The following is a 415608-nucleotide window of genomic DNA, read 5'->3' as shown; positions in this document are numbered from 1 at the left end:
GGCCTGACACCGCGCGAATATGCTAACCGGTCAAACGAAGACCAAAACCTGAACAGAGCTAACTCATAAATGAGGACTCTCTGGGGAGCAGGTCAGTCCGCTTAGCGGACGGAGGTGCCGTTAGACGCAGGTGCTCGGATCGCGCCGTATCTGCGAAGACAAGCGGATGGGGGTGGCAAGCGGAACCTCTCTAAATGAGTGAGCCAACTATCTGTTCACCAAACAATGACCTTTATGCTTTGTCAGAACAGTACTTCGCTTTAGCTCCCGACTTTATTTGATTCGTTCTTTGTCATTGGAGAAGGCTCTCTGTATTTCTGACATATCCGCTCGCACCTTGGATTGAATGTAGTTGCATTTTTCTGGGATCGCTCGCCCTTTTGTGCAGCCTGATCCGGAGCAATCCACAACGAATGTGAAATTGAGTTACGATTTTCAAGACGCGAGCGGACTTTACATCTTACTAGAAGCACCTGCTAATGCGCCTCAGCTTGTTGGCCCTGTCGCGCTTGTTCAAGATAGACACGATCAGTTGGGATGAGAACGCCGCGACGATCCATCTCCTCCATTCGTTCCACAACATCGGCCCAGCCTATTCCCGAATTGGGGAAACGGCGGATCCGCCACAAGCTGACCCAGACATCGCGCTGCCAGCCCGCATTCCCCGGATCGGCCTCGGCCAGGCGCTCTGCGATCTCCAGCCCGCGCCGGTAGCTCTGCAACGCCGAGGGCCGATCCCCCTGCGCCACTTGCACATCGCCGACCTTGTTGAGCGAGACGGAGACATCGCGCTGCCAGCCCGCATTCCCCGGATCGGCATCGGCCAGGCGCTCTCTGATCTCCAGACCACGCCGGTAGCTCTGCAGCGCCGAGGGCAGGTCCCCCTGCGCCACCAGCACATCGCCGACCTTGTTGAGCGAGACGGAGACATCGCGCTGCCAGCCCGCATTCCCCGGATCGGCATCAGCCAGGCGCTCTGCGATCTCCAGGCCGCGCCGGTAACTCTGCAGCGCCGAGGGCAGATTCCCCTGCGCCACCAGCACATCGCCGACCCTTTCGAGCGAGACGGAGACATCGCGCTGCCAGCCCGCATTCCCCGGATCGGCATCGGCCAGGCGTTCTCTGATCTCCAGACCACGCCGGTAGCTCTGCAGTGCCGAGGGCAGGTCCCCCTGCGCCACCAGCACATCGCCGACCTTGTTGAGCGAGACGGAAAGATCGCGCTGCCAACCCGCATTTCCCGGATCGGCATCGGCCAAGCGCTCTCTGATCTCCAGGCCGCGCCGGTAGCTCTGCAGCGCCGAGGGCAGGTCCCCCTGCGCCACCAGCACATCGCCGACCTTGTTGAGCGAGACGGAAAGATCGCGATGCCAACCCGCATTTCCCGGATCGGCATCGGCCAAGCGTTCTCGGATCTCCAGACCACGCCGGTAGCTCTGCAGCGCCGAGGGCAGGTCCCCCTGCGCCACAAGCACATCACCTAATTCATTCAGTGCCACCGATCGGTCTCGATCGGTCTTTGCCGTGCGTTCGCTTTCCCGTGCGGCTGCAAGAGCGTCAGACAGATTGCCCGCCGCAAAATACAGCCGACGCAACTCCACCCAGTCCCAATGCACCGACGGGTCGATCTGCGTGATCTCTTCATATCGCGCAATCACGCTTACCGTCGTAACTTTCGCCCGGCGCCAGGCATCGAGCGCCAATTGCGCGATGCGCCGCGCTGCCGCCAAGTCGCGCGCTGCCCTCAACCGGTCGAGGACCTGTAGAGCCTCGGCTTCTTCACCGGCATTGAAGCGCTGTAACGCCGCGAGCCCCTCGGGCGTCGACGCGATATCCTCGACCGCGCGGCGGTAGCTGGCAATCTCCTGGGAATAGGCCTCATCCTGCGCAGCAAGTTCATCGATGAACCGCTGCTGCTGCTCCGCCAACTGATTGCGCAGCGTCTCGATCTGCTGCGCCGCCGCGGTATCGCCGACCATCAGCTCCTCGATCCGTGCTTGCAGATCCTCGATCTCGAAAAGCTTCCGCCGGAGGGCCCGGTCGCTCTGCCGCCGCGTAGCCTCTAGCGTCGCATTCGACGCGGCCAACGCCACCAGAACCTGTCGCTCCGCTTCGGATACCGTCACCGTCGCTTCCACAACCGTTTGGGACGATGCCGGTTCAATCGACAATGGGAGGGCGACCGTCAGCGCGAGGGCAAAGAGATGACTGCGTGTCATGGACCGAGACCGCATGTCTCAAGCTCCGTGCGCTCAAGTGATTCGAAGTGGCAGATCCGGTAGCCGTCAAAACCGCAGTAGTGTCCGGATCGCAAAGAAAGACAGTCCCACTGTTCCACCTCCAAATCTACTGATAAGAAACGATAGAAATCACTGGCCTCATGTGCGCGGCAGCTTTCTTCCGCCCATCGGCGACCGGAGGCCAGGGCACCTTCGCGAGCGGCAATCATGGTGTCTGCTCCTTCAGGCGCGAAAGATTGGCTGAATATGTTGCGTGAGGTCTCAGGTATCCAAGATTCGTTAATGTCGACGCGGCGCGCCTCCAGTGCTGCGGCGGCCCTTGCGTAAAGGGCGCCATTCGGGAAGCGATCAATATGGCTACGCAGGGCCTCACAGCTCCCTGGCTCCCTGCTCTCCCAAGCGATACGCTCCTCCTTCTTCGGTTTACCACCCAAACCGTGTTCCCCGCAAAAATCGGACAATGTCGGTTGTGGCCAACCGATGGAGCAAAGATTGTTTTGAAGCTCCAAAACGCGGAATGGGATCGAAAGCAGAAAGAGGATCACCGCGGTAGCCGTCAAACCGCCGCAGGCTTTCCAGATAAGGTGTTTCCAGCCCGACTGTGTGGGGGCTGGCATTTCCTGTCTATCGGCTGCGCGCAGCATCGAGACCAAACACTGAAAGCGCTCGTCCTTAATCGAGCCGCGCCAACCGGAAAGGTCGACCTGCGGATGATCAGGGAGCGCGTTCGGGAGGTCACCGGCACCCAGCCGCACCGACACCAAGCGCTTGGCAAAGGCAAGAGTTTCAGTAGCGGCGTCAAACGATGCAGTGTTCGGGAGGTCTTCTTCGGTCCAGACATATAGGACGGCATATTTTCCAAACGTATCCGTTGATGGTTGCCGGACGGCGCGGAAACCTTCTAACCGGAGCGCATCTGCGAGAGCGTCGAAGCGGGACGACAGTATCGAACCCGGGTAAATGAGGATATCAATCATGGTTCCTCCGATCTCATAGAGTCAATTAACTGACGCAATATCGCCTGATCTTTAGAAAATTGCTCATTTCCCGGAGAAAGCTCGACAAGCCGATCACTTATCACGAGGGCTTGCATGATTGCCTCTTCGGCTGCGCCTTGGTCGCCAATTATAAGTGACACTGAGTATAGGTTGTAATGCGAGAACATGACATCGCGCTGCCAGCCTGCATTTCCCGGATCGGCTGCGGCCAGGCGCTCTCTAATCGCCATGCCGCGCCGGTAGCTCTGCAGCGCCGAGGGCAGATCCCCCTGCGCCAACAGCACATCACCGACCCGTTCGAGCGAGATGGAGAGATCGCGCTGCCAGCCCGCATTCCCCGGATCGGCATCGGCCAGGCGCTCTATGATCGCCAGGCCGCGCCGGTAGCTCTGCAGCGCCGAGGGCAGATCCCCCTGCGCCTCTTGCACATAACCGACCCTTTCCAGCGAGACGAAGAGATCGCGCTGCCAGCCCGCATTCCCCGGATCGGCATCGGCCAAGCGCTCTGCGATCTCCAGGCCGCGCCGGTAGCTCTGCAGCGCCAAGGACAGATCCCCCTGCGCCAACAGCACATCGCCGACCTTGCTGAGCGAGACGGAGACACCGCGCTGCCAGACCGCATTCCCCGGATCGGCTGCGGCCAGGCGCTCTCTGATCGCCATGCCGCGCCGGTAGCTCTGCAGCGCCGAGGGCAGATCCCCCTGCGCCAACAGCACATCGCCGACCGTTTCGAGCGAGACGGAGAGATCGCGCTGCCAGACCGCATTCCCCGGATCGGCTGCGGCCGAGCGCTCTATGATCGCCAGGCCGCGCCGGTAGCTCTGCAGCGCCGAGGGCAGGTCCCCCTGCGCCACCAGCACATCGCCGACCTTGTTGAGCGAGACGGAGACATCGCGCTGCCAGCCCGCATTCCCCGGATCGGCATCAGCCAGGCGCTCTGCGATCTCCAGGCCGCGCCGGTAACTCTGCAGCGCCGAGGGCAGATTCCCCTGCGCCACCAGCACATCGCCGACCCTTTCGAGCGAGACGGAGACATCGCGCTGCCAGCCCGCATTCCCCGGATCGGCATCGGCCAGGCGTTCTCTGATCTCCAGCCCGCGCCGGTAGCTCTGCATCGCCGAGGGCAGATCCCCCTGCGCCACCAGCACATCGCCCATTTCATTCAGTGCCGACGATCGGTCTCGATCGGTCTTTGCTGTGCGTTCGCTCTCCCATGCGGCTGCGAGAGCGTCAGACAGATTGCCCGCCGCAAAATACAGCCGACGCAACTCAACCCAGTCCCAATGCTCCGACGGGTCGAGCCGCGTGATCTCTTCATATCGCGCAATCACGCTTGCCGTCGTAACTTTCGCCCGGCGCCAGGCATCGAGCGCCAGTTGAGCGATGCGCCGCGCCGCCTCCAAATCGCGCGCGGCCCTCAGCCGGTCGAAGACCTGCAAAGCCTCGGCTTCTTCACCGGCATTGAAGCGCTGCAACGCTGCGAGCCCTTCGGGCGTCGACACGATATCCTCGACCGCGCGGCGGTAGCTGGCAATCTCCTCGGAATAGGCCTGATCCTGCGCAGCAAGTTCATCGATGAAGCGCTGCTGCTCTTCCGCCAACTGATTGCGCAGCCTCTCGATCTGCTGCGCCGCCGCGGTATCGCCAACCCCAAGATCCTCGATCCGTGCTTGCAGGTCCTCGATCTCGAAGAGTTTCCGCCGCAGGGCCCGGTCGCTCTGCCGCCGCGTGGCCTCCAGCGTCGCATTCGACGCGGCCAACGCCACCAGAACCTGTCGCTCCGCTTCGGATACCGTCACCGTCGCTTCCACAACCGTTTGGGCAAACACGCTTGCCGGTTGAAGCGTTGGAGCCAGTAGGCAGACTGAACAAGTAAAAAGTAGGCACGGGCGCATCGGTTGACGGAGCCTCATCCATAGTCAGAAAGAACAAACACCTGCGTATCAAAAAGTTTTTTTGATTGACGAAAATTATCGTATTCGGCCAGCCGCAGTGATCAAGAATTTTTTTCATTGAAATACTCGCCTAGGGGAAAGCTCAGAGTCTGCGCCGCGCCAAGAAACTCATTGGCAAGATATGCTTCTGGTGGCCTGCGAGTTCGGCAGATACTCTGAGTGCGGCGAACACTGTATCTGCAAAGATCCGTGAAGCGCGCTGACGCTCCTTCTTCCAAATAAGACACTGCGCACTCCCGAACGGCTGTTTTTGACGCAGCGGCAACCCGGCATCGAGCTACGTCCGACAGGTCCGCTATGGGGCGAAAGCGAAAAGGAGTGCCTCGCGGCATTTGCGAATGGTATCTGAAGCGACCTGGTCAATATGGGCTAGAAGCCGACTTGCGGCGCTGCAGTGGCTGGTGCCGAACTACCCCGGCCAAGCTCGGCGCTGGTCACGGCCCATTGCCGACCTCTAGATTTCCTCCGTTCCGCTGCAGTGCAGCTCGTCAGACCGGCCATTCGCTGCAAGTGCAAACTTTGGAGATTTTCGATCTCAACCAGCGCTGATAGAACTACCACCAAAAGCTGCAGGGAGTTTCAGATATCTCTCCGGCGCTCCAATTGACAGTGACCCCGTCGCTCTAGAAATCGCGACATAGAACAGCTTCGCCTGTGCGTTGTTTTCGTTTAGAAAATGTGGAGCATACGGAACTCTGACGTCCTCGAACTCGAGCCCTTTGAGCAGCAGGGGAGTGGAGACGGTTCTTCTTGGCAGATGACGACCAATATGGTTGCTTCGGTTCCGAATGGTTTCTGTGGCGTCAAACATGCTTGCACAACGGCCACTGGAGAGCTCAGCAAGAGCACGCTCGCAATCGCGCCATAGCTCTGATCTGAATAGTCTCCATCGCGGGTGACTTCGCGCTGCATGCAATAAATGACCAGCGGCTTCAGCGGCGTTCACCCCCTTCAATTGATCCCGCAATTCCTGCATCAAAGCGTCTATCGCAGAGTGGTCTTCCTCAATCTCGTCCAGAGAGGCTTCTTTTTTCTTGAAACACAACGAAAAGAAGTTTCTGACAATGATATGATATGTGTCAGAGTTGCCCGCATCCCATTTTGCGGCGAATTCCCGCAAAGTCTTGGCCTCGACCTCCTCTATTGCTTGGAACGCTCCATTCGTGGCCGAAGCTAGAGAATAGCAAATTCCCTTTCGACAGTGGATGGCTGCAACGGATTTTTCATCTGGGTCGAAGTTATCAAAAAAAAGCCCCATATCAAAAGGGCTGTCGCTTTGTCTCCACTGTATGCGTTCGTCACCAAGGTCAATGGATTGGCCGTTTTTAAGCTTTTCCCTAACCTCACCAATCCACGCACCAAGATCAGGGTTTGTTTTCTTCCAGCGGTATGGCTCCTTCAATTCAGTAACCAACGGAAAACTTGGAAAAACCTCTAGCCCCCAATCAAGCGACGCTCCTGCGAACTCAAATATTCCCTGCATTGGGTCGCCGAAAATAGTAGTTGGAACAATACCGCTAAGAACTATCGCTACGTTATGCTGAGAAGCATCGCAGTCCTGATATTCATCGATTAGAATTCGATCATAAGAAGCCTCGACTACAGCCCTAACAGCAGCGACGCCTAATGCAAAAGCTGTTCCAACATACAACTGATCCCATTCCTTGCCCTGAGGTGGGAATGGTGGAGGCAGTGCAGTATACTTAAACGCACTCGCGTAGCGCATACACCAGCCCGCAAACGTGTCGACGTGGGCCTTTCGATATGGAACCTCTAGTTTCTTCAACCGCGCACGAATTGCGTGAACGCCAGCATGCGTATGAGTCAAAATCAAAGCTCGGCGGCAGGAGCCTGCCACTTTGGCAATAGTTTCTGTTTTCCCGTATCCGGCCGGAGCTACGACGGAACCGTTTCCGGCTTTGAGAACAAGCTGGTCGTCATTCATACAACCAAGTCTCGATCTTTTCGAATGTCGTAGCCAGATCGCTGTCAAGATTGCTACGAATGACGTCCCACACGAGCGTTGAAGCCGCTCTTCCTATTCTTTGTTCCTTGAACCATTTTTTCCTGTGAACTACTTCACCCAGTGTCTTTCTCAGCTCAACCGGATCAATATCTAAGTTCTGCACCCACTCGGAAAACGGTCCTTCCGCAACCTCGGGACTGAGCCCGTCAACCTTACTGGCGATACATGCTGCGACAGATTGTAACCCGTGCTCTTTTGCGGCGAAATCGAGCAAACGTTGGACCAATTCATCGTTTGACGGGAGGAAGATTGCCTGTTCAGTATTTACCTTCCCAGAATACTCAATGATTGGTACGCCAGCGGCCTTCAACTTGTCGAAGTCCGCTGGCTTCATGTCGGTATCTGAATCGCGAAAGAGGCAAGTCTCGTAACCTAAACCTTTCAGCGTTGCCGCCAGACTCACGCCTTGGCTGCCGTTACCATCGGCAAGGGCTGCACCAAGTTGCTCAATTGGTATATCGTCATGTCGTTCTGGCCAATTTTCCTTGATGCCAGAAAGCATGCCAACCTCTGTGTAACCCTCAATGATTAGAACCCTCTTTGCCAAAAGTGCGCGCGGAGTAAACCGAAGCACCGGCCCGATTACCTCGGGCTCCTTCACTGCCAAGACACTCATCTTGCGGGTATGCCTGTCGCGGCGAAGGATTCGGAGGGCTTCCCCTCCCGCCTCCGCAAGTGCGACGTCAGAGTGAGTTGTCATAAGAATCTGACCAGTCGGCCTATGCTTCGCGGCGTTCTTCTTTTGGTCGCTTTTGATTTGGGAGATCGCACCCATGATACGATGGGGTTCAAGCCCATGTTCGATCTCATCAATCAGTATCATCGCTCCCTCGACAATTCCGGACTTTTGAACCGCTAGAGTTGCCAAGCGCTTCGTCCCGAGCCCTGCCTGTCGAAGTGGAATACCATTGTCATAAAGTGCAATTGAACCCGACGAGAAACCGGAACGGCCTAGCTCTAACCCCGGTTGATATTCACCGGTGACATATGCACCCAAACTTTTGGCCTGTTTTTCAGCCGCAGCAGCAGACGCCGCTAACTCCGGTATGTCTCTGAAATCTGCGTTGCTTCGCGCAGAACGGTAGGCACCTGCGAGGCGTTGGGCGGTTTCGTCAGTGTTATCTGTAAGGCGTGCGAGGACCGAACCTTGCCCCCAAGCTAGGTGCCGAGCGTCTGAACCTGATAACCTAACTAGCCCGAAGAGCGCGCGATCGCGGTTGGAAAGAACCTTTGGTCGATCGAGGTCTTCTCGCACTAACTCCCAGACCGGCTCCATTGTTGCGTCGACAGTGAGTCTTACGGTCAGGACAGGTTCATCATCTGAGATTGGTTCGTCTCGCAAAACATTCTCTTTTGTCCAGCCTCGAACAAAAGTGCCAAATCGTTCGTCCGATTTGAGATCGCTAGATAGCTCGCCAATGGTCACATCTATTTGGATAGGGTTGCCTGTATCACAGTCCAAGAAGTCGGCTTCCATGAAGGTAATCCACCTAGGCGAAAGCGTCGCTTCGATTGCATCCAGCAGGCTTGTTTTCCCGATGTCGCCTGCGCCAATCAAACAACAGAACGGCGCACCGGGCTTCCACGACATGGAAGCAATACCCTTGAAATTCTGAACAGTTACTTCTCTGATCTGCATAAAAAACTCGTCTGCTTTGGTTGTCTCTATCAGTGTCCAGCGCGATGTCACTTTCTAGGTGACTAATGTCATCGTCGGAGAATACCCCAAAGCTATGCATCGCAGGCATGCCATTGAGCGATAACAATTAACTGTGGCTCAACGTATGCTTAGATCAACGATGCACAGACCCTGTCATTAAAACTGTACTAGGCGTCGGTGACAATTGATTTGATCAAGAAATTCATCTGAGATGAGTTGCCAAAATACTCAAGTTTGTGGTTCCGAGAAATTGGCAGGAGATTACGATGTCCAACTGCACTCGCCCAAGCCAACCAATCCGAACGACCAGCCACCAGATGACCGTCCCTCATTTCGAGCAGTCCATATCTGTTGTCTGGTATCTCTAGGATTTTCGCTTTCGAGATGTCTGTCGCATTCTTGTGATCATAGAGTTTTCCAATAATGCGAGGAGCAAACTCTGTATCCATGAGAAAGTCCTGCAAAATCCAAGCAAACCAGAACAATTGGTACTCTTGCAATCCACTGTTATCGGCGGATTCTTCCAAAAACTGACCTATAATTTCGTTATCTTCTAAGTGTTTGCAGAATGACCAGATATTCTTGGCTAAGTGTGGGAACGCCCGCGCAAAACCAGCTAGGTGGGGGCGTACCTCTTCTGTATAATCTCTGAAGACACTCAGTATGAGCTCTGCATCTTCCTCTTCAAGATGTTCAGCATGCAATAGAGTTCGGATGTATTGGAGTTCTTCTTCGGTGAGCTGGAGGGCTTCAAGCGCGGCTTCAAAATCGTCGACATAAGCATGCTTATCAGCAATACGACGCTTAGCAAGCAAACTTGCTTTAACATCGTCGACTTCTTCCTCGATTTTTGTACCATCCTTTGCACCTATCTTGGTCTTACTTGGGTTGACCGACAACCCTTTTTGTCCAAGCAGCTTTTGGATCGAATGAAAGTCGATAGTAAGTGCCTCGGGGTCGTCCGAATATAGGCAAAAGTCATCCATAAATCTGACAATCGCAGATGACTTGATCGCATGATGTTGTTCAACAAACCGTAGGAAATCATTTCCTACCATTTTCGCTGGGTAAATTCCCTGCGGCCAACAGTCGATGCTTCGCCCAGAATTTATCTGACGCAAAAATGTACCTAGTGAGTTGACGTCTTTAGCGTTCGCACCGGCATTCGCAAACCAAGACACGATATCATGGTGGTAAATCCCATTAAAGTAGGAAGCGACATCGAAACTCAAAGAGTGGTCATATAGAGCCTCATAGGCAGATTGGGCCTGTTTGAAACCCTTGTAAGATGATGAAGCTGAAAGAGGTTCGCCTACTTCGAAGCGGTAACCAAAGTGCTTCTTATCGTCTTTGAAAGGTTTCCGGAACCGAGATCGATTCTGATAAACTACATCATAGAGGAAAAACTCCGAAACGGGATCAAGCTTTACAGTCCGACGTAAATGGTTTTTGGGCTTAGACGCGTAAACTCTTGTCTGTGCCATAAACTGAAATGCACCATCTTCTGGCTTTTCGCTTAAGCACTTCTTGATGTGATCCCGTATCCTCTTTTCACCATTCTCGATCAAGAAACGACAGGTTTCCATAGGGAAAAGAGCGCTAAAGTAATCGTATTCAAAGAACTCTTTTGTCGACTTTACTTCGGGCATTATACCTCGGCTGTTGGCGTTTGATCCTTAGTAAACTTAAGGGGCCCGCTAGCGGGAGTCTATCGTGCGCGTGATACGTTTGAATACCACACCCTACGTGACACCCTGCACAAATTCGTCGCGGATGACCACTGGCGATCACATCTTAGTAGATGTCTGCTTCTTGGCAGTCCCTCTATCTAAGTTGCTTTCGCAGCGAAGGTCCGGAATCCGCCCTTTATGGACAAGGCGTTGATCTACAAGCGCAGAAGAAATTCCTTCGGGCACCTACCGAAAACCGTACGCACAGGTTCCGCTGGACTTTTTGATCTTTCAAGGGCGTGATTAAGCTCAGGCGTTCTGCCTTATGCCAGTGTGGAGATTGACGATCTAGACAAACGCTTGCGAGCCGTCACTGGGTCGTTAAAGTCCTGGAAATGAGTACTGATCAGCTACACCGATACATCACCCAGCAGATGCGCATGTCACATGTGTATCAACCGGTGATGCTCCGTGAACTTCTGCGGTCTGGCGGTGAGGCGAACGTCGAGCAAATCGCGAAAGCGCTTTTGTCGCACGATCGCTCGCAAATCGAGTATTATGAAATTCGAACCAAGAATATGGTTGGTAAGGTTCTCAGCGACAACGGCGTTGTCATCCCCGTAAAAGATGGAAACCGCATCGTCGGTTTTCGATTGAATGACTTCGTCGATGTGGACGCCGAGGACCGAGACCGATTGGTCGCCGAGTGTGACGAGAAGATCGCCGACTACATCGAACGCCGCGGCAGCAACATTTGGCAGCATCGTGCCAACGCCAAGGGATATGTTCCGGGATCAATCCGTTACGAGGTTCTGAAGCGTGCCAAGTACCGTTGCGAACTATGCGGCGCATCTGCGGAAGAGGTGGCGCTTCACGTCGACCATATTGTTCCACGCAACAGAGGCGGCCAGGACGACCTCAGCAACTTTCAAGCGCTCTGCATCACATGCAACACCAACAAGCGTGACCTCGACGATGCGGACTTTCGCGGAGTCGTGGAGACCTATGGGGATCGCGAAGCAGGATGTATCTTTTGTGAGATTCCAGCGGATCGGGTGATCGCCGAGAACGAACTGTGCTACGCGATCAGGGACGGATTTCCGGTGACGCCGTTGCACACGCTCGTCATTCCAAAGCGCCACGTGGCTGACTACTTCGATCTGTTTCAACCAGAACTGAACGCGTTCCGCCGAATGCTGGACGATCTTCGTTCAAGCATTCAAGACGAAGACCAGACTGTCACTGGATTTAATGTCGGTGTAAACGCGGGGAAGTCTGCGGGGCAGACGATCTTGCATTGTCACGTGCATCTGATCCCGCGTCGAGACGAAGACGTGCCGCACCCGCGTGGTGGCGTCCGTGGTGTCATACCTGAAAAGCAGTCTTATTGAAGAAATTTCATCAGACTGACGCCAACGCAACCGCTGGATCGCCAGCTGCCAATTCCCGAAAAAACATTTTTCGATAATTCAGATCGAATAAATTATCGATTTTGAAACAGCTAGTGAGTTCAATTTTCTGATGCTTAAAGATATTCCCGCTTCCACTCAGGATGATGCCTCAAAGCTGTTGAGCTACTGGCGGGCCAGCGTTTCTGACAGCATGTTCGGCAAAGGGCGTTTCCGGCTGACCGAGCTGAGGCGTAACGTACGTCTGAGCTCGCATTCAATGGAAGCCGGTCGTCTTTCGCCGCGTCAGACTCAGGCGATTTTCGAGGGGCGCGATGAAGGAGAAGGCTCTGTTCCGATCCGGTTATGGCCGCGGGTTTATGCACGCACGGTGAACCATGGCACAGCCCGGCAGGATGCGTTGCCTGATGCTCTGGCTCCGATCGTTTCTGAAGCGGTTCTGACCCGCGGCGGATACATACTGCCTGGGCGGACGCTCATTCCACGCGATCTGTTAGAACCTTTGACTACGGGCGCCCTGTCGATCGGGACGGTCGAAGCGCAGGACAAATTTCTCTCCGGCGGCGGCTTCGGAAAAGAACATTCAATCAGTGCTCATGCTGAAGGTTGGACCCGTTACCTGAAATTCTGTGATCAGCTGCTGGAAGTGGTTTCCGGCGACTGGTTTGATACCGACGCCAGTTTTGCGGAGCGCCGCCCGGGTTTCTTCGAAATTGCCGATGATGCCTCGGCGATGGTTCGAGGCATCCTTTCGCTCTACGACGATCTGGTGGCACGCGACGACGTCCCGTCGCTGATGCGAAACTATGCGCGCATTGTCCCACGCTCTTTGTCGCCTTTGCTTCCCAAGCCGTATGCTTTGTCCGAACGGCTGGGACACTCCAACGACATCTTTCCCACAGCCGAGAACCAAAGGGATGTTCTGGCCCATATGGCGAAGGCAGAACATGGCGAGATCACCGCTGTCAACGGGCCTCCGGGAACGGGCAAAACGACAATGCTCCTTTCTGCCATTGCCAGCGCCTGGGTGAAGGCGGCCGCAGAAGAAGGCGATCCCCCGGTGATTGTTGCGGCTTCCGCCAACAACCAGGCCGTCACAAACATTATCGATGCATTTGGAAAAGACTACGCCGTTGGTACAGGACCATTTGCCGGACGGTGGTTGCCTGACATCAAGAGCTTCGGCCTGTTTTTGTCTTCTGCGGCACGCGAACAGGAAGCGTCCAAAACCTACCAGACGGAATCTTTTGTCAAAACGCTTGAGACACAGGCTTACGTGACGAAAGCGAAGGCCGCCTATCTCGCGAAGGCGCAGGACGCATTCGAAGATCAGGATCTGGAGGATGTTGAGGAAGTAACGAAACGTCTGCGGGATCGCATCAACGCGCAAATCGCGAAGATGACCAACATTGATAAAGCGCATGCAGAAAAGTTGCGGTCTCAAACAACTTTAACCGCCGAATTGGGAAGCGATGCCGGGGCGGCTCTGGGTGAGCGTCAAAAGCACCTGACCGAGGCACAAAGCAGTCTGTCAAAGGTTGAAGAACTTGCGCAACGGTGGGATCGCCATGTCGGCAACGAATCTGCGCTCTTGGCCTTTTCCTCTTTTTTGCCTTCTGTCGCCCGCAAACGCCTTGCCGCTGCCCGCACAGTTTTTCGTGAGGCTGGATTTGGTGATTTGGCAGACCAACTGTCTCATGTATCCGCAGCCGGAACCGATATTCAAAATAAAAAGTCTGAAGCCAGGTCCGCAGCAGAAACCGCCACAAAATCCGTTAAACGGGCGACGTCGCTTATTGCGGAGGCAGAGACTGCCGGTGAGCGATACCAGTCGGCCGTGACGAACTTGTCTGCGGATCTCGCTGACCCAGAGACCAACGACATCGACAGTTTTGCCGATTGCCATGTCCGCTTTCCGCTCTTTCTTCTCGCCACACATTATTGGGAAGGGCGATGGCTTTTGGAGATGGAGAAGGTGCTGCCTGATATTGACAAGGAGCAGAAACGAAGCGGCAAAACAGCCGTAATTCCACGCTGGCACCGCCGAATGATGCTAACGCCATGCGCCGTAGCCACTTTCGCGACCCTTCCGGGTAAGATGGTCTGCCGGGCTAAACGCGGCAACGCCTTTGTCGATGACTATCTTTATGACTTCATTGACCTATTGATCATCGACGAAGCAGGACAGGTCCTGCCGGAGATCGCGGCACCTTCGTTGGCATTGGCAAAACAGGCGTTAGTTGTTGGGGACACACGACAGATCGAGCCGATTTCCTGCATTCCAAAGGCGATAGATTTTGGAAACCTGGCAAAATTTGATGTGATCCCGGAAGACATGGACGAAACTGCGCTGGTGGAAGTTTTGTCGGCCGGTTTTCTTTCCCATTCAGGCAGCGTTATGGCCTGTGCGCAGAACGCCTGTCGCTATCAACCCTACCCGGATCTTGATCGCGGTCTTTACCTGTTCGAGCACCGACGCTGCTTTGACGAAATCATCGAGTTCAGCAACGTTCTGTGCTACCGCGGGCATTTGCAGCCCAAACGGGGACCGGCCAAGGGCATTGATCTTCCTCCGATGGGATATCTTCACATTGATGGGGCTGCATATTTCGCAGGCGGAAGCCGGTTCAACCCAGCGGAAGCGCAGACCATTGCTGCTTGGCTTGTGGCCCACCGCGACAACCTCGAAAGCCACTATCAACAAAAGCTCGAAGACATTCTTGCCATCGTCACTCCCTTCGCAAAACAAGCCCAAGAGTTGCGACAGGCCTGTGGCGCTGCTGGCATCCGTACCGTGGGCGCTGGCGCCATGACAATTGGCACGGTTCACTCACTTCAGGGAGCTGAACGCCCCATCGTCCTGTTTTCTCCCGCCTATGCCAAAGGTGCGGACGGGTCGTTTATCGATAGTTCCACTTCAATGCTGAACGTGGCGGTGTCACGCGCAAAGGACAACTTCCTCGTCTTCGGCGACATGGATCTGTTTTCAATGGCACCTCATGGCAGTCCACGAGGAGTGCTGAGTACGTTTCTGTTTGCCCGACCTGAAAACGCCCTCGAATTTGACGTCCAACCGCGGGAGGACCTCAAAAAGAGAGCGGCTGAAGTTAAGATGCTCCGTGATGCCGATGATCATGACATATTCCTGCGTGATATCCTCACCTCCGCACAAAAGACGGTGGAGATTGTCAGCCCGTGGACCATCAAAAGCACGATGGAGAAAAATGGTTTCTTGTCGTTGATGCGAGACGCCACTGCGCGTGGCGTGAGGATTGACGTTTACGCTGATCTAGTCCTGAACGACAAAATCAATGATGACGGCGTTAGCCAATACGATGAGGCGGAGTCAGCCCTCAGTGCTATAGGGGTCACCCTTCATCCCGTCAGCCAACTTCACAGTAAGGTCGTCACGGCTGATGAGGATGTATTCTGCATCGGCTCATTCAATTGGTTGAGTGCGGATCGTGTTGGCAGATATGCGCGCCACGAGACATCGCTGGTTTACAGTGGCGCCGAAATGGCCAACGAAATCGAACGGTTCCGTGAGAACCTTGGACTGCGCAGCCCGCAGTAGAGGGCCATGCAACCTGCCAGCGGTTATTCCCCGGCACCGTTGTTTTCATTGCTGCAGGCACCGTGACACCTTATTTTGAATTCTCATAGAAGTTCGGTCTAGGTCAATGCGCCCTCCCGCAACCAAAATTACTACACGATCACAATGAGATAACAGCCACCCCAGGGTGGCTTTTTGCGTTGCCGTTTTGCTCGTGGAAGCAGGATGAAAGTTCAGTGGCGGGTCACGCGCCGCAACGGCTTCCCAAACACTTTTGAATCCTGCCGCAGGAGTAAGATCAGTCAGACAAGGCGTGGAAATCGAAGTCCCTATCAGGTCCTCGATGACCGACAACGTGGCGGCGATCGCAGCCGCATAATCCGGGCCCGTGCAAGTCCGGGTGCGCCCGTTGTCAGTCCATCCGAAGGTGGGGTTCATATCCGAGGCCATCGACGACAATGTTGTCTTTTCATCAACGAGAGCTTGATCACGGAATAGGTCGCGCAAAGCGTAGACTTGCAAGTTCACAACGCTTTGGCGCGGTTCGGCGACCTACGATCCGCAGGGCAGGGATGTCGGTGACAATCCAGTCTTTCATAGGGCTAAGGCGGGAAATGCCTTTGCCAGTATCATGATACTTTGTGTCTCCGCCTGCACGCGCCTTGTCTACGTTGCCGGAACTGGCATGCCGGACCGGTCACATCCCCAAATAGCGGAGTGTTCAGGGGGGCAGGTCACCCTGCCGCTCTGGTCCGGCAATGACCGACCTGCGACAGAATGACGCGACAGACTTGATGCGTGGCCCAAACCGCTAGTTGTCCGTATCATCGTTGGAGTGTTTATGGGTCGCGTTTTCAAGGTCTTGTTCGGATTGTGTGTCGTCGCGGCCTGTGCTGCGGCGGGCCTGTGGGGCACGCAGGTGCTGCTGAGCGGCGAGGCCGAAGCGGGCGGCCCACCGCCGCAGTCCAAAGCCGCCGTAGGCGTCACCCGCCCGCAGACGCAGACCATCGACGATGCCATCACTGCCGTCGGGACCCTCATGCCGCTGCGTACCGTCGCACTGACGCCGACGGTGCCTGGCCGCGTGACCGCTGTGCCCGTCTCTTCCGGCGATCAGGTCGCAACCGGCGACCTGCTGATCCAGCTCGATGAGCGCGCCGCCCGGGCGACGCTGGCCGAAGCGGAGGCGAGCTTGGCCGAGACATCCCAGGAATTGGCACGCGTCGACGAACTCGCCGACCGAAACACTGCCGCCGAGACCCGGCTCGAGTCCGCGCGTGCCGCCTATGCCCGGGCGGAGGCTGCCGTCATGCAGGCTCGCGCGGCGCTGGAGGATTTGTCGATCACAGCGCCCTTCGCCGGCACGCTGGGGCTGATCGACGTAGAGCCGGGGGCCGTGCTTGATGGGAGTATGCCCGTCACGGACCTGTCGGATCTGTCGGTCGTGCAAGTCAGTGCCAGCCTGCCCGAACGCTACTACGAGCGCGTCGCGCCGGGGCAGGGTGTCACGATCACCACGCCCGCCTATCCTGACGCGAGTTTTGAGGGCGAGGTGACGGTCCGTGCGCCCCAGATCGACCTTGCAACTCGCAGCTTCACGATCCGGGCCGAGATCCCTAACCCCGACGGTCAGCTCGTGGGGGGCATGTTCGCTGACGCGCGTCTGGTTTTCGACACCTACGACGGTCTTGCGATCCCCGATGACGCCATCATCAGCGAAGGGCTGACGACCTATGTCTATGTGGCCCGCGATTCCGCCGCCGTGCGCACGGATGTCGTCGTCGGCAGCTCTCTGGGTGCGCTGACCGAGGTGCGTGAAGGGTTGTCACAAGATGACGAGGTTGTGATTTCGGGCTGGGACAATCTGACAGACGGTGCCCCCGTCGAAATCGTCGATGACGCCGCCGCGGTGACCGAAGAATGACCCTTCCCGACCTGTGCATCCGCCGCCCGGTCCTGGCGACCGTCATGTCCATCCTGATCGTGATCGCCGGGATCGCGGGCCTTCAGTCCATGGCGGTGCGCGAATTGCCAGACACCTCGACCGCGCAGGTCACGGTCAGCGTGAACTACACCGGGGCGGGTCCTGCGGTCGTGGACAGCGAACTTGCCTCTGTGATCGAGGGTGCGATTTCCAGCGTTGCCGGGATCGAAAGGATCTCCACATCCTCCGAACTGGGCGGGCTGCGCACGGTCATCACCTTCCGCCAGGGACGCGACGTGGACCAGGCGGCCTCTGACGTGCGGGCTGCGGTTCAGGCTGTGTCGGGCGACCTGCCCGAAGAGGCGGACGAGCCGCAGGTCGCCAAGAACGACAGTCAGGGTGACCCGGTGGTCTGGATGACCATGACCTCCGACACACTGTCCGCGCCAGAGCTGACAGATTACGCTGATCGCTTTGTCACCGACCGGTTCGAGACCCTGCCCGGCGTCGCCGCCGTGCAGATCTACGGCGACCGCCCCTATGCGATGCGGGTCTGGCTCGATCCCGACCGGATGGCTGCGCGCGGTGTCACCGCGAACGAGATCGCGTCCGCCCTGCGGGCCAACAACCTCGAATTGCCCGCCGGTCAGATCGAAAGCACAGCGCGAACCTACCTTTTGCGCACCCAGACCCGACTGTCGAGCGTGGCGGAGTTCGAAGGGCTGGTCGTCACGACGACCGACATGGGCCGTGTTACGCTGGGTGACGTGGCGAACGTCGAAATCGGGACCGAGAGCGATGACAGCCAGTTCCGCGCCAACGGCGTCACCGCCATCGGACTTGGCGTGCAGCGCCAGTCTTCGGCGAACACGCTAACCATCTCTGACGCGGTCGGGGCAGAGGTCGATGCGATTCAAGGAGACCTGCCGGCAGGCACCACCCTGACGATCACCTCTGACGACGCGGATTTCATTGAGAATTCGATCGTTCAGGTGCTTTCCACCCTCGCGATTTCTGTGGCCATCGTGGTGGCCGTGATCTTCGCCTTTCTCACGTCCGTCCGGGCGACGGTGATCCCTGCGGTGACCATCCCCATCGCCCTGCTGGGTGCCTGCGCGGGCATCGCCATCGCAGGGTTTTCCATCAACATCCTGACGCTGTTCGCGCTGATCCTCGCAATCGGCCTCGTCGTCGACGACGCCATTGTCGTCTTGGAAAACATCGAACGCCGGATCGAGGAAGGCGACGACCCAAAGGAAGCGGCGCGCAACGGCGCGAACGAAGTCTTCTTTGCCGTCGTCTCGACCTCGGCTGTGCTGATCGCCGTCTTTGTGCCGCTGTCCTTTCTGCCGGGCGAGATCGGTCAGCTGTTCAGCGAATTCGGCATCACGCTGGCCATCGCGGTGGCCGTGTCGACCTTTGTCGCCCTGTCGCTATGTCCTGTCATGGCGAGCCTTTTGCTGAAGCCGGGGCAGGGAGAGGGGCGGTTTGCGCGCCTCGTCAAACGGATCACCGATGCCATGGCCAGCGGCTACCGCAGTCTTCTGACCCGCGCGATCGGTGCGCCGATCCTGGTGCTGGGTATCGCCGCTGCCCTGACCGGCATGTCGTGGACGCTCTACCAGACCCTGCCGTCGCAGCTGACACCAGAGGAAGACCGTGGCGTCTTTCTCGTGTCGATACAGGCCCCTGCCGGATCGGCGCTGGCCCTGACCGACGATGCGGTCCGCCAGGTCGAGACGCTGCTCGCGCCGTATCGCGACGATGGCGTCATCGAGAACACCATCGCCATTGTCGGCCAGTACAACGAGACGGGCCGCGCCTTTATGGTTGCCGTCATGGCGCCCTGGGGCGAGCGAGAGATGGGTCCGCGCGATGTCCTGGCAGAGCTGCGCCCGAAATTTGCCCAGATCACCCGTGCCAACGTGCGTGCCTTTGCGCCGTCGGGCCTGGGTGGCGGCGGTGGATCGGGGCTCGACCTGATCGTGACCGCCCCCAGTTTCGATGCGGCGGCGGATTATTCCGCCCAACTGGCGCAGAAGCTGCGTGACAATCCCGACATCACCAGCGTGCGCCGTGCCTACGAGGTCAACACGCCGGGCTACGACATCGCCGTCAATCGCGACATGGCGCGCGAAATCGGCGTGGACGCGCAGGCGATTTCGGACGCGGTGCGCACCTTCTTTGCCTCTGCCGAGGTGACAGAGTTCATCTCGCGTGATCGGCAATACCCTGTGATCCTTCAGGCCCCCGACGACCGCCGCGCCGATGCCCGCGACCTGCGCGGCGTCAACGTCCGGTCCGATAGCGGCGCGCTGGTGCCGCTCGATGGGCTGGTGACGCTTGAACGCCGCGCATCGGTCGCGGCCTTCAACCGGCTGGACCGGCAACCGTCGGTCGAAATCACGGCCTCGCTCGCCGATGGCGTCGACCTTGGGTCGGCCATCGCGACCGTTGAACGGCTTGCAGCAGAACTGCCGCCACAGATGCAGATCGCCTATTCCGGCCAGGCCGAGAGTTTTCAAGACACCTCCGGCGGCATCGCTTTGACCTTCGCGCTGGCGTTGACCATTGTCTTTCTGGTGCTTGCGGCCCAATTCGAAAGCTTCATCCAGCCGATCATCATCTTGCTGTCGGTTCCGCTGGCGGTGGCCGGTGCGCTGCTGACGTTGCTGGCGCTGGGGCAGGCGGTGAACATCTACACTCAGGTGGGGATGGTCATGCTGATCGGCTTGATGGCCAAGAACGGCATCCTGATCGTGGAATTCGCCAACCAACTGCGCGAACGCGGACAATCCGTGCGCGACGCGGCGATCGAGGCGTCGGTGACGCGTCTGCGTCCCATCGTGATGACCGTCCTGTCGACGGTTCTGGGTGCCGTGCCGCTGGTGCTGTCAAGCGGGGCAGGGGCCGAAAGCCGGTTGTCCATCGGCCTCGTCATCATCGGCGGTTTCCTCGGTGCCTCGATCCTGACGCTGTTCCTGACGCCCGTGCTGTATGACCTGTTACAGCGCGATCCCGAAACAGCCGCCGACGACGCCAGCGGCGGCGAAAGGGACGCCGTCGCCAGCTGACCACGTGCGGCCCCTAGCAGTTACCTCGTCCCATGCAGGCCCCCCTGAAAGCGGTCCATCAACCAGGATGGATTATCCCGCAAACTGTTGGATCATCGGTGGCTGGAAAACGAGAGAAGCACAAAAAGATTGTAAGGAAACTTAACCAAGGCGGTTGCGCGTGCGTCGGGGGCATTTTCTGACGGCCAAGGTGTGCTGTGCGAAACATTGCCGCCATGCGGAAAGTGAAAGGCGTGGTCTGCCTTTCTGAATCGTCTGCTGATTTGACCGACCTTGACGCAACTCGCGTGGTCTTACCTAGGCCTGTTGAAAAGTACCTTCTTGAAACCATCGCGCAAAGGCTTTGACGGCGCCTGATGGTTGGCGGTTTTCCGGAACGAGGACGTAGTGACGTTCCTCTGGGCAAAGCCGGGGCAGGTCCAATTCGATCAACCGCCCATCCGCGAGAGGCCGATCGAGAAGGCCGGTCCAGCCAAGAAGAACCCCCTGACCGGCCATTGCTGCATAGGCCGCGTCCGAATAGCTGGTAAAATTCAGACCGGCCCTCACAGCAGTCCGCGTCAATCCAATCTGCGACAGCCACTGAGACCAATCGAGCCAGCTGGGTTCCGGTGCATCGCATGCGATGAGAGCCACGTCTGTCTGGCGGATCAGGTCTTCGATCACGATACCGGCGAGCCTAGACGCGATATCCGGTGCGCAAACCGGCACAACCGTTTCAGCGAGCGATCCAACGATAGACATGCCGTCGAACGGTGGTCGTCCATAACGGATCGCCAGGTCGATCGTCCGATCGTGCGGTGCCCGCCAGTCATCCTCGGAAATGACCCGCACACCGATCTGCGGGGCGGTCGCGCGGAACGACGACAGGATCGGCAAAAGGCAAAAGTGTGCGAAGGCGATCGATACACTGACGGTCAGGTCCACGTGTGCCGTACGCAGCCGGGTAACAGCGTCCGCTATCGCATCGAACCCGTCTTTCACCGCGTCGTACAGCGACTTGCCGCCAATGGTCAGCTGTGCGCGGCGATTGGCCCGTATGAACAGGGCCACGCCCAAATCGGCTTCCAGCGCGGCGATCTGTCGACTGACGGCGGCCTGGCTGACCCCAAGCTCCGCAGCGGCCCGTGTGAAATTCTCGTGTCTGCCCGCCGCCTCGAACGCCACGAGCGCGGTCAGGGAAGGAACGCTGCGGCGGATCTGGTGAGACACTGGGGCCTCCTGCACAAGTGACCTGATCCATAACCTGAACGTATGGATTTGCGTAAATTAGTGCAGTTTTCCGAGGCTTCGGTCAAGCGCATGATGGCGGCGAAAACAGACCCGTAGTGGCGACATATCCCACGCCGAGGAGGCACAATGCTGGATCATGGCAATTCCCGTCCCGATGATATTGCGTCGCTTCTGGCGGCCCGACGACCGGGCTACAGCCTTCCGGCACCGCTTTATACGTCGGATGCGGCCTGGCAGGCGGATTGCAAGGCGATCTTCGGGCAGCACTGGATCGCCGTGGGCGTGACCTGCGACATACCCGAGGCCGGGGATGTCATCGCGATCGATATCGGTCCTGCCTCCATCGTCATCCTGCGCGACGACGACGACGCGCTGCGGGCGTTTCACAATGTCTGCTCTCACCGGGGGGCGCGGCTTTTGCCGCCGGGCCGTTCGGTCGTGGGAAAACTTGTCTGCCCCTATCACCAATGGACCTACGATCTGGACGGGACGCTTGCGCGCGCGCCGCATATGGGTGTCGATTTCGATCGGTCGCTGCATCACCTCAAACCCGTCGCTCTGCGCGACATCGGTGGGATCTTGTATGCCTGCCTGTCGGACGATCCCCCGGCGGATATCGCGGAACTGGCAGAGATTCTTGAACCGCGCCTGGCAGACTATGATCTGCGCAATGCCAAGGTGGCCTTTGAGCAGGACCTGATCGAAGAGGGCAACTGGAAGCTGACGATGGAGAACAACCGCGAGTGCTATCACTGCGCGCCCAACCATCCGCAACTTAGCCTGTCGTTTCACGCGGCGGATTTCGGCTATGACCCGGAAGGTCTGACCGACACCGAAAAGGCGGAAGTGAACGCCCTGCTCGACGCCTATGCCAGCTATGAACAATATTGGCGCGCCCAGGACATGCCGTTCGAGGCCATCGAACACACGGTTGGCTGGCCTACGAATTTTCGCACCCAGCGATTGATCATCGCGGGATTGGGCGAAAGCCAGACACCGGACACCCGCGCCGCCGTGCAGATTCCGTTGGGCAATGCGGGCAGGCCCTGGATGGGCGATGTGCATCTGTGGGGGATCAACTCTTGGAACCATGTCATGTCCGATCATGCCGTCATCTTCACCGCTTTTCCCTTGGGTCCGAACAGAACGCTGGTCCGGACGAAATGGCTTGTCCATGCGGACGCGGTGGAGGGCGTAGACTACGATCTGGAAACGCTGACATCCGTGTGGAAGACCACGAATGCGGAGGACGCGCATCTCGTAGGACTGGCCCACCGCGGCGTCGCGTCACCCGGATACAGACCCGGCCCCTATTCGCCCTATACCGAACGGGCGCTGGACGAATTCGCAACGTGGTATGTCACCCGCATGCAGGCCCACGGATACGGCGCATGACGCGGGTGGACCTTGCCGATTGGGGCGCACGGCGGCGGCGGCGGTTCCCGTCCGACCGGTGGGGCGCGCTTGTGTGTCGTGCGGTTTGGGACGAAACGGCGGATATCCGGAGCTTTTTCTTGACGCCGCAGGATGGCAGCCGGATCGAACACGATCCCGGTCAGTTCATGACGTTCCGTATCGACACGCCGGACGGCCCGGTCGAACGGTGCTATACCATCGCGTCCTCGGCCGCGCGCGACGGCGGCATCGAGATTGCGGTCAAGCGGCAGGACGGCCCCGGCGCGCGCGGGCTTCACGACACACTTGTTCCGGGCGCCACCATCGAGGCGCTGGGCCCGTCTGGTCGCTTTGGTCCTGCGACGTTGCCGGGATCGGCCTATGCGCTGGTGGCGGCGGGCAGCGGGATGACCCCGATGTTGTCGATCGTGCGGACCGCGGCCGACCGGGGCATGGACCTTGATATTGTCCTGATCCAGGTCGCATCCACATCGGCGGATCTTGTTGCTGCTGATGAAATCGACGGTCTGACGCGGCGTCTGCGCCGCCTTGTCCATGTGCCGATCACAACGCGCGGCCCTGGGGGTGTCCGACCGGACGCCGAACTGCTGAAAAGGGTTATCCCGGATCTGTCGGATCGCACCGTCCTGTGCTGCGGACCCCATTCCTTCATGGAGATGGTGCGCACCACGGCCTATGCCGCAGGCGTACCCGCGGATCGCTATGGCGAGGAAAGCTTTGATTTTTCCTCGCCGCTGCCCGGTGTCACCGCCGGGGCCGATACGCCGAACAGGACGGTAACACTTTCCCGGACGGGTCGGTCGTTCGAATGTGCAGAAACCAGCACGATCCTGGCCGCGATGAAAGAGGCGGGACTGCCGCTTGCCTCCTCTTGTGCACGGGGAATGTGCGGCACCTGCAAGACATTCAAACATGCAGGCGAGGTCGTGATGACCCACGAAGGCGGCATCCGCCAGCGCGAGATCGATCGCGGCTTTATCCTGCCCTGCGTCAGTCGCCCTCTGACCGACATCATTCTTGATTGCTGAAGAAGAAAGTCCCCCGATGAAAGACCACGTCGCCGCCGATCCCCTGCTTCAGCCCTACCAGCTCAAGCATCTGACCCTGAAGAACCGGGTGATGACCACAAGTCACGAACCGGCCTATCCCGAAGACGGGATGCCCAAGGCCAGGTATCGCGCCTATCATGAAGAGCGTGCCAAAGGCGGCGTGGCCCTGGCGATGACCGCAGGGTCCGCCGCGGTCAGCCGCGACAGCCCGCCGGTCTTCAACAACATTCTGGCCTATCGCGACGAGGTCGTACCGTGGATCCGCGAGTTGACCGATTCCTTGCACGAACACGGCTGTGCGGCCATGATTCAGCTGACTCATCTGGGCCGCCGCACGAACTGGAACAAAGGTGACTGGCTGCCGTCGATTTCGGCGGGCCCCGACCGCGAACCCGCGCACCGCGCCTTTCCCAAGATGATGGAGGACTGGGATATAGAGCGCGTGATCGAGGATTACGCGACCGCCGCCGAACGCATGCAGGCTGGCGGCATGGACGGGATCGAAATCCAGGCCTACGGGCACCTGATGGACCAGTTCTGGTCGCCACTGTCCAACAAGCTGACCGGTCCCTACGGCGCGGATACGCTGGAAAACCGGCTGCGCTTTACCACCGATGTGCTGGCCGCCGTGCGCAAACGGGTAGGCCCCGCATTTATCGTCGGCATTCGCTATACGGCGGACGAGGTGCAGGCGGGCGGCATCACGGTCGAAGAGGGTATCCAGATTTCCAAACTGCTGCGCGATACGGGCCAGGTCGATTTCCTCAACGTCATCAGGGGTCGCATTCATACCGACCCGGCCATGACTGATGTGATCCCGATTCAGGGGATGCCGTCGGCCCCGCATCTGGATTTCGCCGGCGAAGTCCGGCGCGCGACCGGCATGCCGACATTCCACGCCGCCAAAATCCAGGACGTCGCCACCGCACGTCATGCCATTGCTTCGGGCCTTCTGGACATGGTCGGCATGACCCGCGCGCACATGGCCGACCCCCATGTGGTTCGCAAGATTGTGGAGGGCCGCGAACATGACATCCGCCCCTGCGTCGGGGCGAACTATTGTCTGGACCGTATCTATCAGGGCGGCGAGGCGCTGTGCATCCACAATGCCGCGACGGGCCGGGAACTTTCGATGCCCCACGTCATCGAACCCGGCACCGCGCGCCGCAAGGTTGTCGTCGTTGGTGCCGGCCCCGCAGGGCTGGAAGCGGCGCGCGTCGCAAGCGCGCGCGGTCACGAGGTCGTGGTATTCGAGGCAGGCAGTCGCGCCGGTGGCCAGGTTCTCCTGACGGCCCGTTCAAAGCGGCGGGCCGAGATGATGCAGATCATCGACTGGCGTGTCGCCCAGTGCGAGGCCGCCGGTGCCACGCTGCGATACAACCTCTATGCCGAAGCCTCGGACGTGCTGGACGAAAAGCCTGACGTCGTCGTCATCGCGACCGGCGGCATGGCGAACACAACCCTGTACGAAGCAGATGCACCGGAACACGTCATATCTGCTTGGGACATTCTGTCGGGTGACATAAAACCGTCAGGATCGGTTCTGATCTACGACGAAGCCGGTGACCACACAGGGCTGCAGGCCGCCGAGATGGCCGTAAACGCCGGATGCACCGTCGAAATCATGACCCCCGACCGCACCTTCGCACCCGAAGTCATGGCCATGAACCTCGTCCCCTATATGCGTAACCTGCAACGGGACGACGTGACATTCACCGTCACCAAACGTCTGCGCGGAATAGAGCAGGTCGGCAATCGGCTGCGCGCGCGCATCGGGACCGATTATTCCGACAAGGTGGGGCATTGCGATTACGACCACGTCGTCGTGAATTACGGCACCACGCCGCTCGATGAGCTTTATCACGAGTTGCGGCCTGCCTCGTCGAATGGCGGTGCGGTCGATCAGGCCGATTTGCTGAATGTGCGGCCACAGACGGTCGTCCGCAACACACAGGGCACGTTTCAGCTGTTCCGTATCGGTGACGCAGTTTCCGCCCGAAACACCCACGCAGCAATCTACGACGCGTTACGGCTGATGGTCGCGGTTTAGTTTCCGCAGCAGGACGCGGACAGTCATGCGACGTGCAGCGCCGGTGTCCGCAACCGGGATGGCGTTCGACAATACCAGCCGCCCGCATAAGGATCTTGGCCATCGGCCACCTGCCATGGTGTAATCAATGCAATTCGAAGCCTGACAGTCCGATCATCAGGAGCAGAGAAGCGCATGAGAAACGCCAGATGCTGTCCCCGGCTTGAGGAACATCTCATGCCGGGGCAATTCGCGGATTACGCCCCATCTCGACCAAAGGGTGCAACGCTTATGTCACCGAAGACGAATTCTACATGCAGTTCAACGACATCTTCGATCAGATCAACGCCTATGCTGCCGGCGCGCCGATACACATGGTCAATCCGTCGATTTAGAACTGAACAATCGCGCCGCGAGCGGCGCGCCAAGAATAACCACGAAAATCCGCAAGACGTGATGTGCGATCACAAAAGCCATGTCTGCCCCGACAATGAGCGCCAGAACCGTCATTTCCGCCTGACCGCCGGGCGCAAAGCCCAGTAGCGTTTCCATGGGCGGTGCCAGGTCCATCAAATAAATCACCTCGGCGAAGATCACTGTCAGCACCAGAAGGATCACACACAAACCAATGGCTGCGGTAACATCGCGGCGCACTTCTGGCATCGTCACGCCAACATATTTAGTTCCGACAGTCATCCCGATGTAAAACTGGGCCATCCAGATTGCTTCGGCAGGCGGACGGTGCTGCAAAATACCCAGCAGAGATAGGATTGCGGCAATGATCAGGGGGCCGAGAATGGACGCCCCGAACATGCCCACGGCCTTGGCACCGCGCCAACCGACCAGGCCGCAAAGAACCATCAGCAAAAGCTGGGATGGAGCGATCGACGCCGCAGGCGCGCCCGGCGGGTTGGACAAGTCAGCATCCCAGACACCCTGCAAGATGAAGGGCAGCGCCACGACAATCACCATGACCCGCGTGGCATGGATCAGCGACAGCGAACGCACGTCACCGCCGGCTTCTTCTCCAAAGGCCAACATGTCCTGCAAGCCCCCCGGCATCGCCGAATAATAGCTGGTCGCAAAGTCAAACCCCCAGATTTTCTGGAAGTAAGGCACGCCAATAAAACCAATGCTGGCGATCATCAGGGGAATCATGAGCAACGTCGGCCACATTGCGACCATCGAACCGAGCAAGGCGACCGTAAAGGTCGCGCCGACCGCGACCCCGAGGATGGATCGCATTGCATCATTCACCAGCTTGTTACCCTTGAGCGGCACCCCCGCCAGAGCGGCAAACAGGCAGGCAAAGATCGGCCCGAGCAGCCATGGCAACGGCAGGTTCAACAGCTGGAAAACCGCAATACCCATACCCGCCACTGCATAGGTCAGGGCAAGACGTTTCATCCCCGCATGACCGACAAGCGGTGTCGCAGCGACGTTTGCAAATGCGCCTCGGCTGACGCACCTGCCGCCTCTGCATCCCCATTGCGGATTGCATCGATGATGTCCTGATGCTGGCGGCACACGACCGTGATCCGCGCCTCATCGGCCAGCGTTGTCGGGCCCAACAACATCAGGGCGTTGTTCAATGCGCGCGCGGATTCCAAAAGAAACCGGTTGCGCGTGGCGAGGTAGATGCAGCGATGAAACTGTTGGTTGATCGACGCCGCCCGGGCAGGATCAGCCACGGCATTGGCAATTGCCTCGTTCAATTCTTCCAACTCGTCAATTTCGGCGGCTATCGCATGTTTCGCGGCCATTTCGGCTGCCGTGCGTTCCAGAACCATTCGCATTTCATACAGTTCGACCACCTCGGTATGGTTGAGCGCGCGCACGACCGCTCCGAGGCGCGGGCGATGTTCAACAATACCGTCAGATTCGAGCTTGCGCAGGGCTTCACGGACCGGCGTACGCGACAACGTCAATCGTGTTGCGACATCCTCTTCACGCAGACGGTCACCAGGCTGAAAAACACCGCCGCGGATCGCCTCGAGCAGGGTCGCATAGGCCACCTCGCCTTGGGACATTTCGGATTTGTCGGGTGTCCGCATATGCAGGCTTTCGAAATTGTATCCGCTTGGATGCAATGTAGTGGTAGCCAAGGCAGCGCACCATGTCAAAGAAGAAAACCATCGTCGTCGGATCAGGAAACACCACCCTTTGCCTCGGGATCGCCGCATTGGAACAGGGCGCAGACGTTTTGATGCTGGAGAAGGCGGATGAGGCGCTGGCGGGCGGCAACACAGAATACACCGCAGGCGCAATGCGGTTTCCATATGATGGTGGCGACGACCTCATCCCGTTGTTGCGCAACGCGGTTGCCCCCCGATTGCCCAACACCGATTTCGGGAGCTACACGCAGACCAAAATGACCGAAGACCCACTCGGGATTAGCGAGGGTCGCCCCCTGTCGCCCGAACAGACGATCCTGGTCACCAAGGGGCTTGAGACGATGCAATGGCTGTCAGGCCATCACGTCACCTGAGAGCCGATATGCAGCCGCCAGAATTTTGGAAAAGACGGCAAGTAGATGTTTTGCGGTGGCCTGACACTGGTAGGCGAAACTGAAGGTGTGGGTCTGTGGGACATGGAAATGACCGCTTTGCAAGACCTCGGGGGCCGCGTGCGCTATGGCAGTGGGGTGACCGGTTTGATTACAGAAGATGATGTTATCAGCGGCGTCATGGTCGGCGAGGAGGCTGTCCGCACCGATGCCGTGATCCTTGCCTGCGGCGGGTTCGAGCCAAACGACGACATCCCCGCAAAAGCTGTGCCTGGACGTGGCCTTTATTTCCGCCCGACAATGACCTCTTTCTTACCGTGCTGTGTTTTGCCGGCAAAGCACGGCAGATAGGTCAGGTTCGCGCGACAAAACGCCTTGCGCTGCAAGTGCCTCGCACACACCGGCAGATCAGGATGCGCCGGAACATGGCGTAAAAACACAACGCCCTGCTAAAGCCACGCCGACATAGACCGCGACCCGCGGTGGCCGTCGTCTCATCCGTTCACAAGCCCACCATCGACAATCAGGTTCTGACCCGTCACCGCACGTGACCACGGACTTGCAAAGAACAAGACCGCATCCGCAACCTCGGCCGGTGTCGTCACCGATCCCAAAGCCGTGCTTTGCGCAATCAAGTCAAAAACCGCCTCCGGTGTTGCAGAACTCGCATCTGTCTGACGCAACAAACCACCTGAAACCATGTTCACCGTGATGCCAAATCCCCCCAGCTCGCGCCCGAAACTGCGCGTCAGACCCAACAACGAACCCTTTGACATGATATACGCGTGATAGGGCACCACCGGGTTCTGAAAGAGGTTTGTTCCGATCGTGACGATCCGACCAAAGCCCGCGGTTTTCATTGCAGGGATTGTTGCCTGAACCACATGCAGCGCACCCAGGACGGCGGTGTCATGCTGTGCCATGATGTGCGCCGGTCCAAGCGTGGTCAGATCCTCCCGCGCATCGCCGTTAAAGCTGAAATCGGCCAGCGCGTTGTGCACGACTGTCGTGACCGGGCCAAAGCGGGTAGTGCCAATATCGACCATCCGGGCGACTGCATCAGCGTCTGTCACATCGGCCTGCAACGCGACGGTTCGCTCGCCCAGCCGGTCTGCCAATGCCTCGGCAGCCGTCCGGCTGTTGCGATAGTTGATGATGACCTGTGCGCCTTCGCGGGCAAAGGCAGTGGCGATCGCGGCCCCCAGGCCGCGTCCTGCGCCGGTCACGAGAACGGTTTGTGCGTTGATGGCTGTGGTCATGTCAGTCTTTCCAGAGGGCGTGAAAATGATGCACAGGACCGTGGCCTTGACCGACACACAGGGTGTCCGCCGCCGAAATGGCACCAGTGACATAGCATTTTGCAGCACGTGCCGCGTCGTGGATCGTGGCACCTTTGGCCAGATGTGCGGCCAGCGCGGATGACAGGGTGCATCCGGTCCCGTGCGTATTGCGGCCGGGCGTTCGCGCCGCGTCCAGCCAGTGGGCATCATGCATGTCGTGCAGTACGTCGGGGCTGTCTGATCCATCCAGATGGCCACCCTTGACCAATGCGGCGCGTGGGCCAAGGTCGACCAGTGCGGCCGCCTGCTTTGCCATGCCGCGGCGATCTGTTGCCTGCGGCAGGTCCAATAATCTGCCAGCCTCGGCCAGGTTCGGCGTCACCACGGTTGCCAGCGGCAGCAGGGTGGTCTTGACGGCGGCAATAGCATCCTCGTCCAGCAAGGTGGCACCGCCCTTGGCGACCATGACCGGGTCCAGGACGATGGGCACGCCGGGGTGGCGGGACAGAACTTCTGCCACGGCGGACGCGATATCGGCGGTCGCGATCATCCCGATCTTGACCGCATCGACCCTTATGTCGTCGAACACGGCTGCAATCTGCGCCTGAACGAACGCCGGCGGCACAGTTTCGACGCCGCTGACACCGCGTGTGTTCTGCGCGGTCAGCGCGGTCAGAGCGGCCATGCCATAGGTTCCGTTCGCCGCAAAGGTTTTCAGATCGGCCTGTATTCCCGCTCCACCCGACGGGTCAGACCCTGCAATGCTCAGGACGTTGTGGATCATGTCTTTTCTCCTGTGGTGGGGGTCATGGCGCGCATCAGTGTGCGGGCCGCAGTTTCCGGGTCAGGCTGGCCGCAAATGGCCGAAACGACGGCAATACCGTCGCAGCCTGCGGCCAGAACCGCCCCGGCGTGCGCGTGCTTCAGGCCGCCGATCGCCACGCAGGGCGGGTCGGTCAGACCTGCAAGCGTGGCTAGTCCGTCCAGACCGATACTGGGTTTGTGGTCGTCCTTGGTTGCCGTGGGAAACACCGTTCCAAGGCCGAGGTAATCGACGGTTGCCATATCAGCGGCACGCACATCCTGCGGGCTTTCGCATGACAGCCCGATGATCGCCTCTGGGCCCAGACGGGCCCGTGCCGTGGCGGCCTGCGCGTCACCCTGACCCAGATGCACACCGTCCACCCCGGCCGCGACAGCCGCATCCAGATCATCGTTGATGATCAGCGGTACACCTGAACCTGCAAGCGCGGATTTCACCGCGCGGGCTGCGTCGATGCGCGCATGGGTGGTGGCTGACTTGTCGCGCAGCTGCACGCAGGTGACGCCACCCTGCACCGCTGCGGTGACGGTTTCGATCAGCCCCATCCGCGCGCACAGCAGCGGATCAGTCACGAGATAGAGGCGCAATTGCGCGCGGATCAAAGCCATGTCAGCCGCGCCGCGTCCAGATCGGCAGGTTGCAGGGCATGCAACTGGTCCAGGAACCGTACCTGGAAATGACCCGGTCCCGGGCAGTCCGCACCTGCACGCGCGCCCGCCACGGCAAAATGGGACAGGGCAGCGACCGTCGCGTCAAAGGCGGGCGCAACCGCAGCATAGGCCCCGATGACGGCGGTCAGTGAACACCCCATCGCGGTCACCTTGGGCATCAGGTCGGACCCGCCATGCACCGTCACTTTGCGCGTGCCATCGGTGACGAAATCCACCGGGCCAGTGACGGCCACGACGCAGTTGCGCTGGCTTGCCATGCGGATGGCAACATCCTGCGCCTGTGCCACATCATCACCACTGTCCGCACCCTTGCCCGACGCGGCCTGTCCTGACAGCGAGATGATTTCTGACGCGTTGCCGCGGATGATGTCCGGCTGCTGCGCCAGCAGATCCTGGGTCGCACTGGCCCGGTAGGGGGTGATGAAATGCGCGACCGGGTCCAGAACCCAGGGCACGCCGTGCGATTTCGCAGCTGCGGCGGCCGCCAGCATGCCCGTGACCCATTGTGGCGACAGGGTGCCGATATTGATGGTCAATGCCCCTGCGAGGGGCGTGAAATCAGCGACTTCTTCGGGGGCGTGCAGCATGGCAGGGGACGCACCCGCGGCCAGCGTCGCATTTGCGGCGATGTTCATTGCGACATAGTTGGTGATGCAATGCACCAGCGGCACGCGGTCTCGCATGGTCCGACAGGCAGCACTTGGTTTCATTCGGTCTCTCCGTCTGCGGACGGAAAAAGAGACGGGCCGAACCCGGTGGTTCGGTCACGACCTCCCTCCGCCAGCATTATCTGGTTCAGGTTCAAAGGGTGCATCTCAGCCTTGCGGCGCCCCTGGCGTGTCCGGACGGTTGCGCAGTTCGATCCACATGTCAACGCAATGCCGCGCCGCGTTGCGGGGGCGCGTCAGAATATCGCTGATGGCGGTCTTGGATGCGTCGGGCGCGTCAGTCAGCCGGTCAGAACCATTGCCCCGGTTCCATCAATCCCAGTTCCAGCAGTTGCTGGGAATGCCATTTGAACGGGGCGGAGTTGTGCCAGCGAAAGGTCTGGATATGCGGGGCCGACCCCGGATTGCGGACCAACGCCTTGGCCGTGCGGAACGATACCACCGTGGCGGTCAGACTGTTGTGCCAGGGGCAGGCATAGGTATTGTATTCAGGTTCGTTCGTGGTGTGATCGTCCCGCAGGGCCAAACCCTTTTTCGCCATGAACAGCGATGTGCGGTCGATCCGGCGGCGCGGTTTGGGCACATGTTCTTCGAACCGCCAGCGCAGGCCACCGTAAAAATCGTATTGGCGGTCTATGTCGTTGTTCCACGCATCCTGTCGCGCCAGCGCATAGTAACCGGACCGGTCCAGATGCGCATTGTCCATGCTGACGGCATCGGGGTGCGCGGTCAGATCGTCGGCGTAGATATCCACGACAAAGGTCAGGATCGTGTGGCGGCGTTCCTCCAGCGAAAAGGCGATCATCTCGCCGACGCTGCGTGTCTCGCAAAACGGGAAAAACAGGTATTCCGCGTTGTAGCAGTAGAAAATCCATGCCCCGTCCGCGATGCCGATCACCGCATTGACGATGGTTTCGAGCGCCCCCTTGGCGAGGACGTCCATGTGCACGCGCGTTACCTTGTCGGCCACATCGTCGGCCACCACGATATCGGGCATGCCGAAAGCCACGACCTTGCGAAACCCACATTCAAGATGGTGGCGCAGCGTGCTGTCGACTTCGGTGTCGTCCTCCAGCAGGATCAGCGCGATCGGTCCCTTGCCAAGGCGGCCCTTGCTGGCGGTCAGAAAGGCGGACAGGCTGTCGTAAATCATGGCTGGCATCACGGTCTTTTGGGACTGGTCGCAGACTCGGTGAATTTGCACCGCATTGCAAGACACAGCAGCAGGCGTTAGGGATCGTGCGCCCCGACCCCTGCAAGCGAGTGAACCCGATGTCCGCGCCCCGCAAGCTATTTGTGAAAACCTACGGCTGTCAGATGAACGTCTATGACAGCGAGCGCATGGCCGAACAGCTGGGCGGGCAGGGTTATGTCACGACCGATACCCCCGAAGATGCGGACATGATCCTGCTGAACACCTGCCACATCCGCGAAAAGGCGGCAGAAAAGGTATATTCCGAACTTGGCCGTCTGCGGCCGCTCAAGGATGCGAACCCGGATCTGAAAATCGGCGTGGCAGGCTGCGTGGCACAGGCCGAGGGCGAGGAGATCATGCGCCGCGCACCCGTCGTGGATCTGGTCGTCGGCCCACAAAGCTATCATCGTCTGCCTGCGATGGACGATGCGGTCCGCAGCGGGCAGCGCGCGCTGGACACCGATTTTCCCGATGACGACAAATTCGACACGCTGAAATCGCGCGGCAAGGCGAAACGTGCGCCCTCTGCCTTTCTGACCGTTCAGGAAGGCTGTGACAAATTTTGCGCGTTCTGCGTGGTCCCCTATACGCGCGGCGCAGAGGTCAGCCGCCCCGCGTCACGTGTCATTCAGGAGGCCCGCGAACTGGTCGATGCCGGTGTGGCCGAACTGACGCTGCTGGGGCAGAACGTGAATGCATATCATGGTCATGACGGCGGTCTGGCGGGTCTGATCTGGGATTTGGCCGAAATCGACGGGCTGGAACGTATCCGTTTCACCACCAGCCATCCCAATGACATGGACGATGCCCTGATCGCCGCACATGGGGAGTGCGCCAAGCTGATGCCTTATCTGCACCTGCCGGTGCAGTCAGGATCGGACCGGATCCTCAAGGCAATGAACCGCAAGCACACGGCCGAAAGTTATGTCCGCCTGATCAAACGCATCCGCGCGGCGCGCCCCGACATCCTGCTGTCCGGTGATTTCATCGTCGGTTTCCCCGGCGAGACCGAAGAGGATTTCGAGGCGACGATGGAGCTGATCCGGACGGTGAATTACGGGCAGGCCTATTCGTTCAAATATTCTACCCGACCCGGCACGCCTGCGGCGGAAAAACCGCAACTGCCAGAGGATGTGATGAACGACCGCCTGCAACGGCTTCAGGCGTTGCTGACAGAACAGCAGCGGGCGATTCAGAATAGCATGGTTGGCCGCGAGGTTGGGGTCCTGTTCGAAAAGAAAGGCCGCATCGACGGTCAGTTGATCGGCAAATCGGACTATCTGCATGCGGTCTATGCCGACGCACCGCAGACCGCCATCGGTCAGGTCCGCCGCGTCAGGATCGAAACCGCTGGTCCGAACTCTCTGGGTGGCGTGTTGGTCGACTGACGCCACCACCCAGCGTGAATCTGGTCAAATCGTCAAGAAATCCAACGATTGTTGCCGTTTGGGACACAATATGTGGAAAAAATGCTTGGCGAATTCACCATACTTGCTAGAATCGTGGCGATTGTGTGTTAAAGCTGTCTAGCCCTACATTTGGTTGTGGGTGGCGATTTTTGAGGGGATTCCGACGTGGCATTCAAATTTAACGAAATTCTGAAGGTCGGGATGGCCGCTGCATTGGCGGCGACCATGATCGGCAGCGGTGCTGCTGCCCAGCAGCGCGGCGAGATCTATCAGCCCACGATCTGGATCGACCCTGACGGGTGTGAGCACTGGGCCATGGATGACGGCGCAGAGGGTTACATGTCGCCACATCGCACCCGTGACGGGCGTCCGGTCTGCCACCGGTCTGAAATCTGCGGCGTGATCCCGACAGATACACTGTTTGCAACCGACCGCTGGCACATCACGGCACATGCTCGTGCGCAGCTCGAGCAATTCTTTCGCACGGCCAATGCATTCGGTTTCATGATCTACGGTCACACCGACAGCCGCGCCTCCGATGAATACAACATCCGCCTGTCCAACAACCGCGCCGGCGCGGTTGCATCAGTGGCACAAGGCCTGGGTGCACGCGTCGTCGACGTCAAGGGTTTCGGCGAGCGTCAGCCGCGCGCCACGAACGACACCCACGCTGGCATGCAGCAAAACCGCCGCGTCGAAATTTACTGCATCCGCTAAAGGGGAATGGACATGAAGAGCATCAAACTGATTGGCCTGATCCTCGCTGGTGCGGCGCTGACGGCCTGCGCCGACCTCGATCTGGCGGCGACACCCGGTGACAAGAGCGTCGACCGTGGCATCAACGCACACCATCTGTCGACACTGGTCGCCGGGATCTGGGTCGACCCCAACGGGTGTGACCATTGGATCATCGACGACGGTGTCGAAGGCTACCTGTCCGAACGTATGACCCCCGATGGTCGCCCGGTCTGTTCCGGTGTCGCGCCACCGTCCACGGCTGTTGGCCCGTTCAAGTCGGGGTCGCCGATCCCGGACCCGGTTCGCGCAAGCAACTTCCGCTAGTGACCAAAAAGGCCGCAGATCGCATCTGCGGCCTTTTTTCTTTGCGTCAATTGCGCTCGTTTGCATCTCGTGACTTGAACTTGTCACACGCGGCGGCCACCATCACAGGACACGCTTGAACACCGGAGGCTTGATTGCCCGATAGCACCCTGACCGCAGCACCAGACGCCCCGCTGGAATTTCCCGACAACTTTCTGCTGATCGACCTGTGTGGCGAATACGACAGCAATCTCGCCGCAATCGAAAGCACGTTGGGCGTGCAGATTCTGCGCCGTGGCAACCAGCTCGAGGTGATGGGCGACGAGGATGCGCGTCAGAACGCGCGCAAGGTGCTGATCGGTCTCTATGAACGGCTCGAGTCGGGTCGCAGTCTGGAACCGGGTGATGTGACCAGCGCGATGCGCCTGGGCGTCGATTCCGGTCCGCCCGAACCCGGCGACCAAAAGGAAATGTTCAAAGGGACGCCAGCGGACCGCGTGGAAATCAAGACGCGCAAGAAACTGGTCGAACCCCGCACCGAGGCGCAAAAGGCCTACGTGCGGTCATTGTTCGAAAACGAACTGTCGTTCGGAATCGGTCCTGCGGGCACGGGCAAGACCTACCTGGCCGTGGCTGTTGCGGTGAACCATTTCATCAGCGGCAACGTGGACAAGATCATCCTGTCACGCCCCGCCGTCGAGGCGGGCGAAAAACTCGGCTATCTGCCCGGCGACATGAAGGACAAGGTCGATCCCTACATGCAGCCTCTCTACGACGCGTTGAACGACTTTTTCCCGGCCAAGCAGGTCGCCAAGCTGATCGAGGAAAAGCGGATCGAAATCGCGCCGCTGGCCTTTATGCGCGGGCGCACGCTGGCCCGTGCAGCTGTGGTTCTGGACGAGGCGCAGAACGCCACGTCGATGCAGATGAAAATGTTCCTGACCCGGCTGGGCGAGGGGTCGCGCATGACCATCACCGGTGACCGCACCCAGATCGACCTGCCGCGCGGCGTCAGTTCGGGTCTGTGGGACGCGGAACGCCTGCTGAAAAACATCCCCAAGATCAGCTTTAACTACTTTACCTCCAAGGACGTGGTCCGTCACCCGCTGGTTGCCGCCATCATCGAGGCCTACGAGGCCGAGGACGCTGCAAAAGGGTGATGCCGTGACGATCGACCTCAATATCGAGGACCCGCGCTGGGATGCGCTGGATCTTGCCACGCTGGCAGAGGCGGCATCGGATGCGGCCCTTGCCGAACTGGGGCTTGATCCTGCGCAGTGGGACATCAGCCTGCTGGGGTGTGATGATGCCCGTATCGCGGCCCTGAACGCCGATTTCCGGGGCAAACCTGCGCCCACCAACGTGCTGTCCTGGCCATCGGATGAACGCGCCGCAGGGATCGACGGCGAAATGCCGCTGCCGCCCGACCCGGTGGACCCCGAGCTGGGCGACATCGCCATCGCCTATGATACCTGCGCCCGCGAGGCCGAGGCGGCAGGCAAAGCCATCACTTCGCATGCCACACACCTGCTGGTTCATGCCACGCTGCATTTGCTGGGGTTCGACCACGAACGCGACGCGGATGCGGACTTGATGGAAGGTCTCGAGTCGCAGATACTTGTATCCATGGGTCACGCAGACCCATATAGCGACGACGCGATGGGGCGGGATCAGGCAGAGGGCCAATGAACGACAACGATGACAGGTCAGGCAGTCATGCCGACCGCGATGACCAGAGCGACGACGCCAGTCGCGGATTTTTTGCGCGCCTGTTCGAGGCTCTCAGCCCGAACGATGACACCAGCGACCTGACCCCGGAAACCCTGCGGGCCACCGGGGCTGCGGCACCGATGCTGGGGATGCTTAATCTGCGCAGGCTCAAGGTCGAGGATGTCGCCGTGCCCAAGGCCGACATCAAGGCCACGCCCGTCACCACGTCCAAGGACGAACTGGTCGAGGTGTTCCGTCAAAGTGGCTTGACGCGTCTGCCCGTGTTCGACGGCACGCTGGATACACCGATGGGGTTTGTGAACCTCAAGGATTTCGCCCTGCAATACGGTTTCAATGGCGAAGCGTCCGCATTCGATCTGCGGGCCTTGCTGCGTCCGCTTCTGTATGTGCCGCCGTCGATGCATCTGGGCATCCTGCTTGCGAAAATGCAGACCGAACGCATTCACATGGCGCTGGTGATCGACGAATACGGGGGCACGGATGGTCTGGTGACGATCGAGGACCTGATCGAACAGGTTGTCGGTGCGATCGAGGACGAACACGACGTCGACGAGGTCGAAAGCTGGACCGAAGAGGCACCGGGTGTCTACCTCGTGCAGGCGAAAACCGGGCTCGAGGAATTCGAAGCCGAAATCGGCATGAACCTGACCGAACACGAAGAGATCGACGAAGAGGAAATCGACAGCCTTGGCGGTCTGGTTTTCATGCTGACCGGCCATGTCCCCGTGCGCGGTGAGGTCATCCAGCACCCTGACGGCCCCGAATTCGAGGTGGTCGACGCCGATCCGCGCCGCATCAAGCGCCTGCGTGTGCGGATGCCCAAGGCCTGATCCGAAATGACCCGCGCGCGCCTTTGGTCCGTTCACGGGCTGTTGCGGTTCGGGGCGCTGGCGGGGCTGGGTGTTTTCACCGCGCTGACCCATGCGCCGTTCGATCTGTGGCCCGCCGCGCTGATCGGTTGGGCCGCGATCCTCTGGGTGCTGGCGCAAGCCCCGACACTGCGACTTGCGCTGACAGCCGTGCTGGCCGTGGGGCTGGGCTATTTCGGGTTCACGCTGCGCTGGTTGATCGAACCGTTTCTGGTGGATGCGGCGACCTGGGGCTGGGCTGCACCGTTCGGCGTCAGCCTGATGGCCCTGCGTGAGACGCTCTTCTGGGTGGCGGGCGTGGCCGTCGCGCGCTGGGTCGGGGCAGGGCGTCTGCCCGCGCTGGTGTTTTGCCTCACCCTGGCAGAGGCGCTGCGCGGCTATCTGTTCACCGGTTTTCCCTGGGGCTTGATCGGTCACGCGCTGATCCCGACGCCGATTGCACAAGTGGCGGCGCTGGGCGGGCCGCATTTGCTGACCTTGGTCATCCTGACCGTTGCAGCGGGTCTTGTCTACGTGGTCCAGCGCGACTGGTGGGGGTCCGTGCCGCTGATCGTTGCGGCCTGCGCATGGCCGCTGCTGGCACCGGGCCCCGCACCTGCAACGGACGGTCCGCTGGTGCGCATCGTTCAGCCCAATGCGCCGCAGGACGAAAAGTGGGATCCTACAAGCAACGCCGTCTTCTTTGACCGGATGATGGCTGCGACCCGCGCGGACCCGGTGCCGGACCTGATCGTCTGGCCGGAGACCGCGATCCCCGTCCGGCTGGATTTCGCATGGCCCGAGCTGGAAATCATGTCAGAGGCCGCACGCGGCGCGCCATTGATCACGGGCATCAACCGGGTGCAGGACGATCAGTATTACAACAGCCTGATCGTGCTGGGGCGCGGTGCGCAGGTCATGGATATCTACGACAAATCCCATCTCGTGCCCTTTGGTGAATATGTCCCGTTTGGGGATCTGCTCAAATCCATGGGGGTGCGTGGGCTGGCACCATCCGATGGTGGCGGCTTTGCCAAGGGGTTGCCGCGCCAATCCCTGATCGATCTGCCCGGCATAGGCCCGGCCCGCGCTCTGATCTGCTACGAGGGCATATTTGCCGAAGAGGTCGCCGTTCCCGGTGCGCGGCCCCGCCTGCTGGTGATGATCACCAACGACGCCTGGTTTGGCCGTGCGGCGGGACCGCAACAGCATCTTGCACAGGCGCGTCTGCGGGCGATCGAACAGGGCCTGCCGATGGTGAGGTCGGCCAACACGGGCATCAGCGCGATGATTGACGCGCAGGGTAGGGTGCTTGCGTCGCTGCCGCTGGGCGAGGCCGGGCATATCGACGCCCCCTTGCCGCCAGCAGATCCCGTCACGGTCTATGCACGCGCCGGTGACTGGCCTGCGCTGCTGTTGGTCCTGCTGGGTCTCGCGGTCACACTTATCACAACACCGCGCCGCCATAATCTTGACGCTTGACCCCCTTAGGGCCAGCGCATAGGCCGCATCCATTCACCATTCCAACGGCTTCCTGACGGGGTGGGATCAACATACCGGAGCACTTTCATGGCACGCCAAGACTACATTTTCACCTCGGAATCCGTTTCTGAGGGTCACCCTGACAAGGTCTGCGACCGCATTTCCGATGCCGTCCTCGACGCCTTTCTCGCCGAAGAACCAGAGGCGCGCGTTGCCTGTGAAACCTTTGCCACGACCAACCGCGTCGTTATCGGCGGCGAGGTCGGCCTGTCCGACAAATCGCGCCTGGCGACATTCAAGGACAGCGTGCCCGAGATCGCCCGCGCCTGCATCAAGGACATCGGCTACGAGCAGGACAAGTTCCACCATGAAACGGTGGAAATCACGAACCTGCTGCACAACCAGTCCGCGCATATCGCCCAAGGCGTCGACAGCGCCGAAGGCAAGGACGAGGGTGCAGGCGACCAGGGCATCATGTTCGGCTACGCCTGCACCGAAACGCCCGACCTGATGCCGGCACCGATCCAGTATGCCCATGCGATCCTGCGCCGTCTGGCCGAGGTGCGCAAATCCGGTGCCGAACCGCTGCTGCGCCCCGACGCCAAGAGCCAGATCAGCCTGCGCTACGCAAACGGCAAACCCGTCGAGGTCACGCAGATCGTGCTGTCCACCCAGCACGAGTCCGAGGCGCAGAGCCAGGCCGACATCCGCGCCATCGTGGAACCCTATATCCGCGAAACGCTGCCCGACGGTTTCATCACCGACAAGACAGAATGGTGGGTGAACCCCACCGGCACATTCGTCATCGGCGGGCCCGACGGCGATGCGGGCCTGACGGGGCGCAAGATCATCGTGGACACCTACGGCGGTGCGGCCCCCCACGGCGGCGGCGCGTTTTCCGGCAAGGACCCGACCAAGGTTGACCGCTCGGCCGCCTATGCCGCGCGCTATCTGGCGAAAAACATCGTGGCCGCCGGCATGGCGTCGCGCTGCACCCTGCAGTTGTCCTATGCCATCGGTATCGCGAAACCGCTGTCGATCTACGTCGATCTGCACGGCACGGGCGAGGTCGACGAGGCTGCGATCGAACGGATCATCCCGCAGGTGATGGACCTGACCCCGCAGGGGATTCGCACGCATCTGGGCCTGAACCGTGCGATCTATGCCCGCACGGCGGCCTACGGCCATTTCGGCCGCGCGCCGCAGGACGATGGCGGCTTCAGCTGGGAACGCGCCGATCTGGCCGAGGCGCTGAAGCGCGCGGTGTAATCCGGTTCAATTTCGACGAAAGGGGCGGGCCTGTGGCCCGCCCTTTTTGTTGGCAGTCAAAGGGTCCCGACCGTGGTCCGATGCCGGGCAACCCTGACACCCGACGGTCAAGAGCGGCGGAAAATGGGCCGCAAGGGAGTCCGTTCCAGATCCGCACTTAGCTGGGTGAATACGGCAGCGACGCATGGTGCAGCACGATCTTTGGCGCGCCGCTTGCCATCAGCGCGTCGCCGAACGTGTATGCGACCTTCGCCTCTGACCCGTCGGTCGTGGTAAAGAAATAATTGCCCATCGCTATGGAGGTATCGCCGCTGATGATCGTGCCTTCTTTTTCCCTGCGGACATCGGTGTAGAGCGCAGTCGCGAAACCACCGTCCTCGGCGGCAGGTGTCGGTTAGAAAAGCGCCTCACCTTCTTTGTAGGCGTAGAACGTATCGATATGATCCGCTGTCGCGGCCTGATAGTCGCCGCCGTCGGCGTGGATCTGGCCGATGTTCACGATGCCTTGGCCCCATGCCGTCTGGGCGGCGATGATTTGTTCGCGCGTCAAACCGGACAGGTCAGCGGCAAAAACGACGCCGTTGGAGGCGGCAAACGCAATGACCGTTGTTGCTGCAAGCGTCCTGGAATGTGTCTTGTCAGTCTTCCTTTGCGTGTTTGGTCGGGGTGGTGACTGGGTTAGGCGCAGCTATTTTCATGCTACCAACTGAACGATTTCCGGTTTTCGATAGCCTGAGGGAATGAATGCGGGCGGATGTCATGCGACCGCCGTCGAGGCAGCTCGGATGCTGCGTGTCGGTCGCCGATCACGGCGCATTCGGCACCGCCGCAGAGGCGCTTGCCGTCCGTCAGCCCAGCCTGCCCACATAGCTGAGCACCAAGGAATAGAGCTGGGTATCCGCCTTTTTGAACGCACCTCGCGGCGCGTGGCGCTGACACCGACCAGCCATATCATGCGGCGCGGAACATCCGGCGCCAAAGAGAGCCAAAGCGGTTCGTTGCGCACAGACTGAACCTTTGCCGCCGGTACTTCTGGCATTCCGCGGCAACTTGCCGCTCAAAACACATCCTTTCGTCATGCGACTTTACCCAGCGTCGCCCTACATTCCAGACATCACGTCACCGCAGGGAGAAAACCATGAAGACCATCGCAATAACTGCTGCCGCCGCCATGATCGCCGGGGCCGCACAGGCCGAGATCGTGGGTGAGTATCACAGCTACGACATCGACGGCGTCACCTTTGAAGGCTACGTCGCGACCAACACCGATCTGGAAACGCCGCGCGGCACCGTGCTGATCGTCCACGACTGGGACGGCATGACCGACTACGAGGAACGCCGCGCCGACATGCTGGCCGCACAGGGCTACACCGCCTTTGCCATCGACGTTTACGGGGCCGATACCGATCCGCAGGGGTTCGAGGAATACCGCGCCCTGTCCGGTGCCATGTATGCCGACCGCGACACGTTCCGCGCGCGCCTGCTGGGGGCCATCGCCGAGGTGCCCAACATCACCGGCGGGACCGAAAACATAGTGATGATGGGCTACTGCTTTGGCGGCGCCGCAGCACTGGAGGCCGCACGCGCAGGTGCCGACATCGACGGGTTCGTCAGTTTTCACGGCGGGCTGGGCCTGCCAGAGGGGCAGGATTACAGCAACGTGCAGGCACCCGTGATGCTGTTTCACGGATCGGCCGACCCGGTGTCCGGCATGGATGAACTGGCCGCCCTGCTGACCAACCTGAACGAGGCTGGCGTGACACATGGCGCACAGGTCTTTGGTGGTGCGCTGCACAGCTTTACCGTGTTCGGATCGGACGACTATGACCTGACTGCGGATCAGGGTTCATGGGAAGGGCTGCGCGCCTTTCTGTCCGAACAGCTGTAAACTTGCGCCGGGGGGTGTCATCGGTCTAAAGGACCGGCATGAGCCAAGATCGACACCCCTCCGGCGCCCCGTGGCGCAATTTTTACGGCCGTTTCAAGGGCAAGACCATCCGCGCGAGCCAGAAGGATTATCTGGAAAACGATCTGGATGATCTGTCGCCCGGACCTATCGGCTGGGACGTGAACCCCGACCGCACGCCGTTGGACCCGCAGGCCATTTTCGATGGCAAACCACTGTGGCTGGAAATCGGCTTCGGTGGCGGTGAACATTTGATCGGCATGGCACAGGCCAATCCGCAGATCGGGATCATTGGCTGCGAGCCGTTCATCAACGGTGTCGCGATGCTGCTGGGTAAGGTGCGTCAGGCCGATGTGGACAACCTGGCGGTCCACCCCGGCGACGTGCGCGACCTGTTCGACGTGCTGCCGGACGCCTGCGTGTCCAAGGCGTTCTTGAACTATCCTGACCCCTGGCCCAAGGCGCGGCATCACCGCCGACGCTTTGTCACGCCCGAACACCTGCTGCCGCTGGCGCGGGTGATGAAGCCGGGGGCCGAGTTCCGTGTGGCGACAGATATCGAAAGCTATGTGCGCCAGACGCTGGAAGAGGTACCAAAGGCCGGGTTCACATGGACCGCAGAACGCCCGGCGGACTGGCAACAGCCGTGGGATGACTGGATCAGCACCCGCTATGAACAAAAGGCGATCCGCGAGGACCGCACCCCGCATTATCTGACGTTCCTGCGGGACGGGGACGCCGCTCCCGCGGGCTGACGCCGCGGATCGCCCCGCCCACCGATCCGTGTGGGCTTTTCCCCTGCCGCGCAGTGGGGTAGGGATCTGGCGCGCAGCAAAGGAAGACCGCTATGTCAGGCCACGGCACCCCGATCCCGATGACATCCCGCCCCTGTGGCCCGTTGAAAGGGTCCGCGCATGTTCCGGGCGACAAATCGATTTCGCACCGGTCGTTGATCCTAGGTGCGCTGAGCGTGGGCACCACCCGCGTGACCGGCCTGCTGGAAGGCGACGATGTGCTGGACACCGCGCGGGCGATGCGCGCCTTTGGTGCGACCGTCACCGATCACGGCGATGGCAACTGGTCGGTGCAAGGGGTCGGTGTCGGCGGTTTTGCAGAACCTGAAAACGTCATCGACTGCGGCAATTCCGGCACCGGCGTGCGGCTGATCATGGGGGCCATGGCCACCAGCCCGATCATCGCGACATTCACTGGCGACGCATCCCTGAACGGTCGCCCCATGGGACGCGTCACCGATCCGCTGGCCCTGTTCGGCGCGCGTGCCACGGGTCGCGCGGGAGGCCGTCTGCCCATGACGATCGAAGGTGCGCGCGACCCGCTACCGGTCCACTACACCGTCCCGGTCCCGTCCGCGCAGGTCAAATCTGCCGTGCTGCTGGCCGCACTGAATGCGCCGGGCGAAACCGTCGTGATCGAAAAGGAAGCGACCCGCGATCACACCGAACGGATGCTCGCGGGCTTTGGAGCTGAAATCGAGGTCGAGGATACCGACGAAGGCCGGGTCATCACCTTGCAAGGCCAGCCCGAACTGACAGCACAGGACATCGTCGTGCCGCGCGATCCCAGCTCTGCCGCCTTTCCGGTCTGTGCGGCGTTGATCGTGCCGGGGTCCGACGTGCTGGTGCCGGGTATCGGCCTGAACCCGACCCGTGCGGGCCTGTTCACGACGCTGCGCGAGATGGGCGCCGACCTGACCTATGAAAACGAACGGATCGAAGGCGGCGAACCCGTCGCTGACCTGCGCGCCCGCTACTCGCCAGACATGCAGGGCATCGCCGTGCCGCCCGCCCGTGCTGCCAGCATGATCGACGAATACCCGGTGCTGTCGGTCGTCGCGGCCTTTGCCACCGGTGTCACCGACATGCAGGGGGTCAAGGAGTTGCGGGTCAAGGAAAGCGACCGCATCGACGCCATGGCCCAAGGGCTGCGCGCCTGCGGTGTTGACGTGGCCGAAGGTGACGACTGGTGGCAGGTGACAGGTCTGGGCGCTGGCAATGTGCCCGGCGGTGCCACCGTGGCAAGCCGTCTGGACCACAGGATCGCCATGGCCTTCATGGTGATGGGCATGGCGACGCAAAAGCCGGTCAGCGTTGATGATGGCCGCCCGATCACCACGTCGTTCCCGATATTCGAGCCTCTGATGGCTGATCTGGGTGCGCAACTCGTGCGGTCGAACGCATGAAGATGACGGTCGCCGTCGATGGTCCTGCCGCCGCAGGAAAGGGCACGCTGTCCAAGGCGCTTGCCGCGCATTTCGGCTTTGCCCACCTTGATACAGGGCTGCTCTACCGTGCCGTCGGGGCTGGGGTGCTGGCCGGGGGCGATCCGATCAAGGTTGCCCAAACGCTTGAACCTGCGGCGCTGGACAACCCGGCCCTGCGCACGCAGGCCGTGGCAGAGGCCGCAAGCCAGATCGCCGTCATCGCCGAGGTGCGGCAGGCGCTGGTCGATTTTCAGCGGGATTTCGCCGCGCGCGACGGCGGTGCTGTGCTGGACGGGCGGGATATCGGCACGGTGATCTGCCCCGATGCGACGGTGAAACTGTTCGTCACCGCCAGCGCCGAAACCCGCGCTGAACGGCGCTATCTCGAACTGGTGAATGCAGGGCAGGCCGCCGACCGTGCGGCCATCCTCCAAGAGGTGCGCGCCCGCGACGATCGCGATGCAAATCGCGCCACCGCCCCGCTGCGCCCGGCCGTCGATTCGGTCACGCTGGATACATCCGACCTGACGGCTGATCAGGCCCGCGCCCGCGCCATCGCCATCATCAGCGAAAGAATGCCGCAGGGGTGAAACTGGTCTGACTGCCTGTGCGTGTTACCTAAGACATGCACAGCCATCGGATCAGACCCATGCGATACCTCCTTGCCCTGTTGTTGACCCTGACCGCCACGATCGCGCAGGCCGCCGATCCGCGCATGACCTTTGCATCGATCGACGGTGGCGATCTGGCATTGGACGATTTCGCAGGACAGCCGGTGCTGGTGGTCAATACGGCCTCTTTGTGTGGTTTTGCAGGTCAATTGACCGAAATGCAGACGCTGCATGAAACCTACCGTGATGCGGGACTGGTGGTCGTGGCAGTGCCGTCGGATGATTTCAATCAAGAGTTGGAGACCGCCCAGGAGGCCAAGGAATACTGTGAGATGACCTATGGCCTGAACCTGCCGATGACCACGATCACCCGCGTGCGCGGGGCGCAGGCGCATCCGTTCTACAAATGGGTGGAAACCGAAACCGGGTTCGTCCCCAACTGGAATTTCAACAAGGTGCTGCTGGACGGGCAGGGGCAGATCGCCGGCACTTGGCGTGCGCAGACACGCCCCACATCGCGGCAACTGACCGCCCGGATCGAAGCGTTGCTGGACTGACCCGCGCAGGACCGCACAATCGCTTGTGCAATTTGCACGGTTTTGCCCCGCAGCGTTTTGACTATCTCTTGCCAGAACATCCCGCGGCGGGATGCCTCCCGATTGAAAGTGATAGACCATGCTGAACGATCTGCTGAACTGGCGCTATGCCACAAAGAAAATGGACCCGACCAAAACCGTCCCCGAAGAAAAGGTCACCGCGATCCTCGACGCGCTGCGGCTTGCGCCGACCTCCAGCGGGACGCAGCCGTTCGAGGTGATGGTCGTCACCAACAAGGACATCCGTGCCAAACTGTCAGAGGCCGCATTCGGCCAGCAACAGTTGGTCGACGGCAGCCACGTGCTCGTGTTTGCGGCATGGGATGACTATACCGACGAACGCATCGACATGGTGCGCGACGAAACCGGAAATGCCCGTGGCGGTGTGACGGACCAGGTCCGCGACTACTATGAAAACCTCAAGGGGATGCTGGTCGGTCGCGACGCCGATATGAATTTCCAGCACGCCGCGAAACAGGCCTATATCGCGCTGGGCGTGGCCATGCTGGCCGCAGCCGAACAAGAGGTCGACGCCACCCCGATGGAAGGGTTTGATCCCGCCAAGTTCGACGAGATCCTCGGCCTGCGCGAAAAAGGTCTGAAAACCTGTGTAATTCTGCCCCTGGGCTACCGCGACGCGGAAAATGACTGGCTGGTGGACGCGCCAAAGGTGCGCCGTGACCGCGACATCCTGTTTACACGCATCGACTGACCCCTCGGGGCTTGCGATAAATCGGTCCGCGCTGTATGACACGCGGGCCGAAGCATCGAGACAGGTGCGGGCATGAGACTCGAGCAGGGTCGGTATTGTACCGGCCCTGTTGTTTTATGTTCGTATCGGTGTCCGGCCAACTGCAACTCAAAGACCGGCGGAGACAACCGCACGGCCCGTATAAAACGTCAGATTAGGAAACAAACGCCACATGGCAAGCAACACAAGCATGGAAGAATTCGAAGCCCTGTTGAACGAGAGCTTCGAGATCGACACCCCCTCCGAGGGTTCGGTCGTCAAAGGCAAGGTCATCGCAATCGAAGCAGGCCAGGCCATTATCGACGTCGGCTACAAGATGGAAGGCCGCATCGATCTCAAGGAATTTGCAGAACCCGGTGAAGAGCCCAACCTGTCCGTCGGTGACGAGGTTGAAGTGTTCCTGCGTCAGGTCGAAAACGCGCGTGGCGAAGCAGTCATCAGCCGCGAAATGGCCCGCCGCGAAGAAGCCTGGGACCGTCTGGAAAAGGCATATGCCGACGAACTGCGCGTCGATGGCGCAATCTTTGGCCGCGTAAAAGGTGGTTTCACCGTCGATCTGGGTGGCGCTGTTGCGTTCCTGCCCGGCAGCCAGGTTGACGTTCGCCCCGTGCGCGACGCCGGCCCGCTGATGGGCCTGAAGCAGCCGTTCCAGATCCTGAAAATGGACCGTCGCCGTGGCAACATCGTTGTGTCCCGTCGTGCCATCCTCGAAGAATCCCGTGCCGAGCAGCGCGCCGAAGTCATCGGCAACCTGCACGAAGGCCAGGAAGTCGACGGCGTCGTCAAGAACATCACCGAATACGGTGCGTTCGTTGACCTGGGCGGTGTTGACGGCCTGCTGCACGTGACCGACATGGCGTGGCGCCGTGTGAACCACCCGTCCGAGATCCTGACGATCGGCGAGACGATCAAGGTGCAGGTCATCAAGATCAACAAGGAAACCCACCGTATCAGCCTCGGCATGAAGCAGCTGCAGGACGATCCGTGGGATGCGGTCGAGGCGAAATACTCGCTGGAATCCGTGCACACCGGCCGCGTGACCAACATCACCGACTACGGTGCATTCGTTGAACTCGAGCCCGGCGTCGAAGGTCTGGTTCACGTCTCCGAGATGTCCTGGACCAAGAAGAACGTGCACCCCGGCAAGATCGTGTCGACCTCGCAAGAAGTCGAAGTCATGGTGCTGGAAATCGACAGCGCCAAGCGTCGCGTGTCCCTGGGTCTGAAGCAGACGCAGCGCAACCCGTGGGAAGTGTTTGCAGAAACCCACCCCGAGGGCACCGAAGTCGAAGGCGAAGTCAAGAACATCACCGAATTCGGTCTGTTCGTTGGCCTCGAGGGCGACATCGACGGCATGGTTCACCTGTCCGACCTGACATGGGATGGCCGTGGCGAAGACGTCATCGGCGATTTCCGCAAGGGCGACATGGTCAAGGCCAAGGTTGCAGAAGTCGACGTCGAGAAAGAGCGCATTTCGCTCTCGATCAAGGCGATGGAAGGCGATCCCTTTGCTGAAACCATCGGCGGCACCAAGCGCGGTTCGATCATCACCGTAGAGGTGACCAAGATCGAAGACGGCGGCATCGAGGTCGACTATGAGGGCATGAAATCCTTCATCCGTCGTTCCGATCTGTCGCGTGACCGCGCCGAACAGCGCCCCGAGCGTTTCGGCGTCGGTGACAAGGTTGACGTGCGCGTGACCAACATCGACTCCAAGACCCGCAAGCTGGGTCTGTCCATCAAGGCCCGCGAGATCGCAGAAGAGAAAGAAGCCGTCGAACAGTATGGTTCTTCCGACTCCGGCGCATCGCTGGGCGACATCTTGGGTGCGGCGCTCAAGGGCGACGACTGATCCAGATGTGATCGACTGATACGCGGCCCCGCCAGAAACATCTGGCGGGGCCGTTTTCGTTTCGGCGACGAATCGCTTTGCCGGTTTGCGCCTGTTTTCGTTCAAACCCCTCTGTTTGTTTCATATTTCGAGACAAATAACCGCCGAACTGTGCCCAATCCGTGCACAGCGGCAGTTTTCGGCAACTGAATGTGTGTGAACTGTTCCCTTGAGACAGACGAAGGTAATAGGGTTATGCCAATCGACGGCGTCAGTCTGCCCTGGCGTTCATAATATGTTGTGGAGGACATGATGATCCGTTCGGAGCTGATTCAAAAAATTGCCGATGAAAACCCTCATCTTTATCAGCGCGACGTCGAACGCATCGTCACCACCATCTTTGATCAGATCACCGACGCCCTCGTGCGGGGCGAACGGGTGGAACTGCGCGGTTTCGGTGCATTCTCCGTGAAAAAGCGCGATGGACGCATCGGACGGAACCCACGCACCGGAGAAGCGGTTGAAGTGTCAGAGAAGCATGTGCCATTCTTCAAGACAGGCAAACTGCTGCGTGACCGCCTGAACGGGGCCTGACCCGCGGGCGCAAATCAAAGGGACTGACACGATGAAAACACTGAAATACGTCTTTTGGGCGATCGTTGCCGTCGTGCTGATCCTCGTTGGTCTGGCCAATCGTGATGCGACGACGCTTCAGGCTATGCCGACGCCTTTTGCCGACCTGCTGGGCATTTCCCCGAACATCACGCTGCCCCTGTTCGTCGTCATCTTTCTGGCTGCCGGGATCGGCCTGCTGGTCGGGCTGATCTGGGAATGGATCCGCGAATACCCCGAACGCCTAGACGCCCGCGCCAAGGAAAAGGAACTGACACGCCTGCGCAAGGAAGTCGCGGACCTGCGCATGACAACCGGACATCCCGAACAGGGTGATGACGTCATCGCCCTGCTGGACGCACCCCGCAAAAAAGCAGGCTGATGGCGACCAGAATCAAGATATGCGGTCTGCGTACGGCGCAGGACGTCGCCGCTGCCGTGGCCTGCGGTGCCGACGACATCGGTCTGGTGTTTTTCCCGAAATCGCCCCGCAACCTCGAACTGGATGCGGCCGCCGAACTGGCCCTGACAGTGCCCCTGGGCGTGCGCAAGGTTGGGCTGGTGGTCGACATGGATGACGCAGCCCTTGATGATCTGCTGGCGCGGGTACCGCTGGATATGCTGCAACTGCATGGATCGGAAACGCCCGAACGCGTGGCCGATATCCGCGCCCGCAGCGGCCTGCCCGTGATGAAGGCCATCGGTGTGGCCACGGCGGACGACCTTGCCGGGCTGGATGACTACATGGCTGTCTGCGAACAGATCCTCGTGGATGCCAAGGCGCCAAAGGATGCGGACATGCCCGGTGGCAACGGCCACACATTCGACTGGTCGGTGCTGGGGGACGTCAACTGGACGGTGCCCTGGATGCTGGCGGGCGGTTTGCGGCCGTCCAATGTGGCTGATGCGATCCGCCAGACCGGCGCGCCGATGGTGGACGTGTCATCGGGTGTCGAACGCGCGCCGGGGGTCAAGAACCCCGACGCCATACGCGACTTTTGCGCGGCGGTGCGTGGCATCTGACGCGACACTGCGACCGCTTGCCCATGGGGCGCGGGGGCGATACTGCTGACAGGCAATTTTACGCAAGGATGGGCCCATGCCGGACGATCTTTTCAACAGCTTCATGAACGGCCCCGACGAAAAGGGCCGTTTTGGCGAATTCGGCGGGCGTTTCGTGTCCGAAACCCTGATGCCGCTGATCCTCGAACTTGAGGAACAGTACGAAAACGCCAAGACTGACGACAGTTTCTGGGCCGAAATGCACGATCTGTGGACGCACTACGTGGGTCGCCCCAGCCCGCTGTATTTCGCAGAACGCCTGACGGATCATCTGGGCGGGGCTAAGATCTACCTCAAGCGCGACGAGCTGAACCACACCGGCGCGCACAAGATCAACAACGTGCTGGGTCAGATCATCCTCGCACGTCGCATGGGCAAATCGCGCATCATCGCCGAAACCGGTGCGGGTCAGCACGGGGTCGCCACGGCGACGGTCTGTGCGAAATTCGGTCTGAAATGCGTGGTCTACATGGGCGCGCATGACGTGGAACGTCAGGCCCCCAACGTGTTCCGGATGCGCCTTTTGGGCGCAGAAGTCGTGCCCGTCACCTCTGGCCGTGGCACGCTCAAGGACGCGATGAACGACGCGCTGCGCGATTGGGTCACCAACGTGCGCGACACGTTCTACTGCATCGGCACCGTGGCCGGGCCGCACCCCTATCCCGCGATGGTCCGCGATTTCCAGTCGATCATCGGCAAGGAAACCCGCGAACAGATGCACGCGGCAGAGGGACGCTTGCCCGATACGCTGATCGCCGCCATCGGTGGCGGGTCCAACGCGATGGGCCTGTTCTATCCGTTCCTTGATGACAAAGAGGTCAACATCATCGGGGTCGAGGCCGGCGGCAAGGGCGTCGATCAGAAAATGGAACACTGCGCATCCCTGACCGGCGGTCGCCCCGGGGTGCTGCACGGCAACCGGACCTATCTGCTACAGGACGACGACGGCCAGATCCTCGAAGGGTTCAGCATCTCGGCGGGTCTCGACTATCCCGGGATCGGCCCTGAACACGCCTGGCTGCACGACATCGGTCGTGCGCAATACGTGTCAATCACGGACAAAGAGGCGCTGGAGGCGTTCCAGCTGTCCTGCGCGCTTGAGGGAATTATTCCCGCGCTGGAACCGTCCCACGCCTTGGCCCATGTGATGAAAATCGCGCCCACGTTGCCAAAGGACCACTTGTTGGTGATGAACATGTGCGGTCGCGGCGACAAGGACATCTTTACCGTGGCCAAACACCTCGGCTTCGAAATGAAGGTCCCGGGCTGACCGTAACGCCCCGAAAGAACACGCAAACGCCGCCCCCAACCGGGCGGCGTTCGTCGTTTTGGACCGCCTAAACCAAAGTTTAGTGCCCTCGACAGATGGTTTATGGCGCGGCCCCTAAACTCCGTGCGAATAGCGGGGGGCGGCCCATGTGGGTCTTTGTCGTCACCAGACACGTCACCATGACGGGACGTGCAGACTGGTGAAAGGGATAAGACATGAAGCATTTTTGGATGACGGCGGTTCTGGCGTTGGGAACGACAACGGTCGGATCGACGGCCATGGCGCAATCGATTTCCGATCAGGTGATCTCTTCGTTGCGCGATCAGGGCTATAGCCGGATCGAGGTCAAGAACGGCATCAGCCAGGTCAAGGTCGAGGCCATCCGTGGCAACCGAGAGCTGGAAGTGGTCTATGACAAACGCACTGGCGCGATCCTCAAGCAAGAGGTCAACGCCGTGGATAGCCGCGACCGGAATGCTACGGGCATCGAGGTGCGCGACGAACGCCGCGATTTCGTGTCGGCACGGAACAACGACGATGATGACCGTGGCCTGGGTGGCAATGGTCGCCGCTTTTCAGATGATGACGACGACGATGACCGTGGGCGCGGTCGCGGCCGCGGCGGCCGTGACGACGCCCATGACGACGACGATGATGACGACCGGGGCCGTGGCCGTGGTCGTGGCGGGCGTGATGACGATGACGACGATGATGATCGCAAGAAACGCGACCGCGACGACGACCGCCGTGACCGTGACGATGACGACGATGACGACGACTGATTTTCTTTCACAGGATCAGCCGGAACGATAGAGTTGAAAGCGCCCCCGTCCTGGTGCGGGGGCGCATGATGATTGGAAATGCCGCAATGAAACGACTGCTGCTCATACTGTCCCTGATCTGCGCACCCGCATGGGTGTCGGCGCAATCGGTCGAGGATCAGATCGTTACGCAGCTTCGGGCGCAGGGATTTACCCAGATCGAGATGAACCGCACGCTTTTGGGCCGTGTCCAGCTGCGGGCGCTGTCACCGACGTTGGATCGGGAAATGATCTTTAACCCAGCGACGGGTGAAATCCTGCGCGACAGCTGGACCCGCCGGTCGAGTGGCAACACGGTGCCGCGCGTCGCACAGCCCTTTTCCAACCGGGACCGCGATGATGATGATCGGGATCGCAACAACGACCGCGACGACGATCGCAAACGATCTGACGACCGAGATGACGACCGCAAACGATCTGCCGACCGTGACGATGACGACGATGACAAGGGACGGGGACGCGGTCGGGGACGGGGGCGTGGTGGCGACGACGACGATGATGACGACGATGACGATGACTGAAACCGGACCCGCATGAGCCGATGAAAAAGCGCAGTATCCTGATTTTCGCAGTGGTGGTCTTTCAGGCCATCAGCGCTGTGCTTTTCGTGGTCAACATCATCTCGACCGTGACGGGATTGTTTGCATTCACATGGATGGTGCACGAACTGATCGAACTGGGTGCGGCTGTCGGGTTGCTGCTGGGGGTTGTTCTCGGGGCGGTCGTGCTGGTGCGGGTCATGCAGCGCACCCACCGGATCGAGGATCAGTTGCGCATCGCATCGGGGGCTTTCATGGAACTGCTCGAGGATCGTTTTGCCGATTGGGGGCTGACCCCGGCGGAACGTGACGTGGCGCTGTTCGCGATCAAGGGGATGTCCACCAATGAAATCGCCACGCTGCGTCAGACCAGCGAGGGCACTGTCAAGGCACAGACCAACGCGATCTACCGCAAGGCCGGGGTCAGCGGACGCCCTCAGCTGCTGAGCCTTTTCATTGATGATCTGATGTCCGGGCCGCTGGGCACCACCGCGCCGTCACCGCCGCAAAGAGAGCACGTCGAACTCGGACTCGAGCGCGGGTAGCGGCATCAGGATGCGCGCGCGGTCGGGCGCAGGTTGTTCGACACGCCCCACGATGGGCCACAGGGTGCCGTCTGTTTCGAAATCATCCGCCAGATCGGCATAGGCAATCGGTTCGACCTCTGCGACATGGCCTGTCGCGGTCAGCACCATGCCCTCGGGTGCCAAGGTGATGCGCCCCGTCAGGCGCTGCGATCCTGTGGTCTTGGTCAGAATGAAACCGTCGCCATCGGTCGTGATCGTGCAATCGAACGCGGCATAGACAACCAATGCGGCTTCATCGCCCAGTTTCAGCATCCGGCACTGCCAGTCACCTGGCAATGTGGTCTGGATCGGGGCCAGTGGCGCACCTTCCATCACCTCTTGCAGCAGGTCCAGGTCGCCGCGCCCGCCGCCTGCCAGTGCCGTCAGCAGGGCCGATCCTGCGGCCGCATCCAGCGCGTCGAGCCGCACCTGATCGGCAGAGCGCAGCATATCCTGTGCCGCGAGGGGCGAGGCCAGCAGCGCAAGGCAGACGGCAGTCCGCAGCATCACACTTCCTTGTCGTACAGACGTAGCACGTCCACCGGCACGATTTCGGTCGCCCGGACGTGGGTTGCGGCCAGATTGACCTGCGGCGCGCAGCCTTCGGCGTGGGCCTGCATGAACCGCCCCGCACACAAACACCAGCTGTCGCCGGGTTTCAGCCCCGGAAACCCGTATTCCGGGCGTGGCGTGGACAGATCGTTGCCGACATATTTCGAATAGGCCAGAAATTCGGCAGTCAGCACAGCACAGACCGTATGACTGCCCTGATCCTGCGCGCAGGTATCGCAGGCCCCGTTGCGGAAAAATCCGGTCATGGGGTCGGTTGAACAGGGCGCGAGCGGGCCACCAAGGACATTGAACGAGGGGTCTTTTTCCATGGGATTAAGGTAGCACAGGCACCGGTGCCGTCCAGTCGATCCAGCGACCGTGAAAATCAACGCGGCCCAGCACGATGGTCAGATCACCGGGCCACAGCCGCAATGTCAGCGCGGCACCCCCTGCGTTGGTGTCGGCCTCCATCGCGACCCAGGCCAGCGGGTTGTGTTGCGTCGCCAGCGCGCCAGCGGTCTCGATCAGGGACCGGCCACGATCCTGCACGGGCGTGGGAAAATACTGCCAGGCAATCGTGTGATAGATCAGATGCGTTTGTCCTGGCAGATGGGCCAGTCGCGGGGCCAGCCAGTCGATTGCATCCGCCTGCGCGGGGGCAGGGCCTGCTGCGGCAATCGCGGCTTGTGTTAGCGTCAGCCGGTCGGGCTGATCCGCCCAGAGGTAGGCCTGCAACCGTGCCGACCCCGCGCCTGTGTGCGGGTCATTGGGGCGCAGATCGACGCCGCCGCGCGCGACCACCTGCGGCGCATCCAGCGGTGGCAAGGCACCCGACCAATCCGGAGTCAGCGTCAGCGCGGGGTCCAGTGGTCCAAGGGTCGCCCCCGGCAGGGCCAGCGCAAAGCGGTCGAACATCAGGTTCAGCCCGCCGCTGGCCCCCAGTTCCGACACCCGCAGGGGGAGTTGGTGCAACGCATGCAGGTAATGGGCGGCGGCAATGATCGCAGCCGCGCGGCGCACCTCGTTTGTCTGTGGCGGGCTGTCGATGAAATCGTCAATAAACGCTGCCTGACCCACCAGACTGGCGCAGACTGCATCCCACAGCGCATCATCGCTGACCTGATGCGGCGGGTAGGCAGGGGTCAGCACAGGATCGCCCGCCAGTTTCAGCGCATGCAGCGCGCCCGCCAGCCGGAGTGGCACAGCGCCCGCGCGGTTTGACGGGTCGCCAGGCCAGTCGAAAATGCGATCCCGGATGTCACCCTTGGGCCAGTCGCGCACCGCCAGCAGCCCGCACAACCGTTCCATGAAGGGTGACCCTAGTGCCGCGCAGTGGGCGGCCTGCGTGACAAAGGCCTCCCTGATGCGCGCGGGTGTCACTTGAAACGGTCCATCAGTCTCTGCATCGCGCTGCGGGTGTCCTCGACCGTGTTCTGGGGTGTCGGGGCAGGTTTCGGTTTGGGTGCAGTGGTCGAGGATCGCGGCGGGGCCACCCGCTGTGCGATCGCATTCAGGAACCGGTCGCCGTGGCCTGCAACCAGTTCCGCGATCCCGTCGGAAATGCCGCGCAGCACGTCGTCCAGCCAGTCCTGATCGGCCTTGGCGAAATCATGCAGCACGTAACCTGCCACCCGGTCCTTATGCCCCGGATGACCGATCCCCAACCGCACGCGGTCGTATTCCGGCGACAGATGCGCGTGGATCGACCGCAACCCGTTGTGCCCCGCGTGACCGCCACCCGTTTTCAGCCGCACCTTGCCGGGGGCCAGGTCCAGTTCATCGTGGAACACGATCACATCGGCCACGTCGATCTTGTGGAACGCGCTTGCGGCCTGCACCGACCGTCCTGACTCGTTCATATAGGTCTGCGGTTTCAGCAGCACGACCTTGTCCGACCCGAACCGCCCTTCGGACACCAGCCCGTTGAATTTCGACCGCCAGGGCGAAAACCCGTGATCGTCGGCAATACGGTCCAGCGCCATAAAGCCGATGTTGTGTCGATGGCCCGCGTATTGCGCGCCAGGATTGCCAAGGCCGGTGATCAGTTTCATAGGCTTACCTTATGGCCGTGCGGCCCAAACGAAAAGGGCAGGCGGAACGCAAAACGGGGCCCGCGATGGGGCCCCGTTCAAAACCGTGACTGAGGTGTTTATTCCTCGGGATCGGCGGGCGGACCCATTTCCGTGGTCGGCACTTCATCTGCATCGACATCATCGCCGTCGTCATCGTCGGCGGCCAGTGCGCGCGGTGCGCTGATGGTGGCGATGACGAAATCGCGGTCGCTGATGACCGGGTTTGCGCCATCGGGGACGGTCAGATCGCTAAAGTGGATGGTGTCACCGATCTGTGCCTCGGCCAGATCGACCGTCAGCTCGTCGGGAATATCACCGGCCAGCACGTTCATCTCGACTTCGTTGCGGACCACGCCCAACACGCCACCAGCCTTCAGGCCGCGGCAGGTGTCTTCGTTCAGGAAGGTGACCGGAATGAAGATGTTGACGCGGCTGGTGCGCTTGAGGCGCATCAGGTCGATGTGGATCGGCAGATCCTTGACCACATGGCGCTGGATGCCGCGGCAGATGACGCGGACGTCGTCGTGGCCTTCAACCTTGAGGTTGAACAGCGTCGACATGAAACGGCCCTTGCGCAGGCGCGTCAGCAGCTTGTTGAAATCGAGGTTGATCGACAGCGGATCAACGCCGCCACCATAAACGATTCCGGGAACTTGTCCGTCGCGACGAGCTTGGCGGGCGGCCCCCTTGCCTGTCCCCGCGCGAACCTCGGCGTGCAGATCAGGGATCTTGTCAGCCATGTGGTATCTCCAAATAATAAAGGGGCGCCATCCTCCAAGGGTGCATGGCGCCGGGTGAGCCGCCCCTATAGGGCGTCGCGCCCCGCTTGAAAAGGTGGATTCTGCACAGCCTGCGAGCGTTTCAGACCGGTCGCAGCCACATCGACTGATAGGGGGCCAGGGTGATTTGCCCGTGGGACAGCGCCAGGGCCTGTCCGGACAGCAGGTCGACATGCGGCACGTCGCGCAGCGCTGCATCCTCGGGCCACAGTTTTTGCGTGTCCGCGGTGAAATTGACGACGCAGGTCACCTTGCGGTCGTCGCCCAGACGCTGATATACGAACAGGGCGCGATGCCCCGTGTCCAGAACCCGGGTCGGCACGGTGCCCGCGAATTGCGGCGTGGCTTTGCGGGTGCGCATGATGTGGCGCAGATCGGCAGAGATTCGGGCGGCGGGCCCCTCGGTGTGCTCGGTCGCGTCCCAATCCATCATCGGGCGCTGTATCCAGCGGCTGTCGTCCGCGTGATCAGGATTGTCGACATAGCTATAGTCGTTGGTCATGCCGATTTCGTCACCCATGTAAATCAGGGGTATGCCACCGTAACTGGCGATCAGGGCATGTCCCAGCCGCATCCGCGCAATGGCGGTGTCGACCTCCCTTGGTGTGCGTGCCGCCTCCAGCCCCGCGAGGCTTGCAAAGGTGCCGTTGGTGCGCCGGTCGCCAGTTTCCGCGTTGACCTGAAAATCCGTGCCGCGCGCGGTGCTGCCCGGATATGTGCCGTTGTAGAAATCGGCCAGATAGTCGCGGTGTGCCTTGGCGTCCATATGAGGAATATGGGCCGTATCCTCTGGCGTGATCGCCCATCCGATGTCGTCGTGGCAGCGGATATAAGGGGCGAACGACGCGCGGCGAAAGCTTTCGGGAAAGTGCGTTTTCAACACATATGTCATCAACCGGCTGTCACCGCTGGCCAGTGTCGACCAGAATTGCACCATCAGGTTGTTGTGATAGGCCAGCTGGCTCTCGCGGCCCGCGTGACTGCCGGTGCCCAGATATGGGACCAGATCCTGCGGTCCCACGATGGCCTCGGCCTTGTGGATGACGGCGGGGGCGCAGACGCGGGTGGCTTGCGTCAGCGCCTGCAGGATATCGTGCACCTGCGGCAGGTTCTGGCAGGATGTGCCCATCTGTTTCCACATGAACGCCACCGCATCCAGCCGGAATACCTCGACCCCGCGGTTGGCCAGGAACAGGATCGTGTCCAGCACGGCCAGAAATACCTCTGGGTTTTCCCAGTTCAGGTCCCATTGGTATTCGTTGAAGGTCGTCCAGACCCATTTGCCCATATCGTCGTAGTAGGTGAAATTGCCGGGCGCCTGATCGGGAAAGATTTCGACCAGTGTTTTCTCGTATTGCTTCGGCAGGGTGTCGTCATCGAACATCCGGTAGAACGCCTGATAATACGGATCACCTGCCCGCGCCTTGACCGCCCATGCGTGTTCCTTGGCCGTATGGTTCAGCACCATGTCGATGACCGGGCTGATGCCCGCGGCACGCAGTTGCAGGTTCGACTGCTGGAAATCCGCCATCGTGCCGAGGTCTGGATTGATCGCGGTGTAGTCCATCACCGCATAGCCCCCGTCGTTGGCCCCCGGTCGCGGCTTCAGGCAAGGCATCATATGGGCATAGGTCACACCCAACTCTTGCAGGTAGGGAATGCGCGAAGGCAGGTGTTTCAGGTCGCCTGCAAAACGGTCAATGTAGAACACATAGGCGACCATGTCCTCTGACAGGAACCAGTCGGGGTTCAGATCGCGCACCAGATCCAGCCGGCGCAGATCGGCGGGCCGGGCGCGCCAGTGTTTTTTCAGCAGATCCCGCAGGCGGTCCATCAGTGCCAGCGTGTCGCCACCGTAAAGCCGGTGCAGCGGCCCGATCAGGTCCCGCTGGCCGCGGTCCCAGCGCAGCGCAAAGATTTCGTCATTCGTGACGCCGCGACGCGGTGTGGCTGACATGGGGACGCTCCGTTCGGGGTGGTGTGATCTCGGCCGGGGACGGGTGCCTCCGGCGGGAGTATTTTTGGCAAGATGATGCTAGGCCCAATCGCCCTCGAAATCCTTGGGGATCAGCAGGATATCGCGGTCGACCGTGTTGATGTCACGCTTGCCGCAGAGCGCCATGGTCAGGTCCAGTTCGCGCATGATGATCTCGAGGGATTTGGTCACGCCGGCCTGACCCATGGCACCCAGGCCGTAGATGTAGGCCCGCCCGATCATCACGCCATGCGCGCCCATCGCCCGCGCCTTGAGCACGTCCTGACCGGACCGGATGCCGCTGTCGAGCCAGACCTCGACCCGGTCGCCGACGGCTGCAAGAATGCTGGGCAACATGCGGATCGACGACAAGGCCCCGTCCAGCTGGCGGCCGCCGTGGTTGCTGACGACGATGGCGTCACAGCCCAGATCGGCGGCCCGCACGGCGTCGTCGGGGTCCAGAATACCCTTGAGGATCAGCTTGCCGCCCCATTTTTCCTTGAGCCGGGCAATGGTGTTCCAGTCGAGCTTGGGGTCGAATTGTTCTGCGGTCCAGGACGACAGCGAACCCATGTTTTCGACGTTTTTCGCATGGCCCACGATATTGCCGAAACTGTGCCGTCTGGTCTGCAGCATCTCGAACCCCCAGCGCCATTTCGTCGCCAGATTGGCGATCGTGGAAGGCGTCAGTTTCGGCGGCGCGGACAGGCCGTTTTTCAGGTCCTTGTGCCGCTGGCCCAGAACCTGCAGATCCAGCGTCAGCACCAGCGCGGACACGCCCGCATTTTTCGCACGCGCGATGATGTTGTCGACGAATTCCTCGTCGCGCATGACGTAGAGCTGGAACCAGAACGGTTCGCTGGTGTGGGCTGCGACATCCTCGATCGAACAGATCGACATGGTGGACAGGGTATAGGGCACGCCAAAGGCTTCTGCCGCGCGGGCGGCCTTGATTTCACCGTCGGCGGATTGCATGCCCGTAAAGCCGACGGGGGCCAGGGCCACGGGCATCGCCACCTCCTGGCCTGCCATGGTGCTGGCCAGCGTGCGGTCCGACATGTCCACGGCAATGCGCTGACGCAGGCGGATCAGGTCGAAATCAGAGACATTGTCGCGGAACGTCTGTTCGGTCCAGCTGCCGCTTTCGGTGTAATCGTAGAACATGCGCGGCACACGACGTTTGTAAATCGCCTTGAGGTCGTCAATGGTCGTGATGGTCGTGATGGTCGTCATGTGGCCCCCCAGATATTCCGTTGCAGTCTAAGGGCGTGTCCGGGCGGTTTGCAATCCGCGTCAGAGATCGATCCACAGCGTGACGGGGCCGTCGTTGGTCAGGCTGACCGCCATGTCTGCGCCGAACACGCCGGTCGCGGTGGGAATGCCCAGGGCCTGCATGGCTTCGATGAAACGCACATAGGCAGCCCGGCCCGCATCGGGACGCGCCGCGGTTGAAAACCCGGGCCTGTTGCCACGGCTGGTGTCGCCGGCAAGCGTGAACTGGCTGACGATCAGGGCAGACCCGCCGGTTTCCAGCAAGGACCGGTTCATCTTGCCCGCGTCATCCTTGAAGATGCGCAGTTTGGCGATCTTGGCCGCCATCCGGTCCGGCGCATCGGGCGCGTCGTCCTCCATCGCGCAGATCAGGATCAGCAGGCCCGGACCCGTGGCCCCGATCACGTCACCGTCAACGCGGACCGCAGCCTCGGTTACCCGTTGGATCAGTGCCCGCATGGATCAAAGTTCGTGCGACCAGGGCGGGTTTGCACCCGCGCGGCTGACCGTGATCGCCGCGGCCTGTGCCCCCAGCGTGGCCGCGGCCCGCAGGTCATCGGCACTGGCCTGTCGCACACCGTCCTTGGACAGCAGCCCGGCCCGGTCGAGACCGGCCAGAAACCCGGCGTTGAACGTGTCGCCCGCCCCCACGGTGTCGACCACCTCGGCGCGCTGGGCTGCAACGTCAAAGGCCCCGTAGCGTGTGTAGATCGTCACTCCGTCGGCCCCGCGCGTCAACAGGACCACCTGCGGGCCGCCGTCAGTCAGCAGAGCAGCGGGATCGGTCTTGCCCTGCAACCATGCCAGATCCTCGTCCGAGATCTTGACGATGTCGGACATGCCCAGCATGTCGGTCAGCCGTGCACGATAGGCGGCCTCGTCGGTGATGAAACCGGGGCGGATGTTGGGGTCGATCATGATCAGCTTTTGATCTGCGTTACGCTGCATCAGGCTGCGGTAGGCATCGCCGCAGGGTTCGACCACCAGCGAGATCCCGCCGAAAAACAGCGCATCCGCCGTCACCTGCGGCAGCACATCCGCCGTCAGCATCCGACCGGCGGTGTTTTCGTCATAGAAGGCATAGGTCGCATGGCCGTCCACCAGCCGGACAAAGGCCAGCGTGGTGGGCCGGTCACTGATGTGGCAGGGGGCCGTATCGACGCGGGATTCGTGCAGCACATTCACCAATTGCTGACCGAACAGGTCCGACGACAGACCCGAAAAGAACTGCACCTGCGATTCCAGCCGTCCCAGCGCAATCGCGGTATTGAACACCGCACCGCCTGCATAGGGCGCGAATGCGGCCTCGCCGCCAGTGGTGTCTCGGGGCAGCATGTCGATCAGGGCTTCGCCACAACAGAGGATCATCGGTCGGTCCTTTTTACGCGTTCATCGCGTATAGGTAGCCGACTGTTAGCGCCACCACCAGCCCGACGATCACGGCAAAGGCGATCTTCCACGCAGAGTAGGGCCGTTCGCCCTGCACCCGTCCGGTCCTGCCGTTCACGACAAACCGGTAGGACTGGCCGTTGTATTTGTAGGCCGCAACCCAGACCGGCAGCAGGATATGCTTGAACGTGACGTCCGAAATCCGGGTCTGCACGTCCGAGACCTGCTGACGGTCGCCGCCGATATCGAATTTCACGTCGCGCAGGATCATCGCATCCATATGGCTGCGCGCCTGGGCGAAACCGTCCTGCAATTCCACCTGGTAGGCCTCGGCGCGAAATCCGGCCAGATAATCGGGCTGATAGGGTTCCAGCCCCGACAGATCCCAGGGTTCCAGCGCATCTGTGTGGGTCTTGGGCAGTGATGTCGAGGCCAGCACCAGCACATCATCGAAAAACCGTGCGACCCGGCCCGTAGCCCGCCGCCAGCGCGTCTTGCGCACCTGAACGGTACGCATCTTGCCGTCGCGCATCACGCGTTTGCTGACAAAGTAATCGTCGCCGCGTTGCCCGATATAGTCGGACTGGGTCTGCGCATCAAAGGTCCAGTAGGGGACATAGATGCCGTCCATGCGCCGCCCCTTGCGGGCGTATTCCTTTAGCCCGTTGGGGGCGAACCACAACCCGCCCAGCCAGTCCATCATCGCCTGATGCACCTGGCTGTCATCCACGGAAAACGGCAGAAGGCCGCGTGGTTTGATGTGGCGATGGGTGCCTGTGCCCGTGACCACGGGTGTGGCGCAGAACGGGCATTCGGTGGCGTGAATGTCGGGGTCGAATTCGACCTGTGCCCCGCAATTGGGGCATTGCGACACGCGGGTTTCTTCGATTTCGGCCTCGGGCAATTGCGCGTTGAGCGCCGCTGCGAAATCCAGCTCGCGGACCTGCACAAAGGGGCTGGCGCTGCTGCCGATGGCCTGCACGTTGCCGCAATGATCGCAGACCAGATCGCCGCTGGCGGGGTCGAACCTCAGGTCGGACCCGCAGGCATCACATGGAAAACGGTGGGCGGTGATTGGCGCGGTTTCGGGGGGCATGCTGGCTCCGGTCATCTGGGGGCCAAGATGGCATGAATTCCCGGCGTTGCCAGTGCGAATTCACAGATAACGGTGCCAGCTTTTCGGGGCCATGATGCGCAGCGCGTTGTCGCGCAGCTTGACGTGGCGCCAGATGTGGAACCCCGCATGCCCGACCGCGATGACCGCCAGCAGATAGTATTCGTAGATATGGATCTTGCCGATGACCTCGTTCGCGGCCTTCATGTCGAGTGGCGGCGCAAAGGGCAGAAAACCACCGGCCTTGAGCAACCTGTCAGAGGTCAGCCCCAGCAGAAACCCGGTCAGCGCCACGCCGAACAGGCCCCAGATCAGTGTCTTGTGCAGCCACTGGTGGATGACCCTGGCGCGCGGCGACAGTTTCGGGCCGGGTCGTCCGACCAGCCCGCGCCGCAGATAATCCGCATACCAGACCAGCGTCAGCGTCACAAAGACCAGCGCCAGTGTCGAATGGGCCTGAAATGCCGCCGGACCAAAGGGCACCACCACGGCGGGGGTGACGAACAGGAACCAGACGAACATCGGGATCATCGCCAGATGCGTCCATTTCACCAAGCTGCGCCGCACCGGCATGGCCGCGCGGATGCGGGCACGCCAGTCAGGCCGGGCCGGGCTGGGATCAGGTGCAACACTCATGCCTCAGCCACGGTGCCCGTCGCGTAAAAGTTTCGCCCTCACGCTCCCGGTGGGGGCGGCGGCATCACGGTGAACAATTGCGCCAGTTCCGTGTCCTCGGCGGTCATCCAGCCGTCCTGGCCTTGGGTCCAGACCATGGTTTCACGGGTCAGCGCGCCTTCGGTCACCTTGCGCCCCATCGCGGCCTTGGAAAACGGACCGCTGGTCTGGCCTGCCTCTGCGATGTGCCAGACGTGTTCGACAGGCGGCGGCGGGGGCGGGGGTGCGGCGGTGGCCGCTGCAGGCTGGGGTGCTGCACCCCATGGGCCGGCCTGCATCATGTTGCCCATCTGCATCCCCAGACCGGCCCCCATGCCCATGCCCATCGCTTGCCCCGCGGCCGATCCGGGCTGTGACATGGCCTCTGCGGCCTTCCATTTCATGTGGTCGTCCAGATTGCCCGCGATCCCGCGGCTGGTGCGTTCGTCCAGTGCCTTTTCCACTGCGGGTGGCAGGCTGATGTTCTCGATGTACAGCTCTGGTATGGTCAAGCCGTATTGCGCCACGGTGCCGTCGATCGCCTTGGCGACCAGATCGCCCAGGTCCTTGGTGTTCGCCGCCATATCCAAAGCTGGAATGCCGCTGGACGCCAGCGCGCGGCTGACCTCCTGCACGATGATGTTGCGGATCTGGAACGTCACCTCATCGGCGGTGAAATCGCCGTCGGTGCCCACGATTTCGCGCAGGAACAGTGCAGGGTCCGCCACCTTGATCGTATAGGTGCCGAATGCCCGCAGCCGGATCGGCCCGAACTCCGGGTCGCGCAGCATGATCGGATTTTTCGTGCCCCACTTGAGGTCGGTAAACCGTGTGGTGTTGACGAAATAGATCTCGGACTTGAACGGCGACCGGAACCCGTGGTCCCAGTGCTGAAGCGTCGTCATGATCGGCATGTTGTTGGTTTCAAGCATGTAGAGACCCGGCGTAAACACATCCGCCAGCTGCCCCTCGTGCACGAACACCGCCGCCTGTCCCTCGCGGACCGTCAGCTTGGCCCCGTATTTGATCTCGTGACCCTGCCGTTCGAACCGGGACACCATCGTGTCACGGGTGTCGTCGGTCCAGTGAATGACATCAATGAACTGACCCGAGAGAAAATCGAAAATGGACATTTGCGGTCTCCTTAGCTGCCACCGCTGCCAGTCAATTCGGTGGCGATCTGGCGGGCGATGGGGGCGGCTTCCATGATGGACATGCCGGTGGTGAAACGGGGGTCATACAGCATTTTCAGCAGCAGCTCGTCATGGGTCGTCAGCAACCCGAATTCCTCGTCGTCGTTGAAAATCGACGGGCGCGCCTGCGGGCTGTCGTTGGCGAGCCCCAGACCCTGCGCCACCTCTTCGTGCACACAAGACGTGCGCAACAGGTCGGGGTGTTCGGCGCGGATCACGGCGACCGCCTTGGCATAGCTGCTGGACCCGCCTTCGGAAAACGCGATGACGATGCACAGCTGGTCACGCGGCAGGTTCATGATCGCACGCAAGCTGCTGGGCCCGATCCCCGGCACGATCTGGCGCAGACGATCCGCATAGCCGGCACGGTCGTCCTCTGACAAAAACAGAACGTGAAAGTTCGGATCGTTTTCGGACATGCGGATCGGCACGCCACTGACCCGCGACAGCCGCGCTGCATAGGCCGCGACACCGGTGCGGTCGCGCGCGCGCTGACCGTCGGGGACGGATGGTCCGAATTCGACGCTCATGCGGATCGGCTGATCCCAGCGCCGCAGGCGCGATTGCGTGGCCTGCGCGCGCAGCACCTCGCCGTCGGTGACATATTCGTCGTAGAGCGCGATACGGATGAAATTGCGCGCCAGCATCGTATCGGTGAACGGCGTATCCGCCCCGCCACCGTCGCCCCGCAACAACCCCTGCGCCAGCAGATCGTTCTGCAGACGCCGGTAGTAGGTCGCCAGCGCCAAGCTCTCGGGGCTGGCTGCGGGGGCAGGGGGTGCGGGTTCCGGCACGACCGGGGTCACACGTTCGACCGGGCGCGCAACCTGATCGGGGGCGGCCGTCTCGGTCGGTGCGGTGCAGGCCGCTAGACCACCCAGCACCACCGCCGCGACCAGATTGCGCATTGGGATCATTCAGGCCTCCGCAGTGCCGGTTGCGCGGGGACGCATGGCACTGGCCGAGGCCAGCGTGTTTTTCAGGTCACCTTCCATCTTTTGCAGGTCTGCTTCGGCTGTGGCGCGACGGGCCTTGCCTTCGTCCGCGATCTGCAGGCTTTCCTCGATGGTGGCGATCAGGTCGGTGTTGGCCTGTTTGACGGCCTCGATATCGAACACGCCGCGTTCCATTTCCGTGCGGATCACCTTGTTGGCGTCGCGCAGGTTCTTGGCATTGGCGGTCAGCAATTCATTCGTCAGGTCGTTCGCCTCGCGCACGGCCTGTGCCGCCTGCGACGACCGCTGGATCGTCACCGCCTGCGCCAGCTGCGTTTCCCACAGCGGCACCGTGTTCACGAGCGTCGAATTGATCTTGGTCACGAGGCTCTTGTCGTTTTCCTGCACCAGACGGATCGACGGCAGCGACTGCATCGTCACCTGCCGCGTCAGTTTCAGGTCATGCACCCGGCGTTCCAGATCGTCACGCGCGGCGCGCAGGTCGCGCAACTCCTGTGCTGCCATGACACCCTGTTCGTCCGGCGCGCCCTTGACGTCTGCCTCCTTGGCGGGAATTTCGTCATTGTCGATCTGTGCCAGACGGGCCTCGCCTGCGGTGATGTACAGGCCCAGTTCGTCATAAAAGGCGAGCGTTTTTTCATAGAGCTGATCGAGCGATTCGATATCCTTGAGCAGCGTCGTCTCGTGACGCAGCAGGTCCTCTGTGACGCGGTCGATCTGGGTCTGCACGTCCTCGAACCGGGCCACGAATTTCGCCATCGGCGTCGCGCGGCCCAGCAACCGGTCCCACCAAGACTGCTTGCGGCCCACATCCAGTTCGCTGACCGAAAAACCGCGGATCGTGCTGACGATTTCGCGTAAGGAATCGCCTGCAGGACCCACGTCCTTGTTGCGCACGCCGGCCAGCATCGACTGGCTGATCGCCTGCAATTCGGCCTGTGCCGCCGATCCGAACGACACGATCGATCCGGTATCGTTCAGGTCGATTTCGTCCATGCGCGACCGGATCGCGTCAGAGGTCACAGGGTCCGCCTGTTCCAGCGGCACCAGCGCGCCTGCGGGTTCCGGCAGGACGACGGCCGTGACCTTTTCGATGTCCGAGGTGCGGGAGGTCGCCGCCGTGCGGGTCTTGTCTGACATGGTCTCTTCCTATCTTTCGCGCGACAGCCGGTCGCGCAGCACCTTGATCTCGATATCCATAGCATTGCGATCGTCGGCTAACAATTTCTCGGTGCGGCTGGTGAAATTCTGTTCCAGATCATCCAGCAGCGCCGTGTAATCCGCCTGCGCCGCCGGTTGCGGGCCGCGCGCGGCAAGATCCGCGAACTGTGCCGTCGCATCACGTGCGCCCAACAGATAGACGCCCAGATACTTGCGCGCCGCCGTCAGGTCGCGGGGGTCCTGTTCGACCGCCCGGATCATGCGCCGCGCACTGGTCTGGAACGCCGCAACCCGCGCGGTCAATGTGCGGTCACGCAGACGCGCGATCTGGTTGGTCATGTCGGTCAGATAGGCTTCGGCCTCATCCACCACGCGGGCCACACGATCCTGCTGGAACGTATCGACGCCCGACAGGCGCTTGTCGCGCAGCGGATCAATGCCAAAGGCCGCCAGATGCAGACCGGTTGCGGCAATGCCGTAGACGACGGATCCGGCCACACCCGTGTCGCCGGTCACGGCCGCAAGTCCCACACCAACCCCTGCCAGGATGGCCGCGATGATCTTGCGCGGCAGGGCGGGGCGGCGGGCGACCTCGCGCGCATCATAGGCGGCTTGCGCCCGCAGACCGTCGCGCAGCAGCCAGGCCCCCGCCGTCATCAGCCCCGCCGCGATCAGTGCTGTGACCATCACGAAAGGCCCGTTGTTGAGCGAGGCAAAGACCAGTGCGATGGGCGGCGCGAACATCAGGTTCGCGCGCGCACCCACCGGATGCACCGCCACGCGGTCCACCGGGGCCGCGGTCCCGCCGCCGGGGCTGAATTTTCCGCCGAACCGCTGGGCCATCAGGCGGCCCCCAGCCAGCCGGTGCTGACCCCCAGCATCAGCAAAAACAGCAGAACAAAGGAAATCAGGCGAAATGGTTTCGGCATCGGGGACTCCGACGTGAGGGGATCACTGGTCATGGCGCGCACTGCCGACGCCACGGTCCCCACGGCAAAGGCCGCGCCCGCAATCAGCAGCAAAATGAGGACAATACGCAGCATCAGCGACCGGTCCGGTTAGGGTCATAGGACACTTAGGTAGTGATGGGTCGCTCGATTTGCGAGGATTTTTGCACCCTATCTGCGCTTTGGGGCACCGCGCTGCGGTCTGGGACCCTCGCTGCCGGGTTTGCGTGGTCTTTGCACCGGTTTGCGCGCGCGGGTCGCCGGTTCGGGGGCGGCCATGCCCAGCTGGTCGCGCAGCACGCGCCCCTTGACTTCTTCGACGGCACCGGCCGCCAGATTGCCCAGTTGGAACGGGCCATAGCTGACACGGATCAGCCGGTTCACGATGGTGCCCACGGCCTCCATCGCGCGGCGGATCTCGCGGTTCTTGCCTTCGCGGATGCTGATTGTCAGCCAGGCGTTTGCGCCCTGCTGGCGGTCGAATGTCACGATCATCGGCTGATAGCTGACGCCTTCGACGGTGATGCCCGCGCGCAATTCGTCCAGTTTCCCCTCTGACACCGATCCCTTGATGCGCACGCGGTAGCGGCGCAGCCAGCCGGTGCTGGGCAGTTCCAGCCTGCGCTTGATCCCGCCGTCGTTGGTCAGCAGCAGCAGACCTTCGGAATTGATGTCCAGTCGGCCCACGCTCATGACGCGCGGCAGATCCTCTGGCAGTTTGTCGAACACCGTTTCCCGGCCCTGATCGTCGCTCGCCGTGGTCACAAGGCCTGCGGGCTTGTGATACAGCCACAGGCGCGGGGCCTCGGGCTTGCCCACGGGTTTGCCGTCGACCACGATGCGGTCGCGGTCGGTCACGTTCAGCGCGGGGCTGGTGATCGTCTTGCCGTTGACGCTGACGCGCCCGGCTTCGATCATGCGTTCGGCCTCGCGGCGCGACGCCACGCCGCTGCGCGATAGGACCTTGGCGATGCGGTCGCCGTCTGGAGTGTTCTCTGTCATCCCTCCGCGATACCTCGAATCCGTGGGGCTTGCCAGAGTGTCCCACCTGCGGGCATGACGGGGCATGATATTTCGCAGCTACATGGACCTCGCGCTGGCACAGGCCCGTGCCGCCGCCGACCGGGACGAAGTGCCGGTGGGTGCCGTGATCGTGGGGCCCGACGGCGTACTGGCGCAGGCCGGAAACCGCACGCGGGAACTGAACGACCCCACCGCCCACGCCGAGGTGCTCGCGATCCGGGCCGCCTGTGCGGCCATGGGGCAGGAACGGCTGACCGGTTGCGATCTGTATGTGACGCTGGAACCATGCCCGATGTGCGCCGCCGCGATCAGCAACGCGCGATTGGCGCGCCTTTATTACGGTGCGTCTGATTTGAAATCGGGGGGTGTCGCTCAAGGGCCGCGGGTGTTCAGCCACCCGCAATGCCACCACGCGCCTCAGGTCTATGACGGCATTGCGGCGCAACAATCCGAAGACCTGCTGCGCCGCTTTTTTGCGTCGAAACGCTAGTTCATTCCTGCGGGATGCGCAGGTTCTGACCGGGATAGATTTTGTCCGGGTCGGACAGCATCGGCTTGTTTGCCTCGAAAATGGCGTGGTACTTGCTGGCCTTGCCCATCGTGGCTTGTGCGATGGCGGACAGGGTGTCGCCTTTTTTCACGGTGTAGAACACCGGCTCTGCGGCCGCGTCCGCGACTTTGATTTCCTCTTCGACTGCAGCCACGCCATCGACGTTGCCTGCGGCCAGAATGATCTTTTCGCGCTGTTCCTGAGTCGGGGCCTTGCCCTTGATCATGACCTTGTCGCCCTCGACCGTGACCTGCACGTCGGATGCGTCGAGGCCCAGATCCTTCAGTTCGGCGTTCAGCGCCTCTTGTGTCGATTCCGGCGCGTCGTCCTTGCCGAACAGTTTCTTGCCCGCATCTTTGACAAAGCTGAAAAGTCCCATGTGTGATCTCCCTTTTGCTGATCGCGCTCAGGGTAATCACGATTGCGTCACCGTGTCACGGCATCCCGCATGGGCGGTCTCGCGCGGCCTGAAAATTTACCAATGAAAAACCCCACCGCGCGCAGATCGAACCATCTGACGCGCGGTGGTTTTCGCCCCGATTGCCAATTGGCAATCGGTTCGGCGGCTTACAACGTGACGGTATCCATCACCGCTGGTGTCGCCACATCGACGCCGGGCAGGGCGTCGCGCATGACCTGCGCGTCCTGTGCCAGCGCGTCGAACGTGCCATAGTGGCAAGGGATCACGGTTGAAAAATTGAAATACCGTTTCGCGGCATAGGCCGCGCGGCCCATGTCCATCGTGTAGAATCCACCCGCGCACAGAATGCCGATGTCGGGTTTGTGCAAGTCGCCCATCCAGTCCATGTCGGCCATGATGTCGGTGTCGCCGCTGAAATAGATCGTTTTGCCTTCACCCGCGATCATGAAACCGCATTCGGTGCCCGCGACCCGCGTGCCGTCCGCCCCGTCAAAGGACGATGAATGCACCGCGTTGACCATCGTGACATGCGCGCCGTTCAGATCGACGGTGCCGCCCTTGTTGAAACCCACGGTTTCGATGCCGTCGCCCGCGATGACGCCCATCAGTTCCACGATGCCGTAGACCGGTGCGCCCGTGTCCCGTGCGATCTGCTGGACCTCGCTTGCGTGGTCGCCGTGACCGTGGGTCAGCAGGATATGTGTCGTTCCTGCGATCGCTGCGTCGCGCTGGTCGTCCGGAAACGACGGGTTGCCGTTCAGCCAGGGGTCGATCAGCAGCACTGCCTCCGCGATTTCGATACGAAAACTGGCGTGGCCCAGCCATGTGATATTCATCTCGGTCATTCCTTCTTGTGCGATGCCGTCATGGTAGCTTGCGCACCCCGCCCGGCAATGCAGCCGTGCTTGCAGCGCATCGCCGGGGCGGGTAAACGCAGGCTGAACCGTAGAAACGAGGCCCCGATGTCCATCGATACCGACACCGCCCGCCGCGTGGCCAAACTGGCGCGCATCAAGGTCGAAGACGACGCTTTGCCCGCGCTTGCGCAGGAATTCAGTGCGATCTTGGGCTTTATCGAGCAGCTGAACGAGGTTGATGTGGACGGGGTGGAACCGATGACATCCGTCACGCCGCAACGCCTGTATCGCCGCGATGACGTGGTGACCGATGGTGACCAGCAGGACAAGGTGCTCGCCAATGCGCCCGACGCCCGCGAGGGTTTCTTTGCCGTGCCCAAGGTGGTGGAATAATGTCCGATCTGACCAAACTGACCATCGCCGCCGCCCGTGACGCCCTGCGCAAGGGCGAGGTGACCAGCGCTGAATTGACCAGCGCCTGCCTGACGGCGATTGACGCGGCCGATACGCTGAACGCATTCGTGCACAAAACGCCCGAAGTTGCAGAAAGCCAAGCCAAGAGCGCGGATCAGCGCATTCAGGCGGGTGAGGCGCCAGATTTGTGCGGTATCCCGCTGGGCATCAAGGACCTGTTCTGCACCAAGGGGGTCGCCTCTCAGGCGGCCAGCCGCATCCTCGAAGGGTTCAAGCCGGAATACGAATCCACCGTCACGACGCAGCTGTTCGATGCAGGCGCGGTGATGCTGGGCAAGCTGAACATGGACGAATTCGCCATGGGCAGCAGCAACGAAACCTCCGTCTACGGCGATGCCGTCAACCCGTGGAAGGTCGATGACCGCCAGCTGACGCCGGGCGGGTCATCCGGCGGGTCCGCTGCCGCTGTCGCCGCCGATCTGTGCCTGGGGGCCACCGGCACCGATACCGGCGGGTCGATCCGCCAGCCCGCCGCATTCACCGGCATCACCGGGATCAAACCGACCTATGGCCGCGTCAGCCGCTGGGGCGTCGTGGCTTTTGCCTCGTCGCTGGATCAGGCAGGCCCGATGACCAAGGACGTGCGCGACAGCGCGATCATGTTGCAGGCGATGTCGGGTTTCGACGCCAAGGACAGCACGTCGGCCAATATCCCCGTGCCTGATTTCGAGGCCGCGCTGACCGGCGATATTCGCGGCAAGGTCATCGGTATTCCAAAGGAATACCGTATGGACGGCGTGCCCGCCGAGATCGAAAAGCTGTGGCAAGACGGGACTGCCATGCTGCGTGACGCAGGCGCAGAGGTGCGTGACATCACCCTGCCGCACACCAAATACGCGCTGCCCGCCTATTACGTCATCGCACCCGCCGAGGCGTCATCGAACCTTGCCCGCTACGACGGTGTGCGGTTCGGCCACCGGGCCAAGCTGGACGCGGGCGACGGCATCACCGAGATGTACGAAAAGACCCGCGCCGAGGGCTTCGGTCCAGAGGTGCAGCGCCGCGTCATGGTCGGCACCTATGTGCTGTCCGCCGGTTTCTACGATGCCTATTACAACCGTGCGCGCCGGGTCCGTGCGCTGATCAAGCGTGACTTCGATCAGGTGTTCGCGGATGGTGTCGATGCGATCCTGACGCCAGCGACGCCGTCTGCCGCCTTTGGTCTGGGCGAGATGAAGAACGCTGACCCGATCCAGATGTATCTCAACGACGTATTCACCGTGACGGTGAACCTCGCTGGTCTGCCGGGTATCAGCGTGCCGGCCGGACTGGACGCCGAGGGATTGCCGCTGGGGCTGCAACTGATCGGTCGTCCTTGGGAAGAGGGCGATCTGCTGAATGTCGCCTATGCGCTGGAACGCAGCGCAGGTTTCAACGCCAAGCCCGCCAAGTGGTGGTAGGCTGGATCATTCGTTCAAGGAGGCGTGACGTGATCCGTTCTGTTCTGTGTCTGACGGCCCTGGTTGCCACTGCCGCCTGTGCGCCGCGTGTGCCCGATAGCGGCGCGGCGGCCGTGATGGCAAGCCAACGCGCCGCGCAGCAGGCGCAGGCGCCGGCAACCTTCAGCGCACCTTCCGCTGTCGCTGCAGCGCCGCTTGGTGCCGACAATCAGGCGGTCGCGTCCTCTGAACTGGCCGCATTGGGCATCGGTGCGGGTGCAGCCGCCGCACCAGAGCAGGTCGGCCCGCCGCTGTCGGCAGTCAGGGTGCAGCAGGTCGCATCGAACAATGCAGCACTGTCCGACGAAAACAGCTTTGACGCGGTGGCATCGCGCGAAACGATCGAATCCGATGCGCAGCGCCGCGCGCAACTGGCTGCACAGCGACAGGTCGTCATGCCGACTGCAGTGCCGAACCGGCCAGCCGATACCGGACCGAATATCGTCGAATACGCCTTGTCCGCGCCCAATCGCAAAGGTCAGGAATGGTATTCGCGGTCCATCTTTGCCAGTCAGCGCACGTTCGAACGCAATTGCGCCGAATATAATTCGCCCGATGCAGCACAGCGCGATTTCCTGGCGCGTGGCGGGCCGGAACGCAATGCGCGCGGGCTTGACCCCGACGGCGACGGCTTCGCCTGTGGCTGGGACCCGGCACCGTTCCGCCTTGTGGCGACTGGCAACTGACCCCGATCCGGCATCCGTCCCCAAACTGCGGGCCGCGGCGTGACGGTGCCGTGCCCGATATCATCGTGCTGCATTACACCGCGATGGCGGATCACGCTGCCGCTGCCCGTGTGCTGTGTGATCCCGCGCGAGAGGTATCGGCCCATTACCTGATCGGCACCGACGGCGAGGTGCTGGCCCTGGTGCCAGAGGACCAGCGCGCGTGGCATGCGGGGGCCGGGCGCTGGGGCTGCGTGACGGACGTGAACAGCCGGTCCATCGGGATCGAGATGTCCAATATCGGCACCTGTCCCTTTGCCGCGGCGCAGATGGATGCACTGTGTGATCTGGTGGCCGGCATCATGGGGCGTTGGAACATTCCCGCACACCGCGTCATCGGCCATTCCGACATGGCACCGGGGCGCAAGATCGATCCCGGCGCGCGATTCGACTGGCGCAGGCTGGCGCTCGAGGGTCTGTCGATCTGGCCTGAACGGGCCACGCCGGGGGATTTCCGCGCGGACCTCGCGCGGTTTGGCTATACGGCGGATGTGGACGACGACACGCTGCTGGCGGCGTTCCGCCTGCGATTCAGACCGCGCCATACAGGGCCGCTGGACGACACTGACCGCGCGCTTGCCGCCGATCTGGCGGCACGGTTTGGCGTTGACGCAAAGGGTTCGCCCCAGTAACGCAAACCCGACACGGATGGCCGGGTGATCGCGGCCGCGCAAGCGGTCGAGGAAAGTCCGGACTCCATAAGGCACGGTGCCGGGTAACGCCCGGCGGGGGTAACCCCAGGGATAGCGCCACAGAGAACAGACGGCCACGCATGCGTGGTCACGGTGAAACGGTGGGGTAAGAGCCCACCGCGCGACTGGCAACAGAAGCGGCACGGCAAGCCCCACCGGGAGCAATGCCAAATAGGGGCCTCGTGCCGGAGCGATCCGGCAGGGACGCCTGACCCGAGAGGCCCGGGTTGGCAGCCAGAGGGTCGTCGGTAACGACGGCTTTAGACGAATGATCATCCAACCGCAGTAATGCGGGGGACAAAATCCGGCTTATAGGCCATCCGTGTCATCTCGCGCCATGCGCCCGCCCTAAACCAAAGCAGAATTGACCGATGGTCGGGGTGCAGGTAATTTAATGATCGAACTTGTCTTTGGGGGGCTAAGTATGACGCGTCTCGGCCAACCGACTCGGACAGGGTGCACCGCTGACGCAATCGACCGTGATGATGCGGCGTTGGTCGGTGTTATGCCGCAAAACCAGTCCCTGACACTATCATTGCTCGCCAGTTCGCCAGACTGCGTGAAATTGCTGAACCTGGACGGCAACCTCATATTCATGAGTTACGCCGGACAGGGTGCGATGGAAATCGACGACGTCGATGTGATTCTGGGTCAGGATTGGTGGGCGCTGTGGCCCGAGGCCGAAACCGACCGACTGCGGGACGCCGTGCAGGCGGCGGCAGGCGGTGAGACATCGGAATTCGTGGCGTTCTGCCCCACGGCCAAGGGCACACCGCGCTGGTGGGCTGTGACGGTGTCACCGGTTCTCGAGGCGGATGGCACGGTCGGCAGGGTGCTGGCGGTGTCGCGGGATGTGACGACCCTTGTGGATCGTCAGACCGCGTTGGAGGCAGCCCTGGCAGAAAGCGAGATGTTGCGCCGCGAGGTCGATCATCGGGTCAAGAACAGCCTGAGCCTGGTGTCGAGCATGCTGAACATGCGGGCCCGCGCGTCCGACGATGAAAATGTGCGTGAAGCACTGGCTGACGCCGCCATGCGGGTGCGCACCATCGCGTCGGTACATGACAAGCTGCACCGCGCCATGTCGGACGAGGTGGGGCTGGACGAATACCTGTCATCGCTATGCGCGGATATCCAGCAAAGCATCGGCGGAACCGTCAGGCTGGATTATGCGGGGTTGGGCCCGGACCTGCGGGTGAAATCCGAGGTCAGCCTTGCATTGGGATTGATCGTGGCGGAACTGACCGGGAATGCCTTGCGCCACGCGGAACTGGGGCTGGACGGCGTGATCGGTGTCGATCTCATCCGGCCGTCCGACAACAGCCTTGCGTTGTGCGTGCGCGACAACGGCTGCGGTCTGGCTGCGGATTTCTCGCTGGACGGCGCGGGCATGGGCATGATGGTGGTGCAATCCATGGCGGCCAAGATCGGCGGCGCACTGGATTGGGTCGCCCTTCCCGAAGGGGGAACCATGTTCCGTGTCGGGTTTGATCTGTAATCTGACCTCTTTTGCGGTTGACTCGGCCCCCGCGCCAGTTAGAAGGCGGACTTCAAGAGATATGATCCGCGCGCGCGAAGCGTCTGCGCCGCGAACAGGAGAGACACCATGGCGAAGCCAACCACGATCAAGATCCGCCTGAACTCCACCGCGGGCACAGGCCATTTCTACGTCACCAAGAAAAACGCCCGTACCATGACCGAAAAGATGGTCATCAAGAAGTACGACCCCGTTGTGCGCAAGCACGTGGAGTACAAGGAAGGCAAGATCAAGTAATTGATCCGCATCTGACGATTACGCTGGGCCTCGCAATTGCGGGGCCTTTTGCGTTTCAGGTGTCGGCGTTCTTGCCCCGCCACATGATGAACAGACCCGCCAGCACGATCAGGCCGGACCCGATCCATGTGGCTGCATCGGGGCGTTCTCCGAACAGCGCAACGCCCAAGGCGATCCCGAACAGCAGGCGGCTGTAGCGGAATGGTGTCACGGCGGACACGTCACCCGTGCGCATTGCGCGCATCAGGCAGGTATAGGCGATCACACCGGCTGCGATGGTGCCTGCCAGCCAGAGGGCTGTCGTTGCCGTCACCGCACGCAACGCAAAACCGTCCCACACGGTGTAAAGCACGCCCGCGATGACCAGTGCGCAGAACCCGTAGAACCCCAGCAGCGTGGTGCTGACCGTCAGCGGTGCCGCACGGCTGGCCAGATCGCGCCCGGCAAACCCGGCCATGCCGATGACCGCCAGCAGCGACAGGGCGCTGAACCCGTCCGTGCCGGGACGGATGATGATGACGACGCCGATCAGGCCGATGATGATGGCGGTCCAGCGTCGCCAGCCGACGGTTTCGCCAAACAGCAGCGCGGCACCCGCGACGACGACCAGCGGGGTGGCTTGCAGGATGACAGTGGCGGCAGACAGCGGGATCAGCGCAATCGCCAACCCGTAGAACAGCCGGCCCGTGATTTCGAACAGGACGCGGATACGCATGGGCCGCGACAGCACGTCCGGCACGAACAGCGGTTGGCCCATCCGTTGCGCCCGCAGGGCAAAGACAACGGCACCGCCCACCCCAAAGATGATGAGGATCTGCCCCAGCGGCAGGGTGGTGGCCGCGGCCTTGATGAACGCATCCTCGACCGCAAAGAGCGCCATCGCGCAGACCATGTAGGCGCTACCGATCAGGTCGGCACGGCGGGCGGTGGCAATGGCAGTCATGGGGCGATCCTGATGCGGGGCAGAGTCAGCCTAGCGTGCGACCACGCAACAAAAAAGGCCGGTCAGCTGACCGGCCTTTGATAACGGGTATGTCGTGCTGATTATTCGCGGTTGCCGAACAGTTGCAGCAGGAACATGAACATGTTGATGAAATCGAGGTACAGGTTCAGCGCACCCATGATCGCCGATTTCGCCAGCCACTCGCTGTCGCCATGCTGGGCGTGTGCGATGTAGTCGTTCTTGATCTTTTGTGTGTCATAGGCTGTCAGACCCGCAAAGATCAGCACACCCAGAACGGAAATCGCCAATTGGACAACGCCCGACCCGAGGAAGATGTTCACGATGCTGGCGATGATCAGGCCGACAACACCCATGATGAGGAAGCTGCCCCAGGCCGAGATGTCACGTTTGGTCGTGTAGCCGTACATCGACAGCGACGCAAATGCGATCGCGGTGATCAGGAACACCTGGATGATCGACACGCCGGTGTAGACCGCAAAGATCCACGACAGCGAAATACCCATCAGCGCCGCAAACGCGTAAAAGAACGTCTGTGCACCGGCAGCGGACAGTTTGTTGATCATCGCGCCAAAAGCGAACACCATGACGAGGGGGGCGAACATCACGACCCATTTCAGCGGGCTGGTCCACAGCGTCGCGCCGAATTCGGTCAGATAGGTGCTGGACCCGATCTGGTAGGCGGTCGGTTCGGTCGAAATCGCCAGACCCGAGATGGCCCAGGCGGCGAGTGCCGTAATCAGCATGCCCACGGACATGATGCCGTAGACCTTGTTCATGTGGGCGCGCAGCCCTTCGTCGATCATAGCCGTGCGGGAGGTGCCCGCGCGGGGGATCGTCTGGTATTGTGCCATTGAGACCTCCTGCAAAAACGTTGCGCCGGATTTTTCGACGCTCGTGCCCGATATTGGCAGGTTGCCCCCTTATTTCAAGTGGTATGGACCTGAAATCGGAGTGATCGGCAGGCCCGAAACCCTCAGGCGCGCCAGTGACGCGGAGAGTCCCAGACAGGCTGCGCTGTGTCGGCTGCGATCTGGGCGCGGGTCAACCCGATGTCGCGCAACTGCGCGTCGGTCAGCCGGTGCATCGTCCGGCGTTGGCGAAATGTCCGGTCGGCGGCAATCAGGCGTGCAAACAGGCCAAGTCGGGGTGTTCTGGCCTGCAAATGCCGTTGTGTTAGGGTCGTCATGATATCATCCTGTGTGAAGTGAATTGGTCAATCTATCTCGATGCTTGATATCTGGGCGCGGTTTATCCATAGTTCAAACGAATATCTCTGAATTGTCGTATCAAGGATTGTGATATGCCCCGGAACATCGATATGACGGCCTTGCGATCCTTTGTCGCGGTGGCGGACTGCGGCGGCGTGACCCGTGCGGCGGGAATCCTGAACCTGACGCAATCGGCGGTGTCGATGCAGTTGCGCAGGCTAGAGGATTCGCTGGGCCTGACCCTGATGGACCGGTCGGGGCGGACCATCGGGTTGACGGCGGCGGGCGAACAATTGCTGGGATACGGGCACCGGATACTGGCGCTGAACGACGAGGTATTCGCCCGGCTGACCGCACAGGAATTTTCCGGCGAAATCCGTCTGGGCGTGCCGCATGACATCGTTGATCCCTATGTGCCGCGCGTGTTGCGCGCGTTTTCGACCGAATTTCCGCGGGTGCGGGTGCAGCTGATATCGGCCCCCACATTGCAGCTGCGCGACATGTTCGATCGGGGCGCATGTGACGTCATCATCACTACCGAGGCCGTCCCCGGTCCCGAGGCCGAGACCCTGACCGAGATCCCCTTGGCATGGGTCGGGGCCATCGGGGGCACGGCCTGGCGCACGCGCCCCCTGCGGTTGGCCTATTGCAGCAATTGCGTCTTTCGACCCGGGGTGATCCGGGCGCTGGAACAGGCCGAAATCGCATGGGAACTGGTCGTGGAATCGGATGGTGATAGCGCGGTCAACGCCGCTGTCAGTGCCGATCTGGCGGTGCAGGCGGTCATCAGGACCGACATTTCCCGCCAGCACGAGGAAATCGCCCACGGCGGGGCCTTGCCCGACCTGGGCCGGACCAAGATTGCGATGTATGCCCAGGGGGGTGACGCGCCGGTGCTGACGCGCCTGTCGGAACTGGTGCGCGCAACCTACGGCCAGCGCGAACCGGCTATGGCGTGATCACGACCTTGCCGGTGGCCTGACGGTTGGCCAGCAGGTCCAGACCTTCGCCCGCGCGGTCCAGCGGCGAGACATGGCTGATGTGCGGACGCAGCTTGCCCTGCGCATAGAGGTCCATCAGGTCCGACAGGCTGTCGGTCAGCGCATCGGGTGCGAATTTCAGATAGCCGCCCCAGTAGAACCCGATGACGGTGATGTTTTTCACCAGCAGGATGTTCGCGGGGATCTGCGGCACGTCACCGCTGGCAAAACCGATGGCGATGACCCGCGCCTCGCGGTTGCAGGCCGACAGGGCAGCCTTGAACGCGTCGCCGCCCACGGGGTCATAGACCACATCGACACCGCCCAGCGCCTTAAGCTGCGATTTAAGGTCGCCGTCAGTGCTGTCGATCAGATGATCGGCGCCGGCCTCGCGGGCGACCGCCAGCTTGTCCGCGCCGCGTGCCACGGCGATGACCCGCGCGCCCAGCGCCTTGCCGATTTCCACCGCCGTCAGGCCCACGCCGCCTGCGGCCCCCAGCACCAGCAGGGTTTCCCCCGGTTGCAGGCGCGCGCGGCGCGTCAGCGCCAGATGTGACGTGCCATAGGCCACCTGGAATCCGGCGGCGACGGTATCGGGCATGGCGTCCGGCACCGGGCGACACAGGGCGGCAGGAAAGGTGGCGACGTCAGCGAGGCCACCCTGACCGCCGAACACGGCCACGCGGGTGCCGATGGCGGGGCTGTCCACGCCCGGACCGTGTGCGATCACGGTGCCGCAAACCTCCATCCCAAGGGTAAAAGGCGGTTCCGGCGTGTCCTGATAGGTGCCTTTGGCCATCAGCATGTCCGCGAAATTCAGACCGCAGGCGGCGATTTTGACCGCGACCTCACCCGCAGCGGGAGAGGGGGTTTCGACCTCTGCCAGGGCTGGCTGGGCGTCGAAGGTCTGGATCTGGAATGCGCGCACAAGGTCACCTTTTGGTCTGCTGTTGCGGCCAGCGGACTGCCTATTCGATTTGGTGTCAAGACGGGCGCACCTATCCGTTCGGATGGGTGACATGACCTTTTAGCCAACTTGCCCCATGGTTGTGCGCGGGTAATCTGTCGTCACTGGCTGCAACCATGACTTGTTTGGTGTGGCCGGGGGTTTGTGTGCCAGGCCCGGGCTTTGCTGATGGTCCCGCGTGTCCAGCGCGAATTGGCCGGGTCGATTTATTTACGATTGAGGGAAGAGAATGAAGCACGAAGTTGATGTCCATGTCGGGAAACGTATTCGCCACCGGCGCTGGATGCTGGGCACCACGCAGCAGCAGCTGGCCGAGGCGGTCGGGATCAAGTTCCAGCAGATCCAGAAATACGAAACCGGCATGAACCGTGTCAGCGCATCGCGCCTTTGGGATATTTCCAAGGTGCTCGACGTGCCGGTTGCATTCTTTTTCGAAGGGATCGACCTGGAGGAGCAGGACAACCAGAAAGGCACGCCCGGCGACCTGTTGTCAGACAAGGAAGCGCTGGACCTGCTGCGGTCCTATTACGCGATCCCCGAAAACCAGCGCCGCCGTCTGTTCGACCTGGCGCGTGTCCTGAGCGACGCAGCCTGAGCCGGGTTTCAGGCCCTTTGCGGTTCGCGATGGCAAGTCAGCGGCAAGCGAAGTAGGTCCAAAGGCATGAATTATGCTGTTGAGGCTACATGATACCGCTGACTGACGAACTGAAATCGGACCTGCAAAAGGTTGCCTTTGCGGCAGCCGACGCCGCGCGGGACGTGACGCTGTCCTATTTCCGGTCTCAGACGCTTGAGGCTGAAAACAAGGACGCCGACGGGTTCGATCCCGTGACCCGCGCGGACCGCGAGGCCGAACTGGCGATGCGCGCTGTGATCCAGCAGGCCCGCCCAGACGATGGCATCCTGGGAGAGGAGTTGCCGACCGTGACGGGGCGCAGCGGGCTGATCTGGGTGCTGGACCCGATCGACGGCACGCGCGGGTTTATCAGCGGCACCCCGACCTGGGGCACGCTGATTTCGGTGGCCACCATCGGCGGACCGATTTTCGGTATCATCGACCAGCCTTTCATCAAGGAACGGTTCATCGGCGGTTTCGGTACGGCCGAGGTGCGCGGACCGCATGGCACCCATCCCCTGCGGACCCGGGCCAGTCGCTCGCTCGAAGCGGTGACGCTGCTCAGCACCTTTCCCGAAATCGGGACCAAGACGGAATATCGCGCGTTTCGTGCCCTGTCCGAGCGGGTGCGGCTGACGCGCTACGGGATGGACTGTTACGGCTATGCGCTGCTGGCGGCAGGGCAGGTGGATCTGGTCGTTGAGGCCGGCTTGAAAGCCTATGACATTCAAGCCCCGATCAGCGTGATCCAGGCGGCGGGCGGCATCGTGTCGAACTGGCAGGGTGGCGCGGCCTACAGCGGCGGTCAGGTCATCGCGGCGGCCAATGCTGATGTGCATGCGGTGGCGCTTTCGATCCTTCAGGATGCGTTGAATGACTGAACTGCTGCTGCGCGGTGCACAATGCGTCGTGACGATGGATGATGCGGGCAGCGAACACGCGACATGCGACATCCTGATCCGTGACGGCGTGATTGCCGGCATCGGGCGGGGTCTGGCGACCCGTGGTGACGTGGTCGATGTGGCGGGATGCGTGGTCACGCCGGGGCTGATCAACACGCACCACCACCTGTATCAATCGCTGACGCGTGCCGTGCCGGGCGGACAGGACGCGCTGTTGTTCGGCTGGTTGCAGACGCTCTATCCGATCTGGGCGCGGTTCGGGCCCGAAGACATGTTCGTATCCACCCAGACCGGGCTGATCGAAATGGCATTGTCGGGCTGCACCACGACGGCAGATCACCTGTATCTGTTTCCCAATGGTGCGCGGCTGGACGACACGATTGCCGCCGCCGCAGAGGTCGGTTTGCGGTTTCATCCCACGCGCGGTGCCATGAGCATCGGTGTCAGCGATGGCGGGTTGCCGCCCGATGTTCTGGTGGAACGAGAGGCTGCGATCCTGGAGGATTGCATCCGGGTCATCGACGCCTTTCACGACCCAAGACCGGGGGCGATGGTGCGGGTGGGCGTGGCACCCTGTTCGCCGTTTTCCGTCAGTCGCGACCTGATGCGGGACGCGGCGCTGCTGGCGCGGGACAAGGGGGTCATGCTGCACACGCATCTGGCCGAAAACGACGAGGATGTGGCCTATTCGCTGGCGAAATTCGGATGTCGCCCAGGGGAATACGCGCAGGATCTGGGCTGGACCGGTCCCGATGTCTGGCACGCGCATTGCGTGAAACTGGACGCGGCCGAGATTGACTTGTTCGCCCGCAGCGGCACCGGCGTCGCCCATTGTCCCTGTTCCAATTGCCGTCTGGGGTCAGGGATCGCGCCAGTGCGCGCGATGCTGGATGCAGGCGTGAACGTGGGGCTGGGCGTGGACGGATCGGCCAGCAACGACGCGGCCAATCTGATCGGCGAGGCGCGGCAGGCAATGCTGCTGCAGCGCGTGAGCCAGGGTGCCGACGCCATGAGCGCGCGTGCCGCCCTGCGGCTGGCGACACGCGGCGGCGCGCGGGTGCTGGGGCGCGATGACGTAGGCCAGATCGTGCCGGGCATGCGTGCTGATCTGGCGGTCTGGGATGTCTCGGGGATCGAGGCCGCTGGCAGTTGGGATGCGGCGGCGCTGGTCCTCGCGGGACCAACCCGCGTGCGGGATCTGTTTGTCGAGGGCCGCGCCGTGGTGCGCGACGGGCAAGTGGTGACCGTGGACACGGGCGCTGTGATCGCGCGGCAGAACATGCTCGCGGCAAGGTTGGCCGAACGGGCTTGATGAACCCGGATCGGTCTGCCGCTGGCAAAAATCGGCGCAAGATCGTGGCATGGGTAGGCGGAACGCATATTTCGTGGCAGATGGTCCGCCATGAAAATGTTTGCCTTGCCCCTGATCCTGTCATTGTCCGCCTGCGTGCCGGTCCCGGTGCCTGTCATCATGGTGTCGGATGGTGCGCCTCGGCAGGCCCTCGCTGGCAACACGCCCGCCTTTGCCGGATTTGACCGTCAGTTGGCCGCTGCAAGGGCGCAGGCCGGGCGTGCCCCGTTGGTGTCCAATGCGGCACTGGACCGGATGGCGGCGGGTTTTGCCGCAGAACTGGCGGCGCGTCGGGCGCTCACGCACCGCGACAGGACCGGCGGCAACGCCATGGCCCGCGCCCGTCGTGCCGGGGTTGCGGCCTGCGGCGTCGGCGAAAATATCGCACAGGGCTACGGCACGTCCGATCAGGCCTTTGCGGGTTGGATGGCCTCACCCGCGCACCGCCGCAACATGCTGAACGCGACCTACACCAACTACGGGATCGGCAGCGCCGACGGCTATTGGGTCATGGTGATGCTGCTGCCGTGTTAGAGGCCGAACATGCTACCGATCCAAGAAAGCCATTTTAAATAGCCAGATTGGGCCATTGAGAGCACTGGCCAGAGTACCTTGGATATGAGCCAAAGAATGAGCCCGATGGCAATGACGGGAAGCGTAATTATGAGCGCGCCACCTGTGACCGCCACAAGTCTGTTTGCAACGTCAGTCTCTGTCATATTTACCAAGCAATCCGCAACATAGCAGCGAAATCTTTCAGGTGCCAAAGTCTGTAGGCTTACAAGTGCGACAAGAAAGTGGATTGATGTTGGAATCAGTGTAGAAAAAACCATCAATGGCACCCAGTAAAGTCCAAGTGGGAATCCTGTTGAGTCTGACTGTGACGAATCTTTGAGCTCTTGAAATAAGTTATTAAGTGGAAAGAGCGTGATTTCGGCAAGAAAATTCAAGGTTGTGATTCCGAAAATAAGAGCTGCGCCCAGAAGAAAAAAGAGGAGGGAAGCTTCAAATAGATCAAGCAAGGCCAGGCCTACCGCAGATCTCTTTCTGATGCGTAATCCCCTTCTGATGAGGGACAGCGAGATTGCATATGAAAACGTATCAAAAATTGCATTAATAAGCGGAAAGAATCCAAAGAAAATAAATAGAGCTTTGTAGAGTTCAGGAATGCCTTGCCAGTCCACAGACAGGGCTAGCAATAGGAGGGTGGATAAAGTGACGATAGTCAGTATCGAGTAAGCGAGAAGGCGGTGGCCATTTCTGCTGGCATACCTCAACAAGGCTGCCGCCAGCACCACAATTACAAAAGCAAAAAAGAACGACTTTGCAAAAGCAACCTCACCTGCAACTGCGAGGGTTGTCGCGAATGCGACGGCTCCTAAGAATGCGACAGCTCCGGCAATATTCTCCGCAAATTCGAATGCTAACGCAACGGATACTGCGCCGCAGCCAGCGATTGCGAATGCGATGGCTACGTTCAGTGGAACAAGATCGACGGAGAAGGCCGCGAGCAAAATGATATACGACGCATAGGCAATGAGATCGGCCAAGGTCCATTGCATTTCACCCTTACTCAGACTTAGAGTCCAGACTGGGTTTGGCATCTTTGAAATTCGTAAGACGACAGAAGTAATACTTAGAAATATACAAGAAGTCCCAATTATATGAGACGCGCCATATGTATCTACCGATGGAACTATTGTAGCGCCGCCAATCTTGACAACATCGCCGCTAAATATCCATGGAATGAGCAAAAGCAAAAGTGGGTACGCTACAGCAATTAGCATCGCGCGGTCATAGAGCCTTGTTGTCAAAGCCGCGCGAAGGGACCTCATATTTCCAGAATTGCGTGGGGTAGGATAAGCATATCGAGCCCGAAGCCGAAAAACTGGGCGTGCTGTAATTCTTAGGTAGGCATCATTGAAATTCTCTTTGGATAGCCAAGCTGCTGTCAACTCCGACATTCTGGAGTCTTCTTCGATCACAGCCATCAAACCCAATATAGCAACGTAGACTCCAAGGGCTAATTTGACAAATATTGGAAATGGTGCGGCTGCGATAGCAACGATTAGTGCAAGAGGAGCAAATATACGTGTGGTAACGTTGCCCAGGCTGGGTGTTTTGCCATCTCTCTCTTGCATCAATCCGCATTTCCCCGAGTAATTAGGGCACTTTAATGTGAAGTGATGTTGATACAACCTTTTTCAACCCGCCGTCCTGCCACCCAGACGTCGCGGATGGCGCGGTCGTCGCCCATCATGAGCGTGGGGAACAGCGCCTCCCATATGTCGTCGGCGTTGGCGTGGCGCTGGGCGATGGCGGGGGTAGAGGCGAGGTCGAGCACGCAGAGGTCGGCCATGGCCCCCGTGCCCAAATGGCCGATCTGGCCGCCCATGTGCAGCGCCTGTGCTGACCCTTCGGTCGCCAGCCACATCAGTTGCGCGGGGTGCAGCGGCGTGCCGCGCAACTGCCCGATTTCATAGGTCGCAGCCATCACTCGCAGCATGGAAAAACTGGACCCGCCGCCGGTGTCCGTGGCCAGCCCGATCCGCAGGCCCGCGCTTGCCAGTCCCATCATGTCGAACAGGCCCGACCCGATGAAGGTATTGGAGGTCGGGCAATGGACGACAGCGGCACCGACCTCGGCCAGGCGGTCGATTTCGCGCGGTTCCAGATGGATCGCGTGACCATAGAGGCCGCGCGCGCCCAGCAATCCGTGCGCCTCGTAGGTGTCGAGGTAGTCGCGGGCATCGGGGTAGAGGTCGCGGACCCATGCGATTTCGTCGACCTGTTCGCTGAGATGCGTCTGCATCAGGCAATCGGGGTGTTCGGCCCAGAGCGCGCCAAGCGCCGACATCTGGTCGGGCGTCGAGGTGGGCGAAAAGCGTGGCGTGATCGCATAGGTCGCGCGGCCCTGACCGTGCCAGCGTTGCAGCAGACCCTTGCTGTCGTCGTATGCCGTTTGCGCGGTGTCGCGCAGGTCGTCGGGTGCATTGCGGTCCATGCAGGTCTTGCCGCCGACGACGGCCATGCCGCGGGCCGCTGCCGCCTGAAACCATGCGTCCACCGAGGCGGGGTGGATCGTGCAGAAACTGGTGAGCGTGGTCGTGCCGTGCGCGAGGGTGAGGTCCAGCGTGCGGCCTGCGATCATGTCGGCATAGGCGGGATCGCTGAATTTGGCCTCTTCGGGAAAGGTATAGGTGTTCAGCCAGTCGATCAGGCGTTTGCCCCAGCTCGCGATCATGGCGGTCTGGGGATAGTGCATATGCGCATCGACGAACCCCGCGCAGATCAGCGCGTCGCCATAGTCGATGACGGGTGCCTGCGGGTAACTCCGGCGCAGGGTTTCCGCGGGGCCGACATCCGAAATGCGCCCGTCGCGGATCAGGACCGCGCCTGCGCTGTCGTGACGGGTGGCAGCCTGCCAGTCGGCCAGGGCGTCACCGGTGAATTGCAGGGTTTGCCCCAGTAGAAGATGTTCTGCCATGTCCGCACCCTAAGTGGCGGCCCAAGCAGGCACAATCACCCCGATGCGCTGTTGTCGCCACGTCCGCGCAAGCTATGCTGAGGGCAAGCCAGCCAAGGGGACCGCCATGTCAGACGCGCAGATCGAACCGGAGGTCCCGGAGGACGACACCGAAGAGGCATTCGGCATCACCGACCGCATCGTATCCGATGTCATCGCGGCGATCGACGCACGCAACGCCGAGGATATCGCGGCGCTGCTGGAACCGCTGCACCCCGCCGACATCGCCCATCTGATTGAGGTGATCGACGCACGCCCCCGGCGCGAGCTGATGGAGTTGTGGAAGGGCATCGACGGCGAGGTGCTGTCGGAACTCGACGAGAACCTGCGCGAGGAGATCATCGACCTGATGCAGCCGGCAGAGCTGGTCGAGGCGATGCGCGATCTGGACAGCGACGACGTTGTCGATCTGGTCGAATATCTGGACCCCGAACAGCAGGATCTGGTGCTGGATGCCCTGTCGCCCACGGACCGCGTGGTGGTCGAGAAATCACTGACCTACCCCGAGGAGTCCGCCGGTCGCCACATGCAGGTCGAACTGGTGCGCGCGCCGGAACACTGGACGGTTGGCGATACGATCGATTTTTTGCGGTCCGATGTGACGCTGCCGGACCAGTTCTATCATATCATTCTCGTTGATCCGCGGCTAAAGGCGGTGGGCTACGTGACCCTTGGGCGGGTGCTGTCGCACCCGCGCGCGACGCTGCTGCGGGACCTGGTGGAGGACACGTTCCGCACGTTCAACGTGTCGCAGGACGTCGAGGAGGTCGCGCAGGCGATCAACCACTATCACATGATTACGGCCCCCGTGGTGGACGACGATGGCCGGATCGTGGGTGTCATCACCATCGACGACGCCATGGCATTCCTTGAAGAAGAGGCAGAAGAAGACCTGCTGCGTCTGGCCGGTGTGGGTGAGGGCAGCCTGTCGGACCGGGTGATCGAAACGACGAAACAGCGCGCGCCCTGGCTTGCGGTGAACCTGGCGACGGCGATCCTGGCGTCACTGGTGATTTCATTGTTCGAGGGTACGATTTCGTCGCTGGTGGCACTCGCCGTGCTGATGCCCATCGTGGCGTCCATGGGCGGAAACGCCGGCACGCAGTCACTGACCGTGGCGGTTCGTGCGCTGGCGACGCGCGATCTGACCGGGTCCAACGTCTGGCGGGTCATCCGGCGCGAGGTGCTGGTGGGCCTGATCAACGGGTTGTTGTTCGCCGTGGTGATGGGGGTCGTCGGGCTTGTGTGGTTCGGCTCGCCCATGCTGGGTGTCGTGATCGCGGTCGCGATGGTGATTAACCTCGTGGTGGCGGGGCTGGCGGGCACGGGGGTGCCGATCATTCTGGACCGATTGAACATCGACCCCGCGCTGGCGTCGGGTGCATTTGTGACGACGGTGACGGATATCGTTGGGTTCTTTGCCTTTCTGGGACTGGCGGCGGTATGGCTGCTGTGACCAAGGCGCAGGCACGGGCGGATGCCTTTGCCCGGCGTGCAGAGGCGCATGCGATGGCCAAGGCCCCGGCGGGCAAGCTGTCGGAATTTCTGGCAGGCCACCGTGGCGTGCCATTGGCGGGCTATGCCGCGATGCGCACTGAGATCGACCCGCTGCCGGTGATGGAGGAGGCCGCCGCACACGGCCCGGTCGCAATGCCGGTGGTGATGGGCAAGGATCAGCCGCTGCAATTCCGTGCCTGGACGCCGGGTTGCGCGATGGTGGCGGGTGACTTTGGTGCGCTGGTGCCGGCGGCGGGCGATTGGATCACCCCGCAGATCGTCATCGTGCCGCTGGTCGCATTCGACAGGCGCGGCGGGCGGCTGGGCTACGGCGGTGGGTTCTATGATCGCACGCTGGAACGGCTGCGCGCCGACGGACCGGTGCTGGCCGTGGGGTTTGCCTATGCGGCACAAGAGGCAGAGGAACTGCCAATTGAACCGACGGATCAGCCGCTGGATCTGGTCGTGACGGAACACGCGATTCTGGAAATCCCGGGCAGGTAAGTTCGCGAAACGACGTCCGGTTCCCCTTGCGGCAGGTCAGGCAGGGGCCTAACACCAACCCCATGAAAATCATGTTTTTGGGCGACGTCATGGGACGCGCCGGCCGTCGCGCCATCACTGACCACCTGCCGCGCCTGCGCCGCGATTGGAAATTGGATTTCGTCGTGGTCAACGGCGAGAACGCGACCAATGGTGCGGGCCTGTCACCAGACCATGCGCGGCTGATCCTAGATGCAGGGGCCGATGTCGTCACGCTGGGCGATCACGCCTTTGACCAGCGCGACATGATGGCGTTCATCGAAAAGGAACCGCGCGTCCTGCGGCCCATCAACTTTGCCAAATCGGCCCCTGGCGTAGGTGCGCGGGTGTTCACCGATGCGCGTGGACGCAAGGTGCTGGTGGCGCAGGTGCTGGGTCAGGTGTTCATGAAGCGTCCCTTTGACGATCCGTTTTCAGCGCTGGACGGCGTGTTGAAGCAATATCCGATGGGCGGGCAACTGGCCGCGTCGCTGGTGGATATTCACTGCGAGGCGACGTCCGAGAAGATGGCCGTGGGTCATTATTGCGACGGGCGCGCCAGTATCGTGGTCGGCACGCATACACATGTGCCGACGGCGGATGCGATGATCCTGCCGGGTGGCACGGCCTATCTGTCGGATGCGGGGATGTGCGGCGACTACAATTCCGTGATCGGCATGCAAAAGGACGAACCCCTGCGCCGTTTCATCACCGGCATGCCCAAGGGCCGTTTCCAGCCTGCGGAAGAGGACGCCACGCTGTCGGGGATCTATGTCGAAACCGACGACCGCACCGGACGCGCCACGCAGAACGTTATGGTGCGCCAGGGCGGGCGACTGCAACAATCGGGGCCTGTCTGACCCGTCTTGCAGCCCATTGCAGAGCGCTGACGGCCGGGCGATGATGCTGGTGTAACTTTTAAGGCGATGACAATGATTCCCGCGGAATTTCTGAACGACCATCAGGCGGCCGTGACGCTTTGCGTGCTTGGGGTCATGTTCGTGCTGTTCCTGCGCGAAGTCTTTCCGACCGAGGTGGTCGCGATGGCAGGGGCAGGCGTGCTGCTGTTCACGGGCATCCTGCCCTACGACGATGCGGTCGCCGTTTTGTCGAACGCCGCACCCTGGACCATTGCAATGATGTTCATTGTCATGGGCGCGCTGGTGCGGACCGGGGCACTGAACTACGTCACGCAGGCCGCCGAACGTGCGGCACGGCGCAATCCCCGTCAGGCCATGGGCGGCGTGATGGGCTTCGTGATCTCGGCCTCTGCATTCGTGAACAACACGCCGGTGGTTGTCGTCATGCTGCCGGTGTTCATCCAGATGGCCCGCACCATGAAAATCGCAGCGTCCAAGCTGCTGATCCCGCTGTCCTACGGGTCCATCGTCGGCGGCACGCTGACGCTGATCGGTACGTCGACCAACCTGGTCGTGGACGGTGTGGCGCGGCAGGCGGGGATGGAACCTTTTGGCATATTCGAGGTCACGCCGATCGGGCTGGTCATTGCCGTCTGGGCGATGCTGTATCTGGTGATATTCGGCAACCGGCTGCTGCCCGACCGGACCAGCATGGCCGCCATGTTGTCGGACCGGTCCAAGATGCGGTTTTTCACCGAAGCCGTGATCCCCCCCGAAAGCAACCTGATCGGGCGCGAGGTATCGGGCGTGCAGCTGTTCAAGCGCGACGGCGTGCGGCTGATCGACGTGGTGCGGCGCGATGCGTCCCTGCGTCACGATCTGGAGGCCGTCGAATTGCAGGTGGGCGACCGCGTAGTGCTGCGCACCGCGATGTCCGAAATCCTGTCGTTGCAGGCAAACAAGGAATTGCGCCGCGTGGACCAGCTGTCGGCGGTGGAAACCACGACGGTCGAGGTGCTGATTTCCCCTGATTGCAAGATGGTCGGCCGTTCGCTGGGTGCGATGCGCCTGCGCCGCCGTTACGGCGTCTATGTCCTCGCCGTACACCGGCGGGACAAGAACATCCGCCAGTTGCAGGACGTGGTTGTCAAGGTCGGTGACACCCTGCTGCTGGAAGGTGCGCCAGAGGATATTCAGCGACTGGCACTGGAAATGAAGCTGGCGGATGTGTCCAAACCGTCCGAACGCGCCTACCGCCGCAGTCACGCGCCCATCGCCATCGCGACCATGCTGGGGATCGTCGTGCTGGCCGCACTTGGCGTGGCACCCATCCTGCATCTGGCGTTTCTGGGGGTCGTGATCGTGCTGATCACGGGCTGTATCGACGCGGACGAAGCCTTTGCCAGCGTGGACGGGCCGTTGCTTGCGCTGATTTTCGGGATGTTGGCGGTAGGGGCCGCACTGGAGGCCTCGGGTGCGGTGGAAATCATCGCCAATGCCATCGCGCCAACCTTGCAGACCATGCCGCCGTTCTTTGTGGTTTTCTGCGTCTACACGCTGTCGATGGTGCTGACGGAACTGGTGTCGAACAACGCCGTGGCTGTTGTCATCACGCCGATTGCCATCGGGTTGGCAAGCGCGCTGGGGCTTGATCCGCGTCCGCTGGTGATTGCGGTGATGATGGCGGCATCGGCCAGCTTTTCCACGCCCATCGGCTATCAGACAAACACCTTGGTCTACGGCCCTGGCGGATACAAATTCACCGACTTTTTGCGCGTGGGTCTGCCGCTTAACCTGAGCCTTGCGGTCATCTGTTCCATCGCGATCCCGATGATCTATCCGCTGTGATGCTTGCGGGGCAGGGGCGGGCTGCGCTATAGGCCGCTGACACAAATTTCTGCAAAAGGATTCCCGCCATGGCCGGACATTCCAAATGGGCGAACATCCAGCATCGCAAGGGTCGTCAGGACAAGATCCGGGCCAAGCTGTTTTCCAAGCTGAGCAAGGAAATCACCGTCGCCGCCAAGATGGGCGACCCTGATCCCGACAAAAACCCCCGCCTGCGTCTGGCCGTCAAGGAAGCGAAATCCTCCTCGGTGCCAAAGGACGTGATCGAGCGCGCGATCAACAAGGCCGTGGGCGGTGACGCCGAAAACTATGACGAGATCCGCTACGAAGGCTACGGCCCCGGCGGTGTGGCTGTCATCGTCGAGGCGATGACCGACAACCGCAACCGCACCGCATCTTCGGTCCGTTCGACATTCACCAAGAGCGGCGGCAATCTGGGCGAGACGGGCAGCGTCGGCTATATGTTCGACCGCAAGGGTCAGATCGTCTATCCCGCGTCTGTCGGTGACGAGGACACGGTCATGATGGCGGCCATCGAGGCCGGCGCAGAGGATGTGCAGTCGGACGATGAAAACCACGTCATTCTGTGCGAAGGGACCGATCTGAACGACGTGTCCACCGCACTGGAGGCCGTATTGGGCGAGGCGGAATCCACCAAGCTGATCTGGAAGCCGAACATGCAGACCGAGTTGGATCTGGAAGGCCTGACCAAGCTGATGCGCCTGGTCGAGACACTCGAGGACGACGACGATGTGCAGAACGTCACCACCAACGTCGACGCCAGCGACGAGGTCATGGCCGCCTACGCCGAAAGCTAAGTTCTATCTGATTGGGTGATATGCAAAGGGCCTCCTGCGGGGGGCCTTTTTGTTTGGTGCGTTGGTGGCGCGGGCTTGAGCCGTTTGCATGGCAGGAGAGCGGCAGGTTTGATCCCATTTCGGTCAGTCGCTTAGATGACTTTCCGGTCTGCGGCAGTTCTGGCATCGCCAGTGTTGGGGGTTCCAGTCGGCTCGATCAGCAACAGATGCGCTTCCTTTTCGGCGATCGGGCAATGTTCGACACCTTTAGGAACGACAAACATCTCTCCCGCTGTCACGGTGACGGGTCCGTCCCTGAGCCGGATCTCGATTTCACCTGAAAGAACAAGGAAGAAATCATCTGTGTCTGCGTGGGAATGCCATCTGAACTCTCCCTCGACCTTCACGACCATGACGTCGTGACCATTGAAGGATGCTACAGTGCGCGGAGACCATTTTTCGTCAAATGTTGCGAGCTTTGCCGCCAGATTTATCGACTTGGCCATCTTTTGCTTTCCATCTCCAAAGCTCACGGTACGATATCTTGCGATGCGCTGGAATAGCAAGTTTGTCCCCACAGCGGTCATCCACATGCGGATTCCAAACTCATCTAGCTGTTCTTTGACAGGCTGTTGAGAACGGAGGTCGGGGTGATCTGGCCGATCTTTTGGCCGTTTTCCACCACGCTCAGGATCATGCCCTGTTTCAACGTATCGATGATGTCCTGCACCGGGGTTTCGGCTGCGATTTCGGATGCGCCGGCGGTGCCGGGGGTCATCACGTCGCGGGCGGTCAGCACGCCCAGCGGGTTCATGTGGGCCACGAAATCGGCCACGTAGTCGTTGGCTGGGTTGGTAAAGATGTCGCGTGGGGTGCCGGTCTGGATGATACGCCCGCCTTCCATGATGGCGATGCGATTGCCGATCTTGAACGCCTCGTCCAGATCGTGGCTGACGAAAATGATGGTCCGGCCACGTTCGGCCTGCATGTCCAGCAGCTCGTCTTGCAAACGCGCACGGATCAGCGGGTCAAGTGCGCTGAACGGCTCGTCCATCAGCAGGATCGGCGCATCCGTGGTAAAGGCGCGGGCAAGGCCCACGCGTTGCTGCATGCCGCCCGACAGTTCGCCCACGAGCGCGTCGGCGCGGTCGGCCAGACCGACAAGGGCCAGTTCCTCGTCCACGCGAGCGCGGCGTTTGGCGGTGGACAGTCCGCCCAATTCAAGGCCAAGGCCCACGTTGTCGCGCACGGTGCGCCATGGCAGCAGGCCGAACTGCTGGAACACCATCGCCACATTGGACAGGCGCAGTTTGCGCAGTTTGCGCGATTTGGCCTGAGTCACCGATTGCATGCCGTCGGGCGTGGCGATCCGCACGTCGCCGCGCACCACCGGGTTCAACCCGTTGACGGACCGCAGCAGCGTCGATTTGCCGGACCCCGACAGGCCCATCAGCACGAGGATTTCGCCTTCTTCCACCGTCAGAGAACAATTGTGCACGCCAAGCACCTGATCGGTCTCTGCCTGCACCTCGGCGCGCGTCTTGCCCTGGTCCATCAGCGGCAGGGCCGATCGCGGGCGGTCGCCAAAGACGATGGAAACGTTGTCGAATTCTACAGCATTCATGGTTTGCGGACCCTCAGCGTACGGTCGAGCATGATCGCGACGATCACGATGATAAAGCCGGATTCAAAACCCAGCGCGGTGTTCACGGTGTTCAGGGCGCGCACCACCGGCACGCCCAGGCCGGCGGCCCCGACAAGACCTGCGATGACGACCATCGACAACGACAGCATGATCGCCTGATTGAGGCCCGCCATGATCTGCGGCGTGGCGGATGGCAGTTCGACCTTCCACAGCAATTGGCGTTTCGTGGCACCAAACGCCTGTGCGGCCTCGATCAGGGCCGTGGGTGTGGAGGAAATCCCGAGGTAGGTCAGACGGATCGGCGCAGGCAGCACAAAGATCACGGTGGCGATCAGACCCGGCACGATGCCGATCCCGAACAGCACCACCGTGGGGATCAGGTAAACAAAGGTCGGCAGCGTCTGCATCAGGTCCAGCACCGGCACCAGCGCGCGGTAGAACCGGGGGTGATGCGCACCTGCGATGCCGATGGGCACGCCGATCAACATGCAGGCCGTGCAGGCCAGCAGCACCAGCGTGAGGGATTGGATCGTTTCCTCCCAGTAGCCCTGGTTCAGGATGAACAGGAACCCGACCAGCACCAGTAGCGCCGTCTGCCAGCGTCGTTGCAGCGCATAGGCCAATGCGACGAACAGCAGGACGACAACGATGGGCGGTGGGATCAGCACGGTATCGACGATCCAGTCGACCGAATCACGCAGGCTGTCGGCAAAAAGGTCGATTGCTGGTCCGATCGCGGCGTTCAGCGCGTCGAACAGGTCGCGGCACCAGGCGCCGACGGGTATTTTTGTGTCTGTCAGGAAACTCAGGCTTAGCCAGTCCATCTCGTGAACTCCTTCAGCGGCGCGGCCCCGTGTGGCGCGCTGTTCGGTTACAACAGTGTCGGGCGACATTACCGCAGCACGGTGCTGTGCGGTCGGGATGGGCCCGTTTCAGTCCCAAGCCGCCGCATCCGCCAAGGGTGCCGTGGGTCGGGGCCGTCATTTGTGAAACGGGGCCGCATCTGCATGCGGCCCCGTTCGGAAATCAGTTGGCCAGTGCGGCTGTGACGGCTGCGGTGGCGTCGCCACCGTCAACCGTGGTCACGCCTTCCAGCCAGGGCTGCCACGTGGCCGCGTTATCCGCCAGCCATGCGGTCGCCGCCTCTTCGGGGTCGGCGTTGTCGTTCAGGATCGCGCCCATGATCTCGTTTTCCATTTCGAGGCTGAACACGAGGTTGGTCAGCAGGGTGCCGACGTTCGGGCAGGCCTCGGCGAAACCGGCGGTGGTGTTGGTATAGACGGTCGCGCCACCCAGATCGGGGCCGAACCAGTCGTCGCCACCCTCCAGATAGGTCATGTCGAACTTGGCGTTCATCGGGTGGGGTTCCCAGCCCAGGAACACGACCGGGTCGCCGCCACGGTCGGCGCGTTCGACCTGTGCCAGCATGCCCTGTTCGGACGATTCGACGACCTCGAAACCTTCGAGGTCGAATGCATTTGCGCCGATCATGTCGAGGATCAGGCGGTTGCCGTCATTGCCCGGCTCGATCCCGTAGATCTGGCCGTCCAGCGCGTCGCGGTTGGTGGCGATATCGGCAAAGGTGGTGATGCCCATGTCGGCGGCGGCCTTGTTCACGGCGAGGGTGTATTTCGCACCTTCGAGGTTGGCGCGCACGGTGTCCACGGTGCCGGCCTCGCGGTAGGGGGCGATGTCAGCCTCCATCGTGGGCATCCAGTTGCCCAAGAATACGTCAACGTCGCCTTCGGCCAGCGAAATGTAGGTCACGGGCACGCTGAGCAATTTGGTTTCGGTGTCGTATCCCAGCGCGTCCAGCACCACGGATGTGGCGGCGGTTGTGGCCGTGATGTCGGTCCAGCCCACATCGGCAAAGGTGACTTCGGTGCAGTTGTCCTGTGCCAGTGCGGGCGTGGCCGCAACAAGGGCAATGACGGAAAGTGTAGAGCGAAGGGTCATTAGGTTTCTCCCGGTCAGTTTTTTGTTGATTGATCAGTCAATCAAATTTGGGCTATGGGTGCCACACCTGATCAGGAGTGACAACATGCCAAAGCTTGGAATGGAGCCTATACGCCGTGCTGCCTTGGTGAAAGCCACGATTGCAGAGGTCGGCGACGCTGGTTCGCTGGACGTCTCTGTCAGCCGCATCGCAAAGCGTGCGGGCATGTCGTCGGCGCTGGCGCATCACTATTTCGGGGGCAAGGGTCAGATATTTGTCGCGGCGATGCGCCAGATCCTGACCGACTATCGCAAGGAGGTGATCAGCGCCCTGCGGGATACCGACGACCGTGCCGCCGCCATCGTGACCGCGAGTTTTGCGCAGTCCTGTTTTGCGCCTGGCGTAGTCGCCGCCTGGATGACGTTTTACGGGCAGGCCCAGACGAACCCTGACGCGCTGCACCTGCTGCGCCTGTATCAGCGGCGATTGCGGTCGAACCTGACCCATGCGCTGCGCGGTCAGACCCCTGACCCTGCCGGTGCTGCCGACACCCTCGCTGCGATGATCGACGGCATCTACCTGCGCGCCGCGTCAGACCGGGTAGGGACGGCGGGTGCTGAACGTGTCCTGACACTGCTGAACCTGCTGCGCCGCGCCTGAGCCATCAATTTTCATTTTCGCCCATCGGAGGCATAGATCATGACCACCCAACCGACCGCCAGCCACTACATTGCAGGTGAATACGTCGAGGATACCGCCGGAGAGGCGATCCCCGTCGTCTATGCCTACACCGGAGAGACGATTGCCACCGTCCACGCGGCTACCCCCGCGATCATTGACCGCGCGCTGGCTGCTGCTGCGAATGCGCAGGCGGCATGGGCCGCATTGACCGGCACGGAACGCGGCCGCATCCTGCGCCGCGCCGCCGACATCATGCGCGAACGCAACCATGACCTGTCGGTGCTGGAAACCTATGATACCGGCAAACCTTTGCAGGAAACGACCGTGGCCGATGCCACGTCCGGTGCGGATGCGCTGGAATACTTCGGCGGCCTCGCGGGCAGTCTGACGGGCGAGCATATCCAGCTGGCAGGCGGCGATTTCGTCTATGCCCGCCGCGAGGCGCTGGGCGTCTGCGTGGGTATCGGGGCCTGGAACTATCCCACCCAGATCGCCTGCTGGAAGGCCGCACCGGCGCTGGCCTGTGGCAACACGATGGTGTTCAAACCGTCCGAGACCACGCCGCTGTGTGCGCTGAAGGTCGCGGAAATCCTGACCGAGGCGGGCGCGCCGCCGGGCGTGTTCAACGTGGTGCAGGGGCTGGGGGCCGTGGGGGCCGCGCTGACCACAGATCCACGCGTGGCCAAGGTGTCGCTGACCGGCTCGGTGCCCACGGGCAAGCGGGTCTATGCCGCCGCAGCCGAGGGGCTGCGCCACGTCACGATGGAACTGGGCGGGAAATCCCCGCAGGTGGTATTCGACGATGCGGACCTGGATGATGCCGTGGGCGGCGCGATCCTGGGCAATTTCTATTCCTCGGGGCAGGTCTGTTCCAACGGCACGCGGGTGTTCGTGCAGCGGGGCATGGTGGATGCGTTCTTGGCCCGCCTGTCAGAGCGTCTGCAAAACGTCGTCATGAGCGACCCGCAGGACATGGCGACCAACTTTGGCCCGATGGTCAGCGCACGTCAGCGCGATCTGGTCGAAGGGTTCATCGCCAAGGGCGTGCAAGAGGGCGCACGGCTGGTGACGGGCGGCAAACGACCGGACCTTGACGGTTTCTTTCTCGAACCGACCGTCTTTGCCGATGTAACGGACGACATGACGATCGCGACGGATGAAATCTTTGGCCCCGTCATGTCGGTGCTGACCTTCGATACCGAAGAAGAGGCGCTGCGCCGGGCCAACGACACGCCCTACGGTCTGGCGGCGTCGGTGTTCACCCGCGATCTGGCGCGAGCGCACCGCATGGCTGCCGGGTTCGAGGCAGGAACGTGCTATATCAACACCCACAACCTCGCCCCGGTCGAGGCACCCTTCGGTGGGATGAAGCTGTCCGGCGTGGGCCGCGAGAATTCCAAGGCGGCGATTGATCATTATAGCCAGCTCAAGGGCGTCTACGTCGCCATGAACCCGGTCGAAGCACCATTCTAGGGGCCGTCCGGCGGATGCCGGGGGCCAAATTTTCGCGAAAATTTGGGGGCGCTCCTTGCGGGCGGTGAACATCATGCAAGCTGAATACGTAATTGTCGGTGCGGGCTCTGCCGGATGTGCAATGGCCTACCGTCTGGCCGAGGCCGGCAAATCGGTCATCGTGATAGAACATGGTGGATCGGATGCAGGCCCGTTCATCCAGATGCCTGCGGCCTTGTCCTATCCGATGAACATGAAAGCCTACGACTGGGGATTTCATACCTCACCGGAGCCGCATCTGGGTGGTCGCATCCTGGCCACACCACGTGGCAAGGTGATCGGCGGGTCCTCCTCGATCAACGGCATGGTCTATGTACGCGGCCACGCCCGCGATTTTGACACATGGCAAGAGATGGGCGCGCGCGGCTGGGCCTATGCCGACGTGTTGCCCTACTACAAACGGATGGAACATTGGCACGCGGGCATTCACGGCGGTGATCCGGCCTGGCGCGGCACCGACGGTCCGCTGCATGTCACGCGCGGCCCGCGCCGCAATCCTCTGGTCAAGGCCTTTGTCGAGGCTGGCAAACAGGCGGGATATCCCGAAACCAAGGATTACAACGGCGAACAGCAAGAGGGCTTTGGTCCCTATGATGCCACCATCTATCGCGGTCGGCGCTGGTCGGCCGCAAATGCCTATCTGCGGCCCGCGTTGAAGCGTGAGAACTGCACACTGATCCGCGCCTTTGCCCGCCGTGTGGTGATTGAAGAGGGGCGCGCTGTGGGCGTCGAGGTCGATCGCAAGGGGCAGACCGAGGTGATCCGCGCCACGCGCGAGGTCATCATTGCCGCCTCGGCCATCAATTCGCCCAAGCTGTTGATGCTGTCGGGCATCGGACCAGCGGATCATCTGGCGGAACACGGCATCGCAGTGATCGCGGACCGGCCCGGTGTCGGGCAGAATCTGCAAGATCACCTCGAACTCTATATCCAGCAGGCCGCGATCCAGCCGGTGACGCTGTTCACCTATTGGAAACTGATCTGGAAAGCGTTGATCGGCGCAGCCTGGCTGTTCGGCAAACGCGGTCTGGGCACCTCGAACCAGTTCGAATCCGCAGCCTTTGTCCGGTCCAAGCCGGGTGTGGAATATCCCGATATCCAGTTTCATTTCCTGCCGCTGGCGATCCGCTACGACGGCAAGGTCGCGGCAGAGGGGCATGGCTATCAGGCGCATGTCGGCCCGATGCGCAGCGCCTCGCGCGGGGCGGTCACGCTGACCAGCGCGGACCCGGCGGCGGACCCGCATATCCTGTTCAACTACATGTCCGATCCGCAGGACTGGGCCGATTTCCGCACCTGTATCCGCCTGACGCGCGAAATTTTCGGGCAAGCCGCATTTGCACCCTATAGCGGACACGAAATCCAGCCCGGTGAGGCCGTGCAATCGGACGCAGCACTTGATGATTTCATCCGCGCACACGCCGAAAGCGCCTATCATCCCTGCGGCACATGCCGCATGGGAGCCGCTGATGACCCGATGGCTGTGGTCGATCCTGAATGTCGTGTCATCGGTGTGGAGGGGTTGCGGGTCGCGGACAGCTCAATCTTTCCGCAGATCACCAACGGCAACCTGAATGCGCCGTCGATCATGGTGGGTGAAAAGGCGTCGGATCACATTCTGGGCCGCGATCCGCTGCCACGGGCCAATGATGTGCCGTGGATCAATCCGAAATGGGCCGTCAGTCAGCGCTGATTTGAATCGATTTGGCGCGAAACGTCATGTTTCGCGCCATTGAAACGCCACATCCGCCCCCCAGATTGGGGATATGCGGATTTTGTTAACCATTTGTTTACTGTTCTGTGCTGCCCCCCTGGCGGCCCAGATCTCTGGGCCTGCGCGTGTCATCGACGGCGACACGATCCACGTGGGCGAGACACGAATCAGATTGAACGGCATCGATGCGCCAGAGGCCGGGCAGGATTGCCGCAGTGCGCAGGGGTTTCCGTTTTCCTGCGGCAGCCATGCGACCGACGGGCTGCGTGCGTTGATCGCGGGGCGCGCGGTGAGTTGTGCGCCGCTGGATGTCGACCGTTACGGCCGCACCGTGGCGCGTTGCACCGCAGGCGGGGTCGACATTGGCCAGCAGATGGTGCGCAACGGGCTGGCCATCGCCTATCGCCGGTATGACACGGTCTATGTCCCGGACGAGGATGCGGCGCGGCGCAGTGGGGCCGGTTTCTGGTCGGCGCAAATGCAGCGGCCTTCGGATTTCCGGGCGCAGGAGCAGGTGCGCGATGCGCCCCCCGGCGGCTGCGTCATCAAGGGCAACATTAGCAGCAGCGGGCGAATCTACCATGTGCCCGGCAACGCATTCTATGACGAGACCCGGATCAGCCCGTCGCGCGGTGAACGCTGGTTCTGCACCGAAGCCGAGGCACGCGCCGCTGGCTGGCGCGCGGCACGCCGCTAGGGCGCGACCGAGAGGCTGGCGGACAGGCGCTTTTCACGCACCATGACGAACATGATCGCGGCGATGGCCAGCAGCGCAGAGACCAGCATCAGCGCCTGCAATGGCATCGCGGTCGTGCCGCGTGCCAGCAGCACCCCGGCCAGCTGGCTGAGTGCGGCACCGCCGCCAATCATCAGCGCACCGCCCAGACCGCTGGCCGTGCCGGCCAGGTTCGGGCGCACCGACAGCAAACCGGCGGTGGCGTTGGGCAGCGTCATGCCGTTGCCCAGTCCCAGCAGCGAGCACAGACCAAAGAGCAGACCGGCGGGAATCACGGTCACCAGACCCAGGATCAGCGACAACCCCATGCCAAAGGCCGATATCAGGCAGCCGATCAGCACCATGCGATTGATGCCAACCCGCACCGAATAGCGGCCCGATATTCCGTTGCCGACGGCATAGCCGATGGCGGGTGCACCCAAGGCGATGCCGGTCTGAAAGGCCGACAATCCGTAAATCCGGTCGGCGACGTAGGAGGCACCGCCCAGAAACGCAAAGAATGACCCCGATGCGAACGCGGTGCACAGCGCATAGCCCCAGAACCGGGGCGCAGTCAGCAGTGCGGGATAGCTGGTCAGCTGTTCGGCAAATCCGGTGCCGCCGCCGCGCACGGTCTCGCCCTGGTCGAAATAGCACAGCAGCCACAAGAAAACGCCTGCACCCATCAGAAAGATGAACGAGGCATGCCAGCCGAATGCCTGATCCAGTGCGCCACCGACGGTGGGGCCGATCATCGGGATCAGGGCCATGCCCATGGTGACATAACCGATCATCGACGCGCTTTGTTCTGCCCCGAACATGTCGCGCACGATCGCCCGACTCAGCACGATTCCGGTCGCGACTGCGGCCTGCAGGATGCGAAACATCAAGAAAAGTTGGATCGTGGGGGCGAGGTAGGCGCCCAGCGTCGCCGCGATGAAAATGGTGATGGAGGTCAGCACGATCTTGCGCCGTCCGAACCGGTCGGACAGGGGGCCGACGAGGATCTGCATCACCGCCGTTGCGGCCAGATAGCCCGAAACGGCGAACTGCATCGTGGCATAATCCGTGCCGAAATCGGCCGCCATCCGGGTGAGGGACGGCAGAAAAATCGACATGTTCAGTGCGGATACACCGGCCAGCAGTGTCAGCGTGAAAATATGAGGCGGGGTGCGGCGGTCGAGAAAGCGCGCGCTGGGAAAGTCTGTCATCGCGCGCAAAGTAGCGGCTTGCGCTGCGGTGTCCATGGTTGCCGTGACATGGATCCGCAAGGATCTGGATGGCGTCAGATTGTTTCGTGCAGCCCCCCTGCGGCTGGGGATATATTGCGCCTTGGGGGTTTTCCTCGGCAAAACCGATGACTAGAGTGCCCGACGATGCGGCCTGCGGAGGCCATGTGCACGACGGGAGGCCTGCATGAAAGACCATATCGAAGCCTTGGAGGCCAAGCGCTCCGAATCCCAACTGGGCGGCGGACAGGCACGGATTGATGCGCAGCACGCCAAGGGCAAACTGACCGCGCGCGAGCGGATCGAACTGCTGCTGGATCACGACAGCTTTGAGGAGTTCGACGCCTTTGTGACGCATCGCGCGGTCGATTTCGGGATGCAGGACAACCTGCCGATGGGCGATGGTGTCGTGACGGGCTGGGGCACGATCAACGGCCGCATGGTCTATGTGTTCAGCCAGGATTTCACCGTCTTTGGCGGATCGCTGTCCGAAACCCATGCGCAAAAGATCTGCAAGATCATGGATATGGCGATCCAGAACGGTGCGCCCGTGATCGGGATCAATGATTCGGGCGGTGCACGCATCCAGGAAGGTGTTGCCAGCCTCGCGGGCTATGCCGATGTGTTCCAGCGCAACATCATGGCGTCCGGTGTGGTGCCGCAGATCAGCCTGATCATGGGGCCCTGCGCGGGTGGCGCGGTCTACAGCCCTGCGATGACCGACTTTATATTCATGGTGCGCGATACGTCCTACATGTTCGTGACCGGCCCCGATGTGGTCAAGACCGTCACCAACGAGGTCGTCACCGCCGAGGAACTGGGCGGGGCCACGACCCATACCAAGAAATCCGGCGTGGTGGACGGTGCCTTTGACAACGATGTCGAAGCGATTGCCGAATGCCGCCGCCTGTTCGATTTCCTGCCGCTGAACAACCGTGAAAAGGCACCGACGCGTCCGTTCTTTGACGATGTTAAACGGGTCGAGGACAGTTTGGACACGCTGATCCCGGTGAATGCCAACACGCCCTATGACATGAAGGAACTGATTCACAAACTGGCGGATGAGGGCGATTTTTACGAAATTCAGGCCGATTATGCGGGCAACATCCTGATCGGGTTTATCCGGCTGGAAGGTCAGACCGTCGGCGTGGTGGCCAATCAGCCGATGGTGCTGGCGGGCGTGCTGGATATCGACAGCAGCCGCAAGGCCGCGCGGTTTGTGCGGTTCTGCGATGCCTTTGAAATCCCGATCCTGACGCTGGTGGACGTGCCCGGCTTTCTGCCCGGCACCAGCCAGGAATACGGCGGTGTCATCAAGCACGGCGCGAAACTGCTGTTTGCCTATGGCGAGGCCACGGTGCCCAAGGTCACGGTCATCACCCGCAAGGCCTATGGCGGAGCCTATGACGTGATGGCGTCCAAGCATCTGCGCGGTGATTTTAACTATGCCTGGCCCACGGCGGAAATCGCGGTGATGGGGGCCAAGGGTGCTGTCGAGATCATCTATCGCGGACGCAGCCCCGAAGAAATCGTGGAGCTGACCAAGGAATACGAGGACCGTTTCGCCAATCCGTTCGTCGCGGCCTCGAAGGGTTTCGTGGACGAGGTGATCATGCCGCGATCCACACGGCGCCGGGTCTGCCGCGCTTTTGCGTCGCTGCGCGGCAAGCAGCAGCAGAACCCGTGGAAGAAGCATGACAACATTCCACTGTGACCCCGGGGGGCCAGCCCCCCGGACCCCCCGGAGTATTTGTGGCAAGATGATGCAGGGAACCCCGCGTGGGGTAGGTCCGTTGGTGCGCAAAGGAGATTGCGATGACCAAGGACCATGGACCGTCCATCAAGGACGACGAGACCTACGAGGCGCTGCTGGACGAGGGCGCGAGCAAGCAGAAGGCCGCCCGGATTGCCAATGCACAGGCAAACGACGACATGTCGCCGGGCGAGAAGGGGGGCCGTCAGCCGCCCTACGAGGAATGGACCAAGGACGATCTGTATGCGCGTGCACAAGAGCTGGACGTCGCGGGTCGTTCGGACATGACCAAGGCCGAACTGATCGAGGCCTTGCGGGCGCGCTGATTCTGCTGTGCTGTCTGTGGGCCATGCCCGCGACCGCACAACAGACCCCGCAACCGATTGCCGTGCCGTCAGGACTGCAGATCGCGCTGGCTGACGTGATCATGGACACGCAGGCGCAGATCGCGCGATTCCGGTTCCTGTCACCGGCCCTTGCGGGGGGCGATGACGCTGTGACGTTCACGGAGGTCGTGGACGATCTGACGTGGTTGTGCGACGTGGTCGTTGTTCCGGCCCTGCAACAGCAGGACTGGGACGGCGACCAGATCGTGTTGTCGGTGTCGGACAAGCCAACCACATTCGGCATATACGATCCGCAGGTCGTCCAATTTTTCCAACCCTTCCGAGTGACGGACGGGCGTTGCAGCTGGGACGAATTCTGATGGAAAAGCACCGTGGATTTCCAGGCCGTTTGCCGGGGACGGATTTTCAGTTCGTGATCCGCCGCGCGCACAAGGACGGTGCAACGCCGCTGCGCGCGCGTGAACGATTTTCCGACCGGCGGCCACCGGACAAACGCGCGGACGAAGGTTTCTTGCGGGCCCTCTGGGAGCATTTTGGCGACGCGCCCTTTGTGCGGGGTAATCTGGACGCAGGACGGCTGGGCTGGTTGTTCGGTCGCGAGGTGATCGCCGCCGAGGATCCGTTCGATCCTGCCAGCTATGACGCGCTGTTGCGCATCGACGAGGACGTGGCGCGGGTCACTTTTCCGGATGTATTCCGATGAGTGGAAAAGATTTTTCTGCGAATGGGAACATTTCGGCGGTTTTGCGCCTTTTACACTTAATCGGGCTTGAGTTCGCGCTTGTGGCGCGTGATTTTGGGCCCATCTTCAAAGCTAACAAGGGCATTATAAAATGTACAAAGCTACTTCCGCCATCGCACTGGTCGCAATCATGGGCGTCGCAGGCTGCGACAACCTCGACACCGACGCAGAGCGTGCAATCGTTGGTGCCGGTATCGGCGCTGCAGGTTCCGCTGCACTGGGCGGCGACGATCGCGATACCACGACTGCTGCACTGGGTGGCGCGCTCGTCGGTGCGCTGGGCGACGACATCACCGGTCGCTAAGACATTTTCCCGCGCAAGCGGGGTTGAAACACGACATGACTGCCGTCGGGGTTTGCGCCCCGGCGGCGATTTTGCGTTTGGAGGGATGTAAAACGTGTTCAAGAAAATTCTGATCGCCAATCGTGGCGAAATCGCCTGCCGCGTCATCAAGACGGCGCGGCGTATGGGGATCGCCACTGTTGCAGTGTATTCGGATGCAGATGCGCAGGCGCTACATGTCAAGATGGCAGATGAGGCGGTCCACATTGGACCAAGCCCCGCCAACCGATCCTATATCGTGATCGACAAGATCATGGACGCGATTCGCCAGACCGGCGCTGAAGCGGTGCATCCGGGCTATGGTTTCCTGTCGGAAAACCCCAAGTTCGCCGAGGCGCTGAAAGCCGAAGGCGTGGCCTTTATCGGGCCGCCCGTGGGGGCCATCGAGGCCATGGGCGACAAGATCACGTCCAAGAAGCTGGCGGATGAGGCTGGTGTCAGCACGGTGCCGGGCCATATGGGCCTGATTGCCGATGCCGATGAGGCGGTAAAGATCAGCCAGCAGATCGGCTATCCGGTGATGATCAAGGCCAGCGCGGGGGGCGGTGGCAAGGGCATGCGGATTGCATGGGACGACGCTGGCGCACGCGAGGGATTCCAGTCGTCCAAGAACGAGGCGGCCAACAGTTTTGGCGACGACCGGATTTTCATCGAGAAATTCGTGACCCAGCCGCGCCACATCGAAATTCAGGTCCTGGCCGACAGCCACGGCAACGCGGTCTATCTGCACGAGCGCGAATGCAGCATCCAGCGCCGCAACCAGAAGGTGATCGAAGAGGCCCCGAGCCCGTTTCTGGACGAGGAGACCCGTGCGGCGATGGGCGCGCAGTCGGTCGCACTTGCGCAGGCCGTCGGTTATACCAGCGCGGGCACCGTCGAATTCATCGTGGATGGCGACCGCAATTTCTATTTTCTGGAAATGAACACGCGGTTGCAGGTGGAACATCCTGTGACAGAACTGATCACGGGCATCGACCTCGTCGAACAGATGATCCGCGTGGCAGCAGGCGAGAAACTGGCCTTTGGTCAGGATGACCTCAAGATCAATGGTTGGGCCATCGAGAGCCGCCTGTATGCCGAGGATCCGTTCCGCGGGTTCCTGCCGTCCATCGGGCGTCTGACCCGCTATCGCCCACCGGTCGAGGTGGCAGAGGCCGGGCGGGCCGTGCGCAATGATACCGGCGTGTTCGAGGGTGGCGAGATCAGCATGTTCTACGATCCGATGATCGCCAAGCTGTGTACCTGGGCACCGACCCGCGCAGCCGCGATCGAGGAGATGCGGTTGGCGCTGGACGGATTCGAGCTGGAGGGGATTGGCCACAACCTGCCATTCCTGGCCGCGGTGATGGATCATCCGAAATTCACTGCAGGCGACATGACCACCGCATTCATCGAGGAAGAATTTCCTGACGGGTTTCAGGGCGTCGATCTGGCAGGGGACACGGTGCTGCGTGTTGCTGCGGCAACTGCGGCGATGCACCGAATCGGTGAAATCCGTCGCACACGCATCACCGGGCGCATGGACAACCATGAACGCCACGTCGGCACGGACTGGAACGTCACGCTACAGGGCGAAAGCCATGATGCGGTGATCAAGGCCGACCGTGCGGGGGCCGATGTCACCATCGGTGACCGGACCTTGCGGGTCGAAAGCGACTGGTTGCCCGGTCAGCCACTGGCGCGCCTGATGGTGGACGGCACGCCCTTGGTGCTTAAGGTGGCCAAGATTTCGGGGGGGTTCCGGGTGCGGCACCGCGGGGCCGACGTCAAGGTTCATGTCCGAACCCCGCGTCAGGCCGAACTTGCCAAGCTGATGCCGGTCAAGGTGCCGCCGGATACGTCGAAACTGCTGCTGTGCCCGATGCCGGGGTTGATCGTGTCGCTGAATGTCGCCGTGGGCGACGAGGTCCAGGACGGTCAGGCGCTGTGCACGGTCGAGGCGATGAAGATGGAAAACATCCTGCGTGCCGAACGCAAGGGCGTCGTGACCAAGATCAATGCGGCCCCTGGTGACAGCCTGGCCGTGGATGATGTGATCATGGAGTTCGAGTGACACAAACCTGGCAACTCTTGCTGATCTGGCTGGCCGCCTGCGTGATCGCCGTGATCGCGGGGTTTGGCCTGCTCAACATCATGGTGCAGGATACCGAAATCAGCTACGCGACCGAGCTTCCGCGCTCGGTCGTGACGGTGCCGATGATCTGCGTGATCGTGTTCTGGGGGGTCGTTCGGGCGGCCGGGGTCCTGCTGGAACCGGTGCGGACATTCACCTTTGGCGGGTTGGCCGTCTACCTCGCGCTGTTCGTCGTGGGGCGTGTGCTGGTCAGCGTGGCGATTGATCCGGTGTTCGTTCTGATTCTGGTACTGGTGATCCTGATGACCCTGGGCTGGATGGCGATCCGCGGTGCGGCGCGGGCCATGCCGCAATCAGTTGACCGCCGCTGATCCTGCAGCGCGGCGTTCGGTGATTTCACGCTGACGCACCGGCATCTTGTCGATGGACCGGGACAATTCGCGCACGTCCCACGGGCTGGGTTTGCGCAGTTTCACCTGACCGTCCTTGCCCAGCAGCGCCATCATGAAACCGCGCGGCCGCAGTTGCAGGCGCATGGGTGAACGTGCGGCAGGGTCGGTGTCGAACAGCACCACGACGTCACGTTCGACCAGTTCATCGACCCGGGATGCCAGCAGTTCCATCTGTTCGATGAACGCGGGATCGTTGGGTGAATCGGCGAAAACCGCGACCGGGCGGGCGATCCACTGGAAATCGGACAACATGATCTGGTCCGCGTTCAGCGGGGTTGCCGGATCGGCCAGCCAGGCGGCGACGGCACCGGGTGATTCCGACTGCGCCGGCAGCATGGCGGGCCAGAGTGTCATGGCCGTGAGGCCGGCGATGAAATTTCTTTTGTTCATGATCTGAATATAGGTGTGTCTCGCGCCAATGCCATGCCCGCGTCGTTTTGCGCATGCGCAATAAAATTACCCTGCAGCGAAAAATAATAGCACGATGATAGCGCAAGCTTTTTGACCTTTGCGCCGCGTCGCGGCATGAATGGCGCAGAGGAAGAGGAGCGCCACATCATGTCTGACAAAACCGAATGGGAAAAGATCGCCGAAAAGGAACTGCGCGGGCGGTCCCTAGACGATCTGACGTGGCACACCCTCGAAGGAATTGCCGTCAAACCGCTGTATACCGCAGAGGATACGGCCGATCTGCCGCATATGGGCGGCATTCCGGGGGCGGCCCCTTACACGCGCGGGGTCAAGGCCACGATGTACGCAGGCAGGCCCTGGACAATCCGGCAATACGCGGGGTTTTCCACGGCAGAAGAATCAAATGCGTTCTACCGTCAGGCGCTGGCCGCTGGTCAGCAGGGCGTGTCGGTGGCATTCGATCTGGCCACCCATCGCGGCTATGACAGTGACCACCCGCGGGTCGAAGGCGACGTGGGCAAGGCCGGTGTCGCCATCGACAGCGTCGAGGACATGAAGATCCTGTTCGACGGAATCCCGCTGGACAAGGTGTCGGTCAGCATGACGATGAACGGGGCGGTCATTCCGATCCTCGCGAATTTCATCGTGGTGGGTGAGGAACAGGGCCACGACAGGTCCGTGCTGTCAGGCACGATCCAGAACGATATCCTCAAGGAATTCATGGTGCGCAACACCTATGTCTATCCGCCGGAACCGTCGATGCGCATCATTTCGGACATCATCCAGTACACGTCCGACCAGATGCCGAAATTCAACTCGATCTCGATTTCCGGCTACCACATGCAAGAGGCCGGCGCGAACCTGGTGCAGGAACTGGCCTATACGCTGGCGGACGGCCGCGAATACGTGCGCGCGGCGATTGCGGCGGGCATGGATGTCGATCACTTTGCCGGACGGCTTAGTTTCTTTTTCGCCATCGGGACGAATTTTTTCATGGAGGCGGCCAAGCTGCGCGCGGCGCGCCTATTGTGGTTCCGCGTGATGGAAGAATTCGCGCCCAAGAACCCCAAATCATCCATGTTGCGGACCCATTGCCAGACCTCGGGCGTCAGTTTGCAGGAACAGGACCCCTACAACAACGTGGTGCGCACCGCCTACGAGGCGATGAGCGCGGTGTTGGGCGGCACCCAGTCGCTGCACACCAACGCGCTGGACGAGGCGATTGCCCTGCCGTCCGATTTCGCGGCCCGGATCGCGCGGAACACGCAGCTGATCCTGCAAGAGGAAACCGGCGTCACCAAGGTCGTCGATCCATTGGCGGGCAGTTACTACGTCGAAAAGCTGACGCATGATCTGGCAGAAGCCGCCTGGGCCCTGATGGAAGAGGTCGAGGAGTTGGGCGGCATGACCAAGGCCGTCGCATCCGGCATGCCGAAACTGCGGATCGAGGAAACCGCCGCCACCCGGCAGGCCAATATCGACCGCGGCACAGAGGTCATCGTCGGCGTCAACAAATACCGCAAGGACAAGGAAGACCCGATCGACATCCGCGACATCGACAACGCGGGCGTGCGCGACAGCCAGATTGCCCGGCTGAAGGCCACGCGCGACGGGCGGGATCAGGCGGCCTGCGATGCTGCATTGGCCGAACTGACCCGCCGCGCCCGTGAGGGCGGCAACCTGCTGGAGGCCGCGGTCGAGGCCGCACGCCAGCGGGCGACCGTGGGCGAGATCAGCAGCGCGATGGAGGACGTCTTTGGCCGCCACCGCGCCGAGGTCAAGACGCTGGCCGGTGTCTACGGTGCCGCCTACGAAGGCGACGCAGGCTTTGCCGCGATCCAGAAGGACATTGAGGATTTCGCAACCGAAGAAGGGCGCCGCCCCCGGATGCTGGTCGTCAAGATGGGGCAGGACGGGCACGACCGTGGGGCCAAGGTCATCGCGACGGCATTCGCCGATATCGGGTTTGACGTGGACGTAGGCCCGTTGTTCCAGACACCAGAGGAGGCCGCACAGGACGCCATCGACAACGATGTGCACGTCATCGGCATCAGTTCGCAGGCGGCAGGTCACAAGACACTGGCCCCCAAGCTGATCAAGGCGCTGGAGGACGCGGGCGCGGGTGATATCCTTGTGATCTGCGGTGGCGTGATCCCGCAGCAGGACTACAAATTCCTGTATGATGCGGGGGTCAAGGCGATCTTTGGCCCCGGCACGAACATCCCTGTCGCCGCACAGGACATTTTGGAACTGATCCGCGAGACGCGCACCTGAATGCTGACCCTCGACCATATCGCGATTGCCTGTACCGACCTCGATGCAGGCACGGCATGGGTGGAAAAAACGCTGGGCGTTCCGTTGCAGCCAGGGGGCAAACACGCGGCCTTCGGCACGCACAACACGCTGCTGGCGCTGGGCGACACCTACCTCGAGGTGATTGCGCTGGATCCGGACGCGCAGCGCACGCGCCCTGCGTGGTTCGCGCTGGATGCCTTTGCCGGGCCGCCGCGCTGTGCGAACTGGATTTGCAGGACGGACGATCTGAAAGGCGCGATTGCGGATGCGCCTGCGGACGTCGGTGCCATCGTGCCATTGGAACGCGGCGCGTTGCGGTGGGACATCACCGTGCCTGATGACGGCGGCCTGCCCCTGCAGGGGGCCTGTCCCACGCTGATCCGCTGGGGTGACGGGGTGGCGCACCCGACAGAAACACTGACCGACCGGGGCTGCACCCTGATCGGCTGGGAGGTGCACCACCCGCAGGCCGAGGCATTGGGTCGCGATCTGGCCTTGGACGACCCACGGGTGATCTATGCCGCTGGTGCGCCACGGTTTCGTGCCACGATCCGCACGCCGGACGGGGTCAGGACGCTGGGATGATCCGGGCCGCGACCCGCGCCGATGCCGCGGCGATCTGCGCGATCTGGAACCCGATCATCCGCGAGACAGGCATCACGTTTACCGCAATCGAAAAGACACCGCAGGCCATTGCTGATCTGATTGCCACGCGCCCCGTGCTGGTGGCCGAAACCGGTGGGTTGGTCGCAGGTTTTGCCACCTATGGCCCGTTTCGCGGCGGTGACGGGTATCGCCATACGGCGGAACACACAGTGCATCTGGCACCCGCCGCGCGGGGTGCGGGGCTGGGGCGATCACTGATGGATGCGCTGTGCGCAGACGCACGCGCCGCGGGCATCCATACCCTATGGGCCGGGTGCAGCGCCGAAAATCCAGCAGGGGTGGCCTTTCACGAAAAACTGGGGTTTGTGAAAATCGCGACCCTTCCGCAAGTGGGGCGCAAATTCGATCGCTGGATCGACCTTATTCTTTTGACCAAGATGTTGTAGACATCGGGGCATGTCGCTCTGGTCCCGAATCTCTGACGCATTGGCGGCCCTGCGCGCGGGCGAGGGGCTGGCGACGGTGTTCGATCTGCTGCGCACGCCGCCTGACAGGTCCGTGGCCTTTACCATCGCTGTGATCGCGCTGGGTGCCAAAATGGCCAAGGCGGACGGGCAGGTGACCCGCAACGAGGTCGCGGCCTTTCGCGAGGTGTTCCACATCCCCGCCTCAGAAGAGGCGCATGCCGCGCGATTGTTCAACATGGCGCGCACCGATGTCGCGGGGTTCGAGGCCTATGCCACCAAGATCGCGTCGATGTTTCGTGGGGCCGAGGGCCCGCTGTCGGACCTGATGGAGGGTCTGTTTCACATCGCGATGGCCGATGGTGACTATCACCCGGCCGAGGATGCGTTTCTGGCGCGGGTGGCCGAAATATTCGGGTTCGACGATCGCCGGTTCGCGCGGATCAGGGCGCAGTTCGTGGCTGACGCGGACCGCGACGCCTATGATGTGCTGGGTGTTTCGCCCGATGCACCGATCGAAGAGGTGCGTGCCGCCTGGCGCGCGCAGGTGCGCGAGACACATCCTGACCGCATGTTGGCTCGCGGCGTGCCCGAAGAGGCCGTCCGGCTGGCTGAAAAACGCCTGATCGCGATCAACCGCGCATGGGAGCAGATCAACGCCGGGACCGGGTGATGCGGCTGGCCACGTGGAACGTTGCCTGGTTCGATGCACTGTTCGATGACGCAGGCGCGCTGGTGCGCGATGACGGCTGGTCGAAACGCTGGGATGTGACCCGCCGCGATCAGGCCGATGCGATTGCCCATGTCCTGCAGACGATGAACGCCGACGCCATCATGGTGATCGAGGCCCCCGATACGTCGTCGCGTCGCAGCGGGGCGGCGGCACTGCGGAATTTTGCGGACCACTACGGGTTGCGACAACGCGCGGCCCTGATCGGTTTTGCCAATGACACGCGGCAGGAAATCGCGCTGATGTTCGATCCCGACTGCGGTCGTGCGGTTCACCGCCCGCTGTCCGACAACGCGGCCCCCCGGTTCGACCGTTCCCTGACCGTGACGCTGAACGGCCATGACATCGATGCCGTCTGGTCAAAGCCGCCGCTGGAACTGGTCTATACGCCAAGGGACGGCGCAGCGCTGTCGCTGATCGGTGTGCATTCCAAATCCAAGGCGGCCCACGGCGATACGGCGGCCCAACGCGCCCGTGTCGGGGTTGCAAACCGGCGCAAGCAACTGTCGCAATGCCTGTGGCTGCGCCGACGGGTGGACCAGATGTTGCGGGACGATCCTGCGGCCCGGCTGGTGGTGCTGGGCGATTTCAACGACGGGCCGGGGCTGGACGAATACGAGGTCGAATTCGGGCAATCCGGCGTGGAAATCGTGCTGGGGACGCAAGGGGACAGGATGCCTTTGCATGACCCGCATGCGCAACTGGCCTTGGGCAGCCGCAATGGTGCGCGGCCTGCGACGGCCCGGTTCAGACCGAACGATGGCCCCTATCTGTCGGCGCTGCTGGATTACATCATGGTCAGCCCTGCCTTGCGTGCGACGCAGCCTGTATGGCGCATCTGGCATCCATTTGATGATCCAGAGGTTTTTGCAGATACGTCACTGCGCGAGGCCTTGTTACTGGCGTCAGACCATTTCCCGGTCACGCTGGATCTGATGGTGTGATTGAAAATCACGTGGGGGCCCCCATGTCTGAGTTATGAAACATCTCATCCTTGTTGCTGTATTGACCCTGTCCACCCTGCCTGCCGTCGCCCAAGAGGCGGAGGCCGATGCCGATACCGGCGGACGCGACCTGATCGAGGAGGGGGCCAAGCTGTTCCTGCGCGGTCTGCTGCGCGAGGCGGATCCCGCGATCCGCGAATTGCAGGATCTGGCCGATAACGTGGGCCCCGCGTTGCAGATGCTGCGCGAGGAAATGGGCCCGGCCCTGGCCGAGATCATGTCCCGGATCGACTATATCGGTAACTATGAAAACCCCGAAATCCTGCCGAACGGCGATATCATCATTCGGCGCGCCCCGGATGCGCCCGCCTATGTGCCGCCAGAGGACGCGTTGGGTGATGTCGAGCTGTGACGCTTGAACCGGACCGTCAGGGTCGCGTCCATTGCCTGTGCCAATGCGTTCAGGCGTGATTCCGCGACCTCGCCGAACAGGGGCCGCGCGTCCTCGTCCAGTGTCAGTGTCAGTTCCTTGTTCTTGGGGCTCCATTTGAATGTCCCGGGCTGGCGGTTTCCGTCCAGCCAGAGCATTGCACCGAACCGCATGGCGCGGCCGATGATGTCCGCCTCGCGCATCTGGTCGGGCTTGAGCAGCGCGAACAGATCGTCAAAACGGCTGTCCGGCGTCTTGCCGGAATAGCGTTTCATCAGGGCCAGCCCCAGCAGCACCCGTTCATAATGTTTCAGTCCGCCCAGGTTGGCGCGGGTCGCGTTGTCAAAGGTAATTTCACCGCGATAGTCGGGATGCGCGCGCCAGCTGACATCGTGCAGCAGGCAGGCGGCCTTGATGATGCGCAGACGCTGCCAGTTGGCGCGGGGAAACAGCGGTTTGATGAAATCATACAGCAACCGGCCAAAGCCGGGCAGGCGGGCATCCTTGGCCTCGGCAAAGCGGCAGGCCTCGATCAGGGGATCGCGTTCGCGCAATTCGCGGGGCATCTGTTCGAACAGCATGCCTTCGCGGATACCATAGGACGAAATCGCCACATCCTTGGGTTTGAACACCCGCACCAGTTCCTTGAGCACGAGCACCGCCAGGGGCACCAGCGACATGCGGCTGTCGGATATGCCGCATCGGGCGCGCAGATCCTGCAGGTCGGATGCCTTGATATAGTCTGCGGTGGCCCCGATGCGGCGTGCGGTCATGCGGTATTCGTGCAGAACGGTCAGCGGATAGCCGCGGCGTTCCATGTCGACACGAGCGATGGCGCGCCAGCTGCCGCCGACCAGAAACAGGCGCATACCCGTCTGGTTGTCCATCTGGTCGTGCAAGTCTGCCACGACGGTTTTGATGTAGGCCTTGACCGCCTTGGTGCCCCCCTTGATCTCGCGCAGTTTCAGCGGGCCCAAGGGCGAGGTCACGCGGCGGCCAACGCGGCCTTCGGCCAGATCGGCCAGTTCCATGCTGGACCCGCCGATATCGCAGACCAGACCATAGCTGCCGGGCCATCCCAAAAGGACACCTTGCGCGGACAGGCGGGCCTCTTCTTCGCCGGAAATGACCCAGAGTTTCACGCCGGTTTCGCGTTCGACCTCTGCCCGGAAATCCGCACCGTCGCTGGCCTCGCGCATGGCGGCGGTGGCGACGGCGGTCAGCGGGCCGCAGCCCATTCCCTGGGCCAATGCAGCAAAGCGGCGGATGGCGGACAGGGCGCGCACGCGGCCCTCGGGGTTCAGGTGCCCCGTTTCCGACAGGCCCGCCCCCAGCGCACACATGATTTTTTCGTTGTAGAAATAGGCGGGACTGCGTGCCGCGCCGTCAAACACCACGAGACGAACCGAGTTCGAGCCCACGTCGACGACGCCGACCCGTTTGAGGCTTTGGGCCGATTCACCATCGAACAGTGGACGGCCAAACGGGCCCCAGTCGATCGTGGCCTCGGTTTCGGTTTCGGTCATTGGTCCGCATCCCCGTTGGTCGGACCCCATCAATCGGGATATGGAGGGCTGCTGTCAACGCCTGACCCGACCGGCTCAGTCGTCGTCGTGTGTCAACTGCGGCACATCGGACGCACCGGCAGACCCCCGCCCCGAGAGCGACGGATTTTCCATGAAAAACCGGTGACAGTTGAATGCGAATTCACCGTCGGCGATGGTTGCCCGCGCGAAACTGCCATCAGGCTGCATGATCCAGCTTTGTGCGACATCGGCCAGATTGGCCGCCATGATCTGACTGACGATCTGGGCCTTGACCGTGTTGTTGGTGATCTCGACCAGCGTCTCGACCCGCCGGTTGAGGTTCCTGCTCATCCAGTCGGCAGAGCTGATGTAGACCCGCGCCTTTTTGTTGGGCAGGCCCTGACCCCCGCCGAAACAGACGATGCGCGAATGTTCCAGATAGCGTCCCACCACCGATTTGACGCGGATGTTTTCGGACAGCCCGGCGACGCCGGGCCGCAGGCCGCAGATCCCGCGCACGACCAGATTGATCCGGACCCCCGCCTGCGATGCCTCATAGAGGGCGTCGATCACGTCGGTTTCGATGAGGCTGTTCATCTTGGCCCAGATGACCGCGGGTTTGCCGGCCTTGGCATAGCCGATTTCCTCGGAAATGCGGGTAAGGATCGTGGATTTAAGGTCGATGGGCGCGATGGACAGGTTTTCCAGCGCCTCGGGCTGGGCGTAGCCCGACAGGTAGTTGAACACCTTGTTCGCATCACGCCCCAGTTTGGCGTCACAGGTGAACAGGGACACGTCGGTGTATATCTTGGCCGTGATCGGATGATAGTTGCCCGTGCCGAAATGCGTGTAGGTCACCAGACGGTCGCCCTCGCGCCGGACGACGGTGCTGATCTTGGCGTGGGTTTTCAGGTTCAGGAAACCATAGACGACGTGTGCGCCCGACCGTTCCAGCCTGCGTGACTGGCGGATGTTGGCGGCCTCGTCGAAACGGGCCTTGAGCTCGACCAGCGCCGTGACGGATTTGCCGTCCTCGGCGGCCTCGCACAGGGCCTCGACGATGGGCGAACGTTTGGAGGTCCGGTAAAGCGTCTGTTTGATCGCCACCACATTGGGGTCGCGTGCGGCCTGTGCCAGGAACCGCACCACCATGTCGAACGTCTCGTAGGGGTGGTGCAGCAGCATGTCCTTTTGCCGGATGGCGGAAAACATGTCCCCCTCGTGGTCCTGCACCCGTTCTGGGACACGGGGTGAAAACAGCGGCCACAACAGATCCGGGCGGTCGTCCAGAACAAGTTCCGACAGATCGGCGATGCCGATCAGACCGTCTACGGCGACGATTTCGGCCTCGGTCACGGGCAGGGCGTCCATGATCAGGTCGCGCAGGCCCGCGGGGGCATTTGCAGATATCTTGAGCCGCACGACCTCGCCACGCCGGCGGCGTTTCAGTGCTGTTTCGAATTCCCGGACCAGATCCTCTGCTTCTTCTTCGAGTTCGAGGTCACTGTCACGCAGCACCTTGAAGGCGCAATGCCCCTTGATGCCATAGCCCGGATAGAGCCGCCCGACAAATTGCAGCAGCAATTCCTCGAGCGGGATGAAACGGTGGCCCTCGCCCGGCAGGCGCACGAACCGGGCGATCTGTGCGGGCACCGGCAGCAAGGCGCGCAACGACCGTTTGTCGTTCTTGCGATCCAGTTGCAGCGCCAGCGCAAACCCTTCGTTCGGCAGAAACGGGAACGGGTGGGCGGGGTCAATCGCCAGAGGCGACAGCACGGGAAACACCTGATCGAGAAAGAATTCCTCGAGAAAGGCGATGTCGGCCTTGGACAGGTCATTTGCATTCAGCAGTGCAATACCGGCAGCCGCCATTTCGGTGGTCAGCGTGTCGAGAATGGTCTGCTGGCGCGCCATCAGATCGCGCGCCGCGGAATCGATCAGCGCCAGCTGTTCCACGGGTGTCAGCCCGTCCATCGCCGGGGTTGTATTGCCCGCCTGTGCCAGTTCGCGCAGACCCGCGACGCGGACAGTGTAAAATTCGTCCAGGTTGGTGGCCGAGATCGACAGGAACCGCAGCCGTTCCAGCAGGGGTACACGGGGGTTTTCCGCCTCTTCCAGCACGCGCATGTTGAAACCGATCCACGACAGCTCACGGTTCACAAAGCGGTGGGGGCCGGTCAGGTCGATGTCGAGCGTGACAGGGTCGGGAAGCGGGGAGGTAAGGAAATCTGCCTGAGTCATTGGCGCTGTATCGCGGCCTTCCATGGCGTCCGTGTGACAGTCATCAGCCATGGGTCGCGTCCTGTTCCAAAAGGGTGGCCGCCATGCGGGTGCTGACGGATTTGCCGCTGGCAAGTGCTGCACTGTCCAGTGCGGCCACGATGCGCTGCGCAGCCAGATAGGACCGGTCGATGCGCGACGCTAGGTAACGGGGGAGCGTGGGCGGCACGAGGATCTGCCGGTCGGCAAACAGTTTCATCAACAGCGCCTCGAGCAGGGCATCGTCGGGGGGGGCGATGCGCACCGGGGTTGTTGCCTGCATCCGACTGTTGAGGTCGGGCAGGACGATGCCCCATGTGCCCGGCAGGCTGCGCGCGGTCATCAGCAGCGGCAGACCGTGCGCGATCATGTGATTGTGCAGGTGAAACAGGTCCGGTTCCTGGTCCGGTGTCAGGCTGTCGACGCCTTCGACCACCAGGGCGGTATCGGGAAACAGCCCTGCGATGGCGTCTGCCGTCACGATCCGCGCGCCCTGCATTGCTGCAAAGACGCGCGACAGATGGCTCTTGCCGGCGCCGCCGGGACCGACCAGTAGCAGCTTGCCTTGCGGCCAGCGGGCCGGGTCGCGGACCATGCGAAACGCGGTTTCATTCGCCCGCGAGACAAAGAAATCCGCCGCCTCGAGCGAGACACCCACCGGCCAATCAAAGATCAGCTGCTCGGCCATGGCTCAATCCTCTGACGTGCCACGGTAGAGCGTGCTGTGCCGGTAGCGGTCGAGGACAAAGCGCGCCAGAACCCCGATCACAGCGGCCACAGGCACGGCGACCAGCAGGCCGACAAATCCGAACAACGACCCAAAGACCGACAGCGCGAACAGCAACCAGACCGGATGCAGGCCGACAGAGGACCCGACCAGTTTCGGCGTCAGGATATTGCCTTCGACGAACTGACCCGACTGGAAAATGGCGTAGACCGCGATGATCCACGGCCAGTCGCCCCAGAACTGGAACAGCGCAAGGCCCATGGCCAACCCGCCGCCCACGACGGCACCGACATAGGGAATAAAGGTCAGCGCGCCTGCCACGGCCCCGACGACAAGGCCAAAGTTCAACCCCACCAGCGCCAGCGCGATGGCATAATAGGTGCCCAGGATCAGGCACACGAGGCCCTGACCCCGGATGAAACTGGCCAGCGTGCGGTCGATCTGGCTCGCCAGTGTGCGGATCGTGCTGACATGATCGCGCGGCAACATCTCGTCGATCCGGGCGACCATGTTGTCCCAGTCGACCAGCAGGTAGATCGCGACCACAGGCACGACGACCAGCAACACGACGACGTTCACCAGACCCAAGGCCGACGACAACACGGTTTCCAGCAGTTGCCCGCCGCGCGACTGGATCATCGCCCCGATATTGTCCAGCTGCGTGCGGATCGTGCTGCCTTCGACCAGCAGGTCAGGGAACCGTGCCGCAAGCCAGGTTTGCAGGTTTTCGAACAGGGTCGGCGCAATCTGCACCAGATCGTTTGCCTGTCGGATCAGCGTCGGGATCACCAGCAGGATCAACAGCACGAACAGCAGCAGCGCCACCAGCGAAATGATCGCAACGGACAGCGCCCGACTAAGCCCCAGTTTCTGCAACCGGTCCGCGACCGGGTCCAGCACATAGGCAATCGCACCGCCCAGCAGAAACGGCATGATGACATTGCCCAACGCAAAGAGCGCGAGCAGGAAAGCGACGATGGCGATCCCCCAGTAGGTCGCTTGCTGGCGCGGTGTCAGGGGCATGGCGGGCTCTTTCTGTCTGGTGCGCCTCCTAAATGGCGCAGGTGGCGTTCTGGCGCAAGCCACGCAGCGCTTGCGGCGGTTTGGCGCGCCCATTACACGGATCACCGAATAACCCTTGAGTGAAGGATCACCGACCCATGCGCATGTCCCGCTATTTCCTGCCCGTCCTCAAGGAAACCCCGCGTGAGGCGCAGATTGTCAGCCATCGGCTGATGTTGCAGGCGGGCCTGATCAAGCAGGCCAGCGCCGGGATCTATTCCTGGCTGCCGATGGGTTACAAGGTGCTGCGCCGGATCGAGCAGATCGTCCACGAGGAACAGGCGCGCGCGGGCCATCTGGCGATGCTGATGCCCACCATGCAATCCGCAGACCTGTGGCGCGAAAGCGGGCGCTATGACGCCTATGGCGACGAAATGCTGCGGGTCAAGGACCGCGGCGGCCGTGACATGCTGTTCACCCCCACGGCAGAGGAACTGGTCACCGACGTGTTCCGCGCCAACGTCAACAGCTACAAGGACCTGCCGCTGACCCTGTATCAGATCCAGTGGAAATTCCGCGACGAGGTGCGCCCGCGTTTCGGTGTGATGCGCGGCCGGGAATTCCTGATGAAGGACGGCTACAACTTTGATCTGACCAAAGAGGACGCGCTGCACGCCTACAACCGTCATCTGGTGACCTACCTGCGAACCTACGAACGCATGGGGCTTCAGGCGATCCCGATGCGGGCGGACTCGGGTCCCATCGGTGGCGATGACACGCATGAATTCCTGGTCCTGGCCGAGACCGGTGAATCCGAGGTGTTCTACGACAGCCAGATCACGGATCTGACCTTTGGCGACCGCGAGATCGATTTCGACGACCGCGCGGCCTGTCAGGCGGTGATGGATGAATTCACCTCGCGCTATGCGCGCACCGATGAAACGCACGACGCGGCCCTGTTTGCTGAAGTGCCAGAGGAACGCCGCCGCACGGCACGCGGCATCGAGGTCGGCCAGATCTTTTATTTCGGCACCAAGTATTCCGAGGCGCTGGGCGCCACGGTCCAGACCCGCGACGGCGACAGCGTGCCGGTCCACATGGGGTCACACGGCATCGGCGTCAGCCGCCTGTTGGGTGCTATCATCGAGGCTAGCCACGACGACAAGGGCATCATCTGGCCCGAGGGCGTCACACCGTTCCACGTGGGTATCCTGAACATGCGTGCGGGCGATGCGGGGTGCGATTCCGTCTGCGACGATCTTTACGCGCACTTCCAGGCAGCGGGTCTGGACCCGCTTTATGACGACCGGGACGAACGGGCGGGCGCGAAATTCGGCACGATGGACATGATCGGCCTACCGTGGCGCATCACGGTCGGCCCCCGCGGTGTCAAGAACGGTGTGGTGGAATTGACTTGCCGGCGCACTGGCGAGGCCGAAGAAATGTCCGTCTCCGATGCTGTGGCCAGGATCAAGGCAATCTACGCCGGCATCTGACGCAAACGGTGACAGGTGCTGCGTGCCCCTGTATGCTGTCTGAAAAAAAGAGGCAGCAGATGACACTTATGGTATCTGAATGGCTGCGCCGATGATCTGGCGCAGCGTCACCTTGGCCTGTGCGCTTGCGGGTGCGGCCGCCTGTTCGCAATATCCCGCCTTTACGCAGGCCTACCTGCAAAGGCTGGCGGGGCAGGTCGACGCGCTCAGCGTTGTGGTCGGCGATTTCGAGGCATCAGCGATGCGTGCGGGGCTGACACGGACGCAGGCGCTGGACCAGATGACCGGCACACCGTTCCTGACCGACCGCCAAGATGACATGCGCCGCACGTTCCGGCGTCATGCGGTACTCAGCGATGATCTGGCGCGTCTGCGCGCGGCCAGCCCCGTGGGGCGCATCGCGCTGGTGACACGCGTAAGTGATCCCGCAACGGTTCAGGCGGCCTGGGCCGATTTCGAACCTGCGCTGCCGCTGACGGTTGCAGGTGCCGCAAGCGGGGCAATCGGTGGTACGCTTGGTTGGCTGGTGGCAGCCCTCGGCCTGCGCGGCCTCGCATCATTGTTCCGCCGCCGCCCGCGCGCAGCACCGCAGACCCGCAGGGAACCCCGGCTGACACCGTCCGCCGCCCGGACCGCCCCCACACTGGGCGGCGTTCGCAAGACCCGCGCCTAGGTCTTCTTCTGGTTTGAAATATCCCGTGGGGCCGCGCAGCGGCGGGGCAGCGCCCCATCCAACGCCGATGCCGATCACACCCGGTTGCATTGACGCGGCCCGCGAAATACCTCCAAGGTCCGCGCGACCACCAGATTGGGACCGACCATGGCCACAACCGCACCCTTTGCCCGCTTCGAGTGGATGATCGCCTGGCGCTATATCCGCGCCAAACGCGCAGAGGGCGGCGTCAGCGTCATGACGTGGATCAGCCTGATAGGGATTACGCTTGCGGTCTTTGCGCTGATTGCGACGCTGGCCCTGCGGACGGGATTTCGGGCGCAATTCATCGACACGATGCTGGGGGCCAATGCCCATGTGACCGTCTATCAGCAGAACACCGTCGCGGGCACGGATATCGTGTCCTACCTGATTGTGGACTACGACCAGTTGGCCGGCCGGATCGCCGAAGTGCCGGGTGTGCTGCGCGCCGCCCCCCTGGTGCGCGCGCAGGTCATGGCCAACCGCGGCAACGGCAATGCCGGGGTCGAGGTTTTCGGCATCTCTGCCGACGACCTGAACGAAATTCCGCTGGTGGCGCAACGCCCCGACGAGGCCCGCGGCACGCTTGACCGCTTTGACGAAGGCATCGCCATTGGCTGGGGCGTGGCCCAGGAACTGGGCGTGACCGTGGGCGACCGCATCAGGATCATCTCCCCCAATGGCGTGCGGACCGCCATGGGCACGTCGCCGCGCACCGGTGCGTTCGAGGTTGTGTATATCTTCCGCGCGGGGCTGGATCTGATCGACCGCACCCGCATCTACATGCCGCTGGACGAGGCGCAGTTGTTTTTCAACCGCGACGGTGTCGCCGACGAAATCGAGGTCAGTCTGGAAACCCCCGACGCCGTCGATGAGATAGGTCCGCAGATCGCGGCTGCCGCGGGTGAAAATGCGTTGCTTTCGGACTGGAAATCGCGCCTGTCAGGTTTCAACAACGCGCTGAACATGCAGGACAATTTCATCTTCATCCTGCTGTCCTTGCTGGTCCTGATCGCCACGCTGAACATCGTGTCCGGCCTTGTGATGTTGGTGAAAAACAAGGGCCGCGACATCGGTATCCTGCGCACCATGGGCCTGACGGAGGGCTCGATCCTGCGGGTGTTCTTTATCGTCGGTGCCTCGATCGGGACGATCGGCACGTTGTGCGGCGTGCTGCTGGGTGTCGTGTTCTCTCTCAACATCGCGCATGTCTATGCGCTTGTCGATCAGGTGTCCGGCAACGGCGTCAGCGGGCTCGAGGCGCAGGGCTTCTTCTTTCCCGATGCGATCCTCGAATGGGGTGACATGGTGGCGACGATCGCGCTGAGCCTTGCGCTTAGCTGGGTCATCACGATTTTTCCCGCGCGCCGTGCGGCCCGCATGAACCCTGTCGAGGCGCTGCGCTATGAATGACCCCGTGTTGACGCTGGAGGGCCTGACCAAGGGCTATAACCATGGTAAACCGTCCGAAGTGCGCGTGCTGGACGGCGCCTCGCTGACCATCGCCCCGGGCGAGGTCGTGGCGCTGGTCGCCCCCTCGGGTGCGGGCAAATCCACGCTGTTGCATATCGCGGGTCTGCTGGACGTGGCCGACGCAGGTCGGGTGCAGATCGGTGGCGAGGACGTCACGGGCCTGAGCGACCGCAGACGGACCACGATCCGGCGCAATGATGTGGGTTTCATCTATCAGTTTCACCATCTGCTGCCCGAATTCACCGCGTTGGAAAACATCGTCCTGCCGCAACTGGCCAATGGGGCCTCGGGGTCCGATGCCAGGGCGCGTGCGCTGTCGTTGCTGGACACCGTGGGGATCGCCCCGCGGGCGGGGCATCGGCCTGCCGCACTGTCGGGGGGCGAACAGCAGCGCGTCGCCTTTTGCCGCGCGCTGGCCAACAACCCCAAACTGTTGCTGGCGGATGAACCCACGGGCAATCTGGACCCTGAAACGTCCGACCGGGTGTTCGATGCGCTGATGGGATTGGTGCGGTCCACGGGGCTGTCGGCGCTGATCGCCACGCACAACCTTGAACTTGCTGCGCGCATGGATCGGGCAATGCGGCTGGAGGCTGGCAAACTGGTGGAATCCGGGGCACAGTAGGCGCACATCAGCAGCGAGGCGCGCCATGTTCCGTTTTCTTCCACTCGTTATCATTGCAACGGCGGCCTGTGCGCCGGAAACCGAGCCGGTCGACGGCATGGCCGCGTTCCAGTCGCAATGCGCGGCGTGTCACGGGGCTAACGGGCAGGGCATGGCGGTGTCGGACGGTGTCGTCGCCCCTGATCTGACGCGTATCAGTGCGCGCAACGGCGGCAGCTACCCCGCCGACTACGTGATGAGCGTGATCGACGGTTTCAACCGTGGCAATCACGTCAGCGGGGTCATGCCGCGCTTTGGCGACGGTGATCTGGGACCGATCATCATGACCGAAGAGGACGGCAACCCCGTGCCCGTCCCGGCCGAACTGCTGGCGCTGTCGAATTACATCGAAACCTTGCAGCGCTAGCGCCGGGCGTAGTCCTGACCGCTGGGCATCAGGCCCGCGATTTCCAGAAACAGCTTGCGCTGGACGGCGGCGGCAAAGGTGTCGCGCCCCTCGGCTGTGACCATGAACGCGCCTGGCCCGCCGATGATGTTTTCGGCATAGAGCCGTTCAAGGTCCACGCCCGCGCGGCGCGGGTTGTCGGGACGCAGGATCGGCAGCGCATTGATCGTCGTGCCCTGCGCCAGCACCGTGTCGCGTGACGGCACGATGGGGGGACCGGACGAATTGCCCATGCTGTCACCGGAAAAGTCGATGACGTGGCGAAACCCGTCGATGTCGTTCGCCTCGATCAGGCGCTGCGCCTCGAGCAGGGCCGCGCCGATCGCGTTGCTGCCATAGGCGGACCGGGGGGCCGTCATCAGTGCGGCGGCAAAGGCCTGCGCCGTCTCAGGGCCGTCGATCAGCATCCAGTCGGTGACCTGCACCTGGTTGGTCGCCCATTCGACATAGGTGACGGCGATGGACCCGTGCAGGGTGTTTTCGATGGCTGACAGCACGGGGCCGCTGGTCATCGCATCGGCGTAGCCCTGACGCTGGAACGCCAGTTCATCCGCGTCGATCGACCCCGAGGCATCGGCCAGCAGGACCAGTTCCAATGATGTTTCTGTCACCTGCGCCTGGACGGCAGGGGCGATCAGGGCGAGACAGAGGGCAAAGATACGCATGTCTGAAACATAAACCGCGATTTGACGCGGCGTCACTGACAATCGCGTGACGCAGCCTGCGCCGGGGTGACGCAGGTGCCAAAGCCGCTACCATCAGGTCCAGTAACCGGAGGATCCCATGTTTCGTACCCTAACCATTGCCGCCACCCTGCTTGCCACCAGCGCCTCGGCGCAGGCGATCAGTTTCAACAACTGGACCGAACAGCGACTCAAGGTGCTGTCGTCCAATGACTACAGCCAGTCCGGGGGCACGCTGGGGATCGCGTCGGACAACACGGTCAGCCTGCTGTGGACCCGGGTGCCGGATCAGATGCGGGGGGCCACGTCCGCGTCATGGAGCTGGTCCGTCAGCGAAAGCGTGCCGCCCACGAACCTGAGCCGCAAGGGCGGCGATGACCGCAATATCGCGGTCTATTTCCTGTTCGCGCCGGATGCTGCCGTGGCAGAGCTGGCGGGGGCCGATATCCGCGCGCTGCTGGGCCGCCGGGATGTGCGCATCCTGCAATACGTCTGGGGCGGCAACAACGCGGTGGGGTCGGTGATCCCGTCGCCCTATGGCGAGCCGGGCACGGGTGTTACGATCCCGCTGCGGCAGGCGGACACCGGACAGATGAACGTGTCGGTCAACCTGACGGGCGATTTGACCCGCGCCTTCGGCAGCGCCCCCGGCGCGCTGGTCGGCATGGCCGTCAGCGCCGACAGCGACGACACGCAAAGCATGATCCGCGCGCAGGTCAGTGGGTTGGTGGTGGAATAAAGGTGCGTTGACCTCTCGCGAGACATCGATTGCTTGACGCAGAACTGAGAGGCAAAGATACTCTTTTAGCATTATTGAGAAAGAAGGGAGTTTTTATCTTGAGCATTACACACAGTTTTTTTATCTGCATTTTATGTATATTCGTAGTGCCAGCAAGTGCAGAGACGCCGAGCGCATATCTAGATGAATACGGAGCACCAAACTACATTAAAGCAGAGAGTGGTTGGGAGGAGGTTCTAAAATCTGACAGCTTCACACTCGACATGCCAACTGAGTATGTTTTTGAAAAGTGTAATCTCGATTCATTATGGTTAAGATATTTTATTGAAGGTGACGTAGTCAAAATGGGTAAGTCTTTGTCGGACGATCCGCATGCCCCAATTCTAAATATTTCTTTCAACTGCAGAGAAGTTACTCAAGACGTCGTTGCTATTTCTGTTGAGTCTACGTTGTATACAATGAATTGGAAGTATTTAGACTTGCAAGGATCGATGGTTTTGCATGGCCAGCAGCGCCTTTTGTGGAAATTTTCAAAGCTGATCGTATCGTCCAATAGCGATGTGCAAAAAGAAGTTGAGGCTTTTTTGAATTTCGCGATGGATAGTTTGCTACAAACCATAACGAGAGGGGTAACGACCCTGAATATTTACCGAGGTTCGCATGATTTGTTCTTACGACAGTAAATCTTTAAAATAACTTATACCTCAAACATCCAACTCCTCCACGAACTGCGCGTTCTCCTGAATGAACTGGAAGCGCAGTTCCGGCTTCTTGCCCATCAGACGCTCCACCAGATCAGCTGTCCCGCCCGGTTCCACATCGTCCACTGTCACGCGGATCAGTTTGCGGGTGGCGGGGTCCATCGTGGTCTCTTTGAGGTCCTTGGCGTCCATCTCGCCCAGACCCTTGAACCGCTGCACGTCGATCTTGCCCTTGCCGCCCAGGCCCTTTTCCATCGCGCGGTCCTTTTCCGCGTCGGACGCCACATACAGCCGTTTCGGCCCCTGCGTCAGACGATAGAGAGGCGGGCAGGCCAAATAGAGGTGCCCGTTGTCGATTAGCGGGCGCATCTGGCTGAAAAAGAACGTCATCAGCAGCGCCGCGATATGGGCGCCATCGACGTCGGCGTCGGTCATGATGATGATTTTCTCATACCGCAGGTCGTCAAGGTTGAATTTGCTGCCCATGCCGCAGCCCAGCGCCTCGCACAGGTCGTTGATTTCGGCGTTGGTCGTCAGCTTGCCCGATGCGGCACCCAGCACGTTCAGGATCTTGCCCTTGAGCGGCAACAGCGCCTGTGTCTTGCGGTCGCGCGCGCCCTTGCCTGACCCGCCGGCGCTGTCGCCCTCGACGATGAACAGCTCTGTCCCTTCGCGCGTCTTGGACGTGCAGTCGGTCAGTTTGCCGGGCAGGCGCAGTTTTTTCGTGGCTGATTTGCGCGAGGTTTCCTTTTCCTGTTTGCGGCGCAGACGTTCTTCGGCCCGCAGGATCAGGAAATCGAGGATCGCGCCCGCCGATTTGGTGTCGGCGGCCAGCCAGTTGTCGAAATGGTCCGACACGGCAGCGTTGACCATGCGCTGCGCGTCCATGGTGGCCAGACGGTCCTTGGTCTGGCCCACGAATTCGGGTTCGCGGATGAAGCAAGACACCAGCGCGCAGCCGCCCACGATCAGATCCTCGCGGGTGATGGTCGCGGCCTTGCGGTTGTTGGTCAGCTCGCCATAGGATTTGATCCCCTTGAGGATCGCGTTCCAGAACCCGACCTCGTGCGTGCCGCCCTCTGGTGTGGGGACGGTGTTGCAGTAGGACTGGATGAACCCGTCCCGCGCGGGGGTCCAGTTGATCGCCCATTCGACCTTGCCCGGGACGCCGAATTTTTCGGTAAAATCCACGGTGCCCGCAAAGGGGCGTTCGGAATAGGTGGTCGATCCGGTCAGCGTCTCGTTCAGGTAATCCGACAGGCCGCCGGGGAATTTGAACGTGGCCGCAGCAGGCGTTTCGCCGTCGTCGATTTCGGTTTTCCAGCGGATTTCGACACCGCTGAACAGATAGGCCTTGGACCGGGCCATCTGGAAAAGGCGTTTGGGCTTCAGTTGCAGCTTGCCGAAAATCTCTTCGTCCGGGTGGAACGTGACGGCGGTGCCGCGCCGGTTGGGGGCGGCCCCCACCTTTTGCAGTTTTCCCTGCGGGACCCCGCGCGAGAATTCCATCGCAAAGAGTTCCTTGTTGCGCGCAACCTCGACCCGCAGGTGGTCGGACAGGGCGTTCACGACCGAGGACCCGACGCCGTGCAAACCGCCCGATGTCTGGTAGCTGTCGCCGGAAAACTTGCCGCCCGCGTTCAGCGTGCAGAAAATGATTTCCAGCGCGGATTTGCTGGGGTCCTTGGGGTGCGGATCGGTGGGGATGCCGCGCCCGTTATCGCGCACGCTGACGTGGCCGTTGGCGTGCAGTTCGATCTCGATCCATGTTGCGTGGCCGGCGACGGCCTCGTCCATCGAGTTGTCGACGATTTCGGCGACCATGTGGTGCAGCGCGCGGTCGTCCTTGCCGCCGATATACATGCCCGGCCGCAGGCGGACATGTTCCATGTCCTCCAGCACCTGGATGGATGAGGCGTCATAGGTGGACGGCGTCTGGCCGGACAGAAGATCGGACATGGCGGGCTGCTCTTTGCTTTGGTTTCGCCCATACTAGGTGGGTGGGCGCGTCGCAGCAATGGGCAGCCGGCCGGTGATTAGTCGCCCGCGCGTTTCGTCTCGAACGACAGGCCCGCGGCGGTGCGGTTCGGGAAACCGGTCCAATAGGTATCGGCCTCTGTCGGGTTGCCTGCGTCGTCACGGTCCCAGACACCGTCCTGCGCGTTGGGCACCAGATCGAAATAGGCGGCGCGGTCGATGCCCTTGAGGTGCTGGTCCAGCCATGCGGTGACGAAATGCTGGGTAATGTTGTTCATCCGCACGTTGTCCCAGACCGCATCCGCGTAGTGGCCGAAGGTCGGTTCGCCCGTGGCTGGTGAGGGCGCATAGCTTTCGGCGGGGGCGGGCATCGGGGCACCTGCATTGTGGTTGGCGGACTGGAACGTCAGCAGGTGGCGGTCGGTGCCAGTGGCGTCGTCAAAGATTCCGCGCATCGCGTCATAGATCGAAACATCGTCGATTTCGCCCGCGATCAACATCAGCGGGCTGTCGATCGCGGCCAGCGTGTCGGGGCTGAAAAATCCGGAATTGTTGCCCCAGGGGCCGATGGCGACAAAGGCCTTGATCCGGTCGTCGGACAGGCTGGCGTGGCTGTCGCTGCCTGACAGGTTGCGCGCCAGCAATTGCTGCGGCGGGCTGTAGCCGAAATCGAGGCTCTCTTGCGTCACGCCGGCACCCGCGTAGATCAGCGCGCCATAGCCCCCCATGGAATAGCCCACGACGGCGGCATTGCCGTCCTGCACCAGTGCGCCCAGATCATCGTCCAGCGATTCCATCTGGTCGACGACGAAACGCTGGTCCCAGGGGCGGTTATACAGCGTCGACCCAAAGGCGGACTGGTCGGAATAGGTGCTGTCGGTATGGTCGATGGCCGCCACGACATAGCCCTTGGACGCGATGTTTTCGCCCAGATGCGCCATCAGGAACCTGTTGCCGGGGTAGCCGTGCGAGATGATGACCAGTGGAAAGGTATCAACTGCGGCAGGGGATGCATCGCGTGCGGCACGGCCGGTCAGGGTGGTCTGCGTCACGCCGTCCCGCAGGACGGTATCGTAGGTGCCGCCTGGCGTGGTGCCGTCTGCCGCGGGATACCAGACCTCGACCGTCAGGGAACGATCGTAGCGGGCGACCTCGCCCTCGGCACCCGTATTCAGGATATCGACCTGGTCGGGATTGGTAAAGGTCAGTGTGCGCACGCCGACAACGTGCTCGCCGATGGCCGCCAGTTCGGGCGCGTCGGGGCGCACGACATCAATGCGGTTCTCGGCCACGGCGGGCAGGGCGGTCATGGCGGCGACCATTGCGGGAAACATGCGTGTCATCATCGGGCCTTTCATCAGGGCTTGTCTGTCTGTCTGTCTGTCTGTCTGTCTGTCCTGCCGCCACGATGCGACGTGATGCGGCATTGTGGAAGTGCAAAAATGAAATTCCAATCCGCTATGCGGAATTTGGCCGTGTTTTAAGTGGGACCTTCGCGCGGGCGGGTGGTGCGACGGCGGGCGGGCCCAGTGCAGAGGGCCGTGCGTATCGGCGATCTGTTTGACCGCGCCCGGCTGGCAGTGAATGATCGCACCAAGGTCCCGGGTGACGGGCATCACAGAGGAATATCAAATGCGTATCTTTTTCACCGGCGGCAGCGGCAAGGCAGGCAAATATGCCGTCGCACATCTGCGTGCGCTGGGACATCAGGTCACGAACGTCGATCTGGCGGCCGAGGCGGACGGGCGCAGCCTGCGGGTCGATCTGACCGATGCCGGTCAGGTGTTCAACGCCATGCGGGCCTTTGCCGATTTCGAGGAACTGGAACCCGGTTCCGGCGTGCCGCATTATGACGCCGTGGTGCATTTTGCAGCCGTGCCGCGCATCATGATCCAGCCGGACAACGTCACGTTCGAGGCGAATACCATGTCCACCTACAACGTGCTGGATGCGGCGACGAAACTGGGCATCCCAAAGGTGATCTTTGCCAGTTCCGAAACCACCTACGGCATCTGTTTCTACGACGGAGAGCTGAAGCCCGCCTACGTCCCTATCGACGAGGACCATCCGACCGTACCGCAGGACAGCTATGCGATGTCCAAGGTCGTCAACGAGGCTTGCGCACGCAGTTTTCAGGAGCGCAGCGGCACCGACATTTACGGTCTGCGCATCAACAACGTGATAGAGCCGCACGAATATGCCGCAAACTTTCCGGCGTTCATGGATGATCCGGCGCTGCGGCGGCGCAATATCTTTGCCTATATCGACGCGCGCGATCTGGCGCAGATGGTGGAATGCTGTCTGAACACCGACGGTCTGGGCTATGAGGTGTTCAACGTGTCCAACGACGACATGAGCGTGAACCTGACCAGTGACGACGTCATGTCGCGGTTCTACGCGGGGGTGAAACAGACCCGGCCGATGGGCGAAAACGAAACGTTCTACGACAACACCAAGGCAAAACACATGGTCGGTTTCGCCCCCGCCCACAGTTGGCGCGACGTGCTCGACGGCTGACGCCAGGACACGAAATTTCAACACATTCGCCACATGGTCCGCCCGATCCTCAATTATTCCGGGCGGGCCATGATTTTGAAACATCTCTTTGCAGCAACCCTTGCGGCCAGTGCGACACTGGTCAGTTTCTGGCCGGACAGGCCGCAGGCCAATCCGCGCACGACCGTGGCGGCCCCGTTGATGCAAAAACGCGGCCCGCTGATCGTGTCGCGGGACCCCGCGCCCAGGCCTGCCGCGTTGACGCAAGGCCCCAGCCTGTTTGCCGGTCAGGCAGGTGGCAGCATGTTCGCCCCATTGCCGCCGCGTCCTGCAGGCACCGACCAACATGCGACAGCGGGGACCTCGCGCCTTGCGGCACCGGATCGCCGCATCATGCTGGCGGGACCCGTCGGCGACCGCGATGTGTACATCATCCGGCAGGTCATCGGGCAGGCTGAATCGCATCGCGACGGCTATGATGCGGTCGTCTTTGGTGCGGACATACAGCCACCTGATCGCCCCACGCGGCTGACGATCGGCGAAATCTACGCCTGGATCGACGCGACGCCGGGCCAAAACCACGCCATCGGACGGTATCAGTTCATCCCCAGCACGCTGCGCCGCGTCGTCCGCGAGGCTGGCCTGAGCGAAAATCACCTGTTTTCCCCGTCCGTGCAGGACCGTCTGGCAGATGTGCTGCTGCATGAGGCCGGTTTGCAGGCTGTGCGCCGCGGCGACATGGGACGACATCGGTTCATGAACAATCTGGCCCGGATCTGGGCTGGTTTGCCGACCTCGTCGGGGCGGTCGCACTATCACGGATATGCCGGCAACAAGGCGTCGATTTCCTGGGCACGCTTCGATGCGGAATTGCAGCAGGTGTTTCCCGATCAGGGGTGACGCTGGCAGTGGACGAGGCGATGGATCGGGCCTAAACCCCGGGCATGGCTACTGTTGCATTCACCTATCCGGATCATATCCGCGCCGTCGTCAGGCTGGGCGCCCCGCTGGTCGCCAGCAACATGGCGCAATTCGCGATCCACATCACCGATACGGTGATGCTGGGGTGGTACGACGTCAGCGCGCTGGCGGCGGCGACGCTGGCCACCAGCCTGTTTTTCGTCATTTTCATCGTGGGTGCAGGGTTCGCCCAGGCCGTCACACCGCTTGTCGCCGCCGCATCCGAGGCGGATGACGCGCAGACTGCCCGCCGCGTGACACGCATGGCGGTTTGGCTTTCGATCCTCTACGCCGTGGTTGTGTCGCTGCCGTTTTTCTGGGCGGAACCGATCCTGCTGGCTATCGGACAGACCCCTGAAATCGCAAGTGCGGGCGGCGCCTACCTGGGAATCGCGATTCTGGGCATGATCCCTGCGCTGATCGTCATGACGCTGAAATCCTTTCTGGTGGCGCTGGAACTGACCGCCTTTATCCTGTGGGCCACGATTGCTGCGGCAGTGCTGAACGTAGGTGTCAACTACATGCTCATTTTCGGCAATTTCGGCGCGCCCGAGCTGGGGATCAGGGGCGCGGCCATCGCGTCCGTTGCAATGCAAAGCGGCACCGTGGTGCTGCTGATCATCTATATCCTGCGCAAGCTGCCGGAATACGAATTGCTGCGCAATCCGTTCCGTCCCGACCCGCAGATCATGGCACGGGTGTTCCGTTTGGGTTGGCCCATCGGTATAACGGCCTTGGCCGAGGGTGGCCTGTTCACCGCCAGCACGATCATGATGGGCTGGATCGGCAAGATCGCACTGGCCAGCCACGGCATCGCCCTGCAACTGACCAGCCTGATGTTCATGATCCATATCGCCATCGGGCAGGCGGCCACGGTGCGTGCGGGGCGCGCATTCGGTCGCGGTGATGCGGTGGGTCTGCGCCGGGGCGCGGTGACGGCATTCGGCCTGTCGGGTCTGTTCGTGCTGTTCACCATCGCCGTGTTCCTCGCCGTGCCGCAATCATTGATCGCATTGTTCGTCGACCCCGATGATCCGGCCCTGCCGATGATCCTGCCGCTGGGGGCCAGCCTGCTGGCGCTGGCCGCGTTGTTCCAGATCGTGGATGCGGCCCAGGTCATCGCGCTGGGCGTGCTGCGCGGATTGCAGGACACGTTCATCCCGATGATCATCGCGACCATCAGCTATTGGGTGATCGCCATTCCGCTGAGCTATGTCATGGCCTTTACGCTGGGCTGGGGGCCGCAGGGCCTGTGGCTGGGGCTGACCATCGGTCTGGCCTTTGCCGCCGTCGCGCTGTGCTGGCGGATGTTGATTCAACGTCGTATCCTGCCCACCTCCTCGGCAACGCAGGGGCATCCGCATGTTTGATTTCATCACGCGCATGATCGACACACTGGGCGCGCTGGGGGTCGGTGTGGTGATGTTTTTGGAAAACGTCTTTCCGCCGATCCCGTCCGAACTGGTCATGCCGCTGGCCGGGTTTCAGGCCGCGCAGGGCAAGGTGTCGCTGATCGCGATTTTCGTGATGGGCACCATCGGGGCCGTGGCGGGGGCCTATCTGTGGTTCTGGGTTGGACAGGCCATCGGGCGCAAGCGACTGGAGGCATTCATCGAACGCTATGGTGTCTGGCTGACGCTCGAGGTCGCTGACGTGCGGCGCGCGATCGAATGGTTCGACCGGCACGACAAGGCGGCGGTGTTTTTTGGCCGCATGGTCCCCGGCATCCGCACGCTGATTTCGGTGCCCGCGGGCCTGTCGGGCATGCGGCTGCGCACTTTTTTCATCTACACCACGATTGGATCTGCCATCTGGAACGCGGGGTTGATCGCAGCGGGGTATCTGCTGTCGGCCAATTATGACCGCGTGGGCATCTATCTGAACCCGGTGACCAACATCCTGCTGACAGTGCTCTTGGTGTGGTACGTGTTTCGCGTGCTGCGCAAACTGATCGCCCGATCGCGCGGCTAGTCGCGCGGTTTGTCAGCCTTGCCGCCATCGGCCTGACTGAGGATCCGGTCCGCCTTTTTGCGCACCAGCGTGCTGCGCAGATCATGCATTGCCAGCAGCAAAGGGTCCGTCACGCTGTCCAGCTGCGCATCCGTCGCCTTGGATTGCACCCATTGGGTCGTGATGTTCAGGTAGTCGATGGCGCGATGGATGTCGTCGATATCCCGCTGGGCCAAGAGCGCCACACGCGCATCCAGCCATTCCTGTATTGCCGCGATATCGGCCTCTGACAGGATGGTGTCGCCGTGGGGTTTCACCTCGCCGTTGCGGACGTTGACCACAGCCAGCTGGTTCATCTCGATCCGGCGTTGCCGGTTCTCGGTGTCGACCTTGAACACGACAGCACCGTTTTCACGGATGCGGAAATAATAGTCTGGCAGGTCTGCGCCCATAAACCCCATCAATCCTTGGTTCGCGATCAATTAACCACCGGCTGGCCGGATTGGCCAGCCACCCGATCCCTGTCAGGTCAGGCCGTCGCAGAATGTCCTGATCCGGTCACAGGCGGTCTGCAGCGCGGCATCCGATGTCGCGTAGCTGATCCTGAAGTGTGGTGATAGACCAAAGGCCGCGCCAAAGACGACGGCGACCTCGGCCTCGTCCAGCAGGGCCGTGGCGAACGCCTCGTCGCTGTCGATCAAGGTGCCAGCGGCAGTGGTCTTGCCGATGCAGCCCGCGATGGACGGATAGACGTAGAACGCGCCTTCGGGCATCGGGCAGACGATGCCGGGGCAGGCGTTCAGCGCGTCGACAACCAGATTGCGGCGCCGGATGAACATGTCATTGTTGGGGGCGATGAAATCATGGGTGCCGTTCAGCGCCTCGACCGCGGCCCACTGGCTGATGGTGCAGGGGTTGGACGTGGACTGCGATTGCACCTTGCGCATGGCAGCGATCAGTGGTTGCGGCCCCGCGGCATAGCCGATCCGCCAGCCGGTCATGGCATAGGCCTTGCTCACGCCATTCATCGTCAGGGTCCGGTCATAGAGTTGCGGTTCGACCTGTGCGGGCGTGCAGAACCGGTAGTCGTCGAACGCCAGATGTTCGTACATGTCATCGGTCAGCACCCAGACGTGGGGGTGACGCAGCAACACGTCGGTCAGCGCCTTCAGCTCGTCCCAGCTATAGCCTGCGCCTGTCGGATTGCTGGGCGAATTGAACAGGAACCACTTGGTTCGCGGCGTGATCGCTGCCTCCAGCTGGTCGGCCGTGATCTTGTACCCGCGATCCAGCGCACCGGCGACAAACACGGGTTCGCCGCCGCCCAGTTTGACCATGTCGGGGTAGCTGACCCAGTAGGGGGCAGGGATGATGACCTCGTCGCCGGGGTTCAGTGTCGCCATGAAGGCGTTGTAGATCACCTGTTTGCCACCGGACCCGACGCTGACCTGCGCAGGCGTGTAGTCCAGGTCGTTGTCGCGCTTGAATTTGGTGCAGATGGCCTGTTTCAGCTCTGGGATGCCGTCGACGGCGGTGTATTTCGTCTTGCCGGACTGGATGGCGGCGATGCCTGCGGCCTTGATGTGGTCTGGCGTGTCGAAATCGGGTTCGCCCGCCCCCAGACCGATCACGTCGCGCCCCTGCGCGCGCAGTTCTTGTGCCCGGGTCGTCACGGCGATGGTGGGCGAGGGTTTGACGCGGTCGAGCGTCGCAGACAACAGTTTCATGGCCGCTCCGGTGGTATCAGTGTGCTGCGCATGTCATAGGATGTGTGTACCACATCAGGCAAGCAACAAGGATGGCCCCGCGATGCAAGACAACGACTGGTATAGCGATGATGCCGCGACATTCGGCGACCGGCTGACGGCGGCGCGCGATGCCGCAGGTATGAGCGTATCCGACCTGGCCAAGAAGCTGGGCGTCAAGACAGGCACCGTCAGCGCATGGGAAGAGGACCTCAAGGAACCGCGTGCGAACCGCCTGTCGATGATGGCGGGCATGCTGAACGTATCATTGGGCTGGTTGCTGACTGGCGAGGGCGAGGGCGTCGCGGCCCCCGACGACGTGGTCAGCATCGCCCCCGAAATCAGTGAATTGTTGTCGCAGATGCGCGATTTGCGTATGTCGATCGCACGGGATGCCGATAAACTGGCGCGGTTGGAAAAACGTTTGCGCCGGGCGCTGGAGGTGCCGCAATGACCGAGGATCTGGACATTACGCGCAAGCGGCTGGCCATGCGGTCGATGCGCCGCGGGATCAAGGAAATGGACCTCATTCTGTCGGCTTTTGCCAAGGCGCGGCTGGCGGAATACGGTGCCGAGGATCTGCGCACCTACGAGGATCTGATGGAAGAAAGCGATCTGGAAATCTATCGCTGGGTTTCCGGCCAATCCGAGGCACCGGCCAGGTTCGCCCCGATGGTCGCCGATATTGCTGTTCTGGCGCAAGGATTGACGCGACCGCGCGGCGATTAACGGAAAATTTCACAATTCGGATCATCCTGAGAGCCAGCCGCCCAAGGGATTCCGCGATGACATTGCATGCCAATATACCAAAGGCCGCGGATCAGTGCGATACGCCACCGCTGGTCCGGGTTTTTCTGCAAAGCTATCTGGATACGCTGGTCATGGTCGAACGGCTGCACCGGTTGCTGCTGGACGTGATCAAGGATGAATTCGAACGGCTGGGCATGCAGGATATCAACCCGGTGCAGGCGCTGCTGCTGTTCAACGTCGGCGACAAGGAAGTGACCGCCGGCGAATTGAAATCGCGTGGTTACTACCAGGGATCGAACGTCAGCTATAACCTCAAGAAGCTGGTCGATGGCGGCTATATGCACCACCAGCGGTCCGACATTGACCGTCGCTCAGTGCGGGTGCGGCTGACCGAAAAAGGGCGTGTGGTGCACCGGGCGTTGTCGGATCTGTTTGCCCGACATGCGGGTGATCTGGTGTCGTCTGGCGTGATGGATCAGACGCGGATCGACGAAATCAACGGGTCCCTGCGCCGGATGGAACGCTACTGGACTGAACAAATCCGCTACATCTATTGATCGGGCAGGATGATGCGCTGCATGTCCATGTCAAGTGCCAGCAGGTCGCGCACCGGGGTTTCCAGAACGATTGATCTGGGGCGCAGGCCCATAACGGTGCGCGGAATGTCGGTTGCCATGCGAATGGCCTGTGCGACGGATACGCCGGCGTGGTGGTGAATGTTGGCACAAGCGGTCACCATGTCCAGATGTGCGCCTGCCAGCGCACCCTCTGCATTGATCAGCGCTCCATCGGCCACGCGGATCGTCCGCCCATACAGGTCGAATTCATCCGGGCCACCGACCGTCGCCATCGCGTCCGAGACGAGGAACATGCGATCCGCAACTGGCCGCGCGGCCATGGCGATCCGGATCATGTCCCAGTCCACATGGATGCCATCCGCGATAAGGCCGCAATAGGCCTCTGATCGCAGCGCAGCCCCCACGATCCCCGGCGCGCGCGATGTCATCGGTGGCATCGCGTTGAACAGATGGGTGAAACAGGTGATCCCGGCATCCAGTGCGGCGGCCGTCTGTGGCGCCGTCGCATCCGAATGCCCCGCCGACAGGATTGCGCCGGTGGCCGAGACCTGTTCCATCAGCCCGGCGTCGCTGCATTCGGGCGCGAGGGTCAGCATGACCGGAATGTCATGGGCGCGCAGCTGCGCGATCAGGTCAACCGTGCGTGCGTCCAGTGGACGGATGGCGTCAGGGTCGTGGGTGCCGCGTCGCGCCAGCGCGATATGCGGTCCTTCGATATGCAGGCCCAGCAGGCCGGGCATGGTGCGGGCGGCGATCACGGCTTGGGCCGCGGTCTCGGTCACATCGGGGTGGTCTGTGATGACCGTGGCCATGACCTCTGCCGTGCCGCGGGTCTGATGCGCGGCGACGATCCGTTCCAGCCCGTCGACTGTGGGATCATTGTTGAACAACACGCCACCGCCGCCGTTCACCTGCAAATCGGTGCAACCGGGCATCAGCACTGCGACGCGCAGGTCCGGCGTTGCCCCGGCCAAGGGGGCGATATGCGTGACCAGACCGCCTGCCAGCGTGACACCCATCCCGGTCATGCCGCGACCGGATTCCCACAACAGGTCAGGCGCGATCAGCATCGTGTGGCCGCAAGCAGGGCCGCACCGCGCGCACCGGAACTGTCGCCATGTTGCGCTGCGCGGATTGCGGGGGCACGGGTCTGGCCCAGTCGGTGCATGTCCAGTGCCGCAGGCAAACAGGCGATCAGATCGGCGCGCCGGCTCAGCCCGCCGCCGATGACGATGACGTCAGGGTCGATCAGGTTTTGCAACGTGGCCAGCGCCTCGCCGGTCAGGTCCACCCAGATGTCGAGCGTTGCAGGGTCTGTCACCTGCTCTGCAGGTATGGTCTGCCCTGTGACATGGGACGCCAACCGGGCCAGACCTGTCCCGGAAATGCAGGTTTCCCAGCATCCCGCGCGTCCGCAGCCACAGGCCCAAAGAGGCAATCCGTGGCGCGCCAGGGCGCGGGCAGGCACGCCGACATGGCCGATTTCCACAGCCAACCCGACCGCGCGCGGCGGAAATGCGCCGTCCAGGCACAGCCCGGCACCGACACCCGTGCCCAGCACCAGCCCCAGCACGCAGCGTCCGTTCTGACCGGCCCCACCGTGGGTTTCCGAATAGGCAAATGCCATGCTGTCGACGACAACAGGCAAACTGCGGCCATAATGCGCAGTCAGCGCGGCCCCCAGATCCTGCCCCGACAGTGGCACGTTTGCCGCCCAGACCGCGCCGGTCTGCGGGTCGATCACGCCGGGCACGCAAACGCCAATGGCCAGATCGGGATCGTCTGCCTGATCCCGTAGCCAGTTGATTTGTGCAATCAATCCCGCGAATAGTGCATCAAAATCATCCAGCGGTGTCGGCACGCGACGCAAATCGCACGTCTGCAGTGCCGTATCATCGAACAGGCGCGCCTCGATCTTTGTGCCGCCCAGATCAATCCCACCGATCATGGATGAATCTTGTTGTCGGGCGCTGGCTGTCGATCCGGGTGCGGCATGCGGTATAAATCCTGTTATTCTGGGCAAGATCGCCGAGCGCGCCGCGCAATTCAAGCGGCACCGCCGCAGGATGGTTTGTAAAAACGTGAATCGTTCAGCAGCGTGGGTCAACAGGTGATTAGTTTTCAGGCAGGCCAGATGAGCCAGATGTCCGACATGACCGATGCCAAGATTGGACTCGCGCGATGTCATTCACGTCGCTAGCGTCACCGGGAAATCATCAGAATGGGACAAAACATGACGCTTCATACCTCGATGCTTGCTGCTGCTGCGGCTCTGATTGCGGCCCCCGCGATCGCGCAGACCGAAATGCCGTTCTCGCTGGACTGGAAATTCGAAGGCCCGGCAGCGCCCTATTTTCATGCACTTGATGCTGGATATTTCACCGATCAGGGGTTGGAAGTCACGATCAGCGAAGGCGCGGGCTCACTGGATGCGATCCCCAAGGTCGCGACAGGGGCCTTTCCCATCGGATTCGCTGACATCAATTCGTTGATGCGATTCCTTGACCAGAACCCCGGCGCGCCTGTGACTGCCGTGATGATGGTTTATGACAAACCACCCTTTGCCGTGGTCGGGCGCAAGTCGCTGGGCGTCGAAGCCCCGGCTGACCTCGCAGGCAAGGTTCTGGGCGCACCGCCGCCCGATGGGGCCTGGGCGCAGTTCCCGATCTTTGCTGCGGAAACCGGTCTGGATATCGACAGCATCACGGTCGAACCTGTCGGTTTCCCGACCCGAGAGCCGATGCTGGCCGAAGGCGAAGTGGCTGCGATCACGGGGTTCTCGTTTTCGTCCGTGCTGAACCTGAAACGTCTGGGCGTGGAGGCAGACGATATCTCGACGCTGCTGATGGCTGACTACGGTGTCGATCTGTATGGCAATGCGATCATCGTGAATACTGATTTTGCCGCCGCCAACCCGGATGCCGTGACGGGTTTCCTGACCGCCGTGGCGATGGGCTGGAAGGACGCCATCGCAACGCCTGACGCAGCGATTGCGGCGCTGATCGAACGCAACCCGGCCGCCGATGCCGCACTGGAAACCGAGCGTCTGCAAATGTCGATCGATGCTAATGTGCTGACCGACTACGTGGCCGAAAACGGCATGGGCGGGATCGACGATGCGCGGATGGCCAGCGCGATCGAACAGACCAAAAGCGTCTATGAGTTCGTGAATGAACCTGACGCAGCTCTCTATTTCGATCCAAGCTATCTGCCGCCCGCTGACGCGCGTATGCTGAACTGAACTATCACGGGCCGCCCATCGGGCGGCCCGATTTCAGAGCAAGGGGGGCAAACCATCGAAAATCTAATCGAGATCAAGGGCGTAAAACACGCCTATACCACCGCCAGCGGGCCATTGCCCGTATTGGACGGTCTGAATGTGTCGGTGCCGACGGGCACCTTTGCTGCTGTGGTCGGACCGTCTGGTTGCGGCAAATCCACGTTGACGCGGCTGGTGGCCGGTCTGATGAAGCCCGACGAGGGCGAGGTTTATCTGCATGGCGAACGGGTCAAGGGCCCGCGCAAGACGGTCGGTATGGCGTTTCAGAACCCGGTGCTGCTGGAATGGCGCTCGATCATGGACAATGTGATCCTGCCGCTGGAAATCGTCGCCCCGCGCATGTCACGTGCCGACCGTGAGGCGCGCGCGATGGAACTGCTGGATATGGTCGGCCTGACCGGGTTCGAGAACAAGCGCCCCTCTGAATTATCGGGCGGGATGCGGCAGCGCGCGTCGCTCTGCCGGTCGCTGGTCCACAAACCCGAAGTGCTGATCATGGACGAACCATTCGGCGCACTCGACGCATTCACGCGCGAGGACCTGTGGCAGACCATGCGCGATCTGCGCCGCGCCGAACCCTTCACCACCGTTCTGATTACCCATGATTTGCGCGAAAGCGTGTTTCTGGGGGACCAGGTGATCGTGCTGTCAGGTCGCCCTGCGCGCACGCAATATGTCATGGACGTCGATCTGCCAGAGGACCGCACGCTGGACGTTCTCTATACGCCCAAGGTGGCGGACATGCTGCATATCCTGCGTGATCAGATCAAGATCGCACAGGGCCGTGACGGGGGGGCGCACTGATGCTGTACAAAATCGCCGTTCCGGTCGCGTCGATCCTGATTTTCCTCGGGTTTTGGGAATTTCTGGTCTGGGTCAACGGTTGGCCGAACTACAAGATGGCGTCGCCGTCCGACCTGCCGCCCGCATTTTGGCAATACAAGGAATTGTTTCTGATCATGGGCTGGCAAACGCTGTGGCGAACCGTTGTCGGGCTGTTTTTGGCCGTGGTGTTCGGCACGCTGCTGGGCATGATCATCGGATTCTCGCGCATCGCGCGGGATGCGCTTTATCCGCTGCTGGTCGGGTTCAACGCGGTGCCTAAGGCGACGCTGGTGCCTGTCATTGCGCTGCTGTTCATCGGGCAACACGATTTCAATACGGTGCTGATGGCCTTCATGATCTCGTTCTTTCCGATCGCGGTTTCGGTGGGCATCGGTCTGTCGACGCTGGAACCGGAATACCGGGACATCCTGCGGGCGCTGGGCGCGTCGAAATTCACGATTTTCCGCAAGATCGCCCTGCCGAAAACGCTGCCGGAATTTTTTGGCGCGCTCAAGGTGGCGGCGACGCTGGCGTTCATCGGCACCAACCTTGTGGAAATCGTCAGCCCGCACGGGCGGGGCCTTGGTGCGCTGTTCAAATCGGGCGAGACGAACGGCAACTACCCGTTGATGTTTGCCGTTCTGATCGCGCTCGCGGTGTTGGGGATCGTGCTGTATTACGCGGTCGTTTTCCTGGAAAAGATATTCGCAGGCTGGGCCGAACGCGCGCAAAGCTAGAACGCGATATCGGATGTGGCGCCCTGACCGGTCCGTGAAACGCCGGGCAGGGCGCACAACATTTCAAACAGCAGGCCAGCGCCCGTCACGGCGGTGTTGCCGGCCATGTCATAGGGCGGCGAGACCTCGACCAGATCGCAGCCGACCAGATTGAGACCAGCGCAGCCGCGCACGATTTCCATGCCTTGCTGGATTGTCAGACCACCGATTTCCGCCGTGCCCGTGCCGGGGGCAAATGCGGGGTCCAGACTGTCGATATCAAAGGTCAGATAGACCGGGGCATCGCCGATCCGGTCGCGGATTTGCGCCATCAACGGGGTCAGTGATCTGTGCCAGCACGCCTCGGCCGGGATGACGGACCAGCCACGCGCGCGGCCCCAGTCGAAATCGGCGGGGGCATAGCCGGTGCCGCGCAACCCGATCTGGAACACCTTGTCGTCGATCAGCAGACCCTCCTCGTGGGCGCGGCGGAACGGGCAGCCGTGGGCCACCGTTTCGCCAAACATATCCGCGTTGGTGTCGGCGTGGGCATCGACATGGATCAGGGCAACGGGGCCGTATTTTTCGGCAATCGCCCGCAGGATGGGCCAGGTGATCGTATGATCCCCGCCCAGTGTCAGCGGGATCACGTCGTGGGCCAGGACCGCGCGGTAGTGATCGGCAATGATCCCGACCGATTTTTTCAGATCGAATGTGTTGATCGGCACGTCGCCAAGGTCCGCCACCTGCAAGCTGTCAAAGGGCGCGGCCCCGGTCGCCATGTTGTAGGGACGCAGCATCCTGCTTTCGTCGCGGATCTGGCGCGGACCCAGCCGCGTGCCGGGCCGGTTTGACGTGCCGATATCCAGCGGTACGCCAATGAAACAGGCATCCAGCCCGGCGGCGCTATCCTGTGCGGGCAGCCGCATCATGGTCGCGGGGCCACCGAAACGGGGCATGGTATTGCCGCCCAGCGGCTGGTTGAGATCGGTCATGACAGTATCCTGTGGTGCATCACCGGATACCTTGGGGCAGGGGCGGGTCCGTGACAACGCCCCGTTGATCACAAGGCAGGGGCGCTGCGCACCTCGCGCGCGTGGATGCCCAAGAGCATCAGGCCCGGCCACAGCAGATAGGCCTCGATTTCGACGTTTTCACCAAAGGACAGCAGCGTCAGCGTCATCATGAAGCCCATTGGCAGCCGTCCGCGCGGCCCCAGCGTGGCGTCCTTCATCGCGATGGCCAACTGCCAGACAAAGGGCACCAGCAGCGCCAGCAGACCGACCACGCCCTTGACGAACAACAGCCCATACCAAGTGTGGTGACTGCCGATCGGCATGTATTCCACCGCGTGCGATCCAGGGGCCACGCGCCCGTGACCGAACCAGACAGCGTCGTTTTTCCAACGCTCCCAAGCGATCCGTTGCAGGGTTTCGCGCACCCGCGTGCTGTCGGCGCGGGCCCCCTTGAACGTGGCGACCGCATCGAGGGCGGCAGCGGCCATCGTGGCCCCCAGCATCGCCATGGAGGCCGTCAGACCGGCCACCACCTGCCAGGCCCAGCCGCGCAACAGCAACGGCATCATGCGGGGTCCGATCGTGCAGGCCACCAGCCCGACCAACCCCATGCGCGATTTCGACGCGAGGATCATCAGCATGCCCGCGGCGATCCCGATGCGCCGCCAGCGTGTGTTGTCCTCTTCCATCGCGAACAGGACCATCATCAGGCCCAGCATCGCGGCAAAGGGTGACCAGGGGGCGTAGAATTGCCAGCGTGGGGTCCAGCTGGACGGGTCCCAGGTAAAGAAATAGACCGAAAAATACTCTGGCCCCGGTCCACCGACGGCCTTGAGCGGCGAGGTCAATATTTTCTCCGGCAATCCGATATGTGGTGCGGCCAGCAGGATGGGGGCCAGGATCAATGTGCCCAGCCCAATGACGCATTGCCCCCGGATCAGCACGCTGCGCCGGATCGGCAGGACTGCACCCGCCAGCGGAAACAGCGCCATCAAGGCCCAGCCCTTGGCCCAGCCGATGCTGGATTTGATCGTCTGCTTCAGGCCCATGTCCCAGTTCAGGTGACCGACCCAGAGGGCGACCAGCATCACGGCCATGCCGATGATCCACATCCAGACCACCGGCGGGATCGGTCCGGCGGCACGCATGTCATCCCGGATCGCATCGCCCAGAAACAGGACCAGAACAGCCAAGGCACCCAGCATCCAGGCCAGCACGGGTCCCACCACATAAAGCGCGCCGATGAAATAAAGCGGCCAAGTGTAAACCAGCGTCTTGTAGATGAACCGCTCGACCGGGTTCAGGTCGGTCATGCGGGACGCTCCGGTTTGGTCAGCAGGCGGCTGATCAGTGCCAGACGGACCCAGCCCATCAACAGGCCGAACAACATCATCATCGTCGCGGCCCCGCCTGCGGCATAGGCCAGCTTGCGGTTGGGGGATGAAGGTCTGTCCGCAAGCGACGGGTTTTCCAGCACCTGCACCAGCGGATAGGACGCGTAGACGTCCGATTTGCTGGATTGCGCCCGCGCGATGGCCGAGGCAAAGACAGCCTCTGCCACCGAAAAATCACGTTCGAGATCCTGTAGTTGTGCGGCCGCAGCGGCCTTGGCGGCCAGATCGCGCTGACCTGCGGCGTATTGCGCACGCAGCGCCTCGAGCTGTTGGCGCGCGCCGCGGCTGTCTGCCTGCATCTGGACCAGTTGCGCCAGCAGGTCGGCCCGCACGCCCTGCGGTGCGAGGTCGAGGCCAGCCAGTGTTGCATCATCCAGACCCGTGACCTGTCGCGCGAGGGCCTGTGCCGTGCTGCGTGCAGTATCGTGGCCCTGTCGGGCCGTGACGACCTGCGGATGGCGCGGTCCGAATTGCGATTGCGCCTCTGCCAACTGGGCAGCAAAGCGCGCAGCCTCGTCCAACAAGGACAGATAGGCACCGTCGGCAAAGAGCTTGAGCGTCCGGGCCGCTGCCTCGGCACTGACGCCCAGTTGTGACGAAAGGCTGGCTGTCGCGGCCTCTTTTTCGGCGAGGGTTGCCGTCTGGACGCGCAGTTCGGTTTCCAAGGCAAGGTGCCGGTCCATCAGCACGTCGTATTGTTCGACCGACAACAATCCGCTGCTGTCCTGGAGGGTGCTGATGGCGGCCCGGGTCTGCGCGACCGAATCGCGATAGTCGGCGATGGCCTGCAATCCGCTGTCCTCGCGGGTTGCAACCTCGTCGGCGCGCAGGGCGTCCAATTCGGTGAAAAACGCATCCAGGATCGCCTCGCCGCGCGCCTTGGCCTCGACGGGGCTGCCGCCTGTCATTTCGAAATGGATCAGGCTGGTCTGGTCGACCAGTGACACGCGCGGGCGGCCCAGATCCGGCATGCTGATGTCCAGTGACCTGGCGGCCGCGGCGAGGATGCGGTCGGCGTTCAGCAGGCGTTTGTAGGTTTCGGTCGGGCTGACCGCGTTGCTGGCGAATGCCGAACTTGCATAAGAGCTGGCCTGACCGATGCCGTTAAGGTTCAGCGATGCGGATGCCCCCGAACCGGGCAGGATCAGCGACGTGCTGGATTTGTAGGTCAGCGGTGCTGTCCGCAGATACCCCGTGATCGGTGCCCAGATCAGTGTGGCCCCCAGGATCGCGAATGCCGCATAGCGGGGCAGGCGGCCCAGATCGGCCAACCCGCCACCCAGCAGGGCACGGCGGATACGCGACCGGCGCGGTGTGGCAGCAGGGGGCAGGGTGGGGGCAATCAACATCGGCAATCTCCTTTGCCGCTGTTTACCTATTTGCCAATTAACCGTCGCGTGGGCGTATGGTTAATCGTCCGGTCCATCCGTCCGTCGCACTATCCGTCAGGATAGGTCCTTAGAAGAGCCCCGCCTCGCGGGCGATCATCGCAGCCTGCGTGCGGTTTGCGGCCCCGACCTTGCGGTATAGCGTTTTGACATGCAGCTTTACGGTCGGTTCGGTAATGTCGAGGTCGCGGGCGATTTCCTTGTTGGATTTGCCTTCGGTCAACCCCTTGAGAACCTGCAATTCCCGCGCCGTCAGCTTCTCTGCCAGCGGGTTGCATTGCGTTTCCTCGACCGCCGTCATGAAATCGATGGGGGCGTATTGTTCGCCCATCGCCATGAATTTCACAGCGTTGACCAGCGATTTGGCAGGCAGGGATTTCGGCACGAAACCGGCGGCCCCCGAATCCAGCGCATCCTCTGCGATCTGGCGGGTCGCCTCTCCGGACATCAGCGCGACACGCTGGCCGTCCCCCATTGCAATCGCCTTTTTCAAACCGTCCAACCCGTTCATGCCGGGCATGTTGTAGTCCAGCAGGATGAGGTCATAAGGCGCGTCCGCAGTGATCCGCGCACAGGCCGCGTCGAAATCCGCGACGGATTCCGTGTCGATCCCGCCCTGGGCCTGCAAGAACATGACAAGCGTATCCCGCAGCAGGTCGTGATCATCGGCGATCAATACTCTCATAGCGTGTCCTCGTTTCGTTAATGCAGCCTAGACAATCACTGTGACCAATCAAAGGCGCCATGACCCACAATATTGGTTAGGGCGTTAACCAATTAGGATATGTTTACCATTCAATTGGGGGCGACGATGACCCGCTGTAGATGTCGCAGGATCGCATGGGGCGTCCGCCTGTCCGCTCGCTCCGTTGCGAGAAGTGCCTGTTTTCAAGGATCTATGACCCAGATCATTTGAACACAGGACGACCCCGATGAAACATACTGCCGACGATTTTCGCGCCGCCTTGCCCGTCATGCTGCGTCCGACGACTTATCTGCCGACGCTGGACCTGACGCTGGCCAACATGACGACACCGCAAGCCGTGGCACAATTGCTGGCCCCGGGACGCCGCCGTGCGTTCTTTGTCAACGCCCACTGTGCTAACGTGATGGAGAGCGACCGCCAGTATGCGGCTGCGCTGCGCTGCGCCGACATGCTGTTGCCCGACGGACTTGGCGTATCGCTGGCCGCCCGGATGACAGGGCAGCGGTTGACCGCAAACCTGAATGGCACCGACCTGATCCCGGCGCTGCTGGTCCAGGCCGCCCGCGAAGGTCGCGGTGTATTCTTGTTCGGCGGCACGCCCGGAACAGCCGATCTGGCGGCACGCAACCTGATCCGTGCCATTCCACATCTGCGGATCACAGGAACACGTGACGGTTTCGCCGGTGCGCAGGACGATGCCGCGGTCATCGCCGATATCAACGCCACCGGTGCCGATATCGTGCTGGTCGCGCTGGGTGTGCCTGCACAGGAAATTTGGTTGCACCGCAATGCCCATCTGCTGAACGCCGCGCTGACACTGGGCGTGGGGGCCGCACTGGATTTCTACGCGGGCAACGTATCGCGCGCGCCGGTCTGGCTGCGCCGTGCCCGGTCCGAATGGATCTGGCGGCTGGCGCAGGAACCACGGCGTCTGGCGAAACGCTATCTGCTCGGCAACGCAACATTTCTGGCCCGCAGCGCCATCCGGGCCGCGCGTCACGCACCACGCGCAGCGGTGTTGCGCCGCACGCTGGACATCACGGTGTCTGCATCCGCACTGGTCGCACTGGCACCGTTGTGCACGCTGACCGCCATCGCCATCAAGATGGACAGCCGTGGTCCGGTCTTTTTCCGCCAGACGCGGGTTGGCCGGGACGGCGTCCCGTTCCAGATGCTGAAGTTTCGGTCGATGGGGCAGGACGCCGAAGCCCGCCGGGCAGCGCTGCTTGCGACCTCTGACCGCGAGGGTGTGTGTTTCAAATCCCGCAACGATCCGCGCGTCACCCGCGTGGGCCGGTTCATCCGGCGGTTTTCCATCGACGAACTGCCGCAGATCCTGAACGTCCTGCGCGGCGAAATGTCGATCGTCGGTCCGCGTCCTGCCCTGCCATCCGAGGTGGCGGCCTATCCCGCACGTGCCTACGGGCGGCTGGCGGTAAAACCCGGGATCACCGGCCTGTGGCAGGTGTCCGGCCGTGCCGATATCGGGTTCGACCGGATGATCGACATGGATCTGGCCTATGCCGCATCGCGCACCCTGATCCTGGACCTGATCCTGATCGCCATGACCTTCCGCGCCGTCCTGTCCGGCCGCGGCGCCCATTGACAACTGAAACTAGGAGAACCGACATGACACATATCCGCAAAGCCGTCTTTCCCGTCGCAGGCATGGGTACACGTTTCCTGCCCGCCACGAAATCCATTCCCAAGGAAATGCTGACCCTCGTGGATCGTCCCCTGATCCAATACGCCGTCGACGAGGCCCGCGAGGCCGGGATCGAAGAATTCATCTTTGTCTCGGCCGCCGGCAAGGGGGCGCTGGAGGATTATTTCGACACCGCCGCCCTGCTGGAACATCGCCTGCGCGAAAAGGGCAAGACTGCTGCACTGGATGCGCTGGCGTGCAGCCATATGCCAGAGGGTGCATTGACGATCCTGCGGCAGGCGCAGCCCTTGGGGTTGGGGCATGCGGTGCGGCAGGCCCGGCATCTGATCGGCAAGGAATCCTTTGCCGTCCTCTTGCCCGATGACGTCATCATGGGCGCGCCCGGTGCCTTGAAACAGATGGTGCAGGCGCACGCCCGTGTCGGTGGGCATATGGTCGCCACGCTGGACGTGCCCCGCGCGGATACGGCGTCCTATGGCGTGCTGGATGTGGCCCAGCAGCAGGGTCGTATCGCCCATGCCAGGGGCATGGTGGAAAAACCGGCACCGGACGCGGCACCTTCGACGCAGGCGGTTGTCGGACGCTACATTCTGGAATCCGCGATTTTCGACCGGTTGGCGGCGCTGACGCCGGGGGCAGGCGGTGAATTGCAGCTGACCGATGCGATCAATGCCGATGTCGACGCGATCGGGGTGACAGGCTACCGATTCGCCGGTGAACGGTTCGATTGCGGATCGGTGCAGGGCTATGTTCAGGCAACGGCCGCCTATGCCATGGCGCGGTCCGACCTGGGTGGTCCGTTTGCGGATTTTGTCAATCAGCGTACGGGTGCGCAGCAGATGGCCGCCTGAAACCTATCCGTTCGGATAGGGGATTATCCCGATGCCCGACTATCGGACTGGACGCCCTTGGGCATAGATTTGCCGTAATGAATGAGGATGACTGACCATGATCAAATTTCTGCGCACAATCGCCGGTGCATCGGCGATCCTGATCCTGAGTGCCACGCCGCTGCTGGCACAGGATATTCCTGCACCGCAGGGCGATGTCCTGCTGACGATCACGGGCAATATCCAGATGACGAACGTGGACGATCAGCTTCAGCTGGATCGCGATGCGCTGATGGCGCTCGACGCGACCACCTTTGAAACCAGCACGATCTGGACCGAAGGCGTGCACAGTTTTCAGGGCGTTTCACTGGCGACCTTGATGGAGGCCCTGGGCGTGACCGAGGGCACGATCATCGCCACGGCGATCAATGACTATGCGGTTGAAATCCCGGTCAGCGATGCGGTCGAGGGTGGTGGCATGGTTGCCTATCTGATGGACGATGCGGAAATGCGCGTGCGGGACAAGGGGCCGTTGTGGGTCGTGTATCCGTATGACAGCGATCCGGCCTACCGCACCGAGGTCATTTATTCACGCAGCATATGGCAACTTGACCGTCTCGAGGCCGTCAACTGATCCGGCATTCCCCCCAACATGCCCGACCAAGGGAGGCTCGCTTTGCCTGATACGGCAGACCAACGCGCCGCAGCCGGTCGCACCTTTGCGGTGCTGGCCGGCCTTTTGGTGATCGGAGCCATCTTGTTTCTCGCGTTCAATGTCTCGCGCGAAATCAGGCTTTTGGGCTCGGCCAATTCCGACAACGTGCAATGGTCGCTGGCCCAGACCGAGGTCGAATTCCTGGAATACCGACGGCATCTGGATGCTGACCCGGTCAACCTGTCTGCGCTGCGGCGCAATTTTGACGTGTTCTACAGCCGGATGGACACGATTTCGCAGGCAAGTGTGTTTGAAACAACGCGCGCCGATGTCGGATTTTCCGACACCCTGCGCGACATTCAGCTGTTTCTGACCGCCAGCGTGCCGATCATCGACGCCGATGATGCGGATCTGCGTTTGCTGCTGCCAGAGCTGGCGGCATTGGCCGATGGCATCCGGCCATCGGTGCGGGATCTGGCGACCGCAGGGCTTGATATCTTTGCGCGCGAATCTGATGTTCGGCGCGAAGCGGTGGCGCGCACCATGTCGCAGCTGGCTTTTGCGCTGTCGCTACTGATCGGGACCCTGGGGCTTGCGATTTTTTACCTTTATCGCCTGATTGCAATCGTCAGTCGCCGAGAGACACAGCAGAAACAGACCGCCGTGCGTCTGAACACCGTGATCGGCACGTCATTGGACGGTGTGATCGTCAGTGATGCGCGTGGCCGGATCATCGAATTCAGCCCCGCCGCCGAAGTGATATTCGGTCATAGCCGTCACGATGTGATCGGCCGTGACATCGGGCAGGTCATCGTACCGCCACATCTGCGCGGTGCTCATGACGCCGGGATGGAACGCATGCGGACGACGGGCGAAAAACACGTGGTCGGCAAGGGCCGGCTCAAACTCGAGGCGCAGCGCGCCAATGGCGAACTGTTTCCCGTCGAACTGGCCATCCAGTCAGCCACCACGGATACCGGCGAAATCTACATCGCGTTCCTGCGGGATATTTCAGCGCGGGTTGCAGCCGAGGCCGAGTTGGTCGCAGCCCGTGACCGGGCATTGGCCGGGGAAAAGCTGAAGACCGAATTCCTTGCGACCATGAGCCACGAAATCCGGACGCCACTGAACGGAATTCTGGGCAACATGGACCTGTTGCACAACACCACGCTGACACCGGATCAGGCGCGATATCTGCGCCATATGGAAACCTCGGGCCGCCTTCTGTTGACCCATGTGTCCGACGTGCTGGACATCACGCGTTATGACGCGGGCAAGCTGAACATCCAGCGGGTCGCGATGAACTTGGGCGATCTGGTGCAGGATATCATCGACAGTCAAAGCAGCATGGCCGCACAGAACGGGACCGCGCTGGACTGGGGCTGGGATGGACCACCGCAGGTCTGGGTCGAATCCGATCCCGACAGGTTGCAGCATGTCCTGATGAACCTCGTGGGGAATGCCGTGAAATTCACCCGGCAGGGCAAGGTGTCGCTGACCGTCAGCGTCCGCGCAGACGGCCAGGGCGACCGGTTGCGCGTCGAGATCGCGGACACCGGCCCCGGTCTCGCAGCCGACCTCAAGGATCGGGTGTTCGATGACTTTGTCACGGGCAACACGGCTTATGACCGCGATGTGGGCGGAACGGGGCTTGGTCTTGCGATTGCGAAACGGTTCGTGACGGCGCTGGACGGGCAGATCGGCGTAAATAGTGAGCCGGGGCAGGGTTGCACCTTCTGGATCGATATCCCGATCAAACGTGTGACGCGTCATGCCGATGCGGTCGAAACCGTCCGGTCCTCCGGCAAAATCGCACCGCTGGATATTCTTGTCGTTGAGGACAACGAGATCAACCGCATTGTCGTGCGCGACATGTTGCAGGCCGCAGGCCACCGTGTGACCGAGGCGCATGACGGGCAGCAAGGAATGATCAAGGCGCAGTCACATGCCTATGACCTGATCCTGATGGATATCAGCATGCCCGTGATGGACGGGCGCACCGCCACCCGGCTGATCCGCGCAGGCCAGGGGGCTTCGGCCAACACACGGATCCTCGCACTGACCGCGAACGTCCTGCAGGACGAACGGGCGGCCTTTCTGGAGGACGGGATGGACGGAATTCTGACGAAACCACTCACGCAGGCCGCGCTGCACGCAGCGCTCGCCAAAGAAGATCGCGCGCAAACCGCGCCCCGTGCCTTTGACGTGATCGACAGCCAGCACAATCGCGAAACGCGCGATGTGCTGGGGGTCGATACCTATGACATGATGCGCAGCCGGTTCGACGCCGACATGGGCGCGCTGATTGCCGAATTGACGGACGGGGCAGGCGACCCCGCCGCAATGGCCGCCGCTGCGCACAAGGGCGCGGGCAGTGCGGCCGTTTTCGGGGCGGTTGCCCTGCGCGAAACCCTCAAGCAGATCGAGACGGCGGCCAAATCAGGCGATACCGATGCCTTGCCCGGATTGATCGCGGCCTTGCCCGACCTGCACCGCGACACCATCGCTGCACTGGCCTAGCGCAGTAGTGAAACGGCCCCCAGAACGCCAAAGACACGGCCGATCTCGGTCACGTTGGTGATCGTGCTGTCATAGCAGGCCAGTGCGTCACCCGGCAGCAGATAGGGGTCGTAATCATCGCGGTCTGCGCGGCGCACCAGATCCTCGATATCGCGTTCGATCACGGTCGATACATCCGTCACGGGATTGCGTGTGAACAGGACCGACGACCTGTCCGCGCTGGTGCTGCGGGGTCCACCGACGCAGTTGGCGTCGATCACGGCCTGAAGGTATCGCGTCCCCCACGGCACCTCGCGCACGGTCTGACCGATGGCAGAGGACGCGTTGTCGGAGGCGGGTTGCGTGAGGTTCGACAGATACAGGCTGACGCCCGGTGGGCTGATCGGGCTGGGCCGCATCAGGTCCTCCTGGAAACACTGGCGGCTGGGGACGCGCACTTCGTCACCGGTTAACAGCATCACGTCGACGGCGTTCTGACCTTCGAACACGCCGCGCATGTCCAGTTTATAGACAGTGCCGTCGCGTAGGACCTCAACGGCCGAAATATCGGCATCGGGCCGGACACCGCCCGCCGCCCGCAAGGCGGCAGACAGGTTGCGCGCCTCGGTCGAGGCCCCCATCGCGTCTTGTCTGCGGGTGTCGAGGCCATTGCCGGGCACGCCGCCGATTTCGACCGCGCGCGGTTCAAATACGGCACCCGACACGCCGACGGTGACGGACGCGAAATCAGCTGCCCGGACCGAAACGCGCGGGGCGGTATCGTAGAACCCTTCGGCTACCAGTTCGCGGGCGATGTCGGCCTCGATCTGATTGCTGCTGCGGCCCTGTGCGCGGACAGGATCGAGGAACGGCAGCTTGAGCGTGCCGTCGCGCGAAATCACGTAGTCGCCGGTCAGGGTTTCGTCATCTGCGATCCGCACGTCCAGCAGGTCATTGCGTGTCAGGCGTTCGCCCTGCAAAGCGGCCGCGGCAATGGCGCTGCCCTTGCCGATGCGGCCATCCGATCCGGCAGCCGCCCCGTAGGGCAGGCATTTCTGCGCGTTCAGCTCGGCCGATCGCAGGAACTGCGCATTGGCGCGGGTCACGGTCGGTTCACGATATTGCGCCTGATAGGCGTCGCCGCTGGCGACCGGTTCCAGGTTGTCAGGACGGTCATATGACGTGCAGGCGGTGGCCAGCACGAAAACAGAGGCCGCGTATCGTGTGGTTTTGGACAGGCGCACGGAAACCTCGGATGCTGGTGGTTGCAGCAACGTTAACCCCGTTCGCCTTGCAGGGTCCATTGCGCATAAGGCAGCGCGCCTATCCGTCCGGATAGATCGTTGCACGTTTGCCCGTTCGGCCTGCCCGGACGTGGCTGGGACAATCTTGGGTGCTTGCGCCTAAACAGGGTTCAACACGAATTGAACGGACCCTGCATCATGCAATTGACACGCAAACCCACGGCCTTTGTCGGCAACCTGATGGCCTATGGCGCATCAGAGGTCGCATCCAAGGTCTCGCGGTTGTTTGTCGTGATGGCCGTGGCCCGCAGCCTGGACCTGACCCAGATCGGCATCGCTGCCAGTGCAATCGCGGCGGGCGATATTCTGAAATCCCTGACCGAAAACGGTGTCGGGCAGCGGATCATCGCAGCGCGCGACGAGGAACTTCAGGCAACCTGTGCGACGGCGCATCGCATTTTCTGGGTCTGGTGCAGCGGCCTGTTCGGGCTTCAGTCGCTGATCGCGCTGGGATTCCTCCTGAGTGGGGGCAGCGAGATCCTGGCGGTCCTGATCCTGCTGCTGGGGGCAGAATACCTGTTCATGCCCGCCGGTCTGGTGCAGGTGGCGCTGGCGATGCGGGCAGGCCAGCTCAAGCGGACGGCCAGCATCGCGGGCGCACAGATCGTCGGGGCGAACCTGATGTCGGTGCTGCTGGTGCTGGTCTGGCCTTCGGCGCTGGCCGTCGTGCTGCCGCGTCTGCTGTCCGCACCCATCTGGCTGATGGCGGTGCGGCGCCTGCACCCCTGGCGGCGTGACCCGCAAGCAGGCTACGCCCCCTTGCGCCCCTTTGTCAGTTTTGGCTGGGCGGTGCTGGGTGTGGAACTGGTCAAGGCGCTGCGCCTGCAATCGGACAAGCTGATTGTCGGTGCCCTGATGGGACCGCAGGCGCTGGGACTGTATTTCATGGCGTTCAATGCCGGTCTGAGCCTGTCCAATTCGTTCACCACCGCCTTTTCGACCGTGCTCTTTCCGCATCTGACGCAAACGGCCGACCGCACGGCTGCGCTGCGCGGCAGCATGTTGATCGGTGTCGGTCTGATTGCACCGGTCGTCATCCTGCAGGCGCTGGCGGCCCCCTATTACGTGCCTGTCATGTTCGGTGACGGCTGGGACGACATTGCGGATATCGTGGCGATCCTCTGCCTGGTGGCGATCCCGACGACGCTTTGGACCGCTGCGGCAGGCTGGCTGCGCGCCAACAATCGCCCCCAGGTCGAATTGCTGGTGACCGTTGCCCTGACCATGGGTGTGGTCGCCAACACGGTGATCCTCGCGCCGCACGGGCTGGCCGCCGTCGCCACGGGCTATGCCGTCACCACCACCACGCTGTTCTGTGCGGCCTCGCTGCCTGCGATCCGCGCGGCCTTTTTCTCTCATCCCCTGAAGGTGTGATCCATGCTGACCTTTTCGATAATCATCCCTTGCTACAACGCGCAGCACACGCTGATCGAGACGTTGAACGCGATCAAGGCCCAGTCCTATCCCGCGTGGGAAGTCATCGTGATCGACGACGGTTCCACCGATGGATCGCGGGTATTGACCTCGGCCATGGCGGCCTATGACCGCCGGATCACCCTGGTCGGCAATCCGGGCAAGGGGCCGAGCCATGCACGCAACCACGGGGCCATCGACCTGGCAAAAGGCGATGTCATTGCATTCTGCGATGCGGACGACATCTGGTCGCCGACCAAGCTGGCCGAACTGGCCACAGCCTTTGAAGATCCGTCGGTCGATGCGGTCTACGGTCAGGTCGCGTTCTTTACCGCGCGGCCGCGTGACGCCATTGCGACCTCGACCGTGCCCGCAGGCGATCTGACCGTGCCGATACTGCTGGCGGAAAATCCCGTCTGCACCATGTCGAACCTCGCGGTCCGGCGCGCGGCCTTTGCCGCGACGGGCGGTTTCAACCCCGAGATCGTGCATAACGAGGATCTGGAATGGCTGATCCGCCTTGTCGGCGACGGGGCGCGCGTGATCGGTCTGGACATGCTGCAGGTCTGGTATCGGGCCAGTGCCGGTGGCCTGTCTGCCGACCTGATGGCAATGACCCGTGGCCGTGCCATCGCTGTCGCCACCGCCGCCCGCTACGGCCATGTGCCCAGCCGGGCTGCCGATGCGACCTACCTGCGTTATCTGTCACGCCGTTCACTGCGGCTGGGCCAAGGGCGGCTGCAGCCCCTGCGCTATGCCCTGCGTGGCCTGATCCAAAGTCCTGTCGGTTTTTTCAACGTACCGCGCCGTGGTCTGCTGACCCTGATCGGCGCCCTGATCGCCGTCGTCCTGCCGCGTCCCTGTGCAAAGGCTCTGTTTTCGAAATGAAACCTGTCTCATCCCATCCCCGAGCAACAATCGTTGTACCCGCCTTCAATGTCGCTGCCACGCTGCGCGAAACACTTGCTGCCCTCCTCGCACAGACGTTTTGCGATTTCGAGATCATCGTCGTCGACGATGGTTCCAGCGATGCGACCGCCGCGATTGCCGCGTCGTATCAATCGGACCCTCGGGTTCGATTGATCCAGCAACGCAATCGCGGACTGGCGGGCGCGCGCAACACCGGCATTCACGCCGCACGCGCGCCGTTGATCGGGTTCTGTGACGCCGACGACATATGGGAACGCTGGAAGCTGGGCGCCCATATCGCACATCTGGATGCCTCTCCAGAGGTCGGTGTCAGCTACGCCGGGTCTGCCCTGATCGACGATGCCGGTGCATTGTTGGGGCAGACCCAGGCACCACGTCTGTCGGGGGTCGACGCGGCCCATATCCTCAAACGTAATCCGATTGGCAACGGGTCTGCTGCGGTGATCCGGCGTGCCGTGTTCGATGCCATCGCCTACAGACCAGCCTATGAGAAGAGCCGCGACTGGTATTTCGACGAAACCTTTCGTCAGTCCGAAGACATCGAATGCTGGATGCGCATTGCGCTGACAACGGACTGGTTATTCGCGGGCGTGCCGGGGCTATTGACCCGCTACCGCATCAGCGCAGGGGGCCTGTCGGCGGCAACTGACCGGCAATTGGCATCATGGGAAAACATGGTGGCGAAACTGACGCCACTGGACCCCGCGCTGTTTGCGCAGGTGGCCCCCATCGCACGGGCCTATCAGCTGCGCTATCTCGCGCGTCGCGCCATCAGCGATCTGGATGCAGGTCGGGCGCGCACACTGGTCCTGCAATCGCTGCGCCAGTCTTGGCGTCCGCTGTTCGAGGAACCCCGCAAGACATTGACCACACTGGCGGCGACAGCAGTGCTGTGCAGCGCCGGACCTTCGGCCATTTCGGCCCTCATGACTGCAAAGGAGTCACGTTCATGACCGATCAACCCGTTGTGTTGCACCTTGTTGATGACAGCACCGCCGGCGGTGTGATGCGCGTTGTCGATTTTCTGGTGAATGATGGCCGCCTGCAGGCGGGTGCGCGCCACGTCACCCAGCAGATCGAACGCGGCAAGGTTCCGTCCGCTGTGCTGGATGCGGATGTGATCGTGTCGCATCTGACGCTGAACTGGCGCGGTCTGCCCGGTCTGATCGGCCTGCGCGCGGCAAACGCTGGCACGCCGCTGATCCACGTCGAACACAGCTACACCGAGGGTTTCGTGAACCGAAATGTCGTCAGCCGCGCCCGGTTCATGACGTTGATGCGGGTGGCTTTTTCGCTGTTCGACCGTGTTGTTGCGGTCAGCCACGCGCAGGCGGAATGGTTCGCATCGCGCCAGCTGTGTGATGCGGGCAGGCTGGTGACGATCCAGTCCTGCGTCGACCTGTGTGATTTCCGCGCCGTGCCTGACCGTGTGGGGCCGGTGCGTGTCTTTGGTGCGATCGGCCGGCTGGAACCGCAAAAGGGATTTGATCACCTGATTTCGGCATTTCGCGGCTGCCCTGACCCCGATATCGCACTGCACATCTACGGTGAGGGCGGGGAAGAGGACGCGCTGCGGGCGCTGGCCGCTGGTGACGCGCGCATTCGGTTCATGGGGTTTGCCGCAACCCCGGCGGCGGCCTATGCGGCTGTTGACGCCGTCGTCATGCCGTCCCGGTGGGAGGCCTACGGTCTGGTGGCCATCGAGGCGCTGGCCGCCGGTCGCCCCGTGATCGCTGCGGCCATCGACGGGTTGCGCGACCACGCCGCATTGGGGGCCATGCTTTATGACGAGACATCGCCAAAGGCACTGGATCGCAGTCTGACCCAACGGCATATCGCGGCGGCCCGTCACCTGACTGCCGGATTGGAAGACCGGTTTGTCGCGTGCTGGGACAATCTGCTGGCCGATCTGTTGCTGCAGTCCCGGACCGATGAGGTTGCGATGGCGCAGGCCGCCTGACGTAGGGGCAGTCAACCGCCCAGATCGGCGCTTCCGAACTTCAGGATAACCGGCACGATCAATTCTTCTTCGTCGATCAGGTGGCGGTTCAGCAGGCGGGCCATGTCGGACAGACGGTCGCGGAATGCCCCGGCCTGCGATTGCAGGCGGTCGCGGTCGTCCAGCTGGCGCAGCGTGGCATTCGCCGTATCGGCAAAGGCATTCAGGTGACCGTCCAGAGCGTGATGATCGGCGTCCAGAATCTCGAAACCACGGTCGATGCGCTTGTCCTTGGCGCGCAGGCGCGGAAAGTAATGCGCATCCTCGATGGTGTGGTGTTCATGCAGGCCGTTCACGAACATCCCGCCATAGCGTGACAACTGGCGTGCAAAGGCATCGGGGGCGGTCTTGCGGTCCAGCAACAGCTCGGTGCCTGTTTCCATTTCGGCCATCAGGCGGCGGAACATCATGTGTCGATCCAGCCAGAATCGGATCAACCCGTCAAAGCCGGGATCGCGGGTCCAACCGTCACGCGGATATGTCTCGAGCAGGACGCGCAAGGCGTCCGGCAGACCCTTGCGGGTGTCGAGGTCGGTTTTGTCCATCAGATTGACCTATTCGCAGTGTTCAAAAGTTTGATTTGGCGGTGAAAAACGGACTGCAAATTGCGCTGTTGCGCGCCCATCGTTTCCATTCATTGCGCCTGCCGTCACGTTATGTCCCGTTCACGCTCATGGGACAACAGCGCTCTTGCAACCCCGAAAAAATGCGCAAAGGATATAGCATCACCGCGCAGGTAAACGAACCGTGCGCGCAACTACAGGGCGAACAACAGCCCGCTGACAGGGAGAATTCCATGACATTGACCCGACGCCATCTGATGGCCTCCACCGCTGCCGTTCTCGTGCTGACCGGCACCGCAACCTTGGCCGAGAGCCACATTCCTGCCGATGCAACGCTTGCTGCGGAACAGACCTTTGTCTACCGCGTCGGCGACGAAAGCCCGTCGATTGATCCCGGCAAGGTCGAGGATACGGACGGCAGCGACATGGTGCGCCAATTGTTCGAGGGTCTGTACAACCAGGACGCCGACGGCAATCTGATCCCCGGTGTTGCGACCGACTACACCGTCAGTGACGACAACCTGACCTACACCTTCACCCTGCGTGACAACGCCAAGTGGTCGAACGGCGCACCCGTCACCGCCGGCGATTTCGAATACGCATGGAAACGCGCCGCATCCCCTGCGCTGGCCAGCCCCTACAGCTGGTACATTGAACTGATGAGCATCGAGAACGCCAGCGCCGTCATCGCGGGCGAGATGGAACCCGATGCATTGGGCGTGACCGCCGTTGACGACACCACGTTGCAGGTCACGCTGTCCGAGCCGCTGCCGTATTTCCCGCAGATGCTGACCCACAGCACGACATTCCCCGTGCTGCAATCCAACGTCGAAGAATTCGGCGATGACTGGGTCCAGCCCGGCAACATGGTGTCCAACGGTGCCTATGTGCTGACCGAATTCGTGCCGCAGGAACGCGCCGTGATGTCGCGCAACACCGAATATTGGGACAACGCGAACACGACGCTGGAAACCGTCACCCGTCTGGTGGTTGCTGACGAAAACGTCGGTCTGACCCGTTATCTGGCAGGCGAGCTGGACCGCACCGATGTGCCGGCCGGCCAGTATCCGCGCCTGTCGCAGGAATACCCCGATCAGGCGATGAGCGTGCCGCTTTCCTGCAGCTATTACTACATGTTCAACCTGCGCGATAACGGCCCGGAAGAGTTTCAGGATCCCGCCGTGCGTCAGGCGCTGTCGCTGGCCGTTGACCGTGACATCATCGTTGATGCCGTCCTTGCCGGTGGTCAGAAACCGGCCTACAACTTTACCCATTGGGCGACCGCCGGGTTCGAGGCACCTGAAATCGCCATGGCCAGCATGACCCAGGAAGAGCGGAACGCACAGGCGCAAGAGCTGCTGGCATCCGCAGGCTACGGTGCGGATAACCCGCTGACCGTCGACCTGGTCTACAACACCAATGAATCCCACCGCGCCGTCGCCGTGGCGATCAGCCAGATGTGGAAACAGACGCTAGGTGTCGAAACCACGCTGGCCAATCAGGAATGGCAGACGTTCCTCGATGCACGCGGTTCGGGTGATTTCGATGTGGCACGTGGCGGCTGGTGCGCCGACTACAACGAGGCGTCGACGTTCCTTGACCTGATGCAGTCCGGTTCGGGCTACAACGACAGCAAATACGTCAACGAAGAGGTCGACGCGCTGCTGGCCAATGCCAAGACGTCGGACAACCCGAACGCGGATTACGCAGCGGTCGAGGAGATCATCGCGACGGATATGCCGATCATCCCGATCTACCACTATGCAGCTGTGAAAATGTTGAACGACCAGATCGAAAACTGGCCCGTCAACAACTTTCAGCAGAACTGGTATGCCAAGGATCTGTACAAGGTCGCAGCAGAATAACCCTGCACGTCCACTGCGCCGCGCCCCTGTCACCGGGGGTGCGGCGTCTTTGTTTTTCGTGACCATTGCGGGAAGTCCGATCCATGTTCAGCTTTATCCTCAAACGGCTTGCGATCGCGGTGCCGACGCTTTTGATCCTTGTGATCCTGTCGTTCATCCTGATGTACGCAGCCCCCGGCGGCCCGTTCAATTCCGACCGGCCCCTGCCGCCACAGGTGCTGGCCAACATCGAGGCGAAATACGGGCTGGATCAGCCGTTCTGGAAACAGATTCTGGATTATGTCTGGAATGTCGTGGTGCATTTCGATTTCGGCCCGTCGTTCCAATACGAGGACCGCACCGTCAATGACGTGATTGCCCAAGGGTTCCCGGTGACACTGACCTATGGTTTCTGGTCGTTCGTCGTGGCCGTGGTCGTCGGTGTGACCCTCGGGGCCGCTGCTGCGATCAAGCAAAACAGCTGGCTGGACTACCTGGCAGTTGGCATCAGTATCGGCGCACAGGTGCTGCCGAACTTTGTCATGGCGCCGATCCTGCTGCTGACATTCACCCTGTGGCTGGGCTGGCTGCCCGGTGGCGGTTGGAATGGCGGTCAGTGGCAATATCTGGTGATGCCTGTCATCGCGCTGTCGACATCCTACATGGCGTCCATCGCGCGGATCACGCGGTCGTCCATGCTGGAGGTGCTGAATTCCAATTTCATCCGCACGGCCAGGGCCAAGGGTCTGCCCACGCGCCGCGTGATATTCAAACATGCGCTGAAACCCACGATGCTGCCCGTGATCAGCTACCTGGGACCGGCGTTTGTGGGCATGATCACCGGATCGGTGGTGATCGACATCTTCTTTTCCACCGGTGGGATCGGGCAGTTTTTCGTCAATTCCGCCTTTAACCGCGATTATTCGGTCATCATGGGCATCACCATTCTGGTGGGCGCGCTGACCATCCTGTTCAACCTCGTTGTCGATATCCTCTATGCGTGGATCGACCCGAAAATCCGTTACTAGGGGTGCCACATGACCTATTCATCTGACGCCGAACGCCTGCTGAACGCCACCCACCTCGCCGAGGTGCAGGGCCGGTCGCTCTGGGCGGATGCCCGCGCGCGGTTCCTGCGCAACAAGGCTGCGATGGTCGGCACGTTCATCCTGTTCGGGATCGCTGTCTTTGCCATCTTTGGCCAGTTTGTCGCCCAGCACGAACGCGACATGATCGATTTCACCCTGATCGGTGCCAACATGCAAAAAGGCGTCCCGTCGATCGAGACCGGGCACTTCTTTGGCACGGACGCGAACGGGCGTGATCTGTTCGCGCGGGTGGTGCAGGGGACGCAGATTTCCCTGATGGTCGGCATCGTGGGCGCGCTGGTCGCGGTGATTGTCGGCACGCTCTACGGGGCGATTGCAGGATACGCAGGTGGCCGCACCGACAACATCATGATGCGGATCGTCGATGTGTTGATGTCGATTCCGTTCATGTTCGTCCTTATCCTGATGCTGGTGATCTTTGGCCGGTCGATCTTCATGCTGTTCCTCGGGATCGGCCTGATTTCATGGCTGGACATGGCACGGATCGCGCGTGGTCAGACCCTGACGATCAAGAACAAGGAATTCGTCGAGGTCGCCCATGCCACCGGCGTCGCACCCTTTACCATCATCCTGCGCCACATCGTGCCCAACCTGCTGGGCATCGTGATCGTCTATGCCACGCTGCTGGTGCCGCAGATGATCATCTTTGAAAGCTTTATCAGCTTTCTGGGTCTTGGCGTGCAGGAACCCAACACCTCTCTCGGGGCACTGATTTCAGAAGGGTCGTCCAACATGGCTTACGGCGTCATGTGGCAGCTCTATTTTCCGCTGGCGTTCTTTGTCCTGACGATCTTCGCCTTTTTCTTTGTAGGCGATGGCCTGCGCGACGCACTCGACCCAAAGGACCGCTGATGCTGCTCGATATCGATAACCTGCGGGTCACGTTTTCCACCGCAGACGGCGACGTGAATGCCGTCAACGGCGTCAGTTTTCAGCTGGATCAGCGCGAAACACTGGCCATCGTGGGCGAAAGCGGGTCCGGCAAGAGCCAGACCGCCTTTGCACTGATGGGGCTGCTGGCGCGCAACGGCCGCGCCACCGGGCAGGTACGTTTCGACGGCACCGACCTGCTGGGCCTCACACCATCCAAGATGAACAAGGTGCGGTCCAACCAGATCGGCATGATCTTTCAGGATCCGATGACCTCGCTGAACCCCTATATCCGGATTTCAGAGCAGATGGCCGAAGTGCTGACCCTGCACAAGGGCATGAGCAAAAAGGACGCCATTGCCGAGAGCATTCACATGCTGGACGCGGTGAAAATCCCCGATGCGCGCAACCGCATCCGGTCCTTTCCGCACGAATTTTCCGGCGGGATGCGTCAGCGGATCATGATTGCCATGTCGCTGCTGTGTCGCCCGCGCCTGCTGATCGCGGATGAACCCACGACTGCGCTGGATGTGACCGTGCAGGCGCAAATCATGCAGCTGCTGGCCGACATCCGCGACGATTTCGGGACGGCGATCATTCTGATCACCCATGATCTGGGGGTTGTGGCGGGTTTCTGCGACCGGACGCTGGTGCTGTATGGCGGCCAGATCATGGAGGACGGCCCGACCGATCCCGTGTTCGCTGACCCCTCGCATCCCTATACCAAGGGACTCTTGCGTGCCGTGCCGCGCCTTGACCGCGACGACGACGAACTGTTGACCATTGCGGGCGAACCGCCCGACATGTCGCGTCTGCCGCAGGGCTGTCCGTTCACCGCGCGTTGTGCCTATGTTCAGAACACATGCGCCCACATCCCGCCGGAACTGGCGACCTTTGATGGCAATCGTCGCCGCGCCTGCCATGTCCCGAAATCAGAGGTGTCCGCATGACCGAACCGATCCTGTCGCTGCGCGATTTGTCCGTCACATTCGATGTGCGCCCGCGCGGGGCCTGGCCCTGGACGGCACCGCTGAAATTGCAGGCGGTCAGCCAGATGACGTTCGACCTCGCACCGGGCGAATGCCTTGGCGTCGTGGGGGAATCCGGCTCCGGCAAATCCACGCTCGCACGCGCCATCGTGGGCACCGTGCCGTCGTCAGGTGGTCAGATCAACTTTGAGGGGGCCGACCTCGCCGCGATGACACCGCGCGAGCGGAGGGTGCACCGCCGCGATGTGCAGATGATCTTTCAGGACCCCTTGGCGGCCCTGAACCCGCGCATGACGGTAGGCGACATCATCGCCGAACCGCTGGTCACACACGAACCGGGCCTGTCGCGCGCGGATCGCAAATCGCGTGTACAGGACATGATGAAACGGGTGGGCCTGCTGCCAAACCTCGTGAACCGCTATCCTCACGAATTCTCCGGCGGCCAGTGCCAGCGCATCGGGATTGCCCGCGCGCTGATCCTGAAACCCAAGCTGCTGATCTGCGACGAACCCGTTTCTGCCCTCGATGTGTCGGTCCAGGCGCAGGTGGTGAACCTGCTGCGTGAATTGCAGCGCGACATGGGATTGTCGATGATCTTCATCGCGCACGATCTGTCTGTCGTAAAGCACATAAGCGACCGGATCGTGGTGATGTATCTGGGACGCCAGATGGAAACCGCCGACGCGCGGACCATCACGACACGGCCCGAACATCCTTATACGCAGGCGCTGATCAGCTCTGTCCCGATCCCGGACCCCGTTCTGGAACGCAAACGTCCGCGCACCACGCTGGACGGCGAATTGCCCTCACCCATATCGCCACCGTCGGGCTGCGTGTTCCGCACGCGCTGTCCCAAGGCGCAAGCGACCTGCGCACAGGCTCTGCCACCGATGCTGGAGGTCGGGCCGGGTCACCGTGTCGCCTGTCCCTACCATCAGGCTGAAAACGTGCTGGCTGTCAGCGCCTGACGCAAAGCATACGCTGTTTCCGAAATATCCTCGGGGGGAGGTGCAGCGCACCGGGGGGCAGACAGCCCCCCGACCACGTCTGCCGTCAGTAATCCCGTTCGAAAAAGATACCGATGCTGGTTTCTCCATCCGCACCAGCGGTGCCCTTGGCCGTGATCTCGCTCGTGATATCGAGGTTGAGGTTGATCTCGGTCGATCCATCGCTGCCGATTGTCACATCGGTATAGAGGTTGTCGGACAGGTATTTGCCGGCCCGCAGCGCGGCATTGCCTTCGGCATCGGTGGTCACGTCGAAATCGTCCAACCCCAGATTTGCACGGAACCCGTCGATCAGACCGCCGCCCCCGCGACCGGCCAGCTCGCCCACGGCTGCGGCCAGCTGCACCGCCTGCAGTGGCGAAATTTCCGACAGGTCCCGGCCAAAGATCAGCTGCGAAAGTACCTCGTCCTGCGGCAGGTCTGGAACGGATTCAAAGCTGACCTCGGGGTCGTTGGCCGGGCCTTCGACCACGATGCGCACGACGGTTCCGTTGTCGGTTTCCGTCGCGGCCACCAGCCGCAGATAGGGCAGGAAATCGCCCTGAAGCGTGGCAGAGCCTTCTGTCAGGTCGAACCGTTGTTGCAGGATGCTGATGCGCCCCCGGATCAGGTCGAACTGACCGACGGGGATGATGTTGGCGGTTGTGCCACCCAGCGCCAGCTGACCGCCCAGTTCAGCGTCCAGCCCGCGCCCCCGGACAAATATCTGGTTAGGCGCAGTGATGGTCAGCGCCAGCGGATAGACTGGCCCGCCGCCACCCGTCTCCGCCGCAGCACGGTCGCCGCCGTCAATCGCCACATCGGCGCGGTTCAACGTCTGGCGCACACCTGCATCAGGGTTCAGGTGGCGGACTTCCGGCAATTCGCCCAACCCGCCGACGCCCGATGACGGGACCTGAATGTTGGCCTCGCTCAGCTGGACGTCACCGCCGATCACGGCACCGCCTGCAAGCGGACCCTGCACGGTAACGCGCCCGTTCAGGATCGCCTCGTAGAGGTTGGGATCGCGCAGCCGGACAGCCCGCAATGCGAGTCCCAGGTCGGCATTGTAGCCGCCCGTCAGGGCCACAGGACCGGTCAGCGTCAAGGTGCCGCCAGTGCCGACCTCGGTGGTCATGTCGATCTGTGCGGATTGCCCGTCGAGTGCGATGCGACCCGTGATGTTTTCCAAGGATTCCGACAGGGACGGCAGCGACAGGCGTGCGCCGCCCGTGGCGATCTGCCCGCTGACAGAGGTCAGGGCAGGGGGTCCGTTCACCGACAGGTTGAACGTTGCGATCCCGTCCAGACTGCGCGGCGTGATGAACGTATTGGCCAACCCCAGCGGCACCTGTCCGTTGGCGTCCAGATTCAGGTTGCCGCCAGCCGCCACCGTGCCATCGGCGCTGGCCTGAATGCCGCCCGGTCCCGTGGCGTCGATATCAAGTGTGAAATCACCACCCGCCGTACGTCCGACCTGGCCTTGCGCCGTCACAGGACCGCTGAGGGCATCGGTGAACAGTCCGACATTGGCCAGCCGCGCCTGAATTTGCCCGGCAGCACTGCCACCCTGACCCGCCTCGATGGCACCGGATGCGGTGATCTGCGGGAACTGCACGTCAAAGGACCGCACGGTGATATCCGCACCGTCCTTGCTGGCGTCGACCGTCAGATTGCCGGTGCCGGCCAGCAACTGGTCGACCTGACTGTTGCCGATGGCCAGCTGGCGGGTCTGCGCCCGGGCCTGCACGTCCAAAGTACTGAGGTCCGGCATCAAAGTGGCGGCAGCATTGACGGACAAACCGCCGGAAATCGGCTGGCCGGCCAGGGCCGCAAATTGCGATAGCTGTGCGATGGCGGCATCCACGGTTGCAGTGATGCGGTAATCGTCCTCCTGCGGTGCAACGGTGGCATCGACCGCGACATCGGTGCCGCTGCCACGGGCGGTCAGGTCGATCTGTGCAGTTCCGGTGCTGTCGCGGTCCGCGGTCAGATCCAGCGTCAGCGCCCCATTCAGCCCCTGTGCCAGCGTGCCCGCATCCCGCAGGATCGCGGTGATGTCGGCGTCCAAGGGGCCGGTCAGGCCGCCGCTGCCGCTACCGGACAGGGTGAATTGTGGCGTCGCCACATCCAGGTTGTTCAACGCAAAACTGTCCGGCCCTGTCCGTGCGACCCCGCCGCTGATGCGGCCTGCACCCGCCATCAGTTGGTCAACCTGTGCAATGCCGGCGGTGATGTCCTGCGTGGTCCCGTTCAGCGTCACATCCACGGCGCTGAGGTCGGGCAACAGCGTGCCGTCCACCACCAGATCAATCCCACCTGAAATCGCATCCTGCCCCGCGAGGGCAGCGTAGGGGGCGAGGTCGGGCACTTCTGCTGCGATGCGCCCGGCGATCCGGTAGTCGTCCTGCGGAGCTGCAATCTGCACATCAGCGTCCAGATCGACGCCGGGGCCTTGGGCCCGCAGGATCAGGTTCGCCACCTCGCTTGCGTCGCGATTGCCGGTGATGGTGGCGGCCAGCGGGCCCGCCAGACCGTCGACGACCAGACCCACGTCGGTCAGGCGCAGGGCGATATCGGCCTCGGCCGGGCCGGTCAGGCCACCCAGCGCGTCGCCGGTCAGCGACAGTTGCGGCGTCTGCAGGTTCAGATCCTGGACCCGGTATGTCGCGTCACCGGTATATCCGACCGTGCCACGCAGACTGCCTGCGCCGACCAGCAGCGGGTCAACCTGATCGAACCCGGTCTGCACGTCCTGCATGCTGCCGGTGATATCCGCGCTGTAGTTCGTCAGATCCGCAAGCAAGCTGGCGTCGACCGCCAGATCGACGGCACCCGACAGGTCCTGATTGCTGATCTGACGGAAAACCGACAGATCGTCCGCCTGCAGGTTCACCACGGCGTTGACGCGCTGCGTGTCCTCGAATGGCGCGACGGTGCCTGTCGCTGCAAAGGTGGTTTCGGGCACCTGTCCCTGTACGTCAAAAGTCACATTGCCATCGGCTGCGCGATCGGCGGTGCCGGTGACGTTCGCGGGTCCGTCCAGTCCGGCCACAACCAGTCCAAGGTTGCGGAGGCTCACGTCGAAATCGCCGGTGCTGACAGCACTGGTCAGATTGGCGCGGCCTGTAATCAGGGCCTCGGGTGTTTCGATCCGCAGGTTGGGCAGGCGCGTGCCTTCGGTATCGCGCACGGCAGACAGGCGCACGGTGCCTTCGCCCGCCAGAATGGGGTCAAGCTGCGCAACATCGACGGCCAGATCGTCGGTGGCTGCATCGATGTTGATGTCGAACATGCCGTCCAGCGGTTGTAGAACGGCGGTGATGGTGGCGCGCGCCGCACCCCCCAGATCGCGTCCTGCGAGGGTCGAAAACCGCTGGATCGCATCGGCGTCGAAATTCAGCTGCGTGTTGATCACAGGCGTGTCGCCACTGGTGTCGATCGTTGCCTGGGCATCCAGTTCGATCCCCGGCCCGTTCAGCGTCAGCGTCGGGATTTCGATCGGTGCCGTGGGATCGCGCAGGACCACGATCTGTCCCGTCAGCGCATCACCAAAGGCCTGCGCCGCGCCTGCGTCGTCCAGTTCCACACCGTCAGCCCGGTATTGCAGATCGGCGGTGAACAAACCGGCGTCAGCCGCACTTTCGGCGCGGATCGTGCCGCCGCCGTCCAGCGTGATCGCGTCGATACCCAGACCGGGCCGGTCGAACCCGTTGATGTCAAAGCTGGCGGTCCAGTCCTCGCCCAGGCTTTGGTCGAACTGGATGCTCAGGTCCACGTTGTCGACATAGGTTTTCGGCCCGCCGATGGGCAGCAGAACGCTGTCGCCGGTTGTGTCGGCCACGGTGCCGGTCAGGTCGATGAATTCGGCCCAGCCGTCGGCATCGACACGCACCTCGCCTTGCAGGTTCAGCTTTTGCGCGCTCAGGTCGAGGTCGGACAGAAAAAACGACCCGTCATCAGCCTGCGCACCAGTCGCGACCAGTGCCACATCCGTGCCAAAGAACCCCTGATAATCGGGGGCCAGCAGTGGCGTCACATCGCCGCCGATGTTCAGCGCGAATCCTGTCTGGCTATCGGTCTGGTCCAGCGCGAAATTGCCGGTGATCCGGGGCTGGCCGGATGTGGCAAGCGTCAGGTCGGCTGCGAATGCGCTGAGTGGTGCATCGCCCTGAAGGGTCAGCAACAAGGAAGGTGCACCGGGGATGCCCGCCCGGGTGGCGATCAGGCCGTCCTCGCCTTCTTCGACACGCAGGTTCAGGCCGACATTTCGGGTTTCGTTGTCATAAGATCCTGCAATGTCGAAAATGCCGGTCTGGCCGTCCAGCCGGTTTGCGGTCACATTGGCCGACCCTTCGCCACCTGCCAGTGACGCGGACCCCGTCAGCGACAGGGCCAGCGCCTCACCGATCAGGGGTTCGCCCAGTTCGATCCGTGCGATGTCGAGCGAATCCAACTGAATCGAGACGGGCAGCTCTGGCAGAGAAAATGGCTGCGCCTCGGCGTCGGGGATGTTTTCGGATGGGGGTGTGATCGGGGCGCGGTCCACCCGGATCAAGGCCGCGCTCAGTTCCTGGACGTCGATGCGCCCGCGCAGCAGGGCGCTGCGGTTCCAGTCCAAAGTGACATCTTCAAGTGTCAGCCAAACCCCGTCGCTGTCCGCGACCGTGATGCGGGCGACCGTTGCCTCGGACGACAGCGCGCCCTCGAACCCCTGAATGTCGACGATACGATCATCGCCCGACAGATTGTCCTGAATGAGGCGCGTCAGGTAACCTTCGCCTTCTTCGTCCTGGGCCGTGGCGGCAAAGGGCAGGGCGGCGAGAGTTGCAAATACAAGATACTTTTTCAAAACGCTTGCCCGATCCCGATGTAGACTTCGACAGACTTGAATTGATCGTCACCGCTGGCTGGTGTGCCGATATCCAGGCGGATGGGGCCGATGCCGGTGTCGTAGCGGATGCCGATCCCGACGCCGGATTGATCCGCGCCGTCCTGAAACGGCGCGGAATCCGCACCGACATAGCCGTAATCGTAGAACCCCACGGCGCTGATTGCTTCGGTGATGCCAACGCGCGCCTCGATCTGCGCACCGGCAAAGGATTTCCCCCCGACCGTGACGGTTTCGCCGTCGACAATCTGGGGCACGCCCAGCGATTGATAGCCCTGACCGCGCACGGTGCTGGTGCCGCCTGAATAGAACAGGAAATCCTGCGGGGCCTGGTCGATGTCCGGCCCGATGACGGTGCCCAGCTGCGCCCGTGCGGCGATGGTAAAGCGATCGTCGGTACCGAAGCTGACGTATCCGCGTGTGTCCAGAAACCCGCGTGCGCCACTCTCGCCACCATCCAGTGCGAGAAACGGCGTGGCCGAGGCCTTGATATAATAACCAGAGGTGGCGTTGGTTTCGCTATTGCGCTTGTCGTAGGTCGCGGCCAGCGGCGCAGTCAAAAGCAGGTAATCCCGGTCGCCGAAATTCGTTTCCTCTTGCGCCAGCAAGAGACCCAGACCCCCTTCGATTTCCAGATCCTCGGTAATCAGCCGTGTCACCAGCGCCTCGGTCGAGAATTTGTCGATCAGGAATTCAGGCTCGTCTTCGCGGCTGATCGCGGTGGTGAATGTGAAATCCGTCTGCGGGCCATAGATCGCGGGCACCTTGAGCGCGGTCGACAGCGTGTAGTCCGTCCCGCCGGTTGTCCCACCGATCCCGGCCACCTCGCCATCGATGCGGAAATTCTCTGCCCCGCCAAAGGCGTTGCGGTGAATCCAGAACGTCGAAACCCGCACGCCTTCGACCGATGACAGTTCAAGACCGAAACCGATCCGCCGTGGCAGGCTCTCTGCGATGGTTGCAGTGATGGGCAACGTATCGCCGGCTGCGATGTCGTCGGCTTCGGTCAGTGCAACGGAATCAAAGGCGCCCGTGCGGCGCAAACGGTTGGCAGCGGCCGTCAGCGCGTCGGGGGAATAGACCTCGCCCGTGGGCAATCCTGCGATCCGCTGGATCGCCGCGGTGCGCACATCGGCGTTGCCGGTGACGATCAGCGGGCCAAAGGTCAGCTGCGGACCCGTATCCAGCGTGACATCGGCGGCCAGCAGGTTGTCGCTGTGCTGCGCAATGATCTGTTGGTCCGCGACCTGCACCTTGGCATAGCCCAGTTCCTGCCAACGGGTGCGTGCGACGCTGGCGGCTTGCCTGATCACATCGGCCTTGGCATCCGCACCGACGGCATAGCCTTCGGGCAGTTCGGTGCCGGGGGCGACAGGGGTGATGTCGGCCCGGCCAAATGTGAACAGCGGACCGGGCTGGACGTTTAGTGTCACCGTGTCGATGACCTGCGGGCTGTCCAGTGGCGGGATGCCTGCCGCCTCGGACCCGTTGACCTGAATGGAAATCACCGGGCTGTAATAGCCCGCGGCATAAAGCGCGGTCAGCAAGCGGCGATAGTCGGCACGCGCGGCGGCGACGTAATCCTGCGGGGCTTTGTCAGCCTCTTCGTCGGCATTGATGGAAACCGACAGTGACGCATCGCGCAGCAGGCTGGTCAGGTCGTCATCCGCACCCGGCGCATTCAGCGTGATCGTCTGGGCCTGAACGGCCCCACTTGCCAACGCCAACAGTCCGGTGGCCCCTAAAACCAGTTTATTCATCAAAATCGCCCGCATCCCCAGTTCAGATGAACATCTAAAGCATCCCGGAACAAACGCAAATAACAGCTGTGCCCGTTTTCGCGAATCATCGCGCAATTGGCCGTGACCCGCCGGGGTAGGGACGCGCTCGGTCAGGCGAAGGGATCGTCTGGATAGCCCACACCCGCCAAATATAGCCCGTATGGCGGGCATACGGGGCCGCAGGCGCTGCGGTCGCGCGCACCAAGGGCGGTTTTCACATCGTCGGGATGCCATTGTCCGGCACCCACCCGTTCGAGCGTCCCGACAAAGCTGCGCACCTGATTATGCAGGAACGACCGGGCCCGCACATGAATGTGCAACAGCTGACCCGCATGGGTGTAACGCTCCTCGATCCGCAATTCGTCCAATGTGCGCACAGGGCTGTCCGCCTGACACTGGGCCGCGCGAAAGGTGGTGAAATCATGCCGTCCCAGCAGATGGTCTGCCCCGGCCTGCATGGCGGCCGCGTCGAGTGGGTGGGTCACGCGCCACATCGTGCCAGCATCCGTGGTCAGGGGCGCGCGCCGCGCCGCCAGCTTGAACAGGTAACGTCGTTCGACAGCACTGAAACGCGCGTGCCAGTCGTCGGCAACCTGTGCGCAGTCCAGAACGGCAACGGGCAGCGGCTTGAGGTGGTAGTTCAGCGCCTCTGACAGGCGGAACGGGTCCCAGTCGCGGGTCAGGTCGCAGTGAGCTATCTGCCCGGTGGCGTGCACGCCGGTGTCGGTCCGGCCCGCCGCACCAATCCTGTGATCACCCGGTTCCAGCCGCGCCAGTGCCGTCTCGATCGCGGCCTGCACCGACGGCTGGTCAGCCTGACGCTGCCACCCCGAAAAGGGCGTGCCGTCGTATTCGATTTTCAGGGCATAGCGTGGCATGAAACGGGTCGTAAAAGCGGGGGGCGCCGAAATCAATCCCTACCCATCGTCGCAGCAAGACCCTAGTTGTAGCGGACAAAGAGGGGATACGCGTGGGCCTGACAGACTTTACCGATCAAATCGCGCGTGGCGTGGGCAATGTGGCAGGGGCCGTGACCCGGCCATTGACAGCACCGTTCAGCGATCCGGTGATCCGGCTGGGCGTCACGGGGCTGTCGCGCGCTGGCAAGACGGTGTTCATCACGTCACTGGTTGCGAACCTGATGAACCGGGGCCGCATGCCGCAACTGCGGGCCGCTGCCAGCGGCGCGATCCAGACCGCCTATCTGCAGCCGCAGCCCGACGATACCCTGCCACGGTTCGATTACGAAACCTACCTTGGCAACCTGACGGGGCAGGACCCGCATTGGCCCGAAGGCACGCGGCACATCTCTGAATTGCGCCTGTCGCTGCGGGTGCAGCCCTCTGGCATGTTGGCGGGGTTGCAGGGGCCGCGCACGGTGCATCTGGATATCGTCGACTATCCTGGGGAATGGCTGCTGGATCTGGCGCTGCTGGATCAGGACTTTGCCACATGGTCGCGTGCGGCACTGGCGCGCGCGCCGGGGCGGCCCAAGGGTGATGCCTATCTGGCGGCGCTGGACGCTGCCGACCCTGCGCAAAAGCTGCAAGAGCCTACAGCACGCACCCTGGCCGATGCCTATACCGCGCACCTGCAGGCGGCGCGGGCTGCGGGATATTCCGATTGCACACCGGGTCGGTTTCTCTTGCCCGGCGATCTGGCCGGCAGTCCTGTCCTGACCTTTGCGCCGCTGCCGGATGGCGTGGCGCCGCGCGGTTCGCTGGCACGTGAATTCGAGCGCCGGTTCGAATCCTACAAACGCCATGTGGTGCGTCCGTTCTTTCGCGATCATTTCGCCAAGATCGACCGGCAGGTCGTTCTGGTCGACGTGCTGGGGGCGATCAATGCTGGCCCGCGTGCGCTGGACGACCTGCGCAGTGCGATGGCCGACATTCTGACGGCGTTCAATCCGGGGCGGAACAGCTTTATCAGTCGCATTTTTAACGGGCGGCGCGTGGAACGCATCCTGTTTGCCGCGACCAAGGCAGACCACCTGCATCACACGCAGCATCCACAGCTGACCGCGATCACGCAGGCCTTGCTGCGCGACGCGCAGGACCGGGCGGATTTCGCGGGTGCGCGGACCGAGGCGATGTCGATTGCCGCGCTGCGCACGACGGTCGAACAGACCGTGGATCACGATGGCGGCACGTTGGACGTGGTGCGCGGACGCCTGCTGGACAGCGGCAAGGAGGCCGCGTTCTATCCCGGCCTGTTGCCGACCGATCCCGCACACCTGCTGTCACCGGCCAGGTCGGGTGCGGAAAACTGGGGCGAGGGCGACTACAAGGTCATGCGCTTTGCTCCATCGCATCTGACGCTGAAACCGGGCGAAGGGCCGCCGCATATCCGGCTGGACAAGGCGGCCGAATTCTTGATCGGAGACCGGCTATGAAACGCCCCGTGCTGATCGACCTCGACGGGCCCGCCGACCAGACGCCCGCGACCGCGCCCGCCATCGTGGATGACCTGCCGCAGGGGGCCGCGATGCAATCCGTGGTAGCGCTGGGCACGCGCAAGCCCAACCCGCTGGCGCGCTGGTTCTGGTCGCTGCTGCTGGTGATTTTCGGTTTCATCATCTCGCTTGCGGCGTGGAATTACGTCACGGGGCTGGTCGCGGCGCATCCGATCCTTGGCATGGTGTTCACCGGGCTGCTGATTCTGTTCGTCTGCGTCTGTCTGGCCGTCGTGATCCGCGAGTTGTCGGCATTCAGCCGTTTGCGCCGTATCGATCGCGTGCAGGCCGATGCCGCACAGGCCCACGCTGGCCACGATCTGAAGGCTGCGCGCAAGGTAGTGGACCAACTGACCGCACTTTATGCCGGGCGCGACGATACCAGCTGGGGGCGGGCGCAACTGGCCGACCGCGCGCCAGAGCTGATGGATGCCGACGGATTGCTGGACCTGGCCGAACGCAGTCTGCTGGTCCCGCTGGACGCGCGCGCCGTGGCCGAGGTGCAGGCCGCTGCCCGGCAAGTGGCGCTGGTGACGGCAGTCGTGCCCCTGGCACTGGCGGATGTCTTTACGGCATTGACGGCAAATATCCGCATGATCCGGCGGATTGCCGAAATCTATGGGGGCCGGTCGGGCACCTTGGGCAGTCTGCGGCTAGTGCGCACGGTGCTGTCGCATCTGGTGGCAACCGGGGCGGTGGCCGTGGGCGACGATCTGATCGGGTCCGTCGCGGGCGGCGGTCTGCTCTCCAAGGTATCGCGCCGGTTCGGCGAGGGGATCGTGAACGGCGCGCTGACGGCCCGTGTGGGCGTCGCCGCGATCGAAGTCTGCCGTCCGCTGCCGTTTCAGGCGGTCAAGCGCCCGTCCGTCACCGGTCTGGTGCAACGGGCGCTGACCGGGCTGTTCGGCAGTTAGGACGCCGTGCAATCCACCAGCGTGTCCGCAATACTGGTCAGAAGCGTAGCATAAAGTGCGGGACCCGGTTCCAGCCCTGCACCTGCCACGCTGATCGCTGCTGTCTTGGCCGTGGTTCCGTCGGTCAGGGTGCGGGCCAGATCGTCGGCGGTGTTCACCTCGAACAGCACGCAGCTGACATTGCCGCCGGATACCCGTTCGCGCAGGTCTGACAGGCCTGCGGCACCGGGGGCCACCGCTTCGCTGTCGGCCACGGCCCCGGCAGAGGGCACCGTGAACCGGTCTTCGAAATAACCAAAGGCGTCATGGGGTGCCAGCCAGCTGCCAGCAGGCACGCCGGCCAGCGTCGTTGTCAGCTGGTCGGTCAGCGTATCCAGACGCTGCATCGTGCCTGCGGCATTGGCGGCATAGGTGGCTGCATTGTCGGGGTCGGTCGCGGTCAGCGTATCGCGGATCGCGCCCACCCAGACCTTGGCCGCGACCGGGTCGATCCAGGCATGCGGGTCCAGCCCTGTGTGCGCGTGACCTGCGTGGTCGTCATGGCCTGTGTGATCGTCACCAGCGTGATCATGTTCATGATCGTGATCGTGATCGTGATTCGTATGATCGTCATGATCCGCATGATCGTCGTGATCCGCATGGTCTTCATGTCCTTCATGACCCGTATGATCATCTGCGTCGGGATACATCCGCGGGGTCCAGCCAGCGACCTCTTGCAGGGTCAGCGTCGCGGCTGTGGGCGCGAGCGTGCGCAGCGGCTCGTCCAGCCAGGGTGTCAGGCTTTCGCCGACCCAAACCACCACCTGCGCCTGATCCAGCAGGCGTGCATCGGACGGGCGCAGCGCCATGTGGTGCGCATCACCACCCGCGGGCACCAACAGGTCCGGTGCGCCCAGATCGCCCATCACCTGCGCCACAAGGCTATGGATCGGCGCAATATCCGTCAAAACACGCGGCACCTCGGCCATCGCGGTGGTGGATAGCATGACGAGGGCTGTTGTGGTGGTCAGACGCAGCATGGAGAGTCCCCTTGTGATTGGTTTCGGGTGGGGCTATAAATGTATTGTTATAACATAACAAGTGGACATTTCATGAGCAGCGGTTTCGATCCCCACGATCACAGCGCCTGTGTCAGCGGTGCAATCGCGCAGGCCGAGGCTGCCGATATCCGCCTGACTCCGGTGCGCCGTCGCGTGCTGGAGATCCTGCTGGAAAGCCATACTGCGATGGGGGCCTATGACGTTCTGTCCCGGCTGCGGGACGAAGGCTTGGGCGACCAGCCACCCATCGCCTACCGCGCGTTGTCGTTTCTGGTGGATAATGGCCTTGCCCACCGGATCGAACGGCTCAATGCCTTTGTCGCTTGTGCGCGACCGGGGGCCGAACATGATCCGGCGTTCATGATCTGCCGGTCCTGTCGCACCGTGGCCGAGGCGGCATCGCCTGCGACCCTGGACCGTATGGCCGATGACAGCGGATTTGCCATCGAACGCACGGTGATCGAAGCAGAGGGCCTGTGCCCGAAATGTCAGGTGCCGGCATGACGCTGCTGTCTGCGGAAAACCTGCGCGTCTCTTACGGGACGACGGCGATCCTGCAGGATGTCAGCCTGTCGATTGCGGCGGGTGAAATCGTGACGATCGTCGGGCCCAACGGGTCGGGCAAATCGACGCTTTTGCGCAGTCTGATTGGTGCCTTGCGCCCTGACAGCGGGCGCATCCTGCGTGAGGCGGGCCTGCGCATCGGGTATGTGCCGCAGAAACTGTCAATCGATGCCACCTTGCCGCTGACCGCCCGCCGGTTTCTGGATCTGCCGCGCCGGGTGTCGCGCGCGCAGGCGGAAACGGCACTGACGCGCACCGGTGTCGCCCATGTGGCCAACCGTCAGATGGCCGATCTGTCAGGCGGGCAGTTTCAGCGTGTCCTCTTGGCCCGCGCGATCCTGAACGCACCGCAACTTTTGATCTTGGACGAGGCGACACAAGGCCTCGACCAGCCGGGGGCCGCGCAATTCTATCGCCTGATCGAGGATGTGCGGGCGGACCTGGGCTGTGCCGTGCTGATGGTCAGTCATGAACTGCACGTGGTCATGAGCGCGTCTGACCGGGTGATCTGCCTGAACGGTCATATCTGTTGCGAAGGCACGCCCGAGGTCGTTTCCGCCGCACCGGCCTATCGCGAATTGTTCGGGACAGGCACCGGTGGCGCGCTCGCGCTTTATCGCCACGATCATGATCACCATCATCACCACCACCATCACGGGACAACGGACTGAATGCTGGACGATTTTCTGGTGCGCGCGGCGCTTGCCGCGGTCGGCACGGCCCTGGCGGCCAGTATTCTGGGCTGTTTCGTGGTCTGGCGGCGCATGGCCTATTTCGGTGACGCCACTGCCCATGCCGCAATCCTGGGCGTGGCGCTTGCGCTTGCGCTGAATGTCTCGGTGATCGCGGGCGTGGGGTTTGTCGCCTTGATCGTCGCATTGCTGATCCACAGGCTGAGCGATCGCCAACAGGGCACCGACACCATTCTGGGCGTGCTTGCGCATGGCGCCCTGGCGCTGGGTCTTGTGGCGGTGGCGTTGCTGCCGGGGGCGCGGATCGACCTCGAGGCCTATCTATTCGGCGACGTTCTGACCGTGACGCGCGGCGATCTGGCGGTGATCTGGGCGGGTGTGCTGGTCGTGCTGGCGCTTTTGTGGTGGCACTGGTCGGCCTTGTTGCTGGCGACCCTGAATCCCGACCTGGCGACGGCCTCCGGCGTCGATCCGCAACGCGAAAATCTGATCCTGACGCTGATGCTGGCTGGCGTCGTGGCCGTCGCGATCAAGGTCGTGGGCGCATTGCTGATTACGGCCCTGCTGGTGATCCCCGCGGCGGCGGCGCGCCGTGCCAGCAACGGTCCCGAACGGATGGCCGCCGTTGCCGCGTTGATCGGCGTGACCGCAGCACTTGGCGGCATCGCGCTATCCTTGCAGCTGGACACACCGACAGGCCCTTCGATCGTTTGTGTGGCGGTGGCGCTCTTTGCCTGTGCCAGCCTCGGCGGGCGGTTCATCCGCAGCGCCTGACCCGAAAATCGCGCGATCTGCGCCTAACAAGCGCCGTTTTCAAAACGCACCCTGGACCTCTGACCAACCGGAGGACCAAGATGCTGCGACCCCTATTCTTTATCATGTGCGCGGCGACCGCGCTGGCGCTGCCCACGCATGTGTCCGCTGCAAATGCCTGCGCTGCCCCTGGCAACTACAACGCCATCGCGACAGAGATCGTCAACGGTGTGAACCAGACCCGGCGCGCGCGCGGTCTGCCGCCACTGGGCTTCAACCAACGACTGGCGCAGGCCTCGCAGGATCATGCCTGCGATATGGCGGTCCATGCCATTCGCGGTCACCGTGGCAGTGACGGGTCCAATTCGCAGCTGCGCGCCCGCGCCCGCGGCTATCAGGCCTGCACCATTGCCGAAAACGTGGCCTGGGATTTCCCGCGCGTTGCACAGGTTGTGAATGGCTGGAATGCCTCACCCGGCCATCTATCCAACATCCTGCACCCGCGCGTGTCCGAAATGGGTGTCGGTGTCGCACAGGGTGCCAAGGGGCCGACCTATGTGCTGGTGCTGGGCCGAAGCTGCTAGCCATTCCCGCATCAGACGCTAGGGTGCCGCCCAGATCAGACAGGGGGCCAATATGCGCGTCATCTTCATGGGAACACCCGACTTTTCGGTGCCGGTGCTGCAGGCGCTGGTCGATGCAGGGCACGAGGTGGTCGCCGTCTACGCACAACCGCCACGTCCCGCCGGGCGTGGCAAGAAAGACCGGCCCAGCCCCGTGCAGCAGCGGGCAGAGTCACTCGGGCTGGAGGTGCGGCACCCGGTCTCGCTGAAATCGAATGCGGCGCAGCAGGCCTTTGCCGATCTGGACGCCGATATCGCGGTCGTCGTGGCCTACGGACTGATCCTGCCGCAGGCCGTGCTGGATGCGCCGCGCCACGGTTGCCTGAATATCCATGCCTCGCTCTTGCCGCGCTGGCGCGGGGCCGCACCCATCCACCGCGCGATCATGGCCGGTGACCGGGAAACCGGCGTATGCATCATGCAGATGGAGGCAGGGCTGGATACAGGCCCTTTTCTGCTGCGCGAAACAACGTCCATCGCCGCCGATGACACGACGGGAACCCTGCACGACCGCCTGTCCGTTATGGGCGCACGCCTGATTGTCGAGGCGCTCGCCGGGCTTGCGACGCTGCACCCGGTCCCGCAGCCTGACGCCGGCGTCACCTATGCCGCCAAGATCGACAAGGCAGAAGCGCGGATCGACTGGACGCAGGATGCAGCGACCGTCGATGCACAAATCCGCGGGCTGTCACCATTTCCCGGTGCTTGGACTGAAATTGGTGGCGAACGGGTGAAATTGCTCGCCAGTCAGGTCGCTGACGCAAGCGGTGATCCAGGGCAGGTCCTGCGCGACCTGACGATCGCTTGCGGCACGGGGTCCGTGCGGATCACCCGCTTGCAACGCGCCGGAAAACGCCCGATGGATACCGCGGAGGCCCTGCGCGGCCTCGACCCCGGTCCATTCGTGCAGTGACGCACAGAATCATCTTGCCTGAAATACTCCCGCCGGAGGCATCGGCCCGCAGGCCGAATGATGATCAAAACCCACCGTCCTTGTGACCGAAAAAGACCTTTGTCACGTCCTGTGTCACATCCCAGATCACCCGCCGCCCGTCGCGGCTGAACAAGGTGTCACCGGCTGCAAAGGGGGTCACCTCCTTGCTTGCGACATCCGTCAGCGTGCCGTTGCCGGACAGGACCGTCATCATCTCGTCGCCTTGTTCGATACAGGAAAACGCACCGGCCGTGCAGCGCCAGATCCCCGCACGGGTGGGGTGGCCCGGCCCACCGGCAATGATGCGGCCGCTCGCGCGGGGTGTGCCGCGCAGAATCTCGTAGTCGCTGGCGGACGCGGTGAATGGCCAGTCGTCCAGCGCGCCCACATCATCGCCGGGTTGCCAGCGCAGCATCAGTCGATCGCCCCGAATGTCGCACTTTGCAATGTGCAGTCGCGCACCACGTCCGCGCCGCAGTCACGCGGTTCCAGATCCTTGGTCAGGCAGATCCGCGCCTCTTGGATCGCGCCGTCGCGGCATGTGACGGTCACCCCGTCGGGTGACAGCTCGGGATTCTTGTCGATGAAGGCCTCCTCGATCAGCGATGCAGGCAGGGTCACGTCCCGGTTCAACTCGCGAAAGGCTTGCGGGATATCGACGCTGTCGTAGGCCCTGCGCGCCAGATCGAAATAGGCCTGCGACGTCAGGCCCGAACAGCTGCCGTGTTTGTTCCACTGGTACCATGCCAGCCCGCTGGTCCCCATGATATCGGCCATGGCCGCCGTTTGTCCGCGCGACGGGGGTTGCACGCTGGTGCGGCAATCCTGTGGGTAGCCGTATTCATGTTGCGGCCACAAACCGTGCAGCACCCAGCCGTAATTCGCCCCCGGTGCACACTGCGGTGAATTGCGCGCGCGCCCTTCGCGGTCGCACCAATTGGGCGACCATGACAACGCCATTACGTAGTAATCGAAATCGCCCGCCTCATCCGCCAGGGCAGGAGGGGCGATCAGGGCCGCAGCGGCCAGCCATTTCCACATTTGCAGTCTTTCCAAATTCGTGTGGTCTGACTATATACACCTCAAGTTCCCCGACAATGCGAACCCGGCCCATGCGGTCAGCCCCCTCAAGGGCGCGGGAAAGGCTTGTCCAGAATAGGAGAGACATGATGGCTGACAACAAACCGATCATGGCCAAGGCGACGGCCGTCTGGCTGTGTGACAACACCACGCTGACCTTCAAGCAGATCGCGGATTTCTGCGGCATGCACGAGCTGGAAGTGCAGGGCATCGCCGATGGCGACGTGGCCACGGGCGTCAAGGGATTCGATCCCGTCGCCAACAACCAGCTGACCCAGGAAGAACTGTACAAGGGCATGGCCGATCCATCCCACGCCCTGAAGCTGAAGTTCTACAAGGCCGCCGTGGGCGAGGAAAAGCGTCGCGGCCCGCGTTACACGCCGCTGTCCAAGCGTCAGGACCGCCCGGCATCGATCTATTGGCTGGTGAAATTTCATCCCGAACTGTCGGACGGCCAGATCAGCAAACTGGTGGGCACGACCAAGCCCACGATCCAGGCGATCCGCGAACGCACCCACTGGAACATCAACAACCTCGAACCGATCGATCCGGTCGCACTGGGCCTGTGCAAGCAGTCCGAACTGGACGCTGCCGTGCAAAAGGCCAATGCAAAAAGGGCCGCCGAGGGCGGTGCGATGACCGACGACGAGCGTCGCAAGCTGGTCAGCACCGAAAGCAGCCTTGGCATGGCACCCGAACCCAAGATGCCGTCGTCCATCGCTGGGCTGGAAACCTTCAGCCTGTCCGAGACACCCGAAGATGATGAAGAACCCGTCGATACCCGTGACGTGCGCGACGCCGACAGCTTCTTCAAGCTGCCGGAGAACGTCGATGCGGAAAACGACGACGAAGACTGATCGACAGATCATCATCGCGTCCTGACAAGGCCCCGGTCATTCGACCGGGGCCTTTTCTTTTCGGACAGTCATGGGCAATGCATGCCTATCGCGATGCGACCGTGCGCGCTGCATCGCTGCAAGGCCGATGGCTCAGATCGCGCGGCGGGCCTTGAGGGCAGCAGTGATCGTGCCGTCGTCAAGATAGTCCAGTTCGCCACCGACCGGTACACCCTGGGCCAGCGATGTCACCGTGATGCCCGGCAACTGATCAGCGATGTAATGCGCCGTGGTCTGGCCGTCGATGGTGGCCCCCAAGGCCAGAATCACCTCGGTCACGTTTTCGGACTTGATCCGGTCCAGCAGGCGGGGGATGCGCAGATCTTCTGGTCCCACGGCATCGAGTGCCGACAGCGTGCCACCCAGAACATGGTAGCGTCCCTTGAACTGGTTGCTGCGTTCCATCGCCCACAGATCGGATACATCCTCGACCACGCAGATTTCGCCGATGGCGCGCCGTTCGGAGGCACAGATCCCGCAGATGTCATCGGTTGCGATATTCCCGCAGTTGACACATTCGCGCACGGTTTCGCCCACCTGTTGCATCGCATCCGCCAGAGGAATCAAGAGATGTGCGCGTTTCTTGACCAGATGCAGCACCGCGCGGCGGGCCGAGCGGGGGCCCAGCCCCGGCAGTTTCGCCATGAGCGCGATCAGGTCGTCGATGGCTTGCGGGCTGTCGGTCATGTACCGGCTTTCCATGCGGAAAGCCGGGCCTTCGGCGAGAGTATTTTTGGCAAGATGATACGGGCGGACATGCCTTAGAACGGCAGTTTCATGCCCGCAGGCAGGCCAAGACTTTCGGCGATTTTCGCCATTTCCTGCTGGGTGCGGTCTGCAGCGCGGGACTGGGCGTCCTTGATCGCGGCGAGGATCAGGTCCTCGACGATTTCCTTTTCGTCACCGTTGAAGATGCTGGGATCGATGTCGAGGCCCGTCAGATCGCCCTTGGCGGTGGCCGTCGCCTTGACCAGACCGGCACCGGATTCACCCACGACGGTGATATGTTCCATGTCTTCTTGCATCTGGGCCATCTTGGCCTGCATGTCCTGTGCGGATTTCATCATCTTGGCCATGTCGCCAAGTCCGCCTAAACCTTTGAGCATTGGATTTTTCCTTATTCTGACCGCGGTTTGCGCGGCGCGGTAATCAATACTGTCGTGACACATATTGCAATGACGATGCCGATCGACAAGGTTTGTGGCCCGATACAGCCTTCTGCGCGGGCTTGCGACAGGATCTGCACGTCAGAGCTGAGCAGGTAGATATAGCCTGACCATGCCACAACGGCGGCGGCACCGGCCCAGGTGCTGCGAAACCAGATCGCGGCCCCGGTCGCGATCAGAAGGGCAACGGTCGGTGCCGTGCTGAACAGCCAGATCGCCTCGGTCATCGCGCTGACCGGGCCGCCTGACCAATCGGGACGCATCTGCGCGCAGACCTGTGCCAAGGCGGGGCCCGGGGCAAATGCCAGCAGCAGGGTCATTGGGTATCGCACGTCTGTCACTCCTTCTGGCGCGAGGCCTGCGACGGTGGTGTCACTTTGCGCCGCCCGATTGTGAGGTGGACGATAGGCAGGGCCGCGGAAGCGAACAAGTGGGGTTTACTTGACTAAAAGAATCAGGATTAAGTGGTTGAGTAAATCAGTCAGGATAAGGAATCATCTGATGTTGCGATCCAAAACCCCATTCATTCCGGCCATTGCGAGCCTTGCACTGTGCGGCGGACAGGCCCTTGCGCAAGAGACGGCCAGCGTTCCCGAGCTGGTCGACGCGTTGCAGTCCGGCGGCCACGTCCTGTATTTGCGGCATGCCATGACCGAGACCGATTATGCCGATCAGGTCGCGGCAAAGCTGGGCGATTGCGCAACACAGCGTGTGCTGAGCGAAGTGGGCTGGCAGCAGGCCAAGGCCATCGGTTCCGCCATCAGCGGGCTGGAGATCCCCGTGGGCGAAGTTATCAGCAGCGAATACTGCCGGGCATGGCAGACGGCCGATCTGGCGTTTGGCGACTACCGGCAGGATGCGGCACTGAATTTCGCCCCGGCCGAGGATTACAAACAGTCCGATCTGGACATGATGTCGGCCAATGTCACGGCAGCCATTTCGCAGATCCCGCAGGACGGCAATCTGGTGATCGTGGGCCATGACGATCCGTTCGAGGCTGCGACGGGGATCTATCCCGAACCGCAGGGCGTGGCCTATGTCATTGCACCGACTGGCGATGGTTTCACCGTCCTGGGCCGGATCGGGCCGGATGATTGGCCCGCGTCTTAATCGTCGTCAAAGGGGTCCCATTCTTCATCGACCTCTGGCAGCATGTCGCCAGCCGCATCGGCCAGCCTGTCAGCCTCGGTCTTGATGTTTGCGATCTTGGCGTTGGGAAAGGCTGCAAAGACGGCCTGAACCAGCGGATGCGCGCGGGCTTCTTGCTCGCGCGCGCTGTCTTCGGCGTCGCGCAGTTCGGCGATGGTGGGGGCACCGGGGGCATTCGTCACGGTGACCGCCCAGCGGTTGCCGGTCCAGGCCTGTAGCCTGGCACCCAGACGCTGGGTCAGGTCGGCTGCGGCGTCGGCGGTGGGGTTCACCTCGATGCGGCCGGGCTGGTAGGCCACCAGACGCAGGCCGGTTTCGACCTCGACCAGCAGTTTGACGTCGCGGTGGTGGCGGATCAGATCGACCACATCCTCGAAACGGGCGTAGTGCGCCAGCGCGTCCGTGGCCAGCTGCGGTGCCGCACTGGCCGATGGGCCGGTCGGTCCGCTGTGTGTCGGGGCCGGGGTGCGCGATACCGCCTGCGCGGTGCCACCACCGGCGGGCGCGGGGCGCGGTGCGCCGCCGCCGGGACCACTGGGGGGCGGTGTCGCATCCTTGAGTTTCTTGACCAGATCCTCTGGGGTGGGCAGATCGGCAACATGGGTTAGCCGGATCACGGCCATTTCGGCGGCCATCATCGCATTGGGGCTATGGGCCACCTCTTCGAGTGCCTTGAGCAGCATCTGCCACATGCGTGACAGTACGCGCATCGGCAGCGCCTCGGCCATGGCCAGCCCGCGGGTGCGTTCGTCGGGGCCGACGGTGGGGTCCTCTGCAGCCTCTGGCGTGATCTTGATGACGCTGACCCAATGCGTGACCTCTGCCAGATCGCGCAGGATTGCCATGGGGTCTGCCCCTTCGGCGTATTGGTTGGATAGTTCCAGCATCGCCTCGGCAGCATGGCCGTGCAGGATCATGTCGAACAGATCGAGCACGCGGCCCCGGTCGGCCAGACCCAGCATGGCGCGGACCTGATCGGCGGTGGTTTCGCCTGCGCCGTGACTGATCGCCTGATCCAGAAGCGAGGTTGCATCGCGTGCGGACCCTTCGGCGGCGCGGGTAATCAGCGCCAGCGCGTCATCCGCGATTTCGGCACCTTCGGAGGTGGCAATACGTTTGAGCAGGCCGATCATCACCTCGGGTTCGATCCGGCGCAGGTCGAACCGCTGACAGCGCGACAGCACGGTCACGGGGACCTGTCTGATTTCCGTGGTGGCAAAGATGAATTTGACGTGCGCGGGGGGTTCTTCGAGCGTTTTGAGCAGCGCGTTGAATGCGCTTTTCGACAGCATGTGCACTTCGTCGATGATGAAGATCTTGTAGCGTGCAGACACGGCGCGGTAGCTGACTGTTTCGATAATCGCGTCACGGATGTTCTGCACACCCGTGTTGGACGCGGCGTCCATCTCGATCACGTCCACGTGCCGGCCCTGCATGATCGCTGTGCAATGTTCGCACACGCCGCAGGGTTCCGTGGTGGGCCCGCCGTTGCCGTCCGGGCCGATGCAGTTCATCCCCTTGGCGATGATCCGGGCGGTGGTGGTTTTGCCGGTGCCCCTGATCCCTGTCATGATGAACGCCTGTGCGATGCGGTCGGCATCAAAGGCATTTTTCAGCGTGCGCACCATCGCGTCCTGTCCCACGAGGTCGGCGAAGGTCTCGGGCCGGTATTTGCGGGCGAGAACCTGATAGGCGGGTTGGTCTGACATGATGCTCTTTTCGCTGGATGCTGCCGCCAACCTATGCGCCCGACGGTGACAGAGCAACCGATGGACGACATGAGCCATAGGGGGTCAATCGGTTGCTTTTGCCTGAGGTGGTGATGGCATTAGGATTGTGTCGTGGCAGCGAAGGATGAGGCGACCGTGATGGAATTCATACCACATGCGCTGGAGTGTGGCGGCGGCACGCTCGCCATTTCTCCGATTCCGGGCCGCACGCGGCATTATGCAACCGATTGGGACCGCCTGATGACATGGGGACCCAGTCGCGTCATCAGCATGACCACGCAGGCAGAGCTGGACCGCAAGGGTGCCGGGTCACTTGGGTCTGATCTGGCCGCGGTGGGGATCGCGTGGGACCATCTGCCAATCTCTGACTTTGGTGTGCCGGGGGCTGATGTTCTGGCCCGCTGGCCGTCAGTCGCGGCCATGGCACGCGCCGATCTGGGGCAAGGGGGGCGCGTCCTGGTGCATTGCTTTGGCGGATGTGGGCGGTCGGGGATGGTGGTTCTACGCCTGATGATCGAAGCAGGCGAACCGGCCGACCTGGCTCTGTCGCGCCTGCGACAGGTCAGGCCCTGTGCTGTGGAAACCGACGCGCAGATGCGCTGGGCTACCGGCGGCCCCGTTTCTTGCCCTTGACCGCGGCATTGACGGTTTTGGAAAAACGGCGTTTGCGGGCATGTGCCTCGGCGGTGGTTTCGGTCGCGATCTCGTCCTCGCGCCGCAATTTGCGATAACGCGCCAGCCTGTCGGCGGTCACGCGACCTGCGTCCACAGCGGCCAGCACCGCGCAACCGGGTTCGTTTTCGTGTTTGCAATCGCGGAAACGGCAATCGTCGGTCAGGCTGCTGATTTCGGGAAAGGTCGCGTCGATCCCGAATGACACATCCGCCACGCCAAGCCCCCGCATACCCGGCGTGTCGATCAACCAGCCGCCCTGCGGCAGGCGGTGCAGGCTGCGACCGGTAGTCGTGTGGCGGCCGCGCGCGTCGTCCTCGCGGATGTCTTGCGTCGCGGCGGTGTTGCCGGTCAACGCGTTGGCGATGGTGGTTTTGCCAACACCGGAGGATCCGGCCATGGCGACGGTCTGTCCCACGGCGCACCAGGGCGACAGGATCTGCGCCACATCCGCACCCTTGGCGTTCAAGGCGACGACAGGCAGATCCGCCCCCAGCGCCTGCGCCTCGGCTACGTAGGCTGCGGCATCATCCGCCTGATCGGATTTTGTCAGCAGGATCACTGGCGCAATCCCTGCGTCATGGGCAAGTGCGAGGTAGCGTTCCAGACGTGCCACATTGAAATCGGCATTGCAGGATGTCGTGATGAACAACGTGTCGAGGTTCGCCGCGATCAACTGGCGTTCGCCGGTGGCGTATTCCTTGCCGCGTTGTAAGGTCGTGTGACGGTCCAGCCGGTACAGGACGCGGGCGGCGTCAGGGTTGCACAGAACCCAGTCACCGACGGCCATCGTGGCGGTGGATTGTCCGGGATCCAGTGTCAGGTCAACGGGTCCATCCACCGTCAGGCCGGCGACACGTTTGCGATGGACGGAACTGATGCGTGCGGGTGTCCCGTCGCGGTCCGCGGTCTGGTCCGCGAAATGGTCCGTCCAGCCCATCTGCAACAGCGTCAGCGGCTCAGCCATGCGGTGTTCCGGTCACGATGGTCGGGCTAAGGCGGGCGCGGTCTGGCAGATCGTAATCCCTCGTCCCGCTGGGGGTCATGAGTGGGGGTGAGAGGTTGACAACGACCCAAGCGGTATTCGTTGTGGCTGCTACCTTCCGGTCCTGACCAGGTTGGCGAAGCACTCGCCCGCGCCAACCTCTCGCCCTATATATAGGGGGCTGCGAAAATCAGTGCAACCCGGCCCGGCCTACAACCGCAGATGAAATTGCATGAACCCGTCATCCAGTGGATTGCCTGCGGTCACATGCGGCACACCCGCCAGGTGATCCTGTGCGGCCATGGCCGACACAAAGCAGGCACTGGTACCCGCAAGGTGGGCAAAACGCCAGACAGGTTGCGCCTCGCGCGGGGTGATCCGCCCTGACGACAGCGCATCCTGCAGGGCGCTGCGCAACCCGATCTGCGATGTATAGACGATGTCGGACTCCTCTGCCCGAACAAGAGAGCCGCCGCCGCGCGCCCGGTAGGCGCTGGTTGCGACGATCACCAGCGCATCATCATTCAGCAGCGTCTGACCCAGCCGGATGTCGCGGATGCGGGGCGCGGACTGGGCCATGCTGCCTGCCACAATCGGTTTCGCCGACAGGTCGATGACATAGTCGAGGCCATGAATGGTGTCGAAATGGTAGGATGCAGTGCGGCCTGACAACAAGGGTTGCCCGGTCTTCTGCGGGACCAGTTGGTTGAAATAGGTCGCACTGCGTTCCAGCCAGTCCCGGATTTGCCAGCCCCGCCGCAAGACGGCGCAAATGCGATTGTCGAACGGCGCGATCGCCGTGCAATCGCGCAGTCGCAGCGGACCCTTGGGGATATCGACAAAGTTCTGCGCACCAGCATGTCCGCCTGCGGCAAAAGATGCGGTGCTGGACAGGATCGGAAGTGTGGCGAGATCGGTGCCGTACAAACCTGCGCGCACGACGTCGGCCTGCACGCGCGCCAGCAGATCGGCGGTGCCGTCCAGCCCGATTGTTGCGAAATAGCTGTGCATCGCAACGGGTGATCGACCAACCGTCTCCGACAGTCGCGCCACCGTCGCACGATGGGCCGGAGCGATGACCGGTGACAGACGCGCGGACAGATCGCCGGGCCCGGACACCTGGGCAGGACCGGGTCGGAGCAACTGGATATGATGCCGGGCCGGGTGCCAGCGGCCTTGCGCATCCAGTACAACCATCAGATCCAGCTGCCCCAGATGTTCGCCGTGTGGACCGGGCATCATCGCGGGTTTGCCGTGTATCGTGCCGCTGACAATATCCACCTGTGGAAATTGTCCAAAGTCCGGTCCCGGGAAACTGCGATGCAGATGTCCCATCAGCACCACGTCGATACCGGGCAAGGCCGCAAGGGCCGCCGCCGGATTTTCCGACCTGTAGGCCTGGCCATCCGCTGACGGGCCGCCGTGACACAGGGCAATGACAATATCGGCACCCGCCCTTTGCAGCTGCGGCAGATAGGTCCGTGCGGCGGAAACGGCGTCGTCAATCTCGAGTGCATTGTCCAGTTTGTCCGCGCTCCAGTCCGTGATCTGTGGCGGTGCAAAGCCGAGCAGGCCAATCCGGATCGGGCGCGACACGCCGTCCGAACACATCAGGTCGCGGGTGATGATCTTCCAACGGTTCGCAAGGTTCTCGATCGGAGCCTTACGCAGATTGCTTGCCACGACGCGGTCTGCACAGGGTCTGAGGGCTGCGGCAAGGTAGGACAGGCCGAATTCGAAATCGTGGTTCCCCAGCGTGATGGCATCGTAGTCCAGCATCTGGAACGCTGCCGCGATGGGATGCGGCTGCAGATCGCGCTGCGCGATTTCATCGGCAAGCGGCGTGCCATGCAAAAAGTCACCGCAATCCACCAGAATAGAGGCGCTGGCCGCGCGTCTGGCCTGTGCAATCAGCGACGCGAGGCCAAACAACCCCGATGGCGTCGCATGTTGCGTACCGAAATAATTGTAGCCGGTGAATGACATGTGCAGATCGGTCGTCTGCAAGATCCGCAAGGGCGCGGAGACAATGATCGGTGGTGCAGTTGTCATAGCTTTAAATCGAACGATCACCGGGTGTTTTGCAACCCTAAGAGGATCGCGCTGAAAGGTTTGTAAACAAAGATTGCAAATATTGAGCTTTGTTAGCCAGCGTGCCATGGAGCTGCCTATGAAAATTGCAGAAACCGTCACCTTTGCAGGTGCCAATCTGGATCGCGCGGCTGACTGGCGCGCCGATTCTGCCGCCCACATCGCTGATTCGGATGTGATCGCGCTCTGGCGCGGCAAACCCTTGGTCACGGGGGATGCGCTGGTGCGGCTGCGCCACGATCATCCGGCGCTTTCGGATGCGCGCGACATGCGCCTTCTTTTGGCGCGCAGCGGAGGACGTGCGATTTTTGCGGCTGATCTGTCCGACTGGACGCCCGCGGGTCCTGACGTGGCCCATCTGGACAGCTTTTCGGACCAGACCGAGCAGGCACATCCGGCCGTGCCGCAGGCAACCTTTGTCGAGCTGCGCAGCGCCATGACGCGGCTGTCGCGAGAGGATGCCGAACTGGCGGCGACGGCGCGTTCCCTGTTTCATTGGCACGCGATTCACGGGTTTTGCGCCAATTGCGGCGCGGCAAGTGTTGCGACACAGGCGGGGTGGCAGCGCGATTGTGCCGCTTGTGGGCGGCATCATTTTCCGCGCACCGATCCAGTGGTCATCATGTTGATCACGCATCAGAATTCCGTGCTCGTCGGTCGGTCCCCCGGTTGGCCCGAAGGCATGTATTCCTTGCTCGCGGGGTTTGTCGAACCCGGTGAGACGCTGGAGGCCGCCGTGCGCCGTGAGGTGTTCGAAGAGGCCGGCGTTGCCGTTGGCGCGGTCAGCTATCTGGCCAGCCAGCCCTGGGCGTTTCCAGCGTCGCTGATGTGCGGGATGCGGGGCGAGGCGACCAGCACGGCGATCACCATCGATCCCGCCGAGATCGAGGATGCCCGCTGGGTCACGCGTGAGGAAATGGCCGATGTATTCGCGGGGCAACACCACGACATCAAACCCGCACGGCCCGGCGCAATAGCTCACTTTCTGTTAGAAAACTGGTTATCTGACACACTTGACTGATGTGACAGGCGTATCTTGCGCCCGCGAAGATTAAAGGTTGAAGCATGAAATTCAGCGCGCGCGAGGACATTGAGGCTCCGATCGACGTCGTGTTTGCTCGGGTCACGGATTTCGACACCTTTGAGCGTCAGATGATCCGTCGTGGTGCCGAGGTGCGTCGCACGGACCCCGACGGGATTGCCGGGGTCGGCAGCGTCTGGGATGTGGCGTTCAGTTATCGTGGACGGGCGCGCACGATCACGGCGACGGTCGCCCGGATGGAAAAACCCAACCTGCTGGAACTGACGCTGGTTGCCAACGGTCTGAACGGCGTGTCGACGATCGAACTGCTGCCGCTGTCACAAAACAAGACGCGGATGTCGATGGCCATTGATCTGTCGGCCAAGACACTGTCCGCGCGCCTGCTGCTGCAATCGCTGAAACTGGCGAAATCGAACCTGACCAACCGGTTCAAGAAACGTGTGGCCGATTTCGCAGCCAGCATCGAAAACCGCGAAAAACCGACACGCAGCTGATCAGCGCTGTTCGAACCTGCGGGGGGCGGCGGGAAACACGCCCATGATGCGCAAATGATTGGTGAAATAGTCCAGCTCATCCAGCGCCAACCGGACGTTCGGGTCCTCGGGGTGACCTTCGATTTCCGCATAGAACTGGGTGGCGCGGAACGTGCCGCCGACCATGTAGCTTTCGAGTTTGGTCATGTTGACGCCATTGGTCGCGAAACCACCCATCGCCTTATAGAGCGCGGCTGGGATATTGCGGACCCGGAACACGAATGACGTGACCATCTTGCCGTCGCCGCGTCGGCTGTGGTCGGGATCTCGCGCCATGACGACGAACCGCGTGGTGTTGCGGGCGTGGTCCTCGATATGTGCGGCAAGCACGTCCAGTCCGTAGATGTCGGCGGCCAGTTCGGATGCCAGCGCCGCACGGCTGGGGTCACCTGCCGCCGCAACCTCGCGTGCTGCGCGGGCATTGTCGGAACTGACCACGCCGCGGATGGCGTGGTCGCGCAAAAATGTCGCGCATTGCGGCAGGATGACCACATGGCCATAGGCCTCGCGCACGTCTGCCAGCGATGCGCCCGGCACGCCCAGCAGGTTGACGTGCACCCGCACGAACGTTTCGCCGACAATATGCAGACCGCTTTCCGGCAAGAGGGAATGCACGTCGGCCACCCGACCGTAGGTCGAATTTTCGATGGCGATCATGCCCAGATCGGCGCGCCCGTCGCGCACCGCCGCCAGTGTGTCGTCAAAGGTATCGCAGGGCAGGGGGGTGAAATCCGGTTGCGCCTCGACGCAGGCCTGATGGCCGTAGGCACCCAGTTCACCCTGAAACGCGATATGTCCGCTCATGCTGTGGTCTTTCCCGGATAAATGGCTGTGCCTGGCCCCTTGCCTGCGGTTTGGGGCGTTTCGACGCGCCACTATACCTTGCACTGGACGGGTGAAAACGGCTACACGGCGGCAAAGATTTAATGCGAGGTAGAACGCGACATGTTCGACACAATGACGATGACCAAGGTCCTTGGCGGACTGTGCGGCACACTTTTGGTGTTCATGCTGGGCGGATGGGCCGCCGAACTGATCTATGTGGGCGCTGGCAGCCATGACGAGGATCATGCACAGGGCTATCTGGTCGAGGTGCCCGAGGCTGATACCGGCCCCGTCGAAGAAGTTGTCGAAGTCACGTTTGAAGAAGCGTTCGCTGTAGCAGATGCCTCCGCAGGCGAAGGTGTGTTCCGCAACTGCCGGTCCTGTCATGCACTGGCCGAAGGCGAAAATGGCGTAGGCCCGCACCTGTACGATGTGGTTGGTCGTGATATCGACGCGGTGGCGGGATACAACTATTCCGGTGCTCTTGAAGAGGCCGCCGATGTCTGGACGCCGGAAAACCTTTATGCGTTTCTCGAGGACCCGCAGGGTTGGGCACCGGGAACCGCAATGGGATACCGGGGTCTGCCGGACCCTGCCGACCGCGCGAACCTGATCGCCTATCTGGCGTCGAACCCCGGCAGCTGAGGCAGGCCGCGCCCAATGGTCACAGCCGCGCCCCTCGGGGCGCGGTTTTTTTGTGCGCCGACATGACCTTGTCGTCAGATAACATATTCTCAACTTGATGCTGGCCCAGCCGGGGCGTTACCGTGTCGCGACCCACGCAACGGAGAGTCCAATGCCCCAAGCCATTTGCCGCCCCCGTATCGTCAACCGCACCCGTCACGCACTGCTGGGCAGCACGTTGTTGTTCGGGGCCGCACTTTGGGCCGACCAAGCCGTGGCGCAGGACGAGGCATTGATCGAAACGCACGCCTATTCGTATTTCGGCGACGTGAAATACGGTCCCGACATGACGCATCTGGACTATGTGAATCCCGACGCCCCCAAGGGCGGGGAAATGTCGCAAAGCGTGCTGGGCACCTTTGACAGCTTCAACCTGTTCACGCGGCTGGGCAATGCGGCGGCCCTGTCCACCACCCCGTTCGAGGATATCATGATCGCTACGGCGGATGATCCGACGACGCTGTACTGCTATCTGTGCACCACCATCGAATACCCCGAGGATCTGTCCTACGTCATCATCAACCTGCGCGAGGATGTCACCTTTTCCGACGGCAGCCCGATGACTGCGGCGGATATGGAATTCACCTACAATCTGTTCATGGAACAGGGACTGCCGGAATTTCTGGCCGTCGTGAACGATCAGATTTCCGATTTCGAGGTGCTGGACACCTACCGGTTCAAATACACGTTCACCGATCAGGCACCGCTGCGCGCGCGCGTGGGCCTTGCGTCGATCTTTTCCCCGTTTTCCAAGGCAGAATGGGAAGCGTCGGACCGCCGTCTGGACGAATCATGGGACACCCCGCCGATGGGGACCGGGGCCTATATGTTGGGGTCGTTCGACTATGGCCGCGATCTGACCTATGTGCGCAACCCGAATTTCTGGGGCGCGGATCTGCCGCTGAATGTGGGGCGCAACAATTTCGACAGCATCAGGTTGGAATATTTTGCTGACGGGTCCGCCGCGCTCGAGGGGTTCAAGGCCGGCATCTACCGGTTCCGCAACGAGTTTTCATCGCTGCAATGGGCGACGGCCTATGATTTCCCCGCCGTTCAGGACGGCGCGGTGATCAAGACGGAATTGCCGGACGGCAACCTCGCGTCCGCGCAGTCGTTCATTTTCAACCTGCGTCGCGAGAAATTTCAGGACCCCCGTGTGCGCGAGGCGCTGGGCCTGATGTTCAATTTCGAATGGTCGAACGAAACACTGTTCTATGGCCTGTATGATCGGGTCACCGGATTCTGGTCGAATTCCGAACTGGCCGCCACGGGCACACCGTCCGAAGGTGAACTGGCGCTGCTGCAACCACTGGTGGATGAGGGATTGTTCGACGCCAGCATCCTGACGGATGAGGTCGTGATGCCGCCTGTGTCGACCAGCAACCAGCTGGATCGCGGCAATCTGCGCCGGGCCTCGGCCCTGTTGGACGAGGCAGGCTGGATTGCCGGTGATGACGGCATGCGCCGTAAGGAGGGCGAAGTGCTGCGCGTCGAATTCCTTGAATCCAGCCCCAGCTGGGACCGCATCATCAACCCCTATGTGCAGAACCTGACGCGCCTCGGCATCGATGCGGTGCTGGACCGCGTGGATCCAGCACAGGAAACCGAACGCCGCCGGTCGGGTGACTGGGACATGCTGACCCATAGCATTCAGATGGGTCTGGAACCCGGTCAGGTGCTGTATCAGTGGTTCGGGTCCGAGACCGCAGAGGATAGCAGTCGCAACCTGATGTATCTGAAAAACGAAGGGATCGACCGCCTGATCGACGCCGTCGTGAATGCCACCACGACCGAGGAAATGACGACCGCCACACATGCGCTGGATCGTGCGCTGCGCACCATCCGGTTCAACGTGCCGCAGTGGTTCAAGGCCGTGCATACCGTCGCCTATTACGACATCTACGACCACCCCGCCGAACTGCCGCCCTATGCCTTGGGCGAGATTGATTTCTGGTGGTACGACGCTGATCGCGCGGCAGAGCTGGGCATCACTGCCGGCGGCGATACACAGTAACGATGGGCGCCTATATCCTGAGACGGTTGTTGCTGGTGATTCCTACGTTGTTGGGGATCATGATCATCAACTTTGCCCTGATCCAGTTTGTCCCCGGCGGGCCGATCGAACAGATCATCGCCCGCATGGAAGGCGGCGGTGACGTGTTCGAGGGCATTTCGGGCGGGGGTGGCGAAATCACGGGCGGCGGCGATTCCGATTATATCGGCGGTCGCGGTCTGCCCGCCGATTTCATCGCGGAACTGGAGGCCGAATTTGGTTTCGACAAACCGCCACTGGAACGGTTCCTGAACATGATGTGGAACTACATGCGGCTGGATTTCGGAGAGAGCTATTTCCGGTCCATCAGCGTGTTCGATCTGGTGATGGAAAAAATGCCCGTATCGATCACGTTGGGCTTGTGGTCCACGCTGATTGCCTATCTGATTTCGATCCCGCTGGGCATCCGCAAGGCGATCCGCGATGGATCACGCTTTGACACCTGGACCTCTGCGGCGATCATCGTCGGCTATGCGATCCCGGGTTTTCTGTTCGCGATCCTGCTGATCGTGCTGTTCGCGGGCGGCAGCTATTACCAGATTTTCCCGCTGCGTGGCCTGACTTCCAACAATTTCGAAGAGCTGTCACTGGTCGGCAAGGTGCTGGATTATCTGTGGCACATCATCCTGCCGGTCACGGCGCTGACGATTTCGTCCTTTGCGACGCTGACGCTGCTGACCAAGAACAGCTTTCTTGACGAGATCAAGAAACAATACGTCATCACTGCCAAGGCCAAGGGGCTGGGCGAACGCCAGATCCTGTATAAACACGTATTCCGCAACGCCATGCTGATCGTGATTTCAGGTTTTCCAGCACTGTTTGTCAGTGTGTTCTTTGGTGGTTCGCTGATCATCGAGACGCTGTTTTCGTTGGACGGTCTGGGCCGTCTGGGATTCGAGGCTGCGGTCGCGCGTGACTATCCGGTGGTGTTCGGCACGCTGTTCGCCTTTTCGCTGCTGGGACTGATCGTCGGCATCCTGACCGATCTGACCTATGTGCTGATCGACCCGCGCATCGATTTCGAGGGGAGGGGCTGACATGAGCCAGACCGAAGCCTCTGACGTGGCCTTGACGGGCGGCGCCGCAACCGCCCCCGCGCGTCGCAAGCCACGGCTGTCGCCGCTGAACCAGCGCCGCTGGCGCAATTTCAAACGCAACCGCCGGGCGCTGTGGTCGCTGGTGATCTTTGGCATTCTGTTCGGCCTGTCGCTGTTCGCCGAAGTGCTGGCCAACGACAAACCGTTGCTGGTCAGCTACCGGGGCGAGGTGCGCGCGCCCATCATCTCGTTCTATTCCGAACAGGATTTCGGCGGCGATTTCCCGACCGAGGCGGGCTATACCGATGTCGAGGTGCAATGCCTGATCAAGACAGGTGGTCTTCTGTCCTGTTTCGATGACCCGCAAGGACTGATCGACGCGGCCGAGGCCGGCAGCATCGACGATCCCGATTTCGTCAAGGGCTGGATGCTGTGGCCGCTCATCCCCTACAGCTATGACACGATCGTGGATATTCCGGGCGTGGCCCCATCGGCACCCGACGGCAACAACTGGTTGGGCACGGACGACACCAAACGCGATGTTGCGGCCCGGGTGATCTATGGATTTCGTCTGTCGATCCTGTTTGCGCTGATCGTGACAACGGCTGCATCGCTGATCGGCGTCGTTGCAGGTGCCGTGCAAGGATACTTCGGCGGATGGACGGACCTGATCTTCCAGCGGATCATCGAAATCTGGACTGGCACGCCGTCTCTTTATGTCATCATCATCGTCTTTGCGATTCTTGGGCGAAGTTTCTGGCTATTGGTGTTCCTGACCGTGCTGTTCGGCTGGCCTGCGCTGGTGGGTGTGGTGCGTGCCGAATTCCTGCGCGCGCGCAATTTTGAATATGTCCGTGCCGCCCGTGCGCTGGGCGTCAGTGACCGCACCATCATGTTCCGCCACATGCTGCCTAACGCCATGGTCGCCACCGTGACGATGCTGCCGTTTCTGGTGACCGGGTCCATCGCGACGCTGGCCAGCCTCGATTTCCTGGGCTTTGGTCTGCCGTCCTCGGCCCCGTCGCTGGGCGAATTGACCCTGCAGGCGAAACAGAACCTTCAGGCGCCTTGGCTGGGGTTCACGGCATTCGTGACCTTTGCCGTGATGCTGTCACTGCTGGTGTTCATTTTCGAAGGGATCCGTGACGCATTCGATCCCAGAAAGACGTTTCAATGAAACCAGTTCTCGAGGTGTCGAACCTGAACGTGCGGTTCAGGCAGGATGGGGCCGTGACCCATGCGGTGCGCGGTGTGTCATTCACCGTGGGGCGCGGTGAAACCGTCGCTCTGGTCGGTGAATCTGGGTCGGGCAAATCCGTCACGGCGCTGTCCACGGTGCAGCTCTTGGGGGATTCGGCGCAGTCCGACGGGTCGATCACCTACGAGGGCCGCGAAATGCTGGGCGCGTCAGAGGCAGACCTCCGCCGTGTGCGTGGCAACGATATCAGTTTCATCTTTCAGGAACCGATGACCTCGCTCAACCCGCTGCATACGATCGAACGGCAGCTGGGTGAATCCATCGTGTTGCATCAGGATTTGCGCGGCGATGCGGTGCGTGCCCGCGTGATCGAGATGCTGGAACAGGTGGGCATCCGCGACGCCGAACGCCGCCTGACCGCCTATCCGCACGAATTGTCCGGCGGCCAGCGCCAGCGGGTCATGATCGCGATGGCGCTGCTCAATGGTCCTGACCTGCTGATTGCGGACGAACCGACAACGGCGCTGGACGTGACGATTCAGGCGCAGATCCTGGATCTGCTGGCCGAACTGAAGGCCAGACAGGGCCTGTCGATGCTGTTCATCACGCACGACCTGACCATCGTGCGCAAGATCGCAGACCGCGTTTGCGTCATGAAGGACGGCGAGATCGTCGAAACAGGTCCCACGGCCGAAATTTTCGGCAACCCGCAGCACCCCTATACACAGATGCTGCTGGCAGCCGAATCCGCAGGCGTGCCTGCCCCCGTTGCTGTGGGCGCCCCCGTCGTCGCACAAACCGAACAGCTGAAAATCTGGTTCCCGATCTATCGCGGTCTGCTGAAACGCACGGCCGGCTACGTCAAGGCGGTCAACGATGCCACGCTGTCCGTCAGGGCGGGGGAAACCATCGGCATCGTGGGCGAATCGGGTTCGGGTAAGACGACGACGGCGCTTGCGATCATGCGATTGATCCGCTCAGAGGGGGCGATCACCTTTCAGGGGGACCGCATCGACGGGTTGAGCCAGCGCCAGATGCGGCCCTATCGCAGCGACATCCAGATCGTGTTTCAGGACCCCTACGGGAGTCTGTCACCGCGCATGACTGTCGAACAGATCATCGCCGAGGGGCTGACTATCCACAATATCGACCCCGGCAGACCACGCCGCGACATGGTGGCCGAAATCATGACAGAGGTGGGGCTGTCGCCCGATCTGATGGACCGCTATCCGCATGAATTTTCGGGCGGTCAGCGTCAGCGTATCGCGATCGCGCGCGCCATGATCCTGCGCCCGAAACTGGTGGTGCTGGATGAACCGACATCGGCGCTGGACATGACGGTGCAGGTGCAAATCGTGGAATTGCTGCGCGATCTGCAACAGCGCTACGGCCTTGCCTACATCTTTATCAGCCACGACCTGAAGGTCGTGCGCGCCCTGTCGCACAAGGTCATGGTGATGAAACAGGGCGACGTGGTCGAAGCAGGACCTGCTGCCGATATTTTTGACAATCCACGCACTGATTATACCCGTGCGTTGATGGCTGCCGCATTCGAGGGTCGGGCGATCTGAACCGATCGCCCGTTTGCCTCAGCCCTCGGAGCCCAACATGAAACACGTCTGGTTGCGCGCCTGAAGCCTGCGACAGGCCAGGTCGGCGCCCTCGCGGGTCAGACCCATGAAATTCGCGTCAAACCCGCCTGATCGCTGCGTCACGCGGCGCACAGCACCTTCGAGGGTGCTCATCTCGTTCAGGGCAACCTGGATCAGAACCTTTTCCGCCTGGTAGCGGGAATTGAATCGGCCCACGTTCACGCCCCAATGCCGCCCGCCAGAGGTCGAAATGCGGGTGACGACCTCGGGGGCAGGGGCCATGGGCTGTGCCGCAGGGGCAGAACTGACCTGAATTGCCTCGGCAAGGGCGTCCTCGATGCTGGTGGTGTTCACGGCCAGTGTGACGGGGACCTCTGGTGCAGGGCGCATCGCGGGGCGAAGTGCCTCGCTGACGCGGCCTGTCACGCGCACGGTCTTGCCTGATCCGTTCTGCGTCGTGGGGCGTGCGTTGCCGGCCATGGCCACCTGTTCGGTTCCGGTGGTTGCGGGGATGTCGGGACGTTGCAGCGTGGCGACGGCCGGGGCGCGGTTGAATCCCATGTCCATCAGCTCGGTCATCCGGGCGTTACGCTGCGCGGTGGATGTGCCGCCAAAAACGGTGGCGATGATGCGTTCCTGACCGCGCTGCGCCGATGCCGTCAGGTTGAAACCGGCGGCGTTGGTGAAACCGGTCTTGATGCCGTCGGCCCCGGTATAGCTGTTCAGGAAACGCGTGTTGGTATGACTGACCTGCCGGATCCCGGCGTCTGCGGTCCTGCGCGAAAACAGGTTATAGTACTGCGGGAAATCATAGATCACGTGGCGGCCCAGCACACTCATGTCGCGGGCGGTGGACAGGTGCCCGTTTTCGGTCAGGCCATGCGCGTTGCGAAATGTCGTGTTGGTCATGCCCATCGCGGCGGCCGTGCGGTTCATCCGGGTCGCAAAGGCCTCTTCGGATCCTGAAATCGCCTCGCCGATGGCTGTCGCGGCATCGTTGGCGGATTTTACGGCAGCGGCTCGCAGCAGGAACCGCAGCTTGATCGTCTGTCCGGCCTGTAGCCCCAGCTTGGACGGCGGTTCGCTTGCGGCTTTGGATGAAATGCGGACCTCGGTGTCCAGCGTGATTTCACCACGCTGAATGGCCTGAAACGCGATATAAAGCGTCATCATCTTGGTCAGCGATGCCGGGTGAAGCCGGGTGTCGGCATTGCGCGAATGCAGCACTTCTCCGGTGCGGGCATCCATCACCAACGCAGCATAGGGAGCAGCGAACGCCGCCACAGGGCTGAGCATCGTGATAAGCAATACAGCGATGGTCGCACGAAGAGTGCGGGAGATAGGACGATTTTGCACGTCACCTGCCTTTTTGTCTGCCTCGGTATCCCGGAGTTTGCCCCGGTGATTACTCATTGAAACTACGCTAGCACGAACAGCCTGACGACGAAAAGTCCCGATTTCAAAAGGGCTTGTGCCGTGTTGTTTCGGCACAATACGACATTTAGGGGGTGTGGCGGGTTGCTTGTGCCACATGCGGTAGGTGGCCACCGCGCGCTGCGACAATCCGCCGATCTGCGACGGATTGAGGCGTTTCGCCGCCGGGGGTTTTCACCAGGCCTATCAAGGTTATATAGACGTCTCACCGACATGGATCGAACCGGGATTGTGATGCGCTTGAACCAGCAGATGATGGCGGACAGGGACGATGATGACGATGGTCAGGACGACATCGGCGTCGCCCTGAAGACCAAACCGAAAACCAAACGGCCGCCCCTGTACAAGGTGCTGATCCTGAATGACGATTTCACGCCGATGGAATTCGTCGTCATGGTGCTGGAACGGTTTTTCGGCATGACCCATGCACAGGCGTTTGACCTGATGCTGACAGTCCACAAGAAAGGCGTGGCTGTCGCCGGCGTCTACAGTCACGAAATCGCGGAAACAAAGGTGGCGCAGGTCATGGATTACGCCCAACGTCACCAGCATCCGCTGCAATGCACGATGGAGAAGGAATAGCGCCCCGCGCTGTTCCGCCCTGATGGCTGCTCTTTCCCGCCTCGCGACCGCCCTGGCCGACGGATCGCTGACCCTGCCGGACGGTCCCGTGACCGTCATGCGTCCGAACATGGACACCGACCTGTCGCCTTTGATGGGTCACGGCGTGCTGATCCAGCATACCCACGCACCAGAGGTCGAGGCCTTTCGCGCGGCTGGCTATACGGTCACTACCGATGCGGGCCCTGGTGCGACCACGATCGTTGTCGTGCCCCGGTTCAAGGCGCTTGCCCAATCGCTCGTGGCGCAGGCCGCGGCGGGTGGCGGTCTGGTCGTCGTTGACGGCCAGCGCAGCGACGGGATCGACAGTCTGTTCCGCGCCTGCCGCAAACGTCTGGGCAACCTGCCGTCCATACCCAAGGCGCATGGCCGCATTTTCTGGTTTCCGGCCACCGCCGCATTCGCCGATTGGGCGGTCGGTGCACCTGCGCCGAATGCGGCGGGTCACTATACGACGGCGGGCGTGTTTTCCGATGGCGATGTGGATCGTGGCTCTGCGCTGCTGGCGCGGGCACTTCCGGCAAAACTGCCCGGTGCAATGGCCGATCTGGGGGCTGGCTGGGGCTATCTGTCCAGCGAGATTCTGCGCCGTGACAAGGTGACGTCACTGGCGCTGGTCGAATCCGAGGCGCTGGCCCTCGACTGTGCACGGCTGAACATCAAGGATCCACGTGCGACGTTCCACTGGGCCGATGCGCTGACGTTCCGGCCTGACCGTAAATTCGACGGCATCGTGATGAACCCGCCGTTTCATACCGGGTCCAAAGGCACGCCCGCGCTGGGGCAGGGGTTCATTGCCGCGGCTGCGCGGATGCTGACCCAGAACGGCCAACTGTGGATGGTCGCCAACCGGCATCTGCCCTATGAGGCTGCGCTGCGTGATCATTTCCGGCGGGTCGAGGAACTGCCCGGCGACGGGGCGTTCAAGCTGTTCCACGCCAGTCGCCCCGGCACATCCTGACAGGAGACAATCATGTCATTTTCGATCAAGGGCCGCACGGCCATCGTGACCGGTGCTGCCAATGGTGTGGGCCTTGCGGTTGCCCGTAGTTTCGTGCGCGCAGGCGCGAATGTCGTCTTTGCCGACATCGACGAGGCGGCCTTGACCGAAGAGGTGGGCGAGCTTGCCAAAGAGGACAACGTGCTGCTGTTCTCGGGCGATCTGCGCGAAAAACTGGCGGTGGCGAACCTGCTGTCTGCGACGGTCGATGCCTTTGACCGGGTGGATATACTTGTCAACGCGGCGCGACAGGTCATCCCGTCCGAACCGCTTGACCCCGACGATACATCGGTCAGCAACATGCTGGACCAGAACCTGCTGCTGCCGCTGCGCCTGTCGCAGGCGGTCGCGCGGCGGTTCATCAAACAGGCTGGCGATGCTGCACCTGACGATTCCAGCATCGGTTGCATCGTGAACCTGTCGTCGATTTCCGCCCGGCGTGCACACCCCGAACTGCTGGGATTTTCCATCGCTTCGGCGGCACTGGAACAGATGACCCGCAGTCTGGCCGTGGCCCTCGCCCCCGAGAAAATCAGAGTGAACGCCGTATCCGTTGGATCGGTGTTGTCGGCATCGCTGCGCGGCTGGATCAAGGATCACGGCGACGCGCGTGCGGCCATCATCGAAAGCACGCCGATGCACCGGATCGCCAATGCGGCAGAGGTGGCGGATACTGTGCAATATCTGGCTTCTGATGCCGCCAGCTTTGTCACGGGCGAGGTCATCACCGTTGACGGTGGCCGCACCCTGCTGGATCCGGCCGCCGTTTCGGTTCACTGATCAGGCAGGAAACATCCGCCGACATTCGGCCACGGCGGCATCGGTCCGGCGCTGCAGTTGCGCGCGTGTGGCCAGCAGCTGATCCAGCGTGTCGCGTTCCGTTTCCAGATTAATTGCCTGCGGCACCGCCACATTGCGCACGCGCACGTCGGTACAGCCAAACCGGAAACCGTTGTCCTCGGTCCGGCAGAACGTGGGCCTGCGCGTCACGCGCTGCTGCTGGTCAACGGCAAAGCCGCGCTCCAGATTGGCCTCGGTCTGGGCGATCAAAAAGGCATTGATCCGCAGGTCCTGCGTTGCGTTCGACAGGCATTGTTCCTGTGGCGTGGCACAGGCGGCCATGACGGCCAGCGGTGCAAGTGCGATTACCCATTTCATCGTGAAAATCCTCTGAACTGCTCTGGTCCGGTCGATTGGAGCAAGGCATAAGATGTTATGCAATATCACGGGGGCAAGGGTTGATGGCTGATTTGATGGATACCGAAAAGGCGCGCGCCAGCGGCTGGTTTGAAACCCTGCGCGATCAGATCGTCACAGCCTTTGAGGGACTGGAAGACAGCCAGACCAGTGGCCCCACGGCCGACCTGCCCGCAGGCCGGTTCGAACGCACGGTGACCGCGCGCACGTCCGATGATGGATCGGACGCGGGCGGTGGTGTCATGTCCGTGATGCGCGGTGGCAGGGTCTTTGAAAAGGTGGGTGTGAACACCTCGACGGTTTACGGCCAGCTGGGCGAGGCGGCACAGCGTGCCATGGCCGCGCGCGGTGTGCCGGGCATGGCGGACGATCCGCGTTTCTGGGCGTCAGGCATCAGCCTCGTCGCGCATATGCAAAACCCCCATGCGCCTGCGGTGCACATGAACACGCGCATGTTCTGGACGCCGCACGCGTGGTGGTTCGGCGGCGGGTCCGACCTGAACCCCTGCATCGAGTACGACGACGATACGGCCCATTTCCACGCCACGCAGCAGGCGCATCTGGACCCGCATGGCACCGACTACTATCCCCGGCTCAAGGCCTGGGCGGACGAGTATTTCTACATCCCGCACCGCAATCGCGCGCGTGGCGTCGGCGGCATCTTTATGGATGACCATTGCACCGGCGACTGGGAATCTGATTTCACCCTGACGCAGGACATCGGCCGTGCATTCCTGCCCGCCTATATCCCTCTTGTGGAAAGGCGCCGCGACATGCCCTGGTCGGACGCGGACAAGGATACACAGCTGATCCATCGCGGGCTCTATGCGGAATACAATCTGGTCTATGATCGGGGTACAAAATTCGGCCTGACCACCGGGCACGACGCGAATGCCGTGCTGATGAGCCTGCCACCACTGGCGAAATGGGTCTGACGGCGGTGCGGCGCGCATGGCGCAATGTTGTCTTGAGCGATCCAGCACCTTGCGCATAATCTGTCGCAAACGGGCTTCGGGGACATGATATGACGGCAACTTCGGCTTTGCGTCTGGGGACGATGGCGGCAGTTTTGTCGCTGACGACCGCTTGCGGGTTCTTTGGCGGCAAGGACGACGTGACGGATGGGCCGCAGATGCGGTTCAGTGACGACAGCGTTGAATGCATGGAACGGGCGATGTTCTTTGAATCGCACAGATCCAGCCGTGACGGATTGATGGCTGTCGGTACTGTCGTGATGAACCGCGTGGCGTCGCCTGATTTTCCGAACACGGTCTGCGGCGTGGTCGGCCAGCGTAACCAGTTTGCGCCCGGCGTCATGACACGCCCGATGAATTCTGCCGCCATGCCAGGCGTGCAGGCTGCCGCCCGCGCGGTGCTGGCGGGCGAACGGCACCCGATGGTCGGCGGCGCGCGGTTTTTCCATCAAAAGGATCACCGTTTTTCCTATGACAACATGCATTACGTCGTCACGGCGGGTGGAAATGCGTTCTACGAAAAACGCAAGTCACACCTTGTCACGCAGCCTGCGCCGCTGCCGCAGACCGAAGGGCTGACGCCCCTCTAGCGTGCGGCGCGCAGCACGTCGGCGAGGGCGCGGCCCATTTCGCCACTGGCTGCAAGGCCGTCAGCGGTGCCGTTGCGGTCGGCCTCTGGCTTGTTCTGGTTGATTTTCCACGCGCCTTCGATCCGGTCCACAGTCATGCGTAGCCCGATGATCCCGCGCTGTCGTGCGGCGATATAGCCCTCTGGCGCGTCATCAACGGACCAGGGTTCTGCACGCGGTCGTTCGTTGTGGTCGGTCAGATCGTGCAGGTGTTGCAACAGGTCGGAATCGTCCTGCATCGGTGCGACGGTGCCATGCGCGTGCACCACGATGTAGGTCCAGGTCGGGACGACTTTGCCGTGCTCTGCCTTGCTGGGATAGAACGAGGGTGAGATATAGGCCTGCGGTCCTTGAAAAATCGCAACGGTCGGCTGGCCTGCACACAACGCGCCGGCGTGCGGATTGCCGCGCGCGACATGGGTTTCCAGCGTCACCACCGGGCCCGTGTCGCGCAACAACAGCGGGGCATGCGTCACCTGCATGCCCTCTGCCGTCTGCGTCACGAGTGCGGCAAACTGAATGTCGCGGATCGCATGGTGCAGCACCTCTGGCCGGTCCTCGGCAAAGGCTGCGGGCACATACATGGGTCAGCCGCCCCTGACCGTGTCGATCATCAGTTGCACATTGGCCGGATCGGCGTCCGGCGTGATCCCGTGACCCAAGTTAAAGATATGCGGCCCCTTGGCAAAGGCGTCGCAGATCGCGCGCGTTTCGCGCACCAGATCATCACCGCCGCTGACCATGTGGCGCGAGGTGAGGTTGCCCTGCACACAGCCGTCCTTTTGCACGGCACCCGCGGCCCAGCCTGCGGTCACGCCGTCATCCAGCGCGATGCAATCGGCACCGATGGCCTGATGCAGCCCTTCGTATTTTTCACCCGCGCCGCGCGGAAACGCGATGACGGGCACGCCGGGGTGTTTCGCCTTGAGCGCGGCGGTGATGCGCGCGGCGGGGGCCACGGCGTATTTTTCAAAGTCAGCACCGGTCAGAGACCCGGCCCAGCTGTCGAAAATCTTGACGACCTCGGCACCGGCCTCGATCTGCTTTGACAGGTAATGGATCGTGCCTTCGGTGATCTTGTCCAGCAGGGCCTCGAAAACCGGGCGATCCTCGTCCTTGAGCCTGTGCGCAGGACCCTGATCCGGTGTGCCCTGACCTGCGATCATGTAGGTCGCGACGGTCCAGGGCGCGCCTGCGAAACCGATCAATGTCGTCTCGGACGGCAATTCCCGCGACAGGATTTTTACCGTCTCGTAGATGGGGGACAGCACCTCGTCGATGTTGTCGACTGGACCCAGCTTGTCCAGATCGGACTGGCTGGTGATCGTGGACAGGCGCGGGCCTTCGCCCGTGACGAACCACAGGTCCGCACCCAAAGCCTGCGGCAGCAACAGAATATCGGCAAACAGGATCGCCGCATCAAACCCGTAGCGGCGGATCGGTTGCAACGTGACCTCGGCCGCCAGTTCGGGGTTATAGCACAGGGACAGGAAATCGCCCGCCTGCGCGCGGGTCGCCTTGTATTCCGGCAGGTATCGACCCGCTTGCCGCATCATCCAGATCGGTGGTGTCGGCAGTGTTTCGCCCGCCAGTGCGCGCAGGATAGTTTTTGTCATATCAGTCCCTTTTGTCTGGGGTTTTGATCCAACGTGACACCTGCCGTTGTCAAGCGAACGTGACACCGCTAACAAACACTTATGACAGAAAAAATGCCCACACCCGACGCTCCCTTCAAGATCGGCACCCGCGGTTCACCGCTGGCGCTGGCACAGGCGCATGAGACGCGCGCGCGCCTCTCGGCTGCCTTTGACCTGCCGCAGGAGGCCTTTGAAATCACGGTGATCAAGGTCACTGGTGACCAGATCCTGGACAAACCGCTGCGCGAAATCGACGGCAAGGGCCTGTTTACCCGCGAAATCGAAGAGGCGCTGCTGGCGGGCGATATCGACATCGCGGTCCATTCGACCAAGGACATGCCCACCCGGCAGCCTGACGGGCTGGTGATGGACTGCTATCTGCCGCGCGAGGATGTGCGCGATGCGTTCGTCTCGCTGAAATACCGGTCCTTGGCCGAAATGCCCGACGGTGCGGTCGTTGGCACGTCATCCACGCGTCGCCGCGCGCAGCTTGCGGCCCGGTTTCCGCACCTGCAGGTGGTCGAATTCCGGGGCAACGTGCAGACCCGGTTGAAAAAACTGGCGGATGGAGTCGCGGATGCAACATTCCTCGCAACGGCCGGTCTGAACCGGTTGGGCATGGCCGATGTGCCGTATTTCCCCATTTCGCCGGACGACATGCTGCCCGCGATTGCCCAAGGCGCCATCGGGATCGAACGGCGTATCGGGGATGACAGGGCAGACCGCATGCTGGCTGCGATCCACGACGCGCCCACTGGCCATCGTCTGGCCGCCGAACGGGCGCTGCTGGCGGGGCTGGACGGGTCGTGCGAGACGCCAATCGGGGGGTTGGCCGAACTGGACGGCGACACCCTGCATCTGCGCGGCGAAATCCTGCGCCATGACGGCAGCCGCGTGCTGACCGAGGTCGCGACAGGCTGGGTCGAACAGGGCCCCGACATGGGCCGCGACATGGCGGCAAAATTGCTGGCAGAGGCGGGCGAAGGTTTCTTTGACTAGACGTCCGGCAGCATTTTACCCGGATTCATGATCCCGTGCGGGTCGAGGGCTGCCTTGATTGCGCGCATCGCATCCAGTGCGGCGGGGTCCTTGTGCCGGGCCATGCTGATGCGTTTGGACAGGCCGATGCCGTGTTCTGCACTGAAGGACCCGTTCAGGTCCGCCGTCAAGGCATCGACCATGGCGCGGATCGCGTGGATCAACGCCGGGTCGTCGCGGCTGGGATAGGCGACATAATGGACGTTGCCGTCACCCAGATGTGACACGGCCCAATCGGTGGCATCCGGGTCCAGTGCCAACAGACCCGACCGGACGTTGCGCAGAAAGGCATCCACGTCGGTCAGGCCGACGGCCACGTCTGTGTCCACCAATGGCCGTTTGCGAAACCCGATTTCGCCCGCGGCCTCGCGGCGGGCCCACATGTCCCTGCGCTGTGCCTCGGATGCGGCGACATGGGCGTCCAGCACGGTGCCGTCCGCGATCATCTGGCCCAGGATGTCCTCCAGCAGGTTGGTGATCGGCACGGTGCCGTCGGCCAGCGGCGTGGTGTCCTGCGCTGCCGTGGCACCCAGCTCGATCAGGATATTCACCGGATAGCGCCGGTCGAACGGGGGTCTTGCGTCAGGTTTGATGGCCAGATGTCCGTCGATATAGGTGTCGGGCATGAATTCGAACGCCTCGACAGCGCCGCGGCTTGCGTCCTGCACGCGGTTCAGCAGGTCCAGGGCCGGCCCCAGATCGTTCAGTGCGACCATCGCGGTGGCGTAGGCGCGGGGTTTGGGAAACAGCCGCAGCACGGCCGCCGTGATGATGCCCAGCGTGCCCTCGGCCCCGATCATAAGATGCTTGAGGTTCAGGCCGGTGTTGTCCTTGTGCAGGTGTCCCATCAGGTCCATGACGCGGCCGTTCGGCAGCACGGCTTCGATCCCGAGCACCAGATCCCGCGTATTGCCATAGCGCAGGACATTCGATCCGCCCGCGTTGGTCGACAACACCCCGCCGATCATGGCCGACCCGCGCGCGCCAAAGGTCAGCGGAAAGATCAGGTCATGCGCCGCAGCAGCGTCGTGCATCTGCGAGAGAATCACGCCTGCATCAACCACGGCGCTGCGCGCGGTGGCGTCGATGGCGCGGATCGTTTTCATCCTGTCCAGCGACAGCAACAGGCCGCCCTGCGTTGACGCACCGCCGTTCAGGCCAGTGTTGCCAGAAATCGGCACGACCGCCGTGCCCGAGGCCTGCGCCGCGCGCATCACCGCGCTGACGCCTGCGGTCTCGCGTGGCCGGACCACGGCAAGGGGCGCGCTGGTGTAGCCACCTGTCCAATCGTGGCACCAAGGTCCCATGGCGTCGCCGGTCACGACGGCATCATCACCCAGTTCGGTTCGCAGTGCTTCTAAAATATCCATGACACAATGTGTGACCACGGCGCAGCCGCTGTGCAAGCCGCAAAACCTGCGTGGGCAGTTCGCGTGACGAACGCCGACGGCACCATCATGCGCAGGCATCAAGACTTTCTGAAAAGGGTGGTGGCGTGGGGGAGACTTGAACTCCCGACCTATCGATTATGAGTCGATCGCTCTAACCAACTGAGCTACCGCGCCTCACCACGGGCGCTGAACTAGGCCCATTGTGCCGGGGTGTCAAACCGAATTTGCGCATTTCGCGCGGTTATTCCGTCCGGTCAAACCGCCAGGTCGTTGTCTGGCGATAGGAGCCATCAGGCTTCAGCAGGAAAGACGGAAAATCGCGGTGTGCCGGCGCGTCTGGCCAGTCCTGCGCTTCGAGTGCGAACCCCTCGTAGGGGGCAGCCCCGGGGCGCAAGCCGACGTGGTTGTCGAACACCTGCACGCCCGTGCGATCGGTCGCCAGTGTCATGCGCAAACCGCTTTTTCCGGTCAGCGTCACAACATCGCGCAGGGCTGTTGGCCGGTCTGACAGGCAAAAGTTGTGGTCCAGCATCGGATCACCCGGCACGGGCGTGCGCGCTGTGCGAAAATCCATGCCGGTGCCGGCCACGGGTGCGATCTCGCCTGTCACGAGGTTGTCGGCATCGGTCGGCAGATAATGTTCGGCCGCAATCCCGAGGCTGTGGCCCTCCCAGGTGCGGCTGCCGTCCATATTCCACATCGAATGGTTCGCGATGTTCATCAGGGTCAGCTCGTCTGTGGTGCCTGTCAGGTCCATGGTCAGGGTCGCGGGTGCTGTGATCTTGAACCGGGCGGTGATGACGCGCTGGCCGGGCAATCCGCAATCGCCGTCCTGCAAGGTCAGCTGCAGGGTCGCCGCGTGCGGTTCGTGGTCGATGACCTGCCAGACGCGGGCATGCATGCCATCGCTGCCCGAATGCAGCGTCATGCGACCGTCCTGATTGCGTTCCAGTTCATACATCATGCCGTCCAGCGTCACACGGCCTGCGCCGATGCGGTTTGCGACGGGACCGACCAATGCGCCGTGGTATGGCATCGGCCCCTCGTAGTCGGACAGCGTGTCGGACATAAGTGTCAGGCTGTGCGGCACACCGGCCAGCCGCACGTCCTGCAAGCGCGCGCCGTAGGTCAGCAGTTCGACGCGCAGATCACCCTGCGCCAGCGTCAGGACGTGGACGTCCTCGCCTGTTTTGGTCTTGCCGAACGGGGTCATCGCTTGACCCATGCGACACCTGCGGCGGGGATCGTCTGACCCTGCCAATCGACGGGGTCTGCGCCGTAGTTGAAGGCAAATGTTGCCTCTGGTGTTTCACGCAGCCGCAGGCCGCCGGGCATGTCCTGCGTCGCGACGCCGACCTCTGCGCAGGTGGTGCGCAGGATATCGACAAATGTTTCATCCGCGGGCCAGCCTGCCAGATAGCGCAGATGGTCGCCGCCCATGATTGCTGGGCGACCATCGGCGGTGCGGTGGTGAACGGCGGCGGTGCCTTCGAGGCCCTCGAACCAGTGGCGGAACGTGCCGCCGCCCTCCAGTACGATCGCGTCCGACGGCGGGATGCTCTCGGTCAGGGTGACGGTCACATCGGTGCCGGGCAGATTGGGTCCCATCGGATTGGGGATCGTCAGATCAGCGGTTTTCACATCCGTGCGCGGGCCGATCAAGGCCACGCCCGTGAACCGGGCGAGCGCGTCGCGCAGGTTGTCCGACAGGGTCAGCAGACCGGGGGCCAGCACCAGTTTGTAGGCGGACAAATCTGCGCAATCGGGCGGCAGAATGTCGATACTCAGCCCCAGTTTGCGCAAGCCACGGTATGCTGCAAACGCAAGGCGGAACATCTCGAAATCCGCACCCTGCGGCTGGGCATCCCAGGCCCATGCGCTTTCATAATCGAACACCAGGGCCACGGATGCCGTGCCCGCGCTGACGTCCGGCAGTTGTGCCAGCTCATCGGCCACCTGACGCGCCTCGGCCAGTCCGGGGGCCTCGGAATCATCGGGGCGCAACAGCCCTGCGTGCATCTGTTCCTGGGCAAAGGGGGCCTGCCGCCAGCGGAAATAGCAGACCGCCTCTGCGCCGTGGGCGAATGCCTCCCATGACCACAGGCGGACCATGCCGGGCAGGGGGGCCGGGTTGTAGGGGGCCCAGTTCACCGGGCCGGGTTGCTGTTCCATCACCCACAACCGCCCCTTGCCGACGGCACGGTAGAGATCATGGTGAAACGCCTGATTGTCAGGGTGGCCCTGACGCAGGAACGCCTGCTTTTCAGCCTCGGTCCCCTCGATTCGGTCGGACAGAAAGCCGATGGGGTAACTATCCCAGCTGGCGATATCCAGATCGGCCCCGACCGCATAGTGATCAAAGGTCAACGTGCGACCCATATAGTTGTGGATCAGCGGCGTATCCGTGAGGTCGCGCAGCACATCCACCTGCACGCGGTTGAACGCCACCACCTGATCGGAACTGTAGCGCCGGAAATCCAGCACATGGCTTGGGTTCGGTTCGGTGACCGTCAGATTGGGCAAATCGATCTGATCAAAGCTGTCGTAGTCCATTGACCAGAACACATTGCCCCAGGCGCGGTTCAGCGCGTCGGTGGATTGGTATTTCTGTGCCAGCCAGTCCTGGAAACCTGCGCGGGCGGCATCGGAATAGGACAGGCAGGTGTCGTGACAATCGTATTCGTTGTCGATCTGCCAGGCGGCCACATGCGGATTGCGGCCATAGCGTTCGCCCATCAGGCGCGCGATACGGCGGCAGGCGTCACGGTACGGCAGGTAGCTGAAATCGTAATGCCGGCGCGATCCGAACTTGCGCGGGCGGCCCTGCGCATCGACTGCGATCATGTCGGGCATCTGGTCTACCAGCCATCGGGGCGGCGTCGCGGTCGGGGTGCCCATCACGACCTTTAGCCCGGCGTCGCCCAGCACGGCCACGGCGCGATCCAGCCAGTCCCAGTCGAACCTGCCGGGGGCGGGCTCGATCCGCTGCCATGCAAATTCACCGATCCGCACCCAGGTCAGGCCGGCCGCGACCATGCGGGCCGCGTCGGATGCCCACTGCGTTTCTTGCCAGTGTTCCGGGTAATAGCAGACGCCCAATGTGCGGTTCATGTCGGACCCTTTGTCGTATTTTGAAATTGTCGGAACGGGGACGCGTCACAGGATAACGCGGTGTTCCCGTTGGCCGGTGTAGGATGTGTCGATCGCATAGGTACGACCTTGATCGTCGTCGGGATCAATGATGCCCTGTCGCGCTGTCGTGACAAACAGCGTCTGCATGTGCGGACCGCCAAAGGCCGGACAGGACGCATGGCGACCCGGCACGGCAAAGGCCTCGATGAACTGCCCTTGTGGGTCATAGACCGCGACCCGGCCCGCACCCCATTGAGCCGAAAAGAGGTTGCCTGCGCTGTCCACGACTGACCCATCAGGGTTCAGATCGGTCCCCTGAAGGTCAATCTGCACGCGCGGACTGCCCTGTGGCCAACCCTCTGCATCCAGATCGACAGCCATGATCTGTTGCGTCGGGGTGTCGGTGAAATAGGCCGTCTTGCCGTCAGGCGCAAAGCAGATGGAATTCGAGATGGTGATGTCGGCGAACAGGCAACGCAGCTCGTTGCGGTAGAACCGCCAGATCGACCCCGCGCCGGGTTCTGCATCCAGACCCATCGTGCCGATCCAGAACCCGCCCTGCGGGTCTGCGCGTCCGTCGTTGGACCGGGTATGGGCACGGTCATCCTCGAGGTTGGTCAGGATCACGTCGGCACCTGTCGCGATGTCGAAACGGTGCAGCGCATGCGCAGAGGCGATCAGCAACGTATCGCGGTCGACCCAGCCTGCGGCACTGACATGGTCAGGAAAATCCCAGGATTGACCCTTGGTGTGCAGACGCTTGTTCAGAATATCGAACCAGAACAGCTGCTGCCGTTCGGGATGCCACAGGGGGCCTTCACCCAGTGCACAAAGGCTGTTGTCATGTATCATGCTGCGGCCTGATCGTAGGCGGCCACGATGGCCCGCGCACGGCTGCCGACCTCTGCCGCCGTCATTCCGGGTTGATAGAGTGCAGAGCCGATCCCGAACCCATCGGCCCCCCCGGCCATCCATTCGCCAAAGTTTTCAGGCCCCGCGCCGCCGACGGCATAGACCGGCGTCTCGGCCGGCAGAACCGCGCGCATCGCCGTGATCCCGGCAGGTCCGATCAGGCTGGCTGGAAAGATCTTCAGCCCGTCGGCCCCGGCCTTCAACGCGGCGAAACATTCCGTCGGTGTCATGACACCGGGCCAGCTGGACATGCCTTCGGCCTTGGTTGCCGCGATCACGCGGGCATCGCAGTTGGGCGATACGATCAGGCGGCCACCGACCTGTTTGACCCGCTTGACGTCCTCGGGCGACAAAACGGTGCCTGCACCGATAACCGCCCGATCGCCGTGCGCATCCGTCATGGCCTGGATGCTGGCAAAGGGGTCAGGTGAATTCAGCGGCACCTCGACCCAGGTGATGCCCGCATCAATGCAGGCCTCGCAGACAGCCGCGGCCTCGGGCGGTGTGACACCGCGCAAAATGGCGATCAGGGGACGGGTCATGCGGTTTCCTTCCAGAGACGATAGGCGGCGGTCAGGCCGGTGAGCGTGGCGCGTTCGGCGTTGACCTGTGTGGCGGCGACGCCCTGCGTCGACAATGCCGTGACATAGAGATGGGACAGCGCACCCGCGCCGATCACGGCGACCTGCTGACCCAGCCAATAGGGTTTGGTTGCGGCCAGCTCTGCCCCGATCAGCAGGCCCGACAGACGCGCGCGGGCCTGTGCCTGCGGCAACCCGTTCAGTAGACCCTCGGCACGCAGGGTGAACATGCGGGCGGCCAGACGTTCGGGGCGGGACAGGCCGTCGTCCAATCCGGTCGCAAACCCGCCATCGTCCCAGCCATCCCCGCAGGAATGACGCAGTACCGTGTGCCCGGTCAGCGCCGCGAACATATCGCCTGTCATGCAGGTCTGAAAGCTGACAACCTCGTCCGCGCTGATGTGGACCCATTTCGTATGCGTGCCGGGCAGGCAGATCACACCATCCCAGCGCGGGTTCTGCGCCAGAAATCCTGCAATCTGCGTTTCCTCGCCGCGCATCACATCGGCGGGGCTGGCCTGTTTCAGCCCGGGAATGATGTTGACGCTCAGCCGGCTGCTGTGCGTGGTGGCGAAACCGCGAACAAGTGGCGTGCAAGGTACGGCGGTATAGGGGGCCTCGGCCCAGCCCTGACGTGATCCGACCATGCCGCAGGCGATGACCGGGGCCGCGTCCCAATCCGCGCACAAGCGGTCCAGCGCAGGGGCAAAGCCCGCCTGATCCAAGGTGCCCATGCCTTCGTCGCTGGTCGCCTCGGCCAACACGCTGCCACTGTCGGACATGGCCCAGACCCGCAGGTTGGACGTCCCCCAGTCAACGGCGATCCAGGCAGGTGAAATGGTCATGATGTGAACGCCAGCCCGCCGTCCACGCACAGGGCCTGACCTGTCATCATGCGGCTGAGGTCGGACGCCAGAAACAGCGCGGTGCCGCACAGATCCTCGGGGGCCAGATGCGCCTTGAGGCATTGACGTTCCATGAAATCGGCCAGCGCCTCGGGCGTGACCCATTTTTCCAGCTGCTTGTCGGTCAGCACCCAACCCGGCAGGATCGAATTGACGCGGATGCCACGCGGTCCCAGCTCGCGTGCCAATGCGCGTGACAGGCCGATGATGCCCGCGTTCGCGGTGACATAGGGGGTCATGCCGCCGCTGGCGATCTGCACGGACCCGGACGACATGTTGATGATCGAAGCACCCTCTGACATCACCCGCGCGGCCGCTTGTGCTGCAAAGAAATAGGGTTGCAGGTTCACCGCGATCATTCCGTCCCACATGTCCTGTGTGACGTCATCCAGAGCCATGCGCTGATCGTTGGCGGCGTTGTTCAGCAGGCAATGCAGCGGGCCAGCCTGCGCGATCGCCGCCTGAAGTGTGACCGTATCAGTGATGTCGCAGCGCAGGTAGGTGACGCCGTCCACGGCATCGGCCGGGTCCGCGATATCCAGCGACGTGACCCGCATCCCTTGCGCGGCAAAGGCCCGCACATAGGCGTCACCGATGCCGGATGCGCCACCGGTAATCACGATGCCACGGCCCGCCAGTTCCGGGAATGTCGCGGTCATAGGCGTTCTCCTTGCAGGACCCACATGCTGTCGGGCACAGCATAGGGCAGGGCGAGCCCAGCTTCCATCAGGGCGCGCCCCGAAAGTGTGACCGGCCCGCTTTTGAGTGCGGGCGTACCGCGTGACAGGGTGGACAAATCCTCTGGGTTGACGATCTGCACGCGGTAGGTCGCGTCAGCCTCAAGGCCGGTCAGGCGCAGCGGTCGCGGCGCGATCTGGCTGCTGGTCGCGGCCTTGCCGGCAAAGACCACGAAACGGTCGCCGCGTGCGGACAGTTGCTGTTCGGCGATCACCGCAGGATCGGCGCTGTCCAGCCGCATGATATCGGCGTGGCGCATCCAGTCGCGGTTCGCCTTGAACCAGTTCGTGATGCGCGTCAGCGTTTCGGCCTCTTGGTCGGTCAATTCGCGCGGGTCCATCTCGAACCCCATGTGGCGCTGTGCGGCGACCCAGCCGCGAAAGGCGATGTCGTGGATGCGCCCGGTCGTGTGGCATTTGCGCGGGCCGACGTGACTGCCAGTGACGGCTGCCGGCAGAAACAGGGCTGCATCATGCTGGATACGCAACCGTTCCAGCGCGTCGTTGCAATCCGACAGCCAGACCCGCTGCGTGCGCTGCATGACGCCAAAATCGATACGTCCGCCGCCCGATGCGCAGGATTCGATCTCGGCCCCGGGATGGGCCGCGCGCAGGCGGTCCAGCAGGTCATAGGTGCCGCGTGTCTGATCGGCGCTGGCATAGGGCAGGACGCGGTTGTGATCCCATTTGACGTAATCGATCGCATGATCCGCAAGCACCGCGTCAATCCGCATGAACAGATGGTCGCGCACCGCAGGGTTGGCCATGTCCAGCACGTATTGCTGACGACCCAGTGGCTGGTCCATCGGCCCCAGAATCCAGTCGGGATGCGCGCGGGCCAGATCGCTGTCAGCGTTGATCATCTCTGGTTCGAACCAGATGCCGAACGTCATGCCAAGGGCCGCGATATGGTCGATCAGCGGCGTCAGCCCATCGGGGTACTTGCGCGGATCAATGGTCCAGTCCCCCAGCGACGTGGTGTCGTCGTCGCGTCGCCCGAACCAGCCGTCGTCCAGCACGAAACGCTCTGCCCCGATAGCGGCGGCGCGGTCAGCGATGGCGGTGAGGGCTGGCAGATCGTGGTCGAAATAGATCGCTTCCCAGCAATTGTAATGCACCGGGCGCGGGGTGTCGGGTTTCGGCCATGTCACAACACGGTCCCGCAGGTGGCGCTGATAGGTGGTGGCGCAGCCGTTGAACCCGCTGTCGGAAAACGTGGCGTAAATCGGTGCTGTCTGAAACCGTGTGGCAGGGGCCGTGTCCAGCCCCGTCGCATGACCGAATTGCACCTGACGGCGACCGTCCTGCAATTCCTCGACCAACATCTTGTGCCCGCCCGACCAACCATAGTGGATCGCCCAGGCCTGACCGGCGGTATTAGTCGTGCCGCGCGCGGGCATGATGCAAGCGGGAAAATGTTCGTGCCCCGTGCGTCCCGTGCGATTGTCGCGGGCGCGGATACCGGGTGACCAGGGCGTGCGGTTGGTCTGGAATTCGTCGCACCAGCGGCCTGCGAAATCGATCACCTCGTCCGCCAGTTGCGGGGCAGGCAACACCGGTGCCGTCAGCCAGTCGCACAGGACCGGAGTGGCACTGTCCAGCGTGGTGCGCGCCACCAGCATCCGCGTGCCTGCGTCCAGCAGCAGATGGAACGTCAGCGTCAGACCCAGATCCCTGTCAGCACAGACAAGCGTCAACCCGTCATCGGCACTGACCGCCGTCGTAGTGAACACAGGGCGCAAGGGGCTGCCGTCGGCGCCGCGCACTGTCAGACCGGGTTGCCCCGGAAAGGCATCGGCGGTTTGCGGGCACAGCGTCAGCGCCGGATTGGCGTCCAGTGATCCACCGGTCATGTCGATGCGCACCGCATCCGTCAGCGCCGTCAGGTTTTCTGCATCCGGCAGGCGTGCGCCCCAATAGACGCAGGCCGGCAGGCCCGTCGCAGGCACATGCAGAACCAGCGTTTGTCGATCGTCGTCCAGTCGGTAATGGGTCATTATTTGACCGCCCCAAGCGTCAGGCCGGCGATGAAGTGCTTCTGCATCAGAAAGAACATCACCACAGGCGGCAATGCCGCCACGATGCTGCCCGCACTCATCAAGTGATACGCCGCCCGGAACTGGCTGTTGAATTCGGTGATACCTGCCGTGACGGGCTGCGCGCCCGGTCCCTGCGTCAGCACCACGGCCCAGAAATAATCGTTCCAGATGAACGTAAAAATCAGCACGGCGAGGGCCGCCAATGCGGGTTTCATCAAGGGCAGGATCACGTACAGGAAAATCCGCCATTCCGCCACGCCTTCGACCCGCGCGGCCTCGACCAGGCTGTAGGGCAGGGCGCGGATGAAATTGCGCATGAACAATGTGCAGAATCCGGTCTGGAATGCGACATGGAACAGCACCAGTCCAATGATCGTGTCATACATTCCCAGACTGATCGTCAGGTCGCGTACCGGCACCATCAGGATCTGGAACGGGACGAAATTGCCCGCGATAAAGATGAAGAACAGCAACAGGTTACCACGAAACTTGTAGATCCCCAGCGCGAACCCCGCCATGGCCGACAGCGCGACAGCGCCGACCATCGTGGGAATCGTAATCAGCAGGGAATTGAGCAGATAGCGGGGCATGTTCGATTCAAAGAACACGCGCCCGTAATTGGTGAACCCCTCGAATGACGACGGCCAGCCCCAATAGTTGCCGTTGGTGAAATCGGCGTCGGGTTTGATCGAAAACAGCGCCACGGCAATTAGCGGCAACAGCCAGACGATCAACGCCACGGGCAAAAACGCCTGATAGCCGATCTGTGCGGTGCGGGACCGTTTGGCGATAGGTGTCGGAAACATTAGCGTGCCCCCCGTTCGTCGCGGTACATCGACCACAGGAAATAGGCGATGAAAAACAACATGATAAAGAAGAGGACGACGGCGATTGCGGCACCGTATCCCATGCGGAACCCGAATTCGGACAGCGATTCCTCGAACATGTAGAACGACAGCACGCGGGTCGATCCGAATGGGCCGCCATTGGTCATCACGCTGATCAGGTCGAACGACCGCAGCGCACCGATGATGGTCACGACGAATGCAATAAAGGTCGCGGGCTTCAACTGTGGCAGGATCACGTAACACAGCATGCGCCAACCCTTTGCGCCGTCCAGACGGGCTGCCTCGACTTGTTCGGGGTCGACGGAATTAAGCCCCGTCAAATACAGAATCATGCAGTAGGCTGTCTGCGGCCAAAGCCCGGCAGCAATAATCCCGTAGGTCGCCATGTCAGGATCACCCAGCACATTGATCGGACCCGCACCCACAAGACCAAGGATCGCGTTCAGCAAACCCTCACGTGGCAGGTAGAACCATGAAAAGACGAGGCCCACGACGACCTGAGAGATCACAAAGGGAAAGAAGAACAACGATTTGTACAGGCGGATGCCCGTCACCGTCTGATTGAGGAACAGCGCGATGAACAGACCCAGCGGAATCGCCAGCAGATACAGGATCAACCAGCGCAGGTTGTTCCAGAACGAAACCTCGAACTTGCGGTCGATGTTCTGTTCACCGATGCCAAGCAGACGGTCGTAGTTGGCCATGCCGACCCAGGTCTTTTCGCCCAGACCGTCCCATTCGTGGAACGAAATCCAGAACGACTGGCCGATCGGCACGATCACGTAGACCGCAAAGAACAGCATCGCAGGCGCCAGGAACAACCATGGCGTCAGGGCGATTTCGTTGCGCTTGTACCACCCGCGCGTGGCAGGGGGGTGGCGGTCGGGAACGATGGGGGCTGTGGCCATTGGGGGCACCTTTGGACCTGTTCAACACATGCGAAAACGGCAGCAATCGCCGCTTGCGAATGGGTTGACGGCGCGGGGCAGGCCCGCGCCGTCGGTCGTTGATTACTGGTAGATGCGTGCGCGCGTTTCTTCGAGACGCATCAGGATGTCGTCCAGGTTGTCCGGGAACACCATGAATTCCTGCAGGCCTTCCATGCCGACAGAGGCCATTTCGGCGTCAAAGTCGCGGTCAAAGAACTGCATGATGCCGCCGGATGCATTGCTGGACAGCATCTCGAACCCTTCCTGCAGGAACTTGTCATCGCTGATCGACGCCTCAGAGTTCACCGGCAGCTGACCCAGCGCGTCGCCCGCGTTGATCTTGGACTGGTTGTCGGCAGAGGTCACGAAACGCAGGAACGCCTTGGCGTTGTCCATGTTTTCCGCACCCGATGCGATGTGGAACGTGTCGGTCGGTGCGTCCTCGGCGTAGTCCACGTCGGGGTTGATCTTGGGGAACTGGTAGAAATCCAGCTGGTCATCGGTCAGACCGCCTTCGCGCATGGCTGCCACGGCAAAGTTGCCCATCAGATAGGATGCGGCCTCGCCGTTCAGCATGAAGGGCAGGGCCTCTTGCCAGCTGTAGGTCTGGTGGTCGTCGATAAACGCGCCCATGTCGATCAGCTGACGCCAGTTGGCGAATGTCTGGCGCACGCGCTCGTCGGTCCATTCGACCTCGCCGCGGGCCAGCTGCATGTGGAAATCATAACCATTGGTGCGGCTGTTGATGTAGTCGAACCAACCGCCAGCGGTCCACAGGAACTTGGTCCCGATGGTGTAGCACTTGCGCCCGCTGTCCAGGATCGCCTGACAGTTTGCCAGCTCTTCCTCCCAGGTGGTGGGTTCGGACAGGCCCAGCTCTTCAAAGATATCTTTGCGGTAGTAAACGCCCCACTGGTAGTAGGTGTAGGGCACGCCCCACTGCTTGTCGTCCAGCGTCATGGCACCTTTGGTCGATTCCAGCGCCGCGAACTGCTCTTCGGCCCACAGGTCCGAGATGTCGGCGAACAGGCCTGCATCCACATAGGGGCGCATGCGGTTGGCGGCGTACCAGTTGACGACGTCCGGCGGATTGGCGCCCAAGGCGTTGCGGATCTGCGTTTTCCATGCTTCGCGGTCGACGATCGTCAGCTCGATATCCAGGTCGGGGTTCATCGCCTGGAAATCGGCGACCATGCCTTCCATCACCGCGCGTGGTGCGGGGTTCGACATGTCCGAGATGATTTTCAGCTCGCCGGTCAGTTCGGCACTTGCCGTGCTGGCGATGGCTGCCGCGACGGCCGCAGCGAATGAAGTCTTGATGATGGAACGCATGATATCCTCCCAGATGCTTTCCGATAAGTTCCACTATTTGGAACTTGGTTTTGGATATTGATACTAAAGCGCAGAGCCGCTAACGTGTCAACACGGGAGGATGATCCATGACGACACGACGCGATGGCACCGTCGGCAAGGCGCTGGACGTGCTGGACCAAGTTGCCGATTTCGGCCGGCCTGTCCGGTTTTCCGAGGTGCTGGAACGTGCGGATTACCCCAAACCCACGCTCTACCGTCTGATGCAGACGCTGACCCATCAGGGCATGCTGCAATTCGACGCCGAACGGCAGACCTATTCGCCCGGCGCGCGTCTGGTGCGGCTCGCACATACGGCATGGGCGCAATCCTCGCTGGTGCAGGTGGCCAGTCCACATATTCAAAAACTCAGCGCAGAAACGGGTGAAACCGTACACCTGGCGCAGATCGACGCAGGGCAGGTCCTGTATCTGGATAAACGCAATGCCGCCGAACCGGTGCCGATGTACAGTCAGGCTGGCCGCGTCGGCCCGGTCTATTGCACGGGCGTGGGCAAGGTGATGCTGGCCCATCTGCCCGACGATCAGGCACAGAACGTGATTTCGCAACAGTCGTTTCATCGCTTTACGCCGCAGACGATCACGACCGCCGCTGCACTGGAACAGGAAATCAGGGCGATTCGCGCGGATGGCTTCGCCTTTGACCGCGAAGAACACGAGCCCGGAATCATCTGCGTGGCCCTACCGGTGATCAGCGACAATGGACGCGTGCTGGGTGCGGTCTCCGTCACCAGCACCACGCAGCGCACGTCGCTGGCCGCCCTTCAGGCGCTGGCCCCGCGTGTGTGCGATGCAGCACAGGCCATCGCACGCGATGCCCAAAGCTGGAGCTTTCCAGCCCAGACCACCCAAGAATTCAAGTTAGCGGGGGAATAACCCATGTCCGGTGTCACACTGAAAAACGTCAAGAAATCCTACGGCGAGGCGCAGGTCATCCACGGGATCGACCTGGAAATCGAGGATGGCGAATTCTGCGTTTTCGTCGGTCCTTCGGGCTGCGGGAAATCCACGCTTCTACGGATGGTCGCGGGGCTCGAGGAAACGACATCGGGCCAGATCGACATCGGTGCCCGCGACGTGACCCGGCTTGACCCCAGCGATCGGGGTGTTGCGATGGTGTTCCAGACCTACGCGCTTTATCCGCATATGACCGTGCGCGACAACATGGGGTTCGGCCTGAAAATGAACGGCCACCCCAAGGCCGAGATTCGCGAAAAAGTGGCCGAGGCATCGCGCATCCTCAAACTCGATGACTACCTCGACCGCAAACCGGCAGCCCTGTCAGGCGGTCAGCGTCAGCGGGTCAGCATTGGCCGCGCCATCGTGCGCGGACCAGAGGTGTTCTTGTTCGACGAACCGCTGTCCAACCTCGATGCGGAATTGCGGGTCGAGATGCGTGTCGAAATTGCCCGCCTGCACAAGGACATCGGCGCCACGATGATCTACGTCACTCACGACCAGGTCGAGGCGATGACCCTCGCGGACAAGATCGTGGTCCTGCGCAAAGGCGTGATCGAACAGGTCGGCGCGCCCATGGACCTCTACCGCGATCCCGACAACAAGTTCGTGGCCGGTTTCATCGGCAGCCCTGCGATGAACTTCATGGAAGGCACCCTTGCGGGCGGAAAACTGACCGTGCCTGCGATGCGCGGCACCTTCGATCTGCCGCTGACCGCCAGCGGCGACAGGGCTGTCGACGTCGGCATGCGCGCCGAACATCTGACAGTCGATGCGGGCGGCGATACGCACACCGTCGACCTCACGGAAAGCCTGGGCGGCGTCTCTTATGTCTATCTGGTAGGCGACACGGGTGAGCGGCTGGTGATCGAGGAACGCGGTGACTACCGGTCCAGCCTGGGCGATCGTGTGGGTGTCAGCATCGACGCCAGCCGCATCTATCTGTTCGACAAAACCAGCGGTCAACGCATCCGTAGCTAGGGGCCCGACCCTACTCTTCTTCTGGTTAAAAATATCCCGGGGAAGGGCGCAGCCCGGGGGCAGCGCCCCCTCAACGCTTGCCGTAATACAGACCCACGACATGTTCGGCCTGCGCGAAAAACAACCAGCGCAGGCACAGCACGCCCAGCACATGAGACAGTACCGCGACACCCGCTGTCAAATGGGTCAGTTCAACCGCCAGGATCGGCAGCGGCACGCCAAAGGCCAGAACCATGCCGATGAGGCGCAAATAAAAGGCGTGCTTGCGTCCGACGACGTAAACGAATTCGCGCAAAAGATAATTCGGCCCCGAATGCGGTGGCAAAAAGGCGCGGACCTCGCCCAGATCGCCCAGGCCCGTTGCACTGCCGGTTGTCGTGCCAGAACGGTCAAATCGCGTGTCCCCGGTGACCCAGGCGATAAACTGCACGACAGCGCCCAGCGTCAGCAGGGCCAGTGCCGCAGCCCCCTGATTGGCCAGCAATGCGCCGCCCCCCAGAGACAGCGTGAAAAAAAGCGCGGGCGTGGTCCAATGGCGCCAACGTGGCACGGTGCGCAACTGGGCATAGATCATTGCGGTCGTGCCCACAGTCACCAGACATCCAAGGCTGACCAGCCAGCCCAGAGGTGCGAGATAGCTGCCAAAAAGTGCGGCCAGCGCCAGCACGCCCCCCAGCAGCAACGTGACGATGGCGGCGATGCCTTCACGCGACAGCCAGCTGGTGCGCCATTGGGTCAGTGCCTTGGCCGCGCGTTCCGGCCGGCCCAGATGAAAGGTCGAAGCCAGCAAGCCGCCCACAGCGCCGACATAGGCGATGACATAGAACCCCAGCGCCACCAGTCCGGTCGGTGCAGGCAGGCCCAGACCCAGCCAGAACAGCAGGCCGAATCCCAACCCTGAAAACGTCGTGAACGCGATGACGGACGGTGCGGGGTGCATCAGCGCGCGCCTCCGGGCAGGGCGGACAGGGCCCGGTCGATCCAGGCGACCAACCCCTTGCCATCGGTTGCCACAGGGGCCAGCAGCGGGGCGAGAATGTCGATTTCGTCCGCATCGCGCGGGCGCGGCGGCAGGTATTTGTTCACCGGCTTTGTGCCCTGCTCCGGCATCAGGTCGAACCCGCCACGTTCGGCAACCAACTGGCTGACAGCACTTTCGGGATCGCCCAGATCACCGAAATGCCGCGCCCCCGACGGGCAGGTGCGCACGCAGGCCGGGGTGCGGTCCACCTCTGGCAGGTTTTCGTTATAGATCCGGTCGACACAGAGCGTGCATTTCTTCATCACCCCGGCGGCGGCGTCGAGTTCGCGCGCACCATATGGGCAGGCCCAGGCGCACAGGCTGCACCCGATGCAGGCGTCCTCGTTCACCAGAACGATCCCGTCCTCGGCGCGTTTGTAGCTCGCACCGGTCGGGCAGACGGTGACGCAGGGCGCATCCTCGCAGTGCAGGCAGGATTTGGGAAAATGGACCTGTTGGGCCGGGCCTGTTTCTGGCTGCACCTCGTAACTGTGGACGCGATTGAGAAAGGTGCCGGATGGGTCAGCGCCGTAGGGGTCGCTGTCTGACAGGGCCGCGCCGTAATTTTCGGTATTCCAGCCTTTGCAGGCGACGACACAGGCATGACACCCGACGCAGGTGTCCAGATCGATCACCAGACCCAGCTTGACGTCCGAAGGGGGGGGCAGCTGCGTCATGCGGCGGACGCCTCCGGCGGGAGTATTTGGGGCAAGATGATGCTGGCCGCTGCGGGATCAGACCATGTCGCCACGTACCAGATGAATGACCCGATGGTGAAAGCAAGGAAGGCAGCGATCAGGAGAAGTGTCATTTTCACGGTTTGCCGACCTTCCAGCGCAGGGTTTTGGGTGTGTCCGGGTTTGGCATATCGAGCGCCAGCAGAACAGGCTGGGATTCCGCGGGCGCGCCGGATCGTTCGATTTTCACCCGCAGGTCAAACCACGCCGCTTGTCCGGTGACGGGGTCGGAGTTGGACCAGCGCAACCCGTCGCCCTTGGGCGGCAACAACTCGTGGATCAGGTGGTTCAGCAGAAATCCCTTGGTGGCCTCTGGTGCGTTTTTGTCCAGGGCCCAGGCACCTTTGCGTTTGCCGATCGCATTCCAGGTCCAGACGGTATTGGGGTTCAGGCTGGCCTGATGGGCGACGGGCACAGTGATGGACCCATGCGCGCTGGTGACACGTGCCCAGTCGCCGTCCTTGAATTTGTGTTTTTCCCAGACCGCTGTCGGGACATAGAGCGGATTATGTCCGTGAATTTGCCGCAGCCAGGCATTCTGCCCGCCCCAGCTGTGATACATCGCGGCAGGCCGCTGGGTCAGCGCATGCAGGTTGTATTCGGCCGGGTCGACATGGCCGTCCTCGAACGGGGGATACCAGATCGGCAATGGGTCCATCGTGACCTTGATCTGGCCACGCAAGTGGTCTGGCGGCTGACGGTCGCCATGCCCCTCGGCCGCCAACTGAAACCGGCGCAGGGGTTCGACGTATAGCTGAAAGATATAAGGCGCAGGCGCATCATAAAGGCCCGTTTCAACCGCCCAATCCTGATAGGCACGGTTGAACGGTTTGTAATAGGCGGCACCTTCCGGGACGTGTTTGATCCAGAACCCGCCGTTTGCGATATAGGCGTCGATCTGGCTGTCGTTGGGATCGCCGCGCCCATGCTGAAGGCCGTGTTCGCCGACGCGCCAGCCAGCCAGCGGGCCTATGCCGGGACGCCGCAGGTGTTGTTGGATGTAGTCGGCATAGTTCGCGTATTTTGTGCTGCCGTCGGCGTTCACAAACCCCGGCAGGCCCAGCCGTCCGCCCAGATCGCAAAGCACCGATTGAAACCCGCGCACGTCGCGGTCGGGTTCCACCACGGGCCAGCGGATCGCGTCTGCGGCGGCGTCCGCCTCGCAGATCGGGCGGTCCAGCAGGCTGATGCAATCGTGGCGTTCCAGATAGGTTGTGTCGGGCAGGATCAGGTCGGCATAGGCCACCATTTCGGACCTGTAGGCATCGGCGTAGATGATACGCGGAATGACGTAGTCGCCGTTTTCGTCCGTGTCGGTCAGCATCTTCATCACACCGCGCGTGTTCATGGATGAATTCCACGACATGTTTGCCATGAACATGAACAGCGTGTCGATCTTGTACGGATCGCCCGCATGGGCGTTGGAAATGACCATGTGCATCAACCCGTGGGCCGACAGCGGATTTTCCCACGTGAACGCCTTGTCGATGCGGGCGGGCCCGCCGTCGGGTGCCAGGCACAGATCATCGGGCCCCTGCGGATAGCCCAGATGCGGGCCGTTCAGGGCCTGACCCGGCACCACCTTGCAATGTGGTTTAGGATGGGCTGTCGCGGGTTTGGGGTAGGGTGGCTTGAACCGCATGCCGCCGGGGGTTTCGACCGATCCGATCAGGATTTGCAGCATGTGCAGCGCACGGCAGGTCTGGAACCCGTTGGAATGGGCCGAAATGCCGCGCATTGCGTGAAAACTGACGGGGCGGCCGACCATGGTCGCATGCACCTTGCCGCGAAAGTCGGTCCATTCCCGGTCCAGCACGATTTCCTGATTGAACGCCACATCCGCAATGTCGGCGGCCAGGCGGCGGATGCGGGCGGCGGGGATGCCGACGCGGTCGGCCACGTTTTCGGGGGCGTGGACCGGATCGGTGTAGCGATCGGCCATCAGGTGAAAAACACTGACATGGGTGGTGCCGCGTTGACGCAATTTGCCCGTCAGCAGGGGTTCGACACCCTGACCATTCCACGGCGCGGGTTTGCCGGTGTTGCGGTCGATAACCAGCGGTTGCAAGTCGTCGTCGCGCAGGAATAGCCCGTATTCTGGCGATTTCGGGTCCTGATTGACCAGGACGCTGGCGTTGGTGAACCGCGCCAGATAGTCCGTGTCGATCTTGCCTGCGGTCATCAGGCAATGCACCAGTGCCAGGATCAGCAGACCGTCGTTGCCGGGAGTGACGCCGAACCAGTCGTCGGCGACGGCGTTATAGCCCGTCCGGACCGGATTGACGCCGACCATGCGCGCGCCACGCGCCTTGAGCTTGCCGATGCCCATCTTGATCGGGTTGCTGTCGTGGTCCTCTGCCACGCCGAACAGCAAAAACAGCTTGGTGCGGTCCCAGTCGGGCTGGCCGAATTCCCAGAACGCGCCACCCATGGTGTAGATGCCCGCCGCCGCCATGTTGACGCTGCAAAACCCGCCATGGGCGGCATAGTTCGGCGTGCCGAATCCCTGCGCCCAGAGGCCCGTGAACGACTGCGACTGATCCCGCCCGGTAAAAAACGCCAGTTTTTCGGGGGCGGTGTCCCGGATCGGTTTCAGCCAGCTGACGGCAAGGTCCAGCGCCTCGTCCCAGCTGATTTCTTCGTATTGGCCAGACCCGCGCGGACCCGTCCGTTTCATGGGTGCGCGCAGGCGCGACGGCGCGTTGTGCTGCATGATTCCGGCGCTGCCCTTGGCGCACAGGACGCCCTGATTGACCGGATGGTCGCGGTTGCCTTCGATATAGGCGACCTTGCCGTCCTTCATGTGCACGTCGATGCCGCAGCGACAGGCACACATGTAGCAAGTCGTCTTGCGGATTTCGTCGGATACCTTGGGTGACAGGTCGATGACAGGCTGGGTCATGGGCGGCCAGCAATGGTTGCGGTCTGCACGGGCTGCTCCTGCGGCGTGGTCCTTGGGGGTCAACTCTAGCCTCTTTTCGGGTGGGCCGTCCATGCGCGGTTGCGGAGGTGATCAGCTCAGCAGCGCGCGGATGATGCCGGCCGCCGCCAGTATCAGCAGCAGCCAGACGCCAAAGCGGCGGAACGCCGCAGGCGGTGCGGCGGCAAAGCGGCGGTTGCCCAGCAGGGTGCCCGCGATCAGGATCGGCAAGGCCCAAAGTGCGGCCGCAAAGGTTTGCGCCGTGATGTTGCCGCCCAAGCCCATCAACGGCAAGGTCAGCAGGTCGATGCCTGTCAGAAACACGATCATCGTCGCGCGAAAGGTGGCGGGCGGCATCGGCTGTGCGGTCAGACAGGCCGCGACCGGCAGGCCACCCACACCTGCGGCATTGGCGATCCCCGCAATCATGCCGACACCGGTATGGGCGGGCAGGGACAGGCGGGATTTCAAGGTCCATCCCGCCAGCATCACCAGTGCCATTGCAAGGATGATGGTCGAGACGGCCAGCCTGACGGTTTCGGTCGGCAACGCCAGCACTGCCATGATCGCAAGCGGCAGGGTGAGTGCCGCACCCAGCAGCATCCAGACCACCCGCAGCCAGTCGACGTGGCCCCGGATCCCGCGTGCCTGCACCGCAGTCATCGCGATTTCGCCCATGAACACCACCGGAATGAGCGGCACCGGGTCAGTCACCAAAGCCGCAAAGGCAAGAAAGATCGCCGAGAAGCCAAAGCCGGAATAGCCCCGCACGAGCGCCGCGGCAAAGAGTGCCACAGCCAGTGCTGCGACCAGCGTCAGGGGTAAATCAAACGGCATCACTGGTGCAGGCGTCGAGGGGCGCTGCCCCGCCGCTGCGCGGCCCCCGGGATATTTTCAACCAGAAGAAGACGTTAGCCCAGCACGCGGGTGATCGCCCCGCTGACCGCATCGCAGATCTGGTCGATGTCGTCGCGCGTCGCGATCAGTGCGGGTGCAAACAGCAACGTGTTATTGAACCCCGGCACCGACCGGTTGGTGGCCCCGATGATGACCCCCTGCGCCATGCAATCGGCCACGATCGCACCGACCTGTTTTTCGTTGACCGGATCCTTGGTGTCGCGGTCGGTTACCAGCTCTGCCCCCGCAAACAGACCCAGGCCACGCACGTCGCCGATGACCGGGTGGCGGTCCATCAGGGCGTACAAACTGTCCTTGAGATAAGCACCCACCCGGGTGGAGTTTTCCAGCAGGCTTTCCTCTTCGATGATGGCCATGTTCTCGATCGCGGCGGTCGGCCCCGCCGTGCAGCCGCCAAAGGTCGAAATGTCACGGAAATATCCTAGGTGATCGCTGTCGTCCTTGAACATGGAAAACACCTTTTCCGTGGTCACGCAGCACGAAATCGCGGCATAGCCGGAGGCAACGCCCTTGGCCATCGTCACGATGTCGGGTTTGACCCCGTATTGCTGATAGCCGAACCAGGCTCCGGTGCGGCCCAGGCCGCAGACGACTTCGTCGATGTGCAGCAGGATGTCGTATTTGGCGCAGATTTCCTGCACCCGTTCCCAGTAGCCGCGCGGCGGGGTGATGATGCCGCCGCCTGCGGTGATCGGTTCCAGGCACAATGCGCCCACGGTGTCCGGACCCTCACGCAGAATGACCTCTTCGATCGCATTGGCGGCACGTTCGCCGTAGGCCTCGCCGGACCAGCCGTCCTGGGCGCGGTATTCCAGACAATGCGGCACGGCGACAAAACCGGGCACAAAGGGGCCGTAGTGGGCATTGCGTTCCGCCTGCCCACCAGCCGACAGGTTGGCAATGGTCGTGCCGTGGTAGTCGCGCTCGCGGTAAAGGATCTTGTGTTTTTTGCCGCCGTGATGCTTGTGCGCGATCTGGCGCACCATCTTGAAAGCTTTCTCGTTCGCCTCGGACCCGGAGTTGGCATAATAGACCCGGCCCATGCCCGGCATCTTGTCGATCAGCGCCTCGGCGAACTGGGCACCGGGGATCGTGCCGGACGCACCCGCAAAGAAACACATCTTGGTCAATTGTGCGGCCACCGCATCCGCGATCCGTTTGCGTCCGTAGCCCACGTTGACGGTCCAGACGGCACCGGACACGGCGTCCAGATGTTCCTTGCCCTTGATGTCCCAGACGCGCAGGCCGCGGCCCTCGACGATGATGCGCGGGTCCACGGTTTCAAATGGTTTGTGCTGGATCAGGTGGTGCCAGACATGGGCGCGGTCGGCCTCGACGATGGCAGAGGGATCATTGTTCATAGAATGCAGTGTCATGGCGCGCGCTCCGTCCGGGGTGGTTCGGCGGGGCGCGGCTGTGGCGTCCCGTCGATCGGCTTAGTGACAGCGGTTTGGCGGGATCAGTCAAGACCCGTTTGCTGCGTCATGAATGCGGGGTATCGAAATTTATGCGACCTGCGCGGGCACCGTTCAACCTGCGTCATCGGGGTCGCCATCTGTCGAACGAAACCGGCCTGCGAAAAAATCCGTGCCCGCGCCTGTTTCGGGGCTTGGGTTGCGATCTTGTGATTGCTAAACGCATGACACGCTGCGGTTGAATAAGATGTCCGTCATGACAGATGCTCAGGTCCTCACCCTGTTTGGCTTGTTCCTGTTGGGGCTGCTTGCGACACTGCTGGTGGTGCGGGCCCTGCGCGGCGCGCGGGGTGCCGGGGATCACGACGCACTGCCCGCCGGGCCAGAGGCGACAGTTATTGTCGACGGGTCGAACGTGATGCATTGGGGTGGCGATCCGTCGTTGGCGGTCCTGCTGCGGGTGCTGGATGCGCTGCGTGACCTGGGACATGTGCCTGCGGTCGTGTTCGACGCCAATGTGGGCTACAAGTTGTTCGACAGGTTCCACGGCCATGACGCCATGGCCCGCGCGCTGGAAATGCCGGAACGTCTGATCCTGGTCGTTGACCGTGGTGACGTGGCCGACACCGCCATTCTGGCGGTCGCGGACGAGGCGAACCTGCCTGTCGTGTCCAACGACCGTTTCAGAGAGTGGTCCGTGCAATACCCTTGGGTCAAAAAGAAGGGCCGTATCTTGCGCGGAGCCTATGATAATGGTGCAGTCACCTGGACGCATCCGCGTCGGTAACGCGAGGGAAAGCAACCCATGGAAACATTTCTGGACGTCGTCGGGGCACTGGCCCTGATCCTGCTGGCGCTGATCGGCGTCGTGTCCGGCCTGATCGCGGCTGTCATCACCGGCGGCAGCAAGGCGAAATACGTCATTGCAGGCGTGCTGGGGGCGGTTGCGTTTCCGTTCATCCTTGCAGCCCTGGGCGTGACGGCACTGGCCGGTGCCGGGCTGTTGTTGATCCTGTTCACCGGCGTGGTCGGGGCTGTCATTCTGGTGGTGCTGGTCAAGGCGCTGTTTGGCCGCAAATCCTAGGACAGCTGCGGAGCAGGGCAGTTTCGGAACGCGGCCACGGCCTCGGCGGCACCTGCAAGGGGAATCGTCATGGTCTGGTCCCCAGACCGGACCTGTGCCACGTCGTTGAATTGCAACCCGTCCAGCACATTGCCAAACCCCGTATCGGTCACGGTCAGGCGCGTGTCGTTGTCCGACAGAAAATGACGGTCGGTTGAAATCTGGAACGGTCGTGCGCCAATGAACGCCATGGTCAGCCGGTCAGACGGCACCCAGTGATCCGTCACAAGCGTCAGCATCATGGCATATTCCCCCGTGGCAGGATCATAGGTCACGGTGATGCTTCCGCCCCCGGTCGGCTGGATCATCTTGCAGATGGGATCAGCCTTGAACGTCCAGGCCGCTGCCGATTGCGCCGCGCAGGTGAGAAGGATTGCGGCAAGGAGCCTCACCGCTTTTTCCCGCCATAGCGTGATTTGCCGCCGCGCATCCCGCCGCGACCACCCGTCGAGCGGCCAGACTTTGCGCTGCTTTCCTCGACCGCCTTGTCCACGGCCTGTTGCCGCGCGAGGGGATCGTCGGCGATGGCCAGTTCCACCGCTTCCAGCCGTTTCAGCTCGTCGCGCAGGCGGGCGGCCTCTTCGAATTCGAGGTTTTCGGCGGCCTTGCGCATGTCGGTGCGCAGCCCGTCCAGCACGGCCTTCATGTTCGATCCCTGCCGCTCGACCTTGGCGGTGACGCGGTTCATGTCCACGTCGCCCTTGTAGAGGCCCGCCAGAATGTCCTCGACGTTCTTTTTCACCGTCGTGGGCGTGATCCCGTGTTCTTCGTTATAAGCGAGCTGTTTGGTCCGGCGGCGTTCGGTTTCGCCCATCGCGCGTTCCATGCTGCCGGTGATGCGGTCAGCGTACATGATGACGCGGCCCTCGGCGTTGCGCGCGGCGCGGCCGATGGTCTGAACAAGGGACGTCTCGGAGCGCAGAAAGCCCTCCTTGTCGGCATCGAGGATCGCCACCAGCCCGCATTCGGGAATATCCAGACCCTCGCGCAGCAGGTTGATCCCGATCAGCACGTCGAAGGCACCAAGACGCAGATCGCGCAGGATCTCGATCCGTTCGATGGTGTCGATGTCCGAGTGCATGTAGCGCACGCGGATGCCCTGTTCGTGCATGTATTCGGTCAGATCCTCGGCCATGCGCTTGGTCAGGGTCGTGCACAACGTCCGGTATCCGTCGGCGGCGACCTTGCGGACCTCGTCCAGCAGGTCGTCGACCTGCATTTCCACAGGACGGATTTCGATTTTCGGGTCGATCAGGCCGGTGGGGCGGATGATCTGTTCGGAAAACACGCCGCCGGTCTGTTCCAGCTCCCACGCCGCCGGGGTGGCAGACACGAACACCGACTGCGGGCGCATGGCGTCCCATTCCTCGAATTTCAGGGGGCGGTTGTCCATGCAGGACGGCAGGCGGAACCCGTGTTCGGCCAGCGTCATCTTGCGTCTGAAGTCGCCTTTGTACATGCCGCCAATCTGCGGCACGCTGACGTGGGATTCGTCAGCGAAAACAATCGCGTTGTCGGGAATGAATTCGAACAGGGTGGGGGGCGGTTCGCCCGGTGCGCGGCCCGTCAGATAGCGGGAATAGTTTTCGATCCCGTTGCAGACGCCCGTGGCCTCGAGCATTTCCAGATCGAAGTTTGTGCGCTGTTCCAGTCGCTGCGCCTCCAACAGCTTGCCGTCTGCCACGAGCTGGTCGAGCCGCATCCGCAGCTCTTTCTTGATGCCGATGATGGCCTGCTGCATCGTCGGTTTCGGTGTGACGTAGTGGCTGTTTGCGTAAACGCGGATTTTCGGGAAGGTGCCGGTTTTTTCGCCCGTCAACGGGTCGAATTCGGTGATCGCCTCCAGCTCTTCGCCAAAGAAGGACAGCTTCCACGCGCGATCATCAAGGTGGGCAGGCCAGATTTCCAGCGAATCGCCACGCACCCGGAAACAGCCACGCTGGAACCCTGCATCATTGCGACGGTATTGCTGGGCGATCAGGTCGGCCATGATCTTGCGCTGGTCATAGGATTTTCCGACGTGGATATCCTGCGTCATCGCGCCATAGGTTTCCACAGACCCGATACCGTAGATGCAGGACACCGAGGCCACGATGATCACATCGTCGCGTTCCAGCAGCGCCCGGGTAGCCGAGTGGCGCATCCGGTCGATCTGTTCGTTGATCTGTGATTCCTTCTCGATGTAGGTGTCCGACCGCGCGACATAGGCCTCTGGCTGGTAGTAATCGTAGTAGCTGACGAAATATTCGACTGCGTTTTCGGGAAAGAATCCCTTGAATTCGCCGTAAAGCTGGGCCGCCAGCGTCTTGTTCGGCGCAAGGATGATCGCGGGGCGCTGTGTTTCCTCGATTATCTTGGCCATGGTGAACGTCTTGCCGGTGCCGGTCGCCCCCAGCAGCACCTGGTCGCGTTCACCGTCGCGCACGCCTTGCGACAATTCGCGGATCGCGGTGGGTTGGTCGCCCGCCGGATCGAATTCCGTCACCAGCTTGAACTGCTTGCCGCCTTCCATCTTTTCGCGCTCGCGCACGTTGGGGGCGGGATTTGACAGATAGGCTGCGTCTGCCAGCTCTCTTTTGTCGGTCTGGGCGTAGGCCATGGGCGATCCTTCGTCTGTCGGGCAGGACCTTATAAATGCGTCTATTCACCCATGGTTCAACCCCAGAGGCAATCGTCCGGTTTTCCTTGCAAAAAACGACCCGATTCTGGATAAGACGCGCAGCGATCAAGGAGTATCCCATGCAAGCCCGTATCTATCGTCCCGCCCGCACCGCGATGTCGTCCGGCACGGCCAAGACACGGACCTGGGTGCTGGATTTCGTCGATGCCAGCGCCCGCGAAATCGACCCGCTGATGGGGTGGACATCGTCCAGCGATACCCAAAGCCAGGTGCGCCTGACCTTTGCGACCAAGCAAGAGGCAATCGATTATGCCAAGCATAACGGGATCGACGCAGTCGTCACGGAACCCCAGACCCGCAAGATGAACGTGCGTGCAGGTGGTTACGGTGAAAACTTTGCCACCAACCGTCGCGGTGCCTGGACCCACTGAGGGCAGTTCTGTGGTTAGGCGCTGAACACCCGCATGATGGGCTGCAAAACAGGCCATCTATTGCAAATTTGCGCAAACTTGCGCGCGTTTTTCCGCCAGTGACCAAAGTCGGGCATCCTGTGGCCTTATTTTTGGCCCGCACGTTGGGTTAAATTTGTCCCAATTCAACGCTGGCGTGCCGCAGGCCTGCCGGCCGATCAGTGAGGGACGAGAAATGAAACGCATTTTGTGTGCCACGGCATGTGTGGCGATGACGGCCTGTGGTGGCGGCGGCAGCGGCGGTGGATCGGGTGTCGTCGTTACGCCGGATAAAGTCGACACGCTGGTCGCGTCGCGCACATCAACATCGGGTAGGCCGGCAACCTCGGCGCAGGATGCGAATTTTGGCCGTTTGCTGAACGACTACCGTCTGGCCTCTGGCGTGGGGGCGGTGCAGTTCGACAGCCGCCTGAACCGCGCGGCCCAGAAACACACCGAAGATATGGTCAAACGCGGATATTTCAGCCACCAGTCGCCCGAGGGCACGGATGTCGGCCAGCGTGTCCGCGCCGAAGGCTATGACTACAGTTTCGTTGCGGAAAACATCGCCTGGCGCCAGCAATCCGATGCCGAAGTGTTCAAGGACTGGAAAAATTCGCCATCCCATGACCGCGCCATGAAGGACGGTCGCGCCGAGGATTTTGGCCTGGGTGTGGCTGGAACGGGTAACGACGTCAAATGGGCGCTGATTGTCGGCGCCGAGAAATAAACGACCGCTTTACCTTGTGATGCGTTTTTGCGCCCGCAGCCCCTGCTGCGGGCGTTTTTCATCGCGTGTCTCAATCCCTGATTAAGTGCTGCGTGCGATCCCCTTGATGGTTCGAAACACATAGTCGCATGCGCAGAAAAACGGCCTTGGCCGACTGGCGGATTGCGACCCTGGACAAGGGATGGCGCAATGCGGGCAGGGATGGTTGCGATAATGTTGGCGATGCTGGTCGGATGCGGATCGGGTGGCGGCGGAGAGGTGAAATCCGATGTGATCGTGGATCGCGTGGACCGTGAACCCCTGTCCGGCCCCATCACCTCGCCGCGCGATGCCACATTTGGCAAGCTTCTCAACTCTTATCGCCTCGCTTCGGGGGCGGGATCGGTTCAGTTCGACAGCCGACTGAATGCAGCGGCCCAGAAACACGCGCAGGATATGGTCGACCAGAACTATTTTGCGCACCGTGGCCGAGACGGGCGCACTGTGGGGGATCGCGTGCGCGCCGAAGGCTATGACTTTCGCTTTGTGGGCGAGGCACTTGGCGCGCGCCAACAAACCGAGGCGCAGGTCATGACCGATTGGCAAAATTCGCCGACCCATGATGCTGTCCTGACTGACCGCCGGGCCGAGGATTTCGGCCTGGGCGTCGCGGGATCGGGGACATCAACCAAATGGGCCTTGGTTGTGGGGGCGGAAAAATAAGACAGGTGGCACGCTGGCCAAGTCTGCACCCTACCCAACCCGCGCGCCCTGCACAGCAGGTTGCGGACGGGAATGCGAAACGGTATCAGAACCGCGTGGTCCCGTAGCTCAACTGGATAGAGCACCTGACTTCTAATCAGGATGTTGGGGGTTCGAGTCCTCCCGGGATCGCCAAGTCGCCTGGGGCTTGGCGTGTCGACCGCAAGATTTGCACCGAAAATCTGACCACCACTCTGCATCCTGCGCAGCACGACCGATTGCATTGGTCGCATGTGAAGCATATCCGGCGGGAATGTTCATGTCTGGTCAGATTGCGCGCGCCACCTTTATCGTCGTCCTGTCGGGCGCGATCTGGGGGTTTTACTGGCTGCCTGTCAGGATGTTGTCGGATGCCGGGCTGGGCGGGGCCTGGGGGACGCTGGCGATCACAGTCTCTGCGTTGCTGGTGCTGGCACCAGCGACCTGGCGGGCGCGGTCTGACCTGCGCCGGGCGTCGCCGCTGGCGCTGGTCTCGATCGGCCTGGGTGGTTTGGCCTTTGCGCTGTATTCGATCGGGTTCAACTACGGTCGCGTGGCAATCATCATCTTGCTGTTCTTTCTGACCCCGGTCTGGAGCGTTCTGATCACGCGTTTCGTGCTGGGTTGGCACACACCGATGCTGCGGATTGTGGCCATCGGCTTGGGGCTTGGCGGATTGTGCGTGATGCTCAGCGCGGACGGGCAATGGCCTGTTCCGCGTGGTATCGGTGAATGGATGGCGCTGGCCGCGGGGATATTGTGGTCGCTGGCGACGACGGGAATGCGCACCGCATCGCAAATTGCGCCCGCGCCAGCAGCCTTTGTCTTTGCGCTGGGGGCGGTCATTGCCTCGGTCCTCATGGCACCATCTTTGTCCCCTTGGCAAACCGCCCCGGTCCCGGGTGTCACGATCATCGTGGCGCTGGGCACGGGGGCGTTGTGGTGGGGGCTGTCCACCGCCTGTCTGATGTGGGCCACGGTCCGTCTGGACCCGGCCCGCGTCGGTATCCTGTTGATGGCAGAGGTCCTGATTGGTGCGGCCTCTGCCGCCCTTTTGGCCGGTGAGGCGCTTGCCCCGCTGGAACTTGCAGGTGGCGCGCTGGTGCTGTTTGCCGGTGTGTGCGAGGTCTGGCCCGTGCGGCAGCGGGTGTGATGCCTGTTGGGCGGGGGCGCATCTGCGGCTAGGGTATGACGGAACGCCCATGACCCGAGGACTCTCATGCAGATCAATGCCGTTGCAACGCTGGATGTCGCACCCGCCAATCCGGATTATTTTACAGGCGGTGTCGCGATCCGTCGCATGTTCCAGGCCCAGGGGGAGAGCCGTCTGTCAGGGCTTCAGGTGACATTTCAACCCAAGGCGCGGACCGCTTGGCACACCCATCCTGTCGGCCAGACCCTGATCGTGACCGAAGGTGCAGGGCGCGTGCAGGTTCGGGGCGGTGCAGTGATCACGGTGGTCGCGGGCGACATCGTGCGTTTCGCCGCCGGCGAGGAACATTGGCACGGGGCAGCCCCCGATGTGTCCATGACCCACCTCGCCCTGCAAGAAGAGGTCGATGGTTCTGCCGCCGATTGGCTGAATCATGTGACCGACGCTGAATACGACGGTTAGGTCGCCCAGATATACCGGGTCAGGTGATAGAACACCGGTGCGGCAAAGAGCACCGAATCCAGCTGGTTCAGAACACCACCCTGACCGGGGATCAGATGCGACCAGTCCTGCACGCCGCGGTCACGTTTGATCGCGGCAAAGACCAGATGACCCATCATGCCGAACAGCGATGCAGCGGCAGCCATCCCTGCGGCACCCAAAACGCCAAAGGGCGTGATCCAGTGCAGAGCCGCGCCGATTGCCGCAGCACTCAGCAGACCGGCGATCATGCCTTCGCGGGTTTTGGGTGACAGTTCGGGCGCGATGCGATGTTTGCCGATCCGCCGCCCGAACCAGTATTCCAGCAGGTCACCGAATTGCACGACAAGGATCAGGAACGCGATCAGCAGCACGTTGCTGTCGCCCATCTGCGCGATATCAAGCGACAGCAAGGCGGGCACGTGCGACAGGCAAAACACGCAGATCATCAGCGCCCATTGGGTTTCGGCCACACGGATCAGAAACCGTGCGGGTTGACCGCGCAAGGCGGATACCACCGGCAGCACCAGAAAGGCATAGACCGGGATGAACACGGTGAACATGCCATGCCAGCCCATCCAGACGAACAGATATTGCAACGGCAGCACCGCAAAGAACGCCAAGGCCAGCGACAGGTGATCTGCCCGCGCCTTGGTCGTCAGGGTCAGAAACTCGCGCAGGGCTGCAAAAGACGCGAAAAATGACAGCAGCACCGCGCCGAATTGCCCGGCCATCAGGGCGATGGCGACCAGTGCAACGATGGTCCACCAGCTTTGCACGCGGGTCTGGTATGTATCCAACACCGGGTTCGCCTGACCCGCAGGAAGACGGGCGCGCAGCACCTCGCCCAGGATCGTCAGCGCGACCAGGATGCCGCAGACGCCCAGTGACAACAGGGCCAGGTTCATCGTGGTCTGGGTCATGCCGGGTCCTCCGGGCGCAGGTCAGCCAGCGCATGCGCCGCGCGCGCCAGAAATACCTCGCGGGTCTCGTCCTCGGCCACGTGGACCGGCGCGCCGAATGTGACGGTGCAGATCAGGGGCAGGGGGATGACCTCTCCTTTGGGCATGATGGTGTTCAGATTGGCGACCCAGGTTGGCACCAGATCCACATCGGGCCGGGCCTTGGCAATGTTGTATAGCCCCGATTTGAAGGGCAGTAGTGGGTCGTCGGTCATGTTGCGCTTGCCTTCGGGAAAGATGATCAGTGACGATCCCTCGTCGAGGGCGGCCAGGATCTTGTCCATCGGATTGTCGTTCACCTCGGGCCGGCGGTCGATCAGCACGCCGCGGAAAACGTCGCGCCCGCAAAACGCGCGCAGGCGGTTTTTCAGCCAGTAGTCCGCCGCAGCGACGGGGCGTGTCTGACGGCGCAGGGCTGCGGGCAGCACGGCCCAGATCATCGGCAGATCGCCGTTGCTGGTGTGATTGGCATAATAGACGCGCTGGACGGGTTCGGGTCCGACGCCACGCCAATCGGCACGTGCGGCGGTCACGAACAGTGCAAACAGGCGCAGCGCATGGCCTGCGATATTCGCGGCAAAAGAACGGGCAAGTGACAAGATCGATTTCATCGCGGAACTTTGGCGGCTGACAGACAACTTGAAAAGGGGTCACACCCCACCGGCACGGCAGAGTGTGACCCGGATGTGCAGGTCTAGACGTCCTTATCGCTGACGTATTCGGACAGCAGGCGTTCATTGCGCGCCTCTTCCAGCCGCTGAATGCGATCCTCGGACAGGCGGTCGTCAAAGCGGTATTTGACGAAATTCACCAGCGCGAGTGTCAGCAGCAGAATGCCGATGCCCCAATAACCCTTGGTCGCCAGCGGAACATCGGGTGACAGCCAGAGTGACAGGCCAAGCATGCCGTAGGCCACAACCACGGCGATGCCGTTGAAAAACATGATGAGCGCGTTGTCGGAACGATTGTTCATTTTGGATAGTCCTTTGATCGGTGATTAGTCTTGGTTGGATGTCAGGCGTGCCAGCACGGCGGCAGGTGTCACGCGGTCTGCCGGGCCAAACCCCGCATCCGCCATGCGGTCGGTCAGCCCGTCATGGGACAGTTCGGCGTTCAACTCTTGCAGGATCTCGTGTTTCTCGAACGGGTCTGACTGTTCCAGAACCCGCGTGATCAGTTCCTCGGCCGCATCGGCCCCGGTGTCGCCGGTCTGCTGATGCAGGCGCATCTGGATATCCTGTTCTTTCTTGACCGCACGGGCCTGGGCTGCACCCTGACGCAGGTCGATCAATCGGCGGTGGCCTGTTTCGACACTGGCGCGCAACCGCAGGACGCGCTGATCCAGCGTCGCACAGGTCTGGGCCCGGTCCGCCGCCTCGTTTTCCATCTGCGCAATGGCAGATGCAGCCTCGCGCGCCATATCGTCGTGGCCTGCCGCCAGCGCCTGCCGCGCACGGCGGGTCAGATCGCTGATGCGTCCGTTGAGCTGCGTTAATGCCGCATCCGCCATGCGCTGGCGCTGGATCAGACTTGCCAGGGTCGCCTTGGCAGCCCTGAGCCGGGCCTCTGCGGTCCGGATGTTCTGGTCGATCAATTCAATCGCAAACGTATCGCGCAGGCGGGTTTCTGCGCGTGCGTTGCTCGCGGACAGAAGGGTCGTCAAGGTCTTGAACATGCGATCTCTCCATTCTTGAACGGTGTTCACGAAAAGAGTTAGATCAAGTTTGAACGTCGTTCAAGAATAAAAATGAACGCCGTTCATTTTTATTCCGAGGTCACGTTGCGCAGCAGGACCGCAATCATCCGCTCGATATGGTCCATCGGCACGGCCGAGATGCGCCGTTCCAGTCCCAGCAAAACCATGCCGTGCACCGAGGAAAACAAGGCGCGTGTCATCAGGTCGATCCGTGCATCCGACCAATCGGGAAACAGGTCACGCAGGGGGGCCGCGATTTTCGCGAACAAGGCACCGAGTTCTGCGAGATACCAGTCTGGCACGGGGCTGTCGGCCGTCATCGACAGATCGAACAACGCGCGCCAGCCCGGTTGATTCGCAGCGGCAAAATGCAGGTAGGCGGTGCCCATCGACACCAGTCGGTCCTGTGGCGTGCCGTCCACCGCCGTGCGGTCCTGAACGAATTGACCCAGCCGACGAAAGGTTCGCGCGTTCACCGTGAGCACCAGCTGATCCAGATCGTCAAACACCGTATAAATCGCGCCCACGGCACAGCCGGCATCCTGCGCAAGCGCGCGCGCCTTGAGCGCGTGCAGACCTTCGGTCGTGATGGTGCGTTCCGCGCTGGCAATCAGTCGGTCGCGCAGGTCCGCGCGGCGTTGTTCGGTTTTCGTGGTCATGTCGCATCCTTGGGTGAACGTGGTTCAGGGATACGCCACTGCGCTGCCGGTGGAAACCCGTCTGCCTCAATCGGCGGGGGCGCCACCTGCGAAGCGATTGACCTCGTGATAGCTGACGGCGTCCTGTTGCATCTCCAGGTGCAATGCGGCGCCGGTGTAGGGATGGGCCCGCGCCAGCTCCTCGTCCACCTCGATCCCCAGACCGGGGGCGGTGGGCACGGGAATATAACCATCCTCGACCCGCAGGCTGTGTTTGATCAGGTCGAAATGGAACGGCGTTTCGATGGTCTCGGCCATCAGGATATTCGGGATGGCAGCAGCGAGTTGAATGTTTGCGGCCCATTCGATCGGACCGGCATAAAGGTGCGGCGCGATCTGCGCGTTATAGGCCTCTGCCAGCACGGCGATCTTGCGCGCCTCCCAGATGCCGCCGCAGCGCCCCAGCGCGGGTTGCAGGATTGTGGCGGCCCCGGACCGCAAGACGGGCGCGAATTCGGACCGGGTCGTCAGGCGTTCGCCCGTGGCAATGGGGATGCTGACCTTGGCTGCAACCTTGGACATCTCGTGAGTATTGTCGGGTGGGATCGGTTCCTCGAACCACAGCGGCTGATAGGGGGCGATGGCCTGACCCAGCCTGATCGCACCACCGGTGGAAAACTGCCCGTGCGTGCCGAACAGCAGGTCGGCGCGGTCGCCCACGGCTTCGCGGATGGCGCGGCAGAACGCCACCGACAGCGAGATATCGTGCATCGACGGCATATGCCCGCCCCGGATCGTATAGGGACCGGCAGGGTCGAATTTCACCGCCGTATAACCTGCCGCGACCATGGCGGTGGCGGACTGGGCGGCCATATCCGGGCTGGACCAGAAATCGGGCAGGGCGTGCTGCGCCTGCGGATAAAGGTAGGTATAGGCGCGGATGCGGTCGTTCGTGCGCCCGCCGATCAGCGCATGAACAGGGCGGTCACGGTGCTTGCCCAGGATGTCCCAGCAAGCGATTTCCAGCCCGGACCAGGCGCCCAGCACCGTCAGATCAGGCCTTTGGGTAAAGCCCGCGGAATAGACCCGCCTGTACATCAGGTCGATATTTTCGGGGTTTTCCCCGGCCATGTGCCGGGCGAATACATCGGTGATGACGGCGCGCATGGCCTCGGGTCCGACGCTGCTGGCATAACATTCGCCCCAGCCGGTGATGCCCGTATCCGTCGTGACCTTGACCAGGATCCAATAGCGGCCGCCCCAGCCCGGGGCCGGTGGTGCCGTGACGATAATGTCGAGGTCAGCGAGTTTCATCATGCGTCCCTGTTTTGAGTATTTTTGGCAAGATGATGCAGAGCGTCAGTCAAAGACGATGACGTTGCGCTTGGCCGATCCGGTTTTGGTGTCGGCGATGGCCGCGTTGATCTGGTCCAGCGGCCAGGTTTGACTGACGAGCTCGTCCAGCTTCAGTCGTCCTTGTTCGTAGAGATCGACCATCCAGGGGATGTCGCGCGCGATGACGACGTCGCCCATTTTCGACCCGATCATGCCTTGGCCGGTGGCTGCGAACATCACGGGTTCATAGGTGGATGTGGCACCCGAATGGGGCATGCCGACCATGATGACCTTGCCGCCCATGCCGAGGTACTGGGCCGCCGTGTCGAATGCCGGGATCGCACCAACGGTGATGATGACCGCATCGGCCCCTTTACTCATCGCCTTTTTCGCGGCGCGCCAGGGTTTGTCGTCCGTGGCCAGCACGCCGTCCGTCGCGCCGAATTCCTTTGCAATGGCCAGCTTTTCCGGCGTCATGTCGACGGCGACGATCCGGCGCGCACCAGCGATCCGCGCGCCCTGGATTGCGTTCAGACCGACGCCGCCTGCGCCGATGACCACCACGTCCTGACCCGCCCGCAGGTTTGCCGCGTTGACCACGGCACCCACGCCGGTGATGACGCCACAGGCCAGCAGGGATGCGGCGACAGGATCGATATCGGGGGAAATCCTGACCACCTGGCTGGGGTCCACGACCACACGTTCGGCAAAGGCCCCGGCGTTCATCGCCTGCACGATCGGCGCACCATCCAGCGTTGTCAGTGGCGTCTGATAGGCCGGCGGTGTGCCGCACAGCACCGGCATGCCCGACCCACAGGTGGCACAGGATCCACAGGCGCGGATCAAGGTCACGACGACGCTGTCACCCAGTGCAAGCCCGCGAACCCCGTCACCGACAGCCGTGATCTGACCCGCTGCTTCGTGACCGTAGATCGCGGGCAGGGTGCCACCCCAGGCACCTTCGGCATAGTGAATGTCGGAGTGACAGATTGCGCAGGCCTTCAGCGTGACCTCCACTTCGCCCGGTCCGGGCGGGCGGATGTGCACCGTTTCCACCGAAAGCGGTGTGTTGTGGGCGTAGCTGACAGCAGCTTTGATTGGGGTCATGGGCGGCTCCTTTGTCGGGATCATGCCGCGCGGGCGCGTGGCGTGGCAAGAACGATGGCAACGCAGATCAGCGTAAGGCCAGCGGCGAGCAGAAAGGGTGCGCCGGGCAGGTAGATCGCGGCCCCCGGCACGGTGAAGGCATAGAACGTCTGGGTCATCGCCAGCGGCCCGATGATCGTGGCGACCGCATGGGTGCTGGTCAGTACGCCCTGCAATTCGCCTTGCTGGTTGTCGGCGGCCCTGCGCGACATGATCCCTTGCAATGCCGGGCCGGCGATGGACCCGATCGCCGTCAACGGGGTCAGTGCCAATGCGATCCAGCCGTTGCTGACGAACCCCAGCGCCACAAAGGCCGCGATGTCGACGCCAAGGCCCAACAGCACGGTGCCACGTTCCCCGAACCGCCGGATTGCTGGCCCGACAAGGAAGCCTTGGACGACAGCAATACCAATGCCGAACAGGCCCAGCGACAGGCCAACCATACCCGGCCCCCAGCCAAAGCGTTCGGTGCCGAAATAGGCCCAGACGGCCGGATAGACATAAAAGGCGACGCCATAGACAAAAATCACCACCAACAGCCGCCCCACGCCGGGCAATGCACCGATGTGTCGGAATGCCCCCACGGGATTGGCCCTGCGCCAGCTGAACGGGCGCCGGATCCGGTCGGTGACGGTCTCTGGCAGGACAAAATACCCAAAGACGAAATTCAGCCCGGCCAGCACCGCCGCTGCATAGAACGGTGCGCGGGTTCCGAATTCGGCCAGGAGCCCGCCGATCAGCGGCCCCAACACAAACCCCACGCCAAAGGCTGCGCCGATCAGACCGAAATTGGCTGCTTTTTCCTCTGGCTTGCTGATGTCGGCCATATAGGCCCCGGCGGTAGATTGCGTGGCTGCGGTGATGCCGCCGATGATGCGCCCGATGACAAGCAGCGCCATCGTATGCGCCACTGCCATCAGAACATAGTCCAGGGCCATCACCGCCAGTGCGACCAGCAAAACCGGCCTGCGGCCCCAGCGGTCCGACAGCGCGCCCAAAAGCGGGCCGAACAGGAACTGCATGACCGCAAAGATCGACGCCAGCATCCCGCCCCATAACGCTGCACGCGCGACTCCGGCCCCTTCGATCGACTGGATCAGGTCGGGCATGACGGGCAGGATCAGCCCGATCCCCATCGCGTCGATCACGACGGTGACGAGGATGAAAACGACGGGCAGGCGCACCTAGATCGTGCCGGTGCGGGTCAGAAACCCGGTCAACAGGTCGACGTATTCCTGCGGTTGTTCGACACAGGGCAAGTGGCCCGCACGACGGATGATGTGAAAATCCGATCCCGGGATTAGATCAACGGTTTCACGCACCAGATCGGGCGGGGTTGATCCGTCATCAGACCCCGCGATCCCCATGGTCGGCAGGCGCAGGCCAGAGGTCGGCGTGATGAAATCCGTCCCCGCAATGGCACCGCAGACCCCGGCATAGCCCTCTGGGTCGGTATTCAGCAGCATGTCCTTCCACGGCGCGACGGCCGGCGATTTGCGAAAGGCTGGCCCGAACCAGCGTTCCATGATGCCGTCAGCCAATGCCGCCATGCCCTGCGACCGCACTGCTGCAATCCGGTCATTCCACAGCTTGGGCGTGCCCAGCTTGGCCCCCGTGTTCGACAGCACCATCGCACGCACGATGTCCATGCGTTTCACGGCGAGGCCCTGAGCGATCATGCCCCCCACGGACAACCCGACAAACACGCAGTCGCGCACCGCGAGGGCGTCGCAAACCGCCTCTGCATCCGCGATCAGCGTGCCCATGCTGTAGGGGGCGGGTGGCACGTCAGATGCGCCGTGCCCACGTTTGTCCCAACGGATATAGCGCGGTCCGGCGGGCAGCAGGTCCATGATCGGGTCCCACAGATGCAGGTTCGTGCCCAGCGAATTTGCAAAAACCACCGTGGGCGCATCAGGGCCCTGCGCCCCGTCGACCTGCACATTCAGGCGCACACCGTTGTTTTCAACCATCATGTCAGCGTCTCCAATGCGCGTGTGAACATGGCCTGATCGACGTTTCCGCCCGTGGCAACGGCGATCACCGTGTCGGCCATTGACTGTGTCAGCGCCGCGGCCATGGCCGCTGCACCCCCTGGTTCCACCACGATCCGAAACCGCTGGAACGCTTGCGCCATCGCGTGCAGGCAATCGTCGTCGCTGACGACGTAGCCCGGCCCGCACAATCGCTGCATGATGGGAAAGGTCAGATCCCCCGGCGCGGGTGTCACGATCGCATCACAGATCGACCCGGTCTGGCTGGGATTGCGCTGGATTTCGCCCAATGACAGGCTCCGCGCCACATCGTCGAAACCCTGCGGTTCGCAGGGATGGACCCGCATTCCCGGCGCGCGTGCCTCCAGTGCCAGGGCCACGCCCGAGGTAAGCCCGCCGCCGCCGCAACACACCAGAACCTCGGCATCGGTGACACCCAGCTCTGCCGCCTGTACCGCAATTTCCAGACCCACCGTGCCTTGTCCGGCAATGACCTGCGGGTCGTCATAGGGGCGGACCAGCGTCAGACCACGCTTTTGGGCCAGGGCCGCGCCGATGTCCTCACGGCTTTCGGTTTCTCGGTCATACAGCACCACCTCGCCACCCAGAGCACGCGTGTTCGCGATTTTCACGGCGGGGGCATTCGACGGCATGACGATGACAGCAGGTGCGCCGTGCATCCGTGCGGCCAGTGCCACGCCCTGCGCGTGATTGCCCGACGAAAAGGCGATGACACCCGACTTGCGCTGGGCATCGGTCAAGGCCGACAGCGCGGACCAGGCACCGCGAAATTTAAAACTGCCGGTGTGTTGCAGACATTCAGCCTTGATCAGGATACGCCGCCCGGTCAGTTCGTCCAGAAACGGTGACGACAGCAGGGGGGTGCGCCGCGCGTGACCGTTCAGGCGGCCTGCTGCGGCATCAATCATGTCGATATTCATGTCATCGCTCCCAGCCAGCGGTGCAGCGTGTCCAGCGATTTATCTTCGTCCAGGAACGGGATATGCGCCCGGTCCGGCACGGTCGCAACGATGGCATCTGGCCGCCGGCGTTGCATTTCCGCGAGCGTTTCGGTGGTCAAGAGGTCCGAATTCGCACCCCGGATCACCGCCAGCGGTAGGCCAGCCATCGCATCGAACAGCGGCCACAGGTCCGGCGCGGGTTCGGACCCGTCGCCCAATGTCCCCGCAAGTGCCGGATCATAGCGCAGGTCCAGACCGTCATCGGTCTGCACATATTGCTGCCGCACCTCGGCCAGCCAACGGTCCATCGGCACATTCGCAAACCCCGGCAAGGTGGCACGCAGGGCCGCCGCCTCTGCATAGGTTTTTTGCGCAGGCCGCTGACCCACATAGGCGCGGATCACGTTCAGGCCGGTTTCGGCAATCTCGGGTCCGATGTCGTTCAAGGCGACCCCCAGGACGCGATCCTTGGCGGTTGCGGCAAGGAACATGGCGATCATGCCCCCGCGTGATGTGCCCAGAAACGCGGCCTTGGGCAGTGACAGGTGGTCCATCAGCGCCAGCACATCCGATGCCTCGACCGGGACGGTATAGGTTTCGGGTGCGGCCCAGTCGGATTGTCCGCGTCCTCGGTAGTCCAGCCGGATCAGGCGGCAATCCAGATGGGGGGCAACATGATCGAAATCCGCTGTGTTGCGCGTCAGGCCGGGCAAGGCAATGACCGGGGTGCCTGCGCCCGCCTCTTCGAAATAGATCTGCGTGCCGTCGGCGGCTGCGAAAAATGGCATGGCGGATGTCCAGTTGCTGCGTCTTCGGCGCGACATTGCCACGGGGTTTCGCCAAAGGGAAACCCGTTTGCATCCCATGGCCGCCTTCGTTACCCACGTTGGGACTTTAAATTTATGAGGTATGATATGACACAAGTGAAATCAGGCGACACGGTCAAGATCCACTACACCGGCACCCTTTCGGACGGCACGGTGTTCGACAGTTCCGAAGGTCGCGAGCCGCTGGAATTCGCCGTTGGCTCTGGCCAGATCATCCCCGGCCTGGATGTGGCGATGCCCGGAATGACCGTTGGCGACGAGAAAAAGGTCGAAATCCCCTCCGATCAGGCCTACGGCCCGGTCAACCCAGAGGCCCGTCAGGACGTGCCGCGCGGGGATATCCCCGCTGAAATTCCGCTGGAAGAAGGTCTGCAACTGCAAATGCAGACACCCACAGGGCAGGCCGTGCCCGTCACTGTCGTGGGTCTGACCGACGATACCGTTACGCTGGACGCCAACCACCCGCTGGCTGGCAAGGACCTGACGTTCGACGTGAAACTGGTCGACGTGGTCCCGGCCTGATCATGCAGCAGGGCCGGGGATGACCCGGCCCTGACCGCCTACAGGTTTTCGCCCTGTGGCATCCCGAGGACATGATAGCCGCCGTCGACGCGGATGATTTCACCGGTCGTGAATGCGCCGGCATCCGACGCCAGATAAACGGCCGTGCCGCCAACAGCCTCCAGCGTGGCATTGGATCGCAACGGCGCGTTTTCGCCCGTATGCTTGTAGGTCTTGCGCGCGCCGCCGATTGCGGCACCGGCCAGCGTTTTCATCGGACCGGGACTGATCGCATTGACGCGGATCCCGTCCGGTCCCAGATCATTGGCCAGATAGCGGACCGCCGATTCCAGCGCCGCTTTGGCCACGCCCATCACGTTGTAGTTCGGGGTGACAGCGTTGCTGCCCTGATAGGTCAGCGTCATGAGGGAACCGCCATCGGGCATCAGTTCGGACGCACGTTTCGCCACATCAATGAACGAATAGCACGAGATCGTCAGCGAATTCTTGAAATTCGCGCGGCTGGTATTGATGAACCGGCCCGTCAGTTCCGATTTGTCTGAATAGGCGATAGCATGCACCACAAAATCGAGGCTGCCCCACTGATCCTTGATCATCTGGAACGCGGCATCCATGCTTTCTTCGTTCGTGACATCGACATCGACCATCAGGTTTGACCCGACGCTGGCCGCCAGCGGTTCCAGACGTTTGCCGAATGCCTCACCTTGGTAAGTAAACGCCAGTTCCGCACCTGCGTCCGCCATTGCCTTTGCGATGCCCCAGGCGATTGACCGTTCATTGGCCACCCCCATGACAAGCCCGCGTTTGCCCTGCATCCCGATCATCGGTTCAATCCTTCAGTTTCGACAGCAGCATCGACCCGTTGGTGCCGCCGAACCCGAATGAGTTCGTCATCACCGTGTCCAGCCCGGCATTGTCCACTCGGGTGGTCGCAATTTCTTCGGGCTTGAGCGCCGGATCAAGGTTTTCGACGTTGATTGACGGCGCGATGAAATCGTCCTGCAACATCAGCAGGCAATAGACAGCTTCTTGCGCACCGGTGGCACCCTGGCTGTGGCCCGTCATGGATTTTGTCGAACTGACCGGCGGCGTGCTGCCCTCGCCAAAGACGCGGCGGACAGCCTCAATTTCGCCCACGTCACCGACCGGCGTGCTGGTGCCATGCGCGTTGATATAGCTGATCTTGCGTCCCTCTGGCAGGCTTTTCAGCGCACCGCGCATCGCGCGTTCGCCGCCCTCGCCGCTGGGGGCCACCATGTCCGCCCCGTCCGATGTCGCGGCAAAGCCCGTGACCTCGGCATAGATTTTCGCACCGCGCGCCTGCGCGGAGTCCAGTGTTTCCAGCACGACCATGGCACCGCCACCGGCGATCACGAAACCATCGCGGTCCGCATCGAACGCACGCGACGCCTTTTCCGGGGTGTCGTTATACTTGGACGACATCGCCCCCATCGCATCGAACAGGCACGACAGCGTCCAGTCGAGCTCCTCGCCGCCGCCTGCAAACATGATGTCCTGCGTGCCAAGGGCGACCTGCTGTGCAGCCATCCCGATGCAATGCAGGGACGTCGAACAGGCCGAGGTGATGGAGAAATTCATGCCCTTGATCTGATAGGCCGTCGCAAGGTTGGCGCTGACCGTGGATGACATGGTCTTGGGCACGGCGAATGGCCCGATCCGTTTCGTCGCACCCGTGTTCAGCACTGTCTGGTGCGCGGCCAGCATCGCACTGGTCGATGGTCCGCCCGATCCCGCGATCACGCCGGTCATCGGGTTCACCACCTGATCGTCCGACAGGCCTGCATCGGCTATCGCCTGACCCATCGCGATGTGGGCATAGGCAGCACCCGGCCCCATGAAACGCAGCGTGCGTTTGTCCACATGGTCGGCCACGTTCAGTTTCAGCGTGCCCGCGATCTGGCTGCGGAACCCGTGTTCGGCCATCTCGGGGCTGGCCTCGATACCGGATTTGCCTGCCTTGAGGCTTTGCATGACTTCCTGGGCGTTGTTTCCGATCGGGGACACAATGCCCAGACCTGTGATGACGACACGACGCATGAGTGCTCTCCTCCGGTTATTGCCTCCTGTTTACGAGACAGGTGGGAGAAGGGGCAACCACAAAGGCAGGCCGATCATGCTTTGTCCGCAACACCCATGTAGATCATTGTTTTCAGCGGCAGCGTGCCGAACACCGGGTCCAGCCTGCGGTTGACGCCGCGCGGGCCCAGTCCCGTCTCTGCCTTGCGCGTCAGCCCCGCAGTTTTCATCGCCGCATGCAACTCCGCCGGTTTGATGAACATCGCGGGATCATGCGTGCCTTTTGGCAACAATCGCAGCACGTCCTCTGCCATGATCACGACGGCCAGATGCGCAATCGGGTTACGGTTGATCGTATCATAGCAGAACACACCACCGGGTTTCAGCACGCGGGCCACCTCGCACAACACCTGTTGCAGGTCGCTGACATGTTCCAGCACGTCGACACAGGCCACCGCGTCAAAGCAAGCGTCGGGATAGGGCAGGGCCTCGCCCACGCCGACATCATAGGTAATCTGCCGCCCGCCTGCCTGTGCATGGTCGCGTGCGGCGGCAATCGCCTGTTTGGCCGGGTCGATCCCGGTCACGAGGGCACCGCGATCATCCAGCGCCTCGGCCAGAAACCCGCCGGCACAGCCCAGATCCAGCACAGCCTTGCCCTGCCAGTCCACATAGCGGTCGAAATACGACAGCCGCCCCGGCACCATGTTTTTCAGCGTCCGCACCCAGCGAATTTCGTCGGACCACCATTGGGCGGCGTGGCTGTCATAGATGGTCTGGTCGTTACGCTTTGTCATCTTGGGACTTTCTGGGAAAGGGCAGCCAATAGGGCACGCGTTTCTGGAAATTGCGGAACCTGTCGCCATAGATATTGGTAAACCGCTTTTCCTTGTGCAGGGGTCCGATCACGCAATAGCCGGTCCAGACCACGGCCAACACCAACTGGTCGGGCGCGTAGGTCGGCATCGTCCACAGTGTCATGGCAAAGCCTGCATAGATCGGCTGGCGGATAATCCGGTACAGACCATGCGTCGGCATATCGGGAAATTTCGGGTCGCGCCCCCGTGCCATCGCAAACCAGCCCAGCATCCCCGATTGCAGCTGAAACCCGCTTTGCATGATCGCCAGCATCAGAAATCCCCATGATGCAGCGTAAAGCGCGCACATCACCCAGAACGCCACCCCCGTCGCCTGCCACAGAATGATCCCGCTGGGCGTCCAGAATGCAAAGAGAAGCGCAAGCTGGATCGCCGCGATCATTGCGAACAGTGTCGTCGACAGCCGCTTGTCCGGCCCGAGCAACGCCAAAACCTCGCGGCCCTTGCCAGTCAACAACAACGAATGGATCACCGGGAACTGCAGCAACAACACGAGATTGGCAAATGCAGCGAATGGCCATGGCACCGCGCCCCAGCTGTGCGACAACCCGAAAAACAGATGATACATCATCAGGCCGACGCCGATGGCAAAACTGCCATGGCAAACGGCACCGAACATCAGGGCAAGTGTCAGGCGGCGGGTGTCAGCGTTCATATGTCCTAAACGCAAAACACCCCCGCAGGGTCCTGCGACATCTTAGCTTTCGGACAGGGCGACCTTCATGTCCTTGACCATGTAGATGACCTCGCCATCCGCTTCGACGATGCCGTCGGCCACACCCATGGTCAAACGACGGGTCTGGATCGCCTTGGTGAAATCAATCTTGTAGGTCAGCATCTTACGGTCAGGACGCACCATGCCGGTCAGTTTGACCTCGCCCACACCCAGCGCATAGCCGCGCCCCTGCCAGCCGCGCCAGCCCAGGTTGAACCCCGTCAGCTGCCACAGACCATCCAGGCCCAGACAGCCGGGCATGATCGGATTGCCCGGAAAGTGGCAGTCGAAAAACCACAGGTCGGGTTTGATGTCGAATTCAGCGACCACGTGCCCCTTGCCATGTGCACCGCCGTCCCCGGAAATGTCGGTGATTCGGTCCATCATCAGCATCGGCGGCGCGGGCAGCTGCGCGTTACCGGGGCCGAACAATTCACCCCGCGCACATTTCAAAAGATCGTCGCGGTCGAAGGATGAGGGGAAATCGGCCATGGGCGTCCTTTGCAATGTTTCTCTGTGTTACAGGTGCGTGAACAGACCTATCACTCCGGCTCTGCAGCGTGCAAGTCAACGGGACCACGGCAGGGTGGAAAAGTCATTGAATAGCGGCACCGCGTTCCCATATAACGACGGTATGGCAGGATTTCCCGATATCACCCCCGTCCACGCGGAACGTGCTACGCAATGGCTGTCGCAGTCCAATGTGCGTCCCACCCGTCAGCGCGTCACACTGGCTGCCCTGTTGATGGGCGACGGACGTGACCGCCATGTGACCGCCGAAACATTGTTCGAGGCCGCCAGTGCCGCTGACGGCAAGGTGTCGCTGGCGACCGTTTACAACACGCTGCGCGCGTTTTGCGATGCGGGCCTGTTGCGCGAAATCGTGGTTGACGGTGCCAAGAGCTATTTTGACACCGATCTGTGCGACCATCCGCATTTTTTCTGGGAAGATTCCGCCGAACTGACCGACGCCCCACGCGAGTCGCTGGATATCCGCAATCTGCCTGCCGCTCCCGAGGGCACGCATGTGGTCGCTGTGGATGTGGTGTTGCGCTTGCGGCGCAGCTAGGCGGCGGACCGTTCGATCCGCCACCCATCGCGGTCAGTCGCGGATATCGCTTTCGTGGATGTACCAGTCGTCGAATTTCGACAGTTCGGGCAATCGGCGCACGTATCCCTTTGACGTCATCAGTTCCAGGATGTGATCGCGCCGCTCCTCGTGGTTATGCTCGATCGCGAACAGACGCACGTGACGCGGTCCGAAATCGAATTTTTCCATGATGTCCATTTCCGACCCTTCGGTGTCGATGGAAATGAAATCGATGACGTCGGGCGCGTCATATTCGTCCAGCAGGTCGTTCAGCGTGATCGTTTCGACCTTGATCCGTTCCTCGACACCGCCTTCTTCGAATTCCAGCCCGTCGGAGGCATCGGCAAGGCGCGAGAACATCGGCCGCGCCGCCATCAGGAATTCCATCGTGTCGCCCGTGCTGGAATGCACGCATTTGTGGCTGATATGGCATTCGCGCGCACGCGCCAAATTTTCGTGAAAGATCGGGTTGGGCTCGGCGACGATGCCTTTCCAGTCGAAATTGCGTTCGAGGATCATCGAGTTGCTCATCGTCGTGCCGTTGGTGGCACCGAAATCGACGAAATAACCTTCGCGCTTGCCGTCCAGTTCGAACAGGCACCACAGGTCCTGCATCACCTGACCTTGATAGATCGCCGTATAGGGCAGGGCGAAATCACGGAACCGCTGCAACGTCTTGCCGGGTTTGTCCGCATCGGTGCAGACATAATCCTCCAGCCCGTCGTCAAAGGTCGCGGTTTCAGGATCCAGTTTTTCCTTGCGGATGGTGTCACGCCGGTTCTTGAACAGCTTCAGCAGGTGGTTCGCATCATGCCGCTGCGGCATCTCGAACGGGTTGCCTGACTTGTAACGCGACTTGCTGGGCAGGGTGCCCGGCTTTTGTGCGGTTGCCTCTGCGTCGGTTTTCGGAGCGTTGTCACTCGCCATTCTTGCCTCTTGTCGCTTGTTTTCCGGCCCGCGTATTGCGAGGCCCCTCGACGGACCCTCGCAACCGCGCTTGACCAAATCAAGGCAAAATTGTTTCCATATCGTGGACGGTCGCGGTCAACCCGCGATCCGTGCGGCCATGATTGCGATGGCCTTTTGATAGACGCCAGCCGCGTTCCATTGCTGGATTACGGCGTAGTTGCGCTCGCCTTCCTGATAGCCCTGACCGGGTTGCCAGCCTTTCTGGCGCAGGAAATTCGCTGTGGAATACAGCGCGTCGGTCTGGTTGGTCAGATCGACCACACCGTTGCCATCCCCGTCCACGCCGTAGCGGATCACGTTGGCCGGCAGAAACTGCGTATGGCCCAACTCACCGTGCATCGCGCCGATCGTGTTTGCACTAATCGAACCTTGATCCACCAATTGCAGGGCGGCCAGCGCGTGTGGTGTGAAAAAATCCGATCTGCGGCAGTCATAGGCCAGGGTCGTGATCGCGCTCAGCACATTGCTGTCACCCATGAAATTGCCGAATGCGGTTTCCATGCCGTGGATTGCGACGATCACGCTTGCCGGCACGCCATAGCGCGCCTCGAGGTTGGCATAGAACGTCGGGTTGTTCGCGATCTTGCGACGACCCTGCGCCACGATGGTGTCCGCTCCACGGATGCGCATGAATTCGTCCAGGCTGTAGCGGAACGATTTCTGGTTGCGGTCCGCATTGATCGTGCGCTGCGCGTAGCTGGTGTTCGCCAGCGCCGCGAGCCCGCGCTGGCCGATGCCAGCGGCGGTCGCTTCTTGGGCGAATTGCTGTTTCCAGCTGTTGAAACCGCTGGCGTCATTGCCGCAGGTGGCGGCGGCTGCCGCAGTCGAGGTCAGGGCAAAAGCCGCAATAAGGGCCATGGTGCGCATGTTGGTGGTCCAGTCTGTTCAGGTTATGGAAACACTAGCACAGTGCCGGTGTTATCCAATATCGTTACCCCTCACGTATTCCGGCAAAGCGTTCGGACCAGTCCGCGCGTTGATCATCGGTGATTTTGGTGAACAGATTTTCAGGCACCACGAAGGCATGGCCTGCGGGCAGGGCGGTCAGCGCCGCTGCCGCACCCTCGGGCCAATCCAGATCGGTGACATTCATCGCCTCTGCCATGATGCGGGCCATGTCGGGGATGAACGGGGCGGACAGGATGGCATAGAGCCGGATCAGGTTCAGACCGTGACGCACCTGACAGGCCGCCTGTTCGGGGTCCGTCTTGAACGTGGTCCAGGGGGCTGTCGATTGCAGGTATTCATTACCCGCGACCCAGATCGCGCGTAGTTCTGCTGCGGCCTTGCGCACCTCGATGGCGTCCATGTGCTGCGCGTAGGCGGCCAACCGGGTGTCCAGCTCTGCCGTCAATGCGGCCTCGGCGTCGCCGGTTGTGCCACCCTCCGGGACGGTCTCACCGAATTTGGACCGGCAGAATTTGGTGATGCGGCTGACGAAATTGCCCAGCACATCCGCCAGATCCTTGTTCACATCCTGCTGGAATGCCTCCCAGGTGAATTCCGCGTCCGATGATTCAGGCGCATGGGACAACAGCCACCAACGCCAGACATCGGCGGGCAAGATGTCCAACGCCTGATCCATGAACACACCGCGCCCGCGCGAGGTGCTGAACTGACCGCCGTCGTAGTTGAGATAGTTGAACGACTTGATGTAATCGACCAGCTTCCAGTTGTCGTCGGCGCCCATGATTGTCGCCGGGAACGACAGCGTGTGAAACGGCACGTTGTCCTTGCCCATGAATTGGGTATAGCGCACGTCGTCCGCACCCTTGTCGGTGCGCCACCAGCTTTCCCAATCAGACCCTTTGCCCGCGTCCACCCATTCCTGCGCGCAGGCGATGTATTCGATGGGCGCGTCGAACCAAACGTAGAACACCTTGCCTTCCATGCCGGGCCAGTCCTCGGTCCCGCGCTTGACCGGGATGCCCCAGTCCAGATCACGGGTGATGCCCCGGTCCTGCAATCCGTCGCCGTCGTTCAACCACTTTTTCGCAATGGATGTTGTCAGCACGGGCCAGTCTGCCTTGCTGGCGATCCAGTCGGCCAGCTGGCCCTTCAGCTTGGATTGTTCCAGATACAGATGCTTGGTCGTGCGCACCTCCAAGTCGGTGGCACCCGAAATCGTGGATCGCGGATTGATCAGATCCGTGGGGTCCAGCTGTTTGGTGCAATTGTCGCATTGATCCCCGCGTGCATCCTCGAATCCGCAATTGGGGCAGGTCCCCTCGATATAGCGGTCCGGCAAGAAGCGCCCGTCTGTGACGGAATAGACCTGTTCTTCGGTGACTTCGCGGATCAGACCCTGATCGGCGAGGCGCCCGGCAAAAGCTTGGGTCAGCGCCCGGTTCTGCGGGCTGGACGACCGGCCAAAGTGATCGAACGACAAGGCAAAACCATCCGCGATCCGCGCCTGCACGTCGTGCATTTCCGCGCAATAGTCAGCCACCGGTTTCCCTGCCTTGGCCGCGGCCAGTTCTGCCGGGGTGCCGTGTTCGTCCGTGGCGCATAGAAACAGCACCTCGTGGCCGCGCGCGCGCAGGTAGCGGGCATACAGGTCCGCAGGCAGCTGCGATCCGACAAGGTTCCCCAGATGCTTGATCCCGTTGATATAGGGAATGGCAGAGGTGATGAGGTGGCGGGCCATGGTGTATCCTGTCGTGGTGTGACCCGCTATCTAGCGGGCGGACGCCCGCAAGGCCAGTGGTCAGCGACAGCTGCGTGTCCGGGTCTCTTGCGGTTCGGTCGCGGCTGGCTACTGTGCGCGCCAAATCAACACAGGATGACACAGATGAAAACGCTGACCCTAGGCCGCACGGATATTTCGGTGACCGACTGGTGCCTTGGCACGATGACATTCGGCAACCAGACCCCGATGGACGACGCACACCGCCAGATGGACATGGCGCTGGATGCGGGGCTGAATTTCATCGACTGCGCAGAAATGTATCCCGTGAACCCCGTGGCCAAGGAAACCGCAGGCCGGTCCGAGGAATACCTTGGCGAATGGTTTGCCCGGACGGGGCGTCGCGATGAATGGGTGCTGGCAACCAAAGTGACAGGACCAAATCCCGGTTTCAAACGTGATGGGGCAGGGTTTTCCGGGGCGAACATCGGAGAGGCCATCGACGAATCCCTGACGCGCCTGAAAACCGATGTCATCGACCTGTACCAGCTGCACTGGCCGCTGCGCGGCACCTGGGCGTTTCGCAGCAACTGGTCCTATGATCCCTCCGGCCAGAACCGCGCGCAGACGCTGGACCACATGCACGAGGTTCTCGGCGCGCTGGATACGGCCGTCAAGGCAGGCAAGATCCGCGCCGTCGGCCTGTCGAATGAAACCGCATGGGGCACCACGAAATGGTGCGATGTGGCCGAGGAACATGGCCTGCCGCGCATGGCGTCGATCCAGAACGAATATTCGCTGTTGTGCCGGCACATGGATACGGACCTTTCCGAAACCATGGTGAACGAGGACGTGACCCTGCTGTCATTCTCTCCGCTGGCTGCCGGTTTCCTGACCGGCAAATATCAGGACGGGCAGGTGCCCGACGGCAGCCGCATGTCGCTGAACACCGACATGGGTGGACGTCTGACCGACCGGGTTCTGCCCGCGACGCAGGCCTATCTGGATATTGCTGCCAAACACGGCATCGACCCGGTGCATCTGGCGATGGCCTGGCAATTCAGCCGTCCGTTTCCGGTGTCGGCGATCTTTGGCGCGACGACAGCGGACCAACTGGCGCAGATCCTCGCGGGGCGCGAAGTGGTGCTGGGTCAAGAGGTGCTGGAGGACATCGACGCGGCCCACCGCGCCCATCCGATGCCATATTGATCGGACCGCGGGGCTGTGGCCCCGCGGACTGCATTCTTGCCGTGTCGTACCGGGCGCAGCGCGTGGTTTGACACTGCGGGTCGCCTCGCCGGCGGGGCGGATATTTTTGACCAGAAGAAGTCTGGACGCTTGCCCCGGTCACCGGTGCTGCGGCAAGGTCGCGCAAAAGGGGACTTGTCATGAAACGTCTGTCGATCCTGCTGCTGCTGGCAGCTTGCGCAAAGCCCCTCCCGGACGAACAGGTCGGCGGATTGTTCGAGGTATACCGCGACCGCGATCAGCCGATTGCCTCTGCCGCGCTGTTCCAGCCTGACCGCTACGTCGGACGCTGGTACGAGGTCGCCCGCTATCCGGTCCCGTTCGAGGCTGGCTGTACGGGTGTTTCGGCGGATTACGCAGCCTTGCCTGACGGAAGCCTGTCGGTCCTGAACACCTGTCGCAATGCCGACGGCACCGTCAGGTCCACGATCCAGGGCCGGGCCGAGGTCGTGGGGCCGGGCAGGTTGAAGGTCAGTTTCGACAACGTCCCGTTTGTGCGGGGCGATTACTGGGTGCTATGGGTGGACGAGGGGTATCGCACGGCCGTGGTGGGTGCGCCCGACGGGCGTTCGGGCTGGATCTTGAACCGCACACCCGATATCCCCGCAGACCGTCTGACTGCCGCAAAAGAGGTCCTCGACTTCAACGGCTATGACCTGAACCGATTGATGGAGGTGCCGCAATGACACGACTTCTGACAGCTTTGGGGGCGCTGGTCCTCGTGGCCGGTTGTGAGGTCGGCACCATGACCAACGCGCCCGGCGGGACTGAACCTGGCTTTCGCGAGTTTTTGGTCGTCGGGTCGTCCATGTCGTTTGAACAATGCCGCGCCGGTGGCGGGCTGATCATCCGCGATGCAAACAGCCCCATGACTGCCTGCGATCCATCGGTAAAACGTAATCCCGTTCCGCGCGCCGTGATCGACGATCCGACCGTCGAGACCGACATGAACGCCGCGCGCGAAATGCAGGATCTGGCGACGGCGAACTGACGTGCCGCGCGCTGCGATCATCGGATCAGGACCCGCTGCGGCCGGCTGGGCTGCACGTTTCCAGTTGATGGGGTGGGACGTGGTGGTTCACGCCGGTGTGGTCCCGTCCTCTGCGCAAGGGTCCGACCTGTTGGCGCGTGCAGGCCGCGCGCTGTCCAGCCTGAGTGACGTTGTGCCGCCCCGCCCGGGACGCCGCAGCCTGCAGCAGGACCTTGCCGCGACTGTGGCCGGGGTGGACTGGATCACGGTTTGCCCGCCACCTGACCTGCCGGCCGCCCGGGACCTGATTGCCACGGTCGCGGCCCTCTGCCCACTAACCGCCATCATCGCGATCGGCAGCGCGGATCATGACGTTGCAGCGTTGCAATCGGCGACAGCCTCTCCCGGCCAGATCATCGGCGCAGTGGGCTTCGATCCGATCTACCTCATGCCGTCGGTTGCAATGACGCAGAGCCCGGCCAATCCCGCGCCCGTGGTCGCCGGTGCGGTCGCGACGCTCAGATCACTGGGCATGGTGCCAGTGGGTGAGAACGCATCGCGTGACACGGCACTGGTTGAGACACAGCAAGCGCTTTGCATGGTTGCGGACTGTGTACCTGACGGGGACGCGCGGGACAGGCTGCTGGTGACGTTGTTGCGCGGGTTCAAGACCCGCAATCACGGTGTGGGAAGCGTCCTGAACGCGCTGGACCTGGCACGGGACACGGTGCCACGAACACTTGCCAGCGTGGTTGATCTATCGCGGCCCGTGACCACCTTTGCCCGCGCTGTCCCGCTGGACTGGACCGACTACAACGGCCATATGACCGAAGCGCGCTACCTGCATGCCTTTGGCGAGGCGACGGACCGCATGATGATCCTCGTGGGATGTACACCCGGTTATGTCGCGGCAGGTCACAGCTTTTTCACCGCGGAAACCCATATCCGTCACCTCGACGAGGTGCAGGAGGGAACCGGTATCCACATCGACACGCAAGTGTTGGCGGGGCGTGGGAAAAAGATGCATCTCTTTCACCGCATGTGGGCGGGGGACAGGCTGCTGGCAACGGGGGAACATATGTTGATCCACGTCAGCCTGACGACCCGGTCGGCTTGCGCACCAAGTGACGCCGTCGCTATCCCGCTGGCGCGCATCGCTGCGGCCCATGCGGGATTGCCGATGCCTGACGGTGCCGGCCGCGCTGTGGGGCGCAAGTGAATTGGCCTTATCTTTGGGTCTGGGTCACACTTGGCGCGGCGGCTGCCCAAGACCATCCGGTTCATGCTGTAAAAACAATTGCGGCCCGCGATCCTCTCAACCGCTGGCGAAACTTTTGCACGGTTTGTCTATTCCGCGCCGCTCACGGCTCTTCTCGCCTTGATCGACGCAAGCGCAACTGATCAGGCGGCAACACTTTTGCCGCCGCATCTGGGGCTCGCTGTTCTGGACGGCGCGTCGCAAATCCTCGCAACGCTCTGTGTCGTCACTCTGTTTATCCATCGACACTTTGCCGTTGGGGTACCTTTCAAGGAGGCAAAGGTTGTCCTGTCCGCGCTCGTTGCCGTGCTCATATTGGGCGAAAGTTTACCTACGGTCGCCTGGCTGGCACTCTTGTTCGGCCTGCCGGGGGTGCTGCTCCTCTCGGATGAACCGCAGGCCATAGGCCCATGGCACAGTCGTCTGTTCAATCGGGCGGCTGCTTTGGCCTGGGATATGGCATGTTTTTCGCACTATCGGTCGCAGGCTATCGTGGTGCGTCACTCTCACTGGCTTAAGGGGACGTGTTTTTCCGCGCGGTCATCACGCTGGCGTGCGCCACAGCCTTTTAAACGACGGTCATGAGCCTCTGATTGCGGACCACATGAGCTGGTCAGATCACGTCCGTATTTTCGGCATGGCAGGGGCCGGGCTGACCAGCATGGCGGGGTCGCTTTGCTGGTTCACTGCCTCCATGCTGCAGACCGTGGCGCTGTTCTACGGCGTCGGCCAGATCGAACTTTTTTCTGTGCTGATCGGTCCGTTGGTGTTCAAGGAACGGATCTTGGCAAAGGCATATGCAGGCATCGGGCTTCTCATGACCAACATCGTGACGCCGATCATCACGACCCGAGCGCCGGCACGCGCTGTTTTCAAAATATCCCGGGGGTCTGGGGGCAGCGCCCCCACCGAATTTTCGCGAAAATTCGGCCCTCCTTGGCTAATGTTCAGCGCAGATCGGGTGGCGTCGCGTCGTCCTTGAGTGATGCGAGGATTGCGTGCAGATCCATCACCTGCGTCTGCTTTTCGCCCAGCCGCCGCACGGTAACGGTGCGTTCCTCGACTTCGCGCGCGCCCAGCGCGAGGATGACGGGCACCTTGCCGACGGAATGTTCGCGGACCTTGTAATTGATCTTTTCATTACGCGTATCGGCCTCGGCGCGCACACCCGCCTTGCGCAACGCGGCCACGATCTCGGTCGCATAGTCGTCCGCGTCCGACACGATGGTCGCGACGACCACCTGACGCGGGGCCAGCCAGAACGGCAGCTTGCCTGCGTGGCTCTCGATCAGGATACCTATGAACCGCTCGAACGATCCCAGCACGGCGCGGTGCAGCATCACGGGGCGATGTTTGTCGCCGTCCTGCGCGATGTAATTCGCATCCAGCCGTTCCGGCAGGTTGGGGTCAACCTGCAAGGTGCCGCATTGCCATTCACGTCCGATGGCGTCGGTCAGCGTGAATTCCAGCTTGGGGCCATAGAACGCGCCTTCGCCTGGCAGCAGCTCGAAATCATAGCCCGCGGCCTGACAGGCATCGCCCAGCGCCTTCTCGACGCGGTCCCAGCTTTCGTCGCTCCCGATCCGCTTTTCGGGGCGGGTCGAGAGTTTGATCGTCCAGTTCTCGAACCCCAGATCAGCATAGACCGAGGCAAGCAGTTTGATGAATTTTTCCGTTTCGGCCACGATCTGGTCGTTGGTGCAGAAAATATGCCCGTCGTCCTGCGTGAAACCGCGCACGCGCATGATCCCGTGCAGCGCGCCAGAAGGTTCATAGCGGTTGCACGACCCGAATTCCGCCATGCGCAGCGGCAGGTCGCGGTAGGATTTCAGACCTTGGTTGAACACCTGCACGTGGCAGGGGCAGTTCATCGGTTTCAGCGCGTTCACCGTCTTTTCGCGGGCGTGTTCCTCGTCCACTTCGACAATGAACATATGGTCCTGATAGTTGTCCCAGTGGCCGGATTTTTCCCACAGCACGCGGTTCACCACCTGCGGCGTGTTCACCTCGACATAATCGTCGGCGCGCTGTTTGCGGCGCATGTAGTCCTGCAATTCGGTGTAGATCGTCCAGCCGTTGGGGTGCCAGAACACCTGACCGGGGGCCTCTTCCTGCATGTGATACAGGTCCATCTCGCGGCCCAGACGGCGGTGGTCGCGCTTGGCGGCTTCCTCCAGCATCGTCAGATGCGCCTTCAGGTCCTCTTTGTTGGTAAAGGCCATGCCGTAGATACGTTGCAGCATCGCGCGGTCGCTGTCGCCGCGCCAATAGGCCCCTGCGATGGACATCAGACGCCAGGAGTCGCCCGGCACCTGACCCGTGTTTTGCAGATGCGGACCACGGCACAGGTCCTGCCAGTCGCCGTGCCAATACATGCGCAGCGGCTCGTCGCCGGGGATGCTCTCGATCAGTTCGACCTTATAGGGCTCGCCCTTGTCGGTGTAATGCTGGATCGCACGGTCGCGGTCCCAAACCTCTGTGCGGACGTCGTCGCGGGCGTTGATGATCTGTTTCATCTTGGCCTCGATCGTCGCCAGATCCTCCGGCGTGAACGGCTCTGCCCGGTCGAAATCGTAATACCAGCCGTCCTTGATCACCGGCCCGATGGTGACCTGCGTGTCTGGCCAGATCTCTTGGACCGCGCGCGCCATGATGTGTGCCAGGTCATGGCGCACAAGTTCCAGCGCGGGCTCGCGGTCCTTCATCGTGTTGATCGCGATATCGGCGTCCGCCGAGATCGGCCAGGCAAGGTCATAGTGCTGGCCGTTCACCGTGGCGCTGATCGCCTTTTTGCGCAGGCTGGTCGAAATATCGGCAGCCACGTCGCCAGCGGTGACGCCGGCGTCGTATGTGCGTGCATTGCCATCGGGAAGTGTCAGGGTGATCTGGGCCATGTCGGCTCCTCGTCTGTTTGGCGCCTACAGGTGCGCCCGGTTGCGGGATATGTGCGGTCTGAATGGCCTGCACGGGACATGGTGTCAATGCACGACGCCGCACTATGTCTGTCGCAAACCAAGACAGAGGACACCATGCCCCAAGACCTGCCCGACGACCTGTTCGAATATCTCGTTGACGATCCCGATACCCAAGGTGGGCTTTCCGATGATGCCGCCGCGGTCGAGCCGGGCAGTTTCCTGCGCCATGTCTTGTCGCTGTCGGGATCCAAGATCGCGGACGGTCTGATCGATCCCAAACTGGTGCTGTCGTGGCTTTTGACATCGCTGGGTGCAGGGGCGTTTTGGACTGGCCTGCTGGTGCCCGTCCGCGAAAGCGGCGCACTGTTGCCACAACTATTCACAACACCCGTGATCACCCGTCAGACCATCCGCAAATGGTTCTGGGCGGGTGGCGCATTTGTCCAGGGTATCTGCGCAATCCTGATTGCCGTGGCGGCGCTGACGCTGGACGGCAATGCGGCGGGTGCTGTGATCGTGGGCCTGCTGGCGGTGCTGGCGCTGGCCCGGTCGGTCTGTTCCGCCAGTTACAAGGACGTGCTGGGCAAAACCGTCGGCAAATCGCGGCGCGGCACGGCCACGGGTGCGGCCAGCACGGCGGCCAGCGTCGGTGTGATCGTGTTCGCGCTGATCCTGCTGACCGGGATCGGCGACCGCTATGCCGTCGTCATTGCCGCCCTGCTGCTGGCGGGCGGTTTCTGGATCGGGGGAGCTGCCATTTTCGCCACCCTGCGCGAACAGCCCAGCACGGGCGACGCTGCGCGCAGCATCGGCTGGGACCAGTTCAGACTGCTGCGTGAGGACCCGCAGCTGATGCGGTTCATCGTCGTGCGCAGCCTGCTGGTGGGCACGGCACTGGCCCCGCCGTATTTCGTTTTGCTGAACCCGGACTCGGGCTTTGGCCAACTGGGCGCGCTGGTGCTGGCCAGTGCCATCGCCTCACTACTGTCATCCTACGTCTGGGGGCGGCTGTCTGACCGGTCGTCGCGCCGCGTGCTGCTGTACGCGGGTCTTGCGGGTGGGGGCGTGCTGTCTGTCGTCGCCCTGCTGGACTGGCTGGGTGGCATCGGCGCGCCGGGTGTAATTCCGCTGGCGCTGTTCGGCCTGATGATCGCCTACAACGGGGTGCGTCAGGGCCGGTCCACGCATCTGGTCGATATGGCCGACGCAGCCGATCGCGCGCCCTATACGGCCCTGTCAAACACGGTCGTCGGCGTCGTTCTGTTCGCCGCCGGTGCGGCGTTTGCTGGTATCGCCTCCGTGTCGGTGCCCCTTGTCATCGCCCTGTTCGCCGTGATGTGTTGGACAGCAAGCGCCCTGTCGCTGGGCCTGAACGAGGTGCAAGATGACGCATGATACCCTGACCACGCCCGAGGGTCGCCAGATCGCATATCACCTGACAGCGGGGCAGGGTCCGACGGTCGTGTTTCTGGGCGGTTTCAAATCCGACATGGGCGGGACCAAGGCGGTCTATCTCGAAGACTGGTGCAAGTCCCACAAGCGCGCATTTCTGCGGTTCGACTATTCGGGTCACGGCGACAGTTCTGGCGCCTTTACCGAGGGTGCAATCGGTGACTGGTTTCAGGACGCGCAGGCCGCCGTCAGTCTGATCGACGGGCCGCTGGTCCTAGTCGGATCCTCCATGGGCGGCTGGATTTCACTGTTGCTGTCCCGCGCCATCCCTGACCGCATCGCAGGTCTGGTCACCATCGCCGCTGCCCCCGACTTTACCGAAGATTCCATGTGGGCCAATGCCACCCCCGCCCAGCGCGATGATCTGGCGAACAAGGGCCAGATCGCCTTGCCCAGCGACTACGGCGATCCCTACATCATCACCCGCCGCCTGATTGACGATGGCCGCAACCACCTTGTCTTGCGCGACCCTCTGCCATTGCCGTTCCCGACCCGGTTCCTGCAAGGCACCGCTGACGCCGACGTCGATCAATCGGTGGCCCTGCGCCTGCTGGGTCACGCGACCGGCCCCGACATGACCCTGACGCTGGTCAAAGGGGCCGATCACCGGTTTTCCGACCCGACCTGTTTGGACCTGATCACCACCGCGATCTCCGACGTGCTGAACGCAACGTCCGGCTAGGCGGCGCACCTCTTTGGCCCTAGCGTATCGCAGGGCTTGGGAGGGCGCATCATGTTGAGCATGGGACAAAAGGCAGGCTGGGGTCTGGCCGATATGGGCGTAAACGTCTTTGTCGTGGTCAAACAGCTGCTGGTGTTCACCTATCTGACAACGTTTCTCGGTGTCCCGCCGGGTGCGGCAGGTGTCGTCACCTTTGCCGTGCTGGGGTTCGACGTGATCACGGACCCCATCGTGGGCTACTGGTCCGACCGCAGCACCTCGCGCTGGGGGCGGCGGATGCCCTGGATTGCCTTGGGCGCGCTGATCCTCGCGGCGGGGATCGTGGCAATGTTCGCCGTGCCGCAGGGGATGGGCTGGCAGGCCAACGCCCTGTGGGTCACGGCGTTTTTCGCCCTCGCGTCCATCGGGTTTACCTTTGTCACGATCCCCTATGGTGCCATGGCCGGTGAAATGACCCAAGACCCGACCGAACGGTCCACCATGATGGCGTTTCGCATGACATTTGCGTCGCTGGGCCTGTTGATCGCTGGCGCGCTGGTGCCTGCGCTGGCCGGTGATACGCGCGAAGGCTATGCCCGCGCCGTCCTGCTGGTGGCCCCGGTGATCGTGCTGACCATCTGGGGGATGCTGTTTGCCACCCGTCGCGCGCCGACGATCCCGACCCCCGCAACCCAAGGGTTCGTCAGCGTGTTGCGGCTGGTGCTGGAAAACCGGCCCTTTGCCATCCTGACGCTGCTCTACGGCGTGTTCACGCTGGGGGTGGCGCTGATCGCGGCAGGGCTGCAACTGTCCGCGCTCTACCTTGTGACCGACGACGGCACGGGGGCGCTATCGGGTCTTGCAGGGGCGCTGGGCATCTTTTCGACGCTGTTTGCGATGTTCATTGTGGGCTCTGTCATCTCGCAGCCGATCTGGGTTCTGGCGTCACGTCGTTTTGGTAAAACCACGGCACTTGCGCTGGGGATGCTGGCCTATATCGCCGTGCTGCTGGGCATCCGGGCCGTTCTGCCTGCACCGACGCTGGGACCGCTGGCCGGGCTGTTCCTGCTGGCGGGCATGACCAACGGCGCCTATCAACAGGTGCCTTGGGCCATGTATCCTGACCTGATGGACGTGACCCGCCGCAGATCCGGCACCGCAATCGAAGGGGCGTTCAGCGCCGTCTGGCTGTTCGGACAAAAGGTCGCCAACGCACTGGCCCCCTTGCTGCTGGGCCTGATCCTGTCTGTCGCGGGCTGGCGCGCCTCTGACAGCGGGGTAGTCGATCAGACCCCGCAGGCGCTGGCCACGCTGGAAATCGCGCTGACACTTGTGCCTGCCGCGATCTTTGCGTTGGGGATTGTTGCACTTTGGACGCTTTACCGGCCGCGCGTACGCGATATCGCCTCTCACCGCTGACCACGCTTGCCAGCCTGCGCCCTGATTTGACAGGGTAAACAAAAAAAGAGCAGGCCGAACATGCCCGAACCGATTGTTTTTCTTCCGCCCATGCTGTGCGACGCGCGGGCGTTCGCGCATCAGATCATGGCGTTTTCGGCGACCAGTCCCGTGATGTGTCTGCCGACCGGGCTGGCCGACACGATGGAACAGATCGCGCGTGAAATCCTGACGCAGGCCCCGCCAAGGTTTGCGTTGGCGGGTCTGTCGATGGGCGGTTGCATCGCGCTCGAGGTGGTGCGGCAAGCGCCAGGGCGCGTCACGCGGCTGGCGCTGATCAACACCACCGCACAGTCGGAACTGCCTGAAATCGCCGCAGCGCGTGAACCGCGGATTGTCGCGGCCCGCGCGGGTCGGTTTTGTGATGTGGTCCATGCCGAATTGCCACCCAGTGCCATCGGGCAGGGACCGTACCGGTCCGATACGCTGGATGCGATGGGTGACATGGCCCGCGATGTCGGGGCGGATGCCTATGTCATGCAGGCCCGCGCCATGCAGCGCCGTCCGGATCAGACACCAACCCTGCGCAAGATGCGGCAGCCTACACTGGTGCTGAGCGGCGGCGAGGATACGGTCTATCCCCTGCGCCGTCAGCAATTCATGGCTGAGCTGATCCCCTACGCCCAGCACCGCGTCATTGCGGGCGCAGGCCACCTGCCGACGTTAGAGGCACCGCAGGCTGCGGCAGATGCGCTGCGCGACTGGATGCAGCAACCGCTCGTTCTGCGTTGATCAGGCCGCTGCCGTCTGGCGGCAGAGAGGGCGTCAGGCGACCTTGGCCGGATTTGACTTGGGCTTTGACGGGGCGGAACCGGCATTTGCGTCGATGAATTCCAGCACCAACGGCCGGATGTTCTTGCGCCATTTGCCACCCGCAAAGATGCCGTAATGCCCTGCACCCGGTTCGAGATGCGCGAACTTCTTGTCGTCGGGCAGGCCCGTCAGCAGGTCCAGCGCGGCCAGACATTGTCCGGGTGCCGAAATGTCGTCCTTTTCACCTTCGACGATCTTGACCGCGACGGTCGTGATCTTGCCGATATCGACCTTGCGACCCGCGACGGTGAAATCGTTGCGTGCGATGTCGCGGTTCTTGAACACGCGTTCCACTGTCGACAGATAGAATTCGGCAGGCATGTCCATGACGGCCAGATATTCGTCGTAGAACTCGTTATGTTTGTCGTGGTCGGACGCCTCGCCCTTGGCCGTGGCGATGATCTGGTCACGAAAGGCCTTGCCATGCAATTCGCTGTTCATCGAAATGAACGACGTCAGCTGCAGCAGGCCGGGATAGACCCGCCGGCCCACGCCCTTGTATTTGAACCCGACCCGCTGGATCATCAATTCTTCTAGCTGGCCCATGCTGACCGAATGGCCAAAGTCGGTCACATCCGTCGGGTTGGCGTCCGGGTCGATCGGGCCGCCGATCAGGGTCATGGACCTGGGCTGTGCGCTGGGGTCCTCTTCTGCGAGGTAGGCGACGGCCGCGAGTGTCAGCGGCGCAGGCTGACAGACCGCTATGACGTGAATATCCGACCCCAGCTCGCGCATGAAATCGACCAGATACAGCGTCGAATCCTCGATATCGAATTTTCCAGCGCTGACCGGAATGTCGCGCGCGTTGTGCCAGTCGGTGACGAAGACGTCGCAATCGGGCAGCAGGCTGACCACGGTCTTGCGCACCAGCGTGGCATAGTGGCCGGACATCGGTGCGACCAGCAGCACGCGCCGCGTGCGGTCGGGACGGTTGCCCACGCGGAACCGGATCAGGTCACCAAAGGGGCGTTTCATCACCACCTCGGTGGTGACGACCATGTCGGTGCCGTCGGTGTTGGGCAGGGCGGGAATGTTCCAGTCTGGCTTGACCACCATCCGTTCGAACGTGCGTTCCGTGACCTCGCCCCAGGCGCGCAGCCAGTCCATTGCCGGGTTGGCGGTCATGGCCATCAGCGGATAACTGGCAAAAGCACGCGCAGTCGCCCCCATCCACTGGTTTGTATTTCGCATGCTTTCCATCATGTCGTAGGTCATCATATACTTCATGGTGGATACTCCTTGGGTGCGCATGAAATGCTGCACTTGCAAACTAGGGCGGGAACACAGTCATGACAACCAAAGATGTTGGCGATGACGAAACGATGGGTCGCAACCTGGACAAGTTGCAACAGAATCTGTCGCATGTGGACGCGCTGACCCAGCGGCTGGTGGCCGCAATGCAAAAGGGGCGCGCGGTGCCGCCAGCCCTGCAGGGGCCGACCCCTGAACTCTATGCCAAGGCGATGGGTGCCTATTGGTCGGAAATGATCAACGATCCGGCCAAGCTGATCGAACACCAGATGAGTTTCTGGAGCAAATCTGTCACCCATTTCGTCGAGGCGCAGAAAAAACTGTCCGAAGGTCTGATGCAGGCCCCCGAGGACGACGGCCCAGATGACCGCCGGTTCAACCATCCCCTGTGGAAAACAAACCCCTACTTCAATTTCGTCAAACGCCAGTATCAGCACAACGCGCAGGCGATCCAGCAGGCGGTCGAGGATATCACCGACCTTGATCCTCAGGAAAAGAAACGCCTGCGCTTTTTCTCGGAGCAGATCGTCAATCTGTTCTCGCCCACCAACTTTCTGGCCACCAACCCCGAGGCCCTGTCGCTCGCCGTCGAAACCGAAGGCGAGAGTCTGGTGCGCGGCCTCGAAAACCTCGTGCGCGACCTCGAGGCGAACGATGGCGATCTGGTGGTGACACTGGCGGACAAGGACGCGTTTTCAGTGGGTGAAAATCTGGCCACCACACCGGGCGAGGTGGTGTTCCGCAATCCGATGTTCGAACTGATCCAGTACGCCCCCAGCACGGATCAGGTGTTCGAGACCCCGATCGTGATCTTTCCCCCCTGGATCAACAAATTCTATATCCTCGACCTCAAGGCGGAAAACAGTTTCATCAAATGGCTGGTCGATCAGGGTCACACGGTTTTTGTCGTGTCCTGGGTCAATCCCGACGCCACCTATGCGCAAACCGAAATGGCGGATTACGTGAACGACGGGTTCTTGCGGGCGATACAGGCCGTGCAGGAAATCTGTTCGGTGCCACGGGTCAATGCGATCGGCTATTGTATTGCGGGCACCACGCTGTCGTTGACACTCTCGATCCTGAAACAGCGCGGGCGCGATGACGTGAGCAGTGCCACGCTGTTTACCGCGCTCACCGATTTTTCCGACCGGGGCGAGGTCGGCGTGTTCCTCGAGGATGATTTCGTCGACGGCATCGAAAAAGAGGCCACCGCCCGCGGCATCCTCGATTCATACTACATGTCGCGCACGTTTTCCTATCTGCGGTCCAACGACCTGATCTATGGTCCTGCCATCAAGAGCTACATGATGGGCAAGGCACCACCCGCCTTTGATCTGCTGTACTGGAACGGCGATTCCACCAACCTGCCGGGTGCCATGGCGACGGAATACCTGCGCGGCTTGTGTCAGGGCGACCAGTTCGCGACCGACGGATTCGATATTGCTGGCCATACGGCGCATATTTCCGACGTGGACGTGCCGCTGTGTGCGGTGGCCTGCGAAACCGACCATATCGCCGCCTGGAAAAGCAGCTATCGCGGCGTTCAGAAAATGGGATCGAACGACAAGACGTTCATCCTGTCCGGATCTGGCCACATCGCTGGCATCGTGAATCCACCGCACAAGAACAAATACGGGCACTGGTGCAATCCCGACCTGTCGCTGTCCCCCGAGGATTGGTTGGACGGCGCCGAAAAGCGCGACGGCAGCTGGTGGCATCTCTGGCTTGACTGGCTGAACCCGAAATCCGGTGAAATGGTGCCCGCACGCACGCCTGGATCGGAAAAATATCCGCCGATCTGCCCTGCGCCGGGCACTTATGTGACCGCCAAGGTTGACGTAAGGGCAAGAAATCCATCTTGAACAAGGGGTTATGCAAGTGCGGCATTTTATCATGCTGCAGTGCAGAAAAACCTTGAAATGCCGCAGTGCAGCATGTATATCTTTTGGCAGAGAAAGATGCCACGGAAACATCCCTGGCTCCATACCGAAAGGACGTACCAATGGCTAACACTCAAGATTTCACCGCCGTGTTCAAAGACATGATGAGCGCATTCCCCGTCGACACCAAGGCAATGGAAGACGCTTACAAGTCGCAGACCACGCTGGCCGAGAAACTGTCGACCGTGTCGCTGTCTGCCGCACAGGAATCCGCACAGCTGTCCGCCAAATGGGCCGAGAGCACGCTGAAGAAAATGCAGGACCTGTCCAAAGCCAAGGCAGAGCCCGCCGACTACGCCAAGTCGATGACCGACTTTGCATCCGCCAATGCTGAATCCGCAGCCGAGCACATGGCAGCCTTTGCAGAGATCGCGAAAAAGGTTCAGACCCAGACGCTGGAACTGATGATGGCCGCCGGCAAGGACATGTCCGAGGACATGACCGCCGCTGCGAAAAAGGCATCCGAAGAGATGACCAAAGTCACGAAAAAAGCGACCACCGCTGCAAAATAAGCAGTGACCATCGCGACCGATTGGACGCGTCCCTCCGGGGGCGCGTCTTTTTGTTTCGACCATGCCGCAGGTGCTTTCTTTTTTAGCAGATGCGGCATAGCATCGTCGAACTGCCCTAAAACCAAGAGGTTCGACCGTGGCCACCACCGACAAACCGCTTTTGATCAAACGCTACGCCAGCCGTCGTTTGTACAACACCGAAACCAGCGACTACGTCACGCTCGAGGATATTGCCGCATTCATTCGGGATGGACGCGAGGTTCAGATCGTTGACCTGAAAACCGGTGATGACCTGACCCGTCAATACCTTCTTCAGATCATCGCCGAACACGAAAGTCATGGTGAACCCGTTCTGGGTGTCGATCTGCTGACCGATCTCGTGCGTGGCTACACCACGCAGGCCGCATCGGTCGTGCCCGATTTTCTGGCCGCCAGCTTCGAGATGTTGCGCAGTGGACAGAGCAAGGCCATGGAAAACATGACCAGCATGAACCCGATGGCAAACATGCCCGGTTTCGACGCCATGCGTGCCCAGCAAGAGGCGTTTTTCAAAGCAATGTCGGGTGGTCTGACCGGGGCAGGGCAGGCAAAGAAGCCCGTCGAAAAACCCAGCACATCCAATGACGATCTTGACACGATCAAGGCGCAACTGGCCGAGATGCAGGAAAAACTGTCAAAACTGGGCAAGTGATGCCTATTTCAACTGGCTGTCCTTTGATCCGCGTCGGTTGAAGCCACCGCTGTGCACCCTGTTGCGACCGTCGCGGTCCTGCTGACAGTACACGCACAGCGTGACACCCGGAATGGCCGCGCGTCGCCGTTCGGGAATAGGGTCTTCGCATTCAGCGCAATGGGTCAGGCTTTCGCCGCGCGTGCCTTGTCGCGCCTTCAGGCGCGCCAGTTCGTCCTGAATAGACGCCTCGATCTGTTCACCGACCGCGCCGTCCCTTGTCCATCCACCGGCCATGTCGTCACCTCCATTAGGGTAGGGATTTAACATAGGGTCGACAGGCTAGATTCCCAACCGGTCGCGTAGGGAATACCAGGTCATCGCCAGCGCCAGCAGCGGTGCGCGCAAGGCCGCACCGCCCGGAAACGACGGCACGGGCAGTTGCGCCATCACATCGAAACGGTCGGTCTGGCCGATGATCGCTTCGGCCATCACGCGCCCGGCAAATCCTGACAGCGCGACACCGTGGCCGGAAAATCCCGCACCTGACAACACGTTCGGGGTCACCCGTTGCAGCGCCGGCAGGCGGGTCATCGTGATGCCCAGCGTGCCACCCCAGACATAGTCCAGCGGCACATCGCCCAATTGCGGGAACAGCAACAGCATCCGTGCGCGCAGCGCGGTCTGGATATCGCGCGGGAACCCGATGGAATAGCTTTCGCGCCCACCAAACAGCAGGCGACGGTCCTCTGACAGACGGAAATAATTCACGACGAATTTCTCGTCTGCGACCGCGATATCGCGGGTCAGAATCTGGTCGGCCAGATCGCCCAGCGGTGCTGTCGCCCCGATAAAGGAATTGATCGGCATCACCTTGGCCGCGACGGCGGGGGCGATCCCCGGCAGATAGCCATTGCCCGCCAGCACGACATGATCCGCAATTACGTGACCGCGCCCGGTCTGCACCTTGGCCGGTGTGCCATGGGCGATATGATGCACCTCCGACCCCTCGTGGATCACGACACCAGCCGCCGCGGCCGCACGCGCAAGCCCCAGGACATAGCGCAGCGGATGCACGTGGCCCGCCCCCATGTCCAGCGCGCCACCGGCATAGGGTTCGGCCCGGACGATGGACTGGAACGCGTCCCGGTCCAGCGGTTCGGTCCGGTAGCCATAGGTCTTGTCCAGATAATCCGCCTCGGCGTGGACCTTGGCCCGCGCCCCATCGGAATAGACGCCGTAGGCCACGCCTGGGGTATAGCGTGCATCTGGGGCGTGTTCGGCGACCGCATCGCGCAGGTCGGATTTGGCCTGTTCCGACGCATCCCACAGCGCGCGGGCCGGGCCGTCGCCCAGCTTGGCGGCCAGATCCTTTTGACCCCAGTTGTAACCGCTGCTGACCTGTCCACCGTTGCGCCCCGACGCGCCGAAACCGGCGCGATGCGCCTCCAGCACGACGACACGGCGGCCTGCCTGTGCCAGCCGCAGGGCCGCGGTCAGACCGGTGTAACCTGCACCAACCACGACAACATCGGCCCGCACCTCTCCGCGCAGTTCGGCACGTTGCGGCGGAATATCGGCGCTGGCGGCATACCAGCTGTCGGGAAACACACCGGGCCGGTCGTTGCGATACAGCGGGTTCATGGCAGCAGCCCAAAGGTCGATGCCAGTGCCATCCCCAGCGCAAAGACGCAGAACGCCATGCCCAGCAACATCAGCAGGTTCTGTTTCATACGTTCAGCAGCAGGTGTTCGCGTTCCCACGGACTGATGACCTGCAGGAATTCCGAATATTCGGCGTGTTTCACGATGGAATAGACCCGGGCGAATTCCTCGCCCAGCACCGCCTGCACCTGCGGTGCATTGTCGAACAACTCAAGCGCCGCATACAGGCCCTGCGGGATTTCATCCTCGGACTTGTAGGCATCGCCGGCAAACCGTTTGTCCGGCCAGATTTCGTGCTTCATGCCCAGATAGCCGCAGGCCAAAGAGGCCGCGATGCACAGGTAGGGGTTGCAATCCATCCCTGCGAGCCGGTTTTCCACCCGCCGCGCCTCTGGTGGTGAAATCGGCACCCGGATGCCCGTCGTGCGGTTGTCACGGCCCCATTCCAGATTGATCGGTGCCGCGTGGTCCCGCACGTAGCGACGGTAAGAATTCACATAAGGTGCCATCACAGCAATCACAGACGGCAGATGTTCCTGCAACCCGCCGATAAAGTGGAAGAATTCATCCGTCTCGCCGCCCTTGGGCCCGGTAAAGATGTTGCGCCCCTTGGCGTCCAGCACCGAATGGTGGACGTGCATGGCGCTGCCCGGCTCGCCCTCGATCGGTTTGGCCATAAAGGTGGCAAAGCAATCGTGTTTCAGCGCGGCCTCGCGCAGCAGACGTTTGAAGAAAAACACCTCGTCCGCCAGTTTGACGGGATCGCCGTGGCGCAGGTTGATTTCCAGCTGCCCTGATCCGCCTTCTTGGGTGATGCCGTCGATTTCGATGCCCTGCACCTCGGCGTATTCGTAAATGTCGTCGATCACAGGGCCGTAGTCGTCCACGGCGGTCATCGAATAGGCCTGACGCCCGGCGGCGGGCCGGCCCGTGCGGCCCATCATCGGTTCGATCGCCTTGGCCGGGTCGATGTTGCGCCCCACCAGATAGAATTCCATTTCGGGCGCAACCACCGGTGTCCAGCCTTCTGCGGCATAGAGGTCGCAGACCCGTTTCAGCACGTTGCGCGGGGCACAGGGTACGGGGCGGCCCTTTTGGTCATAGGCGTCGTGAATGACCTGCAACGTTCCGTCCTTGGTCCAGGGGGCGGCTGTCGCCGTGCCCATGTCGGGACGCAGGATCATGTCGGGTTCCAAAAACCCGTCAGGGCCAGCCGCCTCGCCCCATTCGCCGGTGATGGTCTGGAAAAAGATGCTGTTGGGCAGGTGGAAATGCTGCTGCCGTTCCCATTTCGAGGCGGGCACCGCCTTGCCGCGGGCGATGCCGGGCAGGTCCGCGATGACGCATTCGACCTCGTCCAGACGGTTGGATTCGAGGTAGAGACGCGCCGCCTCGGGGATCTGGTCCATCCAGCTCATGTGGTGGCCCCTTTCAGGAAATCTGCCATCTGGTTGGCGATGGCGTGGTTGTCGATGGGCTGACTGGCGGCCGCACGGGCCGCGGTCAATTGCGGCTCCGGCACCACGCCCTCGCCGCGGGCATCGGCCAGCCGCATGGTGAAATCAGTTTCGAATTCGGGATGTGCCTGCACGGTCATGATGCGGTTGTCATAGACCAGCGCCGCGTTTTCGCAAAATGCGTTGCTGGCCAGTACCTGCGCGCCCTCGGGCCGCCGCGTCACCTGGTCCTGATGCCAGGCATTCAGCGCGACGGTGCGTCCCTGCCAATCGTAGGTCTGGCGACCAACCGCCCAGCCACCTGCGAATTTTTCGACACGGCCCCCCAGCGCCTGCGCGATGATCTGGTGTCCGAAACAGATACCAACCATCGGCACGCCTGCGGCATAGACATCGCGGATGAAAACCTCGAGCGGGGGGATAAAGGCGTGATCCTCGTAGGCACCGTGTTTCGATCCGGTCAGCAGCCAGCCGTCGCAGTCGCGCACCGTCTGGGGAAACTGCATGTCCACCACGTCATAGGTGACGAAATCGAACCCCTGATCGCCCAGCAGGCGCTGGAACAGGTCCGTATAGTCGCCCGTCTCTGGGCGCATCGCATCGGGGGCGTGGCCGGTTTGGAGAATACCGATTTTCATAGAAGACACCTATTGGGGATGGGCGCAGGATATCACCCCAAAAGGCCGCGTCAAACCGTATCCAGATACAGTTCCAGCTGTTCCTCGGCGGTCAATTCCTCGAAATACCGGGCCTCTTGGCGTTTGGTCATGACCAGGTTGTCGACCAGCACATCCGAGAAGATCCGCCGCGCGATGGGCGAATTGTCGAACCGGTCGATGGCCGCGACCCAAGTGTCGGGGATCTGTGGCAGATCAAGGTCATAGGCGTTGCCGGAAATGGGTGGACCGGGGTCCATGTTGTCCTCGATTCCGATCAAGGCAGAGCCCAGTACGGCGGCCAGGAACAGATAGGGGTTCACGTCACCGCCCGCCACGCGATGTTCGACCCGCCGCGCCTTGAGACTGCCGCCGGGGACACGAATGGACGCTGTGCGGTTGTCGTAGGCCCAGCAGACGCCCGTGGGCGCATGGCTGTCCGGCACCAGCCGGTCATAGCTGTTGCCATGCGGGGCAAAGATCAGCGCCAGATCGGGGATGCCGTAGAGACAGCCCGCGATGGCATTGTGCAGCATCCGCGTGCCTTCGAACGTGTCGTTGGCCATCAGATTGTTGCCGTCACGGTCGATCACGCTGAAATGGGTGTGCAGGCCGTTTCCTGCATATTCTTCGTAGGGGCGGGCCATGAAACTGGCGGCCATGCCGTGATTACGGGCCAGACCGCGCACCAGCATCTTGAACAGCCAGGCGTTGTCCGCAGCCATCAGTGCATCGGGCACGTGTTCGATATTGACCTCAAACTGGCCCATGCCGACCTCGGAAATCGCGGCCTCGGCCGGGATGTCCATCGCGTCACAGGCGTCGTAGAGATCGTTGAAGAAGCTGTCAAAGGCGTCCAGCGCCCGCAAGGACAGAATTTCCGCACCCGGTCGCCGCTTGCCAGAACGTGGTGATTTGGGCTGGCGGATGCCGTCGCCGCTGTCATCCACGAGGTAGAATTCCATTTCTGTCGCAACCACGGGCGTCAGCCCGCGCGCGGTATAGCGGTCCAGCACCGCACGCAGCGCATGACGTGGATCGCCCGGAAACGGCGTGCCGTCCTCATAGCTCATCCACAGGGGCAACAGCGCGGACGGCGTTTTCAGCCAGGGCATCGGCACATAGCCGCGTTCGGTCGGCAGCAGCACGCCGTCGGGATCGCCAGTTTCGAACACCAGCGGCGAATCCTCGACATCCTCGCCCCAGATATCGAGGTTCAGCACCGACAAGGGGAACCGCGTGCCTTCGACTTCCAGCTTCTTGGCGAAACGGATGGGCACGCGTTTTCCGCGCGCCTGACCGTTCAGATCGGCCGCCCCGCAACGCACGTTGCGGACTTCGGGGTGGTTGTCGAGCCAGCTCATGGCGGGTGCTCCAATATGTGTTCACATAGCTTTACGCCGCGTCCCGCACCCCGGCAATCGCTGTTATCGCACCAGCTGCGGCCGGTATTTCACGCGGCGGCGCGCATCGGACGGCAGGTGTCTATTCAGACGACGGTTGATCGCGTTGAACAGGGTGATGACGATCAGCGTCAGCACGATGAAATAGCCCGCCAGGATCGGATAGGGCACAAAGGGGTTGAACGTCTTGTCCGCGAAATAGCTGGCATAGTACAGCGCATCCCCGCGTTGCTGGATCGCCGGAAATCCACTGACGAAAACCAGCGTGGTGGCGTGAAACAGAAAAATCGCCTCGTTGGTGTAGGCAGGCCAGGCCAGCCGCAGCATCGTGGGCCAGATCACGCGCCGAAACCGGGACCAGCCTGACAGGCCATAGGCATCTGCGGCCTCTGTGTCGCCCTTGGGGATGGATTGCAGCGCCCCGTAGAAAATCTCGGCGGAGTAGGCAGAGGTATTGAAAAACAGAACCACCAGTGCCCCCGCCCAGGCCGAAGTCAGGCCAGACAGCATCGGGTATCCCGATGACAGCGACTGGAACAGGAAATAGGCGAAAAAGAACTGGATGAACAACGGCGAGCCGCGAAATAGAAAGACGAACCATTCCGCCGGTTTGCGCAGCACCGCGCGGGACGAGGCCTTGCCCAGTGCCAGCACCGTGGCCAGCGCGAACCCGGCCAACAGGGCCAGCACGCCGAAATAGACGTTCCAGATCATGCCGGACCCGATCAGCGTGAATTGCTGGCACAGGGTGAAATCGCTGCGTGGCAACAGCCGTTCACCATAGCCCAGCGACCGGAATGCATAATCCGCGATGGTCTGTGCGCAGCTCATGCCGCTTTTCTCTGTGCTTCGCCGCCGGCGGTGGCCTGTCCCAGCGTCAGGCGGGCCATCAGGCGTGAAAGCACGACCTCTGATACCTTGGTAAAGGCCAGGTAGAACAAGAGCAGAAAGCCAAAGTAATACACGCGCCAGTCACCATGCGGATAATCGGTAAAGCGGGGCGATTTCGTGCCGCCCAATTCGCGCGCCCAATAGACGATATCCTCAACCCCCAGCAAAAACAGTAGCGGGGTTGCCTTGATCAGGACCATCCACAGGTTCGACAGGCCGGGCAGCGCATAGACCCACATCTGCGGCACCAGCACGCGGCGTGTCACCTGCCTGCGGGTCATGCCGTAGGCCTCGGCCGTTTCCAGCTGCGCGCGCGGCACGGCACGCATGGCACCGAACAGCACATTGGCGGCAAAGGCCCCGAACACCAGTGCGAATGTCAGCACCGCAAGGCCCGCGCCGTAGATTTCGTGCATCCATTGTGGTGCGTTGCCCAACGGCATCTTGGCCGCCGTGCAGACGACAAAATCATTGCCCTGGCGCACGGGCTGATCCCAATCCGGGCACAGCGTGACGTGGCGCAGGTATTCGATGCCCTGATCCAGCGCGATGACGAAAAACAGGAAAAACACGATATCCGGCACGCTGCGAACGATGGCCATGTAGATCTGACCGAACCAGCGCAGGGGGGCGAGGGTGCTGCGCGCGGCACTGGCCCCGGCATACCCGAACAGCAGGGCAGTGGGCGCGGTGATCGCCAGCAGCAGCAGGACCGTGCCGAACGACCAGTAAAAGTTCATGTGCTTGCCCGTGGTCAGATAGCACGACAACCACGCAAGACCGTCAAGGCTGGCTGGGTCGGTGCAATAGGCGAACATGGCGGTCCTGTCGGGCGGCGGGATATGAGTATTTAGGGCAAGATGATGCGAAACGGTCACGCCCCGACACCGGGGCCGGGGCGCGATGATGGTTTAGAACGTGGCCGAACCGGGCAGCCATTCGACGATCAGGGCATTGAGCGTGCCGTCGTCCTTCATGGACTGGATGGCGGTGTCGAATTTCGCCTTCAGCTCGCCGTCGCTTTCGCGGATGCCAAGGCCGATGCCGCCACCGATCAGGATATCCTCGCCCACGAACATCACGTCACCTTCGGCAACGACGGGTTCCAGGAACGCCTTGTCGGCGATCACGGCGTCAGCCTCGCCGTTGCGCATGGCGGCGACGGTTTCCTCGGGGGTTGCGAATTCCAGCAGGGTCGCATCCGGCATTTCAGTCGCGACATAGGACGCCTGGATCGTGCCAGCCTGCGCTGCGATCACGCCAGAGGACAAGTCACCCTCGGCCATTGCGACGAATGCGGAAGGGTCGGGCTGCGTGTAGGGATCTGAAAAGTCGATGACCTCGTCGCGTTCGTCCGTGATCGACATGCCCGCGATGATGACGTCGTAGTTGCCGGACACCAGGTTGGGGATGATGCTGTCCCAATCGTTGGTGACCCATTCGCAGGTCAGCTCGGCGCGGGCACACAGCTCGTCGCCCAGCGCACGCTCGAACCCGTCGACTTCGCCGGCGTCGTTCAGAAAGTTGTACGGAGGATAGGCGCCTTCGGTGCCCAGACGCACGGTTTCGGCGTGGGCTGCGGCAAAGGCCATGGTGCCGGACAGGGCGAATGCGCCGGCGGCAAGGATCAGTGACTTCATGGATATCTCCTGTTGGTGGCGACTCTGTCGGTCGCGTAACGCGGTTACGGTATGCATATTGCCCCCAAAGACAAGAGGCGCGCTGCGTCAGGCGGGCATTGTCGCGGACAGAAAACCGCGCAGGCGGTCCGTCTGCGGATTGGTGAACAGATTGGCAGGGTCACCCTGTTCCTCGATCCGGCCCTGATGCAGGAACACGACGTGGTCGCTGACGTCATGGGCCATGCGCATGTCGTGGGTCACGATGATCATGGTGCGGCCTTCTTCGGCGAGGGCCTTGATCACCTTGACCACTTCTTGTTCCAGTTCGGGGTCCAGCGCGCTGGTGGGTTCGTCGAACAGCAGCGCGCGCGGTTCCATGCACAGCGCGCGGGCGATGGCGGCGCGTTGCTGTTGGCCGCCCGAGAGCTGGGCCGGATAGGCGTCGGCCTTGTCGCCGATGCCGACCTTGTCCAGATAGCCACGTGCGGCTTGTTCGACCTGCGCGCGGTCGCGTTTCAGCACCGTGACCGGAGCCTCCATCACGTTTTGCAGGATGGTCATATGCGCCCAGAGATTGAACTGCTGGAACACCATCGACAGATTCGTGCGGATGCGGATCATCTGCTGGTGATCCGCGGGGCGACGCGACAGGCCGCTGCCTTTCCATTTCACAGGTTCGCCGCTGAACAGGATGTCGCCCTGCTGGCTGTCCTCGAGCAGGTTGGCGCAGCGCAACAAGGTCGATTTGCCGGACCCGGACGATCCGATCAGCGACACGACGTGACCGGCAGGGGCGGCGATGTCCACACCCTTGAGAACCTCGAGCGAGCCGTAGGATTTGTGCAGGTTGCGAATCTGGATGACGGGTGGGGGCGCTGTGTTCATGGCGACCATATAGGGCGCATCCGGGCCATGATTGCAAGAAGCGGTGCTGCGTTTCGCGCGCAGCGTGCCGTCAGCCCTGTTGTTCCAGCCGGCGTCTGGCGGCGTTGCTGTCCTGATCGGCCACACCCAGCATCGGGGCGACCATGCGCATCAGGCTGTTTTCATCCTCGTCGCGTTTGCCGTCGGCCAGCACGACCTGCCACATCGCCTCGATCACGCCAAGGCGGTCCTCGTAGGCGACGGCGTCCTTGATCGCGCGGGTGAACCGCACCGTATCGGGGGCCTGTTGTTCAAGCGTTTCGCATTCGGCAAGCAGGCCGGTGGCATCGTCCAGACCATAGCGCGCCTGAAGCACCTGTTTGATCTGGTCGCGTTCGACGGCGGAGTAGTCGTCATCGGCGCGGGCGATGCGCACCAGCAGTGCGCCCAGGGCCAGACGCGCGTCGGCGTCGGCTGCGGGGGCAGGGTTGGTGGCGGTGAGGCGGGCAAGAAGATCAGCAAACATGGGATGGATATAGGGCTTGTCGTGGAAATGGAAAAGTCACGGTTGCGCGCACAGGGTCGCAAACTTGTCCGACAGCCAGTTCGCCTGATCCACAAAGCCGTAGGGCGGGTTCACCACGAACAACCCCGAGCCGGTCATCCCGTGGCCGGGCCGCGCGGGTGGAAAGGCGACCGTATGCGATATCGCATCGGGGAACTGGCGGTGCAGCTGGCGGACCATCGGGCGGTGCGGCGCGCCTTCGAGCACGGGAAACCACAGGACCAGTACGCCGACGGCCCATTTGCGGTGCAGCTTGGCCATGAAATCTGGCACGGTTTCGTAGTCGGATTTGATTTCCCACGATGGATCGCACAACAGCAGGCCACGGCGCGGATCGGGCGGGCAGCGCGACAGGGCCCCGGCGTATCCGTCGGTCTGGGATACCGTGACACCCGGCAAGGCCGCGCGCAGGGCCTCCACCTCGGCGGGGTGCAATTCGGACAGGGCGATGCTGTCCTCGAACCGCAAAAGGTCCATCGCGATCTGCGGGCTGCCGGGATAGGCCTGCGGCCCGTGGCGGTCGCGCGTGGCACGCAATGCGCGCATGTAGGGATGATCGGCGGGAAACCACCGATCGGCCAGGGCGATACCGCGCGCGGCCTCGCCGGTTTTCAGCGCCTCGGGACCGGACAGGTCATAAAGCGCGCGACCCGCGTGGGTTTCCATATAACTGAGGGGTTTTGGTTTTGCGGTCATGTAGTCCAGCATCCACGCGAGCATCGCGTGTTTATGCACATCGGCCATATTTCCGGCGTGGTAGCTATGTTGATAGGACAGCATCGGCTTCTCCGCTTTGCGAGGTGGTTATGCGGGGGGACGTACACTTGCAAGGGCGGGGCCATACGCTAGGGTATCCGCAACGATCATCCCCGCTTAGAAAGTCATCCCCATGTCCTATTCCATTCGATTTCTCGCCACTGCCGCCTTGGTCGGGCTGGCCAGCGGTGCCGCCGCGCAAAACACCGTGACCCTGGGCGTCGGCCCGCAGAGCGCGCCCGCCTATTTCGGCAGCGACGAAACAGAGGTCGGTGCGACGGGCAGTTTTTCGGTGCAGGAACTGAACTTTGGTCCGCTGCGGTCGGGCGGCAGCGAGGGCGGCACGGCGACCGGATTCGGCTATGGCGGGTCATTCCGCTATATCGGAGCGCGTGATGCCGCGGACTATGACGAGTTGGTGGGCCTCAACGATCTGGATCAGGTCGTCGAACTGGGCGGTTCGGTGAGCTACGCCATCGAGATGGCCGAGGTGTTCGCCCAGGTCCGTTTCGGTGTCGTGGGCCATTCGTCGCTGGTGGCGGATCTGGGTGGCAACCTGATCGCACGCCCCAACGACCAGCTGACGCTGAAGGTCGGACCGCGCCTGTTTTTCGGTGATGACGATTATGCCAACCGCTATTTCGGCGTGACCGCACAAGAGGCTGTGGCGAATGCGGCGGCGGGCGGCACCCTGACGGCTTATGATGCGCAGGGCGGTCTGTTGTCGCGCGGGATCGAGGCATCGGCGGCCTATGCGTTCAATCAGGACTGGGGCGTGACGGCGACGGTCCGCTATGACGAATATACGGGCGATGCGGAAAACAGCCCCATCGTGGTGCAGGGCAGCGACACGGCGACGACGGCGAGCCTGGTGGTCACGCGGCGCATCAGTTTCTGATTGCTGTCGCGGCACCGCCCTGGCCATGACCGGTCAGGGCGGTGCCGCGCCGATATATGTCGATGTCGTGATGTTTTGCATGCGAAACATATTATGTAAAATCAACGTGTTACATTAATTACTCGTTAACTTTTGCGTCCGCATGTCCGAGCCTTGGCAGGGCCGGGTTTTGCCTGAAAATTATTTCGGGGCGGGGGGTGTGCCGCGTCATTTGCATGCCCATTTGCGCTGTGGGCAGGCTGTATGCCCGAGGGGAGTTTCAATTGGATTACATCCTGATTTCCGCCGGTCTGATCGGACTGTTTCTGGGCGGCGATGCTTTGGTGCGCGGCAGTGTCGGCATCGCGCGGCGCATGGCGATATCGCCTTTGTTGATTGGTTTGACGGTTGTGGGGTTCGGGACATCGACCCCGGAATTGCTGGTGTCGGTACAGGCGGCACTGGGCGGCGTGCCCGATATCGCGCTGGGCAATGTCATCGGGTCAAACATCGCCAACATCCTGCTGATCGGCGGTCTGACCGCACTTGTCTGGCCGATCCGCGTATCAGGTGCCACGCTGCGCCGGGACCTGTCGGTCATGGTGTTGGCGGCAGCCGTTCTGTTGCCGATTTTTCTGACGGGTGCCGTCGGGCGCCTGTCGGGGGTCGCACTGCTGCTGGCCTTGGTGGGCTATCTGGTCTGGGCCTATCTGCGGCCCGGCGACGCCGTGGCAGAGGATCATGACGCCAGCCCGTCGCCTGCGGTCCTGGTTTCGCTTGGCTGGGTGCTGGTTGGTCTGGTCGCGCTGATGTTCGGGGCGCGGTTTCTGGTCGATGGGGCCACGGCAATTGCACGGGGTTTTGGCGTGTCAGAGGCGTTCATTGGCCTGACGATCGTGGCGGTGGGCACATCGCTGCCGGAACTTGCGACCTCGGTCACGGCGGCGCTGCGCCGTCAGTCCGAAATTGCCATCGGGAATATCGTAGGATCCAACGTTTTCAACGTTCTGGGTATTCTGGGGGTGACGGCCATCATCACACCGATCCCGGTGGCCCCGCGATTCGCAAGCTTTGACCTGCCGATGATGCTAGTGGCGTCGGTGGTGCTGGCGGTGCTGTTGCTGACGCGGCCCGTGATCGGGCGGGGCGTCGGCTGCTGCCTGCTGATTGCCTACGCAGGGTACGTCTGGCTGGCCCAGTAAATCGTTTCCCGGCCCCGCGACTGCTGCGGGGCCGTGGCGCGGTCTGTTCAGACCAGACGAGAGTTTTCGACGGCGGCGCGCACGAAATCCTTGAACAGCGGATGCGGTGCAAAGGGTTTTGATTTCAGTTCGGGATGGAATTGCACGCCGATGAACCAGGGGTGGTCGGTCCATTCCACGATCTCGGGTAGTTTGCCGTCCGGCGACATACCCGAAAAGCAAAGGCCCTTTTCCTCGAGCTGGGCGCGATACTTGATATCCACCTCATAGCGATGACGGTGGCGTTCCTCGATCGCGGTGGTACCATAGATCTGCGCGACATGGCTGCCTTCGGTCAGGGTGGCGTCGTAGGCACCCAGACGCATGGTGCCGCCCTTGTCGTCGTCGGCCTTGCGGGCGACGGTGTGATTGCCCTGCACCCATTCCTTGAGGTGGTAGACGACCGGCTCGAACCGGCGGCTGCCGGATTCGTGGTCGAACTCCTCTGATCCGGCGGTGGTCAGGCCGGCCACGTTGCGGGCGGCCTCGATCACGGCCATTTGCATGCCAAGGCAGATCCCGAGGTAGGGCACGCCTTTTTCGCGGGCGAACTGGGCGGCCTTGATCTTACCCTCTGTCCCGCGTTCACCAAATCCGCCGGGCACCAGGATCGCGTTGAATTGTTCCAGATGCGGGGCGGCGTCCTCTCGGTCAAAGAGTTCGGCGTCGACCCATTCGACGTTGACCTTGACCCGGTTGGCCATGCCGCCGTGGGTCAGCGCCTCCTTGATGGATTTGTAGGCGTCTTCGAGCTGGACGTATTTGCCGACGATGGCGACGGTCACCTCGCCTTCGGGATTATGGATGCGGTCCTGAACATCGTGCCAGACATCCAGTTTCGGCTGGGGAGCAGGGCTGATGCCGAATGCGTCCAGCACGGCCTGATCCAGACCTTGCGCGTGGTAGGACAGGGGAGCCTCGTAGATCGAATTCAGATCGTAGGCGGCGACCACGCATTCCTTGCGGACGTTGCAGAACAGCGCGATTTTCTCGCGCTCGCGTTCGGGGATCGGGTGTTCCGACCGGCAGACCAGCACGTCGGGGGCAATGCCGATGGATTGCAATTCCTTGACGCTGTGCTGGGTGGGTTTCGTTTTCAGCTCACCACTTGCGGCCAGATAGGGCAGCAGGGTCAGGTGCATGAAAATGCATTCGCCGCGCGGTTTGTCGTGGGAAAACTGGCGGATCGCCTCGAAAAAGGGCAGGCCCTCGATATCGCCGACGGTGCCGCCGATCTCGCACAGCATGAAGTCGACCTCGTCGTCGCCGACCTTGAGGAAATCCTTGATCTCGTTCGTGACGTGGGGGACGACCTGAATGGTCTTGCCCAGATAGTCGCCGCGCCGTTCCTTTTCCAGCACGGTGGAATAGACCCGGCCTGACGACACGGAATCGGTCATGCGGGCGGGGACACCAGTGAATCGTTCATAGTGGCCCAGGTCCAGATCGGTTTCCGCGCCATCGTCCGTGACGAAAACCTCGCCATGTTCAAAGGGCGACATCGTGCCGGGATCGACGTTCAGGTAGGGGTCCAGCTTGCGCAGGCGGACCGTATAGCCCCGCGCCTGCAGCAACGCGCCCAATGCGGCAGAGGCCAGGCCCTTGCCCAAGGATGAGACCACACCGCCGGTGATGAAAATATAGCGTGCCAAGTGAGGGCCCCCGTGTGTCGCGTTTCTGGTCGGACGGCGTGCAAAATACGCCCTGCCACGGGATTAAAGGATAGCCCGAAACGGCCAGTGCCTGCAACCCGTGACGCAATATGATGGTGACGCGCCGCATGGCGCGCCAAGATGCTGTGATGTCAGTCGTTTAGTTGCCCGAGGGCACCAGCGCGTCGTCACCCACAGTCGGCGGCAGCAGGCTGTCGCCATCGGCAGGCAGTGCGGGCGCGGCAGGTGTCGGGTTCGGCGCGTCGATCAGGCGATCCACCACAGAGGACCCGGCCGCATTTTCCGCAGCGATGATCGTCAGCGCGATGGACGTTGCGATGAAGGCCAGCGCCAGACCCCAAGTCACCTTGCCCATGGCGGTCGCGGGCGGGCGGCTGCCGGTGGCACCACCGCCACCACCGCCGATTCCCAGACCCCCGCCTTCGGACCGTTGCAACAGAACGGTGCCGATCAGCGTCAGCGCAAGGATCAGGTGGATGACGAGAACGACGTTTTCCATGGTGGGCGGGCCTGCGGGTTAATTTGGTTCGGGGGTAACTAGGACGTTGTGACCCTTGCCGCAAGGGGCATTGACCCGGGCGGGTGCCAAACCTGCCGTCGCAGGCAGGGCGTGTCATGGCCGATTTGCCACGGACAGGGCAATCGCGGGACCTGACTGGCGGAGTTGGCCGTGCCGCAATGCGGCTGGTTTCGCACTCTGGCAAGGCAGGCGACGTTTTTCGGTTTCAGACCGGCGCCGTCATGGATATAGCGGACGGCGGAATTTCCGGGTTTAAGGACGTAAGTCATGGCAAATGTGGTCGTTGTAGGTGCCCAGTGGGGTGACGAAGGCAAAGGCAAGATCGTCGACTGGCTGAGCGAGCGTGCCGATGTCATCGCACGCTTTCAGGGCGGTCATAACGCGGGCCATACGCTGGTGATCGACGGTGCGGTCTACAAGCTGCACGCGCTGCCCAGCGGCGTCGTGCGCGGCGGCAAGCTGTCGGTGATCGGCAACGGCGTGGTGCTGGACCCCTGGCATCTGCTGAAAGAAATCGAAGGCCTGCGCGGTCAGGGCGTCGAGATCACGCCGGAAACGCTGATGATCGCGGAAAACACGCCGCTGATCCTGCCGTTCCACGGTGAATTGGATCGCGCGCGCGAAGGTCAGGCCAACGTCGCCAAGATCGGCACGACCGGGCGTGGAATTGGCCCGGCCTATGAGGACAAGGTCGGGCGGCGCGTGATCCGCGTGGCGGACCTGGCCGATGATGCAACGCTGGAACTGCGTGTCGATCGCGCGCTGGTCCATCATGATGCGCTGCGCCGCGGGCTGGGTCTGGACCCCATCGACCGTGATGCACTGCTGGCGCAACTGCGCGAGATTGCGCCGGGGATTCTGGAATACGCAGCCCCCGTCTGGAAGGTGCTGAACGACAAGCGCAAAGAGGGCAAACGCATCCTGTTCGAGGGTGCGCAGGGAGCACTGCTGGATATCGATTTCGGCACCTATCCTTACGTGACCTCATCCAACGTGATCGCAGGGCAGGCGGCGACGGGCACCGGTGTGGGACCGGGCGCGATCGATTTCGTGCTGGGGATCGTCAAGGCCTACACGACCCGCGTGGGTGAGGGACCGTTCCCGACCGAGCTGCACGACGAAGACGGTCAGATGCTGGGCGAGCGGGGCCATGAATTCGGCACGACCACGGGCCGCAAACGGCGGTGCGGCTGGTTTGACGCAGCGCTTGTCCGGCAAACCTGTGCTACATCCGGTGTGTCGGGGATTTCCCTGACGAAACTGGACGTGCTGGACGGGTTCGAGACATTGAAGATTTGCACAGGCTACACATTGGACGGCAAGGCGCTGGATTATTTGCCGACGGCAGCGGACCAGCAGGCGCGTTGCGTTCCGATCTATGAGGAAATGCCGGGCTGGTCGGAATCGACCGAAGGGGCGCGATCCTGGAACGATTTGCCCGCGCAGGCGATCAAATATGTGCGCCGGATCGAGGAACTGATCGATTGTCCGGTCGCGCTTGTGTCCACCTCGCCCGAGCGCGAGGACACGATCCTTGTCACCGATCCGTTCGCCGCGCGATGAACGATTGGTTCGCCTCTCTCAGCTACAAGACACGCAAGCGTCTGGCGCTACTGATCCTGGTACTGGGGTTGCCCGCCTACATCATCGTGGCCGTCAGCGTGGTGTCATCGCTGGACCGTCCGTCGATCCTGACGGAACTGGCGATATACGTGGGGTTGGGGGTGTTGTGGGCATTCCCGTTCCGCGCGATTTTCCGCGGTATCGGACAGCCTGATCCGGACGAGTGATCGCCACGGTCCGGTTTGAGGGCGTCGCTCTCTTGGGCGCAAGTGCCGCAGGTTGGTATCGAAATGAAAAAGGCGAAAGGTTGCCCCTTCGCCTTTTTTCGTTTGAGTATGGCCGGTTTCAGCCGTTGGCAGCCTTCTGTTCAGGCCGGAACCGGGTGCGGTCCGAAATCTGGAACCGACCGGCACGGGCCTTTTCGATGCGGCCCTGACGCAGCAGCGTGCCAAAAGAGCGCAGTCCGTCTTCGCGGGTGAATTCCTCTTTGGCGGTTGCTTGCACCTTTTGCATGATCTGCGGGCGCGAGAAGTCTTCGGCACCTTCGACGATCGCGACATAGGCGGCGGCAGCCTCGAGCAGGTCCTGCAACGAATTGGCACCCACGCTTTGCGCGTATTCGGCGAAATCACCGGTGTCCGATGCTTTTGCTGCAGGTGCGGCCACGCGGCGCGGTTGCACCTGTTTTTCGGCTGCATCGGCGGGGGTGTCGACACGCTGGCTGGCAACCAGTTTCAGTGGTGCGGTGCGCGGACGTTCGGTCCGTGCCGATTCATCGGCCACCGGACGGCGCGGCTTGACTGCCTTTTGCAGGTCTTCACGGAAATCGGTTTCCTCGGAGTCCTGCGTCTTGCGCGGCTCGCCCAGCTGGCGCGCGGCCTCGGTCGCTGCCACAGCGGCCTTGAGATGTGCGATGGCGTCGCGGCGGCGGCTGTTTTCGGGATTTGCCAGTTCCTCTTCGGCCTGGGCGTTGATGCGGGACATCTCGGCCTCTGACGTGGTGGGCAGGGCATCGCGGGTCGCCTGCGGTGCAGCTGCCGCTGCCACCTCGGGTTTGCCGGAGTCTGTCTCGGCGTCGTCCACGGCCGCGTCAGTCTCTGCGGTCTCTTCGGTGTCGTCGCCGTCAAAGTCGTCGCCGTCTTCATCCTGGGATACGCTGCTCAGTTCTGCTTCGGCAGCTGCTTCTGCCGCAGCAAGATCACGTTGCAGATCGGCCTCGTCCTCTGGCGAAAGTGACGATTCCAAGGGTGCATCGGTTGGTGCATCTTTTTGATCGGCAGCGATTTCGCGCGGTTCCGGGTTCATGTCGCGGCGCATCTCGGCAAGGCGCGCGCGCGCGTCCTGCACCGGTGTCGAAACCGGGCCGGTCTTGGCGGGTTCTGCTGCAGCATCATCCTGCGGTGCATCCGCGGCGCTGGCGGCCTCTGGGCGGGGGCGGCGTGTGACACGCAGAATCCGGCCACGGCGCGGGGCTGTCGGTGCCTCGACGGGGTCGGCGGGTGCCTCGGTCTGGGAGTCATCGTCTGACTTGGCCGGGGCCGCATCGGGCGCGGCCTTTGCGGTTTGAGGCTGTTCCGCGGTGCTGGCCTCGCGTGTTTGCGCGATCAGCGACTGAATGATAGCCGCAGCCTCGTCGGCCTCTTGTTCGGCGCGATCGGCCGCAGGGGCCGCAGCCTGTGCCGTGTCTGCCTTGGGTTCAGGCTTGGCTGGCTGCGCGGCCGCTGCTGGCTCTGCCTTGACGGCCAATGCGGGTTTCGCGGTTGCCTGCGTCTCTGCCGGTTGTTCGGACTTGGGTGCGGGCGTGGCAATATCCTGCTGCGGCGCGTCCTGCGCGATTTGTGCGGCAACCCGCGCTGTGGCGGTTTCGACGACGGCTGCCTGATCTTCGACGGCCGGTGTCTCTGGCGGTCGCAAGCCTGCGCGTTCAAGATTGCGCAGCACTTCTTTGATCTGCGCATCCGTTTCGTCGTCGATGTCGTCCTCTGCCGCGGCATAGGCTTCGGGGATGGTGACAGTCTCTTCTGCCGTGTCTGCCTTGTCCGTGGTTGCGGCGTCGTCGTGTGCTACGCTGGCAGCGGCGTCCGGATTGGCTGCGACGGGCGCATCATCGTCCGCGAGCGATGCGGTATCATCTGCAGTGGGCGCGGGCGCACTTGGGGTCTCGCGCTCTTCCAGATCCTCGACGAAGGCTGTGTCGGCGCGGCTGCCCACGACCGAACGGATGCGCTTGAGCTTGTCAGCAACGCTTTCGGAATCGGGGTGACGTTCCGCCTTGGGCTGTGACTGTGCGACCGGTGCCTCTGCGGGGGGCTGCTGGGCCGGTGGCATGGCAGGGCGCGTGTCGGTGTCGGCGAGGGCTTGCGGTGCGGGGTCGGACGCGCGCAAGACGATGCCAGCATCGGACGTGCGCGCCTCGACCCTGCGGGAAATCTCGCGTTCGGCGATCCGGGTCAGCATCTCCGTATCCGGTGTCGGCGGCTCCGCCCCGAAATAACGGTCACCCGCAGCCAGGTCCCGGAAATATTCGGCGATCGCCTTCATCGTGGAAAAGGAATCGTCGAATCCTTCCAGGGTGCATGAGAAGGTGCCGTAGGAGACGGTGAGAATCTTGCTCGATTCAACCATGGTGTCCCTCGCTTTCTTTCAAAATCAATTACCCTCGTTTACCACGAATTGGTTCGCAAACCGGAACAGGCTGGCGGTGCTGTCTGGTTGATTTTGGGGCGCTTTTGAGGAATGTCGCGAAATATGAAACAATCCCCACTGCAAAAACCGATTGTTGCCAGTTCCGAACCGATCACCTTGATAGGTGGCGCGGACATTGCCGACGAAACTCTTAACATGTGCCTAAGGGTCGCGCCAAGTGTCGTCGCGGCCGATGGGGGCGCTGATCGCCTTGTTGTGACGGGCATTGCGCCTTTGGCGGTCATCGGTGACATGGACAGTCTGTCGGCGCAGGCGCGTGCGACGCATAGGGATGTCATCCATGCGGTGACCGAACAGGACACGACCGATTTCGAAAAATGCCTGACGCGGATCACAGCGCCCGTGGTTCTGGCGGCAGGGTTTCTGGGCGCACGGCTGGATCACACGCTGGCAACACTGGCAACACTGGCGCGGCTGCGCGCACATCACGTCGTTCTCGTGTCCGACAGCGAGGTCTGCATCTTGGCGCGGCAAGGGCATAGCCGCATCGCGGTGACACCCCAGACACGTGTCGCAGTCATGCCTCTGGGGCCCGCGACGGTCAGTTCGGCTGGATTGGTCTGGGACATGGACGCGCACAGCCTGGCACCTGACGGGGTGGTCAGCAGTTCGAACAGGGCGCAGGCAGACCATGTGACACTGGATGTGGCCGGGCCTGTCCTGATCACGCTGGAGCGGTCGGAATTGCCCGGCGCGCTAGATTACGCTCTCGGACGATGACATAGAGGCCGGCGGCGACAGTGACGACGATGCCGCAGGCCGCAAGGCCGTTGGGCAGATCGCCGAACATGGCCCAGCCGATCACCGTTCCAAATGGAATTTCGAGGTATTGCATCGGGGCGAGTGTTGACGCCGGGGCGCAGCGCAGACTCCATGTCATCAGCAGATGTGCCGCCGTGCCGACCAGCCCCATCAATACGACGAGCCACAGCGCGCCGGTGCCGGGCAGCGCGAAACCGGCCTGCGGGCCAGGCAGCACCAGCAGGCCGATCGACACCAGTAACGTGGCCTGCAATCCGCCGATCGCTTGGAGCCTGATCGGGTCGATGCGTCCTGACAGCGACCGGGTGACCAGCATGAACAGGGCGAACGTCACAGCCACCCCCAGTGGCAAGAGCGCAGGCAGGCCGACATCGACGAAATTCGGCTGGATCACGAGCAGGGTTCCAGCAAAACCGACCGCGCAGGCGATCATGCGCTGCGGGCCTACCTGTTCGTCCATGAAAATGCGCCCCAGCAACAGCAAGATGAACGGCATGACAAAGGCGATGGCCAGTGCATCAGCCAACGGCAGATAGCGCAGTGATGCGAACATCATCGTCATGCCGGCGATGTGCAGGGCGCTGCGCAGCCAGACCAGACGCCTTGTGCCATGTGGGGCACGCAGATCCTGACCGCGTGCCAGAACCAATGGCACCAGCACCGCGGCCTGTATCGCGAACCGGGCCAACACCAGCGTTCCCAGCACCACGGCACCGCCCAAGAGTTTTGCCATGCCATCGCCCAACGGGGCGAGGACGCAGAATCCGAGCATCAACAGGATGCCGGTAAAGGGGCGGTCATTTGGCATGCCGCAGCCTAGGCGCGGGAACAGACCTGCGCAATATCAGGTGGCGGACCCTTCGGGCGGATTGGCCAGACGCGGTGCGGAAAACGGAGTGTTCCCCAGACCTTCGGCCTGGGCCGCGCGGCGCGCATGGGCGCTGACCTCGCATTGCCGCGCGAGGCTGTGCAGCCGCGGGTAGTCGGTCAGTGTGAACCAGCCTGCGTTGTCACCATACAGGGACGTCCAGCGCAGCATGGGTGCAAGGTAGCAGTGATGGACCGGGTGCAGCGCCTTGGCATGGCGGTCCAGCAGGTGCAGGTGGCTGGACAGCCGCCTCTGCATGGCGGCCCTGAAATCGTCTGGCGCATCGGGCATGTATTGCGCGGGATAGAATGTCATGCGCAGGGTTGTATGCAATGTGTTGGCCAGCCACAGCAGCCACGACAGGGCGTTTGCCTCTCCGGTTGTGGCAGGGGCGGGCATCAGCTGGCCGGGATACCGGTTTGCCAGCCATATCAGGATGGCGGCTGTCTCGAACACCGGACCGTCGTCGGTTTCCAGCACCGGGATCAGGCCAGCTGGGTTCAGCGCGCGGTAGGCAGCACTGTCCTGCGCACGGCTGGCGCGGTCCACCAGAACGGTCTGATAGGGGATGTCCAGCAGTTCGCAGGCCAACCGGATGCACAAGGAGGCATTGTCGGGCGCATAGTGCAGTCGCAGCAGGTCGTGAGTCATGTCGCATGTCTGCGCTGCCTTGTTGCGCGCGTCCAGCGGGTTTGCGGGCCAATTCGCCGCGTCGCCGTGTGATCCGACTGTCCAAGGACCGCCCGCCCGGCCTATAAAGCGGCGAGTCGTCACAGGAGCTGCCCCATGTCCGCCAATATGTCCCCCATCGACAAAGCGAAATTCGTCGCCGCGAAACGCGCCTGCGATTACGTGCAGGACGGCATGAAGCTGGGACTGGGAACAGGATCGACCGCCGCATGGCTGGTGCGCTGTCTGGGCGAAATGGTGCGAGACAACGGCCTCAAGATCAAGGGCGTGCCGACCTCCAGCCGGACGGCGGAACTGGCCCGTCAGGTCGGGATCGAGGTGATTTCGCTGGACGAGGCGAAATGGCTGGATCTGACCATCGACGGGGCGGACGAATACGACCACGACCTGAACCTGATCAAGGGTGGCGGCGGTGCGCTGTTGCAGGAAAAGATCGTGGCCACGGCGTCCGACCAGATGATCGTCATCACCGACGGGTCCAAGCGGGTTGAATCGCTGGGGAACTTTCCGCTGCCGGTCGAGGTGATCCCCTTTGGCTGGCAGACCAGCAAGGCGCTGATCGAAGAGGTGCTGGTGGGTATGGATGTGCTGGGCACGACCGCCAGTCTGCGCATGAACGCAGATGCGCCCTATGTCACCGACGAGGGCAACCATATCCTGGACCTGCATCTGAACCGGATCGGCAACGCGCGACAGCTCAGCCTCGTGCTGAACCAGATACCGGGGGTCGTTGAAAACGGCCTGTTCATCGACATCTGCGATATCGTCGTGACGGGCTATGGCGATGGCCGGGTCGAGGTGCAGGACATCAACAAGGGCGAACACGACGAAACCCGCTACGATTTTCTGGATGACGACAACCTGTTCGCCGATCTGGGCGACTGAGGCACCCGGTCTGTCGCGGCACATCGGGCGGATGGCCCGATGTGGCGTTGTCCTCAGGCGGGCTTCGCCCTAGGTTGCGGGCGAATTGAAGAGAGGGTGCGCGACCATGGCTGATTACGATTTTGACCTGTTTGTCATCGGTGGCGGGTCAGGCGGGGTGCGTGCGGCGCGCATGGCGGCGCAGACTGGCGCGCGCGTGGCCCTGGCCGAGGAATCGCGTCTGGGCGGTACATGCGTCATCCGTGGCTGTGTCCCGAAAAAACTGATGGTCTTTGCGTCCAAAGGGGCGGCGCAGGTGTCGGATGCGCAGAAATTTGGCTGGGACGCGACCATCGGCGATTTCGACTGGGGCCGTTTCCACCCCAAGCTGACGGCTGAACTGGAGCGGCTCGAGGGGGTCTATCGCAAGCTGCTGGATGGCTCGGGCGTCAAGATCTATGACAGTCGCGCGACGGTGGACGGCCCGCATACGGTTAAACTCGCCAACAACCAAACCGTGTCGGCCAAACACATCCTGATTGCAGTCGGAGGCCATCCGGTGCGCCCGCCGCTGGAAAACGCGGAATTGGGGCTTGTCAGCAATGATGTGTTCCTGTTGGAAAAACTGCCCAAATCCGTTCTGATCGTGGGTGGCGGATATATTGCCTGCGAATTTGCCTGCATCCTGCGAAATTTCGGGGTCGAGGTCACGATCTACGCGCGTGGTGCGCAAATCCTCAAAGGGTTCGACGACGAGGCGCGCGGTCTTTTGTCGGAATCCATGAAACAATGCGGCATCGACATTCACATGGGCACCAGCGTTCAGGAAATGTGCCCGGCCGATCAGGCCCCAAAAGGGCCGCGTCCGACCGGATCTGATGCCACGATGGGCGAACCCGCAGGAGAGCGTCGTTCGCTGGCCACCAACGACAAGAGCATCACCGATCCCCGTGCCGCTGGCCCGATCTGGACCAAGGCGACGACAGGGGTGGAGCAGGTGTTCGATCATGTGATCTTTGCCACGGGGCGCGCACCGTCGACGGATGGGCTGGCACTGGATGATGTCGGGGTCAAGCTGGAACGCAATGGGGCGATTGCCGTCGATGAATACAGCCAGACCAATATCCCGTCGATCTATGCCATCGGTGATGTGACCGACCGCGTGGCACTGACACCCGTGGCGATCCGCGAGGGCATGGCGTTTGTGGATACGGTGTTCAAGGGCACGCCGACACCGGTCGATCACAACCTGATCGCCTCTGCCGTGTTTACCCAGCCCGAACTGGGCACCGTTGGCCTGACCGAGGATGATGCGGCCCGCAACGGTCCGATCGAGGTCTATTCGACCAGTTTCCGCCCGATGAACCAGGCATTCATCGACGGCACGTCCCGCGTGCTGATGAAACTGATCGTCTGTGCTGAAACGCGCAAGGTTCTGGGCTGTCACATCGTCGCACCGGATGCGGGCGAATTGATCCAGATGGTCGGCATCGCGGTCAAGATGGGCGCTACAAAAGAGGACTTTGACCGCACTTGCGCCGTGCATCCGACCATTTCTGAGGAACTGGTGACCATGCGCGAACCGGTGCGGACAACTTGAACCGGTCGGGCTGAACGCCCACTTTAGTCATAAGGCCCCGATGCGGGCATCAAACAGAGGAAGACCTACACACGATGGCAGGCAATACCGGAGGCCCCTGGGGGGGTGGCGGCGATAACGGAAACCGTGGCAACGGGGCAAACGGCGGCGGCAACGAGCCGCCACGCCCGCCACGCAGGCCGGGTGAGGGGCCGCAAATCCCCGAAATCGATCAACTGGTCAACAAGGGCCGTGAACAGCTGCGCGTCCTGATGGGCGGCAAAGGCGGCGGCACAGGGTCGGGTGGGTCCGGCGGCGGCGGGCCGGCTTTTACTCGCGGCACCATCGGTCTGGGCGTCATCGGTGCGGTGATCCTGTGGGGGATGGCATCGTTTTACACCGTGCGCCCCGAAGAACAGGCGGTCGAGCTGATGCTGGGTGACTATCTGTCGACCAACGGCCCGGGTCTGAACTTTGCCCCTTGGCCGATCGTGACCCGTGAAGTGTTGCAGGTCACGTCCGAGCGGAGCATCGACATCGGCACCAGCCAATCCGGCATGGATGCCGGCCTGATGCTGACCGGCGACGAGAACATCGTCGACATCGATTTCCAGGTCGTCTGGAACATCATCGACCCGCAGGAATACCTGTTCAACCTGGCCGATCCGCCGCAGACAATCGAGGCCGTTTCGGAATCCGTGATGCGCGAGATCATCGCACAGAGCAATCTGGCACCGATCCTGAACCGGGACCGTGGTGCCATTGCAGACCGTCTGCGCAGCGAAATTCAAAGCACGCTGGACAGCTACAATTCCGGTGTGAACATCGTCCGTGTCAACTTTGACAAGGCCGATCCGCCAGAGCCGGTGATCGCGTCATTCCGCGCGGTGCAGGACGCCGAACAGGAACGCGACAGGCTGACGAACGTGGCCGACGCCTATGCCAACCGCGTGGTTGCAGAGGCGCGCGGTGAGGCGGCCCAGACACTGGAGCAGGCCGAAGCCTATCGCGCCCGCGTGGTGAACGAGGCATCGGGTGAGGCGTCACGCTTTACCGCCGTTCTGGACGAATTCAGCAAGGCACCCGAGGTGACGCGCAAGCGTATCTATCTGGAAACGATGGAAAATGTCCTGGGTGGAATGGATATCATCCTGCTGGATGAACAAGGCGGCGGTAGCAACGGTGTCGTACCGTATCTGCCACTGAACGAGCTGGGCAACCGCGCCCCGCGTACGACCACCGGAGGGACGAACTGATGCGCAAGTCTATATTTCTGCTGCCCGCACTGGTTGTCATCCTGATCGTCGCGCTGAGCTCTGTGTTCATCGTGGACGAGCGTGAAAGGGCGCTGGTCCTGCAATTCGGTCAGATCGTGAAGGTTCAGGAAGAACCGGGTCTGGGGTTCAAGCTGCCCTTTATCCAGGAGGTCGTGAACTATGACGACCGTATTCTCAGCCGCGATCTGGACCCGCTGGAAGTCACACCTTCTGATGATCGCCGTCTGGTTGTCGACGCATTCGCCCGCTACCGGATTTCGGATGTGGAACAGTTCCGTCAAGCCGTCGGTGCAGGCGGTCTGGATGTCGCATCGCGCCGTCTGGACGGTATCCTGCGCGACACCACGCGGAACGTGCTGGGTACGGTATCGTCCAACGATATCCTGTCCACGGACCGTGCGGCGCTGATGCTGCGTATCCGCAACAACGCGATTGCAGAGGCGCGCAGCCTCGGGCTCGAGGTGATTGACGTGCGGCTCAAGCGGACCGACCTGCCGCCCGCAAACCTGAACGCCACCTACGAGCGGATGAAGGCAGAGCGTGAACGCGAAGCTGCCGACGAAATCGCCCGTGGTAACGAGGCCGCACAACGGATCCGCGCCGGTGCCGACCGGACCGTGGTGGAATTGACGTCTGACGCCAACCGTCAGGCCGAGATCACTCGCGGTGAGGCCGACGCCGAACGGAACGCAATCTTTGCCGAGGCCTTTGGCGCTGACCCGGAATTCTTTGAATTCTATCGGTCGATGACAGCCTACGAACGCTTTGCCGCGTCGGGTCGGTCGTCGATGGTCCTGAGCCCGGATTCAGAGTTTTTCAACTACCTGCAATCCGATCAGGGTCGTGCCGCAAACGACGCGGCTGCGGCAATCGCCGGTCAGTAAGCGTCATCAGTCAACGTTGTCAGGGGGCCGGTCATGTGACCGGCCCCTTGCATTTTGAGGTGTCGGTTTTCAATCATTGCGTTTCACGGCCGCGTGACAAAACATCACGTGCATTGCGTCCGTGTCGCTGCGGTCTATGTTCATGCGCAGATAGTTGATCACAGCGCCGCGCGCGGCGTTCACGACGAGGGAGCACGACTTGACTTCACAGGCCATTGCACGGACCCGCCCCATGACCGCCCTGACGCCCCGGACGGGCATGATCAGCGGTCTTGCCCTGATTGCGGCACTGTTTGCAGCGCAGTCGATGCCCGGATTTGCCCAGACAACCGAGGCGGTCGAGGCGCAGTTGATGACGCCGATGGATCGGCCCGCGACCTTTGCCGATCTGGCCGAACAGGTCAGCCCGTCGGTGGTGAACATCACGACCTCTACGATGGTGGCCGAACGCACCGGCCCCCGTGGCCTGGTGCCGGAAGGATCGCCTTTCGAGGATTTCTTTAACGACATGCAGGACGGTCCGGGTGCACCGCGCCGGTCGTCCGCATTGGGGTCCGGTTTCGTCATCAGCGCCGATGGCTATATCGTCACCAACAACCACGTGATCGAGGATGCCGACGAGATCGAGATCGAGTTTTTTCCGGGCGACGGTCAACCGACCGAGTTTCTACCCGCGGAACTGGTCGGGACCGATCCCAACACCGATATCGCCGTGCTGAAGGTCGAATTTGACAGCCCGCTGCCCTATGTCGAATTCGGTGACAGCAACGCCGTGGGTGCCCGCGTCGGTGACTGGGTCATGGCGATGGGCAATCCGCTGGGGCAGGGGTTTTCGGTCAGCGCCGGCATCGTGTCCGCCCGCAACCGTTCGTTGCAGGGCACTTATGATGACTACATCCAGACCGACGCCGCCATCAACCGTGGCAACTCTGGCGGACCATTGTTCAACATGGCGGGCGAGGTGATCGGCGTGAACACGGCGATCCTGTCGCCCAACGGCGGGTCCATCGGTATCGGTTTCGCCATGTCGGCGGCCGTGGTGACCGATGTGGTCGATCAGCTGCGCGAATTCGGCGAGACGCGGCGCGGTTGGCTGGGCGTGCGTATCCAGGACGTGACCCCTGACATGGTGGCCGCGATCGACGGGCTGGACCGGGCGCGCGGGGCGATGGTCACGGATGTTCCTCCGGGCCCTGCGGCTGACGCGGGGCTGGAATCCGGCGATGTGATCCTGACGTTTGACGGCAACGACGTGCCCGATACGCGTGAACTGGTGCGGATGGTCGGCAATTCGCCAGTCGGCAAGGAGGCCGTGATGCTGGTCCTGCGCAACGGCGAAGAGATCGAACGCACGGTTACCCTTGGTCGTCGCGAGACCGAGGAATCGATCGCATTTCCCGACATGACACCGGATGCAGATGCCGAAGAGGATGCCGAAGTCGAACTGATGGGTCTGACACTGGCACCCGTCGATGACACCCTGACCGAAGAATACGGTCTGGAGGTCGAGGCAGGTCTGGTCATCACGGCTATCGCGCCGGAGTCAGATGCCGCCACCAAGGGTCTGGTCGCCGGTGACGTGATTACCGAGGCCGGGCAAGAGGACATCGCCAGTGTCGAAGATCTGCAAACCCAGATCGATGCAGCGACCGAGGCTGGTCGCACATCGCTGCTGCTGCTGGTGCGGCGCGGTGGTGATCCGCGGTTCGTCGCACTGTCGCTGGACGACTGAGCCTGCACCAGGCCAAACCGAAACGCCCCGCAGTTCTGTGGGGCGTTTTGCGTTTCAGGGGCGCGCCTGGGCAAAAATACCCAGATCACGCGCGGTGGCCACGGACAGCACCGGACTGTCAAGATCGCCGTTCCGCTGGAGCTGCTGGACGGCGGCACGGGTCGCGGGATCATAGACGCCGCTGATCGGGCCGTCATAGGCGCGGCGGATCAGCAGGGCGCGTTGCAAGCTCTGGACAAAGGCCTCGTTCGTCAGAACGGGCGGGCAGACCGCCTCGAACCGGGTGCCTTCGCCGACGGTACGCGCGGTGGGTTCCGACACGGTGCGAAACACGGGCGGATCGATGATGGTGCCTGCGGCATCCCGGCGGGCGGGTGCGACCTGTTCCACGCGGTCGACGATGTCCACGCGGGTGCGCGGTGCCGTACGCGCAAAACAGCGCCCGGCGGTATCGGTTTCGATCCCGCCGCTGGCGATCAGCACGGTGGCGGGTGCGTCTGTCGGCGGGACAGGCGCACAGGCCGAAAGGACGAGCAAAGTGGGCAGAAGGCGGATCATGCCACTACATAGCCGCAAGAATGTCGCGGCGATAGCCCTGTGATGGGACTGGCATGCGCCCCGGTGACGGCCTAAGGTGCGCGCCGACACTGCATCCATTCTGAGGAAAACCAATGGCCAAGATCACTTATGTCGAACACGGTGGCAAGGAACACGTCGTCGAGGTTGCCAATGGCATGACCGTCATGGAAGGCGCACGCGACAACGGCATTCCGGGCATCGAGGCCGATTGCGGCGGTGCCTGCGCCTGTTCGACCTGCCACGTCTATGTGGCCGAGGATTGGGTGGAAAAGCTGCCCGCCAAGGACGGCATGGAAGAGGACATGCTGGATTTTGCCTATGAACCCGATCCTGTCCGGTCGCGGCTGACGTGTCAGATCAAGGTTTCTGATGCGCTGGACGGTCTGCGCGTGCAGATGCCCGAAAAGCAGATCTGATGAAATGGGCGGCGGTGGCCTGCATGCTGGCCGGACCCGCGACGGCACAGCAGATCACCGCCGCCCAGTTTGATGCCCCCACGACGCGCTATGACCACGGAGTGCTGGGGGATGCCGTGGAATGGGGGGATCTGCGGATCGCCACCACGAACGGGTCGTACCGTTTCACCCTGTCGGAACAGCAGGTCTACGAGGACCTTGTCCCGCGTCTGTGGGACGTGACGGGCGACGGCCTGCCAGAGGTCGTCGTCGTGCAGACCGACATCGCGCGCGGCGCGCGTTTGCTGGTGTTCGGGCTAGTGGATGGTGTGCCGCAGGCGATCACCGCGACCCCCTACATCGGCCAGACCCGACGCTGGCTTGCGCCTTTGGGTGCGGCTGATTTCGACGGCGACGGACGGATCGAGGTCGCCTTGGTCGACCGGCCCCATCTGGCACGGACCTTGCAGTTCTGGCGACCGGCGGAGGGCGTGATGGAACTGGTTGCGGCCCTGCCGGGTGTAACGAACCACCGGATCGGGGATGCAGTCATTCCCGGTGGTGTTGCCTGCGACGGACGCACGGCGGTTTTGCTGTCGGGGGACTGGGGCCGTGTGATCGGTGTGCGTTTTGACGGCGGTGTGCCTGTTGCACGGGATCTGGGGCCAAACGGGCCGGGGGCGGTTGACGCGGCGCTGGCCTGCCCGCGCTAGGTCAGCAGAACTGCCAGCACCAACAGTCCCGCGATATCGCACACTTGCTGCCCAGCCCCGAGGATGTCGCCGGTTTGCCCGCCAATTCGCGCATGCGCAATGCGGCCCCAGCCGTAGGCCGTGGTGGCCACGGCGAGACCCAATGCAGGCAATGCACCCGGCCACAGCAAAAGCGTGACCACTCCGGCCAGCATACCTGCAGCGATTGCCGTGACAGGCGCAGGTCGCCCCACGTGTCGGCTGAGGCCCGAGGTTCGGGCCGGGGGCAGCCAGGCCATCAGGGCCGCCATCGGCGCGCGGCTGACGGCCCCCATGATCATTGCAGCAGGCCAGAGCGCGTCTGTCACGATGATCAATGACCAAAGTTGCCACCGCAAAAGCAAGGTCAGGATCAATCCGATGACACCGTAAGCCCCGATCCGGCTGTCCTTCATGATTTCGAGCCGCCGGTCGCGCGTCCAGCCGCCCCACAGACCGTCCAGGCTGTCGGCCAGACCGTCCTCGTGCAGGGCACCGGTCAGCGTGATCTGCGTGGCGATCAGCAGAATGGCCGCAAGGGCAGGCGGCAGGCCCAGCCAAAGCGCAAGACTGGCCAGCATCGCCGCCAGCCCCCCGACCAACAGGCCCGCCACCGGCCACGCCCATGCCGCGCGCGCGCCCCGCCGTGTTGCGCGGTCCGTATCGACACGCACGGGCAGGCGGGTCATCAACCCCACTGCAGCCGCCACATCGGACAAGGCAAAGCGGGGCTGTGGGCCGGTGGTGTTTTGCATGATGCGGCCTCTTTTCATTCCGTGTCGCATGGTTAGACAGGGGCAGGGAAATACGCAACGAGGACGGCCCATGACCGCAGCATTCACGAGCCTTGACAGCTTTCGCGCCGCGCTGGCGGCAGCCGGGGGTGCGGATACAGCCGCCCGCGACGGGGCCGCGGCACGCAATGGCGCATTGACCAAGCCGCCGGGCGCATTGGGCCGCCTGGAGGATCTGGCGATCTGGGTCGCAGGCTGGCAAGGCAACGCGCGGCCCGTCATCGCGGCCCCGCAGATCATCGTGTTCGCCGGCAATCACGGGATCTGCGCGCAGGGTGTGTCTGCCTTTCCGCCTGAGGTGACGGCCCAGATGGTCGGCAATTTCAGCGCAGGCGGTGCGGCGATCAACCAGCTGGCCCGGACGTATGGCGCAACCATGTCGGTGGTCCCGCTGGAATTGGAGACGCCGACGCACGATTTCACCACCGGCCCCGCCATGTCAGAGGCCGAGGTCGTATCGGCCCTGTGCGCGGGTTGGGATGCGGTTGCGCGCGACACCGACCTGTTGGTGGTGGGCGAGATGGGGATCGGCAACACGACCGTGGCGGCGGCACTGGGTGCTGCCCTGATGGGGGGTGATCCTGCGGATTGGGTCGGACGGGGCAGCGGCGTTGACGATGCCGGTGTGGCCCGCAAGGCGCAGGTCGTGGCTGCGGGCCTCGCGCGTCACGCGGATGTACTGGCTGATCCATTGCAGGTCTTGCGCTGCCTTGGCGGACGCGAACTCGCCGGGATGGCGGGGGCGATCGCGCGGGCGCGCGTTGCGGGTATCCCGGTGGTTCTGGATGGATTCATCTGCACGGCGGCGGCCCTTGTTCTCGACCGCGCGGTGTCTGGCGCGCTGGATCACGCGGTTGCAGGCCATGTTTCGGCTGAAGCGGCGCATGGCCGCATGCTGGATGCGCTGGGCAAGACCCCACTGCTGGATCTGGGATTGCGGCTGGGCGAGGGATCCGGTGCTGCTGTAGCGATCGGCATCGTACAGGCCGCCGTCGCATGTCACAGCGGCATGGCGACCTTCGAAGAAGCAGCCGTCGCAGGCAAATCCGCTTGATCCGCCGATTTTTCTGCGAAAAATCGTTGACCCGCCAGACGATGGCAGGCGCTCTCCGATTTTTCGCAGAAAAATCGGTGCCCTAGCGGTTCCCGCGCGAGGTGTCGCCAGGACGGCGCGGCGGCAGCGCCTCGTCCGAGGAATCGCGGTTTTGCACACGACTTGCGAGCGCCGTTTCCAGATCACTGTCCAGCTTGCGTGCGCGGGCCACGTAGTCGGCGTTGTCCGCAATGGCGACGCCCGGTTTCCACAGCTCGGCCAGTTCCCGCACCATGCCGCGATCGGAATGATAGAACATGGTTTCCGCCTCGGCCGCCTCGAATTCCGTCAGCCCCAGATTTTCAAGCGCATAGCGCCCGGCGCGCAGCGAGCTGTCGAACATTTCACGCACGATATCGTCGGCACCCGCCGCATAGAGCTCGTAACTGTGCACGCGGTCATAGGCCCGGGCGATGATGTGAATGTCGGGGCGCACCTTGCGCACATAGGCGACCAGCTGGCAGGCGGTTGCCCGATTATCAAGGCAGACCATCATCACGCGTGCCTCGTCGATCCCGGCAGCGGCCAGCAGATCAGGGCGCGTCGGGTCACCAAAGAACCCGCGATAGCCGAACTTGCGCATGGTCTGGACGGCGGCAAGATCATTGTCGATCACGACGGTCGAGAACCCTGCCGATTGAATGAGCCGGTTCGCCATCTGGCCAAAGCGTCCGATGCCCGCGATGATCACGGTTCCTGTTTCGTCGACCTCGTCGTGTTCGTGGTCCTCTTCCTCTTCCATGCGGTGCGTCAGGTAGTGGTAGCCGATGAACATCAGCGGCGTGACCAGCATCGACAGCGCTGTCACCAGCAGCAGCAGTTCCGACACAGGTCCCGTCAGGACGCCCTGGCTGCGCGAGAAAGAGATCAGCACGAACCCGAATTCACCGGCCTGTGCCAGGCCCAGTGTGAACAGCCAGCGGTCCTTGCCTTTCATCTTGAACAAGAGCGAAAGCGCATAGAGCACCGCGCCCTTGATCACGATGATCCCCAGCACGTAGGTCGCCACGCGGGTCGGTTGCGCAAAGAGCAGTTCGAAGTTGATTCCGGCACCGACAGTGATGAAAAACAGCCCCAGCAGCAGGCCCTTGAACGGTGCAAGGTCGCTTTCGAGTTCGTGACGGAATTCCGAGTTCGCCAGCACCACACCGGCGAGGAACGTCCCCAGCGCAGGCGACAGGCCGACGGTTTCCATCAGGACGGCAATCGCCACGACCATCAGCAAGGCAAGCGCGGTATACATCTCGCGCAGCTTGGCCTGATGGATATAGCGGAAAACCGGCCGGGTCAGGTAAATCCCGGTCAGAATCACGGCGGCCACTGCACCGATGGTGACCAGCGTCACGCCCCAGCCGGGTAACCCTTCGACGAGTGACAGGCCGTGGTGGGCCTCATCGGTTGTTCCGGCGCGTTGCATGGACCCGTCGGGGGCTATTGCAACGCGCGCGGCAGGTGATGCCAATAGCGGCAGCAGGGCCAGCATCGGGATCACGGCGATATCCTGCGTCAGCAACACCGAGAAGATCGACCGCCCGCCGCCCGTTTGCATCAGCCCCTTTTCGGAAAGGGTTTGCAGCACGATTGCCGTGGATGACAAGGCAAAGATCATGCCGATCGCGATGCCTGTCACGACGTCGTAGTCCAGCGCGATGGCGGCGCCCGCAATCAGCAGCGTGGTCACGCCGACCTGAAGTCCGCCCAGACCGATCAACCGATCCCGCATGTCCCACAGCGCGCGCGGTTCCAGTTCCAGTCCGATCAGGAACAGCATCATCACCACGCCGAATTCGGCAAAATGCTGAATGTCCTGTGCCTCGGTCCCGACCAGACCGGTCAATGGGCCGATGATGATCCCGGCGGCCAGATATCCCAGAACGGACCCAAGTCCCAGTCGCGCGGCAAAAGGCACCGCAAGCACGGCGGCACCCAGATAAATTGTGGCCTGTAGCAGAAACGTATCCATGCGGCTGTCTTAAACGTCACTGCGCACAAGGCAATGGGGCAGGCAGGCCAGATCGCAAACAACTGCGGCATCGCGCAGCACTGCCTAGCCCGTGGGCAGTTGCAGCGCGTAGGTGCGCCCGCGCTTGACGAAATTCAGCGCGGAATCGCCGATGGCGGTCACGCGACCACCGTCGAGGGCGCTGCCGACCTCGACCTTGACATAGCGGCCGTTGCCCAGACGGACCAAGGCACGGCGCGCATTGGGGCGTCCATAGACACCGACGAGGTTCATGTCGCGCAGGCGGATCGCGTTTTCCTGGGTCGCGGCACGGGCGACGCCACCCGGCACCGGGCCTGTCGGGGCCACGACAGCGGGGGCTGCGACCTGCGGTGTGGTTGCCGGACGCTGCACGACGGCAGCGGTCTGGCGTTGCACGGGCGCAGCCGTTGCACGGGCAACCACCTGGTCAAAGTTGCGCGGGCGTGTCGCCGGACGCGGCGCGATCCCCACGGCCCGGGCCGTGCGGTTGCTGAACGCCGACTGCGGTGCGGCAGAGGCAATGGCCGCTGCAATCGCATTGATGTCGGGTGTTGGGTCGGATTCGGGTCCTGCGGGGGCCAGCCCCTCGGGGCGCAGCGCGGGGCGCGCATCGGCGACACGCGGATCGATCGGGACCGCAACGACCGGCGACCGGCTGGCAAAACTGGCGGGCCGCAAGGTGGGTCGCAGGTCCGGTGCGCCCGTAATGACGGTTGGCGTTGCGGCGTCGGTTTCCGTAACCTCGGGCGAGGCGGGGTCTGATGTGTCGGCTTCTTCTGCCTGTGCGGGGGCGACATCGCCCGGCCGCACGACGGGCCGCAGGTCAGGGACCGCCGCGATCTGCGGGTCCTGCGTCAGGACGGTTGCAAGGTCCGCCGGACGTGCGCGCGGCTGGACCGGTGGCGTGCCCGCAATCAGCCGCACCGTTTCCGGCGCATCCGGATCGGTTGTAGCGGTTGTGCTGGTCGGGGTCTGCGTGGGCGTGCCAGGTCGGACCTGCGGGCGGATGTCTGGCGCACCCGCATAGACGATGGCACCGCTGGGCACGATTGTGCCTGTCGGGGTCGCGAGGATTCGCCCGCGCAGATCGCGTGCAAAGACCACATCGGCGGCCGGGGGATCGACCTGGGCCGCGATCACCGGATCCGGGGCGGTCTGGGTTGGATCGGGTAGTGCAGGTGCCGTGTTCCACGACATGCTGGTCAGCGCCACCGGGACCGGGCGCCGGGCTTCTTCGATCGTGGTGCGTGGCGTGACGGGCAGGCGTGGCGCGCGCTGATAGACGCCTGTCGCGGCATAGATCCGGTCTGCCTCTGCCGGGGTCAGCACGCCGGTTGTCGGTGCCCGCACAACCGGCAGCGCAGGTGTCGCCAGCAATTCGGGTGTAGGCGCATCGGTCAGCGCCGATGGTGCGGGGATTGCCTCGGGTGTGGCTGGCTGGAGCGCTGGCGCTACGGCCGCAATGTCAGTTTCGTCAGATGTTTCTTGTGCGGTTGCATGGGCCGCCGCGACCTCTTCCTGGTCGCCCCACAGCCATGCGATCCCTTCGTCGGGCAGGGTCGAGGCCCAGAACCCCATGATCAGAAGCACGACCAGCAGCACCGCCGTGAGGATCAGGCCCAGAAAACGCGGCTTGCCACTGCGCGCAGGCGCGAGACCTGCCAGTGCATCGGGGGTTTCCTGCGCGGGTTTGGTGGTCGGTTGCGGCGCTTGGGGCGCGCGGGGGGCGGCGACCATTGCGGGAACTGCGTCAGGTGCCGATGGGGCCTCTGCCCGCAGGGCGATTGGCGATGCAGCCTTGCCCTTGCCAGCGATGGGGGGCGGCGGTTCCTTGCGCCGGGTGAACAATGGTTCTTCGGGGGCACCTGCGACGGGGGTTGCGCGGGTTGCGGTGAGGGCCGGTTTCTGGACCTGTTTCGGTTCAGTCCTGTCGGTCTGTTCCGACGGCGCCGGGCTGACAGGCATGGCAGGGCCTGCGGCGCGCGCGGGATCATGTGCGGTCGCGGGTGTGGTGTCGCCGGGGGCCGCCCCGCCCGGCATCGCAGCGGCTGCCATGGCGCCGGACACGGGTCTGCTGCGCGCGGTGAACAGCGGCGGATCGTCGGATGAGATTTCCGGCGCAGGGGCGTCCGTCGTGTCGGCAGCGTCTGGCGTGTCTGCAACGGGATCCTGCGGCGGTTCAGGCAATACCGTGTCCGTCGCGGCCTCTTTGCCGGGCGTCTTCGCTGTCAGATCCGCGATGCCGGTTTCCTCGACCGGTTGGCTTGATCGTTCGGCCAAGTTCCCGCTGGCCGATTGGGTCGGGCCGAAAAAGACCTCTGACACAAAGGTGCCGGGCGGGGGCACGGCCACAAAGCAGACAGGGTTGAAATCATGATCCAGCGCAAAGGCTTCGGCCTCGGCCAGAGTCTCGCGGGCGACGGCCGCGATATGAGTCATGCCGCCGGACCGGTCGAAATCGATCGACAGGTCGTCGACCGCATAAGGCGTCGCACCGTCAAGCGCTTGCCGGACATCCGCGACGCTGGTCTGCGCGCCCTCGAGCGACATGAACCTGATCTGATCCTCGGGGATCACCAGCTTTGTGGTCAGACCCTCGGGCTCCAGGGTCAGCCCGTCGGCCCGCAGCTTGGCCAAGGCACCAGGCAGGTCATCGGTCTCAAGCGGGACATTGCCAACGCGGTTCCAGCCTTCTGGCACGCGGTGCAGCAGGCGGATACCATCGGATGAAAGAAGCAAAGCAAAACGAGGCGTCATAAGATGGTCCTAGCAGCCTGTCATTCATCGGAAAACGACAAATCTCATTCACGGCCATGGTATAGCAAGTTATCGCCGGGTCCAAGATGGCTGGTTTTCTGCGCAGCATTGTCGACCGGTATCCTGGCGGGTCCGGCATTCGCACAGGCGGCGCGCGTCACCATGCAGGGCACCGGCGAGGTCAGTGCCACACCCGATTTGGCGCGGGTCAGCCTGGGGGTGTCGCATCAGGCCCCGACGGCGGCGGCGGCGCTGGCGCAGATGTCGACGGATATGACAGCGGTCCTGGCCAGCCTGTCCGATGCCGGGATCACCGGCGCGGATGTGCAGACCAGCGCATTGCGGCTGGACGTGATCCAGGACTATGACCGGGATAACAATGTTTCGCGCGTCACCGGCTATCGCGCCAGCACGGATGTCAGCGTGACCGTCACCGCGCTTGACCGTCTAGGAGAAGTTCTGGACGCGGTGGTCCAGAGTGGGGCAAACCAGATGAACGGTCTGACCTTTGACGTGTCGAACCGTCAGACGCTGCTGGATGAAGCCCGCCGCGCGGCGGTGGCAGATGCCATGCGCAAGGCCACCCTGTACACCGATGCCGCCGATGTCGCACTCGGACGGCTGACTAGCTTGAGTGAGGCCGATATGAACGCGGCCCCCGCGCCGATGATGCGCATGGCGATGGAAGACGCGATGTCTGTGCCGATTGCCGAGGGCGAGGTCACGATCAGTGCCGGTGTCACGATGACATGGGGCGAGGACATGCAGGACGACCGCTAGGGCCGTCCTGCATCGGTGGTCAGGCCGTGGCCTTGGACAGGGCCTGATCCAGATCCGCAATCAGGTCGTCCGCGTCCTCGATCCCGATGCTGACGCGCACGATTTCGGGGGCGGCACCCGCTGCGCGCTGCTGGTTTTCCTGCAACTGGCGGTGCGTGGTGCTGGCAGGATGGATGATCAGGCTGCGCGTATCGCCAAGGTTGGCCACGTGGCTGAAGATCTCGAGGCTGTCGATCAGCTTGATGCAGGCCTCGTATCCGCCCTTGACCGCGAATGTGAACAGGCCACCTGCGCCCTTGGGGCAGACCTGCGCGACCCGGTCGAAGTACTTGGAACTCTTGAGGCCGGCATAGGTGACGTAATCCACGCGGGGGTCGTCCTCGAGCCACTTTGCGATCTTTTCGGCGTTCTGGACGTGGCGGTCCATGCGCAGCGACAGCGTCTCGATCCCCATCAACGTGTAATGCGCCGCCTGCGGGTTCATCGTCATGCCCAGATCGCGCAGACCGATGGCGATCCCGTGGAATGGAAAGGCCATGGGTCCGAAGGTTTCCGCGAATTTCAAGCCGTGATAGGCGGGTTCGGGTTCGGACAGGGAGGGGAACTTGCCCGATGCGGCCCAGTCGAATTTTCCCGAATCCACGACGCAACCGCCGGTGACGGTGCCGTTGCCGGTCAGGTATTTCGTGGTGGAATGGACGACCAGCGTCGCACCATGCTCAATCGGGCGGCACAGATAGGGGGTCGCCGTCGTGTTGTCGATGATCAGGGGAATGCCCGCGTCATCGGCGATATCGGCCACGGCACGCACATCCATGATATAGCCGCCGGGGTTGGCGATCGCCTCTCCGAAAATGGCCTGGGTGTTGTCGTCGATGGCGGCCTTGATCGCGTCGAGGTCATCGAAATCGACGAATGTCGCGGACCAGCCGAACCGTTTGATCGTCTGGGTGAACTGCGTGACCGTGCCGCCGTACAGGCGGGTGGAGGCCACGATGTTCTTGCCCGGTGCCATCAGCGGAAACAGTGCCATCAGTTGCGCTGCGTGACCTGACGCGCAGCAGACGCCGCCGATGCCGCCCTCGAGCGTGGCGATCCGTTCCTGAAGTGCTGCAACAGTGGGGTTGGTCAGCCGCGAGTAGATATAGCCGACCTCCTGGAGGTTGAAGAGCGCTGCTGCGTGATCCGCATCGCGGAACACGTATGCGGTTGTCTGATAAATCGGGACCTGCCGCGCGCCGGTGGCGGGGTCGGGGCGCGCGCCGGCGTGGATTTGCAGCGTGTCAAAGCCGTAGCTGGGGCCGTTGGGGTCTGTGGACATGGGGTTTCCTCCGGGCTTATGGTTGGCGGCACGCTAGCGCCACGCCAGCATCAATTCAACGTCCCATCCAAAAAGGTCCTGCCATGCCCGTTCCGTTTCATTTCGCCTATCACGTCACGGATCTGGATGCTGCGCGGGCGTTCTATGGTGGTGTGCTGGGTGCTGCAGAGGGGCGGTCGACGCAGTCCTGGGTCGACTTTGATTTCTACGGTCACCAGCTGAGCCTGCATCTGGGCGAGCCATTTGCGAATGCGCCAACGGGAAAGGTGGGCGATCACATGGTGCCGATGCCGCATTTCGGTGTCGTGCTGCCGCTGGATGAATGGACGGCGCTGGCCGGACGGCTGGAAGAGGAACAGACCGATTTCATCCTTGCGCCATCCGTGCGGTTCAAGGGCGAGCAAGGCGAACAATGGACGATGTTTTTCCGAGATCCGTCCGGAAACCCGATCGAAATCAAGGGCTACGCCGCCACAAACGGGATTTTCGCCACCTGAGGCAGGCTGATTTTTCTGCGAAAAATCAGGGGCCACGCGGGGTGTTGCCGGGCGCGGTCCGATTTTTCGCGAAAAATCGGCTACCGGATCCAGAAGCCTGCGGATTTGATCCGGTTGCGCAGCTGTTGTTCGCGGCGCGGCAGATCGTCTTGGTCGAACATCTCACGGACCTTTTGGCCGCGGGACTGATAGATCATCCGCTTGAACGCTTCGTGCTTCTTGAGGTGTTTCTTGATCTTGTTGGGCGCGCTGACCTCTTCGAGGACGGCAATCGCCTTGTCGCTCTCGCGGGCATACATCAGCGGCATCAACCGCCAATGGCAGGTGATGTCTCCGTCCAGACCGTCAAGCTCGGGTCCTGGCCTGCCACCGCCAAGGCTGTGGACCACCAGCGGCAGCGCCACCTGATCAAGCCATGGGACCAGCGGCTGGATCACCAGCTCTGGCGGGCGGTCATCGCGGATCGCAAGGGACATATCCAAAAACCGTGCCAAAAACGCCTGCGGATCGGACCCCAGAAACCAGCCTGCGTTGAAATACAGGTAGCGCTGCCAGTATTCGTCCGGGTGATCGGTATCGAGACTGCTTTCGAAATCCAGCCCGAACTTGTCGTAGAGCGATTTCCAGATCGCGGTGTAGCCCGGCCAGTAAAGCTCTTCCTGCGGCCAGGTCCCCTCGCGCCGCATCGAGGCCGTAGGCCGGGTGAAATCGATCGGCATCGCCCCGACGTCGTCGAGGATCAGCGTATCACTGTCGAAAAAGATGAACGGCTCACCGGGGGGGAGGGTCGCGAGTCCTTCGATCTTGTTGCCGTATGGGTAGGCCGCGCCAAAGTGATCGCTGTGGAACGGGACGATCTCGGCCCCCAGTTCGATCAGTGCCTCTGCGATGTCGGGTTCGATGCGCGGATCATCCGGCCACAGCGGGCCGGGCTGCGGTTCGGCCACGATGACGCGCCCGGCAAAGGACGGCGCGCGCGCCCGCAAGGAGGCAACGAACAAGAGCGCCTCGTATTGCAGGCGACCGCGCTGTCCGACGATCATGATGTTGAATGGCTGCCGGGTGGTCATGCCATCACCCCGTGTTTTGCGCGCGCCGGTTCATGGTCAGTTCCGGATCGTTTCGGTGATGATCGGTCCGACGGCTGCGCTAATGAACTGCTGCGATTGGACGACTCGGCCGCCCGCCGTCCAGTAGATGTTGGGCATCTGCTGGTCGTTGCCTGTGCAGGTTTCGGTCCACATCTGCGCAACATAGGTCGTGCCATAGAGCGTCAGCGCCTGATCCGCGGGGCCTGACATGGTGCAGCGCTGTGCGCGCAAGACAGTCTGGTTTTCCGCGTTCTGATAGCTGAACCTGCGGTCATAGGCGCGCGGCCCACCCGCCAGTGCCGCGACCGTGCCGTCGATGTCGCTGTGCATCAGGTCGGTGCCCATGCCGCGCGTTGCCGTCACCACGCCGTTGATCATCGACAGGGTGATCGCATCCGGCGTCGCCCAGGTCGTCACCGGACCGTTTGCCGCGACCGGGACGATCGTTGCGGCGTAGGGTTTTTGCGGCAACTCGATCAGGACCATCGGTGTCGTGACTGACGCGATGAACGCGGGCGTGACCCGCGCGCGCAGGTCGAAATAGGGGGCCGGTGCACAGGCGGTCAGACCGCAGGCGGCAAGGGCTAGGATTTGGATCATCTTGGTCATCGCCAGAATTGCCCCCAGGTCCGTTGCAGGTCGTCGGTGCGGCTATCCTCGATCAGCGGATACAGGCGGTCCTGCACCGACAGCCGTGCGCCGCCGTCCCGCAAGATGGGCTGGATCAGCACAGGCCGCGACCGGCGCATGTCCTGTCCTGTCAGGAAATCGAACGGGATGGTGACGCGGATTCCCTTGTCGAATGATCCCTCGCCGAAATCGTCAAAGGAGACGTCGGTCAGCGTGGCATAGGCCTCGACGTTCCAGCCGTTGTCGAACCGGCGCCCCACGGTCAGGGTGCCGCCGTCGTCACCGGCCAGATAACGCCCAAGGTCGAGCTGGGTGAAATACCCGTCATCGAAATCATAGTATGCCGACAGATGGCCTGTCGTCACCGTGTAGTCGCGCAGACCTAGCCGCTGGTCGAAATCACGCTGGCGCACCCGGTTGAGGTCGGCACCCAGCGCGTAACGCCGCCCGGCAGGGGCCCACAACAGTTCTGTCGAGACACCGGCAAAACCGTATTCCAGATAGCCCGCCGTGGCGCGGCCATAAAGATCCGTGCCGGGGCGGAACAGGTAGGACGCGGTCAGACGGTTCAGCGTCGTCTGTTCGCGGTCATAGATGTTCTTTTCGCTGCGCACGCGCGGCAGGACCGAATTCGATCGCCGTGTCGCGTCGTCGAGGTTGCCCAGCAGTTTGCTGCGGATGTCGCCAGACAGCCGCAGACCGGGGGTGAGGTCCAGATCACCAGTCAGGCTAAGCCCGCCTGCCAGTCGGACGGGAGAATCCGGATCGAACAGCGAGGTGCTGATGAACGGTGCGATCCCAAAGTCGAGGCGCGGAAACGGATCGGCCGTCGGCGGCACGGCGGCGGGGCTCGTGTCGATCCCGGCGCGGGCATAGCTTGCGAATGCGGCATCGGCGTCGAATTCCAGATCGGTCAGGTCCGACCGGCGCAGCGTCGCGCTGACCACGGGCAGGTTGCGCCGCATCACGACGATCTCATAGCGGGCGATGCTGTTGGGCAGGGTATAGGTCAGGGTGCGTGCGGTGCGGCCGATGGCCTGACTGTCGGTGCGGTACGTATCGTTGACGATGGCCACGCGGGCGAGGTCACCGCTGAGCGTCAGACCGTAGAGCGTGATATCCTGTTCGGACAGGGCCGTGGCGGTTGCGGTCTGCAGGCCGCGTGCCTGTGGGTCGGTCGCTGCATCCCAGCTGGCGGCCGCGCCTGTGCCAGCGGGGCGCACAGGCAAGGGGGCTGTGTTGTTGATGTTGCCGTCGCGCCGGACCTTTGGGTTGATGTTGTAGCTGAGGTTGATCGCGGCCTCTGACCCATAGAGGTAGGCACCCGTCAGGCGCAGGCCGGGATAAAGGTCATAGCTGACGGCCACGTTGACCGGTGATTTCACGTCAAAGGCCGTGCCGTCCTCGAACGGATAGGCGTCGGATGAATATTCCACGGTCGCCAGCGTCCGGTCGTTGATCTGGTATTGCAGACCGCCGAAAAGGGCCGCGTCGCCGCGGAACCATTCGATGCTGTCGACCTCGCCGCCGGTGTTGGACACGGTGCGGGCACCGCGCGCATCAAAGCTGCCGGAGAGTATCCCCAGCGGGTTGTCGAACCCGCCTTGGGTGCCAAACCGGCCCCATCCCAGCCCCAGCGTGGCACGCAGGCTGGGGGTCAGGGTCTTGGATGCGACGATGTATTCGCTCTCGAAAAATCCGGTCCCGAGGAAATCGTTCAGACCGACGGCAACGGCCGGGCGGTAGCGGCCCTCGTCCATGATCCGGTAGTGCAAAGAAAAGCTGCGGTCGAAGACGAAATCGAAGACAGCGCGGTTTGAACCGCTGCCGCCGGGGCGAATGTCATACAGCTGGTTGTAGCGAAAGCTGGTGGACAGGCGCGGCGTCAGCTGAAACGTCAGCGCGCTGCGCGTGGTGTTGGTGAACCTGGTGTAGGACAGCCCGATTTCCGCGTCGGCGGGCGAATGTGCAGAGGGCATGTCGATCAGGCCGGGCGTGCCGCGCAGGTTGGTGCCATACGACAGCTGTTGCGCCTGCGCGCCTGTCGCAACCAAGGCCGCCATGGCTACGCTGCACATCGCACGTGCCCACGCGGTTGCCGTACCAACACTGCCGTTTTGCTGTCTCACTTGGCTCAACCCCATTCGTGACCCGTGGTGTCCGGCGCTGTGCACACCGACCGCCACATCGCACCCGCCTCTTGCTAACCATCGTGACGGCAGGTTTGAACGCCTGTTTGCAAAAAAATGGCTTTTCGTTTCTGTGTGACGTTATCCCGGCACAGTCTGCACATTGATGCGCCGCATGACCGACCTATTGCGCACGTCAGGATGAAATGGGGGATGGTGCTGTGAGAGAGGATTGAACTCTCGACCTCACCCTTACCAAGGGTGTGCTCTGCCACTGAGCTACCACAGCATCCGTGGGCGGGGAATTAGCGAATAGCTTTGCGGGGTGCAAGCCCCGTCTGGACGCTTTTTCACGGGAAGGCTAGAACAACGACATGACAGAGAAATCACCGGCACCACAGGCGCGCGCCCTGCGCCCCGATAAGGCTCTGACGCGCGAGGAACGGCTCAAGGCCGCCCTCAAGGCGAATATGGCCAAGCGCAAGGCGCAGGCACGGGCGCGTGCGGCGCAGGAGGCGGGCGAGGACGACTGACCCGCCTGCGCTGGACCTGCGGCTGCTGTCGCTGTAACACCGCGCGGCAGACATAGACCAAGTTAGGGCAATCACATGGATTCCATCGTCGTCACGGGCGGCAAGCCGTTGAACGGGCAGATCCCGATTGCGGGGGCCAAGAACGCGGCGCTGACACTGATGCCCGCAACCCTGCTGTCCGAAGAGCCGCTGACGCTGACGAATGTGCCGCGCCTGTCGGATATCAAGACCATGACCGCCCTGCTTGAATCGCTGGGCGTCGAAGTGACGTCGATGCAGGGCGGCAAGGTTCAGGTCCTGTCGAGCCACGACATGACCTCGACCACGGCCGACTATGAAATCGTGCGCAAGATGCGGGCGTCCAATCTTGTTCTGGGTCCGCTGCTGGCGCGGCACCACAAGGCGGTGGTATCTCTGCCCGGTGGCTGTGCGATCGGTGCGCGGCCGATGGATATCCATATCGACGCACTCGAACTGATGGGCGCCACGATCGAGCTGCGCGACGGCTATCTGCATGCCACCGCCAGCGGCGGGTTGAAGGGCGCACGGGTCCCGTTGCGCTTTGCCAGCGTCGGGGCCACGGAAAACGTGCTGATGGCCGCCACCCTGGCCAAGGGCACGACCGTGATCGAGAACGCCGCGCGCGAGCCGGAAATCGTGGACCTTGCGCGGTGTCTGCGGGCGATGGGCGCGCAGATCGCGGGCGAGGGCACGTCAACCATCGAAATCCAGGGGGTCGACCGGCTTGGTGCTGCAACGCATCCCGTGGTAACGGACCGGATCGAACTGGGCACCTACATGCTGGCCCCGGTGTTCTGCGGCGGCGAGGTGGAATGCCTGGGCGGCCGGATGGAGCTGGTGACGGCATTTGCCGAAAAGCTGGATCTGGCGGGTGTCGACGTGGCCGAAACCGAAGCAGGTCTGAAGGTAAAGCTGCGCGGCGACCGTCCCCGGGCGGTCGATGTGGTCACGGAACCTTTCCCAGGTTTTCCGACTGATTTGCAGGCGCAGATGATGGCGATGCTGTGCCTTGCCGATGGCACCAGCGTGCTGGAAGAAAAGATTTTCGAAAACCGGTTCATGCACGCGCCAGAGCTGATCCGCATGGGGGCCGATATCGAGGTGCAGGGCGGTCAGGCGACCGTGCGCGGGGTCGACCGTCTGAAGGGTGCACCCGTTATGGCCACCGATCTGCGCGCCAGCGTGTCGCTGATCCTGGCCGGTCTGGCCGCAGAGGGCGAGACGACCGTGAACCGGGTGTACCATCTGGACCGCGGTTATGAGCATGTCGAAGACAAGCTGAGCGCCGTGGGCGCACAGATCGCAAGGGTGCCAGGCGTATGACGGATGCGAGATTCGAGGATGGCGCGGAAAAGCCGCTGCGCCTGATGGCATGGGATGCGGCCGATTTGCAGGTCGTGGCCTCGCTTGCGCAGGATTCGGTTTTTCCGGCGTCCGAAATGCGCTGGACCCCAGCCGAACGCCGTTTTGCAGTATTGCTCAACCGGTTCCGCTGGGAGGACAAGGGCAGCCTGGCACCCGGTCACCGGCCGGAACGGGTGCAGTCGGTACTGCTGATCGAGGACGTGACCGGCGTCAAAAGCCAGGGCGTGCCCAAGGGTGATGCCGACACGATCCTGTCGTTGCTGGATATCGCATTCGAACCCGGCCCGGACGGCACGGGCGCGGTCGTGCTGACGCTGGCGGGGGACGGTGTGATTTCCTGCGGCGTTGAGGCGCTGGGCGTGGTGTTGAAAGATGTGACCCGGCCCTATGTCGCGGTTTCAGGCAAGGTTCCGCATCATCCGGATTGACTGCGCTTGATCTGACTGGCGGCAGTGCCGCGCATGATTGTTGATTTGCCCAGCGGCACCGTGGGTGCCTGATGAGGGACCCGATGCCCGATTTTCTGAACTACGACGACGCCGATTTCGAAACCCGTTTTCTGGCGCTGCTGACAGCCAAACGCGAGGATTCGCCCGATGTGGACGATGCTGTCGCCGCCATTATTGCCCAGGTCCGGGCGCAGGGTGATGCGGCGCTGATTGCGCTGACCGAAAAATACGACCGGCTGACGCTGACCCCTGATACCTTGCGGATTTTAACCGCCGAAGTCGATGCAGCCTGTGCGCAGGTCAGCGATGACGACCGGGCGGCGCTTGAATTGGCGGCTGACCGCATCCGCGCCTATCACGCCCGCCAGCTGCCCGAAGATGCCCAGTGGGAGGACGCGGCCGGTGCGACACTTGGCTGGCGCTGGACGCCCGTGTCTGCCGCGGGTCTCTATGTGCCTGGGGGGCTGGCCAGCTATCCGTCGTCCGTTTTGATGAATGCAGTTCCGGCCAAGGTGGCGGGCGTGGGGCGTCTGGCGATGGTCGTGCCCAGCCCGGACGGTGTGCTGAACCCGCTGGTGTTGATGGCGGCACGTATCGCGGGCGTGGACGAGATCTATCGGGTCGGCGGTGCGCAGGCGATTGCAGCACTGGCCTATGGGACCGAAACCATCGCGCCGGTGGACAAGATCACGGGACCGGGCAATGCCTATGTCGCGGCGGCCAAACGCCGGGTGTTCGGCAAGGTCGGCATCGACATGATCGCGGGACCGTCCGAAATTCTGGTGATTGCCGATGCGGACAACGACCCCGACTGGATCGCGCTGGACCTGTTGTCGCAGGCCGAACATGACGAAAGCGCGCAATCCATACTGATCACGACGGACGCGGGTTTCGGCCGTGCGGTGGCGGATGCGGTGGCGGCGCGACTGAAAACGCTGGAACGGCGCAAGATTGCGGGGGCCAGCTGGCGAGATTTCGGGGCGATCATCACGGTGCCTGATCTGGACGCAGCGGTTGCCCTGTCGGACCGGATCGCGCCCGAACACCTGGAACTGTGCGTGAATGACGCCGAGGCGCTGGCGGCGCGGATCACGCACGCGGGCGCAATCTTTGTCGGTGGCTGGACGCCAGAGGCGATCGGCGACTACATTGGGGGTCCGAACCACGTGCTGCCCACCGCCCGGTCAGCACGGTTTTCAAGTGGATTGTCCGTGATGGATTTTGTCAAACGCACCACCATCGCTCGCATGACGCCGCAGGCGCTGGCGGCTGTCGGGCCTGCTGCCGTGCGACTGGCCACCTCCGAGAGCCTGGAGGCGCACGGCCTCAGCGTGCAGGCCCGGCTGGATCGGTTGAACCAGTCATGAGCCGGATCGTCACCATCAATCTCGATGACAGCGGGCTGCCGGCACCCTCTGCCGAAATCGAGCAGGAACGCAGGGTCGCGATTTTCGATCTGCTGGAGGACAACACCTTTGTGCTGCCCGCCAAGGACGGTCGCAAGGTCCCGCCAGGTCCATATGATCTGGCGCTGTCGATCCGGGACCGCAGGCTGGTGTTCGATGTCAAGGACGCCAATCTGGGTGAGGCGGGCGCATTTCATCTGTCGCTGGGACCATTCCGTCAGGTCGTCAAAGACTATTTCCAGATCTGCGAAAGCTATTTCGATGCGGTGAAAACCGCGGCCCCCAGCCAAATTGAAACCATCGATATGGCGCGGCGCGGCATTCACAACGAAGGCGCGCGCGTGTTGCAGGAACGTCTGGATGGCAAGGCCGAGGTCGACATCGACACGGCGCGTCGTCTGTTCACGCTGATCTGCGTGTTGCATTTTGGCGGCTGACGGCAAACCTCCGGCGGCAAGCCTGCCGCAATCGGTCCTGTTTTGTTGCGACCACAACGCCGTGCGTTCGCCCATGGCCGAGGGCATCATGAAAAAGATGTATGGCACCCGTGCCTACATCCAGTCCGTCGGTGTCAACAACGACATGGAAATCGACGGTTTCGCAATCACCGTCTGCGCCGAAATCGGGGTCGAACTGGAACGCCACCGGTCGCGCAGTTTCGACGAGATGGAAGACTGGGGCGATGATTTGTCGTCGTTTGATCTGGTGCTGGCCTTGTCGCCCGCCAGTCAGCGGCGCGCGCTGGATCTGACGCAGTTCTATCATCTGGAGGTGGAATACTGGCCGTTGCTGGACCCGACCGGCATGGGGGACAACCGCGAGGAAAAACTCGCGCTCTATCGTCAGACCCGCGATCAGATCGTGCGCCACCTGCAAGAGCGGTTCGGCCCGCCCTGCGCGGAATGACCGAGCCGGCCTGCATGAAAATCTCGATCATCACTGCGGTGTATAACGCGGCGGCCACCGTGGGGCAGGCGGTTGCCAGCGTTGATGCGCAGACGGGTGTGGATGTGGAACACATCATTGTCGACGGATTGTCGCAAGACGACACGCTGGCGGTCATCGCGGGCATGGGGCAGGGCGGACGCATCGTGATATCCGAGGCGGATCGCGGCATCTATGACGCCATCAACAAGGGGATCGCCCGCGCCAACGGGGATGTGATCGGGGTCGTTCATGCGGACGATTATCTGGCCGATGATCATGTTCTGTCCGATATTGCCGCCATCTTTGCAGATCCGGCGGTCGAGGCGGTTTATGGTGATCTGGACTATGTTCAGAAATCCGATACGCGCCGGATCGTGCGGCATTGGCAGGCAGGAGCTTATCGTCCGGCTCGATTGCGGCGCGGTTGGATGCCGCCGCATCCGACCCTGTTCCTGCGGGCTAAGGTCTTTGACCGGATCGGTTGCTATGATCCAGCGCTGCGGATCGCGGCGGATTATGACCTGATCCTGCGCTATTTCAGCACGACCACGGCTGAGCCGGTCTATCTGCCGCGCGTGCTGGTCAAGATGCGAGTCGGCGGCGAAAGCAACCGGTCGCTGGACCGAATCCTGTTGAAAATGCGCGAGGACCGTCTGGCCTTGCGGCGAAACGGCATCGGGGGATGGGGCACGATCGCGGTCAAGAACCTGTCCAAGCTGCGTCAGTTCGTGCCGTTTGTGTCGGGACAGGGCCGCGCGTCCTGACGTCCCACGCCTCTGGCCCGTATTTCCCCTTGAAAACCCGTTCAATCGGGCGCATCTAGGCGCGGTCCCCGGATACCGGGGCAAAGCAATCACAGGAGACCACATGGCCAAGGATGAACTTCTCGAATTTCCGGGCGTCGTGAAGGAACTGCTGCCGAATGCGACATTCCGGGTCGAGTTGGAAAACGGCCATGAGATCATCGCACATACGGCTGGCAAGATGCGCAAGAACCGCATCCGTGTCCTCGCTGGCGACAAGGTGCAGGTCGAAATGACCCCCTACGATCTGACCAAGGGTCGGATCAATTATCGTTTCAAATAGGTCGAAACCGACGGTTTCGGCCCGTGCGGGTCTGCGGATCGCAGGGCGATCTGCATCCGTCACCCGGCACATGAACGGGTGAAGTTATGTCAAACCCCCCAAAAACCCGCCTGATCCTCGGCTCTGGTTCGCCCCGGCGACTGGAGCTTTTGGCGCAGATCGGCGTGGTGCCTGACGCGGTGCTGCCGCCGGATGTGGACGAATCCGTACATGCGGGCGAGCTGCCCCGCGACTACGTCAAGCGCATCGCCCGCGCCAAGGTGGATGCCGTGGCGGGTGAAGATGCCATCGTGCTTTGTGCCGATACGACGGTCGCCGCTGGCCGGCGGATCATGGGCAAGCCTGCCGATGTCGACGAGGCACGGGCATTTCTGACCTTGTTGTCGGGGCGTCGCCACAACGTCATCACCGCGATGGCGGTCAAACGTGGTGATCGTGTCTGGACGCGGGATGTGCAGACGGCAGTGCGCATGAAACGTCTGTCTGTAGCTGAAATGGACGCCTATCTCGCGACCGATGATTGGCGCGGCAAGGCTGGTGGTTATGCCATTCAGGGACCCGCCGGCGCATTTATCCCTTGGTTGAACGGCAGTTTCACGGGCGTCGTCGGCCTGCCGCTGGCCGAGGCCGCCACGTTGCTGATGGCCGCAGGCTATCCCGTTTATGGAGACCCCCGATGAAGGGCCGCACGATCGTTCTGGATCATTTCAATGGCGCAGAAGCCGCCGCATTGATGGTGGACGGGCAGCTGGACGACCTGCTGGTCGATGCTGTCGACGCCCCGCGGCCGGGTGCCATTTTCCGCGCGATCTGCGACCGCCCGCTCAAGGGGCAGGGCGGCATGATGCTGCGGCTGCCCGACGGCGAGACGGCTTTCCTGCGACAGGGCCGCGGCCTGAAACCGGGCCAGCCGATGCTGGTTCAGGTGACCGGCTACGCCACCGACGGCAAGGCGGTGCCTGTCACGGACCGGGTGCTGTTCAAGAGCCGCTACGCAATCGTCACGCCCGGAAAACCGGGGGTCAATATCTCGCGCCAGATCGCGGATGATGATGAACGCGACAGGTTGAAACTGGTCGCGCTGGAAAATTACGACAGCGACATGGGATTGATTCTGCGGTCGTCCTGCGAGGGTGCCGAAGCGTCCGATATCATCGAGGATATCGCGGCGATGCATGATCTGGCCCTGGCCGTGATGGATGATGCAGAGGGTGCCGGTCCGGAGGCACTGACCGAAGGTGACGGGCCTCACGCGCTGGCCTGGCGCGAATGGACCCGCCCGGCCGAGGTTGTCACCCGTGACGGCAGCTTTGCCGATCTGGGTGTGCTGGATCAGATCGACAACCTGGGCCAGCCACGCGTGGAACTGGACGGCGGGTCCATGTATGTCGAGGCAACACGCGCCCTGGTCGCAGTGGATGTGAACACCGGCGGCGATACCTCGCCTGCTGCCGCGCTCAAGGCGAACCTGTCTGCCTCTCGGCTGCTGCCGCGCGCATTGCGCCTGCGTGGTTTCGGCGGGCAAATCGCCGTTGATTTCGCACCGATGTCCAAGGCGCATCGCAGGCAGGTCGAACAGGCCTTGCGGGCGGCATTTCGTGCTGACGCGGTCGAAACATCGCTGGTGGGCTGGACCACGATGGGCCTGTTCGAGTTGCAGCGCAAACGTGAACGTCTGCCGTTCGAGGTGTCGTGATGGCCTGTCCGATCTGTGACCGCGAAACCGACCCCAAGATGCGCCCGTTCTGTTCCAAACGCTGCGCCGATATCGATCTGGCCCGCTGGTTCAGCGGATCCTATGCCATCCCCGCTGCCCCCGAAGAGCAGGGTGACGACGATGTTTGGGACGGTTCCGAGAAACCTCACTAATTCGCTTCAAAAGGCTCTGGACACCCCGTCATTCCTTGCCTAGAACGCCGCTACCCGACGGAAATATCCGTCCCGGTGCCCGGGTAGCTCAGGGGTAGAGCAGTGGATTGAAAATCCTCGTGTCGGTGGTTCGATTCCGCCCCTGGGCACCATTTAGACCTACCGAAATATTGTGATGCAGCGGGTCGTGTTTGGCCTAGGTCGGTTATGTTCCGGTTGGGTTTGCGATTGCTTCAATGCGTTCACCCTTAGGCTTTGTTATTGGAAATCTGCTTGGCAAGGCGGCTGGCTTGTCAGACGTCGCGGTATCGAAAGTGGGTGGGCCAGACGCTTGCGGTCGGTCGGTAGGCATTGCGCGTATCCGGTTGCGCTGCATGCGCGTGAGAGGCCTTTTTTGCGTGATGCGGCTGATGCGATCTGCGGGTTTGCGTGAATTTGGGCCACGATGCCTGCGCGCCCAAAATGGTGGCCAAAGCGATCAAGTGTTGCCGCGTGACATGGCTGTCTTTGGTCGGCTATTTTTCATGGCGTATGTGGTGAGCAGGCGCAGAGGTTCATTAATGCACCAGAGATCATGTTCGTGAGGCTGGTCGCGCTGGGTCTGCTTGGCTTGTCCGGTGTCTTTGCCTTTCTCTTTCATGTGATGCATGTCCGTTGGCGTGACTGTTTTGATGCCATGGGGCGCTGTTTTGATGTCCAGTCCGGCGTCGTCTACCAGCAACAATCGGGATTGGTCTGGGGCCTGCTGACGGCGGCGACGTTTGCGGGTGCCATCATTGTGATCTTGCTGTCCTGGAAAAGGGGCTGAAATCAGAACTAGGTGCAGCCATCAGACATGCGGGCCCGCGATGTGTCTGTTTCACCTGCATGACGTATCCTCGTCTGTCCGGGCCTGAACACCATACGCAACGGACCGCGTTCGAAAGGCAAAACGAAAGAATTTCACGGTCAGAGGAAATCCGCGGGTCGGCATCGGACGCCCTTACCTGTGGGATCGCGTTTCGATAGGGTTGGATAAAATATCCAGAAACGGGCGACGAACATGTTGACGAGCAGACGAATGTTTTCCCTGGGCGCGCTGGCCAGCGTGCTCGCGGGCTGTGGTGGGCGCGGCGGCGGCACTGTGATCGCTGGTCCGGCGGCTGCACCCGCCATGCAGGCCGTTGCAAATCCGGCCTATGACGCCTGGGTGGTCGGTTTTCAGGGTCGTGCCGCCAACGCGGGTATCACGCAGGCGACACTGGACCGGGCATTTGCGCGCACCGGTTTCCTGCCCGACGTGGTCGAACGCGACCGGAACCAGACAGAATTCACACGCACGCTGGAAGAATATCTGGCGATTGCCGCATCAGAGGAACGCATCGCCAAGGGGCGCGCCAATTATGCACGCTACCGCGATCCGTTGGCCCGGATCGAGGCGCGATACGGCGTCGAGGCGCATGTCGTCACGGCGGTCTGGGGGCTGGAGAGCATGTTTGGGGAACGCCGTGGCGATGTGCCTGTGATTTCCGCCTTGTCGACGCTGGCATTTGACGGCCGTCGCGGTGCATTTTTCGAAAGCCAGCTGATTGGCGCGCTGCGGATCCTGCAAAGCGGGGATATTACACCCGATCGGATGACCGGCAGCTGGGCGGGGGCAATGGGGCACACGCAGTTTATCCCGACGTCCTATCTGGAATATGCCGTTGATTTCACGGGCGATGGCAGGCGCGACATATGGGGCGAGGATCCGACCGATGCACTGGCCAGCACGGCAGCGTATCTCGCGCGGTCAGGCTGGCGCCGGGGCGAGCCCTGGGGGGGCGAGATCGGGTCGCCTGGGGCCGCAGCCGGAACGCGTCGCCTGACGCCGCAGGCCGGTGGTCCGACATTCGCGGTCGGGCCGAATTTCAACGCGATCAAGCGATACAACAATTCCGATTCTTACGCGATCGGCGTGGGGCATCTGTCCGACCGGATCATCGGTGCAGGACCGATCCGCGGCAGTTTCCCGCCCGACCGCTATGGTCTGACCGGCGACACCCGCAAGGAGCTGCAACAGCGCCTGACGGCGGCAGGGTTCGATACACAAGGTGCCGACGGTGTGTTGGGCGCGAATTCCAGAGCCGCAATCACGGCCTATCAGCAGCGCAACGGACTGGCCGTGACCGGAGAACCGTCACTGGATCTGCTGTTGAGGCTACGAGGCTGAAAGTTGCCGGTAACCTGATCTGGATTTGGCGATGCAACCTGAGGTTCCGAAGAATCGCCCGCGTCAGAACACTTTTTTGACCTAATTCCCCTGTTCACTGAAATCCTAGGTTGTTCCAAAAAATGGAAAGCCTGTGTTTTGGGGTATAAGTCATGAAAATTCTCGCGGTCGACGACGATCCGTTCATTCTGGAACTTCTGGTCAGCCTCGTCGGCTTTCTGGACGGGCACCAGTTGGTGACGGCAACTGATGCGACTGATGCGCTGCGGGTGATGGATCTCAATCCGGACATTGAATGTTTTCTGGTCGATATCCAGATGCCCGGGCGTGACGGGATCGAATTGTGCCGCGACATCCGTCGCGATCCGCGTTTTGCCCGGTCGCCCGTGATGATGCTGACAGCGATGGCCGACAAGGATCACATCGACCGCGCCTTTGCCGCCGGTGCCACGGATTACATCAACAAACCGTTTGACGTGGCAGAGCTGTCCGAACAGTTGGAACTGGCCAGCTGGCGTATCACGTCACGCGAGATATCGCATGATCGCCTGACGCAGACACCATCGGGTCACATGGTCAGCGAAACGGCGGGTCCTCTCGCGCTGTATCAACCGTTTGAAATCCACGATGTCGATGGTGTCGTCACCCTGACCGCGCTGGAAAATTACATCACCAAGCTGTCGCGGAACGCGCTCTACGGTTCAAGCGTCGTAGGTGTCACGCTCCGCGAGGCGGATCGGTTCTTTGCCGCGCTGTCCGAATTCGATTTTCGCTGCCTGATGGCCGACCTGTCCGAGGCGCTGAGCGATGAATTGGCGCATTTCAATCCGCTGTTGTCCTATGTCGGCAGCGGCACGTTCGTCTGCATTCTCGAGGACGGGGCACGTCTGGATGCGCGGCGTTTCACGGATGCGCTGAACCTGTCGATCCATCGGATGGATCTGCATGCCAGCACGGGCGAGCGTCTGCATCTGCGCATGTGCGTCGGTGAGGCAGTCAGATTGTTCTGGCGGCCGGGTCAGCAGGCCATCGAATGCCTGTCGCGCGCCCATGCCAACGCCGAGGCCGAGGCGCAGAAACGCGAACGCGATCTGGACGCGTTCTGGATGTTGGAGCGTTCGGCATGAACCAGTCATCCATGTCGTCCATGAATGCGGCGATTGAACGCATGCGTGATCGGTTCATGACCGAATACCGCGAAAGACACGCAGAGCTGATATCGCTTGGGCTACAGATCGGGGTTTCGGGCGATGACCGCGAGACGTTGGACCGTGCCAAGGCCAATCTGCATCGGACCGCCGGCACCGCTGGCACATTGGGCCTGGAACGTTTGGGGCGCGAGGCATCACGCGCCGAGGAACGGATTGCCCATATGTTGAAATCAGAAGAAATCGACCCAGAGCAGGCGATCCGCGTGCTGGTCCAGTTTCTGGATATTTCGGAAAGCTTCGTCAAACATTAGCCGGTTGCAAGCCGAGCAAAGACAAAGTGGCGGCCTCTCACACCTTGAGGGCCGCCATTATGTCGTCTGCCAATGTGATCGGATCAAAGGGTTTCGCGATGACGGCCACGGCACCTTGGTCCAGCAAGGCCTGCTTTTCGACGGATTGCACCCGTGCGGTCATGAAAATGGCGGGCACATCGGACAAGGCAGGGTCCTTGCGCAGGGTGGCCAGTACCTCGGGTCCGGTCATGTTCGGCATCATCACGTCCAGCAAGAGGACATCAGGCGCGAAATCCGCTGCATGATCCACGGCCATTTGCCCGTCTGCACATTGCAGGATTTCGAATTGCCCCGACATTCCCAGCGCGAGTTCGGCGATCTCGCGGATATCGGGGTCGTCTTCGGCGTGGAGAATTTTGATCATGATGCTACTTGTCCTCGTCGCTTGGCGATGCGTCTGCCAGTGTGATTGTCACGGTGGTGCCCTGATCCTGTGTGCTGGACAGTGCAATGCTGCCGTCATGCGATTCGATGATCGTTTTCACGATGGCCAGACCCAACCCCGTGCTGCCCGAACGGTTGCGGTGAATTGATCCTGCCTGATTGAAACGTTCAAAAATCGTTTCCAGCGCATCTGCGGGGATTCCGATCCCCCTGTCCGTGACATTGATCCGGTGTGACCCGTCGTCTTGGGTCAAGAGCACGATGGTGATCGTGCCACCCTTGTGAGAGAATTTGCAGGCATTCGAGATCAGGTTGGTCATGACCTGGTGCATGCGATCAGCATCCAGCAGCGCCATGGCCGGATGATCCGGCATGTCACAGATGACGTTCACACCATAGCCTTGGGCGAAATCGGCGTTCGCCTCGCAGGCCGCATCGATGACCGCGCGCAGATCCGTCGGAACCATGTCAAAGGTCATGTTGCCGCTGGACATTTTTTCGAGGTCCAGGATGTCGTTGACCAGCAGCATCAGCCTGCCGACGTTGCGATGTGCGATATCCAGCAGTTTGCGGGTCTGGTCGGTGATCGGGCCGGATGCGCCTGACAGCGCCATACCCAGCGCGCCCTTGACCGACGTGAGCGGTGTGCGCAGCTCGTGACTGACGGTTGCCACGAAATCATCGCTCAGGCCCGATGACCCAGCCTGACGGTTGCGCAAGATCAACAAGAAGGGCGCCCCATCATAGAGACCGCACCGCTGATATTCGATGCAATAGAGCTGACCCGCGTAGCTGACATGCGCTTCACTCCGGGAGGTCTGCTGTCTTGCAAGCGCGGCCTTCAGCGCGTCCTGACCGGTCTGGAATGGAATTGATGTGAGGGTTCTGGTGCCAACTTCGGTCGCGTCAAACAGAGCGCGTGCCGCAGCGTTCATGTAGATGATCGTGTCGCGGTCCGCCGCCAATCCGATGACCGGATCGGACAATGTGTCCAACAATGACGAAGATCCAAAGGAATATTCCTGGGCCGCAAAGCCGAGGGCGGTAACGGTCGAAAAATTACTCGTCATCAATACTTCCTATTCTTCCGGAATGAACGGCAGTAAATTTGCCGCTGTTTCCTCAAATCAATTTTTCAAATAAATATGCCTAAAGAATGGCTGTTAATGTGCATGTTCGTGAATTGGCGTTAGGCGACGTCACGCAGTTGCATGACGACCTGTTCGACGCATTTACGTGATTTCGTCAGCGACAGGCTGATCCGCGTGTCGATATGCTGGCGGTCGTGGGATGACAGGACGACAAATCGGGCCTGCGGCTGCGCATCAACGAGGGCATCGACCACTTCGGCTGCGTCCCCGTCCTTGAGTTCCCAGTCAATGATCACGGTATCAAAAAGTCCGTCGAACATCGCCTTGCGGACCTCTGCCAGTGATTGCACGACCTGCACATCGGCAAAGTCCTGCAAGCTCAGTTTCAGGATTTCAGCAAAGTCTTTGTCATCCTCCAGATGCAGAATGCGTTTGCGCATATTGTTTTTTGGCCGGACGATCTGAATGTCCGCTGGGGCGAGACCATCCGCGATGGGGCAGGTGAACCAGAATTCCGTGCGGCCAGGCATGCTATCGAAACCGATCTGGCCGCCCATGCTCTCGACGATCTGGCGTGAAATGTTCAGGCCCAGACCGGTGCCGCCCTTGGTGCGTGTGTCAGAACTGTCGGCCTGCGAGAACGGCTTGAAAATATGGGCACGAAAACTGTCGGGCACGCCTGGGCCAAGGTCGGTCACGCTGAACCGCAGGTCGCTGCCCCAGCGACTGAGGCCCAGCACGACCTGTGATCCCAGGGGGGCGTATTTGCAGGCATTCGACAACAGGTTCGTCAGCACTTGCAAAACGCGGTCCACATCCGCCTGGACCATGGCACTGCGGGTGTCGTCCTGAACCCGCAATGATACGCCGTGGCGTTCGGCGTAGGGGGCATTCTGTTCGATTGCCTGTTGCGCCATCAGAACGCCCACTTGCGGTCTGATATCGAAATCCAGCTTGCCGGCACCGATCTTTTCGAGGTCCAGAATGTCGTTCACGAGGTAGATCAACCGGTCCACGTTCGACTGGGCAATATCCAGCAGGCGCGGGGGGGCGTTCGGCCCGGCCTTGGACATCAGGCCAAGCGCGCCTTTGATCGACGTCAGTGGTGTGCGCAATTCATGACTCACGGTGGCCACGAATTCGGACTTGATGCGCGCGGCTTCCTTTTCCTGGGTCACGTCGCTGATCTGCATCACAAACAGGTCTGCACGGGCATTCGGGTTGGGGGCCCAGGACACCTTGACCACGCCCCAGCGGATTTCGCCGTTGGGCTGGGTGATCTTGTGTTCGCCGCGATAGGTCTTTTCGGTGCAACCTTGCAGGTTGATGACCGCACGCACGATTTCCGCCCCCTCGGCGGGGCCGAACAAGTCGCTGAGCTGCATTTGAGACAGTTCCGCGCGGCTGCGCCCGGTCAGGCTGGCCATTGCGCCGTTCGGGTCGGTCAAGCTGCCGTCCCCGTCGATGATGACCATGCTGACAGGTGCATGCGCCTGTGCCAGACGGATGCGCTCCTCGCTGGCCTGAAGAGCATCCTGCAAGTCGCGCTGGGCCTGAATGTCGGTCTGCGCACCGATCAGTCGCAGTGCGTTTCCCTCTGCATCACGTTCCACCACGACGGCATCTGATTTCATGTAGCGCCATGTCCCGTCGTCGAATTTGACACGGAACTCGCTGATCGACCGCGGGGTCAGGCCAGCGATACAGTCACGATCAGCCGCTTCAAGTTGGTCGATATCATCAGGGTGGATGCGTGATTTGAAGATGTGCTGCACCTCGTCCATCGGCACGTCGCTGTCGATCTCCATAAGGCGACGCCAGGTATCCGACACGATCGACGTCTGCGTCACGAGGTTGACGTCGAACACACCGATGTCGGCACCACTGAGTGCGAGGTTCCAGCGTGCCTCAGTCTTGCGCAGCTTTTCCGCGCTCTCGGTCTGTGCGGTGACGTCGCGCAGAATGACGGTATGCCGTATTTCACCATCCGCCGCGCGCCAGGTGTTTCGCTGCAATTCCAGATAGAGTGTCTGGCCGCCGTGCAGCGCGTATGTCGCCTCGGCGAATGTCCAATCGTTTGTCAGGCCCTGCGTGGTGAGCAGGTCCCGCAGGCGCTGCCCTTCAAGCGTATCGTCGTTCATTCCCAAGAGCGCCTTGGCGGCCGTGTTGGCCGATATGATCCGGCCCTGCTGGTTCAGCACCAGAACACCGAATACAGCGTTGTCGACGATCGCGCGGTTGCGATCCTCGTTCGAAATGATCTGTCGGTTCGCCAATATTTCCGATTTTGTAATGGCCGATACGTAGCCGATCAGCAGGAGCGTGATAAACGCCCCCCCCGCCAGCACGAGCCACGCCACATGGTGGCCCTGCGCTTGTGAAAACTGGGGTGTGCTGGCCCAGACGATGTTCCACTGACGACCAAAGACCCGCAGGCTCGCACTGCGTGAATAGGCCGCCTCTTCCGAGGCGTGCTGACCGAAAATCGGCGTGTCGGAGTCGGCGGAATCGTAGATGGTGATGTTGAACATCTGGTCCTGACCGGCGGTCAATCCGGTCAGCAGATTTTCCGCAAAGATCGGGGCATAGACCCAGTCGACAAATGCGGCACGCCGTTCCATCAGTGTTTCGCGCGGCATGCCCACCGCGTACCGGGGCCGCAGCATCAGGAAACCGACCTGATCATTGCCGCCCTGGACCAGCACGAGAGGCCCGGTCAATTTGGTCATGCCGTGATTGCGGGCGTTGACTGCGGCCGTGTAGCGGTTGACCTCAAAGGCGATATCCAATCCACGCGCCTTGGCATTTGGTTCGTAGGGTTCGATGTGTCGAATGACCATCTTTTCAGAGCGCTCCCGGATCGGGTGGATCACGAGTTCGCCGACATTGTCCTGACGCGCTGCATTCAGGAATTCCGTCAGATTGTCGCGGTTAACCGGCTGAATCAGTCCGATGCCGGACACGGCAGGCAGGTTGCGCGAAATATCGAGTGAGTTGACGTAGTCGACCCAGTCCTGCTGGGTGACGTCGTCAGAGGCATTCAACAAACCAGCGACACCATCCAGTGCCAATGCCACCGCTGCTAAACGTTGCAAAATAGCTGTTTCGCTGTCGGCAGTGATCGATTCAAAAGCGGTCGCGGTGCGTTTGCTGGCCAGATCGTAGGTTAGCCACGTCGTAAAGATCGTCAGCGCAATTGTGACCGGTATGGCCAGTTGTCGGATAGACGTCTGCATCGCAACCCCTTGTTTCGGGAATTCGTTTCCCGTTGCAACTTACGGTAGTGATACCGCCCGGCTGTGGCAGACGGTCTGCCGGATCATTATGACTTTTTTCGGACCTGTGGCGGGAACGCACAAACATTTATCCGGATTTGGTGCCAAGCTCGGGATTTGGCGGCAATCTTTTGCGGATCAACGCCATGACATCGACCTGCGCACCCAGACGTGCGGCCAACAGGAACACGCCGCCGAATTTGCGTTGTAGCAACAGGACCTCGATCGGAAGCGGGGGCGGTACAAATCCGGCTTCGGCGAGGGCCACGCCCTCGGCTTGCATCTGGCGGGACATGCTGCGGTCGCCGAAATCGTATCGCGATGCGTGACCCAGCGCGGCAAAGACCGTTCGCATCATGGTCAGGATGCGGTTGCGGTGATCGTCGGCGGTCTGTGCCCTCAGAAATCCGATGTCGCGCGCCGCTTGCGACATTGCATCGACGTCATCGCGCAGACCTGCGCTGATCAAATGGGCGTAATTCCGGGCGGTCTGGGCGGAAATGGGCTGCGCCGCGCCGAAATCCAGCAATATGATCCGGCCCGTTCCCTGATCATATTGGTAATTCGCGAAATTCGGATCGGTCTGCATATGACCAAAGACGAACAATTCCTGCAGTGTCAGGTCGATCAGGTCTGCGGCAACCCGGTCACGCACCTGCTGCGGCTGATCGAGGATGCTTTCGACCGGAACGCCTGTGACGAAATCCATGCTCAGGATCTGCGGCGTGCTCCAGTCGGCATGACATCGCGGCACGACGAAACGCGGATCATCCGCCAGCAAATCGCCGAACCGGGTCAACTGGCCTGCCTCGCGGGCGTAATCGGTTTCCTGGTGCAGCTGATTGCGGGCCTCGGCCAGATAGGGGCCCAGGTCGAACCCCTTGGGCAACAGTCCGGACATGCGCATCAACGCGCCCACATTTGCGACATCGCTGTCGATGCTGTCGGCCACGCCGGGATATTGCACCTTGATCGCCAGATCGCGCCCGTCGCGAAGTTGCGCCCTGTGCACCTGCCCGATCGAGGCCGCGGCAATGGGCCTGACGTCAAAGGATTTGAACTGCGCCAGCCAGTCGGTCGGCCACTGGGTATTCAGGACCTTTTTCAACTGGGCGGGCGGCATGTAATGGGCATCGTCGCGCAGCCGGGCCATGATCTGCGACAATTCCGGTGGCAAGACATCGCCGGTGTCCATCGAGATGAGCTGCCCCATCTTCATCGCCGCACCGCGCATCTTGGCCAGCTGGTCCGCGATCCGGGTCATATTCGCAGGCGTCAGCATCAGACCGCGCAAGGTCGGGCGCTGACCGCGACCCAGTTGTGCAGCACCGTTCACTGCCATGTTGCCCGCTATTCCGGCTGTCATCGATCCCAGACGGCCCAGCCGGGACAACCGGTGGGCGGGTACGGACAGCGGGCGGGATGTCTTGGGATCATTGCGCATGGCAGACAGTTAGCCGTGTGTTGCGACACGACAATCAGATACCGCGCTGCGGCCTGCGAAAAATTCGCAAACTGTCTGAAAAATCTGGGGAAAACCGTGGCAGCCCGTAGGGGAATCGAACCCCTCTTTCCAGGTTGAAAACCTGGCGTCCTAACCGATAGACGAACGGGCCACGCTTGGTGAGGGCCTTTTAGGCAAGCCACGGGGTGGGGGCAAGAGACATTTTGCACCCTTTCGTTAAAAAGTTTCGACCGCCCCTACGTCAGCTGCTGCGGCGTCCTCGAGACGCAGTTGTGGTGACGTGCGGCCTTGCCAAGTGTTGATTTCCAGCTTGCCGGCCAAGTGAAAACGCGCACCGCCGTGGCCTGTCAGCGTAGGCCCCATCGGGCCATCCATTGCGCCAAAGGCAATCGCGTCGATACGGGTTCCCAGACCATCGCCAAAGGTGATTTTCAGGTGACCGGTGCCGACAGGTTTGGCAAAGAGAATCTGGCTGTCGGGAAAGGCAAAGCGCGGTGCGGGCGCACCCGCGCCAAAGGGACCCGCCTGTTCAATCTGGCGGATCAGGTCCACCGTCGCAGCACCGGGCATCAGCACGCCATCAAGGCGCAGGTCGGCGGGTCCCAATGCGCCGGCACCTTGCCGGTCGAGCAGGGTCGCGATCCGGTCCATCGCGGCCTCCAGTCCGTCCTCTGCCACGGTCAGTCCCGCGGCCATCTTGTGACCGCCGCCTTTCAGCAGCAGGCCCTCGGCCGCGACGCGCTGAATGACGGCACCAAGGTCGATTCCGCTGACGGACCGGCCAGACCCCTTGCCGATGCCATCATCCAGCCCGATGACGATGGCGGGACGGTTCGTCGCCTCTTTCAGTCTGGCGGCCACGATGCCGACGACGCCGGGGTGCCAGCCTGCGCCTGCCGCCCAGACCAGTGGCGCATCCAGACCGCGTGCCGTGGCCTGTTCCAGTGCCACCTCGCGGACACGTGCCTCGATGTCGCGTCGTTCCGTATTCAGCAGGTCCAGCCGCTCGGCCAGCGCCTGCGCCTCGTGTGGGTCGTCCGTCGCCAGAAGGCGGGCACCGAGGTCAGCCGCACCGATGCGACCGCCTGCGTTGACCCGTGGACCCAGTAAAAACCCCAGGTGATGCGATGTGGGGGCCTGATCCAGCCCGGCCACATCCGCCAGTGCAGTGATGCCAACCCGGTCGCGGCGTGCCATGACCACCAGCCCCTGCCGCACCAGCGCACGGTTCACGCCGACCAATGGGGCCACATCGGCCACGGTTGCCAGGGCCACCAGATCCAGCATCGCCATCAGGTCGGGACCGCTTGCGCCGTCTGATTTCATCAGGCGGTTCACCTCGACCAGCACCAGGAAAACCACGGATGCAGCGCACAGGTGGGCCAGCGTGCCGTCCTCGTCCTGCCGGTTCGGGTTCACCACGGCAACGGCGGGGGGCAGTGTATCCGTCCCCAGGTGGTGATCCAGCACGATCACGTCCGCGCCCCGGGCCGCAGCAATCGGGCCGTGGGACAGCGTTCCGCAATCGACGCAGACGATCAGATCATGCTCGCGGGCCAGCGCCGCCATCGCAGTATCGTTGGGACCATAGCCTTCGTCGATGCGGTCCGGAATATAGAGTGTGGCACGCAGGCCCATCTGGCGCAGCCAGACCAGCAAAAGTGCGGCGGATGACCCGCCATCCACGTCGTAGTCCGCAAAGATCGCGATACGTTCCTTGGCCTTGACCGCCGCCAGAAACCGCGTTGCGGCGACATCCATATCGCGCAGGCTGCGGGGATCCGGCAGCAGGTCGCGCAAGGTCGGTGCAAGAAACCCTGCCGCCTCTTCGGGGGGGACGCCGCGCCGCACCAGCGTGCGACAGAGCGCAGGCGGCAGTGATGTGAGCTGCGCCATCGCCTCTGACTGGCGATCTTCTTCGGCACCGGGGCCGATCCAGCGCCGTCCGGTCAAGGATGCATCGACGCCGAGATAGGCGGCTGTTGTGGTCATGCGGTGTCCTGCCTGATCTGGGGATCCGGCCGGGGGGCCGGGCAGGGACGTCCTACCCTAGCTGACCGGGCGACGATAGCGCATTTGCCGGATCGATCCGCTGCGCGACCGCATCAACAGGGTCTCGACCGATACGAAATTTCCCTCGCGGCGTACGCCTGCCAGCAGGCTGCCGTCGGTGACACCCGTCGCGGCAAAGATCACATCGTCAGTCACCATGTCGTCACGGTCGTAGACGCGGTCGAAATCGGTGATCCCGGCCTTGGTGGCGCGGCCGCGTTCGTCGTCATTGCGGAACATCAGCCGGCCCATGATCTGCCCGCCAAGACATTTCAGGGCCGCTGCCGCCAGCACACCCTCGGGCGCGCCGCCCGATCCCATGTACATGTCGATCCCCGTGCGGGTGCTGTCCGCGCAATGCATCACGCCAGCCACATCCCCGTCGGTGATCAGCCGGATGGCAGCCCCCGTGGACCGGATCGCCTCAATCATATCCTCGTGCCGGGGGCGTTCCAGCACGCAGACGGTGATTTCCGCAGGCTTGCAGCCCTTGGCCTTGGCCAGTGCCTTGACCCGCGTGGCTGGGTCCATGTCCAGTGTCACGACACCAGCGGCATAGCCCGGACCCACGGCCAGTTTGTCCATGTAGACATCGGGCGCATGCAGCATCGACCCGCGCGGCCCCATGGCAATGACAGCCAGCGCATTGGCCATGTCCTTGGCGGTCAGCGTGGTCCCTTCCAGTGGATCAAGCGCGATATCGACGGCAGGACCGGCACCGGTGCCGACGTCCTCTCCGATGTAGAGCATGGGGGCCTCGTCGCGCTCGCCTTCGCCGATGACGACGGTGCCGGCGATGGCAAGACGGTTGAGTTCGCAGCGCATTGCATCGACCGCGGCCTGATCCGCTGCCTTTTCGTCGCCCCGTCCGATCAGGGAATGACAGGCGATCGCGGCGGCCTCTGATACGCGGGCCAGCGCAAGGGACAGCATTCGGTCGTCAAAGTTCGCAGCATCGGTCATCGGATCTTCCTGTGTTGTGCGGGCGCGACCTAGCCCGTGCAACATGACATCAGCAAGACCGTGAACGCTAACAATCGCCGATGATCCGCGCCGTCAGACGGTTTCGATGCGGATCGCGACAGGGTTCTGGGTCAGCACGCCCGTGCTGTCAAAGCGGGCCATCGCCTCGTCCAGGGCTGTGCGCGTCGTCTTGTGCGTGACGATCAGCACAGGCGCTGCGGTGTCGGCGTGATCATACTGGCGCATCCGGTCGATGCTGACGCCCGCGTCGCCAAGGATCGTCGCGACCTTGGCCAATGCGCCGGGTTTGTCCAGCAGTTGCAGGCGCAGGTAATAGGGAGCCGGGACTGCTGCCTGTGCGGCGCGTGCCTTGCGCAGCGTGCTGGCGGGCTGGCCAAAGGTGGACAGGCGCGACCCGCGTGCAATGTCCATGACGTCGCCCATGATGGCGCTGGCGGTGGGGCCTTCGCCCGCACCCGCACCGCGCATCACGATCTGGCCCACGGCGTCGCCTTCGAGGACAACCATGTTGGTGCCGCCCGACAGTTGCCCAAGTGGCGAAGTATCGGGCACCAGGCAGGGCGACATGCGTTGTTCCAGTCCGCGGCCCGTCAGCTGGGCCACGCCCAGCAGCTTGATCTTGTAGCCCATATCGGCGGCTTGGCGGATGTCCTCGATGGTCACGGACCCGATGCCTTCCAGCGCGACGCCGTCGAAATCGACCTGTGTGCCGAATGCGATGGATGACAACAGCGCCAGTTTGTGCCCCGCATCCACACCGCCCACGTCAAGGTTGGGGTCGGCCTCGAGGTAGCCCAGCGCGTTGGCTTCGTCGAAGACCTCCTGATAGGTCAGGCCCGCGTCTTCCATCCGGGTCAGGATGTAATTGCAGCTGCCGTTCATGACGCCCATGATCCGGGTGATGGCGTTGCCGGCAAGACCCTCGGTCAGGGTCTTGACCACCGGGATGCCGCCTGCGACCGCGGCCTCGAACCGGATGACGCGGCCCGCGGCCTCGGCCGCCACGGCCAGGGCCTGCCCGTGGATCGCCAGCAAAGCCTTGTTGGCGCTGACCACGTCCTTGCCCCCTGCGATGGCGGCTTCTGTGGTGTCCTTGGCAGGGCCGTCATGGCCGCCCATGACCTCGACCACCACGTCGACATCGGACCGGTAGGCCAATGCCACGGGATCGTTTTCCCAAGCGTAGCCAGACAGGTCGACACCGCGATCCTTTTCCTTGGACCGGGCGGATACAGCCGTGATGACGACCGGTCGGCCTGCGCGTGCGGCCAGCAGGTCGGCATGGGTCTGAACGATCTTGACGATCCCCGCGCCGACGGTGCCAAGGCCCGCAATTCCAAGGCGAAGTGGGTCAGTCATGGCGGGCTCCGGTCGTTGATGAGATATTCGTCAGCCTGTTAGCGAAATCGCGCTGCCACCGCAACGCGGCTTAGCGGATGCTGCGCTGCATGCGGGCGCGCGTGTCCGGTGCTACGACCGGACCGCGCAGGGCAGCAGCCCGGCTGCGCAGCCTGTCGGCGTCACTGCTCAGATCGGCTGCGGTTTGCGCATTGACCCGACCGGGGGCCTGCGCCTGCGCCAGCAACGGGGCCAGCGGCTGCAATTGCGGAAAGGGTGCGGCGGCTGCCTGCGGCGTGATCGGGCCGACCATTGCGGGCGGCTGCGTGCAGGCCGTCAGTGTCAAAAGACCAAGGATCATGAAGGCGCGCATCGGCTGTCCATATGTTTGTCGGATCACACTAGGCCGCCTGGTCCTGCGACGAAACAGCTTTTCAAGCCTTACCGGGTACCTTTAAATGCGCCCATGGCACGCAAACAAGGCTCTTATGCGGATACCACCGGGCCGCGGGTGCGCGACGCGGCGCTGCGTCTGATCGCGCAGCACGGGTTTGCAGCGGTGTCCATGCGCCAGATCGCGGGCGAGGTCGGCGTGCAGGCCGGGGCGCTGTACAATTATATCCCTGACAAGCAGTCGTTGCTGTTCGAACTGCTGGACAGCCATATGTCAGAGGTCATGGAGGCGGCGGCGCAGGCACGGCTGAGCGGTACGCCGCTGCAACGCCTCGAGGGGTTTACGCGGTTTCATATCCGGTTCCATCTGCCCCGTCGGGATGCCGTGTTTCTGTCCTACATGGAACTGCGCAACCTTGCGCCAGAGAATTTCAGCCGCATTGCGGCCAAACGCCGTGCCTATGAGGACAGGCTGGAAATGATCCTGCGCGACGGCGTCGCAGACGGCTCATTCGTCGTGGACGACACGCGCATCACGACATTGGCCCTGATTGCCCAACTGACGGGAATCACCAATTGGTATGATCCCGCCGGCCGCCTGACGCTGCGTGAAATCGAAACGATCTATTGCGCGTTGGTGCGCAAATCGGTCGCCGCCTGAGGTCGGAACATCAGGTCAGCACAAATCGGTCAGAGGGTTGGCTGGGTCGTTGTTGAAACAGACGTTCACATCGCGCGGTGCTGCAAAGGTGAATGTCGGTATCGTGGTGACCGGCAGGGCCTTCAGGGCGGGGGCATGGGTCGTCCATGTTTCCACGATGATCAGGCGACCGCCATCGTTCGTGATCGGCAGGTCATTCACCAGGCTGGACATATCCTGATCCGTCAGTGGAGCACGGTCCGTTCCGCGCACCTCTGACCAGACGACGTGATAGTGCGGCGTTGCATCCAGAAAACCGGTCAGATCATCCTTTGTATGATAGCGGACGACGGTCACACGCAGGCCCGGCGACCTGTCGTGCAGGTTCATGAACTTTTGCAGTTCGTACATCGAATCGATGTAGGCATCGTTCACGAGCGCCCGTTCGCGGCTCAGGGTATCCGCAATGGTCAGGCCCGTCTTGATGCTGGTCGCCTCGACCCGGAACGCATCGAAATAGACCAGTGTTCCGAACAGCCCCCACAGCAAGAGTGGCGACATGAACAGCAGCTCGATCGGAGCGTTGCCGTCCTCGCGCTGAAAAAGGCGGCGGAGCGCGCGTCCAGGACGGATCATTGATAAGGCTCCACGACATAGGAACTCGCCGCACGCAGGGCGTAATATTCCTTGCCCGGTTCCACGATCTTGCGGCCGACACCCGCATAGTTGAACGTCGGATCGAACAGGATGCAGACCCGCAGGATCATCAGGTCGTTGTTTTCCAGCGAACCAATCGGGAAATCGGTCGCCTCTTCTTCGCGGTCGCGGCAGGGTGCGCTGACAGCCGGTGTGACCCAGTTGCGCGGATCAACCTTGATCATCTCGAGCCTGATGTCGCGTTCGCAATTTTCGATGACCTTGGCATAGTAGCATAGCCGCGCCGTCAGATCGTCGTGTGTCGGTACTTTCAGATAACCGACACGGACATCGCGCACGGCCAGGTCCAACGCGCGGTCAACCATCACCTGACGTACGGAATGCACCTGAATTTCGAATGCGTTGACGAAGATGAAAAAGAAGGCGGGTGCGACAAGAAGGAACGGAATGCTGGCAGAGCCGCTTTCCGGTGACAGTTGCGCACCAAGACGCCGCGTCAACTTCAGGATGCGCGAGATCATTGGGTCAACCTCAGCTCTGTGATCTGGTCGGCAATCGCCGAGAAAATGGACCCCAGGTTCGCGCCGGTGGTCGCAAAGAACTGCGATGGATCATTGGCGCAATTGCGCATCACGGTCCGGCCGTCGATCGCCTCTTGCGAGGTATCATTGCCTGTCACCGAAATCGTATAGACCTTGATCCCCCTGTTCTTGGCAGCGGTGCAGGTGCTGGACAGCCAGGTATCCGCCTGTGCACCGTCATGTTCATAGACAATGTTGGTGTCGGTGGACGAACAGCCCGTCCCAAAGCGACCAAAGCGATTGTTGCCGACGAACGGCATGTTGTTGTTCGCCCAGAACAGCATTTCGCTGGGCGTATCGATGAATTCATCGTTCAAGCGACAGGACGCAGAGTTCTGTCCGTCGGTCAGCAGAACGATATATTTCAGCGTGGGCGAGGTATTTGCCCCGGCCACAAGGGTATAGGGGCTGGGCCGGTCGCGAAAGACACCGTCGACAAAACCGTTTGGCAGTTCCTTGACAACGTCGTTGAAGGACGGGTCAAGCAGCGTCGTCGCCCATTTCATGCCCTCGTGGATGGCCGTACCTGCGCGCGGTTCCAATGACGCCAGGCGGCCCTTCAGCAGGTCAGCGTTCTGGCTCAGGATGACCATGCGTTCGAAATCATAACGCGGGCAAATGGGCTGTGTCACCGCGGGATTGTTCAAGTCGCGCCCGAACACGTTGCCAAAGGAGTTCGTCATCACGGGCTGTGTCTGCCGGTAGGTTCTGTCGTCATCAAAGACAGTGGTCGCGTATTCTGCCGGATCAAATTCGATGCAGTGCGAAAATCCGTGTTGCGTGACAGGGTCGATATCAAGCGCGTCCAGAATTTCCGGGCCAGCGTTCACGCTGTCCGAATAGGGGATGATCGAAATGGAAACACGATCCTGAAGCGCGGGGTCCAACAGCTGATCGATGAAATCCTCTGCTGCGTCGGTCACCAGTTTCATGCGTTTGAACGTGGTCCCCGGAACCCCGAATTCCATCGAACCCGACAGGTCGAGCACGAGTGACACCTCAATCTTGCCGGACCCCTGGATCGCGGTGGATTGGGAATTGGCGGTCAGGTATTCCGGCCCGTTCATCTGACCGATCCATGGCATGAACATGCTCAGGAAATGCATCCGCACCTGGACATAGCTTTGGACTGTCACCTCACGCACGTTGCGACCGGTCACGATGACCGGTTCGCCCTTGAGTGCGGCAGCTTCACCAGCCTTGGTGAAATGATCGGTGATCAGGGTTTTGGCATCGGTTGGCTGGCGCAGGTTCGCAGAGGCCAGCACGGCTGTATCCGTGATGCCCTGCAATCGCGCGCGTTTCGCCTCGAAGCGCATGAAATCCACGGCGATCCCGCCGACGATAATCATCGGAATCAAGAGTATGAGCGTCAGCATGATGATCGTGCCGTTCTCGTCGCGTGCGAAGCGGCGCAGCCGTAGCGCCGCAGCGGCCATTCCGATCTGATGTGTCAGCCATTTCATAACGCGAAACTCTTGTGTCAGTTCACCATAATCGGTTGCCGGGCGTCGCAGGACGCACGTCTCCCGTCGGTTGTTTAACTAAACTGCTGTGACGGAATTAGGGCGTGTTCATGGCGGGCACGGCCGTTGTTCACGATTTGCAAACAAATTGGGCATCAGGCACGAATCAGTATAGCAATCGCTTGGGCGAGCCGGCCTGGTCGCCCCACACCTAAGGAACCAGAGATGACTCAATCCGATACATCACCCCAGGATGCCCCGCAGGAACCGACCTTTCGCGAATCCGTGGACATCATGTTCAACCGCGCCGTGGGCCTGTTGGATCTCAGCCCCGGACTGGAAGAGAAGATCAGGGTCTGCAACGCGACCTACGTCGTGCGTTTCGGTGTGCGTCTGCGTGGCAAGATCCACACCTTTACCGGCTACCGGGCCGTCCATTCCGAACACATGGAGCCGGTCAAGGGCGGCATCCGCTATGCGCTGGCCGTGCACCAGGACGAGGTCGAGGCGCTGGCGGCGCTGATGACGTACAAATGCGCGCTGGTCGATGCGCCGTTCGGCGGGTCCAAGGGCGGTCTGTGCATCAATCCGCGCGATTGGGAAGAGCACGAGCTGGAACTGATCACGCGGCGGTTCGCCTATGAGCTGATCAAGCGTGACCTGATCAACCCGGCCCAGAACGTGCCCGCCCCCGACATGGGCACGGGCGAACGCGAAATGGCCTGGATCGCGGACCAGTACAAACGCATGAACACTACCGACATCAACGGTGCGGCCTGTGTGACGGGCAAACCGACGAACGCAGGCGGTATTCAGGGCCGGACCGAGGCTACCGGGCGCGGTGTGCAATTCGCGCTGCGCGAATTCTTTCGCCATCCGGGGGATGTGGCCAAGGCGAACCTAAGCGGCAAGCTGGATGGCAAGCGTGTGATCGTGCAGGGCCTTGGCAACGTGGGCTATCACGCGGCCAAGTTTCTGTCCGAAGAGGACGGCTGCAAGATTACAGGCATCATCGAACATGACGGGTCGCTGTTTGACGAGAACGGTCTGAACGTCGAGGATGTCCGCGCCCATATCGTGGAAAACGGCGGGCTGACCGGTTATGCGGCGGCAACCTTTGAACCCCAGGGCGCAAAGCTGCTGGAACATGACTGCGACATCCTGATTCCCGCGGCGCTTGAGGGGGTCATCAACATGACCAACGCCGACCGGATCAAGGCACCGCTGATCATCGAGGCGGCCAACGGTCCCACGACTTCGGGCGCTGACGAAATTCTGCGCAAGAAAGGCTGCGTGATCATCCCCGACATGTATGCAAACGCGGGCGGTGTGACGGTCAGTTATTTCGAATGGGTCAAGAACCTGTCGCATATCCGGTTCGGCCGGATGCAGCGCCGGGCCGAAGAGGCGCGTCACCAGTTGCTGGTCGACGAGTTGGAGCGTCTGGACGACATGCTGGAACATCGCTGGTCCATGACACCTGATTTCAAGGAGAAATACCTGCGCGGTGCCGATGAGATCGAACTGGTGCGCTCTGGCCTCGATGACACGATGCGCACGGCGTATCAGGCGATGAGCAAGGTCTGGAACGAAAACGACGATGTCGAGGATTTGCGCACCGCGGCCTATCTGGTGTCGATCCGCAAGGTCGCGGCCAGCTACCGCGCCAAGGGGCTTTAGGGGCATCGTTGAAACGGTCCGGGGTTTCGCCTCCAAGGCGGGCGAAACCCCGGACGCCAATCTATGTCCCCGAAACTGGCGCTGTGTGAACTGACTTTTGTCTCAACACTTGTGGACCGGCGCCTGCGGGACCCGGTCCTCAGGTCAGGTCCAGTCCGAACGACCTGTGCCCACGGCCTGTGCCACGTTTTCAAAACCGTCGCGCGCCAGCAGATCATCAAACCCGCGCACAATGTCACCCACCAGCGATAGCCCGCCATAGACCAGCGCGGTGTACAGCTGCACGGCGGATGCCCCGGCGCGGATCTTCTGATAAGCCTGTTCCGCCGATCCGACGCCACCGACACCGATGATCGGCAGTGGCGTCAGGCCGGACAAATGCGCCAGCACGCGGGTCGATTTTTCGAACAAGGGTTGGCCGGACAGCCCGCCTTTTTCATGCGCATGCGGACCGTGTAGCCCGTCACGATCCAACGTCGTGTTGGTCGCAATCAGCCCTGCGATGCCCGATGCATTCGCGACCTCTGCTACATCTGCAATCTCGGCGGGGTTCAGGTCCGGCGCGATTTTCAGGAACACGGGAACGGGCCGGGGCAGGGCGGCATTAGCCGTCATCACCCCGTCCAGCAGCGCACCAAGCGCTGCCTTGCCCTGCAAATCGCGCAGTTTTTCCGTATTGGGCGACGATACGTTGACCGTCGCGAATGCGACATGCGCGGCACAGCGGGTCAGCACGCGCGCGAAATCACCCGCGCGGTCGTCCGAATCCTTGTTTGCGCCCAGATTCAACCCGACGATACCCGCGTGACCGGCCAGCCGTTCGGCGATGGCATCCATGCCGTCGTTGTTGAAACCGAACCGGTTGATTGCGGCACCATCCTGCGTCAGCCGGAACAGGCGGGGCCGGGGGTTGCCCGGCTGGGCGAGCGGCGTTGCGGCCCCCACCTCGATGAAACCGAAGCCGCTGCGCGACAACGGCGCAATCGCTGTCGCGTTCTTGTCGAATCCTGCAGCGAGGCCCACCGGGTTAGGCAGATCAAGCCCGGCCAGATTGATACGCAGCCGGTCGGATGTGACCGGTCCGCTGCGTGGACCCAGTCCCAGTTGCAGCGCGTTCAGCGCCAGACCGTGCGCGCGTTCGGGATCAATCGACCGCAGCATGCGCAGTCCGGCCTGTTCCAACAGATTCATAGATCGTCGGGGAACTGGTGCAGACCGTCCACCAGCGGCAGTGGTTTGTGCCAGGCAACATCCGTCAGCAGCAGCGGCCGGTAGAGATGCGGAAAATCGTCGCCATCGCGCGATGGTTCCCACCGCAGATGTTCGCCCAGAGGATCCGCCTCGACCGCGACCAGCACCAGATCGGATGCATCGGCAAAATGTTTCAGCGCGGTTTCGCGTGCCTGTTTGCCTGTCGAAAAATGGATGTAGCCATCTGCCAGATCGACCGGCGCGCCTGCCGTGGACCCGTCAGCCTGAAGTGCGGCCCATTCAGGCGCATGGAATATCTTGTAGATCAACATGGGCTTTCTTTGCCGTTTGCCTGCGGAATAATCAAGCGCGCCTGTCATCAAACTGACGTAGGCGCCGATTAGCACAGGCCCCGCGCAAAAGTTTGACACCGTCAATTTCGGGGGTCAGACTTTTGACAGACATATCCAAATTGGGGAAACCGATGATCTCTCGTATCCTAGGCACCACCTGCGCTGTTGCGCTTGTCGCTGGCGCGGCACAGGCCGAAACCAGCCTGACGATTCTGCACACCAACGACTTTCACGACCGGTTCGAGCCGATCAGCGCATTCGACAGCACCTGTTCGGCCGAGGACAACGCGGCAGGCGAATGCTTTGGCGGTATCGCGCGGATGGTCACTGCGATCAACGATGCGCGCGCGGCAGCGGCGGGCGACGTACTGCTGCTGGATGCAGGCGACCAGTTTCAGGGGTCGCTGTTTTTCACGCGCTACGGCGGAGAGCTTGCCGCTGAATTCATGACGCAGCTTGGCTATGACGCCATGGCGGTCGGCAACCACGAATTCGACAACGGCCCCGAGGGGCTGGCCACGTTCCTCGACATGGTCGATTTTCCCGTTCTGTCGGCCAACATCGACGTCAGCCAGAGCAATCTGCTGGCCGGCAAGGTCGCGAAAAGCGTGACGATCGACACCGCAAGCGGCGCGCAGGTCGGCGTTGTTTCGGTGCTGGCAGAGGATACGCCGGAAACCTCGTCGCCCGGCGATCAGGTGATCTTTTCATCCATCGTGGACGGTGCGCAGTCTGAAATCGACGCGCTGACGGACGCCGGTGTGAACAAGATCATCCTGCTGACACATGTCGGCCTGAACGCGGACATGCGCCTGGCCGAGGAACTGACCGGCGTGGACATGATCATCGGCGGCCATTCGCATACGCTGCTGGGTGACATGGAAGGCGCCGAGGGCAGCTATCCGACGATGGCGAACGATGTGCCGATCTTTCAGGCCTATGCCTATGGCAAGTATCTGGGCGAAATCGACGTGACGTTTGACGATGCGGGCGAAATCACCGCGATGTCGGGCGCGCCGAAACTGCTGGACGCCTCTGTTGCCGAAGACGAGGCCACCGTGGCGCGCGTCACGGAACTGGCCGGCCCGCTTGAAGAAATCCGCCAAAAGGTCATCGGCGAGACGACCGACGTGGTCGAGGGCAACCGCGACGTCTGCCGTGCGATGGAATGTTCGGGCGGCAATCTGGTGGCGGATGCAATGCTGGACCGGGTCTCTGATCAGGGCATCCAGATCGCGATTGCCAACGCAGGCGGTATCCGTGCCAGCATTGATGCGGGCGAGGTGACGCAAGGAGAGGTTCTGACGGTGCTGCCGTTCCAGAACACCCTGTCGACCTTTGAGGTGACTGGTCAGGCAATGCTGGACGCCCTCGAAAACGGTGTCAGCGCAATTGCAGACGGTGCAGGTCGTTTCCCGCAGGTCGCCGGCATGACCTTTACCGTGACCGCATCGGCAGAGCCGGGCAGCCGGATTTCCGACGTGATGGTCGGCGGAGAGCCGATTGATCCTGCCGCCACTTACGGCGTGGTCAGCAACAACTACGTGCGCAACGGCGGTGACGGTTATGCGATGTTCGAGGACGCGCAGAACGCCTATGACTTTGGTCCGGATCTGGCTGATGTCGTTGCCGAATATATCGCCGCGAACGGGCCATACACGCCCTACACGGACGGTCGCATCACGATGAACTGATCCTGTCGGATTGCTGTTCAGGATTGGGGGCGCTGCGGGAAACCGCTGCGCCCTTTCTGTTTCTAGTAGGGATGATTAGGTTGGGATCATGTGCGGACGTATGGCGATCACACTGCCCCAAGAGGCAATGATACAGGTGTTTGACGCCGTGGCATCGAACGACCTGCCGCCCGTGCCCAACTACAACGTCTGCCCGACAGTCGATGTGCACACGGTGACCAGTGACGCAGGCAGGCGGCGGCTGCGCCCGATGCGCTGGGGTTTCATTCCACACTGGTACGATAAACCCGGCGGCGGCCCATTGCTGATCTACGCGCGGTCCGAAACCATCGCTGACAAACCCGCCTTTCGTCAGGCCGCGCGGGTCCGTCGTTGTCTGATCGTGGCGTCGGGTTTTTACGAATGGCAGCGCGAGGATGGGGCAAAACCGCGACCTTGGTACATTACGCGCAGTGACGGCGGGCCGATGGTTTTTGCAGGCGTTTGGCAGGACTGGGACCGGGGTGATACGCAACTGACCACCTGTGCCGTTGTGACCTGCGCGGCAAATGATGCAATGGCCCCGATCCATCACCGGCTGCCGGTGATCCTGTCACCTGCGGATTGGCCGCTTTGGCTGGGTGAGGCCGGCCACGGTGCGGCCACGCTGATGAAACCCTTCGCTGACGATGCGCTGCGGTTCACGCGGGTGGGGATGGCGGTCAACAGCAACCGGGCCACTGGCCCGGACCTCATGCTGCCGGTCGATCAATAGGTCAGGGTGGGGAGCCCTTCGATCAGCGTTCCGGGATCGATCTCTGTGACGATCTGTTCTTCGATCTCCGTCCGTTGCTCTTCGCAATAGACGGTACGGGTTTCGTACCAGCAATAGAAGAGAACGCAATATCTGACCCGCTGCGTCCCGCAGGCATAGCGGTCGGTATAGGTCCGGGTGATCAGATTGACCGCACGAATTTCAGACGGTCCCTTGTCCAGCAGGATCGGCGATTGAGCGCCTTGGTTGATGAGCGGGGTATAAACCTTTTCGCCGGCATCGTTTTGATAGCGCAGACGCAGGTTCTGTTCGGAATGATTGAAAAAACAGATATCGACCTGGGTCGAATCCCACGCCGTTGTCAGTTCCTCGAAATAGATTTCAGGCGGGAAAATCCCGTCAGGTTCGATTCGGAACACCTCGTCATTGATATCGCAGGCCTGATTGGCCGCCTGCGCCTGCGCCATGCCAGGGCCGAAACCCAGAACACAGATCATCAAGAGAAAAGCCTGCCGCATTTTATTCCTACTTCGCTTTGTTCCGGTCGAGGTCCGGGCGTTGGTGTTCCGCTATCGGGCCAATCGGGCGATTTTAAGGCGTCTGTCGGGCTTGCACTGACCCGAAATCGCGCGATATAGAGACGGCAAGGACACAGCGCGGGCGTTGTGTAATGGTAAGACCTCAGCCTTCCAAGCTGATGACACGGGTTCGATTCCCGTCGCCCGCTCCACTCCTTTGCTTCAGGGAAATGCACCTTAGGTCGCGGCCTCGCGCGCTTGTGTCCGGCGGTCCCGCCTTTTATGTCCACACGGACAAAAGGACGAACATCATGGCCGACCACCCCAAATCCAGCGACACCGAGCGCGAAAAGTCCAAGAACATGGGCGCGCTGTGGCAGTTGTTGCCGTTTCTGTGGCCCTACCGTTTGATGATGGGACTGGCGGGTGCGGCATTGGTGCTGACCGCCATCGTGTCACTGATCCTGCCGTTGGCCGTGCGCCGCGTTGTCGACAATTTCGACGTGTCGTCTGCCGTTCTGCTGGATGGATATTTTGCGGCGGCGCTGGGCATCGCGCTGTTGCTCGCTGTGGGAACCGCGCTGCGCTATTATCTGGTGACGCGTCTGGGTGAACGGGTCGTGGCCGATATCCGTGTTGCCGTGTTCGACCGCATGATCGGCATGTCGCCCGCGTTTTTCGAGAAAATCATGACCGGCGAGGTCCTGAGCCGGATCACGACAGATACCACTCTGATCCTGTCGGTCATCGGGTCATCCGTCTCTGTCGCCTTGCGCAACGTGTTGATCTTCTTTGGCGGTCTGATCCTGATGATGTTCACCTCGGCCAAGCTGACGGGCATGGTCCTGCTGCTGGTGCCGGCCGTCATCGTGCCCATCGTTCTGCTGGGCCGGCGTTTGCGCGCGCTCAGCCGTGAAAACCAGGACTGGATCGCCCAAAGCTCTGGGTCCGCGTCCGAGGCGTTGTTGTCCGTGCAGACCGTGCAGGCGTTCACCCACGAGAAACGCAGCCGTCAGGCGTTCTGGGATGTGACGGAAAAATCATTCGTCGCCGCGCGCCGCCGCATCGGTGTGCGGGCCTGGATGACAGCCATCGTGATTTTCCTGATCTTTGCCGGGATCGTGGGCGTGTTGTGGATGGGCGCGCGCGATGTGCGCACCGAGGTGATGACCGTGGGCGAACTGGTCCAGTTCGTGATCTATTCGGTCATGGTGGCTGGTGCCGTAGGCGCACTGACGGAAATCTGGGGCGAATTGCAACGCGCGGCGGGGGCTACGGAACGGCTGGTCGAGCTGCTGGAATCGCGCGACGCGGTGCAGGACCCGGTCGATCCCAATCCCGTGGGCAACCTGCGCACCGGGCATATTGTTTTTGACAATGTCACGTTCCGCTATCCGGGCAGGCCTAGCGTGGCCGCGCTGGACGGGGTGTCGCTGGACGTGGCACCGGGCGAAACTGTTGCTCTGGTCGGCCCCTCAGGTGCGGGCAAGACGACGATCATTCAGCTGATCCAGCGGTTCTATGACCCCAGCACAGGCCGCATCACGCTGGACGGTGTCGATCTGCGCGACATGGACCGGGCCGATTTTCGGGCACAGGTGGCGCTGGTGCCGCAGGACCCTGTGATCTTTGCCGATACGGCGCGTGAGAACATTCGGTTTGGCAGACCCGGTGCGACCGACGCCGAGGTCGAAGAGGCCGCGCGTGCCGCGGCGGCGCATGATTTCCTGACGGCCTTGCCAGAGGGCTACGATTCATATGTCGGGGAACGCGGCGTCATGCTGTCGGGCGGCCAGAAGCAACGCATCGCAATCGCCCGCGCGATCCTGCGCGACGCGCCGATCCTGCTGCTGGACGAAGCAACCAGCGCGCTGGACGCACAAAGCGAGCGTCTGGTGCAACAGGCCGTTGATGATCTGGCCCGCAGTCGTACCACGCTGATCGTCGCGCATCGCCTGGCGACCGTGAAAAAGGCGGACCGCATCGTGGTGTTTGACGGCGGACGAATCGTGGCCACGGGCACCCATGATAGTCTTGTGGCTGAAAACGGGCTTTATGCGCGACTTGCGCGGCTGCAATTCACCGAAGGTTTGGCTGCGGAATAGCGAAATTGCGCTGCGTCAGTCTTGCGTTGCCCCCCCAATCGCGTCCATCGTCCTGACCAGCCAAATGACGATCCACCTAAGGGTCGCACACGTCTTGGGAGGGACATCATGGGATACGCCGGCTTCGCCGACCGCAATGCGATTGAACAGGAATCCGCTTGGGCTGATCGGGACATGCCGGTCACCACCTATGCGCAGCTATCTGCCACGGCGGCAAAATTTCCGGACCGTCCGGCGGTCACGTTCCAGCTGTTTTCAGGCCCCAAGGATCCGGCAGAGACCTTTACCTGGTCGCAGCTCAAGAATCGCACGACACAGACTGCGAATCTGTTCCGCAGCCTTGGCATCAAGGAAGGCGACGTGGTCGCCTATATGCTGCCCAACTGTTCTGAGGCTGTGCTGACCTATCTGGGCGGTCAGGTTGCAGGCATCGTCAACCCGCTGAACCCGCTGCTGGAGGCCGAACAGATTGCGGCGATCCTGCGCGAGACGAACGCAAAGGTGCTGGTGACGCTGCGGAGTTTCCCCAAAACCGACGTCGCCCAAAAGGCGGCGGCCGCCGTCGCACTGGCCCCCAACGTCAAGCACGTGGTCGAGGTCGATCTGCACAGGTATCTGACCGGTGCAAAGAAACTGATCGTGCCGCTGATCCGTCCCAAAAACCCGGTGGAACACAAGGCCAAGGTGATCCCGTTCGACAAATCGGTGTCGCAGCAGTCGACCGAATTGCAGTTCATGGACAGCCCTACGGACCGTGTAGCGGCCTATTTCCACACCGGTGGCACGACCGGCATGCCCAAAGTCGCGCAGCACCGCTATTCCGGCATCATCTACAATGCTTGGTTGGGTGCGCGCCTGTTGTTCACGGAAAAGGACGTGCAGATTTGTCCTTTGCCGATGTTCCACGTCTTTGCGGCCATCGTGTCACTGGGCGCATCACTGGGGTCCGGCGCGCATGTCGTGTTCCCGACGCCGCAGGGCTACCGGGGTGACGGCGTATTCGACAACTTCTGGAAGCTGGTCGAACGGTACAAGGTGACGTTCATGATCACCGTGCCCACTGCGATGTCGGCGCTGATGCAGCGCAAGGTGGACGCCGATATTTCCAGCCTGAAACTGGCATTCTGCGGGTCGGCACCACTGCCACTGGAACTGTATCGCCGCTTTGAAGAGGCCGCGGGCATCACCATCTGCGAGGGCTACGGCCTGACAGAGGCCACTTGCCTTGTGTCGATCAACCCGCCTGCCGGCGAGAAAAAGGTCGGGTCCATCGGGATTCCCTTTCCGCATACCAAAATCAAGATCATGTCCGTCGAGACCCACGAGGAATGCGCCATCGACGAGATCGGCGAAATCTGCGTGTCCAACCCAGGCGTGTTTAGCGGTCATACCTACACCGAGGCGGACAAGAACAAGAACCTGTTCTACGCCGGTGAGACCGATCAGAACGAATACCTGCGGACGGGCGATCTGGGCCGTGTCGATTCCGATGGCTATGTCTGGATCACGGGCCGGGCCAAGGACCTGATCATCCGTGGTGGCCACAACATCGATCCGGCCGAAATCGAAGAGGCGCTTGCCGGGCACGACGCCGTGGCATTCTGCGGGGCCATCGGCCAGCCTGACAGCCACGCGGGCGAAATTCCTTGCGCCTACGTCGAACTGGTCGCGGGCGCATCGGTCACCGAGGCCGAATTGCTGGACTATGCCAAATCGAAGATCCACGAACGTGCGGCCTATCCCAAGCACCTCGAGATCCTGGATGAACTGCCCAAGACGGCGGTCGGCAAGATCTTCAAGCCGGACCTGCGCAAGCGGGCGATCACCCGTGTGTTCGACGCAGCCCTGTCTGACAAGGGCGTCGCCGCGCATGTGGAATCGGTGACCGAGGACAAAAAGCTGGGTCTGGTCGCGCATATCGCGACGAAATCCGCGTCCAAAGACGATATCGCAGCGGTGCTATCGGAATACACGGTCGCTTGGGATATGGCAGAGTAATGTCAGGGGGCGGCGTGCCGCCGCCCCGATTCCCAACCGCAGGTCACGCCCATGTCCCGTTCTCGTTCCATCACCAAGCATTTTCGTCGCGCGCTGTTGGGCGCTGGCATTGCCGTTGCCGGTCTGGCCTTTGCGGCCTGTAGCCCCGAGGATGTGGCCGCGCTGAACGCGCAGGTCGCCACCACCCCAGAGGCCGCCCCCACGCCGCGCACGGGTGGCACCCGTCAGGCGCAGTCATCCGGCGGCCTGACATCGCTGCTGTGCGGGGCAGGGTTGTGTACCGATCGCAGACCGAAACCGCAGGGCAACCGCACCTATGTGATCGAAGGCGACGGCGGCGGGCAGATCATCAGCGCCGAGGCTGACCGCGAGATGCTGCGCCAATGGGGCGGCCCCGTCGAAATCCGTTGGTATTGCAATTCGTCTTGCGTGATCTTTACCACGCTGCCCAATGCCTGCCTGGGACCGCATCTGAAAATCGGGTTTCACAGTGCCGATGTGAACCGTGGTTTCGTCGGCAACGAACAGATCGCCAAATATCTGCGCGGCGGGATCAAGGAACGTTTCCTGCGCGAATGGCAATATGTGCCCAACGACGATCTGTATACGATCCGGGCGCGGGACTATGCCCGGCTGGATCCGCAGGTGCGCATCTGCGACTAGAACGTCGGTGGTGTGCAGGCGCTGATCACGACGCAATCCGCGTCAGACAGGTTGCGAAACCGGTGGGGCAGGCGGCTGTCGAACAGATAGCCGTCGCCTGTGCGCAGGATTTGCGTCTCGCCGTCGACCGTCACCTCGATTTCGCCGCGCACGACGATCCCTGCCTCTTCTCCGGTGTGCTGCAGGGCCTCGGGTCCGGTATCGGCACCGGGGGGATAGGTTTCGTGCAGGATTTGCAGGGCATGTTCCGCGGCCCGACCCAACTGGCGCAGTGACACATGCGGGCCGGGGGTGTCGTCCTGCGGCGCGATTTCGGTAAACTGGTCAGCGGTATAGAAATGACGCGGCGGGCTGCCGTCTTCGAGCGGTGCGAAAAAGTCGCCCATCGACACCGGAAATGCATCCAGAAGGGATTTCAGAGATGCCACCGACGGTGAGGTACGATTCTTTTCGATCAGTGAAATGGTTCCGTTCGTCAGTCCGGCCCGTGCGGCCAGTTCGCGTTGCGACAGGCCGTGTTTCTCGCGCAACTGGCGCAGCCTCTCACCGATGTCCATTGATGCGAAATCCTTCTGTTTCCGACATCTCAATGCCTGCAAACGACCCCTGAAAACAAGGGTGTTCGTGCGCCGGGAATATCCGTTGACAAGTATATTAAACGGGTGTCACTGATATTCAACGCAGCCCCCCTCCAGCCCGCGAAAGGACCGTCGCATGGCACAGAAAAAGACGATGACGAAAGCACCCAAGAAGTCCGCCGTGAAACAGACGGAACCCCGCACCGATCTGAAGGTCGTGCGTGATATGCCGTTCGAGGCGCATTCCAACGCAGAGCTGCTGAAACGGCGCGAGGCGGCCGTGCCGCGCGGTGTCGCATCTGCTGCACCTGTCTTTGCCAGCTACGCCGAAAACGCCGAGGTTTGGGACGTCGAGGGCAACCGTTATATCGATTTCGTCGGTGGGATCGCTGTTCTGAACACCGGCCACCGCCACCCCCGCGTGGTTGCAGCCGCCAAGGCCCAAGAGGATCTGTACACCCACACGTCGTTCCAGGTGATGCCCTATGCGCCCTATGTGGAACTGGCCGAACGCCTGAACGCGCTGGCCCCCGGCGATCACGCAAAAAAGACGCTGTTGGTCACCACGGGTGCCGAGGCTGTCGAGAACGCGGTGAAAATCGCGCGTGCCGCCACAGGGCGCCCGGGCGTCATCGCATTCACCGGTGGCTATCACGGACGCACGCTGCTGACGCTGGGCATGACCGGCAAGATCAGCCCCTACAAAAAGGACGTGGGCCCGTTCCCGTCCGATATCTACCGCGCGCCGTTCCCCAGCGCACGTGACGGGATCACGGTGCAGGACGCGCTGACCGGCCTGCGCAACCTGATGCTGACCGATGCGCAGCCGGAACGGATCGCCTGTATCATCATCGAACCCGTGCTGGGCGAGGGTGGTTACGTGCCGGTCCCGTCCGACATGATGCAGGCGCTGCGCGCCTTGTGCGACCAGCACGGCATCATGCTGATTGCGGATGAAATCCAGGCCGGCTTTGGCCGTACCGGCAAATGGTTCGCGATCGAGCATTCCGGTGTTGTGCCGGATCTGATCACCGTGGCGAAATCGCTGGCCGGTGGCTATCCGATCGCAGGCGTCATCGGCCGGGCCGAGGTGATGGATGCGATGATCCCCGGCGGTCTGGGGGGCACCTATGGCGGCAACCCGGTTGCATGTGCGGCGGCGCTGGCCGCCATCGACGTGATCGAAGAAGAAGGCTTGCTGGATCGTTCGACCGTGATGGGCGAACATTTCAAAACCCGTTTCGCCGAAATCGGCGCACGCTCTGCCCCCTACCGGATGTGGGACATCCGTGGTCTGGGCGGGATGGTCGCCGTTGAATTCGTCACTGATTTTGCCACGGCAACCCCAGATGCGGACCTGACGAAACGCGTCGTCGCCCATGCGCTGAAACGCGGTCTGGTGCTGCTGTCCTGCGGTCTGCACGGCAACGCCTTGCGCATCATGACCCCGCTGACGGCATCCGATGCGATCATCGAAGAGGGTCTGGCGATCTTTGAAGAGGCGCTTCAGGCGGCTGTGGCCGAACAGCAGGCCTGACCAAAAACGCCATTTGACAGGACGGACAGGGGCGGATCGGCGTGATCCGCCCCTTGTTTTTGGCTATCCGGTTTAAGTTTCCGCGTTGCCCCTGTATGGACAGGGCTGAACGCATTCCGCGTCTCCAAAGAGAATAGACATGACACCTTTCGCAATCGCGGGCGTGCAAATGTACGTCCAAGCCCTGCAACCGAACGTAGAAGGCATGATTCAGCGCCTCGATGTGCTGATGGCGCGCTTTCCCTGGACCCAGATGGTCCTGTTTTCCGAACTCTCGCCTTTTGGCCCGTTGGACAAATTCGCCCAGCCGCTGGAAAATGACACGATCAAGCGGTTCTGCGAGGCCGCGCGCAAGCATCGGGTCTGGCTGATCCCCGGTTCGATGTTCATCCGACACGAGGATGGCCGTATCCTGAACACGTCATTCGTCATCGACCCCGATGGCAATGTGATCCGCCAATACGCCAAGATGTTTCCATTCCGCCCCTACGAGGCGGGCATTTCCGCGGGCACGGAATTCTGCGTTTTCGACGTACCAGAAGTGGGCCGTTTCGGCCTGTCGATCTGCTATGACATGTGGTTCCCGGAGACCACGCGCCAGCTGACGTCCCAAGGCGTCGAGGTGCTGTTGCACCCTGTGCTGACCGGCACAACCGACCGCGACGCCGAGCTGGCCATCGCGCGCGCCACGGCGGCGCAGTTCCAGTGCTACGTCGTCGACGTGAACGGCCTGGGGTCTGGCGGAATCGGCAAATCCTGTTTTGTCGATCCGACGTCGATGGTCCTGCACCAGTCGGGTGGCCAAGAAGACATGTTCCCGATCGAGGTCGATTTCGACATGGTACGGCGCCAGCGCGAAACCGGGATGAAGGGTCTTGGTCAGGTTCTCAAATCCTTCCGGGATCGGGACGTGGATTTTGACGTCTATGACCGCGCATCGGGTCGGGACGAGTTCCTCAAGACGTTGGGACCGCTGGAAATTCCGCATCAGGGTACACGTGCGGGTCTGCACGTCGATCCGGTCAGCGAGGCGGATGTGCCCCTTGAACTTGATGGGCCGGCGCTAGGTGTTGCAGGCGGGCCGTTGCTGCACCATGGTGTAAAGGGCCAGTAGCGCCTTCTGCGCTGCCGGTGCGCCGGCAGCGCCATTTCCGGCGTCCCGCCACAAAGAGACGAGGACAGACCGATGAATTCTGTGACAGAGTATTATTCCGCCACTCAGCTGCGGTCAGACCGCTGGAGTGCGCTACGGGATGTCACAGCCCAACTGGCCCGCGAGGCACCGGCCAAGATTTCCCCGACACTGCGAAGTCGCGCTGACGAATTGTTCGAACAACTGGCCGAGATCGAGGCCTACTGGGCCTTTCCTGGCATGCAGGATTTCGATTACATGCGCCGCCAGTTCAGTCACAACAGCTTTGCCGAACTGGCATTCGCGGTGCACCGGGTGGCGCGCGCGCTGACCACCGGTGCCTATCGTCGCCGTCACATTCCGCTCGATCAGGCTGAGGCGGACGACCGCGAGGAACACGACGACGAAGCGCTGCTGAGCCCCGAGATGCGCGCGATGACCAAGCCTTATTTCGAGGTGCTGATCGTTGACGAGGTCAATGATCAGCAGGAGCGCTGGCTGAAATCGAATGTCCATTCGATGCGCCGCCATGAGGATTCGTTCATCTACGAGGCCGTGGTCGTCCCTTCGGTCGAGGACGCGCTGATCGCCGCGCTGTTCAATCACAACATCCAGGCCGTGGTCGTGCGCCCCGGCGTTACGCTGCGGTCGCGTCAGGATCATCCGATCCTTGGCCGGTTCCTTCAGGGGATCGCCAATATCGACCATCTGGACGATCTGGAACCAGAGGATTTCGGTCCAGCGCTCTGCCGTCTGCTGGACGATATCCGCCCGGAACTGGACGCCTATCTGGTCACCGAACGGTCGGTCGAGGCCGTCGCAGGCACCGATCTGGGTAACTGCCGCCGGGTTTTCTATAACCAAGAGGATTTTGTCGAACTGCACCTGAACATTCTGCGTGGTGTTCAGGCACGGTATCGGACGCCCTTTTTCACGGCGCTGACCGAATATTCCAAACAGCCGACGGGCGTGTTTCATGCCATGCCGATCAGCCGGGGCAAATCCATCACCCGGTCGCACTGGATTCAGGACATGGGTGCGTTTTACGGACCGAACATCTTTCTGGCCGAAACCTCTGCCACGTCGGGCGGGCTGGATAGCCTGCTGGAACCGAACGGCACGATCAAGGAGGCACAGGAACTGGCCGCGCGTGCCTTTGGATCGAAGCAGACGTTTTTTGCCACCAACGGCACCTCGACCTGCAACAAGATCGTCGTTCAGGCGCTGATCAAGCCCGACGATATCGTGCTGGTGGACCGCGATTGCCACAAATCGCACCACTACGGTCTGGTGCTGGCGGGGGCGCAGGTCTGCTATCTCGATAGCTATCCGCTGAACGAATATTCGATGTACGGTGCCGTGCCGCTGCGCGAGATCAAGAAACAGCTGCTGGAACTCAAGGCCGCGGGCAAGCTGGACCGCGTGCGGATGCTGCTGCTGACCAACTGCACGTTCGACGGAATTGTCTACAACGTGGAACGCGTGATGGAAGAATGTCTGGCGATCAAGCCGGACCTGATTTTCCTGTGGGACGAGGCGTGGTTCGCCTTTGCCCGGTTCAATCCGACTTACCGCAAGCGGACGGGCATGCGTGCCGCAAACAAGATGCGCGCAAGGTTCAAGACCGACGCCCACGCACAGGCCTATGCAGCACAGCAGGAACTGCTGGCCGATGCCACGGACGACGATCTGCTGAACACGCGGCTGGTCGCGTCACCGCAGGCTCGCGTGCGGGTCTATACGACGCAATCGACGCACAAGACGCTGACATCCCTGCGGCAGGGGTCGATGATCCATGTCAATGACAGTGATTTCAAAGGCGAAGTCGAGCAGGCCTTTCACGAGGCCTACATGACCCATACCTCGACCTCGCCCAACTATCAGATCATCGCGTCGCTGGACGTGGGCCGGCGTCAGGTCGAACTGGAGGGTTTCGAATTCGTGCAGCGCCAGCTGGAGGCCGCGATGGCGATGCGCCGCGCGATTTCCACGCATCCGCTGTTGATGAAATACTTCAAGGTGCTGACCGTCGCGGACATGATCCCCGAGGATTACCGTGAAAGCGGAACAGAGATGTATTACGACCCCGATCGCGGTTGGGTCGATATCCTGGATGCCTGGCAGAACGATGAATTCGTGCTGGACGCCACCCGCGTGACGCTGGCCGTCGGCGGCACCGGCTGGGACGGGGACACTTTCAAGACCAAGATCCTGATGGATAAATACGGCATTCAAATCAACAAGACCTCGCGCAATTCTGTGTTGTTCATGACGAACATCGGCACGACGCGCAGCTCGGTCGCTTATCTGATCGAGGTGCTGGTCGAGATCGCCAAATCACTGGACGATCTGCTGGACGATGCATCCAAGATGGAAAAACTGGGCTTTGAACGCCGTGTAGCCAATCTGACGCTGAACTATCCGCCGTTGCCTGATTTCAGCCGTTTCCACGATGCATTTCGGGATGATCTGGAATCACCCGAAGGTGACATTCGTTCGGCCTATTATCTGGCCTATGATGAACAGTCCTGTGATTACATGGACCTCGACGGCACGCTGTATAACGCGCTGGAGGACGGCCAAGAGGTCGTATCCGCCAGTTTCATCATTCCATATCCGCCCGGCTTTCCGATCCTGGTGCCCGGGCAGGTGATCAGCCGCGAAATTCTGGCGTTCATGCGGGCGCTGGATGTGAACGAAATTCATGGCTACCGCGCTGATCTGGGACTACGGGTTTTCACCCCCGAGGCGCTGGCCGAGGTTGCAGGCAAACGTAACCGTCCCCTGCGCAAAGCCGTGGCCAAGCCGAAAACCAAGCCGAAATCCGACACGAAAACCGCTGCCGAATAAACAAAGGAAGACTAGATGCCCAAAGCCGTACTTCAGAATATCTCGGATATCCGGCGGTTCTTTCACCGGAACGAAGAACCTGTCTACTTTGTCTCGGCGACCAACTTCAATTTGTTGGGCCTGGACGAATGGGTCAAGAATTTCAAATATATCACCTACATCGACTGCTACGAGGGCAAGCATCCGAACGTGTTCTGCCCATCCGAGCAGCCGCACGCCGAATTCCAGTCCATCGAGGACATCAACAACTACCTGCTGCAACACAAGGAAGTCATTGATTTCGTCAAACGGCGCGGGGGCAAACCCAAGTTCGTGTTCCTGATGTTCGACGCCGAAACCGAACGTCTGGTCAAGGAACTGGGCGGAGAGGTCTGGTTCCCCAAGGCCAAGCTGCGTCAGTCGATGGACAACAAGATCGAAACCGTCCGCATCGGCAACAAGGCGGGTGTTCCGTCGGTGCCGAACACGCTGGCCGAGGTCAAATCCTACGAGGACCTGCGCGCGACATGCGAAAAGGCGGGGCTGGGCCATGATCTGGTGCTGCAATCTGCCTTTGGCGACAGTGGGCACACGACGTTTTTCATCAAGACGGAAGAGGATTTCCGCCGCCACGAGCATGAGATCGTGGGCGAGGGCGAAATCAAGATCATGAAACGGATCGACTGCCGGGGCTCCGCGATCGAGGCCTGTGCGACGTCGCAGGGAACGATCGTCGGTCCCTTGATGACCGAATTGGTGGGTTTCAAGGATCTGACCCCCTATCGCGGCGGATGGTGCGGCAATGAAATCCTGGCCACGGCGTTCCCGCCCAAGGTTCGTGCCAAGGCGCGGGATCTGACGTTCAAATTCGGTGAGCAGCTCCGCAAGGAAGGCTATCGCGGTTATTTCGAGCTGGATTTCCTGATCGACAAGAAAACCGGCGATCTGTGGTTGGGCGAGCTGAACCCGCGTATCACGGGTGCGTCGTCGATGACCAATCATGCGGCATTCGCCCATGCCGATGCACCGCTGTTCCTGTTCCACCTGCTGGAATTCAGCCGCAAGAAATTCAATCTGGACGTGGATGAATTGAATGCGCGCTGGTCCGACCCGGACATGATCGACGGCTGGAGCCAGATGGTCATCAAGCACACCGAGGACAGTGTCGATATCTGCGAAACCGTGCCGGAAACCGGAATCTACCGGATGACCGAGGACGGGCGCGTGATCTTTGACCGTTTCGACTATCACCGTCGCGCGGTTGAATCCGAAAACGAATGTTTCTTTTTGCGCATCCTGCAGCCGGGCGACTATCGCTACGAGGGGGCCGATATTGGCATTCTGGTGACGCGCGGCCGGTCGATGACGAAAAACTTCATGCTGAACGAACGCGCGAAAAAATGGATTCACGGCATCAAGAAAGAGGTGACTGGCAAGCCATTGCCTGTCGCAGCCGCCGGTCCTGCGTTGGCTGATCCTGTCTTCAAGATCATGTAATCATGCTGTGGCGTGCTTTGTCAGAGGAACAGCCCGGTCCCAAATGGGCCGGGCTGTTCGCCGAATACTGGCCAGCCTATCGCGAATGGTGGATGCGCGAGGGTGAACATGCGCGTGCCACCTATGCCGAATGCCGCAGGGCATTGGTCAAACACATGCCCGAACTGGTCGACCTGTATGATCAACTGTGCGAACTGGCGGGCGGCGGTGACAAACCGGCGCGGTTTTTGTCGTTCTGGAACCCGCCTGCCTATCTGTCGGGATGCAGTCAGGCGATCTGGCAGGGACCGGAACCCGTCATGGTGCGTAACTATGACTATGACAGCCGGTCGTTTGACAGCCTGATCCTGCGCACCAACTGGGGCGGGCGTACCGTCATGGGTGTGTCTGACGGGTTGTGGGGGTTGGTGGACGGCGTGAATGACGCTGGCCTTGCGATCTCATTGACCTTTGGCGGGCGCAACGTGGTGGGCAAGGGGTTCGGCGTGCCGCTGATCCTGCGTTATGTCCTGCAAACCTGCACGACGACTGAGCAGGCCGGTGCGGTGCTGGCGCGTATCCCCACGCACATGAGCTATAACGTCACCGTGCTGGACGAAAACCGTCAGTTCCTGACCGCGATGATGGGGCCGGGCCGCAAGACGCTGATCACGCATAATGCCGTTGCGACCAACCATCAGGAAAGCGTGGAATGGGTCAGCCACGCGCGTTTCACGGCGACGGTCGAACGCGAGAGGTTCCTGCTGCAACGCCTGACCCTGCACCGCGAACCGGAGGAAACGTTCATCGACGCCTTTCTGAAACCACCGCTGTACTCGACCGCCTTTTCCAAAGGGTTCGGCACGCTTTATACAGCCGTCTATCGCCCCCGGTTGCGCCAGATGGAAGTCCGCTGGCCCGGTACGGTCTGGCCGATGTCGATGCATGATTTTGTCGAGGGCGGCCGCCGCGTGGCGATCCCCGGCGCTGCCTGAGGGGCGAGAGATGGACGCTTTCGATCACGGTTTTCTGTCGGGCTTGTTTGGCGACATAGAAATTACGGCCCTGTGGGGCGCTGATGCGCAGCTTGCGCATATGCTGACCTTCGAGGGGGCGTTCACCCGTGCGATGGGGGCCGCCGGTCGGTTCGATCCTGCCATGGCAAAGGCCGCGGCGGCCCATATCGCAGGCGTTCGCATTGAGCCGTCCCAGTTGCGTGACGGTATGGCCAGCGACGGTGTGCCGGTGCCAGCGCTGGTGCGCCTGCTCAAATCCGGGGCAGGGGATGCCGCACCCGCGATACACGCGGGCGCAACATCGCAGGACGTGATGGATACGGCCCTTGCGCTGACATTGCAGGCCACCACGCATGTGCTGGACGGACGGCTGGCACAGCTGATCGACGCGCTGGCGCAGTTGTCGGACACGCAGGGCCAGACGGCCCTGTTGGGGCGGACACGGATGCAGGCTGCCTTGCCGATCACGGTCGCTGACCGGATCCGGAGCTGGCGGATGCCGCTGATTGACCATCGTGCGCGACTGGACCTTGCACGGGCGCAGACCGAGTTGCTGTCGTTGGCGGGACCGGTCGGGGTGACGGATTTCAACGGTGTCGCTGCCGCAATGGCACAGGCATTGGGTTTGACGGCGCAGCAGACGATCCACAGTGACCGCAGCGGCATCGTCAGCTACGCGGCCACGCTGGCGCTGATGTCAGGCACATTGGGCAAGCTGGGGCAGGATGCAGCACTGATGGCCCAGCAGGGGCTGGATGAACTGGCGCTGCGCAGTGGCGGTGCATCATCCGCGATGCCGCACAAGCAGAACCCCGTGCTGGCCGAGCTTTTGGTGACACTTGCGCGGTTCAACGCGGGCCAGGCCGGGCTGATGCAACAGGCCATGGTGCATGAACAGGAACGGTCCGGGGCAGCCTGGGCGCTGGAATGGATGGTGTTGCCGCAGATGGCACAGGCCACGGGCCGGGCGTTGACGGCGGCACAAGAGCTTGTGTCGATGATCGACAGGATCGGCACCCCGCAAACCTGACAAATTTGTATAGATGGCGACAGGCGCCTGACACCCTGCGGTGGCATCTCCATTCTCAGCAACCAACTGAGGATGGATCACCATGAAAACCCTGATGACACGCACAGTCGCCGCAACGCTGGCCGGAACGACGGCTCTTGCCCTGATGCCGGCTGCCGCCTTTGCCGTGCCCCCCGGCGGTTATGGCGATCTGGTCGAACGTCTGAACCCCGCCGTCGTCTTTATCGAGGTGTCGGGCAGTGCCCGTGGCCCATCGATCGAAGACAGCCTGCCACCCGGTTTCCCGCGCGAGGAACTGGAACGCCGTTTCGGACCCATGTTCCCGGATCAGGGACGTCCCGTTCAGGGGCTGGGGTCCGGGTTCATCCTGTCCGAGGACGGGATGATCGTGACCAACAATCACGTCGTCGAAGATGCCGACACCGTGACGGTGAAACTGGCCGATGGGACGGAATACGAGGCGACGGTGCTGGGCACCGACCCGCTGACCGACCTCGCCGTGCTGGATATCGAGGCAGAAGATCTGACGACCGTTTCATGGGGCGTCAGTGCCGAGGTGCGCCCCGGCGACGAGGCGCTGGCCATCGGCAACCCCTTTGGTCTGGGTGGCACCGTCACATCGGGTATCGTGTCGGCTGTGTCGCGCGACATCCGGTCTGGCCCCTACGATGATTTCATCCAGACCGATGCGGCGATCAACCGTGGCAATTCTGGCGGACCATTGTTCAATGCAGACGGCGAGGTGATCGGCGTCAACACGATGATCTTCAGCCCCGGTGGTGGCAGCGTCGGGATCGGCTTTGCGGTGCCGTCCGATCTGGCACAGCGTGTCGTGGCCGATCTGGCCGATGACGGCACCATCGCACGCGGCTGGCTGGGGGTGCAGATCAGCCCGATGAGCGATGAGATCGCCAATGTGCTGGGCTACGATGACCCGATCGGCGCAGTGGTCGAGGTCGTCTCTGAGGACAGCCCCGCCGCATCGGCTGGCCTGCTGGAAGGCGACATCATCATCCGGTTTGCCGACAGCGAAATTGGCGACGTCGGTGATCTGACCCGCGCGGTGGCGGATATCGCACCTGACACGCAGGTGCAGGCCGTCGTGTTGCGGCGCGGCAGCGAACAGACGATCGATGTGACCGTCGGCAATCTGGCCGACCGGAACATCTGATTGCAGCCATGGCGCGGCCTGCTGCCCCAGGTCGCGCCTCGGACCCCCGGCCGGATGCACTGTGTGCGGGGGTGAAAAGGGTCCCGGTATCGCGCCCTTGGTGGCATGACCGGGGCCCTTTTGCTTGGAATTCGTGTCAGGATACCCATGTTGCGAGGTGAATGCATGCAGACAGGGTCCGCCATGAAAATCCTGGTCGTCGAGGACGACCCGACCACGGGTCAATATATCGCGCGCGGTTTGCGTGAAGAGGGCCACACCGTGGACCATGTGGCCGATGGGCGGGCCGGGCTGGTGCAGGCCACGGGTGCCGATCATGACGTGTTGATCGTGGACTGGATGCTGCCCGAAATCGACGGGCTGACGCTGGTGCAAACCCTGCGCGGCGCAGGCAATCGCACGCCGGTTCTGTTTCTGACCGCGATGGGCAGTGTCGATGACCGTATCGCGGGCCTGAATGCCGGCGCGGACGATTATCTGGTCAAACCCTTTGCCTTTGGCGAATTGTCAGCGCGCATCAACGCGCTGGCCCGCAGGCCGCGCACGCTGGCACAAGAGACGGTGCTGACGGCGGGTGATCTGACGATGGACCTGGTCTCGCGCGAGGTCAGGCGGGCAGGTCAGAAAATCGAATTGTTGCCGCGCGAGTTCGCCATTCTAGAACATCTGCTGCGGCGCAAGGGGCGGGTCCAGACCCGCACCATGCTGCTGGAATCCGTCTGGGGGATCAGTTTCGATCCGCAGACCAACGTGGTCGAAACCCATATCAGCCGCCTGCGGGCCAAGGTGGACAAACCCTTTGACACGGAACTGATCAAGACGGTGCGCGGCTCGGGCTACCGGATCGAGGCATGACCAGACGCCCGCGTCTGATTAACGCAAGCCCGGTACGGCTTGCCCTCGGGCTTGTCGCGCTGTTTGCGGTGGTCAGCGTCGTGTCGCTGGCCGCCAGCTATACGGCAACTAGCCGGGCGCTGGACATGCAGATGCGTCAGCAGTTGCGGCAGGATCTGGCCGGGTTTCGTGCGGCACCATCCTCTACGGCGCTGGCGGCACTTGTCGCGGCCGAGGCGCGCGCCACCGACCCGAACCGTGTCGTGCTGTCCTATGTGACCGCCGACGGGCGTCACTACGGCAATGGACGTCTGGCCCGCGACGAAGAAGGCTATGTCCTGACCACGCTCGAAAATCCGGAAACCCCGATTCAGGGCGAATATCTGGCGCTGACCACCCGCGAATATCGCGGTCTGCTGACGGTTGCGCGCAGTCGCGCTGAAATCGACCAGCTTTGGTCGATTTACCGGACCATCGGACTGCTGTCCTTGTTGCCGACGCTGGTGATCGCGCTGGGGGCAGGGCTGGTCATGGCGCGTCGGTCCGCCAGCCAGGTGTCGGCCGTGCGGCGCACGCTGGGTGCACTGACATCGGGCGATCTGTCCGCGCGGGTGCGCCCGACGGAACGGTGGTCCGATGACCTGCGGCGGATCGGCGATGGTATCGACCGCATGGCCGCAGCGCAGGAAACCGCACGCGAGGCATTGCGCCAGGTGTCTTCTGACGTGGCGCACGACCTTAAGACGCCGATCCAGCGGATATCGGTGCGGCTGGACGAGCTGGGCCGTACGGACCTCAATCCGGAGGCACAGACCCTCGTGGATCAGGCGCAGGCGGATGTCGCCAGTGTGGTTTCGGTTTTTCAGGCACTTCTACAGATTGCGCAGATCGAGGGGGGCAGCCCCGAGGCGCGTTTCGTCACGCTGGATCTGGTCCCGTTGGTCGAGACATTTGCCGAACTCTACGAACCTGCGGCGCAGCAGACGGACCGCAGTCTGAATACGCAGGTGGCCTGTGATGCGGCGCCAGTCGTGGGGGACCGTGATCTGATCGGTCAGATTTTGGCCAATCTGATTGAAAACGCGCTGCGCCATACGCCGCGCTTCAGTCAGATAACGCTCGGCCTGCGTGTTGAGGGTGGACGCGTCATGCTGGAGGTCAGCGACAATGGGCCGGGTATTCCCGCAACGGAACGGGACAAGGTGTTGCGCAGATTGTATCGCCTGGACCGCAGCCGCACGACACCGGGCAGCGGTCTGGGTCTCAGCCTCGTTTCCGTGATCGCAGAGCTGCACGATGCGCCCCTCACGCTGGACGACAACGCGCCGGGCCTGCGGGTGTCAGTGGCGTTTCAACTGGCCAGCGCCAGGTCGTGATCGACCTGCAGTCCCAGTTTCTCGGCGCGGACCAACATCTGGGGCAGGATCGTCATCTGCGGGTTCGGGTCATTTGCGCAGCTGTCGAGAATTTCCTGCAGCGCTGCCTTGTCACCCATCCGGACCAAAAGGCTGAACAGATTGTTAATCGTTGATTTTGCTGGCCGCGCGGCAAGGGCGCGTTCGTATTCCTGACGTGCAAAATCGGGATGCGTAAATGACAACGCCTTGGCCCGTTCGCGATGGAACGATGGATCACCACTGCGTTTTAATTCCAACTGCGGGATCTTGTTATCGACGACGAGGCTGGTGATCAGTTTTTTCAAAAGTCGCATGTTCGACAGTGCGACCAGCACCGTGTGGCCCGTGAATGGCAGGGCGACTTCGCGGATGTCGCGGTAGGTTGGGCGCACGGTCTGGTTCAGAAACTGAACATCCCGTCTTTGCACGGGATCATAGATCACGACGGGGGCGTGCTTTGATCGTCTGCTGTGCTTGAGGTGTTTGTGGTGGACCGGCACATCCGCGTAGGCGGGCAGACCCAGACCCTTCCATGCGGGCAACATCGGTGCGGCGGCGATGATCCGCGCGTCGATCTGCCCGCCATAGTACAACGCCGCATAGCCACCCAGACTGGCCCCGTAGCAGATGACATCGCGTCCGGCGGTGCACAGCGGTGCCACGGCCGCCTTGAACACCGCCGCATGAAGCCCCTGAAACTGGCTGTGTCTGCGCTGTGCGACGAACACGTGATCCCAACCGTGTTTCATGGCGAAATCGCTCCCGAAACCGGTGTCTGAAATGTCAGATGGCTGCCCACCAAAGGTGATCATCAGCTTTTCGGTCGGTGCCGGGGCGGGATGATAGGTGATCCGGTAATCAGGATGATTGGCTAGTCTGATCATGGCACTCTCTGACGCAGTTGCGGTTTTCCCGGGGGGCCGGACTGCTTGAGAGGTCGCATGAAAAAGGGGCAGAACTGGCCCCATATCAAAGCAATTTTGTTCGGCTGTTTCCGGGCGCGAAACGGACGACTACAATTTACCGGATTGTTTCCTGAATTCGCGGTGAGTAATGGCAGGATCGCGGCATGCTGTCTCCGACACGTTCGTGATCTGTGTCCGGGGCTGTAAAGCCGAACACGGGAACCGCATGGCCAGCGTGGCATGACGCGATGCATGTGACCCAACCTTAGTTGGACCGCAAGCGGACCAAAATTTCCGCGCAATCACGAAAAAATATAGTGGGTTGAGTGGTGGGCGACCCTGGAATCGAACCAGGCGTGCGTCTCCGCGAGGGAGTTACAGTCCCCTGCCACACCTTGCGGCCTGTCGCCCACTGGCGGCGGGAATAGCCGCAGTCATTTGGGGCGTCAACACGAAAAACGGCGCGGCAGGTGGGCTTGTTCCGCGCGGTGTTAACAGCCAAGTAGGTGAGATGGAAAATCGGGGGCATCGGCCATGAAAAAACCCAAGTGGGTCATTGCAAAGGAACAGGGCAAACGCGCGGCGGCTGCGGAAACCGTGTGGCTGTTCGGTTTGCACGCGGTGCGCGATGCCCTGCTGAACCCGCGCCGCGAACGGCTGCGGCTGGTGGTGACGCAAAATGCACTGGCGAAATTGCAGGACGCCGTGACGATTGCCGGGATCGAGCCCGAAATCTGTGATCCGCGCAAATTTGCAGCTCCGATCGATGCGGGTTCTGTGCACCAGGGGGCCGCACTGGAAGTGAAACCTCTGGATTGGGGATCGCTTCAGGATATCGCGCTGGGCGCGGGACCGGAGCCTGCGCGAATCGTGTTGCTGGACCGTGTGACGGACCCGCATAACGTCGGCGCGATCTTGCGGTCGGCCGAGGTGTTCGGCGCGCGCGCCGTGGTTGCCGTGCAGCGTCATTCCGCCCCTGAAACCGGTGCCTTGGCGAAAACAGCGTCCGGTGCGCTGGAACGTCAGCCCTATGTGCGGGTGCGTAATCTGGCGGATGCCATGACGCAGCTGCAGGACATGGGTTATCTCGTGCTGGGTCTCGACGGCGAAGCCGAGACGGGGATCGAGGACGCGGTCGAGGGTCTGCGTGATCGTCCCATCGCATTGGTCATGGGGGCCGAGGGTCCCGGCCTGCGCGAAAAAAGCCGCGAAACCTGCAACCGTCTCGTGAAACTGGACGCAGCTGGTGATTTCGGATCGCTGAACGTATCCAATGCGGCGGCTGTGGCACTCTACGCGGTGCGCGGATGACGGGAATGAAGGTCGCGACCTGCTGCTATTGTGGCACGCGTGCCGCCTTGGTGCTGCGTGGGAACGACCGTCACGAACTGGCCTGTGCGCAATGTGGCGCACCGCTGCATGATCTGAAAATGATGCCGGCCAACGCCGGGGGTGTGTCACGGCGCAGAGCTGCCCCGGCGCATCCGGCCCGGACACTGCGCGTCGAGCACCTGAGCAAACCGACCAAGACAACCAAACGGCCCAAGCGCCGCAAGAGCCTGACGTCCAAGCTGGTGTCCGAATTGTGGGACGTGGTCGAAGATATATTCGACTGAAACAATGCGTCACCTCTGTGCGAGGGGGCTGGCGATGTGGACCGACCTGCGGCACATTCAGGTGACCCCTGAGAGGAGCCACCATGATTGATCGTCGTCATTTCCTGTTGTCTTGCGCGGTCCTGCCGTTGATGTCCCGCCCTGCGCTGGCGCAGTCGGCCCCGACATTTGCCACCGGCGGCATCGCGATCAACGGGATCGATCCGCTGGAATACCACCGTCAGAACGCGCCTGTCGCCGGCAGTGCCGATTACGCGCTGATGTGGATGGGTGCGACGTGGCATTTCGTGAATGCCGAAAACCGCGATGCCTTTGAACGCAACCCCAAGGCACATGCTCCGGCCTATGGTGGCTATTGCGCCTATGCCTTGGCACGCGGCTATCTGGCCGACACGGTGCCCGGGGCGTTTTCGATTGTTGACGGTCGTCTGTATCTGAACGCATCCCTGCGCGTGCGCAGCCGCTGGGACGAAAATCGCGCTGCCGAGATTGTGGCCGCTGATGCAAACTGGCCGCAGATCCTTGGATAATCCGTCCGACATCGAGATCCGCGCCATCTTTGACCGGGTGAAGACAATTGCGATTGTCGGGCTATCGGCCAACCCGGTCCGGCCCAGTTATTTTGTGGCCCGCTATCTGCAGCTGCGCGGCTACCGGATCATTCCGGTCAATCCCGGTCTGGCGGGGCAGAAGGTATTTGGTGAAACTGTCCATGCCAGCCTTGCGGATATCCCGGATGACGTGGACATGGTCGATGTCTTTCGCCGGTCGGATGCCGTGCCCGCCCTTGTTGACGACGCATTGGCCCGCTGGCCCGCGCTGTCCGTGATCTGGTTGCAGCTGGGCGTCCAGCATGACGCGGCAGCGGCTGTTGCGCGTGCGCGCGGCGTCATTGTCGTGCAGAATCGCTGCCCCAAGATCGAATACCAGCGCCTCTATGGCGAGCTGCGCATGGGCGGTTTCAACACGGGCCGTATCTCGTCACGGCTGACATGAAAAATGGGGCGCGGCCCTGCGGCCACGCCCCGTACGATGCGATCAGGCGTTGTTACTGCGCGCGGACCCAGTTCTGGCTGGCGCAGATCAGACCACCTGCCACACATCCCTGAAGCCGCAACGCATTGCCGTTGACCTGCATCTTGCCAACATAGGTCTTGCCGTTGGATGGGCGATAAACCTGACCGTTGTAGGTGCCGTCACCGTTCGGGGCCATGCCGATGACGATCTGGCGACCAATGTTTTCGGATTGGAACGGGGTGCCGTCGGCCTGATAGGTCCGCACGATTGTGCCGCAGACGGCCGCGCCGCAGGGTTCCATCTGGATATGGGCGAAGGCCCCATCGTCCACTTCGGTTTGCCAGACGCCCACGGCGGCGTCTTGTGCCGTTGCGGCCGTTGCGGCCGTTGCGATCAGGCCAGCTGCAATCGCTGTCAGAATGCGTTTCATTTGGGTCTCCTCCCCTCAAGTCATTGCGAACTCTGTGGTCGGGCGGCCCCCGCAATCAAGTCTGACGTTGGGTCGGTTGCAATTTCCTGCCGCCCGCGCCAGAACCGCGCCAAACCAGCCGGAGACTTGCCATGATCCTGTACCCTGCCATCGATCTCAAGGACGGCAATGCCGTGCGCCTCGTTCACGGCGAAATGGATCAGGCGACCGTGTTCAACGACGATCCAGCAGCGCAAGCGCGCAGCTTTGTCGATGCCGGCTGCGCATGGCTGCATCTGGTCGATCTGAACGGCGCCTTTGCGGGGGAACCGGTGAACGCCGCCCCGGTCGAGGCGATCCTCAAGGCCTGCAAGGTACCGACCCAGCTGGGTGGCGGTATCCGGGACATGGCCACGATCGAACGTTGGCTGGACCGTGGGCTGACCCGTGTGATTCTGGGCACGGTCGCGGTTGAAAACCCCGATCTTGTGCGCGAGGCGGCCCGTGCCTTTCCCGGGCAGGTCGCCGTGGGACTGGACGCGCGCAACGGCCGCGTGGCAACCCGTGGCTGGGCCGAGGAAACCGATGTCATGGTCACGGATTTGGCGAAATCATTCGAGGATGCGGGGATCGCCGCGATCATCTACACCGACATTCTGCGTGACGGCGCGATGAAAGGTCCGAATATCGACGCCACCGCCGATCTGGCGCGTGCCGTGTCGATCCCGGTCATTGCCTCTGGCGGCGTGTCCTCGCTGGCGGACCTGACGGCCCTGCGCGACACCGGTGTGATTTCGGGCGCGATTTCGGGCCGTGCGCTATATGACGGAGCGATCGATCTGGGTGCCGCATTGGCCGCGCTGGGGGCCGGTCGGTAATCCAGCAGCGATGTGCCTGCGACCACGGCAGACCAGATCACAGTGGTTCGATCTGCCGTTGCGTTGCGCGGTGTCACGTTCCCAGCCGAACAGGCGGACAGTTCGGCCTGGTCTTGCGGTGCTGATGGCCGGTTTTGGGCGCATCCTCCGCAGTCCCTGTGATGGGCACAGCGTGGTGACTGACACACCTATTCGGCGGCCTTGCGGGTCAGCGTGTCGAGTGCCGCTGCGATCTGGGTCAGATATTCGGCATTTTCGTCGATTTCCGAATCGTCGAACATCTCTTCGACCTCCTGATAGGCAATGCGCGTCTGGCCATCTTGCTCATAGACAAGCACCTTGAGGGGCAGCGCCAAGCCTGCCTCCGGGTCGTCCATCATGGCCTGCGTGCCTAGCTGCGGGTTGCCAAAGATCAGCAATTCCATGGGCGGCAATTCCATATCGACGGATGCGGCACCGGCTGCGTGATCAATGCGGGCGAAGATCGTCGCCCCCGCATCTGTCACGGCGGCCTCCAGCGCGTTCATGGCGTCAGCGACAGTGCGGTCCGTATCGCGGGTGATCGTATCGGCCAGCGCAGGGGTGGCCAGGGTCAGGGAAAGCAATGTTGCGCGGATCATGGGTGTCTCCATCATTGATGTTCGCGGCCCAACCACGGATTTGGGGGCAATGTTCCCCTTTCCAGCGGTCTTGCCGCGCGGTATCAGCGAAACCATGCTGAAAACTCGTATCATACCCTGTCTGGATGTCGCCAAGGGCCGTGTCGTCAAAGGCGTGAATTTCGTCGGTCTGCGCGATGCAGGCGATCCCGTTGATGCGGCGATTGCCTATAACGCCGCGGGTGCTGACGAGTTGTGTTTCCTCGACATCATGGCGACCGAGGAAAATCGCGGCACCATGTTTGATCTCGCGACCCGCACGGCCGAGGCCTGTTTCATGCCGCTGACGATCGGTGGCGGCGTGCGGACACACCACGACGTGCGCAACCTATTGTTGGCGGGTGCGGACAAGGTCAGTTTCAACTCTGCCGCCGTAGCCAATCCCGACGTGGTGACTGAGGCCGCATTGCGGTTCGGCAGCCAGTGCATCGTGGTTGCCATAGATGCAAAGACCGTGGCACCGGGACGTTGGGAAATCTTTACCCATGGCGGACGTCGGGCGACCGGCATCGATGCCGTGGAATTTGCCCGTACCGTCGCGGAAAAGGGTGCCGGTGAAATCCTGTTGACCGCGATGGACAATGACGGTGTGCAGACGGGCTACAATCTGCCCCTGACGCGGGCCGTGTCAGATGCCGTCGATATCCCCGTGATTGCCAGCGGCGGGGCAGGCACATTGGATCATCTGGTCGAAGGTGTGACCGAAGGTGGTGCCAGCGCGGTGCTGGCCGCGTCGATCTTTCACTTTGGCACCTATACGATCCAGCAGGCCAAGGATCACATGGCTGCCGCCGGTATCCCCATGAGGCTGCAATGACCCTGAACGATCTGTTTGCCACGATCCAATCCCGCAAGGGTGCCGATCCCGACACCAGTTGGACTGCAAAACTGCTGGCCAAGGGACCTGCCAAATGCGCCGAGAAATTTGGCGAAGAAGCGATCGAGGCAATCATCGAGGCCGCGCGCGGTGACAAGCAGGCCCTCACGTCAGAGGCCGCCGATGTCCTGTATCATCTGTTGGTCATGCTTGCTGCCAGCGATGTTACACTTGACGAGGTTCTGACGGAACTGGGCAACCGGCAGGGCACATCCGGGCTCGCTGAAAAGGCAGCCCGGCAATAGCCATCGCTGTTTTCCAAATATCCCGGGGGACGGCGTAGCCGGGGGGCAGCGCCCCCGCGCGGCATCAACCCTTGCGCAACCCTGTTTCGACCAGCATGCCCTGGCGTTTGGCCTCGTAGTAATAGCCGCGGGAATACCATTTGACGGCCTCTGCCTCGGACCCGTTCGATAGCAGCCACGCCCCGCGCAGATATTTACCCGCGTATTTCAGGTTGGTTTCCGCATCCAGCAGATCACTCGGTTGACCTGTGAACCCCATAGTGCCGGCGGTTTGAGGCAGGATTTGCATGAGGCCGTAGTAAGGGCCGTTGCGCGCGCCGGGGCGATGTGTGCTTTCGCGCAGGATGACGCGGTGCAGCAATGTCGGCGGAATGTCATAGGCATCGGCGTAGGTGTTGATCAGCGCGCGCAGTTCCGGCGTCTCATTCGGATGCAGCGGCAAAGCGTCAGCAACCTCTGTCGTGGCAAAACTCAGCGTCTCTTGAGATCTGTCAGTTTGACCTGCGCAGGCGCTTACCAAGCCCAAAGCGATTGCCATCAAGGCGGTTCTTGTCATCTGCATGCGGTGTGTTTTCCATGTGACCTGCCGGCAGTTAGCCGCCCGGACCCTGCGCAGGCAAGCGTGTCGATCAGCGTCGGCAAAAAGCGGCGCAACCGGGCAGTACGGCGGGACACCTCGCCCACCGCCGTCTGCCCGTCAGGAAAAGACCGACCAGCCTGTTGCCTGTGCGAACATCTCGGCGGCTTCGGTGCCCAGTTTGGAATTGCCTTGCGCGTTCAGTCCCGGTGACCAGACCGCAATGCTGGCCTTGCCGGGGGCCACGATCAGAATACCGCCCCCCACGCCAGACTTGCCGGGCAATCCGACACGGAATGCGAAATCGCCCGATGCATCGTAGTGTCCGCACAACATCATCAGTGCGTTGATCCGTGTTCGACGTGCGGGCGACATCAGGCGTGGCGCACCGGGCGCGCCCGTCAGCATCAGGCCCGCGCGGGCCAGTTGCACGCATGTCATCGACAGGGCGCATTGGTGGAAATAGGCGCCCAGAACCTGCTCGACCGGGTTCTGCAACCGCTGATGCGAGGCCATGAAATAGGCCAGCGATCGGTTCAGATCGCCTGTCGCCTGTTCGGATTGCGCCACCGCGGCATCGATGTGGATATCCTCATCACCCGCCGCCGCGCGCACGAATTGCACCAGTTCGGCCAGGAAATCACGTGGCGCATGATGCGCCATCGCGGCATCGGTGGTGGCGATGGCCCCTGCGTTGATGAACGGATTGCGCGGGCGGCCTGCCTCGTGTTCCAGTTGCAGGATCGAGTTGAACGCCTGACCGGAGGGTTCGCGTCCGACTTTGGACCAGAACGCATCTCCCAGGCGCCCCAGCGCCAGCGACAGGGTGAACACCTTGGAGATGCTCTGGATCGAAAATCGTGTCTCTGCGTCGCCAGTGCTGAACAGACGCCCGTCGGAAAATGCCACGGCCATCCCGAATTGCGCGGGATCGACTCGGGCCAGCGGCGGAATGTACTGGGCAACCGTGCCGCGATCCTTGGTCGCCTGCATCGCCTCACCGATCCGGTCGAGGATCGATTGCACGTCCGTCATGGCATCCAGCGCAGGAAATTCGCGATCATCCGCAAACCGGCGGCCTGGCTTTTTTCGGGGTGGAATTGGGCCCCGATGATGTTGTCTCGTCCGACAACGGCCGTCACGTCACCGCCATAGTCAACATGCGCGAGCAGATGCGCGGGGTCATGCACGCTCATGGCATAGGAATGCACGAAATAGGCGTGTTCGCCCGTGGCGAGCCCGTCAAGCACCGGATGCGCGCTGTCCATGACCAGATCGTTCCAGCCCATATGCGGGATCTTCAGCGCAGGATCGGCGGGGCGGATACGTGTCACATCGCCCGCAATCCATCCAAAACCCGGCGTTGCCTCGTATTCGTGCCCCGTCGTCGCCAGCAGCTGCATCCCCACGCAGATACCCAGAAATGGCACGGCGCGGTTTTCCACTGCATCGACGATCGCCTCGGCAAGGGCGGTCCGGCTGAACAACTGGTCACGGCAATGCGGGAATGCACCGTCGCCGGGCAGCACGATCCGGTCTGCGCGGGCCACGACCTCTGCGTCGCCGCTGACGATTACGTCACCTGCACCCGTCTCGCGGGCCATGCGCTCGAACGCCTTTTGCGCGGAATGCAGATTGCCGCTGTCGTAGTCGATGAGAACGGTGGTCACAGGCTACCCTTGGTCGACGGAATGGCATCAGCCTTGCGCGGGTCGGTATCCAGCGCGTCGCGCAAGGCGCGGGCGACCGATTTGAACGCGGCCTCGACGATGTGGTGGGCGTTGAACCCGTGCAGGCGGTCGATGTGCAGCGTGATACCGCCATGCGTCGATAGCGCCTGAAAGAATTCGCGCACCAGTTCGGTGTCGAATGTCCCGATCTTGCCAAAGGGCAGATCGAGGTTGCAGATCAGATAGGGGCGCCCGGACAGATCCAGCGCACAGCGCACCTGCGCGTCATCCATCGCCAGATGGCAGTCGCCATAGCGGCGGATCCCTTTCTTGTCGCCCATGGCTTGCGTCAGGGCCTGGCCGATGGCGATGCCGACGTCCTCGACCGTGTGGTGATCGTCGATGTGCAGATCGCCCGTCGCCTTGACGTGCAGATCGATCAGCGCATGCCGCGCCAGCTGGTCCAGCATGTGGTCAAAGAAACCGACGCCGGTGCGGTTGTCATAGGTGCCCGTCCCGTCAAGTTCGATCATCACCGTGATGTCGGTTTCGTTGGTCTTGCGTGTGATCGTGGCGCTGCGCATTGCGGCCTCCTGTCGTTTGCACACCGTATAGGCGGGGCAGGGGGTGAGTGCCAAGGGGACGGATTGCGCGGGCGCGCCGCGTGGTGCAGGTTTGCCCCGCACCACATGAGGAAACCCGATGACCACCTGCGTCTTTGTCCAGATCCGCTGCAAGCCCGGTACGACCTATGCGGTCGCCGAACAGATCGCGCTGCGCGAAATCCATTCCGAACTTTATTCCACCAGCGGCGAATACGACCTGCTGATGAAGGCCTATGTGCCCGCCACATCCGATGTGGGTCATTTCGTCAATGAAAGCGTGGCCGGCATCGAGGGGATCGAACGCACGATGACGACCCTGACATTCAAGGCATTCTGATCGCCGCACAACAAAAAGCCGCCCCAAAAGGGCGGCTTTTTTGGTCCGACTGGAGCGGGCGAGGCGATTCGAACGCCCGACCCTAACCTTGGCAAGGTTATGCTCTACCCCTGAGCTACGCCCGCGCACCAGTTCGGTTCTTGATGGAGCGGGCGAGGCGATTCGAACGCCCGACCCTAACCTTGGCAAGGTTATGCTCTACCCCTGAGCTACGCCCGCATCATCAAGTGAGGCAGGCTTTACCGTCCCGGCTTTTTGGCTGCAAGTGGATTTTTTGCACAAAGGCGACTTAAGTTTTCGAAAGTCCCCCATGACGCCGGATGTCGCTGTTTGCGGCACGCCGCAAAGACGCCCCACCCGCCGTCCCGCAGATGCATCATCTTGCCCGAAATACTCCGGGGGAGCGCCGCAAGGCGCGGGGGCAGCGCCCCCGGCACCCTTTGTCTGTTAGTCTTCGAATTCGATCAGCAGATCCTTGGCATCGATCTGGGCACCGGCTGTGACATGCACTGCCTTGACCACTGCGTCGCGGTCGGCGTGGATGCCGGTTTCCATCTTCATTGCCTCGATGGTCAGCAACAGGTCGCCCTGTTTGACCTTTGCGCCAACCTGTGCGGCGACAGAGGCCACCACACCCGGCATCGGCGCGCCGATGTGGTTGGAGTTGCCCAGTTCGGCCTTGGGGTTGCTGACGCGGTCGGCGGCAGCCAGACGGTTCAGAACGCGGATCGTGCGCGGCTGACCGTTGAGTTCAAAGAACACCTTGACCTCGCCGTCCTCGCTCATCTCCGACACGGCCTGCATACGCACTTCCAGCGTCTTGCCCGGGTCGATTTCGGCGCTGATTTCTTCGCCGGGTTCCATCCCGTAAAAGAACGTCTTGGTCGGCAGCGTGCGCACCGGACCATACAGATCGTGACGTGCCGCATAATCTGTAAAGACCTTGGGATACATCAGGTAGCCGTTCAGATCCTCGTCGTCGATCGCGGTGCCCAGCTTGTCGGCCAGCTCGCTGCGCGCGGCCTCCAGATCGACGGGCGGCAGATGTTTGCCGGGCCGGTCGGTGCTGGGTTTTTCGCCCTTGAGGATCTTTTTCTGGATCGCGTCGGGCCATCCGCCCGGCGGCTGGCCCAGGCTGCCGCGCATCATGTCGATCACCGAGTCGGGGAATGACACATCGACCGATGGGTCTTCGACCTGTGCGCGAGTAAGATTCTGGCTGACCATCATCAGGGCCATGTCGCCCACCACCTTGGATGACGGCGTGACCTTGACGATATCGCCGAACATCCGGTTCACATCCGCATAGGTCTGGGCGACCTCGTGCCAGCGATCCTCGATGCCGAGGCTGCGCGCCTGTGCCTTGAGGTTGGTGAACTGCCCACCGGGCATTTCGTGCAGATAGACCTCTGACGCGGGGGCCTGAAGCCCGGATTCAAAGGCAAGGTAATGCGCGCGGACCTGTTCCCAGTAGTTCGAGATTTCGCGGATCGCTGCAATGTCGAGGCCGGTATCGCGGTCGCTGCCGCGCAGCGCCTCGACGATGGATCCCAGGGTCGGCTGGCTGGTATTGCCGGACAATGCATCCATGGCGGCATCGACGCAGTCCACGCCAGCGGCGGCTGCTGCCAGGACGGTCGAAATGGCGGCCCCTGAGGTGTCGTGCGTGTGGAAATGGATCGGCAGGCCGACCTCTTCCTTCAACGCCTTGAACAACTGCGCCGCCGCCGGTGCCTTGAGCAGGCCCGCCATGTCCTTGAGGCCAAGGACGTGTGCGCCGGCCTTTTCCATCTCCTTGGCCATGCCGACGTAGTATTTCAGATCGTATTTCGCCCGGTCGGGATCCAGCATGTCGCCGGTGTAGCAGATCGTGCCTTCGCAGACCTTGCCGCTGTCGATCACCGCATCCATCGCGACGCGCATGTTTTCGACCCAGTTCAGGCTGTCGAACACGCGGAACACGTCGACGCCTGATGTGGCGGCCTGCGCGACAAAGCTTTGGACCACGTTGTCGGGGTAGTTGGTATAGCCAACACCGTTCGAGGCGCGCAGCAGCATCTGCGTCATGACGTTGGGCATTTTTGCGCGGATATCACGCAGACGCTGCCACGGGCATTCCTGCAGGAACCGGTAGGCCACATCGAACGTCGCACCCCCCCAGCATTCCACACTGAACAGACCGGCCATCTTGGTGGCATAGGTCGGGGCGATGGTGACCATGTCGATGGACCGCATCCGGGTTGCCAGCAGCGACTGGTGACCGTCGCGCATGGTGGTATCGGTGATCAGCAGCTGGGGCTGGTCCTTCATCCATTGGGCGACCGCGGCAGCACCGTCACGATCAAGGATCTGGCGCGTGCCGTCGGGCACATCGGAGGCTGTCTTGACCGGGGCTTTCGGCATTTTCACGTCTGCCGCTGGCCGGGGACGGTTGGCCGTTTCGGGATGCCCGTTCACGGTGATGTCGGCGATATAGGTCAGGATCTTCGTGGCGCGGTCGCGGCGCGCCTTGAAATCGAACAGTTCCGGCGTCTCGTCGATGAATTTGGTGTGGTATTCGTTGTTCAGGAACGTCGGGTGTTTCAGCAGGTTTTCGACGAATGCGATGTTGGTGCTGACGCCGCGGATACGGAATTCGCGCAGTGCGCGGTCCATGCGGGCGATGGCCATTTCGGGCGTCGGCGCACGGGCCGTCACCTTGGTCAGCAGGCTGTCATAGTAGCGCGTGATGACCGCACCGGAATAGGCGGTGCCGCCGTCCAGGCGGATGCCGGGGCCGGTGGCTGAGCGATACATCTGGATACGGCCGTAATCGGGGATGAAATTGTTCTGCGGGTCCTCGGTCGTGACACGGCATTGCAGGGCGTGGCCGTCCAGCTGGACATCATATTGCGACGCACAACCGGTCGCCTCGACGATGCTCTTGCCTTCGGCGATCAGGATCTGGGCGCGCACGATGTCGATGCCTGTCACCTCTTCGGTGACCGTGTGTTCGACCTGCACGCGGGGGTTCACCTCGATGAAATAGAATTCACCCGAGTCCATATCCATCAGGAATTCGACCGTGCCTGCGCATTCATAGTTCACATGGGCGCACAGCTTCTTGCCCAGGTTGCAGATGCGTTCGCGCTGCGTTTCGGACAGGTAGGGGGCTGGGGCGCGTTCCACGACCTTTTGGTTGCGGCGCTGGACGGAACAATCGCGTTCCCACAGGTGATAGATTTCGCCGTGGCTGTCGCCCAGGATCTGCACCTCGACGTGGCGTGCCTTCATGATCATCTTTTCCAGATAACCCTCGCCGTTGCCGAATGCGGCCTCGGCCTCGCGGCGGCCCTCGCGGACTTTTTCCTCCAGCTCGGATTCGGTCATGATCGGGCGCATACCGCGACCGCCGCCACCCCAGCTGGCCTTGAGCATCAGGGGATAGCCGACCTCGGCTGCCTGCTTCTTGATCAGGGCCATGTCCTCGCCCAGCACTTCGGTGGCGGGGATGACCGGTACGCCGGCCTCGATGGCGACGCGGCGGGCACTGGCCTTGTCGCCCAATTCGCGCATCGTCTTTGCCTTGGGGCCGATGAACGTGATGCCCGCCGCCGTGCAGGCGTCCACGAAATCCGGGTTTTCAGACAGCAGGCCATAGCCCGGGTGAATAGCATCGGCGCCGGCCATCTTGGCCACGCGAATGATCTCTTCAATCGACAGGTAGGCGGCAACCGGGCCCAGACCCTCGCCGATGCGGTAGGCCTCGTCGGCCTTGAACCGGTGCAGCGACAGCTTGTCCTCTTCGGCAAAGACGGCGACCGTCTTTTTGCCCATCTCATTGGCCGCCCGCATGACCCGGATCGCGATTTCGCCTCGGTTTGCAATCAGTATTTTCTTGAAGTCGGCCATGATGTGATCCTTTCGCAGTTGCAGCATTGTTAAGCGGTGCAACGGGGATGTCCAGTGTTGGTGTTAGCGTTAACGGACCCGCCGCGATGGAAGCTCGGACAGTTTTCGCGTCCCCAGTTGCCCCATATTGGCGATGATGTCCTGTTTGAGTATGTCGATGACATGCGCGGCCCCCGCGTCCCCGATCGCGCCAAGACCATAGTGGAACGCGCGGCCCAGCATCACGAAATCGGCCCCCAGCGCGATCATGCGCAGAATATCCAGACCGCCCTCGATCCCGGAATCGCATATGATCGGCAGGTCGGTGGCCGCACGGATAGCGGGCAGCACGTCCGCTGTTGCAGGGGCGGCGGCGAACTGCCGCCCTGCATGATTACTGACCCAGATCGCATCGACTCCGGCCTCGCCCAAACGGGGGACGTCGCCAGCATCCAGCACGCCCTTGACCACCAGTGGCCCATCCCAGGCTGCCCGCAGCGCATGCAGATAATCCCAGTCGGGCGAGGTGCGCAAAAGATAGCCTGCGTGTGCCGTGGACGGCAGGGCGGCGGTGGTATCGCTGTAGCTGTCGATCAGTCGCATGCGCGGCATGCCCGTCTGGCGGATGCCGTTCAGCCAGGCCGGACACATCGCCGCCTGCACCGCCAGCCGGGGCGTCAGGCGCGGTGGGTTCGTCAGGCCGCCGCGTGTCTGCCGTTCCCGGCGCGATGCGACGGGCACATCGACTGTCAGAACCAACGTGCCGAAACCGGCATCGCGGGCGCGGCGCAACATGTCGGCGCGGATCTGCGGATCGCGGGGCGGATAGATCTGGAACCAGGCATGTTCGCCCAGATGGGGGGCGACGTCCTCTGGGGTCTGGGTCGCGACAGTGGACATGCCGTAAGGGATGCCTGCCGTGGCGGCCGTGCGTGCCAGCAGACGTTCCGCGCCTGGCCAGACCAGCCCGGACATGCCGACCGGGGCGATGCCGAATGGCAGCGGATAGGTGGCCCCCATCATGCTGACGCTCAGGTCCGGGGTGAATTCACCGTGCAGGATCGAGGGCTGCAACAGCACGGCGTCCAGTGCCGCGCGGTTGCGAGCCAGCGCGGATTCATCACCGGTTGCCGAGTCCAGATATTCCCAGACAAAATGCGGAATCCGGCGGCGCGCGCGGGCGCGCAGATCGGCGATGGCGGGATAGCGGCTGTGCAGGTTCATGCGAGCCACGCTAGGGCTTTGCATCAGAGGATGGAAGTCGTGACAATACGGATATCGCTGCGGCAAGACTTTTGCAAAAGGGACGCCGTGTTGCGTGAACGAACCGTGAACGAGGGGTTTCTTTGTTTTACGCGAAGCTTTAAGAAAGAGGGATGAATGATTTTTCAGAAGATGACGCATTCGAGGCCGCCGTGCCGCTGTCGCAACGGGCGCGGGCAGGGGGTGTGGCTGCACGCTTTGGCGGGAATGCTGCCTATCTGGACGGGCTGAACCCCGCGCAGCGCGCTGCGGTCGAAGCGCTGGACGGTCCTGTCCTGATGCTGGCGGGTGCCGGCACCGGCAAGACCCGCGCGCTGACCGCGCGGATCGCGCATTTGTTGCATACGGGAACCGCCCGCCCGAATGAGATTTTGGCGGTGACGTTCACCAACAAGGCCGCACGCGAGATGAAAAACCGCGTCGGCCGCCTGATGGGCGAAACGGTCGAAGGCATGCCGTGGCTGGGCACATTTCACGCGATCTGTGTGAAGCAGTTGCGTCGTCATGCCGAACTTGTCGGGCTGAAGTCAAATTTCACGATTCTGGACACCGACGACCAGTTGCGGTTGTTGAAACAGTTGATCGTGGCAGGCGGCATCGACGAAAAGCGCTGGCCGCCGCGCATGTTGGCCGGGATCATCGACGGCTGGAAAAACAAGGCCTATGGCCCGGACAAGGTGCCATTGGCCGAGGCCGCCGCATTCGATCACAAGGGGGTCGAACTCTACGCGGCCTATCAAGCCCGGCTCAAGGACCTGAACGCCTGCGATTTCGGTGACCTGTTGCTGCATATGGTCACGATCTTTCAGACGCACGAGGATATCCTGCGCCAGTATCAGCGCTGGTTCCGCTACATCCTGGTGGACGAATATCAGGACACGAACGTGGCCCAGTACCTGTGGCTGCGCCTCTTAGCCTCGGCGTATAAAAACATTTGCTGCGTGGGCGACGACGATCAGTCGATCTATGGCTGGCGCGGAGCAGAGGTTGGCAACATCCTGCGGTTCGAGACTGATTTTCCGGGTGCCACGGTCGTCAAGCTGGAACAGAATTACCGCTCCACGCCGCATATCCTGGCCGCGGCATCGGGTGTGATCTCGTCCAACAAGGGGCGTCTGGGCAAAACGTTGTTCACCGACGCCGAAGACGGTGAAAAGGTCCGCCTGATCGGCCATTGGGACGGAGAGGAAGAGGCCCGCTGGATCGGCGAGGAAATCGAGGCCTTGCAGCGCGGCACACGCGGGCAGGACCCGGTCGGTCTGGACAACCAGGCGATCCTCGTGCGTGCCAGCCACCAGATGCGCGCGTTCGAGGACCGGTTTCTGACCATCGGTCTGCCCTACCGCGTTATCGGCGGTCCGCGATTCTATGAACGTTTGGAAATCCGCGACGCGATGGCCTATTTCCGCCTTGCCGTGTCCCAAGAGGATGATCTGGCGTTCGAGCGGATCGTGAATACCCCCAAAAGGGGCTTGGGCGACAAGGCCGTGCAGACGATCCAGCGTGCCGCACGCACCAATGGCGTGAGTCTTGTCGAAGGTGCCCGCATCGTGGTGCAGGGCAAGCTCTTGGGCGGCAAGGGTCTGCGCGAGCTGGGCGTGTTGGTCGACGGGTTGGACCGCTGGCACGCGCAGGTCAGACAGGAATCGGACACCCATCAGGAACTAGCCGAAATGATCCTGGACGAATCCGGCTACACTGGCATGTGGCAAAACGACAAGACGCCAGAGGCACCGGGTCGTCTGGAAAACCTCAAGGAACTGGTCAAGGCGCTGGATAACTTTGAGAACCTGCAAGGTTTCCTCGAACATGTCGCGCTGATCATGGACAACGAGACCGAACAGGAGGGCGAAAAAGTCAGTATCATGACCCTGCACGCCGCCAAGGGTCTGGAATTTCCCGCCGTGTTCCTGCCGGGATGGGAGGACGGATTGTTCCCCTCACAACGGTCGATGGATGAAAGCGGGTTGAAAGGCCTCGAAGAGGAACGCCGCCTTGCCTACGTCGGGATCACGCGGGCCGAAGAAATTTGCACGATTTCCTTTGCGGCCAACCGCCGGGTTTACGGGCAATGGCAATCGGCGCTGCCGTCGCGGTTCATTGACGAGTTGCCCGAGGATCACGTCGAGGTGCTGACGCCGCCGGGGCTGTACGGTGGCGGCTATGGCGCGGCGGGCATGTCCACCAACGCGTCGCCCAAACTGCGCGAAGAATCCATGTCGGACCTGCACCAAAAGGCGCATGACGCGAATGTCTACAATTCTCCGGGGTGGCGACGTTTGCAGGCGCGGGGCCAGACCCGTGGCGTGTCGCAACCGGCCGAGGCGCGCAACATGACGATCGACATGACGGCCGTCAGCGCATTCACAACCGGCGACAGGGTGTTTCATACCAAGTTCGGTTACGGCGAAATCAAGGGGATCGAGGGCGACAAGCTGTCTATCACCTTTGACAAGGCGGGTGACAAACATGTGGTCGCGAAATTCGTTGTGGCCGCAGATGCCGCGTCGGATGTGCCGTTCTGAGATCCGGATGCAGGCCCCCGACGTCTTCTTTGATGAAATTGTCCTGCCACTGCTTAGTGATTTTCGGAGTGAACCCGATAGTCTTGCGCGAGGTTTCGCTGCGCTTTCAGCCGTCCAAGCTTGCCTAAATCACATTGTCATTGAGAAAATGCTTGCGGATGATCCTGCGGCAAAATTGGGTCCACGTCCTGAAGCAGCATTCAGAAAAAAACTTCTGCAGGGTGACGATTACCCAGTCAAATTTCTAAGGCTTGCAAGCGCGCTTTCAGAAAAATTCAGGCATGGTAAATCTGCCAAAGACCCTGGTCTCGCCAACCATAGCGGTGAGTTTGTGATCAATGATGGGTGTGGGATCGGCGCTTACCACACACAGACACCTCGTCGTGGTCAACAAATTTTCTTCGAAAGCAATCAACCCGTCGGAGAAAACTGGTTCGCTGATTATGGACTACTATTCAGGTTTTGCAGTCTGGATCGCATTTTATTGGAGGCAGTGAATGGCTTGGAAATTCTTTTAGATCGAGCTGCCATCCAGCGTTCAGAGTTTTGGACAAAGTAAGATTGGTGAACTTGGAAACCTTGGGTGGAGGGGCTTTAGTGCCAGATCATTGGGATCAGCGATGCCATCAGCAGTGCGGCCATTGTCACGTTGAACGCGCGTAGCCTGCGCGCGGTGCCCAGAAACCTGCGGACCTGGACGCCCAGGGCCGCCCATATGGTGATCGCGGGCAGATTGGACAGCAGGAACACGCCAGCCACGATCAATGAGCCCACCCAGACGGGGCGGTCCTGCGGGGCAAATGCGGTAATCGCAGTGATCCCCATGACCCATGCCTTTGGGTTGACCCATTGAAACGCGGCGGCCTGGAGAAACGTGAACGGCTTGCCCTTGACCTGCGAGGCCTCTGGCGGGACCGCTGTCGCGATTTTCCATGACAGCCACGACATATACAGCACCGCAAGCACGGTCAGGATCGTGTTCAGCACGGGATAGGCCGTGAACACCCGCAACAAGATCAAGCCGATCATCGCCACCATAAAGGAATGGCCCAGACTGATGCCGAACATATGCGGGATCGTCCGGCGAAACCCGTAGTTCGCGCCGGACGCCATCAGCATCAAGTTGTTCGGCCCCGGTGTGACCGAACTGACAAAGGCAAACTGAAAGAGCAGGTAGAGCGTGACATTTTCCATCTCACAATCATACCGCGTATCAGATTGCACTGGATTGCAAAGATGGTGCCTAAATTGCTAAATTTGCATTTATGAACGAAATTGACAGAATAAACGCTGAAATATTGCGTGCGGTGGCCGCGGATGGACGCATCAGCAATCTGGAGCTGGCAGACCGCGTCGGCCTGTCACCGTCTGCCTGTCTGCGGCGGGTTCAGGATCTGGAACGCCGCGGCGTGATCCGCGGCTATCGTGCGCGATTGGACCCTGTGCAGACTGGACGCGCCTTTGTGGTCTATGTGGCCGTGGGGCTGTCAGAACACACCAAGGCTGCGCAGCAGGCGTTCGAGCGCGCAATGTCGATCGCGCCGGACGTGGTGGAATGTCACAATGTGGCAGGCGCATTTGAATACATGCTGCGGGTCGAGGTGGCGGATCTGCCCGCCTACAAGGCGTTTCATTCCGATACCCTGGGCACCGTGCCGCATGTGCGGTCGATCACAAGCTATATGGTGATGGGAAGCCCGAAGGACCTGCGCGCCTGATTTAAATTCTGACCACAAATGAAAAAGGCGACGCGCGGGAGGAGGTGCGCATCGCCTTTCCATTTGTGAGCGCAAACCTCGGGGAGGAGGTCGGGCTTGCGCCGGCGTCGGGCCCTCCGGGAGGAGGTAGAGGGTTCCGACGATGCGGACTGCCGCGGGAGGAGGTGCAGCGTCCGTATGCAAATTCAGGGTGCGGTGATGGCCGGGAGGAGGTGACCACCACCGCTGTCTGCATGGGTCCGACCGCAGGGAGGAGGAGAGCGGCGGACCCAGGTCTTTACCCAAATATCCGGCTGGGAGGAGGTAGCCATCTATCCGGGTCATCCGGGCCACCGCGGGAGGAGGTGCAGCGCCCGTATTCTGTTGTTCAAAACGGCGACCCCAACACGGGGAGGAGGTCGGTCAGGGCCGCCGCTTTGTGTTATGCGCGCCCACCTTAAGGGAGGAGGTGGCGGGCGGCGCTGTCAGGTCGGAACCAGGGAGGAGGTTGGTTCTTTCCCGATTGGAATTCAGTTGCCGTAGGCTGCTTCGGTTGCGATGCTGCGGATCATCGAGCGGGAAATGCCCAGATCGGCCAGTTCGCGGTTGGTCAGCGCGGACAGTTCGTTTACCGTGTTGCGATAGACGCGGCGCTTTGCAGCGGCGTCGGCGATCTGCTTGCGCAAACCAGCGAAACGCTGGGTCAGGGACGGCGCGACGTTCGTGTTTGTGTAAGCCATGTTGTTTCTCGTCTTTGTTGTGTTCAGCGTTGTTTGCTGCTTGTGACCAATATCTAGGATTATGCTGCACCTGCACAATAGCTGTCTCGTCAATGCTGCTATGCAGCAGGCGCAAGTTACTCTAGGTCTGTTACAAATCCTTTACGCTTGGGTTTTCGGGGCACTTGCACCTTGGGCACGCCGGGACCAGTGTGCGCGCGGTATCGCATGACCGCATCGAAGGGGGCACCGCATGGCGCTGGATAAACAGACAATCACATCGGAACTGGGGCGCGTCGGTCTACCGGACGGCGGTGATCTGGTATCGCGCGACATGATCCGTGCGCTGACGATCGATGGGGGAACGGTCCGTTTCGTGATCGAGGCACCGGACGCTGCAACGGCCGCGCGCATGGAACCGATCCGCGCGGCGGCGGTGGACATCGTCCGGGCGATTGACGGTGTGACGGATGTTTCTGCCGTTCTGACCGCGCACAGTGCGCCCAAGTCCGCGCCAGCAGGGGCAGGCGATGCGCCTCCCAGTCTCAAGGTGGGGCGTCATCCGACGCCGCAGGCCGGTCCCGTGCGTGTGGCCGGGGTCGATCGCATCCTGGCGATCGGGTCCGGCAAGGGCGGTGTGGGCAAATCGACCGTGTCATCCAACCTCGCTGTCGCGCTCGCCCGGCAGGGGCGGCGGGTCGGTCTGCTGGATGCCGATATATATGGCCCCAGCCAGCCGCGCATGATGGGGGTGAACAAACGCCCCGGCAGTCCCGACGGCAAACGGATCATTCCGTTGCAGGCGCACGGTGTCACCATGATGTCGATTGGTCTGATGGTCGACCCGGCCAAGGCAGTGGTCTGGCGTGGGCCAATGCTGATGGGGGCATTGCAACAGATGCTGGGGCAGGTGGAATGGGGCGAGCTGGATGTTCTGATCATCGACCTGCCACCCGGAACCGGCGACGTGCAACTGACGCTGGCGCAGAAAACCGAACTGACCGGTGCCGTGATCGTCAGCACACCGCAGGACGTGGCGCTGCTGGACGCCCGCAAGGCCATGGACATGTTCCGCACGCTCAAGACGCCGATCTTGGGTCTGGTGGAAAACATGAGCACCTTTCATTGCCCGCATTGTGGTGAGGAAACCCAGATATTCGGTCACGGCGGTGTTGCCCACGAGGCCGAGGCGCTGGGTCTGCCGTTCCTGGGTGCTTTGCCCATTGATCTGCAAACCCGTGTGTCAGGTGATGCAGGCGTGCCTGTTGCGGCTGGCGAGGGTCCTGTTGCCGACGCCTATGCCGCGCTGGCTCGGCGGTTCATCGACGGCGGCATGGCCTGACGGGATACCGCGACCCGGATTCGCCGATAGATTCTGAATCTCTGTGAATCGCCTCGGACATCGTCCGGGGCGTTTCCGATTCTCAGCTTTACGCCGGAAAAAATCTGCGATTCTGTACGCCATAGGGTCTTGACTGATGCGTGATCGACACGACGACCCTCCGACTCGCAGCGACAATGAAAACTTTTTTTGGCCATTGTGAACTTTCTGGAACCGATCAAATTTTAACTAGATGTAGTGTTTTTTATCCACAGGGGCGGTAGATGTATTTTTCTATCTGTGGATAACCTACGGATCACGGCCGCGTGAATCGGTGTGATGTTCAGCGTGATTCACAGAATTCCCATTTTAGGCGTTGCCGGATGATAGGTGACATGGCACAACTGGCTCACGGTAACGACGGGCAGACAAACAAGGGGCGCCAAAGACCCCACCGGCAAAAAGTCAGGTTTCATACAGGCCTCGTTTTTACTGAAAAAGCGATCCGGCGCGCGAGCGAGCAGACATCCCCCCAGATGGCGCGCGCAGCTGGTCCCGCCCTTACTCCAAAGGGCACGAGACGGCGGGTTGAGTAGTGGCAGCTATCTCAATCCGCCGTTTCCACATTCAAGGACGCATTTGGGGCGGGCAGGAAGGATCACGGTGGACCTGGGTTTTACAGGCCAGTTTCAGTCGAAAGTGGATGGGAAGGGGCGCATGTCCATCCCGGCCAAATTTCGACGCGTGATCGAGGCCGGCGACCCCGAATGGTCCCCCGACAAACCCATGCAGGCCAAGATCCTGTTCGGCAATCACCTGGGCGAAAGCCTGCAGATCATGACCATGACCGAATTCAACGCCAAGATGCGGCGGATTCTGGACATGCCCGATAGCAACCCCAACAAATCCAAGCTGCGCCGCCTGTTCATGGGATATTCGGACGAATTGACCGTCGACAAGGACGGGCGCGTCGTGATGCCACTGGCGTTTCGCAAGAAGTTGGGCATCGTCGAGGGCGAGCTGAAATTCATGGGGCAGGGCGATTCATTCCAGATCTGGAAGCTCGAGAACTTCGAAGGTGAGGTTGACGCCCCGCTGGATGACTGGATTGAAGAGCAGGGTGCCGATTTCGACCCGATGAGCCTGGTCGATTAGGGTCTGATTGATGTCATCTGCCAGCGACGCCCCCCACATTCCGGTTCTGATCAACGCGATCATCGACGCCTGTGCGCCGATAGCCGGCACTTGGCTGGACGGGACATTCGGGGCAGGTGGTTACACCCGCCGCCTGCTGGATGCAGGCGCCGACCGGGTCATTGCGGTGGATCGCGATCCGCTGGCATTCGAAATGGCACAGGACTGGATTGCAGGCTACGGCGACCGCATCACCTGTGTTGCTGGCGAATTTTCCAAACTGGACACCTATGCGCAGGACCTCGACGGGGTGGTGCTGGATCTGGGCGTGTCGTCGATGCAGCTGGATCTGGCAGAGCGCGGGTTTTCGTTCATGCGTGACGGCCCGCTGGACATGCGCATGTCGCAATCGGGACCTTCGGCGGCTGATCTGGTGAACGGGGCCGAGGAATCGGAACTGGCAGACATTATCTATCTTTACGGTGAGGAACGGATGAGCCGCCGGATCGCGCGGTCAATTGTTGCGGCCCGGCCCATCACGACCACGCTGCAACTGGCGAAAATTGTCGAATCCTGTCTGCCGCGCGCGAAACCGAACCAGTCGCATCCTGCGACGCGGACATTCCAGGCGCTGCGCATCGCGGTGAATGACGAATACGGTGAATTGGCCGAAGGCCTGATGGCGGCTGAACGCGCATTGCGCCCCGGCGGTCAGCTGGCCGTCGTGACATTTCATTCGGTCGAGGACCGCATGGCCAAACGGTTCATCCAGGCGCGCAGCGGCACGACGGCAAATGCCAACCGCTATGCCCCCGCACTGGAAGAGGTCACACCCGCCTTTACCCAGAAAACCCGCAAGGCGATCGCGGCAGATGCCGCAGAGGTCGCGGCCAACCCCCGTGCACGTTCGGCCAAACTGCGGGTCGCCACCCGCACCGACGCCCCGGCCGAATCCATCGCCCGCGCCGACCTGGGCATGCCACTGAGGAAATCAGAACGATGATGCGTTTCGTGATGTATATCGCCGCTGCCCTGGCCGTGATGGGGCTTGGGTTCTGGGCCTATCAGGAAAACTATCGCACGCAGACGGCGATCAAGGATGTCCGCCGTCTTCAGGCGCAGATCGGCGATGCGCATGAACGTCTGGGCATGCTGCGTGCGGAATGGGCTTATCTGAACCGCCCGGACCGACTGACCGATCTGGCAGAGCTGAACTTTGACCGGCTGGGTCTGCTGCCGTTGTCGCCCGACAGCTTTGGTGACGCGCGCTATATCGTCTACCCGATCCCTGATATCCTGCCGATCACTAACCCCATCGATGTGACCTCGATCGGTCCATCCACCGAGGAGGACCCGTTGTGATCCGCACGCCGCTGCGCCCGCTTGCCCGCGTCCTCAAGGCCCGCGAGACGGGTGAGGACCCGTCCGCCATCGAAAAGGAAAACCTGCGACTGCGGCACGAGGCGATGGCCGATCGCAGCCGCGCCCGGGCGGAATCGCGTTTGCTGATCCTGGGCGCTGCCTTTGCCTTGGCGTTTGGAACCATCGGGGTGCGGATGTCCACGCTGGCCGGCTCGATGCCCGAGGAACCACGCGTCGTGGACAGCGGCAATCCCATTATCGGCCAGAGAGCCGACATCGTGGACCGCAACGGGCGTATTCTGGCGACAAATCTCGCGACGCACGCATTGTATGCGCAGCCGCACCAGATGATCGAACCCGAACGGGCGGCACGCGAACTGGCCGAAATTTTCCCCGATCTGAACGAAGAACGGCTGCTCAAGGACTTTACCGGTTCGCGCAAATTCGTTTGGGTCCGCCGCCAGATTTCGCCCGAACAATTGCAGCAGGTGCACGATATCGGGTCGCCGGGTCTGTTGTTCGGACCGCGCGAAATGCGACTGTATCCCAACGGGCCGATTGCGGCGCATGTACTGGGCGGCGCGTCGTACGGGCGCGAAGGCGTGTCCAGCGCCGAGGTCATCGGTGTTGCCGGGATCGAACGCCGGTTCGACGACCTGCTGCGTGATCCCGCCAACGAAGGCGCACCATTGGAATTGTCGCTGGATCTGACCGTGCAGGCCGCTGCCGAAGAGGTGCTGGCAGGGGGTATGGCCCTGCTGAATGCCAAGGGTGCGGCATCCATCATCATGGATATCCATTCCGGAGAGATCATTTCGCTGGCCTCTTTGCCGGATTTCGATCCCAACAATCGCCCGCCCGTGCTGACCACGGGCGACCAGTCCGACAGTCCGCTGTTCAATCGTGCGGTGCAGGGGGTCTATGAACTTGGTTCGACCTTCAAGATTTTTGCCGTGGCACAGGCGATGGAACTGGGGCTGATCAATCCTGCGACGATGATCGACACCACGGGACCGCTGACCTTTGGTCGCCAGCGGATCCGCGATTTTCATCGCATGGACCCCGCCATGACCGCGACCGATGTGATCGTGGAATCGTCCAACACCGGTACGGCCCGCATCGCCCTGCAAATCGGCGGCCAGCGGCAAAAGGAATTCCTTGCGGACCTGGGCCTGACCGAACCCACGCTGATCGAATTGTCAGAGGCACCGTCAGGGCGTCCCCTGCTGCCGCCGCGCTGGGGCGAGGTCAACACGGCCACGATTTCATTTGGCCATGGCCTCTCGACCTCGCCGCTGCATCTGGCACAGGCCTATGCGATCATCGCCAACGGTGGCACGCGGGTGACGCCGACCCTGTTGCGGCGTGATGCGGCGCAGGTCGGTCCGCGTGTCATGCGATCAGAGGTTGCGTTGCGATCCGTCGACATGCTGCGACAGGTGGTGACACGCGGCACCGCCTCGATGGGCGAGGTCGCGGGCTATCAGGTCGCGGGCAAGACCGGCACGGCCGACAAACCAAAGGCAAACGGCGGCGGCTACTACGACGACAAGACCATCACAACCTTTGCATCGCTCTTTCCTGCATCCGATCCGCAGTATGTGGTGGTCGTGACGTTGGACGAACCTGTCGAAAGTTCGGGCGACGATCCGCGGCGCACGGCTGGTTGGACCGCGGTGCCGGTCGCGGCGGAAATGATACGGCGCGTCGCACCGCTGATGGGGATCAGACCACAGATTGAACCCACCGTGCAGGCTAGTGTAACACTCTCCTCGAACTGACGCCCGCCGGAGAACGACAATGTCCGAGATCAAGACCCTGCTGGACCTCGGGCTGCACGCGCGTGGCGGTCGGAACCCCCGCATTCTGGGTGTCGAAACCGACAGCCGCGCGGTCAGGCGCGGTTACCTGTTCGCGGCCCTGCCGGGTACGACGGTCCACGGTGCGGCCTATGTCGAAAAGGCGTTGTCGCAGGGCGCTGCTGCCATCCTGACGGATGCCGCAGGTGCGGCACTTGCCGCCGATGCGCTGGCCACCAGCGATGCGGCGCTGATCGTCGCACAGGACCCACGTCAGGCGCTGGCGCAGACCGCGTCGCTGTGGTTCGGGGCCCACCCCGAGGTCATGGTCGCCGTCACCGGCACGAACGGGAAAACCTCTGTCTCGACCTTTACCCGGCAGATCTGGGAATTGCTGGGCTATGCGGGGATCAACCTTGGCACGACGGGGGTCGAGGGCGCCTGGACCGCGCCCCTGCATCACACCACGCCCGATCCGGTGACGCTGCACCGCGTGCTGGCCGAAGCCGAAGAGGACGGCGTGACCCATGCCGCGATGGAGGCATCATCGCATGGTCTGGATCAGCGGCGTCTGGACGGCGTCGTGCTGGCGGCCGCCGGATTTACGAACTTTACCCAGGATCATCTGGATTATCACGAAACATTCGACGCCTATTTCGAGGCCAAGATGGGCCTGTTCACCAGGGTGCTGACGCAGGACGGCGTGGCGGTCATCAACCTTGATGATCCACGCGGCCAAGAGGTTGCCAGCCTGTGCACCGCCCGCGGGATCGAGGTGATCAGCACGGGCCGCAGTCCTGATGCGCGGTTGCGGATCGTGGGCCAGCGTTTTGACGATACCGGTCAGGATCTGCAGCTGATGTGGCAGGATCGTCCGTTCCGCGCGCGTCTGAACCTGATCGGCGGATTTCAGGCCGACAATGTCGTCGTGGCCTGTGGTCTGGCGATTGCGGCGGGTGCCATCGCCGGGGACGTGTTTGCGACCCTGGACAGGCTGACGACCGTGCGGGGCAGGATGCAGCTGGTGGCAACCCGTGAAAACGGCGCGCCGGTCTTTGTCGACTATGCGCATACCCCAGATGCGATCCAGACGGCCCTGCGCGCGATGCGGCCGCATGTGATGGGTCGTATCGTCGTGGTGGTGGGTGCTGGTGGTGACCGCGACAAGGGTAAACGCCCCCTGATGGGTCAGGCAGCGGCCGCCAATGCCGATCTGGTGGTGGTAACCGACGACAACCCCCGGTCCGAACGGCCTGCCGACATCCGGGCTGCGGTCCTGTCGGGGGCGACCGCACAAGACAGCGCCGAGGTGATCGAGGTGGGCGACCGGGCCGAGGCGATCCTGCGCGGGATCGACGCGCTTGGTCCCGGCGATGCGCTGCTGATCGCCGGCAAGGGACATGAGACAGGTCAGGTCGTGGGCGACACGGTGCTGCCATTCGACGATGCCGAACAGGCCAGTGTCGCCGTCGCCGCACTGGAGGGGCGGATATGACCGTGCTGTGGACCAGTGCCGACGCGGTGGCGGCCACCGGCGGCACGACGACCGCAGACTGGCAGGCGCAGGGGGTGTCCATCGATACCCGCACGATTCAGCCGGGCGATCTGTTTGTGGCGCTGACTGCGGCCCGTGACGGTCATGATTTCGTGGCACAGGCACTTGAAAAAGGGGCCGCTGCGGCCCTCGTCACCCATCGGCCCGCCGGGGTTGCCGATGATGCGCCCTTGTTGATCGTGGATGATGTTCTGGGCGGACTGGTTGATCTTGCGCGGTTTGCGCGCGCCCGCACGGCTGCACGGATCGTTGCCGTCACCGGATCGGTGGGCAAGACATCGACCAAGGAAATGCTGCGCGCCGCACTTGCTCCGCAGGGGGCGACCCACGCCGCAGAGGCGTCCTACAACAACCACTGGGGGGTGCCGCTGACGCTGGCCCGCATGCCTGCCGATTGCACCTATGCGGTGATCGAGATCGGCATGAGCAATCCCGGCGAAATCGCACCGCTGTCGCAACTGACACGTCCGCATGTGTCCCTGGTCACTACCGTTGCGGCGGCCCACCTCGAGGCGTTCGAAAATCTGGCGGGCATTGCCCATGAAAAGGCGTCCATCGTCGCGGGTCTGACCGCGGGTGGCACCGCGGTCCTGAATGCGGATTTGGACACATCCGACATCTTGCGCGATGTTGCCGCGCAATCCGGGGCTGAAATTGTCACATTTGGAACCTCGGGCGATTGGCGGGTTGGTGATGTGCGCATCACGGATGCGGCCACGATCATCGAGGCGCGGCATGCCGAAACAGCATATCTGTGCAAACTGTCCGTGCCCGGCCGCCATTTCGCCATGAACGCCGTCGCGGTTCTGGCCGTGTCCGATGCACTGGGGGCGGACCCCGCGCAGTCGGCCATGAACCTGGGGCAATGGCTGCCGCCGCAGGGCCGCGGCACGCGCGAACAGGTGATCGTCGACGAGGGCCAAGATGGTGGCACGATTGACCTGATCGACGATGCCTTTAACGCCAATCCCACATCGATGACGGCAGCGCTGGAGGTTCTTGCCGCCAGCACGCCGCGTGATGGCGTCGGTCTGATCCAGACCGGCCGCCGTATCGCGATCCTTGGGGACATGCTCGAACTGGGACCGGACGAGATACAGATGCACGCGGACCTCGCGGACTGCCCGCATCTGGCGGCGCTGACCACTGTCCATTGTGCCGGGCCGCGCATGCGCGCGTTGTTCGACGCCCTGCCGGCCGACCTGCGCGGCCAATGGACACCGCAGGCCGATGACATGGCCGACGCCGTCATGGGCCTGATCGACGCAGGCGATGTTGTGCTGGTCAAGGGGTCCAAGGGATCGCAGGTCTCTCGCGTCGTTGACGCCATCCGAAAACTCGGGCATCGCTGACGCGCGGTCCAGCAAGGGAACCACATTATGCTTTACTGGCTCACAGCCCTGTCAGACGGCGGCGATTTTTTCAATCTTTTCCGCTATATCACCTTCCGCGCGGGTGGTGCGTTCATGACGGCGCTGGTGTTCGGGTTCATCTTTGGCCTGCCCTTGATCAATGTCCTGCGCCGCACGCAGGGCAAGGGCCAGCCGATCCGCAGTGACGGACCCGAAGGGCATTTCGTCAAGGCGGGCACCCCGACCATGGGGGGGCTGCTGATCGTGGGGGCGCTGACGACCTCGACACTTTTGTGGGCGCGCTGGGACAATCCCTATATCTGGATGGTGCTGTTCGTGACGCTGGGCTTTGCTGCGATCGGCTTTGCCGATGATTACGCCAAGGTCAGCAAGCAGAAAACCGATGGCGTCCCCGGCAAGGTGCGTCTGGGCCTGGGATTTGCCATCGCGGCGATCGCGGCCCTCTGGGCATCGTATTTTCATCCCGAGACCCTGCAATTCCAGCTGGCTGTGCCGGTTTTCAAGGACGTGCTGATCAACCTCAGTTTCTTTTTCGTGCCTTTTGCGATGATCGTGATCGTGGGAGCCGCCAACGCGGTGAACCTGACGGACGGTCTGGACGGCCTGGCCATCATGCCTGCGATGATTGCGGCGGGCACCTTTGGCATCATTGCTTATTTCGTCGGACGTGTGGATTTCGCAGACTCGCTTGGCCTGCATTATGTTGCGGACTCCGGCGAGATTCTGATTTTCTGTGCGGGCCTGATCGGCGGGGGGCTGGGGTTCTTGTGGTATAACGCGCCACCGGCCGCCGTGTTCATGGGGGATACCGGGTCGCTGGCCCTGGGCGGTGCGCTGGGTGCAATCGCCGTGGCCACAAAGCACGAGATCGTGCTGGCCATCGTCGGCGGTCTGTTCGTGGTCGAGGCGCTGTCAGTGATCATCCAGGTGCTCTATTTCAAGCGGACAGGCAAACGTGTGTTCCTGATGGCCCCGATCCACCACCACTACGAGAAAAAGGGCTGGGCCGAGCCGCAGATCGTGATCCGCTTCTGGATCATCGCCCTGATCCTCGCGATGATCGGTCTTGCGACACTCAAGGTGCGGTGAAATCTGCCCCAGCGAAAGGCACTGTCATGATCCCCGTTCAGGGTTTTCCGGACCAATCTGTCGCGGTTCTAGGCCTGGGGCGATCCGGCCTTGCGGCAGCGCAGGCGCTGCGTGCGGGCGGGGCGCGGGCCATCGTCTGGGACGACAGCCCGCGTGGGCGCGAGGCGGCAGAGCTTGAGGGTTTCGAGGTCCGCGACCTGACGCGGCCCGGCGCATTCGACGGAATTGCGGCGCTGATCGTCAGCCCCGGCATCGCGCATCTATATCCGGCCCCCAACCCCGTCATCGCGGCCGCATGGGATGCGGGCGTGCCGGTCGACAATGACATCGGCCTGTTTTTCCGGTCCTTTGCCACTGACGATTGGGACGGATTCGACACGCAGCCACGAGTGATTACCATCACCGGCAGCAACGGCAAATCCACCACCTCGGCCCTGTTGCATCATATTCTGGCAGAAAACGGCAGGCCGACGCAGCTGGCGGGCAATATCGGGCGTGGCGTGCTGGATATCGAACCCGCCCACGACGGTGAGGTGGTCGTGCTGGAACTGTCATCCTACCAGACCGAACTTGCGCGGCATCTGACCCCGGACGTGGCTGTGCTGACCAATATCTCGCCGGATCATCTGGACCGCCATGCAGGTCTGGGCGGCTATTTCGCGGCCAAGCGGCGGCTGTTTTCCGAAGGTGGCCCGGACCGCGCGGTGATCGGCGTGGACGAAGATGAGGGACGCTATCTGGCCAACCAACTGGTTGCCGACGTCAGTGACGACCGGCTGATCCGCGTGTCTGTCACCCGCAAGTTGGCGGATGGCTGGACGGTCTGCGCGAAAAAAGGGTTCCTGACCGAAAACAGGCGTGGTCGTCAGGTGGCGTCCATCGACCTGCGTGCGATCGCCGGATTGCCGGGGGCGCATAACCACCAGAACGCCTGCTGCGCCTATGCTGCGGCCAGAACGCTAGGCCTGGGGCCGCGTGGGATCGAGGCTGCGATGCGCAGCTATCCCGGTCTGCCGCACCGGTCGCAGGTCGTGGCGGAACGGGATGGTGTGACCTATGTAAACGACAGCAAGGCCACCAACGTGGATGCCGCGGCAAAGGCGCTTCAGGCCTTTGGCCGAATCCGGTGGATCTGCGGTGGATTGCAAAAGGAAGGCGGTCTGGCCGGGCTTTTGCCGCATCTGGGTTCCGTGGCCAAGGCCTATGTCATCGGCCGCGAGGCAGAGGATTTCGCCCGCCAGTTGTCGGGTGTCACGGCGTCAATCTGCACGACGATGGATCACGCGGTGGCCGAGGCCATGGCCGAGGCCGAACCCGGTGATGTGGTCCTGTTGGCACCTGCCTGCGCGTCCTTCGATCAATACGACAGCTTTGCCGCGCGTGGCGATCATTTCGCGGAACTGGTCACGGACGCATTGCGCTAGCGGCTGCAAACCTGTGCCGTTGATAGCTGCGACCGGGCGTAGCAGGGGCGCTGCCCCCGGCGCTTTGCGCCTCCCCCGGAGTATTTCAGGCAAGATGATGCGCGGCCTTGGCGATTGCGGTCCCAGCCGCCCAGCCCGACGACCAGGCCCACTGGAAATTGTAACCGCCCAGCCAACCCGTGACATCCACGGCCTCGCCTATGGCGTAAAGCCCCGGTAGGGCCTTGGCCTCCATCGTGGCAGAGTTCAGCGCATCGGTGTCGATGCCCCCCAGGGTGACCTCGGCGGTGCGGTAGCCTTCTGATCCGGTGGGGGTCAGCTGCCAGTGGTGCAGGCGCTGTGCGATGTCGGCGAGTCTGGCATCAGACAGATCGGCGAGGTTCGTTTTTGGCAAGTCTTCGCCCAGATATGCCACGACTCGTGCAGGTAAATGTTGCGAAAGGACAGTGGTCAGGGCACGGCGACCGGCGGTCTGACGCGCGGATTTCAGCAGATCGAACAGCGATGTTTGCGGCGACAGGTCCAGCGTGATGCTCTCGCCCTCTTGCCAATAGCTGGACGCTTGCAAGATCGCGGGTCCGGACAGGCCGCGATGGGTGAACAAGGTGGCCTCTTCAAAGGCGGGCCCTTGTCCTTGCGCCCGGCTGTGCAGCGCGACACCGGCGAGCGGTTTGAAGGTCTCGCCAAAGGTCAGCGGCACGAGGCCCGGACGGGGCGTGACCAGTGGCAGCCCGAATTGTGCGGCAATCTGATAGGCCAGTCCCGTGGCCCCCATCTTGGGGATGGATTTACCGCCCGTGGCCAGAACTAGGTTGCGCGCGGAGATCCGTGTTTCGCGCCCCTCGCGCATCAGGCTGACCCGGAATGCGCCGTCATGGGTGATCTCGCCCACGGTGGTCTGCAACCACAGCTGTGCGCCGGCGCGTTCCATTTCGGCGCGCAGCATTGTGATGATCTGTTTTGCGGTGTCGTCGCAAAACAGCTGACCCAGCGTTTTTTCGTGCCATGCGATGCCGTGGGCGTTGACCAGATCGATGAAATCCCACTGGGTATAGCGCGACAGCGCCGATTTCATGAAATGCGGATTGGCACAGATGAAATTGGCGGGTTCCGCGTAAAGATTGGTAAAATTGCAGCGTCCGCCACCCGAGATCCGAATTTTTTCGCCCGGTGCGCGTGCGTGATCGACCACCAGCGTCGACGGTCCGGCATGGGCCGCGGCCATCATTCCGGCCGCACCGGCCCCCAATATCAGCGTATTCACCTGCATGCCGGCGGGGTTCGCCCGAAATGGCGCCGGTTGCAAGAGCCCGCCTGCACGGGGGCCTGCGTCAATTAGAAGTAGAATCAGCGCCACAATCGCGTTAACGTCGCTCTCAGACCCGGAGAAACCGGGCGAAACGAGGCAATTCGGGCGGAATTTGCATGACCGAGATGGTGTATGGCGCGCCACGCGTGGTGACAGGTGATCCTGTCTTGCCGCGCTGGTGGCGCACGATCGACAAATGGACGATGTGCTGCATCCTGGTGCTGTTCGGCATCGGCATGTTGCTGGGTCTGGCTGCGTCACCGCCGCTGGCCGCGAAAAACGGCCTGCCGCCGTTCTATTATGTCACGCGTCAGGCCTTCTTTGGCGGGATGGCGATTGCCGCGATGTTCGGATTTTCGTTGATGTCGCCGGTCATGGTGCGCCGTTTGGGCGTTCTGGGTTTCCTCGCGGCTTTTGTCGCGCTGGCCTTGCTGCCGATCCTTGGCACCGATTTCGGCAAGGGCGCCACGCGCTGGTATTCACTCGGGTTTGCCTCGGTCCAGCCGTCAGAGTTTCTCAAGCCCGGATTCGTGATCATGTCCGCCTGGATGATGGCGGCCGCCATGAGCGTGGGCGGCCCGCCGGGCCGGCTGTACAGTTTTGCGCTGACGCTGATCATCGTGACCTTTCTGGCGCTTCAGCCTGATTTCGGACAGGCATGCCTGGTGCTGTTCGCCTGGGGTGTCATGTATTTCGTGGCGGGCGCACCGATGGTCCTGCTGTTGGGCCTCGCGGCTTGCGTGGTCGGTGTCGGTTTCATGGCCTACAACAGTTCGGAACACTTTGCCCGCCGTATCAATGGTTTCCTGTCACCCGACGTCGACCCCACGACCCAGCTGGGTTATGCGACCAACGCCATCCGCGAGGGTGGGTTTTTCGGTGTCGGCGTGGGCGAGGGGCAGGTCAAGTGGTCACTGCCGGATGCGCATACGGATTTCATCATCGCTGTTGCCGCCGAGGAATATGGCCTGATCTGCGTGGTTGTGATCATCGCGCTTTATGCCGTGATCGTCGTGCGCAGCCTGTCGCGCCTGATGCGGGAACGCGATCCGTTCATCCGGCTTGCCGGGACCGGGCTTGCCTGCGCATTCGGCGTGCAGGCCATGATCAACATGGGCGTCGCGGTGCGGCTGTTGCCGGCCAAGGGCATGACCCTGCCGTTCGTGAGCTACGGCGGGTCGTCGTTGATCGCGACCGGGATCGCCGTGGGCATGTTGCTGGCATTCACCCGTAGTCGTCCGCAGGGCGAAATCGGTGACATCCTGATGCGGCGGGCCACACGATGAGCAACCTGTTGATGATCGCGGCCGGTGGCACCGGCGGGCACATGTTCCCCGCACAGGCCCTGGCCGAGGCGATGCTGGCGCGCGGCTGGCGGGTCAAACTGTCCACCGACGAGCGCGGTGCGCGCTATGCCGGCGGCTTTCCGGATGCGGTTGAGGTGACGACGGTTGCCAGCGCCACGTTCGCGCGTGGCGGTGTGATGGCCAAGCTGGGTGTGCCGCTGCGTATCGCGGGCGGGGCTTTGCAGGCGATCATGGGCATGCGGCGTGACCGGCCGGATGTGGTCGTGGGATTCGGCGGGTATCCCGCGATTCCCGCGATGACGGCCGCGACAGTGCTGGGCATACCGCGCATGATCCATGAACAAAACGGCGTGTTGGGACGTGTGAACCAGATGTTCGCCAAACGTGTCGACGCCATTGCCTGCGGCACCTGGCCCACAGAATTGCCCGATGGGATCGCGGGTATCCACACGGGCAATCCCGTGCGCCAGGCGATCCTTGATCGTGCCGGGGCGGGCTATATCCCGCCCGGTGATTATCCGATGTCGGTGCTGGTGATCGGCGGATCGCAGGGCGCGCGCATTCTGTCAGACGTCGTGCCTGCGGCGATCGCGGCCCTGCCGACAGAGGTGAGGCGCAACATACGCGTCCACCAGCAGGCCCGCGCAGAGGACGTCGCCCGCGTCGACGCGTTCTATGCCGAGGCCGGGATCGCGGCTGATGTGCAGACGTTCTTTTACGACATCCCGACACTGATGGCCGAGGCGCAACTGGTCATCGCGCGGTCCGGTGCCAGCACGGTGGCAGATATCAGCGTGATCGGGCGGCCTGCCGTGTTCGTCCCGTTGGCCAGTGCGATACGGGATGAACAATCGGCCAACGCCCGTCAGATGGTCGATGCCGGGGCCGCAATCCTGATGCCAGAGAGCAAGTTCACGCCCGAGGCGCTGGCCGAGCACATGGAAACCGTCCTGCTGCACCCGACGGGGGCCGGACAAATGGCGCAGGCGGCCTTGTCCTGCGGGATACCGGACGCTACGGAGCGTCTTTCTGCGCTGGTCTTGGACCTTGCGGGTGAACACAGATGATGGACGGGAGTTTGCAGCATATGGCACCGACGAAATTGCCACTGGACGTAGGTCCCATTCATTTTGTGGGCATCGGCGGGATCGGCATGTCCGGCATCGCAGAGGTGCTGATGAAACATGGCTACACCGTGCAGGGGTCCGACCTGAAGGCCACGCCAATCACCAAACGCCTGTCGGACATGGGTGCGCAGGTGTTCATCGGTCAGGTGGCTGAAAACCTTGCCGATGCGCAGGTCGTGGTGATTTCCTCGGCGATCAAGCCGGGCAACGCCGAACTGGACGCGGCGCGCGCGCGCGGCCTGCCGGTGGTGCGCCGGGCCGAAATGCTGGCCGAATTGATGCGCCTGAAATCCAACGTCGCCGTCGCGGGCACGCATGGTAAGACGACGACCACCACAATGGTCGCGGCGCTGCTAGACGAGGGCGGCATTGACCCCACGGTCGTCAACGGCGGCATCATCCACGCCTACGGGTCCAACGCGCGCATGGGGCAGGGCGAATGGATGGTCGTCGAGGCGGACGAGAGCGACGGCACATTCAACCGTCTGCCCGCCACCATCGCCATCGTCACCAACATCGATCCCGAACACATGGATCACTGGGGCACGATCGAAAACCTGCGCCAGGGTTTTCTGGATTTCGTGTCCAACATTCCGTTCTATGGCCTCGCCGTCTGCTGCACCGACAACCCCGAGGTGCAGGCGCTGGTGGGCAAGATCACCGACCGCCGCGTCGTGACATTCGGGTTCAACGCGCAGGCCGACGTGCGCGCGATCAACCTGACCTATGAGGGGGGCAAGGCGCATTTCGACATCGCCCTGCAATCCGAGGACGACGTGATCAAGGGCTGCGTGCTGCCCATGCCCGGCGATCACAACGTGTCCAACGCGCTGTCCGCCGTCGCCGTAGCGCGGCACCTTGGCATGACCAAGGCGCAGATCCGCGCGGCACTGGCAGGTTTTGGCGGCGTAAACCGCCGGTTCACCCTTGTAGGCGAGGTCGGCGGCATCACGATCATCGACGACTACGGCCACCACCCGGTCGAGATCACGGCCGTGCTCAAGGCCGCGCGTCAGGCGACCAAGGGCCGCGTGATCGCTGTCCACCAGCCACACCGCTATTCGCGCCTGTCGCATCATTTCGAGGAATTCTGCGCCTGTTTCAACGACGCCGATGTTGTGGGAATCTCGGATGTCTACGCCGCCGGAGAGGACCCCATCCCCGGCGCATCCCGCGACGATCTGGTCGCAGGCCTGATCCGCCACGGCCACCGCCACGCGCGGGCGGTGTCGTCAGAGGAAGACCTCGAACGCCTGGTGCGCGAACAGGCCGTGCCGGGCGACATGGTCGTCTGCCTGGGTGCCGGCACGATTTCCGCCTGGGCCTACGCCCTGAAAGACCGGCTGGCAGGCTAGGGCGGTGGAGATTGCAGAGGTTCAGGATGAGGAGAGCCTAGAGCGGTATCTGAACGCGCTGCCGGAGGAGGAGCGGCGGCAGGTTGCAGTGCGCATTGCATCGCGAGCTGCCGCGAGGGTGTTGCCGATTGCGGTCGGCTTTCGCTTAGATTCGTTGGTAATCCCGGAGAGAGCTCTCTCTCTCGTCTCTACTTTTGGTACTGTGGCCATATCAGCTACAAAAATGGTGAATTTAGATGCCCAGATAAATCCGCATTCGGTCAACGATGTTGGTTCGATTGCGATTGAAAACACCGGTGAAGCGAACGCAGCTGCTTATGCGGCCGTTGTAGCTGCCATTCGGGCGGCGGCGGCCTCTTACACTATTACTACTTCTGCGACACATGCAGCAGAGTCCATTCGCGAGGCAATCTTGGCAGTCGTTGTTAAGGCGACGTTGGAGGATGAAACTCAGGTAGGTCTGAACGAGATCGCCAATGCGTCCAAAGCAGCTTTTTGGTCCACTGTTAGGGAAGACTTAGCTGAAACAATAGACCTAGTCTTGTGGCCAAATAGCGTTTTGGGAGGGCTCCTTGCTACGTGGCAGCAAATCAAGACACAGTTAGAAAATGATCCATCCGCCGACTGGTCATTCTGGATTGCCTGGTACGAGCGCTTATTGGCAGGTCGTGATTTTCTTGCGGCAGAGATGGCCGAAGTGCTGAACACGCTGGGCAGGGACGACTGGAAAAAAGGCCCCGCCCACGTCAATCCGATGTTTGACGGTGTGCTGGGGCGCTATCGCGCCGAGGATTTTGAGGCGGGCCATGCTTACGGTTTCCGGGCGCAGGTTAATCGCAAAAAGGATCGGCTTGATCTGATAGCGGTCAAAACCGTCGATCTGTCTGAGATTGTGAAAAAATTGCGCAGTGCGCTGAGCGATTATAAGCGGCGCAGTAATCGCGGCACCTCTCACAACCAGCTCAACGCGATGTGTTATGATGCGCTGGAACCTGAATTGGCTGATTTTCGAAAGGTCATAAGCAAGTACAAGGAAAACCCACAGGCGCTGCACGATGAAATCATAAGATATGAAAAACACGTCATGCGTGTTTTGCAGGATCAGGATTTGCCGCCAGCGGCCGAGGTTGCCAGCCTGATTGACGACATGCGTGCCGCACAGTCCGAAATTTGCCTGATGTCGGAAGAGGTGCGCGCAAAGGAAAAACTGCGCACCGCGATTGCAGTCGAAAAGGCGACTGAAGCACAGAAACTGCAAGCGATCCGCAATTGCCTCGGCATGATGACCGACGGCACGAGCGAGATGGAACTGTTTGCCGGTTTGGCGGTCAAGGCGCTGGTCGATCCTGATGCAACGGTAACAGAGAAGCAAATGGCTTGGCAGTTCGCCTATCGCATGGGTGCCAACGCCGCGACGACGATCAAGAATTACGAGGAAGAGGTCGGGGCGGAAAAGACGAATCTTGGAAAGCGTCTTAAGGACGTGTCTGATATGGCAGTGGCGGGTGATAAGTTCGTCGATGTTCTTCAGGAGGCGGTCGCAGAAAGCGCGCCTTGGGTCGAAGGATACTTTAAGTATCTTGGAGAAAATGGATTTCCGGGGATGCTTTCATGACCCCCTCCCTCATCCTCTCTGCCCTTTGGGTGATTGCTGCGACCGTCACTGCCTTGCTGCCGATGCGGCATCAATACGTGCCGGGGCTGGCGTTGTTGCTGGTGGCACCCGTGCTGATCGTCTGGCTGGCCGTTGATCTGGGGTGGATCGTGGGGCTGGTGGCGACGCTGGCCTTTGTCTCGATGTTTCGCAATCCGCTGCGTTACCTGATCGCGCGGCTGCGGGGCCAGCGCCCGGAGGTGCCGAAATGAGCCTGCCCATCATCCTGGGCCTGCTGTGGCTGATTGCCGCCAATGTGGTCGCGATGTTTCCGTCGCGTGACAATCACTGGCGCTTTGCCTATGTGATGATCGCCCTTGGTATCCCGCTGCTTGGGTGGGTGACCTGGGCGAATGGTCCGCTGATCGGGCTGGTATTCATGGCGGCTGGCTGCTCTGTCCTGCGCTGGCCCATCATCTATCTGGGCCGCTGGCTGCGCGCCCGCCGTCCGCAGGAGCCTGCCGAATGATCGACCTTCCACCCGTGCGCGGCACGCTGACACCCGAGCGCCCGCTGGACGGTCTGACGTGGTTGCGCGTCGGTGGCCCGGCGGATGTGCTGTTCCAGCCTGCCGATGCCGATGATCTGGCGGATTTTCTCGCAGCCCTCGACTCTGCCGTGCCGGTATTCCCGATGGGCGTGGGGTCCAACCTGATCGTACGCGACGGCGGTGTGCGCGGCGTCGTGATCCGTCTTGGGCGTGGGTTCAACGCGACCACAGTGGAGGGCGACACGGTGACTGCTGGGGCTGCTGCCCTTGATGCCCATGTGGCGCGCCGCGCGGCGGAGGCGGGCGTTGACTTGACATTTCTGCGCACGATCCCCGGCAGTATCGGCGGGGCCGTGCGCATGAACGCGGGCTGCTACGGGTCCTATGTGGCCGATGTCTTTGTCAGCGCGGATGTCGTGCTGCGCGATGGCACGCGGGCCACCCTGCGGGCCGAGGATCTGCAATTCCAATACAGGTCCAGCACGTTGGCCGATGGGGCCGTGCTGGTCGGTGCGACGCTGTGCGGCCCGATGGGTGATCCGCAAGAGCTGGCGCAGCGCATGGCGGACCAGCTGGCCAAACGGGACCAGACCCAACCGACCAGGGACCGCACGGCGGGCAGCACGTTTCGCAATCCGGTGGGCCATTCGTCCACAGGACGCGATGACGACACCCACGAGCTGAAGGCGTGGAAGGTGATCGAGGACGCCGGCATGCGCGGCGCGACCCTTGGCGGTGCTGTCATGAACTTGATGCATGCCAACTTTTTGACCAATGCGGGTGGTGCCACTGCCGCAGACCTCGAAGATTTGGGTGAAAAGGTCAGAAAGAGGGTTTACGCCGAATCGGGCGTCACACTAGAGTGGGAAATCATGCGGGTCGGCGAACGGGCCCCGCGTGGCACCAACACATAAACCCCGAAAAGGGGCGGCCCCGGGCAAGGGCCATTTCATAATGACGGGTCGCAAACGACCCGCGAGCGAGGCGGTAAGGGCATGTCAGCATTGGCACCCTCTAAAGTTGTTGTCCTCATGGGCGGCCCATCGGCAGAGCGAGAGGTCTCGCTGTCAACGGGTCGCGAATGTGGGGCGGCACTGGTCGAGGCAGGATTTGACGTAACAGAACTGGATGCGGGCCCCGATCTGGCCGCGCGTCTGGCTGACATCGCACCTGATGTGGTGTTCAACGCCCTGCATGGTCGCTGGGGCGAGGACGGCTGCGTGCAGGGTCTGCTGGAATGGATGCGTATTCCCTACACCCACAGCGGCGTGCTGGCCTCGGCGCTGACGCTGGACAAGCAACGGACCAAGGCGGCCTATGTGGACGCGGGGCTACCGGTTGTGCCCAGCCTGCTTGCGGCCTCTGCCGATGTGCGCGCAGGTCACGTCATGGCACCGCCCTATGTGGTCAAACCCAACAACGAAGGGTCCAGCGTCGGGATCTATCTGGTGCACGACATGGCTAATGCACCGCCGCCGCTGTCGGATGACATGCCTGACCGCGTGATGGTCGAGGCTTATGCGCCGGGCCGTGAGCTGACCGTTACGGTTCTGGGCAATCGCGCCCTGACCGTGACCGATATTCTGACGGACGGCTGGTATGACTACGACGCCAAATACAAGGCCGGTGGTTCGCGCCATGTAATCCCCGCCGAGCTGCCACAGGACATTTTCGATGCCTGCATGGACTACGCGCTGAAGGCGCATCTGGTGCTGGGCTGTCGCGGCATCAGCCGCACCGATTTTCGCTGGGATGAAACCCGCGGTCTGGATGGTTTGATCCTGCTGGAAACCAACACGCAGCCGGGTATGACCCCCACATCGCTGGCCCCTGAACAGGCGGCTCATGTCGGGATCGACTTCCCGACCCTGTGTCGCACCTTGGTCGAGGATGCGTCATGCGACCGGTAACCCGACCGATCCGCGATCCCGCCCCGTCGAAATGGGGTTATCGCTGGCAGCGCTGGATGCTGACGCCTGGTGTGCGCACCGGTTTGCGGCTGGGTGTGCCGGCCTTGATCATCGCGGCCATCGCCGGTGGCTGGTCGATGAACGCGAGCAACCGGGCATTGCTGGCCGAGCGGATCAGCGCGGCACAGCAGGCGTTTCAGGAACGTCCGCAATTCATGGTGTCTGGCCTTGCGGTCAGCGGTGCCGACGAGGAACTGGCCGACGCGGTTGCCAGCCTCATGGATACCGAATTTCCGGTGTCATCCTTTGACCTGGATCTGAATAAGCTGCGCGACGACGTCGTCGCTCTGGATGCGGTGGCAGAGGCCCGCGTGCGGGTGGGTGACGCGGGTGCGCTGGAAATCAATGTGACACCGCGTGTGCCGGTCGCGATCTGGCGCACACCCGATGGGCTGCGGATGATTGATGCGGAGGGTGTGTTCGCAGGCGATCTGGCCGCGCGGGTCGACCGGCTGGATTTGCCGCTGATCGGCGGAGAAGGTGTGCAGGGCCATATCGACGAGGCGCTGACCTTGTTCCGTAGTGCGGGTCCCATCGCGGATCGCATGCGCGGGTTGGTGCGGGTCAGCGGTCGGCGCTGGAACATGGTGCTGGAGGACGGTCAGCAGTTGTTGTTGCCGGCTGACGCACCGGTAGAGGCACTGGACCGGATCATCGCGCTGCACGAGGCGCAGGACCTTCTGGATCGCGATGTGGCAATCGTCGACATGCGCATGCCGCAGCGACCGACGGTCCGGATGAACCAAGAGGCGGTCGCGGCAACGCGTAACGCCGCGACGACAGGCAGAATTCAACAGGTGGGGCAGTGATGCGGGATTTATACGAAACGCAACGGGCTATGCGGAATGTGCGCAAGGCGGCGATGCAGAGGGGCGTAATCGCCATTCTGGACGTCGGCACGTCCAAGATCGCATGTCTTGTCCTGCGTTTTGACGGTCCTGACCGGCTGGGCGACAATGACGGTGTGGGTTCCTTGGCGGGTCAGTCCCGTTTCCGGGTGATCGGGGCGGCCACCACGCGGTCGCGCGGTGTCCGTTTTGGCGAAATCGACGCGATGCAAGAAACCGAACGCGCCATCCGCACTGCCGTGCAGGCTGCGCAGAAAATGGCTGAAGTCCGCGTCGATCACGTGATCGCATGCTTTGCCGGTGCCCGACCGCGGTCCTACGGTCTGGATGGCAGCGTCGATGTCGCGGACAACTTTGTGACCGAAGGCGATATCGGCCGCGTATTGGCCGCATGCGATGTTCCAGATTTCGGCGAGGACCGCGACGTGCTGCACGCGCAGCCCGTGAATTTCGCGTTGGATCACCGCAGTGGTCTGGCCGACCCGCGCGGACAGATGGGATCGACCCTTGCAACCGACCTGCACCTGCTGACGGTGGACGCCACGGCGATCCGCAATCTGTTTTTCTGCATCAAGCGGTGTGATCTGGAACTGGCCGGGATCGCGTCCTCTGCCTATGTGTCCGGTGTGTCCAGCCTGGTCGAGGACGAACAGGAACTGGGGGCCGCCTGCATCGACATGGGCGGCGGGTCCACCAGCCTGTCGGTTTTCATGAAAAAACACATGATCTATTCCGATGCGGTGCGCATGGGTGGCGATCACGTCACCGGGGACATTTCGATGGGTCTGCAGGTGCCGATGCAGACAGCCGAACGGATCAAGACATTCTACGGCGGCGTGGTTGCCACGGGCATGGACGACCGCGAGATGATTGAGATCGGCGGCGATACCGGCGACTGGGAGCGTGACAGGCGCACCGTGAGCCGGGCCGAGCTGATCGGCATCATGCGGCCGCGGATCGAGGAAATCCTCGAAGAGGTGCGCGCCCGTCTGGACGCGGCTGGGTTCGAATATCTGCCCAGCCAGCAGATCGTCCTGACCGGCGGTGGCAGCCAGATTCCGGGGCTGGACGGACTTGCGGCGAAAATCCTGGGGCAGCAGGTGCGCCTGGGTCGTCCGTTGCGCGTCCAGGGATTGCCGCAGGCGGCGACAGGGCCTGCGTTCTCGTCCTCGGTCGGCCTTGCGCTGTTTGCGGCCAACCCGCAGGACGAATGGTGGGATTTCGACGTGCCGGCGGAAACCTATCCCGCACGGTCGCTGAAACGGGCCGTGAAATGGTTCCGCGACAATTGGTGAGAATCAAGATTTGGCGCGACTCGCCATATCGTGAAAAAATTGTGCGGATTCGTGCCACATTTTGTGGTCCCAGTGTGGTTTTCGGGTGACGTATGCGCGCAGAGCCGCTACTATAAAAGGAATTAGGTGATTTCTGCCCGGTGGGACGGGTGCAACATAAAAACAGGCGGACCGAGCATGACATTGAATCTTTCCCTTCCGGGCCACGAGGACCTGAAACCACGCATCACCGTTTTCGGTGTCGGCGGGGCCGGTGGCAATGCAGTCAACAACATGATCGAAAAAGAGCTCGACGGTGTCGAGTTCGTTGTCGCGAATACTGACGCGCAAGCGCTGCAACAGTCCAAGTCCGAAGCCAAGATCCAGATGGGCCTCAAGGTCACCGAGGGTCTGGGTGCAGGTGCGCGCGCCACCGTAGGTGCTGCCGCCGCCGAAGAAAGCATCGAACAGATCGTTGATATGCTGGCCGGTGCGCACATGTGTTTCATCACTGCCGGCATGGGCGGCGGGACCGGTACGGGTGCCGCCCCGATCATCGCGCAGGCCGCACGTGAATTGGGCGTTCTGACTGTCGGTGTCGTGACCAAGCCGTTCCAGTTTGAAGGCGGACGCCGCATGCGTCAGGCCGAAGAAGGCGTCGAGGCCCTGCAAAAGGTCGTCGATACCCTGATCATCATCCCCAACCAGAACCTGTTCCGTCTGGCGACAGAAAATACGACATTCACCGAAGCCTTCGCGCTGGCCGACGACGTGCTATACCAGGGCGTCAAGGGCGTGACCGACCTGATGGTCCGCCCGGGCCTGATCAACCTGGACTTTGCCGACGTGCGCGCCGTCATGGACGAGATGGGCAAGGCGATGATGGGCACCGGCGAGGCAGAGGGCGAGGATCGCGCCAAGCAGGCCGCGCAAAAGGCCATCGCCAACCCGCTGCTGGACGAAATCAGCCTTCAGGGCGCACGTGGTGTGCTGATCAACATCACCGGTGGCTATGACCTGACCCTGTTCGAACTGGACGAGGCCGCGAACGAGATCCGCGAAAAGGTCGACCCCGAGGCAAACATCATCGTCGGTTCCACTCTCGACACCAGCATGGAAGGCCGGATGCGCGTCTCTGTGGTCGCGACAGGCATCGATGCGGCCGTCAAGTCGGGTGCAGAGCCCCAGCCGCGCCGCAGCATGTCCGAGCCGGTGCGTGAACCAGTCCGCGAGCAGCGTCGTGAAGAGCCAGCCGCCCGTGCCGAACCGGCCCCCGTCCGCGAAGAGCCGCGTCGCTATGAGCAGCCCGCAGCCCGTGCCGACGCACCGCGCCGCGAAGAGCGCGCAGAGCGTAGCCTGCTGGACGAGATGGAGGAACGCCACGCCGCAGAGGCGCGTCGTCCCGCAGCACCGCAGGCCGCCGAACTTGACGATGATCTGCCGCCGCCGGCCTACCGTCCGCGCGTCGAACCCGAAATCGACGCATCCGAGCAGTTCACTGCACCGCGCGCCGCCCGTCCGGGTGAGCCGTCGGCAGAGGCGCTTGCGCGTCTGCAGGCCGCCGTGCAGCGTCAGCCCAAGGAAACGCCGGTGCGTGCTGCCGCCCCTCAGGAAGCCGAAGCCGAGAAGCCGCGGTTCGGGATCAATTCGCTGATCAATCGCATGACGGGCGACCAGAAGCCTGCCGCACCCGCGGCACCGCGCCAGCAGCCGCAAGTCAGCGCCAAGCGCGAACAGCCGATGACGCATCAGCGCCCCGAGGCTGACATTGATCCCGACCAGGAGCGGATCGAGATTCCCGCATTCTTGCGGCGCCAAGCGAACTAAAGACGATCATCAGCATCAAGAAGCCGCCCCTAAACAGGGCGGCTTTTTCAATTGAAACAGCAGGTTACATTGCCGGACTGACATTGTTTCAGCTTGTTGCAATGTGTGAATTGTCGTTGTGAACCCATTGGTACTATTGCTGCGTTAATACTTCGTAACAGCGATGTAACCGTTAGGTGCAGACATGCAGACGACTTTGAAATCCGAACTGATCCTTGACGGTGTGGGCCTCCACACCGGTCGTCCGGCTCGTTTGCGTCTGCGTCCTGCGCCTGCTGGGCACGGTATCGTCTTTCAGCGGGTGGACGTGGCCGGGGCCGGCGTCAAACTGCCTGCAATCTGGAATCACGTCGAAATCTCGCCGTTGAATACCCGTTTGCGTGTGGGTGATACGATCGTTTCGACAATCGAACACCTGATGGCGGCCTTGTCCGGTTGTGGCGTGCACAACGTGCTAATCGAAATCGACGGCCCCGAAGTGCCGATCATGGACGGATCGTCCGCCGAATTCGTGCGCGGAATCCTTGGCGTCGGTGTGTCCCGTCAGGGTAATCCGCTGCGTGCGATCAAGCTGCTGGACGAGGTGCGCGTGAGCCAAGGTGATGCTTGGGCCAGCCTGCGTCCTGCGACCAGCCTGCAAATCGATTTCGAGATTGAGTTCCCTGATGCGGCGATCGGTCATCAGGCCAAGACGCTGAACATGGCGAACGGCAGCTTTGTCCATACGTTGTGCGACAGCCGCACGTTCTGTCGCAATTCGGATGTCGAGGACATGCGCAAGCGTGGCCTCGCGCTGGGCGGTACTTTGGAAAACGCAGTTGTCGTCGACGGCGCGGATGTGCTGACACCGGGCGGACTGCGTCATCCGGACGAGGCCGTGCGCCACAAGATGCTGGATGCGCTGGGTGATCTCTACACGGCGGGTGCGCCCATCCTGGGGCGCTACACCGGACACAAGGCAGGTCACAACCTGACCAATGCACTGTTGCGTGCCTTGTTCGACAACACGGCCGCATGGCGCTGGGTGGATTGTACACCGCAGATTGCAGCACGCCTGCCGGGTCATGGCGTCTCTGCTGCCGATATGGTCGCCGTTGCCTGACCGCAGGCGGGGTGTGTCTCACATCTTGGCAAACCCTGACATAAGCCGTTTTGCATGCCTGTTTTTTCTGTTAGACGTTTGCGCGAACCCGGCCGATAAGGTGCGGGACGTGAAAGACGACGCGGGGGCGTAACGATGTCGGGCAAATTTTTTCGGTCTGGGACGGCAACGCTGGTGCTATCGCTTGGTCTGCTGGTTGGCTGTAGCGATAGCTTTAACCCGCGCGATTCCGCCGCCATGGAAGCACTGTCCGCGCAGCAGATCTACCAGTTGGGTGAAGTCGAGGTCGAAACCGGCGATCCCGGTGAGGCCGCGTTCTTTTTCGGCGAAATCGAGCGTCTGTACCCTTATTCCGAATGGGCTGAACGTGCGCTGATCATGCAGGCCTTTGCCTATCACCGGGATGCGGATTACCCCAACAGCCGGGCATCCGCACAGCGGTTTCTGGATTTCTATCCGGCTCAGCCTGACGCGGCCTATGCGCAATATCTGCTGGCGCTGTCCTACTACGATCAGATCGACGAGATCGGCCGTGATCAGGGGCTGACGTTCCAGGCGCTTCAGGCGCTGCGGACCGTGATCGAACAATATCCCGACAGCGAATATGCCCGCGCGTCGATCCTGAAATTCGACCTGGCTTTCGATCACCTTGCGGCCAAGGAAATGGAAATCGGGCGCTACTACCTTAAGCGCAAGAATTATTCTGCAGCCGTGAACCGGTTCCGCGTCGTGGTCGAGGAATTCCAGACGACGTCGCAAACACCCGAGGCGCTGCACCGTCTGGTCGAATCCTACCTGTCGCTGGGTCTGACAAACGAGGCGCAGACCGCAGGCGCGATCCTGGGTGCAAACTATCCTGCAACCTCTTGGTTCAGGACAGCTTTGCCCTGTTGACGGGGCAGGGGCTGGAGGCCCGCGCACAGGGCGACAGCTGGCTTGCCTCGATTTACCGTCAGGTCATCCGCGGCGAATGGCTCTAGGGGTGCTAGGCATCTGACATGCTGCGCACATTAGACATTCGGGACATGCTGATCATCGACCAGCTGGAACTGACGTTCCAGCCGGGTCTGAACGTGCTGACCGGTGAAACCGGCGCGGGCAAATCGATCTTGTTGGACTCACTGGGGTTCGTGTTGGGTTGGCGCGGTCGCGCCGAGCTGGTGCGCCAGGGTGCCGAACAGGGCGAGGTGACGGCCAGTTTCGATCTACCCCCCGACCACCCCGCCCATACCGTATTGTCAGAGGCGGGTTTGCCGGGCGGTGACGAACTGATCCTGCGGCGTGTCAATTCCCGCGACGGGCGCAAGACGGCCTGGGTCAATGACCGGCGGGCCAGCGGCGAGGTGCTGCGCGCCTTGTCCGATACCTTGATCGAACTGCACGGCCAGCACGACGATCGCGGGCTGCTGAACCCGCGCGGGCACCGTCAGATGCTGGACACTTATGCGGGTGTCGATGCCGAACTATCCGCGGTGCGCGCGGCCTGGACGTCCCTGTCCCGCGCGACCAAGGCTCGCGAGGCGGCCACCCTGCGGATCGCAGAGGTCCGCGCCGAAGAGGAATATTTGCGGCACGCGGTGGGCGAGCTGGACAAGCTGGACCCGCAGGCCGGCGAAGAGGCGACATTGGATGCCGCCCGCCGCACCATGCAGGCGGCAGAAAAGATCAAGACCGACGTCGCGCGCGCCGGCGAGGCACTGGGCCTACAGGGGGCCGAGGGCATGATGTCCGACGCCAACCGCTGGCTGATCGGTGCCGCCGACCGGGCCGAAGGGCGCCTGGACGAGCCGTTGTCCGCGATCGAACGTGCGCTGCTCGAACTGGATCTGGCGCAGCGCGGGGTGCAGGACGCGCTGGACGCGCTGACCTTTGATCCCGCCGAATTGGAAGCGACCGAGGAACGCCTGTTCGCAATCCGTGGTCTGGCGCGCAAACATGACGTGCTGGCCGATGAACTGGGCCCCTTTGCCGATGATCTGCGGGCGCGGCTGGCATTGCTGGATGACAGCGAAAAGGATCTGGACGATCTGTTGCGTGCCGAACGCGCCGCACAGGTAACCTATGACAGCCACGCCGAAGCCTTGCGCGCCGCACGGGCTGCCGCGGCTGGCCGGTTGGATGCCGCGATGGCGTCAGAACTCGCGCCGTTGAAAATGGAACGCGCCGTATTCCGGACCGACATGACGGATGCGCCCGCCGGACCCGAGGGGCGCGACGCCGTGGCCTTTACCGTGGCGACCAACCCCGGCGCACCACCGGGACCGTTGAACAAGATCGCGTCGGGTGGCGAACTCAGCCGGTTCCTGCTGGCGATGAAGGTCTGTCTGGCGCAGGCCGGGCAGGGCGGCGTCACGATGATTTTCGACGAAATCGACCGCGGGGTGGGCGGCGCGACAGCGGATGCTGTCGGGCGCAGGCTGGCGGCACTGGCTGACGGTGGTCAGGTTCTGGTCGTCACGCATTCGCCGCAGGTTGCTGCATTGGGTGGCCATCACTGGCGTGTCGAAAAACGGCAGGACGCAACGGAAACCACCTCGACCGTCGTGCCGTTGGGGGCAGATGAACGTGTCACGGAAATCGCGCGGATGCTGTCCGGTGACACGATCACCGATGCGGCCCGTGCGGCTGCGATGGCCTTGATGGACAGCTGAGCCAGCGTCTGAATTGGCGGGGGCCCTTCGGGCCACCCGCCGAGACTGCTGAAATTAGCCGAACCCTAGACGGCGCATGTAACGACGGTATGTCTTGCGCAGGGGCCAGCCTCGCGAAACAATCGGATCAAGCGCCCGCTTGCGCGCAAAGGTGGTTGCAATACCAGGCATGCAGACGCTAGCCGGGGCATGCGGCGGCGGCAAAGGTCAGTGCAATGGACGGGTCAGAAGAACAGGATCGCATCGGTTGGCTGGGCCAGATCCGTCGCGCCTGGATGGTGATGCGGCTGCGCGGGCCGGGACAGATCCAGTTCTGGTTTATTGCGCTTGTGCTGGGGATCGCGTCTGGCGGTGCCGCCGTGCTGTTTCGTATGGGCATCGATCTGGTCAGTCGGATTGCCTATGGCACGACTGATCCCAATCGCCTGCACAGTTTCGTCACCGGCTTGCATTGGTCACAGGTCCTGATCGTCCCGATCATCGGCGGCCTGATCGTGGGGTTGATCCTGAACCGGTTTGTCCTCGACAACCGCGTGCGATCCGTCGCCGACGTCATCGAAGGGGCGGCCCTGCGCGAGGGCCGTGTCTCGTTCCGCGAGGGACTTGGCTCGGCGGGGGCCAGTCTTTTGACGCTGGGCATGGGCGGATCATCAGGCCGCGAGGGGCCGGTGGTGCATATCGCCGCGATGATTTCCACGTGGATCTGTGTGCGCATCCGTGCTGACGGTGTGACCGGGCGCGACCTGCTGGGATGCGCTGTCGCTGCCGCCGTGTCGGCCAGTTTCAACGCGCCCATCGCCGGTGCCCTGTTCGCGCTCGAGGTCGTTTTGCGGCACTTTGCGGTTCATGCCTTTGCGCCCATCGTGATCGCCTCTGTCGCGGGTACGGTGGTCAACCGGTTGGCCTTTGGCGATGTGTCGGAATTTGTCATCGACCGGGAAAACGCGTTGGGATTCTACGTCGAATTGCCTGCATTCCTGTTGTTGGGCCTGTTGTGTGGTCTGGTGGCCGTCGTGCTGATGCGGTCGATCTTTTGGGCGGACAACATCGGCAGCCGGATCCAGTATCGCTACCGTATTCCCGCCTATATCCGTCCGGCCGCGGCAGGGGCGTTGCTGGGCCTGATCGCAATCTGGTTTCCGCATATCATCGGCGTGGGATATGAAACGACGGTTGCGGCGCTGACGGGCGGGTTCCTGTTGCACGAGGCATTGGTTTTCGTCGTGATCAAGGTGGCAGCGGTCGCCATCACCATCGGCGGCCGCATGGGCGGAGGCGTGTTTTCACCGTCCTTGATGGTGGGGGCGCTGACCGGGCTTGCATTCGGCGTTGTGGCGACAGGCATCTTCCCAAGCGTATCCGGCGAGGGCACGCTGTATGCGCTGGCAGGCATGGGGGCCGTGGCCGCAGCGGTGATGGGCGCGCCGATCTCAACCACGTTGATCGTATTCGAATTGACCGGCGACTGGCAGACGGGTCTGGCCGTCATGGTGGCCGTGTCCATGTCGACAGCGCTTGCGTCGCGATTGGTGGAGCATTCGTATTTCCTGCACCAATTGGAACGCCGTGGCGTGCATCTGGCCGCGGGGCCGCAGGCCTATCTGCTGGGCACATTCGTGGTCGGCAACGTGATGCGCCCCATGTCAGACCCGCGTGCCGCCGCAGAAAAAGCCTGCCGCGAGATGATCGCTGCGGGGACCTATATCGACGCACGCGCGACACTGGAACAGGCCATGCCCATCTTTGACCGGGGGGCCTATGCCTTTGTTCCCGTGGTCATCACGCAAAAGGGCGAAGAACCAACACTGCAAGGTGCGTTGTTTCAGGTCGATGCCTTGCGGGCCTTCAATCGTGCTTTGGCCGATCGGGCCGAAGAAGAACATTCCTGAGGGGAGGGGTCAGACCTCTTCGACCGTCACGACGCTGGTGTCGAATGCCAGGTAGCCTGCGATCCGCGCCACATCATCCTTGGGAGTCTCGTAGGACCAGACGGCGTTCTCCAAGGTTGCGCTGCGATTGACGATGGAAAAATAACTTGCCGTGCCTTTGAACGGGCAGGTTGTGCTGTGGTCCGTCGCATCGAGGAACGTCATCGCGATGTCGTCGCGCGGGAAATAGACGACAGGGTCACGATCACCTTCGTGCAGGATGAGGGCGTTCGTACTTTCGCCCAGAACAGCACCACCGGCGCGGACGACCCAGCTGGCAGTTGCGGGGGAAATCGTGATGTGATCGGCCATGGCGACCTCCTCTTTTGGCGAAGTATTTAGGGAAATGCCCTTGTCAGAGCGGTTGGCAAGCCTGTGCAAGCCAGTCACGCGCCGCCCCCTCCACGAGCGGCCCGATCAATTTCAGTGTATCGGCATGGTACTGGTTGATCCAGTCCAATTCCCCTGCCGACAGCATTGACGCAGCGATGAGCCGTCTGTCGAACGGCACGCGCGTCAGCGTCTCGAATGACAACATGGGCCGGTCATCCGCGCCGATCAGATCCGGTGCCGTCACACAGACAATAAGGTTTTCGATACGGATGCCATAGGCGCCTTCGCGGTAATAACCCGGTTCGTTCGACAGGATCATGCCGGGTTCCAGCGCCACGGTCGAGCGACGCGAAATGCCTTGTGGCCCCTCGTGGACGCACAGATAACTGCCCACGCCGTGCCCCGTGCCGTGATCATAATCCAGGCCCGCAGACCACAGCGACGCACGCGCCAGCGCGTCCAGATGTTGTCCTGACAGCCCCTTTGGAAACCGCAGTCTGCTGATGGCGATCATGCCCTGCAGGACGCGGGTATAGCGGTCACGGTGTTCCGCACTGGGTGTACCCACGATGACGGTGCGGGTGATGTCCGTCGTGCCGTCGACATATTGGCCACCGCTGTCGATCAGCAGCAGTTCGTCGGGACTGACGGGACGATCCGTGTCTTCGGTCACGCGGTAGTGCACGATGGCACCATGCGGGCCCGCACCGCAGATCGTCTCAAAGCTGATGTCGCGCAGCATGTTGGTGTCGCGGCGAAAGGTTTCCAACTGCTGCACTACGTCGATTTCGGTCAATCCACCCATCGGGGCCGCACCATCCAGCCAGGCCAGAAACTGCACCATCGCGGCACCGTCACGCAGATGTGCGGCGTGACTTCCCGCAATCTCGACCTCTGTCTTGCAGGCCTTGGGTAAAATGCAGGGGTCGGTCGCATGAACCACTTCTGCTTCGGCATCTGACAGGATCGTGGCGATGGCATCGGCGCAGACCCGTGGGTCGATGCGCACGGGGCCGACCAATTGGGTAAGTGCGTCGTCGAAGTCTTCCGGTGGGTGAACGGTGACATCAGGCCCCAAGTGTTCGGCTATATCCGTGCATTTGTCCAAGGGCGCGAACAGGTCGACCGTGCCGTCGTGATGCAGGATCGCATAGGCGTGCGGCACCGGGTTGCGCGGGATATCGCTGGCCCGGATGTTCAGCAGCCACGCAATGCTGTCCGGCAGTGTGATGACCCAGTGCCCGGTGTCCACGTCAGCTGTCAGGCGCGCACGCTTGTTCGCGTGGCTCTCTCCGGTCAGGTCCAGTGGTTGCGCAAAAAACGGGGCGTCGGGCCGCGCTGGACGGTCGGTCCAGATCGCGTCGATCTGGTTGGGCGCGGCCAGCAGGTCGATGCCGTTGGCGGCCAGCTTGTCCGTCAGTTCGGTGATTTCAGTGACGGTATGCAGCCAGGGATCATAGGCGACGGTGCCACCATTTGGCAGATGCGAGATCAGCCAGTCCGACAGGCTGGTTTCAGGCCAATGCACCGGGGTATAGACATCGTCCGTCTGGTCACGGACCTGCAACCGGTAGCGTCCGTCGATGAACACACCGGCAATGTCCGGCAGGACCACGGCAAAACCGGCAGAGCCAGTAAACCCAGTCAGCCAGGCCAGCCGTTCGTCACAGGCCGCGACATATTCGCCTTGCCAACGGTCGGTGCGCGGAACCAGCACGCCGTCGATCCCGTTTTGATCCAGTTGTTCCCGAAGGGCGGACAGGCGTGCGGGTCCCTGTTCGGGGGCGCTGCTGGCAGAGAATGTCTGAAACATGCGTCGGGTATCCATAGGTTCGCGTTCGCGGCGAGTTTCACCGCGAGCGTCAGGTTTTCAAGTGGCAATTCGGGTCAGCCTGCGCGGCGCAGACCCAGAACGCGGGCGCGCTTGCGCGGATCGCTGTCGAACAGGCCGGCCAGCTGTTCGGTCATGGCACCGGCCAGTTGCTCGACATCGGTGATCGTGACTGCACGGTCATAGTAGCGCGTCACGTCATGGCCGATGCCGATGGCGGCCAATTCGACTGCCTTGCGTTTCTCGATCATGGCGATCACGTCGCGCAGGTGTTTTTCCAGATAATTCGCAGGGTTGACCGACAGTGTGCTGTCATCGACGGGGGCACCATCGCTGATCACCATCAACACCTTGCGCTGTTCCTGACGGACCATCAGGCGGCGATAGGCCCATTCCAGCGCCTCGCCGTCGATGTTTTCCTTCAGCAGCCCCTCTTTCATCATCAGGCCCAGATTGGGGCGCGCACGACGCCAGGGGGCATCGGCCGATTTGTAGACGATGTGACGCAGGTCGTTCAGACGGCCCGGTCCCGGTGCGCGGCCTTCTTTGAGCCAGGCCTCGCGGGATTGGCCGCCTTTCCACGCCTTGGTGGTAAAGCCAAGGATTTCGACCTTGACGTCGCAGCGTTCCAGCGTGCGAGCCATCACGTCGGCGCAGATGGCCGCAATGGAAATCGGACGGCCCCGCATGGACCCGGAGTTGTCCAGCAACAAGGTCACGACCGTATCGCGGAATTCCATGTCCTTTTCGACTTTGAACGACAGTGGCGTGGTTGGGCTGGCCACGATCCGGGCCAGACGGCCCGCGTCCAAGATGCCTTCTTCGAGGTCGAATTCCCAGGTGCGCGATTGTTTCGCCTGCAGCCGGCGTTGCAGCTTGTTCGCCAATCGGCTCACGGCACCTTTCAGCGGGTCAAGCTGCTGGTCAAGGTAGGCACGCAGGCGTTCCAGCTCGGCAGGCTCTGCCAGATCGGCCGCGCTGATTTCTTCGTCAAACGCGGTGCTGAACACGCGGTAGTCCTTGTCGGCGTCAGACACGGGGGCAGGTTGCGGCGGCTCCATCGGGGCCTCGCCGTCGGGCATTTCCATTTCCTCGCCCAACTCGGGCTCGGCCTGATCGTCCATGCTGACCTCGGCCTGTGCCGCGTCCTGCTGTTGTTCCTGGCTTTGCTCCGGAGAGGCCTCTGCCTCGTCACCTTCGCTGTCGTCCTCGCCGGTGGAGTCCGTTTCCTGCTGTTCGTCCTGACCTTCTTCGGCCTCGTCGTCCTGATCGTCGTCGGGTCCGTCGGGGTCATCTCCCAACTGATCGGCATAGCCCAGATCGCTGATGATCTGGCGCGCGAATTTGGCAAATGCACGCTGGTCGCCCAGCGTGTCACGCAAACTTTCCAGGGTGCCGCCGGCCTGTTCCTCGATGAACCCGCGCCACAGTTCCATGACATTGTCCGCACCGGCGGGCAGGTCGCGGCCCGTCGCGAGGTGGCGGATCAGATAGCCAGCAGCAATGGCCAGCGGCGCGTCGGCGGCGGATTTGATCTGGTCGTAACCCTTGCGCGCGGCGTCATTGCCGATCTTGGCGTCGATGTTGCCAGCGGTGCCGGGCATGTGTTGCGCGCCGACAGCCTCGATCCGGGCGGTTTCCATCGCATCATAGATGTCGCGCGCCATCTGACCTTGGGGCGCATAACGCGTATCGGTCTGGGCGTCGTGAAATTTATGGCGCAGCGCAAAGGCATCGGCGGTGCCACGCGCCAGCAGAACCTCTTCGCGGCTCATGCGGCGGCTGATCTGGGGCAGGCGGATCGTGTCGTTGGTCTGACCTGCGGGATCCACAGAATAGCTGACCGTCAGGTCAGGATCGTCCGCCATGACCTTGGTGGCCTCTGCGAGGGCCTTCTTGAACGGATCGGCTGGGTTATCGCTCGGTTTGCTCATGGGGTGGCCTTGGTTGGGTTAGCCGCAGGACAGTGTCGCGGGAATGCGCCCGGCAAATCGCAGGGCGGCAGAGGCGGGCAGGACAGCGTTCCGATCACCGCCCGCCAGATCATAGATCACGGGTGCCGCGGTGGCATCGCAGCCCCACGGGGCCGCACGTTCCGCTGCGCGTTCGATACCCGCGATTGTCGGCGCATCCGAGGTGGGCGTGACAAGCGCCAGTTTGCCACTGTCGGACAGGGTCACGTCATAGCCGCGCGACGGCATGCTGGCCCCGCAAGACGCGAGCCCCAGCACGATACCGCCGGCGATGACGCGGCGCGCGATCACCGCAGGCTCTGGCTTGCGGCGCTTTCGGGCAGTTCCTCGTCGAAACAGCGCTGATAGAATTCGGCCACCGTCTGGCGTTCCAACTCGTCGCATTTATTCAGGAACGACAGGCGGAATGCATAGCCTACGTTGCCAAAGATGCGCGCGTTTTCGGCCCAGGCGAGCACGGTCCGCGGCGACATGACGGTGGACAGATCGCCGTTCATGAATGCCGTGCGGGTCAGGTCGGCCACGGTCACCATCTGGCTCACCGTCTTTTTGCCGGCGTCGTTCTGGTAATGCGGGGATTTCGCGACGACGATTTCGGTTTCCACGTCGTGCGGCAGATAGTTCAGCGTGGCGACCAGCGACCAGCGGTCCATCTGCGCCTGGTTGATCTGCTGCGTGCCGTGATAAAGGCCCGTCGTGTCACCCAGACCGACCGTGTTGGCCGTGGCAAACAGGCGGAAATAGGGGTTTGGCGTGATGATCTTGTTCTGGTCCATCAGCGTCAGCTTGCCGTCAGCCTCCAGTACGCGCTGGATGACGAACATGACGTCGGCGCGGCCCGCATCATATTCGTCGAACACGATGGCGACCGGATTGCGCAGCGCCCAGGGCAGGATGCCCTCGTGGAATTCGGTGACCTGCACGCCGTCACGCAGTTTGATCGCATCCTTGCCGATCAAGTCGATCCGGCTGATGTGGCTATCGAGGTTCACGCGCACGGCGGGCCAGTTCAGGCGGGCGGCGACCTGTTCGATATGGGTCGATTTGCCCGTGCCATGGTAGCCCTGCACCATCACGCGACGATTGTGGCCGAACCCTGCAAGGATCGCGAGCGTCGTATCCGGGTCAAAGGTATAGGTCGGGTCCACGTCAGGCACCCGGTCGGTCGGTTCGGCAAAGCCCTTGACGGTCATGTCGGTGTCGATACCGAACACCTCGCGGACGGAAATATCGGTTGTCGGGGTGGCGTTGATGTCGATCGTGCCGTCGGCCATGGGTCAGCCCTTCTCTCGCATTCGCTGTGCATTTTGATAGTCGCGGGATGCAACATATCGCCCGAAATGAAAAGGGAAAGCGGTTGCGGCGCGACACCACAGCAAACACCGCGCCGGGAAACATTGCGTTTTTTGTCAGATGCGCCAAGGTGGCGGCGACAAGCAGGGTAGATAACGATGACGACGACAGCCGATATCGAGGACATGATCGCGCGGATGGCCATGGGCGACCGCGCCGCGTTCGACGGGCTATATAATGCGACTTCCGCGAAACTCTTTGGCGTATGCCTGCGTGTGTTGGGTAATCGGGCAGAAGCCGAGGACGCATTGCAAGAGGCCTTCGTCAAGATATGGCGCAATGCCGACCGCTACCGCGTCAATGGCCTGAGCCCGATGACCTGGCTGATCACGGTCACGCGCAATCATTCGGTGGATCGCGTGCGGGCCCGCAAGGCAAAGCAGGCCGGGAGCATGGACGAAGCGGCCGAGATTGCAGACAGCAACCCCGGACCCGAGGCACTGGCGATGGCATCGTCGGATCGGGTGCGGATCGTGGATTGCATGGGCCAGCTGGACCCCGACAAGGCCGGTGCGGTGCGCCGGGCATACCTTGAAGGTGAAACATACCAAGAGCTGGCAGATCATTATGATGTGCCGCTCAACACAGTGCGGACCTGGCTACGCCGGAGTCTGTTGAAGTTAAGAGAGTGCCTGTCGCATGACGGATGAAATCGAAAAAGACGAAGAGCGTCTGCTGACGGCCGAATACGTGCTTGGCCTGCTGACGGATCAAGAGGCAAAGGCCTACGAAGAGGTTCTGGCCGTCGATCCGGATTTGCGCCTTGAATACGCATTCTGGGCGGAACGGATCGCGGCCCTGACTGACGATATTGCGCCTGTTGATCCACCCGCAAAGATGCTGGCACGGATCAAGTCCGACCTCTTTGGCGCGGACGCGGCCGAGACCACGGCAACAAAGGCCCGGTCATGGCTGGATCGTCTGGGTCTGTTGCCGGCGATGACGGGCGGCGTCGTGGCGGCGCTCGCGGTCTTGTGGGTGATCAATCTGTATATTCCCGCAGCCCCCACCGTCACTGACCCACCCGTTTTGTCCGCGCCGACGCTTCAGGCGCAGATCGCGGCCGAGGATGACAGCCTGATCGTGCTGGCCAGCTATGACGCGACAGCGCAGGCGCTGACGGTGCAGCGCACCGCCGGACAGGCCCCGGACGGCAGGGTTCTGGAACTGTGGTTGATCGCTGACGACAATCCGCCCGTATCGCTGGGTGTGCTGCCTGATGATGAAACCGGACAGATCGGGATTGATGCAACACTGATCCCGGCATTGCCCGGTGGGGTGCTGGCGATTTCTGACGAACCGCCGGGCGGGTCCACGACGGGTGCGCCCACGGGCAGTGTCCTTGCGGTCGGTCCCATCACCGAGGCCTGATGTCGCGGGCCCTTGGGGCCCGCGGCGCGTCTGACATGGTTTTCACATCCTCGTGGTTTTCCGCATTCTGCGCACATCTTGTGTGCGCAGCGTGA

398 protein-coding genes, 9 tRNA genes, 2 other RNA genes, 1 pseudogene and 2 riboswitches are annotated in these 415608 nt (G+C 62.2%); of the genes and pseudogenes, 228 read left to right on the top strand and 182 right to left on the bottom strand.

Going from position 1 to position 415608, the window contains the following annotated elements:
* Window positions 1-476: 476 nt before the first annotated feature.
* The 6 genes from BMX27_RS07270 to drt5 form a co-directional block, all read right to left on the bottom strand.
* Window positions 477-2219 (bottom strand): tetratricopeptide repeat protein, encoded by a 1743-nt coding sequence (locus BMX27_RS07270; protein WP_090159183.1) that lies wholly within the window; start codon window positions 2217-2219, stop codon window positions 477-479.
* A complete protein-coding gene (locus tag BMX27_RS07265) occupies window positions 2216-3217 on the bottom strand; it encodes a hypothetical protein (protein ID WP_090159182.1) in 1002 nt (333 codons plus the stop codon). The genes BMX27_RS07270 and BMX27_RS07265 overlap by 4 nt, the downstream gene beginning before the upstream one ends.
* The gene (locus BMX27_RS07260; RefSeq protein WP_090159181.1) at window positions 3214-5067 is read right to left on the bottom strand and encodes a tetratricopeptide repeat protein; all 1854 of its coding nucleotides are present in this window, start codon (window positions 5065-5067) and stop codon (window positions 3214-3216) included. Before BMX27_RS07260 ends, BMX27_RS07265 begins: the two co-directional genes overlap by 4 nt.
* A 661-nt stretch (window positions 5068-5728) precedes the next feature.
* Window positions 5729-7138, bottom strand: a complete 1410-nt coding sequence (locus BMX27_RS07255; protein ID WP_090159180.1) for a UvrD-helicase domain-containing protein — start codon at window positions 7136-7138, stop codon at window positions 5729-5731.
* A complete protein-coding gene (locus BMX27_RS07250) occupies window positions 7131-8858 on the bottom strand; it encodes an ATP-dependent nuclease (protein WP_090159179.1) in 1728 nt (575 codons plus the stop codon). Before BMX27_RS07250 ends, BMX27_RS07255 begins: the two co-directional genes overlap by 8 nt.
* Before the next feature lie 188 nt (window positions 8859-9046).
* Window positions 9047-10528 (bottom strand): antiviral reverse transcriptase Drt5, encoded by a 1482-nt coding sequence (gene drt5, locus BMX27_RS07245; protein WP_090159178.1) that lies wholly within the window; start codon window positions 10526-10528, stop codon window positions 9047-9049.
* A gap of 416 nt (window positions 10529-10944) precedes the next feature.
* Between drt5 and BMX27_RS07240 the strand changes: the two genes are divergently transcribed.
* The 4 genes from BMX27_RS07240 (at window position 10945) to BMX27_RS07225 (ending at window position 20509) form a co-directional block, all read left to right on the top strand.
* Window positions 10945-11940: an HIT domain-containing protein gene (locus BMX27_RS07240; protein ID WP_256212421.1), complete on the top strand. Its 996-nt coding sequence runs from the start codon at window positions 10945-10947 to the stop codon at window positions 11938-11940.
* A gap of 130 nt (window positions 11941-12070) precedes the next feature.
* The gene (locus tag BMX27_RS07235) at window positions 12071-15532 is read left to right on the top strand and encodes an AAA domain-containing protein (RefSeq protein ID WP_090159177.1); all 3462 of its coding nucleotides are present in this window, start codon (window positions 12071-12073) and stop codon (window positions 15530-15532) included.
* 820 nt (window positions 15533-16352) lie between these two features.
* Window positions 16353-17435 (top strand): efflux RND transporter periplasmic adaptor subunit, encoded by a 1083-nt coding sequence (locus BMX27_RS07230; protein ID WP_090159176.1) that lies wholly within the window; start codon window positions 16353-16355, stop codon window positions 17433-17435.
* On the top strand, window positions 17432-20509 hold the full coding sequence (locus BMX27_RS07225) for an efflux RND transporter permease subunit (protein WP_090159175.1): 3078 nt from the start codon (window positions 17432-17434) through the stop codon (window positions 20507-20509). The genes BMX27_RS07230 and BMX27_RS07225 overlap by 4 nt, the downstream gene beginning before the upstream one ends.
* 297 nt (window positions 20510-20806) lie before the next feature.
* Here the strand turns inward: BMX27_RS07225 and BMX27_RS07220 are convergent, their stop codons facing one another.
* Window positions 20807-21721 carry a LysR substrate-binding domain-containing protein gene (locus tag BMX27_RS07220; RefSeq protein ID WP_143056796.1) on the bottom strand — a complete coding sequence of 305 codons (915 nt, stop codon included), beginning with the start codon at window positions 21719-21721 and terminating at the stop codon, window positions 20807-20809.
* 147 nt (window positions 21722-21868) lie between these two features.
* Between BMX27_RS07220 and BMX27_RS07215 the strand changes: the two genes are divergently transcribed.
* Genes BMX27_RS07215 through BMX27_RS07205 form a run of 3 tightly spaced genes read left to right on the top strand, consistent with a single transcriptional unit; the run spans window position 21869 to window position 26257 of the window.
* Window positions 21869-23137: an aromatic ring-hydroxylating oxygenase subunit alpha gene (locus BMX27_RS07215; RefSeq protein WP_090159173.1), complete on the top strand. Its 1269-nt coding sequence runs from the start codon at window positions 21869-21871 to the stop codon at window positions 23135-23137.
* Window positions 23134-24186, top strand: a complete 1053-nt coding sequence (locus tag BMX27_RS07210; protein ID WP_090159172.1) for a flavin reductase family protein — start codon at window positions 23134-23136, stop codon at window positions 24184-24186. Before BMX27_RS07215 ends, BMX27_RS07210 begins: the two co-directional genes overlap by 4 nt.
* Before the next feature lie 16 nt (window positions 24187-24202).
* Entirely contained in the window at window positions 24203-26257 is a 2055-nt protein-coding gene (locus tag BMX27_RS07205; RefSeq protein ID WP_090159171.1) for an NADH:flavin oxidoreductase, read from the top strand.
* Between the two features lie 357 nt (window positions 26258-26614).
* Here the strand turns inward: BMX27_RS07205 and BMX27_RS07200 are convergent, their stop codons facing one another.
* Window positions 26615-27643 (bottom strand): AbrB family transcriptional regulator, encoded by a 1029-nt coding sequence (locus tag BMX27_RS07200; RefSeq protein WP_090159170.1) that lies wholly within the window; start codon window positions 27641-27643, stop codon window positions 26615-26617.
* Entirely contained in the window at window positions 27640-28290 is a 651-nt protein-coding gene (locus BMX27_RS07195; protein ID WP_090159169.1) for a GntR family transcriptional regulator, read from the bottom strand. Before BMX27_RS07195 ends, BMX27_RS07200 begins: the two co-directional genes overlap by 4 nt.
* 62 nt (window positions 28291-28352) lie before the next feature.
* Here BMX27_RS07195 and BMX27_RS07190 point away from each other — a divergent pair, with 62 nt between their 5' ends.
* Complete coding sequence (locus tag BMX27_RS07190; protein ID WP_090159168.1) at window positions 28353-28724, top strand: hypothetical protein; 372 nt, start codon at window positions 28353-28355, stop codon at window positions 28722-28724.
* Window positions 28725-28826: 102 nt separating this feature from the next.
* Window positions 28827-29093, top strand: a complete 267-nt coding sequence (locus BMX27_RS07185) for a hypothetical protein (RefSeq protein ID WP_143056795.1) — start codon at window positions 28827-28829, stop codon at window positions 29091-29093.
* Window positions 29094-29236: 143 nt separating this feature from the next.
* On the opposite strand, the gene BMX27_RS07180 is transcribed toward BMX27_RS07185, so the two are convergent.
* The 5 genes from BMX27_RS07180 to BMX27_RS07160 all read right to left on the bottom strand — a co-directional run bounded on the left by BMX27_RS07180 (window position 29237) and on the right by BMX27_RS07160 (window position 33337).
* Window positions 29237-30001, bottom strand: a complete 765-nt coding sequence (locus tag BMX27_RS07180) for a 3-oxoacyl-ACP reductase (RefSeq protein ID WP_090159166.1) — start codon at window positions 29999-30001, stop codon at window positions 29237-29239.
* Window position 30002: 1 nt separating this feature from the next.
* Window positions 30003-30806, bottom strand: coding sequence for a bifunctional hydroxymethylpyrimidine kinase/phosphomethylpyrimidine kinase (thiD, locus tag BMX27_RS07175; protein ID WP_090159165.1), 804 nt, complete (start codon window positions 30804-30806; stop codon window positions 30003-30005).
* On the bottom strand, window positions 30803-31453 hold the full coding sequence (gene thiE / locus BMX27_RS07170) for a thiamine phosphate synthase (protein ID WP_090159164.1): 651 nt from the start codon (window positions 31451-31453) through the stop codon (window positions 30803-30805). The genes thiD and thiE overlap by 4 nt, the downstream gene beginning before the upstream one ends.
* On the bottom strand, window positions 31444-32226 hold the full coding sequence (gene thiM, locus BMX27_RS07165; RefSeq protein WP_090159163.1) for a hydroxyethylthiazole kinase: 783 nt from the start codon (window positions 32224-32226) through the stop codon (window positions 31444-31446). The genes thiE and thiM overlap by 10 nt, the downstream gene beginning before the upstream one ends.
* Before the next feature lie 44 nt (window positions 32227-32270).
* Window positions 32271-32360, bottom strand: a riboswitch (TPP riboswitch).
* 113 nt (window positions 32361-32473) lie between these two features.
* Window positions 32474-33337 carry a hypothetical protein gene (locus BMX27_RS07160; RefSeq protein WP_090159229.1) on the bottom strand — a complete coding sequence of 288 codons (864 nt, stop codon included), beginning with the start codon at window positions 33335-33337 and terminating at the stop codon, window positions 32474-32476.
* A gap of 119 nt (window positions 33338-33456) precedes the next feature.
* Here BMX27_RS07160 and miaB point away from each other — a divergent pair, with 119 nt between their 5' ends.
* From miaB to metK, 8 genes are all read left to right on the top strand, one after another.
* Complete coding sequence (gene miaB / locus BMX27_RS07155) at window positions 33457-34767, top strand: tRNA (N6-isopentenyl adenosine(37)-C2)-methylthiotransferase MiaB (protein WP_090159162.1); 1311 nt, start codon at window positions 33457-33459, stop codon at window positions 34765-34767.
* 222 nt (window positions 34768-34989) lie between these two features.
* Window positions 34990-35505: an OmpA family protein gene (locus BMX27_RS07150; RefSeq protein WP_090159228.1), complete on the top strand. Its 516-nt coding sequence runs from the start codon at window positions 34990-34992 to the stop codon at window positions 35503-35505.
* A gap of 12 nt (window positions 35506-35517) precedes the next feature.
* The gene (locus tag BMX27_RS07145) at window positions 35518-35850 is read left to right on the top strand and encodes a hypothetical protein (RefSeq protein WP_090159161.1); all 333 of its coding nucleotides are present in this window, start codon (window positions 35518-35520) and stop codon (window positions 35848-35850) included.
* A 134-nt stretch (window positions 35851-35984) separates the two neighbouring features.
* Window positions 35985-36989 (top strand): PhoH family protein, encoded by a 1005-nt coding sequence (locus BMX27_RS07140; RefSeq protein ID WP_090159160.1) that lies wholly within the window; start codon window positions 35985-35987, stop codon window positions 36987-36989.
* Between the two features lie 4 nt (window positions 36990-36993).
* Window positions 36994-37518: an rRNA maturation RNase YbeY gene (gene ybeY / locus BMX27_RS07135; RefSeq protein ID WP_090159159.1), complete on the top strand. Its 525-nt coding sequence runs from the start codon at window positions 36994-36996 to the stop codon at window positions 37516-37518.
* A complete protein-coding gene (locus BMX27_RS07130) occupies window positions 37515-38390 on the top strand; it encodes a transporter associated domain-containing protein (protein ID WP_090159158.1) in 876 nt (291 codons plus the stop codon). Before ybeY ends, BMX27_RS07130 begins: the two co-directional genes overlap by 4 nt.
* A 6-nt stretch (window positions 38391-38396) precedes the next feature.
* A complete protein-coding gene (lnt, locus tag BMX27_RS07125) occupies window positions 38397-39890 on the top strand; it encodes an apolipoprotein N-acyltransferase (RefSeq protein ID WP_090159157.1) in 1494 nt (497 codons plus the stop codon).
* 33 nt (window positions 39891-39923) lie between these two features.
* Window positions 39924-39972: riboswitch (SAM-SAH riboswitch) on the top strand.
* Between the two features lie 5 nt (window positions 39973-39977).
* On the top strand, window positions 39978-41159 hold the full coding sequence (gene metK / locus BMX27_RS07120) for a methionine adenosyltransferase (RefSeq protein ID WP_090159156.1): 1182 nt from the start codon (window positions 39978-39980) through the stop codon (window positions 41157-41159).
* A gap of 394 nt (window positions 41160-41553) precedes the next feature.
* On the opposite strand, the gene BMX27_RS16955 is transcribed toward metK, so the two are convergent.
* Window positions 41554-41709: a hypothetical protein gene (locus tag BMX27_RS16955; RefSeq protein ID WP_218144649.1), complete on the bottom strand. Its 156-nt coding sequence runs from the start codon at window positions 41707-41709 to the stop codon at window positions 41554-41556.
* A 588-nt stretch (window positions 41710-42297) separates the two neighbouring features.
* Between BMX27_RS16955 and BMX27_RS07110 the strand changes: the two genes are divergently transcribed.
* The 14 genes from BMX27_RS07110 to BMX27_RS07045 all read left to right on the top strand — a co-directional run bounded on the left by BMX27_RS07110 (window position 42298) and on the right by BMX27_RS07045 (window position 53924).
* A complete protein-coding gene (locus BMX27_RS07110; RefSeq protein ID WP_090159155.1) occupies window positions 42298-43047 on the top strand; it encodes a dienelactone hydrolase family protein in 750 nt (249 codons plus the stop codon).
* A gap of 38 nt (window positions 43048-43085) precedes the next feature.
* Window positions 43086-43820, top strand: coding sequence for a tRNA (guanosine(46)-N7)-methyltransferase TrmB (gene trmB / locus BMX27_RS07105; RefSeq protein WP_090159154.1), 735 nt, complete (start codon window positions 43086-43088; stop codon window positions 43818-43820).
* Window positions 43821-43912: 92 nt separating this feature from the next.
* Complete coding sequence (gene aroA / locus BMX27_RS07100; protein ID WP_090159153.1) at window positions 43913-45265, top strand: 3-phosphoshikimate 1-carboxyvinyltransferase; 1353 nt, start codon at window positions 43913-43915, stop codon at window positions 45263-45265.
* Window positions 45262-45876: a (d)CMP kinase gene (locus tag BMX27_RS07095; RefSeq protein ID WP_090159152.1), complete on the top strand. Its 615-nt coding sequence runs from the start codon at window positions 45262-45264 to the stop codon at window positions 45874-45876. The genes aroA and BMX27_RS07095 overlap by 4 nt, the downstream gene beginning before the upstream one ends.
* 59 nt (window positions 45877-45935) lie before the next feature.
* Complete coding sequence (locus tag BMX27_RS07090; RefSeq protein WP_090159151.1) at window positions 45936-46454, top strand: glutathione peroxidase; 519 nt, start codon at window positions 45936-45938, stop codon at window positions 46452-46454.
* Window positions 46455-46572: 118 nt separating this feature from the next.
* Complete coding sequence (locus BMX27_RS07085) at window positions 46573-47205, top strand: NAD(P)H-dependent oxidoreductase (RefSeq protein ID WP_090159150.1); 633 nt, start codon at window positions 46573-46575, stop codon at window positions 47203-47205.
* 211 nt (window positions 47206-47416) lie between these two features.
* Entirely contained in the window at window positions 47417-49096 is a 1680-nt protein-coding gene (rpsA, locus tag BMX27_RS07080) for a 30S ribosomal protein S1 (RefSeq protein ID WP_083484450.1), read from the top strand.
* Window positions 49097-49387: 291 nt separating this feature from the next.
* Window positions 49388-49669 (top strand): integration host factor subunit beta, encoded by a 282-nt coding sequence (ihfB, locus tag BMX27_RS07075; protein WP_056038152.1) that lies wholly within the window; start codon window positions 49388-49390, stop codon window positions 49667-49669.
* A gap of 31 nt (window positions 49670-49700) precedes the next feature.
* Window positions 49701-50069, top strand: coding sequence for a lipopolysaccharide assembly protein LapA domain-containing protein (locus BMX27_RS07070; RefSeq protein WP_056037980.1), 369 nt, complete (start codon window positions 49701-49703; stop codon window positions 50067-50069).
* Window positions 50069-50710 carry a phosphoribosylanthranilate isomerase gene (locus tag BMX27_RS07065; protein WP_090159149.1) on the top strand — a complete coding sequence of 214 codons (642 nt, stop codon included), beginning with the start codon at window positions 50069-50071 and terminating at the stop codon, window positions 50708-50710. The genes BMX27_RS07070 and BMX27_RS07065 overlap by 1 nt, the downstream gene beginning before the upstream one ends.
* A 76-nt stretch (window positions 50711-50786) precedes the next feature.
* Window positions 50787-52019 carry a tryptophan synthase subunit beta gene (gene trpB, locus BMX27_RS07060; RefSeq protein WP_090159148.1) on the top strand — a complete coding sequence of 411 codons (1233 nt, stop codon included), beginning with the start codon at window positions 50787-50789 and terminating at the stop codon, window positions 52017-52019.
* A gap of 215 nt (window positions 52020-52234) precedes the next feature.
* Window positions 52235-52801 (top strand): PepSY domain-containing protein, encoded by a 567-nt coding sequence (locus BMX27_RS16830; protein ID WP_090159147.1) that lies wholly within the window; start codon window positions 52235-52237, stop codon window positions 52799-52801.
* Between the two features lie 86 nt (window positions 52802-52887).
* Window positions 52888-53361, top strand: coding sequence for a hypothetical protein (locus BMX27_RS16825; RefSeq protein WP_177172672.1), 474 nt, complete (start codon window positions 52888-52890; stop codon window positions 53359-53361).
* Between the two features lie 20 nt (window positions 53362-53381).
* Window positions 53382-53924: a helix-turn-helix transcriptional regulator gene (locus tag BMX27_RS07045; protein WP_090159146.1), complete on the top strand. Its 543-nt coding sequence runs from the start codon at window positions 53382-53384 to the stop codon at window positions 53922-53924.
* Here the strand turns inward: BMX27_RS07045 and BMX27_RS07040 are convergent.
* From BMX27_RS07040 to BMX27_RS06960, 17 genes are all read right to left on the bottom strand, one after another.
* A complete protein-coding gene (locus BMX27_RS07040; RefSeq protein ID WP_090159145.1) occupies window positions 53877-54452 on the bottom strand; it encodes a DUF4893 domain-containing protein in 576 nt (191 codons plus the stop codon). The two genes, BMX27_RS07045 and BMX27_RS07040, sit on opposite strands and share 48 nt — an antisense overlap.
* Window positions 54452-54826: a DUF2237 family protein gene (locus BMX27_RS07035; protein ID WP_090159144.1), complete on the bottom strand. Its 375-nt coding sequence runs from the start codon at window positions 54824-54826 to the stop codon at window positions 54452-54454. The genes BMX27_RS07040 and BMX27_RS07035 overlap by 1 nt, the downstream gene beginning before the upstream one ends.
* Window positions 54827-54830: 4 nt before the next feature.
* Entirely contained in the window at window positions 54831-55877 is a 1047-nt protein-coding gene (locus tag BMX27_RS07030) for a DUF2332 domain-containing protein (RefSeq protein WP_090159143.1), read from the bottom strand.
* Entirely contained in the window at window positions 55874-56548 is a 675-nt protein-coding gene (gene pth, locus BMX27_RS07025; RefSeq protein WP_090159142.1) for an aminoacyl-tRNA hydrolase, read from the bottom strand. The genes BMX27_RS07030 and pth overlap by 4 nt, the downstream gene beginning before the upstream one ends.
* A gap of 98 nt (window positions 56549-56646) precedes the next feature.
* Entirely contained in the window at window positions 56647-57309 is a 663-nt protein-coding gene (locus tag BMX27_RS07020; RefSeq protein ID WP_090159141.1) for a 50S ribosomal protein L25/general stress protein Ctc, read from the bottom strand.
* Window positions 57310-57430: 121 nt separating this feature from the next.
* A complete protein-coding gene (locus BMX27_RS07015; RefSeq protein ID WP_090159140.1) occupies window positions 57431-59305 on the bottom strand; it encodes an amylosucrase in 1875 nt (624 codons plus the stop codon).
* 78 nt (window positions 59306-59383) lie between these two features.
* Window positions 59384-60547, bottom strand: coding sequence for an alpha-hydroxy acid oxidase (locus BMX27_RS07010; RefSeq protein ID WP_090159227.1), 1164 nt, complete (start codon window positions 60545-60547; stop codon window positions 59384-59386).
* Between the two features lie 69 nt (window positions 60548-60616).
* Complete coding sequence (gene dtd, locus BMX27_RS07005; protein WP_090159139.1) at window positions 60617-61054, bottom strand: D-aminoacyl-tRNA deacylase; 438 nt, start codon at window positions 61052-61054, stop codon at window positions 60617-60619.
* A gap of 3 nt (window positions 61055-61057) precedes the next feature.
* Window positions 61058-61963, bottom strand: a complete 906-nt coding sequence (locus tag BMX27_RS07000) for a carbohydrate kinase family protein (RefSeq protein ID WP_090159138.1) — start codon at window positions 61961-61963, stop codon at window positions 61058-61060.
* 13 nt (window positions 61964-61976) lie between these two features.
* On the bottom strand, window positions 61977-63080 hold the full coding sequence (locus BMX27_RS06995; RefSeq protein WP_256212417.1) for a TFIIB-type zinc finger domain-containing protein: 1104 nt from the start codon (window positions 63078-63080) through the stop codon (window positions 61977-61979).
* A gap of 60 nt (window positions 63081-63140) precedes the next feature.
* The gene (locus BMX27_RS06990; RefSeq protein WP_256212416.1) at window positions 63141-63734 is read right to left on the bottom strand and encodes a cytochrome B; all 594 of its coding nucleotides are present in this window, start codon (window positions 63732-63734) and stop codon (window positions 63141-63143) included.
* 38 nt (window positions 63735-63772) lie between these two features.
* Complete coding sequence (locus BMX27_RS06985; protein WP_090159136.1) at window positions 63773-64885, bottom strand: SPFH domain-containing protein; 1113 nt, start codon at window positions 64883-64885, stop codon at window positions 63773-63775.
* Window positions 64886-64896: 11 nt separating this feature from the next.
* Complete coding sequence (locus tag BMX27_RS06980; protein ID WP_090159135.1) at window positions 64897-65862, bottom strand: DUF2927 domain-containing protein; 966 nt, start codon at window positions 65860-65862, stop codon at window positions 64897-64899.
* The gene (locus tag BMX27_RS06975; protein WP_090159134.1) at window positions 65863-67041 is read right to left on the bottom strand and encodes a toxic anion resistance protein; all 1179 of its coding nucleotides are present in this window, start codon (window positions 67039-67041) and stop codon (window positions 65863-65865) included. It abuts the gene before it with no gap.
* A gap of 9 nt (window positions 67042-67050) precedes the next feature.
* A complete protein-coding gene (locus tag BMX27_RS06970) occupies window positions 67051-67905 on the bottom strand; it encodes a 5-bromo-4-chloroindolyl phosphate hydrolysis family protein (protein WP_090159133.1) in 855 nt (284 codons plus the stop codon).
* Window positions 67905-68105: a hypothetical protein gene (locus tag BMX27_RS06965; protein WP_090159132.1), complete on the bottom strand. Its 201-nt coding sequence runs from the start codon at window positions 68103-68105 to the stop codon at window positions 67905-67907. The genes BMX27_RS06970 and BMX27_RS06965 overlap by 1 nt, the downstream gene beginning before the upstream one ends.
* A gap of 75 nt (window positions 68106-68180) precedes the next feature.
* Window positions 68181-69011 carry a pseudouridine synthase gene (locus BMX27_RS06960; RefSeq protein WP_090159131.1) on the bottom strand — a complete coding sequence of 277 codons (831 nt, stop codon included), beginning with the start codon at window positions 69009-69011 and terminating at the stop codon, window positions 68181-68183.
* A 64-nt stretch (window positions 69012-69075) separates the two neighbouring features.
* Between BMX27_RS06960 and BMX27_RS06955 the strand changes: the two genes are divergently transcribed.
* The gene (locus BMX27_RS06955) at window positions 69076-69522 is read left to right on the top strand and encodes a nucleoside deaminase (RefSeq protein ID WP_090159130.1); all 447 of its coding nucleotides are present in this window, start codon (window positions 69076-69078) and stop codon (window positions 69520-69522) included.
* Between the two features lies 1 nt (window position 69523).
* On the opposite strand, the gene lysM is transcribed toward BMX27_RS06955, so the two are convergent.
* The gene (lysM, locus tag BMX27_RS06950) at window positions 69524-69961 is read right to left on the bottom strand and encodes a peptidoglycan-binding protein LysM (RefSeq protein WP_090159129.1); all 438 of its coding nucleotides are present in this window, start codon (window positions 69959-69961) and stop codon (window positions 69524-69526) included.
* A gap of 188 nt (window positions 69962-70149) precedes the next feature.
* On the bottom strand, window positions 70150-70839 hold the full coding sequence (locus BMX27_RS06945) for a metal-dependent hydrolase (RefSeq protein ID WP_090159225.1): 690 nt from the start codon (window positions 70837-70839) through the stop codon (window positions 70150-70152).
* A gap of 126 nt (window positions 70840-70965) precedes the next feature.
* On the opposite strand from BMX27_RS06945, the gene gatC reads away from it, so the two are divergent.
* The 7 genes from gatC (at window position 70966) to rpmG (ending at window position 75964) form a co-directional block, all read left to right on the top strand.
* Entirely contained in the window at window positions 70966-71253 is a 288-nt protein-coding gene (gene gatC / locus BMX27_RS06940; protein WP_090159128.1) for an Asp-tRNA(Asn)/Glu-tRNA(Gln) amidotransferase subunit GatC, read from the top strand.
* Window positions 71253-72734 carry an Asp-tRNA(Asn)/Glu-tRNA(Gln) amidotransferase subunit GatA gene (gatA, locus tag BMX27_RS06935; protein ID WP_090159127.1) on the top strand — a complete coding sequence of 494 codons (1482 nt, stop codon included), beginning with the start codon at window positions 71253-71255 and terminating at the stop codon, window positions 72732-72734. The genes gatC and gatA overlap by 1 nt, the downstream gene beginning before the upstream one ends.
* A 29-nt stretch (window positions 72735-72763) precedes the next feature.
* The gene (locus BMX27_RS06930; RefSeq protein ID WP_371260102.1) at window positions 72764-73459 is read left to right on the top strand and encodes a hypothetical protein; all 696 of its coding nucleotides are present in this window, start codon (window positions 72764-72766) and stop codon (window positions 73457-73459) included.
* 59 nt (window positions 73460-73518) lie between these two features.
* Window positions 73519-74130 (top strand): N-acetylmuramoyl-L-alanine amidase, encoded by a 612-nt coding sequence (locus BMX27_RS06925; RefSeq protein ID WP_177172677.1) that lies wholly within the window; start codon window positions 73519-73521, stop codon window positions 74128-74130.
* 12 nt (window positions 74131-74142) lie between these two features.
* An RNA gene (gene rnpB, locus BMX27_RS06920) (RNase P RNA component class A) lies at window positions 74143-74518 on the top strand.
* Window positions 74519-74584: 66 nt separating this feature from the next.
* Window positions 74585-75688 (top strand): sensor histidine kinase, encoded by a 1104-nt coding sequence (locus BMX27_RS06915; protein ID WP_090159125.1) that lies wholly within the window; start codon window positions 74585-74587, stop codon window positions 75686-75688.
* A 108-nt stretch (window positions 75689-75796) separates the two neighbouring features.
* Window positions 75797-75964 carry a 50S ribosomal protein L33 gene (gene rpmG, locus BMX27_RS06910; RefSeq protein WP_008233681.1) on the top strand — a complete coding sequence of 56 codons (168 nt, stop codon included), beginning with the start codon at window positions 75797-75799 and terminating at the stop codon, window positions 75962-75964.
* Between the two features lie 55 nt (window positions 75965-76019).
* Here rpmG and BMX27_RS06905 read toward each other — a convergent pair whose 3' ends face one another.
* The 3 genes from BMX27_RS06905 to BMX27_RS06895 all read right to left on the bottom strand — a co-directional run bounded on the left by BMX27_RS06905 (window position 76020) and on the right by BMX27_RS06895 (window position 78114).
* Entirely contained in the window at window positions 76020-76907 is an 888-nt protein-coding gene (locus BMX27_RS06905) for a DMT family transporter (protein ID WP_090159124.1), read from the bottom strand.
* A gap of 101 nt (window positions 76908-77008) precedes the next feature.
* Complete coding sequence (locus BMX27_RS06900) at window positions 77009-77779, bottom strand: Bax inhibitor-1/YccA family protein (RefSeq protein WP_090159123.1); 771 nt, start codon at window positions 77777-77779, stop codon at window positions 77009-77011.
* Between the two features lie 122 nt (window positions 77780-77901).
* A complete protein-coding gene (locus BMX27_RS06895) occupies window positions 77902-78114 on the bottom strand; it encodes a YjiS-like domain-containing protein (RefSeq protein ID WP_090159122.1) in 213 nt (70 codons plus the stop codon).
* 114 nt (window positions 78115-78228) lie between these two features.
* Here BMX27_RS06895 and BMX27_RS06890 point away from each other — a divergent pair, with 114 nt between their 5' ends.
* Window positions 78229-79095, top strand: a complete 867-nt coding sequence (locus BMX27_RS06890; protein WP_090159121.1) for a LysR family transcriptional regulator — start codon at window positions 78229-78231, stop codon at window positions 79093-79095.
* Here BMX27_RS06890 and BMX27_RS06885 read toward each other — a convergent pair.
* Window positions 79085-80044, bottom strand: a complete 960-nt coding sequence (locus BMX27_RS06885; protein WP_090159120.1) for an NADPH:quinone oxidoreductase family protein — start codon at window positions 80042-80044, stop codon at window positions 79085-79087. The two genes, BMX27_RS06890 and BMX27_RS06885, sit on opposite strands and share 11 nt — an antisense overlap.
* Window positions 80045-80312: 268 nt before the next feature.
* Here BMX27_RS06885 and BMX27_RS06880 point away from each other — a divergent pair, with 268 nt between their 5' ends.
* The 4 genes from BMX27_RS06880 (at window position 80313) to BMX27_RS06865 (ending at window position 83486) form a co-directional block, all read left to right on the top strand.
* Window positions 80313-80678 (top strand): helix-turn-helix domain-containing protein, encoded by a 366-nt coding sequence (locus BMX27_RS06880; protein ID WP_090159119.1) that lies wholly within the window; start codon window positions 80313-80315, stop codon window positions 80676-80678.
* An 89-nt stretch (window positions 80679-80767) separates the two neighbouring features.
* Entirely contained in the window at window positions 80768-81580 is an 813-nt protein-coding gene (locus tag BMX27_RS06875; protein ID WP_090159118.1) for an inositol monophosphatase family protein, read from the top strand.
* Complete coding sequence (locus tag BMX27_RS06870; protein WP_090159117.1) at window positions 81573-82913, top strand: 8-oxoguanine deaminase; 1341 nt, start codon at window positions 81573-81575, stop codon at window positions 82911-82913. Before BMX27_RS06875 ends, BMX27_RS06870 begins: the two co-directional genes overlap by 8 nt.
* A gap of 90 nt (window positions 82914-83003) precedes the next feature.
* Window positions 83004-83486 carry a CAP domain-containing protein gene (locus tag BMX27_RS06865; RefSeq protein ID WP_090159116.1) on the top strand — a complete coding sequence of 161 codons (483 nt, stop codon included), beginning with the start codon at window positions 83004-83006 and terminating at the stop codon, window positions 83484-83486.
* Here BMX27_RS06865 and BMX27_RS16710 read toward each other — a convergent pair.
* Window positions 83483-85093 (bottom strand): hypothetical protein, encoded by a 1611-nt coding sequence (locus tag BMX27_RS16710; protein ID WP_143056794.1) that lies wholly within the window; start codon window positions 85091-85093, stop codon window positions 83483-83485. The two genes, BMX27_RS06865 and BMX27_RS16710, sit on opposite strands and share 4 nt — an antisense overlap.
* Before the next feature lie 32 nt (window positions 85094-85125).
* Window positions 85126-86439 (bottom strand): guanine deaminase, encoded by a 1314-nt coding sequence (gene guaD, locus BMX27_RS06855; protein ID WP_090159114.1) that lies wholly within the window; start codon window positions 86437-86439, stop codon window positions 85126-85128.
* Between the two features lie 106 nt (window positions 86440-86545).
* Here guaD and mgtE point away from each other — a divergent pair, with 106 nt between their 5' ends.
* From mgtE to BMX27_RS06830, 5 genes are all read left to right on the top strand, one after another.
* The gene (gene mgtE, locus BMX27_RS06850; RefSeq protein ID WP_090159113.1) at window positions 86546-87934 is read left to right on the top strand and encodes a magnesium transporter; all 1389 of its coding nucleotides are present in this window, start codon (window positions 86546-86548) and stop codon (window positions 87932-87934) included.
* Window positions 87922-88479 (top strand): 5-formyltetrahydrofolate cyclo-ligase, encoded by a 558-nt coding sequence (locus tag BMX27_RS06845; protein WP_090159112.1) that lies wholly within the window; start codon window positions 87922-87924, stop codon window positions 88477-88479. Before mgtE ends, BMX27_RS06845 begins: the two co-directional genes overlap by 13 nt.
* Before the next feature lie 62 nt (window positions 88480-88541).
* The gene (locus tag BMX27_RS06840) at window positions 88542-89357 is read left to right on the top strand and encodes a TIGR00282 family metallophosphoesterase (RefSeq protein ID WP_090159111.1); all 816 of its coding nucleotides are present in this window, start codon (window positions 88542-88544) and stop codon (window positions 89355-89357) included.
* A 72-nt stretch (window positions 89358-89429) separates the two neighbouring features.
* Complete coding sequence (locus BMX27_RS06835) at window positions 89430-91205, top strand: SLC13 family permease (RefSeq protein ID WP_090159110.1); 1776 nt, start codon at window positions 89430-89432, stop codon at window positions 91203-91205.
* A 68-nt stretch (window positions 91206-91273) separates the two neighbouring features.
* Window positions 91274-92023, top strand: a complete 750-nt coding sequence (locus BMX27_RS06830; RefSeq protein WP_090159109.1) for a YebC/PmpR family DNA-binding transcriptional regulator — start codon at window positions 91274-91276, stop codon at window positions 92021-92023.
* 131 nt (window positions 92024-92154) lie between these two features.
* Here BMX27_RS06830 and BMX27_RS06825 read toward each other — a convergent pair whose 3' ends face one another.
* The 4 genes from BMX27_RS06825 to choX all read right to left on the bottom strand — a co-directional run bounded on the left by BMX27_RS06825 (window position 92155) and on the right by choX (window position 95603).
* Window positions 92155-92508: a cupin domain-containing protein gene (locus BMX27_RS06825; RefSeq protein WP_090159223.1), complete on the bottom strand. Its 354-nt coding sequence runs from the start codon at window positions 92506-92508 to the stop codon at window positions 92155-92157.
* A 104-nt stretch (window positions 92509-92612) separates the two neighbouring features.
* Window positions 92613-93626: a choline ABC transporter ATP-binding protein gene (gene choV, locus BMX27_RS06820; RefSeq protein WP_090159108.1), complete on the bottom strand. Its 1014-nt coding sequence runs from the start codon at window positions 93624-93626 to the stop codon at window positions 92613-92615.
* A complete protein-coding gene (choW, locus tag BMX27_RS06815) occupies window positions 93623-94471 on the bottom strand; it encodes a choline ABC transporter permease subunit (protein WP_090159107.1) in 849 nt (282 codons plus the stop codon). Before choW ends, choV begins: the two co-directional genes overlap by 4 nt.
* A 202-nt stretch (window positions 94472-94673) precedes the next feature.
* Window positions 94674-95603: a choline ABC transporter substrate-binding protein gene (gene choX, locus BMX27_RS06810; RefSeq protein WP_090159106.1), complete on the bottom strand. Its 930-nt coding sequence runs from the start codon at window positions 95601-95603 to the stop codon at window positions 94674-94676.
* An 85-nt stretch (window positions 95604-95688) separates the two neighbouring features.
* Here choX and betI point away from each other — a divergent pair, with 85 nt between their 5' ends.
* From betI to BMX27_RS06790, 4 genes are all read left to right on the top strand, one after another.
* Window positions 95689-96243: a transcriptional regulator BetI gene (gene betI, locus BMX27_RS06805; protein ID WP_090159105.1), complete on the top strand. Its 555-nt coding sequence runs from the start codon at window positions 95689-95691 to the stop codon at window positions 96241-96243.
* 39 nt (window positions 96244-96282) lie between these two features.
* Window positions 96283-97737 carry a betaine-aldehyde dehydrogenase gene (betB, locus tag BMX27_RS06800; RefSeq protein WP_090159104.1) on the top strand — a complete coding sequence of 485 codons (1455 nt, stop codon included), beginning with the start codon at window positions 96283-96285 and terminating at the stop codon, window positions 97735-97737.
* A gap of 73 nt (window positions 97738-97810) precedes the next feature.
* Entirely contained in the window at window positions 97811-99469 is a 1659-nt protein-coding gene (betA, locus tag BMX27_RS06795; protein WP_090159103.1) for a choline dehydrogenase, read from the top strand.
* Window positions 99470-99542: 73 nt separating this feature from the next.
* Window positions 99543-100187 (top strand): thermonuclease family protein, encoded by a 645-nt coding sequence (locus tag BMX27_RS06790; protein WP_090159102.1) that lies wholly within the window; start codon window positions 99543-99545, stop codon window positions 100185-100187.
* Here the strand turns inward: BMX27_RS06790 and BMX27_RS06785 are convergent.
* Complete coding sequence (locus BMX27_RS06785; protein ID WP_090159222.1) at window positions 100184-101416, bottom strand: multidrug effflux MFS transporter; 1233 nt, start codon at window positions 101414-101416, stop codon at window positions 100184-100186. The two genes, BMX27_RS06790 and BMX27_RS06785, sit on opposite strands and share 4 nt — an antisense overlap.
* A gap of 205 nt (window positions 101417-101621) precedes the next feature.
* On the opposite strand from BMX27_RS06785, the gene BMX27_RS06780 reads away from it, so the two are divergent.
* The 7 genes from BMX27_RS06780 to BMX27_RS06750 all read left to right on the top strand — a co-directional run bounded on the left by BMX27_RS06780 (window position 101622) and on the right by BMX27_RS06750 (window position 107064).
* Window positions 101622-103148: an acyl-CoA carboxylase subunit beta gene (locus BMX27_RS06780; protein ID WP_090159101.1), complete on the top strand. Its 1527-nt coding sequence runs from the start codon at window positions 101622-101624 to the stop codon at window positions 103146-103148.
* A 101-nt stretch (window positions 103149-103249) separates the two neighbouring features.
* Window positions 103250-103513 carry a DUF7218 family protein gene (locus tag BMX27_RS06775; RefSeq protein WP_090159100.1) on the top strand — a complete coding sequence of 88 codons (264 nt, stop codon included), beginning with the start codon at window positions 103250-103252 and terminating at the stop codon, window positions 103511-103513.
* A gap of 23 nt (window positions 103514-103536) precedes the next feature.
* A complete protein-coding gene (locus tag BMX27_RS06770) occupies window positions 103537-103893 on the top strand; it encodes a DUF6497 family protein (RefSeq protein ID WP_090159099.1) in 357 nt (118 codons plus the stop codon).
* On the top strand, window positions 103893-104237 hold the full coding sequence (locus tag BMX27_RS06765) for a hypothetical protein (protein WP_090159098.1): 345 nt from the start codon (window positions 103893-103895) through the stop codon (window positions 104235-104237). The genes BMX27_RS06770 and BMX27_RS06765 overlap by 1 nt, the downstream gene beginning before the upstream one ends.
* A gap of 130 nt (window positions 104238-104367) precedes the next feature.
* Window positions 104368-104580: a hypothetical protein gene (locus BMX27_RS06760; protein WP_090159097.1), complete on the top strand. Its 213-nt coding sequence runs from the start codon at window positions 104368-104370 to the stop codon at window positions 104578-104580.
* A gap of 94 nt (window positions 104581-104674) precedes the next feature.
* Window positions 104675-106672, top strand: a complete 1998-nt coding sequence (locus BMX27_RS06755; protein WP_090159096.1) for an acetyl-CoA carboxylase biotin carboxylase subunit — start codon at window positions 104675-104677, stop codon at window positions 106670-106672.
* Window positions 106669-107064: a hypothetical protein gene (locus BMX27_RS06750; RefSeq protein WP_090159095.1), complete on the top strand. Its 396-nt coding sequence runs from the start codon at window positions 106669-106671 to the stop codon at window positions 107062-107064. The genes BMX27_RS06755 and BMX27_RS06750 overlap by 4 nt, the downstream gene beginning before the upstream one ends.
* Here the strand turns inward: BMX27_RS06750 and BMX27_RS06745 are convergent.
* Window positions 107047-107499: a DUF4174 domain-containing protein gene (locus BMX27_RS06745; RefSeq protein WP_256212415.1), complete on the bottom strand. Its 453-nt coding sequence runs from the start codon at window positions 107497-107499 to the stop codon at window positions 107047-107049. The genes BMX27_RS06750 and BMX27_RS06745 overlap by 18 nt on opposite strands.
* A 204-nt stretch (window positions 107500-107703) precedes the next feature.
* Here BMX27_RS06745 and scpA point away from each other — a divergent pair, with 204 nt between their 5' ends.
* From scpA to BMX27_RS06715, 6 genes are read left to right on the top strand one after another with little or no spacing between them, the layout of a single operon-like run.
* The gene (gene scpA / locus BMX27_RS06740) at window positions 107704-109830 is read left to right on the top strand and encodes a methylmalonyl-CoA mutase (RefSeq protein ID WP_090159093.1); all 2127 of its coding nucleotides are present in this window, start codon (window positions 107704-107706) and stop codon (window positions 109828-109830) included.
* Window positions 109831-110436: a VOC family protein gene (locus BMX27_RS06735; RefSeq protein ID WP_090159092.1), complete on the top strand. Its 606-nt coding sequence runs from the start codon at window positions 109831-109833 to the stop codon at window positions 110434-110436. It begins immediately after the preceding gene.
* Entirely contained in the window at window positions 110433-110903 is a 471-nt protein-coding gene (locus tag BMX27_RS06730; protein ID WP_090159091.1) for a GNAT family N-acetyltransferase, read from the top strand. Before BMX27_RS06735 ends, BMX27_RS06730 begins: the two co-directional genes overlap by 4 nt.
* Window positions 110904-110913: 10 nt before the next feature.
* Complete coding sequence (locus BMX27_RS06725) at window positions 110914-111594, top strand: molecular chaperone DjiA (RefSeq protein ID WP_090159090.1); 681 nt, start codon at window positions 110914-110916, stop codon at window positions 111592-111594.
* A complete protein-coding gene (locus BMX27_RS06720) occupies window positions 111594-112595 on the top strand; it encodes an endonuclease/exonuclease/phosphatase family protein (protein WP_090159089.1) in 1002 nt (333 codons plus the stop codon). Before BMX27_RS06725 ends, BMX27_RS06720 begins: the two co-directional genes overlap by 1 nt.
* A 34-nt stretch (window positions 112596-112629) precedes the next feature.
* The gene (locus BMX27_RS06715) at window positions 112630-113007 is read left to right on the top strand and encodes a hypothetical protein (protein WP_090159088.1); all 378 of its coding nucleotides are present in this window, start codon (window positions 112630-112632) and stop codon (window positions 113005-113007) included.
* Here the strand turns inward: BMX27_RS06715 and BMX27_RS06710 are convergent.
* From BMX27_RS06710 to BMX27_RS06695, 4 genes are all read right to left on the bottom strand, one after another.
* The gene (locus BMX27_RS06710) at window positions 112965-114551 is read right to left on the bottom strand and encodes a Ppx/GppA family phosphatase (protein ID WP_090159087.1); all 1587 of its coding nucleotides are present in this window, start codon (window positions 114549-114551) and stop codon (window positions 112965-112967) included. The two genes, BMX27_RS06715 and BMX27_RS06710, sit on opposite strands and share 43 nt — an antisense overlap.
* 75 nt (window positions 114552-114626) lie before the next feature.
* A complete protein-coding gene (locus BMX27_RS06705) occupies window positions 114627-116792 on the bottom strand; it encodes an RNA degradosome polyphosphate kinase (RefSeq protein WP_090159221.1) in 2166 nt (721 codons plus the stop codon).
* Between the two features lie 43 nt (window positions 116793-116835).
* Entirely contained in the window at window positions 116836-117498 is a 663-nt protein-coding gene (locus BMX27_RS06700; RefSeq protein WP_090159086.1) for a P-loop NTPase family protein, read from the bottom strand.
* A gap of 3 nt (window positions 117499-117501) precedes the next feature.
* On the bottom strand, window positions 117502-118560 hold the full coding sequence (locus BMX27_RS06695; protein ID WP_090159085.1) for an AI-2E family transporter: 1059 nt from the start codon (window positions 118558-118560) through the stop codon (window positions 117502-117504).
* Between the two features lie 137 nt (window positions 118561-118697).
* Between BMX27_RS06695 and proS the strand changes: the two genes are divergently transcribed.
* The 5 genes from proS to BMX27_RS06670 all read left to right on the top strand — a co-directional run bounded on the left by proS (window position 118698) and on the right by BMX27_RS06670 (window position 123233).
* Window positions 118698-120035 (top strand): proline--tRNA ligase, encoded by a 1338-nt coding sequence (proS, locus tag BMX27_RS06690; RefSeq protein ID WP_090159084.1) that lies wholly within the window; start codon window positions 118698-118700, stop codon window positions 120033-120035.
* A gap of 79 nt (window positions 120036-120114) precedes the next feature.
* Window positions 120115-120708 (top strand): DUF2937 family protein, encoded by a 594-nt coding sequence (locus BMX27_RS06685; RefSeq protein WP_090159083.1) that lies wholly within the window; start codon window positions 120115-120117, stop codon window positions 120706-120708.
* 147 nt (window positions 120709-120855) lie between these two features.
* Window positions 120856-122142, top strand: a complete 1287-nt coding sequence (locus BMX27_RS06680; RefSeq protein WP_090159082.1) for an ABC transporter permease — start codon at window positions 120856-120858, stop codon at window positions 122140-122142.
* A complete protein-coding gene (locus tag BMX27_RS06675; protein WP_090159081.1) occupies window positions 122135-122827 on the top strand; it encodes an ABC transporter ATP-binding protein in 693 nt (230 codons plus the stop codon). The genes BMX27_RS06680 and BMX27_RS06675 overlap by 8 nt, the downstream gene beginning before the upstream one ends.
* 25 nt (window positions 122828-122852) lie before the next feature.
* Window positions 122853-123233, top strand: a complete 381-nt coding sequence (locus BMX27_RS06670; protein WP_090159080.1) for a c-type cytochrome — start codon at window positions 122853-122855, stop codon at window positions 123231-123233.
* On the opposite strand, the gene BMX27_RS06665 is transcribed toward BMX27_RS06670, so the two are convergent.
* Window positions 123230-123937 (bottom strand): DUF1194 domain-containing protein, encoded by a 708-nt coding sequence (locus tag BMX27_RS06665; protein WP_090159220.1) that lies wholly within the window; start codon window positions 123935-123937, stop codon window positions 123230-123232. The two genes, BMX27_RS06670 and BMX27_RS06665, sit on opposite strands and share 4 nt — an antisense overlap.
* 118 nt (window positions 123938-124055) lie before the next feature.
* Here BMX27_RS06665 and BMX27_RS06660 point away from each other — a divergent pair, with 118 nt between their 5' ends.
* Window positions 124056-124694, top strand: a complete 639-nt coding sequence (locus tag BMX27_RS06660; RefSeq protein ID WP_090159079.1) for a DUF3047 domain-containing protein — start codon at window positions 124056-124058, stop codon at window positions 124692-124694.
* A gap of 29 nt (window positions 124695-124723) precedes the next feature.
* A complete protein-coding gene (locus BMX27_RS16705; protein WP_143056793.1) occupies window positions 124724-125377 on the top strand; it encodes a hypothetical protein in 654 nt (217 codons plus the stop codon).
* Window positions 125378-125398: 21 nt separating this feature from the next.
* Here the strand turns inward: BMX27_RS16705 and parE are convergent, their stop codons facing one another.
* Window positions 125399-127354, bottom strand: coding sequence for a DNA topoisomerase IV subunit B (gene parE, locus BMX27_RS06650; RefSeq protein ID WP_090159077.1), 1956 nt, complete (start codon window positions 127352-127354; stop codon window positions 125399-125401).
* A gap of 77 nt (window positions 127355-127431) precedes the next feature.
* The gene (locus BMX27_RS06645) at window positions 127432-128715 is read right to left on the bottom strand and encodes an alpha/beta hydrolase family protein (protein WP_256212414.1); all 1284 of its coding nucleotides are present in this window, start codon (window positions 128713-128715) and stop codon (window positions 127432-127434) included.
* A 289-nt stretch (window positions 128716-129004) separates the two neighbouring features.
* On the opposite strand from BMX27_RS06645, the gene BMX27_RS06640 reads away from it, so the two are divergent.
* From BMX27_RS06640 to BMX27_RS06625, 4 genes are all read left to right on the top strand, one after another.
* Window positions 129005-129889: an NAD-dependent epimerase/dehydratase family protein gene (locus tag BMX27_RS06640; RefSeq protein WP_090159075.1), complete on the top strand. Its 885-nt coding sequence runs from the start codon at window positions 129005-129007 to the stop codon at window positions 129887-129889.
* A gap of 69 nt (window positions 129890-129958) precedes the next feature.
* Window positions 129959-130768 (top strand): lysozyme family protein, encoded by an 810-nt coding sequence (locus BMX27_RS06635; protein ID WP_143056792.1) that lies wholly within the window; start codon window positions 129959-129961, stop codon window positions 130766-130768.
* Window positions 130769-130812: 44 nt separating this feature from the next.
* Window positions 130813-132198, top strand: a complete 1386-nt coding sequence (locus tag BMX27_RS06630; RefSeq protein WP_090159073.1) for an MATE family efflux transporter — start codon at window positions 130813-130815, stop codon at window positions 132196-132198.
* Complete coding sequence (locus BMX27_RS06625) at window positions 132191-132799, top strand: DedA family protein (RefSeq protein WP_090159072.1); 609 nt, start codon at window positions 132191-132193, stop codon at window positions 132797-132799. Before BMX27_RS06630 ends, BMX27_RS06625 begins: the two co-directional genes overlap by 8 nt.
* Here BMX27_RS06625 and BMX27_RS06620 read toward each other — a convergent pair.
* Window positions 132796-133230 (bottom strand): hypothetical protein, encoded by a 435-nt coding sequence (locus BMX27_RS06620; RefSeq protein ID WP_090159219.1) that lies wholly within the window; start codon window positions 133228-133230, stop codon window positions 132796-132798. The two genes, BMX27_RS06625 and BMX27_RS06620, sit on opposite strands and share 4 nt — an antisense overlap.
* A gap of 72 nt (window positions 133231-133302) precedes the next feature.
* Complete coding sequence (locus tag BMX27_RS06615; RefSeq protein ID WP_090159071.1) at window positions 133303-134505, bottom strand: pyridoxal phosphate-dependent aminotransferase; 1203 nt, start codon at window positions 134503-134505, stop codon at window positions 133303-133305.
* A gap of 82 nt (window positions 134506-134587) precedes the next feature.
* Between BMX27_RS06615 and BMX27_RS06610 the strand changes: the two genes are divergently transcribed.
* The 3 genes from BMX27_RS06610 to BMX27_RS06600 are packed head-to-tail and all read left to right on the top strand — an operon-like array spanning window position 134588 to window position 135830.
* Window positions 134588-134977 carry a helix-turn-helix domain-containing protein gene (locus BMX27_RS06610; protein WP_090159070.1) on the top strand — a complete coding sequence of 130 codons (390 nt, stop codon included), beginning with the start codon at window positions 134588-134590 and terminating at the stop codon, window positions 134975-134977.
* Window positions 134974-135252, top strand: a complete 279-nt coding sequence (locus tag BMX27_RS06605; RefSeq protein ID WP_090159069.1) for a succinate dehydrogenase assembly factor 2 — start codon at window positions 134974-134976, stop codon at window positions 135250-135252. Before BMX27_RS06610 ends, BMX27_RS06605 begins: the two co-directional genes overlap by 4 nt.
* A gap of 56 nt (window positions 135253-135308) precedes the next feature.
* On the top strand, window positions 135309-135830 hold the full coding sequence (locus BMX27_RS06600) for a MarR family winged helix-turn-helix transcriptional regulator (protein ID WP_090159068.1): 522 nt from the start codon (window positions 135309-135311) through the stop codon (window positions 135828-135830).
* On the opposite strand, the gene BMX27_RS06595 is transcribed toward BMX27_RS06600, so the two are convergent.
* Both BMX27_RS06595 and BMX27_RS06590 read right to left on the bottom strand, forming a co-directional pair.
* Window positions 135824-136921, bottom strand: coding sequence for an N-acetylglucosamine-6-phosphate deacetylase (locus BMX27_RS06595; protein ID WP_090159067.1), 1098 nt, complete (start codon window positions 136919-136921; stop codon window positions 135824-135826). The genes BMX27_RS06600 and BMX27_RS06595 overlap by 7 nt on opposite strands.
* A complete protein-coding gene (locus tag BMX27_RS06590) occupies window positions 136915-137799 on the bottom strand; it encodes an ROK family protein (RefSeq protein ID WP_090159066.1) in 885 nt (294 codons plus the stop codon). Before BMX27_RS06590 ends, BMX27_RS06595 begins: the two co-directional genes overlap by 7 nt.
* A 285-nt stretch (window positions 137800-138084) precedes the next feature.
* On the opposite strand from BMX27_RS06590, the gene BMX27_RS06585 reads away from it, so the two are divergent.
* From BMX27_RS06585 to BMX27_RS06575, 3 genes are read left to right on the top strand one after another with little or no spacing between them, the layout of a single operon-like run.
* On the top strand, window positions 138085-139092 hold the full coding sequence (locus BMX27_RS06585; protein ID WP_090159218.1) for an ABC transporter substrate-binding protein: 1008 nt from the start codon (window positions 138085-138087) through the stop codon (window positions 139090-139092).
* Window positions 139093-139146: 54 nt separating this feature from the next.
* On the top strand, window positions 139147-139935 hold the full coding sequence (locus BMX27_RS06580) for an ABC transporter ATP-binding protein (protein ID WP_090159065.1): 789 nt from the start codon (window positions 139147-139149) through the stop codon (window positions 139933-139935).
* Entirely contained in the window at window positions 139935-140693 is a 759-nt protein-coding gene (locus tag BMX27_RS06575) for an ABC transporter permease (RefSeq protein WP_056036808.1), read from the top strand. Before BMX27_RS06580 ends, BMX27_RS06575 begins: the two co-directional genes overlap by 1 nt.
* Here the strand turns inward: BMX27_RS06575 and speB are convergent.
* From speB to BMX27_RS06555, 4 genes are all read right to left on the bottom strand, one after another.
* Window positions 140690-141667 carry an agmatinase gene (speB, locus tag BMX27_RS06570; protein ID WP_090159064.1) on the bottom strand — a complete coding sequence of 326 codons (978 nt, stop codon included), beginning with the start codon at window positions 141665-141667 and terminating at the stop codon, window positions 140690-140692. The two genes, BMX27_RS06575 and speB, sit on opposite strands and share 4 nt — an antisense overlap.
* Window positions 141668-141735: 68 nt before the next feature.
* A complete protein-coding gene (locus BMX27_RS06565; protein WP_090159063.1) occupies window positions 141736-143001 on the bottom strand; it encodes a capsular biosynthesis protein in 1266 nt (421 codons plus the stop codon).
* The gene (locus BMX27_RS06560; protein ID WP_090159062.1) at window positions 142998-144431 is read right to left on the bottom strand and encodes a GumC family protein; all 1434 of its coding nucleotides are present in this window, start codon (window positions 144429-144431) and stop codon (window positions 142998-143000) included. Before BMX27_RS06560 ends, BMX27_RS06565 begins: the two co-directional genes overlap by 4 nt.
* A 109-nt stretch (window positions 144432-144540) precedes the next feature.
* Window positions 144541-145155 carry a response regulator transcription factor gene (locus tag BMX27_RS06555; RefSeq protein WP_090159061.1) on the bottom strand — a complete coding sequence of 205 codons (615 nt, stop codon included), beginning with the start codon at window positions 145153-145155 and terminating at the stop codon, window positions 144541-144543.
* A 247-nt stretch (window positions 145156-145402) separates the two neighbouring features.
* On the opposite strand from BMX27_RS06555, the gene BMX27_RS06550 reads away from it, so the two are divergent.
* From BMX27_RS06550 to BMX27_RS06535, 4 genes are all read left to right on the top strand, one after another.
* Window positions 145403-146782 (top strand): sugar transferase, encoded by a 1380-nt coding sequence (locus BMX27_RS06550; protein ID WP_090159060.1) that lies wholly within the window; start codon window positions 145403-145405, stop codon window positions 146780-146782.
* Window positions 146783-146805: 23 nt separating this feature from the next.
* On the top strand, window positions 146806-147693 hold the full coding sequence (locus tag BMX27_RS06545) for a UTP--glucose-1-phosphate uridylyltransferase (RefSeq protein ID WP_090159059.1): 888 nt from the start codon (window positions 146806-146808) through the stop codon (window positions 147691-147693).
* A gap of 97 nt (window positions 147694-147790) precedes the next feature.
* Window positions 147791-148306 (top strand): putative pterin-binding protein, encoded by a 516-nt coding sequence (locus BMX27_RS06540; RefSeq protein WP_090159058.1) that lies wholly within the window; start codon window positions 147791-147793, stop codon window positions 148304-148306.
* Window positions 148307-148348: 42 nt separating this feature from the next.
* Complete coding sequence (locus BMX27_RS06535; protein ID WP_177172670.1) at window positions 148349-150847, top strand: hybrid sensor histidine kinase/response regulator; 2499 nt, start codon at window positions 148349-148351, stop codon at window positions 150845-150847.
* Here the strand turns inward: BMX27_RS06535 and BMX27_RS06530 are convergent.
* A complete protein-coding gene (locus tag BMX27_RS06530; RefSeq protein WP_371260106.1) occupies window positions 150844-152064 on the bottom strand; it encodes a polysaccharide biosynthesis/export family protein in 1221 nt (406 codons plus the stop codon). The two genes, BMX27_RS06535 and BMX27_RS06530, sit on opposite strands and share 4 nt — an antisense overlap.
* Before the next feature lie 204 nt (window positions 152065-152268).
* Between BMX27_RS06530 and BMX27_RS06525 the strand changes: the two genes are divergently transcribed.
* Genes BMX27_RS06525 through BMX27_RS06510 form a run of 4 tightly spaced genes read left to right on the top strand, consistent with a single transcriptional unit; the run spans window position 152269 to window position 156433 of the window.
* Entirely contained in the window at window positions 152269-153504 is a 1236-nt protein-coding gene (locus BMX27_RS06525; RefSeq protein WP_090159055.1) for an oligosaccharide flippase family protein, read from the top strand.
* Between the two features lie 3 nt (window positions 153505-153507).
* Window positions 153508-154431 (top strand): glycosyltransferase family 2 protein, encoded by a 924-nt coding sequence (locus tag BMX27_RS06520; protein WP_090159054.1) that lies wholly within the window; start codon window positions 153508-153510, stop codon window positions 154429-154431.
* The gene (locus tag BMX27_RS06515; protein ID WP_090159053.1) at window positions 154428-155426 is read left to right on the top strand and encodes a glycosyltransferase family 2 protein; all 999 of its coding nucleotides are present in this window, start codon (window positions 154428-154430) and stop codon (window positions 155424-155426) included. The genes BMX27_RS06520 and BMX27_RS06515 overlap by 4 nt, the downstream gene beginning before the upstream one ends.
* Window positions 155423-156433 carry a glycosyltransferase family 4 protein gene (locus tag BMX27_RS06510; protein WP_090159052.1) on the top strand — a complete coding sequence of 337 codons (1011 nt, stop codon included), beginning with the start codon at window positions 155423-155425 and terminating at the stop codon, window positions 156431-156433. Before BMX27_RS06515 ends, BMX27_RS06510 begins: the two co-directional genes overlap by 4 nt.
* A gap of 11 nt (window positions 156434-156444) precedes the next feature.
* Here BMX27_RS06510 and BMX27_RS06505 read toward each other — a convergent pair whose 3' ends face one another.
* Window positions 156445-157017, bottom strand: coding sequence for a hemerythrin domain-containing protein (locus tag BMX27_RS06505; RefSeq protein ID WP_090159051.1), 573 nt, complete (start codon window positions 157015-157017; stop codon window positions 156445-156447).
* 251 nt (window positions 157018-157268) lie between these two features.
* On the opposite strand from BMX27_RS06505, the gene BMX27_RS06500 reads away from it, so the two are divergent.
* The 5 genes from BMX27_RS06500 to BMX27_RS06480 all read left to right on the top strand — a co-directional run bounded on the left by BMX27_RS06500 (window position 157269) and on the right by BMX27_RS06480 (window position 162815).
* Window positions 157269-158900, top strand: a complete 1632-nt coding sequence (locus tag BMX27_RS06500; protein WP_090159217.1) for a peptide ABC transporter substrate-binding protein — start codon at window positions 157269-157271, stop codon at window positions 158898-158900.
* An 83-nt stretch (window positions 158901-158983) separates the two neighbouring features.
* Entirely contained in the window at window positions 158984-159907 is a 924-nt protein-coding gene (oppB, locus tag BMX27_RS06495) for an oligopeptide ABC transporter permease OppB (RefSeq protein WP_056036769.1), read from the top strand.
* 9 nt (window positions 159908-159916) lie between these two features.
* On the top strand, window positions 159917-160840 hold the full coding sequence (locus BMX27_RS06490; protein ID WP_056036766.1) for an ABC transporter permease subunit: 924 nt from the start codon (window positions 159917-159919) through the stop codon (window positions 160838-160840).
* A complete protein-coding gene (locus BMX27_RS06485; RefSeq protein WP_143056791.1) occupies window positions 160840-161808 on the top strand; it encodes an oligopeptide/dipeptide ABC transporter ATP-binding protein in 969 nt (322 codons plus the stop codon). Before BMX27_RS06490 ends, BMX27_RS06485 begins: the two co-directional genes overlap by 1 nt.
* On the top strand, window positions 161805-162815 hold the full coding sequence (locus BMX27_RS06480; protein WP_090159050.1) for an oligopeptide/dipeptide ABC transporter ATP-binding protein: 1011 nt from the start codon (window positions 161805-161807) through the stop codon (window positions 162813-162815). Before BMX27_RS06485 ends, BMX27_RS06480 begins: the two co-directional genes overlap by 4 nt.
* An 85-nt stretch (window positions 162816-162900) precedes the next feature.
* Here the strand turns inward: BMX27_RS06480 and BMX27_RS06475 are convergent, their stop codons facing one another.
* The 3 genes from BMX27_RS06475 to truA form a co-directional block, all read right to left on the bottom strand.
* Complete coding sequence (locus BMX27_RS06475; protein WP_090159049.1) at window positions 162901-167685, bottom strand: translocation/assembly module TamB domain-containing protein; 4785 nt, start codon at window positions 167683-167685, stop codon at window positions 162901-162903.
* A complete protein-coding gene (locus BMX27_RS06470) occupies window positions 167682-169484 on the bottom strand; it encodes an autotransporter assembly complex protein TamA (RefSeq protein WP_090159215.1) in 1803 nt (600 codons plus the stop codon). Before BMX27_RS06470 ends, BMX27_RS06475 begins: the two co-directional genes overlap by 4 nt.
* A gap of 131 nt (window positions 169485-169615) precedes the next feature.
* Entirely contained in the window at window positions 169616-170383 is a 768-nt protein-coding gene (gene truA, locus BMX27_RS06465) for a tRNA pseudouridine(38-40) synthase TruA (RefSeq protein WP_090159048.1), read from the bottom strand.
* A 92-nt stretch (window positions 170384-170475) separates the two neighbouring features.
* Between truA and BMX27_RS06460 the strand changes: the two genes are divergently transcribed.
* Window positions 170476-171900, top strand: coding sequence for a YcjX family GTP-binding protein (locus BMX27_RS06460; RefSeq protein ID WP_090159047.1), 1425 nt, complete (start codon window positions 170476-170478; stop codon window positions 171898-171900).
* Complete coding sequence (locus BMX27_RS06455) at window positions 171897-172874, top strand: YcjF family protein (RefSeq protein ID WP_090159046.1); 978 nt, start codon at window positions 171897-171899, stop codon at window positions 172872-172874. The genes BMX27_RS06460 and BMX27_RS06455 overlap by 4 nt, the downstream gene beginning before the upstream one ends.
* Here the strand turns inward: BMX27_RS06455 and BMX27_RS06450 are convergent.
* Window positions 172871-173893 (bottom strand): zinc ABC transporter substrate-binding protein, encoded by a 1023-nt coding sequence (locus BMX27_RS06450; protein ID WP_143056790.1) that lies wholly within the window; start codon window positions 173891-173893, stop codon window positions 172871-172873. The genes BMX27_RS06455 and BMX27_RS06450 overlap by 4 nt on opposite strands.
* A gap of 72 nt (window positions 173894-173965) precedes the next feature.
* On the opposite strand from BMX27_RS06450, the gene BMX27_RS06445 reads away from it, so the two are divergent.
* From BMX27_RS06445 to fmt, 5 genes are all read left to right on the top strand, one after another.
* Window positions 173966-174418 carry a Fur family transcriptional regulator gene (locus BMX27_RS06445; RefSeq protein WP_090159045.1) on the top strand — a complete coding sequence of 151 codons (453 nt, stop codon included), beginning with the start codon at window positions 173966-173968 and terminating at the stop codon, window positions 174416-174418.
* Entirely contained in the window at window positions 174415-175149 is a 735-nt protein-coding gene (locus BMX27_RS06440) for an ATP-binding cassette domain-containing protein (RefSeq protein WP_090159213.1), read from the top strand. The genes BMX27_RS06445 and BMX27_RS06440 overlap by 4 nt, the downstream gene beginning before the upstream one ends.
* The gene (locus BMX27_RS06435) at window positions 175150-175944 is read left to right on the top strand and encodes an iron chelate uptake ABC transporter family permease subunit (RefSeq protein ID WP_090159044.1); all 795 of its coding nucleotides are present in this window, start codon (window positions 175150-175152) and stop codon (window positions 175942-175944) included.
* An 80-nt stretch (window positions 175945-176024) separates the two neighbouring features.
* On the top strand, window positions 176025-176507 hold the full coding sequence (locus BMX27_RS06430) for a CAP domain-containing protein (RefSeq protein ID WP_090159043.1): 483 nt from the start codon (window positions 176025-176027) through the stop codon (window positions 176505-176507).
* A gap of 52 nt (window positions 176508-176559) precedes the next feature.
* Window positions 176560-177459 carry a methionyl-tRNA formyltransferase gene (gene fmt / locus BMX27_RS06425; RefSeq protein WP_090159042.1) on the top strand — a complete coding sequence of 300 codons (900 nt, stop codon included), beginning with the start codon at window positions 176560-176562 and terminating at the stop codon, window positions 177457-177459.
* 64 nt (window positions 177460-177523) lie between these two features.
* On the opposite strand, the gene BMX27_RS06420 is transcribed toward fmt, so the two are convergent.
* Together BMX27_RS06420 and BMX27_RS06415 are read right to left on the bottom strand one after the other, a co-directional pair.
* Window positions 177524-177895: a cupin domain-containing protein gene (locus BMX27_RS06420; protein WP_090159041.1), complete on the bottom strand. Its 372-nt coding sequence runs from the start codon at window positions 177893-177895 to the stop codon at window positions 177524-177526.
* Window positions 177895-178521 carry a ribonuclease T2 family protein gene (locus BMX27_RS06415; protein WP_090159040.1) on the bottom strand — a complete coding sequence of 209 codons (627 nt, stop codon included), beginning with the start codon at window positions 178519-178521 and terminating at the stop codon, window positions 177895-177897. The genes BMX27_RS06420 and BMX27_RS06415 overlap by 1 nt, the downstream gene beginning before the upstream one ends.
* Window positions 178522-178649: 128 nt before the next feature.
* Between BMX27_RS06415 and BMX27_RS06410 the strand changes: the two genes are divergently transcribed.
* A complete protein-coding gene (locus BMX27_RS06410) occupies window positions 178650-179417 on the top strand; it encodes a DUF1013 domain-containing protein (RefSeq protein WP_090159212.1) in 768 nt (255 codons plus the stop codon).
* A 132-nt stretch (window positions 179418-179549) separates the two neighbouring features.
* Here BMX27_RS06410 and recR read toward each other — a convergent pair whose 3' ends face one another.
* From recR to BMX27_RS06395, 3 genes are all read right to left on the bottom strand, one after another.
* Window positions 179550-180143 carry a recombination mediator RecR gene (recR, locus tag BMX27_RS06405; protein ID WP_090159211.1) on the bottom strand — a complete coding sequence of 198 codons (594 nt, stop codon included), beginning with the start codon at window positions 180141-180143 and terminating at the stop codon, window positions 179550-179552.
* A 74-nt stretch (window positions 180144-180217) separates the two neighbouring features.
* The gene (locus BMX27_RS06400) at window positions 180218-180562 is read right to left on the bottom strand and encodes a YbaB/EbfC family nucleoid-associated protein (protein WP_090159039.1); all 345 of its coding nucleotides are present in this window, start codon (window positions 180560-180562) and stop codon (window positions 180218-180220) included.
* 11 nt (window positions 180563-180573) lie between these two features.
* Entirely contained in the window at window positions 180574-180954 is a 381-nt protein-coding gene (locus BMX27_RS06395; RefSeq protein ID WP_143056789.1) for a hypothetical protein, read from the bottom strand.
* A 169-nt stretch (window positions 180955-181123) separates the two neighbouring features.
* Here BMX27_RS06395 and BMX27_RS06390 point away from each other — a divergent pair, with 169 nt between their 5' ends.
* Window positions 181124-181732 carry a histidine phosphatase family protein gene (locus BMX27_RS06390; RefSeq protein ID WP_090159037.1) on the top strand — a complete coding sequence of 203 codons (609 nt, stop codon included), beginning with the start codon at window positions 181124-181126 and terminating at the stop codon, window positions 181730-181732.
* On the opposite strand, the gene BMX27_RS06385 is transcribed toward BMX27_RS06390, so the two are convergent.
* A complete protein-coding gene (locus BMX27_RS06385) occupies window positions 181729-183558 on the bottom strand; it encodes a DNA polymerase III subunit gamma/tau (protein WP_090159036.1) in 1830 nt (609 codons plus the stop codon). The genes BMX27_RS06390 and BMX27_RS06385 overlap by 4 nt on opposite strands.
* Window positions 183559-183612: 54 nt before the next feature.
* On the opposite strand from BMX27_RS06385, the gene BMX27_RS06380 reads away from it, so the two are divergent.
* Complete coding sequence (locus BMX27_RS06380; protein WP_371260095.1) at window positions 183613-184134, top strand: phosphatase domain-containing putative toxin; 522 nt, start codon at window positions 183613-183615, stop codon at window positions 184132-184134.
* On the opposite strand, the gene rsgA is transcribed toward BMX27_RS06380, so the two are convergent.
* From rsgA to BMX27_RS06365, 3 genes are all read right to left on the bottom strand, one after another.
* Window positions 184106-185140 (bottom strand): ribosome small subunit-dependent GTPase A, encoded by a 1035-nt coding sequence (gene rsgA / locus BMX27_RS06375; RefSeq protein WP_090159035.1) that lies wholly within the window; start codon window positions 185138-185140, stop codon window positions 184106-184108. The genes BMX27_RS06380 and rsgA overlap by 29 nt on opposite strands.
* An 85-nt stretch (window positions 185141-185225) precedes the next feature.
* An RNA gene (gene ffs, locus BMX27_RS06370) (signal recognition particle sRNA small type) lies at window positions 185226-185323 on the bottom strand.
* 45 nt (window positions 185324-185368) lie between these two features.
* Window positions 185369-187210 (bottom strand): metallophosphoesterase, encoded by a 1842-nt coding sequence (locus tag BMX27_RS06365; protein ID WP_177172669.1) that lies wholly within the window; start codon window positions 187208-187210, stop codon window positions 185369-185371.
* A 118-nt stretch (window positions 187211-187328) separates the two neighbouring features.
* Here BMX27_RS06365 and nudC point away from each other — a divergent pair, with 118 nt between their 5' ends.
* Together nudC and BMX27_RS06355 are read left to right on the top strand one after the other, a co-directional pair.
* Window positions 187329-188270, top strand: a complete 942-nt coding sequence (gene nudC / locus BMX27_RS06360; RefSeq protein ID WP_090159209.1) for an NAD(+) diphosphatase — start codon at window positions 187329-187331, stop codon at window positions 188268-188270.
* Between the two features lie 44 nt (window positions 188271-188314).
* Window positions 188315-188785: an SRPBCC family protein gene (locus BMX27_RS06355; protein WP_090159033.1), complete on the top strand. Its 471-nt coding sequence runs from the start codon at window positions 188315-188317 to the stop codon at window positions 188783-188785.
* On the opposite strand, the gene BMX27_RS06350 is transcribed toward BMX27_RS06355, so the two are convergent.
* On the bottom strand, window positions 188786-189628 hold the full coding sequence (locus tag BMX27_RS06350; protein WP_090159032.1) for a prephenate dehydratase: 843 nt from the start codon (window positions 189626-189628) through the stop codon (window positions 188786-188788).
* Window positions 189629-189769: 141 nt separating this feature from the next.
* On the opposite strand from BMX27_RS06350, the gene BMX27_RS06345 reads away from it, so the two are divergent.
* From BMX27_RS06345 to BMX27_RS06325, 5 genes are all read left to right on the top strand, one after another.
* Window positions 189770-190294, top strand: coding sequence for a c-type cytochrome (locus BMX27_RS06345; RefSeq protein ID WP_090159031.1), 525 nt, complete (start codon window positions 189770-189772; stop codon window positions 190292-190294).
* A gap of 151 nt (window positions 190295-190445) precedes the next feature.
* On the top strand, window positions 190446-192347 hold the full coding sequence (locus tag BMX27_RS06340) for an extracellular solute-binding protein (RefSeq protein WP_090159030.1): 1902 nt from the start codon (window positions 190446-190448) through the stop codon (window positions 192345-192347).
* 2 nt (window positions 192348-192349) lie between these two features.
* Window positions 192350-193423, top strand: coding sequence for a microcin C ABC transporter permease YejB (locus tag BMX27_RS06335; RefSeq protein ID WP_090159029.1), 1074 nt, complete (start codon window positions 192350-192352; stop codon window positions 193421-193423).
* Window position 193424: 1 nt separating this feature from the next.
* Window positions 193425-194600, top strand: a complete 1176-nt coding sequence (locus BMX27_RS06330; RefSeq protein ID WP_090159028.1) for an ABC transporter permease — start codon at window positions 193425-193427, stop codon at window positions 194598-194600.
* Window positions 194597-196192 carry an ABC transporter ATP-binding protein gene (locus tag BMX27_RS06325; RefSeq protein ID WP_090159027.1) on the top strand — a complete coding sequence of 532 codons (1596 nt, stop codon included), beginning with the start codon at window positions 194597-194599 and terminating at the stop codon, window positions 196190-196192. The genes BMX27_RS06330 and BMX27_RS06325 overlap by 4 nt, the downstream gene beginning before the upstream one ends.
* Window positions 196193-196210: 18 nt before the next feature.
* Here BMX27_RS06325 and BMX27_RS06320 read toward each other — a convergent pair whose 3' ends face one another.
* On the bottom strand, window positions 196211-197509 hold the full coding sequence (locus BMX27_RS06320) for a D-alanyl-D-alanine carboxypeptidase family protein (protein ID WP_090159026.1): 1299 nt from the start codon (window positions 197507-197509) through the stop codon (window positions 196211-196213).
* A 372-nt stretch (window positions 197510-197881) separates the two neighbouring features.
* On the opposite strand from BMX27_RS06320, the gene clpS reads away from it, so the two are divergent.
* The 3 genes from clpS to BMX27_RS06305 are packed head-to-tail and all read left to right on the top strand — an operon-like array spanning window position 197882 to window position 200048.
* Entirely contained in the window at window positions 197882-198229 is a 348-nt protein-coding gene (clpS, locus tag BMX27_RS06315) for an ATP-dependent Clp protease adapter ClpS (RefSeq protein WP_056036708.1), read from the top strand.
* 22 nt (window positions 198230-198251) lie between these two features.
* Window positions 198252-199229: a class I SAM-dependent methyltransferase gene (locus BMX27_RS06310; RefSeq protein ID WP_090159025.1), complete on the top strand. Its 978-nt coding sequence runs from the start codon at window positions 198252-198254 to the stop codon at window positions 199227-199229.
* 12 nt (window positions 199230-199241) lie between these two features.
* Window positions 199242-200048 carry an SDR family NAD(P)-dependent oxidoreductase gene (locus BMX27_RS06305; RefSeq protein ID WP_090159024.1) on the top strand — a complete coding sequence of 269 codons (807 nt, stop codon included), beginning with the start codon at window positions 199242-199244 and terminating at the stop codon, window positions 200046-200048.
* Here the strand turns inward: BMX27_RS06305 and BMX27_RS06300 are convergent, their stop codons facing one another.
* Window positions 200049-200426: a hypothetical protein gene (locus BMX27_RS06300; RefSeq protein WP_090159023.1), complete on the bottom strand. Its 378-nt coding sequence runs from the start codon at window positions 200424-200426 to the stop codon at window positions 200049-200051.
* An 83-nt stretch (window positions 200427-200509) separates the two neighbouring features.
* On the opposite strand from BMX27_RS06300, the gene hemF reads away from it, so the two are divergent.
* Together hemF and BMX27_RS06290 are read left to right on the top strand one after the other, a co-directional pair.
* On the top strand, window positions 200510-201400 hold the full coding sequence (gene hemF, locus BMX27_RS06295) for an oxygen-dependent coproporphyrinogen oxidase (RefSeq protein WP_090159022.1): 891 nt from the start codon (window positions 200510-200512) through the stop codon (window positions 201398-201400).
* 89 nt (window positions 201401-201489) lie between these two features.
* Window positions 201490-202029 carry a cell wall hydrolase gene (locus BMX27_RS06290; RefSeq protein WP_371260093.1) on the top strand — a complete coding sequence of 180 codons (540 nt, stop codon included), beginning with the start codon at window positions 201490-201492 and terminating at the stop codon, window positions 202027-202029.
* Here BMX27_RS06290 and BMX27_RS06285 read toward each other — a convergent pair.
* Window positions 202026-202652, bottom strand: a complete 627-nt coding sequence (locus BMX27_RS06285) for an FMN-binding negative transcriptional regulator (RefSeq protein ID WP_090159021.1) — start codon at window positions 202650-202652, stop codon at window positions 202026-202028. The genes BMX27_RS06290 and BMX27_RS06285 overlap by 4 nt on opposite strands.
* A gap of 3 nt (window positions 202653-202655) precedes the next feature.
* Window positions 202656-203684 carry a uroporphyrinogen decarboxylase gene (gene hemE / locus BMX27_RS06280; RefSeq protein WP_090159020.1) on the bottom strand — a complete coding sequence of 343 codons (1029 nt, stop codon included), beginning with the start codon at window positions 203682-203684 and terminating at the stop codon, window positions 202656-202658.
* Between the two features lie 81 nt (window positions 203685-203765).
* Here hemE and hemC point away from each other — a divergent pair, with 81 nt between their 5' ends.
* Window positions 203766-204704: a hydroxymethylbilane synthase gene (gene hemC, locus BMX27_RS06275; RefSeq protein WP_090159019.1), complete on the top strand. Its 939-nt coding sequence runs from the start codon at window positions 203766-203768 to the stop codon at window positions 204702-204704.
* Here the strand turns inward: hemC and BMX27_RS06270 are convergent.
* The 12 genes from BMX27_RS06270 to BMX27_RS06215 all read right to left on the bottom strand — a co-directional run bounded on the left by BMX27_RS06270 (window position 204701) and on the right by BMX27_RS06215 (window position 217549).
* Window positions 204701-206113, bottom strand: coding sequence for an FAD-binding oxidoreductase (locus tag BMX27_RS06270; RefSeq protein ID WP_090159207.1), 1413 nt, complete (start codon window positions 206111-206113; stop codon window positions 204701-204703). The genes hemC and BMX27_RS06270 overlap by 4 nt on opposite strands.
* Window positions 206114-206231: 118 nt before the next feature.
* Window positions 206232-206308 (bottom strand) — tRNA-Met (locus BMX27_RS06265).
* 67 nt (window positions 206309-206375) lie between these two features.
* Entirely contained in the window at window positions 206376-207359 is a 984-nt protein-coding gene (locus tag BMX27_RS06260) for an aldose epimerase family protein (RefSeq protein ID WP_256212413.1), read from the bottom strand.
* Window positions 207344-209245, bottom strand: coding sequence for a beta-galactosidase (locus BMX27_RS06255; RefSeq protein WP_090159017.1), 1902 nt, complete (start codon window positions 209243-209245; stop codon window positions 207344-207346). Before BMX27_RS06255 ends, BMX27_RS06260 begins: the two co-directional genes overlap by 16 nt.
* A gap of 45 nt (window positions 209246-209290) precedes the next feature.
* The gene (locus BMX27_RS06250; protein ID WP_090159016.1) at window positions 209291-210118 is read right to left on the bottom strand and encodes an SMP-30/gluconolactonase/LRE family protein; all 828 of its coding nucleotides are present in this window, start codon (window positions 210116-210118) and stop codon (window positions 209291-209293) included.
* Window positions 210115-210720 carry a 2-dehydro-3-deoxy-6-phosphogalactonate aldolase gene (locus tag BMX27_RS06245; protein ID WP_090159015.1) on the bottom strand — a complete coding sequence of 202 codons (606 nt, stop codon included), beginning with the start codon at window positions 210718-210720 and terminating at the stop codon, window positions 210115-210117. Before BMX27_RS06245 ends, BMX27_RS06250 begins: the two co-directional genes overlap by 4 nt.
* The gene (locus BMX27_RS06240) at window positions 210717-211604 is read right to left on the bottom strand and encodes a 2-dehydro-3-deoxygalactonokinase (RefSeq protein ID WP_090159014.1); all 888 of its coding nucleotides are present in this window, start codon (window positions 211602-211604) and stop codon (window positions 210717-210719) included. Before BMX27_RS06240 ends, BMX27_RS06245 begins: the two co-directional genes overlap by 4 nt.
* Window positions 211601-212323 (bottom strand): SDR family NAD(P)-dependent oxidoreductase, encoded by a 723-nt coding sequence (locus BMX27_RS06235; protein WP_090159013.1) that lies wholly within the window; start codon window positions 212321-212323, stop codon window positions 211601-211603. The genes BMX27_RS06240 and BMX27_RS06235 overlap by 4 nt, the downstream gene beginning before the upstream one ends.
* A complete protein-coding gene (locus tag BMX27_RS06230; RefSeq protein WP_090159012.1) occupies window positions 212320-214398 on the bottom strand; it encodes an alpha-galactosidase in 2079 nt (692 codons plus the stop codon). Before BMX27_RS06230 ends, BMX27_RS06235 begins: the two co-directional genes overlap by 4 nt.
* Window positions 214398-215246 (bottom strand): carbohydrate ABC transporter permease, encoded by an 849-nt coding sequence (locus tag BMX27_RS06225; protein WP_090159011.1) that lies wholly within the window; start codon window positions 215244-215246, stop codon window positions 214398-214400. The genes BMX27_RS06230 and BMX27_RS06225 overlap by 1 nt, the downstream gene beginning before the upstream one ends.
* Entirely contained in the window at window positions 215246-216196 is a 951-nt protein-coding gene (locus BMX27_RS06220) for a carbohydrate ABC transporter permease (protein ID WP_090159010.1), read from the bottom strand. Before BMX27_RS06220 ends, BMX27_RS06225 begins: the two co-directional genes overlap by 1 nt.
* A 102-nt stretch (window positions 216197-216298) precedes the next feature.
* The gene (locus BMX27_RS06215) at window positions 216299-217549 is read right to left on the bottom strand and encodes an ABC transporter substrate-binding protein (protein ID WP_090159009.1); all 1251 of its coding nucleotides are present in this window, start codon (window positions 217547-217549) and stop codon (window positions 216299-216301) included.
* Between the two features lie 107 nt (window positions 217550-217656).
* Here BMX27_RS06215 and BMX27_RS06210 point away from each other — a divergent pair, with 107 nt between their 5' ends.
* Entirely contained in the window at window positions 217657-218463 is an 807-nt protein-coding gene (locus BMX27_RS06210) for an IclR family transcriptional regulator (protein ID WP_090159008.1), read from the top strand.
* A gap of 3 nt (window positions 218464-218466) precedes the next feature.
* Window positions 218467-219525 (top strand): ABC transporter ATP-binding protein, encoded by a 1059-nt coding sequence (locus BMX27_RS06205; protein ID WP_090159007.1) that lies wholly within the window; start codon window positions 218467-218469, stop codon window positions 219523-219525.
* Between the two features lie 70 nt (window positions 219526-219595).
* On the opposite strand, the gene BMX27_RS06200 is transcribed toward BMX27_RS06205, so the two are convergent.
* The 5 genes from BMX27_RS06200 to BMX27_RS06180 all read right to left on the bottom strand — a co-directional run bounded on the left by BMX27_RS06200 (window position 219596) and on the right by BMX27_RS06180 (window position 226497).
* A complete protein-coding gene (locus BMX27_RS06200; protein WP_090159006.1) occupies window positions 219596-220465 on the bottom strand; it encodes a dimethyl sulfoxide reductase anchor subunit family protein in 870 nt (289 codons plus the stop codon).
* Window positions 220465-221223, bottom strand: a complete 759-nt coding sequence (locus tag BMX27_RS06195; RefSeq protein ID WP_090159005.1) for a 4Fe-4S dicluster domain-containing protein — start codon at window positions 221221-221223, stop codon at window positions 220465-220467. The genes BMX27_RS06200 and BMX27_RS06195 overlap by 1 nt, the downstream gene beginning before the upstream one ends.
* 136 nt (window positions 221224-221359) lie before the next feature.
* On the bottom strand, window positions 221360-224185 hold the full coding sequence (locus tag BMX27_RS06190; RefSeq protein ID WP_090159206.1) for a molybdopterin oxidoreductase family protein: 2826 nt from the start codon (window positions 224183-224185) through the stop codon (window positions 221360-221362).
* Window positions 224186-224296: 111 nt separating this feature from the next.
* On the bottom strand, window positions 224297-225040 hold the full coding sequence (locus tag BMX27_RS06185; RefSeq protein ID WP_090159004.1) for a TSUP family transporter: 744 nt from the start codon (window positions 225038-225040) through the stop codon (window positions 224297-224299).
* Between the two features lie 74 nt (window positions 225041-225114).
* Window positions 225115-226497: an aminotransferase family protein gene (locus BMX27_RS06180; protein WP_090159003.1), complete on the bottom strand. Its 1383-nt coding sequence runs from the start codon at window positions 226495-226497 to the stop codon at window positions 225115-225117.
* Between the two features lie 295 nt (window positions 226498-226792).
* Here BMX27_RS06180 and BMX27_RS06175 point away from each other — a divergent pair, with 295 nt between their 5' ends.
* Window positions 226793-227323: an NYN domain-containing protein gene (locus BMX27_RS06175; protein WP_177172668.1), complete on the top strand. Its 531-nt coding sequence runs from the start codon at window positions 226793-226795 to the stop codon at window positions 227321-227323.
* Between the two features lie 18 nt (window positions 227324-227341).
* Window positions 227342-227620: a GlsB/YeaQ/YmgE family stress response membrane protein gene (locus BMX27_RS06170; RefSeq protein WP_090159001.1), complete on the top strand. Its 279-nt coding sequence runs from the start codon at window positions 227342-227344 to the stop codon at window positions 227618-227620.
* Here the strand turns inward: BMX27_RS06170 and BMX27_RS06165 are convergent.
* Both BMX27_RS06165 and uvrB read right to left on the bottom strand, forming a co-directional pair.
* The gene (locus BMX27_RS06165) at window positions 227617-228051 is read right to left on the bottom strand and encodes an excinuclease ABC subunit B (protein ID WP_256212411.1); all 435 of its coding nucleotides are present in this window, start codon (window positions 228049-228051) and stop codon (window positions 227617-227619) included. The genes BMX27_RS06170 and BMX27_RS06165 overlap by 4 nt on opposite strands.
* A complete protein-coding gene (gene uvrB / locus BMX27_RS06160) occupies window positions 228048-230258 on the bottom strand; it encodes an excinuclease ABC subunit UvrB (RefSeq protein ID WP_090159000.1) in 2211 nt (736 codons plus the stop codon). Before uvrB ends, BMX27_RS06165 begins: the two co-directional genes overlap by 4 nt.
* Before the next feature lie 140 nt (window positions 230259-230398).
* On the opposite strand from uvrB, the gene BMX27_RS06155 reads away from it, so the two are divergent.
* From BMX27_RS06155 to BMX27_RS06130, 6 genes are all read left to right on the top strand, one after another.
* Window positions 230399-230710, top strand: coding sequence for an ETC complex I subunit (locus BMX27_RS06155; protein ID WP_090158999.1), 312 nt, complete (start codon window positions 230399-230401; stop codon window positions 230708-230710).
* Between the two features lie 214 nt (window positions 230711-230924).
* Complete coding sequence (locus tag BMX27_RS06150) at window positions 230925-231458, top strand: CAP domain-containing protein (protein ID WP_090158998.1); 534 nt, start codon at window positions 230925-230927, stop codon at window positions 231456-231458.
* Window positions 231459-231671: 213 nt separating this feature from the next.
* The gene (locus BMX27_RS06145) at window positions 231672-232160 is read left to right on the top strand and encodes a CAP domain-containing protein (RefSeq protein ID WP_177172667.1); all 489 of its coding nucleotides are present in this window, start codon (window positions 231672-231674) and stop codon (window positions 232158-232160) included.
* A gap of 97 nt (window positions 232161-232257) precedes the next feature.
* Window positions 232258-232334: transfer RNA gene (locus BMX27_RS06140), tRNA-Arg, on the top strand.
* A 124-nt stretch (window positions 232335-232458) separates the two neighbouring features.
* Entirely contained in the window at window positions 232459-233331 is an 873-nt protein-coding gene (locus BMX27_RS06135) for a DMT family transporter (RefSeq protein WP_090159204.1), read from the top strand.
* 66 nt (window positions 233332-233397) lie between these two features.
* Window positions 233398-233793, top strand: a complete 396-nt coding sequence (locus tag BMX27_RS06130; RefSeq protein ID WP_090158996.1) for a (R)-mandelonitrile lyase — start codon at window positions 233398-233400, stop codon at window positions 233791-233793.
* On the opposite strand, the gene BMX27_RS06125 is transcribed toward BMX27_RS06130, so the two are convergent.
* The 11 genes from BMX27_RS06125 to BMX27_RS06075 form a co-directional block, all read right to left on the bottom strand.
* Window positions 233790-234734: a phosphatidate cytidylyltransferase gene (locus tag BMX27_RS06125; protein ID WP_090158995.1), complete on the bottom strand. Its 945-nt coding sequence runs from the start codon at window positions 234732-234734 to the stop codon at window positions 233790-233792. The genes BMX27_RS06130 and BMX27_RS06125 overlap by 4 nt on opposite strands.
* Complete coding sequence (locus tag BMX27_RS06120; RefSeq protein ID WP_090158994.1) at window positions 234731-235384, bottom strand: lysophospholipid acyltransferase family protein; 654 nt, start codon at window positions 235382-235384, stop codon at window positions 234731-234733. The genes BMX27_RS06125 and BMX27_RS06120 overlap by 4 nt, the downstream gene beginning before the upstream one ends.
* Window positions 235385-235467: 83 nt before the next feature.
* Window positions 235468-235746, bottom strand: a complete 279-nt coding sequence (locus BMX27_RS06115; protein ID WP_090158993.1) for a hypothetical protein — start codon at window positions 235744-235746, stop codon at window positions 235468-235470.
* A gap of 24 nt (window positions 235747-235770) precedes the next feature.
* Window positions 235771-236448 (bottom strand): PspA/IM30 family protein, encoded by a 678-nt coding sequence (locus BMX27_RS06110; RefSeq protein WP_090158992.1) that lies wholly within the window; start codon window positions 236446-236448, stop codon window positions 235771-235773.
* Window positions 236449-236537: 89 nt separating this feature from the next.
* Entirely contained in the window at window positions 236538-237128 is a 591-nt protein-coding gene (locus BMX27_RS06105; RefSeq protein WP_090158991.1) for a TetR/AcrR family transcriptional regulator, read from the bottom strand.
* Window positions 237129-237194: 66 nt separating this feature from the next.
* The gene (locus BMX27_RS06100; protein ID WP_090158990.1) at window positions 237195-238421 is read right to left on the bottom strand and encodes a mandelate racemase/muconate lactonizing enzyme family protein; all 1227 of its coding nucleotides are present in this window, start codon (window positions 238419-238421) and stop codon (window positions 237195-237197) included.
* A gap of 45 nt (window positions 238422-238466) precedes the next feature.
* Window positions 238467-239549: an alcohol dehydrogenase catalytic domain-containing protein gene (locus BMX27_RS06095; RefSeq protein ID WP_090158989.1), complete on the bottom strand. Its 1083-nt coding sequence runs from the start codon at window positions 239547-239549 to the stop codon at window positions 238467-238469.
* A 20-nt stretch (window positions 239550-239569) separates the two neighbouring features.
* On the bottom strand, window positions 239570-240772 hold the full coding sequence (locus BMX27_RS06090; RefSeq protein WP_090158988.1) for a TCR/Tet family MFS transporter: 1203 nt from the start codon (window positions 240770-240772) through the stop codon (window positions 239570-239572).
* Entirely contained in the window at window positions 240773-241564 is a 792-nt protein-coding gene (gene pcaD / locus BMX27_RS06085; protein WP_090158987.1) for a 3-oxoadipate enol-lactonase, read from the bottom strand.
* Window positions 241561-242523, bottom strand: coding sequence for a threonine ammonia-lyase (locus BMX27_RS06080; protein WP_090158986.1), 963 nt, complete (start codon window positions 242521-242523; stop codon window positions 241561-241563). The genes pcaD and BMX27_RS06080 overlap by 4 nt, the downstream gene beginning before the upstream one ends.
* A complete protein-coding gene (locus BMX27_RS06075) occupies window positions 242520-243332 on the bottom strand; it encodes an alpha/beta fold hydrolase (protein WP_090158985.1) in 813 nt (270 codons plus the stop codon). Before BMX27_RS06075 ends, BMX27_RS06080 begins: the two co-directional genes overlap by 4 nt.
* Before the next feature lie 126 nt (window positions 243333-243458).
* On the opposite strand from BMX27_RS06075, the gene BMX27_RS06070 reads away from it, so the two are divergent.
* A complete protein-coding gene (locus tag BMX27_RS06070) occupies window positions 243459-243893 on the top strand; it encodes an FKBP-type peptidyl-prolyl cis-trans isomerase (protein WP_090158984.1) in 435 nt (144 codons plus the stop codon).
* Between the two features lie 38 nt (window positions 243894-243931).
* Here BMX27_RS06070 and BMX27_RS06065 read toward each other — a convergent pair whose 3' ends face one another.
* From BMX27_RS06065 to fabA, 5 genes are all read right to left on the bottom strand, one after another.
* Window positions 243932-244717: an enoyl-ACP reductase FabI gene (locus BMX27_RS06065; RefSeq protein WP_090158983.1), complete on the bottom strand. Its 786-nt coding sequence runs from the start codon at window positions 244715-244717 to the stop codon at window positions 243932-243934.
* Between the two features lie 4 nt (window positions 244718-244721).
* Window positions 244722-245951: a beta-ketoacyl synthase N-terminal-like domain-containing protein gene (locus tag BMX27_RS06060; protein WP_090158982.1), complete on the bottom strand. Its 1230-nt coding sequence runs from the start codon at window positions 245949-245951 to the stop codon at window positions 244722-244724.
* A gap of 74 nt (window positions 245952-246025) precedes the next feature.
* Window positions 246026-246727, bottom strand: a complete 702-nt coding sequence (gene ubiG, locus BMX27_RS06055; RefSeq protein WP_090158981.1) for a bifunctional 2-polyprenyl-6-hydroxyphenol methylase/3-demethylubiquinol 3-O-methyltransferase UbiG — start codon at window positions 246725-246727, stop codon at window positions 246026-246028.
* The gene (locus tag BMX27_RS06050) at window positions 246714-247463 is read right to left on the bottom strand and encodes a methyltransferase family protein (protein WP_090158980.1); all 750 of its coding nucleotides are present in this window, start codon (window positions 247461-247463) and stop codon (window positions 246714-246716) included. The genes ubiG and BMX27_RS06050 overlap by 14 nt, the downstream gene beginning before the upstream one ends.
* Window positions 247464-247505: 42 nt before the next feature.
* Window positions 247506-248015, bottom strand: coding sequence for a bifunctional 3-hydroxydecanoyl-ACP dehydratase/trans-2-decenoyl-ACP isomerase (fabA, locus tag BMX27_RS06045; RefSeq protein ID WP_090158979.1), 510 nt, complete (start codon window positions 248013-248015; stop codon window positions 247506-247508).
* 142 nt (window positions 248016-248157) lie between these two features.
* Between fabA and irrA the strand changes: the two genes are divergently transcribed.
* The gene (gene irrA / locus BMX27_RS06040; RefSeq protein WP_056038227.1) at window positions 248158-248592 is read left to right on the top strand and encodes an iron response transcriptional regulator IrrA; all 435 of its coding nucleotides are present in this window, start codon (window positions 248158-248160) and stop codon (window positions 248590-248592) included.
* 33 nt (window positions 248593-248625) lie between these two features.
* Here irrA and BMX27_RS06035 read toward each other — a convergent pair whose 3' ends face one another.
* The 3 genes from BMX27_RS06035 to metG all read right to left on the bottom strand — a co-directional run bounded on the left by BMX27_RS06035 (window position 248626) and on the right by metG (window position 252229).
* Window positions 248626-249540, bottom strand: a complete 915-nt coding sequence (locus BMX27_RS06035) for an FkbM family methyltransferase (RefSeq protein WP_090158978.1) — start codon at window positions 249538-249540, stop codon at window positions 248626-248628.
* A gap of 117 nt (window positions 249541-249657) precedes the next feature.
* Window positions 249658-250440, bottom strand: a complete 783-nt coding sequence (locus BMX27_RS06030) for a lytic murein transglycosylase (RefSeq protein ID WP_177172675.1) — start codon at window positions 250438-250440, stop codon at window positions 249658-249660.
* Between the two features lie 73 nt (window positions 250441-250513).
* On the bottom strand, window positions 250514-252229 hold the full coding sequence (gene metG, locus BMX27_RS06025) for a methionine--tRNA ligase (RefSeq protein WP_090158976.1): 1716 nt from the start codon (window positions 252227-252229) through the stop codon (window positions 250514-250516).
* Between the two features lie 144 nt (window positions 252230-252373).
* Here metG and BMX27_RS06020 point away from each other — a divergent pair, with 144 nt between their 5' ends.
* The 5 genes from BMX27_RS06020 (at window position 252374) to BMX27_RS16820 (ending at window position 256666) form a co-directional block, all read left to right on the top strand.
* Window positions 252374-253417 (top strand): aldo/keto reductase, encoded by a 1044-nt coding sequence (locus tag BMX27_RS06020; protein WP_090158975.1) that lies wholly within the window; start codon window positions 252374-252376, stop codon window positions 253415-253417.
* Between the two features lie 179 nt (window positions 253418-253596).
* Window positions 253597-254142: a lipocalin family protein gene (locus BMX27_RS06015; protein ID WP_090158974.1), complete on the top strand. Its 546-nt coding sequence runs from the start codon at window positions 253597-253599 to the stop codon at window positions 254140-254142.
* Window positions 254139-254447, top strand: coding sequence for a hypothetical protein (locus BMX27_RS06010; RefSeq protein WP_090158973.1), 309 nt, complete (start codon window positions 254139-254141; stop codon window positions 254445-254447). Before BMX27_RS06015 ends, BMX27_RS06010 begins: the two co-directional genes overlap by 4 nt.
* Window position 254448: 1 nt before the next feature.
* Entirely contained in the window at window positions 254449-255645 is a 1197-nt protein-coding gene (locus BMX27_RS06005) for a thioesterase family protein (protein WP_090158972.1), read from the top strand.
* 592 nt (window positions 255646-256237) lie between these two features.
* Complete coding sequence (locus tag BMX27_RS16820; RefSeq protein WP_177172665.1) at window positions 256238-256666, top strand: hypothetical protein; 429 nt, start codon at window positions 256238-256240, stop codon at window positions 256664-256666.
* Here BMX27_RS16820 and thrS read toward each other — a convergent pair.
* Window positions 256632-258578 carry a threonine--tRNA ligase gene (gene thrS / locus BMX27_RS05995; protein ID WP_090158971.1) on the bottom strand — a complete coding sequence of 649 codons (1947 nt, stop codon included), beginning with the start codon at window positions 258576-258578 and terminating at the stop codon, window positions 256632-256634. The two genes, BMX27_RS16820 and thrS, sit on opposite strands and share 35 nt — an antisense overlap.
* A gap of 135 nt (window positions 258579-258713) precedes the next feature.
* Between thrS and BMX27_RS05990 the strand changes: the two genes are divergently transcribed.
* The 4 genes from BMX27_RS05990 to BMX27_RS05975 are packed head-to-tail and all read left to right on the top strand — an operon-like array spanning window position 258714 to window position 262902.
* Window positions 258714-259994 carry an MFS transporter gene (locus BMX27_RS05990; protein ID WP_090159203.1) on the top strand — a complete coding sequence of 427 codons (1281 nt, stop codon included), beginning with the start codon at window positions 258714-258716 and terminating at the stop codon, window positions 259992-259994.
* Window positions 259984-260733 carry an alpha/beta fold hydrolase gene (locus tag BMX27_RS05985; RefSeq protein ID WP_090158970.1) on the top strand — a complete coding sequence of 250 codons (750 nt, stop codon included), beginning with the start codon at window positions 259984-259986 and terminating at the stop codon, window positions 260731-260733. Before BMX27_RS05990 ends, BMX27_RS05985 begins: the two co-directional genes overlap by 11 nt.
* 51 nt (window positions 260734-260784) lie before the next feature.
* Window positions 260785-262131 carry an MFS transporter gene (locus tag BMX27_RS05980; protein WP_256212408.1) on the top strand — a complete coding sequence of 449 codons (1347 nt, stop codon included), beginning with the start codon at window positions 260785-260787 and terminating at the stop codon, window positions 262129-262131.
* A gap of 60 nt (window positions 262132-262191) precedes the next feature.
* Window positions 262192-262902 carry an alpha/beta fold hydrolase gene (locus tag BMX27_RS05975; RefSeq protein ID WP_090158969.1) on the top strand — a complete coding sequence of 237 codons (711 nt, stop codon included), beginning with the start codon at window positions 262192-262194 and terminating at the stop codon, window positions 262900-262902.
* 33 nt (window positions 262903-262935) lie between these two features.
* Here the strand turns inward: BMX27_RS05975 and phaZ are convergent, their stop codons facing one another.
* Entirely contained in the window at window positions 262936-264210 is a 1275-nt protein-coding gene (phaZ, locus tag BMX27_RS05970) for a polyhydroxyalkanoate depolymerase (protein WP_090158968.1), read from the bottom strand.
* 62 nt (window positions 264211-264272) lie between these two features.
* On the opposite strand from phaZ, the gene BMX27_RS05965 reads away from it, so the two are divergent.
* From BMX27_RS05965 to phaR, 3 genes are all read left to right on the top strand, one after another.
* Window positions 264273-266096: a PHA/PHB synthase family protein gene (locus BMX27_RS05965; RefSeq protein ID WP_090158967.1), complete on the top strand. Its 1824-nt coding sequence runs from the start codon at window positions 264273-264275 to the stop codon at window positions 266094-266096.
* A gap of 140 nt (window positions 266097-266236) precedes the next feature.
* Window positions 266237-266686, top strand: coding sequence for a Phasin (locus tag BMX27_RS05960; protein WP_090158966.1), 450 nt, complete (start codon window positions 266237-266239; stop codon window positions 266684-266686).
* A 136-nt stretch (window positions 266687-266822) separates the two neighbouring features.
* The gene (gene phaR / locus BMX27_RS05955) at window positions 266823-267377 is read left to right on the top strand and encodes a polyhydroxyalkanoate synthesis repressor PhaR (RefSeq protein WP_090158965.1); all 555 of its coding nucleotides are present in this window, start codon (window positions 266823-266825) and stop codon (window positions 267375-267377) included.
* A gap of 3 nt (window positions 267378-267380) precedes the next feature.
* On the opposite strand, the gene BMX27_RS05950 is transcribed toward phaR, so the two are convergent.
* From BMX27_RS05950 to rlmJ, 11 genes are all read right to left on the bottom strand, one after another.
* Window positions 267381-267653, bottom strand: coding sequence for a DksA/TraR family C4-type zinc finger protein (locus BMX27_RS05950; protein WP_090158964.1), 273 nt, complete (start codon window positions 267651-267653; stop codon window positions 267381-267383).
* Between the two features lie 45 nt (window positions 267654-267698).
* Complete coding sequence (locus BMX27_RS05945; protein ID WP_090158963.1) at window positions 267699-269000, bottom strand: NAD(P)/FAD-dependent oxidoreductase; 1302 nt, start codon at window positions 268998-269000, stop codon at window positions 267699-267701.
* A gap of 85 nt (window positions 269001-269085) precedes the next feature.
* Window positions 269086-270438: a glutamine synthetase family protein gene (locus BMX27_RS05940; protein ID WP_090158962.1), complete on the bottom strand. Its 1353-nt coding sequence runs from the start codon at window positions 270436-270438 to the stop codon at window positions 269086-269088.
* Window positions 270435-271115, bottom strand: a complete 681-nt coding sequence (locus BMX27_RS05935) for a type 1 glutamine amidotransferase (protein WP_090158961.1) — start codon at window positions 271113-271115, stop codon at window positions 270435-270437. The genes BMX27_RS05940 and BMX27_RS05935 overlap by 4 nt, the downstream gene beginning before the upstream one ends.
* Window positions 271116-271165: 50 nt before the next feature.
* Window positions 271166-272497, bottom strand: a complete 1332-nt coding sequence (locus tag BMX27_RS05930) for a glutamine synthetase family protein (protein ID WP_090158960.1) — start codon at window positions 272495-272497, stop codon at window positions 271166-271168.
* Window positions 272498-272560: 63 nt separating this feature from the next.
* Complete coding sequence (locus BMX27_RS05925) at window positions 272561-273367, bottom strand: ABC transporter permease (RefSeq protein WP_090158959.1); 807 nt, start codon at window positions 273365-273367, stop codon at window positions 272561-272563.
* The gene (locus BMX27_RS05920) at window positions 273364-274245 is read right to left on the bottom strand and encodes an ABC transporter permease (protein WP_056038288.1); all 882 of its coding nucleotides are present in this window, start codon (window positions 274243-274245) and stop codon (window positions 273364-273366) included. Before BMX27_RS05920 ends, BMX27_RS05925 begins: the two co-directional genes overlap by 4 nt.
* Window positions 274246-274338: 93 nt before the next feature.
* A complete protein-coding gene (locus tag BMX27_RS05915) occupies window positions 274339-275067 on the bottom strand; it encodes a transporter substrate-binding domain-containing protein (protein WP_090158958.1) in 729 nt (242 codons plus the stop codon).
* 87 nt (window positions 275068-275154) lie between these two features.
* Window positions 275155-275934: an ABC transporter ATP-binding protein gene (locus tag BMX27_RS05910; protein ID WP_177172664.1), complete on the bottom strand. Its 780-nt coding sequence runs from the start codon at window positions 275932-275934 to the stop codon at window positions 275155-275157.
* 70 nt (window positions 275935-276004) lie between these two features.
* Window positions 276005-276439 carry a tellurite resistance TerB family protein gene (locus BMX27_RS05905; RefSeq protein WP_090158956.1) on the bottom strand — a complete coding sequence of 145 codons (435 nt, stop codon included), beginning with the start codon at window positions 276437-276439 and terminating at the stop codon, window positions 276005-276007.
* A gap of 36 nt (window positions 276440-276475) precedes the next feature.
* The gene (gene rlmJ / locus BMX27_RS05900) at window positions 276476-277258 is read right to left on the bottom strand and encodes a 23S rRNA (adenine(2030)-N(6))-methyltransferase RlmJ (protein ID WP_090158955.1); all 783 of its coding nucleotides are present in this window, start codon (window positions 277256-277258) and stop codon (window positions 276476-276478) included.
* Window positions 277259-277367: 109 nt separating this feature from the next.
* On the opposite strand from rlmJ, the gene BMX27_RS05895 reads away from it, so the two are divergent.
* Both BMX27_RS05895 and BMX27_RS05890 read left to right on the top strand, forming a co-directional pair.
* Window positions 277368-278132: a MipA/OmpV family protein gene (locus BMX27_RS05895; RefSeq protein ID WP_090158954.1), complete on the top strand. Its 765-nt coding sequence runs from the start codon at window positions 277368-277370 to the stop codon at window positions 278130-278132.
* A 263-nt stretch (window positions 278133-278395) separates the two neighbouring features.
* A complete protein-coding gene (locus BMX27_RS05890; protein ID WP_090158953.1) occupies window positions 278396-279313 on the top strand; it encodes a calcium/sodium antiporter in 918 nt (305 codons plus the stop codon).
* 47 nt (window positions 279314-279360) lie between these two features.
* Here the strand turns inward: BMX27_RS05890 and BMX27_RS05885 are convergent, their stop codons facing one another.
* Both BMX27_RS05885 and secG read right to left on the bottom strand, forming a co-directional pair.
* Window positions 279361-281004 carry a CTP synthase gene (locus BMX27_RS05885; RefSeq protein WP_090158952.1) on the bottom strand — a complete coding sequence of 548 codons (1644 nt, stop codon included), beginning with the start codon at window positions 281002-281004 and terminating at the stop codon, window positions 279361-279363.
* A gap of 160 nt (window positions 281005-281164) precedes the next feature.
* Entirely contained in the window at window positions 281165-281524 is a 360-nt protein-coding gene (secG, locus tag BMX27_RS05880; protein WP_090158951.1) for a preprotein translocase subunit SecG, read from the bottom strand.
* A gap of 288 nt (window positions 281525-281812) precedes the next feature.
* Between secG and BMX27_RS05875 the strand changes: the two genes are divergently transcribed.
* Together BMX27_RS05875 and BMX27_RS05870 are read left to right on the top strand one after the other, a co-directional pair.
* Window positions 281813-283108, top strand: coding sequence for an adenylosuccinate synthase (locus BMX27_RS05875; protein WP_090158950.1), 1296 nt, complete (start codon window positions 281813-281815; stop codon window positions 283106-283108).
* Window positions 283105-283335 (top strand): DUF2842 domain-containing protein, encoded by a 231-nt coding sequence (locus BMX27_RS05870; protein WP_090158949.1) that lies wholly within the window; start codon window positions 283105-283107, stop codon window positions 283333-283335. The genes BMX27_RS05875 and BMX27_RS05870 overlap by 4 nt, the downstream gene beginning before the upstream one ends.
* A 118-nt stretch (window positions 283336-283453) precedes the next feature.
* Here the strand turns inward: BMX27_RS05870 and BMX27_RS05865 are convergent, their stop codons facing one another.
* Complete coding sequence (locus BMX27_RS05865) at window positions 283454-285733, bottom strand: hypothetical protein (protein ID WP_090158948.1); 2280 nt, start codon at window positions 285731-285733, stop codon at window positions 283454-283456.
* 123 nt (window positions 285734-285856) lie between these two features.
* On the opposite strand from BMX27_RS05865, the gene BMX27_RS05860 reads away from it, so the two are divergent.
* Window positions 285857-286534 carry a thiamine diphosphokinase gene (locus BMX27_RS05860; protein ID WP_177172663.1) on the top strand — a complete coding sequence of 226 codons (678 nt, stop codon included), beginning with the start codon at window positions 285857-285859 and terminating at the stop codon, window positions 286532-286534.
* On the opposite strand, the gene BMX27_RS05855 is transcribed toward BMX27_RS05860, so the two are convergent.
* Together BMX27_RS05855 and BMX27_RS05850 are read right to left on the bottom strand one after the other, a co-directional pair.
* Window positions 286479-287384 carry a DMT family transporter gene (locus BMX27_RS05855; RefSeq protein ID WP_090158946.1) on the bottom strand — a complete coding sequence of 302 codons (906 nt, stop codon included), beginning with the start codon at window positions 287382-287384 and terminating at the stop codon, window positions 286479-286481. The genes BMX27_RS05860 and BMX27_RS05855 overlap by 56 nt on opposite strands.
* A 36-nt stretch (window positions 287385-287420) precedes the next feature.
* Entirely contained in the window at window positions 287421-288095 is a 675-nt protein-coding gene (locus BMX27_RS05850; RefSeq protein WP_090158945.1) for a glutathione S-transferase family protein, read from the bottom strand.
* Window positions 288096-288230: 135 nt separating this feature from the next.
* Between BMX27_RS05850 and rpiA the strand changes: the two genes are divergently transcribed.
* The 5 genes from rpiA (at window position 288231) to BMX27_RS05825 (ending at window position 294470) form a co-directional block, all read left to right on the top strand.
* Complete coding sequence (rpiA, locus tag BMX27_RS05845; RefSeq protein ID WP_056038329.1) at window positions 288231-289019, top strand: ribose-5-phosphate isomerase RpiA; 789 nt, start codon at window positions 288231-288233, stop codon at window positions 289017-289019.
* Between the two features lie 106 nt (window positions 289020-289125).
* Window positions 289126-290598, top strand: a complete 1473-nt coding sequence (locus BMX27_RS05840; protein WP_090158944.1) for an FAD-dependent oxidoreductase — start codon at window positions 289126-289128, stop codon at window positions 290596-290598.
* A 74-nt stretch (window positions 290599-290672) separates the two neighbouring features.
* Window positions 290673-291833: an FtsH protease activity modulator HflK gene (gene hflK, locus BMX27_RS05835; protein WP_090158943.1), complete on the top strand. Its 1161-nt coding sequence runs from the start codon at window positions 290673-290675 to the stop codon at window positions 291831-291833.
* Entirely contained in the window at window positions 291833-292738 is a 906-nt protein-coding gene (gene hflC / locus BMX27_RS05830) for a protease modulator HflC (protein WP_090158942.1), read from the top strand. The genes hflK and hflC overlap by 1 nt, the downstream gene beginning before the upstream one ends.
* A gap of 232 nt (window positions 292739-292970) precedes the next feature.
* Entirely contained in the window at window positions 292971-294470 is a 1500-nt protein-coding gene (locus BMX27_RS05825) for a Do family serine endopeptidase (RefSeq protein WP_090158941.1), read from the top strand.
* A gap of 54 nt (window positions 294471-294524) precedes the next feature.
* Here the strand turns inward: BMX27_RS05825 and BMX27_RS05820 are convergent, their stop codons facing one another.
* Window positions 294525-295028 (bottom strand): peptidoglycan-binding domain-containing protein, encoded by a 504-nt coding sequence (locus tag BMX27_RS05820; protein ID WP_177172662.1) that lies wholly within the window; start codon window positions 295026-295028, stop codon window positions 294525-294527.
* A 113-nt stretch (window positions 295029-295141) separates the two neighbouring features.
* Here BMX27_RS05820 and BMX27_RS05815 point away from each other — a divergent pair, with 113 nt between their 5' ends.
* Window positions 295142-295465, top strand: coding sequence for a 2Fe-2S iron-sulfur cluster-binding protein (locus BMX27_RS05815; RefSeq protein WP_056038349.1), 324 nt, complete (start codon window positions 295142-295144; stop codon window positions 295463-295465).
* A complete protein-coding gene (locus BMX27_RS05810; protein ID WP_090158939.1) occupies window positions 295465-296157 on the top strand; it encodes an FG-GAP repeat domain-containing protein in 693 nt (230 codons plus the stop codon). The genes BMX27_RS05815 and BMX27_RS05810 overlap by 1 nt, the downstream gene beginning before the upstream one ends.
* Here BMX27_RS05810 and BMX27_RS05805 read toward each other — a convergent pair.
* Window positions 296154-296930 carry an adenosylcobinamide-GDP ribazoletransferase gene (locus BMX27_RS05805; RefSeq protein WP_256212406.1) on the bottom strand — a complete coding sequence of 259 codons (777 nt, stop codon included), beginning with the start codon at window positions 296928-296930 and terminating at the stop codon, window positions 296154-296156. The genes BMX27_RS05810 and BMX27_RS05805 overlap by 4 nt on opposite strands.
* A 70-nt stretch (window positions 296931-297000) precedes the next feature.
* Here BMX27_RS05805 and cobT (BMX27_RS05800) point away from each other — a divergent pair, with 70 nt between their 5' ends.
* Window positions 297001-298023 (top strand): nicotinate-nucleotide--dimethylbenzimidazole phosphoribosyltransferase, encoded by a 1023-nt coding sequence (gene cobT / locus BMX27_RS05800; RefSeq protein ID WP_090158937.1) that lies wholly within the window; start codon window positions 297001-297003, stop codon window positions 298021-298023.
* Window positions 298024-298105: 82 nt separating this feature from the next.
* Here cobT (BMX27_RS05800) and BMX27_RS05795 read toward each other — a convergent pair whose 3' ends face one another.
* On the bottom strand, window positions 298106-300025 hold the full coding sequence (locus BMX27_RS05795; RefSeq protein WP_090158936.1) for a cation:proton antiporter domain-containing protein: 1920 nt from the start codon (window positions 300023-300025) through the stop codon (window positions 298106-298108).
* 84 nt (window positions 300026-300109) lie between these two features.
* Window positions 300110-302803, bottom strand: a complete 2694-nt coding sequence (locus BMX27_RS05790) for a hypothetical protein (RefSeq protein WP_090158935.1) — start codon at window positions 302801-302803, stop codon at window positions 300110-300112.
* A 108-nt stretch (window positions 302804-302911) separates the two neighbouring features.
* On the opposite strand from BMX27_RS05790, the gene BMX27_RS05785 reads away from it, so the two are divergent.
* Window positions 302912-303583, top strand: coding sequence for an SIMPL domain-containing protein (locus BMX27_RS05785; protein WP_177172661.1), 672 nt, complete (start codon window positions 302912-302914; stop codon window positions 303581-303583).
* Window positions 303584-303602: 19 nt separating this feature from the next.
* Here BMX27_RS05785 and BMX27_RS05780 read toward each other — a convergent pair whose 3' ends face one another.
* Window positions 303603-304904 carry an O-acetylhomoserine aminocarboxypropyltransferase/cysteine synthase family protein gene (locus BMX27_RS05780; RefSeq protein ID WP_090158933.1) on the bottom strand — a complete coding sequence of 434 codons (1302 nt, stop codon included), beginning with the start codon at window positions 304902-304904 and terminating at the stop codon, window positions 303603-303605.
* Between the two features lie 83 nt (window positions 304905-304987).
* On the opposite strand from BMX27_RS05780, the gene BMX27_RS05775 reads away from it, so the two are divergent.
* On the top strand, window positions 304988-305401 hold the full coding sequence (locus BMX27_RS05775) for a VOC family protein (RefSeq protein ID WP_090158932.1): 414 nt from the start codon (window positions 304988-304990) through the stop codon (window positions 305399-305401).
* Between the two features lie 80 nt (window positions 305402-305481).
* Here the strand turns inward: BMX27_RS05775 and BMX27_RS05770 are convergent, their stop codons facing one another.
* The 4 genes from BMX27_RS05770 to BMX27_RS05755 form a co-directional block, all read right to left on the bottom strand.
* Window positions 305482-306471, bottom strand: a complete 990-nt coding sequence (locus tag BMX27_RS05770; RefSeq protein WP_090158931.1) for a hypothetical protein — start codon at window positions 306469-306471, stop codon at window positions 305482-305484.
* A gap of 36 nt (window positions 306472-306507) precedes the next feature.
* Window positions 306508-307092, bottom strand: coding sequence for a YjbF family lipoprotein (locus BMX27_RS05765; protein ID WP_177172660.1), 585 nt, complete (start codon window positions 307090-307092; stop codon window positions 306508-306510).
* Window positions 307093-307097: 5 nt separating this feature from the next.
* Window positions 307098-309200, bottom strand: coding sequence for a YjbH domain-containing protein (locus BMX27_RS05760; RefSeq protein ID WP_177172659.1), 2103 nt, complete (start codon window positions 309198-309200; stop codon window positions 307098-307100).
* Window positions 309201-309465: 265 nt separating this feature from the next.
* Window positions 309466-309540, bottom strand: a tRNA-Thr gene (locus tag BMX27_RS05755).
* An 85-nt stretch (window positions 309541-309625) separates the two neighbouring features.
* Here BMX27_RS05755 and BMX27_RS16815 point away from each other — a divergent pair.
* The 16 genes from BMX27_RS16815 (at window position 309626) to BMX27_RS05680 (ending at window position 320560) form a co-directional block, all read left to right on the top strand.
* Window positions 309626-309784, top strand: coding sequence for a hypothetical protein (locus tag BMX27_RS16815; protein WP_177172658.1), 159 nt, complete (start codon window positions 309626-309628; stop codon window positions 309782-309784).
* A gap of 75 nt (window positions 309785-309859) precedes the next feature.
* On the top strand, window positions 309860-311128 hold the full coding sequence (gene murA / locus BMX27_RS05750; protein WP_090158928.1) for a UDP-N-acetylglucosamine 1-carboxyvinyltransferase: 1269 nt from the start codon (window positions 309860-309862) through the stop codon (window positions 311126-311128).
* Window positions 311125-311598 (top strand): DUF2948 family protein, encoded by a 474-nt coding sequence (locus tag BMX27_RS05745; RefSeq protein ID WP_090158927.1) that lies wholly within the window; start codon window positions 311125-311127, stop codon window positions 311596-311598. Before murA ends, BMX27_RS05745 begins: the two co-directional genes overlap by 4 nt.
* Window positions 311599-311681: 83 nt before the next feature.
* A complete protein-coding gene (gene hisD, locus BMX27_RS05740; RefSeq protein ID WP_090158926.1) occupies window positions 311682-312986 on the top strand; it encodes a histidinol dehydrogenase in 1305 nt (434 codons plus the stop codon).
* Entirely contained in the window at window positions 312983-313462 is a 480-nt protein-coding gene (locus tag BMX27_RS05735; RefSeq protein ID WP_056038391.1) for a UPF0262 family protein, read from the top strand. Before hisD ends, BMX27_RS05735 begins: the two co-directional genes overlap by 4 nt.
* Window positions 313452-313931: an arsenate-mycothiol transferase ArsC gene (locus BMX27_RS05730; protein WP_371260089.1), complete on the top strand. Its 480-nt coding sequence runs from the start codon at window positions 313452-313454 to the stop codon at window positions 313929-313931. The genes BMX27_RS05735 and BMX27_RS05730 overlap by 11 nt, the downstream gene beginning before the upstream one ends.
* A gap of 14 nt (window positions 313932-313945) precedes the next feature.
* Complete coding sequence (locus BMX27_RS05725) at window positions 313946-314716, top strand: glycosyltransferase family 2 protein (protein WP_090159200.1); 771 nt, start codon at window positions 313946-313948, stop codon at window positions 314714-314716.
* A gap of 103 nt (window positions 314717-314819) precedes the next feature.
* A complete protein-coding gene (gene infA / locus BMX27_RS05720; protein WP_056038395.1) occupies window positions 314820-315038 on the top strand; it encodes a translation initiation factor IF-1 in 219 nt (72 codons plus the stop codon).
* A gap of 86 nt (window positions 315039-315124) precedes the next feature.
* The gene (locus BMX27_RS05715; protein ID WP_090158925.1) at window positions 315125-315718 is read left to right on the top strand and encodes a Maf family protein; all 594 of its coding nucleotides are present in this window, start codon (window positions 315125-315127) and stop codon (window positions 315716-315718) included.
* A complete protein-coding gene (locus BMX27_RS05710) occupies window positions 315715-316734 on the top strand; it encodes a ribonuclease E/G (protein WP_090158924.1) in 1020 nt (339 codons plus the stop codon). Before BMX27_RS05715 ends, BMX27_RS05710 begins: the two co-directional genes overlap by 4 nt.
* Entirely contained in the window at window positions 316734-316907 is a 174-nt protein-coding gene (locus BMX27_RS05705; RefSeq protein ID WP_090158923.1) for a DNA gyrase inhibitor YacG, read from the top strand. The genes BMX27_RS05710 and BMX27_RS05705 overlap by 1 nt, the downstream gene beginning before the upstream one ends.
* 77 nt (window positions 316908-316984) lie before the next feature.
* Window positions 316985-317059, top strand: a tRNA-Phe gene (locus BMX27_RS05700).
* A 422-nt stretch (window positions 317060-317481) separates the two neighbouring features.
* Complete coding sequence (locus tag BMX27_RS05695) at window positions 317482-317715, top strand: hypothetical protein (protein ID WP_090158922.1); 234 nt, start codon at window positions 317482-317484, stop codon at window positions 317713-317715.
* Between the two features lie 234 nt (window positions 317716-317949).
* Window positions 317950-319098: a lytic murein transglycosylase gene (locus BMX27_RS05690; RefSeq protein WP_090158921.1), complete on the top strand. Its 1149-nt coding sequence runs from the start codon at window positions 317950-317952 to the stop codon at window positions 319096-319098.
* A 152-nt stretch (window positions 319099-319250) separates the two neighbouring features.
* On the top strand, window positions 319251-320225 hold the full coding sequence (locus tag BMX27_RS05685) for a response regulator (RefSeq protein WP_090158920.1): 975 nt from the start codon (window positions 319251-319253) through the stop codon (window positions 320223-320225).
* Window positions 320222-320560 (top strand): Hpt domain-containing protein, encoded by a 339-nt coding sequence (locus BMX27_RS05680; RefSeq protein ID WP_177172657.1) that lies wholly within the window; start codon window positions 320222-320224, stop codon window positions 320558-320560. The genes BMX27_RS05685 and BMX27_RS05680 overlap by 4 nt, the downstream gene beginning before the upstream one ends.
* Before the next feature lie 37 nt (window positions 320561-320597).
* Here the strand turns inward: BMX27_RS05680 and BMX27_RS05675 are convergent, their stop codons facing one another.
* The 9 genes from BMX27_RS05675 to BMX27_RS05635 form a co-directional block, all read right to left on the bottom strand.
* A complete protein-coding gene (locus BMX27_RS05675; RefSeq protein ID WP_090158918.1) occupies window positions 320598-320966 on the bottom strand; it encodes a response regulator in 369 nt (122 codons plus the stop codon).
* A 4-nt stretch (window positions 320967-320970) separates the two neighbouring features.
* Window positions 320971-322056, bottom strand: coding sequence for a sensor histidine kinase (locus BMX27_RS05670; protein WP_090158917.1), 1086 nt, complete (start codon window positions 322054-322056; stop codon window positions 320971-320973).
* 119 nt (window positions 322057-322175) lie between these two features.
* The gene (locus BMX27_RS05665; RefSeq protein ID WP_090158916.1) at window positions 322176-325313 is read right to left on the bottom strand and encodes a CHASE domain-containing protein; all 3138 of its coding nucleotides are present in this window, start codon (window positions 325311-325313) and stop codon (window positions 322176-322178) included.
* A gap of 127 nt (window positions 325314-325440) precedes the next feature.
* Window positions 325441-326796 (bottom strand): ABC1 kinase family protein, encoded by a 1356-nt coding sequence (locus BMX27_RS05660; RefSeq protein WP_090158915.1) that lies wholly within the window; start codon window positions 326794-326796, stop codon window positions 325441-325443.
* A gap of 97 nt (window positions 326797-326893) precedes the next feature.
* Window positions 326894-326968: transfer RNA gene (locus tag BMX27_RS05655), tRNA-Glu, on the bottom strand.
* Between the two features lie 65 nt (window positions 326969-327033).
* Entirely contained in the window at window positions 327034-328809 is a 1776-nt protein-coding gene (gene recJ / locus BMX27_RS05650; RefSeq protein ID WP_090158914.1) for a single-stranded-DNA-specific exonuclease RecJ, read from the bottom strand.
* Window positions 328810-328866: 57 nt separating this feature from the next.
* Window positions 328867-329832, bottom strand: a complete 966-nt coding sequence (glpX, locus tag BMX27_RS05645; RefSeq protein ID WP_090158913.1) for a class II fructose-bisphosphatase — start codon at window positions 329830-329832, stop codon at window positions 328867-328869.
* 93 nt (window positions 329833-329925) lie between these two features.
* A complete protein-coding gene (locus BMX27_RS05640) occupies window positions 329926-331212 on the bottom strand; it encodes a homoserine dehydrogenase (RefSeq protein ID WP_090158912.1) in 1287 nt (428 codons plus the stop codon).
* A gap of 70 nt (window positions 331213-331282) precedes the next feature.
* Complete coding sequence (locus BMX27_RS05635; protein WP_090158911.1) at window positions 331283-331564, bottom strand: hypothetical protein; 282 nt, start codon at window positions 331562-331564, stop codon at window positions 331283-331285.
* A gap of 93 nt (window positions 331565-331657) precedes the next feature.
* Here BMX27_RS05635 and BMX27_RS05630 point away from each other — a divergent pair, with 93 nt between their 5' ends.
* Window positions 331658-332245 carry a TetR/AcrR family transcriptional regulator gene (locus BMX27_RS05630; protein ID WP_090158910.1) on the top strand — a complete coding sequence of 196 codons (588 nt, stop codon included), beginning with the start codon at window positions 331658-331660 and terminating at the stop codon, window positions 332243-332245.
* 15 nt (window positions 332246-332260) lie between these two features.
* Here the strand turns inward: BMX27_RS05630 and BMX27_RS05625 are convergent, their stop codons facing one another.
* From BMX27_RS05625 to BMX27_RS05615, 3 genes are read right to left on the bottom strand one after another with little or no spacing between them, the layout of a single operon-like run.
* Entirely contained in the window at window positions 332261-332860 is a 600-nt protein-coding gene (locus BMX27_RS05625) for a TadE/TadG family type IV pilus assembly protein (protein WP_090158909.1), read from the bottom strand.
* The gene (locus tag BMX27_RS05620) at window positions 332857-333402 is read right to left on the bottom strand and encodes a TadE/TadG family type IV pilus assembly protein (RefSeq protein WP_090158908.1); all 546 of its coding nucleotides are present in this window, start codon (window positions 333400-333402) and stop codon (window positions 332857-332859) included. Before BMX27_RS05620 ends, BMX27_RS05625 begins: the two co-directional genes overlap by 4 nt.
* Window positions 333399-334928, bottom strand: a complete 1530-nt coding sequence (locus BMX27_RS05615; protein ID WP_090158907.1) for a pilus assembly protein — start codon at window positions 334926-334928, stop codon at window positions 333399-333401. The genes BMX27_RS05620 and BMX27_RS05615 overlap by 4 nt, the downstream gene beginning before the upstream one ends.
* Before the next feature lie 225 nt (window positions 334929-335153).
* On the opposite strand from BMX27_RS05615, the gene BMX27_RS05610 reads away from it, so the two are divergent.
* Entirely contained in the window at window positions 335154-336608 is a 1455-nt protein-coding gene (locus tag BMX27_RS05610; RefSeq protein WP_090158906.1) for a Glu/Leu/Phe/Val family dehydrogenase, read from the top strand.
* Between the two features lie 144 nt (window positions 336609-336752).
* Here BMX27_RS05610 and BMX27_RS05605 read toward each other — a convergent pair whose 3' ends face one another.
* Both BMX27_RS05605 and BMX27_RS05600 read right to left on the bottom strand, forming a co-directional pair.
* The gene (locus BMX27_RS05605) at window positions 336753-337799 is read right to left on the bottom strand and encodes a quinone-dependent dihydroorotate dehydrogenase (protein WP_090158905.1); all 1047 of its coding nucleotides are present in this window, start codon (window positions 337797-337799) and stop codon (window positions 336753-336755) included.
* The gene (locus BMX27_RS05600) at window positions 337796-338131 is read right to left on the bottom strand and encodes a DUF952 domain-containing protein (protein ID WP_090158904.1); all 336 of its coding nucleotides are present in this window, start codon (window positions 338129-338131) and stop codon (window positions 337796-337798) included. Before BMX27_RS05600 ends, BMX27_RS05605 begins: the two co-directional genes overlap by 4 nt.
* Window positions 338132-338283: 152 nt before the next feature.
* Here BMX27_RS05600 and BMX27_RS05595 point away from each other — a divergent pair, with 152 nt between their 5' ends.
* Window positions 338284-339846 (top strand): bifunctional metallophosphatase/5'-nucleotidase, encoded by a 1563-nt coding sequence (locus BMX27_RS05595; protein WP_090158903.1) that lies wholly within the window; start codon window positions 338284-338286, stop codon window positions 339844-339846.
* A gap of 88 nt (window positions 339847-339934) precedes the next feature.
* A complete protein-coding gene (locus BMX27_RS05590; RefSeq protein ID WP_090158902.1) occupies window positions 339935-340600 on the top strand; it encodes an SOS response-associated peptidase in 666 nt (221 codons plus the stop codon).
* Here BMX27_RS05590 and BMX27_RS05585 read toward each other — a convergent pair.
* Window positions 340594-341118 carry a hypothetical protein gene (locus BMX27_RS05585; RefSeq protein ID WP_090158901.1) on the bottom strand — a complete coding sequence of 175 codons (525 nt, stop codon included), beginning with the start codon at window positions 341116-341118 and terminating at the stop codon, window positions 340594-340596. The genes BMX27_RS05590 and BMX27_RS05585 overlap by 7 nt on opposite strands.
* A gap of 138 nt (window positions 341119-341256) precedes the next feature.
* Here BMX27_RS05585 and BMX27_RS05580 point away from each other — a divergent pair.
* The 4 genes from BMX27_RS05580 to BMX27_RS05565 all read left to right on the top strand — a co-directional run bounded on the left by BMX27_RS05580 (window position 341257) and on the right by BMX27_RS05565 (window position 345884).
* Window positions 341257-341330: transfer RNA gene (locus BMX27_RS05580), tRNA-Gly, on the top strand.
* 99 nt (window positions 341331-341429) lie between these two features.
* A complete protein-coding gene (locus tag BMX27_RS05575) occupies window positions 341430-343223 on the top strand; it encodes an ABC transporter transmembrane domain-containing protein (protein ID WP_090158900.1) in 1794 nt (597 codons plus the stop codon).
* Window positions 343224-343331: 108 nt separating this feature from the next.
* Window positions 343332-345221 carry an acyl-CoA synthetase gene (locus tag BMX27_RS05570; RefSeq protein WP_090158899.1) on the top strand — a complete coding sequence of 630 codons (1890 nt, stop codon included), beginning with the start codon at window positions 343332-343334 and terminating at the stop codon, window positions 345219-345221.
* A gap of 51 nt (window positions 345222-345272) precedes the next feature.
* Entirely contained in the window at window positions 345273-345884 is a 612-nt protein-coding gene (locus BMX27_RS05565; protein ID WP_090158898.1) for a hypothetical protein, read from the top strand.
* Here the strand turns inward: BMX27_RS05565 and BMX27_RS05560 are convergent.
* The gene (locus BMX27_RS05560) at window positions 345881-346441 is read right to left on the bottom strand and encodes a cupin domain-containing protein (RefSeq protein ID WP_090158897.1); all 561 of its coding nucleotides are present in this window, start codon (window positions 346439-346441) and stop codon (window positions 345881-345883) included. The two genes, BMX27_RS05565 and BMX27_RS05560, sit on opposite strands and share 4 nt — an antisense overlap.
* A gap of 247 nt (window positions 346442-346688) precedes the next feature.
* Here BMX27_RS05560 and gabT point away from each other — a divergent pair, with 247 nt between their 5' ends.
* From gabT to BMX27_RS05515, 9 genes are all read left to right on the top strand, one after another.
* Window positions 346689-347999 carry a 4-aminobutyrate--2-oxoglutarate transaminase gene (gene gabT / locus BMX27_RS05555; protein WP_226748477.1) on the top strand — a complete coding sequence of 437 codons (1311 nt, stop codon included), beginning with the start codon at window positions 346689-346691 and terminating at the stop codon, window positions 347997-347999.
* A 139-nt stretch (window positions 348000-348138) separates the two neighbouring features.
* A complete protein-coding gene (locus BMX27_RS05550) occupies window positions 348139-349113 on the top strand; it encodes a carbon-nitrogen hydrolase family protein (RefSeq protein ID WP_083484232.1) in 975 nt (324 codons plus the stop codon).
* Window positions 349114-349185: 72 nt separating this feature from the next.
* Complete coding sequence (locus BMX27_RS05545) at window positions 349186-351981, top strand: aminotransferase class I/II-fold pyridoxal phosphate-dependent enzyme (protein WP_090158896.1); 2796 nt, start codon at window positions 349186-349188, stop codon at window positions 351979-351981.
* A gap of 15 nt (window positions 351982-351996) precedes the next feature.
* Entirely contained in the window at window positions 351997-353457 is a 1461-nt protein-coding gene (locus BMX27_RS05540) for a biotin carboxylase (RefSeq protein WP_090158895.1), read from the top strand.
* Window positions 353458-353459: 2 nt separating this feature from the next.
* Entirely contained in the window at window positions 353460-354431 is a 972-nt protein-coding gene (locus BMX27_RS05535; RefSeq protein WP_090158894.1) for a C45 family autoproteolytic acyltransferase/hydolase, read from the top strand.
* A 10-nt stretch (window positions 354432-354441) separates the two neighbouring features.
* On the top strand, window positions 354442-355482 hold the full coding sequence (locus BMX27_RS05530; RefSeq protein ID WP_090158893.1) for a 3-carboxy-cis,cis-muconate cycloisomerase: 1041 nt from the start codon (window positions 354442-354444) through the stop codon (window positions 355480-355482).
* 94 nt (window positions 355483-355576) lie between these two features.
* A complete protein-coding gene (locus tag BMX27_RS05525; protein ID WP_226748448.1) occupies window positions 355577-356653 on the top strand; it encodes a S1C family serine protease in 1077 nt (358 codons plus the stop codon).
* A 183-nt stretch (window positions 356654-356836) separates the two neighbouring features.
* The gene (locus BMX27_RS05520) at window positions 356837-357508 is read left to right on the top strand and encodes a winged helix-turn-helix domain-containing protein (RefSeq protein ID WP_090158891.1); all 672 of its coding nucleotides are present in this window, start codon (window positions 356837-356839) and stop codon (window positions 357506-357508) included.
* Window positions 357505-358863, top strand: a complete 1359-nt coding sequence (locus BMX27_RS05515; RefSeq protein WP_090158890.1) for a sensor histidine kinase — start codon at window positions 357505-357507, stop codon at window positions 358861-358863. The genes BMX27_RS05520 and BMX27_RS05515 overlap by 4 nt, the downstream gene beginning before the upstream one ends.
* On the opposite strand, the gene BMX27_RS05510 is transcribed toward BMX27_RS05515, so the two are convergent.
* Window positions 358839-359768 (bottom strand): hypothetical protein, encoded by a 930-nt coding sequence (locus tag BMX27_RS05510; protein ID WP_090158889.1) that lies wholly within the window; start codon window positions 359766-359768, stop codon window positions 358839-358841. The genes BMX27_RS05515 and BMX27_RS05510 overlap by 25 nt on opposite strands.
* A gap of 348 nt (window positions 359769-360116) precedes the next feature.
* Window positions 360117-360200, bottom strand: a tRNA-Tyr gene (locus tag BMX27_RS16810).
* A gap of 123 nt (window positions 360201-360323) precedes the next feature.
* Between BMX27_RS16810 and rlmB the strand changes: the two genes are divergently transcribed.
* The 4 genes from rlmB (at window position 360324) to BMX27_RS05490 (ending at window position 362401) form a co-directional block, all read left to right on the top strand.
* The gene (rlmB, locus tag BMX27_RS05505) at window positions 360324-361100 is read left to right on the top strand and encodes a 23S rRNA (guanosine(2251)-2'-O)-methyltransferase RlmB (RefSeq protein ID WP_090158888.1); all 777 of its coding nucleotides are present in this window, start codon (window positions 360324-360326) and stop codon (window positions 361098-361100) included.
* On the top strand, window positions 361097-361405 hold the full coding sequence (locus tag BMX27_RS05500; RefSeq protein WP_056031004.1) for a hypothetical protein: 309 nt from the start codon (window positions 361097-361099) through the stop codon (window positions 361403-361405). Before rlmB ends, BMX27_RS05500 begins: the two co-directional genes overlap by 4 nt.
* 83 nt (window positions 361406-361488) lie before the next feature.
* The gene (locus tag BMX27_RS05495; RefSeq protein ID WP_090158887.1) at window positions 361489-361935 is read left to right on the top strand and encodes a YHS domain-containing (seleno)protein; all 447 of its coding nucleotides are present in this window, start codon (window positions 361489-361491) and stop codon (window positions 361933-361935) included.
* Complete coding sequence (locus BMX27_RS05490) at window positions 361928-362401, top strand: CoA-binding protein (RefSeq protein ID WP_256212404.1); 474 nt, start codon at window positions 361928-361930, stop codon at window positions 362399-362401. The genes BMX27_RS05495 and BMX27_RS05490 overlap by 8 nt, the downstream gene beginning before the upstream one ends.
* Before the next feature lie 52 nt (window positions 362402-362453).
* Here BMX27_RS05490 and BMX27_RS05485 read toward each other — a convergent pair whose 3' ends face one another.
* Window positions 362454-362852, bottom strand: coding sequence for a DUF2147 domain-containing protein (locus tag BMX27_RS05485; RefSeq protein WP_090158885.1), 399 nt, complete (start codon window positions 362850-362852; stop codon window positions 362454-362456).
* A gap of 131 nt (window positions 362853-362983) precedes the next feature.
* Between BMX27_RS05485 and hisA the strand changes: the two genes are divergently transcribed.
* Window positions 362984-363709 carry a 1-(5-phosphoribosyl)-5-[(5-phosphoribosylamino)methylideneamino]imidazole-4-carboxamide isomerase gene (gene hisA / locus BMX27_RS05480; RefSeq protein ID WP_090158884.1) on the top strand — a complete coding sequence of 242 codons (726 nt, stop codon included), beginning with the start codon at window positions 362984-362986 and terminating at the stop codon, window positions 363707-363709.
* Between the two features lie 188 nt (window positions 363710-363897).
* On the opposite strand, the gene BMX27_RS05475 is transcribed toward hisA, so the two are convergent.
* Window positions 363898-364329 (bottom strand): DUF302 domain-containing protein, encoded by a 432-nt coding sequence (locus BMX27_RS05475; RefSeq protein ID WP_090158883.1) that lies wholly within the window; start codon window positions 364327-364329, stop codon window positions 363898-363900.
* A gap of 94 nt (window positions 364330-364423) precedes the next feature.
* Between BMX27_RS05475 and hisF the strand changes: the two genes are divergently transcribed.
* Together hisF and BMX27_RS05465 are read left to right on the top strand one after the other, a co-directional pair.
* Window positions 364424-365185, top strand: a complete 762-nt coding sequence (gene hisF, locus BMX27_RS05470; RefSeq protein ID WP_090159198.1) for an imidazole glycerol phosphate synthase subunit HisF — start codon at window positions 364424-364426, stop codon at window positions 365183-365185.
* Entirely contained in the window at window positions 365182-365490 is a 309-nt protein-coding gene (locus BMX27_RS05465) for a phosphoribosyl-ATP diphosphatase (RefSeq protein ID WP_090158882.1), read from the top strand. The genes hisF and BMX27_RS05465 overlap by 4 nt, the downstream gene beginning before the upstream one ends.
* Window positions 365491-365554: 64 nt before the next feature.
* On the opposite strand, the gene BMX27_RS05460 is transcribed toward BMX27_RS05465, so the two are convergent.
* The 4 genes from BMX27_RS05460 to hisB form a co-directional block, all read right to left on the bottom strand.
* Window positions 365555-366028 (bottom strand): lytic transglycosylase domain-containing protein, encoded by a 474-nt coding sequence (locus BMX27_RS05460; RefSeq protein ID WP_090158881.1) that lies wholly within the window; start codon window positions 366026-366028, stop codon window positions 365555-365557.
* Between the two features lie 159 nt (window positions 366029-366187).
* Entirely contained in the window at window positions 366188-367102 is a 915-nt protein-coding gene (locus tag BMX27_RS05455; protein WP_218144648.1) for a glutaminase, read from the bottom strand.
* Window positions 367099-367737, bottom strand: a complete 639-nt coding sequence (gene hisH, locus BMX27_RS05450; protein ID WP_090158880.1) for an imidazole glycerol phosphate synthase subunit HisH — start codon at window positions 367735-367737, stop codon at window positions 367099-367101. Before hisH ends, BMX27_RS05455 begins: the two co-directional genes overlap by 4 nt.
* Window positions 367734-368321, bottom strand: coding sequence for an imidazoleglycerol-phosphate dehydratase HisB (hisB, locus tag BMX27_RS05445; protein WP_056032075.1), 588 nt, complete (start codon window positions 368319-368321; stop codon window positions 367734-367736). Before hisB ends, hisH begins: the two co-directional genes overlap by 4 nt.
* 118 nt (window positions 368322-368439) lie before the next feature.
* Between hisB and BMX27_RS05440 the strand changes: the two genes are divergently transcribed.
* Window positions 368440-368679, top strand: a complete 240-nt coding sequence (locus tag BMX27_RS05440) for an Lrp/AsnC family transcriptional regulator (RefSeq protein WP_090158879.1) — start codon at window positions 368440-368442, stop codon at window positions 368677-368679.
* Between the two features lie 50 nt (window positions 368680-368729).
* Here BMX27_RS05440 and BMX27_RS05435 read toward each other — a convergent pair.
* From BMX27_RS05435 to BMX27_RS05420, 4 genes are all read right to left on the bottom strand, one after another.
* Window positions 368730-368804: transfer RNA gene (locus BMX27_RS05435), tRNA-Gly, on the bottom strand.
* A gap of 19 nt (window positions 368805-368823) precedes the next feature.
* A tRNA-Gly gene (locus BMX27_RS05430) sits at window positions 368824-368898 on the bottom strand.
* A gap of 228 nt (window positions 368899-369126) precedes the next feature.
* Window positions 369127-372570: a pyruvate carboxylase gene (locus BMX27_RS05425; protein ID WP_090158878.1), complete on the bottom strand. Its 3444-nt coding sequence runs from the start codon at window positions 372568-372570 to the stop codon at window positions 369127-369129.
* Between the two features lie 69 nt (window positions 372571-372639).
* Window positions 372640-373773, bottom strand: a complete 1134-nt coding sequence (locus BMX27_RS05420) for an alpha-hydroxy acid oxidase (protein WP_177172673.1) — start codon at window positions 373771-373773, stop codon at window positions 372640-372642.
* 152 nt (window positions 373774-373925) lie between these two features.
* Between BMX27_RS05420 and BMX27_RS05415 the strand changes: the two genes are divergently transcribed.
* Window positions 373926-376337 (top strand): ATP-dependent helicase, encoded by a 2412-nt coding sequence (locus tag BMX27_RS05415; RefSeq protein ID WP_090158876.1) that lies wholly within the window; start codon window positions 373926-373928, stop codon window positions 376335-376337.
* Window positions 376338-376344: 7 nt separating this feature from the next.
* The gene (locus tag BMX27_RS05410; protein WP_143056787.1) at window positions 376345-376896 is read left to right on the top strand and encodes a hypothetical protein; all 552 of its coding nucleotides are present in this window, start codon (window positions 376345-376347) and stop codon (window positions 376894-376896) included.
* 35 nt (window positions 376897-376931) lie between these two features.
* Here BMX27_RS05410 and BMX27_RS05405 read toward each other — a convergent pair whose 3' ends face one another.
* Window positions 376932-377531, bottom strand: coding sequence for a LysE family translocator (locus BMX27_RS05405; RefSeq protein ID WP_090158874.1), 600 nt, complete (start codon window positions 377529-377531; stop codon window positions 376932-376934).
* A 71-nt stretch (window positions 377532-377602) separates the two neighbouring features.
* Here BMX27_RS05405 and BMX27_RS05400 point away from each other — a divergent pair, with 71 nt between their 5' ends.
* Window positions 377603-378055, top strand: coding sequence for an Lrp/AsnC family transcriptional regulator (locus tag BMX27_RS05400; RefSeq protein ID WP_090158873.1), 453 nt, complete (start codon window positions 377603-377605; stop codon window positions 378053-378055).
* 509 nt (window positions 378056-378564) lie between these two features.
* On the opposite strand, the gene BMX27_RS05395 is transcribed toward BMX27_RS05400, so the two are convergent.
* On the bottom strand, window positions 378565-378774 hold the full coding sequence (locus tag BMX27_RS05395) for a DUF1127 domain-containing protein (protein WP_056032087.1): 210 nt from the start codon (window positions 378772-378774) through the stop codon (window positions 378565-378567).
* Window positions 378775-379006: 232 nt separating this feature from the next.
* On the opposite strand from BMX27_RS05395, the gene BMX27_RS05390 reads away from it, so the two are divergent.
* The 9 genes from BMX27_RS05390 (at window position 379007) to murD (ending at window position 389810) form a co-directional block, all read left to right on the top strand.
* On the top strand, window positions 379007-380095 hold the full coding sequence (locus tag BMX27_RS05390; protein WP_090158872.1) for an Mrp/NBP35 family ATP-binding protein: 1089 nt from the start codon (window positions 379007-379009) through the stop codon (window positions 380093-380095).
* Window positions 380096-380791: 696 nt separating this feature from the next.
* On the top strand, window positions 380792-381229 hold the full coding sequence (locus BMX27_RS05385) for a division/cell wall cluster transcriptional repressor MraZ (protein WP_143056786.1): 438 nt from the start codon (window positions 380792-380794) through the stop codon (window positions 381227-381229).
* A gap of 10 nt (window positions 381230-381239) precedes the next feature.
* The gene (gene rsmH / locus BMX27_RS05380; RefSeq protein WP_090158870.1) at window positions 381240-382211 is read left to right on the top strand and encodes a 16S rRNA (cytosine(1402)-N(4))-methyltransferase RsmH; all 972 of its coding nucleotides are present in this window, start codon (window positions 381240-381242) and stop codon (window positions 382209-382211) included.
* Window positions 382211-382570, top strand: a complete 360-nt coding sequence (locus BMX27_RS05375) for a cell division protein FtsL (protein ID WP_090159196.1) — start codon at window positions 382211-382213, stop codon at window positions 382568-382570. The genes rsmH and BMX27_RS05375 overlap by 1 nt, the downstream gene beginning before the upstream one ends.
* On the top strand, window positions 382567-384351 hold the full coding sequence (locus BMX27_RS05370) for a peptidoglycan D,D-transpeptidase FtsI family protein (RefSeq protein WP_090158869.1): 1785 nt from the start codon (window positions 382567-382569) through the stop codon (window positions 384349-384351). Before BMX27_RS05375 ends, BMX27_RS05370 begins: the two co-directional genes overlap by 4 nt.
* 19 nt (window positions 384352-384370) lie before the next feature.
* A complete protein-coding gene (locus BMX27_RS05365; RefSeq protein ID WP_090158868.1) occupies window positions 384371-385864 on the top strand; it encodes a UDP-N-acetylmuramoyl-L-alanyl-D-glutamate--2,6-diaminopimelate ligase in 1494 nt (497 codons plus the stop codon).
* Window positions 385861-387276, top strand: coding sequence for a UDP-N-acetylmuramoyl-tripeptide--D-alanyl-D-alanine ligase (murF, locus tag BMX27_RS05360; protein WP_090158867.1), 1416 nt, complete (start codon window positions 385861-385863; stop codon window positions 387274-387276). The genes BMX27_RS05365 and murF overlap by 4 nt, the downstream gene beginning before the upstream one ends.
* 27 nt (window positions 387277-387303) lie before the next feature.
* Window positions 387304-388386: a phospho-N-acetylmuramoyl-pentapeptide-transferase gene (gene mraY / locus BMX27_RS05355; protein ID WP_056031059.1), complete on the top strand. Its 1083-nt coding sequence runs from the start codon at window positions 387304-387306 to the stop codon at window positions 388384-388386.
* A 26-nt stretch (window positions 388387-388412) separates the two neighbouring features.
* On the top strand, window positions 388413-389810 hold the full coding sequence (gene murD / locus BMX27_RS05350; protein WP_090158866.1) for a UDP-N-acetylmuramoyl-L-alanine--D-glutamate ligase: 1398 nt from the start codon (window positions 388413-388415) through the stop codon (window positions 389808-389810).
* An 85-nt stretch (window positions 389811-389895) separates the two neighbouring features.
* Here the strand turns inward: murD and BMX27_RS05345 are convergent, their stop codons facing one another.
* Complete coding sequence (locus BMX27_RS05345) at window positions 389896-391080, bottom strand: BaiN/RdsA family NAD(P)/FAD-dependent oxidoreductase (protein ID WP_090159195.1); 1185 nt, start codon at window positions 391078-391080, stop codon at window positions 389896-389898.
* Between the two features lie 155 nt (window positions 391081-391235).
* On the opposite strand from BMX27_RS05345, the gene ftsW reads away from it, so the two are divergent.
* The 15 genes and pseudogenes from ftsW (at window position 391236) to BMX27_RS05270 (ending at window position 408613) form a co-directional block, all read left to right on the top strand.
* Window positions 391236-392405: a putative lipid II flippase FtsW gene (gene ftsW, locus BMX27_RS05340; protein ID WP_090158865.1), complete on the top strand. Its 1170-nt coding sequence runs from the start codon at window positions 391236-391238 to the stop codon at window positions 392403-392405.
* Complete coding sequence (murG, locus tag BMX27_RS05335; protein ID WP_090158864.1) at window positions 392402-393493, top strand: undecaprenyldiphospho-muramoylpentapeptide beta-N-acetylglucosaminyltransferase; 1092 nt, start codon at window positions 392402-392404, stop codon at window positions 393491-393493. Before ftsW ends, murG begins: the two co-directional genes overlap by 4 nt.
* A 20-nt stretch (window positions 393494-393513) precedes the next feature.
* Complete coding sequence (murC, locus tag BMX27_RS05330) at window positions 393514-394908, top strand: UDP-N-acetylmuramate--L-alanine ligase (RefSeq protein ID WP_256212403.1); 1395 nt, start codon at window positions 393514-393516, stop codon at window positions 394906-394908.
* Between the two features lie 4 nt (window positions 394909-394912).
* Complete coding sequence (locus tag BMX27_RS16700) at window positions 394913-396523, top strand: hypothetical protein (protein ID WP_143056785.1); 1611 nt, start codon at window positions 394913-394915, stop codon at window positions 396521-396523.
* Window positions 396520-396774 carry a DUF2484 family protein gene (locus BMX27_RS05320; RefSeq protein WP_090158862.1) on the top strand — a complete coding sequence of 85 codons (255 nt, stop codon included), beginning with the start codon at window positions 396520-396522 and terminating at the stop codon, window positions 396772-396774. Before BMX27_RS16700 ends, BMX27_RS05320 begins: the two co-directional genes overlap by 4 nt.
* The gene (locus BMX27_RS05315) at window positions 396771-397031 is read left to right on the top strand and encodes a DUF2484 family protein (RefSeq protein WP_090158861.1); all 261 of its coding nucleotides are present in this window, start codon (window positions 396771-396773) and stop codon (window positions 397029-397031) included. The genes BMX27_RS05320 and BMX27_RS05315 overlap by 4 nt, the downstream gene beginning before the upstream one ends.
* The gene (gene murB, locus BMX27_RS05310) at window positions 397028-397966 is read left to right on the top strand and encodes a UDP-N-acetylmuramate dehydrogenase (protein ID WP_090158860.1); all 939 of its coding nucleotides are present in this window, start codon (window positions 397028-397030) and stop codon (window positions 397964-397966) included. The genes BMX27_RS05315 and murB overlap by 4 nt, the downstream gene beginning before the upstream one ends.
* 117 nt (window positions 397967-398083) lie before the next feature.
* Window positions 398084-398962, top strand: a complete 879-nt coding sequence (locus BMX27_RS05305) for a D-alanine--D-alanine ligase (protein WP_256212425.1) — start codon at window positions 398084-398086, stop codon at window positions 398960-398962.
* Window positions 398950-399831, top strand: coding sequence for a cell division protein FtsQ/DivIB (locus BMX27_RS05300; RefSeq protein WP_090158858.1), 882 nt, complete (start codon window positions 398950-398952; stop codon window positions 399829-399831). Before BMX27_RS05305 ends, BMX27_RS05300 begins: the two co-directional genes overlap by 13 nt.
* Entirely contained in the window at window positions 399831-401165 is a 1335-nt protein-coding gene (ftsA, locus tag BMX27_RS05295; protein ID WP_090158857.1) for a cell division protein FtsA, read from the top strand. Before BMX27_RS05300 ends, ftsA begins: the two co-directional genes overlap by 1 nt.
* A gap of 177 nt (window positions 401166-401342) precedes the next feature.
* A complete protein-coding gene (gene ftsZ, locus BMX27_RS05290) occupies window positions 401343-402971 on the top strand; it encodes a cell division protein FtsZ (protein WP_090158856.1) in 1629 nt (542 codons plus the stop codon).
* A gap of 184 nt (window positions 402972-403155) precedes the next feature.
* Entirely contained in the window at window positions 403156-404073 is a 918-nt protein-coding gene (gene lpxC / locus BMX27_RS05285) for a UDP-3-O-acyl-N-acetylglucosamine deacetylase (protein WP_090158855.1), read from the top strand.
* Between the two features lie 135 nt (window positions 404074-404208).
* Window positions 404209-405053 (top strand): annotated as a pseudogene (locus BMX27_RS05280) (outer membrane protein assembly factor BamD).
* An 18-nt stretch (window positions 405054-405071) separates the two neighbouring features.
* Window positions 405072-406724 carry a DNA repair protein RecN gene (gene recN / locus BMX27_RS05275; RefSeq protein ID WP_090158854.1) on the top strand — a complete coding sequence of 551 codons (1653 nt, stop codon included), beginning with the start codon at window positions 405072-405074 and terminating at the stop codon, window positions 406722-406724.
* A gap of 215 nt (window positions 406725-406939) precedes the next feature.
* Window positions 406940-408613, top strand: a complete 1674-nt coding sequence (locus BMX27_RS05270) for a chloride channel protein (protein WP_371260088.1) — start codon at window positions 406940-406942, stop codon at window positions 408611-408613.
* A gap of 9 nt (window positions 408614-408622) precedes the next feature.
* On the opposite strand, the gene BMX27_RS05265 is transcribed toward BMX27_RS05270, so the two are convergent.
* From BMX27_RS05265 to cobS, 5 genes are all read right to left on the bottom strand, one after another.
* Window positions 408623-408964 (bottom strand): DUF427 domain-containing protein, encoded by a 342-nt coding sequence (locus BMX27_RS05265; RefSeq protein WP_090158853.1) that lies wholly within the window; start codon window positions 408962-408964, stop codon window positions 408623-408625.
* 43 nt (window positions 408965-409007) lie between these two features.
* A complete protein-coding gene (locus BMX27_RS05260) occupies window positions 409008-410798 on the bottom strand; it encodes an aminopeptidase P family protein (RefSeq protein ID WP_090159192.1) in 1791 nt (596 codons plus the stop codon).
* A gap of 74 nt (window positions 410799-410872) precedes the next feature.
* Window positions 410873-412750 carry a cobaltochelatase subunit CobT gene (gene cobT, locus BMX27_RS05255; RefSeq protein WP_090158852.1) on the bottom strand — a complete coding sequence of 626 codons (1878 nt, stop codon included), beginning with the start codon at window positions 412748-412750 and terminating at the stop codon, window positions 410873-410875.
* An 18-nt stretch (window positions 412751-412768) separates the two neighbouring features.
* The gene (locus tag BMX27_RS05250; RefSeq protein WP_090158851.1) at window positions 412769-413080 is read right to left on the bottom strand and encodes a hypothetical protein; all 312 of its coding nucleotides are present in this window, start codon (window positions 413078-413080) and stop codon (window positions 412769-412771) included.
* On the bottom strand, window positions 413077-414063 hold the full coding sequence (gene cobS / locus BMX27_RS05245) for a cobaltochelatase subunit CobS (RefSeq protein WP_090158850.1): 987 nt from the start codon (window positions 414061-414063) through the stop codon (window positions 413077-413079). The genes BMX27_RS05250 and cobS overlap by 4 nt, the downstream gene beginning before the upstream one ends.
* A gap of 177 nt (window positions 414064-414240) precedes the next feature.
* Between cobS and BMX27_RS05240 the strand changes: the two genes are divergently transcribed.
* Both BMX27_RS05240 and BMX27_RS05235 read left to right on the top strand, forming a co-directional pair.
* A complete protein-coding gene (locus BMX27_RS05240) occupies window positions 414241-414792 on the top strand; it encodes a sigma-70 family RNA polymerase sigma factor (RefSeq protein WP_056031122.1) in 552 nt (183 codons plus the stop codon).
* Window positions 414782-415513, top strand: a complete 732-nt coding sequence (locus BMX27_RS05235; RefSeq protein ID WP_090158849.1) for an anti-sigma factor — start codon at window positions 414782-414784, stop codon at window positions 415511-415513. Before BMX27_RS05240 ends, BMX27_RS05235 begins: the two co-directional genes overlap by 11 nt.
* Window positions 415514-415608 lie beyond the last annotated feature (95 nt).

It is taken from the genome of Loktanella sp. DSM 29012, assembly GCF_900110705.1.
GTDB lineage: Bacteria > Pseudomonadota > Alphaproteobacteria > Rhodobacterales > Rhodobacteraceae > Loktanella > Loktanella gaetbuli.
This window is presented reverse-complemented; position numbering and strand designations above follow the sequence as displayed.

Excerpts from the sequence above, each read along its gene's own strand:
- BMX27_RS05395 (WP_056032087.1), bottom strand. The coding sequence starts at position 378,774 with ATGGCTTACACAAACACGAACGTCGCGCCGTCCCTGACCCAGCGTTTC.
- BMX27_RS06340 (WP_090159030.1), top strand. The coding sequence starts at position 190,446 with ATGCCCCAAGCCATTTGCCGCCCCCGTATCGTCAACCGCACCCGTCAC.
- BMX27_RS06525 (WP_090159055.1), top strand. The coding sequence starts at position 152,269 with ATGCAATTGACACGCAAACCCACGGCCTTTGTCGGCAACCTGATGGCC.
- BMX27_RS07145 (WP_090159161.1), top strand. The coding sequence starts at position 35,518 with ATGAAGAGCATCAAACTGATTGGCCTGATCCTCGCTGGTGCGGCGCTG.
- rpsA (WP_083484450.1), top strand. The coding sequence starts at position 47,417 with ATGGCAAGCAACACAAGCATGGAAGAATTCGAAGCCCTGTTGAACGAG.
- BMX27_RS05810 (WP_090158939.1), top strand. The coding sequence starts at position 295,465 with ATGAAATGGGCGGCGGTGGCCTGCATGCTGGCCGGACCCGCGACGGCA.
- BMX27_RS05565 (WP_090158898.1), top strand. The coding sequence starts at position 345,273 with ATGTCCCGTTCTCGTTCCATCACCAAGCATTTTCGTCGCGCGCTGTTG.
- BMX27_RS06660 (WP_090159079.1), top strand. The coding sequence starts at position 124,056 with ATGTTTCGTACCCTAACCATTGCCGCCACCCTGCTTGCCACCAGCGCC.
- BMX27_RS06010 (WP_090158973.1), top strand. The coding sequence starts at position 254,139 with ATGACACGACTTCTGACAGCTTTGGGGGCGCTGGTCCTCGTGGCCGGT.
- BMX27_RS06640 (WP_090159075.1), top strand. The coding sequence starts at position 129,005 with ATGCGTATCTTTTTCACCGGCGGCAGCGGCAAGGCAGGCAAATATGCC.
- BMX27_RS05440 (WP_090158879.1), top strand. The coding sequence starts at position 368,440 with ATGACCACCTGCGTCTTTGTCCAGATCCGCTGCAAGCCCGGTACGACC.
- BMX27_RS06130 (WP_090158996.1), top strand. The coding sequence starts at position 233,398 with ATGCAGATCAATGCCGTTGCAACGCTGGATGTCGCACCCGCCAATCCG.
- BMX27_RS06835 (WP_090159110.1), top strand. The coding sequence starts at position 89,430 with ATGATTCCCGCGGAATTTCTGAACGACCATCAGGCGGCCGTGACGCTT.
- BMX27_RS05405 (WP_090158874.1), bottom strand. The coding sequence starts at position 377,531 with ATGGAAAATGTCACGCTCTACCTGCTCTTTCAGTTTGCCTTTGTCAGT.
- BMX27_RS05475 (WP_090158883.1), bottom strand. The coding sequence starts at position 364,329 with ATGATCCGCGCAACATTGCTTTCCCTGACCCTGGCCACCCCTGCGCTG.
- BMX27_RS06880 (WP_090159119.1), top strand. The coding sequence starts at position 80,313 with ATGAAGCACGAAGTTGATGTCCATGTCGGGAAACGTATTCGCCACCGG.
- BMX27_RS06385 (WP_090159036.1), bottom strand. The coding sequence starts at position 183,558 with ATGGCTCATGTCGTCCATCGGTTGCTCTGTCACCGTCGGGCGCATAGG.
- BMX27_RS05460 (WP_090158881.1), bottom strand. The coding sequence starts at position 366,028 with ATGGCAATCGCTTTGGGCTTGGTAAGCGCCTGCGCAGGTCAAACTGAC.
- BMX27_RS06215 (WP_090159009.1), bottom strand. The coding sequence starts at position 217,549 with ATGCGTTCCATCATCAAGACTTCATTCGCTGCGGCCGTCGCGGCAGCC.
- BMX27_RS05515 (WP_090158890.1), top strand. The coding sequence starts at position 357,505 with ATGACCAGACGCCCGCGTCTGATTAACGCAAGCCCGGTACGGCTTGCC.
- mgtE (WP_090159113.1), top strand. The coding sequence starts at position 86,546 with ATGTCAGACGCGCAGATCGAACCGGAGGTCCCGGAGGACGACACCGAA.
- metG (WP_090158976.1), bottom strand. The coding sequence starts at position 252,229 with ATGGCCCGCCACCTCATCACCTCTGCCATTCCCTATATCAACGGGATC.
- betI (WP_090159105.1), top strand. The coding sequence starts at position 95,689 with ATGCCAAAGCTTGGAATGGAGCCTATACGCCGTGCTGCCTTGGTGAAA.
- oppB (WP_056036769.1), top strand. The coding sequence starts at position 158,984 with ATGTTCAGCTTTATCCTCAAACGGCTTGCGATCGCGGTGCCGACGCTT.
- BMX27_RS05915 (WP_090158958.1), bottom strand. The coding sequence starts at position 275,067 with ATGAAGTCACTGATCCTTGCCGCCGGCGCATTCGCCCTGTCCGGCACC.
- parE (WP_090159077.1), bottom strand. The coding sequence starts at position 127,354 with ATGTCCGATCTTCTGTCCGGCCAGACGCCGTCCACCTATGACGCCTCA.
- BMX27_RS06980 (WP_090159135.1), bottom strand. The coding sequence starts at position 65,862 with ATGATCCCAATGCGCAATCTGGTCGCGGCGGTGGTGCTGGGTGGTCTA.
- BMX27_RS05985 (WP_090158970.1), top strand. The coding sequence starts at position 259,984 with ATGACGCATGATACCCTGACCACGCCCGAGGGTCGCCAGATCGCATAT.
- secG (WP_090158951.1), bottom strand. The coding sequence starts at position 281,524 with ATGGAAAACGTCGTTCTCGTCATCCACCTGATCCTTGCGCTGACGCTG.
- nudC (WP_090159209.1), top strand. The coding sequence starts at position 187,329 with ATGAAAATTGCAGAAACCGTCACCTTTGCAGGTGCCAATCTGGATCGC.
- BMX27_RS05805 (WP_256212406.1), bottom strand. The coding sequence starts at position 296,930 with ATGCAAAACACCACCGGCCCACAGCCCCGCTTTGCCTTGTCCGATGTG.
- BMX27_RS06665 (WP_090159220.1), bottom strand. The coding sequence starts at position 123,937 with ATGCGTATCTTTGCCCTCTGTCTCGCCCTGATCGCCCCTGCCGTCCAG.
- BMX27_RS05980 (WP_256212408.1), top strand. The coding sequence starts at position 260,785 with ATGTTGAGCATGGGACAAAAGGCAGGCTGGGGTCTGGCCGATATGGGC.
- BMX27_RS06875 (WP_090159118.1), top strand. The coding sequence starts at position 80,768 with ATGATACCGCTGACTGACGAACTGAAATCGGACCTGCAAAAGGTTGCC.
- BMX27_RS06060 (WP_090158982.1), bottom strand. The coding sequence starts at position 245,951 with ATGCGTCGTGTCGTCATCACAGGTCTGGGCATTGTGTCCCCGATCGGA.
- recR (WP_090159211.1), bottom strand. The coding sequence starts at position 180,143 with ATGACCGACAGCCCGCAAGCCATCGACGACCTGATCGCGCTCATGGCG.
- BMX27_RS06400 (WP_090159039.1), bottom strand. The coding sequence starts at position 180,562 with ATGCTCAAAGGTTTAGGCGGACTTGGCGACATGGCCAAGATGATGAAA.
- BMX27_RS05305 (WP_256212425.1), top strand. The coding sequence starts at position 398,084 with ATGGGCGGCCCATCGGCAGAGCGAGAGGTCTCGCTGTCAACGGGTCGC.
- BMX27_RS07160 (WP_090159229.1), bottom strand. The coding sequence starts at position 33,337 with ATGATTTACGACAGCCTGTCCGCCTTTCTGACCGCCAGCAAGGGCCGC.
- BMX27_RS05615 (WP_090158907.1), bottom strand. The coding sequence starts at position 334,928 with ATGAAATGGCTGACACATCAGATCGGAATGGCCGCTGCGGCGCTACGG.
- BMX27_RS06540 (WP_090159058.1), top strand. The coding sequence starts at position 147,791 with ATGATCAAATTTCTGCGCACAATCGCCGGTGCATCGGCGATCCTGATC.
- choW (WP_090159107.1), bottom strand. The coding sequence starts at position 94,471 with ATGGACTGGCTAAGCCTGAGTTTCCTGACAGACACAAAAATACCCGTC.
- BMX27_RS05745 (WP_090158927.1), top strand. The coding sequence starts at position 311,125 with ATGACGGATGCGAGATTCGAGGATGGCGCGGAAAAGCCGCTGCGCCTG.
- BMX27_RS06510 (WP_090159052.1), top strand. The coding sequence starts at position 155,423 with ATGACCGATCAACCCGTTGTGTTGCACCTTGTTGATGACAGCACCGCC.
- murG (WP_090158864.1), top strand. The coding sequence starts at position 392,402 with ATGAGCAACCTGTTGATGATCGCGGCCGGTGGCACCGGCGGGCACATG.
- BMX27_RS06830 (WP_090159109.1), top strand. The coding sequence starts at position 91,274 with ATGGCCGGACATTCCAAATGGGCGAACATCCAGCATCGCAAGGGTCGT.
- BMX27_RS06625 (WP_090159072.1), top strand. The coding sequence starts at position 132,191 with ATGTTTGATTTCATCACGCGCATGATCGACACACTGGGCGCGCTGGGG.
- BMX27_RS06595 (WP_090159067.1), bottom strand. The coding sequence starts at position 136,921 with ATGCTGATCGCGCCTGACCTGTTGTGGGAATCCGGTCGCGGCATGACC.
- BMX27_RS05495 (WP_090158887.1), top strand. The coding sequence starts at position 361,489 with ATGATTGATCGTCGTCATTTCCTGTTGTCTTGCGCGGTCCTGCCGTTG.
- BMX27_RS05960 (WP_090158966.1), top strand. The coding sequence starts at position 266,237 with ATGGCTAACACTCAAGATTTCACCGCCGTGTTCAAAGACATGATGAGC.
- BMX27_RS05665 (WP_090158916.1), bottom strand. The coding sequence starts at position 325,313 with ATGCAGACGTCTATCCGACAACTGGCCATACCGGTCACAATTGCGCTG.
- phaZ (WP_090158968.1), bottom strand. The coding sequence starts at position 264,210 with ATGAAGTATATGATGACCTACGACATGATGGAAAGCATGCGAAATACA.
- BMX27_RS06350 (WP_090159032.1), bottom strand. The coding sequence starts at position 189,628 with ATGAGCGGACATATCGCGTTTCAGGGTGAACTGGGTGCCTACGGCCAT.
- BMX27_RS05680 (WP_177172657.1), top strand. The coding sequence starts at position 320,222 with ATGAACCAGTCATCCATGTCGTCCATGAATGCGGCGATTGAACGCATG.
- dtd (WP_090159139.1), bottom strand. The coding sequence starts at position 61,054 with ATGCGGGCACTGATCCAACGGGTAACCGAGGCTGCGGTCCGCGTTGAC.
- BMX27_RS06585 (WP_090159218.1), top strand. The coding sequence starts at position 138,085 with ATGACGCTTCATACCTCGATGCTTGCTGCTGCTGCGGCTCTGATTGCG.
- BMX27_RS06470 (WP_090159215.1), bottom strand. The coding sequence starts at position 169,484 with ATGAATAAACTGGTTTTAGGGGCCACCGGACTGTTGGCGTTGGCAAGT.
- BMX27_RS05550 (WP_083484232.1), top strand. The coding sequence starts at position 348,139 with ATGACACCTTTCGCAATCGCGGGCGTGCAAATGTACGTCCAAGCCCTG.
- BMX27_RS06270 (WP_090159207.1), bottom strand. The coding sequence starts at position 206,113 with ATGGATATTTTAGAAGCACTGCGAACCGAACTGGGTGATGATGCCGTC.
- BMX27_RS05825 (WP_090158941.1), top strand. The coding sequence starts at position 292,971 with ATGACCGCCCTGACGCCCCGGACGGGCATGATCAGCGGTCTTGCCCTG.
- rlmB (WP_090158888.1), top strand. The coding sequence starts at position 360,324 with ATGAAAAAACCCAAGTGGGTCATTGCAAAGGAACAGGGCAAACGCGCG.
- irrA (WP_056038227.1), top strand. The coding sequence starts at position 248,158 with ATGGCAGGATTTCCCGATATCACCCCCGTCCACGCGGAACGTGCTACG.
- BMX27_RS07255 (WP_090159180.1), bottom strand. The coding sequence starts at position 7,138 with ATGAATGACGACCAGCTTGTTCTCAAAGCCGGAAACGGTTCCGTCGTA.
- murF (WP_090158867.1), top strand. The coding sequence starts at position 385,861 with ATGACCGTGCTGTGGACCAGTGCCGACGCGGTGGCGGCCACCGGCGGC.
- BMX27_RS06545 (WP_090159059.1), top strand. The coding sequence starts at position 146,806 with ATGACACATATCCGCAAAGCCGTCTTTCCCGTCGCAGGCATGGGTACA.
- BMX27_RS06120 (WP_090158994.1), bottom strand. The coding sequence starts at position 235,384 with ATGAAATCGATCTTGTCACTTGCCCGTTCTTTTGCCGCGAATATCGCA.
- BMX27_RS06110 (WP_090158992.1), bottom strand. The coding sequence starts at position 236,448 with ATGTTCAAGACCTTGACGACCCTTCTGTCCGCGAGCAACGCACGCGCA.
- BMX27_RS06520 (WP_090159054.1), top strand. The coding sequence starts at position 153,508 with ATGCTGACCTTTTCGATAATCATCCCTTGCTACAACGCGCAGCACACG.
- BMX27_RS06550 (WP_090159060.1), top strand. The coding sequence starts at position 145,403 with ATGAAACATACTGCCGACGATTTTCGCGCCGCCTTGCCCGTCATGCTG.
- BMX27_RS06865 (WP_090159116.1), top strand. The coding sequence starts at position 83,004 with ATGAAAATGTTTGCCTTGCCCCTGATCCTGTCATTGTCCGCCTGCGTG.
- BMX27_RS07190 (WP_090159168.1), top strand. The coding sequence starts at position 28,353 with ATGTCAAAGAAGAAAACCATCGTCGTCGGATCAGGAAACACCACCCTT.
- BMX27_RS06450 (WP_143056790.1), bottom strand. The coding sequence starts at position 173,893 with ATGCTGCGTCTGACCACCACAACAGCCCTCGTCATGCTATCCACCACC.
- BMX27_RS06490 (WP_056036766.1), top strand. The coding sequence starts at position 159,917 with ATGACCTATTCATCTGACGCCGAACGCCTGCTGAACGCCACCCACCTC.
- BMX27_RS05695 (WP_090158922.1), top strand. The coding sequence starts at position 317,482 with ATGTTCGTGAGGCTGGTCGCGCTGGGTCTGCTTGGCTTGTCCGGTGTC.
- BMX27_RS06220 (WP_090159010.1), bottom strand. The coding sequence starts at position 216,196 with ATGGCCACAGCCCCCATCGTTCCCGACCGCCACCCCCCTGCCACGCGC.
- BMX27_RS05270 (WP_371260088.1), top strand. The coding sequence starts at position 406,940 with ATGGACGGGTCAGAAGAACAGGATCGCATCGGTTGGCTGGGCCAGATC.
- ftsA (WP_090158857.1), top strand. The coding sequence starts at position 399,831 with ATGCGGGATTTATACGAAACGCAACGGGCTATGCGGAATGTGCGCAAG.
- BMX27_RS05935 (WP_090158961.1), bottom strand. The coding sequence starts at position 271,115 with ATGAAAATCGGTATTCTCCAAACCGGCCACGCCCCCGATGCGATGCGC.
- hflK (WP_090158943.1), top strand. The coding sequence starts at position 290,673 with ATGGCAGGCAATACCGGAGGCCCCTGGGGGGGTGGCGGCGATAACGGA.
- BMX27_RS07195 (WP_090159169.1), bottom strand. The coding sequence starts at position 28,290 with ATGCGGACACCCGACAAATCCGAAATGTCCCAAGGCGAGGTGGCCTAT.
- BMX27_RS05925 (WP_090158959.1), bottom strand. The coding sequence starts at position 273,367 with ATGAGCTGCGCACAGACCATCGCGGATTATGCATTCCGGTCGCTGGGC.
- BMX27_RS06440 (WP_090159213.1), top strand. The coding sequence starts at position 174,415 with ATGACGCTGCTGTCTGCGGAAAACCTGCGCGTCTCTTACGGGACGACG.
- BMX27_RS07240 (WP_256212421.1), top strand. The coding sequence starts at position 10,945 with ATGAGTACTGATCAGCTACACCGATACATCACCCAGCAGATGCGCATG.
- murB (WP_090158860.1), top strand. The coding sequence starts at position 397,028 with ATGATCGACCTTCCACCCGTGCGCGGCACGCTGACACCCGAGCGCCCG.
- BMX27_RS05545 (WP_090158896.1), top strand. The coding sequence starts at position 349,186 with ATGAATTCTGTGACAGAGTATTATTCCGCCACTCAGCTGCGGTCAGAC.
- BMX27_RS07270 (WP_090159183.1), bottom strand. The coding sequence starts at position 2,219 with ATGACACGCAGTCATCTCTTTGCCCTCGCGCTGACGGTCGCCCTCCCA.
- pcaD (WP_090158987.1), bottom strand. The coding sequence starts at position 241,564 with ATGATGGTTGAAAACAACGGTGTGCGCCTGAATGTGCAGGTCGACGGG.
- BMX27_RS05260 (WP_090159192.1), bottom strand. The coding sequence starts at position 410,798 with ATGTTTCAGACATTCTCTGCCAGCAGCGCCCCCGAACAGGGACCCGCA.
- BMX27_RS06575 (WP_056036808.1), top strand. The coding sequence starts at position 139,935 with ATGCTGTACAAAATCGCCGTTCCGGTCGCGTCGATCCTGATTTTCCTC.
- BMX27_RS05570 (WP_090158899.1), top strand. The coding sequence starts at position 343,332 with ATGGGATACGCCGGCTTCGCCGACCGCAATGCGATTGAACAGGAATCC.
- fmt (WP_090159042.1), top strand. The coding sequence starts at position 176,560 with ATGCGCGTCATCTTCATGGGAACACCCGACTTTTCGGTGCCGGTGCTG.
- BMX27_RS06770 (WP_090159099.1), top strand. The coding sequence starts at position 103,537 with ATGCCCGCGACCGCACAACAGACCCCGCAACCGATTGCCGTGCCGTCA.
- gatC (WP_090159128.1), top strand. The coding sequence starts at position 70,966 with ATGTCCATCGATACCGACACCGCCCGCCGCGTGGCCAAACTGGCGCGC.
- BMX27_RS06185 (WP_090159004.1), bottom strand. The coding sequence starts at position 225,040 with ATGCCGTTTGATTTACCCCTGACGCTGGTCGCAGCACTGGCTGTGGCA.
- BMX27_RS06260 (WP_256212413.1), bottom strand. The coding sequence starts at position 207,359 with ATGGGTCAAGCGATGACCCCGTTCGGCAAGACCAAAACAGGCGAGGAC.
- BMX27_RS06095 (WP_090158989.1), bottom strand. The coding sequence starts at position 239,549 with ATGACCCCAATCAAAGCTGCTGTCAGCTACGCCCACAACACACCGCTT.
- BMX27_RS06775 (WP_090159100.1), top strand. The coding sequence starts at position 103,250 with ATGACCAAGGACCATGGACCGTCCATCAAGGACGACGAGACCTACGAG.
- BMX27_RS07015 (WP_090159140.1), bottom strand. The coding sequence starts at position 59,305 with ATGTCAGCCACACCGCGTCGCGGCGTCACGAATGACGAAATCTTTGCG.
- BMX27_RS07225 (WP_090159175.1), top strand. The coding sequence starts at position 17,432 with ATGACCCTTCCCGACCTGTGCATCCGCCGCCCGGTCCTGGCGACCGTC.
- BMX27_RS06305 (WP_090159024.1), top strand. The coding sequence starts at position 199,242 with ATGTCATTTTCGATCAAGGGCCGCACGGCCATCGTGACCGGTGCTGCC.
- BMX27_RS06250 (WP_090159016.1), bottom strand. The coding sequence starts at position 210,118 with ATGATACATGACAACAGCCTTTGTGCACTGGGTGAAGGCCCCCTGTGG.
- BMX27_RS05525 (WP_226748448.1), top strand. The coding sequence starts at position 355,577 with ATGACACGCACAGTCGCCGCAACGCTGGCCGGAACGACGGCTCTTGCC.
- BMX27_RS05540 (WP_090158895.1), top strand. The coding sequence starts at position 351,997 with ATGCCCAAAGCCGTACTTCAGAATATCTCGGATATCCGGCGGTTCTTT.
- BMX27_RS05620 (WP_090158908.1), bottom strand. The coding sequence starts at position 333,402 with ATGATCTCGCGCATCCTGAAGTTGACGCGGCGTCTTGGTGCGCAACTG.
- BMX27_RS06015 (WP_090158974.1), top strand. The coding sequence starts at position 253,597 with ATGAAACGTCTGTCGATCCTGCTGCTGCTGGCAGCTTGCGCAAAGCCC.
- BMX27_RS06210 (WP_090159008.1), top strand. The coding sequence starts at position 217,657 with ATGACGACACGACGCGATGGCACCGTCGGCAAGGCGCTGGACGTGCTG.
- BMX27_RS06105 (WP_090158991.1), bottom strand. The coding sequence starts at position 237,128 with ATGACCACGAAAACCGAACAACGCCGCGCGGACCTGCGCGACCGACTG.
- BMX27_RS06365 (WP_177172669.1), bottom strand. The coding sequence starts at position 187,210 with ATGACAACTGCACCACCGATCATTGTCTCCGCGCCCTTGCGGATCTTG.
- BMX27_RS07180 (WP_090159166.1), bottom strand. The coding sequence starts at position 30,001 with ATGACCACAGCCATCAACGCACAAACCGTTCTCGTGACCGGCGCAGGA.
- BMX27_RS07215 (WP_090159173.1), top strand. The coding sequence starts at position 21,869 with ATGCTGGATCATGGCAATTCCCGTCCCGATGATATTGCGTCGCTTCTG.
- BMX27_RS05765 (WP_177172660.1), bottom strand. The coding sequence starts at position 307,092 with ATGATCCAAATCCTAGCCCTTGCCGCCTGCGGTCTGACCGCCTGTGCA.
- BMX27_RS05600 (WP_090158904.1), bottom strand. The coding sequence starts at position 338,131 with ATGTTGATCTACAAGATATTCCATGCGCCTGAATGGGCCGCACTTCAG.
- murA (WP_090158928.1), top strand. The coding sequence starts at position 309,860 with ATGGATTCCATCGTCGTCACGGGCGGCAAGCCGTTGAACGGGCAGATC.
- mraY (WP_056031059.1), top strand. The coding sequence starts at position 387,304 with ATGCTTTACTGGCTCACAGCCCTGTCAGACGGCGGCGATTTTTTCAAT.
- BMX27_RS06680 (WP_090159082.1), top strand. The coding sequence starts at position 120,856 with ATGGCCACAACCGCACCCTTTGCCCGCTTCGAGTGGATGATCGCCTGG.
- hemF (WP_090159022.1), top strand. The coding sequence starts at position 200,510 with ATGGCTGATTTGATGGATACCGAAAAGGCGCGCGCCAGCGGCTGGTTT.
- BMX27_RS05990 (WP_090159203.1), top strand. The coding sequence starts at position 258,714 with ATGCCCCAAGACCTGCCCGACGACCTGTTCGAATATCTCGTTGACGAT.
- thiE (WP_090159164.1), bottom strand. The coding sequence starts at position 31,453 with ATGGCTTTGATCCGCGCGCAATTGCGCCTCTATCTCGTGACTGATCCG.
- BMX27_RS05675 (WP_090158918.1), bottom strand. The coding sequence starts at position 320,966 with ATGATCAAAATTCTCCACGCCGAAGACGACCCCGATATCCGCGAGATC.
- BMX27_RS05850 (WP_090158945.1), bottom strand. The coding sequence starts at position 288,095 with ATGACTCACGACCTGCTGCGACTGCACTATGCGCCCGACAATGCCTCC.
- ftsZ (WP_090158856.1), top strand. The coding sequence starts at position 401,343 with ATGACATTGAATCTTTCCCTTCCGGGCCACGAGGACCTGAAACCACGC.
- BMX27_RS06115 (WP_090158993.1), bottom strand. The coding sequence starts at position 235,746 with ATGAACAATCGTTCCGACAACGCGCTCATCATGTTTTTCAACGGCATC.
- BMX27_RS05500 (WP_056031004.1), top strand. The coding sequence starts at position 361,097 with ATGACGGGAATGAAGGTCGCGACCTGCTGCTATTGTGGCACGCGTGCC.
- BMX27_RS07045 (WP_090159146.1), top strand. The coding sequence starts at position 53,382 with ATGAAAAAGCGCAGTATCCTGATTTTCGCAGTGGTGGTCTTTCAGGCC.
- ftsW (WP_090158865.1), top strand. The coding sequence starts at position 391,236 with ATGACCGAGATGGTGTATGGCGCGCCACGCGTGGTGACAGGTGATCCT.
- BMX27_RS06645 (WP_256212414.1), bottom strand. The coding sequence starts at position 128,715 with ATGACACGCATGTTTCCCGCAATGGTCGCCGCCATGACCGCCCTGCCC.
- BMX27_RS06735 (WP_090159092.1), top strand. The coding sequence starts at position 109,831 with ATGCTGACCCTCGACCATATCGCGATTGCCTGTACCGACCTCGATGCA.
- cobS (WP_090158850.1), bottom strand. The coding sequence starts at position 414,063 with ATGGCCGACGGCACGATCGACATCAACGCCACCCCGACAACCGATATT.
- BMX27_RS06915 (WP_090159125.1), top strand. The coding sequence starts at position 74,585 with ATGATCGAACTTGTCTTTGGGGGGCTAAGTATGACGCGTCTCGGCCAA.
- BMX27_RS06020 (WP_090158975.1), top strand. The coding sequence starts at position 252,374 with ATGAAAACGCTGACCCTAGGCCGCACGGATATTTCGGTGACCGACTGG.
- hisB (WP_056032075.1), bottom strand. The coding sequence starts at position 368,321 with ATGCGCAGCGCCACGATCACACGCAAGACCAACGAAACCGACATCACG.
- BMX27_RS05385 (WP_143056786.1), top strand. The coding sequence starts at position 380,792 with ATGTCCATCCCGGCCAAATTTCGACGCGTGATCGAGGCCGGCGACCCC.
- BMX27_RS05910 (WP_177172664.1), bottom strand. The coding sequence starts at position 275,934 with ATGAACACAGCGCCCCCACCCGTCATCCAGATTCGCAACCTGCACAAA.
- BMX27_RS07265 (WP_090159182.1), bottom strand. The coding sequence starts at position 3,217 with ATGATTGATATCCTCATTTACCCGGGTTCGATACTGTCGTCCCGCTTC.
- BMX27_RS07210 (WP_090159172.1), top strand. The coding sequence starts at position 23,134 with ATGACGCGGGTGGACCTTGCCGATTGGGGCGCACGGCGGCGGCGGCGG.
- BMX27_RS06515 (WP_090159053.1), top strand. The coding sequence starts at position 154,428 with ATGAAACCTGTCTCATCCCATCCCCGAGCAACAATCGTTGTACCCGCC.
- BMX27_RS06960 (WP_090159131.1), bottom strand. The coding sequence starts at position 69,011 with ATGACAGAGAACACTCCAGACGGCGACCGCATCGCCAAGGTCCTATCG.
- BMX27_RS05465 (WP_090158882.1), top strand. The coding sequence starts at position 365,182 with ATGACCCTGAACGATCTGTTTGCCACGATCCAATCCCGCAAGGGTGCC.
- BMX27_RS06725 (WP_090159090.1), top strand. The coding sequence starts at position 110,914 with ATGTCGCTCTGGTCCCGAATCTCTGACGCATTGGCGGCCCTGCGCGCG.
- BMX27_RS05855 (WP_090158946.1), bottom strand. The coding sequence starts at position 287,384 with ATGCCAAATGACCGCCCCTTTACCGGCATCCTGTTGATGCTCGGATTC.
- BMX27_RS05595 (WP_090158903.1), top strand. The coding sequence starts at position 338,284 with ATGATCTCTCGTATCCTAGGCACCACCTGCGCTGTTGCGCTTGTCGCT.
- BMX27_RS06705 (WP_090159221.1), bottom strand. The coding sequence starts at position 116,792 with ATGACTCAGGCAGATTTCCTTACCTCCCCGCTTCCCGACCCTGTCACG.
- BMX27_RS06700 (WP_090159086.1), bottom strand. The coding sequence starts at position 117,498 with ATGGCCGAGCAGCTGATCTTTGATTGGCCGGTGGGTGTCTCGCTCGAG.
- BMX27_RS05770 (WP_090158931.1), bottom strand. The coding sequence starts at position 306,471 with ATGACCACCCGGCAGCCATTCAACATCATGATCGTCGGACAGCGCGGT.
- BMX27_RS05795 (WP_090158936.1), bottom strand. The coding sequence starts at position 300,025 with ATGGATACGTTTCTGCTACAGGCCACAATTTATCTGGGTGCCGCCGTG.
- BMX27_RS07090 (WP_090159151.1), top strand. The coding sequence starts at position 45,936 with ATGCGATACCTCCTTGCCCTGTTGTTGACCCTGACCGCCACGATCGCG.
- BMX27_RS05520 (WP_090158891.1), top strand. The coding sequence starts at position 356,837 with ATGAAAATCCTGGTCGTCGAGGACGACCCGACCACGGGTCAATATATC.
- BMX27_RS05875 (WP_090158950.1), top strand. The coding sequence starts at position 281,813 with ATGGCAAATGTGGTCGTTGTAGGTGCCCAGTGGGGTGACGAAGGCAAA.
- BMX27_RS06590 (WP_090159066.1), bottom strand. The coding sequence starts at position 137,799 with ATGATCGGTGGGATTGATCTGGGCGGCACAAAGATCGAGGCGCGCCTG.
- rpiA (WP_056038329.1), top strand. The coding sequence starts at position 288,231 with ATGTCCGCCAATATGTCCCCCATCGACAAAGCGAAATTCGTCGCCGCG.
- BMX27_RS05905 (WP_090158956.1), bottom strand. The coding sequence starts at position 276,439 with ATGTTTGCTGATCTTCTTGCCCGCCTCACCGCCACCAACCCTGCCCCC.
- BMX27_RS06235 (WP_090159013.1), bottom strand. The coding sequence starts at position 212,323 with ATGACCGCGACATTCCCGGAACTGGCGGGCCGTGGCATCGTGATTACC.
- guaD (WP_090159114.1), bottom strand. The coding sequence starts at position 86,439 with ATGGCAGAACATCTTCTACTGGGGCAAACCCTGCAATTCACCGGTGAC.
- BMX27_RS05640 (WP_090158912.1), bottom strand. The coding sequence starts at position 331,212 with ATGACTGACCCACTTCGCCTTGGAATTGCGGGCCTTGGCACCGTCGGC.
- BMX27_RS06200 (WP_090159006.1), bottom strand. The coding sequence starts at position 220,465 with ATGCACCCCGCACCGTCCGTCATCGCGTTCACGACGTTTTCAGGGTTG.
- BMX27_RS07205 (WP_090159171.1), top strand. The coding sequence starts at position 24,203 with ATGAAAGACCACGTCGCCGCCGATCCCCTGCTTCAGCCCTACCAGCTC.
- BMX27_RS05945 (WP_090158963.1), bottom strand. The coding sequence starts at position 269,000 with ATGAACCCGCTGTATCGCAACGACCGGCCCGGTGTGTTTCCCGACAGC.
- BMX27_RS06225 (WP_090159011.1), bottom strand. The coding sequence starts at position 215,246 with ATGTTTCCGACACCTATCGCCAAACGGTCCCGCACCGCACAGATCGGC.
- rpmG (WP_008233681.1), top strand. The coding sequence starts at position 75,797 with ATGGCGAAGCCAACCACGATCAAGATCCGCCTGAACTCCACCGCGGGC.
- BMX27_RS06505 (WP_090159051.1), bottom strand. The coding sequence starts at position 157,017 with ATGGACAAAACCGACCTCGACACCCGCAAGGGTCTGCCGGACGCCTTG.
- BMX27_RS06945 (WP_090159225.1), bottom strand. The coding sequence starts at position 70,839 with ATGAATATCACATGGCTGGGCCACGCCAGTTTTCGTATCGAAATCGCG.
- BMX27_RS05535 (WP_090158894.1), top strand. The coding sequence starts at position 353,460 with ATGCTGTGGCGTGCTTTGTCAGAGGAACAGCCCGGTCCCAAATGGGCC.
- BMX27_RS06480 (WP_090159050.1), top strand. The coding sequence starts at position 161,805 with ATGACCGAACCGATCCTGTCGCTGCGCGATTTGTCCGTCACATTCGAT.
- BMX27_RS05670 (WP_090158917.1), bottom strand. The coding sequence starts at position 322,056 with ATGACGAGTAATTTTTCGACCGTTACCGCCCTCGGCTTTGCGGCCCAG.
- BMX27_RS06240 (WP_090159014.1), bottom strand. The coding sequence starts at position 211,604 with ATGACCATTTCACCTGCCTGGATCGCCGTTGACTGGGGGACGTCCAAC.
- BMX27_RS06785 (WP_090159222.1), bottom strand. The coding sequence starts at position 101,416 with ATGACAGACTTTCCCAGCGCGCGCTTTCTCGACCGCCGCACCCCGCCT.
- hemC (WP_090159019.1), top strand. The coding sequence starts at position 203,766 with ATGACAGAAAAAATGCCCACACCCGACGCTCCCTTCAAGATCGGCACC.
- BMX27_RS05455 (WP_218144648.1), bottom strand. The coding sequence starts at position 367,102 with ATGACGGACGTGCAATCGATCCTCGACCGGATCGGTGAGGCGATGCAG.
- BMX27_RS05510 (WP_090158889.1), bottom strand. The coding sequence starts at position 359,768 with ATGATCAGACTAGCCAATCATCCTGATTACCGGATCACCTATCATCCC.
- BMX27_RS05950 (WP_090158964.1), bottom strand. The coding sequence starts at position 267,653 with ATGGCCGGTGGATGGACAAGGGACGGCGCGGTCGGTGAACAGATCGAG.
- BMX27_RS06560 (WP_090159062.1), bottom strand. The coding sequence starts at position 144,431 with ATGTTGATTGCCCCCACCCTGCCCCCTGCTGCCACACCGCGCCGGTCG.
- BMX27_RS05485 (WP_090158885.1), bottom strand. The coding sequence starts at position 362,852 with ATGAAACGCATTCTGACAGCGATTGCAGCTGGCCTGATCGCAACGGCC.
- ubiG (WP_090158981.1), bottom strand. The coding sequence starts at position 246,727 with ATGACAAAGCGTAACGACCAGACCATCTATGACAGCCACGCCGCCCAA.
- BMX27_RS06765 (WP_090159098.1), top strand. The coding sequence starts at position 103,893 with ATGGAAAAGCACCGTGGATTTCCAGGCCGTTTGCCGGGGACGGATTTT.
- thiM (WP_090159163.1), bottom strand. The coding sequence starts at position 32,226 with ATGAAACCAAGTGCTGCCTGTCGGACCATGCGAGACCGCGTGCCGCTG.
- BMX27_RS05590 (WP_090158902.1), top strand. The coding sequence starts at position 339,935 with ATGTGCGGACGTATGGCGATCACACTGCCCCAAGAGGCAATGATACAG.
- rsmH (WP_090158870.1), top strand. The coding sequence starts at position 381,240 with ATGTCATCTGCCAGCGACGCCCCCCACATTCCGGTTCTGATCAACGCG.
- thiD (WP_090159165.1), bottom strand. The coding sequence starts at position 30,806 with ATGATCCACAACGTCCTGAGCATTGCAGGGTCTGACCCGTCGGGTGGA.
- BMX27_RS06730 (WP_090159091.1), top strand. The coding sequence starts at position 110,433 with ATGATCCGGGCCGCGACCCGCGCCGATGCCGCGGCGATCTGCGCGATC.
- BMX27_RS06790 (WP_090159102.1), top strand. The coding sequence starts at position 99,543 with ATGCGGATTTTGTTAACCATTTGTTTACTGTTCTGTGCTGCCCCCCTG.
- BMX27_RS05780 (WP_090158933.1), bottom strand. The coding sequence starts at position 304,904 with ATGTCCACAGACCCCAACGGCCCCAGCTACGGCTTTGACACGCTGCAA.
- BMX27_RS05410 (WP_143056787.1), top strand. The coding sequence starts at position 376,345 with ATGCAGGCCCCCGACGTCTTCTTTGATGAAATTGTCCTGCCACTGCTT.
- BMX27_RS06145 (WP_177172667.1), top strand. The coding sequence starts at position 231,672 with ATGTTGGCGATGCTGGTCGGATGCGGATCGGGTGGCGGCGGAGAGGTG.
- BMX27_RS06605 (WP_090159069.1), top strand. The coding sequence starts at position 134,974 with ATGACCGAGGATCTGGACATTACGCGCAAGCGGCTGGCCATGCGGTCG.
- clpS (WP_056036708.1), top strand. The coding sequence starts at position 197,882 with ATGCGCTTGAACCAGCAGATGATGGCGGACAGGGACGATGATGACGAT.
- BMX27_RS06330 (WP_090159028.1), top strand. The coding sequence starts at position 193,425 with ATGAGCCAGACCGAAGCCTCTGACGTGGCCTTGACGGGCGGCGCCGCA.
- BMX27_RS05660 (WP_090158915.1), bottom strand. The coding sequence starts at position 326,796 with ATGCGCAATGATCCCAAGACATCCCGCCCGCTGTCCGTACCCGCCCAC.
- BMX27_RS06320 (WP_090159026.1), bottom strand. The coding sequence starts at position 197,509 with ATGCTCAGCCCTGTGGCGGCGTTCGCTGCTCCCTATGCTGCGTTGGTG.
- BMX27_RS07235 (WP_090159177.1), top strand. The coding sequence starts at position 12,071 with ATGCTTAAAGATATTCCCGCTTCCACTCAGGATGATGCCTCAAAGCTG.
- BMX27_RS07200 (WP_090159170.1), bottom strand. The coding sequence starts at position 27,643 with ATGAAACGTCTTGCCCTGACCTATGCAGTGGCGGGTATGGGTATTGCG.
- BMX27_RS06970 (WP_090159133.1), bottom strand. The coding sequence starts at position 67,905 with ATGGCCCAGCGGTTCGGCGGAAAATTCAGCCCCGGCGGCGGGACCGCG.
- BMX27_RS05940 (WP_090158962.1), bottom strand. The coding sequence starts at position 270,438 with ATGAGCTGGATGGACCAGATCCCCGAGGCGGCGCGTCTCTACCTCGAA.
- BMX27_RS05715 (WP_090158925.1), top strand. The coding sequence starts at position 315,125 with ATGTCAAACCCCCCAAAAACCCGCCTGATCCTCGGCTCTGGTTCGCCC.
- BMX27_RS06080 (WP_090158986.1), bottom strand. The coding sequence starts at position 242,523 with ATGAATATCGACATGATTGATGCCGCAGCAGGCCGCCTGAACGGTCAC.
- BMX27_RS06500 (WP_090159217.1), top strand. The coding sequence starts at position 157,269 with ATGACATTGACCCGACGCCATCTGATGGCCTCCACCGCTGCCGTTCTC.
- BMX27_RS06455 (WP_090159046.1), top strand. The coding sequence starts at position 171,897 with ATGAAACGCCCCGTGCTGATCGACCTCGACGGGCCCGCCGACCAGACG.
- BMX27_RS06125 (WP_090158995.1), bottom strand. The coding sequence starts at position 234,734 with ATGACCCAGACCACGATGAACCTGGCCCTGTTGTCACTGGGCGTCTGC.
- BMX27_RS07085 (WP_090159150.1), top strand. The coding sequence starts at position 46,573 with ATGCTGAACGATCTGCTGAACTGGCGCTATGCCACAAAGAAAATGGAC.
- BMX27_RS07035 (WP_090159144.1), bottom strand. The coding sequence starts at position 54,826 with ATGGAAAAAGACCCCTCGTTCAATGTCCTTGGTGGCCCGCTCGCGCCC.
- BMX27_RS05265 (WP_090158853.1), bottom strand. The coding sequence starts at position 408,964 with ATGGCCGATCACATCACGATTTCCCCCGCAACTGCCAGCTGGGTCGTC.
- BMX27_RS07095 (WP_090159152.1), top strand. The coding sequence starts at position 45,262 with ATGAAGATGACGGTCGCCGTCGATGGTCCTGCCGCCGCAGGAAAGGGC.
- BMX27_RS06485 (WP_143056791.1), top strand. The coding sequence starts at position 160,840 with ATGCTGCTCGATATCGATAACCTGCGGGTCACGTTTTCCACCGCAGAC.
- BMX27_RS06050 (WP_090158980.1), bottom strand. The coding sequence starts at position 247,463 with ATGAACGCTGACACCCGCCGCCTGACACTTGCCCTGATGTTCGGTGCC.
- BMX27_RS06190 (WP_090159206.1), bottom strand. The coding sequence starts at position 224,185 with ATGACCCAGCCTGTCATCGACCTGTCACCCAAGGTATCCGACGAAATC.
- BMX27_RS05300 (WP_090158858.1), top strand. The coding sequence starts at position 398,950 with ATGCGACCGGTAACCCGACCGATCCGCGATCCCGCCCCGTCGAAATGG.
- thrS (WP_090158971.1), bottom strand. The coding sequence starts at position 258,578 with ATGGCCCAGATCACCCTGACACTTCCCGATGGCAATGCACGCACATAC.
- speB (WP_090159064.1), bottom strand. The coding sequence starts at position 141,667 with ATGACCGATCTCAACCAGCCGCTGGGCGGCAATACCATGCCCCGTTTC.
- BMX27_RS06995 (WP_256212417.1), bottom strand. The coding sequence starts at position 63,080 with ATGCCCCCCGAAACCGCGCCAATCACCGCCCACCGTTTTCCATGTGAT.
- BMX27_RS05585 (WP_090158901.1), bottom strand. The coding sequence starts at position 341,118 with ATGCGGCAGGCTTTTCTCTTGATGATCTGTGTTCTGGGTTTCGGCCCT.
- trpB (WP_090159148.1), top strand. The coding sequence starts at position 50,787 with ATGCCGGACGATCTTTTCAACAGCTTCATGAACGGCCCCGACGAAAAG.
- BMX27_RS06355 (WP_090159033.1), top strand. The coding sequence starts at position 188,315 with ATGAAATTCAGCGCGCGCGAGGACATTGAGGCTCCGATCGACGTCGTG.
- BMX27_RS07000 (WP_090159138.1), bottom strand. The coding sequence starts at position 61,963 with ATGATCCTCTGTTGTGGCGAAGCCCTGATCGACATGCTGCCCCGAGAC.
- BMX27_RS06420 (WP_090159041.1), bottom strand. The coding sequence starts at position 177,895 with ATGCTGCGCTGGCAACCCGGCGATGATGTGGGCGCGCTGGACGACTGG.
- BMX27_RS06445 (WP_090159045.1), top strand. The coding sequence starts at position 173,966 with ATGAGCAGCGGTTTCGATCCCCACGATCACAGCGCCTGTGTCAGCGGT.
- BMX27_RS05710 (WP_090158924.1), top strand. The coding sequence starts at position 315,715 with ATGAAGGGCCGCACGATCGTTCTGGATCATTTCAATGGCGCAGAAGCC.
- BMX27_RS07185 (WP_143056795.1), top strand. The coding sequence starts at position 28,827 with ATGGAAATGACCGCTTTGCAAGACCTCGGGGGCCGCGTGCGCTATGGC.
- BMX27_RS05390 (WP_090158872.1), top strand. The coding sequence starts at position 379,007 with ATGGCGCTGGATAAACAGACAATCACATCGGAACTGGGGCGCGTCGGT.
- rlmJ (WP_090158955.1), bottom strand. The coding sequence starts at position 277,258 with ATGCTGTCCTATCAACATAGCTACCACGCCGGAAATATGGCCGATGTG.
- BMX27_RS06720 (WP_090159089.1), top strand. The coding sequence starts at position 111,594 with ATGCGGCTGGCCACGTGGAACGTTGCCTGGTTCGATGCACTGTTCGAT.
- recN (WP_090158854.1), top strand. The coding sequence starts at position 405,072 with ATGCTGCGCACATTAGACATTCGGGACATGCTGATCATCGACCAGCTG.
- BMX27_RS05965 (WP_090158967.1), top strand. The coding sequence starts at position 264,273 with ATGACAACCAAAGATGTTGGCGATGACGAAACGATGGGTCGCAACCTG.
- lpxC (WP_090158855.1), top strand. The coding sequence starts at position 403,156 with ATGCAGACGACTTTGAAATCCGAACTGATCCTTGACGGTGTGGGCCTC.
- BMX27_RS06870 (WP_090159117.1), top strand. The coding sequence starts at position 81,573 with ATGACTGAACTGCTGCTGCGCGGTGCACAATGCGTCGTGACGATGGAT.
- BMX27_RS07150 (WP_090159228.1), top strand. The coding sequence starts at position 34,990 with ATGGCCGCTGCATTGGCGGCGACCATGATCGGCAGCGGTGCTGCTGCC.
- rsgA (WP_090159035.1), bottom strand. The coding sequence starts at position 185,140 with ATGGCTGAGCCGCTGACGCTGTTGCAGATGGGCTGGACGGACCATTTC.
- BMX27_RS06780 (WP_090159101.1), top strand. The coding sequence starts at position 101,622 with ATGAAAGACCATATCGAAGCCTTGGAGGCCAAGCGCTCCGAATCCCAA.
- BMX27_RS06245 (WP_090159015.1), bottom strand. The coding sequence starts at position 210,720 with ATGACCCGTCCCCTGATCGCCATTTTGCGCGGTGTCACACCGCCCGAG.
- BMX27_RS05815 (WP_056038349.1), top strand. The coding sequence starts at position 295,142 with ATGGCCAAGATCACTTATGTCGAACACGGTGGCAAGGAACACGTCGTC.
- BMX27_RS07020 (WP_090159141.1), bottom strand. The coding sequence starts at position 57,309 with ATGGCTGACAAGATCCCTGATCTGCACGCCGAGGTTCGCGCGGGGACA.
- BMX27_RS06965 (WP_090159132.1), bottom strand. The coding sequence starts at position 68,105 with ATGCTGCGTATTGTCCTCATTTTGCTGCTGATTGCGGGCGCGGCCTTT.
- BMX27_RS06615 (WP_090159071.1), bottom strand. The coding sequence starts at position 134,505 with ATGAAACTGTTGTCTGCGACGCTCGACCGCGTCAAACCCTCGCCCACC.
- BMX27_RS05240 (WP_056031122.1), top strand. The coding sequence starts at position 414,241 with ATGACGACGACAGCCGATATCGAGGACATGATCGCGCGGATGGCCATG.
- BMX27_RS05760 (WP_177172659.1), bottom strand. The coding sequence starts at position 309,200 with ATGTGCAGCGTAGCCATGGCGGCCTTGGTTGCGACAGGCGCGCAGGCG.
- aroA (WP_090159153.1), top strand. The coding sequence starts at position 43,913 with ATGTCAGGCCACGGCACCCCGATCCCGATGACATCCCGCCCCTGTGGC.
- hisA (WP_090158884.1), top strand. The coding sequence starts at position 362,984 with ATGATCCTGTACCCTGCCATCGATCTCAAGGACGGCAATGCCGTGCGC.
- BMX27_RS06600 (WP_090159068.1), top strand. The coding sequence starts at position 135,309 with ATGACATTGCATGCCAATATACCAAAGGCCGCGGATCAGTGCGATACG.
- BMX27_RS05415 (WP_090158876.1), top strand. The coding sequence starts at position 373,926 with ATGAATGATTTTTCAGAAGATGACGCATTCGAGGCCGCCGTGCCGCTG.
- BMX27_RS06760 (WP_090159097.1), top strand. The coding sequence starts at position 104,368 with ATGTACAAAGCTACTTCCGCCATCGCACTGGTCGCAATCATGGGCGTC.
- BMX27_RS07070 (WP_056037980.1), top strand. The coding sequence starts at position 49,701 with ATGAAAACACTGAAATACGTCTTTTGGGCGATCGTTGCCGTCGTGCTG.
- BMX27_RS06845 (WP_090159112.1), top strand. The coding sequence starts at position 87,922 with ATGGCTGCTGTGACCAAGGCGCAGGCACGGGCGGATGCCTTTGCCCGG.
- BMX27_RS06135 (WP_090159204.1), top strand. The coding sequence starts at position 232,459 with ATGTCTGGTCAGATTGCGCGCGCCACCTTTATCGTCGTCCTGTCGGGC.
- metK (WP_090159156.1), top strand. The coding sequence starts at position 39,978 with ATGGCACGCCAAGACTACATTTTCACCTCGGAATCCGTTTCTGAGGGT.
- hflC (WP_090158942.1), top strand. The coding sequence starts at position 291,833 with ATGCGCAAGTCTATATTTCTGCTGCCCGCACTGGTTGTCATCCTGATC.
- BMX27_RS05605 (WP_090158905.1), bottom strand. The coding sequence starts at position 337,799 with ATGAATCTGTTGGAACAGGCCGGACTGCGCATGCTGCGGTCGATTGAT.
- BMX27_RS06415 (WP_090159040.1), bottom strand. The coding sequence starts at position 178,521 with ATGTGGAAATGGCTGGCCGCTGCGGCCCTGATCGCCCCTCCTGCCCTG.
- BMX27_RS06435 (WP_090159044.1), top strand. The coding sequence starts at position 175,150 with ATGCTGGACGATTTTCTGGTGCGCGCGGCGCTTGCCGCGGTCGGCACG.
- BMX27_RS06100 (WP_090158990.1), bottom strand. The coding sequence starts at position 238,421 with ATGAAACTCGCTGACCTCGACATTATCGTCACGGCACCACCGGCCCCG.
- lnt (WP_090159157.1), top strand. The coding sequence starts at position 38,397 with ATGACCCGCGCGCGCCTTTGGTCCGTTCACGGGCTGTTGCGGTTCGGG.
- BMX27_RS06325 (WP_090159027.1), top strand. The coding sequence starts at position 194,597 with ATGAAACCAGTTCTCGAGGTGTCGAACCTGAACGTGCGGTTCAGGCAG.
- BMX27_RS06075 (WP_090158985.1), bottom strand. The coding sequence starts at position 243,332 with ATGCCATTTTTCGCAGCCGCCGACGGCACGCAGATCTATTTCGAAGAG.
- BMX27_RS05575 (WP_090158900.1), top strand. The coding sequence starts at position 341,430 with ATGGCCGACCACCCCAAATCCAGCGACACCGAGCGCGAAAAGTCCAAG.
- BMX27_RS06890 (WP_090159121.1), top strand. The coding sequence starts at position 78,229 with ATGCCCCGGAACATCGATATGACGGCCTTGCGATCCTTTGTCGCGGTG.
- BMX27_RS06905 (WP_090159124.1), bottom strand. The coding sequence starts at position 76,907 with ATGACTGCCATTGCCACCGCCCGCCGTGCCGACCTGATCGGTAGCGCC.
- BMX27_RS05820 (WP_177172662.1), bottom strand. The coding sequence starts at position 295,028 with ATGATCCGCCTTCTGCCCACTTTGCTCGTCCTTTCGGCCTGTGCGCCT.
- BMX27_RS06310 (WP_090159025.1), top strand. The coding sequence starts at position 198,252 with ATGGCTGCTCTTTCCCGCCTCGCGACCGCCCTGGCCGACGGATCGCTG.
- BMX27_RS05690 (WP_090158921.1), top strand. The coding sequence starts at position 317,950 with ATGTTGACGAGCAGACGAATGTTTTCCCTGGGCGCGCTGGCCAGCGTG.
- BMX27_RS05635 (WP_090158911.1), bottom strand. The coding sequence starts at position 331,564 with ATGCGCGCCTTCATGATCCTTGGTCTTTTGACACTGACGGCCTGCACG.
- murD (WP_090158866.1), top strand. The coding sequence starts at position 388,413 with ATGATCCCCGTTCAGGGTTTTCCGGACCAATCTGTCGCGGTTCTAGGC.
- BMX27_RS06390 (WP_090159037.1), top strand. The coding sequence starts at position 181,124 with ATGTTGCGATCCAAAACCCCATTCATTCCGGCCATTGCGAGCCTTGCA.
- BMX27_RS05775 (WP_090158932.1), top strand. The coding sequence starts at position 304,988 with ATGCCCGTTCCGTTTCATTTCGCCTATCACGTCACGGATCTGGATGCT.
- BMX27_RS06255 (WP_090159017.1), bottom strand. The coding sequence starts at position 209,245 with ATGAACCGCACATTGGGCGTCTGCTATTACCCGGAACACTGGCAAGAA.
- BMX27_RS05860 (WP_177172663.1), top strand. The coding sequence starts at position 285,857 with ATGAAACAATCCCCACTGCAAAAACCGATTGTTGCCAGTTCCGAACCG.
- BMX27_RS06670 (WP_090159080.1), top strand. The coding sequence starts at position 122,853 with ATGTTCCGTTTTCTTCCACTCGTTATCATTGCAACGGCGGCCTGTGCG.
- BMX27_RS05870 (WP_090158949.1), top strand. The coding sequence starts at position 283,105 with ATGAACGATTGGTTCGCCTCTCTCAGCTACAAGACACGCAAGCGTCTG.
- BMX27_RS06685 (WP_090159083.1), top strand. The coding sequence starts at position 120,115 with ATGGCTGCGCCGATGATCTGGCGCAGCGTCACCTTGGCCTGTGCGCTT.
- BMX27_RS06840 (WP_090159111.1), top strand. The coding sequence starts at position 88,542 with ATGAAAATCATGTTTTTGGGCGACGTCATGGGACGCGCCGGCCGTCGC.
- BMX27_RS16815 (WP_177172658.1), top strand. The coding sequence starts at position 309,626 with ATGACAGAGAAATCACCGGCACCACAGGCGCGCGCCCTGCGCCCCGAT.
- BMX27_RS06335 (WP_090159029.1), top strand. The coding sequence starts at position 192,350 with ATGGGCGCCTATATCCTGAGACGGTTGTTGCTGGTGATTCCTACGTTG.
- BMX27_RS06900 (WP_090159123.1), bottom strand. The coding sequence starts at position 77,779 with ATGGCACAATACCAGACGATCCCCCGCGCGGGCACCTCCCGCACGGCT.
- BMX27_RS06895 (WP_090159122.1), bottom strand. The coding sequence starts at position 78,114 with ATGACGACCCTAACACAACGGCATTTGCAGGCCAGAACACCCCGACTT.
- BMX27_RS06715 (WP_090159088.1), top strand. The coding sequence starts at position 112,630 with ATGAAACATCTCATCCTTGTTGCTGTATTGACCCTGTCCACCCTGCCT.
- BMX27_RS06745 (WP_256212415.1), bottom strand. The coding sequence starts at position 107,499 with ATGACACTCTGGCCCGCCATGCTGCCGGCGCAGTCGGAATCACCCGGT.
- BMX27_RS06175 (WP_177172668.1), top strand. The coding sequence starts at position 226,793 with ATGACAGATGCTCAGGTCCTCACCCTGTTTGGCTTGTTCCTGTTGGGG.
- BMX27_RS06975 (WP_090159134.1), bottom strand. The coding sequence starts at position 67,041 with ATGTCAGACAAGACCCGCACGGCGGCGACCTCCCGCACCTCGGACATC.
- BMX27_RS05725 (WP_090159200.1), top strand. The coding sequence starts at position 313,946 with ATGAAAATCTCGATCATCACTGCGGTGTATAACGCGGCGGCCACCGTG.
- drt5 (WP_090159178.1), bottom strand. The coding sequence starts at position 10,528 with ATGCCCGAAGTAAAGTCGACAAAAGAGTTCTTTGAATACGATTACTTT.
- BMX27_RS05320 (WP_090158862.1), top strand. The coding sequence starts at position 396,520 with ATGACCCCCTCCCTCATCCTCTCTGCCCTTTGGGTGATTGCTGCGACC.
- BMX27_RS06300 (WP_090159023.1), bottom strand. The coding sequence starts at position 200,426 with ATGAAATGGGTAATCGCACTTGCACCGCTGGCCGTCATGGCCGCCTGT.
- BMX27_RS05425 (WP_090158878.1), bottom strand. The coding sequence starts at position 372,570 with ATGGCCGACTTCAAGAAAATACTGATTGCAAACCGAGGCGAAATCGCG.
- BMX27_RS07250 (WP_090159179.1), bottom strand. The coding sequence starts at position 8,858 with ATGCAGATCAGAGAAGTAACTGTTCAGAATTTCAAGGGTATTGCTTCC.
- BMX27_RS05840 (WP_090158944.1), top strand. The coding sequence starts at position 289,126 with ATGGCTGATTACGATTTTGACCTGTTTGTCATCGGTGGCGGGTCAGGC.
- BMX27_RS06290 (WP_371260093.1), top strand. The coding sequence starts at position 201,490 with ATGACGGCAACTTCGGCTTTGCGTCTGGGGACGATGGCGGCAGTTTTG.
- BMX27_RS07040 (WP_090159145.1), bottom strand. The coding sequence starts at position 54,452 with ATGCTGCGGACTGCCGTCTGCCTTGCGCTGCTGGCCTCGCCCCTCGCG.
- hisD (WP_090158926.1), top strand. The coding sequence starts at position 311,682 with ATGCCCGATTTTCTGAACTACGACGACGCCGATTTCGAAACCCGTTTT.
- BMX27_RS05345 (WP_090159195.1), bottom strand. The coding sequence starts at position 391,080 with ATGCAGGTGAATACGCTGATATTGGGGGCCGGTGCGGCCGGAATGATG.
- BMX27_RS06180 (WP_090159003.1), bottom strand. The coding sequence starts at position 226,497 with ATGACACTGCATTCTATGAACAATGATCCCTCTGCCATCGTCGAGGCC.
- BMX27_RS06675 (WP_090159081.1), top strand. The coding sequence starts at position 122,135 with ATGAATGACCCCGTGTTGACGCTGGAGGGCCTGACCAAGGGCTATAAC.
- BMX27_RS16825 (WP_177172672.1), top strand. The coding sequence starts at position 52,888 with ATGAAACGACTGCTGCTCATACTGTCCCTGATCTGCGCACCCGCATGG.
- lysM (WP_090159129.1), bottom strand. The coding sequence starts at position 69,961 with ATGGGACTTTTCAGCTTTGTCAAAGATGCGGGCAAGAAACTGTTCGGC.
- BMX27_RS06610 (WP_090159070.1), top strand. The coding sequence starts at position 134,588 with ATGCAAGACAACGACTGGTATAGCGATGATGCCGCGACATTCGGCGAC.
- BMX27_RS06565 (WP_090159063.1), bottom strand. The coding sequence starts at position 143,001 with ATGACCGACCTGAACCCGGTCGAGCGGTTCATCTACAAGACGCTGGTT.
- hemE (WP_090159020.1), bottom strand. The coding sequence starts at position 203,684 with ATGACAAAAACTATCCTGCGCGCACTGGCGGGCGAAACACTGCCGACA.
- BMX27_RS06205 (WP_090159007.1), top strand. The coding sequence starts at position 218,467 with ATGTCCGGTGTCACACTGAAAAACGTCAAGAAATCCTACGGCGAGGCG.
- BMX27_RS07130 (WP_090159158.1), top strand. The coding sequence starts at position 37,515 with ATGAACGACAACGATGACAGGTCAGGCAGTCATGCCGACCGCGATGAC.
- BMX27_RS05790 (WP_090158935.1), bottom strand. The coding sequence starts at position 302,803 with ATGACGCCTCGTTTTGCTTTGCTTCTTTCATCCGATGGTATCCGCCTG.
- uvrB (WP_090159000.1), bottom strand. The coding sequence starts at position 230,258 with ATGGCCTACGCCCAGACCGACAAAAGAGAGCTGGCAGACGCAGCCTAT.
- BMX27_RS05610 (WP_090158906.1), top strand. The coding sequence starts at position 335,154 with ATGACTCAATCCGATACATCACCCCAGGATGCCCCGCAGGAACCGACC.
- BMX27_RS05735 (WP_056038391.1), top strand. The coding sequence starts at position 312,983 with ATGAGCCGGATCGTCACCATCAATCTCGATGACAGCGGGCTGCCGGCA.
- choV (WP_090159108.1), bottom strand. The coding sequence starts at position 93,626 with ATGAATGCTGTAGAATTCGACAACGTTTCCATCGTCTTTGGCGACCGC.
- BMX27_RS06065 (WP_090158983.1), bottom strand. The coding sequence starts at position 244,717 with ATGATCGGGATGCAGGGCAAACGCGGGCTTGTCATGGGGGTGGCCAAT.
- gabT (WP_226748477.1), top strand. The coding sequence starts at position 346,689 with ATGCCGTTCGAGGCGCATTCCAACGCAGAGCTGCTGAAACGGCGCGAG.
- BMX27_RS06430 (WP_090159043.1), top strand. The coding sequence starts at position 176,025 with ATGCTGCGACCCCTATTCTTTATCATGTGCGCGGCGACCGCGCTGGCG.
- BMX27_RS05560 (WP_090158897.1), bottom strand. The coding sequence starts at position 346,441 with ATGGACATCGGTGAGAGGCTGCGCCAGTTGCGCGAGAAACACGGCCTG.
- scpA (WP_090159093.1), top strand. The coding sequence starts at position 107,704 with ATGTCTGACAAAACCGAATGGGAAAAGATCGCCGAAAAGGAACTGCGC.
- BMX27_RS07110 (WP_090159155.1), top strand. The coding sequence starts at position 42,298 with ATGAAGACCATCGCAATAACTGCTGCCGCCGCCATGATCGCCGGGGCC.
- BMX27_RS06620 (WP_090159219.1), bottom strand. The coding sequence starts at position 133,230 with ATGGGCGCAGACCTGCCAGACTATTATTTCCGCATCCGTGAAAACGGT.
- BMX27_RS06710 (WP_090159087.1), bottom strand. The coding sequence starts at position 114,551 with ATGACCGAAACCGAAACCGAGGCCACGATCGACTGGGGCCCGTTTGGC.
- BMX27_RS06555 (WP_090159061.1), bottom strand. The coding sequence starts at position 145,155 with ATGAGAGTATTGATCGCCGATGATCACGACCTGCTGCGGGATACGCTT.
- BMX27_RS07065 (WP_090159149.1), top strand. The coding sequence starts at position 50,069 with ATGGCGACCAGAATCAAGATATGCGGTCTGCGTACGGCGCAGGACGTC.
- BMX27_RS06630 (WP_090159073.1), top strand. The coding sequence starts at position 130,813 with ATGGCTACTGTTGCATTCACCTATCCGGATCATATCCGCGCCGTCGTC.
- hisF (WP_090159198.1), top strand. The coding sequence starts at position 364,424 with ATGCTGAAAACTCGTATCATACCCTGTCTGGATGTCGCCAAGGGCCGT.
- BMX27_RS06635 (WP_143056792.1), top strand. The coding sequence starts at position 129,959 with ATGATTTTGAAACATCTCTTTGCAGCAACCCTTGCGGCCAGTGCGACA.
- BMX27_RS16710 (WP_143056794.1), bottom strand. The coding sequence starts at position 85,093 with ATGCAAGAGAGAGATGGCAAAACACCCAGCCTGGGCAACGTTACCACA.
- BMX27_RS05920 (WP_056038288.1), bottom strand. The coding sequence starts at position 274,245 with ATGTTCGCCTATTGCACCGACCCAGCCAGCCTTGACGGTCTTGCGTGG.
- BMX27_RS16830 (WP_090159147.1), top strand. The coding sequence starts at position 52,235 with ATGAAGCATTTTTGGATGACGGCGGTTCTGGCGTTGGGAACGACAACG.
- BMX27_RS05375 (WP_090159196.1), top strand. The coding sequence starts at position 382,211 with ATGCGTTTCGTGATGTATATCGCCGCTGCCCTGGCCGTGATGGGGCTT.
- BMX27_RS06035 (WP_090158978.1), bottom strand. The coding sequence starts at position 249,540 with ATGGCGAGTGACAACGCTCCGAAAACCGACGCAGAGGCAACCGCACAA.
- fabA (WP_090158979.1), bottom strand. The coding sequence starts at position 248,015 with ATGGCCGATTTCCCCTCATCCTTCGACCGCGACGATCTTTTGAAATGT.
- BMX27_RS06155 (WP_090158999.1), top strand. The coding sequence starts at position 230,399 with ATGCAAGCCCGTATCTATCGTCCCGCCCGCACCGCGATGTCGTCCGGC.
- BMX27_RS05400 (WP_090158873.1), top strand. The coding sequence starts at position 377,603 with ATGAACGAAATTGACAGAATAAACGCTGAAATATTGCGTGCGGTGGCC.
- BMX27_RS07230 (WP_090159176.1), top strand. The coding sequence starts at position 16,353 with ATGGGTCGCGTTTTCAAGGTCTTGTTCGGATTGTGTGTCGTCGCGGCC.
- trmB (WP_090159154.1), top strand. The coding sequence starts at position 43,086 with ATGAGCCAAGATCGACACCCCTCCGGCGCCCCGTGGCGCAATTTTTAC.
- BMX27_RS06410 (WP_090159212.1), top strand. The coding sequence starts at position 178,650 with ATGGCTGACAACAAACCGATCATGGCCAAGGCGACGGCCGTCTGGCTG.
- infA (WP_056038395.1), top strand. The coding sequence starts at position 314,820 with ATGGCCAAGGATGAACTTCTCGAATTTCCGGGCGTCGTGAAGGAACTG.
- BMX27_RS05420 (WP_177172673.1), bottom strand. The coding sequence starts at position 373,773 with ATGAACCTGCACAGCCGCTATCCCGCCATCGCCGATCTGCGCGCCCGC.
- glpX (WP_090158913.1), bottom strand. The coding sequence starts at position 329,832 with ATGACCGATGCTGCGAACTTTGACGACCGAATGCTGTCCCTTGCGCTG.
- BMX27_RS06990 (WP_256212416.1), bottom strand. The coding sequence starts at position 63,734 with ATGAGTGTTGCACCTGATCCCAGCCCGGCCCGGCCTGACTGGCGTGCC.
- BMX27_RS06955 (WP_090159130.1), top strand. The coding sequence starts at position 69,076 with ATGATATTTCGCAGCTACATGGACCTCGCGCTGGCACAGGCCCGTGCC.
- BMX27_RS05705 (WP_090158923.1), top strand. The coding sequence starts at position 316,734 with ATGGCCTGTCCGATCTGTGACCGCGAAACCGACCCCAAGATGCGCCCG.
- BMX27_RS05625 (WP_090158909.1), bottom strand. The coding sequence starts at position 332,860 with ATGATCCGTCCTGGACGCGCGCTCCGCCGCCTTTTTCAGCGCGAGGAC.
- choX (WP_090159106.1), bottom strand. The coding sequence starts at position 95,603 with ATGACCCTTCGCTCTACACTTTCCGTCATTGCCCTTGTTGCGGCCACG.
- BMX27_RS05315 (WP_090158861.1), top strand. The coding sequence starts at position 396,771 with ATGAGCCTGCCCATCATCCTGGGCCTGCTGTGGCTGATTGCCGCCAAT.
- BMX27_RS06030 (WP_177172675.1), bottom strand. The coding sequence starts at position 250,440 with ATGGCCCTTATTGCGGCTTTTGCCCTGACCTCGACTGCGGCAGCCGCC.
- proS (WP_090159084.1), top strand. The coding sequence starts at position 118,698 with ATGCGCATGTCCCGCTATTTCCTGCCCGTCCTCAAGGAAACCCCGCGT.
- BMX27_RS06230 (WP_090159012.1), bottom strand. The coding sequence starts at position 214,398 with ATGACCCATTACCGACTGGACGACGATCGACAAACGCTGGTTCTGCAT.
- BMX27_RS05630 (WP_090158910.1), top strand. The coding sequence starts at position 331,658 with ATGGCACGCAAACAAGGCTCTTATGCGGATACCACCGGGCCGCGGGTG.
- BMX27_RS05865 (WP_090158948.1), bottom strand. The coding sequence starts at position 285,733 with ATGGTTGAATCGAGCAAGATTCTCACCGTCTCCTACGGCACCTTCTCA.
- cobT (WP_090158852.1), bottom strand. The coding sequence starts at position 412,750 with ATGAGCAAACCGAGCGATAACCCAGCCGATCCGTTCAAGAAGGCCCTC.
- BMX27_RS05685 (WP_090158920.1), top strand. The coding sequence starts at position 319,251 with ATGAAAATTCTCGCGGTCGACGACGATCCGTTCATTCTGGAACTTCTG.
- recJ (WP_090158914.1), bottom strand. The coding sequence starts at position 328,809 with ATGACCACAACAGCCGCCTATCTCGGCGTCGATGCATCCTTGACCGGA.
- BMX27_RS05365 (WP_090158868.1), top strand. The coding sequence starts at position 384,371 with ATGTCCGAGATCAAGACCCTGCTGGACCTCGGGCTGCACGCGCGTGGC.
- ihfB (WP_056038152.1), top strand. The coding sequence starts at position 49,388 with ATGATCCGTTCGGAGCTGATTCAAAAAATTGCCGATGAAAACCCTCAT.
- betB (WP_090159104.1), top strand. The coding sequence starts at position 96,283 with ATGACCACCCAACCGACCGCCAGCCACTACATTGCAGGTGAATACGTC.
- betA (WP_090159103.1), top strand. The coding sequence starts at position 97,811 with ATGCAAGCTGAATACGTAATTGTCGGTGCGGGCTCTGCCGGATGTGCA.
- truA (WP_090159048.1), bottom strand. The coding sequence starts at position 170,383 with ATGCCACGCTATGCCCTGAAAATCGAATACGACGGCACGCCCTTTTCG.
- BMX27_RS06695 (WP_090159085.1), bottom strand. The coding sequence starts at position 118,560 with ATGCCCCTGACACCGCGCCAGCAAGCGACCTACTGGGGGATCGCCATC.
- gatA (WP_090159127.1), top strand. The coding sequence starts at position 71,253 with ATGTCCGATCTGACCAAACTGACCATCGCCGCCGCCCGTGACGCCCTG.
- BMX27_RS06170 (WP_090159001.1), top strand. The coding sequence starts at position 227,342 with ATGGAAACATTTCTGGACGTCGTCGGGGCACTGGCCCTGATCCTGCTG.
- BMX27_RS06150 (WP_090158998.1), top strand. The coding sequence starts at position 230,925 with ATGAAACGCATTTTGTGTGCCACGGCATGTGTGGCGATGACGGCCTGT.
- BMX27_RS05975 (WP_090158969.1), top strand. The coding sequence starts at position 262,192 with ATGCCCGAACCGATTGTTTTTCTTCCGCCCATGCTGTGCGACGCGCGG.
- BMX27_RS05895 (WP_090158954.1), top strand. The coding sequence starts at position 277,368 with ATGTCCTATTCCATTCGATTTCTCGCCACTGCCGCCTTGGTCGGGCTG.
- BMX27_RS06825 (WP_090159223.1), bottom strand. The coding sequence starts at position 92,508 with ATGGCCAAGTCGATAAATCTGGCGGCAAAGCTCGCAACATTTGACGAA.
- BMX27_RS06985 (WP_090159136.1), bottom strand. The coding sequence starts at position 64,885 with ATGTCCATTTTCGATTTTCTCTCGGGTCAGTTCATTGATGTCATTCAC.
- BMX27_RS05235 (WP_090158849.1), top strand. The coding sequence starts at position 414,782 with ATGACGGATGAAATCGAAAAAGACGAAGAGCGTCTGCTGACGGCCGAA.
- BMX27_RS06285 (WP_090159021.1), bottom strand. The coding sequence starts at position 202,652 with ATGTATGTGCCCGCAGCCTTTGCCGAGGACCGGCCAGAGGTGCTGCAC.
- cobT (WP_090158937.1), top strand. The coding sequence starts at position 297,001 with ATGACCGCAGCATTCACGAGCCTTGACAGCTTTCGCGCCGCGCTGGCG.
- BMX27_RS06195 (WP_090159005.1), bottom strand. The coding sequence starts at position 221,223 with ATGACGCAGCTGCCCCCCCCTTCGGACGTCAAGCTGGGTCTGGTGATC.
- pth (WP_090159142.1), bottom strand. The coding sequence starts at position 56,548 with ATGAAACTGATCACCGGCCTTGGCAATCCTGGCGCGCAATACGCGGGC.
- murC (WP_256212403.1), top strand. The coding sequence starts at position 393,514 with ATGGCACCGACGAAATTGCCACTGGACGTAGGTCCCATTCATTTTGTG.
- BMX27_RS05930 (WP_090158960.1), bottom strand. The coding sequence starts at position 272,497 with ATGAGCTGGCTCGACAACCACCCCGAAGTCCGCAACGTGCGTTGCGGG.
- BMX27_RS05530 (WP_090158893.1), top strand. The coding sequence starts at position 354,442 with ATGGACGCTTTCGATCACGGTTTTCTGTCGGGCTTGTTTGGCGACATA.
- BMX27_RS06345 (WP_090159031.1), top strand. The coding sequence starts at position 189,770 with ATGTTCGACACAATGACGATGACCAAGGTCCTTGGCGGACTGTGCGGC.
- miaB (WP_090159162.1), top strand. The coding sequence starts at position 33,457 with ATGTCCGCGCCCCGCAAGCTATTTGTGAAAACCTACGGCTGTCAGATG.
- BMX27_RS06070 (WP_090158984.1), top strand. The coding sequence starts at position 243,459 with ATGACACAAGTGAAATCAGGCGACACGGTCAAGATCCACTACACCGGC.